Source organism: Entomomonas sp. E7T21 (assembly GCF_058693955.1).
This window is the reverse complement of record NZ_CP191672.1, coordinates 634,123-1,095,495: the sequence shown is the minus strand read 5'-3', so window position 1 is coordinate 1,095,495 and position 461,373 is coordinate 634,123. Positions and strand designations below refer to the sequence as shown.

Here is a 461,373-nt window from a genome sequence, read left to right as displayed (position 1 = left end):
TAATTAGCGCCAGCACGAGTATCGTAAACATGGCTACCTTTTAGATACTTAATAGAAGCCGTTAAACCAGGCACACCTACATCAGCAAAGTTAAAGCTATATTGGCCAAACCAAGTGCGTTGCCCTGCACTTAAGAACTTACCAATTTGGCTATCAGTCCATAAGTAGGCTGTAGATCCACCAGCACCTGACCATGCCGTACCCTGATTTAAGAAGGGAAAGTTACTATTCCCAGAAAGACTTTGATAACCGCCAGTAAGCGCATGTCCCTTTACAGTATAGGTTAATGCTAAGCTCCATGTTTGGTTATCTACCTCACCATTATTATTGTAACCTTTGATACGATAGCCTTCACCTCTACCTGAACTACTCGCATTTTTGCCATCAGAATCACTGTAGAAATAACGTACATCTGTGGTTAAATTACCTACTGGTAACGCTAAACCATAGTTTAAACCTAAGAAATGTTGTTTATAAAACTCTTTTAAATTGCCATAGTAATATTGCAGTTTTAAATCTTTGGTAACACGGTAATCTACACCACCAAAATAAAACTTATTACTAGCTATACCAGTACTCGCACCATCCACAGACATTGATTGGTTATCCGTAGAAGCACGACCTTTAACATGTTCTAACTTACCACCTACAAAGGTAAAATCTTCAAACTCATTAGAAGTAATCATACCGCCATCAAAGGTTTGTGGTAATAAACGACCATTATTACCAACTGCTACTGGCATATTAGGAATGAACGTACCATATTTTGCTTCTGTTTTAGAAATACGAATTTTAGGTGCTACCCCAAAACTACCAAAGCTATCTTCTGCTTTACCATTACGCTTTAATGGAAACATGGTTCCTGGAGTACGATCAATATTAGCCTTACCTGAACGACCACCACTGTCTAAACGAAAACCAAACATAGCCAAAGCATCAATACCTACACCTACAGTGCCTTGCGTAAAACCTGATTTATAATCAAGGATAAATCCTTGTCCCCATTCACGTGCTTGGCCAGCGTAATTATCACGATTATTATTATCATAATAATAATTTTTAGCCGTAATTGTTAATGTACTATCCTCTAAGAAACCATGCTCTTCAGCCATAGCGTTTAAAGGCAAATAAAATGTTGTGGTACAAGCTGTGGTCAATATGAGTAGCTTTTTCATAATATAAATATCCTACTATAGGCTTTGCATGGATAACACATTTTTTAAATACATCTTCACGAACACATATATCCTATTATTATAGGAAATATTATGTAAATAATTATTTAGAATATAAATATAACTGGATAAACACCTTTTTAACAATTATAAAATTAAATTATTACGGCATATTACTTGTTTTAATTTATGCCTAGCATAATATAATAACAATTAGCCTATTTATCTAAGTATTTCTTATTAGCTAATAGTCAAATAACCATATTATATTTACTATTCTTAACTAATCACTATTACTTAATACTGTACTTATTAGGAACCATAATGAAATTCACTGGCTCATCCCAATACATTGCAACAACAGATTTGCAGCTAGCTGTTAATGCAGCAATTACCCTTGAACGTCCTTTATTAATTAAAGGTGAACCTGGTACAGGTAAAACTGTATTAGCAGAACAATTAGCTGAAGCGTTTGATGCACAACTCATTAGTTGGAATATAAAATCTACCACAAAAGCCCATCAAGGTCTCTATGAGTACGATGCGGTAAGTCGTCTCAGGGATTCTCAACTAGGTGTTGAAAAAGTTTACGATATTGCCAATTACATAAAAAAAGGCAAGCTGTGGGAGGCTTTTGAAAGTGAAGAAAAGGTTATTCTGCTTATTGATGAAATAGATAAGGCTGATATTGAATTCCCTAATGATTTATTACAAGAGCTCGATAAGATGGAATTCTATGTTTATGAACTTGATAAAACGATCAAGGCTAAACGACGTCCGATTATTATCATCACTTCTAATAATGAAAAAGAATTACCTGATGCTTTTTTAAGACGTTGCTTCTTCCATTATATTGCCTTCCCTGATCGTAATACCTTACAAAAAATCATTGATGTACATTATCCCAATATCACTCAAGAGCTAGTGACAGAAGCTTTGGAAGTATTTTTTGATATTCGCGCTATTCCAAACCTTAAGAAAAAACCTTCTACCTCAGAGCTAATTGACTGGTTAAAACTATTAATGGCCGATCAAATTGATATTGCCACTTTGAGGGAACGTGATCCTACAAAATCTCTGCCGCCTATGGCTGGTGCATTACTGAAAAACGAACAAGATATTCACTTGCTTGAACGTTTAAATTTTATGAGCCGTCGTCATAGGGATTAAGCCATGTTACTTAACCTCTTTAATGAACTACGTGTAGCTAAAGTTCCTGTTTCATTACGAGAACTATTAGATTTAATTAATGCACTTAAACATCATATTGTGTTTGCAGATATGGAGGAGTTTTATTATCTAGCACGTAGTATCTTAGTTAAAGATGAACGCTATTTTGATAAATTTGATCGAGCCTTCGCTGCTTACTTTGAAGGTATTAATCAAGTGGATGTTGAGTTATTAAGTGCTGCTATCCCTGATGAATGGTTACGCAAAGAGTTAGAACGAAATCTTAGTGACGCTGATAAAGCACAAATTGAGGCGTTGGGCGGTTTAGATAAACTAATTGAAACCTTAAAAAAACGCTTAGAAGAACAAAAAGAACGTCACCAAGGTGGTAATAAGTGGATTGGTACAGGTGGCACTAGTCCATTTGGCTCAGGGGGTTATAATCCTGAAGGAATTCGTATTGGTGATGCAGGTGAACGACAAGGTCGTGCTGTAAAAGTCTGGGAAAAAAGAGAATATCAGAACCTAGATGACCAAGTAGAAATTGGTAGCCGTACTATCAAACTGGCCTTACGTCGTTTACGTAAGTTTGCCCGTACAGGTGCTAGTGAAGAACTAGATATAGATAATACCATTGAAGCTACCGCTAAAGATGCTGGACTACTGAATATCCGCATGAAACCAGAACGCCACAATGCAGTAAAACTATTACTGTTATTCGATATTGGTGGCTCAATGGATATGCATGTTGAAATGTGCCAAGAATTATTTTCAGCGTGCCGTTTAGAGTTTAAATACCTTGAGTATTTCTATTTCCACAACTTTATTTACGAAAATGTTTGGCAAGATAATCATCGTCGCCAGACTAATCGCATCCCTACATGGGATATCCTACATAAATACGGCCCAGACTATAAAGTAATCTTTGTAGGTGATGCCGCTATGGGCCCTTATGAGATAAATTATATCGGTGGTAGTGTCGAACATTATAATGAAGAGCCTGGCAGTCTATGGATGCAACGCTTTATAGAACATTATCGCAAAGTTATTTGGCTTAATCCTTACCCGCAACATGCTTGGCAATACACTCGCTCAATCGATATGGTGAAGGGATTGGTTAATAACCATATGTATCCTTTAACGTTAGAAGGATTAGAAGCAGGTATTAGCTATTTAAGCAAATAGCTAATACTCAAATAACTTCTTTAAAATCAATTAATAAAAATATTTTTCAACCATTTATTATTCCATTATGTTATTTATATATGAATAAATAGCACTTTTAAGCATAAGCAGAAACTGTTATCTTGTCACACCTTAGACTATACCCTTGTTATGTAGCTGTTTTTATAGTTTTTTAGATAAGGCAAATGGCCAAAGACATTACAACTAAGCCATTCAACAAAGTATAAAAACTAGGGGATAGCACTATCAAATGATAAAAAAGTATTTGTTATGTAGAAATAACTTAGCTGTGATTGGAAATTAAATGTATATCTATGATGAATATGATCAGAAAATTGTAGACGAACGCGTTAAGCAATTTCGTGATCAAACAAACCGCTATTTAGCAGGTGATTTAACAGAAGATGAATATCGCCCGCTACGCTTACAAAATGGTGTCTATATTCAACGTTATGCACCTATGTTGCGGATAGCAGTTCCTTATGGCTTGTTATCTTCTAAACAACTACGTAAATTAGCCAGTATTGCGCGTAATTATGATAAAGGTTATGCACACGTTTCTACTCGTCAAAACTTTCAATTTAACTGGCCTGAATTAGAAGATATACCAGATATTCTAGCTGAACTTGCTACGGTACAAATGCATGCTATTCAAACCAGTGGTAACTGTATTCGCAATACAACCACTGACCAATTCGCTGGCGTTGCAAAGGATGAAGTGATCGACCCACGTGCTTGGTGTGAAATTATTCGTCAATGGTCAACCTTTCATCCTGAGTTTCACCATCTACCTCGCAAGTTTAAAATTGCTGTGAATGGTGCTCAACAAGATCGTGCTGTAATTGAAGTACATGATATTGGTCTTGAAGCCATTCGTAATTCACAAGGTGAACTTGGCTTTAAAGTTTATGTAGGTGGTGGCTTAGGCCGTACCCCTATTATTGGCTCATTGATTAATGAATTTTTACCTTGGCCACATTTATTAACCTATCTTGATGCTATTGTTCGTGTTTACAACCGTTATGGTCGTCGTGATAACAAATATAAAGCGCGTATTAAAATTTTAGTAAAAGCGTTAACACCTGAAATATTTGCAGAAAAAGTAGCGGCTGAATGGGCAAACGCTAAAGATGGCCCAATGACTTTAACTGAAGCAGAAGTAAAGTGCATTAGCAGCCACTTTATAGCTCCTGCTTATAAGCAATTAACAGATATTGATTTTAATGAAATAGATCAACAACACCCTGGTTTTGCTCGTTGGAGACAACAAAATACCCGTCCCCATAAACAAACAGGTTATATTGCTGTTACTTTATCATTAAAAGCTACCGCTACGCCTCCTGGAGATATTAGCGATAAACAATTGGATGCTGCTGCTGATCTTGCCGACCAATATAGCTTTGGCGAAGCAAGAACAACTCATCAACAAAATATTGTACTCGCAGATGTTGAGCAAAATAAATTATTTGAACTATGGCAACAAATGCGAGAGCTAGGTTTTGCCACACCTAATATTGGTATGCTTACTAATATTATTTCTTGCCCTGGCGGAGACTTTTGCTCACTCGCTAATGCTAAATCAATTCCTGTGGCAGAAGCTATTCAACGCCGTTTTGATAATCTAGATTATTTATTTGATATAGGTGAATTAGACCTTAATATCTCTGGTTGTATGAATGCTTGTTCCCACCACCATATTGGTCATATTGGCATTTTAGGTGTAGATAAAAAAGGGCAAGAGTTTTACCAAATATCTTTAGGTGGTAATACGGGTTATAACACGGCTTTAGGTAGTGTATTAGGCCCTTCTTTTGCACAAGAAGAGATACCTGATGTGATAGAAAAGATTATTCAATTCTATCTCAAACAACGACATGCTGATGAACGTTTTATAGATACTTATCAACGCTTAGGTATGGAGCCCTTTAAGGAGCATGTTTATGCAAAAAATAATTAAAGATGCTCAGATCGTGAATGATAATTGGCATTTACTGGCTAACGATATTAGCCTTGAAAACATTGCTAATTGTGATGACGTTATTGTGCCCTTTGCTTTGTGGCAAGAACACAAACAATTACTGCAAAAACGTGATGGTCAAACTGCAGTTTGGCTAGACTCATCACAAGAAATTGAAGAATTGGCAGATGATTTAACAACATTACCCCTTATTGCCCTAGAATTTCCTGCATTTACTGATGGACGACACTATTCTAGTGCACGTATTTTACGTGATCGCTATCGATATAAAGGGGAAATACGTGCCATTGGTGATGTATTAAAAGATCAACTATTTGCTATGCATCGCTGTGGCTTTAATGCCTTTGTGGTGAGAGCAGACAAAGACATCGAAAACGCTTTATTAAGTTTAAATGACTTTACAGAAACCTACCAAGGTGCAACAGATCAGCCTTTACCATTATTTAAAAGACGCTGATACCATTTGCTATTTTCTAGTTACCCATACTAGAAAATAGTGATTTTATAGCTGTTTCCATAGTTTTTAGGACGAGGCGGATGGCTGAAGACAGTACAAATATACGACTAAGCCATTCAACAAAGTATTAAAAACTAGGGGGATAGCTAAATCTTTTTATTCCAAACCTCTATGGTATAAGCAGGCTTATCATCTTCTGCTGCAAAGCTTTGCTCTTCAGCTTTACACCACAAACTCTCATCAAACTCAGGAAACCAAGCATCTCCCTCTGGCTTAAGGTGAACACGAGTTAGATATAATTTATCTACTACATTCGTTTCTAAAGCCATGCTATAAAGTTGTGCGCCACCGATCAACATCATTTCATTAACTTGTTGAGCTGTTGCCCATTCGTTAGCACGCAGCATAGCCTTTTCTAATGTTGGATAGACTTCCGCCCCTTCTGCTACAAAATCTGCTTGTCGACTTATTACGATATTTAATCGATTAGGTAAAGGACGACCCAAAGATTCCCATGTTTTACGCCCCATAATAATGGGTTTACCTGTAGTAACCGCTTTAAAATGCTTTAAATCAGCAGGCAAATGCCAAGGTAACTGGTTATTGATACCAATAATATGATTATCTGCTAATGCTACTATAATTGATAAAGGCAACATAACATCTTATATCCATTAACAAAGTGGTACATAAGTATACCTGATAAAAAATACAGTATAAGTTTTAAATGAAATTTATCATTGTTTAATACGCTATAAATATTTAATAATACAGAAAAGATACTTCTAAAAATTTAGGAAACTAAAATATGAAACAGTCTGCTACTGCCATATGGGAAGGATCAAGAGCTGAAGGAAAAGGTGTAACCACTACACAAAGCAAACAAATAAAAAATACGCCTTACTCATTTATATCACATTTTGATGATGGTCAAAGAAAAGCTACCAACCCTGCTGAGTTAATTGCAGCTGCCCATGCAGACTGTTTTACTTTAATGTTAACAGAGTTACTCGAAGAAGCTGGCCTAATTGCTAACTATATTGAAACCAGTGCAGAGGTAACCATAGATTTTGATTCATCATCAATGACTCACTCTCACTTAACTGTAAAGGCTAGAATACCTAGTATAAGTAAAGAACAATTTGCTGAAATGGCAGTAAATGCTTCTGAAACATGCCCCGTAAGTAAATTATTAAAAGCCGAAATTAGTGTGGATTACGAATTAATTTCACTAATTAAACTATATACCCAAATTAACAACTAAACATTTGCAAGATATTAAGATATCTACTACCTATAAAATGATGGTTATCTGCTATAATGCTTAAAAACCTCACTGACAGAAGGCTACTACCATGCAACAAAATCAATTAAAACAAGCTGCTGCTCAAACTGCCATGTCCCACCTGATGCCTAAATTACAAAGTAAAAGCATTATTGGTATTGGAACAGGTTCTACTACTAACTATTTCATTGATTTACTGGCTAATCACAAAATGGATTTTGATGGAGCTGTTGCTAGTTCAGAACAATCGGCACAACGATTAAAGAAACATGGCATACCCGTTTATGATCTAAACAGTGTTGCGGAATTAGAGTTTTATATTGATGGAGCAGATGAAGTTAATAGATACCTTGAATTAATTAAAGGTGGTGGTGGTGCATTAACCCGTGAAAAAATTATCGCCGCAGTTGCAAAAAACTTTATTTGTATCGCTGACGAAAGTAAATTTGTAGACACACTAGGCGCCTTCCCTCTTCCTATTGAAGTTATTCCAATGGCACGCAGCTATGTGGCTAGAGAGATTGTTAAATTAGGTGGTGATCCTATTTATCGTGAAGGTTTTGTCACGGATAACGGTAATGTAATTCTTGATGTACATAACCTAGCTATTAACAAAGCTAAAGATCTAGAAGTAAAACTTAATAATATTACAGGTGTTGTTTGTAACGGCTTATTTGTTAAAAGACCTGCTGATTTATTATTCTTAGGTACACAAGATAAAGGTGTTCAATTGCTAACACCATAGTCTTGCTATCATTGCTTGCTATGTTGCCCCATAGCAAGCAATGTGATTTTTTTATTTGTTCTCAGAATCCAATGTTTGTATCTTGCCGCCTTTAGCAAGAAACTCTTGCATAGCGCGCTCTAAGGCATCACGATCTTTTTGCTTTGCCTCTATATTAGGCAACTCTTCCTCTTCAGTTACTGGCTTACCTATCTTTTTATTTGTTGTAGGTATCTCATCTTGCTCATTAATATCTTCTGGCTCATCACTATCAGGGCCATTATAAGCGTCTACACCTTCATCATCCTGCTCTTCAATATCATCATCATTTTCTTGTTCTAAATCATCATCAATCATAAGCACCCCATTAATCACATAAAGTTTCTAATAATATAAAATAATTTTAGTCATTTCTTCAATAAAATAGTTTAATTTTCTATAAAATAATTTCCTGAAATAGAAACGCCCAGCGAATACTGGGCGTTTTTACACATCATGTGTTAACTATTAGAGATTATAACCACGTTCATTATGAGATGAAAGATCTAAACCTATAACTTCTTCTTCCTCTGTTACACGTAATCCCATTAATTTATTAATAATAAATAAAATAATGAATGTAACAATAGCTGTGTAAGTAACAGTGACAATGACACTTAATGTTTGTATCCATACTTGATGTGTAATATTAGTAACACCAGCATCAAAACCACCTAATATTGGGGCTGCAAACACACCTGTTAAGATAGCGCCTACAATACCACCTACACCGTGTACCCCAAAAGCATCTAAGGAGTCATCATAACCTAATTTACGTTTCAAAGTAGTGGCACAGAAGAAACAAACAACACCAGAAGCAAGGCCAATCACTAAGGCACCTGCTGGCCCTGCTGTACCGGCTGCTGGAGTAATAGCGACTAATCCAGCTACTACCCCTGAAGCAATACCTAAGGCACTTGGTTTACCATGAATAATCCATTCACAAGACATCCAAGCTAATGCCGCTGCTGCTGTAGCAATTTGTGTAACTAACATTGCCATACCTGCTGAAGCGTCTGCTGCACCTGCTGAGCCAGCATTAAAACCAAACCAACCAAACCATAACATCGCAGCACCGACTAAAGTAAATGGTAGGTTATGGGGCGCCATTGCTGATGATGGATATCCCTTACGTTTACCCAACATTAAACAAGCCACTAACCCAGCAACACCTGCATTAATATGTACCACTGTTCCGCCAGCAAAATCAATCACACCCCACTCATGCATAAGACCACCATCACCACCCCATACCATATGGGCAATAGGCGCATACACTAAGGTAAACCAACATCCCATAAACACTAACATCGCAGAAAACTTCATTCGTTCCGCAAAAGCACCGACGATAAGTACAGGCGTTAATATGGCAAAGGTTAATTGAAAAGTAATCCAAACACTTTCTGGATAAGTACCATTTAAACTATCATGGCCTAATTGCTTTAAGAATAAATTATCTAAACTGCCTACAAAAGAATTGAGATTAGTTACACCTGCCTCCATTCCTGTCGTACTAAAGGCGATACTATAGCCATAAATAAACCATAGAATGGTAACCAATGCTGTCACAGCAAATGATTGCATCATCACTGATAAAATATTTTTAGCACGTACCATACCGCCATAAAATAAGGCAAGACCAGGAATAGTCATAAAAAGAACAAGTGCCGTTGAAATAAGCATCCAAGCTGTATCGCCACTATCAAGTTTTGCAGTTTCTTGTGCCATAGTGAAAGGGGTAGCTAGCGACAATAGGCAAGCCATCCCGAGTAATTTACGGAAAGATAACATGGGGTTTCTCCTGCACTGACAATTACTTAGATAGCATCATTATCTGTTTCACCAGTTCTGATGCGAATGGCTTGCTCTAAAGCTGTTACAAAAATCTTGCCATCACCGATTTTGCCTGTGTTGGCAGCTTTACTAATTGCTTCAATCACAGCATCCAGCTGGTCATCAGCAACACCTATTTCAATTTTTACCTTCGGTAAAAAATCAACCACATATTCTGCACCACGGTAAAGTTCAGTATGGCCTTTTTGACGACCAAAGCCCTTTACCTCAGTAACAGTAATACCTTGGACACCAATCTCAGATAGTGATTCTCTTACATCATCTAACTTGAATGGCTTAATAATCGCAGTTACTAATTTCATTCAAACTCTCCTCTGGCTAGATAATCCGTACAGGAGAGAAACCCCGTTGTACAGTTTATCCTATATAAGCACTTGTTTAGTACATAAAAAATTAAAAACGAAGTAAAAGTTACTTGTTAATTGGTCTATTGCAGAAAGCTTGCCAACAAAAAATAATCCTCAGACAATTTGCAAGATATTGATTATTAATAATTTTCTACAATCACCGATAAATATTGCATCTTCTTGGTGCAATATAAAGAATCAAAACTATTTATTTTGGTGCGTCATTATGTAAACTAAAAATTTTCAGTGATCTATTTATTGTGAATAGGTATATTACTAATAAAGAAAATCATAGGAGAAATACCATGGCTCTTGCTCAACTTATCAATTGTGAAAAACTAGCTAACCATTTAAATGATAAAGATCTAATTATTTTTGACTGCCGATTTTCACTTGAAGACACAAGCTATGGCGAGCAATCCTATCAAACAGGCCATATTCCTAATGCCGTTTTTATTGATTTAGATAAAGACCTCTCTAGCCCAGTTATTAAAGGAAAAACAAGTCGTCATCCTTTACCAGATACTAATCTACTCATAGAAAAACTAGCACAATGTGGTTTAAATAATGACAGTAAAGTCGTTATTTATGACAATGGACCAAGCCCTTTTGCTACAAAAATGTGGTGGACACTGGTTTGGCTAGGGAAAAGGGATAATGTATTCCTATTAGATGGTGGCTTTAAAGCATGGCAAGAAGCAGGATTACCTATTACCAGTGATAAAACGCCAGTACATATTGGTAACTTTATAGGCCAACCAGATAACTCATTATTAATTAATGCTAATGATTTAGCAAATAAGTTAGGTGATGATCAACTAACTCTATTAGATGCTCGAGCACTACCTCGTTTTCGAGGTGAAGTAGAACCAATGGATCCTGTAGCAGGTCATATACCTGGTGCCACCTGTGCTAATTTTATGGAAAACTTAGATAGTAATGGTTTCTTTTTAACTATTCCCAAGCTACAAGAGCGTTTTCAAATATTAATTAATAATAAACCTATTGATAAAGTGATTGCTTATTGTGGTTCTGGGGTTTCAGCTTGTCATAACTTATTTGCCTTATGCCTCGCTGGCTATCCATTAATTCCCCTTTATGCAGGCTCTTGGAGTGAATGGATTACTGATCCCAAACACCCTGTTGCAGTGGGTGATTAGTTTCACTATCTATTAGATAAAAATGCTATATAACCCACAAGCAAATACATTAAAATAACTTGTGGGTCATATCTTATTTACTCAAATTATTTTCTAGTAGTGGCGTTTTTAATATCAAAACTAATAACCAACGATCTTTATAGAATTAACCATTACAACTGAATTTCGTATAAAAAGCATAGTTTCTGTTTTAATTATGCAACTTATTTAGTTCTTTATTTTCCAAGCTAAAACAGTAATTTTTATTTATAATTACCAAAACACATTATCCTACTTTTATTTAACAAATAACAATGTTGCTAACTTCCTTCCTTCTTTACTTTTTCCTTGGTGCATTCGTAGGCTTTTTAGGTGCCTTATTTGGCATTGGCGGTGGTTTACTGGTTATTCCATTGTTAGTTATCTTCTTTGGCTTCGATCAACAAATGGCACAAGGTACTGCGCTGATTATGGTGGTTCCTAATGTAATTTTATCTCTTCGTAACTATCATAAGCGCGATAAAATTAATATACGTTATGCGCTTTCTTTAAGTATCCCTAGTTTCTTCTTATCATTTCTAGGTGCTTATGTGGCACTCACTTTGCAAGCTAATAAATTACAAAATATATTTGCAATCTTTATGTTTTGTTTAGCTATTTACTCAATATCACATGCCTTATTCCGTAAAAAAACAGTTTTAGGAAGTAAAGAATCAGCCTATGGATTTATCTGGTTTATCGTCTTGGGTGGGACTTGTGGATTTTTAGGTGGTATTTTTGCAGTAGGCGCAGGTGCAATAGCAACACCTGTGCTTACTTTAGTCTTTGGTCTAGCTCAATTAATTGCACAAAGCCTTGCTTTATCGCTAGCACTACCTAGCTTACTGGCTTCATTATTTATGTATTTACTGCATGGACAAGTTAATTGGGCCGTAGGCATACCCCTCGCATTGGGTGGATTAACCAGCGTTGGCTTTGGTGTGAGATTAGCCTATGCCCTCCCCCCCAAATTATTAAAAATATTATATGGCTGCTTTTTATTAGTTTGTGGCCTCTTATTATTAATTAAGTAAAAAATTATTCCTACTAAAACACTAGGACTTTATAAAAACCTTATAGTAGCGTAAACTAAACACAATAACTTAGGAGTCATTATGTCTAGTATTAATATTACAGAAGCGGCGCAAGATTATTTGGCCAGCTTACTTGCTAAACAAGACCATAAAGATGTGGGTATTAGGGTGTTTATTACCCAACCAGGTACTCCACAAGCAGAAACATGTATTTCTTATTGTCGTCCTGGTGAGGAAGATCCTTCGGATAGGGTACTTGGTTTAGCTAAATTTACTGCATGGATAGATGCAGTTAGTGAGCCCTTTTTAGAAGATGCGGTAGTAGATTTTGCTGAAGATCGTATGGGCGGTCAATTAACGATTAAAGCACCAAACTCTAAAGTACCTATGATTGATGATAGCAGTCCGCTTAACCAGCGCGTTGAATATTATTTGCAAACAGAAATTAACCCTGGACTCGCTAGTCACGGTGGACATATCAGCCTAATCGATATTGTAGATGGTAATGTGGCTATTTTACAGTTTGGCGGTGGTTGCCAAGGTTGTGGTATGGTTGATACTACCCTTAAAGAAGGTGTTGAGAAGACACTACTTGAACGTATTCCTGAACTTACTGCTGTTAGAGATGTAACCGATCATAGCAATAAAGAAAATGCTTACTATTAGGAATAATATATGCATTTTGATGAAAATGTCATTAGAAAATGGGCTTATGGCACTGATTTAGATGAAGCTGTTGATCAATTCATTGAAGATGATGATAGTGGTGATTTGTTTGATTATGAAATAGGTAGCATTTGTACTATTGAGCTTATTTGGGAATTTGCAAAAGATCCTAATTGTTTAAAAAGGCAATTTTTTTTACACGAATTAATTGATAGACTTTGCTCTATCTACCAATTACCTTTTTTTGCACTGAAACCATTTAAAGGCTCACATTTATTAGGTATTGAAAATAAAGAAGATTACCTATTAAAAGTTATTACTTATGCAGAAAACTTGTATCGTTATAATATCGTCTTAAATGATATGTTAAATAGCAATGATATTGTGATTGAATATATTCGGAATCAAGTTTTTAACTTTATAAGTATGAATCCAGAAGATTCAACATTGTTTTACAATGAAAATCAAGATCAACGACCTAACCTTCAAGATCAATACCGAAAAACTTATTATGAGAATATAAAAGCACTACATAGTGGCGTTAGACAATTAACTGAAAAATACTACCTCTAATACTGAAACTTACCAATAAAAATAGCAGGATCAACACGGGCATCATTTAGGCTCACATTCCAGTGTAAGTGTGGTCCTGTCGCCCTTCCTGTAGCACCTACTTTAGCTACTACCTCCCCCCTTTTAACCTGTTGCCCAAGCTTTACATCAATAGCTGACAAATGGCAGAACATGCTGATTAAACCTTGTCCATGATCGATAAAGAGTGTTTTACCATTAAAGAAATAATCACCCATTAAAATAATTTCCCCATCAGCAGGCGCTTTAATAGGTGTTCCTTGTGGTACAGCCAAATCTAAACCAGAATGGGGATTACGTTCCTCACCATTAAAGAAACGTCTTAAGCCAAAAGGGCTAGATAACCTACCTGTAACGGGTAGATCAAACATTACATTGCTAGGAATTCGATTGGAAAACTGTTGATAGGCTGCTAATTGTAATTTCAACTCTTTAGCTATCCGTTGTTGATTCTGCTGATCAGGATTAACTTGCTGTTTATTCTTTAACTTAATATGTTGTTCACGATAATCTTTATGAGCTACTGTAAAATTAGCTGTATAACTACCTTGTTGTCCTTTAACCATAATACTTTCAGTACCTGCTTTGGTAGTTAAAGGAATCCCAACCACAGCGATCCATTGTTTATTATCTTCATGAATCACCAATACTGGCTTATCTTTATAATAAACACTAGGCTTAGTCGTCTCTTTATCTAAGGCTACAACAGCCACACCACCTTGCACGGGTTTATTTAACAATCTTGTTATAAAACCCTCTGCATGGCAAACAGTTGCTAATAATAACGTGTTAATAAATACAATAATTCTAATCATCTTACTCTAATACTTATGCTTTAATTTATTTTCTTGGCCAATAACGTAGCAAAACGTAATTTGATTCGTTGACCATTTTCATCTTTTCTATGTAGCTCGCCTACATTCTCATTATATTTAATAATTTCCCAACCTTGGTAATACTCTTTTAATTCATTTTCTTTAAAGGTAAAAGAAAATGAGACTGGGCAAGGAAAATCCTCTGTAGACATCGCCGAAACAATTAAATTATAACCACCTATATCAGTGTGTTGTTGCATATTCTGAATAATAGCAGGAATTCGATCCCGTTCTAAAAACATTAGAACCACAGTAGAAAGAATAAAACCATAATTGTCAGTGATTGTAGCTTCGTTAATATTATAAGGAGCTACCTTGATACCTTGTATATTTTCTTTAGTTACCACCTCTTGTAAACGCTCAATATTTTGATCTACGGAGGTAACATCAAACCCTAGTAAATGGAGGAACAAAGAGTTTCTACCACCACCACAACCTAAATCTAATGCTTTACAGGGTTTAACTATTTTTACTGCTTCTAAAACCTCTGAATGGGTTTTAGTTAAATCATATTTTTTATGCGTATAATCTTCTGCTTTACAATAAAATCCTAATTGGCATTCTAAATCATCTGAACAACTCACTATCTTATGCCATTGTTGAGGTTCTATAAAAGGAGGCTGATTAGCAACAGAAAAACTAAATTGCTCAATTATATCGCCTTGCTCTGTTAACATGGCAAACTCTAATGAGCCCTGCAAAATAACTAATTTTGCCCATGTTCCTTGTTGAGTATTGTGCTTTTCTTTAAAGCCTTCTGGTAAGGTAGTATTTGTCCAAACAGGCATTTTTTTATAACAAACTAATTCTTCCATCACTTCCTCTACGTATTAATACATAACTAAATAGAATAACTATTTAGATAATAGTTGACTATTATTGTAGGATATTGGGATCAACTATACTATTGATTAAACGCATATAAAAATTAAAGTAAATCTAACTTATTGTTTTATTTTAATAATAAAAAAAACCTATTTAATATAAATAGGCTTTAGTTAATTATTCATTACTATTTTGCTTACTAATTCCAGGTTCAATATCAACTTCTCTAATCTTGAAGTCTGCTCCTTCAGGTACATATTCAATAGTAAAATCTGCCTCTTGATCAACAAAATTCCACTCTCCACAATTGGCAGGCAAATCATTTAATTTCACATCCAAATCTGCGGACATTTCAACTCTCTGTACAGTAATATCTGCATTACTGTCTACTATTTTAACATTACCGTAGAGAGGAATACCTTTAAATGTGCAGCGTTCCTTATCTATTCCCTCTGCCAATGTATAATTAGCAAAACTAGCGAATAAAACCATTAAGCCACTTAATAAGAATAATTTTTTCATTACTTAACCTTAGTTTAATAAAGGAAACTTCTAACTATTTAATTAAAATACTCTTTCAAAGTTTGAATAACTAGTTAAATCAGCTAAATATTATTACAACATTTTATATTATTTATAATAGTGATATGCAAAGATTAAAAGTAATACACAAACTACATACACTATTGCAGTATAAACAATACTATAAATAATAAATCTAATTTTAGTTTCAATATTAAATAAAAATACTGTACAAATAGCTACCAGTATTGTCATCATCACTTCCGCTAACAGTAGTCTTTGAAAAACTTCACCCTCAACTGTATCCGTTTTTATATGATAGTCTGGAATGATTAAACTACTTATAAAAAAAACACAAGCTACTGTGAGTAAGAATACAATTATTGCATTTGTATTAAAACTTTTCTTGCTAAGTAAGATTAATGCTCCAATAAAATAAACTATTGCTAATAAAGATTTTATAAACTCGCCATTCTTAAAAAATAAAATCAACGTATAGGCAAAGAAAATATAACAAATAACAATTAAATCATCACTTTTGTATAAGGGTTTTTTCTGTACTAATGAGTTTTTTAACATCACTAATGAAAAAACAACAAGTTTCAATGAGATGATTACTCCAATTAGAATGATTGCAAATAGCGTAAGAAATACTAATGCTAGACCTTCTTCCATGTAATTAATCCCTTTAATCTCTAGAAAAGCTTATTGCCAAATAAGCTTTTCAAATAATCTATTTTTTCTTCAATTGCTTAGCATTTGCAAATAAAGCAGCCATTGCATTGTTAGGTGGTGGAGTACTTGCCTTAGGTGCCTGTGGTTGATGAGGTTTATTATTACCACCTCTATGAGCTTGTCTATTATTGCCAGCAACACCTTCTATTTTCTCACCTGGTGTATCACCTAAACGCATAGACAACCCTACTCGATTACGAGGAATATCCACTTCCATTACTTTAACTTTAACAACATCGCCTGCCTTTACTACCTGATAAGGATCTTTTACAAAATTCTCCGACAAGGCGCTGATATGTACTAGGCCATCTTGATGAACCCCAATATCCACAAATGCCCCAAAGTTAGTCACATTCGTTACAACACCTTCTAAGATCATACCTAATTTAAGGTCTTTTAACGTTTCCACCCCTTCTTGGAATTCAGCTGTTTTGAATTCTGGACGAGGATCACGACCTGGTTTATCTAATTCTTTTAAAATATCTGTTACGGTTGGCAAACCAAAGGTTTCATCAGTAAATTTGCTTGGGTCTAATTGTTTTAAGAAAGTAGAATCACCAATTAGAGAGCGAATATCCTTACTTGTTTCTTTAGCAATACGTTCCACTACAGGATAAGCTTCAGGATGCACGGCTGATGAATCAAGCGGATTAGTCCCACTCATTACACGCAAGAAACCAGCGGCTTGTTCAAAGGTTTTTTCACCTAGACGGCTCACCTTTTTTAGCTCATTACGCGTTTTAAAAGCACCATTACTATCGCGATAACTTACAATATTTTGGGCAATAGTCGTATTTAAACCAGAGATACGTGCTAATAAAGCAGAAGAAGCAGTATTTACATCTACACCCACTGCGTTTACACAGTCCTCTACTACCGCATCTAATGAGCGCGCTAGTTTAAGTTGTGATACATCATGTTGATACTGACCAACACCAATAGACTTAGGATCAATTTTTACCAATTCTGCTAATGGATCTTGTAAGCGACGGGCAATAGATACTGCTCCCCTTAATGATACATCAAGCTCTGGAAATTCTTTAGCCGCTAATTCAGAAGCAGAATAAACAGAAGCACCTGCTTCGCTCACCATAATTTTAGTCATTTTTAAGGTAGCATATTTTTTAATAAGCTCTGCTGCTAACTTATCTGTTTCACGGCTTGCTGTACCATTACCAATCGCAATTAAATCCACATTATGTTTAGCACATAGTTTTGCTAAAGCATTAATACTGCCATCCCAATCATTTCTCGGAGCATGAGGATAAATAGTACCTGTCTCTAATAATTTACCTGTAGCATCTACCACAGCCACTTTAACACCCGTTCTTAAACCAGGGTCTAAACCCAATGTTGCTCTTGGGCCTGCTGGTGCAGCAAGTAATAGGTCATGCAGATTACGGGCAAATACACTTATCGCCTCATCTTCTGCTTTTTCTCTTAATTCACCTAATAAATCTGTTTCTATATGATTATAAAGCTTAACTTTCCATGTCCAACGCACTACCTCAGATAACCATTTATCTGCTGCTCGGCCTTGATCTTTAATATTGAACCAATCAGCTATCATTGCCTCACAAGGATGACTTTTAGTTTCCTCATCCCCTACGATCAATGAAGCAGATAAAATACCTTCATTACGACCACGGAAAATAGCCAGTGCACGATGAGAAGGCGTAGTTTTTAGAGGTTCATTATGTTCAAAATAATCACTAAATTTAGCTCCCTCTTGCTCTTTACCTTCAATAACACGCGCAGCTAAAGTAGCCTCTTGCTTCATAAAGTGACGTAATTTTTCTAATAGGTTAGCATCTTCAGAAAAACGCTCCATTAAAATATATTTTGCACCATCTAATGCTGCTTTAATATCAGCTACACCTTTGTCCACATTGATAAAATTAGCAGCTTCTGTTTCTGGATCTCTACTTGGCTCATTAAATAATAAATCAGCGAGTGGTTCTAAACCTGCTTCGATAGCAATTTGCCCTTTGGTACGACGTTTTGGTTTATAAGGTAGGTATAAATCTTCTAGGCGGGTTTTAGTGTCTGCCTGCTCAATTTCTGTTTTTAATTCTGGGGTTAATTTACCCTGTTCTTCAATGCTAGCTAAAATAGTGGCTCGACGCTCATCTAACTCCCTTAAATAACGCAATCTTTCTTCTAATAACCGTAATTGTGTATCATCTAAACTGCCTGTTACTTCTTTACGATAACGAGCAATAAAAGGAACCGTTGCTCCTTCATCTAATAAAGCCACCGCAGCAGCTACTTGATTAGGAGATACCTTACCAGAAGGCAATAAAGATAATTCTTCAGCAATACGATTATTTATACTATTCATAAATTCTCAACAATAACAAACCATCAAAACAAAAGGTCGCTAGTATAGCAACCTTCAGTGTTAACAATAACAATTTATACTTTAATAAGAGGAACAATCATTACCCTGGAAATTTACACCTACAACACGGTCCTCAAAGACTTCAAAAGTTGTTTTACAATGATGTTTATATATCCTATCAGGAGTACCTCTATGTACAGTTCTAGAAACCTTATTATCTTCAACCTTAGTTTCATAAACAGGATCATCTCCTTGAATGACTGTTTCATCATATGTTGTATAGACTAGAAACTTATGACCATTCATCTCAAATATTTGCTGTGGTGGCCCCCAATCTCTAATAAGATCTACTGATGCTGCATTCACCCAACCATTTACCTTAACTCGGTATTTTTCTTCAGTAGGAATAATGCACCCAGACAATAATATTACTGCCAGTATAATAACCATTTTTTTCATGAGTCTTAAGCAATCCTCTCTTTAAACACTCTATATAGTTAACCAAAAAACCAATAACAAATCAAAATAGAAGTAATTACTCCTACTAAGTCACAGAATAAAGCGCAACCAACCGCATGACGTACACGCTGGATACCCACTGAACCAAAATAAACAGCTAATACATAGAACGTTGTTTCAGTACTACCTTGCATCGTAGCAGCTACCAATGCAGGGAAACTATCAACACCATAATGTTGCATAGTTTCTATCATCATGCCCCTAGCACCACTGCCAGAAAAGGGTTTAACTAATGCTGTAGGCAAAGCATCTACAAAGCGTGTATCGGTACCAAAAAAATGAAATAACTGACGAATTAACTCTAAAAAATAATCTAATGCACCAGAAGCCCTTAATACTCCTATAGCACAGAGCATTGCTACTAAATAGGGTAATAAATTCTTGGCCACATCAAATGCTTCTTTGGCTCCCTCAATAAAAGCATCATAAACAGGTACTTTACGATAAGCCCCCACAGATAAAAACAACAGAATAATACCAAACAGTGTGATATTACCTACTAAAGAAGAGAAAGTGGCTAATGATGTATTCTCTAGCCATAACAAGTGAATTAATTTATTAATCAAATAATAGCTTGAGGTAGTCAAGCCAACTGAAATACAAACAAATACCCCAATAAAGAAACCTATTCCTGCAAACCATAATAAAACTACTGGGTCTAATAATCTTAGGCGTTGCATTAAGGCAACGCTTAACAACCCTGCTAAAGTTGAAGCACTGGTAGCGAGTAAAATAGGTAAGAACACCATTGTTGGATCAGGTGCATTATATTTCGCCCTGAAAATAAAAATCGTAATTGGTAATAAAGTTAATGATGAGGCATTTAACACCAAAAATAAAATTTGCGCATTAGTGGCTACAGTTTTAACTGGATTTAACTCCTGCAAGGACTTCATTGCTTTAAGCCCTATAGGCGTAGCAGCATTATCTAGCCCTAATGCATTGGCTGTAAAATTTAAAGTAATTAAGCCGATAGCTGGGTGACCCTTAGGAACTTCTGGCATTAAACGTTGAAATAAAGGGCCTAATAATTTAGCCAATATTTCAATAAGCCCTGCTTTTTCTGCTATTTTTAATAACCCCATCCATAAGGTTAATGTGCCAAATAGCACAATCATAATATCTACTGACGTTCTAGCCATCTCAAATAGGCTTGCCACCATATTAGCAAATACTTCGACATCGCCACCTAAAAGGCGAATCACTGCTGCAATAGCCGCAATTACAAAAAAACCTAGCCACAGGTAATTAAGCATTAGGCATCCCTTAATTATTAAAGAGAAAAAGATTTAAGATAATGAAATTAAATAAAAAGCATTATCGCATGTTTTACCTTAGCTGTAATGTATAGGTAAAAAACTTTACACATTTATAGAGATAAAAATAACTTGTATAAAGATAGGGAACTTTTATATTTAAATAATTAGAAAAAGCCGAGAGAAGAGTTTTACTAAAAAGAGTAACTATTATATAAATAATTACTCTTGCCCAGCATATTCTTATTTAGTATGGATAGTAACAGTTTCTTCTTTCACTAATTTTAAAGGATGGCAGCTTTTACTGGTCTTTGTTTTAACTGCTTTACCTTTTGCTAATGGAGTTAGATTACCCTCTTTACCTTTTGTCCACCATTCTAGGCTATCTCCTGTATAGCGAGCACCACTGGCCGAAACAGCTGACTTTAATAAAAATAATTCATTTTTATAATACAAAACTGCGCTATCTTGATTTGGATAGGCTACCTGAAATTGCTCACCATCATCACATTTATAAATAGTAGTTTCTGAAGCATAAATGGAAGCAGAAAACAAAACACTACAGGCAATAATAATTGAATTAAATAACTTCATAACATACCTCTTTGATCAAAAATTGCTGTATATACATTCTCACTAAACATTAAAAAATACAATAAACCTTTAGAATAATATTTGTATCAAATACTTTTGATTAAATTAACTAGTAAATTTAATGATACAAAATTAACATGCGCTATTTAATGGATAATTAATTAATCATAAGTGAGAATATAATGAGATTAATACCTATTTTACTATTATCTTTATTATTAGCTGCTTGTTATACACCTGTTTCAGTAACACAAATGTTACAAGATACAGAAAGTTATCAACTTCCACACTTAATTAAAGCAGATCAAGGAATGGTTTATGTAGTAAGACCAAACTCCCTTTATACTATCTTCAAATATAATGTGTTCTTAGATGGTAAAGAAGCTAATAGCCAAGTAGGTTATAATCGTGGTAATCAGTATATCTACTTTCATGTAGAACCTGGTGAACATACTGTAGCATCAAAAGCTGAAAACTGGGGAGAAGTTTCTTTTACTATTAAAGCAGGGGAAACAATTTATATTATCCAAGATGCTAGTTTTGGCTTTTTATTTGGCAGAAACAGTGTTTATAAAATAAATCCTGTTGAAGCAAAATATTACATCAAACATAGTGAACTAGGTACTCTTAACAGGACTGTTGAGTAAGTTATTAAATTCACAAATAACATAACAATGACCCTAGCAAACAAAAACATGTATACTTTAATAATATTAACATTACATCTAATCTAAATAGTTAGATGAATACAATGTTCTAAAAAATAGTTATAACATTGATTAATTAAAGTTAGTAAGAATTTAGTCTGATTAATAGTTTGGAGAATAACGATGTCTACCTCAAAAATCACTCCACCTGATGTCATCCTTCCACCAGGAGAATCTGCCATTTTTATGGTGTTTAACTTAGTTGACACTGCAACCACCGTCGACCAAGTAAAAGATGTATGTGGCAGTCTTGCTGCATTAGTAAGAAGTATGAGAAAACGTGAACCAGATGGACAAGGTAGCTGTGTAATGGGATTTGGTGCTGAAGCTTGGGGTAAATTATTTCCAGAACAAGCCTATCCTAAAGAATTAAAGCCATTCCAAGCGATTAAGGGAGACAAACATACTGCTCCATCAACGCCAGGTGATTTATATTTCCATATCCGCGCTAGACGTATGGATATTTGTTTTGAGCTAGCCTCTGAAATTAGTACTTTATTAGAGGGTGCTGTTGTATCTGTTGATGAAACTCATGGTTTCCGTTATTTTGATGGACGAACTATTATTGGCTTTGTTGATGGTACTGAAAATCCTGAAGGTGAAGATGCCTATTACTTCACCTCTATAGGTGATGAAGATAAAGATTTTGCAGGTGGCAGCTATGCATTTATCCAAAAATATCTACACAATATGAAAGATTGGAATGGTATTTCTACTGAAGAACAAGAAAAAGTTATCGGTCGTAGAAAGTTTAATGACATTGAACTTTCAGATGAAGAAAAACCAGCTAATGCACACAATGCCGTTACTAATATTGCAGATGATGATGGTAACGAACTAAAAGTAATGCGTGCTAACATGCCTTTTGCTAACCCCTCTAAAGGTGAATATGGCACTTACTTTATCAGCTATGCAAGTACCTTCACTACCACAGAGCGCATGTTACGCAATATGTTTATTGGTGAACCTGTGGGTAACTATGATCGTTTACTCGATTTTAGTACAGCGGTTACAGGCACTTTATTTTTTATCCCTTCTCCTAGCCTACTTTCAGAACTAGGCGGTGGTGACGACTAAAGTTTAGCTATTACGAGCTGAACATAACTTGTTAAAATGCCAGATATATTCTTATATCTGGCATTTTTATAGATAACAATAAAACTTTTATTCTTATTATCTATCTATATAAATAAATAACTAATTTTTATCTTTTCTGAGTTTTACTATGACTATCGTAAAAAAATGTTTTTTCTATGCTACTATCTTTTTTGTTATCTCTATTGTATTAAATGCAAATGCAGCAACTATTAGCCAAACGGAAGCTAGCTCTGGTTTAAAAAGTATGTTAAATCAGGCTGCTCAAACCGCTGTTAAGGAACTAAGTGCACAAGGAGGCTTTAGCAATAACCCAGATGTTAAAATTGAACTTCCTGGTAAATTAGGCTCAACCACTAAAATGCTAAAAATGTTTGGCTTGGGAGATCAGCTTACTCAATTAGAAAATAGCATGAATGCTGCCGCCGAAGCAGCTATCCCTGAAGCACAACAAATGCTATTAGACAGTATCAAACAAATGACCTTTGCTGATGCAAAAGCTATTGTGACAGGTGGTGATCAATCAGCCACTGCATATCTTGAAAAGACTAATCGTACTCAACTATTCAATAAGTTCTTACCTAAAGTAAAAACTATCACTGCAAAATCTTCATTATCATCTCAATATGATGCTATATTACAAAAAGCAGCTACCTTTGGTGTTGCAGACAATAATTTAAAAATCGAGAATTATGTTACCAATAAAGCGTTGGATGGTTTGTTTAAAGTGATTGGTGAACAAGAAAGCTATATTCGTAATAATCCAAAAGAAGCAGCAACTAGTGTAGCTACAAAGATTTTTGAGGCATTAACTCACTAAGCTAATTATTTTATTAAAAAGCCACTATAACAGTGGCTTTTTTTATTGCTTCACTACTTATAACTCTAAATGCTGTGATGTCGTCACATCACTTTTCCATAAACAAGATAAGGTTTTATTAAATACTGCAAGATCACCTGTTGTTCTGAAGTTAACAGTTGGTTGATTTGAGCTATCAGCCTGTTTATCTAACAGGGTAAGAGTCTTTTGTAAATGACGTGTAACTGCCTCCCCTGTATCAATAATTTGAATATCAGCAGGAAGTAGCTCCAGTAACAGTGGACGTAAAAAAGGATAATGAGTACAGCCTAAAATAATAGTATCACAACCATTATCTAACATCGGCTGTAGATATTGGCTTAATAACTGGCGTGTCTCTGTTCCTGTTAAATCACCGAGTTCTATACACTCCACTAAACCAGGACAAGGTTGAGCAAACACAGTTACATCACTAGCAAAACGATCCAATAAGGCTGCAAATTTAGCACTTTTTAAAGTACCACTTGTTGCCAAAACACCCACTTTACCAGAACGAGTTGCTTGACTAGCTGGTTTAACAGCAGGTTCCATAGCAATCAATGGTAACTGAGGATACTTTTCTCTTAACACTGTTGCAGCAGCAGCAGTTGCTGTATTGCATGCAATAACCATCGCTTTGACTGACTGAGCAATAAAATAATCCGTAATTTTTATACAACGCTCTACAATAAATGCTGCCTCTTTTTCTCCATAAGGCACATACTTGGTATCTGCTAAATAGAGTAAACTTTCATTAGGTAAATACTGATGAATAGCCGTTAATACTGATAAACCACCTACCCCTGAATCAAAAACACCAATGGCTTGATTATTTGCCATTTTGCTCACCACACACTTTACAAGCTGGATCTTTAATCACTTTCAGTTCTCGAAACTCACTATTTAAACCGTTAAATATCACTAATCGCCCTACTAATGAACGACCAAAACCAACCAATGCTTTTATTGTCTCTAATGCTTGCATACTTCCAATAACACCCACCATAGGCCCTAGCACCCCTGCTTCACTACAAGTTAACTGCGCATCGCCTCCATCACCATAGAGACAATGGTAACAAGGGCTAGTTGTCTGGTTAGGGTCAAAAGCTGTTATTTGTCCTTGTAAACGAATAGCAGCACCACTAATCACTACTTTTTTCTTTAATACGCTAGTACGATTAATTAAATCTCGTATTAAAAAATTATCTGTACAATCTAAAACTATATCCACCTGCTCAACTAAATGATTGATATTTTCTTCATCAATAACTTCAATAACTGTTCCAATATCAATGGTTGGATTTAACGCTAATAATCGTTGTTTAGCAGCAAGTACTTTTTGTTGCTTGATCTGATCAGTTGTATAAATCACCTGCCGTTGTAAATTAGTTAAATCTACTTGGTCAAAATCGGCTAATATTAGTTTACCTACACCTGCTGCTGCCAGATATAAAGAAACAGGTGCACCTAAACCACCCATACCAACAATTAATACGCTACTTTGTTTTAACTTTAATTGGCCGGCCACATCTACTTCGGCGAGTAAAACCTGTCGACTATAACGTAGTAATTCATCATCCGTCAGGATCATAACCACTGTCCTCCAGTTACTCTCTCATTACCACCTAAATCATAAAAAGTGCTGATATTAATAAAACCACGTTCAGCCAATAACCGTTGAACAGACTCAGCCTGCTGATAACCATGTTCAAAAAATAACCAACCATTTTCTAATAAATAATCAGGGGCTTGTTGAATAATTTCTCGTATATCATCCAGACCATCTTTCCCTGAAATCAAAGCTGTTTTTGGTTCAAACCGCACATCTCCCTCAATTAAATGGGGGTCATCACTAGCAATATAGGGTGGGTTACTCACAATAATATTAAACTGTTGAGCTGTTAAATGGCTAAACCAATTACTTTGCATAAATTCAACATTAGTAAGCTTTAATCTTGCACGATTTTTTTCTGCTAACTGAATGGCCTCTTCGATAAAATCCACACCCACAACCTGTGCTAGAGGCAGCTCGCTTGCTATAGCTAAGGCAATCGCGCCTGTTCCCGTGCCTAAGTCTAAAATATGCAATACTTTATCTTTAGGCATATGATTTAAACAGGTTTCTACTAATAATTCAGTATCTGGTCGAGGAATAAGTGTCTGTTTACCTACTTGTAAATCTAAAGACCAAAACCCTTGCTCACCTAAAATATAGGCAATAGGTTCACCTTGTAGCCTTTTTTGTAAATACTTATTAAATAAAGTAAGCTGTTGTTGATCTACTAACTTTTCAGGCCACGTATGTAAGTAGCTTGTTGGTTTATTTAAAGCAGCGGCTAATAATAACTCCAAATCTAAACGTTCTGTTGGAGAATCTGGCAATCGGCTATCTTTTAATAACTGTTGAATACTAATCATAAATGGCTAATTAAGTTTTTACTAATGCAAATTGGGCTATATATTTAGCAAGCATTGGCCCTGTTAAAATAACAGCAAATAAACGTAGCGTTTGCATTGCCATCACTAACCCAACATCTGCATGAACATCTATAGCGACTACCGAAAGAGAATCTAAACCACCTGGGCTAGTCGCCAGATAAGCAGATAAATAATCTACGTCTAACCACCAGCTCACACCTAAAGCAGAAATACCACAAAGGAAAACTAATAGTAATGATGCAATAATCATAATAGGCATGGCATACATAACATAGCGTAAGGTATCACGATCAAATCCTAAACCTATATATGCACCCATTACACCATAAGCAATGGCAATCATCCAATGTGGTATCAATAAATTTACAACACCTAATAATTGTAATACAGTCCCTAACAACATAGGAACTAATAAAAAACCAGCAGGCATATAACGTCCTATATTGACACCTACTACGAGTACAAGCATAGTAATTACAAAATTAATAAAGACACTTTGATCCCATTGCATAGTCGCTGGTTGAATATTTTGATATCCACCCACAGCAGCACCAAATACATGCCCAACCAATGCCGCCATTAGCACTACACAAATAACTCGAATATATTGCATCGTTGCCACTACACGCGCATCGGCACCATATTCTTCTGCCATCGCTACCATAGTAGCCGCACCACCTGGTGAAGTGCCCCAAGCAGCAGTAGAACCAGGTAAACCACCATAGCGCACACTTACAATACCGACTAATACACTTAGCACAAGCGTAACAATAGTAGCTACTAGCATCACATGCCATATTTGCAATATTTCTATTAAAATACCCATAGTCATAGCATGCCCAATTAAACAGCCTATTATTCCCTGACTAAACTTAAAATATACTTTAGGCATTCTAATTTTTGTGCCACTTACACCCATTATTACTGCACATAACATAGGGCCAAGTAATAACGCGGCAGGAACAGCAAACTTTTCTAATAGCCAACCAGAAAAACTTGCTACTACAATAAAGAATAACCATTGCACTACTGATAAATGAGTAGCTGACAATAACTTTTTTATAGCCATTGGGTACTTTTCATCTGAATATCAAACATCTTATTAACAATAAATCCAGTAAACTTTGTAGGAAAGTGGTTAAAAGTTTACCTTAACCTTAAGACACATCAAGAAAACCACCATAATATGCTTTATTATATGTGATTTATATAACACTGTTTCACTATTATTTATTTCTATAGCCTTAGTTTTATAGGCCCAGTAACTAATAAATAACGATGTAAGTAGTGATATACTATTACTTTAGATGAATATTAATTAACAAAAATCAATTTTCTTAGTGCTATATAGTGAATTTTAGTGATTAAAATAACTAAAATGAGAGGAAATACTACATATTAACGCTATTTATATAGTATTATTAGAAAAATTTTTTTTAAGAACTCGTAAAAGTTTGGTTTCAAGGGATTATACTATGGTAAAAGTTCATAAGTTGGTTGCTGCTATTGCTACTACCATTACTTTATCTACAACAAGTGCATATGCTCTAAATATGGGAGAGATTTCTTGGAAATCATCCTATGGTCAGCCATTAAATGCCAGAATCGAACTATCTGATGCGGCAGGTTTAAGAGCAGCAGATATCAAACCAAGCTTAGCAAGCCCTGATGATTTTGCTAAATCTGGTCTGGATCGTACGTCTGAACTTTCCAACCTAACTTTTAAAACAGTTCTTAGCGCGAATGGTAAAGGCTATATTCAAATAAGCTCTACCAAACCAGTAAAAGAACCTTATCTTAACTTTTTACTTGATGTAAATTGGCAAGGTAATAAAATTTCCAGAGAATATACTATTCTAATGGATCTCCCAGCTTCTGGTAATACTAATACTGCTGCCACTAAACCAGTTGCCAGCCAAGTAAGTACACCAAAACCAGTTTCTCAATCCACCATTGCTGGTGAAACTTACTTAACAGTACGTGGTGATACCCTTTGGTCTGTTGCTGAAAAGCTAAGTGATAATAATAGCTCTGCTGCTAAAACTGCTACAGCCATTTATAAGAAAAATCCTAAAGCATTTATTAATGGTAGTGCTAACCACTTATTAGCTGGTTATACATTAAAAGTACCTACTAGCAAAGAAATAAATGCTATTTCAGTGGCTGAAGCAACTACTTTACTACAATCAACTAAATCAGCAACAGCTGCAGCTGCTACTCCAGCAAAAACAGATGTTACTCCTACTAAACCAGCAGTAGTAGATAATAAACAAACTGAACAGTTACAAAGCCAATTAGAAAACTCTAAACAAGCACTTGATAATGCACGTCAAGAAAATGATGATCTAAGCACTCAGTTAGAACAACTGCAAGCAGAAATCAATCGTTTAGAAGAACTTTCTAAACAAAAAGACTCTCAAATAGAAGAAGCCAAAACAAAATTAGAACAACCAGCTACTAAACCAGTTGTTATTGATGAACCAACAGCTGACGAAAAGGCTGCTGAAGAAGTTGCTGCACAAAAAGCTGCCCAAGAAGAAGTTACTAAAAAAGCCGCTGAGGAAGCTGCTGCTAAAAAAGCTGCCCAAGAAGAAGCTGCTAAAAAAGCCGCTGAGGAAGCTGCTGCTAAAAAAGCTGCCCAAGAAGAAGCTGCTAAAAAAGCCGCTGAGGAAGCTGCTGCTAAAAAAGCTGCTCAGCAATCTAAACCAATTGCTCCAGTTAAACAACAAGATACAACACCAGAACCATCATTCATTTCATCACTTCTTGGTAACCAACTACTATTAATGGCTGGTGGTGGTGTTCTATTAATTATCTGTATAGTTGCCTTATTATTACGTCGTAAAAAAGCTGCCAATGACGATGCCACTGTAGTAGATTTAAGTAATGTTACACTAGATGATGATGACTTAAACGATCCAGAACAAACTGATACAGCCGCTGTTTCTAGCAATGGCTCGCAACCATCAACCAGCCCACTTTCTCAACTAGGTGAAGGAATGGGTATTATTGATAAAGCTGATATCTACTTAGCTTATAATCATTATGATGAAGCAAAAGACTTATTAATTAATGCACTACAAGATGATCCTACTAATACTGAATATCGTCTAAAATTAATGGAAGTTTATGCAGAACAAGGCGACGTAGGTAATTTCGAAACTGAAGAACAAGAACTAATTTTGTTAGACCCTCTTGCTCAACATAAAATAGATAGCTTAAAAGAAAAATACCCAACACTTGCAAGTGCACAATTTAACTTTTCTTCTCCAGCGACAGTAACTCCAACTGCTTTTGAAGAATCTCCACAATTTACTAGTTTTGAAACACCAGAAGAAAATACTTTTGGCACCTCTACTTCAGAAGAAGTATCAGATCTTAAAGAACCTGAAGCAACCGAAGTTAGTTTTGATTTTGATACTCTGTCTACTCCTACTACACAAGAAATTGCTGAACCTGAAGTAGAGAAAGAAGTAATTTATGAACCAGATCCAACTCGCGAAGTAGATGAGAGTTTTGAGTTAGAAAAGATAACACCTGACTCTACTGAGTTAGAAAAACCAATATTTGGAACAAACTTAGATGAAGATGAAAGTTTTAGTTCCGACTCAGCTATCTTTGACTTTGAAAAAGAAGAGGCACCACAAGAAGAACCTAAAGAAGAAGAGTTTAAATTTGACTTAGGTTTTAACAGTGCTTCTGAACCTCCTTTAGAAATAACAGATACTCATACGCCTCATGCAACATCCGAAGAAACTGCTGATGAGATGGATGATATTATTGAAAAGGACCAAGTTACTACTAAATTAGAATTAGTCCATGCTTATATAGATATGGGTGATACTGAAGGCGCACACGATTTATTAGAAGAAATCATACGTGAAGGTAATGATAGCCAACAAGCTGAAGCAAAATCTTTATTAGCTTCTATTGGTGGTGACAATCAATCTTCAACAACAGATGATTTCACAGCGACTATAGAACCACCAGTTCTTCAAGAAAATGAAGTAATTAAGGATGAAGACCCTGCTATCTCCTTAATTGATTCAACAGTCGATACTAAGACCTCGCTTGCCGAGTTAGACCTTGGTTTTGAACTGCCACCTGAAGATGAAGTATCTACTAAATTAGAACTAGCTAATGCTTATATTGAAATGGGTGATACTAGTGGCGCTAAAGATATTTTAGAAGAAGTCCTAAAAGAAGGTACTGCTGAACAAATACAACAAGCAGAACAGATCTTAGCCACACTTAAATAAACGATGATAGAAAAAAGTAGTAATTCGAATGCGGCAGCCGAAATGGCTGCCGCAAACGTTTCCAGAATAGCGCTTGGCATTGAATATAATGGTTCACGTTATCGGGGCTTTCAACGTCAGTTAGATGGCATACCAAGTATCCAAGAAACCTTAGAATTAGCCCTGAGTACAGTTGCTAATAGCCCTATTACTGTATCTGTTGCTGGCCGTACAGATGCTTGCGTACATGCAAGTGGACAAGTAGTCCATTTTGATACTCATGTAATTAGGCCTATGAATGCTTGGATCATGGGCACTATCGCAAATCTTCCTAAAGATATTAGTGTTACATGGGCAAAAGTAGTACCAGAGCATTTTCACGCGCGTTATAAAGCATTTGCTAGGCGTTATCGTTATGTTATCTATAGTGACCCTATACGCCCCGCTCACCTTTCTGATGAAGTTACATGGAATTTTCGCTCTTTAGATATTAATAAAATGCAGGAAGCCGCTAATTATTTTATTGGTACCCATGATTTCACCTCTTTTCGGGCAGTACAATGTCAAGCTAAATCACCTATTAAAACTATTTATCATTTTAAAGTAATACAATTTGGTAAATTGATTATTCTAGACGTTCGTGCTGATGCCTTTCTACATCATATGGTACGAAATTTTGCTGGACTTTTAATGACCATAGGTGCGGGCGAGCGCCCTATTAGTTGGGCAAAAGAAGCATTAGAAGCTAAAGATCGTACTAAAGCAGGTGTTACTGCCCCACCTTATGGATTGTACCTAGTTAATGTTGAATACCCTGAAGAATTTGATATTCCCAAACGCTTTATAGGGCCACATTTTTTATCGGGGCTAGAAATCTAATTAATAAAAGCTTATTACTGTGGATAAGCTTTTATTAACCAATCATCACCTATCGCTCTTATGTCTTTAATATTTAGAGAAATCGCTTCTGATATTGATTGTAAAGGTAAGTCTAATAATGGTCTTGCAGAAGAACCCAACAGTTTACTAGCCATAAAAATTTGATACTCATCCACTAGTTTTGCTTGAGTAAAAGCACCTGCCAACGTTGCTCCTGCTTCAACTAATAGCTCATTAACAGCATAATCTTTAGCCAGTATTTTTAATAACGCTAATAAATCTATATATCCCTGTTTATTAGCAGGTAATTGTAACCAATATTGATCATCTCTTAACGTGTTTGGTATAGGTAAACTAGAAACAGTTAATGAATAAGGATATTGGTAAAAAGCTTTATCAAAGGATACTCGCCCCTTACTATCAACAAGCACTCTTAAAGGGATTCTCTTTAAAGCTAAATTAGTTAATGTGTCACTTAATCCTAATTCTTCTGCTCTTATTGTTAGCTTTGCATCATCAAATATTACTGTATCAGCGCCTGTAATAATAGCACTACTCTGTGCTCTTAATCGTTGTACTTCACTACGCGCAGCAGCTCCTGTAATCCACTGACTCTCACCACTAGCCATTGCTGTACGACCATCTAAACTCATCGCTAATTTAACAGTAACATAGGGTAAATCTGAACGCATACGTTTAATAAAACCTTTGTTCAAGGTTGCCGCTTCTTGTTCTAATACACCACAAATAACCTCAATACCAACAGCCTGTAATTTTGCGATACCTTTTCCTGCCACTTGAGGGTTAGGGTCTTGCATAGCAATCACAACTTTGGCAACACCTGCATTTACCAAAGCATCTGCACAAGGTGGTGTTCTACCAAAATGACTACAAGGCTCTAAAGTAACATAGGCTGTTGCGCCTTTTGCTTTCTCTGCTGCCTCTCGTAAAGCATAAACCTCAGCATGTGGCTCACCGGCCTTTTGGTGCCACCCTTGCCCAACAAGCTGATTATCGGCAACAATTACACAACCAACACGTGGATTGGGATGAGTAGAATAAATACCTTGACGAGCCAACTGTAATGCTTTGCTCATCCATAATTGATGATTATTCATTATTCTTATCAATATTTTGTGAAAGGCGCTCTACCTCATCACGGAAAGCATTAATATCTTGGAAACTACGGTATACAGAGGCAAAACGGATATAAGCAACCTCATCTAATCCTTTCAACTCCTCCATTACAAGCTCACCTACTTTTAGTGAACTAATTTCACGTTCACCCGATGCCCTGAGTTTATGTTTAATTCTTGCTAATGCTTCCTCTAATAACTCCATACTTACAGGCCGTTTTTCCAATGCCCTAAGCATACCAGCCCGTAATTTATCTTCATTAAAAGGCTGACGCGTTCCATCTTGTTTAATTATCCGCGGCATAACTAATTCTGCTGTTTCAAACGTTGTAAAGCGCTCACCACATTCAATGCATTCACGTCTGCGTCTAACTTGATCTCCCTCAGCCACTAAACGTGAATCAATCACTTTTGTATCATGAGTACCACAAAATGGACAATGCATAATAGGCCTTCCCCCCGTGAATATAAGATCCTAGATAAAGTTTTAGTTATTGTACTGTATTACCTATAGCATTTTTATTCTTTATTAACTATTTTGCAATCTATTTAATCAATATCATTGAGTAATTTAATTAACTCAGGTAGTGTTATGCAATTTCTATGGACTGATTTTCTATACCGAGTACGTTATGTCAAATAAATTAGAACAACTTCGCCAAATTACTACTGTTGTTGCAGATACAGGGGATATGGAAGCAATTGCTCGATTAAAACCTGTAGATGCTACAACTAACCCATCACTATTATTAAAAGCTGCTGCATTACCACAGTATCAACAACAACTAAATCAAGTAAAACAACAAGCCAAAGAAGATATTGGTATTGCTTGTGATACTTTTGCAGTACTGGTAGGTAAAGAAATACTAAATGTTATTCCAGGAAAAATTTCTACTGAAGTAGATGCTAGACTCTCTTTTGATAGCCAAGCAACGATAAATAGAGCCAAAAGACTTATCAATATTTACCAAGCACAAGGCATTAATAAAGAACGTGTTTTAATTAAAATTGCTGCCACATGGGAAGGTATTCAAGCCGCAAAACAACTTGAAAAAGAGGGTATCCAAACTAACTTAACCCTATTATTTTCATTTGCTCAAGCCGTTGCTTGTGCAGAAGCTGGTGTTTTCTTAATCTCACCTTTTGTTGGTAGAATTTATGATTGGTATAAGAAAGCTGAAAACCGTGACTTTACCGCTGTAGAAGACCCAGGTGTACAATCTGTTAGTCGTATTTATCATTACTATAAACAATACAACTACTCAACCATTGTAATGGGTGCTAGCTTCCGTAATATAGGCCAGATTGAACAACTAGCAGGTTGTGATCGACTAACTATTAGTCCAGACTTATTAGAAAAGTTAGCACAAGATAATAATGACCTTCCTCGTATACTATCTCCAGAGCAAGGAACACAAGAAACTCAACAAAGTTTATCGGAAAGCCAATATCGCTGGCATATGAATGAAGACGCAATGGCTACAGAAAAACTAGCAGAAGGTATTCGTGCCTTTGCTCGAGACCAAGAAAAATTAGAAAAATTATTAGCTGTTTAATAACCACTAAATCAACTACAGGCAGTTTATTATTAAACTGCCTATTCTATACTTTAAATATTTTCTAATTTTTGTGCAGACCAAGCACCAATTATACAGCCTACCGCTAAGGTAATTAATACCACATCAAGACTTGCCCATGAACTTAATGCTGCGAGTATTGAACCTAATATCAACACTAAAATCCCTGTAATGGTATTAGATAACGCAATATAAAGTGCCCTGCTTTCTCCATCCCCCATATTGACAATATAGGTTTTACGACCTATACCAATCCCTGTTTCACCAATCACAACAAAGCCATAAGCAAATGCATACGGCCAGACTGTACTACTAATACTTTCAGGCAAATAACCAAATAGAGTAATAGCAAAACAAATAACAGCTACCACTAATCCACTATCTCGCATAACATTACGGCTAGAATGATCAGCATATTTACCCCAAAAAGGACTAGCAACCATAGTGGCTATGCCCGAGATTAATACTAGAATACCTAAACTACCCAAATTTGCACCGCTATGTTTTCTACCCAAAATAGCAATATAGGGTAAGGCCAAAGCACTAGAAAGCAGTAATGAACGGCTAATATTAAAATGTAAAAACTGCTTATCTGTTTTCAATAATTCCCAAGCTCTCACTAAACTACTTTTTTCTTTTAATTCTTGTTCTATTTCACTTTCAGGTTCAATTAAACGAGCGCAAAAGATAATATCAACAGCCCAACCTAAAGTAGCTAATAGCAATAACCCAGCTACTATTGGCCTACCGGGTTGATCAGTGAGTAATACTAATATCACGCCTGCAAGTAGCGTAATCCCCCCTGCAATACTGGTACTCCACCCCATTAAATGGCCGCGGCTTTCTTTATCAATGGTTTTAGCCATTACATCTTTACTAGTAATTGAGGTAACACCTCTTGCTAAAGAAAGAATAGTTAATGTTACCAATACTAATACAGACCCCCAGAAACCCTCTCCAGTAATGGCCAGTATTATTAACGCCACACCACATAAAGTTAATACCAAACAAGCATTAAACCATACCCATTTACGAATTTTTTTAACCCGTAAAATACTAGCGACAATTAATTGCGGTAATAAAGCACCTGCCTCACGAATAGGTACTAATAAACTCACTACCCATAATGGCGCATGCATAGCACTTAATAGCCAAGGTAAAATAAGGCGGGGGCTAATTAAGGAATCAGCTAATTTATTCCCTAAAGAAATCCACAAATGGCTAAAGAAATTGCGCTGCAATACCTCTTCATTTTTGGTTTGACTTGTTTCTTTTTGATCTTGTTTATTGCCACTCAAATAGTTATACAAACGTGTTGATAAATGCTTCTGTGACATTAACCTTACCTATTTAAGATACTTTAGTTATTAGTTCCCACTCTGTAATTATCTGCATTGCCTGTTCACTATTATCGCCACAAATAGTATGTTCTGCTTGGAAAGCTGAACATACTAAGGGACGTTCTGAACTACCGAATAATTGACAAAGATTTTGCTCATTAAGTTGTACACAGCGAATACCTGCAGGTTTACCATTAGGCATTCCTGGAATAGAAGAAGAAATAGACGGAGCAATACAACAAGCCCCACAACCCAAACGACATTCCATAAAAATATTATTAACTATATAAACAAAAAACCCTATTCACATAAGATGAATAGGGTTATTTATAACACTAATCTTTAATGTTGCCTATAGCGCTTTAGTAAGTTCAGGCACTAACTCAAATAAGTCACCCACTAAACCATAATCCGCTACTTGGAAGATAGGGGCTTCTTCGTCTTTGTTGATCGCTACAATAACTTTGGAGTCTTTCATGCCCGCTAGATGTTGGATAGCGCCTGAAATACCTACCGCTATGTAGAGTTCTGGAGCTACGATTTTACCTGTCTGGCCTACTTGGAGGTCGTTAGGTACATAGCCAGCATCTACCGCTGCTCGTGATGCACCTACCGCTGCGCCTAGTTTGTCTGCTAGGGCGTAAAGTAGTTGGAAGTTGTCGCCATTTTGTAGGCCACGACCACCTGATACAATTACTTTGGCTGCGGTTAGTTCTGGACGGTCTGATTTGGCTAGTTCTTCGTTGATAAAGCTGGATACGCCTGCGTCGGTTGCTTCGCTAATCGCTTCAATGGTCGCATTACCACCTTCAGCCGCTACTGCATCAAAACCTGTGGTACGCACAGTGATGACTTTGATGTTGGCGCTTGTTTGTACGGTGGCAATAGCATTGCCTGCGTAGATGGGGCGTTTGAAGGTGTCTGGGCTTTGTACGGCGATGATTTCTGAGATTTGGTCTACATCGAGTAGGGCTGCTACGCGTGGTAGGTAGTTTTTACCATCGGTTGTGGCTGGCGCTAGGATGTGGCTGTAGTTGTTGGCTAGGCCTAGAATAAGTTTGGCTACGTTTTCAGGTAGCATGTGGGCATAGGCTGCATTGTCTGCTAGTAAGACTTTGCTTATGCCTGGTACTTTTGCCGCCGCGTCAGCTACTGTTTGGGCATGTTGGCCTGCGACGAGGATGTGGATGTCTCCACCAATTGCTTGGGCTGCCGCTACGGTGTTGAGGGTGGCGGTATTTAATGTTGTGTTGTTGTGTTCTGCTATAACAAGGATTGTCATTAGATCACCTTCGCTTCGTTCTTTAGTTTGTCTACGAGTTCTGCTACTGAACTTACTTTGATACCTGCTTTACGGGCAGCAGGGGCTTCTACTTTTAGGGTGGTTACGGTGTTGTTGACGGTAATGCCTAGGTCAGCAGGGTTGGTAGTTTCTAATGGCTTTTTCTTGGCTTTCATGATGTTAGGGAGTGAAGCATAGCGTGGTTCGTTAAGACGTAGGTCGGTTGTTACTACGGCTGGTAGGGTTAGTGCTACGGTTTGTAGTCCACCATCAATTTCGCGAGTAAGGTTGATTTTGTCGCCCGCTACTTCTAGTTTGGAGGCAAAGGTACCTTGTGAGTAATTACCTAGGGCGGCTAACATTTGGCCTGTTTGGTTGTTGTCGGTATCGATGGCTTGTTTACCTAGGATAATGAGTTGTGGTTGTTCTTTGTCGACTACTGCTTTTAGTACTTTGGCTACGTTGAGGGAGCTTAGGTTGTCTTCGGCTTCTACGAGGATAGCGCGATCAACGCCTAATGCTAAGGCGGTACGAAGTTGTTCTTGTGCCGCTACTGGGCCTACTGATACGGCAACTACTTCGGTGGCTATGCCTTTTTCTTTTAAGCGAATTGCTTCTTCTACCGCAATTTCGCAAAAGGGGTTCATTGACATTTTGACATTAGCTAGGTCAACTCCCGTATTGTCTGCTTTAACACGGACTTTTACGTTGTAGTCAACCACTCGTTTAACTGCTACAAGAACCTTCATGGGTGTCCTCTTTCTCTTCTTCTGTGGGTGAAAAATAGCCTAACTATAGACATATATTATAAAAATTATAACCGCATGGGATGCAGTTAGTTTAACGCGAATAGGTTAATTGTTCTAGTTAATTGACCAAACTCAGTTACTTTATTTAACAGTCCATTATATAAAGTAACAGCTCTTTAAATGACTTTTAAGCATTTTTTAACTATTATGTTAATGTTTAAAAATCATTACATATTATAATTACATATTGCCTTAATATATTGGAAAGCCACAATGAAAGCATCTGATAAAACCATAGAACGTATTTATAATGCTGCCGAACAATTATTTGCAGAAAAAGGTTTCACAGAAACATCTTTACGCACCATCACTGCTGAGGCTGAAGTTAATCTAGCTGCAGTCAATTATCACTTTGGTTCAAAAGAAGGTTTAATTAAAGCCATTTTTTCGAGATATTTAACACAGTTTTGTTCTGAGCTTGAAAAGAAACTAGATTACTATGAGTCAGCACAAAATGCTACGCCTTCAACTGAAGAGCTGTTAGCCATCTTTATGGAATTAATTGTGTCCGTCAAATCACATAGCCCAAAAGGTGTGGTTACCTTTATGCGCTTATTAAGCAATGCATTACTACAAAAACAATTATTTTTGCATGAATATATGAGTAATGATTTTGGTATTGTATTCTATCGTTATGGATTACTGCTGAGAAAAGCGGCTCATGATGATAATATTTCAGAAGTAGAATGGTTTTGGCGATTACATTTTGGCTTAGGTACCATCTTACTTAATATAGCGAGTTTGGAATATTTTAGAACGTTAATGAAAAAGGAATTTAAAACCTCAATTAAAACATCACAAGTTATTCAGTTAATGACTCCTTATATTACAGCTGGGTTATTAGCTGCACCAGCATTAAAAGATCAAACGCTAGTGAATGCAAAATACGATATTTCTAAACTAAAATAAATCTAATGTTAGATCAACTTATTGTTTCCATTGCTGATCAGAAGCTTTATGGCTTTAGACAAGGGAAGTTAACGTTAACCATACCAGTCTCTACTGCTTTAAAAGGAGCTGGACAGTTACAAAACAGTAATTGCACACCGCTTGGCAAACACTTTATAAGAGCTAAAATTGGGGCTAATTTACCTATTAATGCCGTACTCAGTGGAAGACGTTGGACAGGTGAGATTTGGTCATCTGAATTAGCTCAACAACACCCGAATAGAGATTGGATATTAACTCGTATACTATGGCTTAGTGGTTGTGAATTAGGTTTTAATCGACTAGGTAATGTTGACACCTTTCGTCGTTACATCTATTTGCATGGCACACCTGACATAGAGCCGATGGGCATCCCTCTCTCTCATGGATGCATTAGGTTACGCAATACTGATATAATTAAACTCTTTGAATTAATACCAATTCACTGTCCTGTAGAAATCAGTGAACAACCCTATACAGAATAAGGCATCTTATGCAAGGCTCATTAATGGTTGATATTGAAGGTCTTTGGTTGACTGCTGAAGACCGTCAATTTCTAAAACACCCTGAAATTGGTGGCTTAATATTATTTACTCGTAATACAGAAGACCCTAAACAAGTAAGAGAGCTATGTGCTTCTATTCGAGCTATTCGCCCTGATTTAATTTTAGCTATTGATCAAGAAGGTGGTCGTGTACAACGGTTACGTCAAAATATGCTAAAACTCCCTGCTATGGGAAGCTTTATTGAACATCCTAATGCACTAGCGCTAGCTAATTATTGCGGTTGGTTAATGGCTACGGAAGTATTGGCTATTGGCCTTGATATTAGCTTTGCTCCTGTACTTGATATTAACTATGATAGAAACCAAGTTATTGGCAAACGCGCTTTTGCTAATAATCCTGAAAAAGTAACTGAGTTAGCTAGTGCCTTTATAACTGGTATGCAAAAGGCCGGTATGCAAGCCACAGGTAAACATTTTCCAGGACATGGTTGGGTAACAGGTGATTCTCATTTTGTTATTCCAGAAGATGAACGTTCTTTAGATGAAATTAGAAAAACTGATTTAATTCCTTTTACAAAACTCTCTCAACAATTAGTAGGCATTATGCCTGCTCATATCATCTATACCCAAGTAGACAATAAACCTGCTGGTTTTTCTGCATACTGGATACAAACTATTTTACGCCAAGAACTACAGTTTAAAGGGATTATTTTTAGCGATGACCTATCTATGGTTGGTGCCCATGCAGTAGGTGATATTCATAATCGTGTAGCAGCTGCTTTTGGTGCAGGTTGTGATATAGCCTTAGTCTGTAATAATCGAGCTATGGCAGAAGAGGCTTTAATTTCCACTCAAAAACTAAACATACTACCTAGCCAAAAACTAGCAATGATGAAAACTAAAGTAACACCTAGCACTGACTATAAATCTCAACCTGACTGGTTAGAAGCTGTACGGACTTTACAACAAGCACAGCTACTCGTATAAAAAATCTGTTATAAAAAAAGGTAATCATTTGATTACCTTTTTTATTTATCTACCAATAATAACTCTTTAGAATCGATAATTAAGATTAAGTTGCCCCTGATACTGATCAAATTTACTGCGTCCCCATTGACCACCAACTTGAGCCGAAACGTTTAATTGATTAGTTATATTACCTTGCAAGCCTAACTTAGCCTCAAAGCGATTTTTAGGCATACCATCTCGCAATTCAGTACCATTAAACTCTAACTGATTTTTGGCTGTATTATTAATCCAATTCATCTCTATAAATGGTTCTATAGCCTGTTTACGTTGGGTATCTCTTGCATGCAAACGTACCCCCACCCTCGACATCAAGCCACTTCCTTTATTGTCTGTTACCCACAACTCATTATGTCTATCATATAAATTATCTGTATCATAATAATGATACGTTAACTGTACTTGTGGTGTTGCAACCCACTGAGTGGTCTGTTGCTGGCCTAATACTAAGCCATATCCAATTTCTAGTGAATTACTCCATACATTACTATTATATTTTTTATTGCCTGAAACTTCTTTGCCTTTGGTCTCATTACGGAACCAACCATATTGCGACCAAGTATCCACATATAAGCCTAGTGCAGAGTCATCATTTTGGAACCAACTAGCATAAGTACCCACGTTATAGCCTTTAACAGAAGAGTCTGCTTTAATACGTGTAGAGCGTGAGGTACTGGTATTTTCATAATCACCATAACCAGCCATAATCCCTACATGCAGATTACCTTCATTTAAGCGCCATACACCTAGATCACTACCTAACTGCATGATATACATACGATCTCTATTACTAAGACTGTCATGAACGCTATGCCTGCTGCCATGAGTCATCTTAGTACGTAACCACAAAGTATTTAGTTGTGAGGTATCTGTTGAAGCTGCCGTGGATGATGCTAATAAACGATCTCTTAATTGTTGATTAAACATCTCCGTAGCGGCTACTTGATTAGCCAAATAAGCACCAACAATGGGATTGATAGCATTTGGCATATTTTTTAAATACCAACTATAGGCACTGGCTGAGCCACCTTGATAAAGACCATATTGATAAATACCATTCACTACAGGTCGCCCTAGAGCAAAGGCATTATTAGAAGAATTACCATTAACCTGTATAACCTCTATACCATCACCTGTTAAATAACCATACGAACTACCAGCAGTAGGTGTAATAAATACTTTAGTTGCACCAGTACCCGTTATTGCATTGTCTATAACAAGCTTGTCACTTATGCCTCCAGTAGTTGCAATATAAGTATTTAAATATAAAGCACCACCATTAGAAACAAAGTTACCTGCTCCTGCATTACCAATTGTTAACGTATTACCTGCCAAACTATTTTGGCCTGTCCTTAAATCAATCACACCATTATGATTAAAGTTAGCAAGGCCTGTTAAAGAAGCTTGAGTAGTAGTACCTGTATTATTTTTATTTGATAAAGCTAATACGCCTGAATTATTAAAGACACCATTTGCTCCAAAACTACTAACACTATTTGCTTTAGCTCCACTGCCAAAATTCTGTAAATCAAAGCGACCATTATTATTGAAAATAACATTATTACCCGAAAGACTGACATAACCTGTCATCAAATTGTTATTATCTATTGTAGTACTCCCAGCACTTCCACCAACAATTGCACGGTCACTGGTTGCACTAATAACACCATCATTAGTTAATATTTGATTACCCGAAGTACTTGCTATATTGACTGTTGCACCTGCTCCATCTCCTCCATGAACATGAATACCCTCTGCAACATTAATAATGTTATCGCCTGTACCGGTTTGACTATATATAGCCGTTGAATTGCTGCTACCTTGTACCAAAATATTAGATTTAATATCTAACCTAGCAGAATCTGTAGCTGTTGTATAAATACCAAAACTATTTACACCATCAGCAGTAATTGAACCTAAGTTTTCAATTTCTACTACATTACCGCTTGCCGCAATACCATAAGCACTACCAGATGCTGAAGTAGAAGTAATTTCTGACTTTGTATTAATAATGGTAGAACTAGACCCTTCATCAGCTCTTATAGCATAACTTGTTGCTGTACCATTTGATATAGCAATAATACTACCACCACTGTCTTGTTCTTGAATCGTGATATTAGTACTTCCATCACGACCTGCATAAATAGCAGTTACATAATCAGCATTACCTGTTGCTTTTATAATATTAGTCCCTACAAGCTGAATATCAATCGTATTAGCCCCATTAATTGAATATGCGAGTATTCCTATCGATGGATTGGCAACAGTCCCTATTACATCTATATTTATATCTTCTAAATTTAGAAGATGGATTTGCCCACTGCTATGTGATTCTGATAATACTCCTATGGTATTTGGGGGAAATCCACCTGTAGACACTAATTTAACAGTAGAGTTACTAATATTAGTGGTTAATGTTGCATTAGCACTATAGCTACCGGTTCTAACTGCATGCGAGACATTATTTTGATTTAAATCAATAGTGCTATCTGTTAAAGTTAAAGTTACATCACCAAGATAACTACCCATTTCAGGGTTTCCTAATATAACTCCACCTCCTAAAACAGAAGTATCAACAATAGATGTTATAGTCTGATTATCTACTGTGAGATTTGAACCTGTTGGATTTTGGTAATTTGGGTCTAAAGCAAAGATAGGTTTTATGATAAAAATAAGGGAAACACTTAATAGCAACCTCCCTGTAAAACATTTTGCAAACATACTATTATTCCATTAACAACATTTAAGGCTTTTTCTATTATAATCAATCAAATAAAAATTTGTATTAAATATATTAAGATTTAAGTCTTATTGCAAAAATATAGCTAATATGATAATTATTTCAATAAATTCATTAATCTATCCTTAGCTGGCTGATAACCTAAGTTTGCTGCTTTTTGAAACCATTCTTTAGCTAATGCGGTATTTTTATTTACTATATCCCCTTTTTCATATATATCACCCAACAAAAACATTGCTACTACCCTATTCTGTTTAGTGGCCAACTCATACCAATACACAGCTTGTTGACCATCTTTTGCAACTCCCCTTCCATAACGGTATAAACTTCCTAAAATCACCATTGCTTCCCCATTATTTTGGTCAGCTGCACGTTTAAACCAGTAAAGTGCTTCTTCGTTATTTTCATCAATATCTTCACCTAATAAATAGAACCAACCTAAATTAATCTGAGCTTCTGTATAATTTTGAGCAGCAGCTTTGCGATACCAATAAACGGCACGGGCTTTATTTTGGACAGTACCTATTCCTTTATCAAACATACTAGCTAGATGAAACTCAGCCTTTGGATTACCCTGCCAAGCACTACGCTCATACCAATAAACAGCTTGTCCATTATCTCTTGGAACAATCCAACCATATTGATAATGCCAACCTAATAAAAATTGCTGCTCAGCATTACCTTGTTTTGCTCCCTCTATAATATTATTTTTATAATTATAATTTTGCACATTACGAGAAATACAACCCTGTAATACCAATACAATAAGTATTAATGCACAGAAATTTAGCCATTGTTTAAAAAATAGATTATTTTTCATCTGGAATAACAAGCTCACTGTTATTTATAATTAATAGTTAATTTAACGTATTCTACACTGCAAAGTGTAATAAATTTAGTACAATAACCCTTTTAACTTAATGGAAATAACGGCAGATATCATGACAACCCGCAAAATACTTGTTACCAGTGCCTTACCCTATGCCAATGGTTCTATACATTTAGGCCACTTAGTTGAATATATTCAAACTGATATCTGGGTTCGTTTTCAAAAAATGCGTGGTCATCAAGCTATTTATGTATGTGCTGATGATGCTCATGGATCAGCCATTATGTTACGTGCTGAAAAAGAAGGCATTACTCCAGAACAATTAATTGATAATGTTCGTGCAGAACATAGCACAGACTTTGCTGATTTCTTTGTAGCATTTGATAATTTTTACTCAACCCATAGCACCGAGAATAAAGAACTATCAGAAAAAATTTACTTAAAACTAAAAGAACAAGGTCATATTGCTACTCGACCAGTAACTCAATATTTTGACCCTGAAAAACAAATGTTTTTAGCTGATCGTTTTATTAAAGGTACTTGTCCTCGTTGTGGTGCAGAAGATCAATATGGCGACAATTGTGAAAAATGCAGTGCTACTTATGATGCAACTGAATTAAAAAATCCAAGATCCACTATCTCAGGCGCTATTCCTGTACTTAAAGAATCTATGCACTTCTTCTTTAAATTACCTGATTTCACAGAGCTGCTTAGAACATGGACACGTAGCGGTTCATTACAGGATTCTGTTGCCAATAAATTAGCTGAATGGTTAGATTCTGGTTTGCAAGAATGGGATATTTCTCGTGATGCGCCTTACTTTGGTTTTGAAATTCCAGGTGAGCCTAACAAGTTTTTCTATGTATGGCTAGACGCTCCTATTGGCTACATGGCTAGCTTATTAAACCTATGTAAACAACGTCCAGAATTAGACTTTGATAGTTTTTGGAAAAAAGACTCTAATGCAGAGGTTTACCACTTTATTGGTAAAGATATCGTTAACTTCCATGCCCTATTCTGGCCTGCGATGTTAGATGGTGCAGGCTATCGTAAACCTACTGCAATTAATGTACATGGTTACCTAACTGTTAATGGCTCAAAAATGTCTAAATCAAGAGGGACATTTATTAAAGCCCGTACTTACTTAGACCACTTACAACCAGAATACTTACGCTATTACTATGCTAGTAAACTTACTCGTACTGTTGATGATCTTGATTTAAGCCTTGATGACTTTATTCAAAAAGTAAACTCGGATTTAGTAGGTAAAGTAGTTAATATTGCTAGTCGTTGTGCTGGCTTTATTGCTCGTGGTAATAATAGCGTATTAGTAGAGGCAAACCCTGCTCCAGAATTATGGCAAACCTTCCAAGAGACTATTCCAACAATTGCCGATGCTTATGAAGCCCGTGACTTTAACAAAGCAATGCGTGAAATTATGGCATTAGCCGACCAAGCTAATGCATGGATTGCTGACAAAGCACCTTGGACATTAAATAAACAAGAAGGTAAACAACAACAAGTTCAAGAAATTTGTGCATTAGGTATTAACCTATTCCGCTTATTAGTACTTACTTTAAAACCTGTATTACCAGAGTTAGCTAAAAAAGCCGAAGCTTATTTAAATATCGAACCATTAACATGGGCTGATTATCAAGCACCTCTAGCTAATCACCAACTTAATGAGTTTAAACCCTTAATGACACGTATTGAACAAGAGCAAGTTAATGCAATGATAGAAGCCTCTAAAGAAGACTTAAAAGCTGAAGGTGTACCTAAAGGTAATGGCGAATTAACAAAAGACCCATTAGCACCAGAAATTGAATACGATGCTTTTGCTGCTGTCGATATGCGTGTCGCTAAAATTATCAAAGCACAACATGTAGAAGGTGCTGATAAATTATTACAGTTAACCTTAGATATTGGTGACCAACAACGCAACGTATTTGCAGGTATTAAAAGTGCATACAAAGACCCAAGCCAATTAGAAGGCCGCCTAACTGTAATGGTAGCCAATCTAAAACCAAGAAAAATGCGTTTTGGTATGTCCGAAGGAATGGTAATGGCCGCAGGCCCTGGTGGTGAAGAAATTTACCTACTAAGTCCAGATAGTGGTGCAATACCAGGACAAAGAGTTAAGTAATATATAAATTATTAAGAGATTAATTAAATGAAAAAAATAGTTATTGTAAGTATATGTTCATTATTTTTGATGGCCTGTGATAAAACAGAAAATACAACTGATACTGTTACAGGTTTAACAGGTAATTGTGTAGACACATTAAAAGCTTACGATGAGCTTAACGCTTATATATATGATGATAAGGCTTCACCTTTATACAATAAAATAACTATAACTGAGCGTGAACAAAAAAGAAATTCTATGATAAATAGCTTAAAGACACGTTCACAAGAAGAATGTAAACATCAAGCAAATACTGTACGAATATCTATGGCACAAATAAAAGCTGAAGACACCCATCACTAACCACAATGTTAACTTCCTTAATGCCTACCTATATATAATAATTATATAGGTAGGCATTTTTTATTAAATTCTATATTATTTATGGATAATATTAAGATTTTTAATTATTAATAATTTTATTTTGCATGATAAATAATATAGTAACAACTTATACCCTCCCCCAACTCCGCCAAATAGAGCAAACTGCTGAGCAGGCAGGGATTGACTTAATGCAACGAGCAGCACGCTCTACTGCTGACTGGGTAAATCATCAATATCCTACCGCTAGCCATATTTTAATTGCTGTAGGAACAGGCAATAATGGTGGCGATGCTTTATGGGCTGGGTTAAATTTACATTCCCGAGACTATCAAGTTACACTTTTTATTCCCGAGCCAGTGGCAAGCCCTGCGGCTATAAAAGCTTTAGCACTATGCCATATTAATAAGCTACCTATAATTACTCATCTAGATCAGTTAACAACGCGGCCTAAACTAATAATAGATGGTTTATTTGGGATTGGTTTAAACCGTCCATTATCTGAAAATTGGCAACAGTTTATTAGTCAATTAAATGCTTTTAATTTACCCACTTTAGCTTTGGACACTCCATCAGGCTTAGATGCTTACACTGGTACAGTGTATGGCTCTGTTATTAAAGCAACAACCACTTTAACTTTTTTAGGTGATAAGCCCGCCTTACATACAGAGGAAGGAAAAAAACTAGCTGGCGAAGTGATTGTTGATATTTTAGATTTACCTAAAAATATGATTCCAACATAACATACAAAAAATAAAGGCAATACTGATAAAGTATTGCTCTTAGGATTAGCACAACAATAAATTAACGGTTAAATGCATTCACTAAACTATTAATATTTAGCTTGTACATTTTGTACTGTACCTGTTGTAAAACTAGCACTACAAGTTAATAGGCTTATTATCACAAACACATCTATAACGCTCTTTAGCAGACTTATTAAAATCTTTTGCTACACTAATAACTGATCTAAGTTTTGAGTCTGTCATTATGCCCAATTTCTTTATAGCGTCTTTATTATTTGGATCTTCATAATAAGCTGAAAAGCCATATTTTTGCTTGGGAGCAGTAGTTAATTTTGCTGGTTCATTAGTGGTTGATACTTTTCTATCATCGCACAACCATAAAACATATTTGCAACTAAAGCACTATCTATTAATAGACTAGTTTTACTAATTTTTTTTCATATTAATTCAACAAATTAAGTTGGTAATTAAAATATAACAAGCTCTATTTTACTAGTCTATTAATATTGTTTAGTGCCATTAATCACATTTATAGTTTACTATTTATCCTTCAATTTCTATCAGTAATTCGCCTTGATTAACAGCATCACCACCCTTAATATGAATAGCTTTAACAACACCATCAATTGGGGCTTGAATTTCTGTTTCCATTTTCATCGCTTCAGTAATAAAGAGCGCTTGACCTTTTTTAACAATATCTCCCTCTTTTACTAATACGTCCACAACAGTGCCTGTCATACCAACAGATACATCACCTTCTTTAGAAGCTTGTTTACGTCCGCCAGCAGCACTCTCACCAGAAACTAACTGTTCGAATACTACCTCTTGTGGAATACCATCTACTGTTAAATAGAAGTGACGTTTTCCCTTAGCCTTAGCACTAGCACCCTTAATGTCAATACGGTAACTCTCACCATGCACATCCACCACAAACTCAGATACACCTTCATTAGAAACAGCTGCACCTGCACTACCAGCGGTAGGAATAGGTAATAACTCTTCAGGTTTTAAAGTACCAGCAGCACGTTCTTCTAAATACTTACGACCAATATCAGGGAACATAGCATAAGTTAATACATCTTCTTCAGACTTAGCTAAATCACCAATTTCTGCTCGTAATTGTTCCATTTCTGGATCTAAATAGTCAGCAGGGCGTGTTGTAATCACAAATGAATTACCAATTGCTTGGAAACGTAATTCTTCGTTAATTTCTCCTGGAGCCTTACCATAACGACCTTCTAAATAAAGCTTAACTTCATTAGTAATGGTTTTGTAACGCTCACCAGAAAGTACATTAAATAATGCCTGAGTACCCACAATTTGAGAGGTTGGGGTTACTAATGGCGGATAACCTAAGTCCTTACGAACCCTTGGAATCTCATCAAATAAATCATTAATACGATTTAAAGCACCTTGTTCGCGCATTTGGTTAGCAAGGTTAGAAATCATACCACCAGGTACTTGGTTTGCTTGTACACGGGTATCAACCCCAGTAAATGGACTTTCAAATTGGTGATATTTTTTGCGTACTTCGTAGAAATACATACCAATTTCTTGAATTAACTCTAAATCTAAACCTGTGTCATAAGGCGTATCACGCAACGCTGCCACCATTGATTCAGTAGCAGGATGACTTGTACCCCAAGCCATACTAGAAATGGCCGTATCAATATGATCGGCACCATTCTCAATCGCTTTTAATTGGCACATGGTAGATAAACCAGCTGTATCATGGGAATGGATAAACACAGGTAAATTTAAAGCCCCTTTTAATGCTTTGACTAAATCACCTGTCACAAAAGGTGTCAACAAGCCAGCCATATCTTTAATGGCTATCGATTGCACACCCATATCAGCCATTTGTTTTGCTTGCTCTACAAAAGACTCAATAGTATGCACTGGGCTAGTGGTATAACTAATTGTGCCTTGTGCGTGTTTACCTGCTTTATTTACAGCATCAATAGCCGCTTGTAAATTACGCACATCATTCATCGCATCAAAAATACGAAATACATCAATCCCATTTTCTGCTGCTTTTGCTACAAAGGCTTGCACCACATCATCACTATAATGGCGATAACCTAATAAATTCTGACCACGTAATAACATTTGTAAACGGGTATTAGGTAACGCTTTTCTTAATTGACGCAAACGTTCCCATGGATCTTCTTTCAAAAACCGTACACAAACATCAAAGGTAGCACCACCCCACACTTCTAAAGACCAATAACCCACTTTATCTAATTTATCGCAAATAGGTAACATATCCTCAGTACGAAAACGAGTTGCTAATAAAGACTGATGAGCATCACGAAGGATAGTATCTGTTATAAGAATCTTTTTAGTCATTTATATCTACCTTGCTGTTATAAACCAGTATAAGCAGCAATAGCTGCAGAGATTGCTAGCGCCAATTCTTCAGGTCTGCGTTTGATCGAGTATTCACTCAACTCAGGATGAGAATCAACAAAGCTAGTATTAAAATGGCCTGATCTAAAATCAGGATGTTTTAAAATTTCTTGGTAATAAGCGGCTGTGGTTTTAACCCCTTGCAAACGCATATCGTCTAATGCACGTGCGCCCCTATTAACAGCCTCTTCCCAAGTTAGCGCCCACACCACCAATTTAAGACACATCGAATCATAATAAGGCGGCACAGTATATCCTGTATAAATAGCCGTATCCGTTCTAACACCAGGCCCACCAGGCGCATAGTAATGGCTTACTCTACCGAAGGTAGGTAAGAAGTTATTTTTAGGATCTTCCGCATTAATACGAAACTGCAATGCATAACCCCTAAACTTAACATCTTCCTGCCTAACAGATAATGGTTCGCCAGCAGCAATTCTAATTTGCTCTCTTACAATATCAATCCCCGTAATTTCTTCGGTAATGGTATGCTCCACCTGAACACGGGTATTCATTTCCATAAAATAGAAATTATTATCAGAAAGTAGAAACTCTACTGTACCTGCATTTTCATAGCCTACTGCTTGAGCAGCACGCACTGCTAGGCCACCGATATATTGCCGTTGTGCTTCTAATAACTGTGGACTAGGCGCTATCTCAATTAACTTCTGATTACGACGTTGAATTGAACAATCACGCTCATATAAATGAATCACATTGCCATGGCTATCAGCCAAAATCTGTACTTCGATATGACAAGGATTAATAATACATTTTTCTAAAAACACCTCAGCACTTCCAAAGGCTTTAGTGGCTTCAGAAATAACACGGGAATAATTTTGCTTTAACTCTTCAGGGTTATTACAGCGACGAATACCTCGCCCACCACCACCAGAAGTGGCTTTTAACATAATCGGATAACCGACTCTTTCAGCTTCCCTTAAAGCCTCATCCACATCTTTAAGATTACCTTCCGTACCAGGTGTACAAGGAACCCCCGCTTTAATCATGGCATTTCTGGCTTGGGTTTTATCACCCATGAGCTGAATAACCTCAGGCGAAGGACCAATAAAACGAATTCCCTTTGCCTCACAGCATCTAGCCAACTCTGGATTTTCTGATAAAAAACCATATCCAGGGTGTAATGCATCACAACCAGCTTCTACTGCAAGATCAACTAATTTTTGGGGATTGAGATAACCCTCTAAAGGTTCTTCACCAATATTATAAGCCTCATCAGCACGTTTAACATGTAATGCATGACGATCAGCCTCACTATAAACAGCTACCGAACGAATGCCCATTTCGGCACAGGCTCTGATAATCCGTACAGCGATTTCTCCCCTATTAGCAATTAGGATTTTTTTTATCACATAGACTCCCATGCACTTATTGTTAGCAAAAGATGTAATAATTTAACTTATTAATAAATACAGGTACAATTAAACTTTATAATAATTAGAAGTTTTATAGAGAGAAGTCAGTTTTTATATACATAAAGTAACAATTTTAACTATATAAACTGATCTATAAAGAAGGGAAAAATAAAACCACACAAATACACAAAGTACCTGTGTGGCTTAATATTGGAACTTATAATTCTTTGATAGTTAACACATCATCTTTATTAATAGTGGTGTCTTTACCATCTAACTGTTGGAATCTATAGAAACCTGCATCAGCATCTAATTTTGGTTTGTCAGTTGTTTGAATTTGACGACCATCTTTCAATGTAATAACAGATGGTGTTGAACAACCTGCTAAAACACCTAAACTTCCAACTAATAATAAAGCAGCTAATGCTTTCAATTTCATATGTAATACCCCTTTTATAAAAATATACTTAATCTAAATACATTACTTTAGATATGTTTACCATTATAAAGTTCATTCGATTTAACATCCTCTCTACATTAGTCTATAACATCAACTTTATATTCATCGTCAACAAGAATATGATAGGCTAAATATTATTGAACGCTAATAAATTGGAACCATAACTATGCTAGAACCTTTGATTCTCGATCCACCTGCTCCTGTAGATTCAGCTATTATTTGGCTACACGGCTTAGGTGCCAATAAATATGATTTTCAACCAGTAGCACAAATACTCCAACAACAACTACTGCGTAATACCCGTTTTATATTGCCACAAGCCCCTAGCAGACCTGTCAGCTTAAACATGGGAATGTCCATGCCCTCATGGTATGACATTATCAACCTAACCATCCCAAGAGAAATTAACCTAACCGAATTAGAAGAATCAGCGCAAAGCGTTATAGAACTGATTGAGGCACAACGTAAACAAGGTATAGCACTAAATCGTATTATCCTTGCAGGTTTCTCCCAAGGTGGTGCCGTAGTAATGCATACAGCTTATATTGCCTACCCTGAAAATGTAGGTGGAGTAATGGCGCTTTCCACTTATGCCCCTACCTTTACTGCTGAAACAACCTTGGCAGAAGGTAAACAAACTATTCCCTCACTACACCTACACGGCACACAAGATAATGTAGTTGATATTAGCCTAGGCAAAGCCGCCTATGACTTCTTAAAAAATAAAGGTATTAGCGCTTCATGGCACGACTACCCAATGATGCACGAAGTTTGTAATGATGAAATATCAGATATAGCCAAATGGCTACATGACAAACTAGTTAAATAACACCTTCAACTAAAGCGTTAGCAATTTTGCATAACGCTTTAGTTACAGCTAAAAGACAATCTCTCTAAATAGTATTTAAATACTTACTTCACATAACAATGAAAAAATGGAATCCAACAGTTATACCACCATCTACCCTTTGCCCTAAAAAATATTGTTATTTTTTTCTAGAACCAAATGATTACTATACGCAAGGTTTACACAACAACCTAGAAGAGGCTATGACTGAACTCAAACTAATAGAGCAAAAAAGTTGTGGATGTGAGTTTGGTAATTGTATACGAATCAACAATAATGGTGATGCTGATTGGTACGAACCTTGTGAACCTGCTTTAGAAAGGGATGGCTTACCTCATGATTACTTTATAAATAAAACCACCAAAATTGATAACTGATATTAAGCTTAACTTAACCTTATTCAATTACAATACTGACAGTAAATTACTACATTATTATGGAAAAGCACCTATGAACCCTAAGAACATTGTCAAACTTAGTAATTTTATTGGCATTATTGCCATTATCTGTCTTATCTATTGGGTTTTTATATTTACTAGCGTCACTGTATTTGATCTAAAAATCTTCCGCCAACGAATGACTGAAACATTCCTGCTAAGCATATTTGGTATCATTACCCTAATGGCTGGAGCATTAATGATAAACATTATGTTTAATCTAACCCGTATTGCGGAAAAACATAATACCGACCAACAGTACCCAGAAAAAAATCTAAAAAAATGGCTGATTATATTAATGGTATCTTTCCCCTTGATATTCGGCCTATTGGTTTGCGCTCACCAACTATCTATCTATAAAAGAAAAGAAGTACTGATTAACTCAGCTCACTCCGTATTAGAAAACTACCCACAATATATACAACAAATAGCGGATTATTCTTTTGCAGAAAGCTGGATTAACTCAACCAAACAAACCTTAAGAGTTCTATCTCAAACAGATAGCCAACTACCACACCTAATAGTTATTGTAAAAGACCAACTGGATGAAAACTCACCTGTCTACCTCAGCTTTGGTGATCGTTACTATGATGAGAACAAACAATTAACTAAAATAGATTACCTATTTAAAACCACTAAACCACAACGTGAATATTTTGATAATGTATTTAAAGGACAAACCAAAGACATTCGCTACGAGCATAAAAACAGCTCCTATAAACTGTTCTACCCTTATCAATACAAAGATAAAACAGTTATCTTCTTATTTAGTGACTACTATTCTTATGGCAAACTAGGTAGTTAATATTTTTCTCCCTAAATAGCAACAAACCAACTATCTAGGGTAAAACTTAGCTACTTTTTATTGTTATATTAATGGTGGACTATGTATTGTACACCTTAAGGCGTAACAATTTTGAGAGTAATTGGGCAACCAAGCTATAACAGCTCTACCACCCTTTCTTTTTAAAAACCCAATTAAGAAAGGCTAGATAACTAGCCTTCTTTTGCCATACTTATGATTCTTATTTTAATTTTTATAAATTATTGTTCTTAGAAACTTTATGATTTGTATATTTACTGTCCCAAACTTTCAATATGCATAACCAAGATTAATGGATACTCTATTTCATCACTAATAGTAATAAATAGTGAACATTTACTTATGTTGGTCTCGTGTAATACTAAACTGACGATTATAATTACATAAAGCTTAAATAACTCATACTATCCAGTATAAAAACTCATGTTTAAATTTATTACTAATAAATTTATATACTTAGGAAAACCAACCACCATAGTCACAAAAAAAAATAACTTGCTAGCCCTATAGGGTAAGGCTAAACTAAAAAGGCTATAGCAAAATCTATAGTATGGGCTTGGCGGCTCATTTCATGCTAAACAGCTCAGCTACTGGCTAATCAGGCGGCAGGTATTTCTTTCTGCCTGTACTTTATAGCGGGCTGTGTACGGGACATCCTTCGGGATGTGTCGATTTTTAGCATGATCGGTCCGCCAACCTGTGCGCAGTTTCGCTTCCAAACTATTAATTTGTAAGGAGGCCCAATAAAGATACAGGAGTTAAACCGATGAGCTACAAAAAATCACCACCACACTTTGTAACCTTAAATTCAAACTTACAAAGCAATGGCGAAAGCGTTCTCTATTACAATGCTAATGCTTCTCTAGATGCTATATACGAATGCGCCATTGGTAGACTAAAAACTGTAACGGATCTATTAGAGAATCTCTACGAATTTAAGGCAGCCCCTACAAATACCATTATTGCCATTTGCTCTATTTCAACCTTACTTTTAAACGAAGCAGCCACTCTACTAGAAGAATTAGACCCTGTGGCCGTACAGCTAAGAAAAGAAAAATGATAAAGGCTAGTAATACTAGCCCTTTCAAACCTTATTAAAAACTCCCCTTATTCAATATTTCTTAATGCTTGAAATAAAGTAAATAGTTACCTTATTTCATCTTTAAAATCAGCAAATCGAATTTAATACATATCTACATTTAGGGGAAATTATCCCTATGACGACCAAGAAACGTAAATAGATAAAAACAAAACTACCTGCCTAACTATAAAATAAATAACTAAAATCACTTGCTAGCCTTATAGGGTAAGGCTAAACTAAAAAGGCTATAGCAAAATCTATAGTATGGGCTTGGCGGCCCATTTCACAAGACAAAGTGACTAGGTTATCTAGCTCACTGTATCAGTTCGCATATATTTTTTATGGCGGGCTGTGCACGGGATTTCCTTCGGGAAATGCCGATTTGTCTTGTGGTCGGTCCGCCAACCTGTGCACAGTTCCGCCTCCCTAACAATAAAAAGGGAGGCTAAAACAAGGATACAGGAGCAAAACCGATGAGCAACAAAAATAACCAACCCTACTTTATCGCCCTAAATGCTACATCTCAAAGCAATAGCGAAAGCGTCCTCTATTACAACGCTAACGCCTCACTAGACACCATCTACGAATGCGCCACCGCTAGGATACACGCGGTAATCAACCTACTAGAAAATCTCTATGAGCTAAAAACCCAAGAAAATACCATAACCGCCATCGCCTCCGTATCCACCCTACTCCTAAACGACGCCACTACTCTCCTAGAATCCCTAGAACCTATCGCTATGGAACTAAGAAAAGAGAAATAAAAAAAGGCTAGCAACGCTAGCCTTCTTTAAAACATATTTTCAGTTACTAAAACGATTTACTATTTCCATTCTTCTTGACATAGCTTCCAAAAATTTTACTCCCTTAGATTCAATATTGTATTTTCTTATTAGCCCCCACATTCTATCTCGATAATAACCTGATGGATTAGGGTCATCATGTATTCTTCTATGAATATCTTTTTTAAAATCTTCTTCAGTAATCTTATTAAACATAACACAAGCTACAAGTATATTTAATACTATTCCGTAATAACTAGTACTCATAGCATTTCCAATTACATCATTAGCCCATAATTGGCTTAATTTTTTTATTTTTCCTGCTATAAGTTTTTTATATTTTTCTGGTTCTTTTATCTTTAAAACTATAAGAGAACAAACAAATAAAGAATATATACTTTCATTTTCAGGAGTAAACTTTAACGCTATATTAAATAATGAAATACAATGTATTTGTTCTCTTAGTGTTAAATCATACTCTTCTGGCATCTCAGTAAATATACGCTGGATATCTTTCAAATCATCGGTATAGTTTAATACTTCTCTCCCTGATGCTTTTATATCATTTTCTCTTTGTTCTAATAAATCATGAATACTATATTTCTTTAATAAAATTTCTATAAATTTCCCTTTTGCAGGTTGAGGAAGTAAGTAATCAAAATCAATAAAACGTCTTAAATAACCATTTACATTCAAACTATCACCATAAATAGCCTTTATTGATGAACCTAACTGCTCTTTGTCTACCCCTAAAACAAAAATAATATTCTCAACATTAAAAAAGTGTTTTGCTTTCTCTAAAATTTCTATAGCAAAGTTAGGACGGCATCTATCTAATTCGTCAATAATAAAAACTAAAGGCTTTTGATCATTCTCACTAGTAATGCTACTTGCAAAGTTTGATAATGTTTCCCTGAAAGCTAATAATCCTTGCTTAGACTTTTCATAATGTTCTATTTGTTCCTTAGCCAGTGACTCAGCAAAATCAGATAATGTAGCCTCAGTTACCTGATCAAGATCTAAAGCTCCCATAGTTCCCATTTTTGCTAATACAGGAATACTACGTTTCAATAATGCACTACCTAATTTTTTAGCCTTATCAAAGTATTCTTTTGCTTTTGATTCATTACCATCTTTAGATATTTCATTAATTGAAGCACTGATCTCACCAATTAAACATACTAAAGCATCATCAGAAAAATCACTCTCCCATGCATTAAAATATAAAGTAGGAATACCTTCATTCTTTAAATGCTGCTTCCATATTTTTAGAAAAGTTGTTTTTCCCATTCCCCAAGGTGCATCAATACATATCACCATTGGCTCTTCAGATGAGGTAACAAACTCTGTTAATATTTCTGCACTTTCTTTTCTTTCTAAAACATCATTAGCGAAAGGGTCATCTTCTGGAATTTCAATTTCTCGACTTTTTATTATCATCATTTTTTCCTTTTACTAATGACATTAAAAATAAATAAAGATACTAGCTCCCCATTCGCCAAGTAGTGCCACTTTTACCATCTTCGATAATTACGCCCATAGCAGTAAGTTCATCACGAATGCGGTCGGACTCTGCCCAGTTTTTATTGGCACGAGCTTCTAAGCGAGCATTGATAAGTGCTTCAATTTTAGCGACATCCACATCGGTATTAGCTGTTGCACCTTGTAAGAAGTCATCGGCTGATAACTGTAATATACCTAATAGACTAGCTAGTTGTTTTAGTTGGGCGGCTAGGCCAGTAGCCGCTTGTAGATCATTATCTTTTAAGCGGTTAATTTCGCGCACCATATCAAATAGTACTGAACAGGCTTCTGGGGTATTAAAGTCGTCATTCATGGCATTGGTAAAACGTTCTATATAGGTTTCACCGCCAGCTGGTTGTGCTTCTGGTAAACCTTTTAATGCTAAATAGAAACGTTCTAATGCACCGCGGGCTTCTTTTAGGTTATCTTCTGAATAGTTAATTGGACTACGATAATGGCTAGCTACTAGCAGATAGCGCACTACTTCCGCAGGATATTTTTCCAATACTTCGCGAATGGTAAAGAAGTTGCCTAGTGATTTAGACATTTTCTCGCCATCTACACGCACTGCCCCTGCATGCATCCAAGTTTCAGCATAGGTTTTACCTGTAGCGGCTTCACTTTGGGCGATTTCATTTTCATGGTGAGGGAATACTAGATCAGGGCCACCACCATGAATATCAAAAGTTTCGCCTAGACAGCAGGTAGACATTACGGAACATTCAATATGCCAGCCTGGTCGACCTTCTCCCCAAGGAGATGCCCAACTTGGTTCACCTGCTTTAGCGCCTTTCCATAGTACAAAGTCGACAGGGTCTTGTTTGGCTTCATCTACTTCTACCCTTGCACCACTGCGTAAATCTTCTACTTTTTTGCGCGAGAGTTTGCCGTAGTCTTTAAATTTACCCACACGGTAATAAACATCACCATTGTTGGCAGCATAGGCGTAATCTTTTTCTACTAGATTGCCTATCATTTTATGCATACCATCAATATAGTCGGTAGCACGTGGCTCAATATCGGGTGGTAATACACTGAGTTTGGCTTCGTCTTGGTGCATGGCGCCAATCATACGTGCGGTTAACGCTGTAAAAGGTTCGCCATTTTCATTAGCACGGTTGATAATTTTATCGTCAATATCGGTGATATTGCGTACATAGGTAACATCATAGCCTAGATGACGTAACCAACGAGTTACCACATCAAAAGCTACCATTACTCGCGCATGACCGATATGGCAGTAGTCATAGACTGTCATGCCACATACATACATGCGCACTTGGTTATCTTTTAATGGCTTAAAAGGCTGTTTAGTTTTGCTGAGTGTATTGTAGATAGAGAGTGCCATTATTGCCCCCATGAATCACGCAGGGTAATAGTACGGTTAAATACTAGACTGTCTGGCTTGCTATCTTTACTATCTAAACAGAAGTAACCTTCCCGTTCAAATTGGAAACGATCATCTAAAGTAGCCTTTGCCAATGATGGCTCTGCTCGACAACCTTTTAGTATCACTAGTGAATCTGGGTTGATGTTTTCTAAGAAACTACCATCTTCTTGTTCCGTTTTATTAGGGTTAGCTGTTTTAAAGAGACGATCATATAAACGCACTTCGCACTCGATACTTTCTTTAGCAGGTACCCAATGAATAACGCCTTTTACCTTGCGGCCTTCTGGGTTTTTGCCAAGGGTATCTGGGTCATAGGTGCAATGTAGTTCTATAACATTACCGTTTGCATCTTTAATGGCTTTTTCTGCTTTGATTACATAACTCCCACGCAGTCTTACTTCGCCTTCTGGCACTAGACGTTTGTAACCTTTTGGTGGGTTTTCGTCGTAGTCACCTTGATCAATATAGATTTCACGGGCAAAAGGCAGTTGGCGTTTGCCTAGTTCTTCTATTTTAGGATGACGAGAAAGCTCTAAGATTTCTTGCTTATCTTCTGGGTAGTTAGTAATCACTACTTTTAGTGGTTTTAGTACGCACATAGCACGCGGTGCATTAGCGTCTAAGTCTTCACGAATACAGAATTCTAAAACGCCCATATCTACTACTGCATCAGCACGGCCTACACCAATACGTTCACAGAAATCACGAATTGAAGCAGGGGTATAACCACGACGACGGAAAGCAGAAATAGTAGACATGCGTGGATCATCCCAACCATTAACATGACCTTCTTCTACTAACAATTTTAGTTTACGCTTACTGGTAATGGTGTAGTTTAGATTTAAACGGGCAAACTCATATTGGTGCGGTGTTGCTGGCACAGGTAGGTTAGCTAAAAACCATTCGTAAAGCGGGCGATGGTCTTCAAACTCTAAGGTACATACTGAATGAGTAATGCCTTCAATCGCATCTGATTGACCATGGGTAAAGTCATAACTTGGGTAGATACACCATTTATTACCTGTTTGGTGATGCTCGGCATGGCGAATACGGTATAAAATGGGATCACGCATATTCATATTAGGTGATGCCATATCAATTTTAGCTCTTAAGGCTTTTTCACCGTCTTTAAATTCGCCTGCTTTCATTCTAGCGAATAGGTCTAGGTTTTCTTCTACCGTGCGATCACGATATGGGCTGTTTTTGCCGGGTTCACGCAATGTGCCACGGTATTCACGGGCTTCTTCTGGTGAAAGATCACAAACATAAGCTTTGCCTGCTTTGATTAAGTCAATTGCCCATGCATGTAATTGGTCAAAATAATCTGAGGCATAGCGAACTTCGCCTACCCAATGAAAGCCTAGCCATTCTACATCGTATTTAATGGCATCAATAAATTCTTGCTCTTCTTTGGTTGGGTTAGTGTCATCAAAACGTAAATGGCAATCACCACCAAACTCTTTGGCTATGCCAAAATTTAAACAAATAGCTTTAGCATGACCTATATGTAAATAACCATTAGGCTCTGGTGGAAAACGGGTAATCACTTTCTGGCAACGCCCTGCTTCCAAATCAGCCTTAACTATTTGACGAATAAAATTATTTGCAGATGCTGTTGTTTCTGAATTGCTCATATATTCCTAACCATAGCGATAAAATAAAGGACTGCAAACGCGCAGCCATTAAAATTAACTGAACTGTTTATGATACCTAAAGTAAGGTATTAAGGGGAGTTTTATTTGTAGGAAATTGCTGTCTTTTTTATTTTATTTGGAATTAGATTGTTTATGAACTAAACAGTTCTTAGCCTAGTAATTCGTTATTAATAAACCAGTTAGTTAACTACCTGTTATTCCATTAATTATTAATACAGCACTCCAACTGATCACAATATTTAAAAAAGCCAACATTACTGCAAACATTAAAAAGTTACCACTTGGTATTTTTAATACTTTCATACAAATAATAATGGAAACTATTGCAGACAGTAAAATTCTTATAAAAGGACTATAGGGAAAGAAAACAAAGGTTACCACTTGCACAAAAGTAGTAATAATACTCAATATAAAACATTTTAAATAATTGGAATCTTCTGCTTCTGCAAATTCCGCTGCCCAATGCAAAGGAAAAATATAAAGCACTAAAAAGAAAATGGACACTATCACTCTATAACATTCCTTAATTTTTATTAATCAATGTACTAGGAAAATATTAAATTTATATAAGTAAATAATATAGTTGCTTTCTTTTATATTAGAATTCTTTTCTTAATTATCACTTAATTTAGTAGTTGCTAACCATTTTATCTCCTACCTGATAAGGTAACAGAAACAGAATCGGAATAACGTAGTGCTTGTGGTTTATCCACTTCTACTTCGACATATTGTACTTCTTTATATTGCATTACTAAATCTACTAGTTCTTGAGTTAGTCGTTCTAATAAGGCAAAACGATTATTTTCTACATGGCTAATAATTGCTTTAGTAATGGTACGATAATTTAGCGCATATTCGATTTCATTTTCCTGCACTGCTGCTTGGGCTGAATAGAAAATGGTTAAGTTAATAATAACGTCTTGGCGGTTATTAATTTCTTCTTCTTTAATCCCAATAAACGTACGTAATCGTAGATTTTTAACTCGAATTTTTGCAGTACCCACATCAAGTATTGGCATATAGGCTCCTCTTTGTTCAATAATTATTATTTGCTAGTATAAAAGGCTTTCACTATGATGAACAGTATTGCACTCGCATAGACCTGCAAAACTAAAGTATTTTTAATAATAATAGAGGTTGTTATGAACTCCGCTGCCGTTGTTTTAATCACTAGTAAAGTTACTAAAAGCTTGCATACCAATATTGAAAATAACTATAAAACTTATCATTTATGGGAACAGCCAGATCAAGAAGCCTTTCTAAAACAACATGGACATGAAATAACAGCTGTAGCAACCAGTGCTGTCTATGGGGCTAGCGCAGAATTAATGAGTGCTTTACCCAACCTTAAAATAGTTGTTAGTTATGGTGTTGGGTTTGATGCCCTTGATATTAACTATGCTAAACAACATGGTATTACAATTACCAATACCCCTGATGTGTTGAATAACTGTGTAGCGGATACAGCGCTAGCCCTATTATTAGATGTGGCTCGTTATATCAGCTATTCAGATCGTTTTATCCGTTCTGGGCAATGGAAAAGTCGTTCAGTTAAATTAGGCCATAAAATAGGTAATAAAACTTGTGGCATTGTAGGATTAGGCCGTATTGGTAAAGCCATTGCTAAACGTGCTGAAGCCTTTGATATGAAAATTGCTTATTATGGTCGCCATCAGCAATCTGATGTAAATTATGATTATTATAATGATCTGCAAGCACTAGCTAAAGCAAGTGATTTTCTAGTACTTGCCCTACCCGCTACAAGTGAGACTAACCATATTATTAATAAGCAAGTATTAACAGCTTTAGGCGCTAAAGGGTTTCTAATTAATATTGCTAGAGGTTCTGTAGTAGACGAGCAAGCATTAGTAACAGCCTTGCAAGAAGGGGTTATTGCGGGTGCTGGCTTAGATGTATTTGAGCATGAACCGAATACCCCAAAAGAACTTTGGGAAATGGATAATGTGGTAATGACACCACATATAGGTAGCTCTACCTATGAAACTAGAGAAGCGATGAGTGATTTAGTATTTGCTAATTTACACAGCTTTCTTGAAGGTAAAGGGGCTATTACTCCTGTGGTATAACCTTAAATATTAGATGGGGCGACGACCAGCTAAAGCATGGGATAACGTTCCCCCATCTACCAACTCCAATTCCCCACCAAGCGGAACACCATGGGCAATACGAGAAACGGTTAACCCTTTAGGTGACAACAATTGAGCAATATAATGAGCCGTTGCCTCACCTTCTACGGTAGAGTTAGTGGCTAAAATAATCTCTTGAAAGTCAGCGTTTTCAATACGTTTTAATAACTCAGGAATACCTATTGCTTCTGGCCCCAAACCATCTAATGGTGATAAGTGGCCTTTCAATACAAAGTAACGACCTTGATAGCCTGTTTGCTCAATCGCAAAGACATCTAGTGGCCCTTCCACAATACACAATAATCTATCATCGCGATTAAGTGAGGCACACTGTGGGCAAAGCTCTTCTTCACTCAAGGTATGACAAAGCTTGCAATAGCCTACTTTATCCATTGCTTGATTTAAAGCATCTGCTAATTTCAAAGCACCTTGCCGATTACGTTCTAACAATTGCAAAGCCATACGTTGCGCACTCTTTTTACCTACACCAGGTAAAATACGCAAGGACTCAATAAGCTGATTAATAAGGGGGCTAAAACTCATGATTCTCTTAATTACTGAGCTAATGCTATTAGCTCAGCAGTAACAAGTAACTAATTAGAAAGGCATTTTGAAACCAGGAGGCAGTTGCATACCTGCTGTCATACCAGCCATTTGTTGTTGTGTATTTTGCTCTACTTTACGTACGGCATCATTAATAGCCGCTGCAATTAAATCTTCTAATACTTCTTTTTCTTCTGTCATTAAACTAGGATCAATAGTCACTCGTTTAACATCGTGACGACCTGTCATTACAATAGAAACTAAGCCAGCACCTGATTGACCAGTAACTTCTGCATTGGCTAATTCTTCTTGCATCTTCTGCATTTTTTCTTGCATTTCTTGCGCTTGTTTCATTAAAGCGCCCATGCCACCTTTTAACATTGGATATACTCCTTAATTTATTAATCTTAATTGTGCATTATTATAAGCGGTTATAGCGATTTTATAAATTACTTATCTAGTTACTTTACTTCGTTTTATTACAAAGGTTTAATACTTTCTTCATCCAGTTTTGCTGAGAACTTATCCACTAACTGCTGTACAATAGGATCCTCTAAAATAGCTCGTTCTGCAGCCTTTTGTAATTCTATTTTCTTACGTTGTTCTCGTTGTGCTGGTGTTTCTTGCTCAGGCTTTTCAATAATAATTTTTAAGCTTACATTGTGACCTAAATAAGTATTAATGGCATCACTAATCCTTTTTTTCTGATTATCACTAAATAATGCTTGCTGTGTTGGATCTAACTGCATAGTCCATTGCTGTTCATCTTTACTAATTAGCGTACAGTTTGCAGCAATACTTGCTGTAATACCACTTAGCTTAAGTGCAGGCAATATTTCTATCCATTCAGCCGCTAACCCTGTTGCAGGTGCTGGCAAACTATCCAACAAGTCTATCTTTTCTGCTGTACCTGCAACATCTGTTTCAACATAGTTCTGGTCTAAAAAAGACTGATACTCCTCAACGGATAGATAGTCTTCTTCACTTTCTCCAACAGTTTCTTCTTGATAATCTGCTAGCGCTGGATCTGTAACTATGGATGTAGCAGTTTCTTCTGTCACATTTACTGTAGTAACTGCCTGTACTATTTCTGGAACTTCCTGTTGTTCTGCCGTAGTATTTTCTGGTTTTTGTGGTGTAATCTCTTGCTCATCAGTTACCAGACTTTCCTGAATATTAGTTTCTAATTCAGGTTCTACCACAACCTTAGTAACTATTTCTTCTGTTGGCTGAACTAACTTTGCATTATTCAGTGTTTTTTTTTCTACTGTTTCCGTTGTAGCTGAAGCTTCAATTTTTTTTAATGGAGTAATAGGAGCTCGCTCAGCATTAGCAGGACGGAATGCTAGCATTCTTAATAAGACCATTTCAAAACCTTGCTGACTACTAGTAGCTAAAGGTAAATCACGACGTCCGACTAAACCCACTTGATAATAGAACTGCACATCCTCAGCAGGTAACGCTTGCGCTAAGGCTATAATTTGCTCTTTATCACCTATACTGTCATCAACCGCATCAGGCAGTATTTGCGCAATAGCAATACGATGTAAGACATTTAATAACTCTGCTAATACATCTAACCAATCAGGGCTTTGCTCTGCTAGCTGCTTAATAATAGCCAATAATTGTTTAGCATCACCCTCTAATAAAGCAAATAACAGCTCATAGACTTGATTCTGATCTAGAGTGCCCAACATATCCCTTACATCAGCTGTATTTACCTTCTCACCACCAAAAGCAATGGCTTGATCCGTCAGGCTCATTGCATCACGCATAGAGCCTTGAGCAGATCTACCTAATAGCCACAATGCTTCTTTCTCATAAGGAATTTTTTCCACATCTAATACATGAGCAAGGTGTTCTACAATACGATCAGCAGGGATATTTTTAAGCGCAAATTGCAAGCAACGTGATAAAATAGTCACAGGCAGTTTTTGTGGATCAGTCGTTGCTAGTAAAAACTTTACATGAGATGGTGGCTCTTCCAAGGTTTTAAGCAAAGCGTTAAAACTATGAGATGATAACATATGCACTTCATCGATTAAGTAAACCTTAAAACGACCTCTGGTTGGTGCATATTGAATATTTTCTAATAATTCTCGGGTATCTTCTACTTTAGTGCGGCTTGCTCCATCCACCTCAATAAGGTCTATAAAACGACCCTCATCAATTTCAACACAAGTAGAACAAACACCACAAGGCGTTGAGCTCACACCTTGCTCACAATTTAAGCATTTAGTAAGAATACGAGAAATGGTTGTTTTACCAACACCACGAGTACCCGTAAATAAATAAGCATGGTGTAACCGCCCTGTATCTAATGCATTAATCAATGCACGTAATACATGGGTTTGCCCAACCATTTCATGAAAATTATGCGGCCGCCACTTGCGAGCAAGAACTTGATAACTCATATGAATAATTTTAATAAATACTCAATAGTAAATGATAATGAATTATAAAGGTATAAGACAATAAGTAGAAAGGATTAATTTCATTAACTAAGAAAGTTAAAGCTTTAAGAATATATAAATTATTTTATATAATGGAAAAAAAAGCCGAAGAGTTTTGTATTCTCCGGCTACTAAAATCATAGGTAGTTTAAAACTCTAAACGATAACCAACCTTAATACTTTTATTATCAAATTTATTACCTTTGGCATAGTCAATTTCTGCATAAACATTGTGCTGTTTATTAATTTTAGCATTAATACCCACACCATTATCCCACCAACTACCATCAAACTTATAGGTATCGTGAGTAGCGGCAACACCATTAAATGAATAACCAGTTTTACCATCAAACTCTTTTACATAACCAGTTTTGAAGTAAACATCAATGGGCGTTTTACCTCGATTAATACTGTAGCCAACAATGGCACTGGCTCTTCCTAACACAGAATCAAAATCATCTAATTTGGTTTTTAAGCCATTACTAGAATGAATTTTGGCACTATCTTGATGGGAGTAGGTTAATTGGGCTTGTGGCTCAAGATACCAACCAGACTTAACTTTACCGTTAAAGTAAAAACGTTTACCTGTTTCAATGCCTAAGGTATAACCTTTGGTTTTACCATCTCCATTGACTTGATAACCACCGCCAGTTTCAGTATTAAAGTCATTTTTCATCACGGTATACTTAGCAATGGCATCTATATAAAAATCATTTTGGGTTTTATAAGTACCATAAAATCCCACATGATAACTTTTAGTGTCGCCATGACCTATATCATAATCAGCCTTTGCCTTAGCAGTACCCACCATAATACCCGCATAAAGATCATTGCCATCTACATCAAAACGTCTATCTAAACCTGCTTGAAAACCATGATAATCCATATCAAAACCAGAGAGTTTGCCACTAAATGAGCTCATACGGCCAGCAAAACCTCTTATCCAAAAATCCCAATCATTGTCTCGAGATTGACGCAACTCTCCCATACGGTGCAATAATGTTTGCGTTTCCGCATAATTCAATAAGTAATTAATATTTAAAACATTAACTGAATGATCTGCTGTATTGGTTAATGAGCTTGGCCCTCTAGCTGTAGCACTCAAATGCCAGTGATTAGTGTCTTCAGCATAGCTCACATCCCCAGGATTTAGATAGTACTTATAAGCACCTATATCTACATACTGGCCTACATGGTTTAAGGTAAATTTAGCATTACCATCTGTTGTTTCAACCAATTTTAAACGTTCAGTACTATCTACGGTAGCGGACCCATTATAATAGTCAGTAACTGTAATAAGGTGATTACCTGCAGAAGTGCCTGTAACCTTTAATAAATCACCAATATTATTAACGCCTGAACCCGTACCAATAACATTGGTGCGCATTTGAAAATGACCATTACCACTTAAATTATCTACGGTTAATACTACCTTATTAGTAGAATCGACTGCTGTAGCTTGATCACCTAAGATAACATTAGCATAGTTACTTAATGATAAGTCTGTTACTTGTGAGCTTTTACTCATCTGCCAAGTACTATTAGCACCAGCTATATTAAGGTTTAATACACTACCTGTATCAGTAATTGAAGTATTACCCTCAAAGTAAGAGTTATCTGTCATACGCAAGTCGATCTTACCTTCTCTATCAACTTTCATATCACCAATTACATAAAACTTACCAGAAGTTTGTGTACTAGTATCTGTATTATAGGAGGAAATAACAGAATCTGTTCCACTCGCATAGATAGAAAGACTATTTTTAGTAGGATCTACTATAATGGAAGTATCACTCAATAAGTCAACCTTGCCACCTGCATAATTTACAACATTGTTATTATTAGTATTTGTAACAGAACCATCCATAGCTACAATGCCATGAGCATTTGTTCCTGTTGTTTGAATAATAGTGTTACCTAATTGTATATGGCCTGTTTTATTAGCATAAACAGCATAGGCATTATTACCTTTAGTAGATATTTGGCTATTACTACCAATAGTTACTTTAGCCGTTCCTGATGGATTTCCTTCTGTTTCACGATCTCGATTTCCTGCATAAACAGCATAACCTGTTCCTGCTGAACTATTAGCACCCTTGCCTTCTGTTTGAATAATAGCATTATTGCCTACATTTATTAAATTGTTTCCTGATCTAGATAAATTAGCACGAACGGCTACGCCAGCTTTAGAATAAATCTCGCTGTTGTCACCTGTATTAACTGTTGAGTTACTGGTAATAGTTACGTTGATTGCATCACCTGATATACCATTAGCTTTTACAATTAACTTACCATTGACTGTTAAGCCGCCATTACCTTGCGTTCTAATAGCATCAGTAGCAAGGAAACCACTACTAGTTACGGTCAAGTTATTAGCTGTCATTTGTGATGAGGCATAAATACCTACACCTTTGACATCAGGTGAAGTCCCGAAATTAAAGCCTGTATTATTAATAACAACGTTTGTATACTGCAAACGAGAACCATCCCATACAGCATATTGGCCACTACAAGTATTAGTATCAGTTACAACATTATATGTACAACTAGCACTATCCGCCAGAACCGCTGAACTGCCAAAGCCAAGTGTAAAACACATGTGAGAATATAAAACTGCTTTTGAGTACTTCATAATCACCCTTTTTCCTCCTATCCCTTAAATACATAAAAAGTAAACTCAATAAAATATCACTCACTCAACTTAAGTAGCATTTACCTACTTAGAAAAACACCTATAATAAAAGGGCTGTAAGTATTATATTTATTTCTGATTCTATTAAAGCCCTTATAAACACTGGTGTCAATTGACATGTTTTGTTAGTTTTTACCAAAAAAAATACTTATCAGACAATACTTTTCACTCGACAAAATAACCTATTTTTAGTGTATTTTTATCTTTCTGATTCTACTTATTTTTATTCTAAAAATTAGATTTTCTCAGCACAGACTTAATGACAAAAAAATCATCTTTAAAAAGAAAAAATCAAGAGCATGTATCATTTTTGTGATTTATTTCACATCAAATAATTAATAAGTAGAATATTTTTATAATTTTCCTACATATCTATATAAACAAAAAACAGGTTAAACGCTGTAATAACTATCCAGCTTTTTTGTTTTTATGTGTATGATGTGCCCCAGTTATCAAAATTACTGATTTGTAGAGAGTCATTAACCATGAATACACATTACCCAACTATTGCTGATGTAATTGGCAACACGCCTTTAGTAAGATTACAACGGCTAGCAGGTAATACCAGTAATACTATTTTAGTTAAATTAGAGGGTAATAACCCCGCAGGTTCTGTGAAAGATCGCCCTGCTCTATCGATGATTACTTTAGCCGAACAACGTGGTGCGATTAAAGAAGGCGATACATTAATTGAGGCCACCTCTGGTAATACAGGTATTGCCCTTGCCATGGCAGCCGCGATTAAAGGCTATAAGATGGTGCTGATTATGCCTGATAATATGAGTGCTGAACGTAAAGCAGCAATGACCGCCTATGGCGCCAAATTAGTAACCGTTACCAAAGAGATAGGCATGGAAGGTGCTAGAGACTTAGCATTAGAGATGCAAACCAAAGGTCAAGGGATTGTACTTAACCAATTTGCTAATAGTGATAATCCACAAGCTCATTACGTAAGTACTGGCCCAGAAATCTGGCAACAAACGCAGGGTAAAGTTACCCACTTTGTCAGTGCAATGGGTACCACGGGCACTATTATGGGTGTTTCTCGTTATCTTAAAGAGCAAAATCCAGCTATTCAAATTGTTGGTTTACAGCCTAAAGAGGGAGCCTCTATTCCTGGTATTCGTCGCTGGAACCCTGCATATCTACCTAAAATATTTGAAGCTAATCGTGTAGACCGTATTATTGATATGGAACAACGAGAGGCAGAAGATACCATGCGTCGTTTAGCACGTGAAGAGGGCATTTTCTGTGGTGTGTCATCAGGTGGTGCAGTAGCAGGTGCATTAAGACTGGCTAAAGAAGTAGAAAATGCTACCATTGTTGCTATTATTTGTGATCGTGGCGATCGTTATTTATCAACAGGCATCTATGATGAACCTCAAATATGAGTAAGCAAAACCAAGGTTTACGCTTTCAAAGTAACCGTAAACCAAGCAATAGTAAAACAATCCCTGTAGGTAAAAAACAAATCTTAACCATTGATCGACTCTCCCATGATGGACGGGGCATTACTAATTTTTATGATAGAACATGGTTTGTAGCAGGCGCTTTACCTACTGAAGAAGTCGAAGTGAGGGTTGTCTCTAGCCAAAGCAAGTGGGTAAATGCTAAATGCGAAAAAGTCATCACCCCCTCACCTATCCGTCAAACTCCCCCTTGCCAGTATGCAGGTACTTGTGGCGGTTGTGAGCTTCAGCATATTCCTTATGAGCAACAAATACAGCTCAAACAAAACAGTGCTATCGAGCAATTTCAACGAATAGCTAATATTACATTACAGGAATGGCAACCACCATTGATTAGCCAACCTTTTGCTTATCGTCGTAGAGCACGTATCGCCACTCGCTATAATGAACAAAGCAAACAGTTAGAAATTGGTTTTAGGGCAGCTTTTAGTCAACAAATCGTTGCTATTAACAATTGCCTTGTATTAACTGAATCGCTTAACCAACTATTACAACAACTACCTAATTGCTTAACAAAATTAACCTCGCCACGTCATATTGGCCATATTGAATTATTTTCAGGCGATCAGAATGCATTACTTGTTCGCCATACTGCACCACTCACTGATAAAGATATCAATACACTACATACTTTTTGCCAAACCCAACAATGCCAACTATGGTTACAAGGCAAAGCTGATCCTATGCCTTACCAAACAGAATTACCTTTAAGTTACCCATTAGTGACTAATCAACAATCTCTTAAACTCAATTATCGTATGGGAGACTTTGTACAGGTAAATACTGAAATTAATCAGGCAATGGTTCAACAAGCATTAGACTGGCTACAAGTACAAGCTAATGAGTCTGTCTTAGATTTATTTTGTGGTTTAGGTAACTTTACGCTACCACTGGCAAAACAAGCTAAACAGGTAATCGCTGTGGAAGTTATTGAGGGAATGGTCAATTTAGCTAAAGAAAATGCTAAACAAAACCATATAGAGAATGCCTTTTTTTATAAGGCCGATCTTACACAACCTATAGCTGAACAAATCTGGGCGCAACAAAGGTTTTCCGCTGTACTATTAGATCCTCCCAGAGATGGCGCAATGGAAATAATAAAACAGATGAAAAAATTAGATACAAATCGCTTGCTCTATGTTTCTTGCAACCCAGCCACCCTCGCAAGAGATACTAAGCTATTGATAGAACAAGGTTATCAAATTAAAAAAGCAGGTATAATGGATATGTTTCCACAAACCTCACACTGTGAAGTCATGGTATTGTTTGAGCGTTAGTAGCAATATTAGTACAATAGTAGATTACGCAATTTATTAAAGAACACCATAAAGGTAGTTTCATGGTACAAGTTAAAGCACATCAATCTATTAATGAAGATGGTAGCATCAACTTAGATGCTTGGCTGGAACACATTAACTCAATGGTTTCTGGCTTAGATATTGCTGCTTTACGCAAAGTCTGTGAGTATGTTGCCAATGTTGTTAATACCAGTAAACCTTCTCATCAAGGCTGGAATGAAGATATTTCCTGTTTTCATGTTGGCTTAGATATAGCAGAAATTCTAGCTGATTTAAACCTTGACCAAGAAACCTTAACTGCCGCTATCATTTACCGTGCAGTCCGTGAAAAATATATCACCTTAGAAGAAGTACAAGAAAAGTTTGGCGAAACAGTCGCTAAACTTATTGAAGGTGTGCTACGCATGGCAGCTATTAGCTTTGCTAATAACCCTGTGCAATCTGATATGTTAAGCCCACAAGCACAAGTAGAAAACCTACGTAAAATGCTAGTGGCAATGATTGATGATGTTCGAGTAGCCCTTATTAAACTAGCTGAACGTACCTGTGCTATTCGTGCGGTTAAAAATGCTGATAATGATCGCAAAATAAAAGTAGCCCGCGAAGTAGCTGATATTTATGCACCACTAGCCCACCGTTTAGGTATTGGTCATATTAAATGGGAGTTAGAAGACCTTTCTTTCCGTTACTTAGAGCCTGACCAATATAAACAAATTGCTACCCTACTGCATGAACGCCGTTTAGATCGTGAACAATATATTGCTGATGTAATGCAGCAACTTCGTGAGAAACTTGAAGAAGCCAATATTAAAGCTGATATCAGTGGTAGAGCTAAACATATCTACTCTATTTGGCGTAAAATGCAACGCAAAGGGCTTAAATTTAGCCAAATTTATGATGTTCGTGCTGTCCGCGTATTAGTACCTGAACTGGCCGACTGTTATACCACCTTAGGTATTGTGCATACCTTATGGCGTCATATTCCTAAAGAGTTTGATGATTATATCGCTAACCCTAAAGAAAATGGCTACCGTTCTCTACATACAGCCGTAATTGGTCCAGAAGGAAAAGTACTGGAAGTACAAATCCGTACCCAAACCATGCACGAAGAAGCTGAACTAGGTGTATGCGCGCATTGGCGTTATAAAGGCACTGATGTCAAAAGCAAATCAGATCATTACGAAGAAAAAATTTCATGGCTACGTCAAGTTTTAGAGTGGCAAGAAGAGCTTGGCGACTTTATGGGCATTGCAGACCAGTTAAGGCTGGATACTGAACCTGATCGCGTCTATGTTTTTACCCCTGATGGACATGCTGTTGACCTACCTAAAGGCGCTACTCCGTTAGACTTTGCTTATCGGGTGCATACTGAAGTGGGACATCGTTGCCGTGGTGCTAAGATAGATGGTCGTATTGTGCCACTCAACTACAACCTAAAAACAGGTGAGCAAGTTGAGATTATTACCAGTAAAGAAGGCGGTCCTAGCCGCGACTGGTTAAATCCTAACTTAGGTTATATCAACACCTCTAAAGCACGTGCCAAAATTATTCATTGGTTTAAACTGCAAGACCGTGATCAAAACGTTGCAGCTGGTAAAACCATGATAGAACGTGAATTGTCACGTTTAGCCTTGCACCATGTTAATTTTGAGAAACTAGCCGAAAAAGCTAATGTCAAAAATGCTGAAGACCTCTTCGCTGGCTTAGGTGCTGGTGATTTACGTTTAGCACATATTGTTAATTTAGCCCATCAATTAATTGAACCTACTAGCAATGAAGTTGAGCAACTTGAATTAATCCAACGTCGCCCTAGCAAGATTGGTAACAATCCTGGAGAAATTCAAATTCAAGGTGTGGGTAATCTAATGACACAGATGGCTAACTGCTGCCATCCACTACCTGGCGATGCAGTTATTGGCTATATTACAGTAGGTCGCGGTGTGACTATCCATCGCCAAGACTGCCCTAATGCGCTACAGTTAGCTAGCCGTGAACCAGAGCGTATGATCCAAGTAGATTGGGGCCCTGTACCTGCTAAAACCTACCCCGTGGATATTCAAATTAAAGCTTATGATCGTTCAGGCTTACTACGCGATATTTCACAACTGTTGTTAAATGAAAAAATTAATGCGCTAGCAGTCAATACTTTATCCAATAAAGAAGATAATACTGCTTCTATGAAATTAACTATTGAAATTACTGGCTTAGACGCACTAGGAAGATTATTAAGCCGTATATCTCAACTACCTAATATTATAGAAGTAAAACGTAGTTTAAATGGTTAGTAATGGATAAATATTACAGTAGCTCAAATCTTTTTATCATAAAAAATTGATAGTAAAAATTTGAGCTACTTTATATCTAAACCTCAGATATATTACTTCCCACCAATCCAACCATCAAGCATATCTGCAAAGTCGTCTGCATGCTCTTCCTCTTGTTCTAAAATACCTTCTAGAACACGTTTGGTTGTAGTATCTGCATCACCAATATAATTAATCATCTCTCTATAACTATCGATAGCAATACGTTCTGCGATTAAATTTTCTTTAACCATATCTTTTAGAGTTACACCCTCTTTATATTCAGCATGAGAGCGTTTTGTTAAGGTATCTGGGTTTAAATCAGGTTCACCACCTAACTGTACGATACGTTCTGCAAGTATTTTGGCATGTGCTTGTTCTTCTTGAGCATGAATAAGAAACTCGCCTTTTACAGAGTCTGCTAGCATACCTGTCGCCATAAAATAATGACGGTAATAACGTAAAACACAAACCCACTCAGTGGCTAATGCCGCATTTAATAATTCAATTACTTTTTTACGATCTAGGGTATATGTTTTAGTGACTGCACCATCTTCAATATTTTTTCTAGCATTGGCACGTAAGGTTTTAGTTGGAGTAAACTGAGCAACATTTTTTGCTTTTGACATGGTAAATCTCCTCTTAGATTAAACATGAACTATCACATGTTTTTTCATTTTAATTATCAGACTATTACACGGTTTTGAGGAATTACTAAACTATTAACTATAGCTATTGTTATACAATTTTAGACAAGGCGAATGGCTGAAGACAGTACAACTAGTACGGCGAAGTCATTCAACGATGTATAAAAATGTAGAACAATAGCTATACTAATAAAACTAAGTAATACCAATAGTTCATATAGTAAAGACTAATGCACGCAAGGAGTACTAGCATTAAGTCTAAAAACAGCGGGTTATTTGCAAGAGAATATTTATTAATTAGCTTGTTTCAAAAACACGATCAACACCTGTACTGGACACTCCTTGCTCGTACAGTATTTCATCATAAAGCCGACCATCATCTAAATAGTATTGCCAGAAACCTATTTGCAAGCCCTGCGAATAACTACCTTGTACAGATTTAGTACCATTTTCATGCCAACTAATATAACTACCTGTTAGTTTACCCTGTTTATAAAAGCATTCTTTTTCTTTTTGCCCTGACTCGTACCATTCAAGACAAGGACCTTTTTCTATGCCATGCTCATAAGTCAGTTGAGTTTTAAGTTGACCGTTTTCATACCAGTATTGAACTGAACCATTTAGGCTATCTTGATAGTACTGCCCTTCTCTTTCCTTTTGACCATTTTTATACCAACAAGCACCATAGCCATGAAAACATCCCTCATGGTATGGAATTATCTGATCTTTTTGACCATCTTCATACCAAAGCCGCCAATAACCTTCTTCTAGGCCATCGACATAAGGGGCTTCTAAGGCAATCTGACCATTTTCATGCCACTCTAACCAAACAATATCCTCTACAGGTGTTCCTTCATCAAAATGAACAGCAACCCGTTGTTCGGTTAAAGGATGACAAGATTGGCAAAAACCATGTTTTACACCAGCATCATAATGGTCTTCTGTTTTTAATTTACCATTTTTATACCAACTGCGCCATGCACCATGCCGCTCACCCTCTTGATAATAACCTTCAGTTTGTTTTTCACCTTCTTCATACCAAGCTTGGTAAACACCTTGCGAAATATCTCGCACATAACATTGTTGTTGTTCTTTTTGACCATTTTCGTAATAAGTTACCCACCAACCTTCACGCTCACCTTCATGAAAATAGCCCTCGATACATTTACTACCTGACTCATACCACGTAATAAATATCCCCTCTTCTAGCCCCTTTTGGTAATGCTTTTCTGTGGATTTTTGACCATTCTCATAATAAGACGACCAAACGCCTGTACGCATCCCTTGTTCTAATGCACCCTCAAGCACTAATCGACTTTCATCAATCACTTTATGCCCACCATGCAACCAACCTTCTTGGTAATGTGATTCGATATAAGAGCTTTCATCATCAGGCCAATATTTTCGCCAACAACCTTGTTTATGGTTGTCTAAAAAATATCCTTCGCCCGCCTTTTGACCATGTACATACCAACTACTCCATTCACCATTACGCTTGCCTGCTTGGTAATTGACCTGTTGCTCTTTAACACCCGTTTTATAATAAAGGGTTAGCAGTCCATCTATAGGTAATAACTCATAGTCAAAACTAACAGGAATAGCTGATTCTTCAGCAATTACTAAAAAAGGATCAGTACGTTTTTCACCCGTCACATAAAAATCCTGCACTAAACAACCCTCAGTATTTCTTTCAATTAACTGACGAGTAAAGGATTTAACAGCGGCAAGGCGGGGTATTTTGGGGGTCATGAATTGGGTTCAACACTACTAACAGCTAAAGCAAAATATCAACCTTATACTATACATCAGTTAGTGATGATTATCGAATAATATACTGGTTATTATTCTCACAAAATATTAAATCAAGGGCTGTTTTATCTTATTAAAGGGGCTTAGCAAGTTTTTTAACATCATTTCTGCCTGATAAACAGCATCTGCATTAACCTTATCACTCGCTACAACTTGCTCAAGCAGAGCTTCTACTCGTTCACTCTCACGTTCCGAGACACTATAAAGCTGAGCAAGTAATAAAGCTGCATTGTCATCACCTTTTGCTAAAGCTAACTCTAAATAATGCTTGTAACGCAGAATATCATGGGTATGACGATAGGCAATAGCAAGGTTAAGGTTGCTTTCAAAACAGCCACTTTCTATAGCCCTTACATACCATTTGATAGCGTCCGTAATATTAACAATTACGCCTATACCATAAAGATAGATACCGCCTAATATATCCATAGCTTTAGCACAACCATCAGCGGCTAGTTGTTCCAGTAATTTGCGCGCTTTTTTATATTTTTGGCGATCTAAATACTCAGTTACTTTAGCTAATTGCTTTACTACTTTTTTAGAATCTTTTTGGTAATTACTGGGATATTTTATTTTCTTAACAATAGGCTTAACGGATTTAAATAAGTCTACAAAACTTTCTAGTTTTTCTTCTTTTTCCAAGTTTTTTAAAATTTGCTGTGCCTGCTCTATTTCATCCTGATAAGTATTATCACGCGTTACCACTAATAATAGTAACGCTTGAACTTGTAAACGTTCTTTAGTGGAAACACTGTATAATTTAGCTAGGTTAAATGCAGCACTATCATCACCTTGTGCCATTGCTTTTTCTAAATAATATTTATAACGCTGCATATCACCCAATTGACGATAGGTAATCGCTAAATTCTTTGAATCTATTCCTTGTTTAATTGACTCTAAATCCCAGTAAATCGATTTTTTATACTGTTTTCTAACATATTCACCATTATGATACATAAGTGCCAATGCACTCATTGCATGAGCATTACCTTCACGAGCTAATTCACTAAATAACCGATAAGCTTTTTTATAATTTCCTAAATCCTCAGCTTTACCAGCTTCTTCAAGACGATCATACTTTTTAATCATTGTATGCTCCTAGTATATTCAGTGAGGGCACGTTGCAAGTTTTCAGGTAAGGGATTATTACGGCAAGCTTCAACCGTATAAATATTAGTGATATTAGTATAACAAGGCCACTCTTGTTGTGGCATTTGATTCACATCATAAGCGATGGCAATTAAACCATTTTTTACATCTTTACTGGGTGTATCATTACGCATCACTGCTGTGATAAAACAGGTATTAGACTGTTCATCGGCTAAAAAACGAATAGTTTTAATATATTCATAAGCCTCCACTTGAGAAATAAGTTGTTGTTTATCTGCCATAGTTGGACAACGTTTATATTTTTTATAAAAACTTATAAGTGGTTGCTGATAACGTTTAATGAATTGATAAGCTTGTTGTGTTTCAAGTGCTGGGCGTTTTTGATAGTGCAAAATAATATTGGATAATATTTTATGGCTAGCGATAAATAGCACAATAAAAATAATCCAAAAACCAATAATAAATACAGTACGTTTTTTTATCAATTTCACCATTATTACACTAATTGTTACCTATTACTATTAACTTAATATTGTATTATCTATTAGCTATTAAATAAATTATACTAATAATTCACTTAATATAATTATTGGATCTAGAAATATGCCTTGGTATGGTTGGATAATTCTCTTTTTCGCCTTTTCTGCTATTATTAGTCCACTATTTTCTTTGTTAAAATCAAACAAAAAAATTCAACTAACTGAAGAACAAAAAAAGCGTATTCGGGAACGTAATGTTAAATGGGATGAAATGGAAAAAAAAGACAAAGAGTAACCTAGTCTTTCCTTTTTAACTCACGACACGAAAATAGTTTTTATACTACAAAGATAGGCTCTATATGTACTCTTATACTGCTCGTCCATCATTATTAGAAAATCGTACTATTCTTATCACTGGTGCTGGACAAGGTATAGGAAAAGCTATTGCATTAAGTTGTGCAGAGCTTGGTGCAAAAGTTATATTACTAGCAAGAACAGCCAGTAAGTTGGAAGCTGTTAGTAAACAAATAATAGAACAAGGTTATTTATCGCCTATTATTATTCCCTTTGATTTAGCAACAGCGAAAGATAAAGATTATATCCAATTAGCTGAACAACTCTCTGAACAAGTTAATCAGTTAGATGGCTTGGTTAATAATGCATCTATTGCCACTGATTTAAAACCTTTTACAGAGCTTTCTATTGAAGAATTTCAACAGATTATGGAGGTTAATGTGAATGCTACCTTTGCATTAACTAAATACCTGCTACCTCTTTTACAACAAGCAGCAGATGCCTCTATTATTTTTACCTCTAGTTCAGTGGGTCGTAAAGGACGGGCTCTTTGGAGTGCTTATGCCTCTTCTAAATTTGCTACTGAAGGACTTATGCAGTGTATTGCTGATGAACTAAAAGAAACTTCTATCAGATCCAATAGTGTTAATCCTGGTGCTACCAGAACAGCCATGCGTGCCCATGTTTACCCACAAGAAACAGTAACGGATAATCCACTACCAGAACAAATAATGCCTGTTTATCTTTATCTATTAGGTCCTGATAGTATAGGGATTAATGGGCAAGCCCTTAATGCACAATAAATTTATATAATGACTAAACAAACTGCTTTAATTCAAATGCATATTGCCGCTATTTTATTTGGCGTCTCAGGTATTTTTGGTAATCTTATTGCTAGCGACTCGTTTGTTATTAGTATGGGTCGTTCTATTTTTGCTATTTTTGCAATGACATTACTTAGCTTGCATTTTCGATATATTCCTTGGCGCATTCCATTAAAAACTTTTTACACATTAGTTATTGCAGGCATTTTATTAGCTGCCCATTGGGTTACCTTTTTCTATGCAATTAAAGTAGGTAATGTGGCTATGGCAACCTTGGGCTTTGCTTGCTTCCCTGCTTGTGTTGCTCTATTTGAAATGCTATTTTTTAAAGATAAAATTACTAACGTAGAATATTGCTTACTGCTTTGTGTTTCCATTGGCTTAATTATGGTAACCCCTTCTTTTGACTTAAGTAATGGCGGCACACTTGGTTTATTATGGGGTATAGCCTCTGGCATTCTTTATGGGGCTAGTGTAGTTGTTAATCGCTACAACTTAAAAAGTACTACGGGTGTACAAATTTGTTGGTGGCAATGTACTGTTGTGCTAATTATCTTATTACCTTTTACTATCACTAGCATACCTAGTATATCGAAAATGGATTGGTTATGGATTGCTTGTTTAGGGTTACTGTGTACTGGACTTTCTTATTATCTATTTATCAGTAGTTTGACTGCTATTAATGCCAAAACAGCTTCTATTATTATTGCCTTAGAGCCTGTTTATGCAATTTTTGGAGCATGGATATTATTTAGTGAACAACCAAGTATAAGAACTATTATTGGTGGAGTGGTGATTATTTTAGCTGTTGCTTGGGCAGGATTACAAAAACAAACTAATAATACTACAAAGCCTGTTATTGAATAGTATAAGGTAGGGATAACCCTACCTTAATAAACACTCATTAGTGCTGATGACCACCTTCACCATGAATATGACCATGCTCTAATTCTTCAGCAGTAGCTTCACGTACCTCTGCTACTTTTACTTTAAAGTTTAAACGTTGACCCGCTAGAGGATGATTACCATCTACTGTTACGTCATCACCTTCGATATCACGAATAATTACTACTTGCATGCCACCATCTGGTGCTGAAGCGTGAAATTGCATACCTGGCTCTAATTGTTCTACACCTTGGAAAGCACTGCGAGGTACTACTGCTACTAAATCAACAGAATAGTCACCATAACCATCTTTAGGCTCAACTTGTACATCTAGTTCATCACCAGCTTTTTTACCTTCAAGCGCACTTTCCAATCCTGGGATAATATTATTAAAACCATGCAAGTAAGCTAAAGGTGGATGTCCTTCTGAACTATCTAAAACATCACCTGCATCGTTAGTTAATGTGTATTCAATATATACTGCTTTTTTAGGTTCAATCTGCATGGTCTATTGGCCTTTCTTTTCAAAATTTAAATTAAACGCTCATCTTACCTTGCTTAGTTAAAGATATCGACTAAAAATTATTTAAATTTGTATAAGATTAAATATTTTCCTTTATCATTAAAATTTAAATAAAAACCTAGTATCATGATATTTAAAGATTTAATATCTATTATTGGCAATTAACTAAATAAATCAATAAAATTGGTGAACAATTGCAGTTTTTTTTACACTAATCAATATAAATACTAAACAATTTTAATTAAAGTTACTTAATTTACCCACATCATCTATAATGTGACACGTTTTAATTATTGTATAAACAACAGGTAAAAATGTATGACCCCGCGTAATATTTTAGTCATTAATTGCGGTAGCTCTTCTCTAAAATTTGCTCTAGTAAACCCTAAACAAAGTGAATTTGCTATCTCTGGTTTGGCAGAACGTTTAAATACACCTGAAGCAGTTGTTACTTGGAAAACAGGTAGTGATAAAAACAGTTTAATGATCCCTAACGGTGACCATAAAACAGCTCTTTCACAAATTATGCCTCGTGTACAAGAAGTTTGCCAAGGTGAATTAGATGGTATTGGGCATCGTGTAGTACATGGTGGTAGAAATTTCACTGCACCTCACAGAATTACTCCACAAGTGCTTTCAGAAATAGAACGTATATCACCCTTAGCACCTTTACACAATCCACCAGCACTACAAGGTATGCGTGCGGCACTAGAAGTGTATCCTGACCTATTACAAGTGGTGGTATTTGATACAGCATTCCATCAAACAATGCCTGATCATGCTTTCCGCTATTGTATACCAGAAGAATATTACGCTAAACACAATATTCGCCGTTATGGTTTCCATGGTACTAGTCATCGTTATGTGAGTCAGCAAGCTGCTGATTTCTGCAATTTAAATGCAGGTGATAGTTATTGGCTTTCAGCTCACCTAGGTAATGGTTGTTCTACTTGTGCTATTGCTAATGGTCAAAGCTTAGATACTAGCATGGGTCTAACACCTCAAGAAGGTGTATGCATGGGTACTCGTAGTGGTGATGTAGACCCAGGTTTACATGGTCACTTAGTACGCATTTTAAATATGAGTGTTGATGAAGTCGATAATCTACTTACTAAACAAAGTGGTTTATTAGGCTTATCTGGCCTTTCTAATGATATGCGCTCTTTAGAAGAAGCTAGAAGCCGTGGTCATAAAGGCGCTACTATGGCGATTGAGGTTTTCTGCTATCGTTTAGCTAAATCATTAGCCAGTATGGCCTGTGCTTTGCCTCGTATTGACGGCCTTATTTTTACAGGTGGTATTGGTGAGAACTCACCATTAATCAGAGCACGTACTGTATCTTGGTTAAAATTATTAGGCTTTGAAATAGAAAGTGAAGCAAATGCTAAGTTTGTACGCGGTAAAGCTGGCTTAATTAGTAAACCAAGCTCACCACGTATCATTGTTATACCAACCAATGAAGAACGTCAAATAGCACTGGATACACTATTATTTGTAGAAGAAAAATAATACAGGATAGATAACTATGCATGCTTTTTTTGTAACTTCTACAAATTTCGGTGTAGGCCTTACTTCTATTAGTTTAGGCCTTATTCGAGCGCTAGAAAATAAAGGGTTAAAAGTTGGTTTCTGTAAACCAATCGCTCAACACCATGATAGAGAACAGTTACCAGATTACTCTTCTGAGCTAATTGAAAAAACAGTAGGTATAAAATCACCTAAGCCACTTTCTAGAAACTACGTTGAACAGCGCTTAAGTGATGATCAACTAGACATACTTTTAGAGGATGCTATTAATCTTTTTCAAGAAGCATCTGTTGATAAAGATGTGATAGTGATAGAAGGCATGGTACCTACTCTGCAATCAAACTATGCTACATTTATTAATGCAGCATTGGCTAAAAGTTTGAATGCAGACATTATCATGGTGGCGGCACCTGAAGAAGAGCATGCAACATTAGAAGAGTTTATTGATGCCATTGAAATTCAAGCACATGCGTTTGGTGGACCACGCAACAAAAAGCTAATTGGTGTGATACTTAATAAAATTAAGACTCCAGAAGGCCCTGAAGCATTTAAAGAACATTTACAAAATGCTGCTCCACAGCTATTTAAAGATGACTTTAAAATATTAGGTTGTAATCCTTGGCGTGAAGAATTAAACGCACCACGTTTGCAAGATATTGCTAAGCAGCTAAATGCCCAAACAATCAGTAAAGGTGAACTTGATACGCGTCGTGTTCAAAAAATTGTGCTTTGCGCTAGGGCAGTACCTGATACTATCCCATTGTTTGAACCCGGTGTATTGATTGTTACGCCTGGTGATCGTGATGATATTATTATGGCAACCAGTTTAGCTGCTATGAATGGTATTCCATTAGCTGGTTTACTACTATGTAGTAACTTTGAACCTGATGCACGTATTATGACACTTTGTAAAGCTGCATTAGAAGGTGGCTTACCAGTTCTTTCTGTTAAAACAGGGTCTTATGATACCGCTACTAACTTATCACATATCGATAAAAGTATTGCTGTGGATGATCAAGATCGTGCTAAACAAGTAACAGAGTTTATTGCGGAACAGCTAGATGAAGAATGGTTATTCCAGCGTTGTGGTATTGTTCAAGAAGCTCGTTTATCTCCACCTGCTTTCCGCTATCAATTGGTTAAACGTGCTCAAGAGGCCAATAAACGCATTGTATTACCTGAAGGCAATGAGCCTAGAACCATTCAAGCCGCTATTATTTGTCACCAACGCAATATTGCACGCTGTGTATTATTGGCGAAACCAGAAGAAGTACACAGCACTATTAAGAGCTTAGGTTTACAGTTACCTGATAACCTAGAGATTATTGATCCTGATAGTATCCGTCAAAACTATATTGCCCCATTAGTAGAATTACGCAAAAATAAAGGTATGACACCTCTAATTGCAGAGCAATCACTAGGTGATTCTGTTGTATTAGGTACAATGATGTTAGCTACTGATGATGTTGATGGTTTAGTATCTGGTGCTATCCATACTACAGCTAATACTGTACGTCCTGCTTTACAACTGATTAAAACATCACCTGAATACAACCTAGTATCTTCTGTATTCTTTATGTTATTACCTGACCAAGTATTAGTATATGGTGATTGTGCTATTAATCCTGACCCTACTGCTGAGCAATTAGCAGATATTGCTATTCAAAGTGCTGAATCAGCCGCTGCTTTTGGTATTTCTCCTCGGGTAGCCATGATTAGTTATTCTACTGGTGCTTCGGGTGGTGGTGAAGATGTTGAGAAAGTTAGATTAGCTACAGAACTTGCTAAACAAAAACGTCCAGATTTACTCATTGATGGACCGCTACAATATGATGCGGCTGCTATTGAAAGTGTAGGGAAACAAAAAGCACCTGATAGCCAAGTTGCAGGTAAAGCCACCGTATTTATCTTCCCTGACTTAAATACTGGTAATACTACTTACAAAGCGGTACAACGTAGCGCCCAAGTGATTAGTGTTGGCCCTATGCTACAAGGCTTAAGAAAACCTGTTAATGATTTATCTAGAGGTGCTTTAGTAGAGGATATTGTATTTACCATTGCTCTTACTGCGATTCAAGCAAACAGTAAAAAATAACCTATCCATATTTAATTTAAAGGGAGCCAGTGTTTACTGCTCCTTTTTTAGCTTATCAATCCATTGTTTTTTATCAATAAATTCATAAGCTAAAATTATGTTCTAAGCTAATTTTGTAGAGTATAATAATTCAGATAATTAGCCTATTTAATAATAAAGCACAGAGGAGATTGATTAACGTGACTTTTATGCCGTGGACGAAAGAGTTAGAAACAGGTATTCCTCAGATTGATGAGCAACACAAGTGGTTGGTTGACCTTACCAATAAGCTTTATGACTCAACGAGTAATGATCGCCAAATTAACTCTGCCGAAATAGGTAACATTTTAGAGCAATTAGTGGACTATACCATTAATCATTTTATTGCCGAAGAAACACTGTTCGCTAATTTAGGTTATCCTGAAACAACTAGCCATGTAAAACAACACAATATGTTTACTCATAAAGTATATAGCCTTTTAGAGAGACATGAATCTGGTGATGACAGTGTTGCCAGTATTGAAACATTAGAGCTACTTAAAAACTGGTTAACTAACCATATTATGAAAACAGATAAAGATTACATCGAATTCTTTCGTGATAAAAAAGTTGTTTAATATTTTTAAAAGGGGATTAATTAATCCCCTATTTTTTATCTTTGTTCTAATGCATTATTTTGTTGAGTTAACCCTTCCTGTACAAATCTTGCCATCCACTCAGCCACCACAACACCCTGATGCTCTGTAGATAAACTATTGACAGCTTTAGTATATAACTCTTTCCCTAACTGGTCTTCTCTACTGTCCAAAATAGCCTTGGCATAATTTACAACAAATTCAGGATGCCCTTGAAAACATAAAACCTGCTTTCCTATTGTAAATGCCGCATTTGGACAAAAATCACTTTTTGCAACTAAGGTAGCTGATTCTGGTAGTAAGGTTACTTGATCTTGATGACTAATTAATAAGGTTAACTTATCCAGTGTAGGTGTCATCCAATCTGCTTTATGGTTAACATCATAATGATGAGAACCTACACCCCAACCTTGAATAGCACGTTCTACCTTACCACCAAATACTAATGCCAATAACTGATGGCCAAAGCACACACCTAATAAAATCTTTCCTTGATCAAATAAATTTTTTACATAACCTTTTAGTGCTTCAATCCAAGGATCATTAGCGAAAGAATCCGCTTTACTGCCTGTAATAAGATAAGCATCCCATTGTTCATCAGCAGGAGGATAATCCCCATTTACAACATTGTAAACTTTACATTCAACAGCAATCGGTTGTTTAGAAAACATACTCTCAAACATTGCACCATAACCATGATATTCTTCTAATAGCTCTGGACGGATAAAGTCAGTCTCCAAAATACAAATTCTTAAAACCATTTCTAATACAACCTCATCTTACCAACAACAGTATATAATCTTTTCCTTTTTAAATTATACATTATAAAAAATCTTTTTTTTATAGCACTTAATTCTATATATAGAATCTCCAGTTACGCTTGCTATCAATTTTTATGCATAAATTGTGGACAAAAAAAAGCCAGCAGTAAAAACTGCTGGCCTTTTATTAATTCACTTAAGAATTATTTAGCCACTGTGCAGCAAACATTGTAGTTGTTTGTGCTAGTAATGCTGTTTACAGTACCTTTGTAACCAGTTACTTTAACGTGGATAGTTTTGAATACGAAGAAATCGTCTACAGTGATTTCATAACGTGGAGAAATTAACACGTCACCATTAACTGGAGCTAAAGCATTGTAAGCTGCTGCAGCTTGAACTTGTGGAGTTTTGTCAAATGGATTAGAAGCTAATAAACCGCCACTAGCAATACCATCATAACCTACGCCATCAGCAAAGTTGCTGTCGCCACCGAAAGAGATGAAATTGAATAAAATATTTAAACTAGATTCACCAGTTACTTTCTCACCAACTTTGATGTCAGCGCGTAATTCATTAGTTACTAAACGTGGTTGAAGAGTAGCACTTGGTTTGTTAGTGTTAAAGCTGTGACAACCAGCAGCAACAACTACAGCACCTGCTAATGCAGCAAATTTAATAGACTTAAGCATATTTTTTCCTTTCATACGAATTTTAGAATTTTATTCCAATTGAAATACAGTTCCGTAAATAATAACGGTAGCAAAATCCTACCATTATAACTACATTATGTACAGTACTTGAGCTAAAAAGTATATCAAAATTTAAGCTCCAATTAAGATTACTAATAATATAGCTAGTGCAATAATAACACTCTTCTATTTTTCAGCAAATATTTGTTAGCTCAGCTTATACTTGAAAGATTATATTTTGTGATATTTATCAAAATATTTCAGCAATGACTCAGTTATCTCTTTTCTATTAAGCAAAATTATGATTTTTTATTAAAGCTTTAATAATGGTATTGCCAATCTATTTAATAATGATTATTATTAACAACTAATTAATAGTTAATTTTTTATGCCTTTTTCGTAGTACCACAAACTTATTATTTAGCTCACTAGTTATTTTGAGTTTAATATATGGAGATATTTATGCGTTCTTTATTTATTCTGCCTGCTATTTTACTTTGTACTACCTCTATCAGCATGGCTAAGGAATATCCGGTTGGTAAACCACAACAATGTGGTGGAATGGAGATTGCTGCTGTTTATTTACAACCTATCGAAATGGATCCTCCTGGCATGATGCGTCCTGCAAAGGATTCTGATGTACATTTAGAGGCAGACATTACCGCACTTGAAGATAATCAAAATGGTTTCCAAGAAGGCAGCTGGGTTCCTTACCTACAAGTAGCTTTTGTATTAACTAAAGAAGGTAGTGCTGAAAAAGTAGAGGGTACTTTCCATCCAATGGTAGCTAATGATGGCCCACACTATGGCGATAATGTTAAATTATTGGGTCCTGGCAAATATAATTTAAAATTCACTATATTACCACCAGGTAAAGAAAGTATGTTTGGTCGCCATACTGATAAAGAAACAGGGGTTGCACCTTGGTTTGAAAAATGTGAAACCAGCTACGATTTTGTTTATGCAGGTATAGGTAAAAAGGGTGGTTATTAATAAACCCATATTTATTTTGAAATTTTCTTTAAATAAAAGCCAATCACTTACTTGATTGGCTTTTTGCGTTTCTAATTTTAGCGAGAAAAGCTATGTTAAGCAGACAATTTATTGCATTTATTGGCCTATTATTCATCACTGTTAGTGCTATAGCTGCTCCTCTACCCACTTATGAAATAACCATTAAAGATGGCGTATTCTCACCATCATCTATTGAAGTCCCAGCAAAACAACGTTTCAAAATTATTGTCAAAAATATTGGATCTGGGCCTGCTGAATTTGAGAATCTATCAATGCGTGTAGAGAAAGTACTAGCCGCTGGTGTTAGTTCTTTTGTGGTAATTCATCCTCTAAAACCTGGCTCTTATCATTTTATAGATGAGTTCCATATGGATATGGCTGGTTTTACTATTAATGTTAAATAACTTTTCCGACTAGGAGTTATAGTTAAAAATGTGGCAAGCTCTGTTTATTGTATGGCGAGAAAGTGTTGAAGCATTATTAGTAATAGGAATCTTATACGCTTGGATTAATCACCAAGTAAATGCTGGTCACACTAAAAAAATGCTCTGGATAGGTACCGGACTAGGGATATTGTTTGCCTGTGCATTGGCTGTTGGTTTTACTGTAGCAGGCGAATGGTTTTCTGGTACAGGTGGCGATTGGTTCCAAGTTATTATGATGGCCGTAGCTAGTATTTTGATTTTCCAAATGGTTATTTGGATGCAGAAAAATGGCCGTGCTATGAAAAAGAATTTAGAAGCAGAAGCAGCCCAAAGTTTTGCTCAACGTGGTGGGTTTGGTATCTTATTACTTGCTATGTTAGCCGTTGCCCGTGAAGGTTCTGAAATTGTTATTTTCCTTTACAGCAGTTTTGCTGCTGCACAAGGTACAGCCTTCTGGCTATTAACACTGGGAAGTGTTGCAGGTGCAATTCTAGGCTATGCAACTTTTATGTTATTGCAGCTTTCTAGCCATATTATCTCATGGCGTGTATTTTTTAATATCAGTGCCATTATTTTATTACTATTAGGTGGCGCTTTATTAATGTCGGCCTTAGATAAATCGAGTGGGCTAATTATTGATATGCTTGCCAATGCTGATGCGCCTGAATGGAGTTATACATTATTTGATCCTGTATGGGATAGTTCTTTTATCTTATCAGATACCACAACTACGGGTAGTTTTATTGCTAGTATAACGGGTTATCGCGCACAACCTATGTTATTAGGTATAATTCTTATTCCTCTTTACTGGATTATTGCTATTATATGGACACAATGTAATAACCGTATTAAGCACTAATTTTGCAGGACAGATGTTATGAGTAGTTTACCTGTTACACCCCTTTCAAAACTTGGTGACCTAATGCGCCGTTATGGAGGGGTTATTCGTGGTATTCAATGGTTTATTATTCTCTTCTATTTAGTGCTATTAATTATCCCTGCTTTTCTGTCACTACCACCTGATAAAGCAAGGGCATTGAATAATATCTCGTTATTTGCTCAGTTTGTATTCTGGGGAATTTGGTGGCCCTTTGTACTGGTTTCTATGGTACTGTTTGGAAGAGCATGGTGCGGTATTTTTTGTCCAGAAGGTGCATTAGCTGAATGGGCTAGTAAACACGGTAAAAATAAGGGTGTTCCTAATTGGCTTAAATGGAATGGCTGGCCTGCTATCGCTTTTGCTTTAACCACCCTCTATGGCCAAATGATTAGTGTTTATGACTATGCTAAACCTGCGTTACTTATTTTAGGTGGCTCTACTGTAGCTGCAGTTGGTATAGGTCTTTTATATGGCCGTAATAAACGTGTGTGGTGTAGATACCTTTGCCCTGTTAGTGGGGTGTTTTCTTTATTAGCCAGATTAGCACCTGTTCACTTTAAAGTAGATGAAAAACGTTGGCAAGAAAACCCAGAGCCTCATCTACCTGTACCTAACTGTGCACCTTTAATAGATATTCGTAGAATGCATGGTGCTTCTGCTTGCCATGCTTGTGGTCGTTGTAGTGGACAACGAGATGCAGTAAGGCTATCAGTACGCTCCGTCAACGAAGAAGTAGTAGATTATGGACAAGAAGAAGCAAACCCTTGGTTAATTCGTTTATTACTGTTCGGAATTCTTGGTTTAGCCATTGGAGCTTTTACTTGGACAGTAAGTCCTTGGTTTATTTATGCTAAACAAACTATTGCTGAATGGTTAGTCATGCATGACATCTTCTGGCCACTTAATCAAAATACACCTTGGTGGCTATTTACTCATTACCCAGAAAATAATGATGCTTTCAATTGGGTTGATGGTTTTTGTGTAGTTGCTTATATTGTTGGTCATGGCATTGTACTGGGTACAGCATTTAGTTTAATTATGCACCTTGCTAGCAAAATTGCTAATAAAGGAAAAACCTTCTATACCCATATTTGTTTAGCATTAATCCCTATTGGTGGTGTTGGCCTTTTTCTTGGTTTAACCGCAACCACCGTTAAATTAGTTAGACAAAATGGTTTTGCTATTACATGGGTACAAGATGTACGTTTACTATTATTAGTTGGTGCCTTAGTTTGGAGTTTAGTATTAGCTTGGAAAGTACTGAATAAACAACAAGTTTTTGGCTTAAAACGTTTAGCTGTATTAATATGTTTTAGTAGTATTTGTGCTTTTGTGCTTTATAACTGGTATTTGATGTTCTGGGGTTGGAGTGACGCACGCCTCATTAAATCATCCACTATTCAATTAGCCACACAAATTGCCATATTTATTATTTTATTTATTGTAATAAAATTCGTTATAGCAAGATTATTAACTAAAAATCATTCTTCAAAACAAACCTCCTTACACTAAAATAATAGGACGATTAGTAATACGCTAATTGTCCTATTGTTTTACTAAGTCTATTGTATTTAATATACCCTCTATCCTTATTTAAAAAGCATAGAAGCAAACACTATGAAGCAAAACAAATATGATGATCCATCATTTTTTGAGCAATATAGTCAAATGGCTCGCTCTATTGATGGTTTAGCAGGCGCTGGGGAATGGTATATTTTTAAACAAATATTCCCTAACCTACAAAATAAAAGCGTATTAGATTTAGGCTGTGGTTTCGGCTGGCATTGTCAATATGCAGCAGAACAAGGTGCTAAATTAGTGATAGGTACAGATATTTCAGCAAAAATGTTAGCAGAAGCTAACAAGAAGAATGCTTATCCTAATGTAAGTTATCAACAAACTGCCATTGAAGATATTCATTTTGCTAAAGATAGTTTTGATGTCGTTATCAGTTCACTGGCTTTCCACTATATTCAATCTTTTGCTGAAATTTGCGATAAGGTTAGAAACTGTTTAACCAAGGGTGGTGATTTTATTTTTTCAGTTGAACATCCTGTGTTTACTGCTCAAGGCAAACAAGAGTGGATTTATGATCAACAACAAAAGCCCCTTTATTGGCCTGTAGATAACTACTTTGCAGAAGGTATTCGGCAAGCTAACTTTCTTGGTGAACAAGTAACCAAATACCATAAAACCTTAACCACCTATATTAATACCTTATTAGAAAACGGCTTTCAATTAACCAAATTAGTTGAGCCTCAGCCTGATCCAAGATTATTAGAGAAATACCCTGAATACAGTGATGAATTACGTAGACCTATGTTTTTATTAATTGCTGCTAAAAAAATCTAATCTCTTTATTAGGAGTATTCTATTATGTTAACCATTAAAACGGCTGAAGCCACTGACATTCCAAATATAGCCAAGCTACTACAAAAATATGAGCAGGATAACAATGGCGGACTATTTGGTAATTTCCCATTAAAGAAAGTAACGGCTATGGTTGAAGAAGCACTTACTGTCATTATTGCTTGCCATGATTCTAAGGTTATAGGGGTAGTATTTGCCTCCCTTCCGCAAAAAGACTTACCGCCTATTCTTCAAGCAATGTTGGCTGTTCACCCTATTACAGCCAACAATTACCTTTATGGCCCTATTTGTATTGATGAAGAATTTCGTGGTCAAGGCATTACCCAATTAATGTATCAAAAGTTACAACAATTATTACCTAATTTTCGGCCACTACTTTTTATAGCAGAAGATAATTTAGATTCCATTCGTGCTCATCACAAATTAGGGCTCACTGAAAAAGCTAAATTTACCTTTAATGGTCAACATTTCTTAATATTTAGTGATTAAGCTTATACCAAACAATTGTTAGATATTTTATATGATAACTATTGACTAATGCTGTTTATAACTACAATAGTCATTGACTTTCTGTGTTAGAACCTGTCAAATAACTATAAATACACTAACGTATGTTTGAGTGACAAAGCGTAATCACAATTGCAGCTTTTTACTTAGTACTATTAGTTGAACATCTTCTATAGATAGAGACTCTGTACCATGAAAACTGAAATGAAAAAACCAACATTAATAATCATAATTATTGCAGTAGTTTTAATCATAGGTTATCTAGTGTGGTCACAGCTAAAAACTAAAGACTTTGGTGAAGGTTTTGTCAATGGTAATGGTCGCATAGAAGCTACAGAAATTAATGTATCAACCAAACTTGCAGCACGCATCGAAAAAATACTGGTTAAAGAAGGCGATTTTGTTGAAAAGAGTCAACCTCTAGTTATTATGCAAACTGATGTGCTTGAGCAACAACTTAATGAAGCTAGGGCGCAATTACAACAAGCAATTAGTAATGAAGTAAATGCTAAAGCACAACTTGCCTTAAAAATGAGTGATAAAGCTGCTACCGAAGCTGTTGTTCTACAACGTAAAAGTGATCTTGATTTAGCTAATAGACGACTAAAACGATCTGCACCTTTGCATCGTAGTGGTGCTGTATCAGCCCAAATATATGATGATGACCTAGCCTCTGTTAATAGTGCAAAAGCTGCATTAACTGCCGCAGAAGCACAAGTGGCCGTAGCAGAAGCGGCTATTCAAGCTGCGGAGGCCAATGTTACTAGCGCCAGCTATGCAACAAAAGCCTCCCAAGCCACCATTGATCGTATTCAAGCAGATATTAATGACAGTACTTTAATCGCTACAGCACATGGTCGTGTGCAATATAAAATATCTCAAGTAGGCGAAGTTTTAGGCGCTGGTGGTAAAGTGCTCAATGTAGTAGATTTAAATGATGTTTACCTTACTTTCTTTTTACCAGAAACAGTAGCAGGTAAAGTTAGATTAGGTGATGAAGTTAGAATGGTGTTAGACGTATTTCCAGATATGGCAATACCTGCTTATGTTTCCTATGTAGCAAGTGTGGCTCAATTTACACCTAAAACTGTGGAAACACAGAGTGAACGTCAAAAACTAATGTTTCGCGTTAAAGCCCAAATTAAACCAGAACTTTTAAACTGTTATTTAGAACAAATTAAAACAGGAGTACCAGGAGTCGCTTGGTTAAAATTAGATAAACAAGCCGCATGGCCTGCTGAATTATCTAATTTAGTACCTATGTGTAAAAAAGATTAGGGGCTTAACATGGCCAACCCTATTGATTTTTCACAGATTGTCGTACATGTAGCAAATGTTTCACTACATTATGGTAAAACATTAGCATTAGATAATGTCAGTTTAGATGTACCTGCTCAATGTATGGTAGGGCTAATTGGCCCAGATGGTGTGGGTAAATCAAGTCTACTATCTTTAATTTCTGGTGCTCATGTTATTCAACAAGGTACTGTTGAAGCACTAGCTGGCGATATGCGCAGCAAAGAACATCGTACCCAAGTTTGCTCACGTATTGCTTATATGCCACAAGGACTTGGTAAAAACTTATACCCTACTTTATCAGTTGAAGAAAATTTACAGTTCTTTGCACGTTTATTTGGCCACAACGCTAAAGAGCGTCGTCGTCGAATTGATGAACTTACCAAAAGTACGGGACTCTACCCTTTCCTAGATAGGCCTGCTGGCAAACTCTCTGGTGGTATGAAACAAAAGCTAGGGCTATGCTCAGCCTTAATCCATGATCCAGATTTACTTATTTTAGATGAACCAACCACAGGGGTTGACCCCCTATCTCGCGCTCAATTCTGGGATATGATTAATAATATCCGTAAACAACGTCCACAAATGAGCGTTATTGTAGCCACTGCTTATATGGATGAGGCTCAACGCTTTGATTGGTTAGTGGCAATGGATGCAGGTAAAATATTAGCCACTGGCACACCCACTGAAATTTTACAACAAACTCAGCAAGATTCATTAGAAGCTGCGTTTATTAAATTAATGCCAGAAGAAAAAAAACAAGGCTATAAACCCGTTGTTATTCCACCTTTACAAATTGATGAAAACACCCCGATTGCCATTGAAGCAAAAGGGCTTACCCAACGGTTTGGCAAGTTTGTAGCCGTAGACCATGTTGATTTTAGAATAGCTCAAGGAGAAATATTCGGTTTCCTAGGCTCCAATGGTTGTGGCAAATCCACCACCATGAAAATGCTAACTGGGTTATTGCCTGCCACTGAAGGACAGGCATGGCTATTTGGTAAAGAAATTGATGCCCATGACCTTAACACCCGTAAACGTTTAGGCTACATGTCACAAGCATTTTCGTTATACAGCGAACTCACTGTTGAACAGAATCTTGTGTTACATGCTCGTTTATTTGGCGTTGCTGAAGAAAACATACCAAACCGCGTCAATGAAATGTTGCAAAGGTTTGGTCTAGAGAATGTAGCAGATAGCTTACCTGACAATATTCCACTCGGTGTACGGCAACGTTTATCGTTAGCAGTTGCAGTTATTCATGATCCAGATATTCTTATTCTTGATGAGCCTACCTCAGGTGTAGATCCAATTGCTCGTGATAATTTTTGGCATTTACTGGTAGAACTATCTCGCAAAGATAATGTAACCATCTTTATTACTACTCACTTTATGAACGAAGCAGAACGATGTGACCGCATGTCACTAATGCATGCGGGTAAAGTGTTAGATAGTGATACCCCTGCTAAGTTGATGGAAAAACGTCATGCCGAAACACTTGAGCAAGCTTTTATAGAATATCTATTGGATGCAGGTGCTGGCACTTCAGCAACAGAAGTAGAAACAGCCACTGCAACTCCCCCCCCTATTACTCAACAAACAAATAGTAATCATACGCGCCCTAGTGTGTTTAGTTTAAACCGCCTTATTGGGTGTATGTGGCGCGAATCACTGGAACTAAGACGTGACCCTATTAGAGCGACCTTAGCTTTACTAGGCGCAGCCATACTCATGCTAGTAATGGGTTATGGTATTACCATGGATGTAGAAAATCTTAGATTTGCTGTACTTGACCAAGATCAAACAGGCTTAAGCCAAAACTATACATTAAATATTGCAGGTTCTCGTTATTTTATAGAACAACCAGCACTCACTAGCCATCAAGAGATGGATCAACGAATGCGCAGGGGCGATATTACCCTTGCGATAGAAATTCCGCCTAACTTTGCCAAAAAAATTGAACGTGGTGACCAAGCAGAAGTTGGGGTATGGATTGATGGTGCTATGCCAATGCGTGCAGAAACTATTCGCGGTTATGTGCAAGGACTGCATTTAGGCTGGCTGGCAGAACAAGCTAAAGAAAGACAAGGTTACGATACCACGAGTAATGCCAGTATAGAAACACGTTATCGCTATAACCCTGATGTTAAAAGTTTACCTGCTATGGTTCCTGCGGTAATTCCTATTCTATTATTAATGTTACCAGCAATGGTTGCAGCACTGTCAGTAGTACGTGAAAAAGAGTTAGGCTCCATTCTTAATCTTTATGTAACACCTATGTCACGAGTAGAGTTTTTAATTGGTAAGCAAATACCTTATATTCTGCTTTCCATGTTGAGTTTCTTCCTATTGGTCATTATGGCTTTAACCATCTTTGATGTTCCCATTAAAGGCAGTTTCTTAACCCTCTGTTTTGCTATATTCCTATATTGTATAGTAGCCACTAGTTATGGCTTGCTTGCTTCAACTATTACCCGTAGCCAAGTAGCCGTTATTTTCTTAACGGTTATCTTAACCTTAGTACCTGCTATTCAGTTTGCTGGAGTAATTAACCCTGTATCCTCTTTACAAGGTGGCGGAAGACTTATTGGTGAATACTTTCCCACTACCTACATGCTATTAATTACACGCGGAATATTTAATAAAGCACTGACTTTTTCAGATTTATATAGTTCAATCAATATGCTACTGGCCATGATTCCTGTGTTATTGGGCATTAGTATTTTATTACTGAAAAAACAGGAAAGCTGATCTATGCAAAAGTTTACTAACATTTATCGGCTAGGTATCAAAGAATTATGGGGATTAGCCCGTGACCCTGTAATGCTGATTCTAATTGTGTATTGTTTTACAGCCTCTATCTATACAGCAGCTACGGCTGTGCCTGACTCTTTAAACTTAGCTTCAGTAGCGGTGGTTGATGAGGATGATTCACCCTTATCTAGACAAATTATTGGTGCTTTCTATCCGCCCCTCTTTAATAAACCTGCTAAGATTTCTTTAAACGAAATGGACCCAGGTATGGATGAAGATAAATATACCTTTGTCCTCAATATCCCGCCAAACTTTCAACGAGATGTACTAAAAGGAGATTCTCCGAGTATTCAGCTTAATGTCGATGCCACAAGGATGAGTCAAGCATTTACAGGTAATGGCTATATCCAACAAATTGTTATAGATGAAGTGAATGAATTTGTTAAACGTTACCGTAGTTCCGATATTTTGCCTGTTAATTTAGAAGTACATACTAGTTTTAATCCAAACTTGACGCAATCATGGTTTAGCTCGGTTACAGAAATCATCAATATGGTAACTACCCTATCGATTATTTTAACAGGTGCAGCCCTTATGAGGGAGCGTGAGCATGGTACTATTGAACATCTGCTTGCCATGCCTGTTACTCCTTTTGAAATCATGACGTCAAAAGTTTGGTCAATGGGGTTAGTGGTGCTGATCGCTACTGCTTGCTCATTACTGCTTATTGTAGAGGGTGCATTAAAAGTACCTATTACTGGCTCTAAATGGTTATTTTTATGGGGTGCTGCACTGCATTTATTTGCTACCACTTCCATGGGTATTTTCTTGGCAACAGTTGCTCGTAGCATGGCACAGTTTGGTATGTTATTAATGTTAATTTTATTACCATTACAAATGTTATCAGGCGGTAGCACTCCTCGCGAGAGTATGCCAGAGCTTATCCAGACAATTATGTTAATTGCTCCTACCACTCATTTTGTAGAATTAGGCCAGGCCATTTTATACCGTGGTGCAGGTCTTGAAACTGTTTGGAAACCATTTTTATGGCTAATTACATTAGGTACAGGTTTCTTTATTTTTGCACTGACTCGTTTTAGAAAAACCATTACTCAAATGACCTAATATAATTTATTAAAATTGATGTTAACTAATACCTATTGGAAATAAAATTACATGTTTTTAAATATCCATTTACATATCATCATGTAATTACCTTGCCTTGTCCAACAAGAGTTAATTAACGTCTTATATCTCCATACCTTAGGGTACAACTAAACTACTATGAACAATATATTTTGTAGATTTTTGTTGTTTATACCTTCGTGGCATTGTGTCTAACTACTAATTGCTCAATAAATAGTAAATATACCGTTTAATTTTACTCTTTCGGAGGTAACAATGAGCAAGCAAGTAGCCGTATTAATTACTAATGAATTTGAAGATTCAGAATTCACCTCTCCTGCTGAAGCTATTAAAGCAGCTGGACATAAAATTACTACTATTGAGAAAAAAGCGGGCAATACCATTACAGGCAAACACGATACCAAAGTAACAATAGATAAATCTATTGATGATGTTAAACCAGAAGATTTTGATGCGTTATTAATCCCTGGTGGTTTTTCACCTGATTCATTACGTGGCGATGATCGTTTCGTAAACTTTACTAAACATTTTGCTAGCACTAATAAGCCTATTTTTGCAATTTGTCATGGTCCCCAACTAATGATTAATGCAGGCATTGTTAAAGGTAAAAAAATGACCACTGTGAAACCTGTGGTGATTGATTTAAAAAATGCTGGGGCTGATTTTCATGACGAATCAGTAGTGGTTGATAACGATACTATTGTCACTAGTCGTACTCCTGATGATTTACCTGATTTCAATCGGGAAATCGTCAGAATTCTAAATAAGTAACTTTATTTAACAAAATCCTCTTAGCTGTTTTAAGGGGATTTTTTAATTATCCATTAGCCTCTGTGGTTACGCTTATCCCTGTAAAAGGTTAGGTTAATATCATCACCCTTTTTGTTATACTTTTGGCGCATGTTCTGCGCCAATGGTTTGACATACTTGTAATGATTACGTTATATTGAAAAAAGAAGTGACTATTGTTTTTACTTCTTTGCCTTCAGGGTTTCTGTGTAGAGCTTCATGTGAAGATTGGATGCTTCGTTTTGTGACAATATAATTGTCCTCTCGCCTATAACCTTGTCTGTATTACCACTCTTAGGGGTTTCTATTGCGAAGCCGGGGGATACAGAATTTTTAAATTGTTGGCACTCCTGATGTGATGTTGGAGTTTACCATTTTCATACAGCTCAGCCATTTTAATATGGTGTTGCATCTTACACTGAATAACCTTTTTATTGGTTAACATTATTATTAATAACTTTTTCAGTGTTCAGGAGTGTTCCTATTAATTAGCATAAAGGGAGCAACACAATAATATGTCTGAACAAATTGTGCTCGATCGCATTTTTAAAGTCTTTGGCTCTGAGCCAAAGAAAGCTATGGAATTAGTCAAACAGGGTAAAACCAAACAGCAAATTCTCGAACAAACAGGACAATCTATTGGTGTCTTTGATGCTAGCTTTAGCATTGTAAAAGGTGAGATTTTTGTCATTATGGGATTATCGGGTTCGGGGAAATCAACGCTAGTTCGGATGTTAAACCGACTCATCAAACCAACTTCAGGTCGTATTCTAATTGACGGTGAGGATATTGTAACTGTCAGCGACTCTCGTTTGCGTGAATTACGCCGTAAAGATATCAGCATGGTATTTCAATCCTTCGCACTTATGCCACATATGACAGTGTTAGACAATGCAGCACTCGGTTTAGAGTTTTCTGGTGTAGATAAAAAGGCCCGTTTAAAAGCTGCAAATGAAGCATTAGAACAAGTTGGCTTAGCAGGTTGGGGAGATAAATATCCTGATGAACTTTCTGGCGGTATGCAACAACGTGTTGGTTTAGCCCGTGCATTAGCGGCAGACCCTTCTATCTTACTAATGGATGAAGCCTTTTCTGCACTCGACCCTATTATTCGTACTGAAATGCAAACTGAACTTTTGCGTTTACAACAAATTAAACGCCGTACCATTATCTTTATCTCTCATGATTTAGATGAATCTATGCGGTTAGGTGATCGTATTGCCATTATGAAAGATGGTCAAGTCATACAAGTAGGTACACCAGAAGAAATACTTCGTGAACCAGCAGATGATTATGTAAAACGCTTTATTCAAGGGGTTGATGCAACTGCTGTATTTAAAGCAGGAGATATTGCTCGAAAAACTCAAGTAGAAATTATTGCTGAATCGCCTAACCGTGGTTGTCGAGCAGCTTTACAGATTCTCGAAGATGAAGATCGTGACTATGGTGTAGTGTTAAGTTCAAACCGTAAATATTTAGGTATGGTTTCTACTGATTCCTTACGAGAAGTTTTAAAGGGGCAAACAGCATTCACTGGTAGTGGGCTTGCTAATGCTTTTTTACCTGACGCCATCACACCTGCCAACGTAGCAGAGCCTGTTGGTGAGTTATATGGTAGTTTGGCTCAAGCTCCACACGCACTCCCTGTAGTCGATGATAACGGCCGTTATATGGGCGCTATTAGTAAAACAACGTTATTACGATTCCTAGATAAAACAACAACTACTGCACCACCTGTAGAACAACCTACAGTGGCGACTGAACATAATTAATCGATCAGTTACTCATAAAGTATAAGACATATACACAGTAAATAAGTGTATTTGAGAGATAAAGGTTTAAAAACGATGAATGAGAACGATACGGAAAACAATATCACAACCCAACAAAATACGGATACTACCCAAGCCAATGATCCTTGGGCTGCTATGAGCGACAGCTCATCCAATGATACTACAGCAACACAGGCTACAACGGGTACTGACACAACAGCAGACCCTTGGGGAACAATGAATAATGGCGATACAACTACAGATACCTCATCCTCAGATGCTTGGCTAAATACAGGAGGTAGCGACAATAGCTCGACTGATTGGCTTAGCTCAACAGATCCATCCACAGTAGATACTACATCTTCCGGCTTTCATATCAGCCAATTATGGGATGGCTCGTTATACTCCCCCGTGGAGTCAAGTATCAACCATGCCGTGCGTTGGTTATCCGATGAATGGCGTCCATTTTTTCAGATAATACGCGTTCCTATTGACCACACTTTGGTCTTTATTGCTAATGCTTTTCAAGATGCACCTATCCCCTTAATGATAGCAATTTTAGTGTTATTGTCATGGCAACTAGCAGGCCGTACTATGGCAGTTGGTGCATTAATTTCTTTAGCCTGCTTGGTGGTATTAGGCATCTGGCAACAAGCTATGTTGACTTTATCACTGGTCCTCACCGCCTTATTGTTTTGTATAATTATTGGATTACCTTTGGGGATTCTGACTGCATCTAGCAATAAATTACAACGAGTGATACGGCCTATTCTAGATGCTATGCAAACGACCCCCTCGTTTGTTTATCTTGTTCCCATTGCGTCATTAGTAGGTATTGGTAATGTACCAGGAACTATTGTCACCATTATTTTTGCACTCCCCCCATTAGTTCGTATGACCAACTTAGGTATTCGCCATGTTCGTCCAGATTTAATAGAGGCTTCTAGAGCTTATGGTGCATCAAGCTGGCAACTACTTTCTAAAATACAAATTCCATTAGCACTGCCTTCTATTATGGCAGGTATTAACCAATCATTGATGCTTGCTATGTCTATGGTAGTAGTGGCTTCAATGATTTCTGTAGCGGGTCTTGGACAAATGGTTTACGAAGGCATGAGCAGTATGAATATGGGTAAAGCCACTATTGGTGGTCTAGGTATTGTTATTCTTGCCATTATGCTCGACCGTGTAACTCAGGCCATTGGTAATAAACAACGTAATGTACGCCATTGGTGGCAAACTGGCCCCATAGGCATAGTAATACGCCTGATGAACCGTAACCAACAAGCTTAAGAGGATTAAAAAATGAATCAAATTACTATTTTGCAGAATCAAAGCAAAAAACCAAAAAGCTTTTTTCTAAAATCTGCTCGTAATATATTATTTGCAGGTGCTACAACCTTGGCATTAGCAGCTACATCCGTATTAGCGGCAGACTTACCTGGTAAAGGTGTTACAGTTACCCCAATGAAAAGCTCTATTGCTGAAGAAACATTTCAAACTCAGCTTGTTATGCGCGCCTTAGAAAAGCTAGGCTACACAGTAAAACCTATCAATGTTGCAGAATATAATATTGCTTATCAAGCAATTGCTACAGGTGATGCCACTTTCTTAGCTGATGCTTGGGTACCACTACATGATAATTTTTACAATGCAGTAGGTGGCGATAAAACACTGTACCGTAAAGGTGTCTACTCTAACAATTCATTACAAGGTTATCTAATTGATAAAGCCACAGCAGAAAAATATAACATCACCAATATTGATCAATTCAAAGACCCTAAAATTGCTAAATTATTTGATAGTAATGGTGATGGCAAAGCAGATTTAACTGGCTGCACGCCAGGCTGGGGCTGCCAAGAAAGCATTGAACACCAAATGGATGCTTATAAATTACGGGATACGGTAAAGCATAATATGGGTAGCTATCCTGCTATGATGGCTGACACTATTTCTCGCTATCGCGAAGGTAAGCCTATTTTTTACTATACTTGGACACCTTACTGGGTAAGTGCTGTATTAGTGCCTGGTAAAGATGTGATTTGGTTAGAAGTTCCCTTTACCTCACTACCTAGTAATCAAAAAGATATTAAAACTGTACTACCAAACGGTAAAAATTATGGTTTCCCAGTTAGTACTCAACATATCGTAGCCAATCGCAAATTTGCTGAAGAAAATCCTGCTGCGGCGAAGTTGTTTGCTATTATGCAGTTACCCGTAACTGATATTAATGCACAAAATTTACGTATGCGCCAAGGAGAGAGCTCGACAGTGGTTATCAATCGTCATGTAGATGGTTGGATCAAAGCACATCAAGCAACCTTTGATGGTTGGATACAACAAGCTTTAGAAGCAGCTAAATAATAATTCAGCATAAAGAAAGCCTCTAAAATTTAGAGGCTTTCTTTTAATTACCCTTTAACACAAACCACTTGTTTTAAAGTATGTAATACTTCTACTAATTCACTTTGAGCTTCCATCACAGCATCAATATCCTTATAAGCCATAGGAATTTCATCAATCACATCTTCATCTTTTCGGCATTCCACATGAGCAGTTGCCTTGATTTGATCAGCGACTGTAAACATTTTCTTAGCCTTAGTTCGACTCATAGTACGTCCTGCTCCATGACTACAAGAACAAAACGCCTCCTCATTGCCTAAACCTCGAACAATATAACTTTTTGCTCCCATAGACCCTGGAATAATTCCTAATTGCCCCTTATGAGCAGATACTGCACCTTTACGAGTAACTAATACTTCTTGCCCGAAATGCTGCTCTTTTTGCACATAGTTATGATGACAATTCACTGCCTCTAAATGTGTCTCAAATGGTTTAGTAATTACTGTTCTAACTGCTTTAATCACATTTAGCATCATTAACTCACGATTTAATCGTGCAAAATCTTGAGCCCAGCTTACTGCCTCAACATAATCATCATAATGTTTAGTCCCTTCTTTTAAATAAGCCAAATCTCTATTTGGCAAATTAGCAATATGCTCTCTCATATCATCTTGAGCTAACTCAATAAATAACCGACCAATAGCATTCCCTACACCACGCGAACCACTATGCAACATAAACCATACATGATCAGCTTCATCTAAACATACTTCAATAAAGTGATTACCTGTTCCTAAAGTACCTAAATGTAGACGATTATTAGTATCTGCTAATTTAGGATATTTATCTGTAATCACCTTAAATCGATCAGCTAAAATCTGCCATGTGTTATCTACTTCAGTAGTTGCCTTAGACCAAGCACCCCTATCATTACGTCCAGTTGTTCTTCCATGTGGTACAGCTTTTTCAATGGCAGTTCTAATTGCCAATAAACTATCTGGTAAATCACTCGCCATTAATGAAGTACACGCTGCAATCATTCCACAACCTATATCAACACCCACTGCTGCTGGAATAATAGCGCCAACTGTAGGAATAACACTACCAATCGTAGAACCTTTTCCTAAATGCACATCTGGCATAACCGCAAGATGTTTAAAAATAAAAGGCATTTTGGCAGTATCCATTAGTTGTTGACGCGCATCATCTTCCACAGGCACACCCTGTGTCCACATCTTAATAGGCTTACCATTGGCAACTTCTAATAAATTATATGTTTTCTTTTCCATTTTTATTTCCTATTAAACAATACGTTGCAAACTACTTAATACCTGCCAAGGTTATAGAGTGCTGTGACTTGGGGCGATGAAATATTTACTTTGCTTGCTCTACCTGTTGAGCTACTCCCCCATTGATAGAAGAGATGGGATTCGAACCCACAACCTAGCAGTTATCTATGTAATTCCATTAGCATTCGCCAAATTTATTTAACTTACATATTATGTATTGCAGAAGTTGTGCCAACCCTTAAAATAAAAAATAACTTATTAAAAAACATAATGAAAACAAAAAATAGAATTAGAATATTTATCATCATATCCTTAAAAACATATAATATTTTATAATTTAATATATATTTTTATAACCACTTATTACTCATTTAGATTATTTCTTGTTTTTCTATTAATAGCTTTAATATCATTTTATAAATATTCTTGTTTAAGCAAAAAGAATCAAAAAGTTATATTCAATAAAATAAATCCTAATTAATAATTACCCAAACCCTATTTCAGAAATGATTGGATTCAACTGCACACCTTATATTTATAAAAATTAGTTCTATGAAATAGAAACCTAACTCACAAAACACCTTTTCCATTTAATAGCAAGGATTAATCATGAAAAAATATTATTTTATTATCGCAACTTTATTACTTTGTAACTTCTTAGCAAACTGTGCTCTTTATTATAGATAAGGAGATATTATGCTTAAAATATCAATACTTTTTAGCCTGCTAATTTTAGCAGGCTGCATTACAGTTTATGAATGTGAAGGAAAACATAAGGAAACTTACAATAATATTTCACCTACAACACAGCACTCTGAAACAATAAACTCAGGTGATAAGCCACCATCTAATCACTCTGAACCTACTAATTCCTAACGAGTGACCTACCCAAAATTTATCAAATCACTTCGTTAGAAAGTTATTTACCCCACAAAATAGATATAGCAAAAATAGTTTGTATTAAGGAATAGCCAGGAAGCTGTACCCATAGAATATGAATAATGCAATAACAGTAATAAAGATAGGAAACAACTGTACTTTCATGGATAAATAACAGGCAATAAAAAACCCTTGTACATATAATGATACAAGGGTTTTTATACTTAAATGGCGGAAGCGCAGTCCGTCATTTTATATTCCAATATATTCCTGTTTAATTTAATTTATTTCCTACAACCTATTATATAGTAATATATTATATATTTTAACTATTTAATATAGTTTGATTTGGTATAATTAAAATCATTATTTAATGGCCCTCTAAATGGCCCTCCTTTTATGGATGTATTTGTATGGCAATTTTAACTGATCTTAAAGCTAAAAGGATTAGCCCTGATGACAATCCTTTACCTCATGGTGGTGTTACTGGTTTAAGCTTGTGGCCTGCCAAAACAAAAGGACGTGGCAAGTGGATTTTACGTTATGTCAGCCCTGTCACTGGTAAGAGAAGGAAAGCAGGTTTAGGTCCTTATCCTGATGTAAGTATCGCTGAGGTGGCTGTTAAAGCCAGTGAATTTAGGGTTAGGTTAGCTAATGGTGAAGATCCTTTAGAGGATAAACAGCAGGTTGCTAAAAGAGTTGATAAGGTTGTTCCTTCTTTTGAAGAGGCTGCTTTTAAGCTTTACGAGAATTTATTACCTAGTTGGAAGAATAAGAAGCATGGTCAACAGTGGATTAATACATTAAAGCAGTATGCTTTTCCTGTTATAGGGAATAAGTTAGTAGATGTAATTGAGGTTGAGGATATTGAGCTTGTTTTAAAACCTATTTGGTTATCTAAACATGAGACCGCTTCTCGTTTGAAACAACGTATACATGCTGTTATGGCTTGGGCTATTGCTTATAAATTTGCTAAGTATAATCCTGTGGATAGTGTACAGTATTTATTACCTAATATGGGAAGTAGAAAGGCTATGATTAAGCATCAGCCTTCTATGCCTTGGCGCGATATTCCTGAGTTTTTAGTAAAATTAAAGAATGAAAATATTATTATTTCTCATTTGATGTTGGAGTTTCTTATTTTAACAGCTTGCCGTTCAGGTGAGGTCAGAGGAATGAAATGGCAGGAAGTCAATTTTAAAGATAAAGTATGGACAATTCCTGCTAATCGAATGAAGGCAGGTATTGAGCATAGAGTTCCACTATCAACGAGAACCGTTGAGATTTTAAATAGATTAAAAGGATTAGATGAGGTATTAGTTTTTCCTTCAGTAAAAAAGAAAACCATTATGAGTGATATGGCACTGACTCAGTTATTGAGGAGAATGGAAGCTCAAAGTGATACCACAGGTCGGTTAGCTACTGCCCACGGTTTTAGATCAAGCTTTAGGAATTGGTGTAGTGAAAATGGTTATGCTAGGGATTTAGCAGAGCGAGCATTAGCTCATACTATTCAAAATCAAGTGGAAGCAGCTTATCATCGAACTGATTTATTAGAACAGCGTAAACCTATGATGGAAGCTTGGGCTGAGATCTGTCTAGGCAAGCTCTAAGGTAAGAAGACATTATCTAAAGTATGAATATAAAGAAGAAAAGCAAGAAGCTTGGGCTAAATTAGATAAAAAATTAGAGGAGATTTTATCAAAATAAAACCCAAAGTGAACCATATAGTACTTTGATATGACCGTATAAGTAATGTTATAACATTCTGTTAATTATTACGATTAATGGGGAGATGATGCTCTTTGTATTAATACTAATGTAAAAGTACACCAGCAAATATAAATATAATAATGCTAAAACAAAAATACATCCCTTTTTAATTAATAATTGTTAACTTGAATAGGTAGGTCTAAAATATCTTAATAAAACTATTATAAATATGTTATTACATCAATGTATAAATCACACATGCTAGCTTTAGGGTATATTTCAAATATAGACATGTATCTTTAAAGCTAGGTCATATAGGCGAGAGATTTCTATTATTATCATGACAAAAAAAACAGCCAGATTATTATATTATTATTCCTCAATCACTTTGGAATGAGGCTAATACTATCGTTGAGTATTTAACAGTTTATCCTTTTTTACAACCAACCCATTGTAAACATTGTAATAGTAGTCATATTACGTTGAGTAATATATCAAGACACAACAAAAATGGTTTAACACTTTATTATTGTAAATCATGTAAAAGAAGTTTTACTCAAATAACGGGGACTCTCTTTATGCGGATGCAGTATTTAGAGTTATGGGGTGATTTTGCTAAATTGCGCTTGGCAGGTAAATCTACTAATGAGATTAGTGAAATAACAGGGTTATCTATCAAAGCAAGTACAGGCAGAGCAAGAATTTTAGACAAACTTATTGCCGAGCAATTTCCTGCACTATATCAATGGTGGAAACCCCATCAAGATTATATTGATCGTAGACTCTCTCCACAGGTAGAAAACGAATATCAGTATTTTACTAATTGGTTAAAACAGCTTATTGAGCAATCATAAGCGACTTGTCCTTATTGTGGTAATTTTCCTATCAATCGAGTAAAAACAGGTTCAGCAGATAAGGAAGGAATACGCCACAGGCATCGCCCTTCATTTTATTGTGGTCGTTGTAAACAATTTTTTAGTTTGTTAGATCACTCTCCCATTAAAAAATTGTTCCATATAGAAAAATGGCTACCCTTTATAGAAGGAATGATACAGGGCAAAAGTAATATACAACTAGCCAAACAAGTACAAATAAGTTTTTCCAGTGCACATACTTGGAAAAAGAAATTTATAGAGCAAATGCAACTACTAGAACTGTATGAATTAGTTTATTGGTTAACATGGCAGTGTAGTCGAGGACGTGCTTATACCAATAAATTAATTAAACAACAGCATAAAAAAAATAACAAGAAAGTACCTCCATTAAATAGTAGGTAAGTAGCGATTAACTCACTTGTACTAACTCATATCAGATGTAGAGCAAGTTAATATTATTACTAAACTTAGTCTTCTCTGAATGAGCTACTTTATTTGCTGATGAAAAAAAGACAGCAGCTTTATTAGATAGGCTAGTTCATCATTGTGACATCATTGAAATAGGTAATGACTCCTATCTATTTAAAAATCATTCTTAAAGAATTATAAAATAGATAAATAACTACTCGTTAAGTGGTGCATTTTTGCTTTAGCCACTGGTGTATTTTTAAATTAGCATTGACAACTAAAATAATCTTTTAAATTATTAATATTATTTTTACCATAAGTAGCTAGTAAAATATTACTTTGTTCAATAAGTTCTAAACTTGGTTTTTCCCATTGCTCTTTAGCAATAGGTTGTGACCACGTTAGCATAGCCTTTGGGCGTTTAACAAAGTTTTTTCTATTTAACCATTCGGCTAGATGACAAGGAAAGGTCCAGCCGCTTAATATATGACCAACGATCCAAAAAAAATAACCTACTTTACTGTCACTGTATTTATTCTGATTTTTTATAACATAAAAATATTCAAGGCTTCCTTCTTGGCATTGCTGGGCTAATTTATAGTAATAGTCAAAGGTCGGTTGTGGATTAGCTTTTATTTTTTTTAGTGCTTCTGGTTCTAATAGATCAGGGGTTCCTGTTTGTTTTTTTAAAGTTTCCAGACCATACTCCATAAATACTCTTATTGCTTCCCAATCTGCGATGGCAAGTCCTTCAACACCATACCCCATACTATAGGTAGCCTGACGACCTGTGTTAATATCAGGAATTTGGAAAGTTAAAGTAACATGCTGAGTAGCAGAATATTGACTCATTAATAAGGCTGTTTCTAGCTGAACACTAATACTTTCCCAAGGAGCAATAAAAACTTCTTTTCCCACTACCGCACAAACTTCTCTTCGTTCTCGATTAAAACGTAAAGGAATTTGTTTTGCTGCTTTAAAATAGCCACTAATAGTAATAAAACTAAAAAATAAAAATGAGCCACCTAAGCTATAGGCATATAGCTGTAGCATCACAGGCCCTACATAAATAAAAAAAGCATAAAAAAAAGGATAAGAGTCCGTTGCAGCAACGACTATATGCATTGCAAAAAGTGCAAAAAACAACATCATAAACCATGAAATTTGTGCCCTCACGCCAAATTCAAACCCCCAATAATTACCTTTACCATAGTCCATATAGGTTGCTGTAGCTTGTTTTAGGTCTGCAATTTGCACTATAGGTGGATAACCTGTAGGTATTGGTAAAGGAGCTAAAGCTAAATATCTAGTGGTTAGACCTTTGCTCTGAATACCTGCCGTTGGGTATGGGGTGTTAACTCCTGTCATTAGAGGTGACCTGTTGGATAAATAGTGATTAATATATTATTTTTTAAAATAAAAATAATGTTTAAGCTTGTCAGTATTTATTGTAACATTGCCCAAACTCCTCCAGAGACATGACCGCTTTATTCGTATCATTTAAATCATAAAGCACATGCACTTGAGAAGAACTTTCTGCTAGTTCTTCTGTATTTATCGCCCACATACCTAAGTCTTCTCTAAGGCGTAAAAATCTATTATCACTATCAATTCTAGCAATCAGTTTATCAGCACTTTCTTTACCTATAATAGTCATATAAAAAGCACATAATCTATTTCTTTTATCAAAATCATATCTTACGCTTTCTATTTGTAAATTACGGGTATCTATTCCCATTACACTTTGAGGTAGTTCTTTGCTTAAATAAGAGCTATATTCTGTATTAAAATCAGCATTTTGAAGCGGCATAATTTTACTAATACGACTATAGGTATCATTTGGTAGCACATCCAATTCTACTTTTTTAGTACAACCGATTATTAAAAAAATAGTTAATAAAAGCGTTAATATCTTTTGCATTAATCAATTACCTTATAGGTAGGTTTATATCAATATCACTAAAATAATTTTTAAATCTAAAGTGTATTAGTTTTTGTCATTATAGGTGCCCTGTTGGATAAATAATGGTTGGTATATTATTCCTTATTCTCATTTCATTTCCTGCTATTTGTTCTACTTTTTTGCTAGTATCCATATCCCATTTTCGTAATGGTACTTTATACCCAAGCCCATATTGTTCCCCGCCCAGTGTTTGATTAGCCATATCTGGTTGATAAAACAGTCTTAAATGCAAAGTATTTTCTTGAGCTGAAGACCATTCATTTTGTGGTAGCCAAGGTAGCTTCCATTCTAACACTACCACACTCTCACCAATTAGCTTAGTAGTTTGTTTTAAATTTTCGCCAATCGTTATATCCACATCTGGGTTATCAAGCATATTATACAACCATTGTGCTTGCCATTTTATTGGTTTACTTACTAGGGTATTTTGCATTTGACCAGGGAATATAGTTTGTAAAACTCGATAGTTTTTACCCTCAACCTCTTTTACCCCTTGATCAATAATAATTGGTTTAAGCAGCGCCTCCGCCAATATTTGATTATGTTGCTCTTGATTCCAACCCCGATTCTTTTTCCCCCAATAACTTTTCTCAAACCAATCCTGTACTTCGGAAAGGTCATAATAATTATAAATCCCCTCACCTATCAGCTGTACCGCTGTTAATAATAACCCTACAGGCGTTACTCGACCTATCATGGTAGCATATCTGGCGCCACGCACTGCCCATACTGCACGGACTGCAATTTGTCCAGCACGAAGCTCTCGCGCTATTGCTAAGCCAGTTACAGTTGTTTGATAAAGTCCATAGGTACTAACAGCGGCATTACCCACATTAGCAAAGAGTGACATTGCCGCCCCTGTGGCTTTACCTGTATCACCACTCATTATCCCTTCATACCATTTATTAAAGGTGGTAAATAAGGTGATATAGTTAGCAAAACCACCAAAAAACTGCCCAGCCCCACCTAATAATATATTTAATCTACCTAATCTACCCAATAACTGAGCACCTGCTAGATTATTACCCATCGCATTAACACGTTGCAGTACTCTATTTAATAATAATGAGTGAGCAGCCTCCCAGACTGATGCCACTGCCCCCAGTGTTCCTGTAATACTACCTGCCATATCAGCAAGATTAACTAATGTTACTCCATTAACTGCTTTGTCTCGATTAAACTGAGTCCAAGCATTACTTAAGTTAAAAATACTAAATGCCAATAGTATCGTAGGTAAAGCAACACTTCTTAGCGATTCACCTACTGCTGGAAAACCCTCTCCATAGCCTCGCCAGAAGCGTGATCGTAAAGCTCTTTGCTCATAGTCAAGCGCTGCTTGTTGTTCTGCTGAAATGGTAAACCGTAAGCTTGCATGGGCTTCGCCTGCATTTAATGGACTAATATATTGCATTAAATGCTGTTCGCGACTTCCTATCTGTGTATGTAAGGTACTATTTTCATTTTGTAACCGAGTAATCTCTCTGGTTAATCTTCTATTAGCTGCTTGACGCTCTCGTAGCGTGCGTAGTTGTCTTGACTCTGCAGAGTTAGGATCTTGAAGGCGGTTTCGTTCTGCTATTTTACTATTAAGGGTAGTGGTATTAGTTTGAATTTGTCCAAGCCATCTATTAATATCATTAAGTGCTTTACTTGCATTAGCATTAGCTTGTGGTAGATCACTTATATAAACATGTCCTACTCTTCTTATTTCTAACAAAAAGCTGGCACGTGCACTAAGCCCCATACTATTAACCATATGTTCATAGTGTGCTAAAGCAGTGTTGAAACGTGTTTGTCCAGCTTCATTTAATAATGGTCTTGTTGTTTCTGTGATAAAGTTTGCTAAATTCTGGTTAACTGCAGCACTTAAATTAAGGCTATGTATTCTTTGCAGTTCTGCTAGATCACCTGAGGCATGATATAACTGTCGCCAATAATTATTGCCCATTCTTTGTTCAAGTTGCTGAAGCGGTGTGGCTTCGTTATTAATGGTTGATTGAATAAGATTATTCGTATCATTAAGCCACTTGGTAACCTCAGGAATTGTTTTTGTAAAATAATCTACCGTAAAGTTAGTTTGAAAGGCAGGAAATACATAGTATGGATTTTTATCTAAAAACTCTGCCAGTGTATTAATACTTCTATCATTACGTTGGATATCTTGTAATACAGCTTTTTCTAATAACAGCACTGCCTTATGTTGCTCTTCATCATTATTATCATAATACCAAGTTGTCATATGATATCGATTAGTATATAAGGAGCAACGAGCATTGGTAACGATTTCTAAGCGATTCTGCCAACCATTATATTTTTCACGATTGATGGCTAAGTAGCTTTTCATTGTTTCTAAATTAACTAACTGGTTTACACCCCTACCAAACCAAAACTTACCATCATAATGTAACTCTTGATTTTTTCGAAGCTCATTAATCTCATCCTTATGTGCCTCATATTCCTCTTTACCAAGAATATCTATCATTGCTTGTTTCTTTTCTTCAAGCGTGACATAGCCTGGATATTCCATAACTGTCCGCTCTAGTTCAGCAGAACTAGCATATGCAGCCCTTTTTTCATCAATGATTTTTGTAATTTCCTGATCTACTTTGATGCTTTCATTGACATAATCATAAATCGCTTGTTGTTTTTCTGGTGGTAATGATGATATCCAAGACCCTGCCCCTTTTTGGGCTGCATTATTTGGAGTTATTGTTAAGGTGGAATCAATATAGTTGCCTACATTGTATTTTAAGCTATTATTATCTTTTTCTGCCCAATCCCCTAACCATTTAGCTACCAGTTGTTGCTCATTTTCTAAATCTAACATCATGCCAATATAATCATATACAGCCACAAAAAGATAATTACCTTTTTGCTCATATTGCTGTTTTACTTGGCTAGTCAATTTACCAATAGAGGCTTTAGCAAAAGGCGTTACCGTCCAACTATAAGCTGTACACTCTGTTTCAAACTCTGTTGGATGTTCTGGTGGTTGATACTCTTCTGCTACTTCTGCTATTGATTCTTCTGCTTGTTCACGTGTCAGTAGGTGTTTTCCTACATGCTCACAACTCACATTAGCTAAATCCACCTCTTGCATGAACATTTTTCGTTCTGCTCTTTTACTCATTTGCACGCATTTAGCAGTAGTCCATTGTACTTGTGAGTAACTTATATATATTTTGCGATCTTTTTTAAAGATAATTCGTAGTTCTTTACTATCCTCTTGCTCTATTTTGTCATAGCTATCACGAGTAATTGGATAAATGGCTGGCCCTATGCCTTTGTAGGTACGTTGTACTACAACACCATCTTTTAAAACATACTCACGAATACGGTTATCCTTATCATCTATTATATATAACCAACCATCACGAATAAATCTATAGCCTACGGGATGAGGTCCCCCATACACTGTAACAGTTGGAAGTTGGGTTATTGCATCATCACCTTCTTGTGTAGAATCATTAGCTTGTTGTTGATTTTGTGACGTTTTATTTTCACCTGCTTGATCCATAACAGGTTGATCATAGTGCTCATGGTTACCTGCTAAGTTCTCAACATAAGCATAACGAATAGGCAATAATTGAATATAGTCATCATTTAATGGACATACTGCTGGCGCTGTTTTATCTGCTGCATTTGCTGCACCTGCTGCTTCATTTGGATCTGGTTTTGATGTATCTATTGTCATACTGCTATTCCTTTATCTTCAGATAGCTGCTTCGCTAACTGTGCGGCGTCTTTTAATGACTCTATATTTTTTGCTTTAACTAAACTAGCTAATTGTGCATTCTCTTGAAGTGCATTTACTCCCAGATAGCCATGAATATTTAAATAGTAAAGTTGCTCTTTAACACTTGTATAACCGAATTGTTCTGCTTGACTTATTATGAGGTCAATTTCTTTTTTATAATCACTTCCATAACCAGTAAGAAACTCTGGAAAATAAGTTTGCATATGGGCATAGATTTGTTGGTTAGCCCGTTTAATATCTACTTGGTCAAGTGCTTTGGCCTGCTTTTCTGTTAACTTATATGGAATACTTAAAGGGATTAATTGTTGGTTTGGTCTTTGTAAGTAATTTATCTGTTTATCTATTACATTAGCGGCAAGCATATTTGTAAAAGGACCAAACAAGGTTGTATCTTGTTCCTCTATTGAAGTGCTTAATAGTGCTGCCATAACTTGTGGATCAGCAATTTTTAGTAGCATTTGCTGTTCGGTTAAAGCATCCTCTACAACAAGTAAACTTTTTAAGTATTGAACTTGCTCTTCCCAAGTTGATTGGCTAGCTAAAAAATACCCCCATTCATTGTTTATATTTTCTAAAAACTTTTCTATCGGATAGCTCGTTGAACTATCAAGTTTTATTAAACAAGGTGAAACTTCTTTTAGCTCTTGAAAACGGGTTTGTATATATAAAACAGAAAACTGTTTAATGGCGTTATTCGCATGTATTAAACGTAAAATATTAGGAACATTAATACCATCTAATAACAAAGTTATTTGGTGAGTATGCCAAGGTAGTTTTTGGATTGCCTGGCGATAGTTTTCAGTTAAGTCTTGAGGAGTATTTTGCATTTTTCAATTACTCCTAAGCTTGTTTTTTTGCAGCTTCACAAATTAGGCAACGCGATTTCTTTTGCATTAATGCTGCTAATTGTGTTTTTGGTGAAACTGTAGCTTCAACAGCTTTTTCATTTGCCATTGGCAATAATGGAGCAGATGGAGTTCCCTCCATAGGTACACCACCTGTCCACACTGGCATGGTCATCCAGATTCCTGTTGGATTTAATACAATATGCTGTCCACCTGCTTTTAAGGTTAAACTTAAACCACCATCTATTACTATATTCATTCCTGCTTTAAGGTGAACTTCTTGGCCTGCTTGGATGGTTTGTACTGTACCTACTGTGGTATGTTGGGTCATACCTACTGTAGTGTGGTCGTTTTGTAGTATTTGAGTCTTACGATCTAGTTGAGTGAGATGGTGTTCTTCACTTTGTTGGTGTTGATAACGGTTTTTTACAATAGTTTCTGAGTGTTCATTTTGAACTTGAAGATGGCTGTTGTTGAGCACTTGTACGGTATGGTTATTTTTTGTGAGGGCGTCGAAGTCTTTTTGTGCTTGCACAAAGATTTGTTCTTGGCCTGCTTTATCTTCTATGCGTAGTTCGTTTGAACCTACACCACCTTTTGAGCTGGAGGTTTTGAAGACGCTTCGGGTTTTGTTGGCTGGTAAGTCGTAAGGAACTTTGTTAACTCCATTATGAATTGCTCCTTTGATCATTGGTTGATCAGGGTCTCCCTCTAAGAAGTCGACCATAACCTCCATACCCACTCTAGGTATAACTACAGTGCCATAGCCATCATGCGCCCAGTTAGAGGCTACCCTTACCCAATAGGAGCTATTCTCGTCATAGCTACCTTCTCTGTCCCAATGTAGCTGAATTTTTACTCTGCCATATTCATCACAGTAAATCTCCTCTCCAGCAGGGCCAGTGACAACAGCTGTTTGGGAACCAAGTACTTTGGGTTTTGGATGTCTTAGAGCTGGGCGGTAGGATACTTCTTGGGGTATAGCATTGAATACGTTGAAGTAACCTTGTTGTTGGTTATCTATTGGAAATTCTAGCTGAGTATCTATGTCTAGGTATTTATGCAGTTGGCTTGGCAGGGTGTTTTGTGCACTATTTGTTCCACCAAATGCTTCTAATACTTGGGGTTGATAGGCTTTGTGTTTGATTTGGGTAATCAGCCAAGGTTTTTCTGCATCCATGCTATCTAGACTAGGATGTCCATCTATGGTGATGTAGTAGCCTGAGTGAAAGTCTGATCGATCACTATACCCCTCAGCTGTTAAGTGGTCTGCTCTAAGACGTTCTATTTGGACTTTGGCTAGTTGATCATTTCTGGCTTTGTCCATACCTGAGCTTGGGTAGTCATAGTACTCTAAGTTTGGTTCAGTTGCCTCATTACCCTTTTGACTTTGTTTACCTTCACTACTACCTTCAGGAATTTTGGCTGTTTTGAAGTTGTAGTCACGCCATGCGGCTGTTTGGGTTCTGGAGGCAAGGGAGACGTCGAAGTATTTTAAAGCTTGAGTATCTGCTACCATGCCTGTGTCGTTCATAAATTTAACAGCTTCTGCTATGCTTGGGAAGAATGGCATGGCATCGGTAAAGATCATTTTGTGAGCGTTAGCTGAGTGAGTGAATGAATAGGCAATGCCTTCTTCTTCACAGAGACGGCTTACAAAAGAATAATCACTTTCGTCATACTGCACACAGAAGTCTCTTACTGGATAGGTTTCTTTGAGTTTATATTCAAATCCTGATTCAGCGCCTTCCATTATGCCGTGTTCTTCTAAGATAATTTTAATAATATCTGGCGTGGTCTGCTGTACAAATTTTCTTTGATTGGTGCGACGCATCAAGTTAGTGAAACGTGGGGTAATCACAATAGAGAACTGAGCATAATGCTGACCTACAGGTCCACGCTTGACGGATTGTACAATTCCATGAATTCCAGAGCCTGAACGTCCATCTGGAGTAAAAGCTAGAAAAACAGGCTTACTCAGTAAAGTCGTTACGTCAAAACGAACGAATTCATTGACAAGTACCAGCTCAAACGCATAAGGACTAGAGATACCTTCTACACCAGAGAAGGATAATATCTGGAGACGATCTACTGCGCTTTTAGGTTTTTCATTATCATTAATGCTATTGTTTAGGCTGTTTAAGGAGGTTTTTAATTCGTTGGCTTGTTTTAAAGCAGTAAACGGATCAAGGCTTGTTAAACCACCTGACAAAGAAGATAGTTTGTCACCTATACCTGATAAAGCATCACTAAAACCACTTGCACCAGAATCACTGGTTAAATCTATAGGTAAAGTTGAATTTGCATTATTTGTCTTAGTTGTTATTTGATCAATAGGTTTGTTACTATTTTGATCTTGCTCTAATCCATCTACATACAATGTAAAATGGGTGGTATTACTACTAAAAAACATACCTTAAACTCCTTTTACTCCTTGGTACAGCTAATAACCATTGAATAAATACTCTATCATCTATTAACTCATTATTAAGCCATCTATTATGCCATTAAACTTTAGTCTAAAACAGTAAATATTATTATAATCTTTACTACCTTAACTGATTGTTAATTAAGGCTATTTAGTATGAGTATTTATCGCTATATAATCAATAAATACTCATACTAAAAAGGTTTCTATTATTCTGATCTATTAACTAATGAACTACAATCCATGTCTTTTAAGACTTTCTTAACATTGTTAGCCTTGGGGCTAAATGTCGTTATTTTCTTATTATCTACATAAACATCAAATTGAGTGGCTGTACTAATCGCCCCTACAAAACTATCCCATGCATTAGAGCCTGACCTCGTCTCAGTTTCACTGGGGATAGGATAGCTTTCATCCGCAATTACAAATTCTAGTTCACTTTTTTCATTCTCGTATTGCTTATTACTGGCCAAATATATGGCTACTGAGTTGTCATAATCGTCACCTGCTCCTATATTGCAGGTAATAATTATAGAATCACCTTTATCATTAACAATTCCATATTCAATAAAGCCTTGTGCAAAGCTAGATCCCCATAAATTAGGAGCAGCCATAGCATGATGGGTAAATAATACAGAACAGCATAATAAGCTGAATATAGTGAGTAATTTTTTCATGGAAATTTCCTTACTAAAAATAAATAATTAATAGATAAGTTAGAAATATCAAAAAACTATTTGAATACTATGATTTTTTATATACTACAGTAACACTATCCATCACTGGATTATAAGTAACAAGATTATGTAGCCCTATCCCAATAGCAGAAAATAATCCTACTGCCTGAGTAACTCCTGTCGGGATAACAGCACTACTCAATGCTGCTGACCTATACTCAGTATAAACTCTACACCTTAACCCTTGAGACTCAATAGCTTCTTCTATACGACCAACAACAGTTGAGATACTAGTAACCTGTACTACTCTAAAAGATTTTCTATCATCAATAAGTTGAATTAAATCTTGCTTGGTTAATTGATCAGAGGAATATTCTTCAAGATCTATACTCATTTATATGCTCCTTAAATAAAACTAGATGGTTAACTTCATAAAATACTTTTATAGATAAATAACACTTGGAAATGAATCTATATTTAGTTCGCTATTTATTTCACCACATAAAAAGTAAATATTCAACTATATAGGTTGAATATAGTCATATTACGATGTTCAAAATAATACATGAATACCCGATGATTCAACATGAATGGAGGGTATTAAATTGGCTAAACAAACGAAACAAGCGCAAGCAGTAAAATCGGCTAAAAAATCTACAGTAAAAAAACCTAAAAGCGCAGAGAAACAAAAACCTCAACTGCACCATATGATAGGTAAAGCCATTGCTAAATACCGTAAAGCAGCTGATTTATCACAAGAACAATTAGCAGAAAAGCTTGGTTTGGGTAATGAAGCCGTTTCGAGAATAGAACGTGGTATTGTTATTCCTACCGTGGAACGCCTCATTGAAATGGCAGAGGTATTTGATTGTCCTGTGTCAGAATTACTCACAGAAACCAGTAATAGACCTACTGATGAGGCTATATACCTTCAATCTCTGTTATCTTCTATTGCTGTAGAGGATAAGCAAATGTTGATTGATATGGTAGAGAAGTTAGTTGTTAGACTAAAGTCTAATAAGATTGATTAACAATCCATTATAAAGTGAATAGCTTGTAATATATAACCTTATAAGTTATATACAATTAATATAAGCCTGCTGTTTTAAGTACAGCGTTATCTGTGTTGTTATGTAAGTATACTCTTCAGTTCTTCAAGGAAGAAAAGCCATGGCTACTTTAATTCCTACCCTTAATAGTTGTTTACCTCGTATGACATCAGGGGAAAAACGCTTTGCTCGGCTATTAGAAGCAAAATTAGAAGAAGATTATTTATGTTGGTACGATGTACCTGTTGGTAATAAAGCACTCCATCCTGACTATATTATTTTCCATCCTAACCGTGGCTTATTAATCTTAGAAGTTAAGGATTGGAAAGTTGATACGCTAATAGGCTTAGATAAAGAACAAGCCACACTACTTACTGATCGAGGTGAGATCAAAGAAAAAAATCCCCTAGAACAAGCCCGTAGCTATATATTGGCTATTCTCAAACTCTTAGAAAGAGATCCGCAATTAGTGTTTGCAGGAGGGCCTCGCCAAGGTAAATTGATGTTTCCTTATGCCTTTGGTGTAGTGCTAACTAATATTACCCGTAAACAATTTAATGAGGGGCAATTAGCTGAAGCTATTCCAGAACATCTTGTAATCTGTAGAGATGAAATGGTAGAAAGCGTTGATGCTGAAGTTTTTCAACAACGTCTTTGGGAAATGTTCCACTATAAAATGCGTGGTATGATCAGCCTACCACAAATAGATCGTATTCGTTGGCATATCTTCCCTGAAATACGCGTACCAGAACAAAGGGATCTCTTTGCTGAGGATGCTAATAACCCCATAGCAGAACTGCCTGATATCCTAAAGATTATGGATATTCAACAGGAACAACTGGCACGTAGTTTAGGAGAAGGACACCGTATTATTCATGGGGTAGCAGGATCAGGTAAAACCATGATACTGGGTTATCGAGCACAATATCTCGCTTCCCTTGTTAAAAGACCCATACTGATTCTTTGTTTTAATCGTAAATTAGCTGAAACTCTAGAACAAAACATGATCAACAAAGGACTTAATGAAAAAGTCCAGACCATGAACTTCCATCAATGGTGCAATCGTCAGCTAACGGCTTATGGTATTCCCTTACCTAATAAAAATGATAAGACTCCTGAAGGTACAAAACAATTTCATGCTGAGTGTGTACAGCGAGTAATAGAAAATGTCGATAGAAAACTCATACCCAGTGGTCAATATGATGCCATATTGATAGATGAAGGCCATGACTTTAAGGATGAATGGTTCAAACTCATTGTACAAATGATAAATCCAGAAAGTAATGCCTTACTAGTACTCTATGATGATGCCCAATCTATCTACCAAAAGAAAAAGAAAATTGTCTTCTCCCAACTAGGTATTCAAGCTAGGGGGCGCACCACTGTTTTAAAACTAAATTACCGTAATACTGTAGAAATACTCACTGTAGCCAAAACCTTTGCTGAAGAATTACTACATGCAGAGGAAAGAGACGAAGACCAGCCACCTGTAATAGAACCAGTAGGAGCAGGTACTCATGGACCAATGCCGCTATTAATAAAACTGCCCAAATTCTACCAAGAATGTGAACGCATAGCTGATATCCTGATAGAACATAACCAAGCAGGAATGCCTTGGCAAGACATGGGCATTATCTATCGCTGGAACTATATGGCAGAACAAATCACTAAAAGCTGCCAAAAACGGGGCATTCCCATTAAAGAAAAGAAAGATCAACCAGGTATTAACCTAATGACCATGCATGCCAGTAAAGGCTTAGAATTCCCACTAGTATGCATACCAGCAGTAGGAACACCCGCTAAATACGAAGAAACAAAGGAAGAGGAAGCCAGAATACTTTATGTAGCTATGACTAGAGCTACTAAGTATTTAGTGATGACGCATGGGGATAATTCTTATTTTGCTGAGAAGCTGGAAAAAGCGCTAGAGGTAAGTAGTAGCTATGCCTGATTTTTATATTCAAAGAATATTAAGAAAAAAAGATAATGAATCTATACCTCAATCTCAAGTATTTACTCAAGAAACTCCTTATAAGTTTATTATAATATTAGCTGAACCTGGAGCAGGTAAAACAACTCTTCTTTCTAGTCTTGCAAATCAATATAACACTAACCGATATAGAGCTAATGTTTTTAAAAATAAGGCTACTGTAGATAAACAAGAAGTATTGATAATAGATGGTTTTGATGAAGTATCTAAATTGGATGGTCAATCTGCAATAGATACCCTATTGGTAAAGATAGATAAACAATCTCCTAATATTGTTATTCTATCTAGTAGAGGGAGTGAGTGGGAAAATGAACGTAATCAGGGTTTAATCTGTGATTATTTAGAGATTAAACCTGAACAAATAGAAACTTTTTACTTAACCCCTTTAGATCAACAGGAACAACAACTTTTTTTTAATCATCATTGTAATAATGCGGATTTTAAAGATTTTAGTGATCAGTTAGCAAAATTGGATTTACACGGGCTAACGAATAATCCTCAATTTTTAAAGCTATTTATATCTGCTTATAGAGAAACTAAAACATTTGGTTCAAAAGCTGAAGTTTTTGCAAACGCTGTAAAAGATCTTGCAAAAGAGCATAATCCAGAAGTACCTAAAAAGAATAGATGTACAACGGATCAGTTAATAACATTTACAGAAGAAGTATTTGCTAAATTGTTACTTGCAGGTATATCGGGGGTCTCTTTATCTGAACAAGAGCAATCAGAGGAATTCCCCCATTTAAATTCTCTTAGCCCAATAATATCTAAATCTGACCTAAAACAAATTTTAGATACAGGTCTGTTTAAACAAGCAGATAACTTTAATTGTTACGAACCAGTACACAGAATAGTTGCTGAGTATTGTGCTGCTAATTACTTAATCAGAAGAATTAAAGAGCCAAAAGATCAAATAACATTAAGACGTTGTTTCTCTATTATAGCGCCTAATAATGTAGTAAGAACGGAGTTAAGAGGATTATTGGGCTGGATAGCTTGTTTAGGGGATGAATTAATACAAGTAGAAGCTATTAATCTGGATGTCTATGCAGTTATCGCAAATGGTGATCCCTCTCGTTTACTTCCCACAAGTAAACATAAATTAATATTAGCTCTTGAAAAATTACAAGAAGAAAACCCCTATTTTAGAGCAAGTGATAGCTATCGTAGCTTTAATGCTAAGGGCTTTATTACACCTGATATAGTACCTCAAATAAAGAAGCTTCTTTTAAGTGAAGCTATAGGCTTTCATTTAAAATCTCTGCTATTAGATCTTATAAAGACCTTGGATACACCAAACCTTTTTCAAGAAGAGCTTATAGTGTTATTACTGGATAATAAACAATATCCTCGAATCAGAAATGATGCAATAAGGAGCCTATTAACTCTACAAAATAACTGGGATTATCTATCTGTATTTCAAGCACTATTCAAACGTCAGCAAGATGATGATTTAGAGTATGCAGCAGATATTGTAGAGAAGCTTGGCGTTATTTCAGTGGGTAAAGATAAGGTCTTAGCGCTTTTAAAAGAGTTAACAAACTTATATCCAACAAGTGATGAGGCTAAACTAAATGAACGAGTTATTGGCAAAAGGTACTTTATAAAGTCTTTAGCTCAGTCTTTTAATTTAACAGATACAGAATATTTTCTTGATAATCTAACAAAAGATATACATTGTACCTGTAATGCTGAAAACGAATACAAATGCACCTGTAAAAATGGTACTAGTAAAGTTATAAGTCGTTTATTAGATAGGTATTTTGAACTAGCAGACAATAACTACAATATTGAAAAACTAGCATTGTGGTTGAAAGATTTAAGATACGCTACAAAAGGATACTCTATTGACACAGACCCTTGTGTTAATACTCTTTTAAATAATTTTGAATTAAGACATGCCATTTATATTCAACTAATAGAAACAGAGTATTTTAAGGATATATATGAAGAGAGGTATGAACGTTTACATGCGGGATTAATCTTTACTTTGGATGATTATCAGCAATTAATTATTTATGCTTTTGATACCAATAAGACCAGTCTTTGGGAGTTATTATTTCAATCTCATAATCGTTATTGGTATAAAAGTAATAAAGATGACATGATAATTTTAAGACGAATTCTACGCTCTCATGCTAATCAAAAAGATGATCTGATGAAAATATGGGCTAAAGATATAGCTTATAGAAAAACTCTTAAAAAAGGTAAAAGTAACTCTCATGCTAAATGGCGTCGCAAAGATCGCTCATATGAAAGAGAAGAACAAGAAAGATTTGATCATAATAATAGCTATTTACTGGATAATGAAGCCTTAATTAAAAGAGGTCAACATTGGTGGTGGCTAGAGTTTTTTAGTATTAAATATTTATTTGATAGAAAAAAAATTCTTAAATATAAAGATTTAAATTTTATAGAAGATACTTTAGGTAATGGTCTAGCATTACTCGATCCAGAATTACCCTCTTTAGAGGAAATGGCCCAAAAAACTGTGAAAGGAGCTCTTCCTTATACTGTGATAATGCTATATGCAATATGTTTTGTTATTTTTAAAAAAACAGGAACATTAGAGAATTTACCAGAGAAACATCTAAAATTACTAAGGGCAAACGCTAATACACATTTTCAAGAGGTTACTGAAACAGACAGAATTGAATTTGCAAATGAAATTGATCGAACTCTTTTTAAATCTGAAAAAGATCTTGAGGATTTTATTAGTCACTATATAACACCTCAATTTGGTAATAACAATAATCATCATGTTTCTTTACATTGGCTTCTAGATAAAGAAAATTGGAGTCCAGTTAATATAAAATTTTGTTTATACTGGCTTGAAAACTATCCTTATATGGGTATTAATAACTTAAAAGAGCTTTTTAATTATTGTATTAAACACAATCAACTTAAGAAGTTAATCCCTCTAATAGAAAAACAAGCAAATAATTGTCTTGTAATAGATAAAGGTTTTTATGGGCCACCAACTGATAACCAATTACAAGTAAGGCAATTTTGGTTAGAAACTGCTTTTTTCTTAACAGAAGATAAAGAAAATAAAGTTTGGGATGAGTTAAAACAGGAACCTAATATAATATGGATTTTTTTTGACATTGTTTCGCCCTGGAGCAGTGACAAAAAAGATTGGCCTAATCTCTCAGCAGAAAAAATTTATAAAGTACTTGATTACTTTATAGAACGTTGTCCACCTACTGAAGAGCAGTATGCTTGGTCAACAGATAGCACGAAAGAAGAAAAAGCTTATAGTACTCTTGTAGGATTGGTTAAATACATAGAAAAAGATGGTAACAACAGTATGGTCGTATTTGATAAGTTATTGTCTGATCCACGGTTTAATAACTTATCTGAACCTATCCGTCACCACCGATACGAAGCTAATAAGAGAATAACCTTACAAAACTTTACTCCACCGAAGATAATAGAAATAGTCAACTTTTTTGATCATAATAAAATTGGATCTATAGAGGATTTACGAACTTATGTTATTGAAAAACTAGAAGATTATCAGAAAGAGCTTAAAGGTTTAGAAACAAATCCCGTTGATGTCTTTTATCAAAATGGAAAGCATGTAGATGAAAATACAGCTCGGAATAGAGTGGTTGACTGGCTTAAACCACGTTTAGCACCTTTAGATATTCATATTGATTTAGAAAAATCTATGTCTCAACAAAATAGATGTGATATTACTGTTGCTTTTTCTTTGAGTGGTCAAACTTATTTATTAGTGATCGAGGCAAAAGGCCAGTGGCATCCTGAACTTTATACAGCTGCATCTGAGCAACTTCATAAACGTTATTCTATACACCCCAATGCTGCTGATCAAGGTATCTACCTAGTATTTTGGTTTGGTTCAAACGAAAAAGTGGCAGATCGAAAAAATCGTAATATTAATAATGCTCAAGAACTTAAGTTTTCCATTGAAAGTCTTATGCCATCAGAACTAAAAGACAAAATTGACGTATTTGTCTTAGATGTATCGAAGTCTGATTAGCTAGAAAAACAAATAAATCAAAATAGGATAAGTAATATGTATTTAGCACATATAGTCATCAACAACTTTAGATTATTTGAAGCATTAGATCTAAAGCTTAACAAGGGGTTAAATGTTTTAATCGGTGAAAATGATGCAGGGAAAACTGCATTAATTGATGCTATAAAATTAGTACTAAATACAAACTCTATTGAAAATGTCCGTGTTAAAGAAACGGATTTTCACACAGGAGCAGATGAGCTATCCATTCAGTTAAAGTTTGAAGACTTAGTAGAGCTCGATGGTGCTGCTTTTGCTAATCACTTAACGACAGAGGAAGGTAAATCTGTATTATATGTCAATATGAAAGCCTCGCTAAAACAAGGTTTCAATCGATATGGCAATAATATTAGCCAAACAATATCTTCGGGTAAAAATTTTGAAGGGGATAGGCTCGAAGATGAACAAAGAACCTATTTAGCGGCTACTTATTTAAAGCCATTAAGGGATGCTGAGAAAGGATTGGCTGCTGGTGCGAACTCCCGTTTCTCTCAACTTCTACAAAGTAGCAAAGCCTTTGGGGGAGACACAAATGTAGTTAATCGTTTAATAGAAGCAATATTAACTGCCAATAAAACGATTAAAGAAGATGACTGTATTCGCAATACAGCAAAAACTATAGAAGAACAATTAAATAATTTTACATTTAAAGAACATGCGTTCAATCCTGTTATTGAAATGTTAGCAAGCAAACCTCTTGGAGAAATGAACGAGCTAGAAAAAAAGATTGTATTTAAAAATATATTAGAAAGGCTAATGCTTTCAATTGATGAAACCGGCCAAAACCACGGTTTGGGTTATAGTAACTTGCTCTTTATGGCCGCTGAATTAATGCTACTTAAGGATGAGCAAGACGAAGGTTTGCCTATGTTGTTAATAGAAGAGCCTGAAGCACACTTACATCCTCAATTACAAATGAAGTTTATTCAGTATTTAGCTACAATTACAGCAGGTGAGCCTGTAAATAATCAAGAGCAATCAACAGATAGCCAGATGCAAGTAACTAGTCATAAAAGAAATATTCAATGTATCTTTTCTACCCATAGCCCCAATTTAGCCTCTAAAGTGCCTTTGGAAAGTATTATTTTGATGAACCAAGGTAAAGCTTATCCTTTACGTAAAGGGTGTACGGCTTTAGCTAATGATGACTATATTTTTCTAGAAAAATTTTTAGATGTGACAAAAGCTAATATGTTTTTTGCCAAAGCAGTTATTTTTATCGAGGGTGAAGGTGAAGAAATACTATTACCTACCATTGCCGAGCTATTAGGAAGACCCTTTGAGAACTATGGAGTTTCATTAGTGAAAGGAGCTGGTATTACTTATAAACGTTATGTAAAAATTTATAAAGGTAATAGTGATAATGACAATTTACCCATTAAAGTAGCAAGTATTACTGATCTAGACTTATGGCCTGATAAGGCAGAGAAGCAAGGCGAGAATGATATAGTTGGTTTTAAAGAAAAAAAACAACCAAAAAATGGAAAAGGTGGTAATTTACATTACTGGCGATCTAGTTATTCTGATGGGCTCGACGACTACAAACAGAAAAAACAGGAGTTTGATGATGATAATATCAAAACCTTTATTTCTAATGAATGGACTTTTGAATATTGTTTAGCCAAATATGGTTTGGCAGAAGAAGTTTACCAAGCCAGCCAAGGTAATAACGAAGGATTTGCAGATTTAAATGAGAATATTGAAGAAAAAGCAATACAAATTTACTCAAAAATAGATACTAAAAGTAGCGCTAAAACTGAAGTTGCATACAATTTATCAAAAATTCTAATTAATAAATATAAAGATAGCTCTCAAGAGCTAAAAGAAAAATTACCTACCTATATCATCGATGCCATAGAATTTGTTACAGAACCATTTAATGATGAAATACCAGAGTCAGCAGCTGTCGCTGAGGTTACTCAGAATGATTGATATTACAGATGAAGATATTGATCTATTACAGCAAGAGATGGGATTAGTATTTGATGATGCCCGAAGGGAATGCTTAAAATCATATCAAGATGTTCAAGCATGCCCAGGTAGTGGGAAAACCACTTTAGTTGCAGCTAAATTAATACTGCTAGCTAAAAAATGGAATGCCAACTACCAAGGTGTCTGTGTTTTGAGTCATACCAATGTGGCTAAAGATGAGATTACTAAAAGATTACAAGATCACCCACATGGAGCCAAGCTTTTAAGATACCCTCATTTTATAGGAACAATTCATAGTTTTGTGAATATGTTTCTTGGAATACCTTACTGTCGATCAAATAACCTTCTTGTCACTAAAATTGATGACGATAGTTGTTATAATTATATTGAAAGCCATATTTGTTATAAAACTAAATATTATATTGAGCAAAATTACTGTAATTTAAGCGATCTAAAGTATTATTATAGGGATAATCAGTTAACTTTACTCGTGCCTGGGTTTTCTAATACATCAGAAAAACCAAGCTATTTAGATTTATGTCGTGTCAAGCAACAACTATTGAGTTTAGGTTATCATTTTTATAGTGAAATGTTTGAGTATGGGAAAGCCTATTTACATTCAAATTATTCAATTAAAAAATTTCTTAGAAAGCGTTTTCCAATAGTTATTATAGATGAAATGCAAGATACCAATAAGCAACAAGATGAATTACTTAATAGTATCTTTAATAACCAGGCTTGTAAGCTTCAAAAATTTGGCGATCCAGATCAAGCAATATATGACTCTATGAATAATAGTCAGCCTAATGAGTCTTATAATAATCAGCCCAACTTATTAACCATAGAATTAAGCCATCGTTTTTCAAACGATATTGCAAACCTTGTTACAGGTCTTAGCTATAATAAACTGACACTTAATACTGTTCTTTCTAGTCAAAATAGCCCACAACATACAATTTATTTAGTTGACAAGGCGACGAGAGACCAAGTTATTCCCACTTTTGCTAAGCTCTGTTGTGAATGCATTCCCAATGATAATACACTCCCCATTAAAGCAGTAGGAGCTGTAGGTAAGAAAAAAGAAGATAGCTTAACTATCGTTCATTATTTCCCATCCTTCGCAATGGAAAAAATTAATAATCACAACCTTAATTTTGATAAATTAATACTTTATATTTTGGTGGCTAAACAATTAAAAGACTCTCATATGAAAGAGCCTTATCAAGTTATTATGAAAGGCATAGTCAAGTTTTGTGAGTTAGCTAATATAGAACTTAATCAAAACTCTACTAGCTCATTAAAAGCATGGTTTAAACAAACTAATAAAATAATGGACTATAACCGATGGTTTTTATCAGTTATGCAAACTAACGCAATCACTGAGCCTTTCTGGCAATCTCAAATAATAGAATTACTCTCTCTATTTAATATAGAGTCTACTCCTAAAGTTACAGAATTTCTTAAGTATACCCAGCAGGATATGGTTGATTCAACAAATACAAGTAATGTTTACTCTTATACTGATGAAGATAAAACTATTAATGTTGAAGTTTCAACCATACATGGTGTAAAAGGTGAAACACATGCTGCAACACTTGTTCTTGAAACTAAAAACCATGAATTCGATATTCAACAAACCATAGATTACTTATTAAAAAATACTAATAAAAAACCATCTGGAGTACGAAAAGAAAAATTTATGAAACAGCTATTTGTTGCTACAACAAGACCAAAATACCTTGTTTGTTTAGCTCTAGATAAATCAAGATTTCCAGAAAACAAACAACAAATAGCTATTCAAAAAGGCTGGAAAATAGATGACCTCACGGATAACTGTATTTAATAGTCTTTAAATATGATGAACATAATTTCCACTGATTCCTAGATAGTTTATGCTATTTTTTTCATCAAATTTGTACAGAATAAACTAAATAGAATATATGGTAATATATAGAGAATAACTAATATAATCTATAACAAGATAGTAAATTAAAAATGGCTTATGGACTTAATACAAGTAATCAAGGATAAAATCAATACTCTAGAGAATGGTGACTATTCTAAGGGTTTAAATGCGATATTAACTCATATTGAGGTTGCCTTCCGTCATCTTGAAAGAGGTCAAAAAGGTGATTTTCAATGCTTTACAGATGTTATATATAGAACAAATCAAGCCTTTGAAGGTAGCATTAAGGAGCTATATAGAGTTTTAACTCATAAAGATCCTTCTAAAAAGACACTTAACGATATTGAAAGCTACTTTACAGACAGTAATATTTTTAGACCACGTGTATTAGAACAATTTACTAGTTACCGTAAAAATTGGCGAAATCCTTCAACCCATGATTATCATTTAGATTTCGATGATAGAGAGGCATATTTAGCTATTATTACTGTATCAGCTTTTAGTTATTTACTAATTAGTCAAATAGAAGATACGCTTATTAGCCAAAAAGTTGAGAAAGAAATAAAATCGCAAAGCCCAACAAAATATATTTCTCCAATCAAAAACAATGATTTTATAGCTGATACCCTTAAACTACTTGAGGATTTCTGCTCAAATAAGAGTTTATGGAATATGTTCTTAGTGGGTACAGTACATCCAATGATTAGAGAGCATCATGTAATAAGTGCCTTAGAAGGTTATTTTAAGTCTGTCACATCTGATATATCTTTAACTGTTGAACCTTCATTAAATAATGATGTATGCCCAGATGCTATTTTTGCTAAAAATGATGAAAAAATTATTCTTGAATTAAAAGCATATCGTAGAAAATCTACCAAAAGTGAATTGGAAAGAGCTATTGTACAAGTTAATAGCTATATGAATTTAACAAAAATTAATACAAGTATTATTTTTTATTATGCAAGCCAGCCTAGTAAATTTAATATTCAAGAAATTACAAATATAGATAATAAGATTATTATTCTTACTCCTGAAATAAAAATTTAGTCATTTTCTTAAGATTATAAATAATCAGGTAACAAAAATTCTTTTAAATAATAAATTGCTTTATATAGAAATTTGAGGGATGTAATCCCCTTCCTCTGTTTTTTCTAATACTTTTCTAAATTTACAACAAACATTAATAGCTGATGCTACTTTACTATCCCAGTCTTGAAAAGAAATAGTAGTATTTAGAGCAGAATATCTTTTATAAAAACGTTTGGATAATTCTTCTCTAGTAAATCTTTTGGTTGGTGACCACAATATCCAAGATATAACTAGTATTAAGGCTACTTTATAATACTTTTCTCCATCACAGAAATTAAAATAATCTGTGTAGCTAGGATTACTCTTAATAACCATTTTTTGTGCATAGACTGGAATAAGCTCTAGAGGAAGATCTTTAACTTTTTTATTATTTAAATTTTCATCATATAATTTGATTGCATGAAGGATCTTTTTTTTAGGAAAAACGTTAGTTTTTTTATCGTTATAACAGAACAGACACTGATCTTTACTTTGTCTATAAATATGTGGAGTATAGTTATTACATATATTACACAATAATATTTTAGCATAGTTTTCCGTTAACATTACCTCATTATTTGATCGGCTTTCAAAATAACAATTAATTGTGCGTAAAGAAGAGTCGTTATACCAATAGTAAATATTATTATCATCATTTTCTTGTAAGTAGCTAATCCAATGATAATTATGATCATTTTTGTCTTTTAATTGTAATAGCCAACCTTGCCATTGTTCGCTCCAGGCTAATAATAAGGTTTTGAGAGGAAGAAATTGGCATTTTAAGTATTTACTAATCAAAGTTGTAGTTAATAAATTTTTCTTTGCCTGTTCTAATATAGGGATATTTTTTTGATTTTCCACTACTAACCTATGAAACGCCTCAATATTGCCATGAAAAGTTACTGTATCATTAATTTTCATAACTACATTTTGTACTAGATACTCTGAGTCATATAGTGCAATACAAACCGTTGTAGCCCTAGAACAAGCGCTAAAAAGTTGTTTATCATCCATATGTTCTGCATTTAGAATGATTACAACAGGTGATTCTAATCCACGGTAGCGAGATACTGTTTCATAGTTAATATATGCAAAGTTAAGATGACGTTTAGCAAATGATATATCACTCTTAATTCGACATAAAATAACTATATTTTGTTGTTCAACTCCTTGTTTTAATACAAGATCTATAATTTTATTAGTTTCCTCCATCATATTGTTTGTTAGTATCTCTTGAAAACTATCTTGTTCAGTTGTTGGTCTTACTGAAAGTTGATATGTTGGAGGGTTAATTTTTTGTAAATGGTTTGTTATTATCTGAGGGGTACGTAATGCTATTGTTAAATAAAATGGTATTATATTACCTAGCTTCTGTGCAAGTTCTGAAAGCGTTACTCTATCTTTTTCAAACTCGAATAATTGTGTTTCATCACAAAAGGTTATAATTTGTTTATTTTTAAACCACTCAAATAATATATCACACCATTCTGGTTTAAAAGCTTGAGCCTCATCTAATATGAGTACATCATAATCTTCTAACCTATTATCACTAAGAGCTTCTTTAATTTCTTGTACACATGTAGTTTCAAACCATTCATTATTTTCATTAGAATCCTCTTTTTTATATGTACGACATAAATCATGCCAATGGGTAATAGTTATTTTTTCTATATCTTCCAACTGTTCTCGTAAGTAAGTAACTAATCTAACATTGAAAGTCAAAATAAGGATTTTCCTGTCTTGTAATGATATTTTTTTTGCACATTCTGTGGCTATAAGCGTTTTTCCTGTACCTGGCCAACCTGTTACTATAATACGGTCATTTTCTATAGCACGCTTTATAACGCTATCTTGATCTTCTGTTAAGGGTAACCACATTTGATTATCATAAGTTATCTTCACAGCCCAACTAGGTACTCCACTAGATTGAGGGCAAAGAGTTGTTATTAATTCTTGAATTTTTTTATTATTAAGATAGGGGGTTTTAAGAGCCTTTTTCCAGTATTTCATTATTTCTATAATTCGATCAGCTACAAAAGGAAATTTGGGCTTATCAATAAAAATATTTTCTGGTGGATCAATGGTCTTATCTATAAGACCAGTACTAATAATATCCTCATCGAAACTACTATCTGGAAATATAACCGCATAGCCAATAGGAATATTTAGATCCTTTGCAAAATTTTTTAGCCATTTATTTAAACCAAATGAATTCTTTTTTATTTGGTTAAGTGGATCAATAGTATATTTATCTTTTTTATGTATAAATGTAGTATCCCTAACCTCATATACACCACTTTTTATTTCAAGAGTTAATATACCTAAAGGACCAATCACTATAAAATCTATTTCGCCTGTGGGTGCATAACTTGGATTGTCTTCTTTTACTGCTGATGCTAGTAATGGTAAACTTTGAATGACAATATAGTCATTTGGAAGCTCTTTCTCTAGGCGATAATATAATAGTTTTTCACCAAAACTTTCCGTTTCCCTAGGCCCAAAAAGCGGAATTAATTTAGCCATAAAAAATTAGTCCTTAAGTTTACCTAAAAGAAAGTAATACAACTCCAAAATCCAAACTTTAAAATTTATTTTAAATTAAGAGAAAAATACCAATTATTATAGCTAATAAAAGCTAAGTAATAATATCCAAAATAATTTCAGTTATATATTACTCCCATGAATAGACAAAAGGTCTGTTTAGTTTGAGGTATTTTTTTATTTCTTAAGGAGTAGATATGTCTGAGTTATTAAATATCATGTTAAAGGTATTAGCTATTAAAGTAGCTGAATTAGCTGTGGAAGAAGCAGAACAATTAACCAACTGGATTCGTGATTATTTTGAGGTGTAAAGTCACTGTTTTATTGAAGAAGCATCTTGGCGTTTGTCCAAGATGCTTTTTTTATGTCTGTTTGATTGATCTATTCACATATTTATTGGTTATCTATTTTTATTTAGTTTAAGAGGATTTTTATAATGGCACATTTAGTTGAAACAATGGCTTATGTAGGTAAAACCCCTTGGCATGGGTTAGGCAGTGCGTTACCTTCTGGACAGCCTATAGAGGTCTGGGCCGATAAAGCAGGCATGAATTGGCAGATTAATGAAGCCCCTGTGCGTTTTATTGCTCCTCATTTAGATAACGAACGCGGTGAGCTTATTGAGTTGGATGGAGTATCTGCTGTTAATCCACAATCTTTAGTGAGCTTTGAAGACCAGAAGGTGTTGTATCGTAGTGATTCTAATCTACCTTTGTCGGTAGTGAGTGGTCGTTATAAGGTAGTTCAGCCAATGGAGGTGTTGGAATTTTATCGTGATCTTACTGAACAGTTTGGTTTTGAGTTGGAAACAGCAGGGGTATTAAAGCAAGGCCGTAAATTTTGGGCATTAGCACGTACAGGTCAGTCCAGTGTATTAGCTGGTAATGATGTGGTGAATGGTTATGTATTATTAGCTACTTCTTGTGATGGTTCGTTAGCTACGGTAGTAATTCCTACTACCGTTCGCGTGGTGTGTAATAATACTTTATCGGTAGCAATAAATAAATCGCTCGCAGCTGAGTCTATTAAGGTACCTCATAATACTATATTTGATGCCGCTGCGATTAAACGTCGTTTAAATCTTAGTATCGGTCAATGGGATGACTTTATGTTAATGATGCAGGAGTTAGTAAAGCGTAAAGTGTCTGCTAAAGAGAGTGAGCAATTCTTTATGAATGTATTAAATCCTGCCACTGCTTTTGATCGTTATGGTAGTAATAGCAATCATGGTCATAACGAAATTGTTATTGATGGTGTAGATACAGTTAATCGTGTTTCTAATATTGTGCCATTGACAGGTAATAATAATTTTGAAGGTGCTTCCTTACTGGATCGTATTGTTAGTAATACAGGTAAAGTAATTCAAGCAGAAGTAGGTAATATTAATTCTATAACCACTAAGGAGGTTGATTGGAATAAGCTCCCTAATGGTCGTGCAATGAAGAAAGTACAAACCTTATATGAAAGCCATGGACGTGGTGCTGAACTACAAGCAGCTAAAGGTACTGCTTGGGGCTTGCTGTGTGCGATGACGGAGTTTGTGGATCATGAACGACAAGCGCGTAATCAAGAGAATCGTTTAGATAGTGCTTGGTTTGGTCAAGGTGCCCAACTTAAACAGCAAGCCTTATCACGGGCAGTAAAGCTAATTGCTTGATAGCGACTATCCAATAATAAATAAAAACTATTATTTGCTATTAATTTAAAAGGAGTAACCATTGATGTCTTTATTAATCAAGCTGTATGAATGCCCTCGATCCAGTATTAAACCTGTTGCCAGTATTGAACAATGTAATGCGTTATTAAATTGGTTTGATAATCATCTGCTGGAGTTACACAGTGAGGCTATTGTTGAGTTAACAGAACAAACACTGCTAAAACTATTAAGTGATCTGTATCGTCTTAGTGCCAATAACTGCGAACAAGTATTTCCTACTATTCCTAACTTTGTCCATGGTGCTAGTGAGTATGATGAGGCCTATTGGCAAAAAGTAGCCCAACTGCGTGTTAAGTTAAAGCAACTGCTAGATAGCTTTGATTTCAATCAGCATCAACTTTTTTTACAAGGTAGTTGGTAGTAGTAGGTAATCTTATTTTTTAGCTTATGCTACTGACTGAACCTTGCTTATCCTACCTTAACTATAACTCTTATTCTAAATTTATTATCAATTTTTCCCCTGTCCTAATATAGCCATTACTCACCTATCTATTACCATTGCGATTACTTTATTTATTTTTACGTTAGTGTTAATACGTTAATATACTAATCATATTAAATAATAAAAGGTAGTTTATAAATAGCAATAGGGTTGGTAGTGTTCTATTTTACTTTAGGTACGGGGGATTCTTTTTTGGAGAATCCTATTATGCAACTACAACCCAACAATAATGTATATCCTGTACCCTTAGATAAAACCACCATCAAACAAAGCCTTTCTGAACTTATCAGACCGTTGGTACCTAAAAATTGTCGTCAGTATCATTATCGTTTTTGTGATTTAATACCAGAGCCTAATTTATTTGGTTTTAGATGCGATCCACAGCCCTTCCAAGGTAAAGTAGCATTAATTACTGATACGTTTATGCTAGTACAAGAAAAAGGCACTAAGAATCATTTTATTATTGTAAACAGCGCTTATATAGATAATCTACCAGCAGTAGGTAATCAAATAGAAGTTATTCCCTATGCCAGAAGACATTTTAATGGCAAACGGATTGATGAAATAAGCCAACAAGAACAAATCCTTGATGATGGTACACGTTATGTAACTACCAAAATGATATTAGGCGGCGAAACCACTGAGCTACCATTACCAATCCCCAAAGGACAAATCCAATGCCCAGAACTATTAGAACTGATTGAACAACTGGAACAACTGCCTGCCCCTGATGGGTTTAGGCAAATTAGTCATTTATTGGTAGATGCAGGAGCTAAGGAGTTTACCCTGAATGTTCCTAAAGCAAGCGATATAATAGACCAACCACCTAGTATTAGCTTTACAGTAGCAAATGCTAAATTTACAGGACAAATCACGGTTGCTTATGATCGTGGGGCTGATACCTATGTTATTCAGGCAACCTCAACTACAGCTGGACTCATGGAAGTCACTAATGTGTATTTTGATGATTTAGCAATAAGGTTGGCTGAGCTGATTGATGATGGAGCTTGGCAGGTGATTAAAATAAAGATTTTATAGCTTGGTGTCTTTTATAAAACCATATCAACTTATGGTATGGTTTTATCTTTCACCATTACTTTTTTGTATTTTATTAGTCTCTAATATCACAGTATATGTCTAGCAAGTTAAATGCTCTATTTTTTATAGCTATTTGATCAGTATTTAAGTAATTAGTTGCTTAAAAGAGATATAACGATCACTTTAAAAATGATAGGTTACCTTTTTTTCATTAATGGTGATGTGTTTTTTCTTAGCTAGCTCTTCAATAATACTCTCTATATCTGTCATTTCAATCGTGTTTTGAAAACGTGATTTAATCATATTTTGTAGCGTACTTACTGTTGCAGGCTTTGAGTTTTTTTGAATTTTAAGCTGTTCGAGAATAAAACTAACACGTTGTGGCAATATTTGTATATGTTTAACTTTGATCTTTGGTATATCACCAATGGTTTTTACACGAGAGATTTTAGTTTTCTTACCTCTAATATGTGTAATAAGAGGGTCAAAACCTGTATCATTTGAGATGATATAGTAATGAGCATCTGGCTCTTTGCTTATAAGTTTTCCTAAATAGTAAGTAATATGAAAATCCAAGGCATTTTTACCACAACCAGAAATTTGGATATATTCTCCCCGATCTTTTAGGCATTGCATAGCTGTTGCCAATTCAGTAGAAATTTTTGTTTGATTGGCACCAAGAAATACTTTCACCCTAAAAAAGTCATCGTCTATATTCTTTAAGTCTATAGGCTGTATATTTTCGTAATCAATTAAGATATATCCTATGTTCAATTTAACTCTACTCATTCCATATAAAAATAAAACCTTTAATTATCAAAAGATAATATCAGATATACTTACATAAGCAACCTGATCGAATAAGCTGAAATACTATATAAAATAAAGTCAGCTTTGAGTCATCACCACTAAACTAAGCAGGTATATGGTTAACTAGTTATAGTATTTTTGACTAGGCGTTTGCCTGTATCTTTGACAGTTATTTTATTATCTGCTAGTTCAACAGTAGCTGAAACATGAATTTCCACAATAGATTTTAAAATAGGATGGTAGGTACTAAATGTAGTATAGACACAATAAGCATCATGCTGGTTAACAACATATCCTTTATTAAAATGCCATTCATGTTTATCTGAAAGGGATTCTTTTTCCTCCAAATATTCTATAATAGCAGTAATAGCTTTTCCCCATTCACACCATATATCATCAATGGATGTATAAATTTGCATCGTTAATTTTCACTATATTGGTATTTCATATGCTTACTGATCAATTGAAGGTAAGAAAAACATGATTTTTGATTTATTTTGGAAAATTATCAGTTTAATTCATAAACCATCGTATTGAAGATTAGAATCAAGTGACTTAACTGAGTCGTCACTTGATTAGCAAAGTAGTTATTTCTATCTGTTTGTTATTATATCATAAGTTCATCTAGACATAATGCCCCTTCCTAAAACTCTTCTCCTATCAAGTTTAGTCAATCGCAAATATTCATCTGGTTTAACTAGACAATCCATCTCTTACTCATTTTATTAATAACTGATTTATCCTGCATGCTAATCTTTGTTATAGTTACTGTATTAGCTATAAATAATTAGGGTATTTATCTAGTCAATGAATAATAATAAATTTTCTATATTTCCATGGATTATAGCGATATTAGGCATTATCTCATTAGGATCTGGTGCTATTAAAACAAAAATGGATATACGATTTTTTATTAATACCATCCAAGTGGAAGGTACAGTTATAGATATTATTACGGTTATAAATTATAAAAGAAATCAAATTGGTAATACAGTAAGAGCACAAGATACCTATAAACCTGTGATTCAATTTAAATTACCCTCTGGTAAAACACTGACTCACACACCTGATATTAGCTCTAATCCTGTCTCTTATAATAAGGGAGAAAAAGCTCCCATACTCTATGATCCCAACACAGGTAGGCCCGAAATTTATCGTTTTATGAGTTTGTGGTTATCAGATTCTATTTTGATCATTTTAGGATTATTGTTATTTATATTAAGTACAATAAGTATTGTTTATAGTTTTATAAATCGTAATCCATCAGAGAAACAATAATAAACAGTATTAATCTTAATTAATAAGGTATTTTTATAGATTAATACTGTTATTTGTACAACATACTAGTATTGTTATCTTTAAATTCTGTTATATAGCCATTGCTATAAATGGACATATTTTAAGAAAATGGATTAACTATTACTTCAACTTCTTTTATTTGTTTCATAGGTGTTTTACCTCTAGATAAGAGTTTTTTCCCATAAGGCTTCATTAATCGTTGGTATTCATCTATTTTTACTAGGTATCTAATACCCACTTCTTTTAAACAATTCATCCTGATCTGTTCGTCTCGTTGTAATCTACCTAAAAAGCAGATAGGATAAGTGGCTTTATGCTCATCCGTATTACAATTAAAGTAACTGCCTTGTCCTTTGGTTATGTCATGCCGCCATAACTCGCCTATCATTTTTCCCAGATGAATATCCCCTCGTTTTTTAGCACTGTTATAAAATAACATTAAATGTACATGATAGCCTCGTTCAAAACCATGCTCTAATTTGGCAACATAACCCTCTAAATAGTTAAATAGAGGATTACTCTGCATACGCTTTAAAAATCTGCTAGTATGGGTATAGAAGGTTTCATCAGTAATACAGAAGTCTTGGCTATAGCTTAAATCTACTCGAACAATTAATAATCTTGAGTTGATTTTATAAAGATCCTCAACATACTTTATATATTCTCTTAAATTATCAGTAAAACCCGTATCATGATGGTATTGACTAACAGCACTATTAAAAGCAGGGTCTTGTGCATGGATCAGTAAAGTGGTTAATAGTTGTTGAATATCACCTAATGCTCCAAGATTAATACTAAACTTCTTATAGTTATTATGCCAATAGCCATACTCTTCTTGTAATTCCACTTTACTTCTGATATCAACAAACTGATCACTTTGTATTAATAATCTACAGTAAGGCGATAATCCTTTATCATCAAATAGCTGTTGGAATAACACTTCATCAAACATAGAGTAGGCTTGTATCAATAAATAAAAGGGATGGTAGGGATTAAGGTAAGCCCGTTTTTCGCTAAGAAATGAATAGGTAAGTGCTATGCTTCTTTTATGTGGGTCATTCAGTAATTTTACAATGGCATTATTAATTCCTGCTGCACTATTGGCTTGTTGCTGTTTTAAGAAATGAAAAGAAGAAAGTGTGTTAGTATTTATGTTAAACATATAAATAACCCTTTTAAACAATATTTTTTAACTATTTGTTGTAAAAAGGTATTGGTCTTGTTGAAATCTGCTCTATAGTGTTGTTAAAAGAACTACAACTTATATGTTAATGGTTGAAAGATAACTCTAATAGATTATATTTTATGGGCAACATCTTTCTGATAATAATAAAATAAATAAGAATATTATTAAGATACATTGATACTGTAGTATTAATATCATTAACTAATACTATAAGAACCAACCCTAACTAAAATAAAACACCTTAGTACTATAAGGAAACTTATCTTTTCCAAAATAGCTCAATTTATTATAAAGTAATCTGATACCATCAACGATACTTAGCCGAAAAGCAAAATAGAAAAAATAAGAAAGCGAGATCAATACCATTAAAATCAGCACAATCAATTAATGCCTACTTTGTGCAACCTTCGCTAATAACCAATGGTCTATTTCAGTAGATAACCAACCAATAGATTTAGCATTAAGCTTAATGGGCTTGGGAAAGCTGGCATCATACCGAGGCGATTTAACATCTAGCCAATCATAAATAGTAGATTTACCTATGCCTAACTTATTAATCACCTCTTTAATACGCAGGATACGAACCTCAGAAGCAGCCGTTCCAGCAGATAATGTAGGTTGACTATTGGCTTGATCCTGAGAGAGAGGTTGAATAGTTGAATTTAAGGTTGCTTGCATTTTTACAGGGGTAACAGTATTCATATATTAAGCTCCAATAAAAAAACCACTTAAAACGGCTCCCTGACAGGAAAACGTTAACTAAGTGGCTTATGGTAAAAATAAAGAAAAATGGATTTAAATTTAAAAACAGATGAGCAACAATATTGTCCGAAAATACTAATTAATCCTGTGTACTGCATAGCCTAAATATGGATTAAAAAAATAACAAACAAACTATGCCATCTCATGATAGGATGAATATGTAATTTTTTATTTTTTTGTTTAATATGTTCTAAAATAGTATTTTTTACGCTTGCTTTGTTTGTCCATCTTTTTAGTATTTACTTAAAGAATTCATTTTCATGGAGCTTAATTATTCTTCCTTGTCATTACCTTTATCAAAGAGCATTTTTTTAGGTTGCTTACAGGGAATTTGATAATAGGGAAACCAAAAATCTTGATTAAAGTAATTCTGAAGATAGAGATTAAATTGCTTCCTTTTATCATCTTTACTATCTTTAGTGATTTTTATTTGAATATCTAGTGTCTGCTCTATCTCAACTTTTGTAATACGTGCTGACTGCTGAATTTGTTTTATGAGTGCTTCTTTTTCCTCTATAATACTTGCATCAATATTTTTTTGTGATAATAAGCGTTTTACAATTAAACAATGCCATACTAGTTTACCCTTAACAACAATAACCTTCCAAAGATAACGGCTATGGCTATCAATTAAGCGCTGATTCTTTAATTGTGATAATAGTTTGGTTCTGAAAGACTTAATATGAATCAAAGCATTTTCTAGCTGCTCTGCATTGTTTACAGTGTCTGAAAAGACAATATTAATGTGATAAAAAGCAAAGTGGGTGTCTACTAAAAAAAACTTAGCTAAGTAAGCCTTACTTTCTTTAAGATGATTTGTTGTATTTTTCTCAAAACGCCTTACTTTCTCAGATAAAGGAGGATATTTTAGTTTAGTTCTTAACCACTCATATTCAGCCACTAGATTAGCCATTTGGTCTTCTAGACCAACAATATTTTTTGCGTGTAGCAGAGCTGTGATTCTAGGCCACTGACGAAAGAGATTAATATAGGGATGATACGTTATTAGGGAGCTATTCATAAGGCCTTGAGGAGATAGATTACCTAACTCAGAAATTCCTTTAAGATTTTCTTTGTAGCCATACTGTTTAAGCTTTTTATCTTTACTGCCGTTGACACTGCCTTTATCCTGAAGCGCATAGATAAACAAAGCACCTTTATACTTTTTTAATTGCCGCATGAGTTTAACAAGCTTAATCAGTTTATCATATTGAGTATTTGTTGAACTTATCATTCAATGCTTTTCCTATTGAGGTTATTCAAGGCTTTTTTATTAATCACTTGAAAACAATAAAGTCCTTCTAGATGTGTTCGATATAAGTTAGAATGTGAAAAATAAGATTTTATAAGATTCATTAGCTCTTCTTCACCATCCTGTTGAGTAAGTAGTAGCCCCCATAAACGATCTAAATCATGTGATCTCATAGCAGTACTTTCTATAATTGTATCAAAAACAGCTTGTATTTTTCTTTCGTCCGTTTCTGTCATAATTGCTTTTAACTGAGCTATTATATATTCGGCATCTTTATTATTTTTAAGTGCCTGTACTATTTCAATTTCATTAGAAAGTTTGATTTTTTGCTCATCTGCCCGTAGCCTAAAGCAGCAGGGGAAAACAGACTGGCATGAGGCAATTAAATATCCATAATCAGGATATGAAAACCCCATACACATAAAGCTAAACTCAAACATGTTATCACGGATCTTTAAAAAACGAATAACAACTGTTTGATGGTCTCTAAATATTTTGTCAATGCAAGTATACATTTGCTGTATCGCATGATACGTCTGCGCCCATGAAATAGGCTTAATAATTTCAAGGCTTATTTTGAAGTAGTATATTTCCTTATTTTTACCACTAAGATCAAAATTTGGTATTTGCTTAAACAACTTATAAAAGCGCATAACTTGCTTGTAGCGATTCATTGTTGTTTGCTGATATGCCTTATCTTGTTTTAAAAAGTCTGTTTTATGTTGATGATAGCACTCGATCATTTTTTTTATTATAGGGTCATTATACCCATTAATTACCTTATTATTTTCCCAAATCAGACTTTCTAATAAATATGGTATTTCCACTTTTAATACATCAAAAAAATCGGAGTATGGAGATAATTTAAAGCAATCATAATACTGCTTGATAGCTTCACTTGAATTAAATTGTTTTTTATTCAAAAGTTTTTCTAAAGCAAACCATTGCTGCAATAGATGCTGAATAATTGTTATATTTTTATCTGTTAACTTCCTCTCAAGAAAATCCATTTTAAAAAAAGCCTTACAAGACTTAATAAAATAAACGATCAGCTGTAAATCTTCTTTTACTAGCAAGCCTGTATTATTACCACTTAATATTTCTTGTAAATAGCTATACTTACTCATACTTTTATTACTTATAAAAATAAACTAAGAAAACATAACATATTTAGCATCAATAGCCTAGAAACATAATAATAAATATAAAATCAGTATCAAATAAAATTAAAATAATACCTTAATATTAATTAAATTTAATTATATTAAATTAATATAATTATTTTATAAATAAATTGTCTTATTATTAGCTATTTATATTAAATAACCCTATTTATTTTTATAAATTTAAAGTGTCTAGTTATTATTCTTATTCTATTTTATAGTAGATTAATATAGATTTATCTAATAAATAGAAAGAGGAAATGCATGATTAGCACATCATATTTAGCTTTAAGGATTGCTTATTTAGCTAAAATTAATAAGAGAAAAAGACTCACTATCAGTGAGGCTAGTTTAAAAAAACTGGCACAAAGTACAGTATTACCTATCTCTTATTTGTATAGTTTAAAAAATGCATTGGAAGAACTAGGCTATTTTTTGGGTACTTTGGAAGAAGGAGGTTATGGATTGTTTCCTATACAGAGCCTAAAAAATGCTCCAGCATTAAGCATTTCTGCTGACCATAAAGAGCAATTTGAAAGCTATGATGAAGCGCAGCTTCGTAAAAAATATGATGAAGACACAGTAAAGGATGTGGTAAAAATAAATGAACCAGCAGATATTAATATAAAGGCTACATTATGGGATACTTTAATACTCATTGCTAAAAATAAAGAATCAATAACTTATGGAAATTTAGCTAAAAAATTAGGCTTTAAACATCATAAAAAACTAGAAAAACTATTAAAAGAACTGGTTATATACTGCACAAATAAAGGACTGCCCCGATTGGATTATTTAGTCAGCAAACAAAGTACAGAGCTTCCCTCTGGAATAACAAGTTCAGATGACACTGACTATAACACTGTAAAGGAAAAAATCTACCAACATGATTGGAACAAAGAGCCTAATCCATTTGCTGATAAAACAGAAGAATCAAACCATACTCAAGAAATAGTGGATACGCAACAAACAGATCCTATCAATGCTACACCTAATATAGCTGATAATGTTACAATTGATCAAGAATCACAAAGCTTAGAGCAAACAACTACAGAAACAGATGCAACAGAAGAAGATTTAGATACTGTAATAGAAGAAAAAACTGTATCTACCCATGTTCCTCAAGCTGATGTAGTGTCTAGTAATGAAGATAATTATGATATTGAACATTTATATGGTTCCAGAAACAACTCAGGTTTTAGCGAAACAAGTAAGCAAGATGTTATAACCAATGCTTCTGATACAAATACTATTGATAATTTTAACAATAATAACTCATCACCAGAAACAGGGACTGATTAGCAAGGTTCGATAAACACTTTGAAAACCTAAATAGGGTAGATAGCAAAAAGCAAATAACAACTAATGCAGTGCAGGAGATCTTAAAAAGAAATCATTGAAAAAATATTAGAGTAATAAATGGAAAGCTAAAAAAAGAAAAACTATAGTAGTATAATTTGATAGTTGTTCTGATTTAGTCTTATGTCATTTCATTAAAGGCAATACAAAATGGCCCTCTAAATGGCCCACCTTTATACTTTACAAAATAAAAACCCCTTGTAAAACAAGGGGTTTAATATTTAAGTGGCGGAAGCGCAGAGATTCGAACTCTGGGAGGGCGTTAACCCTCGCCGGTTTTCAAGTCCAGACATAAAATCATTATAATCATAGTGTTAAATCAAAATCATTTCCGCAAATACTTATTTTCATAGCCTTTAAACCCCTTGTAATTACTAAACTGCTATTTTAATTGCGGAAATGATTTTGTATACTTATAACCATCTTTAGTCTTATTTATGTAATAATATTTTCTGCTTAATTTAAAAAATAAATAAAGAATGTGTTATGTTAAAAAAAATTGAAGATATAAAAAAAGCTTTAGAGGCAAAGGCATATCTTTCAGCACTAGCTTTAACGTTAACCTTGCCAGATATATGTGGCAAAATAGCTTATCCTAATGATAAGAATGGTGAGAGATATATTAAATGGTTTAATGAAAACCTCACTAAATATGATTATCCAAAAGAATTTGATGAAAAACTAAAATTTGATGGTAAAAAATGCTGGAAACTACGTTGTGCATTTCTTCATGAGGGTAGTATTAACGGCATACCTGATATTGATAAATTTGAGTTAAGTATTTCAAAATCGTTTAATGGACTTTATGGCGCTAGCAAGTACAGTATTAACGGCAACGAAGAGAACCCTAGTTATGCTATCCGTTTAGACATTGCTCAGATTTGTTTTCGGATTTACTCTTGCGCAGAAGCATTTTATGATAAGCATGAAGATAAATCTGTATTTGAAGATCAAAACATAACCATAATTGATATCGATGCTGAAGCAAATAAAATTCAGAGAAATGAATAAGGATTTTTTATATGACTGATACCCCCTCTCAAAAAGATATTTTTATAGATAGATTGAACTCCAAACCATATAGTAATAGGGTATCTTTACAATTAAAAAGTAAACTTATAAATGGCAATGACTATTATTTTCGTGGTGTTATACATGTTATAGATGTGCTTGAAGGAATAACAAAGCCTAGAATACAAGATTTGAGAGTAGATTTATTAACAGATCCGTTAAAACAAAACTTAAAAGGAAATTTAATAGGCTATAAACATGTTCATTACCAACATGATGCTGTAGGCTACTTTTTAGCTAATATAAGCTTAGAGTTAACTGGCAGTCCTGATACTTTTCAGTCTATAGATGACCTAAAAAACTATAAAGAACAACACAATATTCCATCTAATGCTATAATTAAAAGCCTACTAAAAAGAAGAAATGAAGGTAGGTCAACTCAACATTGGTTGCTATTTGTCGAAAATAGCAAAGAAAATTATTATTTAGATACTAGCGAACATGTAAAATCAAAGTCCACAGAAGAAATTAATTTAAAAAATAATTTAGATAATCTAAAACGTACAATTCATATGAACAAATGACTGTACTTGACAACACAATTGGAAGTGGTACTACTGGTGTTGCCTGTGTAAGAACTAACTGTCATTTCATTGGAATAGAAAAAGAAGAAAGGTATTTCAATATTGCTCAAGATCGTATCAATTAAGAAATTCAACATCAAAAGATGCAAACGGCATCTTTATTCTAACACTATAATTTAATAAATTTATTGAAGAATTCTTAGTTGTAGAGTTTCTACACTTAAATCTAATACTAAAGTCTAATAAGCAAATAAAACAATAACTTTACAAAGACTTGTTTTTTATATGGACATAATGTTTAATTAACGCGCTCTAGCTAAATCGTTAGGGTATGGGCTTGACCTCCCATTTGAACGAAAAACCGCCATAGATACAACATGATGCTACCTAGTGTTTTTTTGTGTCCGCTTTTATGGCGGACTATGGACGGGACGCTATTTAGCGTGCCGTTTTCGTTTCGTTCACGGTAGGTCACCCGTTCATAGTCCGCCCCCATATCTAGGCTGTTATAGGGCTTTAATTTAAAAACAAATAAGGATGTACCTATTATGTTTCACACAGCTAACGAAACGCATTTTTATTTTAATGTGCAAGGTATTTCTAATGATAATCTCCAAGTCCTCTCGTTCGATGGGATTGAAGGTTTAAATAGTGAATATATTTTTGAAGTAACATTAGTTTCAAATCATTTACGTTATGATATTACTAAGTTACTAAGTAAAAATGCTTATCTTTCTTTTACCCCTGATAAGTCTCAAGGGATACATGGAAATATACTTTTTGTGAGGCGTGGTGCAGTAGGTAAAGACTATTCATTATTTAAGGTAATTTTAGCTCCAAAATTTAGCCATTTGCATAAACGCTTTAATCAAAGAGTTTTTATTGATAAATCTGTAATCGATATTATTACTACTGTTCTTAATGAACATGGGCAACAGCAGACGATAGATTTTGACTTTAAACTAAAAGAACAATATCCCAAAAGAGAATTTTGTTGTCAATATGAAGAAAATGATGCAAATTTTATTTATCGTCTGTGCGAGGAAGAAGGTTTAAGCATTCATTACCAACATAATCAAGATAATCATTTAATGGTAATCAGTGATGATAATAACTTCTTTTCTAGTAATAATAATGCTTTTCACTATGCCAGCGATACAGGTTTTATAGCAGATTACCCTGTCTTTAAACGGTTAGATGTTAATTTAACGAGTGCTACTACAACGGCTAGTTATAGAAATTATAATTTTGAGACAGCTAAAATCCCTGAAGGCAATGCCCAAGGCAAGCAACATAAAAAAGCAAATGATGCCCAAGAGCCTTTATTAGAGTTTTATGATTACCCACAGCATCATCTTAATAAAGCCAGAGGCGACTATTATTCAAAAATAGAAATAGAGCGTTTACGCACTTTTCATATCCTAGCAGAAGCTTATACGGATATACCTGAACTAAAAAGTGGTTATTGCTTTAGTGTTGAGGATTTTCCTGCACTTGATACACTCGATAGTAGTGATAAATGGCTAGCTATCCAAGTATATCATCAGGGTAGACAACCGCAAGTCATTGAAGCAATGGGCAGTGAAGTTAGTGCCATTATGCAACAGCCTAACTACTTATTTAAATATTACCAATTGCCAATCAATGAAGCCCTGCAATTTCCCTTTGATGAATTTGCCCAAGGGTATCGTAATTGCTTAGTGGCTATACCGCAAGCTGTACCACACCGCCCTCAAAGACTACATCCCAAGCCTAAAGTATTGGGCGCACAAACAGCTATTGTAACAGGTGCAGCAGGTGAAGAAATTTATTGTGACGAATATGGTCGTGTCAAAATTCAATTTCATTGGGATCGTGAAGGCAACTATAATGAAAACTCAAGTCATTGGGTAAGAGTAGCGAGCAACTGGGCTGGTGATGGGTATGGCACAGTAGTAGTACCTCGAGTGGGAATGGAGGTAAAAGTCGATTTTCTGGAAGGTAACGTTGATACGCCAATTGTAACAGGTGCATTGCATAATGGCGTTAATAAAGTACCTTATGATTTACCAGCCAATAAAACCAGATCAGTATTTAAAACTTCATCTTCTAAAGGTGGTGTAGGTAGTAATGAACTACGCATAGAAGATAAAGTAGGCCAAGAACAAATCTTTGTACAATCACAAAAAGATTTTGACCAACTTACCAAAAATAATCACACCGTACAAGTTTTAAATAATAGTCACCTTCAGGTGCAAAATGAACACTCAGAAACTATAGCAAAGAATCGTTACCAACACCAGATTTCCGAGGAACATCATTTTACCGCACTTGATCGTAAAACCCAAATCATGATGAATGATCACAAAACTGTGGGTATATCAGAACATGAAACCATAGGTACTATTAAAACAGTACAGGCAGGGATGGAAATTCATTTAAAAGCTGGTTTACAAGCTGTAGTAGATGGTGGTTTAAGCTTAACTTTAAAGGCTGGTGGTCAACATATTATACTAAATCCAGCAGGAATCTGGATGACTATGCCAGTATGGACAGGAGGTGTACCAATGGAAGGAACACCAGCAGCACCCTTACTGCCTTTATCCAAAGGAGGTGTTGTTCCTGCTACTACTGCACCACCCGTAGCATTGGCAACCCAAAAAGCTGCTTTACTGCAAGGTAAAACACGTACTGCGCTTTGTCCTGTTGCAAAACAAGCAACAACTACTCAACAAACTATCTAAGTAGAGGCTAAAAAGACATGTATCAATCTACTTATAGTTTAACTGAACAATTAACTCAGCAAATTGCTAAACTACCTTGGCAAACCCATACCGTTAGTTTACTGCTTGATGGTATTAACATCAACAATCTACTTCATCGATTTTATACCCAAAATAATACTTCTACGTTTGAAGTACTTTATTTACAAACACCTTTTGCCCAACTGTATGATATTTCCCCTTGCTTAGTAAAATTAGACAATACTAATAATCCACATTTACAAGCCTATCTTAATAACCTAGCAAATGATTGGGGCTATATCTTAGTCAGTGATCAAGCGTGGCAACAACAAGTAGACCACCTTAGAAGCTTAATTTTAGTTCAATCATCCAGAGACGAAGAACCAACTATCTTAAAAATAGCTGATCCATTAGTGGCTAAAGCACTATTTGGTTTAGCACAAAGTCAAGAAGATACGCAATTCTTTGGAGCTTTTACACAAGTATATACCACAGACATAATAGATAATCAGCTAGATAGCTATCAACGTCCAAGTGATAAAAACATTGTACCTTTAACCTTGCCCTATCAACTTAGTAAAGCGCAAGATGAGCAACTAGATAAAGTAGAAACTAAACGTAATAACCATAAACTTTATCAACATATGCAACAGTATTTTCCAACATTCTTAGCAGATTATGCAGAACCAGATAAAAAACAGATTATCTGCAATCTAATCCAAGAAGCTGAGAATAAGGGATATACAACTCCTATGGAACAAACCTACTACCTTAATATACATGGCTATTTGGGAAATAATGTTCTACAAGAACATCCTAATATTTTTCAGCTTGTACAACAACAAACACTTCAATCATTACAACAAGCAGCAGAATTAGCTAAAACCATAGCCAGCCATTAATTAAAGGAATAACACCATGTCAGATCAAGCTATCCTAGATACCAGTAAATTAGACCCTAACCAAGTGGCTGCTGCTTCTGATGCTACACCTGTAAAAGAAAAAGCCAGTTGCCCCTTATCAGCAGATACACTACAACTAATCCCTATTCGTTATGCCCTAGTAGAAAACCTAAAAACCAATATCAAAACAGATGAAGTTAAAAGTCATCCTATAGGCTATCGTTTTATACGTGATGGTTGGCTTTATTTGGTTGATAGTAAAGATGGTCGTTTATATGAACTAAAGCTAAAAGATGGCGTTATTATAGAAAGAACCTTTAAGGGTAGATGGTTATCAGCCGATGTTCGGGGAGAATATGACAAGATACCACAAAGAGATAATAAAGAATTAGCCCTTGTATTTAAAAAAGATCGTGTTCTCTATATCTCTTTCTCAGAAATACAATGGACAAATAAACAATGCAATCAAATGGCCTACAAAAAAGAATGCGAATTCTTTATGCAAAAAGTAGATTTGATAGGTGTGGATTGCGCCCATCAAAATGAACATCTACTTACCAGAGAAAAAGCTGAACAATGGATTGCTGAAGTAGCAGAAAAACCGACTCAACCTGTACCAGAACACACATTCAAAGATGAAATCAAACCCTATACATGGGAAGATAAAACACAAAGTGAATTTAACCAAGCAGGTATAGGTAAGCTTCTTGCCCAAGTTAAACCAGAATGCCAAAAAGGTAACTACCTATTTGTGGCAGTCAACGATCACATTGGTATGATGCAAGACCTCGCCAATGAGCAAGAAAAAATAACTGAATGGATGGGTGATTGGTCAGAACAAAAATATACATCAGCCACTAACTACCAAAAATACAATATTGCTACCTATATAGAATCCACTTTAGAAATTACTGAAGAGAATGCCCTAACTAAAGGGGCAAGTAAATGGATGATGGGGCTAAGTGTTAATCAACGACAAACCATTTTTGATTATGTAACCGCCAAAATAAAAGTGGAATACAATAGTGGCATAGGTTGGATACCAGATGTTAATGCAACAGAAGCAGAAAAACAAGCTGCTGGCGATAGCGTACCTACCGTTCGTGCGCCTTGGTATTTAGAACTAGTGGCTGATATGGGGCAAAAAAAGCAAGCGATGATAGCTGCTATTACTCAAGCAGAATACGACAAACATAAAGACGAAATAGAAACCTTAAAAGACACACACATGTCATACCTTTATGGTAGTCTATGGGGTAATAGAGGTCTGTATGATTTAGTGCATATTAAAGAACTAAAAGACTACATCAAAACCGAAAGAGCCAGACTAAAACGTTGGCGAGCAAGGTTAGATAATATAACCCATGATCGCTTCCACCTTTATACCACTTACTTTCATAAAGCTACATGGTATTTTGATAACAGTGAAAAAGAACAATTCAAACAAGCATTAGCCTTAGAATGTAACTGCACAGGTGATTTACTGCGTACTGATAAAGTCATAGCAGATATGGCAGAGTTTTTAAATAAACATACAGAATATCTTTTCCCTGCTTTCCAAACTAATTTCACATCAAGTAACTTCACAGGATTAATCTCTACTATAAGAGGTTTAATGAACTCTGCTCAAGAGTACAAACAAGCTACTCAAGAAAATACAACACTTGAGCAAAAAACAGCCAATATGATTAATAAAGAATATTGGCTTAACTTTATGGATGATGATTTAAGTATTATAACCCTAAAAAAAGCTCAACAAGCTAACCTTAACCCTGCTATAACTCATGGTCTTCAAGAAATAATAGATAAATTAACAAAAGAACAACTAACACCTGAACAACAAGTTAATGTAGCCAATAACTTAGATCGTGTTACCCAAATAATGATGCGCTTAAAGCCAAGCCAAAGAGCCGCCTACCTAATTGCTTTAAAACAGCAAAATATGGCCTTTAAAACATCAGATCCTAAAGCGATTAACCAAGCTTTAACCTATATAGAAAATATAGGATCATTAGCCGAACAAATAAACTCGCTAATGAAACAAATCAATAAACTACAACGACAAATTAAAACCATTAATAAAATGAAAATTCGTTATTCGCCTGATTGGAAGGCACAGCGAACTAACCACCAATTAGCAATTAATAAACTGGAAGGACAAATCGCAGGATTAAACCAACAAATAGCCAGCAATGAAGAAAATCTACAACGTTATACCAGTCCACTACGTGAAGGTGAAACACCCTTTGCACTGACGGGTAATGACCTCACCAGTAATCAAAAATCCTTAATTGCCTTAGAAGAAGGGATGCTTAAAAAAGGTGTCTTACGTGGTTATGGTGTACCTGATAGTAGCTCTGCTTTAATTAAAAGCATATGGCTACCCAGCTTAATTTGGTATTTGCAATTTAATAATTTAATCGATACATGGCAAAACTATAATAACAAAACAAAAAATACTGGTGGCACACATCTAGCAGCTAGTCTTTTAGGTACTGCCTCAGCTAGTTTATCCTTGGCTCAAGCCGCCTATATTGGTGTGACTCAACATGCCATTAATAACCTTAAAACCGCTACTAATAATAGCTCTTTAGTAAAACAACTGGAAACTAAACTAGGCCGCTTCTCATTATTAACAGGATTTTTTGCTCAAGGCTTTGGGTTAGGTGCATCAGCACTCAATATTTATAATAATCATGCCCAATGGGTAGAATCCCTTTATTATGGTGATACCAAAGAACGACTAACAGCTCTAGGAGCTTATGGGGTTAATGTGGGGTCTTTTGGTATCGCAGGGATTGGTACAGGTAAAGGTCTGAAGGAAGGTTATGGTCTTATTCGTGATATTCGTCATATTAGACAAGGTTTTGGTGTAACTCGTGCAGCTACCCTATCAGCCGATGCTCAAAAACTTTACCAAGGGGCTAAAGGGGCTGTTTGGGCAGCCAGAGGGATTAGTTTTACCAGTTTATTAGTAAAGTTAGTACCTGTCACTATTGCCTTAACAGTAGTTCAAGTAGCGGCTGAATTTGCCTATAACTACTATAATTTATCTGATACTCAAAAATGGTTTTTAAAATGTTGTTGGGGTAAAGAAGATAAAAGCTGGGATTTAACTCAGCATAACCAACAATTAGCTGAAGTATTAATGATACCTTGGTTAGAAGATTATGGTGTACTGGAAGAAAATGGCCAATATTGGCGTGTCATTCGATTAATGATCCCTGGTCAAGACTTAACTACCTTAAAAGAAAGACCTTTAATATGGGCAGCACATTGGCAATCAGCCTATGAAGCACCTGATAAAGTAGACTATGCCCTCTATTTAAAGCAAAATAGCACCCTATTACAAGCGGCTGCACCAATGGTAATTGAATGGCGTTTGCCTTGGGTAGCAAAAAAAGATTGGGGTAATAGCTTAAAGGGCAGTTTAACCTTTAATCTATTCCATCGTAATGATATGAATCCAAACAATATGATGAATAACAATCAAGTAGGACTAGAGTATAAAGTGGCGATTAGCGATTGGGATATAGAGCGTGATACGGATAAGGAAACAGGCAAACCTAGCACTGACCCTGCGATTATTCAGGCAGATAAACATCCTAAATTGACTAGACAGCTTGGCTCTTATGTAATGTATACGGGTGAATTAAATTATGGCGAATAAACTACAACAGGCAGGCGATTATCAAAAAGGCCTATTAACAGACCGTTGGCAACTTGCTCCTTTGCCTGTTCCTTTAAATGAACCAGCCATTGCCCAACACTTAGATGTAGATACTGCCAATCACACTACTATCAATTATGGACGCTCTGATTATTTAAGTGCTGAATTTGGGGTAAGAATGAGCATCTCTGGTATAACTGTGTTCTTTATTTCCTTTGTAATAGTACATATTATTGTTAATTTTGCTGCAATGAATAGGGATGGTCATGACTTTATAACAACGTGGGTTAATGGTTGGCATGAAATGAAAGTAATGTATATTCTCTATGCTGGAATGTCATTATTTATATTGGTAGTATCAATATATTATCTATTTAAAAAAGGCATTGAACCGCCTATTCGTTTTAACCGAGAAAAACGCCAAGTCTGCTGTACCATGCCCAATGGTAAAACCCTAATTGCTGATTGGGAAAAAGTAAGTGTTATAGCAGAAGCTAAAATGCAAGTTACTGCCTACTATGCTATTCAAGGTGGTGCTTTAACGCTAACTATACCTGATAATAGTTGTGATGAGGCAGGACAGTTTGTAAGGGATTACCCTTCAGAAGCATTAGCTATTGATGAATGGGAAGCTATTAGAACCTATATGGAAGAAGGGCTAGATAGCTTAAGACAAAAAACCGATAAACTAGAAAAACAAGCATTAGAAAATAACTTAAAAAACTTACCTAAAGATAGCCTAGAATACTGTAGTGTCCTCTGCCAATATCACCCTGAAGGCAGTGTAGATTATTTTTATGCAGTTAAAAATCGAGTTAAAAAAGAAGGTAGCCTAATCAAATATATTTGGTGGCTAACTATGCATAGTGTTACCTTGTGGACTTTACCTTGCCATATAGTACAGTTTTTAGATAAACACCCACGCCTTAAACTCACTAAAGAAATGTTAGCTTGGTCAAAACCTATTCCCAAAGAACAATGGGCAAAACCTAGCGAAGAACTACTAAAACAAACTAAACAACTACAACAACTTTATGCTAAAGGTCTTAGCTTTAAAGAGGTAATACACAAAAGCTCAAACTAATTATACTGTGATGAATTAAACTATTATTGAAAGCTATTGCACCTTGGGGTTTAGAAAAAATAAGAAGCAATAGCTTTTCATTAAAATTTTACTTACTAGGTATGGCCTACCTGAAAATCAGTTAATCTCAATCCAATTTGCACAAATGCAAGCCTCATACTACGACTAAGTCTTATTTGCCATTGATCTTTAGAAATTTGCTTTAAGTCTGCATCGCCAATAGCATTTGCTGCAGCTTGAATGGTTGCCTGACCTTCAAGCTCTGCAAAAAATGTATCAAACTTTTCCTCTTCTACATGAGTATCAAGCTTATTCCTTAATCTAGCCCTTTTGGCATCAGTTAAATCAACTTCCCATACTGGCATAAAAACCTCCTGTAATTTTTAGAGTTTTTATTTAACTATATAAACAGTAAAAGCAACAATGAAATTATAAGAGCAAAAGAATATAAAGCTGTGCCATATCTATTAAATGTTAAAAATAGCAAAAAGAAGTAAATATTTATTCGTTAGAATTTGTTATAGTTAAAGATTAAAATAGAAACATGGCATTATGTTTTTATACCATTTTTGCCATAAAGCATACCGCCTTGCTCAAGGTATTTAGGTTTAACTGTATTATTAGGATACGAAATAGCATAGCCAGCAATACCCACTTGAGAACCATCACCAGCTAATCCCACCACAGAACCTAAAGAGCCATTTTGCCCTAAATCACCACCCTTGCCACCAGCTATAGTATATCCATTAGCAAGTGTTTGACCTTTACCACCTTCTTCGATAGTAGCATCAATAGCACCATTACCATTAGGTGTAGTGCCTATTGCCTCACCAGCACCGCCACCACCATGAGCTAGACCTACTGTAATCTGGTTATTATTCACTATTCTAAAACCTCTGGCAGTAGCACCACCGCCTCCACCACCACCAATAACAGCAAAGTTTTGAATTTGTGTAAATTTGTACTTATTTCTGATAGCATCACTGCCATTATAGGCTTTTCCCCCTACTAATGGTGGGATACCATGACCACCTTTACCCACAATGTAGCCAATATTAAGAATAGTAACCATGCTACCATCAGGAAAGTTATCATCAATTAATAAGGCTGGTTTAGTTATATCTTGTGAGCCTATTATGCCTTCATTCACTAATACAAAATTTTTAGACAATTTACTCATATCAAATAAACTGGACAAGGTAATATTGTATAACGTTTGATCGACTGCATTATGATAAAGCTGATCATCTGTCAAACTTCCATCTGGCAATGGGAAAAATTGATATTTTCTACCCAAATCCCCTATGTTAATAACACCCTTTTTTACTTCGTGCATTTTGCCATTAAGATTTAAAATAATTTTATTTACTTTATGATAGGCATTATTCCAAGCTAGTTTTACAAGTATCATAATCAACTAATTCCAGTAGGGATTAGGGTCATAAATAAGATAGCCTTCTAAATGCTCACCTGTGCCATCAGGTGGCACTTCTGTTGCTATATTCCATTTAATTTGACGATCTAAAAAATAGGGAATACTACCTGCTACCCTTGTACTGCGTTCAGGATTTTCTCTTTCATAGGCAATACATACACCGTCTATTTCAGTCTCTTTAGCCTGTGCAATAACATTATTAGCCGTTCCTAAAACCAGTGGCTTTTTCTTTTTATCTGCCATAATAAGCACCTTATAGTTGTGTATAATCTTCTTGAATGGTCATTAATTCGGTAGCAGATTTTGCTTTACCAATATATTGATGAATTTTCCCATCATTAGTGTTAGGGTCTAAAGGCGTAGTAACAATTTGTCCTGTTGTACCTAAATAATAGCGTGAACCAATGGTTAATCCTGATAATGCAGCATTAACAGTACCTAGTGGATAAACGGCTACTGTCTCACCTGAAGCGACAGCTTCTTTAATAAATCCATCCACTGGACGACTATTAGAGTTATCCGCCATCCGAATAGAGGCTGTACCACTATCCTCGAAGATATTAACAAATGATCCTGCACTAATCGCTTCACTTGCCATAATAATATCAGGTGTTTCGGTAGTATCTGGTAGCATTGAAACATCCAGTTTACCTTCACTGTCTAACGCTGGGATTTTTCCTGCATCAGCCGCACCTGTACTGATCGTAATTGCACTCACTAACTTACGTACACCATTTACTAATGTTAAAATCTTTTGCACTGCCATAATCTACCTACCTATAATTCAATGGGGTCTTGGATATTTAATAAAATTGTTTTGTCTGCTATTGCTGTACCAATAAGTACACAATAACCTTTATTTAAAGGTGTTTGAGTCAATGTACCCTCTACCCCTAAATAAACTCTGCCTAATGTAAAGTTAAATGACTGGTCTGTTAGTTCACCCTGTCTTTTAATTTTTATAGGATTATTTTGCATAGCTCCAGTTACTGCTATACCTGCAATAAAGAAGATATTGTCACTGTCTGAACTATCGAGTTGATAAGCCTTACCTGTTTTTACATAGACTACTTTTAAAGCTGAGATATTTACCCCTGCGGTAGCGGTTAATACTTCGCCGCTACCGTCTTTACCTGCTGCCCCTCTAATACCAGCCATGACAATGTGTGGCTGTTTTGTGACTGTATTATTAACCACGATTTGAGAGCTGTTATCTGCATCAATTACTTTCATCGCGTGACCTCTGGCTCAATAGTTACGCCACTTGGACTAACTACTGATAACACTTCACCTGATGGAGCTGTGGCCTCTACATCATAGATAGCATTACACCAACAAAACGTTGCTGTTACTTCCGCAGGAATTTGTAAGATAATTAAATGGTTTTGAGCATCTACAATAACCTGATCCCATTGATAAAATATTTCTTTACTGTTGATATGGGGTCTAATGGTTGCTCTTGCTGTAAATCCTGTTAAGTCATAAGGTTTATAGTAAGAAATCATGCCGCTTCCTGAGTAAGGACGTTTGCAACAGACTGTCATTTGGTTGATTTCAATAATATCTTTATCTATAACCGTAGCTATTACAGGGCATTCTGTATTTAACTCAAAAGGATTTTTGACACAGCTAATAGTCACAGGCCAATTATCAGGAATGCTATGATCTTCTACTAAAAGTTGCACAGGTACTTTATTAATAAGTTCTGAAATAGATCTATAAACTATTTCGTTATCAGCTAGTTTAAATCCATAATTAAAGGTTTTACCTTGTTGTATGGTTATCTCTATTGGTTGTGTCATAACTATCCTCTTTTAAGGATAAAATTATGTCCCTTTGTGGTCTTGTCAAGATTTTTTGTTATTATTGTCTGCAAAAGCATTACTATAATTGATTGCATAGAACTCATTGCCTAAAAAATACAGTCCTCCCCCTGCGGTATAAGGACTGTCTATAATTTTAGTAAAGGTTTTAGCTGAGTCTTTAGAAATATAAACTTTGCCACTTTTTCCCTGTGTTCCTACTCTGTAGATAATCCCTGCTGGGATGATTTCCTTGCCATCCTTGTCGGTTACTTTCTTTTGGTAGCAGGTAGCCACAATATCACCATCTGCTTTAGGTGTCCTTTTGAGGACTTCAAAGGTCTGTGTTTCAATATCAAATTTAACCAGTAGATTTTCTTCATGCTTGGGGTAAGACCTAAAACAAAATAATACTTCCGTATCACTCATCACTGTGCCGTATTTTCTACCCCATGTTATAGGAAAAATATCTGCATAAAGCCAAAAATATTTATGGTGACGATAGGTAGTATCATTTTCTGAGATTAAGTTTGCCCCAAACTTTAATTTTGCAGTATCAAATTTATATATTTTTCCATCAATATAGAGATGGAAGAAGGTTTCCAAATTGGTATCAGGATCATTCATATCTTCTATGGAACTTTCCCCTGCATAGTTTGCCGCCGCTTCATCATATCTTTTGTGTCGAGTATTAGACACTAATACAATTTCTTTATCGCCAACTGTATCAGCCCAAAGGGTATGGTATATATTCCAGAATGCACCATCAGTACCGCCAAACTTTTTACTCGTCTGTGAGTTACCAGAAGCATCATGTTCAATCACTTTGGCTTCTTCAAAGGCTAATGCACCATCTTCACGTAGTTTAAAATAAACTCTTAGCACTGCCGTTTGTGAGTCATAAACATTATAGGTTCCACCACCACTCGTACTTGTTCTTTCACTATAGTGACTACGAACACCTGAGATATAAATAGCAATACCTTTGCTCGTGCCTACTACTAATGGCTGCCCTAGTAGATTAGGTAAATAGCCAAGCCATTTACCCCCCTCTTTTGGTGGTACGCTTATCAATGATGCCGCATCACGCCATTTATCAGCATTTTCTTCATATTTTTCTAAATAAAAAAATGCTTCTTCTGAAGAGTTAGTCGGTGTTACCTGTAGTCTTATAGGTGTATATGAGCCATTTCTTGTATTCAGTACAAAAATAAACAACGCCGCTTGTCCATAACCAGCATAATAATCTTTGTAGGTAATACTGGTCGATGTTTCTTGTAGTATCTCAGGGTTGGGATTTTCACAGAAACAAACACCTCCCATAATTCTCAGTGAGTTGTAGGCCATAGCATAACTACCACCAATAGCAATATAGGGTAATGTTGCCCCTCCTCTTGGCTTTCTTTGACAGATTGATGCATCTAGCTGTTTTAATGTATTTGAGTTTTCAAAAATTGTCATCGCTAAATTACCCAAGTAGCCATTGCCTTTTAGTTCTTTTCTTGCAATGCCTCTTTCAATAAAAAAATAACTCCAACACCTTGAGCGTTTTGCACCTTTGTAACCATCAGGCCAGCTATCAGCATCATTCCAGCCATCTAGTGAGCCTGTATTATTATCTTTATATCTGATGTTTTCACTGACTGAAATAATAGATCGTTCTACTGCTGAAGCCCTATATTCAACATAGGGTTTTTCACTGCTTTCACTACCCAAAGAGTAATATAAATAACCTAATTTTTTAGGTTCTCTTTTGATTTTTATAGACCCTTCTTTTATTTTATTTTTTACATTGGGGTTAAACACATCACGCCCTGTATTTAGTTCTATTACATGGGTTTCTGCCTGTTGTTGTAACCACTGAACCTCGTTAAAGGTAGCCAGTATGCCAACTAAACATACATTGCTATCAATCACTTTGGTATTAATAAATTGTCCTGATTTTATGCTTTTCCCTATATAGCCTTTATAAAAATGATTCATGGACAGAGCATTACTATAATCTAATGTTTTAGCCCTGTTTTTAAAATAGGAAGCATATTTTTGACCACTGACTGAGGCGATAGATAACGAATGTAAGTATTTACTCATCTATCAGTTCCTCTGAATACACGAACTCTTTCCAAAAGCCATTGGTGGTATCGTAGTAAATTTCATACGATTGGTGGGCTGCTGAACCAAAATAATTAATGCCCAACTCAGGGTATAGGCTTGGCAAATCAGGCTTGGTTAGCTCAGTTTTGTCTGACTGATTAATAAAAAATAGTTGTCTATCCCATGAAGTAGGATTTCTACCATTCCATAACACATAACAGCTTTCTTCATTAACAGGTAATACTAAACTTCTACGAAAGCCCATATTTTTAACAGTAGCAATATAGCCACTGGTATTTTGTTTTATAGCCCATTCATTAGCAGGGTAGATAATATTTAAGTAATCAGTACTTTCAAAAGGTATCAACCCTTTAAAAATTTGTTGTCCTGCATAAGTAAATTGTTCATTGTCTTTTAAACCATCACTATTAATCTTTTGGTTATCTAATAAGATACCATCGCCATTGTCTTTAAAAGTAAATAATGCCAGCTGCATACCTGTATCTGTAATAACTGCATTAAAATAACTTTGAGGATAATATTCATCAGGTAAGATATAGCGAATAACATTATTATTAACATCCTCTAAAGATAAAGTTTTATCTATTCGATTTGTTTTAAAGTATCCATATAAATTAGGGATACCACAAATAGAAGAGGTATTGAATCCTTTGCTATGTTTAGCGTGTACGATTGAGTTTTTATAAGCCCCAATAGTTATATCATTATCAGTAATCCAGTTAATTCTTGCTTTATATTTATCCGTTATCGTTCCTGCACCACCATAGTCAAAACACATAAAATGTAGATAATCGTCATGGATAACAAAAGTATAACTGTATGTACTATTATATTTTGGGTATGGTTCACCACTCACTACTGTATCATAGGGCGTATGAGCAAAATCTAAGATAATTCTTTCAACAATACCCATTTTGAGAATCGCACCGTTGAAAGGGTCTGTTAATAACAATAATAATAATTGATCATGTATCTTTTTTGAAAAAAATAACGATAATTCTACTGGCCTAATCATCGGAAACTGTCTCCATTTGTGCCACAAGAATAGAGTTGGCATTGGAGGCAGCAGCAGCTATTTGTGCAAAAGACTCTGCTGCTCTGGCTACGGCTGGATTAAAGGAAGGATCAGGACGATACGCCTCTATTTTTAGTTTTTCGTAGGTATTACCAGCATCCAATTGGGCGGTGGCAGCCGTTAGTTTTAAACGCTCAAAACCCAGTTCATTATCATAGTAGCTGCCTAATGCTCTGTAGTAAGCATTATAGATATTGGCTTTGGCTTCAGCTATTCTGGTTTGGTAGTTAGGCATATCCATAAATAATTTATAGAAATCTGCCATTGCTTTTAAGAGGGCAATTTTTAGATTAATCGCCTGTTCTACTGCAAATTTGAGTAAATCGAGTTTGACATTGATCTCATTGATCATGATTTCTTTATTGGCTGCTGAAATAGTATCACTAGCATTTTCTTCTGTCTGTTGAATAGCTGCTACCATTGCGCCCATAGGAAGAGTAAAACCACGACTAGAAAATTCAGCATAGATTTGATTTTTCTCTATCTGTGCTGTTTTATAAGCGTTATCCCTTGCCTGATTCCACACTGCCCTAAACATTTGTTCACTGTTGCCATAAGGATCTTCACCTGAAATCACTTTGCATAACCATTCTTCAGGTAATGTTCTAAGACAACATTTCAGCAGTGGAAAGTATTTATCAATTAGTTTTTCAGCTTCGGTATCTAGCCATTTAATAAAATCATTATCCAATCCATCCGGAATCAGATCATCTAATGATAAAGATGGTGGTGGTATATAAGGCTTGTTAAATTGATAGTCTAGGTTATGTTTGCTAACATTACCTAAATAATCTGAGAATCGTATTCTGCTTGCTGTTTGTCTGGCTTGACTGATGCCTTCACTAACAGTCTTCATGTTACTTTGTAGAACTGTATCTACTGTTACTGCCATTTTATTACCGCCTTATTCGTCTTTGTGATAGACCCACTTCAAATTCAAGGCTATCTATTTCTGCATACGTTATATCTTCTAATACTAAGTTCATGCGCCAATATCGCCCTGCTACCCCTTTGGCCATAAAGGTACGCCTTTGACTTTGTGTATCTTCAAAGCGGTATACATTAGTGTGCTTATCATCTACCACGACTTTTAAATACACATCACCATCACTACGAATACCAAGATAAGCAGAGGAAACACGTTTAACATTAGGTACTCCCCAATCTTTTGCGCCTATATCTAGTTCAGCGTTGATTAGTTGTCCATTATCAGTAATACCTGATAGGCGATAGAGGCCATCTGACTTAATGCCATAGGTAACACCATTACAATTAGCAAAGGAGGTAAAATCAAAGTTGTCATACAAAGATAACGCGAAATTGGCGACATTGACTGCATACTGGTAATTTTTAGTATCCTGTGGTGAAGCTTGGCTAATTAATTTGATTTTTTCTTCAAACAGGAGTTGTAAGGTGGTGGCAAAATCAATGTGTTCATTAATATAAATTGATTCATTGCCCTCAATAGTAAAGATTAAAGCTACTTCTATGCTATCTTGTATTTCAATCGTTTCAGTAAATAATAGAACGGTTATGCTGTCGATCGTTTGTTCGGTATTAATAACGATATATTCTTGTAGGTCTATGGTGTCGCCTGTCTCGTCACTGCTGGTAAATGATCCCGTTGGTAGTGGTAATTGGTTTATAAACTCAGCATAGTATTTCCTATCTGACATGATCATGTTGTGGATAGGAATAGGTGTTAAAGCTAAATCAGCTACACCACCATTAATAGCTAGTATAGGTAGTTGATTAAGAGCTGGCATCATGCCAAGAAAAACACCTGTCTGTATTTGTGGTGATGTGTCACTAATAAAGGATTCTGTTTGTATAGGTATAGCTGATTCAAAACCACAATAAAATTCTTGAAAGAAATTATCCTTTAAATAAAGTGGATTAAAAAAGTAGTTACCTACCTCTAACTCGCCTGTTAATGCTGACATCACGCCATTAAGTAAGTTGCTATCAATATTAGTAAAACCACCAGCCATTGTTATTTTGGCGATAGCGAGATTATTATCAATGCTGATAAATTCAGGATTATCAACAAAATCATTAATCATATAGAGGGTAGATTCTGCAAAGATATTGCCCGTTATGGTGCTATTGCTTTTATAGACTACTTCAAGTTCTCCGTCTATTTCAGCAAAGTAACTTATCTCGCCTGATAATGCCCTAATCATAAAGCGCGGTTGATACATTAGCTCTATATTAACCGTTTGCTTTATAACACCTGATTCAATAATGTAGGTATGTAGGTTTCCGTCTAGTTCATCCACTTTAAATAAAAAGCCATGTGCTACATGGTAATAACTTCTTGTGTTTTTACCATCAGATAAACCGCCAATAATGCCTACAAAGTTCTGTGGCACATTAAAAGAGAATTGGCAATTATCCGCAAAACTCACTACACTCACTGCACCAGCGTTCCAGCCTGTCATGGGTTTAACAGACTCTTGGGAAGGTACTGCTGGTTTGCTAGGTATTGCTGGATAGCATACGGTTTCTGGTCGATACTCTGATACAAAGTGTACCGTACCATTTTCAAAGACCATTTCTGTATGTAGCTTATATTCCACTCTGCAAAAAGCAGGTCTACCAGCTTCAGCAGGTATTTCAGGAATATAGGAATAAATACCTGTTTTAATTAATTTGTTCATGCAGTTGTTGGGAAGTAATAACCGCCTGATCCAATAGGTATAATTGCCCCTGTAGTAATATCAGGATTGGTAATGGTTAAGTCTGCGCCCATATCACTGACTGTTCCCTGTATTCTGACTTCGGTTGTCGCTATACCGTTAGTATCAGATTCTTTTACCAATCTATAAAACGTTGCACGCCCTGTATTAGTGGCTGTGCCATTCCATTGTTGATTGGTGCTTTTAATCACTCGCCCTAATGAGTCTACTTCAAATTGAAGCGGTGAACCATCAGCAGCCCTGATCTCTACTAGCATAGTGGCTGATCCAATGGAGTCATCTGCGGTGTCTGGTACATTACCTGCAAAGAGGCGTAATACAGTATTGTCGATAGCCTCTTTTAATGAGGATGTACCACCTATTTGCAGTGCTAATGCTTTTGAAATTTTAATCATAGTGTCACCTTATAAACTTGTGCCTGATAAATAAGAAAGTCTGGTTTTAACCTTTAGTTCTTCTGAAACGGTTTTTGGCGTAGATAACCTTGCAATGGATAATAAAATGCCATTACTAGATCCTTTAATATCGCTGGATACTAAGAAGTAACCGTTAATGGTTTGTTCTTCAGTAAAGGTAAATATGGCTGGATTGCTACTATTGGAAAAGGTATTGCTGCCATCAAATACTTTGTTCCATAAAGGTCTGCTCACTTCTTGATAACTCGTCACTTCACCTATATTGGGAATATCTGTGGCTTTAGAGGCGGCAGTAGGTAGATAGTTACCTTTAAAAATACCACAATAAAAATTGCTTACAGGTTGCGCATCACCAAAAGGAGAACGCATTAAAAAAGCAACGCCTTCATTGGGGATCAGGTTATGTTCTTCCCATTGGTCTACAATATTGCCTTGTTTGTCGTAGACGGTTGATTGCCATACAAAGCCATCTAATACAATACGATCTAACATGTGCATACCTCGCCATCTATTTCAATTTCCCAATAATCACCAATGGCAAGGTTATTATTAGCATGACTATTTTTATCTAATGAATTGACGATGAGTTGTCGTCCGTTATGTTCTAAGTACCCTGCTGCGCCTGTTTGTTTAACTTCAGGTGCGTAGATACCTTTGTTGGGTGTTGCTAATTCACCACTCATGCCAGCTATTACTTGTCCATAACGACAGAACCAAGCAGCACGCCCATCAGGTAATGGGGTATATGTACCTTTGATTGCATCTGTATCAGATACTTTGACTTGGTTTATTTGGTCGTTTTCGAGGTTGGCTATAAAGTAGGTTTTATCAGCTACTACATAGATACCATCAGCTACAGGCGCAATAATGCTAATGGGTGCAGGGTATTGTAAGAATCCTCTTTCTGCTCTAATTAAATGAGGCATAAAAGGAGCTGAGAAATACAGATAGTTGTCGATACTACCAATAATCACACCATGATAATTAACTAGGTTGGTGACATAAGGGAAGGGATACATATTGCCAGTAGCAAGACGTTTAGTATCTGATTCAATGTTAAGAATGGTATAACTATCATCAGCAAGACCTTGGTAATATAGAATCTCTGAATTTTGTTCAGTGGCGTAAACGTTGCTTCTAATGTTACTGTTAATTTGAATAGAGCTATTATCAGGTACATCTATAAAATAAATATCTGCCCCTGACTCCTCGCCCTCTTCACCATTGCTAGTCACTGCTAGCTTATAGCGTCCACCCTGTAAATTACCTTTACCAATAGATAAATTAACTTTAGGATTAGCAATTATCCATTGCTTAACTACTCGGCCTTTAATCCGATAAGATTGGTTGGCAATAATAAGATAAAGCTGCTCGTTAAATAACGTACCAGCTACAGTTCCATTCTCAGGCACATTAATTAATGTATCTGAAGTACCTGTTAATGTATCAAAACAAATTAGCTGATCACTATCGACAATGATTAAATCATTGCCAATGCTAAATAACGCTCTGATATTTTGTCCTGCTAATACTTTTTCAAAGCCAGTACGCAAACTAAGCAGATCACCAGCATCTAAATTAACAATGCTTCGTACAAAGCCATCTGGTAATCGTTCAATGGCTGTCACATTATTTGATCCTAACGACCAATTAATTACACGTTCCATATCCACTCCATAGCTATAGGTTGAATAGCTGAACGTCTACGTAAATTTTGATCTTTAATTTGTTGGCATTTTTGTTCAAATAAAGCTAAGTTAGTAGCGGCTCGATTAGGATCAAATATGTCAGCATCAGCCACACTAAAGGCTAGATATTTAATGTAATGTAGTAATACACGATAATCTTCTTCATTAATATCAGGTATTATTTGGTTAATATCTTCTAAAGTTAGTCGTTTAAGTGGTTTTCTAATGACTCTTAGATAGATATTGACAGGATAATGATATTTTTTGGTTAGGATCATTTCCCCTGCTTCGCTATTCAGTAATAATGAATAGGGGGTAGGATCAGCTACATTAGCAGAGATAATACGAAGATTATCCCCTGTTTCTCTAACGATGGCCTGTTTGATCTCTAAAATACGTTGATCAAAAGGTAAAAGATGTTGTTCTTTAGGTACATAGACTTGTGTTAATGGACTGCTGGTGTCATAGAATGACATGGTTTTTTTAGCAAACTCATTAAGCGCATCATTAAGATAGGTAATAAGCATAAAGTCGCTAGTGAAATAACTAGGTATTTTATCCTTCTCTTCTTCACGATAGATTTTAATGAGTTCACACACTAGCATTACTGCACAGCCTCTTGTTGAAAGGCAGTCCATGCTTTGGTGAGTTGTGATTGACTCACTTTAAAGCCAGCTTGTTTAATCACAGCCTCAAGGTTAGGATAGCCAGCACTGTACTCATCAGGTTGTAATTTTTTAATGGCTTCTATAATCGAAGTAATTACCTGATCTTTAGCAGGTTTTTCTTCTTGTTTGACTTCTACCATGTTTCTGATAATACAGCCCATCAGTGCTGCTTTTTGCTGGAAGCGTGAGCTAATATCTGTTCCCTTGCCGCCTTTCTTTGCAATAAGTGCTGAATGCCCTGATTCCAAACAAATAACTACTTTTTCTTTACCCACTGGTGGTAATACAGTAATGGTTGCATAACTCATTTTATTTATTCCTTATTAACGTTATTGATAGTCCAGTTGGATTTACCTACACCTACATGGTCAACAATTAAGATGGCTTTACCCTTATCACCAGATAAAACAGCATCAAGGGTTAGTTTGATTTGATTTAATACATGGGTTACTTTGCCTGTCACTAATAATGGCTTAACAGTTACTGTATTAAGTGGTGTATCAGCTAGATAACAATCAGCTGTTTCATCATCACCAATCTTGATAGTGCCACTATCAAATGCTTCTTCTACAATAAAATGTCCACCTGTAATAATGGTGTCGGGATGAAGAGCTAAAGCATAACGTTCTGTACGTACTGAAAAATCACTAGGGTATAATTCAATAACGGTGCTACCACTGTATTGATGACGTGAATGTTTAGTGATAAATGGCTTATCTGGCTTGTTACTTGGTTGTCTGTTCATTAGTCATCTCCTGGTATTGCACAATCAACAGTGAGTACACCAAAGTCTTCTACCGTACCTGAGTAGCTAGAAGGGAATGTGGGTTTTAGGAAGCCAATAATACGACCATGTGCTACACCAATTTGGTTACCATAGTTAAATTTCTCAGTATCCCAAGTACCATCACCAATACGGGCAAAAGCTACTGCCTGACAGCCTGCTAAACCTATACGCACACCGTTGACTTTACTATCTGCGCCCCATTTCTCACCTGCTGGAGCATGTAAAGTATTAAAGACTCGTTCGGTTTCGTGAATTACTGCACCATCATGGGTAACGATAGCACCCGTAAACCAAGGGTTATTTTTGCCACGTTCAGAGGCATTGATAATAGACTTCATAAAATCAGGGTCTTTTTTTAGTTCCCCAATAGCAGTAGCATCCATAAAGATGATGTAGTGCTTTTTACCACTGACAATTAATGGCTTGATATTGTGACGCTTAGCCATTGTAATCATGTCGGTAAGCATTTTATGATTAGGCGTATCAGTTGCAGTTAGTACGTTATTCCCCGCTTTTACAAGTTTGCCACCTGACCAAACACGATAACGATTTTCAGAAGGTGCTTTGACATCTTTAGCAAAGGCTAATTGTTGGAAGGTAGGATCATTACGCTTAGAACCATCTAGGTTGTAGTCATAACTGATACCTAATAAGGTTAAAAAGGCTAGTTGATCTACACGATCAGCTAACCATTCAGAGAGTTGTGGATTAGCCACTTTAGCAAATTGAATATTGCCACGCTGGTCATCCATACGACCTACATTTTTAACTGCATGACTTAAACGATCTAGGGTAATTTCTTGGTCATGGGCAGTCATTTCTTCTTCATTGCCCACTAACTGATTATCACCAGCTACCCCATCTTTCATGAGAGGAGCTAATAATTGAAAGATAGCTTTAGCACCTTGCTTAGTTTGAGTAAGTTCAGTGACATAGGTAAATACAGCCTTTGCACCTTTACCTAAAAACTTAGGTAGTTCTGATTGTTTTTTAGCTTCATACCAAATGTCTTTACACCAAGCTATTTTTTGCTTGGATTGCTGTTCGGCAAAAGAGGTTTCCGCCATAATAAAATCTCCAATATTTAAATTTAGTTTCAATGTCTTTGATTTAACGTCCAATGACGAAGAAACGACCTTTAAATGCTGTCGGCGCATACCTGTTTTACGTCCAGCAGACGAAGAACACTATTCTTAGTGAGCGAGCTTAATTATTAAAGCGAAGGATATGGATAGAGGATAAGTTATAGACTATCGAATAGAAATAAATATAGTAAACTTCCTCTATCCATGCTAATTAAGTTATGTCCTTTTTATTAGTTGTCAAGTATTATCATATAATTTTTTGCTTATAAGAAAACACCACGTTTGAAGTTGGGTATACTTAAATTTACAAAAAAAGTAGCTATTATGTATTGCAAATATTAATTAAATACCTCATTCCTTAAAATTAAGTATAAAAATAGTTAAACTATAATAATGACTTTATAAAATATCCTTCCTAAAACTAACACATATAAAAAGCTTAGAGATAAAAAATATATTAGTATTCCCATAGTACAATACAAATAAGATTCACTAATAAACAAATTTATTACACCCATAATGATTAAACATAACAATAATCCTGATGCTATGAAAGCTTCGGTCATCAGGTTTTTAAAATGCCCTGTTTTTCTCATATTTGCAATTAACTTTCTATCCATTATTGCTGTCAAAATAGCTATCGAAGTAATTAAAAATCCGAGAAGCACGCTACTTAAATTAATTACAATATTATTAACTTCAAAAAGACGAGTTGGATTAATATTTAAACAAAACCAAATATAACTATGCACAACCAATAATGATATAAAGCTCTGTGTTGAGCAAAATATTCTTCTAAAGTTTTTTATCACCCGTTCCAAAATATTCATTTATGGATTCTCTACATTCGTTCATTGCTGAATCAATCACTTTATGAATGGTACCAGAAGGAGGATTTCCATTTGTTTCAATTTCTTGAATAGAGTAAACTCTATCAGCAATCAAGTCTATTGGATAAATAGCTCCATTTTCGTCAACTACAGCTTTTGCCTTAGTTGCCCCCATCTCAAAAAGCTCTCTAACTGCAAATTTTAAATTATCTTTTAGGGACTTATTGCTATTTCCCTTTCTTCCATCAATTCTCATTTCAACATACATACTATCTGCATCTGAACTATTAAGCATTTGTAGAGTTTGGGCAGAAAAATCATTACTTGGAATCATGTCTGGATTTGTTGGTTTTGGAACAGTAATTTCTATTCTTTTTAAAATAGAATTTCCGCTCAACAGTCGTTTAATTGCATCCGCTCTAATTACAGGTATAATTGACACATCCGTACCCCATTTCTCCTGTAGGAAAGTCTCTAATCTTTTAGTAGTACAAGCATTTCCATTTCTGCACCATCCTAAAATTTGATTTTCTGGATAATATACAAAGCAATTCTTTTCAATTAATCCATTTTCTCCTAGATCAAGGGGTTGCCCTTCATTCTTAGGTAACCCATATTCAAGATCTTGTTTTCTAAACTTTCTGAACTCTCCAGCAATTGAAACAGGCCTAGTTCTTTTTTTTACACCCCAAAGATCATATAAATAGTTAGATGTCGTCAAAGTTGAGTCTATTTGATCATCCATCATCATCTCAAAGCCACTTTCCACTTCATTTATTTCAGCAGTTGGCATAATTGTAATCTGGAAAAAATCAATTGTATATTTTCGCTTCTGTAATGGATCAGACATAACCATTTCCTTTTGATAATTAATAACTATTTTATATAAGGTTAAAATAACTTATATACTAATAACCATCAATAAAAGAAGGCATATTGCCACCATTATTAGACTAAAGTATAATATTAAACTCACCTTTTACTATATCAGGACAAATGATTTAAATTCTGACCAATAGATTATTCAATTAAATAAGAAATAACTAAACTAGCCTTTCTATTATTAACTTTCAAAATCAAACCTCCCACCATTATCTCTAAACTTTTCATACTCTTCTTCTGACATATCAGCAGGGTCAACAATTATATCTTTACCTGATGTGCCTTTTTTGGAGATTTGTGGTGTAGCTTTATTAGCACGTACTAACTGTTCTTCAACTTGTTCCTTGGTTAAAGTTGGTTTTTTCTGTACTGGTTGAGTAGTTTGCCGATTAGTTAATGTTTCTACTTTACTAACAGCATAATCTAAACTTTCTTTAAAGGTTTTATTACCACTTTCAATGGATGATTTAAAGAAGGCACTAAATACTTCAAACGCATCAGGATCAAAGTTAGCTGATTCATCATTTAGATAATCATACTTTTCTAAAAACTCATTAGCATATTTTTTATTTTCGGCTTGAGTAAGTTGCTGCTGTTCCTTCTGTTTGGCCTCTTCCCTTTCTTTGATAACCTTTTCAGCTATTTTTAATGTCTTTTCTTCAGTGAGTTTATCATGGTAAGTGTCTATTTGTTCTTGGATTTCCAGTGCTTTATCATCATCACCTATTGCCATTGCTTCATAGTAATCACGTCTTAGTTGCTTAATATTAAGCTCTGGTTCTTTAGGTGGTTCTGCTTGTTGTTTAGTTTGTGCAGAAGCGGCACCTTGTAAACGAGCAAGCTCTAATTCTAATTCACGGTACTTTTGACTAAGTTCATTCGCTTCATGTACTTTTTGTTGGAATCGCTGATAAGGCACTGATTTAGGAGGCTGATTGGCTGTTTCCTTGACCTCTTCTTGTTGTTCATCAGTTATTTCTTCTGTTGATTTATCTACTGTTTCTTTATTGGTCTCTGGTTCATCTGTTACTATTTCTTCATTAGTCACTTCATCTGCATCAGGATCATAAGGTAAATCATCGTTGATCGTATTTATTGCTTCATTTGACATAGTATTACTCTCTCTTAGGTTATTAATCAATTTGTGGTGTTCTGATTCCCTGCATTATTCCCACATCAGGATTAGCAGGGGTTAAGGGATTAGTATTAGTTGGATTCGCTAGTTCAGCTTCGGGTAGTTGTTGAGTAGGTGTAGCTACAATAGGTGGTTGATCTTTATCTTGATAACCTGCTGATTTTAATAGTTGGTCAGCAATAGGTGCTGTTTGTGGTGTAGCAGCTATAACATTAGCAGCCTGTACACCGCTATAGACTGATTCAATACCTTTATTGACTGAGTCAGCTTTGATTCTTTCGGCTTCGGCTTGTAGTTTTTCAATCTTGGCCATAATTTCTTGAGCCTTGGCCTCTTCTACTGGGTCAGTTTGTGGTTCTTGCATTTTGGTGAGTGCATCTAGCATGTCTTGTTTATCGGTAATATTGCTGTATCTAATTAGAATACGGATAAATTCAGGGGTAACTACTTGTGGTACTTTGTTAGCCAATTCTATTAGTTGGTTAAATTGGCTGTTATCAAAGGTAATTTGCATCGGTTGTTCACTGATCACTACATCATATTCACCAATGGTAAGATCATTTAAGATACGTCCATCTTCTAAAGGATAGTTAAGATAGATTTCTTCAGATGTTTGTTTACCATTAATATCCGTATTGGTAATTCTCCTAGTGCGTGGTAAATCGTAGAAGGTTTGAATAAGTTCAATAAAGAAGCGACCTACCATATTACGAGTGCGCGCCAATGAGTCTAAAGCTAAAGCTAGTTGCTGTTGTGCTGCAAATTGGCGACTCTGTATAGCTACGCCACTAATCTCTTGGCCTTGTTGGCCTAGCATGGCTTCATTGATACCTGTTACATCATGGATTGCTACGGTTGCTCTATCCGTTAAGTTGGTAACACCTGAAGGAATAGGATTAGGTTGTAGTTTGAAGGGTACTTTGGATGGATCGGTATCATGCTTTAGAATTAAATTAAGTCCAATCGTAGAACCTACTTCACTTAATTTCTCATTGGACATATTAGCAAGGGTATTTTCCCAACTAACAAAACCACTATTAGCTGTGGTATTAACTATATGCAGTGATTGACTCAGTGTTTTGTTAAGTAGTTTTTGTGGGTCTTTGGCATTATCCACTAAGCCAAGGGTAAGGCCACGCCTAAACATGGGGAAGTAGGGAATTATTGTAAAATGGTTGTAAGGTGAGATTTCATTGTATAAAACAGCATTGGAGGTAGTAGCCACTCTTCTTACTACCCTACGTTGCATTTTATGCAGAAAATAACCACTCGCTATTAAATGGTTCTTTTGTTCTTCTTTCAGTGCATGAGCGATACGAATATCACCAGTAGGAGTAATAAACACATCTACTTGTTCATTTACCCAATATTGACGATCAATAATTCTATAACGTTTTATGCCATCACTACATAATCTGGCACTGCTGGAATAACTACCTGCAAAACTATTACGTGTTTCTTCTTCATCTAGTCCATCACCAAAGTTGTTAGAGGGTTCTTGTGCCTCTAATAATGTTTTTAATGATGATGGGTTAATATCGTAAGTACTGGCAATTTCATCTATGGTAAACCAACGTGTAACAATAACATCTTGCCAGTTATCAGGGTCATAGTCGTTAGCATCAGGATCAGGTATAACATCCAATGGATCAAGTATATTTATTGAGATTTCACCAAGAATAGTATCATCGTAGCTAATACCTATATCATAGTAACCACGCTTCATTATTAAACCATCTGCAAAAAGCTCTGTTTCTTTCCAATGAAAATTAATATTGTCAGCTATTTGCATTGCTAGCTTTGATAAAGTAGCTGCTAGTTCATCATTGGCTACACCACCACGAGGACGATAGCTAATATCTGCTCGATTGGCAATCTGATAGCCAATGGCTGCATTAATCCTCGGTAGAATTTGGTTAATGGTTAAGGCAGGTTTTTTAAGGCGTTGCATGACTGCTAGGGCAGCATCAGACCACTGCTTACCAAGATAGAAGGCTTCATTTTCTTTCGCTTCCTGACAATAATCACTGTGGCCTTTACGCATACCGTAGTTGTAGCGTTGCCAATTCATAGCACATAGTTGAGTATCATCCGTTTCTTTTATATCTAGCTCTTCATTTACTATCATATTATGCAGCCATGTAATCTAAATCTGAGTTAGTAAGGTTTTTCTGCCAATCTGGTGTATAACTGTCATCCGCTTGGATAGGTGCAGCAAAGGTTAAAGCTAGAGCATCACCATCATCAGGGGATTTACCTGTTTCTTTCTTGATTTTTTCTTTTGAATCTAGTTTGATTTGCCCATTGTGGGTAAAGGAGTAACTAGGTGCAGTTAAATCCATATGTAAGCGATCAGTATCTGGAATAGAAGGTGTAATAGGATCAGCTATCCAATCTGCCATTTCTCCCCATATTTCAGCACGTTTATTGTAGTATTTGCGTGGATCACTAGGTTTAGCATTGAAAACTACAGGCGTGACACGTTTACCATGCCCCCATAATACTAGTAAGTCATAAACACCAGCACCTAATCCACCCGTAATATCAATAAACATCATTCTAATACTAGGATCATTGCGTAATAGGTTGGCACAGATACTAGCTACTTCTGGCACGGATAGACCATTATATGATCCTTCTTTCCAAGCGACTCGACCTTGTCGATGGTAAATACTGGTATCATCATCACCATAGCGAGCCACATCTACACCTACCACATGCGCGCCTATCCTTTGCATATATGCTGCTACTTGCTTTCTAGCCTTGGTAACAGCAAAGGTGCTTACTAATGGCTGGTGGCCTACTTTTTGGAAAGCGAGATCACAGGTAGCAGGATATTCTTGGTTAAATACGTCTTTACTGCCGTTAAAATCTGAGAATATTTTATTAGCTCGCCATGCCATCTGGTTAATATCAAGGCCATAGGTTTCCATATACTCAAGATCATATTCATTTAGCTCTAAATCTTTGGTTGGTTCTCTTCTGTACTCTTCTTGAATATACCAAGGTACAAAAATAGGAATATAATCAGACTTACCAGCAACAGCTAATTTCCAACGCTCATGAAAAAAGTTCATACCATTAGCCGTAGATTCCAAAAATATCTCTGTACCTTCCTTATCTGGTATTGATTGCCCAAGACCTGCCATAATATTGATACCAAAAGGCCAATAAGCCACTTCAGAGCCATGAAAAAATTGTGCAGTAAAAGAGCGTCCTGTTGTTTTATTTTTGGCTGTAGCTACACGATAGCTACTATTTAACTTTGAAAAGGATAATGTTTTAGCATTCCTAGCATTAATTTTTGGCTTAAATTCATCATGGCTGAGATCATAATAATTTTTAGCCATATTAAATAGGTTATCTGTAGCATCAAGATCATGGGTAAGAATAAAAGTTTTCTTATTGGTTTTGCTAGAGGTACGCTTATAAAATCTCGCACCAACATAAGTACTAATGCCTTGCTGTCTACCCTTTACACAAATTGCCCTAACCTTACCATTTTCTTGTAATTGCTTTTCTACTGCATCATGAACTATCTTTTGTGCTTCATTCATATAGAAAGGTACTATTTCACCATCTTTATCAATGATCTTAAGATTATTAGCAAAATAATAAGCATCATCTGTCATCATGCGCTTAAAATAGCTGTCAGCCGTTTTAGATGCACAATTAGACATCTTTGGCCTCACTTGCTAAGCGTGCTAATCGTTCTTCATAGGACTCGCCTTCTACTTCATCTGTGATATTGTAAGCTTGGCGTTCTAAAGGGATTAGATTTTTAAGAGTAGTAGATAAATCACGTAAGGTGCTAGCATGAGTAGGCAAAGCAACAGCTTTTAACATAGCACTGCGCCTAACGGTAGTTTGATCCTCTTCTGTTTCAGATAAGATAGCTGCTTCTATTTCATTTCGATTAGTAGCTGCTTCTTGGAGTTGCCCCATAAATAGATTAACTAACTCTCTTCCTGTGCGAATATCTTTACGATGTTGGGTAATAACTTGAATGTTGGTTAATGCTGCTGCTTTGATATCCTCGCGCGTGGGGGTGTGCGCAAAGTGTGCGCAATCTTTATATACACCACTAACCAACCCCTCTCTCGTAAGCTCTTGAACCTGTTTTGTAATGTTGCGTGTCCAACCATATCTTTTAGCTCTACTTGTTATTGTACTGTGTGAACCTTTAAAATTATGTTTTTCAGCAATAGCTCTTACAGATAACTGTCCCAGTCTGTAGTCTTTCTCTATTGCTTCCCAGTCATATTTAGCATTAGCCATAACAAATAATTACCTATATCTCTCCAAGTGAGTTCATTTATAACCCTATTCAAATTATGTCCCTTTATAATGTTGTCAAGCCGTTTTATACTTTTTAGGCAATAAAAAACCCACTTAAAAAAGTGGGCTTAATAGTTAGTTTGTGAGCAGTCTAATTTTTTATTACATAACCTCTTCTTAAATATTTCTTAATCTACGATTACCCATAATTTTACCTTTGATTAACTCTTTATATTTTTCATCCATTAATTTATCACATTCTTGTTTGCTCATAGCTTCCCACTGGTTTCTATCAATGATAAAACTGGTAATCTCATCTACATTAACAAACTCTAACCAGTAGTCCACTTGTATTTGTTGTGTTTTATTTTCTTCTGCTAGTTTTAATCCCTGCCAATAAGTAAAATTTTCAGAGAGAATTACCATTGCAATATCTTCATTGTATCTGGATGAGAATATAAACACTTCAGCAAATAAATGCTTAATATCATCATAGGTTACAGAATTGAGATCAATTACTTCATCGTCCTCATAAGGACTATTTAAATTATTCCATACATGTTCAAAAACATGAACAGCCGCATAATATTCTGGTGTTCTGTAAGGCTGGCCTACTACATAAGCTATATTGATTAGGTCAATAATATCGCCCATCGTTTTAGCTCTTAAATAATAAATATCGTAAGGTGGTAAATAGTTGCTTTGCATTTTTATTACCCTGCCCCTGATCAGTCGAGGCGCACTAAGTTGTTTAACTAAAGGATGAATTGCTAAAACCTATTTAAGTAATTTTTCTTCTAAATCTTTTTGAATAAGGATTTTTGCTCTATTATCTATAATGCGAAAACCATCAACAGGTTTATTAAGTGATAAAATACTATGCCTAATATCTGTACTAGTTATTAAACTTTTTAAGTTATCAGAAAATTGAATAACACACTCCTCCAATATAGATAGTATTAGATCAATATTTATATCTTTAATATTGGCAGTATAGTTATTAATGATTTTAGAATAAGTATCACTGATTAGAAAATGGTTTACAGTTTCTTCAATACTTTTATTAAATGATTCTGTAAGTTTTTCTTCACTGTATTTTAATTGACCATGTTCAAAATATAGAGCATCGGTATCCCTAAAGTTTTTAGCATTAGTTATACAGAATTTAGGAAGTACAACAGAATAAAAAACTCTTTCTATTTCTTTATTTGTTAAGTTCTTAGCGTCCTCTGCTTTTAGTTTACCCCATAGTCTACCTAACAAAGTCATTTTATTAGCTAATACTTTTTGTAAATCTATTGTAATTATATCTCTCATTTTAAGTTCCTTACCCCTGATCAGTCGAGGCGCACCATTTGATTTTATAATACGTCTTTTAGACGTACTAGTCAAACATTTTTTTAAATTATTTAAAATAAAAAAACTCACCAAAGTGAGTTTAATGAATTATGACGTTATCTTGATCACTAGAAGCTACAGATACTTTTTTATTCTTGTAGAATGATGTACTGTTAATTAATCTAAATATTTGTGCGCCTATAGAACGTAAACCATATTCAGGAATATTATGTAAATCCCCTTTTTTGTAGAGTTCTAAATTAATCTCATATTCAGGGTATAACTTTTTAATTTCATTGATTGCTAATAGCTTTAGTTCATCACTAGAGTTTCTAGTTAAGGATACTCCATCAACACCACCGTATATTTCATTAAATGGTGATGGTTCATAATCCCTATAATCACCTGTTAATTCATCTGTATAATAAGCATTAAACTTGCCTATTACATTATATACCTCTTCCTCAGTCGCACCATCAGTCCATTCAACATAGGTTCTATTACGGTCTTTTGATACTTTAAACTTAATGTCTTTAAAATGTTTTTTTAAATCGCTGCGAATATTTTTATTAACTGCACCAGTACCATGATTATCGGTTAAAACTTCTAAATGAGTATATTCATCACTGGTAAGTATTCTTTGTTTTTCTAATATTCTAGTTTTTTTAGCAAGTTCGATTTCAGCTTCTTCTTTAGCATTAAATAGCTCAGACATTGTAGCGAGTAACTTTAACTCGTGATCTGTGGCTATTGCTTCATAAATCTTAAAAGAATAACCATTATTTAATTGATTATGATTAATTTGTGTACTTGATCCATCTTCATAGATAATATGGTAGTGGTTTAAATTATTTTCTTCTGTAATCTGTGTAATATATCCATATTTAAAACCATACAATGAAGAATCCCATACTTTAGTACCTACAACAATTGATTTTTCCATTTTACTATAACCTGCCCCTGACTAGCCGAGGCGCACTATTTATGCTAAATAATACGTCATTTAGACGTATTGTCAAGTATTTCTATTCAGCATTGTTTTTACGTGCTTCCGATTCACTGGTGATAGTGTTATATTCTGCTTTTAGCCTAAACAGTTCTAACATGGCAATATTCATTTCATTAGTACCACCTTCCCAACGTTGCCATTGTCTTAATAAGGCATAAACTAATTTACTTGCTTGTGTCTGTGTTAATCCTTTAGCTTCTCTTAATGCTTTTATTTCACTAGGTAAAGGAAATTTACTTTCGTCTATACGGTGTTGTGTTTCACTAATTATTGATTCTATAGTAACTTTTAACTGTAAAAGCTCCCAAGTTGCCAAGCTCATCTTACCTGTACCAGTTTCCCACTTCATCCATGTATTGAGAGAAATATATACTAAATCACTTGCTTGCTGTGAAGTAAGTCCTACTGACTCCCGAAAAGCTATAATCTCTTCAGGTGTTGGTGAGTATTTTTTATCTCTATTTCTATTCTGGTGATTCGCCATTTCATACTCGATTGATTTTTGATCTATAAATTCTTTGAGTTTCTGAATGACCTGCTGTTTAACTATTTCACGGCTCATTAATTTAACTTGTTCAGTAGAATCAATAATATCCTGAGTGAATAATTTGAAATACTTAACTAAAAAAGTAGTTATATCTTCACAGATACATAAACTTCTATTAGCTAAATCCTCTACTAACAAGTTAAGTAAATCATGCTTATTTGAAATGTTTAATGCTGTCATTCTCATATCCTTACCCCTGAAAATAGTCGAGGCGCACCACCAACTTTGAATATTACGTCATTCTGACGTATCGGTCAATAAACTTACAAATACCCTCTTACCCTTTTATTATATATATTAATAAAAACTCATAATACTATGCATTTAAAATCATTATTAAAAATAAAATCCTTTTGATATATTGATTAGATTGAAAGCCAAATAATGTTAGAGTTAAAGACCTGCAATGAAAAAAGTGATATTTATTATTCTTATAAGTAGTTTGTTAATAAGTAATTTAGGTATGGCTCACTCTGGACGTACTGATAAAAACGGTTGTCATAGAGATAAGTCAACAAATACTAGACATTGCCATTAATCAATAATTATCTCCAAGACACTCCAGCAGTAATAAAGAAATGGTATACCTAAATATGGATAAAGAACTTGAACACCCAATAAACCATCCTTGGCCTGAGTCTATTAAAAGATTGCAAGAGTTGACTAAATTTACATCTTTACCTTTCTTTGAATCTGAAACAATGCGTTCAATCCAAAAACTTAATGAGGCCGCTACTAATAATCTAACTTCCTTGGCTACAAGACAATCTGGACTTATGAAATTAGCTCAGTTGGCAGCAGAAAACAATAAATTGGCATTCGCTTGGCGTGAATCAACAGCTATAAAACTAGCTGGCGACCTCGCAAAATCAAATAAGTTTGCTTCTCTTGCACTACAAACACCAGAAGTTATAAGCTCACTAAAAATGTTTGTAGAAGCAACTAAATTATCAGGTTTATATTTTCAGCAGCCAGAAGCAGTAAAACACCTAGAAAATTTTAGTAAAACATTTCAATTACCCTCAATTGCCAAAAGTCAAATTGAGGTACTAAAACAATTTTCTGAGATAAGTAATCTTGCCTCGTTCAAAGCATTAACCAATTTAAAAAACTCTCCATTATTTAATCGTCCATCAGTAGACTGTTTATCAAATATTAGTCCCGAACAGATAATTGATAAATCTTTTTTAGAAATAGATTCCCAAATACGTGAAGAAGTGTTATCTACAACAGATTTTAATACTCTTTCAGAAAAAACTAAGAACATTCTTACTTATCTTTATCATTATTACTTTTTGCCTTTTTTTCTCAGTTGTTTAGTTACACACATGATGACCCAATCTTCTGAAGTTAGGAAAGAATTAGAACATGTATCAACTCCCGCAGAGGCAAAAGCCTTTGTCCGATCTTATAGTAAAAGTTCTGATTGGTTATCTCTAAAAGGATATCGTGTCACAATTGCAGACTCTCTGAACTTTAGAAGTAGACCTAGTACAAAATCTGAAGTAATTACAACTCTACCTATAGGAACACTCGTTGAGGTTATAGATAAAAAAACTTACCGTTCATGGCTTCTAGTTGAAGTTGAGATAAATGGTGAGTTTGTACAAGGGTGGGTTTCCAGACGTTATACAGACTATTTTAGATATTAGCAGTATTACAAATATCCTCTTGCCCTTGCCATTTTATCTACAGATTCAGCCAACTTATTACGTCTTTTTTGTAGTATCTCGATACGCTCATTTTTCATACTGGCAGTTAATTGTTTATTAGCTCTAATCACATTTATTTGCTGTGAATATTTATCTATCCTAGTTTTGGCATTATTATATAACTGACGTGATTTTAATCTATTATCCTGCGCTAACTCTTTGGCATACTCTAGCTCACCATTTTTGCGAGCATTTGATAGAGAAGCATAGACTTGATCTATTTTTTGTTGCGAGTCATAGAACCTCGTCAAATATTTACTACCTGCACCTACTTCAGCATTTTTAATAAAATCTCCTATCATAAATAGATTATTAACTTTGCTTAAATCTCGATTAGGATTACTAGGTAAATCTACTAAAGGTCTAGCGGCTAGATCAGTAATATTTAACACCTGTAAACCAAGCCAACCAAAATAACCACGCACAAGATACTCTATACGCTGTGGTGAAATATTTAATACCTTTCCTGCTGCTATAGCCCCTGCACTGGTGGTTGCTGTATAACGGTTTTTAGCTGCAAGTCGTTGTTGCCCCATATTATCTATAGGTGAACCAAGGAAAGAATTATAATTATTAGTTGCTTCTAAAGCTGGTTTTATTAATTGTGGCATAGGATTCATAGCTAGTTGATCAGCCAGTAAAGTAGTCAATGATCCTGCAAAATCTTTAGTCGTGTAATCATTGCCAGCTAGCGCAAATTCTAAACCACGTTCAACTACTGTGCCTAATGCGCCAATTTCAAATGGTTTAGGAATATATAACGCTTTATCAGCTAGCTTCACATACCAGTAATTATCCCGTACCCAGTCTGGCAGTTGTTTATAATCATCGTCATCTTTTTGTAGTAAATACAGTAATGAAGAAGCTAGAGCGACAGCCCCTGTTACCATAGCAAACCGTTTAGGATCATTTTTAGCTGCCCGCCCCAGTTTATACATTCCTTGTAAACGTGCATTAAAAAAAGGGACTACTTGACTGAGAAAACGAATAGAAGCCCATTTGCCATGTGCTGTAAAGTTCATTAAATCACGTGCTTCAAAGCTTGCTTGTAAATGACTTTTTCCTGCTGCTATGGCTTGCTGATAGATAGCTGCCCGATTAACAGTTTCTGCTCTGTCTCCGACTTCCTTATACCAATTACATGCTTCAAATAGAGCATGTTCTACTTTGGAGCGAGTATTTAATATCTGTCCTTCTTTGATACTAAGTTCTTTCATTAGTTTACGTAGTTGATAACCTTGGTTGCCATCATTCATAGAGCCAAAGCGAATAGCACCACCACCAGCCATTAGATGATTTAAGGTATTAGTACCTATTTTAGAAGCATTAAAACCATCTATTACATTACTGATAGGATTATATTTTAGGTTAGCTACTGCGGTAGCCTGTAACGTATCTCTGATTAAATTTCTTAATCTAAAGGTAGGCGAGATTGTAACACCAACAGTTAAAGCTTTTTTAAAGCTACCCATGATATTAATCAGAGGATTATTCCAACCTTTGTGATTAATCATATTCAGCGCATCAAATACCAAAGGATCATTTACTTGGTAATATTCTTGTTGCCCCTCTTCCATCACCCAAACAATATTTTGGCCTCCTTTACGGTAACCATTGGTGGATTGGTTGATATACTCACCTGCACCTATTTTATCTAACTTATCAGCAATCCCTAGATTAACCGCAGATTTAAGAGAGGTAACACCAGCTTGATTTTTCATGGAAGCAGTCAATAGGTGTGACCAGTTAGAGACAATATTAACTAATAGATCACCCAGTGCCTTAGTACCGCCTTTAAGTTTTTTAAATGCTTTCTGCCCTACTAGTTTATTGACATTGCCTATACTGAAATTAGTATCTTCATCAGCAATACGATAAAAAGGTAAGTAAAAACCACTTTCCCACGTTTTACGGTTTTCGCCATCTATTAGCCCTGATTGTTCGGCAATATCCAACACTGCTTTGTTGTAGGCCATGAATTGTTTTCTAACTTGATTATATACCTTTGCCCTGCTTCGACCATCAGTCATAGTACCATCACTTAATTTTTTAAGCTCTTGTATATCACTATCTGTAAATAGGTTTTCTCGATCCTGTTGTTTTAATCGTTCTGCTCGATTAGCTGCCATCCAGCTTAACCATTCGTTAAGTTCATTGGTTTCGCCTGAATTTAGTTCTGATAAAATACCAAATAATCCTCGCCCATCTGAATCTATATCTAATGCACCTTGGCTAAGTTTAGGTTTACCAAAGCGCAATAAAGCTTCTACTGCTCCCTCTGTGCCTTTTGACAGATGAGCTTGCATATAAGCAGTTTCACTTAATTCTTTTAGTGGTGCAAAGGAGTCAAACACACCCTGAATAAATTTTTTACCTAGGTTTTCAGTTATGCCTTCAATTTTATTTTTAATGCTTTCATGCTGGAACATAGCAAACTTATTTTTCATAATGCTACGTTGAGCTGGTGAAAGACGATCCGCTAAAGGCTGTGATCTATCAATTTTATTATCTAACCAACTAAGGCCACTATCAATAAATTGGCTGAGACGTGAATATTGTTGATTATTATCGCCAATAGATACCTTTCTGCCATTTTCTACAAAACGCCTCGCATTACCTAATAAAGAAGCTATATCATTAGTAGACCAATTAATAGGTAAACCTAATTTTCTTGAGAAGTTTCTAAAAGCAGCCACTAATTTATTCCAAAAAGACATATTTTGAATATCATCTGTAGTTGCCATATCAGCAAGCACTTCTTCAGTAGCTAATAATTTACTATAGCCATACTGTTTTGATAGTTGATCTGCTTGTTGTTTAACTGCTGGATTAGTATTGTAGATATTATTTAAAATTGGATTTAGGCTATTACCAAATAAACCACGTAGCCCATAGTGACCTAATATCTCATGTTCTACCACAAAGGACGCATGTTTAGTCGATTCGATATTATCAGCAATTAAATAGACTGTGCCATTATGTTGAATACCACTGGCATCATCGGCATTATCTTTGTTTATTTTATGACGGATCGCTTCAGGTAAATCTTCTATAGACTGAACAATGGTAGTAGCAGGTACATTTTTCCAATGTTTGGTAGTATTATTAATAAATGATCGTAAAGTTACTGCATTGCTCCCCTGGTTAATTCCTTTTCGTGAATACTGCTGATCTAAATGTAAGTTACCATTTTCATCTAAATACTCTTCACGAATAAAGAAACCACCCTCTTTCTGGAAAGTATATTTATCAATTGCTTTTGCTTGCTCCTTGCTGATATTAGCTATAATACCTTTGATGACTTTACCTCTAGCTGTTGTATGTTCAACAATTAAAGGTTTACCATTACCAGCTAAGTTAATCACTAGTTTACTGTCAGACTCTTTATTATTACTAATAATAAAGTTATTATTTTCGTCTAAATAATTTTCACGAATAAAATAGCCATTTGATTTTTTAATTGCGTAAGGGTCAATTGCTTGTGCTTGGATTTTAGTCAACTTAGCAATAACACCTTTTAGCACCTTACCATATTTAGTGGTATGTTCGGCAAAAATAGGATTATTATCTTCGTCAAACTTTACCACCGACCTAGTATCCACAGTGTCAATAGTTGCTAGCTCTTGTTGTTTTGCTTTTTCAAAGGCGGCTAACTTCTGTTGTTTTTTAAGTTCTTTTTCTTGTTCTTTTCTGGCTTCAGCTTCTTCCTTATTTTCTCTAGTGCGTTTGAGAATGTCGATATGTTCTATTCGATCAAATAATTCATTGATGGTTTTAGTTCTTGTTAAATCAATATTGGTAGTACCTTGATCTAAAGTATTATTATCAATGATTAAAACTTGTGTCATCACACCAGTACCAGCTTTTTCAAAAGTGATACTAGGTAATAGTATTTTTGCCACAATATTAATATTACTGGCTTCTTTGGATTCTAAAAAGTTATCAAAACGTTTATCAAATTGTCCAATTGGCACAATTGCTACAACACGACCATTAGGTTTTAAATGATGGATAGCTTTTTGTAAATGTTCCATTGCCGTTTTACCCCCTGCGCCATAGGGAGGATTCATAACAATAGCATCGTATTTATTAACTATATTATGGTTTTCAAAACGGTCATTGATTATTGTTGCATCAGCATTACTTAAACCAATTCTTTGCGATAAATTATAACTAGGCTCAATCGCTGTAATTTTTGCCCCTTCAGGTATAAAACGAGCAATTGCGCCATGACCAGCCGAAGGCTCTAATGCTTTGTCGCCTCGAACAATATCAGCCCATTCAGTTACCTTAAAACCAACAGGTTCAGGCGTGGCATAGTAATCTAAACCTTCTCTTTGATCTCTTCGTTTGGCATTTTTCTGTTGTCCATAATAGTATGTTTTGGCTGCCTCGAAAGGACTAATCGCACTAGATTTAGCAAGCTGTTGATCATACTCTTTACCACCAGTTCCATCTAAATCACTAACTTCTATATCTGAGGCATTGGCATAGGCATCTAAGAAGGATTTTTTTAAAGCTCTGGCTTCTCTACCTAATGCAAGATTTTCTGCTGTACCTGATCTTTCTGCTACCTTGTGGGTAAACGCGCTAGATTCCCAACCAGTACCTGTTGTAAAGTACCTAAAAATTGCATCAGATGCTTGGCCTGTACGGTAAATACGTCCTTCTATTTGAGTAGCTTTAACGGGTCTTGTAGGCATACCCAAGTTAATAAGTACACGTTTATGTAGGCTAGTAGTATCATGCATACTAGAGCCTTCACGGGCAGCATCAGATTGTGCTATTAGTAAATCATAGCCTGAATTATCATCATTAAACTTTGCTAAATTTGTTTTACGCTGTTTTTTTGTCAACGTACCATTGACAAATAGCACCTTGTCAAAATCTCTACTAAATCTATCAATAGGTGATATCAAATCAGAAAAATCAGCTTTAAATTCTGGCCTTGCTAGAATTGCCGCTATTTTTTTTCTATGACTACCATCTTTAATACGGCTTAACATCAGTTCATAGGGATTCCAAGCACCTCCCTTGTTAAAGTCATGAAATACTACAACCTTTCGACCTAATGCTAAATTTTGCTTGATATAATCAACAGCATGTTTAGCTTTGATAGCTTCCAACAAGTACATTCTTTCATGGTGTGGAAATAAATCATATAAGCTAGGTATATTTCTTAAAGTTTTATCTTTTTGTTGAGCTTCAGATATTGCTGCAAAAGCTAAATCTAGTTTTGTACCTGCTGCATCTTCTGTATAGAAGAATTTACGATCATAATCATAAGGAATATCTAAGCGTCTACCTGATAAAGCTCCACTAGTCTGTAACTTTTCATTAAATTGTTGTTCCATTAACTCATTATTAACATTACCATCTGGTCTTGTTAATTTGTTGTAGCGCATCCTATAGCCAAAGTTTTCCATGAAAAATCTTTCTCTGGCATTACCTGAATTATAACCACCTGTATCAGAGTCTGGTATAGTTGAATAATCGAACAAATAACCTTCGGCATAGTCAACACTTTTTACATAAGAGAAAGGTGTTGCTGAGAGCATTACTACTTTTGACTTCGGTCTTTTATCAAAAATGGCATTAGCTTCTTCTTCTTTTAATCGCCATTTCTTATGCAAGTTATCTATTTTATTTCTGAATCCTTCGATAGCTACCTTGTCTTTTTCAGAATCTAATTTTTCTATTTTGTCATATAGTTTATCAACATTATCACTATACTCTTTGTATTCGGTATCAAAATAGGATTCGGCAAAAAAGTGTTTGCCTCTCTTATGTCCAGTAATAAGTCTAAGTTTATTTAGATAATTGGTATTACCTCCGTTTTCTTCACTAGATAAGTAGTGGCTTTCATCAGCAACAATTAAGTCATTAGTTCGCTTAGTAATAGCATCATTTAAACCAAAATTGGCATAAGTTGTAACTACTACCCCTTCACCACCACTATCAGTAATACCCGTTAGTTGTCTAGCAGAAACATCTAATTTATTTTTTAGAAAATCTAACCAATCACCAGCAATGCTATTATTAGGCACTACTATAATAATGTTATTTTTACCAGCACTAACAAAACGTCTAACTACCCCTGATCCTGTACCTGTTTTACCAGTACCAGTACCATTGGTAAACATCATTCCATTTTTTTTATCTTTATAAAAACGTTTCTCAGCTTTGTAAACATCGTCTATTTGAGCATCGAAAAGAACAGGTAATGCTTTTTCTATATTATCTTTATCAGCAAAATTAGTTGTTATTGTTTTATTAGCTTCTAATTGCCTTGCATATAAGGCTTCTGCATCTCGCTGTCTACTATCTTCAATAATTTCTGTTGTTCTTGCTGACTCAACATCTTGTCGTAGGTCGCTATCGCTATTAACTCTGCTTTGCTCGCTATCTCTGGTAGTGGACTCCGTAGTTCTACTTGCTGGGTTTTCTCGATATATTCTGCTATCGTTAGGCTCTCCATTAGTAATGGCATCAGTGTTTGGTAACTGGTTATCACTGATTGGCTGTCTGGATACTCTCTCTCCAACTGGTTCGCTTGCTGTTCCAGTGCTTTGTCTAGTTCCTGTTGATTCATCTGAAATAGTTTCTTGTACAGTGGTGTTTCCAACTCCACTGTTTTCGCTATCTCGTTCCATAGATATGCTGGCATCTGATACATCTATATTTCCCTCTCTAAGGTCTTGGGCAAACCGCATAATGTGTGGTTTAATACCTGTTCCAAAATTATCTAATATTGCCCTAATAAAGTCACGTAAGTTTTTACCTGCACTCTGAAAATCCTTTAACATAGCGACAAAGTGTGGCTTTGCTTTAGTATACGTTTCCTCATCAAAAGATAAACCACTATTTAACCTACCTTTACCACCAAATAATTCTACTAATCCTTTTACAGCATTTTTACCAGCACTAGTTAGGTCAACACCAATATCTTTAGCAATACGCGAGGCTGTTCTATCAACAGACTGCTTATTATTAGTATCTGATCTTTCTGCTTTGGATACTGTACGTTTAGTGGTAGTTTGTTTTTTCTTAACACGTTGTTTACGTTCTTTGAGTGGCTTGTCTGTTTCTACTGCTTTAGTTTCACTGGCTATTTCATCAAATAAAGTACTAAGATCACTTTCTGATATATTAACTAACTCATCTGTTAAGTTAATTTTTTGTTCACTGGAAGAATTATTTTTACTCTCAGGTATTTTTTTTACTTTATTAGTTTTTTTTGTATTGTCGTTAATGGTAAGTACTTGTTGACTATTAGCAGCAGCAATATCAATATCTCTATTAGACCCAGTTAATTTAAAGTTATTAAGATCATTATCTGCTTGTTGTTTTTGTTGCTGCTGCTTTGTTTCATTAGCTAATTTTTGCTCTTTAGCTAATCTAGCTTCTAGCTCCTGCCTAAGTGTTTGTTCAGTCTGTTGCTGTAGATTAAAGTTAGTTATTTCTTGTTGGTTGCTAGTTGTTCTTTCAACTTCTGAAGTTGTTGTTCCTTCAGTTTGATTAGCTCGCTGATCGTATTGCCGTAACTGGTCGTTAATGCTGGTTGAATCGGCTTCTGTGACTGGTTCACCTTCGAGGATGGTTGCTTGTCTTTGGAGTTCATTGAGTTGTTCCTCTAGTTGCATAAAGTAGTTGCTGGCATTTTCATCATAGAAACGTGCCTGTTGTTCTGCTTCTGCGCCATACTGTTCACGTATGATACTATATTCTTCTTCTCGTAGCGCATTATCTTGTTCTAGCTTATTTAATAGGTCTTGCTCATACTGCTGTAAATAAGCCATTTCAGAGTTAAGGGCATAATGTTTTTTTCTACCTGCTAGCTCATCTGCTATTGCTTGTTGAAGCCATCTAACACCATCATCATTATTTATTGTATTAGAGGGTATATAACCTTCATCAGCTAATCTTCTGGCAACATCATCTATACTAGCACCATTTTTATTACTCCAGAGATAGCCAACACCTACTATAGATTTATTACCTACTGTGTCACCTGTAGTATCTAATTTATAATCAGGTGAAATACCCCCTAATTTGATGATAGCATCGGTAAGAGTATCTTTTTCAGGATTGATTTTACGTCTTTTAAGCTGTTTTTGCTTTTTGTCATATTGAGCTTGGTAGTTTTTTAGTTCTGCTTCAGTTAATAAGTTATCATTAGTAGGCAGTTGATTAGGCTGCACCATTTTCTCTTGATTAACTTGATTAATCGCTTTAACCGCTTGAATATAGTTACTTCCTGTATATTCCATTAGTTGTTTTGTACTAATATTGTCATACTGCCGAGCAATATCTTTTAATTGGTTTAAAGTTACTTCTTTCGGTTTACTATTTGGCTCATACTGTTTTGGAAGATTAAAATGTTGATCTAGTTGTGAAGTAACTTGATTAGTAGGGGGCAATAATTGATTAATTTCACTCGTTGGAGTAGTGGAATATTGATTGGTTACATTATCTACTACGGGAGATTGCAAATTTTGTTGTTGTCCAAGTCCACCAGCCAATAAAGCTTTGGTAATTGTACCGCTAGGTTTACTAGGTTCTGGCATACCGTAGAAATCAGCTTGTTTATTTAAACCTTCGATAACAGGATCATACTGATTAGATAAGTTAGGATTAAAATTAGCTGACTGTGGATTATTAGGGTTATCAAAACCTATCTGTGCTGGAGGTGGTGGTTGATAGTCTGTACCCTGATAAATAATATCTGGTGCAGGTTGTAATCCTTCATAGCCTAGTTTTGGTGTTGCATCATAGCCTAACTTTAATAGTTCTTTACTGGTAGTAGGTGATTGTTGTTCTGGTCTACTATTTCTACTATGCGCTAAGTTTGCACCTGCCCCCATAAAACCACCTGCTAATAAACCTGTGGCTGCGGCTTCAGGTACACCTTCTAATAGTGGTTTATCTTGAGCATAATTTTGCCACATTTGTTCCGTAGCTGATTGAGGTAGTTCTTGAAATGCACCTTCGGAGATAGCACCTTTAATAATATTACTAAAGGTCTTTTTGCTTAGTCCTTTGGGTAACTGACTACCACCAGCTAATAACGTTTGTGGATCTAAAATACCTGTTTTTTGTGCTAATCGACCACCACCATAACCTATTAGACCTGTAGTTAAACCTGAAGCAGCAGAAGCTAAAGATTGCTTACCTGTTAATAAGTTATCTGGATTTTCTTGCCTAATTTGTTCTGCTGTTTGTCCTGCGCCTACTAAACCTTCACCTATTGTACCTCTAGCAACAGGATTATTGGCTAATATCCCTGCTTTACCTAATAACCTTGCATAAGCACCACCACCTAACATAGAGGGTGCAGATTCCAGAACTGTACCTACAAGAGTAGAAGGATTTTTTAACATAGCCGTAGCTGTATCAATAAATCCATCTGCTTTTTCTACTTCTTGATTAGCTTGCTGCCTTGCCGCAGAATAATTATTACTCAGTAAATCCTTAGTACGTTTAGGATCATAACCTACATAATCTTGTAATAATTTCCCTACTCTACCTCCTGTGGCTAAATTACCCAGTCCGACTACAGCTTCACCTGTATCGACCACACCTTTAGCTAAATCTAAACTGGCATCACCAACACGGCCTAATATACTTGAGTTATTTTCTTGAGTTGGCGTTAAATCAATATTATACCGTTGAGCAAACTCTTCAACGGTTGGTTTTCTCTTTTTTTGATTCCCAATAGGTAATAAATCATAATTTGCCATAACTAAACCTGCTAATCTTATTTAAATAGCAAGTTATGTCCCTTTTGGGTGTTGTCAATTATTTTTATATTTTATAGTCAATAAAATCACTTGATATGATTTATAATTATGTATTCGCTGTGATCACTTCACTACATGAATACTTTGTTCCGCGACAGGTATTTCGATAACCTTATTATTTGTCATTTTGCTTTCAATTGCTCTTCTTACAATATATTTAATATCATCATTAGTATGATCAGGAGTAATTTCAATATATCCAACTCCTGCTTTACGTAAAGCTTCTTTTTTTATTGCGTCTCTCAGAGCAGCACTACTTTGATAGTGACCTTCTCCCTGATATTCAACAGCTAAAATAGGATTACCAGCACCATCAATAATTAATACATCAACACGTTTAGTATTTATACAACTATAAGCATAACTAGTTTCACTAGACAAAACTTCCCCTAGACTTACTTGGGCAAATACTCTGTAATATTTAAATTCTTTGATTACTTCTTTTTCAATTATGTTAAAAACCCTATATTCTTTACGCCCCATGATTTTTTGAGCAGAAAACGCTATTTTCTCATCAGAGACTATTTTTAACTGATCTCGAGGATCACTAATATCAAGGTAAGAACTAGAACGCTGATTTAACTGTTCTCTTACAGGAGGATTCCACTTATTTTTTCTTGAGTATTTTTTATTGTGTGGTCTAAAAAAATCTTTTAAGCCTAAAACAATACCTAATGCGATAATTATTGATAAGATGGTAAGCATTTAATCTCCCTATAAACAACAAAAACAGCCAAAATATATTTTTTACTATTTGTTATTGTCTTTATAATGAATTTTTTAACTATCTGTAATTCTATTCGTCATGCTAATGTATAACAAAACATAAAAAACTCATGGTATTAGTTAGTTAAACTCAATATAAAAATAATTGCTTTTTATTATGTGATTAAGTACCACTTATTAATTGTTTATGTATTTCCTCTTTTGATTTACCTGTACGCTTCGCTATTTCATTAATATAATCTTCTGTATTAGCACTTGCCCAATCAATATTACTAACTTCCTGCCCTGTACTTGGATCAGTCACAATGACTCTTTGTTTCTTACTACCATCTGGCAGTTCATCAGTAACCACATTGACTGCATTTCTTTGAGCTTTCTGTGCACCACTAGCTAATAAGTTTCTAGTTTGTAATGCTGCTAATCGTTGCTGTGGTGTTGCATTGAAATCTGCTAATAATCTTTCTAAACTACCTACTCGTTCTGCTGCTTCGATATTAGACCCTAATAATCTTCTGCTTAAAGAATCATTTTGTAACTGGCTATTATCTAAAGCAGCTTGTTTATTGATTTGCCAATTGTCCTTACCTTGGCTATTGAGGCGATCTATAGTTTTCTTATTGGCTCTGTCAGCTTTTCTACGTTGATAATAACCACCTGTTGTAGAATCTTCGATAACAGTTGATTGTGTTCCAGCATTATAAGCAGGAATTTGTGTAGCTGCTGATTGTAAAATATCTCTAACGCTAGGGGAGTTTTGCCTTATAGAAGGAATAATACCTAAACCACTTGCGTCTTGATTAGGTGCATTACTATAGGTAGGAACACCATTTATTAATTGTTTAGTAACACCTTGTATACTAGTAGGTTCACCATTTTGTACAGAAGAAGAGGCTGTTCTTGGTATAGGACTAACAGCATTTTTACCTAGTGCTTCAAAATCAGATAGTTGCCTTGTGGAAGATGACTGAACAGGTGGGATTGATGCTATTTCAGTACCAATCCTACTAGCAGAAGGATAATTGTTTGTATAAGGATTCATACCTAATAATTTTCGGAATGAGCCTCTTAATCCATCTGCTTGATAAGCATAATTTTTAGCTTCATTATTCCATTGTTGTAATTGCTCTGGACTAGGTTTTGGTAGATTAGCTGATTGATTTAATAATTGCCTAGTTAAACCTTGATTATTTCGTCTCTGTAGTAAAAGATCATCAGATAAGGCCACTGGCGACCTCCTTTAATCTCTCTTCTACTTCTGTTGAATAACTATATATTCCTGTAGTATCTTTTTTTTCTTTTAATTTAGCTAAAAAACTCTCAAGTCCATTGATAATATTGTTATTAATATTACCACCAAATTCTATATAAACTTTTTCACCATCTATTACTGAACACAGAAAAAACTCTAAATCTTTATCATTTAAACAAATTTCTGCATTCTGTGCTGCCTCTAGTGCAAAGGCAAAAGCTGTACCGTGTTTAGTTGCCATAATCCTACCTATCATAAATGAATAATAGATAAAACTATGTCCCTTTATAGCCTTGTCAAGTATTTATTGCCATTTTGCTTGATCAAAGCTATCTATAATTTCCTGAGTCAACAAATCATATAAGTCTTCATTACCATCTGTTAAAAGCAATTCTTTTGGTTTCTCTTTTCTTTTCATAGAATTATTGTTAGTAGAGTTAGTATTTTTCCTTTTTCCATCACCAAAAATATCATCAAACATATTAGAAAAATCATGTTTATTCTTTTCATCATCTGGAAAAAGAATAATATATTGATCATTTTTCTTAGTTAGTTTCATCGTAAAATCAAAGCGGACTTTTTCCTTTGATTCTTTACTTTCATCCAAATAAAGTCTAAAAGTAAAGCCTACAGCATCCTCTCTTTCGTAAGTAGGTATCCATCCATTATAAAAACGCCCTTCACTTAATCCTCCATAACGTAAATATTTACGTGGCCTTTCTTCATCATCCACAACTGCTATAAATTCTTCATCTTTAATACCAAGATGATCTGCAAAACCTTCATAAATCTCTATTACTTTATTACGGAACTTATCCCAATAGTCCTGTTTAGATTGATTATATGCTTTATATGCAGACCGAAGTGTTGCCATATCAACCATACTGTGTACCTATTAAATTTAAAAATAGGAATATTATATACTAAATAGAGTTAGCTGATGAAAGTAGCAACAAGGTGCATTTTTTTTATACTTATACCTTTTCTTTTTTTGTTTAGATAACTTGAACTTAAATAATTGGAATTGTTTTGGCAGTAGATCATCTTCATTTAGATTGAGTGCCTTACACCAACCAGAGCCACGCTGAACACGTTTTTTAACGGTTTCCCAAGATACCCCTTTTCTATCTGCCCATTCAATAGCTGGTTTTACAATGCCATTGTATTCAACAGGTTCATATTTTGAACACCAAAAAGCTGCCATGAACAACACCTACTTGCATATTTTTTGATCTTTAAGAGAAATTAAAATATCAGTTGAAAACTTCCCTTTTATACTGTCTAAAAGAGTTAATATATTTTCAGGAATATCAACACCTCTCTTTTTTAATAGTGTTATACAATCCACTATTAGCTGATATTGATTCCCGTATTTTTGTTCAAATTGTTTTTTATAGGGATGAATGGCTATGGCTGTACCATTATCTTGATGATGTCCTGCACATAACGGTAAAACTAGCCAGTGAGCATTTTTCTTAGTACGCCCTTCGATATGGTGAATAGAGCAATAATTATTAAATTTACCTTCTTTAATACAGGCAATACAGCCAACAAATTGAGCAAGATTGTCCCAATAGCGTTTTTGGCTATCTGTTACTGAGCGTCCTTGTATCATATATTTCTTTTTCCATAGATAGCGTTCATTAAGTCTTGCGGATGAGGAAGTAATAAACCAAAACTAGCACAGTAAGCATCTAGCATTTCTAAATATTTGGTCATTTTTTTGGTATTAAATTTACTGGTTCTAGTACGTTCTTGAATAGATACAGTTTCTCCATTAGGTAGAGTTATTTCTTTATTAACTGTAGGGCATAACCTTTCGACCATTGTTTCATGCCAATCAAAGGCTGAAGCGGTAATACCTGAATGATCGAACATAAACTTTTGTATTTCATTATTCCAAAGCCACAAAAGTCTATTTTGTGCAGCTGTTCTGCTATTTTTCTGATCTTCAATGATTATTTTCTTAGGTATGGTTAAATCCAATGCAGTAAAGAAATTAATAAAACTATTTTTATCAAATTCATTTTTAATGGTGAGTTCTTTTTTCTCCATTGCTTTACAATTCATCGTTTTATCTCCTTTTCCTGTATCTATCAGAAAAGCTATTATCATTGGTATCTTCTGGGTCTGGCTGCCAACCTTTAACCAGTAGATCAAAGCGACTCATAGTTCCATTAAATGCCATAAATACGGTGGTCACTTCACCATCTCGATATTTGCCTAAAATTGCTTCTGCAATTCCCTTGTAACGGCTATTTTCTTTGTTATACACTTCGTCTCGATAGAGAAAGATGATGACATCAGCATCTTGCTCAATTGCACCTGACTCTCTTAAGTCACTTAATATGGGACGTTTATTAGCTCTTTGTTCTAGTTGTCTATTGAGTTGTGAAAGTAAAACCACAGGAATATTGAGTTCACGAGCAAGTAACTTACATTGACGTGACATTTCACTGACTTCTGTTACTCGATTTTCATTTTTCCCTGTTCCCTGCATCAGTTGTAAATAGTCAACCACTAATAAATCTAGGCCATACTTTAATTTATGCCTACGGGCAATTGAGCGTAATTGCATAATATTGATATTTGGCCTATCTGCCATATATAATTTCGAGTTTGCAATTAGGTTACTGGCTGAAGCCAGTTGTGAAGCGTAGTTACAAGCAGCCTGACCAGTTTTTAGCTCAGTTAATGGAATACTACCAACAGAGGCTAATGCCCTATCCATTAACTTGCCATTGGTCATTTCAAGACTAACAATAAGCGTAGATTTATTTGCATGGATGGCATTATGGGTAGCTATGTTCATGGCTAATACTGTCTTACCCATCGATGGCCTTGCAGCAATCACTATTAGCTCTCCAGCTTTTAATCCCATTAGCTTATCATCTAGGTCACTTAGTCCTGTTGATAAACCATCAATTTGCCCACCTAAATCAAAACGTCTTTGTAGTTCTTCCACATGATCTCTCATTACGTCGCTAGCATGGACTACATCATGTGAAGTGGTGGATGAATCTAGCGATAATGCTTTGCTTTGAATAAGACTAATCTTATCTGGTAGGTCTTGTTTAGATAGTGCTATCTCTCTTGCTACCAGTCCTAATTTTTCTATTTCTCGACAGACTGAACGTTCTCTGACAATATCAGCATATAACTTAGCATTAACAACACTGGGTGTATTTTTAGCAATTTCAACTAAATAAATTAATGGATTAGTTACTTCACCATTAGAGAATCTAAGTAACTCTATAGTTTCTGCAACACTAATTACATCAATTTGAATATTTTTTTTATAAAGATTTAATATAGCTCGGTAGATTTCACTATGTTCTGAATAATAAAAATCTTCTGCCACTAGATCAGTTGAAATAATATCAATTAGTTCAGGTCGTAATAGCAATGCCCCTATGACACTTTGCTCTGCCTCTCTACTAAATAACTCAGACATATTTACCTTCAACTACTTTGACAAAATTATTAGGACTAATTAACCACTCAAAATCTGCCTTAAATGATTTACTCCTCTCTTTAGGGATGGAATTACCTAGTAAGAATTGAGATTTTCTAACAAATTTAAAATAATCCTCCCAAAATGCTAAACTTTGGTGGTTTTTATGTTCTCGCCAACGAGCATTTAGATAGCGTTTTCGCTTCTCAGTAAGAATGGCTACCCTTGGTAGTTCTGGCAGTATTTCTTCATAGAGTTCTACAATTTTTTGATAAGGGCAATTTGGCGTATTTTGTTTTTTATTTTTAGGTTGAATAGTATTAGGTATATTTTCTTCTGAACAATCATCATCAAGTTGGGCGATTTTTTTATCGTCAACAAATACTGATTTATCAGTATTAAAAATATCTGTTGTATTCTCTGATGTATTCTCTGTATATAACGAACTGCCCAATGAGTTATTGCCGAAATTACCAATAGGATTTTCCCCAAATGCCGTTTGGGAATATGGCGAGTTTTCAATAGTGTTTTCTAAAAGTTCATTAACACGATCGAGATTTATCTTATAATAGATTCTATGTTCTAATCGTTTATTTGTCTCACTTAGTACACCTAATGCTATTAATTGTTTTCTAGCCGTTAGTTGTTCTTTATAGGTAAGCCCTGTTTCCTCTGTAATTTCTTCGGTAGTTTTATAAATACCTAATTCTGAATGAGCTTTATCATGCCAATAAAAAAATTGGCAGAATAAAACTGTAGCTGTCACACTTTTAAATTGCTTTACTAAATTAGGATAATAAGCAACAGGCCGACCAAGCTGCCTTAATACATCAGTTGCTTTCATTTACTGCCCCATAATCAAAATGATATGAATCTGCTCTAAATCTTGTCTTTTTTATACTATTTCTTCTGGTGGAAACACATCATCAAAACAACAATCAATGCCTAACTTATTTAGTGTAGAGATTATTTTTCTAGCATCGGGAATACTGGGTGTCCTTTTTCGTTTTTCATAATGACTGATAGTTGACTGGCAAAAACCTGCTTTATGTCCAAACGCTTTTTGGGAAAGCTTTAAACGTTTTCTATATTTTGTAAGGGGTGACATTCCAATTCCTTCCAATAAAAAATATTACATATCGAAATGATTTTTAACGATTATCTTGTACCTATTGCAAAAACAAGTACACGTTGTAATACTATTAAAAAGAATGACTGGAAAATACTTGCTGGAGCAAAAATCAATAAGCTAGGAATTTTTCAATATAATCTAGCTGAAGAAAAAATTACTCTTGATAAAAATCACACATAGATATAACCCTAGTTATACAATCAATATCATCAACTACATTTTTAAGTTAATTGTATAGATGCATCATAATCATTAATGTACTTTCACTACATATAAATAAATGTAATAATGTATAAATGAAGAAATCGGAACTCATAAGAGAACAATTCTCAAAAAGATTAAAACAAGCCCTTGCTCAAAATGGTAAAGATGGTTGGGGTAGTGGTACTTTTTTAAAAAATATTACTGGAGTCACCCAAAAAGCTGCTAATAACTGGTTGAATGGTGAATCTATACCTAATAAAGAAAAAATAACTCTTATATCAAAAGCATTAGGTATCTCAAGTGCATGGTTAGAATATGGAGAAGATGAAACTAGCCATTTTTCTACTAGTCTTTCAGGTTTTAAAAATATAAAGTCTGAAATGATCGAAGTATTCTATTATCCAGTTATAGAATGGAATGATATAGAAAATTTTTTAGATGGGCATTTATCTCAAAGTAAATTAAAAAAAACCGTATCTACAAAAAAGATAGAACAAGGTTTCTGGCTCGAAGTTAAAGATGATCTTATGAGTAATCCCAGTCTACCATCCTTTCCAAAAGGTTCATTAATTCTTGTCGATAAAAATTATAATCAATTAGAAAATGGAAAATTTTTATTAATTCAACTATTAAATGGTGATAAAATTTTTAGACAAATTGTAAAAAACTCAAATAACACTTATTTAAAGACATTAAATGAAAAATATTTACCTGTTTTAATTAAGGATGATGATGGTAAAGTTTTAGGAAAAATCACTGATTTATATATACAAATATTAGATTAATAATATACCTTTATAAATAAATTCATTGAGACTCATCGTCTTTGCTTATTGGTAATGTGATATCACTCTTTTTCTCAACTACACTCAAATATATTGTTCTTCGTTAGTGAATCCATAAATTAAAAAACAATAATTTATTATTTAATTCATATAGATATAAATAAAATGTATTAATAATACATAATAATATGTAGTTTTTCTTTACAAATATGTATTTTAACTTCATAATTATTTCAACAAATGAAATAATCTATTGAGGATTCCTAAAATGCTCAGTCAAGTTCAAGAATTATTAGAAAACAGAACATGTAATAACTTAATTATTCCTACTAATTATGCATTAGATGCTGCTGCGGAAGCTATCAACGGTTTAGTTGGAAATAACCTTACTGCTGATATTGATCTTTATGCAGCAATTGAACGTAAAGACTGGAATGAAGTTAGTCGCATTTATCAAACAGTTTTTAGACCACACCTTAAAAAATTTGCAGAAGAAACAATTTTAAAAGTACTTGGTAAACAAGCTGCTTAGGAGAACATCATGTTTGATTTAGTTAAAGCTGCTGAAATTTCTGTATTACAAGCAAAGGTAGTACAACAAGAACCGAGGTTACAACCCTATTTTGAATATGGTTTTGGCTCTGTATCTGCATCCATTAAAAACTCAAAAGGTCATGTGTTAATGAACCTTTATGTTTCTGAAGATACAGAAAATGCCCAAAGGGAAATAGATCACTATCACCAAAAATTATTACTTATGTTAATGCCATGATTTTATTTCTAAAAAGTCAGGTTAAAAAATTGTAGTTTTTTTACTATCCGCTTAATACAGAAGGTTTGTAAGCCTCTCCCATTAGCAACAGTGGTATTAAGCAAAATGAATACTAGCAGAGGTATTGAGAATGTCATCGAACAATCAACCAAGTAAAACACATTTTAGAAAGGCTTTTAAGTCACCGTACTTAAGCAGTGCCGATATAGTTGAACCCATTGTACTCACTATTAAGTATGTGGTACTGGAGTTAGACAAGACCAAGAAAACAAAAGAAGCGTTTAATACGGCTTATTTTGTAGAAAAAGAAATTAGAGTAGGTGAACCATTAAAACCTATGATTTTAAATGTCTCTAATAGTAAGGTTATGAGACAACTCACTGGCTCTTCATTTTTAGAAGATTGGCAAGATGTAAAAGTTACTATCTATGTTGATAGTAATGTTAAATTTGGTCGTGATACGGTAGAAGGTTTAAGGATTTCACCCTTTAGCTCTGAAAAGGTAAGGTTATTACCTGAGCATACAGTTCAATGGGAAAATGCTAAAAAATCCTATAAGAAAAATGGCAATTTAGACAAAGTGCTTGCTAAAGTCAGTATGTCTCAAGAACACCAAGCTCAACTAATTGAGGAGTGTAGCTATGAAATGGCATAACATTCAGCAAAATAGTGAAGCTTGGGAGCAGGTCAGACTAGGAAAAGTCACTGCCTCTAATTTTGGCCATATCATGGCCAATGATGGTGGTGCATTTGGTGATACAGCAAAGAAATATGCTTTACAAGTAGCTTTAGAGTTAGCTACAGGTCAAAAAGCAGAACATAGCTTTAGTAATAGACACATGGAAAGAGGCCATGAACAAGAACCAGTAGCAAGGATGCTTTACGAAAATACCTATTTTGTTGATGTGACTAATGGTGGCTTTTTTGATCATAGCGATTATGGTGACTCACCTGATGGGCTGGTTGATGACGATGGTGTAATCGAAATTAAAAGTGTAATTGCTTCAACTCATTATGCCACTCTTAAAAGAAAATCCTTTGATCCTACCTATAGATGGCAATTGATAGGCCACTTAGATTGTACCAATAGAGATTGGGTAGACTTTATAAGTTATTGCTCTGATTTTCCAGAAGATTCAAGGTTATTTGTTTACCGACTTAATAGAAGTGATTATTTAGAGGATATAGAAAGATTGAGAGAAAGACGATCACAGTTTATTAAGTTAGTACAGGATGTTTTACGCAATATTCGGAGTAACTACTAGCACAATACCTCTTTAGTTGGAAATCGAATTACGTATGACCGATAAAATTAATTACTGGTTTAGTTGTAGAACTTTCTCTACTAAGTCAGTAATTAAAAAAGTAATTTAATTCTTAGTAAAGAGGGGCTAGATGACTGAATCACAAGAGGAAAAAGGCGGTAAATCAATATTTGTTAGCAAAGAACTTTTAGAAGAATTAACTGGATATAAAGCACCATACAAACAAATAGAGTGGCTTACTCGCAAAAACTACCCTTTTGAAGTTAATGGTGCTAACCATCCAAAGCTTTTAATGGAAGTAATGTTCAGTAAGTTAGGCTCACCATCCACTAAAACGATTGAAGATGAACCTAAACAAAAATGGAAACTAGATTTAAGTAAATTGACTTAAGGCCATTGTATAGTATATGAGAAAGAAAAAACCTGAAAATAGGGACTTACCTCCTCATATGTTTAGACGAAACAGATTGCTTAAAAATGGCAAAATGTGGATTGGTTATTATTATGACTGTCGAAAAAATGGGAAACGGAAAGAAATCCCTTTAGGTACTGATCTTGATAAAGCAAAAATAAAATGGGCTGAACTTGAAATGACAGAGGCTCCCAAAGATATTAAAACTTTAGGCTATGTATTTGACAGATATGAAAATGAAATTATACCTAGTAAAGCACCTAAAACCCAAAGTGACAACAGGGATTCATTAAGACAACTAAGAAAAGTATTTGATGATGCACCAATTGATGAAATAACCTCCCATCATATAGCGCAGTACCGTGACGCAAGGACTGCCAAAGTAAGAGCTAATAGAGAAATGTCTTTGCTTTCCCATATTTATAATATAGCTAAAGAATGGGGGTATGTAACATATAATCCTGTTACTGGTGTACGTAAAAATAAAGAAAAACTAAGAGATTACTATGCCGATGATGAAGTATTTCTTGCAGTATATAAACATGCTCCTCAAGAACTAAAAGATGCGATGATGATTGCCTATTTTACTGGTCAGCGTCCAGCAGATGCTATAAAAATCAGGTTATCACATATTACGGAAGATCATTTATTTATAGGACAAAATAAAACAACTCACAAATTAAGAATCAAGCTTAACAATGAAACTGGACGTACTGGTTTAGGATTACTTATTGATGATATTTTGAAAAGAAAAAATGATAGTTCTCCCTACTTAATTACTATTAAAGACAGAGGCATGACCTACTCAATGCGAAGGTATAGATTCGAAAATGCCAGAAACACAGCTATCAACGAAGCTCTAGCGAATAATGATGAAGAGTTTGCAAAGCATATTAAAGAGTTCCAATTTAAAGATTTACGTCCCAAAGCAGCTAGTGATATGAATAATATTGAATTAGCCAGTAAGCTACTAGGCCATACAAAAGAGGAAATTACTAAGAAGATTTATATTAGGGTTGGTCAAGAAGTAGAGCCAGTAAATAGAGGCATTAGTAACAAATAATTGCGGAAACTCGTTAAATAATTGCGGAAATGATTTGTTTTTTTCATACAGTTATTTAAAAACAAAAAAGCCCTGTATCTATTGTGATACAGGGCATATCTGGCGGAAGCGCAGAGATTCGAACTCTGGGAGGGCGTTAACCCTCGCCGGTTTTCAAGACCGGTGCTTTAAACCAACTCAGCCACACTTCCGTTTCGGACGCATATAATACCCGATTGTTACAGTCTGTCAAATATTATCTGTTGTTTTTTTTTGATAAATGTATATTATCTAACTTATTAAAATTACAAATTACTACTTAACTTAACAATTACTACTGGATTCACAATATTTAGGAGCTGTATTTATGAATGATCGTTATAAGTCTCACGAGCCAACTACTTACACAATGGCTAGTGATAATTATGTGATGGAACATGCCAGTCAACTTTTAGTAAGCAAGGTTTTACGTAATACATATGCCCTACTAGCACTAACTTTAACTTTTTCTGCTATTTGTTGCTTAATCGCTATGGCTGCCAATTTTAGACAATTAAATATTTTTGTCTTTTTTGCAGGTGCATGGGGCTTAATGTTTTTAACTACAAAATTAAGAAACTCTATTTGGGGTTTAGCCAGTCTTTTTGCTTTCACTGGTTTTATGGGGTTTTCAATAGCACCAGCTATTAATTATTACTTATACCTTCCTAATGGTGCCAACATAGTATTTACTGCTTTTGCTCTAACTGCTTTTGCTTTCTTTGGTCTTTCTGCTTTTGTATTGATTACACGTAAAGACATGAGCTTTTTGGGCAATTTTATAGTAGTAGGTGCATTTATAATACTTGGCGCTATTGCTCTATTTTTTATAGCACCACTTTTTGGTTACTATATTCCAGGGCTATCCTTAGCTATTAGTGCAGGTATTATTTTAATTTCTGCTGCTGGTATTTTATGGAAAACCAGTGCCATCGTTCATGGGGGAGAAACTAACTATATTATGGCTACTATGTCATTATTTATGGATATCTATTTTATGTTTGTTCATTTATTGAATATTTTAGGTATTGCTTCTAACGACTAATACTCCCTTTAGCTCAAAAAGCCCGCTTTGCGGGCTTTTTTATATAAGTACTTATGAAATTTACTATTGCTATCTACTCTCCACCACAAAGCTCTGCCTCTAGAAGAGCATTACACTTTTCTCAAACTGTATTGCAAACAGGCCATACTATTGAGCGTTTATTTTTTTACCAGCAAGGCGTTTATAATGCTGTTAGTAGTATAGTAACGCCTCAGGATGAATTTGATATTCGCTTAGCATGGCAAACCTTTATTGAGGAAAATAATTTAGATGCTGTTGTCTGTATTGCAGCTGCATTACGTCGTGGCCAATTAGATACAACGGAAGCAAAACGTTATCAAAAAACAGCTATTACTATCTCGCCACCTTGGCAATTATCAGGATTAGGGCAATTGCATGAAGCCATCCAGAATAGTGATCGTTTTGTTTGCTTTGGGGGTAATGCTTAATGGCTAAGTCGATGTTAATCATTTGTAAACAGGGTCCTTGGAGCAATATTTCTGTTAGGGAAACACTAGATTTGGCTTTAGCGGGTGGTGCTTTTGAATTACCTATTAGCTTACTCTTTCTAGAAGATGGCGTTTTTCAATTAGTAGCGAATCAACAAGCTAAAACTATTCAGCAAAAAGATATATCCGCTAACTTACAAGCGCTGCCATTGTTTGGTATTGATGAGTTATTAGTAGCCGAACAGAGCCTACAGCAACGAAGCTTAACCACAGAGCAATTGATTTTACCAACCAAGCTTATACCACAACAGCAATTAGCTCATTTATTAACTCAATATGATGTAGTGGTAACTAGCTAATGAGTACATTACATTTATTTAATGAAAGTCCTTTCACAGGCAATCAATTTGAACAAGCTTTAGCTTTTGTTAGCCCAGCAGATGCTGTTTTATTAACAGGTGATGCCGTTTATGCTTTACTAGCCAATACCGCCCCTCTTAAATTGCTACGAGAGTCAACTATTATTATTTATGCTTTAGATGAAGATATTGTGACTAGAGCAGTGCAAATTGGCTTAGATAATGTCAAAATAATCAATTATCAACAATTTGTAGAGCTATGTACTCAATATTTAAAAGTTGTTAGTTGGCTATGATAATAACCGTTGAGCAGAAACCGATTGAATTAGATGATGAAGGCTATCTTGTTAATTTACAAGATTGGTCTACTGTTGTTGCTGAAAAATTAGCAGAGCTAGAATCTATTACATTAACTGAACCACATTGGCAAATTATTAATTTGTTACGCCAATTTTATCAACAGTATGAACTTTCTCCTGCTAATCGGCCACTAATCAAATATTTAAGCCAACATTTAGATAAAGAACAAGCCAATAGCTTACAACTCAATTTACTATTTAAAGGAAGCCCTGCTAAGCTTGCTGCTAAGTTAGCAGGCTTACCAAAACCGACTAATTGCCTATGAATCAGACTATCACACCCACAAAATCTATTACTGAACATCCATTTGCTGAATATATTCGTATTTTGGGTAAAGGCCAAAATGGCTCTCGCCACTTAACCTTTGCTGAAGCTGAAACAGTTATGAATATGATTCTAGAAAATAAAGTAGAAGATGTTCAACTAGGTGCTTTCTTATTATTACTACGCTATCAACAAGAAACTTTTGAAGAGTTAGCAGGCTTCGCAAAAGCAGTACGTGCCCATACGCAAGCTCCTAAAATATCTGTAGATATTGATTGGCCAAGCTATGCAGGTAAGAAAAGACATTACCCTTGGTATTTATTAGCGGCCAAACTATTAGCCAAACAAGGTGTTTCTATACTGTTACATGGTGCAGGACAACACACCAGTGATCGTTTTTATACAGAACAATTTTTACCCGTTTTAAACATCAATGATTGCAAAGATTGGCAACAAGTAGAACGATCGTTAAAAGATCAACATATTGCTTTTATTGGCTTACAACATTTTTCACCCAAACTACAACAAATTATTGAGTTAAGGCCTTTACTCGGTGTGCGCTCACCTATCCATTCACTGGTTCGTTTATTAAACCCTTTACAGGCACGTTGTAGTTTACAAAGTATTTTTCACCCTAACTATCAAGCGATTCATCAGCAAGCTAGTCAATTATTGGGTGATAACACTATTATCATTAAAGGTGAAGGTGGTGAAAACGAGGTGAGAGCAGATAATAATTGTGTGCTATTAGGAACAAGCAATGGTTCCTTATGGCAAGAAACTTGGCCTGCCTTAACTGAACAACGATTATTAAAACCAAGCGAAATCAATCCAGATCATCTTATTGCGGTGTGGCAAAAAAAGGTGAAAGATGAATACGCAGATTTAGCAATACCTGCTACTATAGCGCTCGCTTTTAGAGGGCTAGGCATGACCAGAGAACAGGCGCTAACAGAAGCCAATCAGCTATGGCAACTACATCATTAGTTATCAGGCTCACTTGCCCATATTAAAAAATATTAAGATTTTATAGATAATGTGTTAATGGAGTTATTATGATCACCAAATGTCTTTTCCCTGCTGCTGGATACGGAACACGTTTTTTACCTGTTACCAAAGCCATGCCAAAGGAAATGTTGCCTATTGTTAATAAGCCACTTATTCAATACGCAGTAGAAGAGGCAAAAAATGCAGGCTTAAAAAACATGGCTATTGTAACAGGCCGTGGCAAAAGAGCCTTAGAAGATCATTTTGATATCAGTTATGAATTAGAAAGCCAAATTGCTGGTTCATCTAAAGAACATTTATTAAACAGTATTCGTGATTTAATCACTCATTGTACATTCTCTTACACACGCCAAGTTGAAATGAAAGGCTTAGGCCATGCCATTTTAACGGGTAAACAATTGATTGGTGATGAAGCTTTTGCTGTCGTACTAGCCGATGACCTTTGCCTTAATTTAGAAGGTGATGGTGTATTAGCTCAGATGGTTAAATTATATAAACAATTCCGTTGCTCTATTGTGGCTGTAGAAGAAGTACCTAAAGCAGAAATAAGCCGCTATGGTGTTATTGAGGGTAATATGATTACAGAAGGTTTATATACCGTCACTAATATGGTTGAAAAACCAGCACCAGAAGAAGCACCTTCTAATCTTGCGATTATTGGTCGTTATATTTTAACCCCTGATATCTTTGATATTTTAGAAAACACACCACCTGGTAAAAATGGTGAAATACAAATTACGGATGCATTATTAACCCAAGCTAAAAACGGTTGTGTAATTGCCTATAAATTCCAAGGTCGTCGTTTTGATTGTGGTAGTGCAGAGGGCTTTGTTGAAGCTACTAACTTTTGTTATGAAAACATTTACAAGAACGAAATTTAAGGATAAACCATGAGCACACTTACCTGTTTCAAAGCCTATGATATCCGTGGACAATTAGGTACAGAACTAAACGAAGAAATCGCTTATCGTATTGCCCGCGCTTTTGCTCAATGGCTAAAGCCGAAGTCTATTGTGTTAGGCGGCGATATCCGCGCTACATCTGCTAGTTTAAAAGCAGCTTTAGCTAATGGCTTAAGGGATGAAGGTGTTGATGTATTTGATCTTGGTTTAACAGGCACAGAGGAAATTTACTTTGCCACTACCCACCTTCAAACATCTGGTGGTATTGAAGTCACTGCTTCCCATAATCCAATTGATTACAACGGCTTTAAATTTGTTAGAGAACAATCAAAGCCAATCTCAGCTGATACAGGTCTTAAAGAGATTCAGGCTATTGCTGAAACCTTGTCTTACGATTTAGTAGATGGTCGAGATCCTAGTATTAGTGAGAGTAATCGAGGTAGTTACCAACAAGTTAACACCAGAGACGACTATACAAAACACTTATTGTCTTATGTTGATCTAACAGCACTTAAACCATTAAAACTAGTGGTTAATCCTGGCAATGGTGTAGCTGGTCCTGTAGTAGATGTATTAGAAAAAGCTCTTAAAAAAGCCAACGCACCTATCGAGTTTATTAGAATTAATTTTGAACCAGATGGTACTTTCCCTAATGGTATTCCCAATCCTATTTTAGTAGAAAATCGTGATGTCACCCGTAATGCGGTACTAGCACATAAAGCTGATATGGGTATTGCATGGGATGGTGATTTTGATCGCTGTTTTCTATTTGATGAACAAGGCCAATTTATTGAAGGTTACTATATTGTTGGCTTACTAGCAGAAGCTTTTTTACAAAAAGAACAAGGCGCCAGCATTATTCTTGATCCTCGTATGACTTGGAACACCTTAGAAATTATTGCCAATAATAATGGTAAAGCAGTGACTACTAAGGCAGGCCATGCATTTATTAAAGAAACTATGCGTAAACATGATGCCATTTATGGTGGCGAAATGAGTGCTCATCATTATTTTCGTGATTTCTTCTACTGTGACAGCGGTATGATTCCTTGGTTATTAATTATTGAATTAATGAGTCGTAAACAACAACCGCTTTCTGCACTGGTTAATGAGCGTATTGCTGCTTACCCTTCTTCAGGTGAGATTAATCTAACCGTAACTGATGCTAAAAAAGTAATGGCTAGTGTTGAACAACACTATGGCAAAAATGCTAAACAAATCGAGCATATTGATGGTGTAGGCATTGATTATGAAGATTGGCGTTTTAATTTACGTGCTTCTAATACCGAACCTGTTATTCGTCTAAATGTAGAAAGCCGCAATAACCCTCAATTATTAAAAGAAAAAACACAGGAATTACTAAGCTTTATTAGACAAATTTAATAGAAAAATGACCTATAGACTAAATTATTAGCCCATAGGTCATCAATTAGATGAGTTATCATAAAAAACCTTACTTTTACTACAAGGATTAACTTATAATCATCTAAGTTATTGAGTTAAAGATATAGTTAAATCATTATGACGCAGCAGTCCGACCAACCAGATATTTCTTGTCATACGTCACCTGAGAAACAAACAGGATTGTTGGCTTTTTTCCGTCGTAATCAACAACGTATTGGTATAGCGTTTACTGTTATCGTCTTTGCACTCGCATTAGTTGCTTTTGCTCACCTTGTGGAAGATATTGATCGACAAAGTCTAACTACAGCTTTTAATAATGTTTCTTGGTATGCCATAGGCCTTGCCATATTAGCAGCCATTACCAGTTATTGTATGATTTTTGGCTATGAATGGTCTGCCAGTCGTTATGCCGATGCCAAACTACCCCTTTCTACTTTAGCCTTGGGTGGTCTTTCAGCCGCTGCTATTGGTAATGCACTAGGTTTTTCTATGCTAACTGGTGGCTCTGTTCGATATAGGGTCTATAGCAAGAAAAACACACCTGCCATGGCTATTATTCAAATGACTGTTTTTGCTAGCCTATCCTTAGGTTTAGCCCTGCCCCCCATTGCTGCATTAATGGCTTTTACCGATATTCACTACTCAGCTAAAGCATTATATTTAAATGAAACCTTACTGGTTATTATTGCTAGTGCTGTGATTGTAAGCTATATCATTTTTCTGTTTATTATTAGTCGTTTTATCTCACCTAACTATCCTTCAATTGATAGTCGCCATCTTAGTTTAGGCTTAATTACCATACGTGTTCCTAGTATGCGTATTACCATGCTGCAATTTGTAATTACTTTGCTCGATATGCTTGCAGCAAGTACTGTGCTTTATTGTTTACTACCCAACTCTGCCGATATTCCCTTTGGTACATTTTTAACTGTTTATCTATTGGCTTTAGCAGCAGGCGTACTCAGTCATGTTCCTGGTGGTTTAGGAGTATTTGAGGTAGTACTATTGGCAGCTTTCAAATCGCAATTAGACCAACCAGGTTTATTAGCGGCATTATTCTTATATCGACTAATCTATGTTGTAATGCCACTAGTTGTGGCTTGTCTAGTGCTATTAGTAGCAGAAGCAAGGCAATTTGCCTCTTCGCGCCATGCTGCCCGTCTTGCTTCAAGCGTAGCAGCGCCTGTTATGGCTTTATTAGTCTTTATTTCTGGTGTCACACTTATTTTCTCAGGGGTAGAACCTGAACCAGAACACTACCTAAATTATTTGGCTAGCTTTGTCCCTGACTATGTTATCAATAGCTCACATTTAGTAGCCAGTATAATTGGCACATTGTGCTTGGTCTCTGCACAAGGTTTGTGGCGAAGATTATCTAGCGCTTGGACTTTTACACTTATTTTAATGCTATCAGGCACTTTATTTTGTTTATTAAGAGGACTAGATTGGCAAATAGCAGCCTTACTTTTATTTGCTGCTGGCTGTTTACTTACCTTTCGTAAAGTATTTTATCGACCAAGTCAGATACTTGATATTCCTTACTCCGCAGTAACACTTATTATTGCAGGAGGCACCGTTGCCATCTCTATCTGGTTATTTTTCTTCACTTATCGCCATGTTCCCTATAGCAGTGATTTATGGTGGCAATTTACTTTAGATGCAGATGCTAGTAGAGGGTTAAGGGCAATTACAGGCAGTAGCCTCTTATTAGGCGTTATTGTTATAACATGGTTATTACATACTTCCCCACCTAAAATTCTAATACCTGATGATGAACAATTAGCTTTAGCTGAAAACATCATTAAAAACTCGCAACAACCTAACGGTGGATTGGTATTAAGTAAAGATAAAGACATTCTATTTCATTCTAAACAGGACGCTTTCATTATGTATGCCTGTCATGGTCGAAGCCTTGTTGCACTATTTGACCCTGTAGGTAATCCACAACATCATAACGAACTTATTTGGCAATTCCGCGATTATTGTGATTTACATAATGTCCGCCCTGTTTTCTATCAAGTACAGCCTGAAACACTATCAAATTATATGGATATTGGTTTAGCCGTTATTAAACTGGGTGATGAAGCTATTATTGACCTTGCCAATTTTGATATTGATAGCGAAGATAAACAAGAATTACAACAAATATGGCATACCGCACAAAGCAACAACCTATCATTAAAAATTTATAATCAAGGTGAATTGCCTTTTGAAAAACTCAAAGCTCTTACAGACATTTCCCTTATAAAGAAACAAGAACAGGAAAGGGGCTTTTCCCTTGGCAAACTTACTGAAGACTATTTACAACACTTTAGAATTGCTACTGTTGATTTTAAGGGCGAGATTATTGCTTTTGTTAATTTACTAGAAACCGATTCTAAACATTTAGTGGCTTTTGATTTAATGCAAGTCCACCCTGATGCGCCAAAGCTAACTATGGAATACTTACTTATTGCATTAGCAATAGATCTAAAAGAACAAGGTGTTAAACAATTTAGTTTAGGACTAAATCCTCTTTCAGAATTAAAACCTAGTAAAGGCGCTCCTATTGCTTACCGTTTAGGCTCACTAGTATTTAGGCGTAGCAATCAATTCTATAATTTCCAAGGTTTAAGCCGCTTTAAAGAAAAATTTAACCCCAATTGGGAAGCGCGCTATATGGCTGTACCCGCAGGGCTAGACCCATTAATTGCATTAACTGATACCGCTGCGCTAATAGCAGGTAGCTTTACTAAACTAGTTAAACGTCAATAATAGTCTATAGATGGCATCCTTTATGCTTCTTAAGTCTTAATTACTTGCAAAAGACTAGCTTCTCGCTATATGCTAGGTCTTCTCTTTGTATCCAAACTTGAGGCCTCGAATAATGACAACACAGAATTCTCAAACTGCTCAATTACAAGACTTAGGAAGAGAGCACTTACTTCCCCCTTTTACTGACTATCAACAGTTAAACGCTAAAGGTGCACGTATTATTAAACAAGCCAAAGGGGTTTATTTATGGGATACAGAAGGTAACAAGATTCTTGATGGCATGGCAGGGCTTTGGTGTGTCAACGTAGGCTATGGCCGCAAAGAATTAGCAGAAGCTGCTTATAAGCAAATGCTTGAACTACCCTACTATAATCTTTTCTTCCAAACAGCTCATCCACCTGCTATTGAACTAGCTAAAGCAATTACTGAACTAGCGCCTGAAGGAATGAATCATGTATTTTTTACAGGTTCAGGTTCAGAATCTAATGATACAGTGGTGCGTATGGTGCGCCATTATTGGGCAACCAAAGGGCAACCCAACAAACAAATTATTATAGGTAGAAATAATGGTTACCATGGTTCTACTGTAGCAGGGGCTAGTCTCAGTGGTATGCCTGCAATGCATAAACAAGGCGGAGTATTACCTGGCATAGTGCATATAGAACAACCTTATTGGTATGGTAGTGATCGCACCAAGTCACCTGAAGAGTTTGGTATTTGGGCAGCTGAACAATTAGAGCTAAAAATTCAAGAAATTGGTGTAGAGAAAATAGCTGCATTTATTGCAGAACCTATTCAAGGTGCTGGTGGCGTTATTATTCCACCTACCACTTATTGGCCAAAAGTAAGAGAAATCCTCAATAAATACGATATATTATTTGTAGCTGATGAAGTAATTTGTGGTTTTGGTCGTACGGGTGAATGGTTTGGTAGCCAATACTATGGCATTCAACCTGACTTAATGCCTATTGCCAAAGGTTTAACCTCTGGTTATTTACCCATGGGTGGTGTTATTGTACGTGATGAAATTGTTGAAGTACTAAATCAAGGTGGTGAGTTCTATCATGGTTATACTTACTCAGGACACCCTGCTTCTGCAGCAGTTGCTTTAGAAAATATCAATATACTTAAAAATGAAAACATTTTAGATCTAGTTAAACGTGATACAGCCCCCTATCTATTAGAAAAATGGACTCAGTTAGCTGATCACCCATTGGTAGGAGAAGCAAGAGCACTTGGCATGGTTGGTGCTTTAGAATTAGTTAAGGATAAACAAACAGCAGAACGTTTTGCAGGTGGCAATACCGGCATGATGTGTCGTGAACATTGCTTTAACAATGGCCTTGTTATGCGTGCTGTAGGCGATACTATGATTATTGCTCCACCACTTGTTATTACTAAAACTGAAGTTGATGAACTAATTGAAAAAGCAGTGAAATGTTTAGATTTAACTTGGCAAGATGCTAAAGCAAAATAAAAGTGTTTCACGATAAGAATTTTCTAGTGTTGTATGTAAAGAAAAACTATAATGTGCCGATTATTTCTTGGAAGTAACTACACATTAATAAGCTACTTAGTAATACCTACTAAGTGTAACTATTGGCAGGCAATTTTATCTTTATTGGGGAATTAGCCATGATGAAATTTTTTAAAAAAACACTTCTCGCCACTTCTATTACTATTGTAGCTACAGGTATGGCCTATGCTGCTGATGATGTATTGCATGTATATAACTGGTCTGACTATATTGCTCCAGACACTATCAGCAAGTTTGAAAAACAAACAGGCATCAAAGTTGTTTATGATGTATTTGATAACAACGAAATCGTAGAAGCTAAATTAATTGCTGGCAACTCAGGCTATGACATTGTTGTGCCTTCTAATGCCTTTTTAGCCAAACAAATTAAAGCCGGTTTATACCAACCATTAGATAAAACCAAATTACCTAACTGGAAAAACTTAAACCCTACCCTAATGAAAGCGTTAGAGGTTAATGATCCAGAAAATAAATATGCCGTACCTTATATGTGGGGTACTATTGGTATTGCCTATAATGTTGATAAAGTAAAAGCAGCATTAGGTGATAATGCACCTACTGATTCTTGGGATTTAGTATTCAATGTTGAAAACATGAAAAAACTAAAATCTTGTGGTGTAGCATTCCTAGACTCACCTACTGAAATGTTACCTGCTGCTATGAAATACTTAGGCAATGACCCTACAGCTACTGACACAGCTCATATAAAAGAGGCTCAAGAATTATTCTTAAAAATTCGTCCTTATGTAGCTTACTTCCATTCTTCTAAAAATATTTTAGATCTAGCTAATGGTAATATCTGTGTATCTGTAGGTTATTCAGGCGACTTACAACAAAGTAAAATACGTGCCAAAGAAGCAAAAAATGGCGTAAATATCCAATACAACATTCCTAAAGAAGGTGCTGCTAGCTTCTTTGATATGATGGCTATCCCTAAAGATGCACCAAATCCAGATGCTGCACACAAGTTTATCAACTTTATTATGCAACCTGAAATTGCAGCAGAAATTACTAACTATGTACGCTTCCCTAATGCTAATAGTGCAGCAACACCTTTAGTAATAGAAGATATCCGTAATGATCCTGGTATTTATCCAACTGAAGCTGTAATGGAAAAAATTTATACTTTCCCATTACTACCATTGAAAACACAACGTGCAATGGTAAGTAGTTGGACAAAAGTTAAAACTAGTAAATAAACCTAACTAGTTCCTAGTACACAAAGAGAGTAATAAGTTAATACAACTTATTACTCTTTGTCATTTTAATATTAGTGTGGAGATTCAAAGTAATGGCTATTGCATCTAGTGCTTTCAAAAAAGCCATGACAGGTACCCAAACGCCTAAGCAGGAACTCGTCAAGATTGATCGAGTGACTAAATCGTTTGATGGGACTATCGCTGTTGATAACGTAAGCCTTACCATTAACCGTGGCGAAATTTTTGCTTTATTAGGTGGTTCTGGCTCAGGAAAATCCACACTATTACGAATGCTAGCAGGCTTTGAAACCCCTACAGAAGGTCGTATCTTCTTAGATGGTCAAGATATTACCAAGCTACCACCTTATGAACGCCCTATTAATATGATGTTCCAATCTTATGCCCTATTCCCGCATATGACAGTGGAACAAAACATTGCTTTTGGTTTAAAACAGGATAAATTACCAAAAGATCAAATTAAGCAACGGGTTGAACAGATGTTAAAACTGGTGCATATGACACAATATGCACACCGCAAACCTCATCAACTATCGGGTGGTCAAAGACAACGTGTGGCATTAGCTCGTTCATTAGCTAAACGTCCTAAACTATTGTTATTAGACGAACCTATGGGTGCCCTTGATAAAAAACTACGCTCACAAATGCAATTAGAGTTAGTAGAGATTATTGAAAGCGTCGGTGTAACTTGCGTAATGGTTACCCATGACCAAGAAGAAGCCATGACCATGGCACAACGTATTGCCATTATGAACCAAGGCACCATTGAACAAATTGGTAGCCCTATGGATATTTACGAAACACCTGCTACTCGTTTAGTGTGCGAATTTATTGGTAACGTAAACATGTTTGAAGGTGAAATTGTTGAAGATGCCAGCAACCATGCACTAATTATTTGCCCACAGTTACCAAACCCTATTTATATAGGTCATGGTATCAGTAGCCGTGCTGAAGATAAAAAAGTTACCTATGCAATACGCCCTGAAAAAGTATTAATTAGCCATCAAAAACCTGAAATTGAACATCCAGACTATAACTGGACAACAGGTAAAGTGTATGACATTGCCTATCTAGGTGGTCATTCTGTTTACTATATCGAATTACCTTCTGGAATGATTGTACAATCATTTATGGCCAACTCTGAACGCCATGTGAAACGTCCTACATGGGATGATCAGGTTTATCTTTATTGGGAAGATGACAGCGGTGTGGTACTACAATGAACCCTAAATTAGCAACTTTCGCAAAAAGGTTAGGCCGTGGCTCTGTTATCGGCATACCCTTTTTCTGGCTATTTTTATTCTTTCTACTGCCCTTTATTATCGTATTAAAGATCAGTTTATCAGAGTCCGATTATAGCCCACCTTACCATGCTATGTTCGTATGGACAGAAGATCAGCTCTCTGTTGTTTTTAATTACTTTAGTTTTGTAAGTATTGTTCAAGATGATGACTGGGCTTATCTTGACCCTTATCTTGCGATGCTAAAACTAGCTTTTATTAGTACTTTGGTTTGCTTGATATTAGGCTATTTTATTGCCCGCGCAATAGCAAAATTACAAAACTGTAAGCTACAAAATACTTTATTATGGATTATTGCAATACCAACCATACTAACAATATTACTGCATGGTTATGCTTCCCATACAGGCAATACCCTAGCGGCTACAGGTATTGTTAATAATTTTCTTATGCACTTAGGTATTGTTAATGAACCTATTACAATTTTAAATAAAAGAATTTTTATTTATCTTAGTATTGTAATTACCCACCTATCATTAGCTGTTATTCCCATATTTTTTCAGCTTAATCAACGTGAATATAGCAATGATTTTGTTATAAAGAAAAGTCGCCTCTCTCATTTACCAAGAATGGGCTTAATTATTGGTGCACTATTAGTCTTTATTTGTATTATTGGTAAATATTTAATTCCGAATCCATTAGGTTTTGAACATTTTGAAAGCTCAAGTTATTTAACTCCTTATTTAAATTCTGTTGAATTAGCTTTCTTTAGTACATTCTTTTGTTTACTTCTTGGCTATCCAATGGCCTATGCCATTGCTAGAGCTCCCAAAAGTACCCAAGCAGTTTTGATATTATTAATTATTATGCCTACTTGGACAGCGTTACTTATCCGTGTTTATGCATGGATGACTATCTTAGGCAACGGAAATAACGGCTTATTAAACCAACTTCTAATGGGGCTAGGTATTATCAACTCACCTATTGAAATACTAAACACCTATATTGCTGTTTATATTGGGGTAGTTTATGCCTATTTACCTTTTATGGTTCTACCGCTATACGCTAATTTAGTAAAACATGATCACTCTTTATTAGAAGCGGCTGCTGACTTAGGTACAAAAAGCCTAGCAGCTTTCTGGAAAATCACTTTACCCCTCTCTAAAGGAGGTATTATTGCAGGTTGTATGTTAGTATTTATTCCTGTAATTGGTGAATTTGTTATCCCTGAATTACTAGGCGGCTCAGAATATCAATTAATTGGTCAAACTATTTATCGTGAATACTTTAGCAATAATGATTGGCCTAAAGCGGCTGCATTAGCGGTGATAATGCTAGTTCTGTTGATAATACCTATTCACTTATTTAACCGTAATCAATCTAAGCAATTGGAGGCCAACTGATGAAGAATCGTTTTAACTTCACCAATATCATGTTGGTTTTAGGTTTATTATTTATTTATCTACCGATGATTATTTTGGTAGTTTACTCCTTTAATGCTTCTAAAATGGTTGTTGTTTGGGGGGGATGGTCTGTTAAGTGGTACCAAAACTTAGCAGGTAGCAGTGATTTTATTTCTGCCCTCCTTCTATCAATAACCACAGCTATTTTTACATCACTAGCTACTATAATAGTAGTGATGGTTAGAGGTCTTTGGAAAACTAAAGGACATAATATAAAAGGTGGTTTTAGATCTACCATTTTTCTAGCATTAGAAATAGCCTTTTATGTTGCAGTAGCTACAGTAGTTTTTGGTATTTTAAAAAGAGGATGGCAAACCAACTGGTTCCAAACCGATACCAATGATCTTATTTCTGCACTATTCCGCTCTTTAGAAGTAGCCTTCTATACCTCTATTAGTGCAGTAGTTCTAGGTACTTTAGCAGCTTTTGTACTGACTCGTATGGATCATTTTAGAGGACGTTCATTCTTTGCTGGAATGGTGACTGCACCTCTCGTAATGCCTGAAATTATCACGGGTTTCTCCTTATTGTTATTATTTATGGCAATAAATGAGTTTTTTGGTTGGCCAAGTAAAGGATTAATCAATATTTGGATTGCTCATACAACCTTTTGTACGGCTTATGTAGCTATTCTTGTGTCTTCACGCCTCAGAGAACTTGATCGCTCCTTAGAAGAAGCCTCAATGGATTTAGGTGCTCCACCTTGGAAAACCTTTATTTTTATTACTATTCCAATGATCATACCATCACTATTGGCAGGCGCTATGTTATCTTTTGCAATGTCATTAGATGATGTGGTGTTAGCTAACTTCTTATCAGGCCCTGGCTCTACTACCTTACCTGTGTATATTTTCTCGAAAGTAAGATTAGGGGTTGATCCACAAATTAATGCTATTGCTTCCATTATTCTATTAGTAATATCAACCTTTACTTTAGCTGCTTGGTTTATTAATAGACGGATTGAGAAGAAACGTAAAACATTCAACTAACAGCTATCAGGGGAAAGATTATTTATATCTTTCCTCTTTTTCTTAATATAGTTAAATTTTAGCCTTAATTAATTTATAGTTAATACAAAGTTTTTTAAAAAATATATAATTAATACTCAATAATTATTCTAATTAAAAATAGGACGTATTATGCAATACAGTCGAAGTATACCAATTAATAACGTTAATATAATTACTCGTATTTTTGGAGTAATAGGCATTTTAGTACTTATATTAGGTATTGTTATATTAGAACCTATTACCATTGGTCTTGGTTCTATTTTCTTTGCTATTGGTGCTATAGCAGAATTTCTTAGAGTAAGGAGGGCTAAACAAATAGCCGAATTACAACAATATGGCATCCCCCTTCAAGCCAAATATCAAGGCGTTGAGATAAATACCAGTCTTACAGTTAATGGTAAAAGTCCTTATAGAATAGTTTGCCAATGGCTAGATACAAATACCAATCAAATTCATTTATTTTATAGTGAAAATTACTGGTATGACCCCACACCCTATATTGATAGAGAATATTTTGAAGTATTAGTGTTACCTGGTAAGTTTAAGGTTAATTTTATGGATACTGGTTTTTTACCTAAAGTAGCAAAATAATTTAAAAAAGGATGGCCCCCTCCCCCTTTTTATTTATTCCAATCTCTAGTCCGTAAGCGACCTGTTTCATAGTAGTTAGAAACTAGATCAATAAAATCTTTCATATCTCCGTTCTCAACTACTAAACGATTAACGGTTTGCCAATCAATATCTTGTTTAGAGCGCGCAGGAATTAAAATTTCAGACTCAGATAAATCTGCTATATTTAATACAATAACGCCAATACCATGTAAAGCTGATAACATTCTTAACTCATCTTCTGTCCCATCACCAGCAATTGCTGTACAAACTAAATAACCTTCATTAGCCCAAGAGGAATTACTGACAGCTTGGAAAAAGTACTCTCTCACATTCGCTCTAGTTAAGCCCTTTTTAACCTCAAATGACCAAAGCCTTGTACTTTGTCCATCCCCCTTTAAAACACAAGTACGAACTAATTGATCCCATGACTCTGCTATAGGTTGCATAGCCACAATATCTGGATGCAACCATTTATTAGCATTAATACCATAACGATTACTAGAACGCTTTTCATCGATGCGCATACAATAAAGTTTCTGTTCACTGCTTAAATATTGCATTAATAAAGGATAAAGATCGTGCTCAGATAGTAACGATTGTTTTTCTTTAGTTTGCCTAACAGTATCTTGTTCAATAGCTGCAATATCATCGGCAATAATAGAACTTACTAAACCTGTTGTTTCACTTTCATCAAACCAATAAACACGTGGTTTAGGCTTATCTTGCCAACGAATTTTCTTATTCTTCTTTATGATTTGATCTTTTTGAGCACCTATTTCTGCAACAATCTGTTGAACAAAATCTTGCTCTGTTTCAAAACGATCATTATTTCGTTTATCTTGATAATCCTCTGGATATCGTTCAATAATCGCTTTAGCAATTTCTCTAGCAGTAAACTTTTGATTAGGATGCTCAGCTAACCAATTAGCAATTTTTTGAGTTTGTGAAAGTTTACTCATCATCCATTACCCTTTTACTCTATAATTCTTTTATTACTGAGATTTAACTGTCAAATATATCATATTCATTACTGCTTAGTCAGAAACAGTTATACTATACACTTTATAAAATATCTATTAGGTTCCACTTACCATGTCTGATCAGTTTGAAATTATCCTTACCTGCCCTAAAAGCCTTGAAAGTCTGCTTAAAGATGAAGCGAGTGAGTTAGGTTTATTAGAAGCAAAAGAAAGGATAGCCAATATTCAAGGCTTAGCAGATATGGAAACAGCCTATCGACTATGTATCTGGTCTCGTTTAGCTAATAGAGTTCTTCTAGTATTAAAACGCTTTCCTGTAAAGAATGCACAAGACCTCTACGATGGTATTTATCATATTGATTGGCGAGATCATCTGGAAGCGACAGGTAGTTTAGCTATTGAATTTACAGGTAAAGGTAGTGGTATTGATAATACTCACTTTGGTGCCCTTAAAGCCAAAGATGCCATTGTCGACAGGCTAAGAAATAAACGGGGCGAACGCCCATCCATTGATAAGCTATACCCAGATCTTCGTATTCATGTACGTTTAGAACGTGGTGAAGCCACTATTTCTATCGACCTATCAGGACAAAGTCTGCACCAACGGGGCTATCGTTTACAACAAGGTGCTGCACCTTTAAAAGAAAACTTAGCAGCTGCTATTCTCATTCGTGCAGGTTGGCCGAAAATTGCCGCTGAGGGCGGTGCTTTAGTTGACCCTATGTGTGGGGTGGGAACATTAGTCATTGAAGGTGCTATGATGGCCGCTGGTGTTGCTCCTAATTTATACCGCGAACATTGGGGATTTACTAATTGGTTAGGTCATATTCCCAGTATTTGGAAACGAGTTTATCAAGAAGCACAAGAACGTTCAGAGGAAGGCTTAGCCAAACCACCGTTATGGATTCGTGGCTATGAAGCCGACCCTCGCTTAATTAAACCTGCTCATAATAATATTGCACGGGCTAACTTAGATCGTTGGATCAATATTTACCAAGGTGACCTAGCTACTTTTGCACCCCATCCTGATAAAGGACAAAAAGGTTTAGTGGTATGTAATCCTCCTTATGGTGAGCGATTAGGTGATGAGGCTAGCTTACTCTATCTTTACCAACATTTTGGTGAGGCTTTAAGAGCAGAATGCCAAGGTTGGCAAGCAGGTATTTTTACAGGTGCACCTGAACTATGTAAACGGATGGGCATTCGTAGTCATAAGCAATATGCTTTCTATAATGGTACTATTCCTTGTAAATTAGTGTTAATGGATATAGTGCCTGAGAAGTTTGTAGTACAACATTCGGAACAAGAAGAAACAACTACTACTGATAATAGACAAGCAGCTATGCTCTCGGAAGGTGCACAGATGTTTGCTAATCGCTTAGAGAAAAATAGAAAGCAATTAGCTAAATGGGCTAAACAACAAGAGATTAGCTGTTATCGCTTATACGATGCAGATATGCCTGAATATGCCTTGGCTATTGATATCTATAATGATTGGGTACATGTTCAAGAATATGCGCCACCACGCACAATTGATCCTGAGAAAGCACAAATTCGCTTATTAGATGCACTTTCAGCTATTCCGCAGGTATTAGATATTGCCCCCGAAAAAATTGTGATTAAGCGCCGTGAACAGCAAAAAGGTAAGCGCCAATACGAACGCCAAAATAGTGAAGGTCACTTTATGGAAGTGGCAGAAGGTGATGTTAAACTATTAGTTAATTTAAAAGACTATTTAGATACAGGTCTATTCTTAGATCATCGCCCCATGCGCTTACGTATTCAACAAGAGTCACAAGGTAAACGCTTCCTAAATTTATTCTGTTATACCGCTACTGCCAGCGTGCATGCGGTTAAAGGTGGGGCTAGAACAACCACCAGTGTTGATCTTTCCAAAACTTATTTAGAATGGGCTAAACGCAATTTATTATTGAACGGCTACTCTGAACGGCAAAGACTTATTCAAGCTGATGTAATAGAGTGGTTAAAAAACGATCAAGAAGAATATGATTTAATCTTTATTGATCCCCCTACTTTCTCCAACTCAAAACGTTTTGAAGGCGTGTTTGATATTCAACGAGATCATGCTAAGTTAATTAATCTTGCTATGAATCGCTTATCCAATAATGGCACGCTCTATTTCTCTAATAACTTTAGAAAATTTATATTAGATGAAAGCTTACAAGATGAATACCAAATAGAAGAAATATCTGAACAAACTATTGATATGGATTTTAAACGCAATAATAAAATCCATCGTGCTTGGAAAATAACTAAGTAATAATAAAAAAGGCTAGTAGTTACTAGCCTTTTTTATTATCAATGATTAACGATACCCGCCACTTTTCCTAAATAACCACACCCCTGAAAGGTTTGAAAATTAATAGTCAAAATAGCACGCATGGAATATACATCACCTGTTTCTTCATCAAGGCAACGTTCAGGAGCTACCCATAATTGAATAGTCTGGCCATTAGCTTCTGTAGCAAAGTTCATTTGTCCATCAGGTAAACGTTCATCAACATAAGGTAATACTAATGGATTTTGATTAACACGCTCTAATACCAGTCCTTTTGGTGCAATACTGGTTACCCATAATGGATTTTTACCAATAGTGCGCACAACCACTCGGTTATAATCATCTTCTTTACAACCCCTATTAGCATCTACTGTTAAACGATTTAACTGTTTAACTGTAAAACTTCCATCACTACTAGCTGTTGGCTTATTGTTAATAGTGCCTATTGCATCAATAAATAAGTTACCTTTTGTTTTTGTCAGCAAATCACTAGCATCCATAGCGAAATTAATATCATCCACTAACTGAAATCTTTCATTGCTACCGTTTGTACAGTCAGTTGCTATCCATTGTCCATCTTGCTGAGTTAGGACTGCTCGTAATTGAGTTTGACCAAAATAAGCAGGTCGCTTTATTTCATTATTCTGACAAGCCACCAACAATAGTAGTGATAATAATAAGCAACAAAAACGTACCAATCTCATATACTTCCCTTTCCAATTAATGGCTTACTCTATTTTATAAGCCATCCTTTTAGCTAATAATTGATCAACAACAGTAGCAATCACTAAAACGATTAATGATGGTATTAACCAAGCCAAACTTTTATCTGCTAAAGGTAAATGAATAAACCATTCAGGTATAGATATTTTTGCTGTTTTTAGTCCATCGAAAATACCGAATATAAGTGATACTAACATAACAGGAGAAAAAACATAATGTGGAAAATGCCAAAACTTTTTGAAGAAACTCATCATCACAAGCACAATACATGGTGGATAAATGGCAATCAATACAGGCTCTGATATTTTAATTAATTGGGTTAATCCGATATTAGAAATAATAAATGAAAACGTAGCAATACCCAAAATAATCGCTCGGTAAGGAATAGGTAATATAGTAGAAAAATAAGCTCCACAGGCAGTAGTCACCCCAATAGCAGTGACTAAACAAGCAATACCAATAAGAATACCAAGAAAGATAGCACCAAACTCACCAAACGTAAAATTAACATATTGATGAAGAACAACCGCACCATTATCAGCATCCATAGCAACCGAGGAGCTATTACTGCCTAATTTGAAAAGACTAATATAAACTAATGCCAAGCCAATCCCAGCGATAATACCTGCGATCACAGCATAACGTGTTAGCAGTTTAGTAGACTCAATTCCTCTTGAGCGAATAGCATTAATAATAACAATACCAAAGGCTAAAGAAGCTAGGGTATCCATTGTTAAATAACCATTCACAAAGCCCTGCGAAAAGGCTGAAACCTCATAAACCTTAGTGGCATGCCCAATATCACCTGCTGGATAAATAAAAGCTGCAATTCCTAAGATCGCTAAAGCAATAATTTTAAGTGGTGCTAATACATGACCAACTGTATCTAGTAACTTACCAGGATGTAATGAAATAGCGATGACAATTAGGAAGTAGATTAAACTATAAATAAATAAAGCATAATTTTTATAATGTTCAATAGAGTTCTCTTTAAGAAAAGGTAAGAGGCCTATTTCAAAGGAAACAGTAGCTGTTCTAGGCCCTGCAAACAAAGGACCAATTGCTAAATAACAAACGACTGTTAAGATAATTCCCGCTGTTTTACCAATTGGTTGCGTTAATTTAGCCATTGAGCCACCAACTTTGGCCATTGCTACAATGGTAATAACAGGTAACGTTACACCTGTTATTAGAAAACCTGCCGCTGCTAACCAAACATTATGTCCAGCTTGTAACCCAATAAAAGGGGGGAAAATAATATTTCCTGCACCCACAAACAAAGCAAAGGTCATAAAACCTAATGCAAAGATGTCTCGTGTTCTCAATGTATTCATTAAAGGCTGTACCACATTAAACTAAAATCATTTATCAAAAATTGCATAAATAATTTTGTGCGTTATTTTGCAAAATAACTTAAGTAAGTAATAAAACTCGCAAATATAACAGAATTTGTTAATAATTGTGATTTTATTGCAACTCTTAAGTGCAACCAATGTGGTAAGAAGGTTGCAATATAGACCAAGTAAAGGATAATTTTTTAGTAACTAAGTTTTAATAAATGTTACCGATTGGCCTAATAATTATTGCTAGTTTCTTTTGAAAACTAGCAATAAAGTTGCAAGAATATAAATAATAGACCGGTAATTAACTATAAAGTGCCCAAAAACATGAATATAGTTAGCCCCCTAAATAAGCGTTACGCACTTCTGGATCAGTTAATAAATCATGACCACTGCCTTGCATAACAATATGACCATTTTCTAACACATAAGCACGATCGGCTAATTTAAGTGCTTGATTAGCATTCTGTTCCACTAAGAAAACAGTTACGCCCTCTGCCCTCAATTGCTCAATAATAGCAAAGATTTGTTGAATAATAATGGGGGCTAAACCTAAAGAAGGCTCATCTAACAATAATAATTCAGGCTTACTCATCATTGCCCGACCAATGGCCAGCATTTGTTGCTCACCACCAGACATTGTTCCTGCACGTTGTGTAAAGCGTTCCTTTAGACGTGGAAACAACGTTAATACTTTGTCCATTTGCTCGTCATAATCTTTACTACTGGCGAAAAAACCACCCATTGCAAGATTTTCTTCAACGGTTAAGCGTGAAAATACGCGGCGTCCTTCTGGAACAACGGCAATGCCTTGTCGCATAATATGATGGGTTGGCTGCCCCACTAACTCTTCACCTTTATAAAGGATACTGCCACTCTGCGCCCTAGGTGAACCACAAAGCGTCATCAATAAAGTAGATTTACCTGCACCATTAGCACCAATTAGGGTAACAATCTCCCCCTTTTCAACACTAATAGAAACATCATGCAGCGCCTGAATTTTGCCATAAAAGGTAGAAACTTGATTAATGGTTAACATTATTCCTCCCCCAAATAGGCTTTAATCACTTCGGGGTTATTACGTATTTCCTCAGGTAATCCTTCAGCCAATGGCTTACCTTGATTAATCACCACAATATAATCTGAAATAGTCATCACTAATTTCATATCATGTTCAATTAATAATACTGTTACATTGTAGTCATCACGTAATAAGGCGATTAACTCTTTTAAATCTTCTGTTTCTTTAGGGTTTAAACCAGCAGCTGGCTCATCTAGCATCAATATTTCTGGTTTGGTCATCATACAGCGAATAATTTCAAGACGACGTTGTTGCCCATAAGCCAAAGTACCTGCTGTGCGATTAGCCACATCGATTAAGCCTACTTTTTCTAACCATTGGCTAGCATACTCTAATGCTTTACGCTCACTTCTTCGGTAACTAGCTGTTTTTAAAAGACCACCAATAAAACTAGTATTTAAATGACGATGTTGTGCAATTAACAAGTTCTCAATAGCTGTCATTTCAGAGAATAAACGCACATTTTGAAAGGTTCTGACTACCCCTTTGCGTGCTACCTTATGACCCGCTAACCCTTGAATTTGCTCTCCTTTTAAAGTGATGGTGCCACCTGTAGGCTTATAAAATCCTGTTAAGCAGTTAAATACTGTAGTTTTACCTGCCCCATTAGGCCCAATTAACGAAAGAATTTGTTTTTCTTTAACTTTAAAACCAACGCCATCAACTGCTAATAAACCACCAAAACGCATCGCTAAATCTTTAACTTCTAATATTACTTGACTCATCGGCGCTTTAACTCCAGATGGGGTCTTTGCATAGGTAGTAAACCTTGTGGACGCCAAATCATAATAACAATCATACTAAGTCCAAAAATTAGCATACGATATTCTTGAAACTCTTGCATATTTTCTAACAGCCCCATAAAAATAGCCGCTAGAATCACCCCCAGCTGTGAACCTAAGCCACCTAAAACAACAATAGCAAGAATCATTGCTGAGCCTAGAAAGGTAAAGTCACCCGGATAAATAGTGCCTTGTTTAGCGGCGAAAATACAGCCTGCCAAACCAGCAAAGCTAGCTCCAATAGTAAATGCAGACAGTTTAATTAAGGTAGGATTTAGCCCTAAAGCACGACACGCAATTTCATCTTCACGCAATGCTTCCCAAGCTCTACCAATAGGCATACGAATTAATCGATTAATCACAAATAAAGCAAGTAATACAAATAACAACAGAATAATATAGATAAATATCATTCTATAATCACTGCTGAACTTTATTCCAAAGAACTCATGGAAAGTAGTTACTCCCTCTGGTGCTCGTCGGCTAAAAGCAAGACCAAAGAAAGTAGGCGCATCCACTGACATTCCCCTTGGGCCATTGGTAAATTGTGTTAGATTATTCAGTAAAATTCGAATAATCTCACCAAAGCCTAAAGTAACGATGGCTAAATAGTCACCTCTAAGTCTTAAGACAGGAAAACCTAATAATAAGCCAAAAATAGCAGCAGCTAATCCAGCCAAAGGTAATGATGCCCAAAATCCAAGGCCTGCAAACTCCATTAAAAAGGCATAGGTATAGGCACCCACTGCATAAAAACCAATATAGCCTAGATCCAACAAGCCTGCTAAACCTACTACAATATTTAGACCTAACCCCAATAAGGCATAAATAAGAATAGTGGTAGCTGTGGTCATAATTACCTTAGACCCCATAAAAGGAATAAGGAATGCCACAATAATTAAAGCTAGCATTATCCATATTTGGGTTGACTGCATGGTTAATTTAGCTTTAAGGCGGAGAGGGATAAATGAAGAGTTAGGATGACGTGGAAATTTAGCGGTTAATAAATCACGAGCAATACACCAAACAAACATGGCTAGAGCAGCAATGGCAATCAGCCATAGGGTTTTGGCATCAGCACCTTCAACAACAAAGCCTACTCCTTGCCCTGTTAACTTAAGACCAAACACCGAATAAGCTAAAATAACCACTAATAAGGCATTAATAAACGCCATACGAATGGATTTATTCATACCTTTTCTACCTCTGGTCGGCCTAAAATGCCTGTTGGCCTAAATAGTAAGATAAGCACTAATAAACTAAAGGCCACCACATCTTTATATTGGTCTCCCAAGATATCGCCACCAAAAGCTTCTGCTACCCCTAATACTAAACCACCTAACATAGCACCTGGAATACTGCCAATACCACCTAACACAGCCGCAGTAAATGCTTTTATACCAGCTAAGAAACCCATATTGGTATTAATCACACCATATTGCATACCTAGTAGTACAGAAGCAACCGCTGCTAACATGGCACCGATAACGAAGGTTGAAGAAATAACCGTATTGGTATTAATACCTAATAAGTTAACCATCTTCATATCTTGTGAACAAGCTCGACAGGCACGACCTAAACGTGACTTAGCGATAAACACACTCAAACCAATCATGGCAATTAAAGTCACTATCCAGATAAATAATTGCATATAGGAGATCATTAACTGTCCCCCTGCTAGCTCTAAATTACCTGAAATAAGGGGTTGAATAGATTTATCGTCAGTACCTTGACCTAATTTCACATAGTCTTGTAAAAAAATAGACATACCAATAGCGGTAATCAGTGGAATCAAACGGTTACTACCACGTAAGGGGCGGTAAGCCACTCGTTCAATACTGTAACCATAGGTACAGGTGACAATCATACTAAGAATAAAAGCACCTATGATTAATAAAGGGACACTTTCTAAGCCCATCATACTAAGGCCCAGCAAAGCAATAAACGCTATATAAGAACCGATCATATAAACTTCGCCATGAGCGAAGTTAATCATACCTATAATGCCATAAACCATCGTGTAGCCGATGGCTATTAATGCATAGGTACTACCTACAGTTAAACCATTTATTAACTGCTGAAGATAATGGTAATAATCCATAGTTAACCTTATTTAATTTTTATATTACTACTAGTCAAAGTCCTATAAAAAGTAGGTAGCATACCTACCTACTTTTACAAATAAATTATTTGGCTAGTGTTTTACTACCATCTTTATGCCACTCATAAACAGAGAATTGGAAACCGTTAATATCACCTTTTTTATCAAAAGAGATATTTTCACCCAATACTACATCAAATTTCTCACTATGAATTACATCAGCTACTTCTTCTGTATCTGTTGATTTTGCTTTCTCAATACCTTGTGCAATCACTTGTACCGCTGCATAAGCAGGTAATACGAAAGCGCCAGCCGCATCTACTTTTCTAGCTTTTAATGCTTCTACTACAGGCGCATTACGTGTATCGCTATCTACAGATCTTGGTAAAGTAACCAATAAACCTTCTGAAGCTTCACCAGCGATAGCTGATAACATTGGGTTACCAGCACCTTCAGGCCCCATAAATTTCGCATTCAAGCCTTTTTCTTTAGCTTGGCGAAGTAACATACCTAATTCTGGGTGGTAACCACCAAAATAAACAAAATCTACATTCTCACGTTTTAGTTTAGTAATTAAACTAGAGAAATCTTTATCCCCTACATTAATACCCTCAAAGGTAATTACTTTAACGCCTTTACCTTCTATTGCCTCTTTAAACGCTGTAGCAACACCTTCACCATATTGTTGTTTGTCATGAATAACAGCTACCGCTTTAGGTTTAACTTTTTCTGCTACATAGCTAGCCGCTACAGGTGCCTGCATATTATCTAAACCGATAGTACGGAACACCATTTGATAACCACGCTCAGTAATTTCTGGTGCAGTGGCTGATGGGGTAACCATTAACACACCATCTTCATCATAAATATTAACAGCTACTTGAGTAGGGCCTGAACAAGTATGACCTACTACAAATTTAACACCATCATTAACAATTTTATTAGCTACTGCTACGCCTTGTTTAGCATCACACATATCATCATATTTAACTGCTTCTAATTTAGCACCATTAACACCGCCTGCTTTATTAATTTCATCAACTGCTGCTAATGCGCCAGCAAAAACCATATCACCATATTGTACAACTGGGCCAGTTACAGGGCCTACAACACCAATTTTAATAGTTTCTGCGGCCAAGCCATAACCACTGAAACCAATAAAGGCCATCGCCGTTAGTAATTTTGAGAAATGATTCATTAGATAAACCCCATTAAATTTATTTATTTGATGCCTACTCAATTGATTTATATAGAATAAGCAATTTAACTTTTAGAAAACATAAACAATTAACTTTTTCCGTGATTATCTTCATTTAATTGTTATATTCATTTTTAACTTTACTCAACTATCATAACAAAAAGATACACTCTGCATGCAGTAGAATTTTATAAACATGCTAGAGTAAACTTATAACTACATAATCTTATAAGGAATTATTTATTTTGGCAAAAACTATCTTTATTACTGGTTGCTCAAGTGGCATAGGATTGACTTCAGCCCATTATTTAAAGAGTCTTGGTTTTAGGGTCATAACCTCCTGTCGCAAAGAAAGTGACTTTAATAATTTACAACAACAAGGGTTTGAAGTTGTTTTATTAGACTTGGATAGCAGTGAAAGCATTCACAAAGCTAGCTTACAAATCTCAGAAATGACCCAAGGCAGACTTTATGGTCTATTTAATAATGCAGGTTTTGGTATTTATGGGCCTTTACAAGAAATTAGTCGTGAACAGCTAGAGAAACAGTTTTCTACCAATGTATTTGGCTTACATGAGTTAACTAATAAGCTATTACCACTGATGTTACCCCATAATGAGGGACGTATTGTACAAACCAGTTCAGTGATGGGATTTGTGGCCACTGCTGGACGTGGTGCTTATGCTGCCAGTAAATATGCGGTGGAAGGTTTAAGTGATGCTTTACGTTTAGAATTACATAGCACAGGTATAAAGGTGAGTTTAATTGAGCCAGGACCCATCAAAACATCGTTTTCTAAAAATGTAAATCAAGTAGATGAACAAAATAAAGTGGTAAACCCAAGCATTGCTGCTAAATTTTCATTAACAGCAGATGATGTTATGCCCTATCTAAAACATGCTTTCACCCATCCTAAACCTAAAATTCGTTATCGAATTACTATGATTAGTAAAAGTATGTGGCTAGCTAAACGCTTATTGCCTAGTAGTTGGCTAGATAAGATTTTATTAAAGAAATAATTGCGTAGCTTACAAAGCCGTAAGCTACTTATAGCTATTTCTATATAATTTTAGACGAGGCGAATGACTGAAGACAGTACAACTAGTACGGCAAAGTCATTCAACGACGTATAAAAATATAGAGTAATAGCTATATATTATTTATGCACCTATTGGCAATACAGTTCTACCATATTGCTCATTAAGTACTTCGGCCATGGCTAAATAAATAGCACTTGCACCACAAATAATTCCCTCAAAGCCAGCAATGATTAGAATTGTTTTACTACCAATAATATTACCTATAGCCAATAAAAAGAATAGTACCACTAAACTACCAAACACAAACTGTAATGCTCGATTACCTTGTAATGTACCAAAGAACATAAATAAGGTGAAAATGCCCCATAGCCCTAAGTAAATACCTAAAAAGCTTGCATCTGTTGCAGAAATAGCACCTGATAAGGGTAAATACCAAACACCTACTAATGTTAACCAAAAGCAACCATAGGAAGTAAAAGCTGTGGCACCAAACGTATTACCTTTTTTATATTCCAAAATCCCTGCAATAATTTGCGCAATACCTCCATAGAAAATCCCCATTGCGACGATAGCAGTTACTACTGGAAAAAAGCCAGCATTATGAATATTTAATAACACGGTGGTCATACCAAATCCCATTAAACCAAGTGGTGCTGGATTTGCCAATGTTGCTGTTGTCATCTTTATAAACCTCTTTATTATTTTAAAAATTACTTAGTTTTATAGTGCATCATTATTATTTTTCTCTGCTGATTATAAATATGAAATCTTTTCCTTATAATCACCAATTCAGTTTATTAGATTAAAGTTTTATATGCAATCTTTAATGATTTTAATTAACTAAAAGTAGAGGTTACTGACTATTGAGGAAAATAAAGAAATAAACATGTAAACTCAATCACCCAACAAATTTATATTATTTATTATGGCTAAATAAAAAATACCAGAAGATAACTTCTGGTATTTTTTTATCTATTTAAGTTAGTGAGAAACTGCACCACTGGCGCCTATTCCTGTTTGCGAGCGAATAAACTGTGGTAAGAAACGTGCACGCTCTTGGTGTGCCTGACTAGACTTGTCAGTAACAGAGAAGATCCAAACCCCCATAAAGGCAACAAACATGGAGAATAAAGCAGGATATTCATAAGGGAAGATTGCTTTTTCATGCCCTAAGATTTGCACCCAAACGGTTGGCCCTAAGATCATTAACACAACAGCAGTTGCTAATCCTAAACCACCGCCCCAGAAAGCACCACGAGTGGTTAAGCCTTTCCAGTACATCGATAAAAACAGAATAGGGAAATTACAACTAGCAGCAATGGAGAATGCTAATCCCACCATGAAGGCAATATTTTGCTTCTCAAATAGAATGCCTAATAATACAGCAACGATACCCAACGCTAAGGTAGCAAGACGAGTTACTCGCATTTCAGTTCTTTCACTCACTTTACCATCTTTAAGCACACAAGAATAAAGATCATGAGAAACAGCCGAAGCACCTGCGAGTGCCAAACCTGCAACTACTGCTAAAATAGTGGCAAAGGCAACCGCTGAAATAAAGCCAAGGAACAAGTCACCACCCACAGCATGAGCAAGATGCACAGCGGCCATATTATTACCACCTAACAACTCACCTGTTGGGCTATGGAAAGCTGGGTTACCTGTTACTAAAATAATAGCGCCAAAGCCAATAATAAAAGTTAGGATATAGAAGTAACCAATAAAACCTGTGGCATAAAAAACGCTCTTACGAGCTTCTTTGGCACTACTAACGGTAAAGAATCGCATTAAAATATGCGGCAAGCCTGCTGTACCAAACATTAATGCAAAAGCCAATGAGAATGCAGAAATAGGATCAGGTGCTAATCCACCAGGGAACATAATAGCATTACCTTTTGGATGTAACTCAATAGCTCGATTAAATAAAGTACCTAAATCAAAATTAACTGCTACCAGTACCATAATCGCCATAAAGCTAGCACCAAATAATAACAATACTGCTTTAATAATTTGCACCCATGTGGTTGCTAACATACCGCCAAACAGTACATACAGCACCATTAAGATACCTACTAGTACTACAGCAATATGATAATTTAAGCCGAATAATAACTCGATTAATTTACCTGCACCTACCATTTGTGCAATCAAATAAAGTGCTACTACAATCAACGAACTAAACGCTGACAAGGTACGAATTGCACGTTGTTTTAGACGATAAGAAGCCACATCGGCAAAGGTAAATTTACCTAAGTTACGTAAACGCTCGGCAATCATAAATAAAATTAATGGCCATCCCGCTAAGAAACCAATGGAATAAATCAAGCCATCATAGCCAGAGGTAAAAACCAGTGCGGAAATACCTAAGAATGAAGCTGCTGACATAAAGTCCCCAGCAATTGCGAGACCGTTTTGAAAGCCTGTAATTTTACCCCCCGCGGTATAATGATCAGCTTTTGACGTATTGCGCTTAGCTGCCCATTTAGTAATATACAAGGTTGCTGATACAAAGATTAAAAACATCACAATGGCTGACAAATTGAGTGGTTGTCTCTCAACAGCACCATCAATAGCTCCAGCAGCTTGCACCATCGTTGTACACAGTAGCAGAATACTGATTTGTAATATTCTTGTTATCATTATTTTGTCTCCTGCATATCTTTTAGCGATTCAACGACTTCTTGATTTAAACGATCGAAATCACCATTGGCTTTGTAAACATAGATTCCAGAAAGAGCGATGGCTAATAAAATTAAACCAATCCCCATAGGAATTCCATAAGTAACAGAACCTCCCTCAAAAATAGGTGTTCCAACAAATTTAGGTGCATAAGCTAATAGCAGAATAAATGAACAGTAACTCCCCAACATTATACTAGACAATACCCAAGCAAAAACTGAACGTTGCCGAACCAGTTTTTCAAAGGTAACATTTGACTCAATTTTTTGATAATGCGTCGAAGCATCATCATTGTGAACGACATTTGACATATCTACTTTCCTCATACTTATTATTATTACTATTAACAGTTTTTATTTTTATAATTGCGTCTAAAGTATAGAGAGGAACATTTTGGTTGGTAACTGCTACATTAGTCCAATATTACATAAATAATAATTTTATAATATTGAAACTAAAATAAATTTTATAAACACAGAAATTGACAATTATTGTAGTTTTTTTAGCTAATGGTTAGTTAGCTAAAATTTTAATTTTATTTACAATATTGCCAAAAATATTTATTTGTTTTAACTGGTCTAATATTCTAGATAAGTTCTCTACAACACAATAGGTTCAGGCTCTAATTCTATATCAAACTTTTGCTTAACAATCTCTTGTATTTTTTGAGCAAAAGCCAACACAGCTTTTCCACTAACATTGCCATAATTGACTAATACTAATGCTTGTAGAGGGTAAGTGCCAATATCTCCCTCTTGCAATCCTTTTAAGCCTGCTTTGTCAATAAGCCAACCAGCCGCTAACTTAACCTGCTTAATAGCATAAGGATAAGTGACTAAATCTGGGTATTGTTGTTTCAATTGTTCTGCCTTTTCTAAGCTCACAATAGGGTTTTTAAAGAAACTACCTGCATTACCTAATTGTTTTGGATCTGGCAAACGTTGTTGACGCGTTTTAATAACTATATCACTGACTTGTGCATAGGTTAATTGATCAATCTGTTCAGGTAAATTCTGCTGTAATGCTGCATAACCTATATGTATTGGTGCTTTATAATCTAGCTTTATTTGAACCTTAGTAATAATCCATTGCTCTGGTTGATGTTTGAACAAACTATCCCGATAACTAAAACAACATTGTTCTGTAGTAAAAGTATGTAGCTCACCTGTTAGTCTATTTAACGCCTGTACTGAGTGACAAACATCCTTAAACTCAACACCATAAGCTCCAATATTCTGTACAGGTGCAGCGCCCACTGTGCCATAAATTAAACTTAGATTTTCTATACCACCAAGACCTTGTGCAACAGACCAACGCACCAGTTCATGCCACACAACGCCTGCTGCCACCTCAACAATAGCAACAGAAGCTTGTTGTTCAATGATCTTTATACCTTGGGTTTGTAGCACTAACACCAACCCATTGATATCTTTGGTAAAAACCACATTACTACCGCCACCTATCACTGTTACAGCTTGATTATTGGTTTTTGCCCAAAGCAATGCTTGCGGTAATTCTGTAACGTCTTTTACAACTAATAGATAACGAGCTTTAACATCAATCCCAAACGTATTAAACGGTTTTAAGGAAACATTTTCTGCAATGGCTAAGTTCACAATTGTTCCTGAATGCGTTTAACAATCAAATCACAATTTGCTTCTAGTTGTTCAAACATAGCTTTAAAGTCTTGCATATCACCATAATAAGGATCTACAACTTCTGCTTTTCGTGTGTCAGCATAATTTAAAAACAAATCAACCACTGCTGTTTTTTGTGGCATTTGTTTTAATGCAATGAGATTACTGTTATCCATACCTAAAATCACATCAAAACGAGCAAAATCTTCCGGCTGAATTTGTCTAGCACGTAATCCAGAAATATCATAACCTTTAGCTTTGGCAGTTTGCTGTGCTCTCTTATCTGGAGCCTCACCCTCGTGCCAACCACCTATTCCTGCTGAGTCTACAGTCACCTTATCAGCTAATCCTGCTTGTTTTAATTTTTGGCGAAGAATACCTTCTGCCGAAGGGGAACGACAAATATTCCCCAAACAAACCATTAAAATACGCACTATGCTTGTTCCAATATTTGTCTAATACGTTCTAAATCATCCATCGTATCTACGCCTGCTGGTGGCACTTCTAGCGCATCACCCACATGAATTTTTACGCCATTCCATAACGCGCGTAACTGCTCTAATGACTCACAGCGCTCCAACCAACAAGAGCCCCAATTAACATAATCATGTAAAAAGCCTGCACGATAAGCATACAGACCTATATGACGACGGTAAGGAATGCCATCAGGTAATAATTCTGGATTTTCTAGCATTGCATCTCTAGCCCACGGCATAGGGGCACGACTAAAGGTTAATGCATAACCATGACAATCAGTAACTACCTTTACAAAATTAGGATTAAATAAACCATCTAATTCTTTAATAGGCTCAGATAACGTAGCAATAGCTGCTTCATTAAACAACGCAAGATTTTCAGCCACTTGATTGATAATACTTGCAGGTATTAAAGGTTCATCACCTTGTACATTAACTACAATATCATCATCTGCCAACCCTAACATAGTGGCTACTTCTTCTAAACGATCAGTGCCTGAACGATGATCACCCCGTGTCATTAATACGGGAGCATTAAAAGCCTCACAAGCCTCTTTAATACGTGAATCATCCGTAGCAATATAAACTTGCTTTGCACCACTCTCTATTGCCCGTTCCCATACATGCTGCACCATTGGTTTACCTGCTATTGCTAACAATGGTTTACCTGGTAAACGTGTTGAACCATAGCGTGCAGGGATAACAACAATAAAAGGTGTACTCATTTAGCTAATCGCTCATCAGTCGTTAAGGTACGTGCTTCATCGACGATCATCACAGGAATACCATCACGAATAGGATAGGCAACACCTGCGCCTTTGCTGATAAGTTCTGTTTTGTCTTTGCTAAGTTCCAAAGGTCCTTTACAAATAGGACAAGCCAATATGTCGAGTAAACTTTGATTCATTGTAATAACCTCAATAGTGAGTTACTGGCAAAATTATTTGGCTTATTATAAACAGTTTTAGCCAACAAGCTCGGTAATTTTTTGATCAAACCATTTCACAAAAGCCATAGAGGGCTCTGTTGTTACTTTTAAATACCACCAATGCGGTTGAGCAAAATCTTTACATTTCACCGCATCTTTCTCAGTCATGACAACAGGATATTGATCTGTAAAATTTAAAGTAGTTTTATCGAAAACAGCGTGGTCGTTAAAAGGATGTTCAAATACCTTCCAATCAAATTGCTGTAATGTTTTAAAGAATCGCTGAGGGTTACCAATACCTGCCACTGCATGAACTGATTGTGCTGCTTTAAAATAATCCAGTGACTGTTGCTCACCTGTTAATACATTAATTAACTGGGTAGGCTGTAAATGCATAGCATAACCATCAGCAGTGTCTTGTTCAGCCCCATTATAAATAATGGCATCCACAGACTTTAAACGATTTGCAGGCTCACGTAGTGGCCCCATAGGTAAACAATAACCATTACCTAAACCCCTAGCGGCATCTATCATCACTAATTCTAAATCACGGGCTAACTTATAGTGCTGTAGACCATCATCACATAAAATAATATCTATTTTTTCAGTTGCTAGTAAATGCTTAACTGCATTGGTTCGATTAGGATCAATCACTAAGGGAACTTGAGTCCTTTTAACAATTAATAAAGGCTCATCCCCTGTTTCACTGGCAGATTGGTTTTCTTTAACACGCCATGGAAATTTAGAGGGCTTTGCACCATAACCACGACTAACCACGCCCACCGTTAATCCTTTACTTCTACAGTAATCAATTAACCATAGAATCATCGGTGTCTTACCTGTTCCCCCCACTGTAATATTACCTACTACAATGATAGGAACAGGCGCTCGATAAGCTTCTTTTTTACCTGAAAGATAGTCCTCTCGACGTTTTAGGACCTGCTTAGCATATAATTTCGAAAAGGGGCTAAGCCAATAGAAAGGCTTCCTTTGCCCATACCATGATGCCACTAAGCAATCACTAAAAGACATATTACTGATCAGACTCTACAGTGACTAAACGTAATTTAGAAAAGCCTAATTGCCCTGCTGCCGACATTGCTGTAATAACTGCCTGATATTTGGCATTAGCGTCCGCCGTCACTAACACAGGCAAATCTCTATTACCTTTAGACTCAGCTATCATTGCCTCAGTTAATGCATCTTCTGTTGACTGTAGTAATACACGACCATTCACCGCATATTTGCCGTCATTACTAATGGTAACCTCTAAACGATCTACATTAGCAGAGGTAATTGGATTATGAATACTTGATTCTGGAAGCTCGATAGTTAATTGGTTTTCGCGAGTAAATGTTGTAGTTACTACAAAAAATAACAAAAGCACAAAAATAATATCTATCAACGACGCTAAATTGATGAAAATTTCATCACGGGCAGCTCCATTACCCCGTCCTCTTTTAAATCTCACGTTGATTCGCCTCGAGCTTCTGATGCTTTACTCACTGGTTTACCAGTTTTACGCTTTTTAGTTGGCTTAACATCTGGTGCATAGGTTGTTTCTCTTTGGTTATAACTATCATCAATCGCATCAACTAATCTAGTTACATTTTGCTCCATGGTTACCACTAACTCATCTACTTTACGTAATAAAAAGCGATGAAAAAATACCGAAGGAATCGCCACAATCAAACCTGTGGCAGTGGTTACTAACGCCATAGCAATACCACCAGCTAATTTAGATGAATCTGGTGCACCACCACCTAAAAAAGCACTAAAAATCTCAATAAGACCAAAAATTGTACCTAATAATCCCAATAATGGCGTAATAGCAGCAATTGTACCTAAGGTATTTAAATAGCGCTCTAAATTATGAATAACAAAGCCACCTGCTTCTTCAATGGCTTCCTTCATTTGTTCGCGACCTTTATGAGCAGTTGACAGTCCAGCCGCTAAAATTTGTCCTAGTGGAGAATCATTTCTTAACTCTTCTAAGCGTAAATGATCTATTTGGCCTGATTTAAACCAAGTCCATACTTTACCCATTAATGGTGCAGGTGCTACTTTTGTTGCTCTTAAAACAATCAGTCGCTCAATAATAATGCCCATTGCTACAATAGAGCAAAGGATTAATGGGAACATCATGATCCCACCTGCTTTAACTAATTCCCACACAGTTTTTACGCTCCCTTCTTAAAATAACAACTTTATCACAAGGCTAACCTATAATGATAAACTGATGTCATTGTTTTCGCCAAAAATATTTTGTATCACGCTGCCTTGTAGCAGATTGAAATGTACCTAAGTTAATCTGTAAAGCACCTGCTAATGCTGTATCCTCAACCTTAGCTCCCACTTTTTGATAACGCTCCAGAGTGGCTAAGTTTGGATGATTAAATGGATTTAACCATCCTCTTGAAACAATTATATATTGAGGCTTTGTAGCCGCTAAAAAGTTCCATGATGAACTATTCTTACTACCGTGATGTGGCACTAATAGCCAATTAATCTGCCTGTTATTTTCTGCAAACCAAGCTTGTTCAGCTTTACTTGAAATATCACCTGTTAATAATAACGTTTCACCCTTTGCTTCTACCAATAATACGCAAGATGCATCATTACCCTTTGTTGCTGCTGACCACTGCCATAATGAGAATTTTACCCCATCCCACTGCCAACTATTATTTTGACAAGGGTGAGTCATTAATTCACTCACTAATTTATCTGGCTCACCACTTATTAACTGTTGCACGGTTACACGCTTAGTAATTGCTTGTAGTCCGCCTGCATGATCTGTATCTGCATGAGAAACAACTATTTTATCGAGTAGTTTAACCCCTTGTCGCTGTAGAGAGGGAGTAATAATCCTCTCTCCCAAATTAAAATCACCAAAACTGGGACCTGTATCATATAATAAGCTATGATTTTTAGTTCTCACTAATACGGACAACCCTTGTCCTACATCAAACACTGTTACTTCTGCTTGATCTTCTTTAATATTTACTGTGTTAACAAAAAATAATGGCAAACAAAAAACTATGCCAAATACTCGAAGTAATGCACCTCTTGGTAACAATATTAAAAATACGCCTAAAAAAGCTAATAAAAAAGCCCACCAAGGAGGCATAGGGGCTACCCAAGCAGGTACTACTTCAGCAACAAAAGTCAAAATAATAAACATTAACTTTAAAGTATAACCCGCCAACCAAAGCAATAGTGCGCCTACATAGGGAATACCTATGAGTAAAGTCCCCAATAATGCAAAAGGTACAATAATAAAACTAACAATAGGTACTGCTATTAAATTGGCAATAGGGCTGGTTAAACTAACAGGCAATAGCAAAACCAATAGTACAGGTATTAAACCTATGGTAATTGCCCACTGAATGTTTATAGCACTTAACCACCAATTGTTATAATTCAGTCGCCCTGAAAGCAACAATAATAAGATGGCTACTGCACTAAACGATAGCCAAAAACCAGCTTGTAAACTGGCTAAAGGGTCTGCAATAAGAACAATAGCTAAAGCCATTAAAAACGGTGTGGCTACCCCTAAATGACGAAACCTTAAACGCCATAACAACACGAGTGCCAACATAATACAAGCACGCTGTACAGGTACTTCAAACCCTGCCAATAAACCATAAGCTAAAGCACCTAACATAGCTAAACCACAAGCTATAGGTAACCATGGTAGTCTTTTAGGCCACCACCCTAAACGCACTAAGCCTGCTATAAAAAAATAAAGAAATCCTGCTAATAACGTAATATGCTGCCCCGAAATAACCATTAAATGGACAGTGCCCGTTTCTTGTAATACTTGCCATTGACTTCTAGATAATGCAGAACCATCACCTAATACTAAAGCGATTAATCCTGCTGTTTGGTTAGCAGTATCTTGTGCTAACATTTTTTGACGTAGTTGATAACGCCAGTTAATAATATTGGTGTTTTCTTGTAAACGTTGTGCTTGTTTAACCGTACCTGTTGCACCAATATGCTTGGCTGTTAGCCATGCTTCATAATCGAAAACATACGGGTTAATTGTTCCTCTAGGGTATTTTAATCTTACTTGTAGACGCCAAGACTCCCCAGTAGCTACTTGTTCACCTTTATACCAAGCAAGCCTTATATTGGTAGGTAACTGAATATCTTGTGCTTTGGCATTTTTTAATTGAAAGCGAATAACCTGTTCAGCTTGCTCTGGTAAACCAGCTATAGTGCCCTCTATCCATATTGTTTTGCCATCTAATGCTGGATTTAAACGATCATTAATGGTTTGACTTGCCCCATAACATCCCCATGCAATACCTATTAACAGCATGCCTAGTGGATAAAGTCGCCAAGGTAATAAAGTTAGCCCCACACAAGCCAATATGATACAAGCTGAAAGTGAGGGTAACGCAGGAAAAAAACGAATAGATAACAATCCAATGATAAAAGTTATTAACGCTATCCGCATGTGATTAATTTATATTATCTTCAATAGGTTGTTCTTCATAAAAAAATTCTTCATCACTATCCATATAATCATGTCGAATATTAATAACACATCCTTCTAGTAAAGAAATTGTCACCATTTCATCATTATCATCTTGGAACAATACTTTATTACCATCAGATGCTATAGGCGCTCCCCACACTTTAATAACATCTGCTAAATACATGCCTAATACCACTTGTTTAGTCTGCACAAGACGGTTACGCTGCACTTGATCATATTTTGCACAATATGTTTTCCTAATTTGTGCTGGTGACATACGATAGCGTATTTTGTCTGCAACTGTATCATCTACTACTACAGGTATTTTTTGTAACTCCACACTTCCTTTGCCTTGCTCATAACTCGTTACATCACCCTCGCCCATCATTGTTTCTGCACAGGGTTTATCAGAAAAAATACGTTGCCCCTGAGAGTCCACACAATAGTGAATACTTGCTTCAGCAGTTATTGTGAAACATAGTAAAAATAATAAATAATAGTAAATCCTTTTCATCTTACTTCTTCATTAATAACAAGTTTTATTAATCTATCACAAAACGGTGAAAGTTTTTTAATATTAAATTAACCCAATGGTATAATTTTCTAATTTCCATAGGTATATTGTTAAGTAGCGATTTTAAAGCCTATTTCTTTTTAACCTAAATAGTGAGTAAAAATACACTATGAATATTACAGTCTTTGGTACAGGGTATGTAGGTTTAGTACAAGGAACCGTTTTAGCAGAAATAGGACATGATGTTACTTGTGTAGATGTTGATCCCACTAAAATTGAAAATTTAAAAAAAGGGATTTTACCTATTTTTGAACCTGGCTTAGATAGTTTAGTTAAAACTAATTATCAAGCAGGCCGTTTAAAATTTACCACTGATGCAAAAGAAGCAATAATCAATAAAGAGATATTCTTTATTGCTGTTGGAACCCCTCCAGATGAAGATGGTTCTGCAGACTTACAATATGTATTAGCTGTAGCAAAAACTATTGCTACACATATGACCAATAATAGTATTATTATTAATAAATCTACTGTCCCTGTTGGCACCGCTGATAAAGTGTCAAATTGTATTACAGAGGTTTTAACAAAAACTAATCGAACAAATTTACAATTTACTGTTGCTTCCAATCCCGAATTTCTAAAAGAAGGTTCAGCAGTTAATGATTGCATGAGGCCAGACCGTATTATTATTGGCACGGATAATCTTGAAACTGAAAAAACCTTACGTGAACTTTATGCTCCATTTAACCGTAATCATGAAAAAATTATTGTCATGGATATTCGTAGTGCTGAACTCTGTAAATATGCTGCCAACTGTATGCTTGCTACTAAGATTAGCTTTATGAATGAAGTGGCTAATTTGGCGGAAAAATTAGGCGCTGATATTGAAATGATTCGACGGGGTATTGGTTCAGATCCTCGTATTGGTTATCACTTTATTTATGCTGGTGCAGGTTATGGGGGTTCTTGTTTCCCCAAAGATGTTAAAGCCCTCATTCGTACAGCAAATGAAATAAATTTTGATGCAAAACTATTATCTGCTGTAGAAGAACGTAATAACATACAAAAACATGTTTTATTTGAAAAAATTGATCAACATTTTCAACATAATTTAAAAGATAAAACCTTTGCTATTTGGGGATTAAGCTTTAAACCCAATACTGATGATATGCGAGAGGCATCTAGCCGTAATTTAATGGAAGCTTTATGGCAAGCAGGCGCTAAAGTTAAAGCTTATGACCCTAAAGCAATGCAAGAAACCTATCGTATTTATGGTGACCGTAATGATCTTATACTTTGTCAAACAAAAGAAGATGCCATAGAAAATGCTGATGCTTTAGTTATTGTTACAGAATGGCAAGAATTTAAAGCCCCTAGCTTTGTCACTATCCGTAATACACTAAAACAGGCTGTAATTTTTGATGGTCGCAATCTTTACGCATTAGAGAACATGAAAAAACTAAACATTACTTATTATTCTATAGGTCGCCCAACAGTTAATTCATGAAACTAATTCCTAACCATATCAAAAATAAATTATCGCAAAAGCCTTACTTAAATAAAATAATTAATAATATGGGCTGGCTTTTTTTCGATAAAATTTTCCGTATGGGTGTCGGATTATTTATTGGCGCATGGATGGCACGCTATTTAGGCCCAGAACAACTTGGATTATTAAATTATGTGCTAGCAATTATAAGTTTTTTAGTTGTTATTGCAGGCTTTGGTCTAAACAGCATTACTGTTAAAGAGTTAGTTAATGAACCTAAATTAACTAATATAATTATGGGAAGTACATTTTTTATACAAATAGTGACTTCTGTTCTCGCTTTTTTAATCCTATTACTTTTAACTTTTATTTTATTTACAGATAATACTTCAAAGGTTATTGCAATCGTTATTGGCTTTTCATTGCTCTTTAAAGCTAGTGATGTAATCCGTTATTTCTTTGAGTCTCACACTCAATCTAAATACATTGTATGGTCTGAAAACTGTTCTTTCGTGATTTGTAGTCTATTAAAAATAATTCTAATTCTCTGTAAAGCCTCATTACTTGCTATTGCCAGTATTTTTTTATTAGATGCGTTTATTATCAGTAGTTTAATAGTCTTTGCTTATCTCAGTAGAAAACAACAAATAACTACTTGGAAAATTGATTTAAATTATATTAAAAAAATAATAAAACAGTGTTGGCCTCTTATACTTTCAGGGCTAACCATCATAATTTATATGCGTATCGACCAAGTTATGTTAGCCCAGATGCTAGATTATGAAGCTGTAGGGCTTTATACTGCTGCCACAAAAATTAGTGAAATTTGGTATTTAATTCCAATGATTATCATGTCATCTGTAACACCAACACTAATTAAAGCTAGGGCAGTTAATGAAGAAAACTATTACTCCAAATTAAAACTTATTATTAACATTTTAGTTATTATCTCTATTAGTATTGCTATTATTACTAGCTTTCTTGCACCTTATATTATTTATTTTCTTTATGGCGTCCAATATCAAGCATCTGCAAGTATTTTAATTATCCATATATGGACTGGTGTTTTTGTTAGCTTAGGTGTAGCCTCATCACAATGGTTTGTAATTGAAAATTTACAACTATTATCACTATATAGAACACTTTGTGGCGCCATTGTAAATCTAGTAATGAATTTTCTACTAATTCCTATAATAGGAGGTTTAGGGGCGGCAATATCATCACTTATTGCAATGGCATGCACTGCTCTTATATATGATTTGTTTAATCGTCAAACTAAGATGTTTTTCTATATGAAAATAAGGTCATTTAATCTTTTTCATACCATTAATTTACTTATGAAATATATTAAACAAAAATAACCCACATGGTATATTAACTTGTTAATATACCATGTGAAATATAGAATAATTTCTAAAATTTATAGGAAATACTTTATGAATAAAAATCCAAGTTATTCTTTTAGCAATAATTGGTTTCAGAACAATATAGCAAAATGGTCTGAATTAATTCCACTCTATCAAAACAAAAAAACTTTGTATTTAGAAATAGGCTCATATGAAGGACAAAGTACTTTTTGGATGATGAATAATGTGCTGCGCCATCCAGATTCGAAAGCAGTTTCAATTGACACCTTTGAAGGCAGTATGGAGCACGACTCAGGAACATTTTCTACATTCATGCATAATGCAAATGTTTGGCAATCATCAAGTGCTGAAAAATATATTTTTATAAACTCACAGTCTTCTATTACACCAGTAGATAGATATAAACTAACCATTTTACAAGGAAGTAGTTTAGATATAGATACTAATTATCGAGTATTTTCCATACAACAACAATTTGAAAGTAATTTCGATATAATCTATATTGATGGCTCACATCGCTCACCCGATGTTTTATCTGATGCAATTTTTGCTTTTAAACTATGTAAAGTAGGTGGAATTATTATTTTTGATGACTATAAATGGAAAGCTTATAAAGAAGATTTTAATAATCCTAAACAAGGAATAGATTCTTTTCTAAAAAATTATAGCAATGAGCTTGAAATTATTTATAGTAGCTATCAAATTTGGGTTAAAAAAACGACACCAAAATTAACTGAATATAAAAAACTAGCACCACCAAATCCGTTAATAATTAAGTTAAAACAAATTTTTAGGCTATCATAATTATGGCTAAAAAAATATCTTATGCTTCTTATATTATCCTTTTCATCATCATTTTATTCTTTATGTGGGGACAAACGAAAGATGAGGAAATGCTACCTGTTGTAAAAGAGCAACTTTCCAATATCATTCCCAAAACAAATATTCCTAATGAACAAAATGCTTTTGTTGCTATGGCTGGATTTAATGTACTACATTCTGAAAATATGGTAACAGAAGGTTTAAAGGCCATTCAAAAAGCAATTCATACGACAGAAAAAACGCCATTTGAATACAATATGGGTTTTGAAGCAACAAAAGCACAAGAAATAAGTACACTGTACCAATTACCTTGTGATGCTAACTTTATAAATACACAATGCTTAAATGATATTACTCAACAAGCCCCTTTTATTCGACAATTAATGCAAGAACAAAAAGGTTTTATTAATAATTATTTGTCATTACAAAAATTCTCTGAGTTTGCTCATATCCTACCCGCTAATCTTAATAGCTCTGTACCTTATCAATATATAAGTAGCGTATCACAACTATTAACAGCCAATGCCATTCTAGAAATTAAGTCTGGAAATATAGAAGAAGGAGTCTCTTTCTTAATAAATGACATAAAATTTTATCGTCATATGTTAAATAACAAGCAACGAAATATAGAAGATACAGTTATTTTTATTAATATGCTAAATCAGCATTATTTTGTATTGGATAGATTGGTTCATTCTGGTGTAAATCTTGCCCCTTATTTATCTGATCTAACGACTTTATTAACCCCCCTATCCTCACAAGAAAGAAACTTAGTATGGACATTAGAAAATGAACGAAACTATCAATTAATTGTTCAAACTTCCTTGAGTCATTTTTATTTTTACACTGGCAATAGTGAAATTAGTGGTTGTTATAATGACAGCTGTTCATTTAGTCGTTATTTTTCAAGATTACTTTATAAGTTTAATGGTACGCTAAACGCTGTTTATTTAGATTGGCAACCTGCCATAGATTTTGCAGAAGCAGATTATCCTTTAGATAATAATTTTCTAGAGAAATTACAAATATTGCAAGTGACAGAAAAAAATCATCACACTATAAACACTTATCGATTATATGAGCGTTATGGTTTTTTCTTTTTCAAAAATCATGTTGGTGAGAAACATAAAAATACTATTTACTATGAAGAAGGTTATACCAATATCTTTATAAAAATGTATATTTTGAATAATGCTATAAATCAATTAAATACTGCCATACAAAAAATTTACTAAAATATTTTTTGAAATATAATTGATTAATGGTTAACTGTTATGATTTTAAAATAAAGGTATCATTATCATTTGACTAGTGCAAATAAGCTATTCTTGTTTTTACATAATATGCGATAATTCATATAATTTAATAAACTAACTACCACTAAGGGAGATTTAATGGACATTGGGTTGCGTGAATTGCTAATTATTGTTGGCATCATAGTTATTGCAGCCATTCTGTTCGATGGCTGGCGTCGTATAAGAGGTAGTCGTGGGAAATTAAGGCTTGATCGAAACTTAAGCCCTTATTACGACAATACGGATGACCCTAAATCAAAATCTAAAAATCCTAAATCCTTTTTTTCAGAAACAGAAAATGAAGAGGAGGATGTTCCATTTTTATCAACAAAAGATGAATCAGATTCTAAACCCTCCAAACAAGAACAACAGATTAGCCTAAATCTTACAGATGAAGAAGCTCAATATAATAAGCATAGTCCTAAAACAGAAACAGATAATAAGCCACAACCTATAGAAGAAGTATTAATTATTAATGTAGTATCTCTTGATTCAGAAGGCTTTAAAGGCCCTGCATTATTACAAAATATTTTAGAAAGCGGTCTACGTTTTGGTGAAATGGATATTTTTCATCGTCATGAAAGCATGACGGGCAATGGTGAACGCTATTTTTCTATGGCTAATGGGGTAAAACCTGGTACTTTTGACCTTGATGATATTGATCACTTTTCTACCCGTGCAGTTAGTTTCTTCCTAGGTTTACCTGGCCCCAAACACCCTAAACGTGCATTTGATGTAATGCTAGCCGCTGCTCGTAAATTAAGTAACGAGTTAAATGGTGAATTACACGATGACCAACACAGTGTTATGACAGCCCAAACCATTGAACATTATCGGCAACGTATCGTTGATTTTGAACGCCGTAAACTCAAAAAGAAATATTAAGCCTACTTTTAAGGAGCTGTAACAAATAGCTCCTTTTTCCCCTTTGGTACTACTATGTTGACAAAAGAACAAGCTATCTTACGTATAGAGCAACTTCGTAAAGAACTTAATCATCATAGTTATCAATACTATGTACTTGATAACCCTACTATCCCTGATGCTGAATATGATCGTTTATTTCGTGAGCTACAAGCATTAGAAGAACAATACCCTGAATTAAAAACTACTGACTCACTGACTCAGCGAGTGGGGGGTGAAGCATTACCCCAATTTAATACGGTACAGCATGAAGTCCCTATGCTAAGTCTTGGCAATGCTTTTGCAGAAGATGAATTAAAAAACTTTGATCGACGAGTTAAAGAAGGTTTATCAACTTCTGCTGAAATTGTCTACTGCTGTGAACCTAAATTAGATGGTTTAGCAGTAAGTCTGGTTTACGAAAATGGTATTTTTATAAGGGGTGCCACTCGTGGTGATGGTACTACAGGTGAAGATATTACAGCTAATATCCGTACCATCCGCAATATTCCTTTAAAACTACATGGTTCTGGATGGCCTACTCGACTAGAAGTTAGAGGTGAAGTTTATATGCCTCGAGCAGGTTTTGAAAAACTTAATACCTCAATCTTAGCCAATGAAGGTAAACCTTTTGCTAACCCCCGTAATGCAGCGGCAGGTTCACTTCGCCAATTAGACTCAAAAGTAACTGCTACTAGACCCTTAACCTTCTGTTGTTATGGTTTTATTACAGAAGATAACGAATTAGCTAATACTCAACAGCAAGCATTACTACAATTAAAAGAATGGGGTATCCCCATTAGTCCTGAATTAAAATTAGCCACAGGCTTTACCGAATGCTTTAGCTATTACCAAGATATTGGTCAACGACGGGATAATCTTGGCTATGATATTGATGGTGTAGTGTTTAAAGTTAATCAAATCGAAGATCAACAACAATTAGGTTTTCGTTCTCGTGAGCCACGTTGGGCTATTGCCTATAAATTCCCTGCTCAAGAGGAAATCACTGAACTATTAGATGTTGAATTCCAAGTTGGTCGTACAGGTGCTGTAACCCCTGTTGCTAGATTAAAACCTGTGCATGTTGGCGGTGTTATTGTTTCTAACGCTACCTTGCATAATATGGATGAAGTAACTCGACTAGGCTTAATGATTGGTGATTCTGTAATTATCCGTCGTGCAGGTGATGTTATTCCACAAATTACCAGTGTTGTATTAGAACGTCGTCCTAGTGATGCCAAACCTGTACAAATTCCTGAACATTGCCCAGTTTGTGGTTCAATGGTTGAACGTACGCAACTTATAAAGCGTAGTAAAGGACAAGAGCACATTTCAGAAGGTGCTATTTATCGCTGTACGGGTAGGCTATCCTGCCCTGCTCAAGTTAAACAATCTATTATTCATTTTGTTTCTCGTAAAGCTTTGGATATCGATGGTTTAGGCGACAAAATCGTTGAGCAATTAGTTGATAATCAATTGATAAGTTCGCCTGCCGATTTATATCAGCTTACTTTTGAACAAGTCATTGAACTGGAAGGTTTTGCAGATACTTCTAGTAAAAATCTATTAGCCGCTATTAATAATAGTAGAAAACCTGACTTAGCAAGATTTATCTATGCCTTAGGTATTCCCAATGTAGGCGAAAGTACCGCCAAATTATTAGCTCGCTCTTTTGGCTCACTAACGCGTATTAAACAGGCTTATCCTGAAATACTTACTTCACTACCTGATGTTGGTTTAGAAGTGGCTTATGAAATTAATAACTTCTTTGCAGAAGACCATAATCAACAAACACTACAGCAATTATTAAATTATATTGAATTACAAAATGAAGGTGATATTGCTGAAAATTTAACAGCCAGTTTTACACTCGCAGACTTACTAAAAACGTTAAATATATCTTTTATTGCGGATACTACTGCGGAACGTTTAACAAAACGTTTCAATACCCTTGAAGCGATTATAAAGGCTGATAAAATTGATCTATCTGTAGTAGACAAACTATCAGAACGTGCAGCGAATAGTTTACTGGATTATTTTAAACAACCTCAAAATGCAGATAAAGCAAGGGCTATAGAAACTCAGTTAAAAGATTTTGGTATGCATTGGCAAAGTGAACAAAAGCAAACCAAGCAGAATTTGCCTCTTGCAGGTCAAAGTTGGGTACTAACAGGCACACTGCAAACCATGAAGCGTGATGCAGCCAAACTGTATTTAGAGCAACTAGGCGCGAAAATAGCAGGCAGTGTTTCAGCAAAAACATCCGTAGTCGTAGCTGGAGCTGATGCTGGTTCTAAACTCACGAAAGCTAACGAGTTAGGCGTTGCTGTTTGGGATGAAGAAGCATTAACTAATTTATTGAAAGAAAACGGGATAACATTGTGACAGTTGATGAAACAAAACCTAAAAAGGGCGCTAGGCTAGCAAATAAACGTCGTATTATTACTATCCTAATTCTTTTGCTATGTTCTTTTATTTTTGTGGCTTGGCAAGAAGCACCTAAGCTTACTATTCACAATACTTCCAATGAGCCACTACTTTATATGGTAAAAGTAAATGGTAATGAATCATCTGTGGGAAGCATCCCTGCTAATACAGAATTTACAATCAACTTACCTTTTATTAAAGGTAGAAATGCTGCCATTTATTTTCAAGCCAAAACAAGCGATAAAGTAATCAGCTCTTTAGCACGTACGGGTTACTTAGGTGGCATTAACTTTTACATTCAACCCGATTTTAATATCAGCATGGAACCCACGCCAATAGGCTTTGCTACAGAAAAACAAGAAGCAGATGAAACTATTATCAAGTAATTTTTACTTTGCTTGATTAATTTAATAGTTTCTGTTTCTTAAGAAAACTTAAAAAGTCTTGTTGTTGTTTAACTGTTGCAATTCTTAAGTAATCAGTTGGCCACTGCCCTTGTTTAAATTGCTCATAGGCTGCTGGGTTATAGCGAGGAAAATCTTTATTCATCGCCTGTAGCCAATAAGCAGCCTTTTGGCTTGCTTCATAACCATTAGCATTAAGTGCTAAAGCATAAAGTAATTTTAATAAACCACTTCTTTGCTTTTTAGGAAATGATCGTACTTTCACACGCGATATTAAACGCTTTAGAAAAGATGGCCGAAGAATACTGGTTACAATTTCTTTACTTTTCTCAGGGTAATTTTCTTGATAAGCATATCCATATTTTTCAAAGAAATACTGGCCCATTTGATGGAAAAACTCTTTTTTGCTCCAATAATGATAAATAATATTATGTTCCACTAATGTTCTTTGCTTATCAAAACTAATAGCCAAGCAAAACTGCTCTAATACTCGACATGCTGGATCTTTTGGCCACAGCTCATCAATGAGCTCAATAGCCTTTTCGATTAACTGGCTATCCTCTGCAAATAAACCTACTACACCAGAGTTAATAAGTTTTAGTGATGTATCCAGTTGTGGATAGGTTTTTATTAGATATTCATTAACCTTACCAATTAATTTATCATGTATACATCTAGCCCAATTACCCTCAATGCGATCAACTAAAACCTCTCCCTTATTAAATAGAGTAAATAACTGATTTGTGTCTTCTTTTAGAATAGTATCTGTATCTAAAAATACAGTACGCTCAGCATATGGTAAAGCCATTAAAATACCTACTGCCTTACGGCGATAATGATAATCCGTAATGCCTAACCAATCATTTAATATTTGATCATTAAGTGGCAAAATTTCTACAGGCCATCCATCATAATCTGCTGGCCTATCTGTCATTATTCGAATAGTAAAATTTGGTTGTTTAGTATGCCGTAAAATACTTAGGATACTTAATTTTGTTTCAATCTGATAATTCAGATTATCCCCATACACAATATACAATACTTGATTTATTACTTTATTTGGTATGACCCCAGAATAATTATTCAATACCATTATTATTTCATCCCTGCTATTTGTTTAAGTTAGTAAAACAAAACATCATTAAGGAATTATTAAAGAATAATATTTTCTAACAGCAAATAATATCTTTATAATTAATAACATATCCCCTAAATTATGATTATTAATCAATATTAATTGATAATTATTTTATAAAAAATGGAAATTATTTTTGTTCGTGTTTTGTATGTATTTTGTGACAAAAATTTAAAAACAGAAATTTTAATTTTTAGAGAGTTAAATGTTTTCAATCGAAATGAAAAATCAAGGACTTATTGTTGAATGTAATGTTTAATTAGCTGGTTCTAAACTCATGCCTTCAGAAGTGACCCTTAGCACTTTACCATTAGGCTCCCAATCACCCAATACTATTCTTTTTGCATGCTGTTGGTTTGCTATCAATTGATGAATAGCTGGTCGATGGGTATGTCCATGAACCAATAGTTGTACCTTATATTTTTCTAATAACTTAACAACTTCTTCTGGAGTAACATCCATAATATCAGCTGATTTAATCCCTTTCTTCATTTTACTTTCTGCACGTAGTTTTGCAGCTAATTGTTTTCTTTTTTTAAGGGATAATAACCGCAATAGGAATAAAATAAGCGGGTTTCGATAAAAACGCCGTTTTTTCTGATAGTCAATGTCTTTAGTACAAAGAATATCGCCATGTGAAAGTAATACAGGTGTACCATAAAAAGAAGTTAATGTTGGATCTTTCAGTAATGTACAACCTGCTAATTTACAAAAGGTTTTACCAATTGCAAAATCTCGATTACCGTGCATCAAATAGATTTTAATGCCCTGCTCAGTTAATTTTTTTAGTTGACGGGCAATAGTATGTTCAAACTCTCCCATAGCATCATCACCTATCCATACATGAAAAAAATCACCTAAGATGTATAATGCTTCACAATCCTTTGTTTTATTGTGCAAAAAAGACAAGAACGCCTCAGTAATATCTGGGCGTTCTTCATTTAAATGTAAATCAGCGATCAGTAAAATGCTCATTTACTTGCTTAGTCTGCTACAACCTCTGCTTTCTCGATGATTACATCTTCTACAGGAACATCTTGATGACCTGCTTTCGATGTTGTTGCAACATCACGAATCTTATCTACTACATCCATACCATCTACTACTTCACCAAACACAGCATAACCCCAACCTTGTGCTGTAGGAGCAGTATGGTCTAAGAACGTATTATCTTTTACATTAATAAAAAATTGTGCGCTAGCTGAATGAGGGTCCATAGTACGAGCCATAGCAATAGTGCCACGCTTGTTAGAAAGACCATTATTAGCTTCATTCTTAATAGGTGCATTGGTTTCTTTCTGGCTCATTCCTGGCTCAAAACCACCGCCTTGAATCATAAAATTATTAATTACACGGTGAAAAATAGTGCCATTATAATGACCATCTTTTACATATTTTTCAAAATTAGCAGTGGTTTCTGGAGCTTTCTCAACATCAAGTTTTAATGTTATTACGCCATGGTTTGTATGTAATTTAATCATAGTCAATTAGTCTTATAAAATGTCAATAGAAGTTTTTAAGAATACCATTAAATATCTTTTACGCATAATTAAATGCATTAAAATATAGTAACATAAGTTAAAATTTCTAATTAGATTAACTCATCATTACTTTTGTATCTATTGTTATCGTATTAGCTACAGCACAACGAGGAATAGGTATCAACAGCATAACTAATAAAATAATAATAGTTTTATATTTTTTACCCATGTTATATCCCTTTACCTTAAATAATCCTACTGTTGAGAGTTTATCACTTGCTCAATATAGCTCACAATTTCAGCCACAGTATTAGTAAAAACACCAGCCTCTCCTGCCACATGAGCTTTATACCAAGCCTCATATCCTTCTAAATAGTCACTATCAACTTCTTCATTAGCAATCTTTGTTGTTAAACTTCGCTCTAATGTTTCTACAGAAACAGGTGCATGTCCGATCTTATCTGTAAAACCTGTTGGACTATTTGGATTAGCAATTTTAACATCACGGATAGTAATGTGATAAATAGGCAATTGATCGCTACCAAGCTCAATCTTATTGATAACCACTGTAGAGTTTTCCTCTTCCTCCCGCTGTTGATATAACCAAACCTCTCCTACCACATACTTATCCATCAAAAACTCCTTATCACATAAAATGAAAATTATAGTCTTACTTAGCGAAAAGAATACTACTTATTGCACCGTATAACCACCATCTACTAGTAAACCAGTACCTACTATAAAACTAACATCATTTGATGCTAAAAATATTACAACCTTTGCAATTTCCTCTGATTTAGCTAAACATCCTATTGAATGTCGCTTAATTAAATCTAGTTTTACTTCTGGTATCATATAATCCAAAATATGGCTGCTCACATATCTCGAATATACTGTATTAATGCGTATACCTTTTGCAACATAAGTAACACCTAAGCTATCTTATCTTTTAATCTCATTGAATTTACTCCTGATTATTTTCATAGAAACTAAAATATCTAATTAAGCCTAAACAAAACTTTATAAGATATTAATTTATAAATAATGAAAGGATAAATGAGTTACTGTTGTATAATAAACACGATTAATTTTTTACTATAAATGAGCAGTTTAATGTCTGATACATCCACTATCCATTTAATCAAAAAATATGCTAACCGTCGCTTATATGACAGCCATACAAGCACGCATATTACATTACAAGATATTCGTAACTATGTAATTGAAGAGATTCCTTTCCAAGTAGTAGAAGCAAAATCAGGAGAAGATATAACAAGAAGTATCTTACTCCAAATTATTCAAGATGCAGAAACTGATGGTGATCCTATTTTTTCTAGTCAGGCACTAAAAAATATTATTCGTTTTTATGGCCCTTTCCAAGGCATGCTGGGTAGCTACCTCGAAAAAACATTAGAATCCGTTATGGAAATTCAGAAACAATCAGGAATGCCGTCCACGGAAGCTTGGACAGATTTTATGTCTAGCCAAATGCCTGTTATGCAGAAAGTAATGCAAGAATATTTAGAGCGTACCAAACAACTTTATATGAATACCCAAAATATGTTTGGTCTATTCCCTAACTTCCCTACCCCATTTAATCAAAGCAAAAAAAAGGAGGAGAATTAATATTCTCCCCCTTGTTATTTCTAACAGCTAATTAGCTTGCTTTACGGCTGGTCGCTGCTTTAGTTGCTTTATCAGCTGCTACTGTTGCCGCATTGATATTGTTTTCTGTCATTTCAGCTACTTTTTTAGCTGCTTTTTGTAAGCTTTCATAAGCTGTACCAGCACCTTCTAAAGCTGATTTTAATACAGAAACCACAGGTTCAGAACCAGCAGGTGCATTTTTTACAATGTTTTCAACAAGCTCTTGAACTTGTTTACCACCTTGACTTACTTGATTTTCAGTTAATTTACTGATACTAGCTTGAGTTTTAGAAATTAAATCATATACTTGACGATTGAACTCTAAAATACGCTCAGCTTGTGCAGCAGGTTGTGATAAAGAAGCTTGTAAGCTAGCAAATGATTGTGGGTCACGTACAGTTAATAGCTTACGGAAATTATCAAAGCTTTCTTCAGAAGAAGCTTTTAATGTTTTTAATTGAAGTTGTGTTAATTGCTCAACACCTTCAAATACTTTATCACTTAATTCTTTTAATAGATCAAGGTTTTTAGCTTGAATATCTTGTAACTTATCAGTATTAAACGTTGCCATGATTAAACTCTCCGAAATTTTATATTAATTAGACATTACAATTTATATATTGGTACATCTACAACTTTTCTTAACAGATGTACATATTTTTAGCTAATTAAAATATTTTTGCAAGTATTATTTTTGCACTGCACAATAGAATTTAATACAATATATTATCTAATACTATTTGTTTTTGATTTTTTTATAAAAATGCTATATTAACCTGAATTAGTAAGATATTAAGTTAATGGTATTTTATCAAAAAGTCCATATTTTGCCACCTCACAATGGGAGATTTTAGTATGAGCCAAGATGATTATATTGCAAAGCAAGAAAGGGCAATATCCTCTATTACCTCATTACTGACTGGTTTACGTAAGCTCAGCTTATTACATATAGATATTAATCAAGAATCCATTAGCAAGTGGCAAGAAGATAATATTACGCCTATTCAGAAAGATATTTTAAAAGTACCAACATTAGAAGACTGGCGAGAATACTTAGCAGATATCCCCCAAAGACTCACGCTATATTGGGACACATTACGCCAACGCGGTGATAATACTCTGACCTATCAAGCAGAAGACCGTCCTTTACTATTAAAATTCGATTATGAAGTATTAATTAATGGTAGAGATTTACCTGAACCCTGCAACTATTCATTATTAGAAATCAAACCACTACCAGGTCAAGTTATTAATAAAAAATTACAACCTATTGTGGTTGTTGATCCAAGAGGTGGTCATGGTGCAGGTATTGGTGGTTTTAAAGAAGACTCTGAAATTGGTGAAAGTTTAAGGGCAGGTCATCCTACTTACTTTATTTCTTTTAGCTATAGTCCAGTAAAAGGACAAACATTAGAAACAATTACTAAAGCGCAGGCTGTTTTTATCGAAGAAGTGATTAGACGCCATCCAAAACATGACAAACCTATTATCATTGGTAACTGTCAGGCTGGTTGGGCAATCATGTTATTAGCCTCTGAACGTCCTGAGCTACCTGGCGGTATCATTATTAATGGTGCACCTCTTGCCTACTGGTCTGGTGTAACAGGCCGTAATCCTATGCGTTATGCTGGTGGATTAATGGGCGGTGCTTGGGGAACTAGATTGGCTAGTGACTTAGGTAATGGTCGATTTGATGGCACATGGTTGGTTACCAATTTTGAGAACCTAAATCCAGCTAATACTTTCTGGGGTAAATACTACAATCTTTACTCTAAAGTAGATACAGAACCTTCTCGCTTCTTAGATTTTGAACAATGGTGGGGTAATCCTGTACTTTATAATAGTGAAGAAATTGAAGCGATTGTTGATGAGTTATTTATCGGTAACCGTTTAACCAATTCGGGTTTAGGTGGACAAAATAAAATTTTCCGCAACATTGAATCACCCATCATTGTTTTCTGCTCATCAGGTGACAACATTACCCCACCACAACAAGCATTAAACTGGATTATTGATGTTTATCCAAATGATCTTGATTTAAAGAAAGCAGGTAAAACCATTATCTACTTACAACATCATAGCATTGGTCATCTTGGTATTTTTGTGTCTGGCACAGTGGCACGCCGTGAACATCGACAACTTATTGCGTCTCTAGATGCAGTAAAAGCATTACCACCTGGACTCTTTGAAATGATCATTAAAGATGTTAAAGATAAACAAGGTAATGTAATAGACCATCAGGTTATCTTCGAAACACGTAGTATTAAAGATTTAGAAACAGGCGATACCGATGGTAGAGAAGATGAAAAAGTATTCTCACTGGTAAGCCGCATCTCTGAAACTAACAGTAACCTTTATGAATGGCTCATTCGTCCAATGATGCGACTCTTCATCAGTGAACCTGAGGCTCAATATCTAAGAGATGCTAATCCTTTCCATGTCAACCAAGTAGCATGGAGCAGTATTAATCCAATGACGTGGTGGTTGCCTGGTGCGGCTGAACTAGTAAAAGCTAATCGCCGCCCTGTACGTGCAGATAATCCTTTATTAGCATGGCAAGAAGCACTTTCTAACAATATTACTAATGTATTAGATGTTTATCGTGATACCCGCGACTCTACTCAAGAAATGTGCTTCTACAGCGTCTATGGCATGTTAAATGCCTTAACTAACTCGCAAGCCAATTATTTGGAACAGAGTACTGTCAACCAGAGCAAAGAACTCACTCATCGTCTTGAAAACTCACTAACTCAAGGTGATGTTCAAGATGCTACTATACGTATTTTACTATTACTTGCCAATGAAGCGGGCATGGTTGATCGTGACTTCCTTGCTGGATTTGTGCAACACTACCGTGAGACTAAAAACTATAACTCATTAACAGATAGAAAGGCATTAAGAGAAATTATTAATCTACAAAGCTTACTGGTATTTACACAACCTGAGGAAAGCCTAAATACTTTAACAAACTTACTACCTTCGCTAGAGGTACGTAAAGAAGTGTTAGAAAGTGTCGCAATATCTGAACCCGCACTTATTCAAACTAACGATAAAACACAAGCATTGTGGTTAAAGATTAATGATATTTTATTAGGTGAAGCTGCTAAATCTGTGCCAGCTATAAAAAAAGTAGCTCCTGTGAAAAAAGCTGTTGCACCTGCTAAAAATAAAGTAACCCCTTCTGCTAAACAAACAGTTACCAAACCAGCAACCGCTCAAAAAGCCAAACCCAAAGTAACTAAAAAACCTGTTGCAGACACAGTTTCCAGCAAAATCACAAAGCCCAAAACTGCTACTAAAGTCGCTAAAAAAGCAACAAAAGCTAATAATTCTATAAAAAAAAATAACTTGTAATAAATAGCCATAAAAAGGAGATGAAATGTACTTTCATCTCCTTTTGTTTTCTTATACAATAAGAAGATCGTTTAAATTCTTAAACACAGTGTGTTACACGAGTTTTGGTAGTTTTTTTATTATCCCAGATCAACAATACATTAAGTAAATAAATTACCATCCGATCATCATCATTAGATCAATAATAGTTTACCGTGATTGTGTTTAGCTATAGCTATAAAAAGTAATAACTATGTCAACCACAATAATAAGGGTAAATTATGAGCAAAAAAATAGCATTAGTAACTGGCGGTATGGGTGGTATTGGTACTAGCATTTGCCAACGTCTTTATAAAGATGGGTTTAGAGTTATCGTTGGATGCTCTGTAAACTCTACTAAGAAAGAAGAATGGTTAGCCAAGCAAAAATCTCAAGGTTTTGAATTCGAGGTGCTTGCTTTTGATGTTAGCGACTGGAACTCCGTAACTTCGGCATTTGAAAGTGCTAAAGAACAAATAGAAAGTATTGATGTATTAGTAAATAATGCAGGGATTACTCGCGATGGTACCTTCAAAAAGTTAACACCTGAAAAATGGTATGCGGTTATCAACACTAACTTGAATAGTGCATTTAATGTAACTAAACAAGTGATTGATGGCATGTTAGAGAAAGGCTGGGGACGTGTTATTAATATTTCCTCAATTAATGGTCAACGTGGTCAATTTGGTCAAACTAACTACTCCGCAGCCAAAGCAGGTCTACATGGTTTTACCATGGCTCTAGCAAAAGAAGTAGCGAGTAAAGGAGTGACTGTAAATACTATTTCTCCAGGCTATATTAAAACTGAAATGACAGCGGCTATGCGTCCAGAGGTTTTAGAATCAATCGTCGCTGGTTCCCCTGTAGGTCGTTTAGGTAATCCAGAGGAAATTGCTGCGATGGTATCATTCCTAGCATCAGATGATGGTGCTTATTGTACAGGCGCAGACTTCTCTGTAAATGGCGGAATGAATATGCAATAATGGCTGTTGCGATTCTTACTAACAACAAATTTTAATTAAAATGTATTTATCTAAAATAGGAAATCAATATGTCTAAAGATGTTGTGATTGTGGCGGCCACACGTACACCTATAGGAAGCTTTCAAGGCTCTTTAAAAGATGTTTCTGCTGTAGATTTGGGTGTTACTGTTATTAAATCTCTTCTCGAAAAAACTAAAGTAGCACCTGAACAAGTATGTGAGGTTATTTTAGGACAAATTCTTACCGCTGGTTGTGGACAAAATACAGCCCGTCAAGCATCTATCAAAGCTGGTATACCTTACACTACGCCAGCGATGACAATTAATAAAGTATGTGGCTCAGGACTTAAAACTGTTCACCTTGCCACCCAAGCTATCCGTTGTGGTGATGCTGAAATTATTATTGCGGGTGGTATGGAGAATATGAGTCTGGCCCCTTATCTTGTAACAGGCTTACGTAATGGCCTAAGAATGGGACCTGGTAAAACCATTGATACAATGATTCAAGATGGTTTATGGGATGCATTCAATGACTACCATATGGGTATTACTGCCGAAAACTTAGCAGAAAAATACAACATTAGCCGTCAAGAACAAGATGAATTCTCGTTAGCATCACAACAAAAAGCCGTTGCTGCAGTTGCTGCTGGTAAATTTAAAGATGAAATCACACCTGTGCATATTCCACAACGTAGAGGTGATGCTGTTGTTTTTGACACAGATGAACAACCTCGTGCTAGCGCTACAATCGAAATATTGACTCGCTTAAAACCAGCCTTCAAACGTGATGGCGGTACAGTAACAGCTGGTAATTCATCAACACTGAATGATGGTGCAGCAGCAGTAATGTTAATGACAGAAGACAAAGCCAAAGAACTAGGTTTACCTATATTAGCTAAAGTCACCTCTTATGCAAGTGCGGGTGTTGATCCTGCTATTATGGGAATCGGCCCAGCAGAAGCAACTAAAAAATGTTTAGCTAAAGCAGGTTGGAAAGCCGAAGACCTTGACGTTGTCGAAGCTAATGAAGCTTTTGCTGCTCAAGCCATTGCTGTAAACAAAGAATTAGGTTGGGATACTAGCAAAATCAATGTTAATGGTGGTGCAATTGCACTGGGTCACCCAATTGGCGCTTCTGGCTGTCGTGTACTGGTTTCTTTACTTCACGAAATGCAACGCAGCAATAAAAAGAAAGGTTTAGCTACCCTTTGTATCGGTGGCGGTATGGGTGTAGCTATCGCTGTTGAACGTTAATCTACCCAATTAATTCAGGAATATTCTGCTACAAGGATGTAGCATTTTCTACATACACAAAATAAAAGAGTATATTTTATGGCAACACAAGATACACTTGCTACTTATTGGTCAGTTCAAACTCCCTTTGTAACAACTATTGCCATAGAGCAATTACGCTTGTGGGCCACAACATCATCATGGTTTAAAGAATGTGATACTAGCCATTGGTTTGAAGTAGACCAAACTAAATTAGAACAACTACAAAATGATTATCAAGTAGAATGCGTGGATTTAGGCAATCAACTACTGAGTTTACAACCTTTCAATTTTACAGATAGACGATTTAACTCAGAAAATTGGAATACACCTCTTTTTGGTTCTGTTGCTGCTTTCTACCTATTAAATAGCAAATTTATGTTATCACTGGTAAATTTACTTAACATTGATGACAAAAAAGCTGCAGAACGAATGACATTTTTAGTTGAACAAACAGTCGCTGCCTCTGCTCCCAGTAATTTCTTTTATACTAATCCTGATGCATTAGAGAAAGCGATACAAACCAATGGCGGCAGTTTAGTTTCAGGTTTAATGAACCTACAACAAGATATGGTAGAGGGTAAGCTACGCCAATGTGATAAAGGTGATTTCGAAGTAGGTGTTAATCTAGCAACTACAGCTGGAGAAGTTGTTTTCCAAAATGAGTTTTTTCAGCTTATTCAATATGCACCAAAAACCCGAACACAATATGAAATACCCATATTAATTGTACCTCCTGCCATTAATAAATTTTATATTCTTGATTTACAACCCCATAACTCTTTTATCAAACATCTAGTGGAACAAGGGCATAGAGTTTTCTTAATATCATGGCGTAATCCTGATAACTCTATGGCCAACAAAACATGGGAAGATTATTTGCAAGATGGCGTGATTACGGCTATGCGTGTAACAAGAGCTATTTCAGGTGTACATGACCTTAATATGTTAGGCTTCTGTATAGGTGGCACGTTACTAAGCTGTGCACTTTCCGTACTAATTGGCCGTGGTGATTCACAACCTAACTCATTAACTTTATTTACTTGCTTCCTTGACTATGAAGACACAGGGCCAATTAATGTTTATGTAGATGAAGCACTTGTAGATTACCAAGAAAACACCATTGGAGGCAAAAATGGCTCTGTTGGGCTTTTCCGTGGTGAAGACATGTGTAATACCTTCTCTATTCTTCGTCCAGATGAACTTTGGTGGAATTATACTACTAGCAAATATTTAAAAGGTGAAAAGCCCAGAACCTTTGATATTCTTTATTGGAATAATGACAGCACTAATATGCCTGGCCCAATGTATTGCTGGTACCTACGCCATACCTATTTACAAAATGATTTAAAATCTGGTGAATTAAAATGTAAAGGTATACCTGTAGATTTTACAGTTATTAAAGCACCAACCTATCTTTATGGTTCAGAAAAAGATCATATTGTTCCTTGGAAAAGTGCTTATGCTACTACTAAGCTACTATCAGGCCCTATACGTTTTGTATTAGGTGCATCAGGTCATGTGGCTGGTGTTATTAATCCTCCTGCCGATAATAAACGTAATTATTGGACAAACGATACACTCACCAAAAACCCTGATGATTGGTTAAAAAAAGCAGAAAGGCATGAAGGGAGCTGGTGGCCAGATTGGTTTGCTTGGATTAATCAACATGCGGGTAAAAAGACAGCGGCCACCAAAGTACTTGGCTCACCGGAGTACCCATCAATAGAAATGGCGCCTGGCTCATATGTTAAAAGCTAATCCTTAGTATATTCTTTAAAAAGGCTCTAAAGTTAGAGCCTTTTTTATTTATTCATAGCCAACTATCCTACTATCATAGATAATTACTACTTTAAATTAGCATACTATTTATTAATATGAGTAAAGTACTTACTACGCCTTTTGCAACACTTAAATTAGACCGTTACCCTACGGACAGCCATCCCTCTTTACAAGCTTTTGATGCTGCTGATGAATACTTACTCAATGAACTAGCTGCTCTTAATCCTACAAAAAATAGTAAAATACTTGTCTTAAATGATAGCTTTGGCAGCCTTGCATGTAGCTTAGCTAACCAATTTTCTATCAATAGTTATAGCGACTCTTATCTAGCTGAATTAGCACTTTATAATAACCTTGTTCAAAATAATATCCCTTTATCTACAATCAACTTTATACCTAGTACAGAATTATTGTTAGAACAATATGATGTGGTGCTTATTAAAATACCTAAAACACTCGCATTATTAGAAGAGCAATTAATCCAACTGCAACCACATATTACAACTAATACTCTAATACTAGCTGGAGCAATGATAAAACACTTATCAAAAACAGCTAACGAATTATTAGAAAAATATATTGGTTCTGTACAGGCCTCATTAGCTATAAAAAAAGCACGACTATTAAGAGTCACACCCACTCATAAAAAGTTAATAAAATCACCCTACCCCAGTTGCTACAAAGTTAAAGAATTAAACTTAACACTTATAAATCATGCTAATGTATTTTGTCGTGAAGGACTGGATATTGGTACAAGAGTATTAATGCCATATCTAACTTACCAACCACACTTGATTAACGTAGCAGACTTAGGTTGTGGTAATGGAATATTGGGTATTATCTTTGCACTTAATAATCCCCAAGCTGAACTTATGTTAGTTGATGAATCCTATATGGCTATTGCTTCTGCCAAAGAGAACTGGCAACAAGCATTACCTAATCGTTCAGCAACTATCAAAGTAGCTGACGGCTTATTAAACCAAGCTAAAAACTCTTTAGATTGTATACTTTGTAATCCACCCTTTCACCAACAACAGGTAATTGGTGACTTTATCGCTAAAAGAATGTTTAAACAGGCTAGAGATTGCCTTAAACCGCAAGGAGAGTTATGGATTGTTGCCAATAGACATTTAAATTACTATCAACTACTAAAAAAACTATTTACACAGGTTACAACTATTACTCAGACCAATAAATTTATAGTGTTAAAAGCTATAAAATAAATTAAGAGATCAAAAGATCTCTTAATCTTATATTACTTATAACTCAGTATATTATTAATAAGCATTTGAAACTTCTATTAAAAATATTAAAGACTACTGCATCCTTGAGTCCAGACATCTATACCATTAATATTAGCAGTTTTTGTACCTGACTGATCAACAGTCATTCTGCCTCCAGAATATTTCCCTAATCTTCCATTAGCACTAACAGTTGCAGTTATTGTATAAGTTGTTGTGTCTTTTACAACATCTATATCAAAATCTGCATTACCAGATGAGCTACCATCAATAGGAATTGTTGTAATAGGAAAAGCATTACTATCACTATTATCATAAGAACCATACTTAATATAATACTGATTCATTAATGCATCAGCTTGCATTAAGCCAGCCTTACCATTATCACAAGCAGCTCTAATCGTATAATTAGTATACATGGGGTAGGCAATAGCAGATATAATTCCCAAAATAGCCATAACAATAAGTAACTCTATTAAAGAAAACCCTTTGGTTTGTTTCATATCTAACTCCATACACCTACCAATACTTATTTAAGAAAGGACCTTAAATATCAAGGTCCTCTCCCCACACATTATATCTCAGGATCGAATAAATCCGTCCAACTCATTTTCTTAAATACAGATGCTTTATCATCTTCATACTCTTTCCATTGGAATGGCTGACCCTCTTTATTTCCTGATGTCAGGTCTTCATAGTTCCATACTGGGGTACACCAATTGCCTTCACAATAAGTATTAACACCGGGTGGAATACCTATAATAACACTACCCCTAAATAAAGAATCACCAAAATAGGATTCTCCTGTTACTAGGTTAAAACCATAAGCACGTTGCCATCCACTCGCTAATCGGCAGGTACGGCCAGTGTTAGAGTTAGGCACATAGGTATTAAAGAAAACACTCGCTTCTTCTCTACCCGAGTTAGTAATATTACGAGCAGCTGACAAGCTAGAAACCATTTTTTCTCCCAAGCCGTTGCCAGTCATACCACTAGGATCCGCTGCACCAAAACTAACATAGAAGCCATGTTCTGTGAAAGCTGTTTCAGTAGCAATGGTTTTTCCTTCATCTTTAATAGTCTCTGATGTTACTTCTACCATTGATGCCTCAGTCAGTGCTGTATTATCCCCATCAGTCGGCGTAACATTAAAACGGAATGAATAGAATTTGTCTTTGTTATAAGTCACTAATGGATGACCAAGATAGCCCGTTCCTATATTAACTGAGTATTTACCCTTGTTTGCTGAATCCACAAACTCATAAACAGCAGGTGGCATATAGATACGTTGCGCTTGTGCCTTATCTCCGGAAGCTCCTACTCTAGCAATAACTCCATTCTCTCCAACAGGTTTTATAACTCCATTAGCAATATTGAAGCGCCATAGTTGTCCACCCATATCACCCACAAAGATGTCGGTAATTAATTTGTTTCCTTCTCCATCTATTTCCCTTTCCATTGTAGTAACAGGACTAGGTATACTATATTTCATATTACCATAGGTGCTTTGGTCTGCTTTCCAAATTAAACCACCTGTAACAGCATCTAGTATATAGATTTCATTACCCATATTATCTGCTGTTCTCTCTGTTACTTCATCTTGTTGTGAATCATAACCACCACCAAAGATAACTACCTTTCTTACGTCTGATCCTACTTGCATCTTTCCTGTTACTGGGGTTGACCAAGTATAACCTAAGTTATTAAATTGATCTCCTTGATTACCCTCTATTTTCCATAATAATGAAGGGGATGCTTTGTCACTGATATCTATGGCAAATAACGCACGACCACCTCTACCTGCTGCCACATAAGCAATCGCCTTTTCACCATTATTTACATAGCCATCATTATCCAGATCATCATGGTAGATATGAACAGTTCCATCTAAGCCATATAACCTTGGAACATCTGAACCAATGGTCTGTCTTGCCTGTAATTCAGGAATGATTGGTAGCATTTCACTAGGTATAACAGCATATAACTGTTCACCATTAGTTACATCAAAGGCACGGAAGAATCCATCATTACCCGCAAGCAGTGCCACTTGTTGTAAGCCATTTACTAAGAATTTAGTATCACTATAATCAATCTCTCCTTCATCAGAAAAACTTGCATCACAATTAATAGGATCTGCACCTTCTTCTGTTAAACATTTACCATAGTTTACAAAGTTTACTGCGCTATGAGCAAAATCACCTAATTTGAGATCATTTTTAGCAATGATTGTATCTTCACTTGCATCACCCTCTCTATTAAAGGCGAAACCACGTAGGAAGTTAACATAACCTTTGGTTAGTTTTAGTACATCATCACCTTCTTCTGCAGCTACTTCCATATCATCAGGTGTTATCTTGGAGTTTCCTGTCGCTGCCACATTACTAGCATTGAAGTGGAAACGTGAGCTACCTTTCATAACATACATAACCCGACTATCTGGATTATCAGCTAGTTTGTCTAACACACCACCCTTATGAACATTACCACCATCCCCTGTATTAGCATCGGTATACCACCAACTAGTTGTTAGAGGATTAATAAAATAGTAGCCATCTGAAGACTTGAATACTGCTTCCTCACCCTTAGCATCAACTAATACGGCTGATTGGCCTTGGGTTGTGTAATTGTTTCCATCATCATCTCTAATGGTTACTGTTGTTGGTTTATAGATTAAACCAAAGCGTTTCATATTACCTGACCAGTGGTTACGATTCGAGGGTTCCATTAATGAGTAATAGATTTCTCGACGTTGGATATAGCGGTTTTCATTACTGATCGCTACCTGTCCACTGGTGTAGTTATAGAATGTTCCTTTAGCCGTATCCATAATCTCCATAAAGGCATTAACTAAATCATCGCTAGTTTCAGCATAGAAATAATAACCTTTATTGGATGGATCATTAGCATTAACCAAGCGATGTAAGAATTCACCTGCACTTCTACTACCAAAAGCAACCGCATGGGTGGTTACCCAGTTCTCTCTATTATCCTCATTCAAGCCTTGGCTAGTGGTTGACATAAAGTTAACCAGTGCTTGACCACAAGCCTGACTGCCTGAACGGTCTTGACTACCCTTATACTCACACTCACTAGTAGATGTTCTCCAAGGTTTACCCGTATAAGACACTAACGCTCTACGCCAGTTAGTACCATTAACATTTGCATCACCATCAGACATTAATACCAAGTGAGTAGCCTGACAACTACTTAATAATGGACTAGGTTGAGGTTTACCATTCCAATAGAAAGTACCTTGATACGGACCATTAGGTGCATTACTACTTGGATAATTTGAAATATAACGTGCTGCCTCCAACATGGCTGGCATGGTTGGAGTTTGTGCAATAGTAGCTTCTTCCTCATTAACTGCATTCACAATTCTACGACGTATTGTTAAGCTATTAGGTGCCATTAGCTCCTGTCTAGCTGTAATCCTAATTTTCATCGCATTTGCATAGCCAGTATCATAGGGTTTAAACTGTAAATCCCTACTCTGCCGTTGAATGATCACAACTAAACCATTACCATTTACCCAACCATTCTGTTGCATTTTCGCTCTTATTACGTCAGTAATATCACAAAATACTGGAGTATCTCGAGAGTTAGCAGGAATAGTACAGATACTAGATGTAGGGAATAATGTTCTTGCCCCTAAATCATTTCTAGCCACTTTAAGTCGTTCTGCATTTACTGCATTGTCCAATGAAATTTGAATAGTACCGCCATAATTATTATTAGGCACTAATTGTAAGGTAGCAGATACTAAACCTTTATCAGCTAGACCTGTTGTACCTGCTGCCTCTGGATTTTTTAATAATACATTAGAAAAATAAGCACCTACTCTATAGTTATTATAGGCATATAAAATATTACCTGATAATGTGGGTATATTACTGCTGCTACCTGTCTGATAACCATCAGCACTACGGGAAGCTAAAGTTTCTTCCCATGTTTTAGTCATACAACCTGTTGCACCACCTGTATAAGTAAACTCTAATACAGGGCGGAAACTCGGACTTTGGTCATAGGTAAAAGCAGATCTATAACCATTACCTGACTGATGCTCTATGAAGAAGGCAACGGACTGGCCACCACACCACTCCTGAGCTTGTACAATTTCATTTAATATATTTTTAAGTTCAGGTGTTTTAACATACTTTGTAGCAGGATCATCACCAGAATTAGTTTTCCAAACCTCATCTATTTCCCAAGAGGCACTACTACTTGTCTTATTTCTTGTGGAGAAGTCATTGCTTGTTGCATTAAATTCTTTGGCATCCCCTGTTTTTTCACCTGTAATTTTTAAAGTAACATCTTTATCATTACCGCCAGCAGGTATCATTTTAATTCTAGCACTAGTAATTGTAGCGCCTTGTGGAATGTATACGTTATTAAAACGTACTGCTGCTGTAGAATTACCTGTTTGCGTTGAATTATAAGTAAGTTTTAACTTAGGTGCTCCTGCCCCTATTGTATGATATGGCTTCGAATATGCTGTACCACCACCTGTCCAGAATCTAATGGCCAAATCAGACATTGGAACGCCAGCGGCAGCAGCTTCTGATTTAAAATTATTTCTATAAGTAGTTGCACTTTGAGTATCTGTTGTTGAGATATTCAGTGCTTGTTGCACTGCTGTTGTAATATTTAATGTGATTTTCTTATTTTCTTGCCACCAGCAATAAGCACCATCTTGAGGAGATCCCCAATAAGAATCAGCATCACCGCCTAAATCTGTATTCCATCTAGTCTCATTCTGCCTTACTCCCCAATATCTTGGAGAATAGTCATAAGAGCCCGTTTTGAGATAGAAGTTAAAATCACTTGTAGTACCTGTTGTATTATAAATAGGCGAGTCTACACTGGGTGCGGGGAAATTTCTTGCTGACGAAACACGCCAATTAAGCCACTCAGCCTCACCTTTATTTCTGTAACTAGTTAACGTACAAAAAGTATTGCCATTGCTCTTATAAAAACCATCTTTTTTTGGTGTAATTATTAAGTGTGCTTTTTTAATGGTAGCATCAGATGGAATACTTACCCCTTTAAAAATAAATAATGCTTGATCACCATAGCCTGTTTGATTATAACCTGTACCATTTAAACCTGTTACCACCTGACGACTTTCACCATCAACTGTTTCAGTTTCTATAATATGGTTTCTTCTACCACTACCAGTACCAGTAGTATTAAATATACTGGATTTACAAAATTCTGCTTCATCATCTAAAACAAGTGAGCAAACATAACTGATCGCATTTGAATAGGTATAACTATCATAAGCAGATCCTGACTGTGTTCTAGGTAACAAAAACAAAGAGTTATAGCGATCACGATCTAAATCAAATTCCCTTTCTACATTATTATAATCTGCCCCAATATCACCCATTAACATAACATTACTAGTGACAGAAACATTTTTTCTAGAGCCATTAATTGTAGGTTGATGAGCATCATCCTTTCCACTAGTGGAGCGTGCAACAGTTTCCTGTATTGACCCATCATCAATTGCATCAATATCAACAACTGGATAAACAAGTTTTGCTGCCCTACCAACACTAGTATCAGAACCAACTGTTGTATCTGGATATTTCATTACACCAACACGTACCCCTTTCAATGAGGTATTAAGTAATGTTTCTGTTACCGCATCTCGGAGTCCTTCGATCCTTCTCGTACTAGTACCATTGATATTGATATCACGCATTGATGTAGAATAATCCAATAAAAATATGATATTGGGTTTAGCTACCTCAGCAAACTGCTCTGAACCAAAAAATACTTCACTATCATCAGCATAAGCTATACTTGTATGTAAGATAGCACTGGCTATCAACATAGTAGAGCTTGCTACTTTCAATTTATTTAAAATCATATTGCCATCCTCAGACTCTATGAAATAGTTAGAAACTACCTACACTTATTTCCAACTAAAATGTCTTTACCAAAAAATGAAACAGCCCAACTTTATATCTATCAATTTTATCTAATTTAATTTTATATCAAACTACTAAAAATACTATTTATACTAGCTAGTAATTCCTCAAATTGTGATGAATTACAACATTTTAATTACTATTTGTTACAGCATAAGTTTGTAAGTGTCGGCTAACCACACATCCTTTTCTTGTACTTTCAACAGTAATATCTGCTCCACTAGGACAAGCAACTCCTGTGATCACAACTGCAATACAATCACTACTACTAGAGCCACACACCACATTAGCCGCAGTACCACCACTTGCAGGAACACAAGCATACCATACAGAGGTTATACCTCTCTTATCAGATGAATCAATATCATTAGTGTCTACAACCTTTGAGTCACCACTACCATAAGTACTAAACTGATTGGTAAATCCACTCGAACATAAATTACCTCGTAAACTTGTAACAACATTCGCATCTGTATTGAGTAACTTTAATAAAACATCTGAACCAGATATTGCGGCTTGATAAGCTTGTTTTTTTAAAACACTATTATTGGTAGTAATGGCATGAGAAGTACTATTAGCAGCAACAGATAAAGCTAATACCATCATTACCAATAACAACATTAATACTACTAATAAAGTAGACCCTTGCTGTTTGTTTTTAGCTAATTCACACATATTACAAATTCCTCAATCTATAAGTAGCTGAGTAACTTCTTTCAACCGCTGTAGAGGCATTATATTTGTCTGCACTAGTACCCGCTGCGGTCTTAACATTAATATAAAAAGTTATTAATTTAGCTTCCTGTAAGTTCACAACATTGCTAATATCGCTATCATCATAATTAGAATCACTACTAATTCCTCCGATAGTAACCTCACTAAACTCTCCAGCATCATTTTCAAGCGTCACGACTATTTTTTCTATGCGAACACCTTCGATACGATCATCAACTAAATCAAAACTACCTGAAGTAGCAACTGTTCTACCTTGAATACAAAGATCTTCAGGATTATCCGTACCACAATTCTGATATATCATGTTACGATAATATAGCCTTCGCCCAAAACAATCCTCAGATAACAATTGTGTTTCACCTGATTGGGCAAATTTCCCATCTATCCCATAAGCAAACATAATACCAACAGGTTCCTTCAAAGGGACAACAGCGAAAGAACGTTTTCTAAGTTCATCACTATTTTTCCCTGTCCAACTTAGCTCTCCCCCTGCACCACAACCATTATAACCTGCTCTTCCAGCTTCTGAACCTAACAAATCCAAAACAGTTTTTGCTCTATCTTGGTTAACAGATAAATTATTAGTAGTTGTACCTAACGTAGATGAAGAGATCATCACTTGAGTAACACCTAGCAATAAGATCATCCCTAGTAATAGAGCTATCATTAGTTCAATAAGGGAAAATCCATTTTGCTTTGCTTGCAATAAACTTTTCATAAAAGTCCCACTTAGTACTTAATATTATAATGCTGTATTAACAATAAAATAACTATAATAGCTACCTTCGGTTGATGCTCCTGGATCTGCACCAACCTCTTTTGCTGTATCCCATGTAATAGAAAGCTTATAACGTTTATTTCCTGCAACACCCATTATATCGTCTGCTTCTTCTGAAAGACTCCATGTTACATTTTTAACTGCTAACCTATTAATTTGCTGATTAAAATTATAGATATCATATGCTGCCATATCAGTACCACTACACCAATGTCCAATCCCTTGACAGTTTGATTTTTGTGAACCTGTTTGATCATTAACATATTCATCCATATTGGTTGAATTTACTCTCATCTTTTCAATAAAAGTATTAGCCATTAATGCTACTTGTTCTGTTTCATAAGCCTTTACATTAACTTGCGAGCTACGAATAATTAAAATAGAAGCACCTAATATACCAATAACTAAAATAACAAAAGCAATTAATACCTCTAATATGCTAAAGCCACGTTGCGCATTCATCTTAATCATCACTGCAACTCTCCTGTTCAACCTTACTTTGTCCAATTGCAGAAACTTTTATGACATTACATTTTTCATCATCAGTACTTTTTTTAGCCTTTATCTTCCATTCAACAGTCCCTGCTCCTTTAGGAAAATAGTCATTATTTAATGTCAATCTAGTAGAAGCAGTATAAGCTCCATCATCATCATATTTAGTAAACTCATCAGGTATACCATGTATAGCAGAACTACTATCTGGATAAAATGCTATAGCCTTACCCAATGAACCAGTACTGTCATTAGTTATAACTACTGAATTTGTAACTGTCATTCCCCTAAGCAAATCCTTTATTGGATTAGCATAAAGAAAAACACCTATAGTGCTACTATCTGCAAAATCATCTTCACATGCATAGTCATTTGAACTTTTAGAGTATGGACAAACAATTACTGGATTATTATTTGTAACTGCTGCTGTTTTTGCATACTGGAGTAAACCCACTAATTCATTTGTTGTAGCAGTTATAGCATTTTTCTTTGACATACCAGAAAAACTAGGGATCGCTATAACCGTCAATATCGATAGAATCATTATCACCATCATTAGTTCTAATATGGTATAGCCCTTTTCTTTAAAAATTTTCATATATATGAACCTTAATTTGTTGGTTATTTATCCATAAATTAACTAACACTCACTACCCGTCAGCCCACCAATAAATATTATAAAACTTTACTTATTGCCATTATTTACAAAACAATGAGTAATGCAATCAGTAAACCTGTTATATTTGCGAAGTATCACATTTTAAAGATATTATGTTATCCAAATTATGCAAAAACAACGGTTTTGTTTCCATGGACCAATACTCTATCTTCTAAGTGATAACGTAACCCTCTTGCTAATACCATTTTTTCTACATCTCTTCCTAATCTTACTGTGTCCTCGATGCTGTGTTGATGGGAAATACGAACTACATCTTGCTCAATAATAGGGCCTGCATCTAGCTCTTCTGTCACATAATGGCAGGTAGCACCTATTAGTTTCACTCCTCGTTGAGCTGCTTGGTGGTAAGGTTTAGCCCCAACAAACGAAGGTAAAAAACTATGATGAATATTAATAATTTGGTGAGCATAATGCTGACAAAGCGAAGGTGGCAAAATTTGCATATACCTTGCTAATACAATACAGTCTGCCTTATAGTCTTCTATTAACTGAGTCACTTTATCAAAACTTTCTTGCTTATTATTAGCATCAACAGGCACATGGTGATACGGTACACCATACCACTCAACCATACTACGCAAATCATTGTGATTGGAGATAACACCTACAATATCACAATCTAACTCATTACTATGCCAACGATATAACAGATCAATTAAACAATGTGACTCTTTACTTGCCATTAACATGACTTTTTTCTTTTGGCTGGACTCAGTTACTTGCCAAGTCATTTTGAACTGATCAGCGATAGGTGCAAAAGCCTGTTTAAAACCATCTAAATCAAAAGGTAACGATTCTGCTTGAATAACATGGCGCATAAAAAATTGGCCATTTGCCAAATCTGAATGGTGGTTCGCTTCAAGAATCCAGCCATTATAGGTAGCTAAAAATCCACTTACTTTAGCTACAATACCAATCCCATCAGGGCATGAAATTACCAACCGAAAGGTATTCATAAACACTCCAGTAGTTTACAACGGCGGGTATTGTAAGTTGTATATTTCACTTAGTCCATTAAGTAAATTGAAGTTATTGATAAAAAAGATTTTTTCTGAAAATAAAAATATGAAAGTAAAGATACTACTATCTTTAACAAAGAGTTTGCCATTATTAATTCCTTAAATTTTAATTTATAAATATTTTTGCTCTAAATTATCTGCGTAATTTTGCCATAATCTTAAGATTTGTTGTTGCTGTATATCACAATTATCAAATAATTCTTGGCAAACCAACTTAAACTGCTCAAGTGTAATAGGTGCGCCTTTATTAATATCTATTAATCGATCTTTACAAAAATGCTGCCATTGTATTCGCTCCTCCTTAGTCAGTGTATCGGGATAGTTTCTAGCCCGATAGCGAAATAATAACTCTGGTAAACGACCATCTTCAAAATGCGCCATTTCATCGATAAGCCTTGCTGGATTTAATTGCCGTATATGATCACAAAGCCTTTTATCACGTTCTGATAAAAAACCAGCATATAACTGCTGTTCAGGGTCATCAATAGCCTCAGCAAATTGTTTACCCTCTTGTCGATAGATATCCATTAATTTACTTTGCCATAGTAACTGTGAATCTTTCAGTTGTGCTGCTTGTTTCAAACAATAAGCAACATCTAATGGTAAGCGTTCAATATCTTGCTCTCTTAACACGCCCATAGGTGCTACAACAGGACAACGATTAATATGGATAAGTTTTAATGGTATGGGCGAAATATCATCAGGTAACTCTTCATATTTAGTGTATAAATATTGAACAATTTCGTCAGCTGTTAATGTTAACAAAGGGGTTATATCTTTTTGTAAATCGCACACAATCACTGCATTTTTATTAACAGGATGCCATGCTAAAGGTAGAACAACAGATAGATAGTGTCGATCAGCGGAGAACCGCCCTGAGACATGTACCATTGGCTTTAATAAACTAATTCTTGCTTGGACTTCTTTTTTAAAACGCAGATTAAACAAATAATTATAAAGCTGTGGCTGTTTTTCTTTCACTAATTTAGCTAATGCGATGGTAGCCCTTACATCTGATAATGCATCATGCGCCTGTTCATGCTGAATGCCATTTTGTGCTGTTAATAGTTCTAAACGTAACGATACTCTACCATCCTGTTGAGGCCAGACCATACCTTCTGGACGAAGTGCATAGGTTGCTCTTAATAAATCTATAATATCCCAACGACTATTCCCCCCCTGCCACTCCCGAGCATAAGGATCATAAAAATTACGATAAAGGCCATAACGAGTCACCTCATCATCAAAACGAATACTGTTATAACCTGCTGTGCAAGTTTGTGGCAAAGACAACTCATGATGTAAACGTTGAAAAAAAGTAGCTTCATTGACACCCTTCTTTAACATGGTTTCAGGTGTAATCCCTGTCACTAAACAGGCTTGAGGATGAGGTAAAACATCCTCACTTAACTGGCAATATAGATTTATAGGCTCTGCTATTTCGTTAAGCTCTAAATCAGTTCTAATACCCGCTACCTGCAAAGGTCTATCTGCTCGCGGACTAATTCCCGTTGTTTCAAAATCATACCAAAAAATGCTAGTTGTCATATTTTGCTCATTTTCATTATTTTCCATAACAGATTACTTGATTTTATCAGTATTTTTAAGCATATTAATTATTCATAAATAATTAATAAACGGTTGTTACAATATTTCAGTTACCATGATGACTTATTGTATAAGGGATTTTGTATTAGCATGAACCACAAATTAGCTAAATTAGATACACTTTATAAGATAGAAACACCTGAAGGTATTAATTTAGTTTTTCGTCCTGCCAGTCCAATGATACGCTCATTAGCGCTATTTATAGATGTTATTTTTCAATTCATCATCTTTGGTATTTTTGCTGCTATCGTCTTTTTTTTAATAATACTGTTTGGCTTTGACAGCATGAGCATTATCAATTACGTAGGTGGCTTATTCCTTATTCTGACCTTTATTATGGTGTGGTGGTACTTTGTATTATTAGAAGTATTAAACAAAGGGCAATCACTGGGTAAACGTTTTTGTAATATTCGTGTTATTCACGATGATGGCACACCGATTGGTTGGACAGCCTCATTACTTAGAAACTTATTAAGGGCTGTTGATCTATTACCTTCTTTTAGTTACGCTGTTGCCCTTATTGTTGGTCTAACTAACAAAGAATTTAAACGATTAGGCGATTTAGCAGCAGGTACATTAGTGGTTTATAATGAAGAATACCTTACACCGCAACCATTACCTGATATTATTGCCACACCTTGCCCATTTCCTCTTACCCAAGAAGAACAACAAATCATTATAGCTTATGCAGAAAGACGCCAAACACTATCAACTGAGCGTCGTCAAGAACTTGCCAATATATTAAGTGATCACTTCGAGCTTAAAGATGAGCAAATGGAACATAAGCTATACCAAATTGCACAATACCTTATTGGTGCACAAGAATCTTCTCATTTAAGGAGAGAGTCTTGAGACAGCATACCTTTGAAAACCATTATCGACAAACATGGCTCGACTTCGCTAGTCAGCTTGATCGTCTAGAAACAGGTAATAAAAAACTACTAGCTGTTTCGCGACAACAGGATATTAATTTTCCAGAAATTTATCAAAATATCTGTCAACATCTTGCTATTGCAGAATCAAGATACTATAGTCCAGCACTTATAAGTTATTTACAACAGCTTGTACAAAGAGGCCATCGGATTCTTTATCAACATCGTAGTAATTTTTGGCTACGTATTATTCAATTTATTGTTCATGATTTTCCAAACTGTATCAGACAAGAAAAAAACCTTATTCTTGGTGCAACTGCTTTATTTTATGGTTCTGCGCTATTAAGTGCCTTAATTACTTTCTATTTCCCCGATTTTATCTATTTTTTCATGTCAACCTCTGACATTTATGACCTAGAAAGTATGTATGACCCTGCCTCTCATGTGATAAGACCACTGGTTAGAGAGGGCGATCAAAATTGGTTTATGTTTGCTTACTATATTAATAATAATATTAGTATTGCGTTTGTTACCTTTGCAGGAGGGATCGTTTTTTGCTTAGGGACTTTATATTACCTCTTAATAAACGGCATTATTATTGGTATTGTAGCCACTCATCTTAGTGTTAATGGCTATGGTGAAACTTTCTGGCCATTTGTTATTGGACATGGCTCATTTGAGTTAACAGCCATTGTTATTGCTGCCGCTGCTGGTTTAAAACTTGGTTTAGCAATACTTGCTCCACAGCGTAAAACCAGATTAGAGGCATTACGTTATGCGGCTAAAACTGCTATAAATCTAGTAATTGGCGCATTTATCATGTTGATTATTGCTGCTTTTATTGAAGCCTATTGGTCATCCATGAACAGCGCTTCAAATCTTAGATTTGCTATAGGTATCTTACTATGGATAGCTGTTATCAGTTATTTCCTGTTTACTGGAAAAACAAGGCAAAGCAATGAAACTAACTGATACTACCATTGAAATACGTCCTCGTAGCGCTTGGGAATCAATTGATCTTGGTATATTACTGGCTCGTCGTCATGGTTTACTGTTAATAACCTCTTGGGCGATAGTAACATTGCCTATCTTTTGTTTATTAACTATTATTTTTTGGCAAGCCCCTGTTATTACTATTGAAGCATGGGAAATCCCTCTACTACCTATTGTTGTTTTTTGGTGGTTAAAACCTATTTTTGATCGAATCCCTTTATATATTTTATCCAATGCTGTTTTTGGGCAAGTACCCACACTCAGTGAAACATTAAAATTCTGGTTAAAAAGCTTAAAAAACAACACCATTGCCGACCTAACAATACGCCGTCTTAATCTAGCAAGAAGTTTTGAACTACCTGTTAGCCAACTAGAAATGTTTAAGGGTAAAGCAAGAAGGCAACGCTTAAGAAACCTAAATTTAGGCAATAACAAAGCAAAACTTCTAACTTTATTGTTCATTAATATTGAAGGGATATTACTTACTACCTTATTAACAGTGATTTTTATGATAAGTAGTAGTACACCAAGCATTGTACCTGTCTCAGAATACTCTAGTGAAATTGCGTTAATAGAACAACTACCCCTTTGGAAGATACATGTTTATTTCTTTCTTTATGCACTGGTATTGCTTATAACAGAACCAATCTATGTTGCTTGTGGTTTTTGTTTATATTTAAACCGTCGAGTTCGTATGGATGCATGGGATATCGAATTATCTTTTAGACGTCTTAGTAATCGTTTAACACAGACACTCCCCATTATATTCATTATGGGCTGCTTAGTATTAATAGGTGGATACCCTACTCACTTGCAAGCTGAATCATTAACTAATCAACAAACAACAAGTACACAACAGCAACGCGATACAGATAAAAAACAAATAGAACAGATTTTAAAATCACCTCCCTTTTTTGAACAAGAAGAACAAACAAGACTGCGCTGGATTAATGATCCAACCTCATCAACAGAACCCTCTGCCAAAGATTCTTCATCATTTAATTGGCTAGGATGGCTATCATTGGATTTTTTTAAAGTTGTTATCTGGGCATTTGTTATTTTCGCTGTACTTCTGGTTCTTTGGCTATTCGCTAAACATCTTTCTATCACTAAGAGATATCAAAAAGTTGTCACACCTCCTGAACAGTTATTTGGCTTAGCTATTACTCCAGAAAGTTTACCAACTAATATTGTTGAAGAATTTGAACATTACTGGCAACAAGGACAAACACGTCAAGCACTCAGTTTGCTATACCGTGCTTTATTGAGCCACCTAGCTCATCAATATCAAATTCCGCTAAAAAGCTCTCACACAGAAGGGGAAATAGTTACCTTAACAAAACAGACACAAATATCTGCTGTAACAGACTTTACCCAAAACCTAACTGACCAATGGTTACTGATGGCCTATGGGCATTACCCTATTCAGCCAGAACAAAAACAAATATTAATCACTGGTTGGCAAGCATTAATGCAATTAAACAACAAGGAGGCAGTCCATGAGAAGAATCTCTAATGGAATGATACTGCTACTTGTTATCTTCTTTATTTTATTAATAGCAGTTATTGGCTATATTTATAATAATACTGAAAGTTATAAGACAATCATCACTAAACCTGAGCCTTATAAAGTAAAAACTAATCCTTACCTTGCTGCTGAATACTTTTTAAAAGAGCATAAACAAAAAGTTACTAGCAGAAGACATCTTAATTTTTTTGATAAATTGCCTACTAGTAAGCAAACAGTCTTGTTATTGGGAGAACATAATCATTTAACACCATCCCAAAACAAAAAAATTCTTGATTGGGTGGGTAATGGTGGGCAACTCATTGTTGAAATTAGCCATAACAGAGATTATAGAAAAAATACTTATACTGATGCATTACTTAACGACTTAGGCATTGAACTAGATATAGCAAAAATTGATGACCCCAAAAAAGAATTACTCACTACACTTTATATTGAAAATGAAACAACACCTATTACGCTAAATTTTCTTCCTCGTTATACGTTAATTGATTCATATGATAAAGCCTCTCTTTGGGCTAATGATGCCAATGATAATACTCACATCCTGCAACTTCCTTATCACAAAGGAAGAATTACTGTTATTTCAGATGCTAACTTATGGAAAAATAAATCTATTGATCAGAAAGATCATGCATGGTTATTACGTTATTTAACAACAGGTAATGATGTTGTTCTGGTTTATAACTCGTTCTCACAAACACAAATAGATCACCCTAATGCTTTTGTTAATTTCTTTAAGCATTTTCCCTATACTTTACTCGCACTTATCTTATTGATTATTGCTGTGCTATGGTATAAAGGAATGCGCTCAGGCCCTCTTGAAGCTATATTCAGTAGAAACCGTCGCCGTTTACCTGAACAACTATCAGCACAAGCCAACTTTTTATATAAAAAAATGGGAGCAACACAACTTATTGCTGTTCTACAGCAAGATATTAACTACCTTGCTAAAAAGCGTCATCCTCGTTTTGACGACCTCCCCATTGATCAACAATACCATTTACTTAGTAAGTTAACACAACATCCCATAGCAACAATCTCCAATGTCATGGGAATAACAGATCAACACAAACTCTCAAAACTTGAATTTATTAAAATGGTTACTGCCCTTCAAGCAATCAGGAATACACTATGACAGACATGACGAAATACCAGAATCCTGCAACAGCAGCCACACCACAACCTGATAGCAATTTACAAAATGCTCACACCTTTGTACAAAATCTACGCCAGGAGCTACAAAGAGCTATTGTTGGTCAGGCTGATATTATTGATCAAACTATTGTTGTGTTACTAGCTAATGGCCATGTATTACTAGAAGGTGTACCAGGGCTAGGCAAAACTTTATTAGTGCGTGCCTTAGCACAATGTTTTAATGGTCAATTCGCACGTATTCAATTCACTCCAGATTTAATGCCTAGTGATGTAACAGGCCACGCCATTTACGACATAAAAACAGAGCAATTTAAACTACGCAAAGGGCCTATTTTTACTAATTTGTTGTTAGCTGACGAAATAAACCGTGCCCCTGCCAAAACACAATCAGCATTACTAGAGGTGATGCAAGAACGACAAGCGACATTAGAAGGTGAGTCATTACCTGTGCCACAACCGTTTATGGTACTCGCCACCCAAAACCCAATTGAGCAAGAGGGTACCTATCCACTGCCAGAAGCTCAACTTGACCGTTTTATGTTTAAAATAAATATCGACTACCCTGCACATAATGAAGAGTCGCAACTGGTAAAACAAGTTACTCAATCAGCTCAAGCGGATATGTTAGAAGTAACCCCTTTACAACAACTAGTACAGCCTAAAGATATTTTAGCGCTACAGCAAATTACTAAAAATATCCCCGTCGATGAACAAATCATTGATTATGCAGTACGCTTAGTTAGAGCAACTCGAGACCACCACAATTTAGCCATTGGCGCTGGCCCACGTGCTTCTATCGCTTTGATTCAAGCAGGTAAGGCAAGAGCCCTAATAAGAGGTGGTCAGTTCGTTATTCCTGATGACATCAAAGTTTGTGTATTACCCACTTTACGTCATCGCATAAAACTGAGTGCTGCTATGGAAATTGAAGGAGCAACAATAGATCAAGTCCTTAACCAAATTATTGATCAAGTTGCAGCCCCTAGACTGTGAGTAAAGCGATGCCAACAACTAGCCGTTACTTATTAAAGCCTGCTAAACCACTGATTATTACTTTAGCTACCTTTTTGGCTATTATAGCCCTATTAGAAAGTTTAAAAGCTATGGATATTAGTGTACCTAGCAACTTCTATCAAGTATGGCTAATCGCTTTATTAGTGTTTATATTTTTTATATTAGTTGATATAGCTAGTTTAAAAAAAGTAACTACGCCCACTCTAGAAAGGCAACTACCTCCTTACCTATCATTAAATCGTTGGCAAGAAGTTAGTTTACTTATTAGTAATCAACAAGATAATGATTTATCGTTAATAGTTTACGACTATTCACCAGAAGCCATAGACTTTAAACAACTACCTCACACCTTAGAACTACCTGCTAATGGTAAATACTTATTAAAATACAGTATTAAACCACTGCAACGTGGTCATTTTTTCTGGGAAAGCTGTGAACTCACCGTTACCAGTCAATGGCGATTATGGCAACAACGTCGCATTATACCTGTTGCTAATGACAGCCATGTTTACCCTGATTTTACAAGGCTGTTTGACTCCAATATTACAACCATTGAGCAATGGATTTACTATTTAGGTGTACGGCCAAAACCTAGACGTGGTTTAGGACAAGACTTCCATCAACTACGTGATTTTAGAGAAGGTGATACATTACGCCAAATAGACTGGAAAGCAACTGCGCGCAAAAAAACGCCTATTGCCAAAGAATATCAAGATGAACGTGATCAACATATTATCTTCTTGCTTGATTGCGGGCAACGTATGCGTTTGCAAGATGATCAGCTTTCACATTTTGATCATGCCCTAAACGCTTCCTTACTACTTAGCTATGTAGCCCTACGACAAGGTGATGCAGTAGGTCTTGCTACCTTTGGTGCCGATAATGAATTATTTATCAAACCAGCTAAAGGTAATTTGCAACTGAATACACTGTTAAAGGCCGTCTACGATATAAAATGTACACAGACTCCTGCTGACTACAATACCGCTGTACAAAAACTACTTAGTAAAACCCAACGTCGTGCCTTGGTAATTGTTATTACCAACCTACGCTATTCAGAAAATGCAGAAACCATTGCTGCTTTTAAACAACTTAGTCGTTACCATAGAGTATTGATAGCGAGTATGCGTGAAGAAATTCGTGACGAAATTTCACAACAGCCCATTAATGATTTTGATGAAGCATTAACTTATTGTGGTAATATTCATCAACTACTTAACCGTAACCAATTACATGACAAATTAATTGCTTACCAACTGCCTATTTTAGATGTCATTCCCAAGCACTTTGGACCGCAACTGGTTAGCCACTATTTATCTTTAAAGCGTTCTGGAGCACTTTAATTTTTATTATCAGGAACTTACTACTATCGTCCAGTTCTAATGTCTGATCAAATAAATTTACAATTAAACAATTTTTTTTGACATTTTTTTGACATTTGTCTTTGTATTATATTGCCCAATCTCACATTTAACTAAAAGTTTATAACCATGATGAAACAAAACAAATCACTTGGTACACCTAGTGCGCTACAGCAGTTAGGATTTTTTGCACTATCCGCACTAGTATTAATGATAGTTTATAGCTTATTACGCTATGCGTTATTTCAATACAATTACGAATTAGTAGGTGATACACCTACTGCTACCTTTGTAGAAGCGTTTATTAATGGCTTACGTTTTGATGGCAAAATGGTAGCTTTTATGATAATCCCTATAGGTCTTACCTTCCTTTGCAGACCACTCATGGGGTGGCGTCTTATACAACGCTTATGGCTTACTATAGCGGCCTGTATAGCTATCTTTTTAGGTGTTTTAGAGCTAGATTTCTACCATGAGTTTCATCAACGTTTAAATAGCCTAGTTTTCCAATATATTCGCGAAGATCCTAAAACTGTACTCAGCATGATTTGGTATGGCTACCCTGTTGTTAAGTATATGCTTGCTTGGGCTATTATCACGGCTGTTATTTGGTTTATCTTTAAATTAATTGATCGTATTACCCGTTCAGAAAATAGCAAAAAATATCCTTTCTATGTGCAACTAATTATTTTTATTATCTGTGCAGCGCTTATTGCATTAGTTGCTCGTGGCACTTTACGTCAAGGCTCGCCATTACGCTGGGGTGATGCTTATACAACAGACTCTCCATTTGCAAACCAATTAGGTTTAAACGGCACATTATCATTAATTGATGCTGCTCGTAATGTGAGTAATCGTAGCACTGTTTGGAAAGCAACTATGCCTCCAGAAGAAGCTCAACAAATTGTTCGTTCTATGTTATTAACACCTAATGATCATTTGGTAGAGGCCGATAAAGCAGTTATCCGTCGCGATTACCAACCAAATGCTGAAAAAACATTACCTATTAAAAATGTTGTGGTTATTTTAATGGAAAGTTTTGCTGGTCGTTATGTGGGGGCTTTAGGTGATCCAAACCATATAACTCCTAACTTTGATAAGTTAGCCCAAGAAGGCTTATTATTCACCCAGTTTTTCTCAAATGGTACTCATACCCACCAAGGCATGTTTGCCACAATGGCTTGTTTCCCTAACTTGCCTGCCTTTGAAACACTGATGCAAGAACCTGAGGGTAATAATAAATTCTCTGGCTTACCACAACTACTCTCCATTCGTGATATGAATGATGTTTACGTTTACAATGGTGATTTTGCGTGGGATAACCAAAGTGGTTTCTTTAGTAACCAAGGCATGACCACCTTTATTGGTCGTAATGACTTTGTAAACCCTGTTTTCTCAGACCCAACATGGGGAGTATCTGACCAAGATATGTTTACCCGTGGTAATGAAGAGTTAGATAAACTAGCCAAACAAGGTAAACCTTTCTATGCATTACTACAAAGCTTATCTAACCACACGCCTTATGCATTACCAAAAGACTTACCTGTTCAACCAGTAACTGACCAAGGTTCACAAAATGAGCATTTAACCGCAATGCGTTATTCTGATTGGGCTTTAGGGCAATTCTTTGAAAAAGCTAAACAGTCACCTTATTACAAAGATACATTGTTTGTCATTGTAGGCGATCATGGCTTTGGCAGCCCTATGCAATTAACTGATATGGATATGTTCCGCTTCAATGTTCCCTTATTATTAATTGCCCCAGGTATTCAAGAGAAGTTTGGTAAAACAGATACTACAGTAGGTACACAAGTAGATATTGTGCCTACTATTATGGGGCGCTTAGGGGGTGATGTGCGTCATCAATGTTGGGGACGTGACTTACTAAATCTTCCTGCGGGAGATAAAGGTTTTGGTATTATTAAACCATCAGGTAGTGATCAAACAGTGGCTATCATCAAAGGTAATGAAATACTGATTCGTCCTAGTGAAATGCAACCGAAACTTTATCACTATCAATTAGGCGCTAATCCATCAGCTACTTTATTAGATAACCAGCAACAATTAAACAGTTTAAAACCTGAACTAGAAGCCTATATCCAAATGGCTACTCAGAGCTTATTAGACAATACTGCTGGTGCTGAAGCCGCTCAAAGCGATAAATAATATCAATCTATTAACTCCACTAACCTTATTGTTAGTGGAGTTATTTCACTGTTTCATTTACAATTCCTCTTTGAAAAATACCGTTATTACTCACTGAACATGCTATAGTAATAACCTTTATAGTTAGCCTGTTTATCTTATATTCTAATGCGCACACCTACTCCACTTTTTGATTATCCTAAATATTGGGCCGAATGCTTTGGCATTGCACCTTATCTACCCATGAGCCGTGAAGAGATGGATCAGCTTGGCTGGGACTCGTGCGATGTTGTACTTGTCACAGGTGATGCTTATGTTGATCATCCCTCTTTTGGCATGGCAATTATTGGCAGGTTATTAGAAGGACAAGGCTTTCGAGTAGGTATCATCTCCCAACCTGATTGGCACTCCAAAGATGACTTTATGAGATTAGGTAAACCTAATCTATTTTATGGAGTAGCCGCTGGCAATATGGATTCGATGATTAATCGCTACACAGCAGATCGTCGTATTCGTTCCGATGATGCTTATACAGCAGGCGGAGAAGCAGGCAAAAGGCCTGATCGTGCTAGCTTAGTATATAGTCAGCGTTGTAAAGAAGCCTACAAAGATGTACCTGTTATTCTTGGTGGAATTGAAGCTTCATTACGTCGTATTGCTCACTATGACTATTGGCAAGACAATGTACGTCGTTCAATATTAGTTGATGCTACTGCTGATTTAGTGGTTTATGGCAATGCTGAGCGGGCTACTTGTGAAATAGCACAACGTTTCTCTCGTGGCGAGACCGTTGATAGCATGACAGATATTAGAGGCACCGCATTTATTCGACGCCATACCCCTGAAGGCTGGTTTGAAATAGATTCAACCCGTATTGATCGCCCTGGTAAAGTTGACAAAATCATTAATCCCTATGTGTGTACTAATGATTTAGAAGAATGTGCTATTGAACAGCAAAAAGGCCAAAATACAGCAACAGATACTGAGCAAACTCAAGCAATAACTATCCTACCTAACCCTACACTTACTAGAGATAAAACGGTTATTCGCTTACCTTCTTTTGAAAAAGTACGTAATGACCCTGTATTATATGCTCACGCCAATCGTATACTGCATTTAGAAACCAATCCAGGTAATGCTAGGGCATTGGTTCAAAAACATGACAATATGGATGTATGGATTAATCCACCGCCTATTCCATTAACCACCCCAGAGATGGACTATGTATTTGGTCTACCCTATGCAAGATTACCTCACCCTGCTTATAACGGTGCAAAAATACCTGCTTATGAGATGATTCGTTTCTCAGTTAATATCATGCGTGGTTGTTTTGGTGGTTGTACCTTTTGTTCAATTACAGAACATGAAGGACGGATTATTCAAAATCGCTCAGAAGAGTCTATTCTTCAAGAAATTAAAGAAATTCGTGATAAAGTGCCAGGCTTTACAGGGGTTATTTCTGACCTAGGTGGTCCTACAGCTAATATGTATCGTTTAGCCTGTAAAAGTCGTGAAATTGAGGCGGCTTGTCGTAAACCATCCTGTGTTTATCCAGGCATTTGTGGCAATCTTAATACTGACCACTCAGCTCTGATTCAACTGTATCGTCACGCCCGCGAACTGAAAGGCATTAAAAAAATTCTAATTGCCTCAGGTTTACGCTATGACCTCGCTATAACATCACCTGAATATGTCAAAGAATTAGTGACACATCATGTGGGTGGCTACTTAAAGATTGCACCTGAACATACTGAGCAAGGCCCTTTAAGTAAGATGATGAAGCCGGGTATAGGTATTTATGATACATTTAAAGAAATGTTTGATAAGTACAGTAAAGAAGCCAATAAGGAACAATACCTTATTCCCTATTTTATTGCGGCTCATCCAGGGACTACTGATGAAGACATGATGAACCTCGCCCTTTGGTTAAAAAGTCGTGGTTTTAGAGCCGATCAGGTACAAGCTTTCTATCCATCACCAATGGCTACAGCTACAGCCATGTACTACTCAGGGAAAGACCCTTTGCATAAAGTGACCTATAAAAGTGATAAAGTATTTGTCACTAAAAGTGAAGAACAGCGTCGTCTACATAAAGCTTTCTTACGTTATCATGACCCTAATAATTGGCCGACGTTAAGAGAAGCTTTACAACGTATGGGACGTAATGACTTAATCGGTGATGGAACACATCAGCTTATTCCAACCCATCAACCGAAAACTGCTGGTTATCAAAGCCCTAGACGTAAAAACTCAACCCCTGCTCGTGGTAATACAGCTAAACAACCTATATTAACGCAACATACAGGGCTACCTCCCCGTCAACATGGATTAAAAACAACTAAGAAATCACCTAAAAGAAAATAATTAGGCGTTAATAGAAACAGATCACAAAAAACTCACTTAGCTAGTGAGTTAAATTAGTTAAATGTTATACTGCTGAAATTGTATTATTTTAATCAATAATCACTGTTAAAAAGGGCATTATCCCTATGAAATCATTACTAAACTCTCGTTTTATTTTCTTTATGATTTTCCTAGCTTGTGCAGCTAGTCTAGGCTATGCCTTTTATTTGGAATATGTTCATCACATGGAGCCTTGTGTACTTTGTTGGGTACAACGTGCACTATTTGCTGGAGCTGGTATTATTTGCTTTATTGGTTTTATCCATAATCCACAAGGTGTTGGCCGTCGTATTTATGCTTTCCTTGGATTAATATTCTCAATACTTGGAATTGTTGCAGCAGGCCGTCAAATATGGCTTAAATTTAACCCAGATAACTCTGGTTGCCTACCGACTACTATTGAAAGTATTTTTGAAGATAACCCATTTTTTGGAGCCATTTTAAAAGCATTTGAAGGAACCCCAGAATGTGGTTTATTTCAAGGTGATGTATTAGGTATTGAGTTGCCTTATTGGGGCATTATGTTATTCAGTGCTATTACTATTGTGCTTATCTTTCAATTAGTTAGAAGCAACCCTGTACGAATGATATTTAACTAATCAATATAAGCGTTAATTATATAATATTAATTAACGCTTATTTTTGTTATGGCTAAATAAAACTGTTGGTTCTTTTACTTTTTTCCAAAATAAATCAGAGAATGCAGGCGTTAGAATCACTGTTAACAATGTTAATAGCATTCTTTTAACAGTTCCCATATCTCCCCAATTCATATATAAATAAATTACTAACACTAACCATATTGTAAAAATAGGAATAGCGATCAGATAATGTTGTATCTTTTCTGCCAAAATAATCATCCCTTATATAATAACTACAAGTAATCCTCTTTTATTTGCGCTATTACGGCCAATCGCTGCTGTGTTAATGCCTTTCCTAAAGCGGCTCCCTGTAATCCTTTAGCAATTAAAGGCTGTGGTTTTACAGCACGTACCGCCTCTGCTATTTCATTCAAAAATAGGCCAGGTAGATATTCTGCTTTATAATCAAGCTGTCCTGTCACTTTGGCTAATAATACACAAACTTGTAATAACAATAATAAACGTTCAGGGCGACGTAAAATATCTGTTCGTTGTAATAGATTTAATAACTCATCAGTCGATTGAGTTAAACTTTGCTGGCAAATAACTAAGTATTGCCCCGTTAATAGAGCCAAATCACTACAATCATTAGGTACTTTAAAACGTTCATTAATCGCTTTAATACTATTTATCTTTCCTGCTAAAGCTAAGGGAATCATTAAACACGCCCAACGTACTACTAATGGTTGTTGCTCAATAGCAGCTTGTTTTAATACCCTTTCCACTAAAGGTAAATCTAATAACTCGGGTAGTAATACAGATAATGCTTTACATCTTTGCAGTACTTGTAAAAAAACCTCTGGACTGGGCTCCATTAATGCACGAGAAAATTCTTTCCATACTCGTTCAGCAGTTAGTTCATCCAATTCGCCACTAGCACTCAATATTGTCATTAATGCTAAGGTTTCATCTGCAATAGTAAAACCTAAAGAGGCATAACGCGCAGCAAACCGTGCGACTCTTAATACCCTTAATGGATCCTCAACAAATGCTGCTGAAACATGGCGCAACACTCTGTTATCAATATCTTGCTGACCATGATAGGGATCATATAAATTGCCTGACTCATCTTCTGCAATAGCATTAATAGTTAAATCTCTTCTTGCTAAATCTTGCTCTAAGGTAACTGCTGGATCAGTGAAAAAAGTAAAACCACCATAGCCTTTGCCACTTTTTCGCTCAGTACGTGCTAACGCATACTCCTCACCTGTTTTAGGATGAAGAAACACAGGAAAATCAGCACCCACAGGTTGATACCCTTGCGCTAGCATATCTTCAGCAGTAGCCCCCACCACCACCCAATCAGTATCCATAACAGGTTGATCTAACAACCTATCACGAACTGCACCGCCTACTTTATAAACAACAACTTTACCTTTCACTTTTATCCTTAACAGAGAATACTTTTAATAACTAACTTAGGTATAAGTTATCTTTATCAACAAATAACTTATGATTTATCACTATGGTATTACGTTATATATCACTATACTATTTTGTATCTACATATAGTCAAGCTCACTATCGACTATTATTTTATTCACCCTTAAAAATAAGGAATTCTTTATGAGTAAGTTGGCAAATAAAATTGCAGTGATTACAGGTGCGGCTATGGGTAATGGCTTAGGTACTGCACAAGTATTGGCTAAACACGGCGCTACTGTTATTTTATTAGATTATAATGAAAGTGTTATTGAAGCAGCAAATGACTTAATCCACCAAGGTTTTAAAGCCGAAGCCTATATTGTTGATATACGCAAAATTAATATACTTAAAGAAATAGCGGAAGCAGTTATTAAAAAATATCAGAAAGTGGATATTCTAGTTAACAATGCTGGGGTATGTCATATTGCTTCCTTTTTAGAAACTTCAGATGAAATCAGAGACCGTACTTTTGATATCAATATCAAGGGTACTTGGAATGTTACTCAAGCATTTTTACCTTATATGGTAAAAGCTAATTATGGCAAAATTGTAAACCTATCATCAGTAACAGGTACCATGGTTGCTGATACAGGTGAAGCAGCTTATGCCACCACCAAAGCAGCTATCTGGGGCTTTACTAAAGCCTTAGCGATGGAAGTAGCTACTAAAAATATCACCGTTAACTCGGTATGCCCAGGTTATATTGCTACACCAATGGCTGAATCCATTGCACTAGAAAGTAATCAATCTGACCCACAAAGTGTAATAAAGGGTATTGCGGCCGCTATACCAATGAAGCGCTTAGGAACTATCGAAGAGTTAGGAGATGTAGTTGCCTTTTTATCTTCTGATGAATCACGCTATATCACTGGCACACAAATTGTTATTGATGGTGGTTCAACACTTCCAGAAAGCTTTGGTGCAGTAGGCGTTTAATAGCTACTATTTAAGCCAACTGTTAGCAAAACAGTTGGCTTAAACTTATTATTTCTTCTTTCTTGGAGAGCAATGGGTAGCAAACTTTTCTTTAGTATCTACATCTATCATGGTTAGACAATTACCCCATACACACCCTGTATCTAGCGCATACACATTTGGTTCATCACATCTACCTTCTAAAGCAGCCCAATGGCCAAATATAATTTGTTGCCCAGCCATTTTGCGATTAGGGATTTCAAACCAAGGGATGTAACCTGTTGGCGCACTATCCAAACCTTCTTTACTCTTAAACTCAATAGTACCATCAGCCTTACAAAAACGCATTCTGGTTAAATAGTTGGTGATTACCCTTAGTCGCTCATGACCTGTTAAAAGCTCACTCCAATTAACAGGATCACTACCATACATATGAGTAAGAAACCCTTCTATTCTTTTATCATCTTTTAATACTGCTTCTACTTCAGCAGAACGCGCCAAACTATCTTCTAAAGTCCATAAGGGCGGAATACCCGCATGTACCATTGTTACTTTACGATCACGATCAAAATAAACTAATGGTTGCTGGCGTAACCAATTAATTAACTCCTTGGCCTCTTTAGCTTCAAGAATCTCTTTAATCGTGTCATTCTTTTTAACTTTAGCATTATCATAAAAACAGGCAATCAGATGTAAGTCATGGTTACCTAAAACAGTCACTACACTTTTACGAATACTATACAAAAATTTCAATGTTTTAAGGGACTTGGAACCACGATTTATCAAATCCCCAACACACCACAGAGTATCTACTGCTGGGTCAAAATTTACTTCTTCTAATAACATCTGTAGCGGATCATAACACCCTTGAATATCACCAATTGCATAGACAGCCATTAATTCAATACTCCAGGTGCTGCTAACCGAAAAGGTGCTATATGAGCATCAAATAACTCTCCTGTTTCAACTTGCATAGCATATTTACCGTACATACTACCTACAGGTGTTGAAAAGTTCGCACTACTGGTATATTCAAATGTTTCGCCTGCTTTAATACAAGGCTGTTGTCCCACTACACCACTACCTTTAACTTCTTTTTTATGGCCATTACCATCAGTAATAACCCACTGCCTTGATAATAAAGTGACTGTTTTATCACCTTTATTTTCAATGGAGATATGATAATCAAATAAATAATAATTATCTTGTGGGTCTGAATCCTCTACTAAATAATCAGTAAACACTGTTATCTCGATAGGATAATCAGCTAAATTCATAATTAACCCTCGCGTTGTTGATATAAAAAAAGTTGATCTGCCAATTTAACAAAATCAGCTAATGACAACTGTTCTGGTCTTAAACTACCATCAACCCCTGCTTGCTCAATAGCTTCTATTGGCAATAAACGCTTTAAGGTATTTCTAAGTGTCTTACGGCGTTGATTAAACGCTTCTCTTACAATCAATTCTAATAACTTATGGTCTTTTGCTGGATAAGGCAACGTTTTATAGGGTATTAACCTTACTATTGCAGAGTCAACCTTAGGTGCAGGTGTAAAACATTCTGGTGGAACATCAAATAAATGCTCCACCTGACAAAAATACTGCACCATTATTGTTAAACGACCCCAATCACCACCGCCTGGTTGTGCCGCCATTCTTTCCACCACTTCTTTTTGCAACATGAAGTGCATATCTTCAATAACAGTATGCTGGTTCAACAGATGAAAAATAAGCGGTGTAGAAATATTATAAGGCAAATTACCCACTACTCTTAGTTTCTCACCAGAACAAACTAAAGTGCTAAAATCAAATTTTAACGCATCACCTTGATGTATATGAAATAGTGGATTTAGGCCAAATTTTAACTTTAATAAAGGAATTAAATCTTGGTCTAATTCAATTACATCCAACCGTGCACCACTAGCTAATAAACCTTCAGTAAGGGCACCTTGACCTGGTCCAATCTCTAATAAATGCTGAGTTGCTTGTGGATGTATCGAGCGTAAAATTCGATCAATAATCCCTGCATCTTTTAAAAAATTCTGACCAAAACGTTTACGCGCACGATGTTGGAATAATTCTGACATTAATGCTTTGCCTTAAAAACTATAAATTTAGCTATGTATTGTAAGCCAAAATCCTACTAAACCCCATACTCTCTTTTTATTTAACAAGCCTCTACATAAATATTCGCCTTTTGGAGAATAGTAAACTATGCAATTTGGTTGCATATTAATAAAGCAAAGGACAAACAGAGGATACTAGAATGTATCAAATAAAAACACATGATCATTCTGTGTCAGGCAGACCAAAGGAATTTGTTTTACCTGAAGTAGCAGAATTAGAAGGACTTTTCTTTATACTATATCCCACCCATGGTGAAAGTATTGAATATCATCTAAAAAAACATCAAATCATTTGGTTTGACCCTGCGACTAAAAAGCAACAAAAAGCTGATTACAGGGCGACTTCTATTCGTGATGGTATTTATTTCATAGATTATATTTTAGATGGGCAATCTATTTCCATGATTTTAGATCTAATCAATCAAACGTTCACAGAGGTAGTTGCTCATCTATCAAGTTTACCTAATCCAAACACCTCTAAGCAAATCCAGCTTAATATAGCCACTATGGATCTCTCAATTACTCAAGGTAGTTTAGATAAACCTTATGAAAAATACCAAGATCTACACTCTCAAACTGATGAGCTAATTGGTGCTCGTTTCTTATATTACTGTGGTTTTGATACAGTTTACGAACACATATACCTTAACCAAAACTATTACACATGGCACTGTTTAGTAGGTGAAAGGACTGGGCTAGCAGATACCAACCCTTGCCATTATTATAAGATAGCAGATAAGTTGTACTTATTAATTTGGACAAGAAAAAGCTCACCTTATATGGGGCTCATGTTAATAGATACAAACTTCCTCCGTGCTGATGGAAAAGTTTATGGTTATCAAACAAGTACCGCCAATAAACAGATTAATCTCCCTATTAGCCCTTATTTTTCAATAATTAATAAACCTAATGTTCCTTATGGTATGTTATTAGAAAATATTAAAAATGACTTTTCTTAAATATATTAATTTGCTTAAGAAATAAGAGTTTGTACTTGTCATTTTCATCATAAAATCTTTAAAATTAGTTACCCTACTAATGATTAAGGATTTTTTCATGCCATTGATTGCGTTAGTGACAATTTTTTGTCAGATTCTTTGTGGCGTACATATAATGAAAACGGGGCAAGAACGTTATTGGTTATACCTTGTCATTATTTTACCAGGTCTTGGCTGCACTATTTATGCTGTTGCTGTACTAATACCAGAATTATTAGGTAGTTACAAAGGTAGACAAGTAGTTAAGGGGGTGCAAAATAAAATTGCACCTACCCGTAATTTAAAAACATTACGTAATCAGTTAACATTAAGCGATAACGTAGAATCTCGTACTAATTTAGCAGATGAGTTAGTTAACCTTAAACAATATGCTGAAGCAATTACGCACTATAAAGCTGCCTTATCAGGTATTCATTCTGAAAACCCAGAAATTTTACTGAAACTTGCTTTTGCAGAATTTGCAGAAGGTAATTATCAAGATTGCCAACACGCATTAGATTATTTAATAAAGCACAATCCAGATTTTCGTTCGCCTGAAGGGCATTTGCTTTATGCAAGAACAGTTGAAGCTATTGGTAATTTAACCAAAGCTGAAGAAGAATACAAAGTGTTAGTCAGTTATTATGCTGGACCAGATGCTTGTTTCTTTTATGCTAAATTCTTACAAAGTCAAAATCGCTTAGATGAGGCAATAGAACAATTACAGCAAGTACAAGACTATGCTCGTATAGCACCTAAATATTATAAAAATGTACATAAAGTTTGCTTATCTGAGATACGTAAACTACTTCAACAACTCCATGAAAAAATAAATACACAATAACTTATTAAGTAATGTTGATAGTAGTAACCATTTATTAATTTAATAACAAAAGACTGGACTAACGAACTATGAACTACTAATATAATTTATTACTTTATAGTTATTTTTATTTATTCTCTTTATAAAAACTTACAATAGAGAAACTAATAAAAATATATAAATTTGGCTTTGTATTATCACTAATAAATACAAAATATTCATTAACTTGCTTTAAATAACTATAAACAATAACTATTGGCGTATTAAAAATGCTAATTGAACTTTCTTTATACTAAAACTCTCCATATTAGAGTCTAGTTATATATTTAAGTAGCAAAATAAAATATACCCTTAGTTTAGCAGTAACTTAAAACAATTATAATTCCAACAGGAGAATGTATGCGTAGAGGATTTGTTAACCTAAATGGGCAACGTACCCTTGTTAATATTGATAACAACGGTAATGTTACACATAATGGTCAAACAATTACTAACCCTGAATGGTTACCTATCAGTATAGGTACAGTTTATGGTGTAGCCCTTAACTATAAAGGCTTATTAGATAGTCGCTTAGCCGAATTTAATGAACCTCCTTATAAAAATCCACCTATCAAACCAGTGTTGTTTATTAAAACGCCAAGTACTTATAACAACCATTTAGGCAATATTGTTTTTCCAAAAGGTATTGAGCGTATCCAAGCAGGACCAGCACTTGGTTTTGTAATGGCTAAAGATGCTAGTCGTGTTACTAAAGAACAAGCAATGGATTATGTAGCCGGTTTTACAGTTGTTAACGAAGTTAGCTTGCCAGAAGATAGCTACTACCGCCCTGCTGTTAAAGCTAAATGCCGTGATAGTTTCTGCCCAATGGGGCCGTGGTTAGTAGCAACAGATGCTGTTAATGCTGCTAACTTAGCAATCAGTGTCAGCATTAATGGTGAAGTTCGCCAACAAAACTCTACTGCCAATTTAGTACGTAATATCCCCCAGCTCATTGAAGAGCTCAGTGAATTTATGACTTTAAAAGCAGGTGATATTATTTTAACAGGCACTCCAGAAGGTCGTGTTGATATCAATGTAGGTGACAAAGTTGAAGTCACTATTGAAGGTATTGCTACCCTCACTAACACTGTTATCGCTGAATAAGGAGTCCTAACTATGAAATATGCTCGTATCCGCTATCAAGGTGAAAACTTTGAAGTAATGGTTGAAGAAAATAATGCTGTTCGCTTAAAAGACGGTCGCCTCTTACAAGAAACAGAAGTTGAGTGGTTACCACCTGCTACTGGTAATATGTTTGCATTAGGTTTGAACTATGCTGACCACGCTGCTGAACTTGAGTTTAAAGCGCCCACTGAACCCTTAGTATTTATTAAAGCGCCTACTACCTATACAGGTCACTTATGCCATACATGGCGCCCAGATAATGTTGACTACATGCACTATGAGTGTGAACTAGTAGCTGTGATTGGTAAAAAAGCCCGTAATGTGAGCCAAGCCGATGCTTTATCCTACTTAGCTGGCTATACCCTTTGCAATGACTATGCTATCCGTGATTTTTTAGAAAACTACTATCGTCCTAACCTACGGGTTAAAAATCGTGACTGCACTACCCCAGTAGGCCCTTATATTATTACTGCTGATGAAGTCCCAGACCCCTCTAAACTAACCTTACGCACATGGGTTAATGGTGAGTTACGCCAAGAGGGTACCACCGCAGATATGATTTTTAATGTACCTTATTTAATTGAATATCTTTCTAGTTTTATGACCTTACAACCAGGTGACATGATTGCCACAGGTACTCCAAAAGGCTTATCTGATGTTAAGCCTGGCGATAAAGTGGTTGTGGAAATGGAAGGTATTGGTAGCTTAACTAACTTTATTGTTACCGAAAAAGAATTCTTTGAAAAATATGGTACTAATGCAATTGGAGAAAAATAATGTTAAAACATTGGATTAATGGCAAAGAAGTTGAAAGTAAAGAAACCTTTATAAACTACAACCCTGCTACCATGGAAGAAATCTGCGAAGTAGCGAGTGGTGGTGAAAAAGAAGTGAATGAAGCAGTAGCTGCGGCTAAAGAAGCTTTCCCCAAATGGGCTAACACACCAGCAAAAGAACGTGCACGTTTAATGCGTAACTTAGGTGAATTAATTGATAAGAATGTGCCTAAAATTGCTGAACTAGAAACTAAAGATACGGGTTTACCCATTCACCAAACTAAAAACGTATTAATTCCACGTGCTTCCCACAACTTCAATTTCTTTGCGGAAGTTTGTACCCGTATGGATGGCCATACCTACCCAGTAGATGATCAAATGCTCAACTACACTCTCTACCAACCAGTAGGTGTATGTGGTTTGATCTCGCCTTGGAACGTACCTTTTATGACAGCCACTTGGAAAACAGCGCCATGTTTAGCCTTAGGTAACACGGCTGTTTTAAAAATGTCTGAGCTATCCCCTTTAACTGCTTATGAGTTAGGCCAATTAGCATTAGAAGCAGGCATTCCAGCAGGTGTCTTAAACGTAATTCAAGGTTATGGTGCTACAGCTGGGGCAGCCTTAGCACAACATCATGATGTACGTGCTGTATCATTTACAGGCGGTACTGCTACTGGTCGTCGCATTATGGCTTCAGCAGGTATCAAAAAATATTCTATGGAACTTGGGGGTAAGTCACCTGTATTAATTTTTGAAGATGCTGATTTAGATAGAGCATTAGATGCGGCACTATTCACTATTTTCTCGTTAAATGGCGAACGTTGTACTGCCGGTTCTCGTATCTTTATTCAAGAAAGTGTTTACGACAAATTTGTCGCTGAATTCGCTGCTCGTGCTAAACGCTTAATTGTTGGTGATCCTACTGATCCGAATACCCAAGTTGGCTCAATGATTACACAACAGCATTACGACAAAGTAACGGGCTATATCAAAATTGGTATGGATGAAGGGGCTAAATTATTAGCGGGTGGTTTAGAACGCCCTGCTAACTTACCTGCTCACCTTTCAAAAGGTCAATTTATTCAACCTACTGTATTTGCTGATGTTGATAATCAAATGCGGATTGCCCAAGAAGAAATCTTTGGTCCAGTAGTGTGTTTAATTAAGTTTAAAGATGAAGCAGAAGGCTTAAGACTAGCGAATGATGTGGAATATGGTTTGGCATCTTATATCTGGACTAATGACCTTGGCAAAGCCCATCGTGTTGCCCGTGGTATTGAAGCAGGTATGGTGTTTATTAATAGTCAAAACGTTCGTGACTTACGTCAACCTTTCGGTGGTGTTAAAGCTAGCGGAACAGGCCGTGAAGGTGGAGAATATAGCTTCGAAGTGTTCACAGAAATTAAAAATGTGTGTATTTCTATGGGTAGTCACCATATCCCTCGTTGGGGGGTTTAACAACTTTCAGTTAGGCTCACTATAGAGCCTAACTAAAACTAAATAAGTAATACTGAATAAATATAATATTTTACTGATAAAAATAATAGTTGGAGACTCAGCATGGGAAAGTTAGCATTTGCTGCAAAAGTAACGCATGTACCATCAATGTATCTTTCTGAATTACCAGGCAAAACCAATGGTTGCCGCCAAGCTGCAATTGATGGACACAAAGAAATTAGCCGCCGTTGCCGTGAACTAGGTGTTGATACCATGGTGGTATTTGATACCCATTGGTTAGTTAATAGTGGTTTTCATATTAACGCTAATGATCATTTCAAAGGCATTTACACAAGTCATGAATTACCACATTTTATTCGTGATATGGAATATGAATATTATGGTAATCCTGAACTAGCAGATATGATCGCCAGTTATGCTGTTAAAAAGAAAGTACGTGCATTATCTCATCGTATCCCCTCATTAGCACTTGAATACGGTACCCTAGTGCCTATGCGCTATATGAACTCAGATAACAAATTCAAAGTGGTTTCTATTTCTGCTTTCTGTACTTCACATGATCTAGAAGATAGTCGTGCGTTAGGTGCAGCAGTAACTGAAGCAATTCAAGAATATGATGGTACTGTTGCTATTTTGGCTAGTGGTTCTCTTTCACACCGTTTTGCTTATGACCGTATTGCAGAGAAATGCTTTGATGCTTACACTCGAGAATTCGATCATCAAGTTGACTTACAAGTAGTAGAAATGTGGAAAAAGGGTCAATGGCCTGAGTTTTGCTCGATGTTAGGTGATTATGCGGCTAGCTGCTTTGGTGAAGGTGGCATGCACGACACCGCTATGTTACTAGGTGCTTTAGGTGGTGAAAACTACAAAGGCAAAGTTGAATTTGTCACAGAACTATTTGCAAGTTCTGGTACAGGGCAAGTTAACGCCATATTCCCTGTAGCATAAACCACAAAGTCTTATAGTAAACCTGTACCCTAAAAAGTACAGGTTTTTTAACCTATAACTGTTACTATACAATTTTAGACAAAGCGAATGACTGAAGACATTACAACTAGTAAAGCAAAGTCATTCAACAACGTATAATTTTGTAGGGCAATAACTATAATAAGTCCTTTAACAAGATATGGAGAAATACTTAAAATGCCTCATTTTATCGCTGAATACTCTGCTAATTTAGAAGGTATTGCAGATTTCCCTGGCCTCTTTGAGAAAGTACATCAAGTGTTAGGTGATAGTGGTGTTTTCCCGTTGGGAGGGATTCGTAGTCGTGCTATTCGTATGGATATTTTCCGTATGGCTGATGCTAAACATGACTATGCATTTATTCATATGACCTTAAAAGCAGGTGCAGGTCGAGATTTAGAGACACGCAAAAAAGTAGCTGATCAATTATTTGCAACCATTAAACAACACTTTGCTGAGTTGCAGTCAAAACGCTTACTAGCACTCTCTTTTGAAATGGAAGAATTGAATGCTGATTTAAACTATAAACAAAATAATATCCATGCTTTTCTTGCTAACCAATAGCATGGCTCATTAACCTGTATTTACCAACATAATAAACACAATATTTAGTTTTTTATAACAACTACAAGATAACTGGATTATGAACACAAATATAAAACCTGTGAGTGACAAGGTTGTGCGCAATATCACATTGCGCTTAATTCCTTTATTGTTAATCTGCTATGTATTCGCCCATCTTGACCGAGTCAATATTGGTTTTGCTAAAGACTCTATGAGTCTTGACTTAGGGCTAACTCATACAATGTATGGGACAGGAGCAGGATTATTTTTTATCGCCTATATGTTGTTTGGTGTACCCAGCAATATGATGTTAGAAAAGTTTGGGCCTCGCCGTTGGATTGCCTTAATCATGGTAATATGGGGACTACTCTCAACCGCTACTATGTTTATCAGTAACCATGTTGAATTTTATATTCTCAGATTTTTACTGGGTGTAGCAGAAGCAGGCTTTTTTCCTGGTATTCTTATTTATATTAATCGTTGGTTTCCCTCCCGTCGTCGTGGCAAAATCACCGCCATGTTTACCCTAGCAGTTCCTCTTGCCAGCGTATTAGGCGCTCCTATTTCTGGTTGGATTATCGACTTCTTCCATGGTTCATCCGGCATGCATGGTTGGCAATGGATGTTCTTACTAGAAGGGCTACCTGTTGTGTTATTAGGCATCGTCATTATGTGCTACCTGCCAGATCATTATAAAGATGTACAATGGTTAACGGATGAAGAAAAACAGCAATTAGATTATGAACAACATCATGAGGAATCAGCAAAAGCCAATATGCCATTATTAGCCTTTATTAAAGATGCTAAATTATGGTTACTATTTGGTATCTATTTTGCTGTAATGCTTGGCATTAATGCCAATAATTTTTGGATGCCAAACTTAATTAAAAGCAGTGGTGTAGAAACTGAAACAACGGTAGGTTTACTCACCTCTTTCTGTTGGGGCTTATCTTGTATTTTTATGATTGTTACAGGTATGTCTGCTGATCGGCACAATGAGCGCCGTTGGCACTTAATAGTGCCATTACTGATGGCTGCTATTGGCTTTATTGGTACAGGACTATTTACCCATAGCACTGTGCTAGTGGTGACTTTCTTAAGTATCTCTATTATGGGTGCAGCCACTGCATTACCAATGTTTTGGCAAATTCCGCCCATGTTCTTAACCAGTAAAGATGCCATTGCAGGTATTGCTTTAGTCAGTTCACTAGGTAATCTTGCTGGATTCCTTGCACCTTACTTAATTGGTTGGGTAAAAGATATGACTGGAGGCTCACCCAGTATTGGCTTATATATTTTGGCCTTATTAATTGTTTGTGGTGCAGGTTTAGTACTGCTAATAAATCCACCACAACAGCAAGCAGCCAACACACATTAAACTTCTAAAGTGTTATTAAAAGGTCATTTAGTTAACCCGCTAAATGGCCTTTTTTATAACATTTAATTAATTGACAAAATAACTGATTCATGTCAAAGTTTTATAAATTCACTATTAATTTACTAATAAAAATAAAAGGTAATAGCTATGCAACACTTACTTTGTGAGTCCTTAAATAATCTGTTTTCAAAAAATATACTTATAAGAAATATAACGCTTGGTTTAGCAAATTAGAGTAATTATTACTACTTTATGTAGTTCTACCAAGATCAGTCATAACAATAAAACTTCATTAAATTTTTAAAATAAAAAATAATGGGAGCCATCACTGCATGAATGCACATGTCACTACGAATCATACTATTCGTACGATCACCTTACGTATAGTCCCTTTACTCCTCATCTGTTATATATTTGCTCATCTTGACCGAGTTAATATTGGTTTCGCGAAAGGTACAATGAGTATTGATCTTGGCCTCACAGATGCTATGTATGGTTTTGGGGCAGGTCTGTTTTTTATCTCTTACATGATCTTTGGCGTTCCTAGTAATATGTTGCTAGATAAATTTGGCCCAAGACGCTGGATTGCCTTTATGATGTTATTTTGGGGAATCTGCTCAACAGGCATGATGTTTGCCCAAAATAGTACGCAATTCTATGTACTACGTTTCTTATTAGGTATGGCAGAGGCTGGTTTCTTTCCTGGCATCTTAGTTTATATCAATCGTTGGTTCCCTGCTCGCTATCGTGGCAAGATCACTGCCATGTTTACCTTAGCAGTACCTATGGCCAGTATTTTTGGTGGGCCACTATCAGGTTGGATTATTCAAACTTTCCATAGTTCTGCTGGCTTGCATGGTTGGCAGTGGATGTTACTACTGGAAGGTTTACCCGTTGTTATATTAGGTGCAGTAGTGCTTGTTTGTCTTCCTGACAGCTATAAACATGTTAACTGGCTAACCCAAGACGAAAAACTACAACTTGAAAAAGAATTGCATAGTGAAGAGGGTAAAAAAGAAAGCAGTACCAACTCTCTTATAGAATTTATTAAAGAACCTAAGCTGTATATATTATTTGGCATATATTCTGCCGTAATGTTAGGAATGAATGCAGTAAACTTTTGGATGCCTGATTTGATTTCCACCACAGGTGTTGAAAATAAGACTCACGTTGGCTTATTAACTGCTATCCCTTGGATACTGGCCTGTGTATTTATGATTGCTACAGGTGCTTCAGCAGATAGAAATAATGAACGCCGGTGGCATTTGATTGTCCCATTATTCATGGTAACCTTTGGCTTTATTGGCGCTGGATTATTTACTGACAACTTAGTTATATTAATGTTGTTCCTAAGCGTCGCCACAATGGGGGTAGGTACAGCACTACCTATGTTCTGGCAAATTCCACCGGCATTTCTAAGTAACCAAAATGCAGCTGTTGGCATTGCTTTAGTCAGCTCATTAGGTAATCTGGCTTCATTCCTAGCCCCTTATTTAATTGGCTGGGTAAAAACCAACACAGGTTCCACCAGTATAGGTCTTTATATTCTGGCAATACTTATTGCTTTAGGTGCTTTACTGGTATTATTAATCCCTGCACGCTCTTTGAAACATTAAGGAAAAAATAATGATCGATAATAAATCTATTCAAGAAGCAGTAGAACGTTTAGATGAAGCTGAACGTAACAGTACTCAAATAAAACAGCTCTCTCTTCAACATCCAGATATGACCATTGAAGATGCTTATGCTATTCAACAAGCATGGGTTGAGAAAAAAATTAATGATGGCCGTAAAATGATTGGGCATAAAATTGGTTTAACTTCTCGTGCTATGCAAATGTCTTCTAATATTACAGAACCTGATTATGGTACGTTATTAGATGATATGTTATTTGAAGAAGGTACGGATATTCCACATAGTCGTTTTATCGTACCTCGTATTGAAGTTGAATTAGCTTTTATTCTTGAAAAACCATTGCGTGGGCCAAACTGTACTATTTTTGATGTATTAGATGCCACCAAATATGTAGTACCTGCCTTAGAAATTATTGATGCTCGTATTCAACGTGTTGATCCAGAAACTAAAGTAACCCGCAAAGTATTTGATACTATTTCTGACAATGCGGCAAATGCAGGTATTATTTTAGGCGGTCGCCCCATTCGACCAATGGATATAGATTTACGTTCAATCCCAGGTATTCTCTATAAAAATGGTGTGGTTGAAGAGTCAGGTGTATCTGTAGCAGTACTTAATCATCCCGCTAAAGGTGTAGCATGGCTTGCTAATAAATTATCACCTTATGGAGTAACACTTAATGCAGGAGAAATTGTATTGGGTGGTTCATTTACTCGTCCCGTTGATGCCAACCCTGGTGATACTTTCCATGTTGAATATGGTCCATTGGGCTCTATTGCATGTCGTTTTGTTTAATATCACTAAAACTAGGAAAATATAATGGAACTCCCTGTTAATCATTTTAAAAGACGCTTACAAAGCGGTGAACCAATTATTGGTTTATGGTTGGGATTAGCGAATGCCTATACAGCTGAATTAGCAGCCAATGCAGATTTTGATTGGTTATTACTAGATGGCGAACATGCACCTAATGATCTACGCACGCTACTTGAGCAATTACAGGCCATTGCCCCTTATACAAGTCAACCTGTGATTCGTCCTCGTATCGGTGATACAGCCATTATTAAACAATTACTAGATATTGGTGCGCAAACTTTATTAATTCCAATGGTTGATACGGCAGAACAAGCAGCTGAACTTGTCAAAGCCATGCACTATCCACCAAAAGGCATTCGTGGCGTAGGTAGTGCGCTAGCCCGTGCTTCTCGTTGGAATACCGTACCTGACTACTTACATAAAGCAGGTGATGAACTTTGCTTATTAGTTCAGATTGAAACAAAAGCAGGCTTAAATAACTTAGATGCTATCATCAATACTGAAGGTGTCGATGGTGTATTCATTGGTCCTGCTGATTTATCCGCTTCATTAGGGCACTTAGGCAACCCTAAACACCCTGATGTACAAAATGCTATTGAAGATGCTTTTAAACGTATAAAACGAGCAGGTAAAGCGTCTGGTATTTTAATGGCTGATAAAACATTGGCTAAACGTTATATTGAACTAGGCTGTAACTTTGTAGCTGTAGGTACTGATACTAGTATTTTTATGCAATCATTAAAAAACCTAGCTGATGAATTCAAAGGTAAAACCACTACCACACAAAGCGGTGGTGTTTACTAGATATAGCTATTATTCTACATTTTTATACGTCGTTGAATGACTTCGCCGTACTAGTTGTACTGTCTTAAGCCACTCGCCTCGTCTAAAATTGTATAGCAATAACCTATACCTCTTGTAACAAAAAAGCCATGATAGTCAGTAAGCTATCATGGCTTTTTTTATAACTATACAACCATTACATTGCGTCAGTTAAATGAGAATCTTTAAATAAACTAGTCAATGCATTGGTTAACACTTCTGCTACTAATTTATTATTAGTTTCTAAGCTAGGTGCAGAAGCAAAACTTTGTGAAACACTCGATGTATAACGCCCATTATAGGTTTTGCTAGGTGTCTGTAATTGTGAACGCAATACGGCTTTTATATCTGCCCCATTAGCCAATGAGCTATCAGTAGCCTGATAAGTAATACTATCAATAATAATATTTAATGTTATATCACCACCTGTTTGTGGTTTATATCCCATATTAGTTAATGCTTGCTCAGCTTGCTGCTGTAATTTTGGCACAATATCATTAGCTTGTAAGTTAATGTTACTGGTAGAAGCATATAATCCACCACGTGTACCTATAATCTCTGTGCTACGACTATCTGTTACTTTTACATTAACCGTTTGACCATGCCCTACCTGAGGTAAAGCCTGCGTAATTATCGGATTAGGCGTTAATTGTTGTGGGCTTAATGCACAACCTGTTAATAAACCTACTGACATTAAACACACTAATAATCCTTGCCGAAATATCATTTCAAAAGTCTCCAAGTAAACTATTCACACTTGCTGTAGTATAATCACATAACCTCTATATTACCTTAATAAAAACTATACAAAATATATTTTAATTAATTTATTGAAGATATTTTGTATAACAAATAGACCTACATAGCATTTCATCGGTATAATCTACAGCCATGTTTTTTAGAAATGGTCGTTTTAAAAAAAACAATGGATATTTTCTCGTTTTCTATTGTCAGTATAAAACGTAGTTTATTTATAAAACATCTACACAAACAAAAATTAACTATTTGCTTAGCCAGCAAGATAGTAGCTTATTAATTTACTAATAAATAAGAGTGTGACGAGCATATGAAAACGTATGACGTGCTAATCATTGGTGGTGGTGTTTCTGGTACAGCGCTGCTATATCAACTAAGCCGCTTTACAGACCTTCAAGCTATTGGTCTTTTAGAAAAGTACCCCCAAGTAGCAGCAGTTAACTCGAAAAGTTGTAACAATAGCCAAACCATTCACCAAGGCGACATAGAAACCAATTACACATTAGAAAAAGCACGTGTTACTAAACGCACTGCTTGTATGATTGTAAACTATGCCACTAAATTGCCTGCTGAAGAACGTGATAACATCATTTCAAAATACCCTAAAATGGTGTTAGGTGTAGGAAAGACAGAATGTGATTCTTTACGTGAAAGGTTTAAGACTTTTAAAGAGCTGTACCCAAATCTGAAAGAGCTAGGGCGTGAGGGAATAGCCGAAATAGAACCCAAAATTGTAGAGGGTAGACCTGAATCAGAAGAAATTTATGCACTTGGTGCTACTGATGAATATACCGCTTGTAACTACCATACCCTCTCTGAATCCTTTATTAAAAACGCCAAAAAATTCTCTGAGACTAAAAACCAAACCTGTGATGTCATGCTAGCTACGCCTGTCACTAAAATTGAAAAAGTTGGTGACATTTTCCAAGTACATACTGAAAATGCTGGTGTAATGGAAGCAAAATATATAGTAGTCGCCGCAGGTGGACACTCCTTATTATTTGCTCACCAAATGGGTTATGGTAAAGACTTTGCCTGTTTACCAATGGCTGGTTCTTACTATTTCACACCGCAACTGCTACAAGGTAAAGTATATACTGTACAAAACCCTAATTTACCATTTGCGGCAGTACATGGCGACCCTGATGTTTCAGTGCCTGGCAAAACTCGCTTTGGACCTACTGCATTAGTATTACCTGTTTTAGAACGTCATAACCTCAAAACCTTCTTAGATTTCTGGAAAGTATTTAGTTTAAGCAGTGGTGTTATGAAAGCACTGTGGAAACTACTTAAAGTTTCCGATATACGTCGTTATATCTTCCGTAACTTTATGTATGAAGTGCCTTTTTTACGTGAACGCTTATTCTTAAAAGAAATTAAGAAAATCATTCCTACATTAGAAGTTAAAGATATTACATTTGCCCGCGGCTTTGGTGGTATTCGTCCCCAAGTGATCGACAAAAAACAACAAAAACTAATGATGGGTGAAGCAAAAATTAATCCAGGTACAGGTATTGTATTTAATATGACGCCTTCACCTGGTGGTACTTCATGCCTTGGTAATGCTGAAAAAGACATGTATCTAATTGCAAACTTCTTGAACTGCAATATTGATAAACAAGCTTTTGAAGAAGAATTATTAAGTGGTGAAGTAGAACTAAGAGAAATAGATCGCCCTAGTGAAAACTCACTGGCTGAAGTTTAATCATATTTCCCCAAAAAAACCGCCTAATTGGCGGTTTTTTTATGTTTATATTCTGCATATATAGCGCTAACATGTTAAGATAATTGGCTAGTTCGAAAGATTCTAGAATGGAATGATCCCATGCCTATTGGAAAATACCTATTACCCCTTATATTATTAGTTGTTATAACTGGCTGTGCAGATCGCCCTCCTCAAAATCTTGATAATATCTGCAGTATTTATAAAGAAAAACGTCATTGGTACAAGGCTTCTTTAAATACTGAGCGTAGATGGGGCGTTCCACCACAAGTTCCTATGGCTTTTATGCACCAAGAATCAAAATTTGATGGTTCTGCTCTCCCACCACGTAAATATATTTTATGGATTATTCCTTGGGGGCGTGTATCTACCGCTTATGGTTTTGCCCAAGCACAAACAATGACATGGAATGACTATATAAAGGACACTGGTAACTCTGGCGCTAAACGTAATAATTTTGCCGATAGCATGGACTTTATTGGCTGGTATATGGATAAAACACAAAAAGTTAATGGTGTTTCTAAATGGGATGCCTATAACCAATACTTAAATTATCACGAAGGTTGGGGGGGTTATAAGCGTAAGACCTATAACAGCAAATCGTGGTTACTAGGTGTAGCACAAAAAGTAAAAACTCGCTCTAGCAACTATGGCGCACAATACAGTTCTTGCAAGGAAGAACTCATGAAACCACAAGGTTTTTGGGAATGGATACTGGGTGTATGAGTTTAATCAACCATACGCAAAGCCATAAAACCTGCAAAGCCACAAAAAGCCACCACTAATGCCATATTCATAGCACCATGGAAATGCAATAAACCTACTACAAAACTGGCAATAAAACCTAAACCAAATTGAGCAGCTACCGCTAATGCAGAAGCTGCACCTGCTTGCTTAGGATATAAAGACATTAAACAGGCAATACAATTAGCACCAACTGTTCCTGTTACAGAGACAAAACAAAATATAAATAACATTATTGACCACATGCCACCCCACTCAAAATAGGCAACTACCAATAAAAAAGCACCTGCTAAACAAGCTATTGTAGTTCCTATTCGTAAAATAGGACGAGGCCCATACTGCTTAACAAAATGACTAGCAGTAAACGTAACAATCATAATCCCTATAATATTTAAACCAAAAATCCAGCCAAAATACTGGTCTGGCACACCAAAATACTTAATAAAAACGAATGAAGAACCTGTAATATAAGCAAACATACCAGCAAAAGTCATTCCCATACATAGGATATAACCTAACGCATTTTTATTTAAAAGAATATGCCAATAGGCACTAAAAGCCTTAGCAATACTCCCTCCTCGCCGTTCTACTGGATGCGTTTCTTTAATACATAACACTGAAATAAAACATACTAAGCCAAATAAAAATAAAACTAAAAATAATGAGCGCCAACCAAACCATAACATTAAATAGCCACCTATTAAGGGTGCTATTAAAGGCGCGATCATCGTAACAACATGCATAATTGATAAGGTATGCGCTGCTTTATCTAATGGTAATAAGTCTCGTACTATTGCCCTTGCTAATACCGAAGCAGCGCCACCGCCAATAGCTTGAATAATCCGAAATAAAACTAATTGGTCTGCTGAGGCAGCCATAAAGCAAGCTAAACTGCTTAATAAATATAGGAAAATACCAATAATTAAAATAGTTTTACGACCGTACCGATCAGATAAAGGGCCATAAAACAACATACCAATACAAAAGCCTACTAAAAAGCCACTAATACTCCACTGTACTTTTGCTTGAGAGGCACCTAAGTTTTCTGCAATAGTCGGCAAACTAGGCAAATACATATCGATTGATAATGGCCCAAAAGCTACCAATGCTGCTAATAAAACTAAGAAAGGAACAGATATCCCACGTTCTAATTTAATTGAAGAAGACACTTTAAACTCCTTATTTTTATATAAATAGCAAGTGCTCTTATTTCCATCATTATTTTAATTTACCATTCTATCAGAAAAAATTAATTCAATGCGCAAGATCAATAATATTTCACATTAGATTACAAAAACTGGCTGTTTTTTATGAAAAGTACCATTTTTTCAAGGAAAAAAACATTCTTTTTAAAATTAACTCAAGGCATTATAAATAGGCAATCAAATAAAAATAAAATTGGAGTTAACAAATAATGAAAAAACCAGAAGATTATCGCGCAGATACTAAACGTCCTTTTACGGGTGCAGAATTCTTAGAAAGCTTAAGAGATGGCCGTGAAATTTATATCTATGGTGATAAGGTTGAAGATATAACCACCCATCCCGCATTTCGTAACGCTGCTGCCTCTGTAGCAAAACTATACGATGCTTTACATGATCCAGAAACAAAAGATGAATTATGCTGGGAAACAGATACAGGCAATGGCGGTTATACTCATAAATTCTTCCGTTATGCTCGTAGTCCAGAAGAGTTACGTGAACAACGTGATGCTATTGCCGCTTGGGCAAGAATGTCTTATGGTTGGATGGGTCGTACTGCTGACTATAAAGCAGCCTTTGGTGATGTATTAGGTGCAAACCCTGAGTTTTATGGTAAATTTGAACAAAATGCAAGAGATTGGTACAAGCGTATTCAAGAAAGTTGCTTATATTTAAACCATGCTATTGTTAACCCTCCTATTGATCGTAATAAACCTGTTGACCAAGTAAAAGATGTATTTGTTTCTGTTAAAAAAGAAACAGCAGAAGGTATCTATGTAAGTGGTGCAAAAGTAGTTGCAACTAACTCTGCATTAACTCACTACAACTTTATTGGACAAGGTTCTGCACAGCTATTAGGTGATAATACTGATTTCGCTCTAATGTTCTTAACACCAATGAATGCTAAAGGTGTTAAATTAATCTGCCGCCCTTCTTATGAATTAATGGCAGGTATGACAGGTTCTCCTTTCGATTACCCATTATCTAGTCGTTTTGATGAAAACGATGCAATCTTGATCTTAGATAATGTATTTATTCCATGGGAAAATGTATTTATCTACCGTGACTTTGATCTTTGTAAACGTTGGTTTGGTGAAGGTGGTTTCGGTCGCCTATTCTTAATGCAAGCAACTGTGCGTTTAGCGGTTAAATTAGACTTTTTAACAGGTGCTCTAGTTAAGGCTCTAGAATGTACGGGAGCATTAGACTTCCGTGGGGTATCAGCCCAAGTAGGTGAAGTAGTAGCATGGCGTAATATGTATTGGGCATTAACCGATGCTATGTGGTCAACGGCAGCTCCTTGGAAAAATGGTGCTTACCTACCAGGTAACGAACCAATGCATGTCTATCGTAATCTTACTTCAACAGCTTACCCAGCCATTAAGAAAATTGTTGAACAAACCGTTGCCAGTGGTCTTATTTACTTACCTTCAGGTGCGCGTGATCTTAAAAACCCTGAATTAGATAAATATTTAAGTGTTTACTGCCGTGGTTCTGCTGATATCGGCCACCAAGACCGTATTAAAATCTTAAAACTATTATGGGATGCTATTGGTAGTGAATTTGCAGGTCGCCATGAACTTTATGAGATCAACTATGCAGGTAACCAAGATGAAGTACGCTTACAGTGTTTAGCTCATGCACGTGCTTCTGGCTCAATGCAAAAAATGTTAGATCTTGTTGATAAATGTCTATCTGATTATGATCTTGATGGTTGGAAAGTTCCTCATCTGCATAATCCAGATGACTTCAATATGTTGGATAAAATCCGCCAATAGATAAGCGTTATAACAAAAACAAGCTAAGTAGTGATATACTACTTAGCTTAGAAAGGCGAAAAATAAAAAATGACTATGATAGAACTAACCCCTACTCAAAAAGCGTTTCGTAATTCAATGGCCTCTATGGCGGCAGCTGTTAATGTGATTACTACCAACGGTAAATCTGGGCGATGCGGTATTACAGCAACAGCAGTATGCTCTATTACAGATACACCACCAACAATCCTAGTGTGTATTAACCGTAATAGTGAAATGAATGCTGTCTTTAAAGAAAATGGTCACCTTTGTGTTAATGTATTATCAGCCAATCATCTTGAAGTAGCTCAACACTTTGCAGGCATGACGGGCGTTGAAATGTGTAACCGTTTTGATTTACATGATTGGCAAGAAGGGCTTCATACCCTACCTGTGTTAAATGATGCATTAGCTAGCCTACAAGGCCGTATTTCACAAATGTCTGAAGTGGGCACACATACACTATTCTTTGTGGAATTAGACGGTATTAATGTAAGAAATGATGGTGATGGCTTAACTTACTTTAACCGAGCATTCCATACTATTCCTAGAAATTAACTGATTTTTCAATTCATTGATACTAAAAAAGGTCTTTTTCTGAAGACCTTTTCATCCACCATCATTAACGCATAAAATATTGACGGTATGTCTGATTTGCCATAGTTTTACGATAGTCTTTAGGAGTTGTCCCAGATTGTCTTGTAAAAAACCGACTGAAATAAGCAGGATCCTGAAAACCCAGTAAATAGCCAATTTCCATAATGCTTTGCTCAGTGAATAATAATGAATACTTTGCTTCTTGCATCAATCGATCATGGATAAGCTGCTTAGGTGAAATATTACCAATTTGGCGGCATATCTCATTTAATTTAGCTTCTGTAATATTCATCATATTAGCATAAGCATTTAATAGCCAATGCGCTTTATAATGCTCCTCTACAAGCTCTGTAAACTGACGAAATATATGAGTAGATTCAAACTGTATTGAGTCTACAGCTGACAAATGACTTTGGTCAGCTAAACGAAATATGCTAATAAAAATTAACTTCACTAATCCCTGCAATGCTGCTGCTTGACCTATATAGTTTGCAGAACTAGCCTCTTTACGCAATCGATCTAGCAAATAATCTAAATGGTAAGCCTCCCCCATTAACTCTTGAGGCAATTTATTGATAGCCACACAAGCAGGTGTTACTTTAAAATTATTTTTTAATTCTGGAATTTCATCCAATATTGACCAAATGACTTGTTGTCGTACAGTTAATACATGCCCATCACTACCATCTTCTGTAACAAAAGAGTGGGGCACAACAGGCGGTGTAAGAAAAAATAATGGCGCTTCACCATGGTATTGATGCTCATCTAAAAATAAATGAATAACACCACTTTTAACATAATGAACTTGAAAGAAACGATCATGACGATGAGTACGCATGGTACGTCCAAAAAAGTCAGCCAAATTACCTAATACTTCATAATGGATATCAGCATCTTTATAACGCTGATCATAAGCTTGCCCTATATTAATATTAGGAATATCTTCTTTGTTCATAACCGCTGTCTGCAAATAACTAAACGATGATTATAAACTTAATCTAATTTACTTAAACTATCAACTAACACTGGACAATGTGCTTTTTTCACAACCTTTATAGTAATAGAAGGATCAAAGAAACGATTTAACTTTGATAAATGTCGATGTCCCATAAGAATAAGATCACAATTTATTTTTTTAGCGTATTTAATAATAACATCTGCAGTATCACCACCAACAATAATACCTTTTGCATCGATATCACCAGTAACTTTTAGATAACATAAAGCATCTTGCATTACTTGCTCACGACTCGTTGCAATATCTGCTTCTGTAAGATTTTCCATGTACTTAATATCTTTTAGCTTACCTGAAAAATTATTATCAACATAAATTACTTCTATATTTGTGTTCAGAACGCAAATACGCTTCGCTAAATCAAGCAAACGTGTTGTATATTCCCAACCATCAATGGCAATAAGCACGGATGAAAACATAAAACTTCCTTATCAATTTTTAAAAAATTACTTTTGAGAATAATAAACTTTTTTATAACATATTTTTTATATATTAGACAACACTATGAACTATAACAACATGATATTTCATATAAAAGTCATATTTAACAACTGCTATTAATAACAGCTAGTTATTTTTTATAACTTTCATTGACTATGAAAGTTGGCATATTATAAATAAATTTATTTAAAGCTAACTAACTATTCTTTAAAATAAACAACGAATTTGTTATTTTGTTTATAAGCCTTCTTTACTATAAAAATAAACTATTACTTTAATTGTAGCCTTTAATTATGATATTTTCACTAGAAAATTATTTTCAACAGCAAGCGCAACAACAACATTATATAATTGATGCTGTACAACAACAGGCTATTAAGCAATTATCTCATTTAAGTAGTTTACTCTGTTCAGGTAAAAAAATTAGCACACCCCCCAGTTACTATCTTTATGGACCTGTTGGCAGGGGCAAAAGTTGGTTACTCAATATCTTCTTTGAAGGTATTCCTATCGCAGAGAAAAAACGTTTTCATTTTCATAGTTTTTTTAGACAACTTCATCAAAAAATTTTCCAACACTCAACTCACAAAGACTCCCTTAATCAAGCATTAGATGAGTTATTGGAACATTGTAGATTGCTATGCTTTGATGAGTTTCATGTGCATGACATTGGTGATGCCATGCTAATTAGTAGGCTATTTAAAGCCTTATTTGAACGCAAAATAGCAGTGATTACTACCTCTAACTATTCGCCACGCGATCTATTACCCAATCCGCTATACCATGAGCGCTTTCTACCTGCTATAAAACTCATTGAAAAACATATGACGATTATTAATATTGCAGGTGAAACGGATTACCGTACATTACCCCAAGCAAAAAAACAGGGCTTTACTGCTGGCTACTATATTACCCCTGCATCAATTGAACAAAGACAACAATTATCTTTACCTCTATACAATGAACAGACTATATCTATACAAGTAGGTAATCGAGAGCTTTTTCCAGTCCATTATTCTGATAACTCTATTTTATTTAACTTTGAAGATATTTGTGAGTGCAATACAGCCAGTATGGATTATCTTATTCTATCTGAAACATTTGATACGTGGATAATAGATAACGTTCCTTTACTCAATAAAACGAGCATAGGCGCACAACAACGCTTTATTAATCTCATTGATATTTTATACGATCAAAATAAGTGCCTTTATCTCTTGGCATACCACCCACTAGAACAAACTTTAGCTAATGCAGCTATTGGTGATATGGTAAGAACACACAGTAGACTTAATCAACTTCAAAAGTGCTGATAGCCCTTTATCATAAAAGATAGTAGCTCTCCATTATTATCAATTACCTTAACACCTTGTCCTTGTCCTACTTTACCAATTACTTGTAAACTGGGGTACTGGCTTTGCAACTCTGCTATATAAGTACTTGGAATAGTAAAGGCTAATTGATAATCATCACCACCCGTTAAAGCTAATTGCTGGCATTGTTGTAAGGGATAATTGGCCTGTAAATTTGTACTTAAGCATAGCTTATCTAACTCAATAACCAATGCTACTTGAGAAGCCTTAGCAATATGCCCACAATCAGCTAACAACCCATCAGAAATATCTAAACAAGCAGTTGCTTTATCTCTCAACGCCATAGCAATTTCTAATTGAGGAATAGGAGACCAATATTGTTTTAAGAGGGGAGATGAATCATAAGGTTTATTTTCTAACACCATAGGCAAAGCCCCTGCAGCCTCACCTAAGTAATCTGTAATACATAACAGATCACCGACTTGTGCACCATCTCTGCGTAATGCTTTACCATCAGGAACTTCACCCAGCACTGTAATAGTTATTGCTAGTGGGCCTTTGGTAGTATCACCACCTATTAACTGTATAGCACACTCTTTAGCTTTTACAGATAAACCCTCTGCAAACGCTTGTAGCCAACTTTCATCAACCTTTGGTAAGGTTAAAGCTAAAGTAAAACCAATAGGTTTTGCTCCCATTGCAGCAAGATCGCTTACTGTAACAGCTAAAGCACGTTGCGCTATAAAGAAGGGATCACCATTTAATGGGAAATGCACATCAGAGACTAAGGTATCTGTAGAAATAGCTATTTCAGTTTGAGGGTTAGGTTTTAATAAAGCACAATCATCACCAATCCCTAAAGAAATAACATCGGTTAACGTAGCACAGGGAGCATTTTTGAAATAGTGTTGAATTAATTCAAACTCCCCCATGTGATATTTAACCTATTTTTTAGAACGAGTTTCGGCTTGGCGTAATTTAGGTGCTAAACGATCTAAAATACCATTAACAAACTTATGGCCATCTGTGGCACCAAAAGTTTTGGCTAACTCAACACCTTCGTTAATAACAACCCGATAAGGAACATCGATACGTTCTAATAATTCAAAGGTGGAAAGTCTAAGAATCGCTAGCTCGACAGGGTCTAACTCTTGAATGGGGCGATCTAATAAAGGTGTAAAAGCCTCATCAATCTCAGTTACTCGTGAGGGAACACCATGTAAAATCGCTTTAAAATAATCAGTATCTACTTTAGAAAAATCATTATCTACATAAAACTGGGCTTCAATTTCATTGATTACTTGCCCTGCCATATGCCATTGATAGAGCGCTTGCATGGCAAAACTACGCGCTCTACAACGTGCCGCAATTTTGCCACGTAATGGTTTATCTGCATTGGGTTTATCAGAACTACTCACTTCGCCTCCAACTGTCCCAATAGATTAACCATTTCTAAAGCTGATAAAGCCGCTTCTGAACCTTTATTACCTGCTTTAGTACCTGCTCTTTCAATTGCTTGTTCAATGGTATCTACAGTTAATACACCAAAAGAAACAGGCACATCATACTGTAATGAAACTTGGGCTAAGCCTTTAGTACACTCACCAGCTACATACTCAAAATGCGGCGTACCACCACGGATTACTGCACCTAAAGCAACAATAGCAGCAAACTCTTGACGTTGTGCTATTTTTTGACAAACTAAAGGAATTTCAAAAGCTCCTGGTGCACGGATAATAGTAATATCTTTTTCTTTTACACCATGGCGAGTTAAAGTATCCACTGCACCTTCTACTAAACTTTCAACTACAAAGCTATTAAAACGGCCTACAACAAGGGCAAAACGGCCTTTAGGTGTAGCAAATGTACCTTCAAGGGTATGTAATGTCATAATGAAATCCCATCATTTATAAAGAGCATATATTTAACTAAATTATTATAGCTAAATATTACTAAAAATACTTACATTATCTGCCAATTAAACAGGCGGAATATACTCTACCACTTCCAAACCAAAGCCTGATAACGCGTTAAAACGAGCAGGCGTACTCAATAAACGCATTTTACGCACACCTAAATCACGTAAAATTTGTGAACCACCACCTACTACACTATAGGTAGTTTGAGGATTTGCTGTAGCAGGTTCTAATTTTTCCTGTAGATTATCTAACAATGAGTGTCCATCTAAAGAGTTACCTAATAACAATACAATACCAGTCCCCTCTTCAACCACACGTTGCATAGCGCCACGCAGACTCCAACGCCCTGTCTGTGATACTTGTAATAAATCACGCAATGGATCCAGATTATGAACACGTACTAAAACAGGTTCTGACTCTTTAACTTCCCCATGAACTAAAGCTAAATGAATATAACCATCTACCTCATCACGATAAGAAATTAATTTAAAATCACCCACTTCAGTTACTAATGGTTGCTCTAGAACACGTTTAACTGTACGTTCATGAGTTAATCGATAGTGGATAAGATCTGCTATAGTACCAATCTTAATATTATGCTCTTCAGCAAACTTCTCTAATTCTGAACGACGTGCCATCGTGCCATCATCATTCATTACTTCACAAATAACTGCTGATTCATTAAAACCAGCCATTCGTGCTAAATCCGTAGCAGCTTCAGTATGCCCTGCTCTAGCTAAGACGCCACCAGGTTGAGAAATTAATGGAAAAATATGACCTGGACTTACAATATCCTCTGCTCTGGCATCTTCTGCACAAGCTGCTTGCACTGTTCTCGCTCTGTCTGCCGCAGAAATACCTGTAGTAACACCTGTTGCTGCTTCTATAGATATTGTGAATTTAGTACCAAATCCTGAACCATTACGTTGTACCATTAAGTTCAGACCTAAACGCTCACAACGGTCTTTACTCATTGGCATACAAATTAAGCCACGAGCATGCTTTGCCATAAAATTAATATGTTCTGCTTCAACACATTGAGCAGCGATAATTAAATCACCTTCATTCTCGCGCCCTTCATCATCCATTAAAATAACCATCTTACCTTGACGAATATCTTCTACTAATTCTTCTATTGTATTTAACGCCATTTCGTCTCCCATTTATTTTAATAAACTACTTACTACATACTCGCTTTACTTTAAACCAATAAAAAACCTCGTCAAAGACGAGGTTTCTATTTTAACGCTAGTTAACGCATTAGTAATTACTTTTTAGCAGATTCTTTACTGTCAGCTGTTTTTTTAGCGGTATCAGCTTTGTCATCTGGCTTTTTAATGTCTAATAGTTCAACATCAAAAATCAATACTGAATTAGGTGGAATTACTGGTGGAACACCATTTGCACCATAAGCTAATTCACTAGGAATATATAACTTAACTTTCTCACCTACTTGCATTAACTGTAATGCCTCAACCCAACCAGGAATTACAGTATTAACAGCAAACTCAACAGGCTCACCACGTTGAATGGAGCTATCAAATACCTTACCATCAACTAATTTACCTTCATAGTTTACCTTAACAATGTCTTTCTCACCTGGCTTAGCACCAGTACCTTTTTGTACTACTTCATACTGTAAACCTGACTTAGTAGTTATAACACCATCACGTTTAGCATTTCCTTCTAATAACGTTTTACCTTTTTCTTCATAGGCTTTTGATTCTTCAGCTGCAATCTTCTGAACCTCTGCTTCAAGCACAGTCATTGCTGTTTGCATTTGCTCTTTAGTTAATTTTGAATCTTTATCTGCTAAAGCATCATTCAAACCAGCTAAAATCTCATTAGTATCAAATGTTTTGATACGTGTTACTGATAAGTTTTTGCCAAATTGATAACCAATAGAATAAGAAACATCTTTCATCTCGTTAGATGATTGTGAACTTCCAGTTGACGCTGAAGAACCAACCCCAGCAGGCGCAGGTTTATCTGCCACTTTAGAAGTATCTGACTTTGAGTCACAAGCCGCTAATGAAAAAGCAAGTGTAGCTACCACAACAGCTAAATAATTTTTCTTCATACTATATCCTTTACAACCCCACCTAGGTTTAACTAAAAATCAAGATAATAAAAATTTATTAACTTATATACACATTAAACAATAATTGATTCTGCTTACAGAAAATAGTTCCAAAGTAAGCATTCTAAAATACACACCATAATAAATAATAAAGTAACTTTATTAAACTAGGAAATAAAACAAAATATTTCTTTTTATATATAGACTACTTAAAAACCGCTATTATGCCTATTACACAAAGCTCCCACAAAAACCAAAAAAAATAATTTAATTATTTATAAAATAACTATTGTCTTTTGTAAAAAATCCCCTATAATACCTCGCCCATACGGTAACTAACTTATTAAGTTACTTAGTATCTAGCATTAAGATTTAATGCCCGGGTGGTGAAATTGGTAGACACAAGGGACTTAAAATCCCTCGGGTGAATAACCCGTGCCGGTTCGACTCCGGCCCCGGGCACCATATACAAAGGCTAACAAATTAAATTTGTTAGCCTTTTTTATTTGCTTTAAATAAATACTCTTAAACCATTCAATATCATTACTTATTTAACTTTTAATTTAAGTAATTGCACTGCTAGACATTTAGTTGTTATACCTCTTGGTTTAATACTTTCCATTTCAGATGCATACGACATTTTAATGGCCAATAATTGATTTAATTTTTCTTCAAATATTGCTGTGATATGGCTTTGTATTTGTCTATATCTTTGTTTATAAAAAGAGGCCTGTTGTTTTTCTTCAAAATCAGAGATATGTCTTAATTTAAAATCTAAATAAATCTCTACTTGCTCATAACAATCAGTAAGTTGTTTTAATGTATTATTTTTTTCAACATAATGAATTAAAAACTGTTGTTCTTTTTCAAAATCTTCATCTGTGGAAGCTGCTTTATTTAAAAAATAACTAAGCTCTTTGGAATAATCCATTTTATTAAATAGAAGTTTTTGTTCTGAGGTTTCAGAGTAATTTTTCTTCTTGTAGACTCGATGTAATTTATAAACTTTATAGACAAAAAAACTTAATGAAATTAGTAAAATTGAAATTAATAAAATAATAAAAAAGTCGTCACTCATTGAACTACCTAAATACGATGAATACAGGTATATCTTAAGCTATTATTTTAACTATGAAAATTACTCTCTAGTTGATAAGATAGCAACTCAATACTTTCGTTTATTTAAAAATTTAGTTTATATTTTTCTATATCACTTACTAACCAACATAAGCAGCAATCACATTTATTAATTTTTAGAATACTAATATATACTAAAATTAATGTTACTAATTATTTACTAATCATAAAAAAGGGGATATTTTTTCGAATACCCCCATAATCTATATAAGATTATTATAAAAGTGGGACAGTATAATGGACATATAACCTTGTTTGATCTAGATGTCCCGCAACCTGGCTTCTAAACACAGCATCTCGCCATTCTAACGTTACACCTTTAAAGAACCCTTCTTGCATGGTATATGCAATACTAAAATCCCTTTCCCATTCCTTCAGACTACCTCGAGTAGACTTAATACCATGCCCTTTTGTAAAGTTAATATGGGTTCTTAATCCTGGCAATCCCCAATCTTTAAAGTTATAAGTATAGTGTGTAAACCAAGAACGTTCACCTGCTCTAGTAAAGTTACCTATAATACGTTGTGTAATCATTGGTGCACTGGTTCCACCTATATCGGGATAAGCAGAGGCTTGATCGATATAAGACGTATTGCTTCTGCCAGAAACGACCAAATAACCAACACCGATATCATGATTTTTAACTTGATAATTAATATAGGTTTGGTAGGTATTATTATTTACCTTACCTCTAGTCACACCATTGCCATAATAACCTGTAGCAGTATAACCTTGACTTCTACCCTTTGAGCTACCATTTTTACCATCACTACCACTATGCCAGTAATAAAGATTAACATTCAACTTACCAAGACCTATTTTAAATGAGTCATTTGCGCCTAAGAAATGTTGTTTATAAAAATCTTTTAAATTGCCATAGTAGTACTTAACAGTAGCAGTATCTGTTAATTTATACTCAACACCACCATAGTAGAACTTGTTAGTAGCCACACCTACTCCAGCACCTGTTGGCGCTAAACCTTGACGGTCAGTGGATGTTCTACCTCTAGCATGCTCCATCTTACCCAAAATAAGAGTAGTATTTTCAAACTCATTGGAGGTAATTTGTTGTCCAAAGAAGGTCTGAGGAACAAGACGCCCATCATTATGTCTTAGTACAGGGTTATAAGGTAAAAATCCACCAACTTCTAATTTTGTTTTAGACACTCTCATTTTAAAAGTCGGATCAAGTGTACTATAGGTGTTTTCTGCTTTTCCATTACGTTTAGTCGGGAACATTGTTCCTGGTACCCGGCTAACATCTCTAACATTTTTCTTAGTAGTACCACCTGAATCCAATCGAACTACAGTAGTACCAATTACATCCAAACCAAAACCTACTATTCCTTCTGTAAATCCAGATTTATATCTCAAGGTAAATGCTTGACCCCATTCAGGACCTGCATCACCCCTATGAGTATTACGATAGTCCTGTTCTACATACATATTTCTTAAATAAAGTTCTGCTGTACTATCTTTAAGAAACTCTGCCTGTACACAAGCTATTTCCCCAATAACTAAACTTAATAAAATTATTCTTTTCACGAGTGTCTACCCCTATAAGCATCACAAATTCTAATTTTTTTTATAAAATACTTTTCCATTGAAATATTAGGTTAAGTATCAAACACACTTAACCTAAGTTAATAACTTTAAATAATAGTTATTTGATTACTCCTTACTTGGATCATATAGACCTGATTTAATTAAGATTGCAGGCACTAATCCCATTAAACATAAAGCGATACCTACCCCTAAGAAACCAAACCCTATCGTAAAATGTTCTGCTAAGAAACCAATAGTAACAGGTGCCAAAATCCCTCCTATACGACCAGCATTATAAGCCCAACCCATTGCAAATCCACGTACTTTACCAGGGAAGCTTTCAGTCATATAAGTACCCATTACACTAATAGGTACGCCAAATAAGAAGCCAAAGCCGCACATTAACCAGATAATATTATCTTGTGTGTTGTACCATACGATTAATGGGATAAAAATTGCTGTACCGATAGAACCCAGTGCATAAACAGCCCTGCGACCTAGCTTATCGGCTAAAAATCCACCAAACACTTTACCTAACATCATGGCAATAAAGGTGCCAATCATATAGCCCGTCATGGATTTAAAGTTCACATGCAGCTCAGACTCCAGATAAGAAGGCATCCAATTCATTACACCATAGTAACTAAATTGGAAGAAGGTATTAACGAACATCCATGAGATAAAAACGAGTAGTACACCTTTGGTAGTAACCACTGTTTTTAATGAAGAGTCAGACTGAGTAACTGTTTTACCTTGAGCAACATCTATAGCATCAGTTGCTTGTTTATCAGTTTTTGCTTTTCTATTAGCAATCCATGATGGTGGCTCAGGTACAAGAAAAAACATAATAACGGATAAGAACACAGGAATAATAGCTGTGAAAAACAAATATCTCCAACCCCATTCTGGAATAATCCATTTTGCTAATAAGCTCGCTATAATATAGCCAATACTCCAACTAATAATTAGTGTAGCCATAATAGTTGAGCGATATTTTTTAGTTACATACTCAGACATCAGAATACTACAAGATAAATAAATCGCACCAATCCCAATAGCTGATAAAAATCTAATGGTGGCAAATTGAATATAGCTATGAGTAAATCCAAGTGCAGCCGTACCTACAGAAAAAATAATGATACAAACAACTATTGTTTTAACTCGACCAAAACGGTCACATGCCCAGCCCCCTGCAACACCACCAAAAAACATACCTAATAGTGTAAAGGTTCCTAACCATCCTTTTTGGGTTTGGGTTAAGCCAAACTCAGCTTGTAGACTATTTAAACTGTATGATAAAAACATCATATCTGCTGCATCAATCATCAATGCCAAAAAACAGAATACAAAAACATATACTTTTATTCGTGTAGGAATTAGACTTACTGGGTCTACTCCTTGATTTTGTGCTAAGGTTGTCATTGTTGTAATCCCTCAGTAATTTAATAAATTTATTTTTTTAAATTATAAAAAGTTAAGTTATTGAATAATTTTCTCTAAACGCTCCTTAATATTTACTACAGCTTCACTCACAATGTTTGTAATTAATTGTTCACAAGTTGGAATATCATGTATTAAGCCTTGAACCATACCAATTGACCAAACTCCTTTATCAGAATCACCTTCCTCATAAACAAGCTTGCCCCTTTGCCCAGAAACTAAATGTGCAACTTCTTCAAAAGCAATTTTTTTAGAAGCCTCTAACTGGCGAACTTCCTGACTAACAATATTACGAGCCACACGCGTAGTATTACGTAATGTTCGCAAAATCAAATCAGTATCTCTTTCCGTATTTTGTACAATAGTTTCTTTTATACGTTGATGTATTGGACTTTCTTGGGTACATAAAAAACGTGTTCCCATATTTATACCATCAGCCCCCAATGCCAAAGCAGCTACCAAACCTCGACCATCAGCGAAACCACCAGATGCCAAGATGGGTATTTGCAATTGATCAGCTGCTAAAGGTAATAATATTAAGCTGGGTATATCATCCTCACCGGGATGACCGGCACATTCAAAACCGTCAATGGAGATTGCATCAACCCCTAATTTCTCAGCTTTTAATGCGTGGCGTACTGCCGTACACTTATGAATTACTTTTATGTGATGTTGTTTAAAAGCTTCAATATGCTGTTGTGGATTATTACCAGCAGTTTCAACAATAGTAATACCTGCTTCTATAATAGCTGCCCTATATTCATCATAGGGAATAGGTCTAGCTGCAGGTAACAACGTTAAATTAACTGCAAAGGGTTTATCAGTCATTTCGCGGCAACGCTGAATTTCTTTATATAAAGCATCTGCATTAGGATGTGTTAAAGCTGACAATGTGCCAAGCCCACCTGCATTAGCAACAGCTGCCACTAACTCTGCTGTAGCTGCCCACTGCATTCCTCCTTGCATAATGGGATGCTCAACCCCAAATACTTGAGTAAAACGTGTTTCTAACTTATTCATACATTAACTCTATATAAAATAGGCATCCTTATCCTTGATACCCTAAGAGCTCTAGTAACTGTAAATGCTACTAGAGTTTCCCTTATTTAAATTAATCTTTTTTTAGACCAATAATGCCTTTTTCTTTAAGTTCAGCAATACGATCATCAGCAAGATTTAAATATTGTTTTAATACTTCTTCTGTATGTTGACCTAATAAAGGTGGCACCATTTTATACTCAATAGGTGTGCCAGACATTTTAATAGGACATCCCACCATTTTTAGTTTCTTATTAAATGGGTGTTCCATTTCAATCACTAAGTCACGTTCTTTAGTCTGAGGTTCATTAAGTGCTTGTTCAATATTATTAATAGGACCAACAGGTACTTTTGCAGCATTAATAATAGCAACCCACTCATCAGTTGTTTTGGTTAGGAAATGCTTAGCAAAAATATCATCAATTAACTCATCACGATTAATAATACGCTGAGCATTGGTAGTGAACTTTGGATTATTTGCTAACTCTGGTAAACCAATTGCCTTACAAAGTGCTGCAAACTGAGTATCATTACCACAAGCAATAATAAACTCTCTATCTTTCGATTTAAATACTTGGTATGGCACAATATTAGCTGAAGCATTACCAAAACTTCTGGGTATTACACCAGAGGAAAAATAATTCATCTCTTGATTAGCCAATAATGCAATCATCGTATCAAACAGCGCCATATCAATATATTGGCCTTTACCTGTTTGCATACGACTTAATAATGCGGCTTGAATAGCAACTGCTGAATAAAGTCCTGTAGCGAAATCAGCTAAAGCAATACCTGATTTTTGTGGCCCACCTCCTGGCAAGTCTGCACGTTCGCCAGTAATAGTCATAAAGCCACAAGCACCTTGAATCATAAAATCATAACCTGGCTCAGTAGCACGTGTACCATACTGACCAAAACCAGTAATAGAACAATACACTAAACCTGGATTAATTTTAGATAACGTCTCATAATCTAAACCATATTTCTTTAGATCACCTTGCTTATAATTCTCAATAAGTACATCAACATCTGCGGCTAACTCTCTAATTAATTCTTGTCCTTCAGGAGAAGCAATGTTGATAGCTACTGACTTCTTACCACGATTAGTAGATAAGAAGTAAGCAGACTCAGACGTTCTATTACCCTCATCATCAGGTAAAAATGGAGGCCCCCATCCACGAGTATCATCACCACGACCAGGGCGCTCGATTTTAATAACCTCAGCACCTAAATCAGATAAAGTTTGGCTACACCAGGGTCCAGCCAATACTCTACTCATATCAAGAACACGAATATGCGATAGTGCTCCCATAATTTACCTCTCAAATGAATTGTTGTTATTTTTAATAAAAGTAATGCTTATTAGTTTTTTATTAAATATTAAACTCGCTCAATAACCATAGCCAAACCTTGACCTACACCAATACATAAACTAATTACTGCATAACGTTGACCAGTACGCTGTAACTGTCTTGCTACTGTTAATGCTAAACGTGCTCCAGATGCACCCAGTGGGTGACCTAAGGCAATAGCTCCACCATTTGGATTAACACGTGAATCATCTAAAGCTACACCTAGTCCTTTTAAGCAAGATAATACTTGGGTAGCGAATGCTTCGTTAATTTCAATAATGTCCATGTCATTTAATGTTAAACCAGCGCGTGCTACTGCCTTTTTAACCGCTTCTACTGGACCAACTCCCATAATACGGGGTTCTACTCCAGCTGCCGCCGCTGATAAGATACGGGCTATTGGTTTTACACCACGTTGTTCACCCATTTCTTGGCTACCAATCAATAAGGCCGCTGCTCCATCATTAACACCAGACGCATTACCTGCGGTCACTACGCCACCTTCAAATAATGATCTTAGTTTTGATAAGGATTCAAAGTCAGAGCTAGGACGTGGATGTTCGTCTTCAGTGACAATCTTTGGTGGTGTTTTTTTACCAGTAGATACTTCTACAGGACAGATTTCGTCTTTAAAGAAACCAGCTTGACGTGCTGCTTCATATTTAGCTTGTGATGCAGCCGCAAATTTGTCAGCTTCTTCGCGGCTGATACCAAATTCTTTGGCTACGTTATCTCCTGTTTCGGGCATACTGTCATTGCCATACTTAGCCACTAAACGAGGATTAGGGAAACGTGAACCAATGGTTGTATCATAGATAACCGCAGCACGACTATAAGCTGATTCTGATTTAGGAATCACAAAGGGAGCACGTGACATGCTTTCAACACCACCTGCTAAGTATAAAGCACCTTCGTTACAAGTAATCGCACGAGCGGCATCAATAATTGCTGCTAGACCACTGGCACAAAGACGGTTAACTGTTTGACCAGGAACGGTATAAGGTAAACCTGCTACTAATAATGCATTACGTGCAACGTTACGAGAATCTTCACCAGCTTGGTTGGTAGAACCTAAAATAACATCTTCAATATCTTCTGCATTAAATTTACTTCTTTCGATAAGTTGTTGCATAACGCCTGCAACGAGATCATCGGGACGGATGGAAGATAATACACCTGCATGGCGTCCAAATGGTGTACGTAGTCCCTCATAAATATAAGCATTGAGCATTATTCTTCTCCTAATTTTTTATTTGTAATGATGGAGTGAGTAAAAAATATTACCCACTCACTATTATTTATTGTATTAATGGTTTATTGGTGTTTCTTCATGGCAAACGGCAATGCCTAATAGTGCTCTGCGACGTAGCCAAGGGCTTGGGCGATAACGAGGATCACCTGTTGCAGCATTAATTCGCTCTAAAATAGTAAGTACACGCTTAGCACCTAAAATATCACCCCATGCTAAAGGTCCGTTTGGATAACCAAGACCTAAACGCACAGCTAAATCAATATCTTTCACACTAGCAATTTGTTGTTGTGCAATATCACAGGCTAAGTTAACAATACCTGCTAAAATACGTTGTACGATAAAACCGTTGCTATCATGAATCACTGTTACACTCACTTCATCTTTAGCAAATAAAGCATGCGCTGCATCACGCACTTCACTCTTAGTAACAGGTGTTACCATTAAAGTACGATGTTTATCAACATTACACAGTAAATCAATACATACCGTACGCTCTGGATCTACGTTATAACGCAATGAGGCTGTAGTTGCATCGTCACCCCATGGTGCTAATAAACAAATTGCATTAGCAGAAGGTTGCGCTCCATTTTCTACTGTACCGCCTAATTTATTAATTAAGCCAGTTAACTGAGCACGGTCTTCGTCATTTTCTGCACCTAGCCAAACAGCTGGAATAGTTTGTACTGATGGTACAGGTTGTGGTTGTGCTGGATTTACCATAGCACCTTTTTCATAACGATAAAAACCTTCTCCCACTTTACGACCTAATAAACCAGCCACTAACATTTGACGAGTTAATGGATGTGGGCGATAACGTGGTTCTTGGTAGAATTGGTTATAGATAGACTCCATGGCAGGATGTGATACATCAAGTGCGGTTAAATCTAATAACTCAAAAGGTCCCATACGGAAACCTGCACCTTCACGTAATACACGATCGATATCACCAATGGTGGCAACACCTTCACCTAAGATTTTTAATGCCTCTGTACCATAAGCACGACCTGCATGGTTAACGATAAATCCTGGAGTATCCTTAGCACGAACACCTGTATGGCCCATTTTTACTGCAAGATCTTGTAATGTGTCACAAACAGTTAAATCTGTTTTGATACCAGGAATAACTTCCACCACTTTCATTAATGGCACAGGATTAAAGAAATGGAAACCAGCTACACGCTCAGGATTTTTCAAACCAGCAGCAATAGCACTCACTGAAAGCGAAGAAGTATTACTTGCAATAATCGCCTCTGGACGCACAATACCTTCTAATTGTTGTAATAGGTTGCGTTTAACATCTAAATTTTCAACAATAGCTTCAACGACTAAATCACAAGGTGCAAGCTCTTCAACTTTGTTAATTACAATTAAACAATCAATAGTTTGTTGTGCAGCTACTTCTGTAATTTTTCCTTTTTCAACAAGCTTATTAAGAGTCTTAATCAAACCTTCTTTAGCTGTTTGAGCAGCACCTTCACGCGCATCAAATAAAAGAACTTCAATATCTGCTTGGGCAGCAATTTGAGCGATACCAGCTCCCATAACACCTGTGCCGATAATACCCATTTTTGTTATAGTTTGAATAGCCACTATTTATTCTCCTTTGTAGTTTGGTGCACGTTTTTCAACAAATGCATTAGCACCTTCTTTTTGATCTTGAGAGTTAAAAAGAATCTGGAATGCTTTACGTTCTAACATAAGCGCTGCATCTAAAGGTAAATCCATTCCTGCTAAAACAACTTCTTTAATTTGGGCAATAGCGATTGGTGGCATTTTGGCAATTTCTTTCGCCATTTCAATCGCACGTGGGATAGTTTGGTCATTGCTTACCATCTCACTAACTAAACCCATACTTAACGCTTCAGGAGCTTTAACCATACAGCCAGTGAGAATCATACGCATTGCTTGGAACTTACCAATGGCACGAATTAATCGTTGAGTACCACCAGCACCTGGCATAACACCTACTTTAACTTCAGGCTGACCAAAACGTGCAGATTCGCCTGCAATAATAATGTCAGCATGCATAGCTAATTCACAGCCACCACCCAATGCATAGCCATTTACAGCTGCAATAACAGGTTTTGGACAGTTAGCAATAGCTTGCCAATAATATTCTGTATGACGACTATACATAGCAATTGTCGTAGCAGTAGTCATATCTTTAATATCTGCACCAGCAGCAAATACTTCTTCCCCACCAGTTAAAACAATAGCTCTAACTTCAGCATTGTTGCTAAGATCAAGGAAAACATCAGCTAATTGCTTTCTCACATCATTACTAAGTGCATTTTTAGCTTGTGGACGGTTCAGGCGAACAAGAGCAACTTGTTCAGCAGGATATTCAACTAATACTAGCGGTTCTGACACTGCTTCCATATTTACAACTCCACTCAATTTATTTATTTTGTTATGCGAAATATGATTTTGTTTTCAATTTTATTCTATCTCAGGAAAACTAATGAGTAAATGAAATTACTGTACTTTATTTATATGATATTGAATAATAAGAGAATATAGGATTTTTATAAGACTTATACATATCAAAATATTTCACAATACGAAATATAGTTTTGTTTCTATTGATTTTTATTAAAGAGTCAGTTTATCATGCAAGACTATAAAAACAAAAACGGGAGTAACAAGCCAATGCAGTTAGATAGTAACAACCACCGTTTACTAGATCCAATGAATAATGCTGATGAAGAAATTAAAGATCGTCAGTTTGTTACTGCACTAGCTAGAGGACTTGAGCTATTAAGGTGTTTTGGTCCTAAAGAAACTGCTTTAGGCAATCAAGAACTCGCCCATAAAACGGGGCTACCAAAACCAACTGTTTCACGCTTAACTCATACCTTAACCCGTTTAGGCTATCTTAAAAAATTACCAAATACTAGTAAATATCAACTCGATGTAGGTGTATTAGCCTTTGGTTATAGATTACTCAATAACCTATCTATTAAAAGTGTCGCCAGACCCTTAATGGAAGATATGGCTAAATATGCTAAGGCAGCTGTTGCTATGGCAGCAAGAGACAGACTACAAATGGTTTACTTAGATGTGGTACATGGTGAAGCTAATTTGACCATGCGCCGTCAAGTTGGTAGCTATTTACCTATCCATGCCAGTTCTGTAGGTCGTGCTTGTTTAGCAGCAATGCCTGAAAGCGAGCGAGATTTTATCCTAAATCATCTACGAACACGCAATAAAGAAGAATGGCCTGCTATCCAAAAAGGATTAGACCAAGCTTTTAAAGAATATAAGGATCATGGCTATTGTCTTTCATTAGGTGATTGGCATCGTGAAGTTAACTCAGTAGCTGTGCCAATGATTGATAATAATGAACTCATTGTATTTAATTGCGGCGGCCCAAGTTTTCATTTACCTAAAGAAAAGATAGAAACGGATATCGGACCACGTTTAATCAATATGGTTAGTAATATACAAGGCACCATACAATAATAACAAACCAAGTATTAGGAGAAAATAATGATTAGAGATCAAGAAACCCTCAATATCCTGTTAGACTCTATTAATAATTTTGTTAAAAATGAGCTACAGCCTATTGAAGAAGAAGTAGCAGATAATGATGAAATCCCCGAAACAGTCATCCAAAAAATGCGTGAGCTAGGGCTATTTGGCTTTGCTCTACCCGAACAATATGGTGGCTTTGGTGTAACTATGGAAGAAGAAGTGCAAATAGCCTTTGCTTTAGGGCACACTTCTCCTGCATTCCGCTCATTAGTAGGAACCAATAATGGCATTGGTGCACAAGGTATCTTAATTGATGGTACAGAAGAACAAAAAGAAAAATATTTACCAAAATTAGCATCAGGTGAAATTATTGGCTCGTTCTGTCTTACTGAACCTGACTCAGGTTCAGACGCTGCTTCATTAAAGACTACCGCTATTAAAGATGGCGATTATTATATTCTTAATGGTACTAAACGCTTTATTACCAATGCGCCTCATGCTGGCATCTATACAGTAATGGCTCGTACCAACTCTGAAATCAAAGGAGCTGGTGGCATTTCAGCTTTTATTGTAGAAAGAGGTACGCCAGGACTCACTATTGGCAAACCTGATAAAAAAATGGGCCAACAAGGAGCTCATACTGCAGATGTTATCTTTGAAAATTGCCGTGTACCCGCCTCACAGCTTATTGGTGGTGTAGAAGGTATTGGCTTTAAAACAGCGATGAAAGTATTAGATAAAGGTCGCTTACATATTGCCGCTACTTGTGTTGGTGTAACTGAAAGAATTCTTAAAGAAGCATTACGCTACGCAATGGAAAGAAAACAATTTGGTAGACGTATTGCTGACTTTCAAATGATTCAAACACTACTTGCCGAAAGTAAAGCAGAAGCTTATGCCGCTAAATGTATGGTAATAGATGCTGCACGCAAAAAAGATGAAGGTAAAAATGTAATTACTGAAGCCTCTTGTGCCAAAATGTTTGCCTCAGAAGTCTGTGGCAAAGTAGCAGATCGCGCAGTACAAATTTTTGGTGGTGCTGGTTACATTAAAGATTATGGTATTGAACGTTTTTATCGTGACGTGCGGTTATTTCGCATTTACGAAGGAACGACCCAGATTCAACAAATTGTTATTGCCAGAAATATGGTAAAAGAAGCAGAAAACGAAGGTTTTTAAAAGATATACCAAACCTTGTTTTTAATATTTTCACCCACAGAAGAAGAGAAAGAGGACACCCATGAAGGTTCTTGTAGCAGTTAAACGAGTGGTTGACTACAACGTAAAAGTCCGTGTTAAAGCAGACAATACGGGAGTTGACCTAGCTAATGTCAAAATGTCAATGAACCCCTTTTGCGAAATTGCGGTAGAAGAAGCAATTCGCTTAAAAGAAAAAGGCATAGCCACCGAAGTAGTTGCCGTATCAGTAGGCCCAGTAGCGGCACAAGAACAACTTCGTACCGCCTTAGCATTAGGCGTTGATCGCGCTATCCTCGTAGAAGCCGAAGACAACCTAAGCTCCCTCAACGTAGCCAAAGTACTAAAAGCAGTAGTCGACAAAGAACAACCACAACTCATTATCCTAGGTAAACAAGCCATCGATACCGACAACAACCAAACAGGCCAAATGTTAGCCGCCCTAGGTAATTACTCACAAGGTACCTTTGCCTCCAAACTAGAAGTAGCGGGCGACAAAATCAACCTTACTCGCGAAATTGATGGTGGACTACAAACCGTAGCACTAACCCTACCAGCCGTAGTAACAACCGACCTACGTCTTAACGAACCACGCTATGCTTCACTCCCTAACATCATGAAAGCCAAGAAAAAGCCATTAGAAACTACCAACCCTGCTGACCTAGGCATTACCGTCAACAACACCGTAACCACCCTAAAAGTAGAAGCCCCTGCTGCCCGTAAAGCAGGTATCAAAGTAAGTTCAGTAGCAGAACTCGTAGACAAACTAAAGAACGAAGCGAAGGTGATCTAATGACAATCCTTGTTATAGCAGAACACAACAACACAACATTAAATACCGCCACCCTCAACACCGTAGCGGCAGCCCAAGCAATTGGTGGAGACATCCACATCCTCGTCGCAGGCCAACATGCCCAAACAGTAGCTGACGCGGCGGCAAAAGTACCAGGCATAAGCAAAGTCTTACTAGCAGACAATGCAGCCTATGCCCACATGCTACCTGAAAACGTAGCCAAACTTATTCTAGGCCTAGCCAACAACTACAGCCACATCCTAGCGCCAGCCACAACCGATGGTAAAAACTACCTACCACGCGTAGCAGCCCTACTCGATGTAGACCAAATCTCAGAAATCATCGCCGTACAAAGCCCAGACACCTTCAAACGCCCCATCTACGCAGGCAATGCTATTGCCACCGTACAAACAAGCGCCAACATCAAAGTCATCACTGTGCGTACCACAGGTTTTGATGCAGTAGCGGCTGAAGGTGGTAATGCGACCATTGAAGCGATTAGCGAAGCAACCGACGCAGGCGTATCCAGCTTTATCAACGAAGAACTAGCCAAATCAGACCGTCCAGAACTAACCGCAGCCAAAGTAATTGTATCAGGTGGTCGTGGCCTACAAAATGGCGACAACTTCCAACTACTTTACGCCCTAGCAGACAAACTAGGCGCAGCGGTAGGTGCATCACGAGCAGCGGTAGATGCTGGCTATGTACCTAACGACCTCCAAGTAGGCCAGACAGGTAAAATCGTAGCTCCAGAACTCTACATAGCGGTAGGTATTTCAGGCGCTATCCAACATCTAGCGGGCATGAAAGACTCCAAAGTTATTGTAGCGATCAACAAAGACGAAGAAGCCCCTATCTTCCAAGTAGCGGATTATGGTTTAGTGGGTGACTTATTTGAGTTAGTGCCTGAGTTAACTAATGCACTATAAGTAGCTAACTCTACTTATAGTTTCAACATATCAATACAATCACTCTGTTATTGATAATTGTTAGGTAGGTTTAATGTTTATCATTAACCTACCTTTTTTATTAGCAAAAAAATAGGGCAACTAATTTTAGTTAGTTACCCTACTTTCTAAACACTATTAATACTATTTAACTTTACGAATAGTATCTACGTCTATCTCAACAGAATTCCAATCTTTATCTACTTCACCATAAATTTCAACAAGATCATTTGGACCAACTGTTACACCTCTCCAATCATCATCATCGATCTCAATAGTAATTTCACCTGTTTTATCTTTAAAGGTATACTTTTCTTTGCCAAGATGTTTAACAATATTACCTTGTAAAGTCACTTTAGTGTCATCACGCATTTCTTTAACTTGTGCAACGGTTTTCACTGAACCTGTAGCTTTAGGCCCTGTATAACCACCTTTCTGACTAGCGCCAGATGGTCCAGTAAACCCACCTTGCTCTGCTAATGCTACTGTACTGCCTAACGTTAATAATGCTGTTGCTATTACTAATGCTTTTTTCATCATAAACACTCCCATCGATTTATTCACAATCTTCAATATAAAACCTTATATTGTATTAAGATACATTAGTTAGATAAAAAAGAAGTGAAAATTTTGTTATTTTCATCAATAGACTTGTATCAGGATATTAATCGTTCTCATTCCTATTTTAAGCATATGCCTGCCTAACAATGCCTGCAACTTATAAACATTAGCCTTTAGTTAGAATCCCAGCCCCTTTAATGGCATTCACTGACTCATATATCAACTCATTACCACGATAAATAAAACCTGTATAAACCTGTACAAGGCTAGCACCTGCTTGCAACTTCTGTACAGCATGAGCACCTGTGGTAATACCACCTGCTGCAATAATAGGGAGTTTTCCTTGTAAAGCCTCCGATAGCAACTTCACTGTTTTGGTACTTGCTTCTAATAAAGGGGCACCTGAAAGCCCACCTGCTTCATTACCATATGGCAGATGTTTTACTGCCTCTCGAGCAATAGTTGTATTAGTAGCAATAACAGCATCCATCCCTGCTTCTACTAAAGAGTTTGCTACCAACACCGTTTCTTCTTCTGTCATATCAGGTGCTATTTTTATCGCTAAAGGCACATAGCGATTATGCTGTTGCTGTAATGCTTGTTGACGAGTTTTTAATTGCTCTAATAATCTTTTTAAACTATCCCCAAACTGTAAAGTACGAAGTCCTGGAGTATTAGGTGAGCTTAAATTAACGGTAATATAATCGGCATAAGGATAGACCTTTTCTAAACAAATAAGATAGTCTTTATCTGCTTCATCAACAGGTGTATCAAAGTTCTTGCCAATATTAATACCCACTATTCCTTTATATTTCTTTGCCTTAACATTAGCTATTAAATGATCAACGCCCTGATTATTAAACCCCATACGATTAATAATTGCTTCTGCTTCTACTAAACGAAATATCCTTGGTTTTGGATTACCTGGTTGTGGTCGTGGGGTAACTGTCCCTACCTCAATGAAACCAAACCCTTGAGAGGCTAACCCATCAATTGCCTCACCATTTTTATCAAGCCCTGCCGCTAAACCCACAGGATTAGTAAAATTAAGCCCCATGACATTAACAGGTAAATGCGGTGCACTATCAATACACCCTAGTTTACCTCGTAATTTTAAACCTTGAATAGCTACATTATGAGCAGTTTCTGGATCAAGTGAGAACATAAATGGGCGAATCAACTTATACATGATAGCTCGCAGAAATAAGGAGAAATAATAGTTTATTATTATAGCAAGTTCCATCTAAAATACCCCATTAAAATCTATTGACTTGAATTAAATCAAATATGTCTGATCGTTACTTTGATGAATTAGCTAGCCATTTTGCTAAGAAAATTTATGGTGGAACCAAAGGTGCTATACGCTTAGCTGTACTACAAGCTGACTTACACTCTATTTTGCCTAATACCCCTATTAGAATATTAGATATTGGTGCAGGACTTGGCCATATATCACTTTGGTTAGCTGAACAAGGACATCATGTGACTGTGACAGAACCCTCGTCAGTAATGCTCGAAGGGGCAAAAGAACAATTTAGACAGGCTGGACTAACTGCAGAATTTATTGAACAACCTTGGCAACAGTTAGACTTTGCAGAACCTTTTGACTTAGTAATATGTCACGCTGTACTTGAGTGGCTAGCTGATCCCTTAAGTATTCTTAATACCCTAAAGCAACTAACCCATAAAAATGGTTGGTTATCATTAGCCTTTTATAATAAAGATGCTTTAATTTATCGGAACTTATTAAAAAGAAACTTCCGAAAAATTAAAAAACAACATTTTGCTGGTGAGAAACAGAGCCTAACACCACAACACCCTATCGATCCAACATTACTTAATGAAGCAATGAGTATAGATTGGCAAATTGCTAAAAAAAGTGGTATTCGTGTGTTTTCTGATTATATGCCTTTAGAGTTCAAAAAAATGGCTGATCTACCAAGCCTTATTGAAATGGAACTAGAATATCGTAATCATCCTATCTTTTCTGGATTAGGATGTTATTTACACTGGTTATGCCAAATAAAAGAGTAAACTATGAATCAACCTTATCTGATTGATATTGGTATTAATTTAACCAATAAAAGTTTTAAAAAAGATCTCCCCCAAGTATTAGAGCGTGCCTATCAAGCAGACGTGCTACAAATGGTTATTACAGGCACAAGTGAACAAGAAAGCGAACAAGCTCTTCAGCTTTGTCAAGAATATGATAAAACCGCCACACAACTATTTAGTACAGCAGGTATTCATCCTCACCATGCAAAAGATTGGCACAGCGAAACACTAACCACATTAAAACAACTATTAACAGAACCTACAGTGAAAGCAGTTGGTGAATGTGGTTTAGATTTTAATCGTGATTTTAGCCCTCGCCCTATTCAAGAACGTGTTTTTGAAGAGCAATTAACATTAGCTATTGAGTTAGGTAAACCTGTTTTTATGCATGAACGTGATGCTGATGATCGTTTTACTGCCATACTCAAGCAATATAGAGATCAGTTACCAGCAGCGGTTATTCATTGTTTTACGGGTGACAAAAAAGCACTTTATCAATACCTAGATATGGATTTACATATTGGTATTACTGGTTGGATTTGCGATGAACGTCGTGGTGAACATTTACAACATTTGGTTAAAGATATTCCAACAGGTCGTTTAATGATTGAAACAGATGGTCCCTATTTACTACCACGGACATTAAAAACTAAACCACAAGATCGCCGTAATGAGCCTGCTTTTTTACCTGAAGTATTAAATACTGTCGCTCATTGCCGCCAAGAAACCTTACAAGAAACAGCTACTCACACAACAACTTGTGCCCAAGTTTTCTTTAAATTACCCACTATAAATTAAAAAGGAATAGCATTTAACTATTCCTTTTTAAACATTTATCTCTTTGAAATCTGCCTTAACCTTTCAGCAATCATATTAAGCTCTTTTTGCTGTCTAGCACTTAATCCTGATTGCTTTTGTAACTCTCCATAACGTGCTTTAAGTTCTTCCTCTGTCATTTCATCAATTGGCTTTTTCAATATAGGACTATCATCAGGCGCAATTTGATAATTAGGAACAACATTGACTATATGTGTTTCCTTATAAGGATTTCCTTTTTCATCACTAGAACACGCAACTAAGGCACCTCCCCCAAAAAGACACAAAATCACTGCTAACACTTTCTGCATAACAACCTCTAACTTATTTATCTAATCGAAACTTATTTGTCTGTGCAGGAAAAGCTTTAGGTTTAGCATCCTTAGCCATTTTTGGCGTTGCTAGTTCAAATAATGCAAAGCCTATCACACCAATATTAGCTGCGGATCCTTGATTAGCTCCTGAAAGATAAGGGCTATCTTTTTCATGGAAAACAAAGGGTTTGTATTCATCCCTAGTTTGACGAAAGCCTCTAACTGTAATGGTATTACCTGGAAACAGAATATAACCTGCATTGTTATAATGTGCTTCATGACCAGTGATACTGTCTACACCATCCGTTGTTGCCAATACCTCATAGCCTGTATTACTTATATTTTCAAAGTAAAGGGTATAACTTTGCCCCTTAATACCTTTAATATAATAATTTCCCCCTGACTGAATCACAGGTATCTTTTTACCATATCTATCAAAGATGGTTACACTAATTCGACCTTGTGCAAAAGCAGGGTTATCAACCACTGTACCCTCTGGTGGAGTAGCTGAATAATAAATCTCACCCATCGCTGTTGGTTGTGATGGTGAAACCCTTACCACATCCATATACTCTTCTTTTGCTTCAACACCATCCCCCCAAACAGGGCCTGTTTGCTCAAGCTCTGGCAAATCAGTAGCAGGTTGCTTATTACTAGAACATCCTGCAATAACTAATAAATTTAACAAAAGGGTTGTTAGCAGTAAGGTAGAACGTTTCATATATGATATTCCTTATGGATACATCGAATCTCTATTATAATACTATTTTTTTAATAGATTTTTTATCATTAGCATAAAAGTTAACATAAGCAATTAATAACCAAAAGCTGCCCTATGTACATCTGACTCTCGCTCTATTCCTTTTTGTCGAACACATGTCGCATAATAAAGCTGTTTATCTGACGCCGCTCGCTTAACAATATCTTTAACATAAACCAAGGCCGAGCCTGTAACTGACTTCATAGCACTAACAGGATTCGGACTTTTAGGCACGTAACGAAATAATGTACTACATTCCCCACTAGCCTCTAACACTTCAGCCACTGCCTTTAATACTTCATCATTAATCGGCCAATTTGCAGCTTTAGGCCCATACCAAGCAACAAGTATTTTTTTAATATCTTGCTCAGTCTCGTGATCTAATACCATTAGCAAACTCCTTTTATTTGTTTACAGTGGAAACAATTTGACCAACCTCGTCCAATGTATAACCTCTAAACTGGAGCGAATACAAATAACCCTTTTGCTCTATAGGGATCAAATACACATTAACACGATCACTTTTAACAAGGTGCATAAACGCCCTAAAATTATCATTATTAAGTTTGATCTCTGTTACTGGATTATTACAATTGACTGTATCCGTTTTTCTGTATTGCTCAATAATAGTTGAGTCATTACCTATGGGGATCGCACCAAATAACTTAAGGTAAAAATCATCAATTTTTAAACCATCATAAAGATGATCCCAATAACGAAAAGTTAATAACTTTTTATTAGTAAAGAAAAACACAGGCGAATCATTGACTCCAACACGGACAGGCTGTTCAACTTTCATATCTATGCCTGTAAAGGTCGTCACTGGAAAGGTGGCTGAAGCCATTGGTTGATATTCTTTTAAGGTGGGCTTTATTTGACAATCATTAGCCAACACATTGGTCGCCATAAAAAACACAGTAGCCAATATATAAAAAAGTTTTTGCATGTGTTACTTGCTCCCTGTCCTATTTAACTTAGTAAGTATTTAACAATAAAAGCGGAATTAAAACAAAAAATCCGCCTTTATTGTTAAACGTTATTACTTGGCAAGTAGCTCAATATAATCTCAACAGGCATTTATTTCTATTTATTCTATATTACTGAGACTTCCAAGCAATTAATGCACCTGCTTGACCAAAAAGGGTATTAATCTCAGTTAAATTCTCTTCTGGAACACTCCAAATAAAAGACTGCCCCTCATTAACTGGCATTAATTCACCCAAAGCAGGGTTACTAACAATTAAATTGCCTAAACTTTGACCTTGAATATTAATATTTAAATGGTTGTGATTAAGTACATTATGAGGATAGACCATTCTTAACATATTATCTTTATACCTAGCAGGCCCATTAAATAAACCGGGGGTCTCATCACGCCAAACAAAATGCTTTTCATAAACAGGCATAGGAACTACCCCTTCATCAAGCACATACTCATAAGCATCTACTACATTATCTTGCACATAAACAATACCATAAGCAGCATTAACTATCTCTGCACTAGCTTTTATAAACTCTTGTAGTTTATCTTTAGGTATATCAGCAGCATACTGCATATCAATATGATAGAAACCACCATATTGATCTGTTACATGCCCGAATGAAGCGGCCCACGGCAAGCTATTACCATCCTTATGATAAAGTCTAAAATCTTGCACCTCACCGCTTGCAATTAACTGTGCTAAATCAGATACCGTTACATTACTGTATCCTGCATGATCAGACCGATAAGCTGCATCTGTTACGGGAAGACCTACTACTTGAAAAAATAATTGTGCTAGTGTGTAAGCTTCTTGAGCGGATAAATTATCTGTATTATATAACGCTATTCCGATGCACATAAGAACTCCTTAAGATGTTCACTAACTAGTAATGAACGCTAAAATATAAAAATAAAATACCAATTCCTACTATGACAATAAAATCATATAAAAACCATGAGAATAATCAATAACCCTAGTAACTTTTAGCCAAATATTGATACTAAGTGTTTTATATAACAAATTAAAATACTTTACAGTTGATTATTATATTAAATAACTATATAACTTTACTTAGTTTAAATGGGCTTTAGTAAAGAAGATGATATTATTACACATTGGCTTTGGCCAATTAATAACTTACAGTGGCAGTCAATAATAAATAAAGGGGACAAATAAGATGAATAAACAAGAAACAGATTACCTGTTACCCCAAGGTGATATTGCATTGCAAATCACTGCTCTTCCTTATAATACCAATGGCTTTGGTGATATTTATGGGGGCTGGCTTGTTTCACAAATGGATATTGCTGGAACATCTGTTGCGGCTAAAATTGCTAAAGGCCGAGTAGCTACTGTTGCTATTGACCAAATGTCCTTTTTAGTACCTGTTGCAGTAGGCTCACAACTTTCATTTTATACTGAAACTCTGTCAGTAGGACGTAGCTCTATTCAAATTCGTGTAGAAGCATGGAGCGAGGGATTAATCACAGATGATTGGCGTAAAGTAACAGAAGCTGTTTTTGTATTCGTTGCTATTGATAGCAGTGGTAGAACAAGGGCACTACCTGAACAAAATACACTTGCTTGATAATGTAATACCTTTATTCTAGCTATTAAATCAGTTAAAGTGAGTGCTTTTATAATTATAGAAACTATAATTGTATTATTTGCTTAGTTGACTGGATTTATAATCATATGCCTAGAACAATTCGTATTGCCACGCGTAAAAGTGCCCTTGCACTTTGGCAAGCTGAATATGTTAAGACTCGTTTAGAAGCCTTCCATCCTAATATTAATGTAGAACTTGTACCAATGGTTAGTAAAGGTGACAAGTTATTGGATTCACCTTTAGCCAAAATAGGTGGTAAAGGACTCTTTGTAAAAGAGCTTGAAACAGCTTTATTAGAAAACGAAGCTGATATAGCTGTTCATTCGATGAAAGACGTTCCAATGGATTTCCCAGAGGGATTAGGCCTATATTGTATTTGTGAACGAGAAGATCCTCGTGATGCCTTTGTATCCAATCATTTTAACTCCATAGATGAATTACCAAAAGGCGCTATTGTTGGTACTTCAAGTTTAAGACGGCAAGCACAACTACTGACTTACAGACCTGATTTAACAATCCATTTCTTACGAGGTAATGTTAATACTCGTTTAGCTAAGTTAGATGCTAACGAATATGATGGTATTATTTTGGCTGCTGCTGGTTTAATACGCCTTGAACTAGCCAATAGAATTCGTTCTTATATTCCTGTAGAAATGAGTTTACCTGCTGTTGGGCAAGGTGCTGTAGGCATTGAGGCACGAACTACTGATACTGAGCTACATGAATTATTAAAACCACTTCACCACCAACAAACAGCCCTTTGTGTCACTACCGAGCGAGCCATGAACAAACATTTAAATGGTGGCTGCCAAGTTCCGATTGCTGGATACGCATTACTGAATAACGATCAACTCTATTTAAGAGGGCTTGTAGCCCAACCTGATGGTCAAAAAGTTTTAACCGCTGAGTTTTCAGCACCAATTAGTCAAGCAGTACAACTAGGTATAAAAACTGCTGAAACATTGCTCAGTTTAGGAGCAAATGATATTTTAAAAGCTATTTATGGTGAGGAACAATAGCCATGAATAGCTGGCGTTTATTATTAACGCGCTCAGCACCTGATTGCCAACTACAAGCTGATCATCTAGCAGAGTTAGGTATTATCTCTGAATGTTTACCTTTATTAGAAATAATACCTTTACCTGAAACCGCTACACAACGTAGCCAGTTACTCGACTTTGATCGATATACAACGCTTATTGTTATTAGTAAACCCGCTGCTAAACTAATTCTTGAACGATTAGATTATTACTGGCCACAACTGCCTATTCAACAAACATGGTTTACGGTTGGTAAAGCGACTGCTGAAATATTGCTGGAGGCTAACCTTAATGTACATTACCCTACCTTAGGCGATGATAGTGAAGCATTATGGCAACTAGCTGATTTTCAAGAAAGTTTAGCAAATCCGCAATGTCGTGTATTAATCATAAAAGGTCAAGAAGGTCGTCAATGGCTCACTGAAAAACTACAGTTAAGTGGCATTGCTACAGAAACAATGGAACTTTACCATCGCCAAGCACCTAATTATACAGAAGAATTCTTGTGGCAGCAGTTAAGTCATAAGAATATCAATGCTATTGTAATCAGTAGTGGTCAAGCACTACATAATTTACATCAACTAGTAACAGAAAATTGGCAGAAACTTGTGCAAATGCCTGTCTTTGTTCCAAGTCAGCGCGTTGCAGAACAAGCGACAAACTTGGGTATTCGCCAAATTATTAATTGTAATGGTGCTAGTATAGATGCATTAATAGCTGCATTAAAAAACCACCAAGCACCATAATTGTTATAAAATACTTCTACTTGATACTGAATAATTGAAGGATAAACCAGTGAACAAGCAAACAGACCCACAACAAAATGAATCCGTTGAAGCTAATGATCCTAAAGCAAAGGCGACCAGTAAGCCATCTGAGTCACCCAAAGCAGCTTCAACCAAAAACAAAACGCAAAATGCAACTTCTCTTAAAGCTGATAGTTCAATGATTGCTGGCTTAGCATTAGTTATTGCAATTATAGGTTGTGGCGGTGCTGGTTTTACCTATTGGCAAATCAAAAATCAAAATAATCTACTCACAGAGCAGAATACTAACCTAACAGCTAAGTTAGCAGAGCAACAGCAAAAAGTTGATCAAGCACTCCAGCAATTTACTGAAAACACTAAACAACAAGAAGCGTCATTAAGAAATCAACTGACAGATACGCAAAGCAAATTGAAGGATTTAGATGCAGAAACCACCAAGGTTAAAGCATCACAACAGAATGTAATTACTCAAATTGCAAAAGTAAATGCTGACTCTAGCCAAACGTGGATGTTGTTTGAAGCTAAACAAATACTAAAACAAGCCTTCTTTAGATTAAGAGCATCAGATATTAATGGTGCTAGCAAACTGTTAGAAGACCTTAATGAAACCATTAAGTTACGTGGCGATCTTAGCCAAGCGGCCAGTAAAGTTAATCAAGCCATTGAAACAGCGCTTCTAAAACTACAGCAAGCAGAGCAAGTTGATCGCGCTAACCTTTACTCTCAATTAGCTGCAATCCAAACTCAAATCTCTGAATTAAAAGTTAAACAACCCGTTTTCCAAAAACAAAATGCTTCCCAAGAAAAACCAGCTAATCGTTGGGAAGCGCTAGCAGGAAAATTATCTAATTATGTTCGTGTAGATTTTAATGCCAACAGCAAAGTATTACCTATACTTACTTCACAAGGTTTTGGACAATTAAAAATGACCTTAAACCTCGCCATTGAAAAGGCACAGTGGGCAGCACTTAATGGTGAAAGTGAAATCTACAAGAGTGAGCTTACCCGTGTTGCAGATTTGTTAGAACAATATTTTGATGTTGATACTACAGCGGTATCAGCCCTCATTAATAAAATTGAACAATTAAAAAACAAAACGATTATTACTGAAGTACCTGACATCACAGATACCTTACAGTTTGTAAACAATTATCTAGATGAACAAATTTCCTTAAATGCACCTAAAAAAGCAGTCTCTCAATCAACAGGAGGCAATAATCAATGAATCGCCTCATGGTTAAACTAGTTATAGTTGTTCTTTGTACACTTGTACTAGGTGTGGCTATTTCTATCGATGCAGGTTATGTATTTATCAAATTTAGCCGCTTTGAATATGAGTCAAGCCTTTGGGTAACCTTTGCTCTGATTGGTTTTATTATTTTCATTATTTGGTTACTCTTCACTCTTACAGGCATATTATTTGAAGTATTCGGTAAAATTAATCCATTCTCTAGTGAAAGAAAACAAAAACTTGGTGAAATAGGTATGCGCGAGTTAGCAGAAGGTAATTGGTCTGCTGCATTAAAACACCTAAAAGCCGCTACCAAAGGTCGTCAAAAATCACTTACTCATTATCTAGGTGCTGCTCAAGCAGCTAATGAGTTAGGTGACTATGAGAAAAGTAACTCATTTATTGAAGCCGCTTGTGATTACGCACCTAAAGCTAAAGTAGCGATTGGTTTAACTTTTGGTCGCTTATTAATAGCTCGTCAAGATTATGATAAGGCATTAGCTGTAGCCAATGAACTTTATGAAGATAAACCTAACCATCCATTAGTTATTAAACTTGTTTATGATATTTATTTACAACAAGAAAACTGGCTGGCTATTAATAGATTATTGCCTGCTTTAGCTAAACATAAGTTATTGCCTGAAAATACCCTCGCGAAACTTGAACAGTACGTATGGGGTTCATTACTGAAAGAATCTTTTACTAATAATAAAGAACAGCCTGTGATCGCTGCTGAACAATTGAAAAAAGCATGGGATAGTCTACCTAATAATGCCAGAGATGACCTGCATATTTTAGAAACCTATATCCAATTACTTTGTTCATTGGGTAATCAACACGAAGCAGAAAAACTTTTACAAAAAAGTATTGATAAAGACTATCGCTCTGAGTTGGTTTATTTATATGGTCAAATCAAAGGTAATGATACAGGTAAGCAAATTAGTAGCGCAGAGCGTTGGTTAAATACGCATAGTGATGATGCTATTTTATTTTTAACCCTTGGTAAACTTTGTCAACGTGCTCAGTTGTGGGGTAAAGCTCAAGAATATTTTGAGAAAAGTTTACAGCTCAAACGTTCTCCAGAAGCTTGTCTTGAATTAGCAGGCTATTTAGCTCAACGTGGTGAAACACAAAAAAGTAACCAGCTTTTCCAAGAAAGCTTACAGCAAATTCACCGTTCTTTGTATTTACCATCAGCCGCCAAAAACAAACTAGACTAGTAGCTTAAACCAGTAGTAACACCAAGTTACTACTGGTTTCTTAAATTATATAATGGTTGTTTATAATACAGGCGATAGTAGTCTTGCTATACCTAGACCAAAACGATAAAAGAAAGAATATTTATTGCTATCAGCTAAACTCTTTTCTGTCGAAACAGCAAAGTCATTGACTAGCATCTCTTCTACTTTCTGAGTAAACCTTTCACTAATCGTAAGCACCATAATTTCAAAGTTTAAACGGAAAGAACGGTTATCAAGATTAGCACTACCAATAGCTGTTATATCATCATCAATTAAAACTACTTTTTGGTGAGTAAAGCCTTCTGTGTAATTAAAGACCCTAACCCCCATTTTTACCGCTTCCATTGCATACAACACTGAAGCTAAATAAACAAATAAGTGATCTTTACGAGAAGGTAACAAAATTCTTACATCTACTCCACGCAACACAGCTAGTTGTAAAGCACTCCACACGGCCTCATCTGGCACAAAGTAAGGACTGGTAATCCAAATACGCTTTTTAGCTGCATTTAATGCTTCAACAAAAAATAATGAGCAGGTTTCTTGCTCATCCGCAGGGCCACTAGGTAATGACTGACAAGCAACACCATCTGTAGGAAATTGTGTTTGGAATAATAACTCTGGCAATGTACCACTTGCCCAGAACCAATCTTCTGCAAACGTCTCTTGCAAACAAGTAACAATTGGGCCTTGTAATACAATATGGGTATCACGCCAAGGCGCTAGAGGTGGTTTTTTACCTAGGTATTCTATGCCTACATTATGACCACCAACAAAGCCAATCTCACCATCAATAATGGTTATTTTACGATGACAACGAAAGTTCCATTGGAATCGATTAAAAAAGCTAGTACGTGTTGAAAAAGAGCCAACATAAACCCCTGCTTTTTTCAACGTGGCAATATACTGTCCAGGTAATCGTATACTACCTACCCGATCATATAGGAAGTAAACTTTTACCCCCCTATTAGCACAATCTATAAGTTCTTTTTGTAACTCTTTGCCTAATGCATCATCATTTACAATAAAAAACTCCATCAACACCACTTTCTTGGCATGTCGTAACGCGGCAAAAATTGTATCAAAGGTTTGTTGACCATTAACCAGTAAATCAATTTTATTATTAGCTAATAACGGCATTCCTGTTAACTTATAGAATGCACGCACACTTTCATAACGTTGATCTGGGCTACCTGTTATTACCTCTTTTATCCAATTACGCCAATCTATTTTTTGGGTGACTTGGTGCATTTCATTGTCCACTTGCCGACGAGCCTTAATATAAGCACCAAATTTATTACGGCCAAAAATAAGATACGGTATTAGCGTTAAAACTGGCATAAACACTAAAGACACAGCCCACGCCACAGCTCCCTGCGAAGTACGCACAGTAAACAACGCATGCATTGCAGCTAAAATACCGCACAATTCTATGGTAATAAAAAGAGCGCTAAGCCAATAAAAATGCTCGGCCTGAATAATCATTCGTTCTCTAAATCCTCAATAATTTTATGAATAGCTTTTAATATACGGGGTATTCTACAAGAATGTAATAGGCTTAATAGCTAACAGAAAGAAATAACAAATAATAAAAGTATTACTTACTATTTCTCAGTGAATATAATTAATGAACTATTGTTGGCAGGAGGCTGGCAAATACTTGCTATTCACCTCACTATAACATTCCCACATAAGAACAGTATCTAATGGTGTCATAATCAAGGTTAAGGTTTTACCTGCCAACTCTGGATTCACATCTTTTGTTTTCATAGTAGCAGTAATAGTACAGTGATTACTCTCTTCTTTAACCACTACTTGCTCTACATACTTACCTGAAAGTACTGAGGGTTTAGCAATTCCACCAGTATTTGAACCCGTATTATCTGGGCAACGGCCTTCAGTAACAAAATACTCTGCCACAGCAGCTTTCTGACCACTGGCTAGAGACAAGGCTTCTGACATTTGAGCATTAGCTCTATAGTCTGTACTTCCAAAAGCCATATTTACTACATTGCCAAATACAAAGCCTGCTAGACTAACTTTTGGTTTTTGAAAAACTTCTATATCATCAGCCTGTACTATTACTGGCATTATTAATAAGGAAATCGCTACTAAATACTTTTTCATATATTCTCGATATTACTATTATTAGGTTGTAAATAATTCCAATCCACCATCATCATTTCTGTATGATAACCTGCAACAGTTTTAGATAATAGGCTTTGTAGATATTCATAATCACTATTTTCGAGCTGCTCTAAAATAGCTTTTAGAATTTTTTTCATCTCATCCCAAACGAGATATTCCTCATTCGCTCGCATAATCATGGGATGCTCAGTACCTATTACATTTTCACCAATAAGCAACTCTTCATATAACTTTTCACCGGGTCTTAGTCCCGTAAAGACTATACTAATATCACCTTGTGGATTATCTTCTGTAATAACAGAAAGCCCTGATAGATTTACCATTTTTTCTGCTAAATCAGCAATTTTAATGGGACTGCCCATATCCAATACAAAAACGTCCCCACCCTCTCCCATAGAGCCCGCTTGAATAACTAATTGAGCAGCCTCTGGTATCGTCATAAAATAGCGTGTTACTTCAGGGTGCGTTACTGTAATAGGTCCACCCTCTTCTATTTGTTTACGAAATAGTGGAATAACTGAACCAGATGATCCCAACACATTGCCAAAACGAACCATGGTAAAACAAGTTTGCTGTACTACAGGCTCCCTACCCATACCAAATAATACAGGGTTAAATTCATGGCTTAATGCTTGTAATACCATTTCAGCTAAACGTTTAGTAGCCCCCATAACATTAGTTGGTCTTACTGCCTTATCAGTAGAAATAAGTACAAAGTTGCTTACTTTTGCCAAAATAGCAGCCTGTGCTACATTGAGGGTACCTATCACATTATTTAAGATACCTTCTGCAATATTATGCTCTACCATTGGTACATGCTTATAAGCTGCCGCATGATAAATCGTATCAATTTGCCAGCTTGTCATCACTTTATTCAGTAATTCTATATTACGAATAGAACCTAAAATGGGCACAAGATTAATAGGTAATTGTTTTTGTTCTATATAATTAGTTAACTCTAAATGAATGCTGTAGAGGTTAAATTCACTGTGCTCAAATAATAATAAATCTTTAACCCCAACTGTCACAATCTGACGGCATAATTCCGCACCAATAGAACCACCTGCTCCTGTCACTAAAACGGTTTTATTCTTAATGCAGTGTTCAAATAATTTCTCATCAGGAGGAACCGTATCACGGCCGAGTACATCAACAATATCTATTTCCTGAATATCATCAACTTTTACACGGCCACTGGCCAAATCCATAATACCTGGAATAGAACGTATTCGAACAGGATAGTTCTCCAATAACGAGATTATCTCTCTACGACGCGCTCTACTAGCAGAAGGCACCGCTAACAATATTTCCTCTGCACCAGTTTTTATTATCATTTGTTCAATTTGCTCAGGTGCATAGACCTTTAAGCCCGCTATGCTACGCCCCTTAAGATGGCTATCATCATCAATAAAAGCCACAGGATACATATCCTTACTCATCCGTATGCTTTTGATTAACTGATTACCTGCAACGCCTGCACCATAAATAGCGACATTAGTCGCTTTTTTATCATAGCGTTTAGTAAAAGGAATATGCCAATCACGCACTAAATAGTGGCGCACAACTAATCTAAAGCCCACTAATAATACAATGCTTAACCACCAAAAGATAAATACAATAGAGCGAGGTACTAGAAAATCAGGTTGATACCAATAAATGCCTAATGCCAGTAATAAAGAAGACAATGACATGGCCTTAAAAATAGCCATAATTGCTTCATTATCAAAATAACGATTAACTGTTTTATGTAATCTAAAATAAATAAGGAAAGGGAGTGCAAAACAAGGCGCAGCTATAAATAATTCAAAATACTCACCAAAAGGATTGATTATCTCATCAATACCCAGCCTTACTATAAAAGCCAACCATAAAGCGAACCAGACAATAAAGACATCTGCCACCACCTGCAACATCCGCTTGGCTGATGTAGGTAATGTTAATAGTTTAGCTTTAAATGTTTTTTCCATGTTCGTTACAACACCTAACTTCGGCTATTAAGATATCCTTAAAGCGTTTATAGCTCTCCAGACAAAGGATTATCCCTTATTGGCTCTAGTTCAAAAAAATCTTTAACAGGCTTATTTATTAATACCTTTAATAAAATAAAAATAATAAAACCAAATACTATAAATAAGCTACTTATTATGCCACCAAAGCGCCATATAAATACAATAGATAGCAAAAAATAAGGAATAACAAAGAAAAAAAGTAACTTTGCCAATTTTGCCGCTCTAGTCAAATATCGCGCTAAGAGCCTGCGTTCTTTATTCGGCAAAGCCAATGATGTCTGACAATGTATACATACTACTGAGTGATAAGGATTTAATAACCCTTTAATTTCATACCAAGTTAATTTAAAACGTACTTGGCAAGTTGGGCAAACAAACTCAAAATTATCACACAAAGAAATTGATTCTTTCATTGTTATTAAATAACCTATTTTGAACTATCAGCTGATTATTAGTCTAAGTTTTTGTCTTAAAAATCAAAATTTGATTAACTAATACTATTATTAGGTTTATTCTATAATGCCTTACTAAATAAATACTATGTAACTGGTCATGGTTGATATAAATAATACGCCCTCCTATATAGAAAAAAACTCTGCTGAATTTATTAAAGTATCTTTCGCACTCTTTTTAGGTGGTTTTTCTACGTTTGCGCTGTTGTATTGTGTACAACCCATGATGCCAATCTTCTCTGAATATTTTTCAGTCACTGCTGCGCAAAGTAGTTTATTAATTTCCACTTCTACCTCCATGTTAGCGTTTGGCTTACTGATTACTGGTCCAATATCAGACGCTGTTGGCCGAAAAAATGTAATGATTATTGCCTTACTAATGTCAGCTACTTTTACCTTTATTAGTGCTGCTGTTTCCCATTGGCAATTATTGCTTATTTGTCGTGCTTTAATTGGTCTGTCACTTAGCGGTGTAGCAGCGGTAGCCATGACTTATCTTAATGAAGAAATAGCTCCACAGCATTTAGGCGTTGCAATGGGCCTGTATATTGCTGGTAATGCTATTGGTGGCATGGCTGGTCGTTTATTAAGTGGCGTATTAATCGACTTTATCTCATGGCATATGGTACTCACCATTATGGGATTACTAACTTTAATCTGTGCTTTTTTACTTTGGAAATTGTTGCCTGCATCCAAGCATTTCGAAGCGACACCTATTAAGCTTAACAAACTATTTAATGGCTATATCCATCATTTAACTCAACCTCGTATGCCTTGGTTATTTTTACAAGGTTTCTTATTAATGGGGGCGTTTATTACCCTGTTTAATTATATTGCTTATCGTTTACTGGCTGCACCTTACTTACTAAGCCAAACTTGGATTGGATTATTATCCATCGTTTATCTAGCAGGTATTTTTAGCTCTACTCATTTTGGTTCATTGGCAGATCGCTTTGGACATGCAAAAGTATTATGGATTGCTATACTTGTTATGCTTAGTGGTGCATTAATCACGCTATTTACCCCTATTAGTATAGTTTTTATAGGAATGATTATTTTCACTTTTGGTTTTTTTGGTGCCCATTCTGTTACCAGCAGTTGGATTGGTCGTAGTGCTACTAGAGCAAGAGGCCAAGCCTCTTCACTGTATCTTTTTAGCTACTATATGGGTTCAAGTATTATGGGAACCTGTGGTGGCTATTTTTGGCAATCAAGTCAATGGAATGGGGTTATTGCCTATATTAGTAGCTTATTAATTATTGGTGTAATCGTTGCACTATACCTTAAGAAACAAAATTTAACCCAATAAAACTATTTTACATTAAACATTAATTACCCTTATTATTATCCTTTCAACCTATTAAAATAAAAACGGTACAATGAATAATAATTATATTAAGAAAGGCTCTAAAGCTTTCTGGCAAGTTTCGCTTACCTTATTTCTAGGTGGCTTTACAACCTTTGCGTTGTTATATGGCATTCAACCAATGATGCCATTATTCTCTCAAGACTTTGATATTACTGCTGCTGAAAGTAGTTTGGCATTATCTGTTGCGGCGACCACTTTAGCCTTCGGCTTATTACTAACAGGCCCACTATCCGATGCATATGGTCGCAAAGGCATTATGGTGATTGCTTTGCTAGCCACTGCTTTTTTTACTATTGTCAGTGCCATAACACCTAACTGGACAATGCTATTAATTAGTCGTGCCTTAGTAGGTTTATCATTAAGTGGCCTTGTGGCTATAGGCATGACTTACTTAAGTGAAGAAATATCACCTAATAACTTAGGTGTAGCTATTGGTATTTATATAGCAGGCAATGCATTAGGAGGTATGTGTGGCCGTATGATAACAGGCTTTGTGATTGACTATATTCATTGGCAAGTTATTTTAGGTGTAATGGGTGCACAAGTTTTGCTAGCGGCTGGTTGTTTTTGGTATTTCCTACCTAAATCAAAACATTTTCATCATACCCCTTTAAAACTTAATAATTTATTTCATGGTTATATCCATCACCTTACCACCCCTAAATTGTCTTGGTTATTTTTATTAGGTTTTTTATTAATGGGCGGTTTTGTTACTTTACTGAACTATATTACCTACTACCTATTAGACCCACCTTACTTACTAAGCCAAGCTATTATTGGGTTATTTTCTTTTGTTTACTTAGCAGGGATGTTTAGCTCTACTCAATTTGGTTTATTAGCGGATCAACAAGGACAAAGTAAGGTACTGTGGATCACTATTAGCATTATGCTGTTAGGTATTCTAATCACATTAATACAGCATTCTATAATGATCTTTCTAGGAATGTTAGTACTCACCTTTGGTTTTTTTGGTGCCCACTCTTTGATTAGTAGCTGGATTGGTCGTTTAGCCCAACAAGCAAAGGGACAAGCATCCTCCCTTTACCTATTTTGCTATTACATGGGTTCGAGCATACTAGGTACTGCTGGAGGATTAGCTTGGACAAGTTATAATTGGCAAGGTGTAGTTGCTTTTATTAGTGGCTTATTGATTATTAGCCTAGCCATTGCATTATGGCTTAAAAAATCTGCTATAAATTATTAAGGCTTTCTTTCTAATAGCTGTTGCTTAGTTTGTAACCAATTAAATGGTTCACCATTACTTTCTGCTTGATACTGTAAATCTTCCAACTGTTGGAATAAATCTATTTCTTCATCAGGCATAAAGTGCAAACAATCACCACCCAAAAACCATAATAGTTCTCTTGGAATTAAATGAGCAATTTGTGGGTAACGGAAAAATATTTGGCTAATGATTTCTTGCCCTAGATACTGACTATCCTCAGCATTATCTTGCAGGAGTTGCATTAATTCATCAAACCGCTCAATAAATAAAGCATGCTCATCTGCAGAAACCTGTTCTGTTTCTGTTAGCGCCACTAATATTTGCCTAACATGCGCTAATTGTTCTAAGGTAATAGTAATAGATTGGGACATTATAATACTTCCTAAAAACTAAAAAGCCCGCAACAAGGCGGGCTTTAGTTAATTGGTAGGCATAATTGGACTCGAACCAACGACCCCCACCATGTCAAGGTGATGCTCTAACCAGCTGAGCTATATGCCTATATAGGGTTGTGAATTTTAACCTGAACCATCAAACTGTCAAGTGTTTTTAATGTCTAATTAACATTCGTAATATAATTTTGTTATTAAAATTAGTTCTAAAACAAGTTTTATTAACAAATATTCGCTATGATATAACTTAATCCAGTAAACAGATCGATTATTTAATATGGCTATTAACACTCCTACTCCAGATCGGATTCTGACTCTAAACGATCTATTAAATGAACTTCTTACACAAGAACGTATTACTAAACGTGCAAAAGACCTCTGTTATATGACACAGGCAGATACGCCTTTGGCTATACAAAGCCCATTGGAAGTGATTGCTAATCAAAAAATAGATGACTTAAGTCGTCCTGGTAAAAAGCTGGATATTGAAACCCTATCCATCTGGTTAGCAGATTATGTAAAACAGCCTTATCGCCGTATTGACCCCTTAAAAGTAGATGTAAATTCTGTTACATCAGTTATGTCATATGCCTTTGCTAAACGTAATCAAATTTTAGCCGTTGAGTCTACTCCCGAAAAAGTTGTCATTGCCAGTGTGCAACCACTGGTTAAAGCATGGGAGCAAAATTTACAACATGTATTAAAACGCCCTATTGAACGAATTGTTATTAATCCTGCAGATATTCAACGACTAACCAATGAGTTTTATAATCTAAGTAGCTCTGTTACTGAAGCATCAGGTGAAAATCTTGCTGGCAATATCTCAAATAGCAGTTTTGAGCAACTAGTAAGTCTTACCAGTAACGTAGATGATCCCAATGCTGATGACTCGCATATTATTAAAATTGTAGACTGGCTATTCCAATACGCTTTCCAACAACGTGCCAGTGATATTCATGTAGAACCACGCCGTGAATTTTCTGTGGTAAGGCTTAGAATTGATGGTGTCCTGCACAATGTATACCAATTCCCTCCACTAGTGGGTACTGCTGTAGTTAATCGTCTAAAAACATTAGGTCGGATGAATATTGCAGAACGTCGCAAACCGCAAGATGGCCGTATTAAAACTGTATCACCTTTAGGTGATGAAATCGAATTACGTCTCTCTACATTGCCTACTGCATTTGGTGAGAAGATGGTAATGCGGATTTTTGACCCTAATGTATTACTAAGAGGTTTTGCTGAATTAGGTTTCTCTAATGAAGACTTAAAACGCTGGAACCATATGACAGCTCAACCAAATGGTATTATTTTAGTAACTGGGCCGACAGGTTCTGGTAAAACCACTACTCTTTACACAACTTTAAAACAATTAGCCACACCTGAAGTAAATGTGTGTACCATTGAAGACCCTATTGAAATGATTGAAGACTCATTCAATCAAATGCAAGTGCAGCATAATATTGATTTAGACTTCGCTAGCGGTATTCGAGCATTAATGCGGCAAGACCCTGATATTATCATGGTGGGTGAGATTCGTGACCTTGAAACGGCAGAAATGGCTATTCAAGCTGCATTAACAGGTCACTTGGTATTATCTACTGTACATACCAATGATGCACCTAGTACGATTACTCGTTTACTTGATTTAGGTGTTCCTTACTATCTTATTAAAAGTACCATTTTAGGCATTATGGCACAACGTTTAGTAAGAACGCTTTGTCCTCATTGCAAAGAGCCTGTAGAAATCGACCAAAGTGTTTGGAATGAGCTTACTAAACCTTGGAAATCTCCCGTACCTAATCAAACTATGCGCCCTGTTGGTTGCCCTGAATGCCGTGAAACTGGATTTAGAGGACGTCTTGGTCTGTATGAAGTCATGTTATTTACTGACGAAATTAAAAAGCTTATAAAACCTGAAACGAATATTGATGATGTGCGCCTTCAAGCTTACAAAGATGGTATGCATAGCTTGAGATTATCAGGTGCGCAAAAAGTGGGGAAAGGCTTAACCACCATTGATGAAATTTTAAGAGTGACTCCTCATTAATCACAGCAAAGAACTTATTCTGGTTTTTGATGACAAAGGTATGATTGTTTAATAGAAATTTTCGTTACAAAATAATCTCTATTCTTAAAAGCTTATATCTAAAAAACAACCAAAGGGTTATTACTCACTCTATGAATGTAAAACAAATAATTACCCTTGCTTTTATTGCCATTATTATTGCTTTGGCTATTTTATTTCGTGCCCATGGTCAGCATATTATTTTGCAGGGAGAAGTGGATGCACCACAAGTAATCGTAGTATCTAAAGCAAAAGGACGTGTCATTGAACGTTTTGTAGAACGTGGCGACGAAGTTAAAGCAGGACAACCACTTATTAAACTAGATTCTCCTGAACTGATTGCCCAACTGCAATCTGCAGAAGCTGCTAGAGACAATGTTAAAGCGCGTTTAGCAGAGTCTATTAATGGTACCCGTGAAGAAAATATACGTTCAGCTAAAGCCGACTTACTACAAGCTCAAGCTAATTACTCCAATGCCTTGAGTACTTATACTCGAAACAAACAATTAGCCGCTAAAGGTTACTTAGCAGAGTTAGCACTAGAAAACTATAGACGAGATAGAGACACAGCAGCTGAATCGGTTAAAGCAGCAAAAGCTAATCTAGATTTAGCCTTAAATGGTGATCGTGTAGAACAACGAGAACAATTTGCTGCTCAACTACGTGAAGCAGAGCATAATTTGGCAGAAACTAAAGCCATTACTGATGACCTCAATGTAATTTCTCCTGTAGATGGTGAAATTGGTTCTATTCCTGCTGAAGTTGGTGAGTTACTGAACGCATCTAGCCCTTTAATGACCGTTATCCGCATTCCACAAGCCTATTTTGTTTTCTACTTAAGAGAAGATATTCTAGCAAGCATTAAGAAAAACGATATTATTGAAGTTTCTGTGCCAGCCATTAATGCTATCAATGATAAAAAAATTAAAGCACGGGTAGGTTATATCGCGCCTTTAGGTGACTTCTCAACAAAACGTGCAACAAGAGCCACAGGTGACTTTGATTTAAAAACTTTTGAGGTACGACTCTATCTCGATCAACCTGTAGACAATTTACGAGTTGGAATGAGCGTACTATGGGATTGGCAAAAGTAAGAATCTATTGGCGCTGCTTTTACCGATCATTTCATTATGAAGTAAGATTAGCGTCTCGCACCTTTATTATTCATTGGATTACATGGATATTTCCTATTATCCTTTATGCCCTATTAGCAGGGCTTTTTGCAGAAAATACCTTACTTGATTTACCAGTGGCTGCTGTAGATAACGATAATAGCCAACTTTCAAGACAGTTAATTCGTGAATTTGATGCCACAGCACATGCTAAAATTATTCCTTACAAGTATGGTTTAAACCCCGCCTTACGTGATTTAGAACAAGCCAATATTTACTCAATACTCTATATTCCTGTTGGCTTTGAGAAAGAGGTATTAGCAGGCAAACAGCCTACACCTGAACTCTACTACAATGCTCTTTTCTATGGCAGTGGCTATTTTTCTACACAGGATTATCCTACCTTAATTAGTACATTAAACAATAGCTATCAAAATATTGTAGCTGCTCGTTATGGTATCCCTCTACCACAATTATCTAACCCTACAGTAGTATACAATAGCCTATTCAATGCTACTTCCAGTTATTCATACTACCAACAATTTGCAGCCACCATTCACATTATCCAGATGTTTATTGTTTCCTGCATGATTTATGTACTTAGTCGCCGTACTGAACTGTTATATGCAAAACCATTCGCTATTGCACTGCTGGGTAAGTTACTACCTTATACTTTAACTTATACAGCTACCTTAATGTGTTCACTCGCAGGGCTAATCCTTTTTTCTGGTGCACATGTAGCAGGAAATCCGCTATACATGTTATTGATAAGTATTTTTTATGTGGTAGCAGCACAAGCAATAGGCGTGTTGTTATTTACTTTCACCAAATCTGCTATTACAGCCTATAGTTTAATTAGCTTGTTAATAGCCTCGGCAATGACTTATTCAGGCATGGTTGTACCTGAACTTTCAATGCCCTTACCCGCACAGATTATTTCTAATATACAGCCATTAACTCATGCGTTATATGCTATGTTCGATGTTTTCTTACGTGATGTAAAACCACTGGCTATTCTAGAGGTCTGTTCAATACTGGCTATTTATCCTACGGTTGTTGCCTTGCTAATTAGAAATAGAATAAAACGTCGCCTCCATATCGCTGAGGGAAAATAAAATGACGCCACAAGTTCAAGAGTATTTACAAACAGCTAAACAGACCTTACTAAGGCTACTTAACACCCCCATGTGGATGATGTTATTAGTTTCTCTTTGCTTAATTAGTTTAGTGTTTGCTCATCATACCGTATGGGATTTACCCGTTGCTGTTATCGATCAAGATCATAGTGTTTCAAGTCATTTTATTACTCGCCAAATCAATGCATCCCCTAAAATGGATACGATTATTTATGATAATCTTAACCAAGCTAAAGATGATTTACATTGGCGTAAGCTATTTGCTGTTATTATTATTCCACAAGATTTTGAGAAGCATTTTTTAAGTGGTAAAACAGCCACTATTTCCATTTATGGTGATGCCACTAGCCGCTTGGCTAACGGCCAAATTCAACAAGCTATTACCGCTATTTATCAAGAGCTATCAACCCAACGTAATCAACAACTACTTTATGCACAGGGTTTTTCACAAGATCAGGCTAGTGTCGTACTCAGTCCAATGAAAAACACCCTAACTGATCTTTATAATCCAGGCATTAACTTTGCAGCTATTACATTGCCTGGTCTACTTATTATGATGATGCAACAATCACTATTGATGGCAAGTACATTGACCAGTATAGGGCTTTATATTGCACACAATGGCAAAACCCCTTTTCATGTTCATCTTGGTGCAATGACTGGTCTCATTCCTATATGGTTATTTTTAACCATTGCGTTATTAGTGTTCTGGCCAGCACTGATGGGATTTAGACAAACAGCCCCCATTCCAGAATTACTTATTTTAGTTTTCCCCTTTATTTTTGCTGTAATAGCAATGGGGGTTTTTATTATGCAATGCTTGCGTAGTGTTGAATTAGTGTTTTTAACCCTTACCTTTATTCCTATGCCTGTGTTTTATTTCTCAGGTGCTATTTGGCCATCTAGCTCTATGCCTGCACCTATTTGGTTTATTTCCCAGTTTCTACCTTCCACATGGGCAACCAAAATGCTAGCAGGAACAAATCAATTGAACCTACCAATTGGGGATGTTTGGATAGAGGTATTAATGTTATTAGCACTGGCTATGTTTTATACCACCTTAGCCATTATTGTAGGCAGAATAAGAGACTATGGATTATCGGGTTTATCTTGGAGAAAACTATAATCACCTTGAAAAGTGATGGATGATTAATGACGTTCCGTTTAGAATGTCATCATAATTTAATGAGGCAAGTTATGACTGATTCAGAAAAGAAACAACAGCAACCTGAAGCAATTACTCACTTTGGTTACCAAGATGTACCCGAAAGCCAAAAATCTAAAAAAGTAGCAGAGGTTTTTCACTCTGTTGCTGCTAAATATGACATTATGAATGATTTAATGTCTGGCGGCATTCATCGTTTATGGAAACGTTTCACCATAGAGCTTTCAGGTGTTAGAACTGGTAATAAAGTACTGGATATTGCTGGTGGTACTGGTGACTTAACTCGTCAATTTTCTCGTCTCGTAGGCCCTACTGGTGAAGTTGTATTAGCCGATATTAATTCATCTATGTTGAGTGTCGGTCGTGATAAGCTCATGGACAAAGGCACTATCAATAATATTCGCTTTGTACAAGCAGATGCTGAGAAGCTTCCTTTTGCTGAAAATACTTTTGATTGTGTCACTATCGCTTTTGGCTTACGTAATGTTACCCATAAAGAAGAAGCCTTAAGCTCTATTTTTAGAGTATTAAAACCAGGTGGCAGATTATTAGTATTAGAGTTTTCTAAACCTACTAATGATCTTTTCTCTAAAGTATATGATGCATACTCTTTTACTTTACTACCATTAATGGGCAAATTAATTGCTAATGACTCAGAAAGCTATAAATACCTTGCAGAATCCATTCGGATGCACCCTGATCAAGAAACGTTAAAAGCAATGATGCAAGTGGCTGGCTTTAATCCTGTTACTTACCATAATATGACAGGTGGTATTGTTGCACTACATAAAGGAATTAAACCTTAATGGCAAGGTCATTAGTAACACAAGCTGCATTAGCCACAGTCGAAAAAGGATTAAACAAACTATTACAGTTAGATAGTTCAAACTCAGCTATTGAAAAACTGGCAGAGTTAGAAGGTAAAGTTATTGCTATACAAAGCACTACCCCTTCACAAACTTTTTTTGTTATGCCTACTGACAATGGTTTATTTTTAACTGACAACTGTGAGTTTACTGTTGATAGTAAATTAACAGCGCCAGCACCACTATTAATACAATTATTATTAGCCAAAGATAAACAGCTATTTTTAAAAAACTCTGACCTTATGATAGTGGGAGAAGCCTCTTTACTCTATCAATTCTTTAAAATTTTTGATGACTTAAATCCAGACTGGGAGCATGAGCTATCTCAGTGGTTTGGCCCTGCAATAGCAGGATTGGCTATGCAATCCGTCAAACTAGGTAATGAGCAACTACAACTTGGTTTCAGTTTACTACAAACTCAACTCACAAGCTTTGTTGAAAAAATGACTACTGCCAATCTAAATGAAGATAATACAGCAAAAAATCCACTTGCCAATATACTAGGCTTATTACAGAAAAAGTTTGGACAATCTTAATATGCGACTACTGGCAATAAGACGACTCTACAAAATCACTAAGGTTGTTATTAAATACCGCCTAGACGATCTATTATTTGATATTACCATCTTGCCTTTTGGGGTACGCATTTTTAAAAATCTATTACCATGGCGTTGGTTTAGACGTAAACCACTTGCTTTGAGCCGTGGTGACCGTATTCGTTTAGCATTAGAAGAACTAGGCCCCGTTTTTATTAAGTTTGGACAAATGCTTTCTACAAGGCAAGATTTAATTCCACCAGATATAGCCTTAGCATTATCTTCATTACAAGATAACGTGCCACCTTTTCCAGCCGACCAATCTATTGAACTAATTGAAAGACAACTAGGCATGAAAGTGTCGGAAGCTTTCTCACAATTTGATATTGAACCATTAGCTTCTGCCTCTATTGCTCAGGTACATACAGCTAGACTACAAACAGGCGAAGAAGTGGTTGTAAAGGTCGTACGTCCCAATCTAAAACCTATTATCCAGCAAGATATTTCTTGGCTTTACTACTGTGCTCAAGTAGCTGAATATGTTAACTATGATGCAAGACGCATGCATTTAATGGAAGTTATCACCGACTATGAAAAAACCATTAATGATGAATTAGATTTACAACGTGAAGGTGCTAACCTTTCACAACTAAGACGCAATTTTGAAAACTCCGATTTATTGTATGTTCCAAAAGTTTATTGGCCGTTATGTCGCCAACAAGTACTAGTGATGGAACGTATTTATGGCATTGCAGTTAATAATGTTACACAGCTTAATGCTCACAATGTGGATTTAAAAGCCCTTGCTGAACGCGGTGTAGAAATATTCTTTACGCAAGTGTTAAGGGATAGCTTCTTTCATGCGGATATGCACCCTGGCAATATCATGGTCGATCCAACTAACCCAGAATATCCACGCTATATTGCAATTGATGGCGGTATTGTTGGTAGCTTAACGCCAGAAGACCAAGATTATGTAGCTCGTAATGTATTTTATTTTTTCAAACGTGATTACCGCCGTGTCGCTCAACTACATATTGATTCGGGCTGGGTTCCACCCAATACTAAAGTTAACGAATTGGAAGATGCTATCCGTAGTGTTTGTGAACCTATTTTTGAAAGGCCATTAAAAGATATTTCGTTTGGCTTTGTATTAATGCGTCTATTCCAAATAGCTAGACGATTTAATATGGAAGTACAACCACAGCTAGTGTTGCTGCAAAAAACCTTACTAAATATCGAGGGTTTAGGTCGTCAGCTTTACCCTGACCTAGATTTATGGACCACGGCTAAGCCCTACTTAGAACGTTGGATGAAACAGCGTGTAGGTGTTAAACGTATTTTTGCTGACTTCCGTAGCCAAGTAGAACAAATGCCCCATATTGCTAAAATGGCGCGCAATATTATTGAGCAACAGAATCGTAAGATAAAACTACAACAAAAGAATCCACCTAAAAAGAAAAAGGATTCTGTATTACTTAGATTATTAGGTGTATTGTTAATAGTTGGTGGTGTCAGTTTAACCATTACTGAAGGTAGCTCACTGGAACACTGGCCTAACTATCTTATGTTAGCTGTTGGTATTTACCTTATTATTCGTCGTTCTTAAGGATACTTATGTCAGAAGCATGGCTTGAACAAATACAATGGAATAATGATGGTCTTATTCCAGCTATCGCTCAAGATTACCAAACAGGTGAAATATTGATGATGGCTTGGATGAATAAAGAATCACTAGAACTTACAGTTAAAGAGCAACGTGCTATTTATTGGTCTAGATCACGCAATAAATTATGGCGTAAAGGTGAAGAATCTGGCCATGTACAAAAACTACATGATATTTATCTAGACTGCGATGAAGACGTGCTATTACTAAAAGTAGAACAAGTGGGTAATATCGCTTGCCATACTGGGCGAGTTAGCTGTTTTTATCGTAAACTACAACAAAATAATTGGGTAGAAACCTCTACTCCTTTAAAAGACCCTAACGAAATATATCATAAGAGTTAACCCTATGACGGACACAATCAACCGTTTAGCAAAAGTACTTGAAGAACGTAAACAAGCAGCCCCTGAAAGCTCTTATGTGGCTAGCTTATATCATAAAGGTTTAAATAAAATCCTAGAGAAAGTAGGCGAAGAGGCTACAGAAACTATTATTGCCGCAAAAGATGCTGTAACAACAGGCAACTCTGATGATGTCATTTATGAAACAGCTGATTTATGGTTCCATAGTTTAGTGATGTTATCCGCCTTAAACATTGAACCTCAACGAGTGTTAGATGAGTTAGATCGTCGTTTTGGTTTATCAGGCCATGAAGAAAAAGCTTCACGAACTAAAGAATAGCTTTACTTTTCATGAACTTGTTACTACTTTCTCCCAATGATCTTATTAATGATAATCAAGCGCTTATTAAGGAAAGACAATTACAACATATCCAACAAGTCCATCGTAGCCAAGAGGGTGACTCTTTATCAATAGGAATCATAAACGGTAGATTAGGTAAAGGTTGCATAACTAAGTTAACCACTGAAGAAGCTATTATCAACTTTCAACTTGATACCCCTCCTCCCCCTAAACTACCTGTTACCCTTTTACTAGCACTACCCCGCCCAAAAATGTTAAGAAGAATCTTGCAAACAATAGCAACCATGGGTGTAAATAAACTAATTTTAATTAACAGCTATAAAGTTGAAAAAAGCTTTTGGCAAACACCTTTCTTAATGCCAGACAATATTCAACAACAATTATTATTGGGCTTAGAACAAGCTAAAGATACTGTTTTACCTGAAGTTCAACTTGTAAAACGCTTTAAGCCATTTGTAGAAGATGAACTTCCGCATCTAATAAAAGATACTCATAATTTAATTGCCCACCTTGGTAATTATCCTCTATGCTCCCAACTTCCTAATCAACCTACAACTCTAGCTATAGGACCAGAAGGAGGTTGGATTGATTATGAGGTAGACAAATTACAACAAATAGGCTTTACTGCTGTACAACTAGGTACACGAGTTCTACGTGTTGAAACAGCTGTTGTCGCTTTTTTAACTAAACTTTACTATTAGTTTTACTGTCTTGTATTAAAGAATAAATATCCCCATTTAGTACAATGTCCAATATTAATTATTTCTTGATAGGTTTACCTTATGTTAAGACTTTTGTTCTTTTTAGCTGTTGGTTTTGGCATTTATTTTCTGTGGTTACATATTCAGAAAATAAAAAAACAAGCTAATCAAACACCTACTGATGATACCGAGCCTATGGTAAAATGTAGCTATTGTGATATTTATTCACCACAGAAAAATGCGATAAAAGGTTCAAATAATCAATGGTACTGTTGTACAGAGCACGCACGAAAAGCGGAGAAGTAAGGTGATTTTTCAACTAGAAAACGCTTATCATGCTACTAAACGTATTCTATTTTTATATCAACTCTACCGAGTTAGTCTAAGCGTAGTCCTTATTCTTATTATCTCTCTAGGTTTAGATCAATCTATACTAACAGTAGAAAACCGACAAATTTTTTATATTACCTGTTGGATTTATTTTATATGTAATCTTATTTCCTTATTTTTTTCATTATCAACTAATGCCTCACTAACACTTTCCCTCATCTTTTTTGATATTATTATTCTTTCAATTTTATTCTATGCAGCGGAAGGCCCTTCAAGTGGTATAGGCAACTTATTAATTGTTACTGTAGCCATTGCCAATACCCTATTTAGAGGGCAAATAGGCTTATTAATTGCTGCTGTTTGTAGCATTATTATTGTAGTTATTACTACTTTCTTATCTTTTGTAACAAGTATCACTGTCAGCGAATATATACAAGCAGGTACATTAGGTGCTTTATGCTTTATTAGTGCAATGCTAATTCAAAGCTTAGTGGCGCGTATGAAAACCAGCGAAGCATTAGCTAAACAAAAAGCATCTGATGTAGCCAACTTACAGATTCTTAATAGCCTAATTGTAGAACAAATGCCAGCAGGAGCTCTGTTAGTTAATAAAACAGGGCAAATTATTATGGCAAATAATGAAGCACACCATTTATTAGATGAACCACTACTTAATGGATTACTAGTGGCACATATTTTTCCAGAACTTTTTACTGCAATAAAACAATGGTTAAATAACCCTAAACTAGAACTTCAACCATTACAACCTTCCAAAAAACACGTTAGTAAGTTACGACCAACATTAATTCGTTCTAAACACAGTAATCAATTAGTGATACTTGTCTTCTTAGAAAGTACTGATGTAATTGCCAAACAGGTACAGCAAATTAAATTAGCTTCACTTGGTCATTTAACAGCAAGTATTGCTCATGAAATACGCAATCCTTTAGGTGCCTTAAGTCATGCTGTACAGCTATTAAAAGAATCTGAAAATATGGATCAACAAGATCAGCGTTTATTACAAATTATTCTAAATAATTCTGATCGAGTTAATAATATTATTAGTAATGTATTACAACTTTCTAAGAAAAAACAAGGCCATAGTTTTAACTATGAAATGAAACCCCTTGAACTAACCTCTTGGCTAGAAAATTTTGTAGTAGAATTTCAAGAAACGCTTAAACCAGAACAAAAAATTGAATTAGATATAGCTGTTAGGCCACTTTTTACCCATATTATTCCTTCACAACTACACCAAATCGTTACTAACTTAGTTAATAATGCTTTTCGTCATACAAAAGAAGAAAATGGCATAGCACAAATATGGCTAATGTTATATATTGACAACGCTAGCCAACTTCCTCAACTAGATATATTAGATAATGGGGAAGGTGTTCCCATAGAGTTTGAAGACAAACTTTTTGAACCATTCTTTACAACCAGTAATGATGGCACAGGTACAGGTTTAGGATTATTTGTTACTAAAGAATTGTGTGAGAGTAATCAAGCACAATTAGTTTATGTACCAAGAAAAGGTGGAGGAAGTTGTTTTCGTGTAACATTTTGCTCGGCCACTCCGATACTTTAGGAAAAATCATAATGACACAATCAAAAATTTTAATTATTGATGATGAACCTGATATTCGAGAACTACTTGAAATTACTTTAGGTCGACTAAAATTAGCTACACAATCAGTAGGCACTCTAAAAGACGCAACTGAAATGCTAAAGAAAGAAACATTTGATCTTTGCCTAACAGATATGAAATTACCTGATGGTGATGGCCTCGATTTTATTGAGTATACTCAGCAACATTATCCACAAATGCCTATTGCTATGATTACAGCACATGGCAGTATGGACACGGCTATTATCGCGTTAAAAACTGGGGCATTTGATTATTTAACAAAACCTATTGATTTAAACCATTTACGGGAAATTATTAAATCAGCACTTAATCTGACTACAGCCAAAGTCGATAATATCCCTTTTGAACAACAATTCCTTGGCGAATCTCCTCTTGTTCAAGCACTACGTAACCAAGTAAATAAAGTAGCACGTAGCCAAGCACCTGTTTATATTAATGGTGAGTCTGGAACAGGTAAAGAAGTAATAGCTCGACTTGTTCATTTACAAGGATCTAGAGCAAAACAACCTTTTATTGCCATCAACTGTGGCGCCATTCCCTCAGAGTTAATGGAAAGTGAATTCTTTGGTCATCGCAAAGGTAGCTTTACAGGTGCCAACCAAGATAAAATAGGCCTATTCCAAGCGGCACAAGGTGGAACATTATTTTTAGATGAGGTGGCGGATTTACCATTGAGTATGCAAGTTAAACTATTGCGTGCTATTCAAGAAAAATCTATTCGTGCCATTGGTGATCAACAAGAACAACCTACTGATGTACGTATTCTTTGTGCTACTCATGCAGACTTAGCTGCCAGAGTTGTAGAAGGTAAGTTTAGACAAGACCTTTATTATCGCCTTAATGTTATCGAATTAAAAATTCCACCATTACGTGCTCACAAAGAAGATATTCCACTCTTGGCTGAAGCACTGTTAAAACGTGCTAACTACGATGTTAAGCTATCTGATGAAGCCATTGAAAAACTGCTAACATATGAATTTCCAGGTAATGTTCGAGAACTCGAAAATATACTTGAGCGAGCTTATACACTCTGTGAACAGGGTGTAATTAGGCCTGACGACCTCCGTTTTGCTAGTATGTTGCCAAGTGATTCATCAGCTATTTCTACTGTAGCTATTAACGAGCCAATTGCTCAATCAACACCATCACAACCTCAAGTTAACTCAGTAGCAAATGATACACTACCTAATTTAGTAGATATTGGAAACTTAGAAGAATACCTTGAAGCGGTGGAAAGAAAAATCTTAACACAAGCACTTGAAGAAAACCGTTGGAATAGAACGGCCGCAGCTGAACGCTTAGGTTTATCTTTTCGCTCTATGCGTTATCGATTAAAAAAATTAGGTATTGATTAATGGATTGTCCATAATAATGGATATTGCTAATTTAACTGCTTTTATTGCTGTGGCTGAAACAACCAGTTTTTCATTAGCCGCTGATCGCCTATTTCTTACTCAACCTGCGATTAGTAAACGTATTTCTACCCTTGAGCAGTCACTAAATACTAAACTATTTGACCGCATTGGACGTACCGTACAATTAACGGAAGCAGGCAAAGCATTATTACCACATGCCTATCATATTCTTACAGAAATTAATGACGCTGGCCGTAAGTTATCCAATTTGGAAACGGAAGTAAAAGGGCAACTTAATATTGCCACCAGTCATCATATAGGACTACACAGACTGCCACCTATACTGCGTAGCTTTACTAAAAGTTATCCAGAAGTTAATTTAAATATCCATTTTCTAGATTCTGAGAAAGCCTATGATGCTGTTTTACATGGTCATGTAGAATTGGCTATTATTACCTTAGCTGCCACAACTTATGCTCCACTAACTGCAATACCGATCTGGAACGACTCTTTAGACTTTGTATGCTCTCAAGATAATCCGTTAAGTCAGCTCAAACAGATAGATCTAGCAACTTTAGCCAAACATCCTGCTATTTTTCCTGGTATTGGCACTTTTACCCACGATATTATAAAAAATTGTTTCTTACAGACTAAACTAACGCCTCATATAACAATGAGTACAAACTATATGGAAACTATAAAGATGTTAGTTTCCATAGGCATCGCTTGGAGTGTTCTGCCAAGTACTATGCTTGATGCCAGTTTAATAAAACTTAATGTTAAAGATGTAACACTTTCCAGACAACTTGGTTACCTTTATCATAGTGAACGAACACTATCAAAAGCCACTATTAAACTAATAGAACTTCTTAAAATATGCTAAAATAGTTGAGAAATATCGTTCTACTACCTAACGCTATTAAGTAGACTACTAAATTATTCGCTATAATAAAATGGTGTGTTATAGCCAACCAACAGTTATAATAGAGATATTATTGTATATTAAATGTATATAAAAGAAGTTATCGTTTTTTTTGCTTTTACCATACAAAGGATTTTCAGGAATGTTACTTGACGTTAAATCATATGGCATTGCATTTGGCACTAGAGTCATTTTAGCTGATGTAAGCTTTTCTATTCAATCTGATAAAGGCGTCATTGTCGTTATGGGCCCTGGTGGAACAGGGAAATCCACACTTATGCGCTCTCTTGCAGGTATTAATAAGCGCTCTAGTAATGCTCATGAATGGGGTCAAATCTTATACAAAGACCAACCTATCGATCAACAAAATGTTCCTCAGCTTGTTCAACAAAATGCCAAAGCGATGGGACTACCTGTTATTGAAAGTTTTGCTGAGAAGATTCGCCAATCTTCGGAAAAGTCACTAAGCCCTGCCGAAATGCGTGCATATATTGTTAGTGAATTAGAGCGCTTAGAAATCCCTTCGATGATTCAGTATCTAGACCAGCCAATGATTCAACTTCCTGTTGAACATGCAAGAGCTGTCAACATGCTAAGAGAAGCCTTTTCTAAGGAACCTATTCTACTATTAGATGAACCTACTACAGGTATGACTGAAGTAGGTGCGAGTATGCTACTTAAATTAACGAAGAAATTAGGTGAAGAACGCGTTTGCATGATTATTCTACATAATCAAATGCAAGCAAAAGAAGTAGGCGATCAAATCTTACTTCTAGCGGGTGGACGTGTTCAAGCTTACGAAACCAAAGATGATTTCTTTAACAACAAATCAAAAAATGATGTTGTTGCCCAATTCTTACGTTCTGGTAGTTGTAATATTCCTGCCCCAGATGCAGATGTGAATACTCTAGATGAAAGTATTCCAAAACCACCACCATTACCAGAAGAAGCTATCAAAATAATTGAAGCACTAAAAGCTGCCGCTCCTAAACCACAAACTGTCATTCCTAAAGCAAATAATGATTTAGTAATGCCTAAAGAGGAAGTAAAAACTCCTTCTTCATCAGTTGTTGAACAACCTAACAAAGAGCCTCAACTCAGCTCTTCTGAAATGACAGAATCAACACCTATTGCTTCAGTGACAACTAACTTAGCGGTAAAAAATGCATCTCGCAGTAAATTCCGCGGCCCTAATGGTTTCCATTGGATTGCTCCAGACCAATTAGCAGGTTGTCCAATGCCAGGTATTGTTGCCCCTTTAGAATATGATCTATCCGCATTAAGAGACGTGGGTGTGACTGTATTGGTTAACTTAACAGATCGTGAACTGCCAGAAGAAATACTTGCACAATATGGTATTCGTAGTGTTCAATTTAAAATTGAAGACCGCCGTGCCCCTCCTGTTATGTGGATAAAAATGCTATTAGTACAATTGGATAAACTATTAGCAAATGGTGATGTACTTGCTGTGCATTGTTTAGCTGGTCTTGGTCGAACAGGTACTGTACTAGGAGCTTGGTTAATTAAGAAAGGTTTAACAGCTGAAGAAACATTAAAACGGTTACGTCAAATTGATGCAGGTTATGTACAGTCTAAAGAGCAAGAAGATCTTCTCTATGCATTAGAAGAGAATATTCTTATTAGAGCGACTTAATAAGAGAATCTTCATAGTTTTACAATTAACTGGTTGCTTTTACTAAAAACAAACGTAAAATAGCAACCTTTTATAATACCATGTCAAATATAAACTTTTTTGACAAAAATCAATAAATGCCTAAGAGCATATAAAGTAAAGGAAAATATAATGGCTAATTTAGATCAAGCTATCCAAACCGCGATTGGTGCAATTCCTGAATGTCTTGCTGCTGGATATGTAGACGTATCATCAGGTATGCTTCTTTCTGTAAAAACTATTGACTCTCATCCAAGAGAAGTATTAGACCTTGTTGCTGCTGCAACATCGGATATTTTCCAAGGTCCTAACGTTTCAATGATTGAGCAATTATTCAGAAAAGCTCGTGGCTTACCACCTGATGCTAACCATCACTACTTCCAAGAAATTATTGTAAACAGTGAAAACTTACTTCACATCTTTATGCGTGGTAAGCGTTATCCAGATTACATTATTTGTTTCGTTTGCCGTAAGAGTGCAAACTTAGGTATGGCTTTAACTAAAGCACGTATGCAATTACCTATGTTAGAAGAAAACGTATAATTTTCTTCTTCTCTTGAGTATTCCTATAAGGGAGTACTCAAGAATAACTACCCTCCCCACACCTCCCCCGTTAAAAAGCTAAGCTATTTTTCTGTTACCTCTTGGGATAACAAAAAAAAATGATTATAATATGCTCCGTTTTATTCCTGATCGAGGAGCGCTGCAGCAACAAGCAAGTTGTCAGGCTCGATTAGTGGTAGACATATACCACCAATAAAACTTTCCAAACGGCGCTCATATATACTAAAAACTTTTATTTTGATTAGATTTTACTAAATCAAATAAAAGCTTCTTCTTTTAGAATGGAGATATGAGCATGAGTAACTTTACTGATTATAAAGTAGCTGACATTTCTTTGGCTGATTGGGGCCGCCGTGAAATTATTATTGCAGAGTCAGAAATGCCTGCATTAATGGCATTACGCCACAAATATGCTAATGAAAAACCTTTGCAAGGCGCCAAAATTCTTGGTTGCATCCATATGACTATCCAAACTGCTGTACTCATCGAAACCTTAGTGGTACTAGGTGCAGAAGTACGTTGGTCATCTTGTAATATTTTCTCTACTCAAGACCAAGCTGCCGCTGCTATTGCTGCGGCAGGGGTTCCAGTATTTGCTTGGAAAGGTGAAACTGAACAAGAATATGAGTGGTGTATCGAACAAACTATCTTGAAGGATGGCCAACCTTGGGACGCTAATATGGTATTAGATGATGGTGGTGACTTAACGGCTATCCTTCATACTAAATACCCAGCAATGCTTGACAAGATTCATGGTATTACTGAGGAAACTACCACTGGTGTACATCGTTTACTTGAAATGTGGAAAAAAGGTACTTTAAAAGTACCTGCTATCAATGTAAATGACTCAGTGACTAAAAGTAAAAATGACAATAAATACGGTTGTCGCCACAGTTTAAATGATGCTATTAAACGTGCCACTGATCACTTACTATCAGGTAAGCAAGCGCTTGTTATTGGTTATGGTGATGTAGGTAAAGGTTCCGCCCAATCATTACGTCAAGAAGGTATGATTGTACGTATTTCAGAAGTTGATCCAATCTGTGCTATGCAAGCCTGTATGGATGGTTTTGAAGTTGTTTCACCTTATAAAAATGGGGTCAATAATGGCTCAGATAATAATGTTAATACTGACTTATTACAAAAAATAGACCTTATTGTTACTACCACAGGTAATGTCAATGTTTGTGATGCAAGCATGTTAAAAGCACTTAAAAAACGTGCCGTGGTATGTAATATCGGCCACTTTGATAATGAAATCGATACTGCCTTTATGCGTGCAAACTGGGCGTGGGAAGAAGTTAAACCACAGGTTCATAAAGTACATAGAACAGGTAAAGATAACTTTGCTGCAGATAATGATAACTACTTAATTTTATTATCTGAAGGACGCCTAGTAAATTTAGGTAACGCAACAGGCCATCCTAGCCGTATTATGGATGGTTCATTCGCTAACCAAGCACTAGCACAAATTCACTTATTCCAACAAAAGTTTGCTGAGCAAACAGCTGAGAAAAAAGCTGAATTATTAAGAGTAGAAGTATTACCTAAGAAACTTGACGAAGAGGTAGCCGCTGAAATGGTTAAAGGCTTCGGTGGTGTAATTACTAAATTAACCCCTAAACAAGCTGAGTATATTGATGTTCCTGTTGAAGGGCCATTCAAACCAGATACTTACCGTTATTAATTAACCTTTTGGCTTACCCTCCTTATCACTAAGGAGGGTTTGTGATGATAACAATGAACAAGATAAATCCTTTATTCAGTTTTGAGTTTTTTCCTACAAAAACAGACGTAGGAATGGAAAAACTTTTAAACCATGCACAACAACTGACCACTACTTGCAAACCAGCTTTCTTTTCTTGCACCTATGGTGCAGGCGGTTCAACAAGAGATAGAACCTTTGATACGGTATTACAATTAAGTAATACTACCCAAGTCGCTACAGCCCCTCACTTATCTTGTGTGGGTGACTCTAAAGAATCATTACGCACCCTATTAAAACGTTACCAAGAAGTAGGCATAAAACGTATTGTTGCTTTACGTGGTGATTTACCATCAGGTATGGGTATGGATGCAGGTGATTTACGTTATGCATCTGACCTCGTTAGTTTTATTCGTGAAGAAACAGCAGATCATTTTCATATTGAAGTAGCTGCTTACCCAGAAGTACACCCTCAAGCTTTGAATATGGAACAAGATTTAAAACATTTTGTTAATAAAATTAAAGCAGGGGCTAATAGCGCTATCACCCAATATTTCTTTAATGCAGACTGTTATTTTTACTTTGTAGAACGTGTGCAAAAAATGGGCGTAGATGTACCCATTATTCCGGGTATTATGCCAATCACTAACTATAGCAAACTAGCTCGTTTCTCTGATGCCTGTGGCGCAGAGCTACCACGCTGGATTAGAAAACAGCTAGAAGCTTATGGAGATGATATTGAAAGTATCCAATCATTTGGTACTGAAACCATCAGCAAGCTCTGTGAGCAGTTATTAGCAGGTGGTGCTCCTGGATTGCACTTTTATACATTGAATCAGGCTGAACCAAGTCTTGCAGTATGGAAAAATTTAATTTAATATTGCGCCACTAGTAATTACTTGCTTTTTGGGTATAATAAGGGATAATTATTCTATTTAATCTTTGCCCAAAAAGCATAATAAGATATTCAACTTTAATACTCTCCTCATATTACTAATATCTGTACAGCGCAGGACAGACTATTCAGTAATCGATAAGTTGAAGTGAAGCTGCGCAAATAGTTAAAAACATCATGTCAATAGTAATTTATTAACTTAATAGTAGGATTTTTGCATGTCCTTTACATCGCTAGGACTTTCCGAGCTTTTATCAGAAACAACTAAAACATTATACGAAACACCCACTACTCTACAAGAACAGGCTATCCCCGTTATTTTACAAAATAACGATTTAATGGTTGCCACACCATCGGCAGAGACAGGAAAAGTCGGTAGTTTTGTACTCCCCATTATTGAAAAATTATTCCCAAAAGGAAATGTAGAGCATAAAGCGCCTACTTCAAAACAGCCAAAAGTACTTATTTTAGTGGCTTCATCAGACGAAGCTATTCAGATTGCAGAATATTTTAAAGCCTATTCGTTTGATTTCTCTATGACAGTTGGCTGCGTATTAGATAGCACTAATAGTGCTCTGCAAACTAAAATACTTAGCCATGGGGTTGATATATTAGTAGCCTCCCCCACTCGTTTAGTTGAACTTATTGAACAACAGGCTGTTGATTTATCAGCAGTAGAAATTTTTGTGTTGGATGAAGCTGAACTGCTTACTAATGAAAACTCCATAGCAACCACTAAACAAGTTATTGACTTATTACCAGTCGAACGTCAAAACTTACTCTACGCTACCAATTTTACTGATGATGTTATTGTATTGGCTCATTTTTTACTTAAAAATCCTGAGCGTATTGAAATTAATATCACTCCATCTATAGAGCATATTAAACAAAGCGTTTTTTATATTCCAACACGTCAAAAAGCAGCTTTACTTGTTCATTTAATAAATAAATACCAGTGGCCACAAATACTGATATTTACTCGTACTAAATATGGAGCTAGTCGCCTCTCAAACTATCTCAGCAAGAAGGGCATTAACTCAGCTACAATCCATAGTAATAAAACCCAAAATGCACGTAATAAATCACTCATCGATTTTAAAGAAAATTTAGTACAAATTTTAATTGCTACCGATGTTACTACCGAAAGTTTAGAAATAAATCAATTACCCTGCATTATTAACTTTGACCTACCTTATATTGAAGATGACTATATACAACGCATCAATACCATTGATAGTGTTGGCGAAGCTATCTCATTTGTTAGTCCAGAAGAAGAAAAGTTATTATTAGTGATTGAAGACTTTATCAAACAAAAGATTGCTGATGGAGATATGAGTGATTTTGTGTTTGATGCAGAAACAAACGAAGAAAATCCTGATCGTTTTAGACGTATTTTCCGCCATCCTGCTGTAGGTAGAAAATCACGTAAAAGAAAAACGACTATAGCGGATGAAGTAATTGAGAGTCCTGCTGAAGATATGGATGATGACTTGGCAGAGAAAAGAGCCAGTCGTGCTAGTAAATCTAACTTTGGCAAAACCAAAACTAAAACAACACGTAATCCTTACAATAAGCATAGAAGAAATGCGCCTGTAAGTACTGTATCATTAGATGATATGCCACCAGATCGTCCAGAGGATGAATTCCGTGATGATGAGTACGATAACTTTGGTAACAGTGTAGATTATATAAGTCCTTATCAAGACAAAGCTAAAAATGCACGTACTAAGCGTTTTACAAAAGCTACCGCATCATCTACTACAGCACCAGCAAGTACTACTACAACTGCTAGTAGCCGCCCGCAACGAGCTAAAACAACAAAGCCTAAAGCAACAACTACTAATGCTCAAGCAACTGAGCAACGTCGCCCAAGAAACTCTTTATATAGACGTAATAACCGTACCAACAATACTACGATAACTACTCCTTCTTCTACACCATATAGAAAAAGAGAAGTAATGACTGCAACGCCTCCAAGTGAGCTTAAAGAGCCACAACAAAGACGCTCATCAACAACGACACCAGCCATTATTCATCGTAAACACTCAAGGATAGATCGACTACCTACTATCGAACAATTAGATAGTATGCCAAATCGCCATATTCCTAAGAGTGAAAAACCTATGTTGCTTTCACGTAAGAATACAGACGATGAATAGGCAATGTATCTAATCGATACCCATAATCACCTTGGTTGCGATAACTTCAATAGTGATCGTGACCAAGTCTTAAAACGGAGTATTAAATTAGGTGTTATAAAACAAATTATGGTGGGAGTGTTTGCTAGTGAATGGCAACACACTATTCAATTAGCACAGCAACATCCCTCACTTTATGTAGCCTGTGGTATACACCCTATGTATATCCCATCAGCGTCACAAGTACCTCAAACACTTGAGCTATTAACACAACTTTTTAGACAACCTGAATACTCTGCAAAACTTTGTGCCATTGGCGAAATTGGTTTAGATTACTATATTGATAACTACGATCAAGAACAGCAGCAACAGCTATTTAAACTCCAATTAGAGATTGCTACAGAATTCCAAAAGCCTGTATTACTCCATGTTAGACGAGCTCATGCTGATACTATTAAAATTTTAAAAGAGCTAAAATTTAAACTAGGAGGTATTGCTCATGCCTTTAGTGGTAGCTATGAAGAAGCTAAAGAATATATCAAACTAGGTTTTAAGATTGGCTTAGGTGGTGCAGGAACTTATCCCCAAGCTCATCGTATGCATCGTGTATTAGAACAATTACCACTCGATGCTATTGTATTAGAAACTGATGCGCCTGACCTCTCGCCTGTTACTCAACTAGGTAATCGTAATAGCCCTGAGTTTTTACCTGAAATATGCCAACAACTGGCCAAAATAAAAGGCATTTCAGCAGAGCTTCTTGCTGAAGCGTCTACTCAAAATGCCTGTGAACTATTTAATTGGAATCTTAACAACCTATAGCTGTTGCTATATGGCACTATTCAACAGCAATAATTTCCACATCAAATAAGATATCTTTGCCTGCTAATGGGTGATTAAAGTCGATCACTACTTCTTTATCATCAAAACGACTTACCATACCGGGTAAATCTGAACCAGCAGCATCCTTAAACATAAACATTAAACCTACTTCCAAATCCATCTCTTTAAAATGTGCGCGAGGTATCACTTGCACATTTTGTGGATTAGGCTGACCAAAGCCTTGTTCTGGTTTAATAAGAAACTCTTGTTTATCACCAGCTTTCATACCAATAAGCACTTGTTCAAAACCTGGTAATAAACTGCCATCCTTCATCGTAAAAGTAGCCGCTTGTTTGTCACGTGTACTATCTATCACCTCACCTGAAACTAATTTAAGGGTGAAATGCAGTGTCACTCGACTATTATCATTAATACTACTCACTTTTACTTTCTCTCTTTTTAGCAAAGAACAACATATCAATAATTAACATCGCAGCCCCCACTGTAATAGCAGTATCTGCTATATTAAAGGCGGGGAAATAATAATCAGCATGCCAATGGGCTAAAATAAAATCGACAACATAACCCAATACTACACGGTCATACAGATTACCTAAAGCACCACCTAAAACTAATGCTAATGCAATAGCTAACCATGTTTCTTTATTTGATTTAAGCCGTGTTAACCATATCACTAAGACAATACTTATAATAAAGGCAATACCAGCAAACAACCACTTTTGCCAACCTGAATGATCGGCTAAGAAGCTCCAAGCTGCCCCAAAGTTATAAGTATGAAACCAAGCCAAATAGTTTGGAATAACCTCTACCATTTGTTGAAGAGGTAGATAGTTTAGTGTCCAGTATTTGGTGGACTGGTCAATGATAATGACCAGTACCGACACCCAAACCCAAGATAATTTACCAAAACGTGTCATCAATGATAACCCTTCTATTAATTAACCTATCTGTTTATAGCTGTTTCCATATAGAGTGATAGCTATACATTTTGACGCGCTTCGCCTTCACCATAGACATTAGTAATACAACGCCCACAAAGCTCAGGATGGTCGGCATGTTGGCCTACATCAGCCACATAATGCCAACAACGACCACATTTCTGATTATCAGATTTTTTAACCGTTAATTTCAAATCTGCTAATTCAGTGACTACTGCATCGGCAGGTGCTTGTTCAAAAGGTAAAATATCTGCTTTAGAAGTAATTAATACAAAACGTAACTCATCATCCAGCTTATTTAGAGCAGTTAATAAATCTCCCTGCGCATATAAGGTTACTTCTGCTTGTAAACTACCACCAACTACTTTGTTATTACGTTGGTTTTCAATTTCTTTATTAACCGCCGTTTTAACTGCCATGATTTGTTGCCAGTAATCACGATCTAATTCAAAACCTTCTGGTAACTCTGTTAAACCGTTATACCAAGTATTCAACATCACTGACTGATTACGCTTACCTGGCAAATATCCCCAAGCTTCTTCGGCGGTGAAAGGTAGAATAGGTGCAATCCAACGAACCAGTGCTTCAGCGATATGATATAGTGCTGTTTGGCAAGAACGTCTCGCCACACTGTCTTTAGCTGTAGTGTATTGACGGTCTTTAATTAAGTCTAAGTAAAAACTACTTAACTCTTGAGTACAGAAATTATGTAGTTTTTGATAAACCTGCCAGAACTTATATTGTTCGTAAGCGTCATTCAGCTCACTTTGCATTTGTGCAGCCGCATCTATTACCCAGCGATCTAAAGTCAGTAACTTGTCTGTTGGTAATAAATCAGTGGCTGGATCAAAACCTGATAAATTCGATAATAAGTAACGAATGGTATTACGAATACGACGATAGGCATCTGCATTACGTTGGAAGATTTCATGGGATGCAGCGATCTCACCTGAGTAATCTACTGAAGATACCCATAAGCGTAAGATATCAGCCCCTAACTTATCTGTTACTTCTTGTGGTGCAATCACATTGCCTAATGACTTAGACATTTTGCGACCATTCTCATCCACTGTGAAGCCATGAGTTAATAGGCTACGATAAGGAGGATGATCATCAATTGCACAACCAGTTAATAATGATGAGTGGAACCAACCACGATGTTGGTCAGAACCTTCTAAATAAAGATCAGCACGAGGTCCACTAGCATGACCTAATGGATGAGAACCACGTAATACATGCCAATGGGTAGTACCTGAATCAAACCACACATCTAACGTATCACTGATTTTGTCATATTGATCAGCCTCAGCACCTAATAACTCTACTGGGTTTAACTTAAACCAAGCCTCAATACCTTCTTTCTCAATACGTTTTGCTACTTCTTCCATTAACTCTACAGTACGAGGATGTAACTCACCTGTTTGTTTATTTAAGAAGAAAGGAATTGGCACACCCCAATTACGTTGACGGGAGATACACCAGTCAGGACGTTTAGCGATCATGTCGTATAAACGCTCTTTACCCCATGCAGGGAAGAACTGTGTTTGCTCAATACCTTGTAGAGAACGCTCACGTAAAGTTCTACCATCTATAGGTTGTACATCCATTCCCACAAACCATTGCGCTGTAGCACGATAGATTAATGGCGTTTTATGGCGCCAGCAATGCATATAGCTATGAACGATTTTTTCATAGGCTAATAAACTGCCTACTTCTCTTAACTTTTCAACAATATTAGCGTTGGCTTTCCAAATAAATTGACCACCGAAGAAAGGTAAATCTTCAGCATAAACACCATTACTTTGCACAGGCGTTAAGATATCATCATTGATCATGCCATAACGTTTACAAGTATTAAAGTCATCCACACCATAAGCAGGTGCAGAATGCACAATACCTGTACCCGAAGTAGCCTCCACATAGTCCGCTAAATAAATAGGGGATAAACGATCGTAGAATGGATGCTTAAACTTAATAAGTTCTAGCGTCTCTCCCAATGCCTTAGCAATTATCTTACCTTCAAGTTTATAACGTTCTAAACAGTCATTAACCAAATCAACTGCTAATACTAATAACTTATCACCTACATCCACTAGAGCGTATTCAAGTTCAGGATGGAAGTTAAGTGCTTGGTTAGCAGGGATTGTCCAAGGTGTAGTAGTCCAGATAACTGCATACGCTGTTTTAGGCAAGCTAGCTAAGCCAAAAGCAGCTGCTAATTTATCACCTTCAGCAACAGGAAAACCTACATCAATCGCATCTGATTGCTTATCTTGGTATTCCACTTCAGCTTCAGCCAATGCTGAACCACAGTCAAAACACCAATTAACAGGTTTTAAACCTTTAAACACATAACCATGTTTAACCATCTCTGCTAAAGCACGTACTTCACCTGCTTCATTAGCAAAGTTCATAGTTAGATAGGGATTATCCCAGTCACCTAATACACCAAGGCGGATAAAATCTTTCTTTTGCCCTTCTACTTGTTCCTTAGCAAACGCTCGGCAAAGTTCGCGCATTTTGTCTGCTTCAATATTCTTACCATGTTTCTTTTCTATCTGGTTTTCAATAGGCAAGCCGTGACAATCCCAACCAGGAATGTAGGGCACATCATAACCTGATAGAATTTTAGAACGGTTAATAATATCTTTAATAATTTTGTTAACTGCGTGACCAATATGTATATTACCGTTGGCGTATGGCGGGCCATCGTGTAGTAAAAATTTAGGGCGACCTTCACTAATCTCACGAATTTTTTGGTACAGATTCTCAGTAGTCCATGTTTCAATCATCTTAGGTTCCCGCTGAGGCAAGCTAGCCTTCATGGGGAAATCTGTTTCCGGTAAATTCAATGTCGATTTATAGTCACTCATAATAAAAGCCCTAACGGTTTAATAGGCCACGTGCCTGCCAATAAGCACGAGCATTGGTCACATCATTGTCAATTGCTGCTTTTAACTCATCAAGTGAGTTAAATTTCTTTTCATCCCGCAGCTTGTGATGAAAAGTAACTCGGATATGGCGATTATAAAGATCACCTGAATAATCTAATAAATGTACTTCCAGATGAGAACGTCCATCACCTTGTACAGTGGGTCTAATACCAATATTAGCAACACCACAATAAACTTTACCTTCTAGCTCGCAACTTACTACAAACACCCCTCTAAGCGGTGCATGTTTACGTTTAAGCTGAATATTAGCAGTAGGACAACCTAATTTTCTGGCTAATTGCTGGCCTCGAATCACCCTACCTGATAGTTGGAAAGGTCTTCCTAATAAGCGCTCAACCAACTCTAAATCATCTGCTAATAGGGCATTACGAACACGGGTACTACTGATCCTCTGCTCATCTAAATAAACTGTTTTGGCATCCTGTACAGTAAAACCATATTTTTTACCTGCCTCTTGCAGCATGGCAAAATTACCACTGCGTTTAGCGCCAAAATGAAAATCATCACCCACTTCAATATGCTTTACATGCAAACCATCAACTAAAATCTTTTTAATAAAATCTTCGGCCGATATTTCTCTAAACCGTTGATTAAAATGCAGGCATAAAACAATATCAATGCCTTGATCTCTTAATAGTTCTAGCTTTTCACGCACTCGCGTTAAACGGATAGGTGCATCTTGAGGATCAAAAAACTCTTTTGGTTGTGGTTCAAAAATAATAGCACAGCTAGGCACACCTAACTCTTTAGCACATGTTTTGACATGCTCTAAAATGGCTTGGTGACCGAGGTGTAAGCCATCAAAATTACCAATGGTAGCCACACAACCTTGTTTAAAATTCTTTAAGTCTTGAAGACAGCGAACCAACCGCATAACCGTAAACGCTTTTAAAGTCAAAGTCATGAATTATAACGGGAGAACCCCTGACATGCTATAGATTAATTCAGTAAAATAAGACTACCTTACGTAATTGATGATTTATAAATACAAATTATCTTTTGTATTAAATCCTAAGATGAGCCCATCACTATAATTGTGACTCTATAGGCAACCAACTGATCGCCTTAGTAGTAGCACGTTTTATAAAACCTACCTCTGGATCATGTGTCCAAATTTTAGGTGGTATGACACTACCATCTCGCCAACGTAACTTGCCATTCTCTAAAAAGAGTTCATAACTATTATTTTGCTCAATTTTATAGGCATAAAGTGAAGAAATTTCTTCGGTTAACTCAGGGTGAATAAAGAACACACCCATTTCTGTATTTAACCGTGCTGAACGGGGGTCAAAATTAAAGGAACCAATAAAGCCAATATTACCATCAACAATAAATGCCTTAGTATGCAAACTAGCCCCACTAGAACCTAATAAACTTTTATCTACTTCCACATGTGGGGTAAACTCGTATAAATCAACGCCTAACTTTAATAATGGAACTCTATAAGGCATATAACCACTATGCACCAACATAACATCTGTGGCTGCTAACGAGTTTGTTACCACACCAATATCAACCTCTCGTTGTCGTAACCCTTTTAATAATTCCATACCTTCTTTACCTGGTACAAAATAAGGTGAGATTAATATCAATTGATCTTGGGCACTCTGCCATACCTTCGACAATACGTTTACTACCCAAGCTTCTTTGTTCATGTCATAAGCTTTTTCAGGTGGATCTGAATAGACATGTGCATGCTCAGTCCAATACAGTGGTTTCTCACTATTAAATAATGCTTGCACTGTAGTTGAATTTTTTAAACGATCAACATAAACATTGCGAACTTTAATAATATCTTCATCAATATCTTTCACATATTCACGTAACTTAGCGAGTGAACCTTTTTTTACTTTTACTAATGATTTTAAGGGAATGGTTGTAGGACTATTCCAAAACTGATCAAAAATATTTTCTGTTTCTAATACAGCATCGCCTATCAACAGTACATCTACATCAAAAAAATTAGTTTGCTTTGCTGCATCATAATATTCATCCCCTATATTACGTCCCCCAACTATCGCCATACGACCATCAACAATCCATGCTTTATTGTGCATACGACGATTGAGACGCCCCACCCTAAATAGCATTTCTGCCCCTTTCCTTAGGACATTACCACGGCTATAAATAGGATTGAACATCCTTACTTCTATATTAGGATGCTGTTCTAGTGTAGCTAATATAGTATCTTTATCATGGGCATTCATATCATCTAGCAATAAGCGTATACGAACACCTCGATCAGCTGCACGTAGTAACTCATAACTTAACAAATTACCTGTTAAATCATTATGCCAAATATAATACTGCAAATCTAAGCTACGGCCGGCCTCGCGAGCTGTCATAGCCCTTACTGCAAATGCCTCAAGATTATCATCAAGTAATACCAACCCTGTTTGACTTACATGTGTATCAATCAAAGGTTGCACAATCCGATCAATTTTTGTTGTTGCTTGCTCAACAGGTATCATATAACTTGCCTTTTTGTCCACATAGGTTTTTGAACCACAAGCTACTAATGATAATAATAAAAATAATGTCCCTAATAAATTTGTAATTTTAAGCATCGGCTTTAAATGATTAGTTAGTTATGGCGATCTATTGTAACTTTATTCAACACTTCTTTAAAATTTAGAAAAACTTTGTAAATCATTTTATTACTTTGCTACTGAACTAATTTTACTTCTCTTCATCATATATCTGAATTAATTTTTTTACATTGTTTTTTAAAGCAAATATATAAATAACTATTACAGGAAATGTTAATTTAACATGAAGCATAGAAATGCTCTAAATATTATTATAATTCTGTTGATTACAGCTTTTTTCACAGGGCTTTGGGCGATATATAACAGACCAGTTAGTGCTCCTAATTGGCCACAGCAGGTATCTGGCTATTCATTTTCTCCTTTTCATGAGTATGAAGATCCCGCCACTGGAGATTACCCCACAGAAGAAGAAATTAGTAGTGATTTAGCTTTAGTAGCCACACAGACTAATAATATTCGTACTTATTCCGTTAAAGAGTCACTCGGAACAATCCCGCGTTTAGCAGATAATTATGGTCTAAAAGTAACTTTAGGGGTTTGGATTAGTAACGATTTAGCAGAAAATCAAAGGGAACTGGATAAAGCTATCGAAATAGCCAATGAAAATCGTAATGTAATACGTTTAGTTATTGGTAATGAGGCATTATTCCGTGAAGAAGTGACCGTTGATCAAATGATTGATTATTTAGACTATGCGCGCGATAGTGTCAAAGTTCCAGTTACCACCTCAGAACAATGGCATATTTGGGATAAATATCCTGAATTAGGTGATCATGTTGATTTAATAGCTGCTCACATTCTTCCCTACTGGGAACACATTCCTGTAAAAAAAGCGATTCCTTTTGTTTTTGAAAAAGTGGCTTTGTTAAAGAAAGATTATCCTAATAAACCCCTTATTCTTTCTGAAATAGGTTGGCCTAGCAATGGCAGAATGGAAGGTCAAGCATCTGCTTCACAAGCAGATCAAGCCATTTACTTACGTAACTTGGTTAATATCTTAAACCAACAAGGTTATTCCTACTTTATTGTTGAAGCCTTTGATCAACCATGGAAAATGACCGATGAAGGAGCAGTAGGAGCTTATTGGGGTGTATATGATCTAGATCGTCAACCTAAATTTGAATTTACGGGTCCTGTCATTGCGATTGCACAATGGAAAATACTAGCAGTTATCTCTGCTATGCTAGCATTTTTATCTATATCCATCTTAATGATTGATAGCTCTGCCCTTAAACAAAAAGGTCGCATATTTTTAACCATTATTGCCTTTGCTTGTGCCTCTACTATTGTTTGGATTGGCTATGACTATACCCAACAATACAGCACATGGTTCAACCTTATTGTAGGTACTTTGTTAGCCTTTGGTGTACTTGGTATTGCCATTGTTATACTAACTGAAGCACATGAACTTGCAGAAACTGTTTGGATTAAACAGCGACGTAGACCATTCTCACCAGTGACTGGGGATAGCACCTATCACCCCAAAGTTTGCATACAGGTTCCCTGCTACAATGAACCACCCGAGATGCTGAAACAAACTTTAGATGCATTAGCAAAACTTGATTATCAAAACTATGAAGTCATGGTTATTGATAATAACACCAAAGATCCAGCTATTTGGAAACCCGTTGAAGCCTACTGTAAAGAGTTAGGTTCACGCTTTCATTTTTATCATGTTAGCCCCCTCGCTGGCTTTAAAGCAGGCGCTTTAAATTACGCCTTAGAGAGAGTTTCTGCTGATGTAGAAGTAATCGCTGTTATTGATGCGGACTACTGTGTTGACCCTAATTGGTTGAAACACATGACGCCTCATTTTAAAGACCCTAAAATAACTATCGTACAGTCTCCTCAAGACTATTATGACGAGAACGACAGTTTATTTAAAAAGCTCTGTTATGCTGAGTACAAAGGGTTCTTCCATATTGGCATGATAACCCGTAATGAGCGTGATGCTATTATTGAACACGGTACTATGACCATGGTACGTCGTACAGTACTAGATGAATTAAAATGGGCTGACTGGTGTATTACTGAAGATGCAGAACTTGGCCTGCGAGTATTTGAAAAAGGATTATCTGCCGCTTACTGTGAACAAAGTTATGGTAAAGGTTTAATGCCTGACACTTTTATCGACTTTAAGAAACAACGTTTCAGATGGGCCTATGGTGCTATACAAATTATTAAACGCCACTTTAAAACCTTAGTATTTGGCAAAACTAAAGATGGTAAAAGGCTCAGCAAAGGGCAACGCTATCATTTTATAGCAGGTTGGTTACCTTGGATTGCAGATAGCATGAATATCTTCTTTATCCTAGGTTCTTTGCTATGGTCTGCTGCTATGATTATTAGTCCACAGCAATTTGATCCACCTTTAATCATTTTTGCATTGCCACCATTAGCATTATTCTTCTTTAAAGTAGGCAAAATTATTTTCCTTTATAAGAAGGTTATTGGCGTCAGCTATAAAGATGCTTTTTTTGCTGCATTAACAGGGCTTTCTCTTTCTCATACTATTGCTAAAGCAGTGATTTACGGCTTTTTCACAAAACATATACCTTTCTTCCGTACACCTAAAATGCGCAGTAACCATGGTTTTTTAGTTGCCTTCGCTGAAGCTCGGGAAGAAGTATTTATTATGTTGCTACTTTGGATTGCTGTAGCAGGTATATTATTAACTCAACAATCAATGGCTTATGATATATTGCTTTGGATTATCACCCTATCCGTGCAGTCTTTGCCTTACTTAGCAGCTATGGTTATGGCAATGGTGTCATCACTTAAACCTAATAAACAGCCTGTCATGTCTGTTATTAAATCACACTAATAACAAAGCGGTTTTAGAATACTAAAACCGCTTCCATAGATACTTATACAAACTAATTATTAGGATTAAAGTCGCCCCACAACTGTTGCGCAATAGAAAGGGCAACAATGGGTGCTGTCTCAGTACGTAATACCCTACTCCCCAGATGCACTTGTTGAAAATCATGCTGTTGAGCTAATGATATTTCTTCATCAGTAAATCCACCCTCAGGACCAATTAACAAAGCTAATGAAGAAGGCTTTTGATAGTTTCCCATAGGTTCAGCTATTAAATGCAACATTAATTTTAGATCAGCTTGAACATGTGCCACCCACTCACTTACTGATTGCGGTGGATTGATAATAGGAAGCTTAGAACGTCCTGACTGCTCACATGCACTAATTGCTATCTGTTGCCAATGCGCCATCCGCTTATCTGTTCTATCTTCATTTAAACGCACTTCACTACGATCTGTAAATAAAGGAGTAATCTCGTTAACACCAAGCTCTGTGGCTTTTTGTATGACAAAATCCATTCTCTCACCACGAGCTAATCCTTGCCCTAAATGGGTATACAGTGGTGACTCACCTAATCCTGTTAATTGTTTGGTTAAATTAACTACCAAACTTTTTTTAGTGATTTGACTAATAGTGCCTAAAAACTCTAAACCAGAACCATCAAATAACTGCACAGGATCATTAACGGACAAACGTAACACACGTCCCATATAATGAGCCAAATAGGCTGGTACTTCATGCTCCCCTAAATGTAATGGCGCATTTACAAAAAAACGAGATAATCTCATTTAATATTTTTTTCCAACTGATTTAATCGATGATTGATAGCCTTTTCAATACCTATTGCATCCAAACCACACTCAGCTAACATACTAGCTGGTGAAGCATGTTCTATATAGGTATCAGGTAATCCTAGTTGTAATATTGATTTTAAACAATTTTCTTTTAATAATAATTCACTAACAGCAGATCCAGCACCACCCATTACACTATTTTCTTCAATGGTAACTAACAATTCATGACTATTAGCTGTTGCTAATACCACCGCTTCATCCAAAGGTTTTACAAAGCGCATATCAACCACTGTGTAATTTAGTTTTTCTGCAACTTTCATTGCCTCAGCTAACTGCACACCAAACACTAACAATGCCACTTTCTCACCTTGGCGACGAACCACTGCTTTACCTATTGCAACAGGTAATAGATCATTTTCTACAGTAACATTAGGACCTGCTCCCCGAGGATAACGTACAGCGGCAGGTCCGTTATATAAGTAACCCGTTGTTAACAGTTTACGTAGTTCATTTTCATCACTAGGCGTCATAATGATTATGCTAGGAATGCAACGTAAATAGCTTAAATCAAAGCTACCTGCATGGGTTGGACCATCTTCTCCCACTAAACCCGCTCGATCAAGCGCAAATAATACATCAAGATTTTGAATAGCTACATCATGGATTAATTGATCGTAAGCTCGTTGTAAAAAAGTTGAATAAATAGCAACTACAGGCTTTAATCCATCACAAGCCATACCTGCAGCTAAAGTCACCGCATGTTGCTCCGCAATAGCCACATCAAAATAACGTTTAGGATATTGTTCACTGAAAGCCACTAAATCAGAACCTTCTTTCATAGCAGGGGTGATACCCACTAATTGTTCATCTTGTGCAGCCATATCACAAAGCCATTGCCCAAATATATTAGAATATTTAGGTGCAGATTGTTTTTTAGGGGGAGCGTCCAATGGTTCTAATTTACTGATAGCATGGTAAGCCGTTGGACTTTCTTCAGCAGGAGCAAACCCTTTACCCTTTTTGGTTACCACATGTAGAAATTGCGGCCCAGATAAACTTCGCATATTACGTAAGGTAGCCACTAAAGTAGGTAAATCATGGCCATCAATTGGGCCAATGTAGTTCCAACCTAATGCTTCAAATAAGGTGGTCGGCGCTAAAATACCTTTAGCATATTCTTCAGTTAAGCGAGCAATTGTCCATGCACCTGGTAAATGGGAAAGTAACTTTTTACTATTATCTCGTACATGGCGATAAGCTTGGCTAGAAAGTATCTTAGCTAAGTGATTAGATAAACCGCCGATATTATCTGAAATAGACATATCATTATCATTGAGTACCACTAACATATCAGCATCAACTACCGCAGCATGATTTAAAGCCTCAAAAGCCATGCCTGCTGTTAAAGCACCATCACCAATAATGGCGACACTCTTTTTATGATTATTTTGTAATCTTGCGGCAATAGCCATACCTAAGGCTGCACTAATGGAAGTACTGGAATGGCCTACGCCAAAACTATCATATTCACTTTCAGCACGACGCGGGAAAGCAGCTAGGCCATCTTTCTGTCGTAAAGTGGCCATTTGCTCACGACGGCCTGTTAAGATTTTATGAGGATAGGCTTGATGCCCCACATCCCAAATTAAATGATCATCAGGTGTATCATAGACATAATGTAAGGCAATGGTTAACTCGATTACCCCAAGACCCGCGCCAAAGTGACCACCCGTTTGTCCAACTGTATACAATAGGAACTCACGTAGCTCATCTGCTAACACCACTAATTCAGCTTCACTTAAGTAACGAAGTTGTTTCGGTGTATCAATGCGATCGAGTAACGGGGTTACAGGGCGTTCTCTCGGTATATCGTAAAAAGTTTTAACCATTAGAAATTTTCATTATTTGTATTCAAGCAAAGCATTTTACCTGATTGCGACCAGTGTAAAAATAGCTAATTAATTTTATTAGCTATTTTTACTACCTATAGTGACCAATATAAGGATATTGTACTTATAGATAATTATAGTTAAAACAATGACTATAACTAAAAAGTAGCTATTACTACCTGGTAGAAAATACTACCCAGTAAGCTCACTAATTTACAGTTATCGACCTTCACCAAAATAGTTTTCTATTAGCTCAACCATTGCTTGCATGGCTTGCTCTTCGTCATCACCGTCAGTTATAAGATGCAGCATTGTACCCTTGCTAGCGGCCAACATCATTACCGACATAATACTTTTACCATCCACCAATGATTCAGGAGTACGCCCAACCTTAATACTACAAGCAAAACGTCCTGCTGTTCCGACAAACTTTGCGGCAGCTCTTGCATGTAAACCTAGTTGATTTATGATCTCAATTTCTTTTGACAACATGTTGTAACATTTCTCCTACAACAAATCACGATGACGGACTTGCACATTTTTTAAAGTAGTTTTTAATATTTTACCAATTTGTTCAGCCATATATACAGAACGATGTTGCCCACCCGTACAACCAACCGCTACTGTAATATAAGATCTATTAGTAGCAGCAAAACGTGGTAACCATTTTTCTAAAAACACCAAAATATCATTTTGCATTTCTAAAACTTCTGGCTGTTCTATTAAGTAATCAATAACTGGCTGATCAGTACCTTTTAAATTTCTTAACTCTGCAACCCAATAAGGATTAGGGAGTGAGCGTAAATCGAATACCCAATCTGCATCCATAGGTATTCCTCGTTTAAAACCAAAAGATTCGATCAAAAAAGCGGTGCCAAGTTCAGGTTCTTCTAATAAATGAAGTTTTAAGAAATCTTTTAATTGATAAACATTTAATTGGCTTGTATCAACATGTAATGTAGCCAAATTAATGATAGGGGCTAATAATTTAGACTCATCATCAATCGCTTCAGCTAATGAACGTGTTGCTGTAGTAAGTGGGTGACGGCGCCGTGTTTCTGAAAAACGACTAATCAATATTTCATCTTTAGCATCTAAATAGACTAAATCACACTTAATGTATTTTGCACTGAGTCGCTCAAAAATACTGGGGAAGCTTTCTATTTGTCTAGGCAAACTTCGTGCATCAATAGAAACGGCTATTTTAGGTTGAATAATCTCTGTTTGTAATAGTGCCTGTTCAATAGCTGTTGTAAATAAACTAGCAGGTAGATTATCGATGCAATAAAAGCCATTGTCTTCTAATAAATGAAGCGCTGTAGTTTTACCTGAACCTGAACGGCCACTAACGATAACAAGACGCATAACTTAACCTATGTATTACTTACCCCGTTAACAATTATTTGATAAAGCTGTTGACTCTCAGTTGCAGCTCTTATCTGCTTACATATTTCGGTATCACTTAATAACTCAGCTATTTGTTTAAGCAACTGTAAATGCTCATCAGTTGCCTCTGCTGGCACAACCAAGCCTATTAAAATATCTACTAGCTGTTCATCAACTGCATCAAAATCTATAGCTGTACCTAATTTCACTATGACTACTATTGGCTCCTCACAACTTGCCATACGGCAATGAGGAATAGCAACGCCATTACCAAAACCTGTAGTGCCTAGTCTTTCCCGCTCTATCAGATGCTCAAAAACTTCTTGCTCATTTAGGCTAGCACAAGCTGCAGCCACTGTTTTAGCTATTACTTCTAATGCACGTTTTTTACTCGTTACATTAACATCAACTAACACTTGCGATGGTGTTAGGAATTCTTTTAGTTGCATCATATAGCAGAATAAACTTCAATAAATTTACTAAGTATTTGTAACATTACACTATTTTAATGTCTGTCTTTAGACAACAAGATTATTAAATAATTACTGTGTATATAGTTACGTCTCATTAAAAATAATTAAGGTTTGATTTTATAACAATTTCTTGTTTATAAATATCAAACCTTAATAACAAAAAGTTAAATTAGTGTTTTTGGTGTTTTTCTTTAAATTTAATCAATTGACGGTCTAATTTATCAACTAAAGCATCAATGGCAGCATACATATCCGTATTTTCTGCACCAGCAACCACCTCACCGCCAGCTAACTGGAGTGTTGCATCAACCTTTTGGTTTAACTTTTCAACACTCATAATCACTTGTGCACTAGTAATTTTATCAAAATGCCGCTCAAGACGAGCAAACTTTTCATCAATATAATTACGTAGTGCGTCGGTAACATCAAGTTGGTGACCACTAATGTTAATTTGCATAAATTTCTCCTTAACATTTTTAATTACTTATACCCACTTTAGGTATAAGGTAAGTTGCCTTGATCGGCAATTCTTTAAATTAACCGTTTACGTTCACTAGATGAACCAATACCTAAAGCCTCACGGTACTTAGCCACAGTTCTTCTAGCCACCTGAATCCCCTGATCTTCAAGCAATGTAGTTAATTTACTATCACTTAAAGGTTTTTTCGGATCCTCAGCCGCTATGAGTTTCTTAATCATAGCGCGAATAGCGGTTGATGAACACTCCCCACCCTCAGAAGTACTAACATGACTTGAAAAAAAGTATTTCAATTCATAAATACCACGCGGTGTATACATATACTTTTGAGTAGTTACCCGAGAAATAGTTGACTCATGCATTTCCACAGCATCAGCTACTGAGGAAAGAATAAGTGGTTTCATCGCTTCTTCACCATACTCTAAAAAACCACGTTGATGTTCAACTATTTGGGTTGCTACTTTCATTAAAGTTTCATTACGGCTTTGCAAACTCTTTATAAACCAACGCGCTTCCTGTAATTGATTCTTCAAAAAAGTATTATCTGAACTGGTATTAGCTCGCTGTACATAACCTGCATATTGAGGATTAACCCTCAACTTAGGAATCGCATCTTGGTTTAGTTCGACAATCCAATGATCCCTCTCTTTACGCACGATAATATCAGGAATGACATACTCTGGCTCTTTTGACTCAATTTGTGCACCTGGTTTAGGATTAAGGTGCTGAATAAGCATAACTATTTGCTTTAATTCATCTTCTTTAATCTTCATAGTGCGCATTATTTGGCTATAGTCTTTAGAACCCAATAAGTCTAAATGGTTTGTAACTAACTCAACTGCTTGCTGATAATAAGGGTGGTCATCAAATAACCCTTTTAATTGCAATAAAAGACATTCTTTTAAATCTCTAGCAGCAATACCTATAGGGTCAAACTGTTGAATACAATGAAGTACCATTTCTACTTCATCAAAATCAGTATCCAATGAATCATCTAAGCCATGATGGATTTCTTCTAAAGATTCTTCTAAATAACCATCCTCATTAATACAATCAATAATATTAACTGCAATGGTTTTATCTTTATCGCTCATATGAGCAACATTGAGTTGCCATAATAAATGGCTTTGTAATGTTTCACCTACAGAGGTGTAATTCGTAAAATCAGATTCTTCATCATCACCATGGATATTGCTAACATTATTTTGGTAAATATCATCCCAGTCAGTATCTACAGGAAGCTCTTCAGGAATTACATCGGTTGCCACAGCATCCGTTTCTGGCTCATTAATAGCCACTTCTTTATTATCTTTAAAGCTAATTTCCTGACTACTAGGATTAACTAAAATATCCTCTTCACCTAATAAATTACTGTCATCAAAATCATCTCCTGCTTCTTGTTGTTCTAGCATGGAGTTTGACTCTAAAATCTCTTGAATTTCCTGTTGTAAATCTATAGTAGACAATTGCAAAAGCCTAATGGCTTGTTGCAACTGTGGAGTCATCGACAGTTGCTGTCCTATCTTTAACGTTAACGATGGCTTCATAACAAATTAACATCTCTTATTTACTTTTAAGCAAATTATATGCCTGTTTTTTTATTCTTCAAATAATAACATGCTGAAAAAATGAAACAACCAACATAATGAAAATAACTTTAATGCATCTATTTAAAATATATAGTAATATGATTTGTTATATTCAATCCCTTCTTCCAACCTTGTTGTTATTTATCTATTAACCATGCTTAAAGTAGATTTTTATAACCTACCCACTTCTACGATAGATGACTGTTTATTATTCAGTTGTCGGCTAATTAATAAAGCATGGTTACAGGTTGGCAATATCTATGTGCACTGCCAAAACCAACAACAGCGTCAACAATTAAATCAATTATTGTGGCAATTTAAACCAGACAGCTTTATTCCACATGATTTATTAGAAGAAAACCCAAGTAGCCCCATTACATTAGGGCTAGAAGAGTTAGATTATCAAACTATCAACTATCCACTATTAATTAATCTAAGTTTTGACATACCCAAGCATCATCAACAATTTACGCGTATTGCCGAGTTTGTGATTGATGATGCTTTACTTAAAGATAAAGCTCGAGCCAATTACCGTTTTTATAATACAGCCCAATATAATGTGCAGTACCACAATTTAAATAAAATTTAAGACTGCCAAACTACTGTAGGATTAATATCCGCCAAGGTACGACAACCTGTCAACACCATAGCCGCTTCTAACTCTGCCCTCAGTATATTTAATAAATGAACAACACCTACAGCACCAGCTACTGCTAATGCATAGATATAAGGTCTACCAATCAATACAGCATTCGCTCCCAAAGCAACTGCCTTTAAAATATCCGTACCACGACGAATACCACCATCCATCAATATAGGCACCCTACCAGCCACTTGTTCAGCAATTCTAGGGAGAAGATCAATAGCAGCAGGCAAAGTATCTAATACACGCCCGCCATGATTAGAGATTATCAGGCCATTTACACCTAACTGGATCGCTTGTTCTGCATCTTCTACAGAGGTTATTCCTTTAAGCAATATTGGCAAAGAAGTAATTGATTGTAGCCATTCAATATCTTGCCATGTAGGTACATTAGCTAACTGCCCTGAAAACAGCGGACTTTCTAATAAATTAGCAGTATTATTAACAACCTGCATTCCCTGCAAATTCACTGAAGAAATACCCTGCGGTAATCGAAAATTAACTCGCTGCTCACGATTGCGTACACCACTAATAGGGGCATCAACTGTCAACACCAATGCTTTATAACCCGCTAACTCGGCTCGTTTTACCAATTCTGCGGTAAACATTCGATCAGCTTGAATATAAAGCTGGAACCATAATGGTTTAGTCGCATGTTCAGCCACCTCTTCTAATAAAGTACTGGCCATAGTACTTACCACCATACCAGCACCTATAGCTGAAGCAGCTTGCACTGTAGCTAATTCACCCTCTTTATGAAATAACTTATGCCACGCCACAGGCGCTAACAGAATAGGAAATGGTAACGTATTACCTAGTAAACTGAGTTTAGTATTAGCTCCTTCAAAACCACTTAATACTCTGCCTTGCAATTGAATACGCTGAAATGCTTGCTTATTCCAGTCTAGCGTTAACTCATCACCACTACCACCTACTAAATAACTCCATGCGACGTGATCTATCATTTTTGCCGCACTTTTTTCATAATCCTCTACGGAAAATAATTGCGGTGGTATGATTGAATAAGGCATATGTGCTCCAATTATTTCCTATAATTTATTTAAACTACTACCTTGGTTTGTTAACTGCTCGAATAAAATCTGTTGTGCTGACTTAGGTATTTGATTACCTGTTGGCACTGAACGAATGTAACTACCATCACTTTGTAAAATCCAACTATGCGTATTATCACTTAAATAAATTTCTAACTCTTTCTTAACCCGTGTAATTAGTTTTTTACCTTCAATAGGGAAACAGGTTTCTACACGCATATCTAAATTGCGCTCCATCCAATCAGCGCTAGATAGATAGATTTTCTCTTCACCACCATTCAAAAAATAAAATACTCGGCTATGTTCAAGAAAACGACCAATGATTGAACGTACCTGAATATTTTCAGAAACACCAGCCACACCTGGCCTTAAACAACACTTACCACGAATAATTAAATCTATCTTAACTCCTGACTGGCTAGCCTTATAAAGTGCTCGAATCATCTTAGTATCAGTCAGCCCATTAATTTTTAAAATAATACGAGCAGGTAGTCCCTTACTAGCAGCTGCTGCTTCACGGTTAATCATTTCTAACAAGTTTTTCTTAAGGGTAAATGGCGAATAAAGTAATTTTTTCATCCGTTGTGTTTTACCCATGCCGATCAGTTGACCAAATAACTTATGTAAATCTTCACATAAGGCCACATCAGCTGTTAACAAACTATAGTCTGTGTATAATTTTGCATTACTTGCATGATAGTTGCCCGTACCTAAATGAGCATAACGACGTAATTCATCACCTTCACGGCGTAACACTAAACACATTTTAGCGTGAGTCTTAAAGCCTACTACGCCATAGGTAACAATAGCACCAGCTTCCTGTAAACGAGTAGCTAATTGTAAGTTAGATTCTTCATCAAAACGGGCACGTAACTCAATAACAGCAGTCACTTCTTTACCGTTACGGGCCGCTTCCACCAAACCATCTACCACCTCAGAATTTGCCCCTGTGCGGTATAAAGTTTGTTTAATAGCCAGCACATTAGGGTCTTTTGCTGCTTGTCTTACAAAATCAACTACAGGTGTAAAAGACTCATAAGGATGCAGTAATAACACATCAATTTTTGACAGAGTAGCAAATAGATTATCTTTCTTTTTCTGTAAAACTCTTGGGATCACAGGCGAAAAAGCTTTACTTTGTAAGTCTGGGTGGCCTGCTAAACTGGTAATACTAAAAAGTCGCGTTAAGTTTACCGGTCCATTAACTTTATATAGCTCCCCTTTAGAAAGGCTAAATTGTTCGCTTAAATAATTAGATAAATGCTCTGGACAAGCATCCACTACTTCTAACCGAACCGCATCACCATAGCGACGGGAAAACAACTCACCTTTTAATGCTCTGGCTAAATCTTCTACATCTTCAGCATCTACTGACAAATCAGCATTACGGGTTAACCTAAATTGATAACAGCCTTTAACCTGCATACCAGGAAATAAATCATCTGCATGGGCATGAATTAATGATGATAAGAAAACAAAATTATCACCAGCACCACCTACCTGTTCAGGAATCCTAACAATTCTAGGTAATGATCGAGGCGCAGGAATAATAGCTAACCCTGAGCTACGCCCAAACACATCAGTACCTTCTAACTCAACAATAAAATTAAGGCTTTTATTGACTAACAATGGAAATGGATGGGTTGGATCTAAACCTATTGGACTGACAATTGGTGCTATCTCTTCTTTAAAAAATTTGCGTGCCCATGTTTTAATTTTAGGATTCCAATGGCGACGACGAATAAACCGAATATTCTGTTCAGCCAATGCAGGTAGTAAAACCTCATTCAGAATACGATACTGACGTTCCACTTGGTGGTGTACAACTGTATTCAATTGCTTTAGCACTTGTCGAGGCAATAACCCATCTGCACCAATTTGTTCGCGGGAAAACTTTACTTGCTTTTTAAGGCCAGCCACACGAATCTCAAAAAACTCATCTAAGTTACTAGAGAAAATTAATAAAAATTTTAAACGTTCTAATAGCGGATAAGATTCATCCAGTGACTGCTCAAGTACTCGTATATTAAACTCTAACAGTGAAAACTCACGATTTAAATACAAACTATAATCATCGAGATTAATGGGCGTTTCGTCTTGTTTAATAGGTTCAATTGTTTCATCAACAATCTCTACTATGTTTGCTTCCACAATTTCCTGATTCTTTTTATCTTTTGTATTCATCACTATATTTCCAACCTTTACAGAAATATTAACTATTCTTTAGTTGCTGAGCTGCATATTTAGCAAAATAAGTTAAAATTCCATCAGCTCCCGCTCGTTTAAAGCCTACCAATGTTTCCATAATAATACTTTCAGAAAGCCAACCATTGTTTATAGCGGCCATCTGCATGGCGTATTCACCACTCACTTGATACACAAAGGTAGGCACTTTAAAGGCTTGTTTTACCCGATACACAATATCAAGATAAGGCGTACCTGGTTTAATCATCACCATATCTGCACCCTCAGCTAAATCAAGGGCAATTTCATGCAATGCTTCATCACTATTAGCGGGGTCCATTTGATAATTAAACTTATTCGATTTTCCTAAATTACTGCTTGAGCCTAATGCATCACGAAATGGTCCATAATAAGCACTGGCATATTTAGCCGAGTATGCCATCAATCTTGTGGTATGGTAATCGGCCACCTCAAAAGCTTCACGAATTGCTTGAATGCGTCCATCCATCATATCTGATGGAGAGATAATCTGTGCGCCAGCCTCAGCATGAGACAAACTTTGTTTAACTAGTGCTTCAATGGTTACATCATTAATCACATAGCCATCTGCATCAATAATACCATCTTGACCATGTGTGGTATAAGGGTCTAACGCCACATCAGTCATAACCCCCAATTCAGGTACATTTTCTCTTAATGCACGAATGGTACGTTGTATTAACCCATCAGGATTCCAAGCCTCACGTCCATCTTCTGTTTTTTTACTAGGATCTATCACTGGAAATAAGTCGATAGCTGGAATACCTAATGCAACTAATTGCTCAGCTTCTTTTAATAACTCATCAATGGATAGCCTTTGCACACCAGGCATAGAAGACACATCTTCACGGTAACTTTTTCCTTCCGTAACAAATACTGGCAAAATTAAATCATTCGCTGTTAATTGATGCTCACGAACTAAGCGTCTTGAAAAATCATCAAAACGATTGCGACGTAATCTAGTAGCTGGAAATAATCGGTTGGAATAAGAAAAAGACACCTTTGCCTCCTAATAAGCTAAATTTCTTCGATTATACGCTTAATTTAACAAAATCATGCATAATCGTCTTACTTATTATTCTACTTGAATCTATCGTACTCTGTAGCAAATTAAATATTTTTAAATACTTTACGAACAATAAGTTAGATTTTGTCACGATTTATCTTACAATACGGTAGGACTTTTTTGTTTATACTGGTAAGTTATAACCTATTATTATCATTTACAATAAGATCATCATATGATGGAACAACTGCTTAACGATTATGGCTATCTAGCTTTATTTATAGGAACGTTTTTAGAAGGTGAAACCATTCTTGTATTAGCTGGAATCGCTGCAGCGCACGATTTCCTAGACTTAAAAACCGTTATTATTGTAGCTTTTATAGGCAGTTATTGTGGGGATCAACTTTGGTATTTTTTAGGTAGATACTATGGTATTTCCCTTTTACAAAAAAGACCAAAATGGCAAAAATCTGCAGATAAAGCATTAATCTATTTTAGAAAGAATCCTGACTTATGGGTTCTCACTTTCCGCTTTATGTATGGGCTACGTACTATTATGCCTGTCGCTATTGGTATCTCAGGCTACTCCCCCAAACGCTATGTAATTCTTAATGGCATAGGTGCCATTATATGGTCAATTGTATTAGGCAGTACCGCTTATTATTTTGGTACGATTGTGTTGAGTTATTTAAAAGATTACGAACTTATATTCCTAGGTGCTATTGTTGCTCTTGCCCTTTTCTTATGGATAAGGCGTTTTATAAAGAATAGGAAACCCCCCCAATAACTACATAGCTGTTGCTATACAATTTTAGACGAGGCGAATGACTGAAGACAGTACAATTAGTACGGCAAAGTCATTCAACGACGTATAAAAATGTAGAATAATAGCTATATAACGCTTCCTTGCGTTATGGAGAGTTACATAGGTACTTCAATCAACAGAATTCGACTATCTGCCCTCTCAGGCGTAATCTTAATGGTAGATTCACCTGTAATACCTAATGCATCCTGATCTAAAAGCTTGATATTACCAACAGTTGCTTCACCTTGAATAATAAATGCATAAACACCATTGTTTACATCATGCAGCTTATATTCAATAGGTTTTAACTCATTAAAATGCCCTAGAGAAAACCATGCTTGTTGGTGAATCCATGCCCCTTCATCATCTGGATTTGGAGACACAATTTGCTGGAACTCATTTAAACGCTTCTCATCAAATTTAATTTGTTGATAACGTGGTGTCACACTCTTTTGATTAGGAATAACCCAAATTTGTAAGAGATGCACTAGCTCTTCTTGGCTTGCATTGTATTCACTATGCAAAATACCTGTTCCTGCACTCATTACCTGTATTTCACCTGAGCGAATTACAGAGGTATTCCCCATACTATCTTTATGTTCCAATGCTCCAGATAAAGGAATAGTAATAATCTCCATATTATTATGGGGATGAGTACCGAATCCTTCACTAGGTAACACTCTATCTTCATTAATAACCCTTAAAGCACCAAAATTTATCTTTTCAGGATCATAATAATTAGCAAAACTAAAACTATGATAAGCTTCAAGCCAACCATGTTGAACATGACCACGATCATTAGCTTTATGTAATATAGTATTTAACATATCAACCTCCTAAGTTTCATTAATATCCATAATAATACTTTCTTTACATAAAACAATAATCAAAACTGGAACAATGTATTGTAATTAATTAACTAATTAAATAATCCCTGTTGTTATCTTTTGCTATAATAATCACCAAGCCAACCATACCTTCATTTCAAAGGAGCTACTATGCCTACTAAAAAAATAGCTGTAATCCTTGCAGGCTGCGGGGTTTTTGATGGCAGTGAAATTCATGAATCTACTCTAACATTACTTTATTTAAGTGAACAAGGAGCAGAAATACAATGTTTTGCTCCTAATATTAATCAAGCACACGTTATTAATCATGTTACTCAACAAGAAGCTGCTGAAATGCGTAATGTTCTTGTGGAGTCTGCGCGTATTGCTCGTGGTCATATAAAAGATATTACTGAACTTAATGTAGATGATTTTGGCGCCCTCATTATTCCAGGTGGTTTTGGTGCTGCTAAAAATCTTTCAGACTTCGCTTTTAAAGGTGCTGACTGCACGGTTAATCCTGACGTATTGACTGCTGCTCAAGCCTTTGCCAAAGCTGAAAAACCAATTGGTTTAATATGTATCGCTCCACATTTAGCCCCTAAAATATACGGTAGAGGCATTATCTGCACTATTGGTAAAGACACCAATACTGCTGCTGAAATAGAAAAAATGGGGGCTATTCATCAAGATTGTACAGTAGATAATATTGTAGAAGATAAAGCTCATAAACTGATTACAACACCAGCCTATATGCTAGGTAAATCTATTGGTGATATTGCACCAGGTATTAGAAAGTTGGTAGTACGTGTTTTACAACTTACCGATTTTCAGTAATTAAATTAATTTCTTAAGCCTCCTTACCTAGGAGGCTTTTTGCTTTGTACTGTTTCTATCCACTCATTAGCTGAGACACTATCATGCTAGAAAAGCTATTCAAATTAAAAGCCAACAATACCACTATTAGAACTGAGATAATTGCTGGTTTTACTACCTTTCTAGCCATGGCTTATATTCTGTTTATTAATCCCAATATATTAAGTGATGCCAATGGTGCTGGAATGGATCACTCAGCTGTATTTGTAGCCACTTGTTTAGCTGCGGTTATTGGCTCTCTCACTATGGGTTTGATTGCTAACTACCCACTAGCTTTAGCACCAGGCATGGGACTTAATGTTTTCTTCTCCTACACTGTAGTTCATACTATGGGATACAGTTGGCAAGTTGCTTTAGGAGCTGTATTTATTTCAGCTACGCTATTTTTTATGCTATCGCTTTTTAGAATTCGTGAATGGATTATTAATAGTATCCCTCTAGCATTACGTTCAGCTATCGCTGCTGGTATTGGCCTATTTCTCGCTATCATCGGTTTACAAAAAGCGGGGATTATTATGGGAAACCCTGCAACCCTAGTGACTATCGGCGATCTTACAAAGCCTGAACCGTTACTGGCTATTTTAGGTTTTTTTATTCTTATTGCCTTAGAGGCTCGTAAAGTACCCGGTTCAGTAATTATTAGCATATTAACGATTACTATTATCAGTATTGTGCTGGATATTACTCCTTTTAAAGGCATTGTCTCTACTCCGCCCTCTATTGCACCTACTTTTTTACAGCTTGATATTGCAGGTGCTTTTCAAGTGGGTATGATTGCCGTTATCTTTTCGTTCTTATTTGTCGATCTATTTGATAACTCAGGCACATTAATTGGTGTGGCCAAGAAAGCAGGGCTTATGCGTGCCGATGGTTACTTACCAAGAATGGGGCGAGTACTAATTGCTGACAGTACTGCCGCTATGTCTGGTTCATTACTAGGTACATCTACCACTACAAGTTTTGTAGAATCTACAGCGGGGGTTGCCGCAGGTGGTCGTACTGGTCTTACTGCTTGTGTGGTAGCACTGCTATTTTTATTAGCCTTATTTGTTTCACCGCTTGCAGAAAGTGTCCCTTTATTTGCTACTGCCCCTGCACTACTTTTCGTAGCTATTCTTATGGCCTCTGGATTAGCAGAAATTGATTGGCATGATCTCACTACTTCAGCACCTGTGTTAATTACTGCCATCGCCATGCCTTTTACTTATTCAATTGCTAATGGTATTGCTTTTGGCTTTATTAGTTGGACGGCTATTAAGTTATTAACTGGGCGCACCAAAGAAGTTAACTCAGCATTAATCATACTTTCTATTCTATTTATTTTAAAATTTGCTTTTTTACACGAATAATTTATGCATACACTATTACCCAATCCAGCTCAGTACAATGCTCAATTAACAGAGAAGCAGCAATATCTTACAGACTTACTAGCTCCTTTTAATGCACCTACTTTAGAAGTATTTGACTCTCCTGCTGAATACTATCGCATGCGTGCAGAATTTAGACTATGGCGTGAAGGTGAACAACTTGATTATGCAATGTTTAAACAAGGCGATAAACACACACCCATTTTATTAGATAGTTTTGCTATTGCTAGTCAACAAATCAATGAGTTAATGCCACAATTAAAAGCAGCATGGCAAGCCAGTAAAACATTATCTAATCGACTTTTCCAAATTGAATTTTTAACTACTCTTAAAGGCGATGCTGTTGTCACCCTTTGCTATCACCGCCCTTTAGACGAGCAATGGCAAACAGAAGCTGAACACCTTGCCAAACAACTTAATATCAATATTATTGGCCGCTCTCGTAAACAGCGTTTAGTGATTGGCAGAGATTATGCTTTAGAAGAATTTACAGTAGCAGGTAAAATCTTTACTTATCTACAACCTGAAGGTGCATTTACTCAACCTAATGGTATTGTTTGTAATAAAATGCTTAATTGGGCTTATGATGTATTAGGTACACGTAATGATGACCTATTAGAGCTTTACTGTGGCAATGGTAACTTTACTCTCCCCTTGTCAACTAGAGTTCGCAAAGTATTAGCCACAGAAATCAGCAAAACCTCTGTTAAAGCAGCTTTACAGAATATTGCTGATAACCATATAGATAATATTAGTTTAGTAAGGCTATCCGCTGAAGAGCTGACCCAAGCACTTAATCAAGTACGTCCTTTTAATCGACTGGCAAATGTTGATTTAACCAGTTATCAATTCGCCACTGTTTTTGTTGATCCACCTCGAGCAGGCATGGATAAAGATACTTGCGAGCTGGTTCGCCAATTCCAAAGAATTATCTACATCTCCTGCAACCCAGAGACTTTACTAGAAAATATCAAGCAACTAGCAGACACTCATCAAATTAGTCGCTGTGCATTATTTGATCAATTTCCCTACACTCATCATATGGAAACAGGCATTTTATTAGAAAGAAAATAACACTTTGTTGCTATTTGTTCAGAAATATCTCTGCATTTTTCCAAAAAATACAGTATGATATGCCCCCGCTATAAAAATAATAGCGTATTTAACTGATATTATGGAAATATAACTCCATAATCTTACGAATTTTATCTAGTTTTTCGCAGATCCCAACCATTACACTGCTCGGGTTAGTAATAAACAAGGCATAAGCAGCTTAAGTTTTTGGGTACTTGCGATTGCACATTGAGGCATTTCCATGACCCAGAAAAAAAACAGCTCATTTGCTGAGCTTGGCATTCATCCTAGTGTTTTAGCTGCCATTGCAGCTGTTGGTTACGAAGAACCATCTCCTATTCAAGCAAAAGCCATTCCAGAAATTTTAGCTGGCCAAGATATTATTGGCCAAGCACAAACAGGAACAGGTAAAACAGCCGCTTTTGCATTACCTATTTTAAGTAAAATTGATCCTACTAATCGCCATACCCAAGTATTGGTATTAGCACCTACTCGCGAATTAGCATTACAAGTAGCAGATGCATTTGAAAGCTATGCCAAACAAATGCCTACTGTTAAAGTAGCAGCTATTTATGGTGGGGCACCTATGGGGGCACAACTTAAAGCAATCCGTAATGGTGTACAAGTGTTAGTAGCTACCCCTGGTAGATTATGTGATCACTTACGCCGTGATGCTAATTTCTTATCAGGCGTGCAATTTCTTGTTTTAGATGAAGCAGATGAGATGTTAAAGCTTGGTTTTATGGATGATTTAGAAAGCATCTTTAAAACACTGCCTAAAAAACGTCAAACCGCTTTATTTTCAGCTACTTTACCTGCATCTATCAAGGCTATTGCTGAAAAACAATTAAACGATCCAAAACATATTAAAATAGCCAACAAGACACAAACTGTTGAAAGTATTGAACAAACCTATTTAATGGTGCATCCAGATCAAAAGAACGCAGCTGTATTACGTTTATTAGAAGTAGAAGACTTTGATGCATTAATTGCGTTTGTTCGCACCAAACAAGCTACCTTAGATTTAGCAATGGAATTAGAGATCAAAGGTTACCGTGTTGCAGCATTAAATGGTGATATTGCACAAAATCAACGTGAAAAAGTAATTGAATCATTAAAAGATGGTCGTTTAGATATTGTGGTAGCTACTGACGTAGCAGCTCGTGGTTTAGATGTACCACGTATTACTCACGTATTTAACGTAGATATGCCTTATGATCCTGAATCATATGTACATCGTATTGGCCGTACTGGTCGTGCCGGTCGTACAGGTAAAGCTTTATTATTAGTGACACCACGTGAACGCCGTATGTTACAGACCATTGAGCGTGTAACTAAACAAGAAGTAAGCGAAGCCACTTTACCTAATGCACAAAGCATTTTAGTAGCTAGAATTAAACGTTTAACTAAAAATCTACAACCTTTTGCCAAACCAGAAGATAACCAACAACACTACATTGATCTAGTTAATCAATTAACCACTGATCTTACTTGCTCAGTAGAAGAATTAGCAGTTGCCTTATTACGTCGTGCTACTAATCGTCGTCCATTAACCGTGGAAGAAATTGAAAGAACCGAACCTAAACTAACTCCAATCAGTAATGTGAAGCGTGAGCCTAGAGAGCGCAAAGAACGTGGTGATAGAAAGGAAAGAGGTGATCGTAAGGAACGTGGCGAACGCGGCGACAGAAAAGAAAGGGGCGAACGTAAAGAGCGCGGTGAGCGTAGCGAACGCGGACCAAGAATAGAGCGTGAAGGCCGTTCTAGCAGCCGCTCTAACGATAGAGTATCAGAAGGAAAAGTACGTTGTCGTACACCTGTTGGTAGTTTAGATGGTGTTGCTGCCAAGAACTTATTAGGTGCTATTCTTAATGAAGCCAGCATTAATAAAGATCAAATTGGTAAAATTACTATCCGTGACAGCTTCAGTATAGTAGAACTTCCTGAAAAAGGATTAGATAAAATCCTAACTAAGCTCAAAGATACTCGAGTGGCAGGTAAACCATTAAAACTTCGTCGCTATCGCGAAGATTAAATTAAACTAAAAGCCGACATTATGTCGGCTTTGTTTAATATCAGGGAAATATAATGGAAGAAATTCGTTATCAAATAAATATGTCATATACATTAACCATGCTTAAAAAATCTGTTTTCCGCTATTGGATAAGAGCTCTAGGCTGGCGTTATTTTATAGCAATGTTATTTATTGGCTTCTGTTTTATTAGTGCAATAGTTAAAGGCGATACCTCATGGATGATGGGTGCTTTTTCGGTAATATTTACTGCGGGCATACTATTTGGTATCAGTGTTTACCTTAATAATCGCTACCATGTTTTAGGTACATTTAATGCGTTACAGAATCCTACTGTTACCTTTAAAGTTTATGATGAAAAATTTGCTCTCGCCTCAGAGCTAGGTGAAGGGGAATGGCCTTGGTCAGCAATCAAAGAAATTTGGCGATACTCAGATACATGGTTGGTTTTCCTAGCACGTGCTAGTTATGCAACATTCCCTTTAGAAGCTATTCCTACTGAAGCACAAAGCTTTATATTAGAAAAAGTGCAGGAAGCAGGCGGCCAAATTAAATAACGTGCAATTACTTAATCAGTTTCTAAATAGCTGGAAAGATATTACTACCCATAAAAAAGTCTGGGCACTTACCCTGCCAATGATTTTATCAAATCTTTCTGTACCATTAGTATCTCTCGTAGATACTATGGTAATGGGTAGATTACCAGAAGCACATAATTTAGCAGCAGTCACCGTAGGAAGCACTAGTTATCTTTTTATAGCGGGCTGTTTAAGCTTTTTCCGTATGGGCACTATTGGCTTTACAGCACAGGCTGTAGGTCGTCAGCAAGGATCTGCATTAAGACAAATCCTTATGCAAAGTTTATTGCTAGCACTTAGTTTATCCATACTCCTTATTTTTTTAGCCATTCCCTTTTATCAGCTCACTTTATATTGGATTCAACCGAATCAAGAATTTCATGAAGCTGCTCAACAGTTTTTTAATTGGCGTATTCTAGGACTACCCGCGGCTTTACTTAACTACACTTTAGTAGGCTGGTATTTAGGTTCACAAAATGCACGTATTCCACTAATAATATTAATTACCACCAATATTATTAATATGGTGTTATCTGTTTGGTTTGTACTCTATCTTGATAAAGGAGTTATAGGTGCAGGACAAGCTGCTGTAATTGCTGAATGGTCTGGCTGTTTAATAGGCTTTTGTTTTATTTATGTTCCCCTCAAAAAATATGTAGGGCAATGGTTCTTATCTACATTAAAACATTGGAGTACTTGGAAAGCGCTGCTTACTGTTAATAGAGATATTTTTATCCGCAGCCTAACCTTGCAAGGAGTATTCTTTTTACTAATGATTCAAGGTGCACGTTTAGGTGAAGAAACTGTAAGTGCCAATATCATTATTATTAATGGCCTGACCATTACCGCTTATATCCTCGATGGTTTTGCCCATGCCATTGAAGCATTATGTGGCAAAGCCATTGGCGAAAAAGACAAACTTGCTCTTAAAACCACCCTAATTGTGGCCTGTGGGTGGGCATTACTAGCTAGTTTATTATTCGCTATTAACTTTCTACAATTTGGGCATTATTTCATTAACTTACAAACCACCATTGTAAGTATTCGAGAACAAGCTTATCCGCTTATTCCTTATTTAGCTATCTTACCTTTAATCGCTGTTTGGAGTTACTTATTGGATGGTTTATTTATTAGTGCAACACGTGCTAAAGAAATGCGTAATAGTATGCTACTTGCCTTTATTATTAGTTTACCGTTAGGCTTTATTTTGCAGCCATTGGCTAACAATGGCTTATGGATAACCTTTCTAACCTTTATGGCATTACGCAGTATTATATTGGGCTATATTAGTTGGAAAATTACTAAACAGAATCAATGGATTAATCAAGAAGCATAAAAAAAAGGGTTAGCCTAAGGGAAGTACTAACCCTGTGAGTGAAACGTAATTATTCAATAAAGCAAATAAAACCGTTAACCTACGCTGAAACAGCTTGTTTAGGTTCATCACCATATAAGCGTTTGTGTTCTGCCACTATTTGATCCACTGAACCTGGATCAGCTAATGTGCTAGTATCACCTAATTGCTCATACTCAAAGCTTGCGATTTTACGCAAAATACGACGCATAATCTTACCTGAGCGAGTTTTAGGTAACATAGGCGCCCATTGAATATAATCAGGGGTAGCAATAGGTCCAATTTCATGACGAACCCATTCCCTTAACTCATTCATTAGCTCATCAGAAGGTTCTTCACCTTCAGCCAGCGTTACATAAACATAAATGCCTTGCCCCTTAATAGGATGTGGCACACCTACTACTGCTGCTTCTGCCACTTTCCTATGAGCAATCATCGCGCTTTCAACTTCAGCCGTACCAATACGATGCCCTGAAACATTAAGAACGTCATCAACACGGCCTGTAATCCACCAGTAGCCATCTTCATCACGACGCGCACCATCACCTGTAAAATACATACCTTTAAAGGTTTTAAAGTAAGTATCTACAAAACGATCATGATCACCATAAATACTACGGGCTTGTCCTGGCCAAGAATCGATAATGACTAGGTTACCTTCCGCAGGCCCATCAATTAAATTACCTAAGTTATCGACAATAGCAGGTTGTACACCGAAGAATGGTTTAGTTGCAGAGCCAGGTTTAGTTTCTGTTGCACCAGGTAATGGAGTAATTAAAATACCCCCAGTTTCTGTTTGCCACCAGGTATCGACAACCGCACATTTTTGTTTACCCATTTCATCATGGTACCATTGCCATGCTTCTGGATTGATCGGTTCACCTACTGAACCTAATACTCTTAAACTACTACCATCAAAGCCTTCAACCGCTTTCTTACCATGCGCCATCATGGCACGAATAGCGGTAGGTGCTGTATATAGGATATTCACTCGATGCTTATCAACCACCTGTGCCATACGCTTAATATCAGGGTAAGTAGGCACACCTTCAAATAATAAGGTAGTTGCGCCATTAGCTAAAGGACCATAAACGATATAACTATGGCCTGTAATCCAGCCAACATCAGCTGTACACCAATAAATATCACCTGGTTTATAGTCAAAAATACGCTCATGGGTTAAGGATGCATACACCATATAACCGCCTGTGGTATGCAACACACCTTTAGGTTTACCCGTAGAACCCGATGTATATAAAATAAATAACGCTTCTTCAGCACCCATTTCTTTCACAGCACAACGATCTGAAGCCACCTTCATTAGATCGTCATACCAAATATCACGATGAGGATACCAACGAATTTGACCATTAGTACGTTTGCAAACAATCACTTTTTGTACGCTATAAGTGTTAGGATTGGTTAATGCCTCATCAACATTTTCTTTTAAATTAATGACTCTACCTGCACGTAGACCTTGATCGGCAGTAATCACTACTTTTGATTTACAGTCAGCTATACGGCCAGCTAAAGATTCTGGAGAAAATCCTGCAAAAACGACTGAGTGAATAGCACCAATTCTGGCACAAGCTAGCATTGCAACCACGGCCTCAGGAATCATGGGCATATAGATGGTAACTACATCACCACGATGAATATCTTGACCACGTAAGGCATTAGCAAATTTACATACCTCTGCATGCAGTTGTTTGTAGGTAATGGTACGAGACTCTGCAGGATTATCACCTTCCCAAATAATAGCTGCTTGATCTCCACGTTCTTCTAAATGACGATCTAAACAGTTATAAGAGGCATTTAATGTACCATCTGTAAACCATTTAATATCTACCCGATGATCATCAAAACTGGTTTGTTTAACCTGCGTAAAAGGCTGTATCCATTCTATTCGATTAGCTTGATCTCGCCAAAATCCCTCTGGATTAATAATCGATTGTTGATACATACTTTTGTATGTTGCTTCATCAGTTAACGTCTTCTCTAAAATATTACTTTTTACTGGATATATTTTTATTGTCATGTTTAACACCTCTAGTTTATTAATTATTTTTGTTTTTTACATTGTGCCTTTAAAAGCAACCCAATGAGCATTCGACAATAGTCGAATGTGAATTAATCTTTAGTTTAAGTTTCTTATTTTAATAAACTTCTTTTGTTAAAGGAAAATAACAGCAATTTCTATTTAATTCAATACTACTTTTTACAATATTTCAAAAATATTAGTTTTTAATAGGCGATTGTTAATGATTTTTAAGAATATTTAGCTTACTGTACCTCCCCTCCCCCAACTTGGTATACAATAGTAAGAATTTACCTTTATTTAATAAAATTACTTTATTTTTGCATATAGAAGCCGAATGAAAGAACTCATCACTAAATTAATCGAACAAGCATTAGCTGCTTTGATCAATGAAAATATTTTACCTGCTGATTTAGCAGTAACCATTCAAATTGATAATACTAAAGATAAAACTCATGGTGATTTTGCTTCCAATATCGCCATGATGCTAGCTAAACCAGCTAAAATGAAACCACGTGATTTAGCTGAAAAAATCTTAGTTGCTCTACCAACTAATGAGCAAATTAGCAAAGTAGAAATAGCAGGGCCTGGTTTTTTAAACTTTTTTCAAAATACCCAAGCATTGGCTAACCGCTTAGATGAAGCACTAAATGACTCTAAACTAATGGTCAGCAAAACGACTAAAAATCAACGTGTTGTAATTGATCTTTCATCACCTAATTTAGCGAAAGAAATGCATGTAGGCCATTTACGCTCTACCATTATTGGTGATGCGGTAGCGCGTGTTGCTGAGTTTTTAGGAGATACTGTTATTCGTCAAAACCATGTAGGCGACTGGGGCACACAATTCGGTATGTTACTAGCCTATATGGAAGAAAATCCTGCTGATGCTGAAAGCGAGCTATCTGACCTAGAAAACTTTTACCGTGCCGCCAAAAAACATTTTGATGCATCTCCTGAATTTGCAACTAAATCCCGTGAGATGGTAGTAAAACTACAGGCAGGTGACAAAAAATGTTTAGAGCTATGGACAAAATTTAATGATATTTCGCTAGGCCATTGCCAACAAGTTTACGATCGTCTTGATGTAAAATTAACCCGTGCAGATGTTCGCGGCGAGAGTGCTTATAATGATGATCTTCCCAAGATTATTGAAGCACTAAAAGCTAACAACATGTTGAGTGAGAGCGATGGCGCACAATGCATTTTCTTAGATGGCTTTAAAAATAAAGAAGGTGAGCCATTAGGGATGATTGTACAAAAAGCAGATGGTGGCTACCTATATTCTACCACTGATTTAGCCGCTATTCGTTATCGTAATGATGTGCTAAAAGCTGATCGTTGTTTATATTTTGTAGATCAACGCCAATCACTGCATTTTGATATGTTATATGTAGCAGCCCGCCAAGCTGGTTTTGCCAACCCTGAATTAGATCTTGAGCATATGGGTTTTGGCACGATGAATGGTGAAGATGGCAAACCTTTTAAAACGCGAGATGGCGGTGTTGTTAAGCTAATTGATTTACTAAATGATGCAGAACAAAAAGCCTATGATTTAGCTAAGCAATTAAACCCAGATATTAGTGAGCAAGAATGCAAGCAAATAGCCCACTCTATAGGTATTGGCGCGGTTAAATATGCTGATCTTTCTAAACATCGTACCAGTGACTATACATTTAGCTTTGATAATATGTTAAGTTTAGTAGGCAATACTGCTCCCTATTTGCTTTATGCGTATACTAGAACTGCTGGGGTATTACGTACTGCCAACAAAACAATTGAGCAACTAACTGGTAAAATAGTATTAGAAGCCGAACAAGAAAAAGACTTAGCTGCTCATTTAATGCTATTCTCAGAAACCTTAAATAGTGTAGCTAGTAAAGGTTTACCCCATTTACTCTGTAGCTATCTTTATGATTTAGCTAAGCTATTCTCAACATTTTATGAAGAGTGCCCTGTACTTAAAGCAGATAATGAACAACAGCAACAAAGCCGTTTACGCCTTACTGCATTAACTGGACGTACTCTAAAGCAAGGCTTAGAACTATTAGGACTAGTTCCTTTGGAGCGTATGTAAGAAAATGGCAAAGGCAAAAACTAAACCACGTGGTGCTAATAAATATACACCACCTAAAAAATCTGGTGCACCTGGCTGGATATGGTTAGTTGCAGGTATTGTTATTGGTGGTTTTATTATGTTTTTAATGAAACTAGAGCCAAAACAAGATATTAGAAATGGCCAAAAACCTAACACCCCTACCACACGCCCTAAAGATAATAATACTAATAATAAGCCCGAATTTAAGTTTGAATTTGATAAAATGCTATCAGGTAAAGAACCTAATCAACCTATCATTACTGAAGAGCAACGTAAAAAACTTGACGGTGACCGTGCAGCAGCTTTATTAGAGGGAAGAACACCACCTGTTATTCCACCTACGCCTGTTAAACCGCCTGTACAACCTGCCCAACAGGTTAACCAACCTATACAAACTACTCAACCATCACAAGTTGCTGTTGTTACAACGCCTACGCCACCATCCAGCATGAATTTCTTTTTGCAAGCTGGCTCATATCCTACTCAAACAGGTGCTGAGAGTATCAGGGCGCAGATCTTAATGCTTGGCCAAGATGTTAAAGTAGAAACAGCAAACAGCAATAACAAAACGTGGTATAGAGTATTGGTAGGCCCTTTTAAAACAAAAGATGATGCCACTAAAGCACAAAAACAACTTTCATCTCACGGCTTTAACCAAACACTGGTTGTTCCTCGTAAAGTTCAATAACTTTTGAATCAACCGCCAAGGCTTATATTATCAATATAAGCCTTGGCAGTTTTCTAAACAAATCAAATAAAATAATCGATTTAAGTGATTAATTTAAATCAATAGGATCAATATCCAATGACCAACGAATCTGACTAGTCTTGGGCAGTTCTTCTAAAGCCTGCACCCAACTTGTTAAAAATTGGTGTAATACAGGACGTATACTACTTTGCACTAGAACTTGCCCTCGGTAACGACCTGCTCTCTTTTCCATAGGTGCTGGCACTGGAGAAAATACTTCTATTATTTTATTTTCAACCTGTACTGCTAACATTTCCGCTTGTGCATGTGCACGTACTAAAAAATCATCTAACTGTTCTTGTTTATAAGCTTCTGCTCTTAATAGTGCAAAATAACTAAATGGCGGTAAACTGGCCTCTTTTCTTTCTTCTAAATTATGCTTAGCAAAAGCTAAATAACCCTTGTCCATTAACTGTAAAATGAGTGGATGCTCAGGCAAATGAGTTTGAATCAACACTCGCCCCTCTTGTTCTGCTCGTCCAGCTCGACCTGCCACTTGAATAATGAGCTGAGCTGTTTTTTCACAAGCCCTAAAATCAGCAGAAAATAATCCATTATCTGCATCAAGGATGGCGACTAATGTAACATTAGGAAAGTGATGCCCCTTTGCCAACATTTGAGTACCCACAAGAATACCTGCCTCACCTGTTTTTACTGCAGTGACTATTTCCTGCATAGCTAATTTACGACTGGTAGTATCACGATCTATACGCCAGATTGGCCAATCTGGAAATAAAACTTTTAAACGCTCTTCTGTACGCTCTGTCCCCACTCCTACAGGTCTTAAATCCACATGGTGACAATGTGGGCACATAGCAGGCGGTAACTGGCGAAACTCACAGTGATGACAACGTAATTCATGATCTCTTAAATGTAATGTCATTCTGGCATCACAATGAGGGCAATGACAAATCCAACCACAATGATGACAAATTAAGGTAGGGGCAAAACCTCGTCTATTAATAAAAATTAAGACTTGTTGTCCCACTTTTAAAGTGGACTCAATTAAGCTTTGCAGTTGTGCAGAAATACCACTATCCATTGGCTGGGTACGAACATCTAAACATTGGATTTTAGGTGGTTTAGCATTGCCTGCACGATAGGTAAGATTGAGCTGTCTATATCTATCTAACGTCACATTATGTAAGCTTTCTAAAGAAGGTGTAGCAGAGCCTAAGACAACAGGTACGCTCTCCATTCTGCCACGAACTATAGCTAAATCACGCGCATGGTAACGCAAACCATCTTGTTGCTTATAAGAACTATCATGTTCTTCATCTACAATAATTAAACCTAATTTTGCCATGGGTGTAAAAATAGCAGAACGAGTACCAATCACTATATCTACCCGCCCTTCTTTAGCGGCTTGCCATGCTTCCAAACGTTCTTTATCGGTCAAGTTTGAATGAATTAAAACAATTTTGGCATTAAACCGTTTCTGAAAACGATGCAATGTTTGTGGGCTTAAATTAATTTCAGGAATTAGTACAAGCGATTGTTTTTTCATCTTTAATACTTGATGAATTAAATGAAAGTAAACCTCTGTCTTACCACTGCCTGTTACACCATAGAGTAGAAATGGTTGATAACTATCAAGCGACCTACTAATAATATTAATTACTTTTTCTTGTTCTTCATTGGCTAATAGTTCAGGCTCTATTAACCAGCTACCCTCATGGATAATAGGCTTAATTTCTCTTATTTCACAGACAACTAATCCTTTTTCTTGTAGTCTTTTTAAAGTATCTAATTGAATCTGTAATTTTCCTATCAGATTTTGTGCAACACCATGTGGATGTTGCATCAATACCTGTAATGCTCGTTTTTGGCGAGTTGCTCTAGCAAGTCTAGGATCCTCTAAATCACTTCCCTCTTCTACTTTCCAAAAATATTCTTGATTATCATCAGGGTATTTACCTTGCTTCAATAAATTAGGCAACGCCCAAGATAATGTATCCCCCAAGCTATGTTGATAATATTGTGCTGTCCACTGACATAGTTTTAGTAATAAGGGTGGAATTATTGGAATTTCATCTACTAGCTCAATAGCTTTCTTTAACTTTTCGACTGGAACAGTGGTTTCTTCAACCACCTCAATTAACACACCAATTAAAGTACGGTTAGCAAATGGTACTTTTACCCTAATACCCACTTGTAAAGAACTTGCATCCACACCTTTTGGTGGCAAATAATCAAATAATCGCCGTAACGGAGAAGGCAAAGCTAAGCGCAAATAGCAGGGGTTATTAAGCACAGATTATCCTTATTATCATTACATTGATTCATCATATAAGGATTTATTGAAAAACAAAATATTTTATCAAAAATATTGTTAATTCTAATTAAAATACTTATTAACTAACGCTATAAGTTTAGTTATTTTTCTTTCTTTTGATTCAATGCTCAAATTGCTTTATTAACAGCAATTATAATAGTTGCTTCCATCAACAACTGTCAGCAGTTTATAGCCTACTCATCAAACTCGATATTTATACATTTTATTATCTAGTATCTTTCTGTTCACTAAGTGTGACAAAGTCATTTAATAGCTCTTGTGCAGGCAATACACCACATTGCTCATTATCTGGCACCATAAAGACAGCAACTTGAACATCATCTTCTACCAAACTAGGTAAAACCTCTGTTAATAATTCATCAAAAGAAATTTTCTTAACTTCGGTATTTTGCCAATTATCCACTTGGCATTTCTTAGCAAAAGGCTCTGCTGGCCATAAAGGAAAAACAATCTCTTCCCCTATTTCAGCAATAACCCAACCTTCTTCATCACCTAACCCCCAAGCTTCCTGCCACTCAAATACTTTCTCAACAAAATAGTTATAACGTTGGCTATTGGATTGACGACTAAATGCTTGAACCTCTAAATCGTGTACTTTCTTCATCAACTATTTTTCACTTTTTAGGCAAATATTTAAGTGGATCTACAGGTTTACCATTTAACCTAATCTCAAAATGCAATTTGACTCGATCAGCACCTGTTGATCCCATTTCAGCAATTTTTTGACCTGCACTTACTTTCTGGCCTTCTTTAACTAATAAACTACGATTATGCCCATAGGCACTCACAAAACTATCATTGTGTTTAATAATTAATAAATTACCATAACCATGTAGGTTATTACCTGCATAAACCACTGTACCTGCCGATGCTGCCATCACAGCAGAACCTTCACTAGCTGCGATATCGATCCCTTTATTTAGAGTACCTGTCGGAGAGTAAGTACTAATGACTGCTCCCATTGCTGGCCATGTCCACCCCCCGACTACAGCTGTAGTCGGTGTAGGCGCTGAAGTAGTAGGCTTAGTCTGTGTTTGAGTTGGCGCCTGCGTAGCTGTTGGTTTAGTGGTAGTTGATGTCGTTGGTTTCTGGGTTGTAGTCACTTTAATACTACCAGAATCATGCGCTTTTGTAGTGGTAGTCGTTGTTGAGCTAGCTCTACCTGATAATGAAATTACCTGTCCTGGATAAATAGTATAAGGGGCACCAATATTGTTTTCATTAGCTAACTCTCGCCAATCGCGGCCATAGTTAAACGCTAATGAATACAAAGTCTCCCCACCTTGTACAACATGCTGGCCTTTTGTTACAGGCGTATAACTACCTGCCTGCACTACTTTTCCCGAATAAGGAACAGTTGTTACCTTAACCTGTTTATTATAGTTTGTTGTTTTATCAACTACTTGAACTCTAGCATTATCATTTGAGCAAGCAGTCAGCAATATCAATATAGATAACGAAGAAATGGGTAATAACTCTCTATTCAATAACCCCACTTTAAGCTCCTAATGATAATTAAATTAACGTATGGTTCCATTGAGTAAAGGTACAAATCGTACATTACCCAATATTTGTTGTTTAAAGCCCTGCTCTTGCCTTATTACTAGCTGTAGTTGTTGGCTATTATTATCACCAACAGGCATTACTAAACGACCACCCACTGCTAATTGGTCTAATAACGCTTGTGGGATTTCAGGAGCAGCCGCAGTGACTATAATACCATTGTAAGGTGCTAAAGCATTCCAACCTTCCCAACCATCACCCCATCGAAATACTATATTACGTAATTTTAAACCTTGTAATCGTTCTTTAGCCTTATCCTGTAAAGGTTGAATTCTTTCTACAGAAAATACTCTGTTCACTAATTGAGCAAGAATGGCGGTTTGATAGCCTGAACCTGTCCCTATTTCGAGCACTTTATCCAATGGCCCAGCGGCTAATAATATTTCTGTCATGTGTGCCACAATAAGTGGCTGGGAAATAGTTTGATTATGCCCAATAGGCAATGCGGTGTCTTCATATGCACGGTGTGAAAGTGCCTCGTCAATAAACCAGTGACGAGGCGTATTACGAATGACTTCTAGCACTCGCTCATTAGTCACGCCTTCTTCTTGCAGACGTTGCACTAAACGCTCTCTTGTCCGTTGCGAAGTCATTCCAATGCCACTTCGCATCAAACCATTAGTCATATTTATACTTTCCCCACCGCATGTAAAGAATCTAAAGCCAACCTACAACTACGATCAATTGTTAAAGGAGTTACAGAAACATATCCCTCTGCAATTGCATGAAAATCTGTTCCTTCACCACCATCTACTATATCACCAGTCAAAGAGATCCAATAACCAACTTTACCTCTGGGATTTACTGTTTTCTCTGGCGGTAAAGAATGGCTACGATACCCTAATCTAGTTAATTTAATCCCCTTTACCTGATCTAAAGGTAAATTTGGAATATTAACATTGAGTATTGTATGATTTGGCAGATCAAGTTTAGCATAATTCTCTACTAACTTTCTGGCAAAATGTGCAGCGGTTGGTAAGTTTGTTATTTCTCTAGAAACTAATGAAAAAGCAAACGAAGGGGCTTGCGTAAAACGCCCTTCAGTAGCCGCTGCTACTGTCCCAGAATACAGTACATCATCACCTAAATTAGCACCCAAATTAATACCTGACACCACTAGCTCAGGCTTATGTTCAAGAAAACCATTCATTGCCATATGTACACAATCAGCAGGTGTTCCATCTAAACCAATAAAACCATTCTCTAAATAATGTGGGTATAATGGACGATCAAGCGTCAGAGAATTACTTGTGCCACTCATATCTCTCGTGGGGGCTAATACTTGACATTGACCATAATCAGCCAATGCGTCATAAAGTGCTTTAATACCAGGTGCAGAAACACCATCATCATTAGAAACTAATATGTACATTTATCTTCCGTTGCTTTAAGTGACACTATTTCTCTTACTACTGAGGTAGCAAAACAGCCTGTTGGTAATACAAAATTTAATTGTAAAATAGTAGGTTCTACAAAGTGCCATGTTAAATCGTTAACAGGTAATCTCAACACCCGCCTTTCTTGGCGCATATTGGCGGATTGTAACCAAGTTGTTAATTGCTGATATTCAGCTAATATTGTTTGCTCTTGTTGTAGTGCCTGCGCTGTAGTAGCTAACTCACCCTCTCCCCAAAGAGGAGCGGTAGGATGAATATCTAACTCAGCCAATCTAGTATCATTTGCAGCCAGTTGTTCGGCAGGAAAGAAACTACGACTATCTGTAAAGGACAATACATCACCTTTAATTAAGTTATTCCAAGTACCCATACTCACTCTTCTGGCTAGCACTTTGTTAAATAAATAACTTCTAGCACTGGATAATAATCTAGAACGTATATTACGTTGCTCAGGATAAGCTTGTTGATTTGCCCACTCTATAGCTTGCTCAACATTACTCCCATCAAAACCAAAGCGTTGCAAACCATAATAGTTAGGCACACCTTGTTTAGCTATTAACTGCAAGCGCTCTACTAATAGCTTTTGATCCGCTTCAAGCTGAGTCAAACGGATAATAAAGCCATTAGCCGAATGAGTACCTCGTTGCAACTTTCGTTGATGACGTATTTGTTTAACAATATGTAACTGGTCACTTTCTAATGTGGTTAAATCAGGATCCATTTTACCTGGCAAATGAATACTAAACCATTGCCTAGTCAACGCTAGCTTATCTTTTAGGCCTGCATAACTCACTTGCCTTAATGGTACTTGAATAGCTCTAGCTATCCGTTTAGCCACCTCTTCAGTATTTAGATAGCGTTTTTCAACCCATAACCAAAGGTGCTCACCCTCACCGGTTAAAGGAATATCTAATACTTCATCCACCTGAAAATCTTCAGCTATTGCTTTTAACTGAGCCTCTCCGCAAGCCTCGCCCCAAGCGGTAGGGCCTAATAATTCAAGTTCTGTCATAAGGCGCTAATAATACCACAGCATGTACTGCAATACCTTCTTCTCGACCAGTAAAACCAAGCTTTTCTGTAGTGGTTGCTTTAATATTAACTTGCTCAAGTTTTACTTGCATATCTTTGGTTAATAATTCACGCATCTGTTCAATATAGGGAGCCATTTTAGGCGCTTGCGCAATAATAGTGGCATCCATATTAGCTAATTGCCATCCTTGCTTATTAACTAATGCAATAACATGACGTAATAGTTGTCTACTATCAATTCCTTTATATTGAGGATCTGTATCAGGGAAATGGCGACCTATATCACCTAAAGCACAGGCTCCTAATAGCGCATCACAAAGTGCATGGATTAGCACATCGCCATCTGAATGGGCTATTAAACCTTTATGGAAAGGAATTTGTATTCCACCTAAAGTTACAAAGTTGCCATCGCCAAAACGATGTACATCATAACCATGACCTATACGCATATAAAACTCTATTAGCTAAAAAAGAAAATCCATTATAAAGCATTCTCAACTTTATAATGGCTTTTAAAATATTTTTTAATGTACAGGTAATTTTATAGTCTTAAATATAGCATCAAACTCAGGCTTACCCTGTAGCTCAATGGCTTCATTAATCAGTTTTTTAGTTAAATGTGGGGCAAAGCTTTCAATAAACTCATACATAAAGCCACGTAAAAAACTACCTTTACGGAAAGCAATACGTGTAATGCTCGATTCAAATAAATCGCCCGTATCAATTTTTACTAAATCAGTATCAGTACGCTCATCAAACGCCATATTGGCAATAATACCAACCCCCATACCTAACCTAACATAAGTTTTGATAACGTCGGCATCCGCTGCCGTAAAGATTATTTTAGGCTCTAATCCTTTGGCATGAAATGCAGCATCTAGCTTAGAACGTCCTGTAAAACCGTGTACATAAGTCACTAATGGTTGTTCTGCTAAAGCCTCTAATGAAATTTCTTTTAAAGTACTTAAAGGATGTGATTTAGGCACGATAACGCAACGATTCCAGCGATAACAAGGCATCATCACTAAATCAGAAAACTCTTCCATCCCCTCAGTAGCTATTGAAAAATCTGCTGTACCATCTGCCGCCATTTTGGCAATTTGGATAGGAGTACCTTGATGCATATGCAATGATACATCAGGATAACGGGTAATAAATTCACTAATGATTTTAGGTAAAGCATAACGTGCTTGAGTATGGGTAGTAGCAATGGTTAACGAGCCACTTTTTTCACTTGAAAACTCCTGTGCAATACGCTTGATGCCTTCTGCTTTGCGCAGTATTTCTACCGCTGCTTCAATAATTCTTTCGCCTGCTGGGGTTACTTGAGTTAAATGTTTACCACTACGGGAAAAAATCTCTACACCTAACTCATCTTCTAATAAGCGTATTTGCTTACTTATACCAGGCTGAGAGGTGTACAAGCTTTGAGCGGTTGCCGAGACATTTAAATCATGGCGAACCACTTCCCAAATATAACGTAATTGCTGTAACTTCATAAAGACCCCTTCACCTAAACAATATACCCAACTCGATCTATTTGATTACAATTTATTTGATGATGAAATTATAAACCGTTAACCTGTAATTAACTAAAAGTTTTATTATAAATAGACATGTATCACGATATAACTATATCACCTGCTTCAAATTGCTTTATAATAAGCTAATTATAATAGCTATGCAGCGAAACTTGCTTAATATAGCTAAAGATTAGGAGATCGCAATGCGCAAGATTCTATTTCCCTTATTGCTAATAGTATTACCTGTAGCTGCACAGCCTGTTTACAGTTACAAAGACAGTGATGGAAACACAGTATATACCAATGAACAACCCCCTGCTAATGTAAACGCAGAACAAGTTAAGTTGCCTAAAATTCAGACCGTCCCTAGTCAGAATTCATCGACTAATGGCCAAGACCCTGGATTCAAAATTAATGACTCAAAACCTACTATCACCAAAGTAGGTATTACTGGCATACCAGATGAAGAAGCATTAAGAGCTAATAATGGAACATTTACTGTTTCAATAGTGCTTGATACATCCGCTCGCTTTTTACCATCATCTTATCAATATCAACTATTATTAGATGGTAAACCTTATGGCGCTGCACAAGCTAGTAATAGCTTTACACTTACCAATATCGATCGTGGTGAACATACCATACAAGGACAGATTCTTAATAATGGGGTGGTTATTGCTAGTAGTGATCCTCAATCATTTACTACTCAACGTGTTTCAAAACAACTACCGGCTAAGAATAGACCGAACAAACCCCAACCTAGAGCAAACTAATTTATAGAATACAATGAAAAAATTATCCTTTATCGCATTGTTACTCACTTGTGTTTCTTTAAACGCACAAGTTTATTCTTATGTAGACAGTAACGGAAATACTATTTATACAGATAATCCTCCTGAAAATCAGGAAACACGTGATCTTGATATTAAAATCACCCCCTCCGTTAATAAGACAGAGAAAACTTTAGATGAATCAGATTTAAAAACTGTTCGTCTTTCTCCAACCACACCCATAAATATCCCAAATGCTAGTAATGGTGATAGTAATGCTCCATTTAAGATTATATCTATAAACTATCAATCACTTACTATCATTACACCCAAACATGAAGCTACTATCATTAATTCAGATGGACAATTGATGGTAACAATTGAAAGCTCTCCAAAACTTTCATCAGATCATAAATATCGTATTGTTATTGATGGTAAAACTGTAAGTGAATCTACATCACCTACTTTTTCAATTAATAATTTAGAGCGTGGAGAACATAAGTTAATAGCTGAGATCATTGACTCTAATAAAAGTGTAGTTAAGAAATCAAAAGAACAAGTTTTTTATATTAGACAAACTACATTAGCGGATAAGCGCCGTGTTCGCCCATGTAAATTTAAAGACTATGGTGTAAGACCTGAATGTCCATTAAAAGACAGACCAAAGCCTGACCCAAGAATATTAAGAAAAATAACTGATAAATTAGGGATAACAAAGCCTTGTGACTTACCTGATTATGGCGTAAGAAAAGATTGCCCTATTGAACTAAAACCTCAAAAGCCTGAAACTAAAGATATTATTGTTGAACCAAAAAAAATGCTGATATAAAAAAATAATTCTCTAAAAGCCATGTAAAAACATGGCTTTTTTAATTGGTATTGTTTTTCAAACAAACTATAAAAAGCCATTCAACAAGTAGATGTAAAATAACCAAAATCATTTACCATAGCAATGCATTACTTTAAGGAAACTTTTCATTCTATAAGCCTGTAGAGCTTAATTGTTAGAGTAAAACTTTGAATCACCTTTAAGGCTTAATTATATTTACTTACATACCCATGGGATTTACCTATCACACCGATAGCAAATCCCATGCTAGACTAATGACAATAAATAGTCTCTCTAATCAACGGAGTATCTCATGAAAAAACAATTATTGGCGGTCTCTTTAGGATTGGCTGTACTAGCTACTCCTTATTCTTTTGCTCAACAATATGTTGATAACTCTTTTATTGAGCTAAATAAATTAAAATATGGAATGGATCTTGTTGCAGTAGGTAGTATTAATGTTAATGTTTCCGAAAAACTTACTTTAAAACCAGATACAGCTGAATTTTCTATTAAATACACTACAGAAGGCACTACCCCTAGCGAAGCCTCTGATCGCAATACCACCAATATGAAAGCATTTACTAGCTATCTACAGCAATTAGGTGTTAAACAGCAAGACTTAACCACTATTAGCTATAAAAACTATGAACAAACTTCACCAAAACCATTAACTAAAACAGATGCACAACAATATCAAACTTTATTAACTGTTAATGTTACTATCCCTAGTAATAAATTTTATGATGTTGTGAAAGTACTAGAGCAACAAGGCATTAGCAATCTTGATAAAGTTAAGGATACTGATAATGTATATAGTTTTGTAATCAGTGAAATAGCAAATAGCTATGACACAACCAAGCAACAGGCTGAGAAAAAATATCAAACCATTGCTGGACAATTGAAAACCAAAGATATTACCCAATTAGCCATCGAAAAATACAATAATAAAGAAGCCGATCAACCCACTAAAGAAGTTAAAACTTACTATGTAGAAAATACCATAAAGATCCGCGCTTATAAGTTTGATGATTTAGGCAAAATTATTGCTAAAGCCCAAGAGCTTAAAATGAATGTTAACAACGATTTTCGTTACAGTGTTTCGGATGAAACGAAAAATAAAGCCATTGCAGAGCTTGAAAGCAAACTATTAACCAAACTACAAGATAAGGCTAAACGCTCATTAAGTAGTGGTGATTACCAACTTGGTGCCCCGCAAAATTTAAATATTTCTAATAGTGATGGTGGTGGTATTTATCCTAGAAACTACTATGCTGAAAGTGATGCTATGATTAATACCATGAACATGAAATCTGCTGCTGGTGCACAGGTTGATATTCAACCCCCTTCAGAATTTGAAATTATGGTCAATATGAACGGTAATTTTGATATTCTAAAGAAAGCTTATAAAGCAAACTAATAAAAAAGGCGTTTTTAAAACGCCTTTTTTTATGCTATTAAACAGCAACTGGGGCTTTAATATGAGGATGTGCTTGATAATTTTGTAATTCAAAATCTTCAAATGTAAAGCCAAAAATATCCTTTACTTCAGGATTTATTTTCATCGTAGGTAATGGATAAGGCTCACGGGTTAACTGTAGATCAGTTTGTTCCAAGTGGTTGCTGTATAAATGGCTATCACCACCTGTCCAGATAAAATCACCTAGTCCTAAACCACACACCTGTGCAACCATCATTGTTAATAATGCGTAACTGGCAATATTAAAAGGCACCCCTAAGAAAATATCCGCTGAACGTTGGTAAAGCTGACATGATAATTTACCATCTGCCACATAGAATTGGAATAAGGCATGACACGGTGGCAGAGCCATTTCATCCACCAATGCTGGATTCCATGCAGACACAATTAAGCGACGTGAATCTGGATTTTTATTAATCATCTCAATCAATTTACTGATTTGATCAATATGCTCACCATTAGGAGCAGGCCATGAGCGCCACTGATAACCATATACTGGCCCTAAATTGCCCTTTTCGTCCGCCCACTCATCCCAAATACTGACACCATTTTCTTTAAGATAGCGGATATTGGTATCACCTTTTAAAAACCATAATAACTCATGGATAATCGATTTTAAGTGACACTTTTTAGTGGTTACTAGTGGAAAGCCATCTGCTAAATTAAAGCGCATTTGATAACCAAAAACACTATAAGTACCTGTCCCCGTACGATCTTCTTTAAACACTCCGTTATCACGAACATGGCGCATTAAATCAAGATATTGTTTCATGATTAACCTTAAACGTTAGCACTAATAGTAGATGGTTTATTACGATAGCCAAGCACCAATAATAATAAACCGATAGCAATCATTGGCAAGCAGAGAATTTGTCCCATCGTTAACCAATCGAAAGCTATATAACCTAGTTGAGAGTCTGGTAATCTTACAAACTCTACTACAAAACGGAATACACCATACCAGAATAAAAACATGCCTGATACAGCCATAGATGGACGAGGTTTTCTAGAGTAAATCCAAACAATTAAGAAGAGTACTAACCCTTCTAAAAAGCACTGATATAACTGTGAAGGATAGCGTACCAATTGTGATGGATCTTGCGGGAAAATCATACCTAACCATTCATTTTCAGCGCCTGTTGGCTTACCCCATAACTCGCCATTAATAAAGTTACCGATTCGCCCTAGACCTAATCCGATAGGTGCTAATGGTGCAACAAAATCTGCTATTGAAAAGAATGATCTACCACGCCTTTTGGTAAATACCCAAATAGCAACAATTACCCCCATCATGCCACCATGGAATGACATGCCACCTTGCCATACCTTAAATATTCTTGCTGGTTCAGCTAAATAAACGGAGAAATCATAAAACAGTACATAACCTATTCGTCCACCTAGAATAACCCCTAGCGCGCAATAAAACACCAAATCAGATAAGTCATCTTTGGTTAATGTAGGTTGAATACGATATAAACGACTACGTCCTAGAAACCAAGCAATCGCAATCCCAAAAATATACATTAGCCCATACCAATGAATATCAACAGGACCAATACTTAATGCTATTGGATCAATAGCAGGATATTTCAACATAAAACTCTCTTAATAATTACAATTGAGTGAAAAAACTACAACCTACAATAAATAGGAAAATAGCAAACATTCTACGTAATAAAGTAGCAGATAAACGATACGCTAGTTTAGCACCAAGTCGTGAAAATACCATACTTGTAACTGTAATACCAATCAAAGCTGGTAAGTAAATATATCCTAAGCTCCAGCTTGGTAATCCCTCGACGCCCCAACCAAACCACATATAAGATAATGCACCACTGATAGCAATTGGAATACCACAAGCCGCTGAAACAGCAACCGCGCGCTGCATTGGTACACTACAAAATGCTAAAAACGGCACGGTTAATGAACCACCACCAATACCAAAAATAGCAGAAGCCCATCCTATAATACTGCCTATTATGGTTAAGCCAGGTGCTTTAGGTAATGATTTGGAAGCTTTTGGTTTTAAATTAAAACCAAGCTGAATAGCCATACAAATAACGAAACAACCAATAATAATTTTTAAAGTAACACCCTGTAATAAACTGGCTGTAAAACCACCCAAAATACTACCAAAGATAATACCTAAAGCTAACCATTTTACTAATTGCCAATCTACATTGCCTTTACTATGGTGGGCTTGAGCAGAACTAATAGAAGTAAAAATAATGGTAGCTAACGAAGTGCCAATGGCTAAATGAGTTGCAACGTTATCGGATATGCCTAACGCATGAAAACTAAAGATCAGCACAGGAACAATAATTAATCCACCCCCAACACCAAACAGACCTGCCAGCACCCCAGCACCCGCCCCTAAAGCAAGATAAGCGAGCAAAATAGATATTGTCATAGCGTAATTTCCTACTGTTATCTACTATTAATAAATTTCAATGATACCTTAATGTAATACTATTGATTGAACAGCCTGTTATGATAAAGTTCAGAAAAAGTATTTTATTTTCTAAGAAAAGAACATAATTATATTATGTTTATACTAATCAATGAGACTTTTCAGGGAGCCTATCATGAAAAAATTATTAATATTATGCTGTACCCTACTTATTTCTACCACAGCTTTTGCAACTAACTGCGAAACTGTTAAAGAACAAATAGCTGAAAAAATTAAAGCCAATGGTGTTGCTGAATTTACTTTAGACGCAGTAGAAAAAGGTACTGCTGCTGATGGTAAAGTAGTAGGCGTTTGTGGTGGTGGCACTAAAGATATTGTTTATAAGCGTGGTCATGCACAAACTACAGAACAAACAACTGACAACTCAGTTACAGAAGAAGATCATAACCAATCTACAGCTGAATAAGCCTGTTGTTGTTTGGTAAGAAAAAAGGGTAGTTTAAACTACCCTTTTTTTATAGCTATCCTGCTACTAACACTCTAATAGCATCTAGTCTTAAAGTCGCTTTATTGAGATATTCTAAGCCTATCTTTTTATAGTCTTGTAATATTTCTAGCTCACTATCACGCACGTTTGGATTAACCTTTTTCAAGGCTGTTAATCTGGTTAACTCTTCCTCAATATCTGTCGTAAAACGTTGTTTTGCTTCTGCTACTCGCTCATTATAAATAGCCTGCATTTTTTGCTCAGCTATAGCAATTTGCTTTTCCAACTCAGCACGTTGTGCTTTAACAAATTTAATAGCACTACCACGAGGTACTTTTTCAAGTTGTTTATTTAAGGTAGAGAATGAAACTTTATCTGCTAAATCATTACCCCTAGGATCCAATAAACAACGTAGTGCTACTTTTGGTAAGTAACGAACTAGCTGTAACGCTTTTGGCGCTACTACTTCTGTTACAAAAACAAACTCTACTAATACCGTGCCTGTTTTTAATGCTTTATTACCAATGACAGCAACAGCTGTATTACCCATTGAGCCAGACAGTACTAAATCCATTCCACCCTGCATCATAGGATGTTCCCAAGTAATAAACTGCATATCTTCACGGGATAAAGCTAATGATCGATCATAGGTGATGGTTACCCCTTCTTCATCACCTAATGGAAAACCAGCATCTAGCATTTTTTCACCAGGGCGTAGAATTAAGGCATTATCAGAGTGATCTTCAACATCTATTCCAAATGCATCAAATAACTTCTCTGCATACATAGGTAAGTTATATAGATCATCTTGATCTAAGATAGCTTCAACAAGGCTATCTCCTTCACCCTCACCACCTGAGTTTAATTCTAATAAACGATCACGGCCTTTTTGCATTTCTTCTTCTAGCTGTAGACGGAGCTGTTTAGCCTCCTCTAACAGTTTAGACCAAGCTTTCTCGTCCGTACCCTCTAATTGTTCACGCAGATGCTTTCTAAACTGTGTTTGCAAATTACTACCTGCAGGGCAGGTATTTACAAAAGCATTCAGAGCAAGATCATACCATTCAAATAATCGTTGCTGAGCAGTACCTTCAATAAAAGGCACATGAATTTGAACATCATTTTGCTGACCAATACGATCCAAACGACCAATACGTTGTTCCAATAAGTCAGGATGTGGTGGAAGATCAAACAATACTAGATGATGAGCAAATTGGAAGTTACGCCCCTCACTACCGATTTCCGAGCACACTAATACTTGCGAACCCTCTTCATCGCTAAAGTAAGCAGCGGCACGATCACGCTCAATAATAGTCATACCTTCATGGAAAACAGCAGCTGGAATACCTTCTTTAATTCGTAGAGCTTCTTCCAAATCAATCACTGTTTCTGCATGGGCACAAATAACAAGCACTTTAGTACGTTTAAGCATTTTCAACGTAGAAATTAACCAATCTACCCTTGGATCAAAATGCCACCAACGCTCACTATCAGTCTCTAATTGATGATCAATATACTCTATTTCAGGGGTAAGTATAGGGCGCTCATCACGAGGTATCTGTAAATACTGCTCAGGATTAGGTAATGGATAATGATGTAATTCACGAATTGGGAAACCTTGTACAGCAGCCCTTGTGTTACGGAATAATAAACGCCCTGTGCCATGTCTATCTAATAACTCTCTTACCAATCTTGCACAGGCTTCTTCTTCACCTTTTACTGCTGCATCTAACACAGATTTCTCTGCATCTTTTCCTAAAAAGCTTTCAATGACTTTACGGCCCTCTTTAGATAGTTTTTGCTTATCTAGCAAGTCTTGCACAGCCTCTGCCACAGGCTGATAATGCTTACTCTCCTCACGGAAGGCTTCTAAACTATGAAAACGATTAGGATCAAGCAGTCTTAATCGAGCAAAATGACTATCTACACCTAATTGCTCAGGCGTTGCTGTTAACAATAATATGCTTGGCGTTACCTCTGCAATTTGCTCAACTAACGCATATTCAGGGCTTACATAATCAGGCACCCAAACCAAATGGTGCGCCTCATCGACTACCAACATATCCCAACCAGCAGCGAATAACGCATCCTGTACACGTTCATCACTGACTAACCAGTCTAAAGCTACTAACACTAACTGACTATCTTCAAAAGGATTACTACTATCCCCTTGAGCAAAACGTTCAGCATCAAATAAGGTTACTTCTAAATTGAAACGACGACGCATTTCAACTAGCCATTGATGTTGTAGGTTCTCAGGAACAACAATTAATACTCGGCTTGCTCTACCAGACAATACTTGGCGATGAATAATAAGACCTGCTTCAATGGTTTTACCTAAACCCACCTCATCAGCTAATAACACACGAGGTGCTATTCGATCAGCCACTTCTCGAGCTATATGCATTTGATGGGCAATGGGCTGCACTCTAGCGCCAGCTAACCCTAATAGTTTTGATTGTTGTAAATTACTGGCATGCTCTAATGTTTGATAACGCAATGTAAACCAAGATAAAGAATCAATTTGCCCCGCGAATAAACGATCTGCTGCAGAGCGAAATTGAATAAAATTAGATAATTGCGTTTCAGAAATAGTGCGTTTTTTATTATGTTCATCTATCCCCATGTACACAAGTAAACCTTCAATCTCCATTACTTCATCGACTACGATTTGCCAACCATCTATATGAGTAATTTTATCGCCAATGGTATATTGCACTCTTGTTAATGAAGCATTATTAATTGCATATTGCCTTGTTTCACCAGTAGCAGGGAATAAAATAGTTAGTAAACGTCCTTCTTGTGAAATGATAGTTCCTAACCCAAGCTCAGCCTCGCTGTCACTAATCCAACGCTGCCCTGGTAGATATTGCATAATAAAACCTCTTAACTAAAAAAATTTCGGCATATTTTAAATGATTCAGCAACGTTTGTTACAAATAATAATAATATATTTGCTGAATATTTAATTACTAGGACAATAATGTTGGTATTTTTACTGCATTTATGACTGAGTATAGCTATTTCGCTAGTTTTTCTATCTTATCCCTATTAAAATTCGCCAATTATATTAAGTATTTTTCCTGTTGAGGTTTGCATGTCCCATTCTTCCACCCCTAAAGTAGGTTTTGTAAGCCTAGGGTGTCCTAAAGCCACAGTTGATTCAGAACGTATTTTGACGCAATTGCGGATGGAGGGTTATCAAATTGTACCTTCTTATGATGAAGCTGATGTCGTTGTAGTTAATACCTGTGGCTTTATTGATAGTGCTAAAGCTGAGTCACTGGATGCTATTGGTGAAGCATTAGCAGAAAATGGTCGAGTTATTGTGACGGGCTGTATGGGTGTAACCGAAGGAGCGATTCGTGATGTTCATCCCAATGTATTAGCTGTTACAGGTCCACAACAATATGAGCAAGTGGTACAAGCAGTGCATGAGGTAGTCCCTCCCAAAAAAGATCATAATCCCCATATTGATCTGGTACCGCCACAAGGTGTTAAATTAACACCTCGCCATTACGCTTATTTAAAAATATCAGAAGGCTGTAACCATACTTGCAGCTTCTGTATTATTCCAGATCTGCGTGGTAAATTAGTCAGCCGTCCTGTTAATGAAGTGCTTGAAGAAGCAGAGCGACTCGTAAAAGCCGGGGTTAAAGAACTATTAGTTATCTCACAAGATACCAGTGCTTATGGCGTAGACTTAAAGTACAAAACAGCATTCTGGAATGGTCAACCTGTTAAAACTAAAATGGTAGACCTCTGTGAGGCCTTAAGCCAACTTGGTGCATGGGTAAGATTACATTATGTCTATCCATACCCTAACGTAGATGATGTGATTCCATTAATGGTAGCAGGCAAAATCTTACCTTATTTGGATATTCCTTTCCAACATGCTAGCCCTAAAGTTCTGAAAGCAATGAAACGCCCTGCTTTTGAAGATAAAACCTTAGCCCGTATTAAAAAATGGCGCGAGCAGTGCCCAGAGTTAATTATTCGCTCTACTTTTATTGTTGGTTTCCCTGGTGAGACAGAAGAAGATTTCCAATACCTATTGGATTGGTTAACTGAGGCACAATTAGATCGCGTAGGCTGCTTCCAATATTCAGCGGTTGATGGGGCACCAGCCAATGAGTTAGCTGATCATGTGCCAGAAGAAGTTAAGCAACAACGTTGGGAACGCTTTATGGCTCACCAACAAGCTATTTCAGCCGCTCGCTTACAACAACGTGTTGGTCAAGAAATGTTAGTTATTGTAGATGAAATAGATGAGCAAGGCACTGTAGCTCGCTCAGTGGCTGATGCACCAGATATTGATGGCCTCGTTTATATTGATACTGACCAATTACAAGCAGGTGATATCGTTAAGGTTCGTATTACTGATGCTGATGAATATGATCTGTGGGCTGAGTTGACTTGATCAAAAGAGGAATAGCATGTACCAGCTAGAACCTATCGGCTATATACATTCTTGTTTTAAAGAGAAATTTACTATTCCTCGACAACCTCTTTTAGCACCAGCAGCAACAGGTGTTATTGAATTATTAGCCCCTTATAACCAAAGTGAAGCATTAGCAGGCTTAGAACAAATCAGTCATCTGTGGTTATTATTTATCTTTCACCAAACTATGCAAGATAAGCCACGATTAAAAGTGCGCCCTCCCCGTTTAGGTGGTAATAAGTCATTAGGGGTTTTCGCCACACGTTCTACTTTCCGCCCCAACAATATAGGCCAGTCTGTTGTTAAATTAGAAAAAATAGTTGATAACCAGCTTTTTATCTCAGGTATTGATTTACTTGATGGCACACCTATTATAGATATTAAGCCCTATGTACCTTATGCTGATATAGTGACTGAAGCAACAAATAATATAGCTCCTAAACCACCAAAAACTATTCAAGTTATTTGGACAACACAAGCACTAAAACAAGCAAAACAACATGAAGAACGCCTACAAAAACCTTTACAAACTCTAATTGAGCAATGCCTCAGCCAAGACCCAAAGCCTGCTTACCAACAACCAGAGCCAACCAGAGAGTACGGCACCCTATTTTGGGATGTGAATGTAAAATGGCATTATCCTGACCTTAATACTATTGAAGTACTAGTAGTCAGCCACCAACTCACTAATTAATCGATACGTCAAACCTTGTGGGTCATGTGGTTCGAAACGCCTTAAAAAAGCATCATGAACATAAGGAGGATTTAATAATTTAGACGTTCTTTCCGCCAAATCAAACATATTACTATCTTCAGAATCAACAAAAACAGCCATCTTTTCACGAAGAATACCAATTCCAAACAAACCTTGGTTATTACATGTTTGTAAAGCTTCCAGAATAATTTTAAAATATTCGTCATGCCAGATATTCATAATAGGTTTAGCTAGATTACTTTGCTTAACAAAATTACTTAATTTTTCCCTGTATTCCTTTAAAGCAATATCTGTATAATCCCACTCACTGGAAAACCATAGATAATCTGTTACATCCTCAATACTTCTTAATTTAACGGTAAACTTTTTAGTTACACCATCTAACGTATTAGCCGCACAATAAAAAGATCTACCATCTTTATTTAAATGTAACGCAAAACCGTATAAGCGCTCATCACTTATTAATCCTTGAATATGCTGAAAACCTTCGGTAATTGTTTCAACAATTAAATCATGTAACTGTTGTTGTAACTGTGAATCCATTAACGTAAATACTCTCAACTATTTATTGATCAGTTTTCAATAAATATCTAATTAACTTAACTCAATTCAAATTTGATTGTTTAACATGACAGATGTAATTTAATTAGGCTGATTATGATTTAACCTAATAGCAAAGAATAGTATCCATTCATCATAAGCCATTATTCTAACATGTTATCTTTCTGTGTGCTTATTATTCATATTATTGTTCAGGAAAGCTCAATATAAAATGCTAGCAAGTACTGTTAAAAATACTTACTAGCATTAATAAATTACTCCTGCTCTAACTTAATACGTGCAAAATTTTTCTTACCTGCTTGGCAAACATGTTCTGCACCTACTTTAAAAGTAAAACTAGCATCAACTACATTACCATCTATGCGTACACTTCCCGCTTGTAGTAAATCTCTAGCCGCTGCAGAGTTTTTAACTAGCTTAGCTTGATTAAGTACTGCTGCAACAGGTAAATCGGTTGCTGCTTTTAACGTAATCTCTGGTAAGTCTTCTGGTAGTTCACCCTCTTTTAGACGATTACCTGCTGACTTATGGGCATTAGCAGCGGCTTCCTCACCATGGAAACGAGCAATTAATTCTTCAGCTAATTTAATTTTAATATCACGAGGATTAGCTCCATTTTCTACACCCTTCTTAAACTGTTCAATTTCCTCTAAGTCACGGAAACTTAACAATTCAAAATAACGCCAAATCAATGTATCTGGCATTGAAACTAATTTGTTGTACATTACTCCTGGTGGCTCATCAATACCCACATAGTTACCTAACGATTTAGACATCTTTTTAACACCGTCTAAACCTTCTAATAAAGGTACAGTAATAGTACATTGTGGCGATTTACCGTAAGAACGTAATAACTCACGTCCCATTAATAAATTAAAACGTTGGTCAGTACCACCCATTTCAACATCACACTCTAATGCTACAGAGTCATAACCTTGGATCAGTGGATATAAGAATTCATGAATAGCGATTGGTTGTTGGCTTTTATATCGATTTTCAAAGTCATCACGCTCAAGCATGCGTGCAACAGTATATTGAGAGGCTAAACGGATAAAATCAGCAGGTTTCATTTGATCCATCCAAGTAGAGTTAAACGCTACTTCGGTTAATGCTGGATCTAAAATTTTGAACACTTGTTCTTTATAAGTCTCAGCATTGGCTAAAACTTGTTCTCTCGTCAAAGGTGGGCGTGTAGTATTTTTACCACTTGGATCACCGATCATACCTGTAAAGTCACCAATTAAAAAGATAACTTTATGGCCTAAGGTCTGAAAATGACGTAATTTATTAATAAGTACAGTATGACCTAAATGAAGATCTGGGGCGGTAGGGTCAAAACCTGCTTTAACTCGCAATATCTTACCTTGTTTTAACTTCTCAACTAACTCATCTTCAACTAGAATTTCTTCTGTGCCTCGCTTGATTAATGCTAGCTGTTCTTCAATAGATTTCATCGTTTCCTTCTCTAAATTAATATTTAACCAATTAACTAATCGATGTCATTTATCAAATGACAATAGATAACTATACTGTAAAATAAAGTTTTCTGTTACATTTTAATTGGTATTTTTTTGTAATTTACAGTTGCGCAAATTTGGTTTTACTTATATTTTACATCACTAATTTATCTAGTTATTTGGTAGTTAACTCTATTTAAGCCATGATACAGAATACATCAACAAGAAAGCGCTCGTTTAACTCATTAATTATATTAATTGTAATAGCTATTCTATTGGGATTGGGTATTCTGTTTTATCCTTCATCTGAAAAGCCTCAAAATACAGAGATTACCAATACACCTATTGCACCTGAGCCAACCACACCTATTGTTGTTCCAGAAGTAATTGCTGATATTTTTGCTAGAAGTTTACAAACACCGCCTACTATCCCTCTATTACCAACTCAATTAAACGATATACCAACAGCAGATGTTGCCCAATCTAATATGGTAGTTGGCGATGGCCCATTAATTGTAATTCCTGAGCGCAATACAATATTAGTGTTTAAAGTAGAAAAAGGTGACACACTTTCTACTTTATTTAATAAAGCAGGATTATCTGTAAATACTATGTATAAGGCGATAGAAAGTAACGCTGATGCTAAAAAATATTTTACTCGCTTAAATATTGGGCAATCTTTTGAGTTTACACTCAATGAAGCTGGTGATTTACTCTCTTTAGTGACTAAGCCTAATCTGTTAAATACTTATAGCCTTACTAAACAAGATGACGGTTATGTATTTGACCACAATGCAATTGAACCTACTTATAAGCAAGTTTATGCTTATGGAATAATTACTAGTTCTCTATTTGCAGCAGCCGATAAAGCTGATGTTCCCCATAGTATGATTTTAGAAATTGCCAATGCCTTTGGTTACGATATCGATTTTGCTTTAGATCTTCGCCAAGGCGATGAATTTGAAGCTATTTTTGAACAAAAACTAGTAAATGGCAAAATGGTCGGCACAGGTAATTTACTGGCTGCACGCTTTATAAATCGTGGCAAAGAATATACAGCTATTCGTTATACCAACAAAAAAGGTATTGCCGCTTATTATCGTGCAGATGCCACCAGTATGCGTCGTGCTTTTATCCGTACACCTGTTGATTTTACACGCATTAGCTCAAAATTCACCATGGGGCGATTCCATCCTGTGTTAAATAAAATTCGTGCGCATAAAGGTGTAGATTATGCAGCACCTACAGGAACAGCTATTAGAGCTTCTGGCGATGGTCGTATTGTTGAACGTGGTTGGAAAGGTGGTTATGGTAATGCCATTGTTATCCAACATGGTAAAACTTACAGCACACTTTATGGACATATGAGCCGCTTTGCTCCTGGTTTAAAAGTAGGTAGTCATGTTAAACAAAGTCAAACTATTGGCTATGTAGGCATGACAGGTCTAGCAACTGGCCCTCACTTACATTATGAATTCCGCGTAAATGGCAAGCACGTTGACCCACTTAGTGTAAAACTGCCAATGGCTGATCCATTACCTGAAAAAGAAAAGACTCGTTTTCTTGCGCTTAGCCAACCGTTAATGGCTGAAATGCGCAAAAAGAAAACTGTTATGTTAGCCAAAGCACAGACAACAGAACAATCTCAAACCTCATCTGAGTAATCTATGGCTTACTATATAGGAATAATGTCTGGCACTAGTTTAGATGGACTAGATATTGTTCTTATTGACCAACAGCCCCATTTACCTAGCCAACTTATTGCCAATCATTACATCACTATGCCTGAGCAATTGCGTGATGATTTACTTATATTATGTAGCAGTGGTAATGATGAGCTAGCGAAAGCGGCCATTGCCGAACAACAATGGGCGCAGCTAGCGGCTGAAGGAATTAATCATTTATTAGCACAACAGCAACTAACTAGCAGCGATATTGTAGCTATTGGTAGTCATGGGCAGACAGTTAGACATGAACCTGAACGTGGTTTTACCATACAAATTAGTAATGGTGCACTCTTAGCTGAACTTACCAATATTACAGTAGTAACAGATTTCCGTAGACGTGATGTTGCAGCAGCTGGACAAGGTGCTCCACTAGTACCAGCCTATCATGAAGCGCTATTTAAAGATGACAACAAATATCGTGCTATTCTAAATGTAGGTGGCTTTAGTAATTTAAGTTTATTATCACCCAATCAAACTACCCATGGTTTTGATTGTGGACCTGGCAATGTTTTATTAGACACATGGATTTCTTATAAACTTAATAAACACTATGATGATAAAGGTGCTTGGGCTGCTAGTGCAAAACCTAATCAGGCACTACTTAAGCTATTTTTAGCTGATAATTTTTTTAGTAAAACAGGCCCTAAAAGTACAGGCCGAGAATTATTTAACTTTGATTGGTTAAATAATAAATTAACTCAGTTTAACCAATCTATAGCAGATGAAGTAGTGCAATCTACCTTATTAGAACTGACTGTACAAAGCATTGTACAATCACTTAAACAAGCCCAACCCATTACTGATGAGCTAATTGTTTGTGGTGGAGGTGCTTTTAACAATGAATTACTCAATCGCTTACAACACAACCTTACCAATACTAAGGTACAAACAACTCAAGATTATGACATTCCTCCAGAATGGATTGAAGCAATGGCCTTCGCCTGGCTTGCTTACTGTTGCTTAGAGAAAATCCCTGCCAATCGCCCTGCTGTTACAGGCGCTAAAGGTTTAAGAATATTAGGCGCTATCTATCCTGCATAACGCGTATAATATTCAAAAACTTTCACCTATATAAAATCGTTATGATCAAAACCTTAGCTATAGCCAATTTTCGCTCCATCAATAATCTAGTATTTCCACTTTCCCAACTAAATGTAATTACGGGTGCCAATGGCTGTGGCAAATCAAATCTCTATAAAGCTTTACGATTATTAGCAGAAACTGCTCAAGGCAATGTAATTAGTGCTATTGCTAAAGAAGGTGGCTTGGAATCCGTATTATGGGCAGGGCCAGAAAAAATTAGTCGTAATATGCAACGGGGTGAAGTACCCATTCAAGGTACTAAACGACAAAATGCTATCAGGCTCCACTTAGGTTTTACTGAAGATGATTTAGGATACAGCATTTCACTTGGACTACCAGAGCCTATTCCTGGAGGAACAGCTTTTGCCCAAGATCCCGAAATTAAAAATGAAACGATTTGGGCTGGCGAATGGTATAAACCTACTCGAACACTAGTAGAACGCAAAGGTCCCCTTATTCAAGTAAAGGATGGACACCAAACGCAAGTCTTAACACAACATACACCTAATTATGAAGGGCTGTTTGGACAAGTAGCGTTACATAGTGATTGTCCTGAAGTATTTCGTTTAAGAGAAATCATTAGAAACTGGCGATTTTATGACTATTTCCGCACAGATCAAGAAGCTCCAGCTCGAAAACCTCAACTAGGCACTCGAACTCCTGTACTTCACCATGATGGTCATGATTTAGCGGCTGCTTTACAAACAATTCAAGAGGTGGGAGATGCTGACTTACTTGCTCAAACTATCCATGATGCATTTCCTGATTCATCTCTTATAATCAGAAAGGATGGCTTTTTTACTGTTATGCTTCAGCAGCTAGGCATTTTACGCCCACTCGCTGCACAAGAATTATCCGATGGTACTCTACGTTATTTATTATTAACGGCTGCTTTACTTACCCCTCGCCCACCTTCATTAATGATACTTAATGAGCCTGAAAACAGCTTACATTCCGATTTATTACCTGCATTAGCAAGACTTATTATAAACGCCAGTAAACATTCACAAATTTGGATTATTAGTCACTCAAAAAGACTGATTAATGCACTAGAGCAACAAAGTGACTGCAATACCATCGAACTAGAAAAAGTATTGGGACAAACCACAATTAAAGGTCAAAGAATGTTAGACACTCCAGCTTGGTATTGGCCCACCTAATCTAGAACAAATAATAATATTATTAAAAACAAAGCCTTGTATATATTTTACAGAAATTTGATAAATATATTACTTCTATATATTGCATAAATATTTTTTCACATGTAAACTTACATGTAATCATTACATATAACAAAATAAGAGAGAAAATATTGAATGAACAAATTAATTCCCATTGCTCTTATCGCTGCTATTATTATATTTTTTCTCTTTATGGGAAAAAGTAAACCTTCAAATACTAAAATAATTCATGAATCAGGAGATGTTATTAACATCACAGATTCAAATGCTGAGATTAATTTATTCTTCCTAAAAGAAAAATATGTAAGTGACAGTTATTTATTGATAAACCTAGACATCAAAAAAGATGATTCTGTTTCAAATGGATTCATTACTGCTATCCCTATAAAAGATGCAACGATCATTAAACAAAAACATCCTAATCTGAATGTTTACAACAGCAGGACTGCATATGATTATAACTTACGAGAATATGTACAACTCTACAACATCGTGATTGATGATGATGTCCAAGCACAATTATCACAGCTAGTACAAGCTTATAAGACTGCTAACTCTCAACAACAAAATAAACTCTGCATTTACTTAGCAGGCGATACACTTAAGTTTCAACATGGCAAAAGAGCTGGAAAACCTGTTAGCTACTCCACTAATGCCAAAATGCTAAAACCACGAGTCATGGAATTGGTTTCCTGCCCATTTTAAAAAGAATCAAAGAACCTTTTTGCACCCTGTTAGTTCCTAACAGGGATTTTTTTTATTACCTACAACAGATGATATGTAGTAAACCTATTCATATTTATTTCTTCCTTGGAATACCCAATTTCTGACGACGTTCCCATAGACATTTACGACTAACTCCCAACTTACGCGCCAGCTCTGTTTCAGTCATTTTATCTTGGTTTTCTAATACAAAACGTTGAAAATAATCTTCTAAAGATAAGCCTTCTTTAGGATCTTTATTATTAATAGCCCCTTCATGAGGTTTTTTAAAAATATTGGTTAACTCATCTTCACCCAAACTAGCTAAACCATAAACCTCAGGCTCTAAGCCTAAATTATCGATAGTAATATTATTACTTTCACAAAGAATAACTGCGCGCTCTACAGCGTTTTCAAGCTCACGCACATTACCAGGCCAAGTATAAGTTAAAATAGCTTGTTCTGCTTCTGGAGTAAATACTAGATCAGTTTTACCCATTACATTCATTTGTCGCTCTAAAAAACTTTGTGCAATTTTTAAAATATCCTTGCCGCGATCACGTAAAGCAGGTAATTGTAAACTAATCACATTTAGCCGATAGAATAAATCACTACGAAATTCGCCTGTTGCTGCCAAGGTTTTTAAATCACGATGGGTTGCAGCAATTAATCTAACATCCACTTTTTGTGAAGCAACTGAACCCACTCTTCTAATTTCGCCCTCTTGCAAAACTCTCAACAATCTTGCTTGTGCTTCAAGAGGTAATTCACCAATTTCATCAAGAAATAAAGTACCACCGTTCGCAGCTTCAATCAGACCAGTTCTACTACTGGTTGCTCCTGTGAATGCACCTTTTTCATGACCAAATAGTTCTGACTCTATTAAAGTCTCAGGAATGGCTGCACAGTTTACTGAAATCAAAGGGGCTTTAAAACGTGGCGATTGCTCATGAAGTGTACGCGCAACCAGTTCTTTACCTGTACCTGACTCACCTAAAATAAGTACTGTCGAATTAGTAGGTGCTACTTTTTCTATTTTTTCAAACAGTTTTTGCATTAAAGGACTAGAACCTATTATATCTGTCCCTTTTGTATTATTTTTTGCTTTAGCAGTAGTTTCTCGTTTACCTTCAGCAGGCTTATCTGAATTAACTTGTTTTTTAGCCAGTGACTCAGCCACCGCTCTTAACATATCATCATGATCAAAAGGCTTAGCAATATACTCTACTGCCCCCATCTTCATCGAATCAATGGCTGAACGTAAACTAGCATAACTGGTCATAATCAATACTGGCACGCCTTGTGCCAAATTAATCATATCGGTACCAGGTGCGCCTGGTAAACGCAAATCAGTAATCACTAAATCAAAACTAGCAATCTTATAGTTCTCTTGTGCCTCTGCCACAGAACCTGCTTCGCTCACCTGATATTGATGACGTTCTAATAAGCGCTTTAAAGAGGTGCGTATAATTACTTCATCTTCTACAAGTAGTATATGTGACATAGAAATTCCACAACTTTTTTACTGACTCTTAATCCTACAACTATACCATAGTATGGTCAGTATATTTAGGTAATATTATAGAAAAACGTGTTCCCTTTTTTGTATCTAAATTTACTGGGCTCTTAATGGTGATTTTGCCATGATGATCCTCTATAATCGAATAGACCAAAGATAACCCAAGCCCCGTTCCTACCCCTGGTTCTTTTGTGGTAAAAAATGGTTCAAACACTTGATCCTTAATCTCATCTGTAATACCTTCACCCTCATCTTCAATCCAAAGTTCTATGGTATTTTCATGCTCATAACTAGATATAGCAATTATGCCATTTTCTATTGAAGCATCTCTTGCATTATCTAACAGATTAATAAGTACTTGCGTTAGTCGTTGTGAGTTACCTAAAACTTGATGCTTAGGGTTACAGAAATTATTGAACTGCACATCTTTTTTCTCTTTATTAAGCACCAATAAATGAATGGTCTCTTGTATAATTTCATACAATGAAACGGGCGCACTTGCTTGAATTTGCCCTCCAGCATGAGCAAAGTTCATTAATGAATGGACAATACGAGAAATGCGTTTAGTTTGTTCAATAATTTGTGCTGACATTTCTGTCACTTCTTTATTATCAGCCCACTCATCTCTCATGATTTGCGCCAAACAAGCAATACCTGTTACAGGATTACCAATTTCATGGGCAACACCAGCAGCTAATCGACCAATGGAAGCTAAACGTTCAGAGTGAATGAGTTGATCTTCTAATAAATAAGTGTCTGTAATATCTTCAATCAGAATAACCATACCACCACTATTGATTAAAATAGTGTCACTAATAGTAGCTTTATGCAGATTATACCAACGACTATGTCCATTAATATCAATACGTTGCTTATAAAGATGATCACCCTCAGACTCCATACAACTAATTAATAGCTCACGCCAAGCACCTTTTATATAATGTAAATTTGCCCCCACAATATTATCTGCTGTTAATCCTGTTAACTCTTCCATAGCTCGATTCCACAGCAAGATATCCTGACTTCTAGAAACAGAGCAAACACCAATGGGTAAAGTTTGTAAGGTTAAACGATGGTAACGACGCAAAGAATCTAACTCAGCAGCCAAGCCTGTTAAGCGTGTTTCATAGCTTTCCAAATGGCTTTCCATAAAATAAATATCTTCATTTTGGGCAATTAATTGCTCTGACTCATAACTTAAAAATTTATCAACTATTTGCTGCGAAAGGTGAGGCCCCATTAATCCTGACAGATTGACCTCTATCTGCTCTCTTAAACGGCGCAAAGCATAAGAACGTTGTTCATCAATAGTAAACCCTAAATCATCCAATGCCCTCTCAACTTCCTTACGGGCTGTTTTATAGCCTAGCGGCACTTCTAATGCCTTAACGAACTCCTGTGGTGAACTTAATGTCATTTCTTTACGTTGCACATACTGAGTAGTATTTACTGCACATAAATCAGCAGCATATTTTTCTTCTTCAGAGCGTTTGGTAATTAAAGATACTACAAAAAATATTGCAACATTGATCGACAACGAAATCATACTGGTGACATGCCAGTCACTAGCACCTAATAACTTAAAACGGCCTAAAAAAGGAATAGAGATATAGTCAATGGAGGTGATTAATGGTATTAACATAATCACAAACCAACTTCCCATACCAGCTAATAGCCCAGCAATAAAGCCTTTTTTATTACCCAACTTCCAATAGAGTAAAACCAATACACCAGGGAAAAATTGTAAGGTTGCTATAAAAGCCGTTATACCAATTTCATTGTTGGTATAATCTGATTGGATTAATAAATAAAAAATATAGCCTAATAAAATAATAATAACTATTAATGTTCGACGAAGCCATTTCAGCCAACGATAGATATTGGTGTTTGCTGATGGTGTATACATGGGTAAAACCACATGATTCAGTAACATCCCTGATAATGCAATAGTTGATACGATAATTAAGCCACTACCTGCTGCTAATCCTCCAACATAAGCAATAAGTGATAACCAGTTATTATCATTATGCATTCCGATACCTAAAATATAATACTCAGGATCAATGGATAAATTTTGGACAAGTCCTCCCCAAAGAATAAGAGGTACACAAAAAGCCATCGCTAATAAATAGAGAGGGGTTCCCCAGCTAGCAAACATTAATGCTTTTGGTGTTACATTTTCTGTAAAAGTTAAATGGAACATATGAGGCGCCACAATTGTTGCCGCAAAAAATGATAGCAACAAGGCACGCCAAGGCCCCTCTTGCAAAGGTAAATGTAAACTAACTAAGGCTTCTTTATTTTGTACTAACCATTCATTTAGGCCACCAAAACCACCAAAAATACCATATAGCACATAACCAGCAATAATTAGAAAAGCCAATAATTTAACGATCGATTCAAATGCTACAGCAACCACCAACCCTACTCGCTTCTCACGAATCGAAACCTGCCTTGAACCAAACAACACAGCAAAAACGATTAATAAGGTACAAAAAATAAAAGAAACCCAATGTGAAGTAGTCTGATGAGTCAAGATGGTTACTGATTGGGTAATTGCTTTAATTTGTAAAGCAATTAAGGGCAACATACCAATCAACATAAAGACACAGGTTAAAATACCTGCCCAACGACTACGGAATCTAAAAGCAAATAAATCGGCCAAAGAAGAAAGTTGATAATTTTGAGTAAGCTTTAAAATAGGAAATAGCAGTACAGGTACTAATAGAAATGCTCCTGTAAATCCTAAACCAATAGCCAAATAGCCATAACCATAATGCATAGCCAATGCAACTAGGCCATAAAAAGTTAATGCACTGTTATAAACGCCTAAAGACAATATATAAATAATAGGATGACTGATTAGTTTACTGGCTACTTTATTATGTTCTGAAACCCAAGCAATACCAAATAATACTAATAAGTAAATAACGCTAATAAGTGCAAGGTAGCTAACACTAAAGTTCATCGACATCATGTTTTCCTTGCAATAACAATGTTGCCACAATAGCTACTAACCAAAACAGATAAGGCTTATACCAAACACTATCACCTGACACCCACCAATCTAATATACTGGGTGAAAGCAAATAAATAATGACCATCAACAATAATACTAGCCGATAGATATACATAGTGCTGATTCCAATGAGTATTAATTGATTATTTTACATGCAGCAACGTATGATTTCAGAATATTTCTAACAATTGTATAAAAATATAAATCATTGCATACTTCTACTATATAGGCAGAAAACAAATAAAGGAATAGTTATGTTATCAACAAATCAGAATGTGCCTTCACTAGAAGTAGGGGATATTGTCTTTACCTGTGTTGCCGCTTATTTATTCCAGAGTATCTCCAAAGCATCTCTTTGTTGGAGCAATCACGTTGGTATCATTATTGGCCATGATGGTAATGACTATTTGGTGGCTGAAAGTTGTGTACCCATTTCAAAAACTACCACTTTAACTAAATTCGTTAAACGCTCTCACCATAAACACTATGCTATAAGACGTTTAACAACGCCTTTATCAGATCAACAAAAATTAGCTATTTGCAGCCAAGTGCCACAACGTTTGAATATTTTGTACCATACTGGTTTTAAATTTGACTCAAAACTACAGTTTTGCTCAAAGTTTGTGTATGAAATTTACAGAGATGCCTTACAACTAGAATTAGGTAAAATAGAAACCTTTAACGATTTATTAAAAACCAATCCTAATGCTAACTTAACATTTTGGAAATTATGGTTCTTTGGTAAAATCCCTTGGCAAAGAAAAACTGTAACACCTGCTAGTTTATGGTTCTGTCCTAAATTACAAACTGTTTATGATAGTTCTCCAGAAGTTTCACAACGTTTTTATAAGGCAGCTAGCTAATTTCTCTATTAATAAAAAGCCTAACACAAAGGCTTTTTATTAAGTTTTTGCAAAATCCCCTTGATATTTTGCTGATAATCTGGATAATTACACGACTATTTTTGTGGATATGATAATTATCCGCTAAATTTGAAGTATTGAGCCTAGCTTTACTTCAACAAAGAATGATTAATTGCTTCCAAATCACACTATTACCCCGACCCCACATAGTGTTAGAAATGGTGGCTATTACTTATAAAACACATATTTTTTAATATCCGCCGCTTAAATTATGCGGTCTTGAGGCTATAAAGAATGAAAACTTTTAGTGCAAAGCCAGAAACAGTTAAACGTGACTGGTTTGTTATTGACGCTGCAGGGCAAACATTGGGTCGTTTAGCGACTGAAATCGCATCACGCCTACGTGGCAAACACAAGCCAGAATACACACCTCACGTTGATACAGGTGATTACATCGTCGTTATCAATGCTGAACAAGTTAAAGTTACTGGTAACAAAACAACTGATAAGAAATACTATTCTCACTCTGGTTTCCCTGGTGGAATCAAAGAAATCAGTTTTGATAAATTAGTTATTAGAGCGCCTGAGCGTATTATCGAAACAGCTGTTAAAGGTATGTTACCTAAAAACCCTTTAGGTCGTGCTATGTATCGTAAGCTGAAAGTGTATAAAGGTGCAGAACACCCACATACAGCTCAACAACCACAAGAATTGAAAATTTAATAGGCAGGATTGATTATGTCAGCTCAAAATTACGGTACAGGTCGTCGCAAAACTGCCGTTGCACGTGTATTTTTACGCAAAGGCACAGGTAAAATCTCTATCAACAATCGTGACCTTGATAACTTCTTTGGTCGTGAAACTGCTCGCATGGTAGTTCGTCAACCATTAGAGTTAACTGAGAACACTGAAAACTTTGATCTATTCATCACTGTTATTGGTGGTGGTGTAAGCGGTCAAGCAGGTGCTATTCGTCATGGTATTACTCGTGCATTAATCGAGTACGATGAAACTTTACGTAGTGCATTACGTAAAGCAGGTTATGTTACTCGTGATGCTCGTGAAGTTGAACGTAAGAAAGTGGGTCTACGTAAAGCACGTAAACGTCCACAATACTCAAAACGTTAAGCTGTTTTGCAGTTATCAAAAGCACCCTTTATGGGTGCTTTTTTTATGCTTGTCTAATTTATAAAACTCGAGTAATACCTGTTACTTCCATTAAATGGCAATATCTTGTATCCATTTATCCCCTTTTATTAAATCATACTGCCTTACAATACCAGAGATAGGCAATTTATAACCACAATAAGAAAGTAAGGAGATACTTATGAAAGCCGTTAGATATTATGGTAAAAACGATGTCCGTATTGTTGATATAGAAAAACCTAAGCCAAAAACTGGTGAGGTTTTAATCAAAATTGGTGGAGCAGGTGTTTGCCATTCTGATTTGCATGTTATTCACGATGGTCTAAAATTTCCTCAAGCATCTTTTACTCTAGGACACGAAAACGCAGGTTGGATCGAAGAGCTTGGTGAAGGTGTCACTGGCTACTCTGTTGGTGATGCAGTGGCAGTTTTTGGCCCTTGGGGTTGTGGTCATTGTCATCCCTGCCAAGAGTCCAAAGAAAACTACTGTGACCACCAAGCAGAAATAGGTGGCTTAGGTGGCGGTATTGGCTTTGATGGTGGTATGGCAGAATATATGATCGTCCCCTCCGCACGTTTACTCATTCCTTTGGGTGACCTTTCTCCTCGCCAAGCGGCTCCATTAACAGATGCAGGACTTACCCCCTATCATGCTATTAAACGATCAGCTAGTAAACTAACTTCTTCAAATTTTGTAGTAGTTATTGGAATCGGTGGATTAGGCCATATGGCTATTCAAATTCTAAAAGCTACCTGTGCCTCAACTATTATTGCTTGTGATGTAAGTAACGACAAACTCGCACTAGCTAAAAAACATGGGGCTGATTACACCTTTAATACAACACAAGATAATGTAGCAGAACAAATTATTAAACTAACTGGTTCTAAGAAATGTGCTGTTGTGTTTGATTTTGTTGGTATTAACCCAACCATTAAACTAGGTTCAAAAATTATTGGTTTAGATAGCCATTGGACTATCGTTGGCTTAGGTGGTGGACATTATCAATTAACTGCTGGCACAACAGAAGCTAGAGCTGACAATCTACCTTATGGTTGCTCCATTACCATTCCTTATTGGGGTGCTAGAACTGAGTTAATGGAAGTGATTGATTTAGCTAAACGAGGTGTTATTCACGTGGAAATTGAGGAATATCCCCTCAGTAAAGCGCTAGAAGTTTATGAAAAACTAGAGCAAGGTAAAATTAAAGGTCGCGCAGTATTAATCCCTTAAACAACTAAGAACTCACAGAGTAAACTTATCCTGTGAGTTTTTATAATTAATTTTGATTAGTTCCTAAAGCTTCTTCAGTCAACTTTTTCCATTCTGATTTAACCGATTTAGGAATTAAATAATAACCAATACCTAAAATAATAAACCAAATAGGGCTCGCCATTAATGCTTGGCGAGTATCTTCTCTAAAGGCTAAAGCTGTTAATAAAAAGATCATAAAAGCTAAACAGGCATAACACATTAATAAACCACCAGGCATCTTATAACTGGATTTTAAATGTAGTTCTGGCCTTTTTTTACGATAAGCAATATAAGAGAAAATAATTAATGTCCATACAAAAATAAATAAGATAGTCGATAAAGTAGTTACTAATGTAAACGCATGGATAATATTCTGGTTATTAAAATACAGCAATACAGCCCCAGGTAGCAAACAAGCACAGGAGAACAATAGGCCTTTAGCAGGAACTGATGATTTTGATAGCCGAGCAAAAGCACGAGGAGCTTTACGGGTTAAAGCCAGTCCAAATAACATACGACTGGTTGAAAAAATGCCACTATTGGCAGAAGATGCCGCTGAAGTCAGTACCACAAAATAAATCACTGCAGCTGCTGCTGGAAGGCCAGCAAAAGTAAACAAAGTAATAAATGGACTCTTATCTGGTGCTATACTTCGCCACGGCATTACCGACATAATCACTGCCAAAGCCAATACATAGAATAAGATAATCCGCACAGGAATAGCATTAATTGCACGGGGTAGTGTCTTGGTTGGATTACTTGCTTCTGCAGCAGCCGTTCCCACTAATTCAACCCCCACAAAAGCAAACGCAGCTATTTGAAAGCCCGCTATAAATCCCCAGCCACCTGTGGGAAAAAAGCCACCATCATTCCAAATATTAGAAAGGGAAGTCACTGTGCCTGATGGTGTATTAAATCCATAAACAATAAAACCAAACCCTACTAAAATTAAGGCCACAATAGCTACAATTTTGATTATAGCGAACCAAAACTCCAGCTCACCAAATAGCTTCACAGTAAGTAAATTTAATATCAAAAATACTAGAATACAAAAGATAGCTGGAATCCATGCGGCTAAATTAGGTGCAAAATATTCAACGTAGCCAGCAATCGCAATTAAATCCGCAATACCTGTTACAATCCAACAAAACCAATACGTCCAACCAATATAAAAGCCCGCCATAGGGCCTAATAAATCAGTTGTAAAATCAATAAAAGATTTGTAGTTTAAATTAGAGAGTAATAACTCGCCCATCGCTCGCATTACAAAAAATAACATCACACCAATGATGATATAAACTAATAGAATCGATGGACCTGCCAAACTAATAGTTTTTCCTGAGCCCATAAATAGGCCAGTACCAATAGCTCCACCAATGGCAATTAATTGAATATGTCTATTACTTAGATGACGATTTAACGTTTCATTATCATTGCTTTGTTGCTGAGTCACAGTAAATGGCCTATAACTGATTCAAAAAGTGAACACATAATACTACAAAAACATAAATTTATTTTATAGAACATTTATCTTACTACTATGTTCCACAAATTTGTTATAAAAATAGAGTCTTCAATAGCATACACACAATGAGTTAATGCAAATTATCAGCACTTATATAAAACAAATAGCTTTATTAATAATCTTTTTATTCTTAGAACGAGGATAAAAAAGAGATATTATTAATATCACTTTTTATAGGGAGACTTAGAAATTATATCGGTAACCTATATTTAACTGCTTTTGATCAAATCGATTACCTGTAGCATAGTTAGCATCCATATAAATATTATGGACTTTATTTATATTAGCTGAGATACCTATTCCATTATCTAGCCACCCTCCTCGGAAACTATGCTTTTCTTTATTACCATTTAAATGATAACTAGTATTACCACTAAACTCACGCACATAACCTGTTTTGAAATAAACATTTATTGGATTATCACCTTGTGTTTGATAACCAATAACAGCACTAGTACGGCCTAATACCGAGTTATATGCATCCAATTTTATTTTTAAACCATTACTTGCCTTAACTGTATCACCGCCTTGAATAGCTAGGGTTAGCTGCGCCTGTGGTTCTATATAAATTCCAGCTTGTTGTGAATTAAGCCAAAAACGATTACCCACTTCAATTGAAGCACTACCTCCTTGAGTTCTTCCTTTACCCTTTACTGAATCTCCAGCAGTATCTTTAACATTAAATTGATTATGAATATTGTTATATTTTAATAAGCCATCAACATATAGCCCATTATCATGAAGATAGGTAGTATAGAGACCTAAGCTATAATTCTTAGCTGTACCATCTCCTTCCTTATAATTAGGATTACCCTGAGTAAGCCCCACCATTGTTCCCACTAATAATTTACCTGATGAGAGATTGATACCTTTATCAATACCTAATTGAGTTCCCCAATAAGGCATATCAAATCCTGATAAATTAGAGCCAGCAAAAGAAGACAATTTTCCACCAAATGATCTCATCCAAAAACCATCAGAAGTTTTATCGTCAGTTACTAATCTTAAATCCCCTAAGCGTTGTAATAACGTTTGGTTATCTATATAGTTCAGTAAATAGCTAGTATTTAAAAAACTAGCTCCAGCTAAAGCTGAAGAGCTTTGTTCACCTCTAGCCCCATATAACTCCCAATCAGCTCCATTACTAGCCTTTCTTAAGTCATAGAGATAACCACCTGCCTCAACACGGTTAGTTAAACTAAACCGTCCTGAACCATCACTGGTTTCAACTACAGTTAATGTTTCATTGCCATCAGTTGCTGATGCGCCTTGATTAGTTATATTCAGACGATGGCTTCCTGCTGTTTGACCAGTAACTTTAACTAAATCACCTTGTCCTGCAGCTATATCAGTTTTCATACTAAATGTGCCATTCCCTGATAACTGTTGAGTAGTAAGCATAGTAAAAGTTGGATTTATAAAATCAACCTGACTGTTATTTAAAGCGAGCTGTGTAATACTAGAATTATTTGTCATATTCCATATACTACCTGTCATATCCAAGTTAATAGTACCTTTATTAATATCATAGATGGTAGATTTCCCTGTTAACTCAGAACCACTATTCATTTTTAAATCAATTAGGTTATTGTTGCCAAATTGAGAGGTATATAAATTTCCCACTATTTTCATTTTACTGCCATTAGTGCCTGTTTTAATAGAGCCACCATTTGAAACATATAACGTATCACTATTATTGGTGGCGGTTCCAATAATTTCAGTATTTCCTGAGAAAATCACATCTCCAGCAGAAGCGCTCACTACCTTATACTTACCATGCAAAGTAACATCAGTTGCATTAACTACACCATTAGTACCAACATCCATTACTGTCGCATTACTACTGGTAGAAATAGCTGTTACTTTATTTAAAGTCATTGTGCCATCACCCATACTCAATGCTGTATTGTTAGCAGAAATATTTACATCAGTTAAATTAATTATATGATTATAGTTAGGTGGTTTCGGCTGCACACTTCCAATGACTATACCATTATTATCAGAGATAACAGTACCACCTATCATAGTAAAAGAACCATTGTATAAAACGACTCCATAACTATTACTGCCTTTCGCTGTAATAGAAAAGTCTTGGGCAATAACAGTGCCATCATTAATACTGATTCCCTTTCCACCACCAGTACTGTCAACATTAATTACTGATCCCACACCTAAATCAACTATGTGGTTTGCATTATTTTGTACTTGTAATCCAGTCGCTAATTGAATACCCGAACCCGTAGAGGTTACATCAATGGTTATTTGGTCTACTTTAAATGAGGTATTATTCGAAATAGATATACCTATAGCCGAACTATCACTCTCAACAGTAACCTTATTGTTTCCAGTTAAGTTGACCTCAGTGCTGTTTAATATTAGACCTGACGCTGAATATTTACCACTTGCCTCTATATTAATATTACTAGCTGATAAATTACTGTTTTTTAGATTGATAGCATACACCGTGTCTCCCTGTGCTCTAAGTTGACCACCATCTCCTAAATTGATTAATGCTTTTGCCATAGTACTCTGTCCAGTAATATTAATGACAGAAGCGATGTATCTATCACTACTTGTTCCTGTATTATTATTAACTACTTGCATATTAAGAGGATTAGCATTTAGTTCTACCTGGCTAGAACCGTTATAATAAATACCATATAAACTCTTTGTATCAATGTCTGAGCTAATATTATATTGACTACTGTCTAAAGGAAGGTTTTGATTAGGTTGTAACTGATAACCATACTTAATTTCTGCTGCTAGTATATTAGAATTATAAGCTATACCAAGTAATGTAATAACTGAAAACTTCTTTAACATAATGTTTAACTCAAAACCACTAACTTATATTGTAGATTAAATATATCCACATGAATTAATTAAGAAAAATAAAGCCAACGAATATAGATCGTGCCCATAGTAAGGAAGTTATATTAATCGAATATTAATATTAGACAAAAGTATATGCTTATAAATACTAAACTTAGTTATAAACATAAATATGAATTCTAACTGAATAATATAATAGAAATTTTTAATTATTTAGGCAGTTTTTACAACTTTTAAACTACTTGAAGTTAATCTAAGCAATTCTCAACAATGTCTTATCATAATAATTAGTAATTACTTTTAAACTTCATATAAAATATTATATATCAACAGATTATTTTCTTGATACAAATTACCTTAGTAAAACGACATTTTTTTTACACCTTATACTGTATATAGAGATCCAATAAAATATTTATAATTATTAAACATTGTTAAACAGGTTTACAAATTTATGGAACAAACCCAGTCTCATCTTGGCTTCCCCCCTGAAACTCTAGCTGTTTTTATTACACTTGCAGTTGTAGCACTATTAATAGATTTATTCGCTCATCGCAGTGATAAGCCTATTGGTTTAAAAAGTGCTGCTATATGGTCAATTTTTTGGGTACTTATTTCCTTAGGTTTTGCAGGCTACCTTTATATTCATCACAATGCAGAAGTGGCCACTCTGTTTATTACAGGTTATGCCCTAGAAAAAATACTGTCAGTAGACAACCTATTTGTAATCATGGCCATTTTTGCTTGGTTTAAAATTCCTGATATGTACCGCCACCGCATTCTCTATTTAGGCGTTATTGGTGCTATTATCTTTAGGGGTATTTTTGTTGCCATTGGTACAGGTCTATTAGCATTAGGCCCTTGGGTTGAAATGGTATTTGCTATCATTGTAGGCTGGACAGCCATTATGATGCTGAAAAGTAAAGATGACGAGGAAGAGATCAAGGATTACTCAGACCATTTAGCTAACCGTCTGATTCGTCGTATTTTTCCTGTTTTTCCTAAAATTGTAGGTCACAAATTTTTTCTCAGCAGTAAACAGGTGTCAGAAGAGTTATTAAAACCAGAAAACCACAACCTACGAATTAATGTTAAAAAAGGTACTCTCTACGCTACTCCTTTGTTACTTTGCGTAGCAGTGGTTGAGCTTTCTGATGTTATGTTTGCTTTTGATAGTGTACCTGCCATTATCGCTGTTAGCCGTGAACCATTAATTGTTTACTCAGCCATGATGTTTGCCATCTTGGGTTTAAGAACACTCTATTTTGTACTAGAAGCGTTACGTCAATATTTAGTTCATCTTGAAAAGGCAGTGGTATTTTTACTATTTTTTATCGCCTTTAAATTAGGTTTTAATGCAGTAAACCATATTTGGCATTTAGGGTATGAAATTAAACCAACCATTAGCTTATATGTAGTGCTTGTTGTATTAGCACTAGGTATTTTGGCAAGTTTTGTATTTCCAGAGAAAAAAGAACAAGATAAAGAATAATGCCTATAAAAAATTAAGCCCCTAAATAGGGGCTTAATTTTTAACTGCAATTCTTTTATGAGCTATTGCTTAGCTTTATCTTTAGTGCCAATACCAAAGATCTGCGCCACAATCCCCATTGTTACAATTACTGCGGCTAATAGTAATGTATAAACTACTTCATAGAAATAAGTACCTTCATACACCATCACAATAAATGCACCAATAATAAATACAATAACGGCATAAGTAAGCCATGGGAAGAACCATACTTTTAATTTAATTTCTTTACCTTCAGCCTCTAATTTACGACGCATACGTAATTGTGAGCAGGCCACTACAAGATAAACTAACAATGCAATAGTACCTGTTGCCTGCATTAATACGTCATATACATCCATTAAATGAAAGGCTGCAAAGAAAATAGCTACAAATGCAAAGAAACTAGAAATTAATACGCCCACCCAAGGTGTACCTGTTTTATTGCCTGTAATCTGCATAACTTTATGAGCATCACCACGTTTAGATAAAGAGAATAACATACGTGAGGCGGTATACAACGCTGAGTTAAAACAGCTACATACAGAGGTTAATACAATAAAATTAACAATAAAGCCCGTATAAGGAATACCTAATGCATCTAAAGTTACACGATAAGAACCCCAAGTAGGGTCTCCTAAACGAGGATCATTCCATGGTACTAATGCCACTACGATAAAGATAGAACCCACATAGAATAAACAAATCCGCCATACTACTGATTTAGTTGTTTTAATAATTTCTTTACTTGGGTTAGCTGATTCAGCCGCTGCTACAGTAACAATTTCAGCGCCTAGGAAAGCAAACATCACGCCTAGTAAGGCAACAATAACAGCCTGCCCACCATTAGGCATAAACCCACCCGTAGAAGTTAGGTGAGAGATACCCCCGGTTGTACCCCAAGGCCATAAATGGACTATTGCTAGACAGCCAATAATAATAAAGATAACAATCGCAACAACCTTAATTAATGCAAACCAGAACTCAAATTCACCGTAACTACGTACGTTCATAAAGTTAACAATAATTAAAGCTATTGTAACAATCAGTGCAAATCCCCAAATAGGTATCATGGGGAACCAACTATTTAGAATAGTTCCTGCCACAAAGGCTTCCCAACCCATTAATAAAGCCCAGAAATACCAATATAGCCAACCAATCGTAAAGCCTGCCCAACGGCCAATAGCACGATCAGCGTAAGTAGAGAAAGAACCCGTGTCTGGTTGTGCTACCGCCATTTCGCCTAACATTCTCATGGCTAAAATAACTAGGATACCACCGCCAATGTAAGCAAGAATAACCGCAGGGCCAGCCATAGCAATTGTTTTACCTGATCCAACGAATAAAGCAGCACCAATAACACCTGCAATAGACATCATCGTAAGATGACGAGACTTTAGACCACCTTTTAATTCTGTATTATGGCCTTTTTTATTTACACTTTTTGTTTCACTCAAAATTTGAACTCCTTCGACAAGTTATTCATTAGCCTATAAATATAGTCAAATAAATTCTAGAGACTAATAGAACTTACTTAAGAATCCTTAAATTGCAAATTCCATTCCACATTTAATCTGATACCTGAAAATTGACTATTTGATATAAGCACCGGTCAAACAACTTATAAAACGAAAACACTGCCAGTAGCAGCAAAACTATAAAATCTAATTAATTTACTGTATTTATTAATAATTGATCTAAACTATACAGATACTATTATTTTTAGTGTTATTAAAGAATTACATTGGTATAAATGTACTTATCTCTAAGATAACGGTTTAAGGATAGCGCAAAATCCTTCCCAAGCATACCCCCTAAATAAGATTAATATTTTACTCATAGCAATTAATTAATTATATAATTATGTCTAATTGAAACTATATGGTTATAAGCATTATATAAAATGAAATGGATTCTCAATCGTAAAAAGAAAATGATTTTTGTTGCTATTATTTTAATTTATTTTGTAACAGTACTAAGCATTGTAGCATCAGGCTTAAAAGATAATTTATTCAAGACCGATCTTATTGTCGTTCTCGGCACTAAGGTTTCACCTGAAGGTATACCTAGCCCAGGACTTGCTGCACGCCTAAACAAAGCGATTGAAATTTATCAACAAGGGTATGCCCCTAAAATCCTAGTAAGTGGCGGTACTGGCAAAGAAGGCTATGACGAGTCAATAGCTATGGCTAACTTTTTAATAGCAAGAGGAGTTCCAGCTAACGCTATTATTAAAGATGGACAAGGCATTAATACCAGAGCTACAGCTAAAAACACTTACCAATACATGCAGCAGCAGCAATTAAAGTCTGTTATTATTATTTCCCAATACTATCATATTGCAAGAATTAAACTCGCTTTTAAACATGAAGGTATTAAACAAATTGGTTCTGGTTCACCAACCTATAGTTCATGGCGAGATTTTTACTCTGTTAGTAGAGAATTATTAGGGTATCCAATTTATTTTTTCAATATAAAATAAAATTGTTGTTGCTCCCCCCTAACATTGTCTACCAATTGTCATATGTTATACTAGAGGCTTCATAATTAAATTTAATATACATTGATGTAGCTTACCATGGAGTTATTATGCCTATCCGCCCCTACAAAGGTAAAACACCATCCTTAGGAAAAGAAGTATTTATTGATGAAACGGCCATTATTATTGGTGATGTTGTACTTGGTGATCAATGTTCAGTATGGCCTTACGCTGTAATTCGTGGTGATGTGCATAAAATACGTATCGGTGCTCGCACTAATATACAAGATGGTTGTGTACTGCATGTTTCTCATGTCAATCCAGAAGTGAATAAACTAGGTAGTGGCCTTGTTATTGGCGAAGATGTAACAATAGGACACAAAGCTGTATTACATGGCTGTACAATTAGTGACCGTGTACTTATTGGAATTGGTAGTATTATTCTTGATAATGCGGTAATAGGTAGTGATGTGATTATTGGTGCCGGAACAGTAGTTCCTCAAGGTAAACAATTAAATGGTGGTTACTTATATGTGGGTAATCCTGCTAGACAAGTACGCCCTTTAATTGAAAGTGAAAAAGAACTATTGCGCTATGGTTCTGAGCACTATGTAAAATTAAAGGATAGTCACTAAATATTATACTTGGCCATAACGCTGGCGATTAGCTATCCAACGATTAAGTAATGGTTCTATATACTCTTTATGTTTAATCACTAATTGTTGTGTAGCTTCTCGAACATCTGGCAATAAGTCACTATCCCTCATTAAATCCGCTACTTTAAATTGTAATAAGCCCGTTTGACGAGTTCCTAATACCTCACCAGGTCCTCTGATTTCTAAATCTTTCTCAGCAATCACAAAGCCATCATTAGTTTCTCGCATAATAGCCAAGCGTTCTTGCGCTACTCTAGATAAAGGTGGATGGTAAAGTAATAAACAAAAACTTTCTGTACTACCGCGCCCTACCCGACCACGTAGTTGGTGCAACTGGGCTAATCCTAAACGCTCAGGGTTTTCAATAATCATTAAACTCGCGTTAGGGACATCCACCCCTACCTCTATTACAGTAGTAGCTACTAGTAACTGCAACTCTCCAGCTTTAAATTGTTGCATTAATTGTGCCTTTTCAGCTGGCTTCATACGTCCATGAATTAACCCCACATTTAACCCAGTTAATACTTCAGATAACTCAGCAAAAGTAGTTTCTGCTGCTTGGCAAGTTAACTCTTCTGACTCCTCAATCAGCGTACAAACCCAATAAGCTTGCTTACCTACTAAACAAGCTTGTCTTACGCGTTCTATTACTTCTACTCTTCGAATATCAGCAATCACCACGGTGGCCACAGGGGTGCGCCCTGGTGGTAACTCATCTAAAACCGATGTATCTAAATCAGCATACATGCTCATGGCTAGCGTTCGAGGAATGGGGGTAGCGGTCATAATTAATTGATGAGGAAGTAGACCAGCTTCACCACCTTTATCTCTCAACGCCAAACGTTGCTCCACACCAAACCTATGTTGCTCATCAATAATAATTAAAGCTAGATTTTTAAAAGACACTTCTGCTTGAAATAGCGCATGTGTTCCAACAACCATTGGGCAACCCTCTGCGATATTCTGTAAAGCTGCTTGCCTTGCTTTTCCCTTAAGCTTACCAGCTAACCATTCAACCTGAATACCTAAAGGCTCAAACCAACGTTTAAACGTTAAAAAATGCTGTTCTGCTAAAATCTCTGTAGGTGCCATTAATGCAACTTGATAACCCGCCTCCAAAGCTTGTAAAGCAGCCAATGCAGCGACTACCGTTTTACCTGCACCTACATCCCCCTGAACCAAACGTAACATGGGGACTGGCTGAGCAAGGTCATAATTGATTTCTTGCACAACCCTTTGCTGTGCATTAGTTGGTCGAAAAGGTAATTGTTGTAAATAAGCAGGCACTAATTGCTTTGATAGTGGTAAAGCAGCGGCTACTTGGCTACGAATCTGCTCCCTTAATCGCTGTAGTGATAATTGATGAGTCAGAAGCTCTTCAAATACTAAGCGTTTTTGTGCCCAATGTTTACCTTCTAATAATAATTGACTGTCTGCATCTGGTGGCGGGTGATGCAAATAACGCACTGCCTCTAATAAACTGCCCAACTGATACTTTTCAATAAGAGCAGTAGGTAAATAATCAGGCAAACTATAACTCGTTAATAATTGCAGTGCTTGCTCCACTAATTGCCTTAATCGTTGTTGTGTTAACCCTTCTGTCATAGGATAAATAGGAGTTAAGGTTTGCTCGACAGGCATTATTTTATCGACGGCAATTATTCTATATTCTGGATGATATATTTCAAATCCCGATGCCCCCACACGAACATCACCAAAACAGCGCACACGCGCACCATTTTGGAACGAGCTTTTCTGACTTTGATTGAAATAATAAAATCTTAAACCAATAGTACCGCTACTATCCCGTAACTTTACCAATAAGCTACGACGACGTCCCATCAGAACAGCTGATGAAACAACTGTACCTTCAATCACTGCATCTTGCCCAGTAAATAAAGAACCAATTGGCGTTATTCGCGTTCTATCTTGGTAACGAATAGGTAAGTGAAACAATAAATCTTGAATTGTTATAATACAAAGCTTTGCTAATTTTTCAGCTAATGCACTACCTACTCCCTTTAAATGGGTAATAGGTGTATGGTCTAAGCTAGCCATACGCTACTCAACTTTTAAATAATAGATGCTGCACTATGTTTAATAGCATCTACTAAAACATCAATTGCTTTTGCTCTTGGAAAACTCATCCGCCAAGCAATTGCTACCGTTCTAGTAGGAACTGGATCTGCAAAAGGTCTTACCTCAACAACACCTTCAGCATAATAAGGACTATGGATAGCTGAATGAGGTAACACAGAAATACCTAAACCAGATGCAACCATATGGCGTATGGTTTCTAATGAAGTAGACTCGACCTCTGTATACTCATCTTCAGTGCCACCTTCTTTGGTGGTTGGACAGGCCTCTAACACTTGATCTCTAAAACAATGTCCTTCGCCTAACAAGAGGAGTGTTTTACCTGACAGCTCATCTGATTTGATTTCTTTACGTTTTGTCCAAGGATGATTAGCAGGTAATAAGACATCAAAATGTTCTTCGTATAAAGGTTTAGCTACTATATCCACATCACTAAAAGGTAACGCTACGATAATAGCGTCCAAATCGCCTGAGCGCAGTTTTTCTTTAAGGACATGCGTGAAGTTTTCTTCTATATACAATGGCATATTAGGTGCTACTTTATGTAGCTCAGGAATAAGATGAGGAAATAAATAAGGGCCAATGGTGTAAATAGCGCCTATACGGAGAGGTGCAGCAAGTTGATCCTTACCTACTTGAGCTAATTCACGAATAACTTGTGTTTGCTCTAATACTTTTTTAGCCTGTTCTACAATACTTTCACCAACAGGTGTTAAACGAACAGAGTTTTTACTCCGTTCAAAAATATAAACACCCAGCTCTTTCTCAATTTTTTTAACCCCCACAGATAACGTTGGTTGACTAACATGACAACGATCAGCTGCCTTACCAAAATGCTTTTCTTGTGCCAAAATCACAATATAACGAAGTTCTGTGAGAGTCATATATTTAATCCTTCTGAGCTGAGGGTGACTATCCTAAAACTAAAATAGCATCCATTTCTACTAGCGAATCTTTAGGCAATGCATTAATACCAATTGCTGCACGAGCAGGATAAGGTTCTGCAAAATAACGCCCCATTACTTCGTTTACCTTAGCAAAATTAGCTAAATCTGTTAAATAAATATTTAGTTTAACAATATCTTTTAAACCACCGCCTGCTGCTTCTGCCACAGATTTTAAATTTTCAAATACCTGTACTGTTTGTGCTTCAAAACCGCCCTCAACTAACTGCATAGTTGCTGGGTTTAAAGGGATTTGTCCTGATAAGTATACAGTATCACCTGCTTTGACAGCTTGAGAGTAAGTACCAATTGCTGCGGGTGCTTTTTCAGTGTTGATCACTTCTTTTTTCATGAAGTAAACTCCTAATAATCTATTAATGTCCTGTTCTTGCGATTTTTATAATACCATTAATAAGTCGTAACTTCTTAATCACTTTAGATAGATGAATTCGATTATGTACAGTAACTACCATATTCACTATACAGGTTCTACCATCACGTTCATCTACTGCAATTTTTTCAATATTAGCATCTGCTAAATTGACAGCTTCGGCCAATGACGCAATTAAACCACGCTGTTGCTCCAACTCTACATTTAATTGGACTTCAAACTCACCTTTTATGTCTTTAGCCCACTGCAAAGGAACACATTTATCGGTATTAGAAATATCAGCAACTCGCTTACAATTCTCTATATGAACGACAATACCTTTACCTGTAGATAAGTGACCAATAATAGGGTCACGGGGAATAGGATAACAGCATTTAGCATAAGTAATCACTAAACCTTCGGTGCCATGTATTTCTAAAGGTTTCTTACCAATAGATGTTCTGTCTAATCCTTTGACCAACTGCTGTGCCACAATATAAGCAACACGATTACCTAAACCAATTTCTTCAAATAATGCTTCTGGAGTAGCTAATTTATACTCTTTTAATACTGCCTCTAATTGTTCAGCAGGTATTTTATCTAGGTATGAATCAACACTCGCTAACTCTTTATTTAGTAAGTTCTCACCTAATGTAACTGACTCTAATTGTTTTTGTTGTTTTAAGGCGTGTCGAATATTTGTTCTGGCTCTACCTGTTGCTACGAAATTTAACCATGCAGGGTTTGGTCTAGCGTTAGGAGAACAAACAACCTCTACTGTAGAACCACTTTCTAATACTTGTGATAAAGGCGCTAAGTGACGGTCTATTCGACAAGCAATGCAAGTATTACCTACATCAGTATGAACAGCATACGCAAAGTCAACTGCTGTGGAACCCTTCACCAGCTCCATAATACGGCCTTTAGGTGTAAATACATACACTTCATCAGGGAATAAATCAGTTTTAACGTTTTCTACGAACTCTAAAGAACTACCTGCACGCTGCTGTAGCTCTAATAAATTTTTCACCCAACGCTTAACACGTGATTGATTTACTTCATCACTACCTGATTTATATAGCCAGTGGGCAGCAATACCATAACTGGCCATTTCATCCATTTCTTTAGTACGAATTTGAATTTCAATAGGAATACCATTCATACCAAATAAAGAGGTATGTAATGATTGATAGCCATTCGCTTTGGGAATAGCTATATAGTCTTTAAAACGACCGGGAACGGGTTTAAATAAGTTATGCACCGCACCTAATACGCGATAACACATATCAACTGAATCAACAACAATGCGAAAAGCGTAAATATCCATAATTTCATTAAAGGATTTTTTCTTATCCTTCATTTTCTTATAGATACTGTAAAAATGCTTTTCTCGACCACTTACTTGGCCATGTAAATTTTCTCTTTGCAAACAGGCTTCAATCGCTGATTGAAATTTAGCAACCACTTCTCGACGATGACCACTAACCTTTTGAACTGCCTTGTCAATTAAAGCTGATCGCATTGGATACATAGCTTTAAAACTAAGATCTTCTAAAGAAACACGCACATCACGCATCCCTAGACGATTAGCAATCGGTGCATAAATCTCTAGGGTTTCTTTTGCAATACGACGACGTTTAGGAGGTGACATCACCTCCAAAGTACGCATATTATGTAGACGGTCGGCCAACTTAACAATAATAACTCGAATATCTCGAGCCATAGCCATGGCCATTTTTTGGAAGTTTTCAGCTTGAGCTTGTTCTTTACTATCAAAGGAGATTTGGGTTAATTTACTAACCCCATCAACTAGATCAGCAACAGCATCGCCAAATTGTTCGGCTAATGCTTCTTTAGGAATACCTGTGTCTTCAATAACATCATGTAACATCGCAGCCATCAGGCTTTGATGATCCATATGCATTTCAGCGAGAATTCTGGCTACGGCCAAAGGATGTGTTACATACTTTTCACCACTACGACGACGCTGCCCATCATGGGCTTGCGAGGCATAATAGTAAGCACGCCGAACACAGTTCACCTGCTCTGGTGTTAAGTATTCAGTAAGGCGTTGAGCAAGGTCATCTATGGTTGGCACAAATCACCCCCTCGCTGATAAGGCATGCAGCTACTAGGCGAGGCATAAAACAAATAAACTAGCCTCTAAAACTATCCATTTGTCCGTCATCAAATGCTGTAAATAAAGGCTCTTCACGAACCATAGCCTCTTGTGCCACAAATTCTTTATCAATTAGGCCTTCAGCAATTTCACGTAAGGCAACAACGGTTGGTTTGTCATTATCCCAAGCAACTAGAGGTTCACGTCCACCGTTTGCTAATTGTCGAGCACGCTTACCAGCTAACATCACCAATTCAAAGCGATTTTCCACATTATCTAAACAATCTTCTACTGTTATACGAGCCATAATATTCCTCTAAAAATCATCAACTAACTATCAGCTATTGCGTCTTCAATTCGAATCTTTCAGTTTAAAAGTATCTCTTGATTATGACAAGAGATCTTTTAATAAAGATCCTAATTTTTCAGTCTGCCTTAAACATTTTAAACGGTGTGTAATAATAATAGACTCTAAATCGTGTAATGCCGTTTCAAAGTCATCATTCACAATTAAATAATCAAACTCAGGATAATGGCTAATTTCATTAATAGCTTGCGACATTCGATGCTCAATGACAGCACCTGAGTCTTGTCCACGTTGCACTAATCGCTTGCGCAAAGTCCCTCTTGAAGGAGGTAAAATAAAAATACACTTTGCTTCTGGCATTAATCGACGAACTTGTTGCGCACCTTGCCAATCAATCTCAAGCAGAAGATCTTGTCCCTTATTCAAACACTCATCTACCCAATAAGAAGCCGTACCATAATAGTTTTCAAAAACAAGGGCGTGCTCTAAAAAAGCACTTTCCTCAAGCATTTCGACAAACTTTTCTTTTGTTACAAAGAAATAATTTACACCTTCCTGCTCATCTGCACGTGGAGCTCTTGTAGTATGAGAAACCGCTACTTTTAGCTCTGGTTGACGCTCTAATAAAGCTTTAACTAAACTGGTTTTTCCTGCCCCAGAAGGTGCAGAAATAACATAAAGAGTTCCACGTTCCATTTTGCCCATCCTATCTAACTAACGGATATAGTTATATTATAGCGATTTATCTTCGATTAATCTTGTTCTTTAGGGTTTTTAGGTGCTTTTTTTGCAACCTCTAAAAAGTCAGTTGCCGTTATTTTCTGCATTGTTTCAATAATCCAGTTTTCTGCCTGCTTATTCGCTTGTATTATTTGCTCTGGATCTGTGCTTATAGATTTTATTGGCTGACCAATAACTACCTCTATTGTACCTGGATATTTAGCCCAGCCATATTTTGGCCAAAACTCACCCGCATTGTGTGCCACTGGCACTGCTCCCACACCTGCCGTAGCTGCTAAAGTAATACCACCACGGGTAAAGCGACCATTCTGCCCGGGCTGAGTCCGAGTCCCCTCTGGAAAAATAAGAATGTAATGACCTGCTTTTAATAACTTGCTACCTTTATCAAGTAACTGCTTAAAAGCCTCTTTTGGTGTACCTCTATTTATGGCCACTTGTCTACTTAAAGCGAGCATCCAACCAAAGAAAGGAATAAATTGCAACTCTCGCTTTAATACATTACTCAATGGATAAATTTGAGCTGTAAAAAATATAGTTTCCCAAGTACTTTGATGCTTAGAAACAATAACACAAGGGGTGTTAGGCAGATTCTCAAGTCCAGTGATTTTATATTTAATACCCGCAATAACACTTGCTGAATTAATCACAAAGCGACACCACGGTTGAATAAACCCTTTCATCAACCAACGATAGGGAATAAATAAGAATACCGTTAAACAAACGATACCCCAAATTAGCACACTCGCCGCCAGAACCAAATAGAAAGCTATGGTACGTAGAATTTGTAGGAATGATATTTTTTTCTTCATTATTTAGAACCTATCAATCACCTATTAAGTGAGTCACAAACTATTGTAATAAATAATCAGCAACTGCCACTAAATCATCAAACACTAAAACTTGTTCATCAATTCCTTTTTCTAATGTACGCAATCCTTTACCTGTTTTCACTAATACCTGCTGGCAACCTATTGCTTGCGCAGCTTTTAAATCACTTGCTGAGTCTCCAACAAACCATACACCCTGTAAAGGTACTTGATAATACTTGGAAATTTGCTGTAAAAGACCAGGCTTCGGTTTACGACAATCGCAGCCATCATTAGGCCCATGAGGACAATATACAATTATCCCCATTTTTCCACCAGCATCTGCTACTAAAGTACGTAGCTTATTATGCATGGCTTCTAACGTTGCTAAATCATAATAACCACGTGCTATACCAGATTGATTAGTAGCAACTGTTATAGTCCAACCCGCTTTACTTAGTCTAGCAATCGCGTCAATAGCACCACCAATAGGAATCCATTCCGCTACTGTTTTAATGTAGTCATCAGAATCATGGTTAATGACTCCATCTCGATCAAGAATAATTAACTTCATTAATCTAACAACGATATATCAGCAATCCCTAAGAACAATTGGCGAATACGTGCCAATAACGCATAACGATTAGCACGTACTTGACTATCTTCAACGTTTACAAAAACATGTTCAAAGAAATCATCTAACAACGTTTGTAATGAGGCTAATTGATCTAACGCTTTACTATAGTCACGAGCAGCACTTAATTTAGGCACACTCTCTTCTAGATGTTTAATAGCTGTAGCTAACGCATTCTCTTGCTTTTCTAACAATAGTACTGGATTAATTTCTGTAGCAATTTCCTGCTGTGTAGTTTTTTCTAAAATACTATAAACTCGTTTATTTGCAAAAGATAACGCTTGAGCTTCAGGTAGCTTACGGAAATGCTCTACTGCTTGTACACGCTGATCAAAATCTAATGGTGACATTGGTTTTAAAGCACGAACTGCTTGATAAGTCGTGATATTAATGCCTTCATCTTCATAACGAGCACGTAATCTATCAAAAATAAAATCTAAAACTTGTTCTGCCAAACCTTTAGGTTCTACTTGATAGCCATAGAGATCAACTGCACGCTGTACCATTTCAGCTAGATTAAGTTCTAAGCGTTTTTCTAATAGAATACGTAAGATACCCAAAGCGGCACGACGTAAGGCGTAAGGATCTTTACTACCTGTTGGCAACATACCAATACCAAAAATACCTACCAAGGTATCTAATTTATCAGCTATCGCCACACTACACCCTACCAGTGTAGTAGGTAGCTCACCACCCATATTGCGTGGCATGTATTGTTCATTTAGCGCCAATGCTACATCTTTAGCTTCACCACCTGCCAATGCATAGTAATAGCCTGCAATACCTTGCATTTCTGGAAACTCGCCAACCATTTCAGTGGCTAAATCAGTTTTCGATAATAGTCCTGCACGTCTAGCTTGCTCTACATTCGTTCCTTGCTTTTCAGCTACATAACCAGCTAATTTACTAACACGTACAGCTTTATCATAAACAGTTCCCAATTTAGCCTGGAATACTACATTTTTTAAACGCTCATTAAACTGTTCAAGTGGTTGTTTAAGATCTTGTTTAAAAAAGAACTCAGCATCTGTTAAACGTGGCCGTACCACTTTTTCATTACCCGCTATCACTTGTGATGGATCTTTACTATCCACATTAGCAACGGTTATAAAGAGCGGTAATAATTTGCCTTGCTCATCCAATAAACAGAAATATTTCTGATTATCTTGCATGGTAGAAATTAATGCTTCTTGAGGTACTTCTAAGAAACGTTCTTCAAAACTACACACTAAAGGTACAGGCCATTCCACTAAAGCGGTTACTTCTTCTAACAACCCTTCTGGCACAATCGCTTTACCATTATTTTGTTTGGCAAGCTCTGCCACTTTATCTGCGATTAATTTCTTACGCTCAGCAAAATCAGCCAGTACATGGGCACTTCGTAAATCTTCTATATAACTCTTAGGTGATGCAATATACACGGGCTCTGGATTATGGAAACGATGGCCTCGTGACTCACGACCTGCTTTCTGTGCTAAAATTTCACAATCGATAACTTGGTTACCCAATAACATAATCAACCATTGGGTAGGGCGTACAAACTCTTCACGTCTAGCAGCCCAACGCATTCTTTTAGGAATAGGTAAATTATCTAAAGAATTACGTATAATATCAGGTAATAAACTAGCTGTAGCTTGGCCTTTAATTTTTTGCTCAAAACGTAATTTTGGACCTGATTGATCAATTTCTGATAATTCAACACCACATTTACGTGCGAATCCCAATGCTGCTTGAGTAGGCGCTCCATCTGCTGTAAAAGCAGCTTGTATGGGTGGACCATCTACATTAACTGTACGATCAGCCTGCTGTTCTTCTAGAGACTCTACCAATACAGCTAAACGTCTTGGCGCTGCATAGTACTGACTTGTTTGATAATTAAGCCCTGCCTCTTTTAAGCCTTTTTCAATACCTTTTTGGAAAGCTTCTGCCAATGATTTTAAAGCTTTTGGAGGAAGCTCTTCAGTACCTAATTCAACGAGAAAATCTTGCGTACTCATTATTCTGCCTCCTTCATTTTCGCCAATACTTCATCACGTAATGCTTCATCAGCCATCGGGAAGCCTAAGCGAGCACGTGCTTCTAAATAACTCTGTGCAACCGCGCGGGCTAAAGTTCTAACCCTTAGAATATAACGTTGACGCTCAGTCACTGAAATGGCTCGTCGAGCATCCAGTAAGTTAAAGGTATGTGAGGCTTTAAGTACCATTTCATAAGTCGGTAATGGAAGTTGTAACTCAATTAGACGATTTGCTTCACTCTCATAGAAATCAAATAAACCAAATAGTTTTTCAATATTGGCATGTTCAAAATTATAAGTAGATTGTTCAACTTCATTTTGATGGAATACATCACCATAAGTCACTTTGCCAAACTGACCATCTGTCCACACTAGATCATAAACAGAGTCAACACCCTGTAGATACATAGCTAAGCGTTCAAGGCCATAAGTAATTTCACCGGTTACAGGGTAACATTCGATACCACCCACCTGTTGAAAATAAGTGAACTGGGTTACTTCCATACCATTTAACCAAACTTCCCAACCTAATCCCCAAGCACCTAATGTGGGAGACTCCCAATTATCTTCCACAAAGCGAATATCATGGATAAGTGGATCAAGACCAATATGCTTTAAAGAACCTAAATAAAGTTCTTGTAAGTTATCTGGATTAGGTTTGAGTACTACCTGAAACTGATAATAATGCTGCAAGCGATTAGGATTTTCACCATAACGTCCATCAGTAGGTCTTCTAGAGGGTTGCACATAGGCTGCATTCCATCTTTCTGGCCCTATTGCGCGTAAGAAGGTTGCTGTATGAAAAGTCCCTGCCCCCATCTCCATATCATAAGGTTGCAATACTACACAGCCTTGCTCCGCCCAGTATTGTTGCAAAGCAAGAATCAAATCCTGAAATGTACGAACAGTCGATACCTTTGTCGTCACTTGAGTTACCTATGAGTAATATCAGTCTAATTACCTGTTTAAACCAAACAGGTAAAATTTATTTTAAATGGAAAGTTGCTCAGTATAGCAGGGAGACCCTATAAGGTTGAAGTCTATTTATGTACACTATTACATTATTTTAATGTAAAAATACAAATTTTAAGCTAATAAACACCCTTTTGAGTAAATACTTTTACACAAATCTTTACGCTAATTTATATCGGTATGCTTTATTATTTAGCTTGTTGCGTTGCCAGTAATTTAGCAATATCTTCTATAGATTTTTTACCATCTTCGCTGACTTTTCGATAACAATGAATTAGCTCAAGTTCCTGTTGAGTTAGTTGAAGGCCTGCCTTGTAATTCCCTGTTTCTTCGGCAGTAGTCACTGCTGATGAACTGCTCACACTATGTATAGGTATAATTCTGTCGCCCGTTAAAATATAATTGGTATCTACTCCCAAGTTAACCAACTTTAATAATACTTCTGATCCTGGTGCAATCTTAGCTGACTCATATCTACTCCATGTTTCTCTTGTAATAGACACTTTATCAGCAATCTCCTGCTGGGTCATGCCTAGCCGTTTCCGTTCTTCTTTTAATCGCATCGACAAAGAATTAGTAGCCATCATACGCTTCTCTTTAATTATTAATTTTATCCCTATATCAGCATATAATAATCATAATTAAATCGAATTTAAATAATAATTCATTACTTATTTATCAACCATTGGCAATGCTAGCCTACAGCTATATATATATTTAAATATCAATGATTTGTGACGAAAACACCACTAAAACCCATATGCTGTTGAAAAAACCTGACCCAAAAGATGATCTATAAATCACTTTTTTATTGACAAAGTGATTTATTATTTACATAATGCATATGTATTCCATAATTAATAGTATTTAATTAGAATTAAAGGAAGAAGCTATGAATACGCCATATCCAATACCTAATACACAACCCTATACGCCAGAACAAGTAAAAAACTTTTTTCGACAATCAGGTATTCCAATCTCAGACTGGGCTAAAGCAAATGGATATTCTGTTAATAAAGTTTATCAGGTACTGAACGGTCAACTAAAAGGCTTAAGAGGCTCTGCCCATGAAATTGCTATCGAACTTGGGTTGAAGGTTAATATAGAAAATAGCTATCAGTTTTAAATTAGCTGATTTATTTTAATCAGCTAAACTAGCTAACTATTAAATTTATAAAATCCAATTTTGAGCCCAATAAATCGTATCATAAAAATTATTAGTATTAACTTATATAGATTAACTAGAAGGCCTATAATGAAAAACCTCTGCAAGATGAGAACGTTTTACTGCTTTCTCTCCTTGCATATCTGCTAAAGTTCTTGCCACTTTCAAACAACGATGTAACGCCCTTAAAGAAAGCCCTAACTTTTCTCCTGCCTGTTCAAACCACTGTTGATCTTCTTTAGATAACTGGCAAACTTGTTGCAGTGTTGCAATATCTAAATAGGCATTAGGGCAACCTTGTCTTTTTTGCTGTATATCTCTTGCCTCCGCCACTTGCTTTGCAGCTTCAGCACTGGTTAGTTGGTTACCATTATTAGCAGATAATGTTAATGACTCTCTACCTACCGTAATATGCAGATCTATTCTATCCAATAATGGTCCTGATAATTTACCACGATAACGTTGTACCTGCTCAGGTGTACAACGACAAGTTTTTGTTGTATCTCCTAAGTAACCGCAAGGACAAGGATTCATAGCCGCTATTAATTGAAATTTAGCAGGAAATAACACTTTTTCCCTTGCCCTTGCTACCATTATTTCGTGGCTTTCTAATGGCTCTCTTAAAACTTCTAATACTCGCCTATCAAACTCTGTGAACTCATCTAAAAATAATACCCCTTGATGTGCTAAAGTTACTTCACCAGGCTGAGGTTTACTGCCACCCCCCACTAAAGCCGCTGCTGAAGAAGTGTGATGGGGTGCCCTAAAAGGTCGTTGTGGCCAATGTGTTAGAGGTTTTATATCAGCAATTGAATAAATAGCTGCCACCTCTAATGCTTCCTGCTCTATGAGCATAGGTAAAATACCCGGTAAACGGCTAGCCAATAAAGTTTTTCCAGTGCCAGGTGGGCCTGTAAAAAGTAAGTTATGCCCACCACTAGCAGCAATTAACAAGGCTCTTTTTGCTGCTATTTGTCCCTGAACATCTGCTAAATCTGGATAAGGCTCAACTTGTCTCAATAGCCCTTTAGATTGATAAGGCTCTAATACAGCCTGACCTGAAAAGTGAGCAGCTACTTCTAGTAAATGATCCACAGCATAAACTATCAAACCTGTCGCTAAGCAAGCCTCTTCGGCATTTTCTTGAGGTACAAATAAAGCTCTCCCTGCATCTCTTGCTGATAATGCAGCAGATAACACGCCTCGAACAGGGCGTATATGACCTGATAATGCTAACTCACCTAAACATTCTATTTCTTTTAATGGTTCTGCTGGAATCTGTCCACTAGAAGCTAAAACACCTAAGGCAATAGCTAAATCGAACCTTCCACCCTCTTTAGGTAAATCAGCAGGGGCTAGGTTTAATGTAATCCGCCTAGCAGGAAATTCAAATTGTGAATTAATAATGGCACTTCTTACTCTATCCTTGGCCTCACGTACCGCTGTTTCTGGTAAACCTACTAACGTTAAGGAAGGCAATCCATTAGATAAGTGACTTTCTACTGTTACACAAGGTGCATTAATACCAACCTGCGCTCGACTATAGGTAATGGCCAGTGTCATTACTAATCCTTATTTTGTTGTTAACAAAACAAGTATACCGCAGAATATAATTAATTAACTGAGATCTATTAAGGAAACAATCTCATACAAAAATTAATCATTTTTATTAGACGTTCTTTTGGAACACCATCCCTACCTTGAATAGCTAAACCATTTAATACATTCACCACATAATCACCTAGTAATTGACTATCACTGACAGCTGGTAATTCATTATTGATAATTGCTTGTTCTATTCTTTTTGTAATAAGTATCGATTGCTTATGTCTCAATTCCTCTAACCATAATCTAATATTATTATTAGCTTCAGTACAATTAATAGCTGATAAAACCACCATACACCCTTTTGGCTTACTATTATCAGTATACAACTCAACTGCATCTAATAATATTTGCTGTACAAACTCCTTAACTGTATTAGTTTCAAGCAATGCTTTACTAACAAAACCGCCCTCATGCTCCATATAAAACTCTACAGCTTTTCTGAATAATCCTTCTTTAGAACCAAAAGCAGCATAAATACGTGCTGAAGCAATACCTAATAAAGTGACTAAATCAGACATAGAAATGCCTTCATAACCATTTTTCCAAAAAGCGTCTCTTGCTTTTACTAACACTTTTTCAATATCAAATTCTCGAGGTCTTCCGGCCATATTAATTCTTTAATGATTAACAAATAATTGACAAATAAGTTTACCCCCTCTATTATTTGTTGATCAACAAACAATAGGGATGCTAATGAAAAAAATATTTATGTTCTACAAAAAACTAATAACTATCATTTGCTTAGTTTTATTAACAAGTATTACTTCGAACATACAAGCAAAACCAATAAAGTCACCAACCCTTACAGAACATTACATTGATATTAATGATATCAAACTGCACTATGTAACTACTGGTGAAGGTAAACCTGTACTTCTTATTCCCGGTTGGATGCAAACTTGGTACACGTGGCGCTTTATAATTCCTGAGTTAGCCAATAATGGTTTTAAAGTAGTGGCAGTTGACCCAAGAGGGATGGGGTATTCTTCAAAGCCTCTAAATGGTTATGATATGACACAAGTTGCCAATGATTTAAACAAGCTCATGCAACAGTTAGATTATCAAAAATATGATATAGTTGGTCATGACATAGGTATGTGGATTGGCTATGCTATGGCCAGTGACTACCCTCAAAATATTTCTAAATTAGCTATAATAGAAGCTAAAATACCAGGCATTCTAATTCCTGAACCTATAGTTTTTATGGATCAAAAAGACAGTGCTTTCTTCTGGCATTTTCTCTTTAACCAACAGCCTGATTTACCTGAATTATTAATCCAAGGAAAAGAACGGGAATATTTATCTTATATATTTTCAACTTGGTCAATTCACCCAGAAAAAATTGCGCTTGATGAATACACTAAAATCTATAAAACACCAGGTAGTATACGTAGCCAAATGGCCTATTATCGTGCCCTTCCCACCACGATTAAACAAAATAAACAACGAGCTAAACATAAATTAACTATGCCAGTATTAATATTAGGAGCAGACCATAGCCTCAATAATCATGGAGAGACAATGATGAAGCCTATTACTGAGAACTTAACATCTGCCATATTAAAAAATTGTGGCCACTTTTCTCCTGAAGAATGTCCTGAAGAAATTTTACCTCTGTTAATACCTTTCTTAAAAAAGAACTGATAGTACTTTACATAATTTTTTTTAGACAAGTAATAAAATACTCCTAGCAATCACTTACTAGGAGTCACTCTTTTTAGAAACTATAACGGTAACCAACGTCCAATTGTTTTTTATCAAAGTGATTGCCTTTAGCATAGTCAAACTCGGCATAAATATTATGTTGCTTATTAAGGTTCATATTGATGCCTATACCATTGTCAAACCAGCTAGAGCGGAAAGAGTGATCTTGTTTGCTACTATCATTAAATTTATAAGTAGCGCCACCACTCATTTCTCTAACTATGCCAGACTTTAAGTAAACATTAACTGGGTTTTCACCTTGTACTTGATAACCAATCACACCACTAACACGCCCCAATATACTGTTGTAATGACTTAGCCCTACTTTTAAGCCATTACTAGCGTGGACCGTATCACCATCCTGATAGCCATAGGTTAATTGAGCTTGTGGTTCAATATAAAAACTTGTATTTCTCTCTCCTAGCCAAAAACGCTTTCCTACTTCAGTTGATAAGTTCACTCCACTGGTTTTACCTGTCCCTTTTATACCCGTACCTGCAGTATCTTTTACATTAAAATGATTTCTCATACTATTGTATTTCAACACTGTATCAACATATAAACCATTATCCAAAAAATAAGTAGCATATAATCCTGCAATATAGTTTTTACCATTACCATCTCCTCCCCTATAATTTGGGTTAGTTCTGGTAAAACCAGCCATTGCACCTACTACTAGATTGCCATTAGCAACATCTAATTGTTTATCAATACCACCTTGAGTGCCCATATAACTCATATCAAAACCATCTAGTGCAGTACCAGAGAAGGAAGATAACTTACCACCAAAGCTTTTCAACCATAATCCACCTGTTTTCACACTCATCGCTTCGTTATTACGTAGATCACCTAATCTTTGTAATAAGGTTTGGTTTTCGATGTAGTTGGTTAAGTAGCCTATATTTAAAAAACTTCCAGCTGCCTGAGCTGTTGTAGTTAACGAACGCTGACCTGTTGAATATAATTCCACATCATTAGCTGCGGTAGGTGAAGCTCTTAAACCATACTCATAAGCCCCTAATTCAACTTTGTTAGCCAAGCTAAAACTCGCTTGATTTAAACCTGTACTAACCACTGTTAATGTTTCAGTACCATCCGTAGCCGCTGAACCATTATTAACCACATTTAGTCGATGATTCCCCGTCGCTGTACCGTTCACTACAATTAAATCGCCTGTTTGTCCTACTATATCGGTATGGATATTAAATAAGCCATTACCCTGCAAACTATCCGTTGTTAATGTTGTAAAGTTGCTATTAGTAAAATTAACTGTTGAGTTATTGAGCGTTAAATTAGTAACATCTGAACTATCTATCATATTCCAAGTGCTACCCGTCATCGCTAAATTAACTTTGGCAGTGGTTGATGTATCTATTGCTGATGTTCCTGTAAGAATAGAACCTGCATCCATATTAAGATCTATCAATGAACCATTGCCTGATGCTGCAATATTACCTTTTATATTAGCTTTACCTGTTAGCTTTATATTTGAGTTTGCATCTTGGGTATAGAAAGCTGATTGGCTATTTGAAGCTGCATCAATATTAGTTTCTCCTGTTAAAGTAACTTTACCGCCCTGCTGTGCAACGACTGCAAGAGTACTACCCTCTGACATTTTAAATGATATATTTTCGCCATTAATAACGCCTCCACTTACTGCACGCACACCTATAGCTAAACCACCACTAGAATTAACAATAATATCTGTATTGGCTAAATTAACTAATCCTGTACTCCCTTGTGCCTGCGCACCAATCTGACTTTGTATGGTTATACTATTACGATTTGCTACATCACCTTTAAAGTTAACAGTTCCCAGATAACCTGCTACTCCAATTCCTTGTTGTGTAGTAACATGACTCCCTGCACCAATATCTATCACTCCACCATTTTGTGCCAATAGCCCCTGCGCTAGTGATCCTGTTGTTTCTACATTAAGCCTGTCGGCTTCAAAATGGGCTCCAGTTCCTACAGCCCATACCCCTCTATTATTACTACCCGTTGTTTTAATGGAGCTATTTGAGCCAAGATTAACATCTCCACCATCTTGTACATTAACACCATATGCATTGTTTGCAATTATTGTTAACTGATTAGCATTGACTGTACCTGAAGCTACTGTACTTGATTTACGGACATATAAAGCACTATTACCATTCCCTGTATTATTTATGATATTGATTGTGGAGTTATTACCTAAATCTAATGATCCACCCTCTACATCTATAGCATTTCTAGTAGTATTAACAATCCCTGTATTAATTGTTATACCATCTGCTTTAACTATACTGCCTTCTTTAACCTCCATGGCGATGCCAGTATTTTGCATATTTATCTGACCTCCCTGTCCTAAATCCACTTTACTTTGGCCTGATACAGATATTCCTGTAGCATTATATTGGTTATCAATATTTACATTTAAATTATCGGCAATAACACTTGTCTGATTATCAACTTGTAAGCCTACAATGCTTGATGTTCCACTTTGACTAGCTTTAATTTCTGTACCAGAACCAAGATTATTAGTATTGCCATTTTCTAAATTAATACCTATACCACCAGGGTTTGCGCTTCCTGCCTTAATATCAATAGTTACTGCTCCATTGATAGTAACCTTATCCCCTTGAGCAGTACTATTTATACCTATCGCCCTCGCAACTGGAGTAGTTTGGCTTGTATCAACTTTTACAATATCACCATCATTTAAAACAACATTACCACTTAAAGCACCATACTCCGTTGCTAATGCTGTAGTTCCATATACTCCCAAAAGAACACTTATAGTTAACACTAAAGTTTTTTGGTTTTGTTTAATCTTTACATATTGCATCACTTATTCCCTATACATCCTACTTCAAAACTACTAATACAACGACCGATAAAGGAGACATATATTCTCCACATCTGTATTAAATGAAAATTAATTAATAAGTAAAAACAAGATAGTTACTACTTAGATTACTTTTTTTTCAAAAATACTACGTAAAACGTAGTGTACCATATTAATAAAAATTACGAATATCATAGCCTATACATTTACGGGGGAGGCTATCATGGCGAATAGTTACAGAGAAATATTTTGCTATCGCTTGAAACAAGCTAGACAGGCCAAAGGACTGTCACAAAAAATACTAGGAATACATGCAGGAATTGACGAGTTTGTCGCAAGTACCAGAGTCAACAGATATGAAAAAGGAGTTCATGAAGCTGATATTGAAACAACACATCGCTTAGCCATCGTATTAGATGTTCCTTTAGCCTTTTTCTATACAAATGATGACTTTTTGGCAGATATAATTATGAAATTTGAAAAACTACCTCAACAAACCAAACTAACTATTCATAATATAGTAAATGATGCTTTAATAAATTAACTTAACTCTTTCTGACAAACACTTTTATTTTGGGAATATAAGTAAACTAAACTGAAAAATTATATATATATATTCAGCTTAGTTTAATAATTATTGTGCAACATAGCCACCATCTACCAAAATAGCAGCACCATTCACAAAAGAAGCTTCATCACTAGCTAAAAATGATACTACATTAGCTACTTCCTCAGGTTTACCCAAACGTCCAATCGGATGAAGTTTTTCTAAAGATTTCTTACCTTTTTCGCCAATATGATCTAATAACGGAGTATTAATATAACCAGGGCATACTGCATTCACTCGAATACCTTTAGCAGCATAATCTATCGCTAAGGTCTGAGTTAATAACTTAACTCCACCTTTGGATGCTGCATAGGCAGTAACACTATGCTTGCCTACCCAACTATGAATAGAACCACAGTTAACAATGACACCTTTTGTATTGTTCTTTAACCAATACTCAATAGCATATTTATCTAATAGATAAACCGCCGTTAAATTAATATCAATAGTTTTTTGCCATTTATCAAAACTTAATTGGTCAATAGAACCATCATTAGCAATACCTGCATTAGCAAATACTATATCTAATCCATCCAATTGTTTTACAGCGAACTCTATTAAGGCTTTATTTTGTTCTTCACTGGTAACGTCTATTTTAAAGAAAGCCACTTTATGTCCTGCTTTCATTAACTCATCTGCTAAGGTTTGGCCTTTATCACTAAGGTCAGCAATAACTACACTCGCACCATTATTACAAAACTTTCTAACAGTTGCCGCACCAATACCACTAGCACCACCTGTTACGATGGCTACTTTATTTGTAAAGATCATAACTTTATACCTCTTGTAATTTAAGTAAGATACTATTTATTATTTTGGAACTTATTTATATATAAAAGTTTAATGTAAAATTTATATCTGATTATAACTATCCAGTATTCTTACTTACTGAACTATACAGAAAAATAATTGTTCTATTTCTACTCTTCTTTAAGTAACTTTCTTTTTTCTATCCAAATAGTAGCCT

Annotated in this window: 416 protein-coding genes, 3 tRNA genes, 5 pseudogenes and 1 riboswitch (2 of these 425 cut by a window edge); of the genes and pseudogenes, 204 read left to right on the top strand and 220 right to left on the bottom strand. The window is 36.0% G+C overall.

Features of this window, described 5'->3' with window-relative positions; genetic code table 11:
* Positions 1 to 1,175, bottom strand: partial view of an OprD family porin gene (locus ACQVD9_RS05220; RefSeq protein WP_264745020.1) — the 5' portion only. The gene continues 178 nt to the left of window position 1, outside the view; 1,175 of the gene's 1,353 nt are visible here — the first part of the coding sequence; the start codon lies at positions 1,173 to 1,175; the stop codon falls past the left edge of the window.
* A gap of 324 nt (positions 1,176 to 1,499) precedes the next feature.
* On the opposite strand from ACQVD9_RS05220, the gene ACQVD9_RS05215 reads away from it, so the two are divergent.
* The 4 genes from ACQVD9_RS05215 to ACQVD9_RS05200 all read left to right on the top strand — a co-directional run bounded on the left by ACQVD9_RS05215 (position 1,500) and on the right by ACQVD9_RS05200 (position 5,965).
* A complete protein-coding gene (locus ACQVD9_RS05215) occupies positions 1,500 to 2,345 on the top strand; it encodes an AAA family ATPase (protein ID WP_264745019.1) in 846 nt (281 codons plus the stop codon).
* A 3-nt stretch (positions 2,346 to 2,348) separates the two neighbouring features.
* Positions 2,349 to 3,530 carry a vWA domain-containing protein gene (locus tag ACQVD9_RS05210; protein ID WP_264745018.1) on the top strand — a complete coding sequence of 394 codons (1,182 nt, stop codon included), beginning with the start codon at positions 2,349 to 2,351 and terminating at the stop codon, positions 3,528 to 3,530.
* A 304-nt stretch (positions 3,531 to 3,834) separates the two neighbouring features.
* Positions 3,835 to 5,487, top strand: coding sequence for a nitrite/sulfite reductase (locus tag ACQVD9_RS05205; RefSeq protein WP_492089225.1), 1,653 nt, complete (start codon positions 3,835 to 3,837; stop codon positions 5,485 to 5,487).
* Positions 5,471 to 5,965 carry a DUF934 domain-containing protein gene (locus ACQVD9_RS05200; RefSeq protein WP_264745016.1) on the top strand — a complete coding sequence of 165 codons (495 nt, stop codon included), beginning with the start codon at positions 5,471 to 5,473 and terminating at the stop codon, positions 5,963 to 5,965. Before ACQVD9_RS05205 ends, ACQVD9_RS05200 begins: the two co-directional genes overlap by 17 nt.
* Before the next feature lie 146 nt (positions 5,966 to 6,111).
* On the opposite strand, the gene ACQVD9_RS05195 is transcribed toward ACQVD9_RS05200, so the two are convergent.
* Positions 6,112 to 6,624 carry a dihydrofolate reductase gene (locus tag ACQVD9_RS05195; RefSeq protein WP_264747795.1) on the bottom strand — a complete coding sequence of 171 codons (513 nt, stop codon included), beginning with the start codon at positions 6,622 to 6,624 and terminating at the stop codon, positions 6,112 to 6,114.
* 149 nt (positions 6,625 to 6,773) lie between these two features.
* Between ACQVD9_RS05195 and ACQVD9_RS05190 the strand changes: the two genes are divergently transcribed.
* Positions 6,774 to 7,229: an OsmC family peroxiredoxin gene (locus tag ACQVD9_RS05190; protein WP_264747794.1), complete on the top strand. Its 456-nt coding sequence runs from the start codon at positions 6,774 to 6,776 to the stop codon at positions 7,227 to 7,229.
* Positions 7,230 to 7,320: 91 nt separating this feature from the next.
* A complete protein-coding gene (rpiA, locus tag ACQVD9_RS05185; RefSeq protein WP_264747793.1) occupies positions 7,321 to 7,995 on the top strand; it encodes a ribose-5-phosphate isomerase RpiA in 675 nt (224 codons plus the stop codon).
* A 51-nt stretch (positions 7,996 to 8,046) separates the two neighbouring features.
* Here the strand turns inward: rpiA and ACQVD9_RS05180 are convergent, their stop codons facing one another.
* From ACQVD9_RS05180 to glnK, 3 genes are all read right to left on the bottom strand, one after another.
* Positions 8,047 to 8,331, bottom strand: a complete 285-nt coding sequence (locus ACQVD9_RS05180) for a hypothetical protein (RefSeq protein WP_264747792.1) — start codon at positions 8,329 to 8,331, stop codon at positions 8,047 to 8,049.
* A gap of 150 nt (positions 8,332 to 8,481) precedes the next feature.
* The gene (locus ACQVD9_RS05175) at positions 8,482 to 9,777 is read right to left on the bottom strand and encodes an ammonium transporter (protein WP_413774187.1); all 1,296 of its coding nucleotides are present in this window, start codon (positions 9,775 to 9,777) and stop codon (positions 8,482 to 8,484) included.
* A gap of 53 nt (positions 9,778 to 9,830) precedes the next feature.
* A complete protein-coding gene (glnK, locus tag ACQVD9_RS05170) occupies positions 9,831 to 10,169 on the bottom strand; it encodes a P-II family nitrogen regulator (RefSeq protein ID WP_201094173.1) in 339 nt (112 codons plus the stop codon).
* Positions 10,170 to 10,519: 350 nt separating this feature from the next.
* On the opposite strand from glnK, the gene ACQVD9_RS05165 reads away from it, so the two are divergent.
* From ACQVD9_RS05165 to ACQVD9_RS05150, 4 genes are all read left to right on the top strand, one after another.
* On the top strand, positions 10,520 to 11,374 hold the full coding sequence (locus ACQVD9_RS05165) for a sulfurtransferase (protein WP_264747790.1): 855 nt from the start codon (positions 10,520 to 10,522) through the stop codon (positions 11,372 to 11,374).
* Between the two features lie 293 nt (positions 11,375 to 11,667).
* Positions 11,668 to 12,426 carry a sulfite exporter TauE/SafE family protein gene (locus ACQVD9_RS05160; RefSeq protein ID WP_264747789.1) on the top strand — a complete coding sequence of 253 codons (759 nt, stop codon included), beginning with the start codon at positions 11,668 to 11,670 and terminating at the stop codon, positions 12,424 to 12,426.
* Positions 12,427 to 12,507: 81 nt separating this feature from the next.
* Entirely contained in the window at positions 12,508 to 13,092 is a 585-nt protein-coding gene (gene nfuA, locus ACQVD9_RS05155; RefSeq protein ID WP_264747788.1) for a Fe-S biogenesis protein NfuA, read from the top strand.
* Between the two features lie 9 nt (positions 13,093 to 13,101).
* A complete protein-coding gene (locus ACQVD9_RS05150) occupies positions 13,102 to 13,665 on the top strand; it encodes a hypothetical protein (protein ID WP_264747787.1) in 564 nt (187 codons plus the stop codon).
* On the opposite strand, the gene ACQVD9_RS05145 is transcribed toward ACQVD9_RS05150, so the two are convergent.
* From ACQVD9_RS05145 to ACQVD9_RS05110, 8 genes are all read right to left on the bottom strand, one after another.
* Entirely contained in the window at positions 13,662 to 14,498 is an 837-nt protein-coding gene (locus ACQVD9_RS05145) for a M23 family metallopeptidase (protein ID WP_264747786.1), read from the bottom strand. The genes ACQVD9_RS05150 and ACQVD9_RS05145 overlap by 4 nt on opposite strands.
* A 20-nt stretch (positions 14,499 to 14,518) precedes the next feature.
* Positions 14,519 to 15,373: an SAM-dependent methyltransferase TehB gene (gene tehB / locus ACQVD9_RS05140; RefSeq protein WP_264747785.1), complete on the bottom strand. Its 855-nt coding sequence runs from the start codon at positions 15,371 to 15,373 to the stop codon at positions 14,519 to 14,521.
* A gap of 187 nt (positions 15,374 to 15,560) precedes the next feature.
* Positions 15,561 to 15,905 carry a 7(1) septoil knot domain-containing protein gene (locus ACQVD9_RS05135; RefSeq protein ID WP_264747784.1) on the bottom strand — a complete coding sequence of 115 codons (345 nt, stop codon included), beginning with the start codon at positions 15,903 to 15,905 and terminating at the stop codon, positions 15,561 to 15,563.
* Positions 15,906 to 16,013: 108 nt separating this feature from the next.
* Positions 16,014 to 16,580, bottom strand: a complete 567-nt coding sequence (locus ACQVD9_RS05130) for a hypothetical protein (protein WP_264747783.1) — start codon at positions 16,578 to 16,580, stop codon at positions 16,014 to 16,016.
* A 58-nt stretch (positions 16,581 to 16,638) separates the two neighbouring features.
* A complete protein-coding gene (locus tag ACQVD9_RS05125; RefSeq protein ID WP_264747782.1) occupies positions 16,639 to 18,981 on the bottom strand; it encodes a Tex family protein in 2,343 nt (780 codons plus the stop codon).
* Between the two features lie 81 nt (positions 18,982 to 19,062).
* Positions 19,063 to 19,404 (bottom strand): hypothetical protein, encoded by a 342-nt coding sequence (locus tag ACQVD9_RS05120; protein WP_264747781.1) that lies wholly within the window; start codon positions 19,402 to 19,404, stop codon positions 19,063 to 19,065.
* Positions 19,405 to 19,478: 74 nt separating this feature from the next.
* Entirely contained in the window at positions 19,479 to 20,756 is a 1,278-nt protein-coding gene (locus ACQVD9_RS05115; RefSeq protein ID WP_264747780.1) for a nucleoside recognition domain-containing protein, read from the bottom strand.
* Positions 20,757 to 20,999: 243 nt separating this feature from the next.
* On the bottom strand, positions 21,000 to 21,350 hold the full coding sequence (locus ACQVD9_RS05110) for an MliC family protein (RefSeq protein ID WP_264747779.1): 351 nt from the start codon (positions 21,348 to 21,350) through the stop codon (positions 21,000 to 21,002).
* 182 nt (positions 21,351 to 21,532) lie between these two features.
* Between ACQVD9_RS05110 and ACQVD9_RS05105 the strand changes: the two genes are divergently transcribed.
* From ACQVD9_RS05105 to ACQVD9_RS05095, 3 genes are all read left to right on the top strand, one after another.
* The gene (locus ACQVD9_RS05105) at positions 21,533 to 21,997 is read left to right on the top strand and encodes a DUF2846 domain-containing protein (RefSeq protein ID WP_264747778.1); all 465 of its coding nucleotides are present in this window, start codon (positions 21,533 to 21,535) and stop codon (positions 21,995 to 21,997) included.
* 183 nt (positions 21,998 to 22,180) lie between these two features.
* On the top strand, positions 22,181 to 23,134 hold the full coding sequence (locus tag ACQVD9_RS05100) for a Dyp-type peroxidase (protein ID WP_264747777.1): 954 nt from the start codon (positions 22,181 to 22,183) through the stop codon (positions 23,132 to 23,134).
* A gap of 148 nt (positions 23,135 to 23,282) precedes the next feature.
* Positions 23,283 to 23,972, top strand: coding sequence for a DUF4197 domain-containing protein (locus tag ACQVD9_RS05095; protein ID WP_264747776.1), 690 nt, complete (start codon positions 23,283 to 23,285; stop codon positions 23,970 to 23,972).
* A gap of 57 nt (positions 23,973 to 24,029) precedes the next feature.
* Here the strand turns inward: ACQVD9_RS05095 and murI are convergent, their stop codons facing one another.
* From murI to ACQVD9_RS05075, 4 genes are read right to left on the bottom strand one after another with little or no spacing between them, the layout of a single operon-like run.
* A complete protein-coding gene (gene murI / locus ACQVD9_RS05090) occupies positions 24,030 to 24,830 on the bottom strand; it encodes a glutamate racemase (RefSeq protein ID WP_264747775.1) in 801 nt (266 codons plus the stop codon).
* Entirely contained in the window at positions 24,820 to 25,578 is a 759-nt protein-coding gene (locus ACQVD9_RS05085; RefSeq protein WP_264747854.1) for a HesA/MoeB/ThiF family protein, read from the bottom strand. Before ACQVD9_RS05085 ends, murI begins: the two co-directional genes overlap by 11 nt.
* Positions 25,578 to 26,408 (bottom strand): peptide chain release factor N(5)-glutamine methyltransferase, encoded by an 831-nt coding sequence (gene prmC / locus ACQVD9_RS05080; RefSeq protein ID WP_264747774.1) that lies wholly within the window; start codon positions 26,406 to 26,408, stop codon positions 25,578 to 25,580. The genes ACQVD9_RS05085 and prmC overlap by 1 nt, the downstream gene beginning before the upstream one ends.
* A 10-nt stretch (positions 26,409 to 26,418) precedes the next feature.
* The gene (locus ACQVD9_RS05075) at positions 26,419 to 27,498 is read right to left on the bottom strand and encodes an AbrB family transcriptional regulator (RefSeq protein ID WP_264747773.1); all 1,080 of its coding nucleotides are present in this window, start codon (positions 27,496 to 27,498) and stop codon (positions 26,419 to 26,421) included.
* A gap of 406 nt (positions 27,499 to 27,904) precedes the next feature.
* Between ACQVD9_RS05075 and ACQVD9_RS05070 the strand changes: the two genes are divergently transcribed.
* A complete protein-coding gene (locus ACQVD9_RS05070; protein ID WP_264747772.1) occupies positions 27,905 to 30,688 on the top strand; it encodes a motility hub landmark protein FimV in 2,784 nt (927 codons plus the stop codon).
* Between the two features lie 3 nt (positions 30,689 to 30,691).
* Entirely contained in the window at positions 30,692 to 31,546 is an 855-nt protein-coding gene (gene truA / locus ACQVD9_RS05065) for a tRNA pseudouridine(38-40) synthase TruA (RefSeq protein WP_264747771.1), read from the top strand.
* Positions 31,547 to 31,560: 14 nt separating this feature from the next.
* On the opposite strand, the gene ribD is transcribed toward truA, so the two are convergent.
* Both ribD and nrdR read right to left on the bottom strand, forming a co-directional pair.
* Positions 31,561 to 32,664: a bifunctional diaminohydroxyphosphoribosylaminopyrimidine deaminase/5-amino-6-(5-phosphoribosylamino)uracil reductase RibD gene (ribD, locus tag ACQVD9_RS05060; RefSeq protein ID WP_492089224.1), complete on the bottom strand. Its 1,104-nt coding sequence runs from the start codon at positions 32,662 to 32,664 to the stop codon at positions 31,561 to 31,563.
* Entirely contained in the window at positions 32,657 to 33,127 is a 471-nt protein-coding gene (gene nrdR / locus ACQVD9_RS05055; protein ID WP_264747769.1) for a transcriptional regulator NrdR, read from the bottom strand. Before nrdR ends, ribD begins: the two co-directional genes overlap by 8 nt.
* Positions 33,128 to 33,314: 187 nt before the next feature.
* Here nrdR and tal point away from each other — a divergent pair, with 187 nt between their 5' ends.
* Positions 33,315 to 34,238, top strand: coding sequence for a transaldolase (gene tal / locus ACQVD9_RS05050; protein ID WP_264747768.1), 924 nt, complete (start codon positions 33,315 to 33,317; stop codon positions 34,236 to 34,238).
* A 53-nt stretch (positions 34,239 to 34,291) separates the two neighbouring features.
* Here tal and ACQVD9_RS05045 read toward each other — a convergent pair whose 3' ends face one another.
* The 4 genes from ACQVD9_RS05045 to ACQVD9_RS05030 form a co-directional block, all read right to left on the bottom strand.
* Positions 34,292 to 35,596, bottom strand: a complete 1,305-nt coding sequence (locus tag ACQVD9_RS05045; protein ID WP_264747767.1) for an MFS transporter — start codon at positions 35,594 to 35,596, stop codon at positions 34,292 to 34,294.
* Between the two features lie 13 nt (positions 35,597 to 35,609).
* The gene (locus tag ACQVD9_RS05040) at positions 35,610 to 35,867 is read right to left on the bottom strand and encodes a YkgJ family cysteine cluster protein (protein WP_264747766.1); all 258 of its coding nucleotides are present in this window, start codon (positions 35,865 to 35,867) and stop codon (positions 35,610 to 35,612) included.
* Positions 35,868 to 35,951: 84 nt separating this feature from the next.
* Positions 35,952 to 36,881: an electron transfer flavoprotein subunit alpha/FixB family protein gene (locus ACQVD9_RS05035; protein WP_264747765.1), complete on the bottom strand. Its 930-nt coding sequence runs from the start codon at positions 36,879 to 36,881 to the stop codon at positions 35,952 to 35,954.
* Positions 36,881 to 37,630 (bottom strand): electron transfer flavoprotein subunit beta/FixA family protein, encoded by a 750-nt coding sequence (locus tag ACQVD9_RS05030; protein ID WP_264747531.1) that lies wholly within the window; start codon positions 37,628 to 37,630, stop codon positions 36,881 to 36,883. Before ACQVD9_RS05030 ends, ACQVD9_RS05035 begins: the two co-directional genes overlap by 1 nt.
* 273 nt (positions 37,631 to 37,903) lie before the next feature.
* Between ACQVD9_RS05030 and ACQVD9_RS05025 the strand changes: the two genes are divergently transcribed.
* The 3 genes from ACQVD9_RS05025 to nagZ are packed head-to-tail and all read left to right on the top strand — an operon-like array spanning position 37,904 to position 40,109.
* The gene (locus tag ACQVD9_RS05025; protein ID WP_264747764.1) at positions 37,904 to 38,599 is read left to right on the top strand and encodes a TetR/AcrR family transcriptional regulator; all 696 of its coding nucleotides are present in this window, start codon (positions 37,904 to 37,906) and stop codon (positions 38,597 to 38,599) included.
* Positions 38,600 to 38,604: 5 nt separating this feature from the next.
* Positions 38,605 to 39,102: a L,D-transpeptidase gene (locus ACQVD9_RS05020; protein ID WP_264747763.1), complete on the top strand. Its 498-nt coding sequence runs from the start codon at positions 38,605 to 38,607 to the stop codon at positions 39,100 to 39,102.
* Between the two features lie 8 nt (positions 39,103 to 39,110).
* Positions 39,111 to 40,109, top strand: coding sequence for a beta-N-acetylhexosaminidase (gene nagZ, locus ACQVD9_RS05015; RefSeq protein ID WP_264747762.1), 999 nt, complete (start codon positions 39,111 to 39,113; stop codon positions 40,107 to 40,109).
* 66 nt (positions 40,110 to 40,175) lie between these two features.
* Here the strand turns inward: nagZ and ACQVD9_RS05010 are convergent, their stop codons facing one another.
* Together ACQVD9_RS05010 and ACQVD9_RS05005 are read right to left on the bottom strand one after the other, a co-directional pair.
* Positions 40,176 to 42,869, bottom strand: a complete 2,694-nt coding sequence (locus ACQVD9_RS05010) for an autotransporter family protein (protein WP_264747761.1) — start codon at positions 42,867 to 42,869, stop codon at positions 40,176 to 40,178.
* 116 nt (positions 42,870 to 42,985) lie between these two features.
* Positions 42,986 to 43,708, bottom strand: coding sequence for a tetratricopeptide repeat protein (locus tag ACQVD9_RS05005; RefSeq protein ID WP_264747760.1), 723 nt, complete (start codon positions 43,706 to 43,708; stop codon positions 42,986 to 42,988).
* Between the two features lie 118 nt (positions 43,709 to 43,826).
* On the opposite strand from ACQVD9_RS05005, the gene metG reads away from it, so the two are divergent.
* From metG to ACQVD9_RS04990, 3 genes are all read left to right on the top strand, one after another.
* Positions 43,827 to 45,860, top strand: a complete 2,034-nt coding sequence (gene metG, locus ACQVD9_RS05000) for a methionine--tRNA ligase (RefSeq protein WP_264747853.1) — start codon at positions 43,827 to 43,829, stop codon at positions 45,858 to 45,860.
* A gap of 27 nt (positions 45,861 to 45,887) precedes the next feature.
* Positions 45,888 to 46,205 (top strand): hypothetical protein, encoded by a 318-nt coding sequence (locus ACQVD9_RS04995; RefSeq protein WP_264747759.1) that lies wholly within the window; start codon positions 45,888 to 45,890, stop codon positions 46,203 to 46,205.
* A gap of 125 nt (positions 46,206 to 46,330) precedes the next feature.
* Positions 46,331 to 46,966, top strand: a complete 636-nt coding sequence (locus tag ACQVD9_RS04990; RefSeq protein ID WP_264747758.1) for an NAD(P)H-hydrate epimerase — start codon at positions 46,331 to 46,333, stop codon at positions 46,964 to 46,966.
* 546 nt (positions 46,967 to 47,512) lie between these two features.
* Here ACQVD9_RS04990 and oadA read toward each other — a convergent pair.
* The 3 genes from oadA to ACQVD9_RS04975 all read right to left on the bottom strand — a co-directional run bounded on the left by oadA (position 47,513) and on the right by ACQVD9_RS04975 (position 51,193).
* Positions 47,513 to 49,318 carry a sodium-extruding oxaloacetate decarboxylase subunit alpha gene (gene oadA, locus ACQVD9_RS04985; RefSeq protein ID WP_264747756.1) on the bottom strand — a complete coding sequence of 602 codons (1,806 nt, stop codon included), beginning with the start codon at positions 49,316 to 49,318 and terminating at the stop codon, positions 47,513 to 47,515.
* Between the two features lie 17 nt (positions 49,319 to 49,335).
* Positions 49,336 to 50,751 (bottom strand): acetyl-CoA carboxylase biotin carboxylase subunit, encoded by a 1,416-nt coding sequence (locus ACQVD9_RS04980; RefSeq protein ID WP_264747755.1) that lies wholly within the window; start codon positions 50,749 to 50,751, stop codon positions 49,336 to 49,338.
* A 220-nt stretch (positions 50,752 to 50,971) separates the two neighbouring features.
* Positions 50,972 to 51,193, bottom strand: a complete 222-nt coding sequence (locus ACQVD9_RS04975) for a YgdI/YgdR family lipoprotein (RefSeq protein ID WP_264747754.1) — start codon at positions 51,191 to 51,193, stop codon at positions 50,972 to 50,974.
* A 187-nt stretch (positions 51,194 to 51,380) separates the two neighbouring features.
* On the opposite strand from ACQVD9_RS04975, the gene ACQVD9_RS04970 reads away from it, so the two are divergent.
* The 5 genes from ACQVD9_RS04970 (at position 51,381) to ACQVD9_RS04950 (ending at position 55,166) form a co-directional block, all read left to right on the top strand.
* Positions 51,381 to 52,043 carry an alpha/beta hydrolase gene (locus ACQVD9_RS04970; protein WP_264747753.1) on the top strand — a complete coding sequence of 221 codons (663 nt, stop codon included), beginning with the start codon at positions 51,381 to 51,383 and terminating at the stop codon, positions 52,041 to 52,043.
* Between the two features lie 221 nt (positions 52,044 to 52,264).
* A complete protein-coding gene (locus ACQVD9_RS04965; RefSeq protein WP_264747752.1) occupies positions 52,265 to 52,438 on the top strand; it encodes an SH3 domain-containing protein in 174 nt (57 codons plus the stop codon).
* A gap of 73 nt (positions 52,439 to 52,511) precedes the next feature.
* Positions 52,512 to 53,303, top strand: a complete 792-nt coding sequence (locus ACQVD9_RS04960) for a hypothetical protein (RefSeq protein WP_264747751.1) — start codon at positions 52,512 to 52,514, stop codon at positions 53,301 to 53,303.
* Positions 53,304 to 54,087: 784 nt separating this feature from the next.
* Positions 54,088 to 54,381: a hypothetical protein gene (locus tag ACQVD9_RS04955; protein WP_264747750.1), complete on the top strand. Its 294-nt coding sequence runs from the start codon at positions 54,088 to 54,090 to the stop codon at positions 54,379 to 54,381.
* Between the two features lie 494 nt (positions 54,382 to 54,875).
* On the top strand, positions 54,876 to 55,166 hold the full coding sequence (locus ACQVD9_RS04950; RefSeq protein WP_264747749.1) for a hypothetical protein: 291 nt from the start codon (positions 54,876 to 54,878) through the stop codon (positions 55,164 to 55,166).
* A gap of 39 nt (positions 55,167 to 55,205) precedes the next feature.
* Here ACQVD9_RS04950 and ACQVD9_RS04945 read toward each other — a convergent pair whose 3' ends face one another.
* From ACQVD9_RS04945 to folX, 5 genes are all read right to left on the bottom strand, one after another.
* The gene (locus tag ACQVD9_RS04945) at positions 55,206 to 56,627 is read right to left on the bottom strand and encodes a KAP family P-loop NTPase fold protein (protein WP_264747748.1); all 1,422 of its coding nucleotides are present in this window, start codon (positions 56,625 to 56,627) and stop codon (positions 55,206 to 55,208) included.
* A 40-nt stretch (positions 56,628 to 56,667) separates the two neighbouring features.
* Positions 56,668 to 58,056 carry a cysteine--tRNA ligase gene (gene cysS / locus ACQVD9_RS04940; RefSeq protein ID WP_264747747.1) on the bottom strand — a complete coding sequence of 463 codons (1,389 nt, stop codon included), beginning with the start codon at positions 58,054 to 58,056 and terminating at the stop codon, positions 56,668 to 56,670.
* The gene (locus tag ACQVD9_RS04935) at positions 58,056 to 59,732 is read right to left on the bottom strand and encodes a glutamine--tRNA ligase/YqeY domain fusion protein (RefSeq protein ID WP_264747746.1); all 1,677 of its coding nucleotides are present in this window, start codon (positions 59,730 to 59,732) and stop codon (positions 58,056 to 58,058) included. Before ACQVD9_RS04935 ends, cysS begins: the two co-directional genes overlap by 1 nt.
* Before the next feature lie 204 nt (positions 59,733 to 59,936).
* Entirely contained in the window at positions 59,937 to 60,263 is a 327-nt protein-coding gene (locus ACQVD9_RS04930; RefSeq protein ID WP_264747745.1) for a hypothetical protein, read from the bottom strand.
* A 137-nt stretch (positions 60,264 to 60,400) separates the two neighbouring features.
* A complete protein-coding gene (gene folX / locus ACQVD9_RS04925; protein WP_264747744.1) occupies positions 60,401 to 60,772 on the bottom strand; it encodes a dihydroneopterin triphosphate 2'-epimerase in 372 nt (123 codons plus the stop codon).
* Between the two features lie 123 nt (positions 60,773 to 60,895).
* Between folX and ACQVD9_RS04920 the strand changes: the two genes are divergently transcribed.
* Positions 60,896 to 61,840, top strand: coding sequence for a 2-hydroxyacid dehydrogenase (locus ACQVD9_RS04920; protein WP_264747743.1), 945 nt, complete (start codon positions 60,896 to 60,898; stop codon positions 61,838 to 61,840).
* Positions 61,841 to 61,849: 9 nt separating this feature from the next.
* On the opposite strand, the gene recR is transcribed toward ACQVD9_RS04920, so the two are convergent.
* The 4 genes from recR to ACQVD9_RS04900 form a co-directional block, all read right to left on the bottom strand.
* On the bottom strand, positions 61,850 to 62,443 hold the full coding sequence (gene recR, locus ACQVD9_RS04915; RefSeq protein WP_264747742.1) for a recombination mediator RecR: 594 nt from the start codon (positions 62,441 to 62,443) through the stop codon (positions 61,850 to 61,852).
* A 54-nt stretch (positions 62,444 to 62,497) separates the two neighbouring features.
* The gene (locus ACQVD9_RS04910; protein ID WP_201094029.1) at positions 62,498 to 62,824 is read right to left on the bottom strand and encodes a YbaB/EbfC family nucleoid-associated protein; all 327 of its coding nucleotides are present in this window, start codon (positions 62,822 to 62,824) and stop codon (positions 62,498 to 62,500) included.
* A 98-nt stretch (positions 62,825 to 62,922) separates the two neighbouring features.
* A complete protein-coding gene (dnaX, locus tag ACQVD9_RS04905) occupies positions 62,923 to 64,857 on the bottom strand; it encodes a DNA polymerase III subunit gamma/tau (RefSeq protein ID WP_264747741.1) in 1,935 nt (644 codons plus the stop codon).
* A 187-nt stretch (positions 64,858 to 65,044) separates the two neighbouring features.
* On the bottom strand, positions 65,045 to 67,528 hold the full coding sequence (locus tag ACQVD9_RS04900) for an autotransporter outer membrane beta-barrel domain-containing protein (protein WP_264747740.1): 2,484 nt from the start codon (positions 67,526 to 67,528) through the stop codon (positions 65,045 to 65,047).
* A 545-nt stretch (positions 67,529 to 68,073) separates the two neighbouring features.
* Here ACQVD9_RS04900 and cysM point away from each other — a divergent pair.
* From cysM to relA, 3 genes are all read left to right on the top strand, one after another.
* A complete protein-coding gene (gene cysM / locus ACQVD9_RS04895) occupies positions 68,074 to 68,979 on the top strand; it encodes a cysteine synthase CysM (protein ID WP_264747739.1) in 906 nt (301 codons plus the stop codon).
* Positions 68,976 to 70,334, top strand: a complete 1,359-nt coding sequence (gene rlmD / locus ACQVD9_RS04890; protein WP_264747738.1) for a 23S rRNA (uracil(1939)-C(5))-methyltransferase RlmD — start codon at positions 68,976 to 68,978, stop codon at positions 70,332 to 70,334. The genes cysM and rlmD overlap by 4 nt, the downstream gene beginning before the upstream one ends.
* A gap of 62 nt (positions 70,335 to 70,396) precedes the next feature.
* Positions 70,397 to 72,640: a GTP diphosphokinase gene (relA, locus tag ACQVD9_RS04885; protein ID WP_264747737.1), complete on the top strand. Its 2,244-nt coding sequence runs from the start codon at positions 70,397 to 70,399 to the stop codon at positions 72,638 to 72,640.
* A gap of 92 nt (positions 72,641 to 72,732) precedes the next feature.
* Here relA and ACQVD9_RS04880 read toward each other — a convergent pair whose 3' ends face one another.
* The 4 genes from ACQVD9_RS04880 to ACQVD9_RS04865 all read right to left on the bottom strand — a co-directional run bounded on the left by ACQVD9_RS04880 (position 72,733) and on the right by ACQVD9_RS04865 (position 76,718).
* Entirely contained in the window at positions 72,733 to 73,287 is a 555-nt protein-coding gene (locus tag ACQVD9_RS04880; protein ID WP_264747736.1) for a ferritin-like domain-containing protein, read from the bottom strand.
* Positions 73,288 to 73,602: 315 nt separating this feature from the next.
* Positions 73,603 to 75,054, bottom strand: a complete 1,452-nt coding sequence (locus tag ACQVD9_RS04875) for a toxin-antitoxin system YwqK family antitoxin (RefSeq protein WP_264747735.1) — start codon at positions 75,052 to 75,054, stop codon at positions 73,603 to 73,605.
* Positions 75,055 to 75,162: 108 nt separating this feature from the next.
* The gene (locus tag ACQVD9_RS04870; protein WP_264747734.1) at positions 75,163 to 76,203 is read right to left on the bottom strand and encodes a tetratricopeptide repeat protein; all 1,041 of its coding nucleotides are present in this window, start codon (positions 76,201 to 76,203) and stop codon (positions 75,163 to 75,165) included.
* Entirely contained in the window at positions 76,200 to 76,718 is a 519-nt protein-coding gene (locus ACQVD9_RS04865; protein WP_264747733.1) for a hypothetical protein, read from the bottom strand. Before ACQVD9_RS04865 ends, ACQVD9_RS04870 begins: the two co-directional genes overlap by 4 nt.
* A gap of 109 nt (positions 76,719 to 76,827) precedes the next feature.
* Here ACQVD9_RS04865 and ACQVD9_RS04860 point away from each other — a divergent pair, with 109 nt between their 5' ends.
* From ACQVD9_RS04860 to ACQVD9_RS04850, 3 genes are all read left to right on the top strand, one after another.
* Entirely contained in the window at positions 76,828 to 76,998 is a 171-nt protein-coding gene (locus ACQVD9_RS04860; protein ID WP_264747732.1) for a DUF2897 family protein, read from the top strand.
* A 64-nt stretch (positions 76,999 to 77,062) separates the two neighbouring features.
* Positions 77,063 to 77,800 carry a YciK family oxidoreductase gene (locus ACQVD9_RS04855; protein ID WP_264747731.1) on the top strand — a complete coding sequence of 246 codons (738 nt, stop codon included), beginning with the start codon at positions 77,063 to 77,065 and terminating at the stop codon, positions 77,798 to 77,800.
* Between the two features lie 9 nt (positions 77,801 to 77,809).
* Positions 77,810 to 78,688, top strand: coding sequence for a DMT family transporter (locus tag ACQVD9_RS04850; protein ID WP_264747730.1), 879 nt, complete (start codon positions 77,810 to 77,812; stop codon positions 78,686 to 78,688).
* Between the two features lie 37 nt (positions 78,689 to 78,725).
* Here ACQVD9_RS04850 and ACQVD9_RS04845 read toward each other — a convergent pair whose 3' ends face one another.
* Positions 78,726 to 79,211: an FKBP-type peptidyl-prolyl cis-trans isomerase gene (locus tag ACQVD9_RS04845; protein ID WP_264747729.1), complete on the bottom strand. Its 486-nt coding sequence runs from the start codon at positions 79,209 to 79,211 to the stop codon at positions 78,726 to 78,728.
* Between the two features lie 336 nt (positions 79,212 to 79,547).
* Between ACQVD9_RS04845 and ACQVD9_RS04840 the strand changes: the two genes are divergently transcribed.
* From ACQVD9_RS04840 to ACQVD9_RS04830, 3 genes are all read left to right on the top strand, one after another.
* Positions 79,548 to 80,738 (top strand): acetate kinase, encoded by a 1,191-nt coding sequence (locus ACQVD9_RS04840; RefSeq protein WP_264747728.1) that lies wholly within the window; start codon positions 79,548 to 79,550, stop codon positions 80,736 to 80,738.
* A 16-nt stretch (positions 80,739 to 80,754) separates the two neighbouring features.
* Positions 80,755 to 82,851 carry a phosphate acetyltransferase gene (pta, locus tag ACQVD9_RS04835; RefSeq protein WP_264747727.1) on the top strand — a complete coding sequence of 699 codons (2,097 nt, stop codon included), beginning with the start codon at positions 80,755 to 80,757 and terminating at the stop codon, positions 82,849 to 82,851.
* A gap of 188 nt (positions 82,852 to 83,039) precedes the next feature.
* Entirely contained in the window at positions 83,040 to 83,447 is a 408-nt protein-coding gene (locus ACQVD9_RS04830; RefSeq protein WP_264747726.1) for a bacteriohemerythrin, read from the top strand.
* Between the two features lie 35 nt (positions 83,448 to 83,482).
* On the opposite strand, the gene ACQVD9_RS04825 is transcribed toward ACQVD9_RS04830, so the two are convergent.
* Positions 83,483 to 84,226: an amidotransferase gene (locus tag ACQVD9_RS04825; protein ID WP_264747725.1), complete on the bottom strand. Its 744-nt coding sequence runs from the start codon at positions 84,224 to 84,226 to the stop codon at positions 83,483 to 83,485.
* A 203-nt stretch (positions 84,227 to 84,429) separates the two neighbouring features.
* The gene (locus ACQVD9_RS04820) at positions 84,430 to 84,915 is read right to left on the bottom strand and encodes a hypothetical protein (RefSeq protein WP_264747724.1); all 486 of its coding nucleotides are present in this window, start codon (positions 84,913 to 84,915) and stop codon (positions 84,430 to 84,432) included.
* A gap of 462 nt (positions 84,916 to 85,377) precedes the next feature.
* On the opposite strand from ACQVD9_RS04820, the gene ACQVD9_RS04815 reads away from it, so the two are divergent.
* From ACQVD9_RS04815 to proX, 13 genes are all read left to right on the top strand, one after another.
* A complete protein-coding gene (locus ACQVD9_RS04815) occupies positions 85,378 to 85,908 on the top strand; it encodes an iron transporter (RefSeq protein ID WP_264747723.1) in 531 nt (176 codons plus the stop codon).
* A gap of 92 nt (positions 85,909 to 86,000) precedes the next feature.
* On the top strand, positions 86,001 to 86,333 hold the full coding sequence (locus ACQVD9_RS04810) for a cupredoxin domain-containing protein (protein ID WP_264747722.1): 333 nt from the start codon (positions 86,001 to 86,003) through the stop codon (positions 86,331 to 86,333).
* Between the two features lie 28 nt (positions 86,334 to 86,361).
* The gene (locus ACQVD9_RS04805) at positions 86,362 to 87,213 is read left to right on the top strand and encodes an FTR1 family iron permease (RefSeq protein ID WP_264747721.1); all 852 of its coding nucleotides are present in this window, start codon (positions 86,362 to 86,364) and stop codon (positions 87,211 to 87,213) included.
* Between the two features lie 18 nt (positions 87,214 to 87,231).
* Positions 87,232 to 88,746, top strand: coding sequence for a 4Fe-4S binding protein (locus ACQVD9_RS04800; protein ID WP_264747720.1), 1,515 nt, complete (start codon positions 87,232 to 87,234; stop codon positions 88,744 to 88,746).
* A 105-nt stretch (positions 88,747 to 88,851) separates the two neighbouring features.
* Complete coding sequence (locus ACQVD9_RS04795) at positions 88,852 to 89,586, top strand: class I SAM-dependent methyltransferase (RefSeq protein ID WP_264747719.1); 735 nt, start codon at positions 88,852 to 88,854, stop codon at positions 89,584 to 89,586.
* A gap of 24 nt (positions 89,587 to 89,610) precedes the next feature.
* Positions 89,611 to 90,093 (top strand): GNAT family N-acetyltransferase, encoded by a 483-nt coding sequence (locus ACQVD9_RS04790; protein WP_264747718.1) that lies wholly within the window; start codon positions 89,611 to 89,613, stop codon positions 90,091 to 90,093.
* 210 nt (positions 90,094 to 90,303) lie between these two features.
* A complete protein-coding gene (locus tag ACQVD9_RS04785) occupies positions 90,304 to 91,389 on the top strand; it encodes an HlyD family secretion protein (protein ID WP_264747717.1) in 1,086 nt (361 codons plus the stop codon).
* A gap of 9 nt (positions 91,390 to 91,398) precedes the next feature.
* Complete coding sequence (gene rbbA, locus ACQVD9_RS04780) at positions 91,399 to 94,158, top strand: ribosome-associated ATPase/putative transporter RbbA (RefSeq protein ID WP_264747716.1); 2,760 nt, start codon at positions 91,399 to 91,401, stop codon at positions 94,156 to 94,158.
* Between the two features lie 3 nt (positions 94,159 to 94,161).
* Entirely contained in the window at positions 94,162 to 95,286 is a 1,125-nt protein-coding gene (locus ACQVD9_RS04775) for an ABC transporter permease (RefSeq protein ID WP_264747715.1), read from the top strand.
* 276 nt (positions 95,287 to 95,562) lie between these two features.
* Positions 95,563 to 96,078 (top strand): type 1 glutamine amidotransferase domain-containing protein, encoded by a 516-nt coding sequence (locus tag ACQVD9_RS04770; RefSeq protein WP_264747714.1) that lies wholly within the window; start codon positions 95,563 to 95,565, stop codon positions 96,076 to 96,078.
* 533 nt (positions 96,079 to 96,611) lie between these two features.
* Positions 96,612 to 97,868, top strand: coding sequence for a glycine betaine/L-proline ABC transporter ATP-binding protein ProV (proV, locus tag ACQVD9_RS04765; RefSeq protein WP_264747713.1), 1,257 nt, complete (start codon positions 96,612 to 96,614; stop codon positions 97,866 to 97,868).
* Between the two features lie 75 nt (positions 97,869 to 97,943).
* Complete coding sequence (locus tag ACQVD9_RS04760) at positions 97,944 to 99,161, top strand: ABC transporter permease (protein WP_264747712.1); 1,218 nt, start codon at positions 97,944 to 97,946, stop codon at positions 99,159 to 99,161.
* A gap of 12 nt (positions 99,162 to 99,173) precedes the next feature.
* On the top strand, positions 99,174 to 100,232 hold the full coding sequence (gene proX / locus ACQVD9_RS04755; RefSeq protein WP_264747711.1) for a glycine betaine/L-proline ABC transporter substrate-binding protein ProX: 1,059 nt from the start codon (positions 99,174 to 99,176) through the stop codon (positions 100,230 to 100,232).
* A gap of 47 nt (positions 100,233 to 100,279) precedes the next feature.
* On the opposite strand, the gene ACQVD9_RS04750 is transcribed toward proX, so the two are convergent.
* On the bottom strand, positions 100,280 to 101,500 hold the full coding sequence (locus ACQVD9_RS04750) for an RtcB family protein (protein ID WP_264747710.1): 1,221 nt from the start codon (positions 101,498 to 101,500) through the stop codon (positions 100,280 to 100,282).
* A 696-nt stretch (positions 101,501 to 102,196) separates the two neighbouring features.
* Between ACQVD9_RS04750 and ACQVD9_RS04745 the strand changes: the two genes are divergently transcribed.
* The 5 genes and pseudogenes from ACQVD9_RS04745 to ACQVD9_RS04725 form a co-directional block, all read left to right on the top strand.
* Positions 102,197 to 102,376, top strand: a complete 180-nt coding sequence (locus ACQVD9_RS04745; RefSeq protein ID WP_264747709.1) for a hypothetical protein — start codon at positions 102,197 to 102,199, stop codon at positions 102,374 to 102,376.
* A gap of 416 nt (positions 102,377 to 102,792) precedes the next feature.
* Positions 102,793 to 103,992 carry a tyrosine-type recombinase/integrase gene (locus tag ACQVD9_RS04740; RefSeq protein WP_264747708.1) on the top strand — a complete coding sequence of 400 codons (1,200 nt, stop codon included), beginning with the start codon at positions 102,793 to 102,795 and terminating at the stop codon, positions 103,990 to 103,992.
* Positions 103,993 to 104,670: 678 nt separating this feature from the next.
* Positions 104,671 to 104,946 (top strand): hypothetical protein, encoded by a 276-nt coding sequence (locus tag ACQVD9_RS04735; RefSeq protein WP_264747707.1) that lies wholly within the window; start codon positions 104,671 to 104,673, stop codon positions 104,944 to 104,946.
* Between the two features lie 192 nt (positions 104,947 to 105,138).
* Positions 105,139 to 105,369 carry a hypothetical protein gene (locus tag ACQVD9_RS04730; RefSeq protein WP_264747706.1) on the top strand — a complete coding sequence of 77 codons (231 nt, stop codon included), beginning with the start codon at positions 105,139 to 105,141 and terminating at the stop codon, positions 105,367 to 105,369.
* Between the two features lie 101 nt (positions 105,370 to 105,470).
* A pseudogene (locus tag ACQVD9_RS04725) lies at positions 105,471 to 105,566 on the top strand (ATP-binding protein); the annotation flags it as partial.
* Positions 105,567 to 105,639: 73 nt separating this feature from the next.
* Here ACQVD9_RS04725 and ACQVD9_RS04720 read toward each other — a convergent pair.
* From ACQVD9_RS04720 to ACQVD9_RS04690, 7 genes are all read right to left on the bottom strand, one after another.
* On the bottom strand, positions 105,640 to 106,743 hold the full coding sequence (locus ACQVD9_RS04720) for a hypothetical protein (protein ID WP_264747705.1): 1,104 nt from the start codon (positions 106,741 to 106,743) through the stop codon (positions 105,640 to 105,642).
* A 70-nt stretch (positions 106,744 to 106,813) separates the two neighbouring features.
* Entirely contained in the window at positions 106,814 to 107,296 is a 483-nt protein-coding gene (locus ACQVD9_RS04715) for a hypothetical protein (protein WP_264747704.1), read from the bottom strand.
* 79 nt (positions 107,297 to 107,375) lie between these two features.
* Entirely contained in the window at positions 107,376 to 111,032 is a 3,657-nt protein-coding gene (locus ACQVD9_RS04710; protein WP_264747703.1) for a toxin VasX, read from the bottom strand.
* Entirely contained in the window at positions 111,029 to 111,922 is an 894-nt protein-coding gene (locus ACQVD9_RS04705) for a DUF4123 domain-containing protein (protein WP_264747702.1), read from the bottom strand. Before ACQVD9_RS04705 ends, ACQVD9_RS04710 begins: the two co-directional genes overlap by 4 nt.
* Positions 111,923 to 111,935: 13 nt before the next feature.
* The gene (tssI, locus tag ACQVD9_RS04700) at positions 111,936 to 114,353 is read right to left on the bottom strand and encodes a type VI secretion system tip protein TssI/VgrG (protein WP_492089223.1); all 2,418 of its coding nucleotides are present in this window, start codon (positions 114,351 to 114,353) and stop codon (positions 111,936 to 111,938) included.
* Positions 114,354 to 114,577: 224 nt separating this feature from the next.
* Positions 114,578 to 115,045 carry a YfjT/YkfB family phage-associated protein gene (locus ACQVD9_RS04695; RefSeq protein WP_264747700.1) on the bottom strand — a complete coding sequence of 156 codons (468 nt, stop codon included), beginning with the start codon at positions 115,043 to 115,045 and terminating at the stop codon, positions 114,578 to 114,580.
* A 67-nt stretch (positions 115,046 to 115,112) separates the two neighbouring features.
* A complete protein-coding gene (locus ACQVD9_RS04690) occupies positions 115,113 to 115,439 on the bottom strand; it encodes a hypothetical protein (protein ID WP_264747699.1) in 327 nt (108 codons plus the stop codon).
* Positions 115,440 to 115,650: 211 nt separating this feature from the next.
* On the opposite strand from ACQVD9_RS04690, the gene ACQVD9_RS04685 reads away from it, so the two are divergent.
* The 6 genes from ACQVD9_RS04685 (at position 115,651) to ACQVD9_RS04660 (ending at position 127,014) form a co-directional block, all read left to right on the top strand.
* A complete protein-coding gene (locus tag ACQVD9_RS04685) occupies positions 115,651 to 116,076 on the top strand; it encodes a helix-turn-helix domain-containing protein (protein WP_264747698.1) in 426 nt (141 codons plus the stop codon).
* A 139-nt stretch (positions 116,077 to 116,215) separates the two neighbouring features.
* Complete coding sequence (locus ACQVD9_RS04680; RefSeq protein WP_264747697.1) at positions 116,216 to 118,045, top strand: DEAD/DEAH box helicase; 1,830 nt, start codon at positions 116,216 to 116,218, stop codon at positions 118,043 to 118,045.
* Positions 118,038 to 122,090: an NACHT domain-containing antiphage protein EruA gene (gene eruA / locus ACQVD9_RS04675; protein WP_264747696.1), complete on the top strand. Its 4,053-nt coding sequence runs from the start codon at positions 118,038 to 118,040 to the stop codon at positions 122,088 to 122,090. The genes ACQVD9_RS04680 and eruA overlap by 8 nt, the downstream gene beginning before the upstream one ends.
* A gap of 36 nt (positions 122,091 to 122,126) precedes the next feature.
* Positions 122,127 to 124,061 carry an ATP-dependent nuclease gene (locus ACQVD9_RS04670; protein ID WP_264747695.1) on the top strand — a complete coding sequence of 645 codons (1,935 nt, stop codon included), beginning with the start codon at positions 122,127 to 122,129 and terminating at the stop codon, positions 124,059 to 124,061.
* Positions 124,054 to 125,904, top strand: coding sequence for a UvrD-helicase domain-containing protein (locus tag ACQVD9_RS04665; RefSeq protein WP_264747694.1), 1,851 nt, complete (start codon positions 124,054 to 124,056; stop codon positions 125,902 to 125,904). The genes ACQVD9_RS04670 and ACQVD9_RS04665 overlap by 8 nt, the downstream gene beginning before the upstream one ends.
* A gap of 159 nt (positions 125,905 to 126,063) precedes the next feature.
* A complete protein-coding gene (locus ACQVD9_RS04660) occupies positions 126,064 to 127,014 on the top strand; it encodes a hypothetical protein (protein WP_264747693.1) in 951 nt (316 codons plus the stop codon).
* A gap of 60 nt (positions 127,015 to 127,074) precedes the next feature.
* Here ACQVD9_RS04660 and ACQVD9_RS04655 read toward each other — a convergent pair whose 3' ends face one another.
* Positions 127,075 to 129,558, bottom strand: coding sequence for a nuclease-related domain-containing DEAD/DEAH box helicase (locus tag ACQVD9_RS04655; RefSeq protein ID WP_264747692.1), 2,484 nt, complete (start codon positions 129,556 to 129,558; stop codon positions 127,075 to 127,077).
* A gap of 454 nt (positions 129,559 to 130,012) precedes the next feature.
* Between ACQVD9_RS04655 and ACQVD9_RS04650 the strand changes: the two genes are divergently transcribed.
* The 3 genes from ACQVD9_RS04650 to ACQVD9_RS04640 all read left to right on the top strand — a co-directional run bounded on the left by ACQVD9_RS04650 (position 130,013) and on the right by ACQVD9_RS04640 (position 132,773).
* A complete protein-coding gene (locus ACQVD9_RS04650) occupies positions 130,013 to 131,233 on the top strand; it encodes a DUF932 domain-containing protein (RefSeq protein ID WP_264747691.1) in 1,221 nt (406 codons plus the stop codon).
* 64 nt (positions 131,234 to 131,297) lie between these two features.
* Positions 131,298 to 131,654, top strand: coding sequence for a hypothetical protein (locus tag ACQVD9_RS04645; protein ID WP_264747690.1), 357 nt, complete (start codon positions 131,298 to 131,300; stop codon positions 131,652 to 131,654).
* A 288-nt stretch (positions 131,655 to 131,942) separates the two neighbouring features.
* A complete protein-coding gene (locus ACQVD9_RS04640; protein WP_264747689.1) occupies positions 131,943 to 132,773 on the top strand; it encodes a GTPase in 831 nt (276 codons plus the stop codon).
* A 183-nt stretch (positions 132,774 to 132,956) separates the two neighbouring features.
* Here the strand turns inward: ACQVD9_RS04640 and ACQVD9_RS04635 are convergent, their stop codons facing one another.
* Positions 132,957 to 133,547 (bottom strand): PIN domain-containing protein, encoded by a 591-nt coding sequence (locus tag ACQVD9_RS04635; protein WP_264747688.1) that lies wholly within the window; start codon positions 133,545 to 133,547, stop codon positions 132,957 to 132,959.
* Between the two features lie 155 nt (positions 133,548 to 133,702).
* Positions 133,703 to 134,002, bottom strand: coding sequence for a hypothetical protein (locus tag ACQVD9_RS04630; protein WP_264747687.1), 300 nt, complete (start codon positions 134,000 to 134,002; stop codon positions 133,703 to 133,705).
* A gap of 388 nt (positions 134,003 to 134,390) precedes the next feature.
* On the opposite strand from ACQVD9_RS04630, the gene ACQVD9_RS04625 reads away from it, so the two are divergent.
* Positions 134,391 to 134,861, top strand: coding sequence for a DUF3592 domain-containing protein (locus ACQVD9_RS04625; protein ID WP_264747686.1), 471 nt, complete (start codon positions 134,391 to 134,393; stop codon positions 134,859 to 134,861).
* A gap of 121 nt (positions 134,862 to 134,982) precedes the next feature.
* Here ACQVD9_RS04625 and ACQVD9_RS04620 read toward each other — a convergent pair whose 3' ends face one another.
* The 4 genes from ACQVD9_RS04620 to ACQVD9_RS04605 all read right to left on the bottom strand — a co-directional run bounded on the left by ACQVD9_RS04620 (position 134,983) and on the right by ACQVD9_RS04605 (position 139,209).
* Positions 134,983 to 136,044: a YagK/YfjJ domain-containing protein gene (locus ACQVD9_RS04620; RefSeq protein ID WP_264747685.1), complete on the bottom strand. Its 1,062-nt coding sequence runs from the start codon at positions 136,042 to 136,044 to the stop codon at positions 134,983 to 134,985.
* A gap of 408 nt (positions 136,045 to 136,452) precedes the next feature.
* Positions 136,453 to 136,770: a helix-turn-helix transcriptional regulator gene (locus ACQVD9_RS04615; RefSeq protein ID WP_319804748.1), complete on the bottom strand. Its 318-nt coding sequence runs from the start codon at positions 136,768 to 136,770 to the stop codon at positions 136,453 to 136,455.
* Between the two features lie 331 nt (positions 136,771 to 137,101).
* A complete protein-coding gene (locus ACQVD9_RS04610) occupies positions 137,102 to 138,064 on the bottom strand; it encodes a hypothetical protein (protein ID WP_264747684.1) in 963 nt (320 codons plus the stop codon).
* Positions 138,061 to 139,209, bottom strand: a complete 1,149-nt coding sequence (locus ACQVD9_RS04605) for a hypothetical protein (protein WP_264747683.1) — start codon at positions 139,207 to 139,209, stop codon at positions 138,061 to 138,063. The genes ACQVD9_RS04610 and ACQVD9_RS04605 overlap by 4 nt, the downstream gene beginning before the upstream one ends.
* Positions 139,210 to 139,509: 300 nt before the next feature.
* On the opposite strand from ACQVD9_RS04605, the gene ACQVD9_RS04600 reads away from it, so the two are divergent.
* The 8 genes from ACQVD9_RS04600 (at position 139,510) to ACQVD9_RS04565 (ending at position 150,578) form a co-directional block, all read left to right on the top strand.
* Positions 139,510 to 140,547 carry a hypothetical protein gene (locus tag ACQVD9_RS04600; RefSeq protein WP_264747682.1) on the top strand — a complete coding sequence of 346 codons (1,038 nt, stop codon included), beginning with the start codon at positions 139,510 to 139,512 and terminating at the stop codon, positions 140,545 to 140,547.
* A gap of 543 nt (positions 140,548 to 141,090) precedes the next feature.
* Positions 141,091 to 141,615, top strand: coding sequence for a hypothetical protein (locus tag ACQVD9_RS04595; protein WP_264747681.1), 525 nt, complete (start codon positions 141,091 to 141,093; stop codon positions 141,613 to 141,615).
* 11 nt (positions 141,616 to 141,626) lie between these two features.
* The gene (locus ACQVD9_RS04590) at positions 141,627 to 142,199 is read left to right on the top strand and encodes a hypothetical protein (protein ID WP_264747680.1); all 573 of its coding nucleotides are present in this window, start codon (positions 141,627 to 141,629) and stop codon (positions 142,197 to 142,199) included.
* Complete coding sequence (locus ACQVD9_RS04585) at positions 142,196 to 142,324, top strand: DNA methyltransferase (protein WP_201091055.1); 129 nt, start codon at positions 142,196 to 142,198, stop codon at positions 142,322 to 142,324. The genes ACQVD9_RS04590 and ACQVD9_RS04585 overlap by 4 nt, the downstream gene beginning before the upstream one ends.
* 423 nt (positions 142,325 to 142,747) lie before the next feature.
* Positions 142,748 to 144,922: a type VI secretion system Vgr family protein gene (locus ACQVD9_RS04580; protein ID WP_492089221.1), complete on the top strand. Its 2,175-nt coding sequence runs from the start codon at positions 142,748 to 142,750 to the stop codon at positions 144,920 to 144,922.
* A gap of 17 nt (positions 144,923 to 144,939) precedes the next feature.
* Complete coding sequence (locus ACQVD9_RS04575) at positions 144,940 to 145,824, top strand: DUF4123 domain-containing protein (protein ID WP_264747678.1); 885 nt, start codon at positions 144,940 to 144,942, stop codon at positions 145,822 to 145,824.
* A gap of 16 nt (positions 145,825 to 145,840) precedes the next feature.
* Complete coding sequence (locus tag ACQVD9_RS04570) at positions 145,841 to 149,494, top strand: toxin VasX (RefSeq protein WP_264747677.1); 3,654 nt, start codon at positions 145,841 to 145,843, stop codon at positions 149,492 to 149,494.
* Positions 149,484 to 150,578: a hypothetical protein gene (locus tag ACQVD9_RS04565; protein ID WP_264747676.1), complete on the top strand. Its 1,095-nt coding sequence runs from the start codon at positions 149,484 to 149,486 to the stop codon at positions 150,576 to 150,578. Before ACQVD9_RS04570 ends, ACQVD9_RS04565 begins: the two co-directional genes overlap by 11 nt.
* Before the next feature lie 95 nt (positions 150,579 to 150,673).
* Here the strand turns inward: ACQVD9_RS04565 and ACQVD9_RS04560 are convergent, their stop codons facing one another.
* From ACQVD9_RS04560 to ACQVD9_RS04430, 27 genes are all read right to left on the bottom strand, one after another.
* Positions 150,674 to 150,943: a hypothetical protein gene (locus tag ACQVD9_RS04560; protein WP_264747675.1), complete on the bottom strand. Its 270-nt coding sequence runs from the start codon at positions 150,941 to 150,943 to the stop codon at positions 150,674 to 150,676.
* Positions 150,944 to 151,128: 185 nt separating this feature from the next.
* The gene (locus ACQVD9_RS04555; RefSeq protein ID WP_264747674.1) at positions 151,129 to 151,989 is read right to left on the bottom strand and encodes a hypothetical protein; all 861 of its coding nucleotides are present in this window, start codon (positions 151,987 to 151,989) and stop codon (positions 151,129 to 151,131) included.
* A 6-nt stretch (positions 151,990 to 151,995) separates the two neighbouring features.
* Entirely contained in the window at positions 151,996 to 152,256 is a 261-nt protein-coding gene (locus ACQVD9_RS04550) for a hypothetical protein (protein WP_264747673.1), read from the bottom strand.
* A gap of 10 nt (positions 152,257 to 152,266) precedes the next feature.
* Positions 152,267 to 152,779, bottom strand: a complete 513-nt coding sequence (locus ACQVD9_RS04545) for a hypothetical protein (RefSeq protein WP_264747672.1) — start codon at positions 152,777 to 152,779, stop codon at positions 152,267 to 152,269.
* A gap of 11 nt (positions 152,780 to 152,790) precedes the next feature.
* Positions 152,791 to 153,246, bottom strand: coding sequence for a hypothetical protein (locus ACQVD9_RS04540; RefSeq protein ID WP_264747671.1), 456 nt, complete (start codon positions 153,244 to 153,246; stop codon positions 152,791 to 152,793).
* Positions 153,243 to 153,815 (bottom strand): hypothetical protein, encoded by a 573-nt coding sequence (locus tag ACQVD9_RS04535; RefSeq protein WP_264747670.1) that lies wholly within the window; start codon positions 153,813 to 153,815, stop codon positions 153,243 to 153,245. Before ACQVD9_RS04535 ends, ACQVD9_RS04540 begins: the two co-directional genes overlap by 4 nt.
* Positions 153,816 to 153,860: 45 nt before the next feature.
* Positions 153,861 to 155,906 (bottom strand): hypothetical protein, encoded by a 2,046-nt coding sequence (locus ACQVD9_RS04530; protein WP_264747669.1) that lies wholly within the window; start codon positions 155,904 to 155,906, stop codon positions 153,861 to 153,863.
* Positions 155,899 to 156,945, bottom strand: coding sequence for a hypothetical protein (locus ACQVD9_RS04525; protein ID WP_264747668.1), 1,047 nt, complete (start codon positions 156,943 to 156,945; stop codon positions 155,899 to 155,901). The genes ACQVD9_RS04530 and ACQVD9_RS04525 overlap by 8 nt, the downstream gene beginning before the upstream one ends.
* Positions 156,938 to 157,897 (bottom strand): hypothetical protein, encoded by a 960-nt coding sequence (locus tag ACQVD9_RS04520; RefSeq protein WP_264747667.1) that lies wholly within the window; start codon positions 157,895 to 157,897, stop codon positions 156,938 to 156,940. The genes ACQVD9_RS04525 and ACQVD9_RS04520 overlap by 8 nt, the downstream gene beginning before the upstream one ends.
* 4 nt (positions 157,898 to 157,901) lie before the next feature.
* Positions 157,902 to 159,665, bottom strand: coding sequence for a hypothetical protein (locus ACQVD9_RS04515; protein ID WP_264747666.1), 1,764 nt, complete (start codon positions 159,663 to 159,665; stop codon positions 157,902 to 157,904).
* Positions 159,662 to 160,099, bottom strand: a complete 438-nt coding sequence (locus ACQVD9_RS04510; RefSeq protein WP_264747665.1) for a hypothetical protein — start codon at positions 160,097 to 160,099, stop codon at positions 159,662 to 159,664. Before ACQVD9_RS04510 ends, ACQVD9_RS04515 begins: the two co-directional genes overlap by 4 nt.
* Before the next feature lie 9 nt (positions 160,100 to 160,108).
* Entirely contained in the window at positions 160,109 to 160,612 is a 504-nt protein-coding gene (locus ACQVD9_RS04505; RefSeq protein WP_264747664.1) for a hypothetical protein, read from the bottom strand.
* On the bottom strand, positions 160,606 to 161,787 hold the full coding sequence (locus ACQVD9_RS04500; RefSeq protein ID WP_264747663.1) for a hypothetical protein: 1,182 nt from the start codon (positions 161,785 to 161,787) through the stop codon (positions 160,606 to 160,608). Before ACQVD9_RS04500 ends, ACQVD9_RS04505 begins: the two co-directional genes overlap by 7 nt.
* Complete coding sequence (locus tag ACQVD9_RS04495) at positions 161,775 to 162,413, bottom strand: hypothetical protein (protein WP_264747662.1); 639 nt, start codon at positions 162,411 to 162,413, stop codon at positions 161,775 to 161,777. The genes ACQVD9_RS04500 and ACQVD9_RS04495 overlap by 13 nt, the downstream gene beginning before the upstream one ends.
* Positions 162,413 to 162,784: a hypothetical protein gene (locus tag ACQVD9_RS04490; RefSeq protein ID WP_264747661.1), complete on the bottom strand. Its 372-nt coding sequence runs from the start codon at positions 162,782 to 162,784 to the stop codon at positions 162,413 to 162,415. Before ACQVD9_RS04490 ends, ACQVD9_RS04495 begins: the two co-directional genes overlap by 1 nt.
* A gap of 5 nt (positions 162,785 to 162,789) precedes the next feature.
* Complete coding sequence (locus ACQVD9_RS04485) at positions 162,790 to 163,221, bottom strand: hypothetical protein (protein WP_264747660.1); 432 nt, start codon at positions 163,219 to 163,221, stop codon at positions 162,790 to 162,792.
* Positions 163,221 to 164,330 (bottom strand): phage capsid family protein, encoded by a 1,110-nt coding sequence (locus ACQVD9_RS04480; RefSeq protein ID WP_264747659.1) that lies wholly within the window; start codon positions 164,328 to 164,330, stop codon positions 163,221 to 163,223. Before ACQVD9_RS04480 ends, ACQVD9_RS04485 begins: the two co-directional genes overlap by 1 nt.
* Before the next feature lie 398 nt (positions 164,331 to 164,728).
* Entirely contained in the window at positions 164,729 to 165,178 is a 450-nt protein-coding gene (locus ACQVD9_RS04475; protein ID WP_201091100.1) for a hypothetical protein, read from the bottom strand.
* Positions 165,144 to 166,028, bottom strand: a complete 885-nt coding sequence (locus ACQVD9_RS04470; RefSeq protein WP_201091101.1) for a DUF6731 family protein — start codon at positions 166,026 to 166,028, stop codon at positions 165,144 to 165,146. Before ACQVD9_RS04470 ends, ACQVD9_RS04475 begins: the two co-directional genes overlap by 35 nt.
* Before the next feature lie 213 nt (positions 166,029 to 166,241).
* Positions 166,242 to 167,171, bottom strand: coding sequence for a V-type ATP synthase subunit I domain-containing protein (locus tag ACQVD9_RS04465; protein WP_264747658.1), 930 nt, complete (start codon positions 167,169 to 167,171; stop codon positions 166,242 to 166,244).
* A gap of 22 nt (positions 167,172 to 167,193) precedes the next feature.
* A complete protein-coding gene (locus tag ACQVD9_RS04460; protein WP_264747657.1) occupies positions 167,194 to 169,323 on the bottom strand; it encodes a portal protein in 2,130 nt (709 codons plus the stop codon).
* Position 169,324: 1 nt separating this feature from the next.
* Positions 169,325 to 170,875: a terminase large subunit gene (locus ACQVD9_RS04455; RefSeq protein ID WP_264747656.1), complete on the bottom strand. Its 1,551-nt coding sequence runs from the start codon at positions 170,873 to 170,875 to the stop codon at positions 169,325 to 169,327.
* Positions 170,868 to 171,473, bottom strand: a complete 606-nt coding sequence (locus ACQVD9_RS04450; protein WP_264747655.1) for a hypothetical protein — start codon at positions 171,471 to 171,473, stop codon at positions 170,868 to 170,870. The genes ACQVD9_RS04455 and ACQVD9_RS04450 overlap by 8 nt, the downstream gene beginning before the upstream one ends.
* A gap of 177 nt (positions 171,474 to 171,650) precedes the next feature.
* The gene (locus ACQVD9_RS04445; RefSeq protein ID WP_264747654.1) at positions 171,651 to 172,181 is read right to left on the bottom strand and encodes a hypothetical protein; all 531 of its coding nucleotides are present in this window, start codon (positions 172,179 to 172,181) and stop codon (positions 171,651 to 171,653) included.
* Positions 172,182 to 172,250: 69 nt separating this feature from the next.
* Positions 172,251 to 172,790, bottom strand: coding sequence for a hypothetical protein (locus ACQVD9_RS04440; RefSeq protein WP_201091107.1), 540 nt, complete (start codon positions 172,788 to 172,790; stop codon positions 172,251 to 172,253).
* Positions 172,791 to 172,911: 121 nt separating this feature from the next.
* Positions 172,912 to 173,754 (bottom strand): LPD29 domain-containing protein, encoded by an 843-nt coding sequence (locus ACQVD9_RS04435; RefSeq protein ID WP_264747653.1) that lies wholly within the window; start codon positions 173,752 to 173,754, stop codon positions 172,912 to 172,914.
* A gap of 82 nt (positions 173,755 to 173,836) precedes the next feature.
* Positions 173,837 to 174,547 carry a hypothetical protein gene (locus tag ACQVD9_RS04430; RefSeq protein ID WP_264747652.1) on the bottom strand — a complete coding sequence of 237 codons (711 nt, stop codon included), beginning with the start codon at positions 174,545 to 174,547 and terminating at the stop codon, positions 173,837 to 173,839.
* Positions 174,548 to 174,773: 226 nt separating this feature from the next.
* Here ACQVD9_RS04430 and ACQVD9_RS04425 point away from each other — a divergent pair, with 226 nt between their 5' ends.
* Both ACQVD9_RS04425 and ACQVD9_RS04420 read left to right on the top strand, forming a co-directional pair.
* On the top strand, positions 174,774 to 174,905 hold the full coding sequence (locus tag ACQVD9_RS04425) for a YHYH domain-containing protein (protein WP_201091229.1): 132 nt from the start codon (positions 174,774 to 174,776) through the stop codon (positions 174,903 to 174,905).
* 55 nt (positions 174,906 to 174,960) lie between these two features.
* Positions 174,961 to 176,019: an SH3 domain-containing protein gene (locus tag ACQVD9_RS04420; protein WP_264747651.1), complete on the top strand. Its 1,059-nt coding sequence runs from the start codon at positions 174,961 to 174,963 to the stop codon at positions 176,017 to 176,019.
* 5 nt (positions 176,020 to 176,024) lie between these two features.
* Here the strand turns inward: ACQVD9_RS04420 and ACQVD9_RS04415 are convergent, their stop codons facing one another.
* The 11 genes from ACQVD9_RS04415 to ACQVD9_RS04365 form a co-directional block, all read right to left on the bottom strand.
* Positions 176,025 to 185,819 (bottom strand): LPD38 domain-containing protein, encoded by a 9,795-nt coding sequence (locus ACQVD9_RS04415; RefSeq protein ID WP_264747650.1) that lies wholly within the window; start codon positions 185,817 to 185,819, stop codon positions 176,025 to 176,027.
* 123 nt (positions 185,820 to 185,942) lie between these two features.
* Complete coding sequence (locus ACQVD9_RS04410) at positions 185,943 to 186,584, bottom strand: DUF2726 domain-containing protein (RefSeq protein WP_264747649.1); 642 nt, start codon at positions 186,582 to 186,584, stop codon at positions 185,943 to 185,945.
* Positions 186,585 to 186,768: 184 nt separating this feature from the next.
* Positions 186,769 to 187,830: a hypothetical protein gene (locus tag ACQVD9_RS04405; protein WP_264747648.1), complete on the bottom strand. Its 1,062-nt coding sequence runs from the start codon at positions 187,828 to 187,830 to the stop codon at positions 186,769 to 186,771.
* The gene (locus ACQVD9_RS04400) at positions 187,817 to 188,095 is read right to left on the bottom strand and encodes a hypothetical protein (protein ID WP_264747647.1); all 279 of its coding nucleotides are present in this window, start codon (positions 188,093 to 188,095) and stop codon (positions 187,817 to 187,819) included. Before ACQVD9_RS04400 ends, ACQVD9_RS04405 begins: the two co-directional genes overlap by 14 nt.
* 63 nt (positions 188,096 to 188,158) lie before the next feature.
* The gene (locus ACQVD9_RS04395; protein WP_264747646.1) at positions 188,159 to 188,737 is read right to left on the bottom strand and encodes a hypothetical protein; all 579 of its coding nucleotides are present in this window, start codon (positions 188,735 to 188,737) and stop codon (positions 188,159 to 188,161) included.
* Positions 188,738 to 188,770: 33 nt separating this feature from the next.
* On the bottom strand, positions 188,771 to 189,058 hold the full coding sequence (locus tag ACQVD9_RS04390) for a hypothetical protein (RefSeq protein ID WP_264747645.1): 288 nt from the start codon (positions 189,056 to 189,058) through the stop codon (positions 188,771 to 188,773).
* Positions 189,059 to 189,067: 9 nt separating this feature from the next.
* The gene (locus tag ACQVD9_RS04385; protein WP_264747644.1) at positions 189,068 to 189,469 is read right to left on the bottom strand and encodes a Ref family protein; all 402 of its coding nucleotides are present in this window, start codon (positions 189,467 to 189,469) and stop codon (positions 189,068 to 189,070) included.
* Positions 189,466 to 189,924 (bottom strand): recombination protein NinB, encoded by a 459-nt coding sequence (locus ACQVD9_RS04380; RefSeq protein ID WP_264747643.1) that lies wholly within the window; start codon positions 189,922 to 189,924, stop codon positions 189,466 to 189,468. Before ACQVD9_RS04380 ends, ACQVD9_RS04385 begins: the two co-directional genes overlap by 4 nt.
* Positions 189,925 to 189,928: 4 nt before the next feature.
* Positions 189,929 to 191,308: a replicative DNA helicase gene (dnaB, locus tag ACQVD9_RS04375; RefSeq protein ID WP_264747642.1), complete on the bottom strand. Its 1,380-nt coding sequence runs from the start codon at positions 191,306 to 191,308 to the stop codon at positions 189,929 to 189,931.
* Positions 191,301 to 192,152, bottom strand: a complete 852-nt coding sequence (locus ACQVD9_RS04370; RefSeq protein ID WP_264747641.1) for a hypothetical protein — start codon at positions 192,150 to 192,152, stop codon at positions 191,301 to 191,303. Before ACQVD9_RS04370 ends, dnaB begins: the two co-directional genes overlap by 8 nt.
* Positions 192,153 to 192,203: 51 nt before the next feature.
* Positions 192,204 to 192,416, bottom strand: a complete 213-nt coding sequence (locus tag ACQVD9_RS04365; protein WP_264747640.1) for a helix-turn-helix transcriptional regulator — start codon at positions 192,414 to 192,416, stop codon at positions 192,204 to 192,206.
* 320 nt (positions 192,417 to 192,736) lie between these two features.
* Here ACQVD9_RS04365 and ACQVD9_RS04360 point away from each other — a divergent pair, with 320 nt between their 5' ends.
* From ACQVD9_RS04360 to ACQVD9_RS04330, 7 genes are all read left to right on the top strand, one after another.
* Complete coding sequence (locus ACQVD9_RS04360) at positions 192,737 to 193,429, top strand: helix-turn-helix domain-containing protein (RefSeq protein WP_201091137.1); 693 nt, start codon at positions 192,737 to 192,739, stop codon at positions 193,427 to 193,429.
* Between the two features lie 268 nt (positions 193,430 to 193,697).
* The gene (locus ACQVD9_RS04355) at positions 193,698 to 193,961 is read left to right on the top strand and encodes a hypothetical protein (RefSeq protein ID WP_201091139.1); all 264 of its coding nucleotides are present in this window, start codon (positions 193,698 to 193,700) and stop codon (positions 193,959 to 193,961) included.
* Between the two features lie 9 nt (positions 193,962 to 193,970).
* A complete protein-coding gene (locus tag ACQVD9_RS04350) occupies positions 193,971 to 194,201 on the top strand; it encodes a hypothetical protein (RefSeq protein ID WP_201091141.1) in 231 nt (76 codons plus the stop codon).
* A 130-nt stretch (positions 194,202 to 194,331) separates the two neighbouring features.
* A complete protein-coding gene (locus ACQVD9_RS04345) occupies positions 194,332 to 194,856 on the top strand; it encodes a hypothetical protein (RefSeq protein ID WP_264747639.1) in 525 nt (174 codons plus the stop codon).
* On the top strand, positions 194,843 to 195,466 hold the full coding sequence (locus ACQVD9_RS04340) for a lambda exonuclease family protein (RefSeq protein WP_264747638.1): 624 nt from the start codon (positions 194,843 to 194,845) through the stop codon (positions 195,464 to 195,466). Before ACQVD9_RS04345 ends, ACQVD9_RS04340 begins: the two co-directional genes overlap by 14 nt.
* A 130-nt stretch (positions 195,467 to 195,596) precedes the next feature.
* Complete coding sequence (locus ACQVD9_RS04335; protein ID WP_264747637.1) at positions 195,597 to 195,857, top strand: DUF4224 domain-containing protein; 261 nt, start codon at positions 195,597 to 195,599, stop codon at positions 195,855 to 195,857.
* A 16-nt stretch (positions 195,858 to 195,873) separates the two neighbouring features.
* On the top strand, positions 195,874 to 196,941 hold the full coding sequence (locus ACQVD9_RS04330; protein ID WP_264747636.1) for a tyrosine-type recombinase/integrase: 1,068 nt from the start codon (positions 195,874 to 195,876) through the stop codon (positions 196,939 to 196,941).
* Between the two features lie 100 nt (positions 196,942 to 197,041).
* On the opposite strand, the gene ACQVD9_RS04325 is transcribed toward ACQVD9_RS04330, so the two are convergent.
* Positions 197,042 to 197,132, bottom strand: a tRNA-Ser gene (locus tag ACQVD9_RS04325).
* A gap of 197 nt (positions 197,133 to 197,329) precedes the next feature.
* Here ACQVD9_RS04325 and ACQVD9_RS04320 point away from each other — a divergent pair.
* The 16 genes and pseudogenes from ACQVD9_RS04320 to ACQVD9_RS04245 all read left to right on the top strand — a co-directional run bounded on the left by ACQVD9_RS04320 (position 197,330) and on the right by ACQVD9_RS04245 (position 212,563).
* Positions 197,330 to 198,004 carry a Bax inhibitor-1 family protein gene (locus ACQVD9_RS04320; protein WP_264747851.1) on the top strand — a complete coding sequence of 225 codons (675 nt, stop codon included), beginning with the start codon at positions 197,330 to 197,332 and terminating at the stop codon, positions 198,002 to 198,004.
* A 53-nt stretch (positions 198,005 to 198,057) separates the two neighbouring features.
* The gene (tusD, locus tag ACQVD9_RS04315; RefSeq protein ID WP_264747635.1) at positions 198,058 to 198,453 is read left to right on the top strand and encodes a sulfurtransferase complex subunit TusD; all 396 of its coding nucleotides are present in this window, start codon (positions 198,058 to 198,060) and stop codon (positions 198,451 to 198,453) included.
* Positions 198,453 to 198,812 (top strand): sulfurtransferase complex subunit TusC, encoded by a 360-nt coding sequence (gene tusC, locus ACQVD9_RS04310; protein WP_264747634.1) that lies wholly within the window; start codon positions 198,453 to 198,455, stop codon positions 198,810 to 198,812. Before tusD ends, tusC begins: the two co-directional genes overlap by 1 nt.
* Entirely contained in the window at positions 198,812 to 199,108 is a 297-nt protein-coding gene (tusB, locus tag ACQVD9_RS04305; protein WP_264747633.1) for a sulfurtransferase complex subunit TusB, read from the top strand. Before tusC ends, tusB begins: the two co-directional genes overlap by 1 nt.
* On the top strand, positions 199,105 to 199,437 hold the full coding sequence (locus ACQVD9_RS04300; RefSeq protein WP_264747632.1) for a TusE/DsrC/DsvC family sulfur relay protein: 333 nt from the start codon (positions 199,105 to 199,107) through the stop codon (positions 199,435 to 199,437). The genes tusB and ACQVD9_RS04300 overlap by 4 nt, the downstream gene beginning before the upstream one ends.
* On the top strand, positions 199,434 to 200,423 hold the full coding sequence (locus ACQVD9_RS04295) for a glycosyl transferase family protein (RefSeq protein WP_264747631.1): 990 nt from the start codon (positions 199,434 to 199,436) through the stop codon (positions 200,421 to 200,423). The genes ACQVD9_RS04300 and ACQVD9_RS04295 overlap by 4 nt, the downstream gene beginning before the upstream one ends.
* A 68-nt stretch (positions 200,424 to 200,491) precedes the next feature.
* The gene (galU, locus tag ACQVD9_RS04290) at positions 200,492 to 201,325 is read left to right on the top strand and encodes a UTP--glucose-1-phosphate uridylyltransferase GalU (RefSeq protein WP_264747630.1); all 834 of its coding nucleotides are present in this window, start codon (positions 200,492 to 200,494) and stop codon (positions 201,323 to 201,325) included.
* 9 nt (positions 201,326 to 201,334) lie between these two features.
* On the top strand, positions 201,335 to 202,729 hold the full coding sequence (locus ACQVD9_RS04285) for a phosphohexomutase domain-containing protein (RefSeq protein ID WP_264747629.1): 1,395 nt from the start codon (positions 201,335 to 201,337) through the stop codon (positions 202,727 to 202,729).
* Positions 202,730 to 202,867: 138 nt separating this feature from the next.
* Positions 202,868 to 205,504 carry a bifunctional lysylphosphatidylglycerol flippase/synthetase MprF gene (gene mprF / locus ACQVD9_RS04280; protein WP_264747628.1) on the top strand — a complete coding sequence of 879 codons (2,637 nt, stop codon included), beginning with the start codon at positions 202,868 to 202,870 and terminating at the stop codon, positions 205,502 to 205,504.
* 112 nt (positions 205,505 to 205,616) lie between these two features.
* Positions 205,617 to 206,981, top strand: a complete 1,365-nt coding sequence (locus tag ACQVD9_RS04275; RefSeq protein WP_264747627.1) for an aspartate aminotransferase family protein — start codon at positions 205,617 to 205,619, stop codon at positions 206,979 to 206,981.
* A 161-nt stretch (positions 206,982 to 207,142) separates the two neighbouring features.
* On the top strand, positions 207,143 to 208,240 hold the full coding sequence (locus ACQVD9_RS04270) for a polyamine ABC transporter substrate-binding protein (protein WP_319804752.1): 1,098 nt from the start codon (positions 207,143 to 207,145) through the stop codon (positions 208,238 to 208,240).
* A 92-nt stretch (positions 208,241 to 208,332) separates the two neighbouring features.
* On the top strand, positions 208,333 to 209,481 hold the full coding sequence (gene potA, locus ACQVD9_RS04265; protein ID WP_264747625.1) for a polyamine ABC transporter ATP-binding protein: 1,149 nt from the start codon (positions 208,333 to 208,335) through the stop codon (positions 209,479 to 209,481).
* Between the two features lie 746 nt (positions 209,482 to 210,227).
* Positions 210,228 to 210,902: pseudogene (locus ACQVD9_RS04260) on the top strand (ABC transporter permease subunit); the annotation flags it as partial.
* Positions 210,902 to 211,054 (top strand): annotated as a pseudogene (locus ACQVD9_RS04255) (putrescine ABC transporter permease PotI); the annotation flags it as partial. The pseudogenes ACQVD9_RS04260 and ACQVD9_RS04255, both read left to right, overlap by 1 nt.
* Positions 211,055 to 211,267: 213 nt before the next feature.
* Positions 211,268 to 211,951 (top strand): annotated as a pseudogene (locus tag ACQVD9_RS04250) (ABC transporter permease subunit); the annotation flags it as partial.
* Positions 211,952 to 212,101: 150 nt separating this feature from the next.
* Positions 212,102 to 212,563, top strand: coding sequence for a hypothetical protein (locus ACQVD9_RS04245; RefSeq protein WP_264747624.1), 462 nt, complete (start codon positions 212,102 to 212,104; stop codon positions 212,561 to 212,563).
* Between the two features lie 29 nt (positions 212,564 to 212,592).
* Here the strand turns inward: ACQVD9_RS04245 and ACQVD9_RS04240 are convergent, their stop codons facing one another.
* The gene (locus ACQVD9_RS04240) at positions 212,593 to 213,543 is read right to left on the bottom strand and encodes a COG2958 family protein (RefSeq protein ID WP_492089220.1); all 951 of its coding nucleotides are present in this window, start codon (positions 213,541 to 213,543) and stop codon (positions 212,593 to 212,595) included.
* Between the two features lie 133 nt (positions 213,544 to 213,676).
* Here ACQVD9_RS04240 and rlmKL point away from each other — a divergent pair, with 133 nt between their 5' ends.
* Entirely contained in the window at positions 213,677 to 215,845 is a 2,169-nt protein-coding gene (gene rlmKL / locus ACQVD9_RS04235; RefSeq protein ID WP_264747622.1) for a bifunctional 23S rRNA (guanine(2069)-N(7))-methyltransferase RlmK/23S rRNA (guanine(2445)-N(2))-methyltransferase RlmL, read from the top strand.
* Between the two features lie 38 nt (positions 215,846 to 215,883).
* On the opposite strand, the gene ACQVD9_RS04230 is transcribed toward rlmKL, so the two are convergent.
* The 7 genes from ACQVD9_RS04230 to ACQVD9_RS04200 form a co-directional block, all read right to left on the bottom strand.
* Positions 215,884 to 216,567, bottom strand: a complete 684-nt coding sequence (locus tag ACQVD9_RS04230) for a hypothetical protein (RefSeq protein ID WP_264747621.1) — start codon at positions 216,565 to 216,567, stop codon at positions 215,884 to 215,886.
* A 24-nt stretch (positions 216,568 to 216,591) separates the two neighbouring features.
* The gene (brnQ, locus tag ACQVD9_RS04225; protein ID WP_264747620.1) at positions 216,592 to 217,920 is read right to left on the bottom strand and encodes a branched-chain amino acid transport system II carrier protein; all 1,329 of its coding nucleotides are present in this window, start codon (positions 217,918 to 217,920) and stop codon (positions 216,592 to 216,594) included.
* Positions 217,921 to 218,263: 343 nt separating this feature from the next.
* Entirely contained in the window at positions 218,264 to 218,965 is a 702-nt protein-coding gene (locus ACQVD9_RS04220) for an ABC transporter ATP-binding protein (protein WP_264747619.1), read from the bottom strand.
* Entirely contained in the window at positions 218,965 to 219,732 is a 768-nt protein-coding gene (gene livG, locus ACQVD9_RS04215; protein ID WP_264747618.1) for a high-affinity branched-chain amino acid ABC transporter ATP-binding protein LivG, read from the bottom strand. The genes ACQVD9_RS04220 and livG overlap by 1 nt, the downstream gene beginning before the upstream one ends.
* Complete coding sequence (gene livM, locus ACQVD9_RS04210) at positions 219,729 to 220,982, bottom strand: high-affinity branched-chain amino acid ABC transporter permease LivM (RefSeq protein ID WP_264747617.1); 1,254 nt, start codon at positions 220,980 to 220,982, stop codon at positions 219,729 to 219,731. Before livM ends, livG begins: the two co-directional genes overlap by 4 nt.
* Positions 220,979 to 221,890 carry a high-affinity branched-chain amino acid ABC transporter permease LivH gene (livH, locus tag ACQVD9_RS04205; protein WP_264747616.1) on the bottom strand — a complete coding sequence of 304 codons (912 nt, stop codon included), beginning with the start codon at positions 221,888 to 221,890 and terminating at the stop codon, positions 220,979 to 220,981. Before livH ends, livM begins: the two co-directional genes overlap by 4 nt.
* 85 nt (positions 221,891 to 221,975) lie before the next feature.
* The gene (locus ACQVD9_RS04200; protein ID WP_264747615.1) at positions 221,976 to 223,088 is read right to left on the bottom strand and encodes a high-affinity branched-chain amino acid ABC transporter substrate-binding protein; all 1,113 of its coding nucleotides are present in this window, start codon (positions 223,086 to 223,088) and stop codon (positions 221,976 to 221,978) included.
* Positions 223,089 to 223,333: 245 nt separating this feature from the next.
* On the opposite strand from ACQVD9_RS04200, the gene ACQVD9_RS04195 reads away from it, so the two are divergent.
* Positions 223,334 to 224,107 (top strand): SDR family oxidoreductase, encoded by a 774-nt coding sequence (locus ACQVD9_RS04195; RefSeq protein WP_264747614.1) that lies wholly within the window; start codon positions 223,334 to 223,336, stop codon positions 224,105 to 224,107.
* Positions 224,108 to 224,248: 141 nt separating this feature from the next.
* Here ACQVD9_RS04195 and satP read toward each other — a convergent pair whose 3' ends face one another.
* The 12 genes from satP to ACQVD9_RS04135 form a co-directional block, all read right to left on the bottom strand.
* Positions 224,249 to 224,809 carry an acetate uptake transporter gene (gene satP / locus ACQVD9_RS04190; RefSeq protein ID WP_264747613.1) on the bottom strand — a complete coding sequence of 187 codons (561 nt, stop codon included), beginning with the start codon at positions 224,807 to 224,809 and terminating at the stop codon, positions 224,249 to 224,251.
* Positions 224,810 to 225,109: 300 nt separating this feature from the next.
* Entirely contained in the window at positions 225,110 to 226,768 is a 1,659-nt protein-coding gene (locus ACQVD9_RS04185; RefSeq protein WP_264747612.1) for a cation acetate symporter, read from the bottom strand.
* Positions 226,768 to 227,118, bottom strand: coding sequence for a DUF485 domain-containing protein (locus tag ACQVD9_RS04180; RefSeq protein WP_264747611.1), 351 nt, complete (start codon positions 227,116 to 227,118; stop codon positions 226,768 to 226,770). Before ACQVD9_RS04180 ends, ACQVD9_RS04185 begins: the two co-directional genes overlap by 1 nt.
* Before the next feature lie 288 nt (positions 227,119 to 227,406).
* Positions 227,407 to 228,423: a UDP-N-acetylmuramate dehydrogenase gene (gene murB / locus ACQVD9_RS04175; RefSeq protein WP_264747610.1), complete on the bottom strand. Its 1,017-nt coding sequence runs from the start codon at positions 228,421 to 228,423 to the stop codon at positions 227,407 to 227,409.
* Positions 228,420 to 228,878, bottom strand: a complete 459-nt coding sequence (locus ACQVD9_RS04170) for a low molecular weight protein-tyrosine-phosphatase (protein WP_264747609.1) — start codon at positions 228,876 to 228,878, stop codon at positions 228,420 to 228,422. The genes murB and ACQVD9_RS04170 overlap by 4 nt, the downstream gene beginning before the upstream one ends.
* A complete protein-coding gene (gene kdsB / locus ACQVD9_RS04165) occupies positions 228,878 to 229,645 on the bottom strand; it encodes a 3-deoxy-manno-octulosonate cytidylyltransferase (RefSeq protein ID WP_264747608.1) in 768 nt (255 codons plus the stop codon). The genes ACQVD9_RS04170 and kdsB overlap by 1 nt, the downstream gene beginning before the upstream one ends.
* The gene (locus ACQVD9_RS04160) at positions 229,642 to 229,827 is read right to left on the bottom strand and encodes a Trm112 family protein (protein WP_264747607.1); all 186 of its coding nucleotides are present in this window, start codon (positions 229,825 to 229,827) and stop codon (positions 229,642 to 229,644) included. The genes kdsB and ACQVD9_RS04160 overlap by 4 nt, the downstream gene beginning before the upstream one ends.
* A gap of 57 nt (positions 229,828 to 229,884) precedes the next feature.
* Entirely contained in the window at positions 229,885 to 230,880 is a 996-nt protein-coding gene (gene lpxK / locus ACQVD9_RS04155) for a tetraacyldisaccharide 4'-kinase (protein WP_264747606.1), read from the bottom strand.
* Between the two features lies 1 nt (position 230,881).
* Positions 230,882 to 231,319 (bottom strand): ExbD/TolR family protein, encoded by a 438-nt coding sequence (locus ACQVD9_RS04150; RefSeq protein WP_264747605.1) that lies wholly within the window; start codon positions 231,317 to 231,319, stop codon positions 230,882 to 230,884.
* On the bottom strand, positions 231,316 to 232,023 hold the full coding sequence (locus ACQVD9_RS04145; RefSeq protein ID WP_264747604.1) for a MotA/TolQ/ExbB proton channel family protein: 708 nt from the start codon (positions 232,021 to 232,023) through the stop codon (positions 231,316 to 231,318). Before ACQVD9_RS04145 ends, ACQVD9_RS04150 begins: the two co-directional genes overlap by 4 nt.
* 67 nt (positions 232,024 to 232,090) lie before the next feature.
* A complete protein-coding gene (locus tag ACQVD9_RS04140; RefSeq protein ID WP_264747603.1) occupies positions 232,091 to 234,310 on the bottom strand; it encodes a DNA internalization-related competence protein ComEC/Rec2 in 2,220 nt (739 codons plus the stop codon).
* Between the two features lie 4 nt (positions 234,311 to 234,314).
* On the bottom strand, positions 234,315 to 234,845 hold the full coding sequence (locus ACQVD9_RS04135; protein WP_264747602.1) for a DUF4124 domain-containing protein: 531 nt from the start codon (positions 234,843 to 234,845) through the stop codon (positions 234,315 to 234,317).
* 169 nt (positions 234,846 to 235,014) lie between these two features.
* Between ACQVD9_RS04135 and ACQVD9_RS04130 the strand changes: the two genes are divergently transcribed.
* The 7 genes from ACQVD9_RS04130 to ACQVD9_RS04100 all read left to right on the top strand — a co-directional run bounded on the left by ACQVD9_RS04130 (position 235,015) and on the right by ACQVD9_RS04100 (position 243,534).
* The gene (locus ACQVD9_RS04130; RefSeq protein ID WP_264747601.1) at positions 235,015 to 236,352 is read left to right on the top strand and encodes a UDP-glucose dehydrogenase family protein; all 1,338 of its coding nucleotides are present in this window, start codon (positions 235,015 to 235,017) and stop codon (positions 236,350 to 236,352) included.
* Positions 236,349 to 237,695, top strand: a complete 1,347-nt coding sequence (locus ACQVD9_RS04125; RefSeq protein ID WP_264747600.1) for a flippase — start codon at positions 236,349 to 236,351, stop codon at positions 237,693 to 237,695. Before ACQVD9_RS04130 ends, ACQVD9_RS04125 begins: the two co-directional genes overlap by 4 nt.
* A gap of 75 nt (positions 237,696 to 237,770) precedes the next feature.
* The gene (locus ACQVD9_RS04120; RefSeq protein ID WP_264747599.1) at positions 237,771 to 238,505 is read left to right on the top strand and encodes a class I SAM-dependent methyltransferase; all 735 of its coding nucleotides are present in this window, start codon (positions 237,771 to 237,773) and stop codon (positions 238,503 to 238,505) included.
* A 2-nt stretch (positions 238,506 to 238,507) separates the two neighbouring features.
* A complete protein-coding gene (locus tag ACQVD9_RS04115) occupies positions 238,508 to 239,758 on the top strand; it encodes a hypothetical protein (protein ID WP_264747598.1) in 1,251 nt (416 codons plus the stop codon).
* Between the two features lie 159 nt (positions 239,759 to 239,917).
* Positions 239,918 to 240,703: a cell division protein ZipA gene (gene zipA, locus ACQVD9_RS04110; protein WP_264747597.1), complete on the top strand. Its 786-nt coding sequence runs from the start codon at positions 239,918 to 239,920 to the stop codon at positions 240,701 to 240,703.
* Positions 240,704 to 240,757: 54 nt separating this feature from the next.
* The gene (gene ligA / locus ACQVD9_RS04105) at positions 240,758 to 243,106 is read left to right on the top strand and encodes an NAD-dependent DNA ligase LigA (protein ID WP_264747596.1); all 2,349 of its coding nucleotides are present in this window, start codon (positions 240,758 to 240,760) and stop codon (positions 243,104 to 243,106) included.
* Positions 243,103 to 243,534, top strand: a complete 432-nt coding sequence (locus ACQVD9_RS04100; protein WP_264747595.1) for a hypothetical protein — start codon at positions 243,103 to 243,105, stop codon at positions 243,532 to 243,534. Before ligA ends, ACQVD9_RS04100 begins: the two co-directional genes overlap by 4 nt.
* Positions 243,535 to 243,550: 16 nt before the next feature.
* Here the strand turns inward: ACQVD9_RS04100 and ACQVD9_RS04095 are convergent, their stop codons facing one another.
* The 5 genes and pseudogenes from ACQVD9_RS04095 to ACQVD9_RS04075 form a co-directional block, all read right to left on the bottom strand.
* Positions 243,551 to 244,645, bottom strand: a complete 1,095-nt coding sequence (locus tag ACQVD9_RS04095; RefSeq protein WP_264747594.1) for a glycosyltransferase family protein — start codon at positions 244,643 to 244,645, stop codon at positions 243,551 to 243,553.
* 297 nt (positions 244,646 to 244,942) lie between these two features.
* Complete coding sequence (locus ACQVD9_RS04090) at positions 244,943 to 245,662, bottom strand: UDP-2,3-diacylglucosamine diphosphatase (RefSeq protein WP_264747593.1); 720 nt, start codon at positions 245,660 to 245,662, stop codon at positions 244,943 to 244,945.
* 8 nt (positions 245,663 to 245,670) lie between these two features.
* Entirely contained in the window at positions 245,671 to 246,168 is a 498-nt protein-coding gene (locus tag ACQVD9_RS04085; protein WP_264747592.1) for a peptidylprolyl isomerase, read from the bottom strand.
* Between the two features lie 255 nt (positions 246,169 to 246,423).
* Positions 246,424 to 246,801, bottom strand: a complete 378-nt coding sequence (locus ACQVD9_RS04080; RefSeq protein ID WP_264747591.1) for a hypothetical protein — start codon at positions 246,799 to 246,801, stop codon at positions 246,424 to 246,426.
* A 60-nt stretch (positions 246,802 to 246,861) separates the two neighbouring features.
* Positions 246,862 to 247,095, bottom strand: a pseudogene (locus ACQVD9_RS04075) (SDR family oxidoreductase); the annotation flags it as partial.
* 186 nt (positions 247,096 to 247,281) lie between these two features.
* Here ACQVD9_RS04075 and phaR point away from each other — a divergent pair.
* Positions 247,282 to 247,794 (top strand): polyhydroxyalkanoate synthesis repressor PhaR, encoded by a 513-nt coding sequence (gene phaR / locus ACQVD9_RS04070; protein WP_264747590.1) that lies wholly within the window; start codon positions 247,282 to 247,284, stop codon positions 247,792 to 247,794.
* Positions 247,795 to 247,825: 31 nt separating this feature from the next.
* Here the strand turns inward: phaR and ACQVD9_RS04065 are convergent, their stop codons facing one another.
* Positions 247,826 to 248,386: a phasin family protein gene (locus ACQVD9_RS04065; protein WP_264747589.1), complete on the bottom strand. Its 561-nt coding sequence runs from the start codon at positions 248,384 to 248,386 to the stop codon at positions 247,826 to 247,828.
* Positions 248,387 to 248,670: 284 nt separating this feature from the next.
* Between ACQVD9_RS04065 and ACQVD9_RS04060 the strand changes: the two genes are divergently transcribed.
* The 5 genes from ACQVD9_RS04060 (at position 248,671) to ACQVD9_RS04040 (ending at position 256,446) form a co-directional block, all read left to right on the top strand.
* Positions 248,671 to 251,169, top strand: a complete 2,499-nt coding sequence (locus ACQVD9_RS04060) for a DUF3141 domain-containing protein (protein ID WP_264747588.1) — start codon at positions 248,671 to 248,673, stop codon at positions 251,167 to 251,169.
* A 260-nt stretch (positions 251,170 to 251,429) separates the two neighbouring features.
* Entirely contained in the window at positions 251,430 to 252,170 is a 741-nt protein-coding gene (locus ACQVD9_RS04055) for a beta-ketoacyl-ACP reductase (RefSeq protein WP_264747587.1), read from the top strand.
* A 68-nt stretch (positions 252,171 to 252,238) separates the two neighbouring features.
* A complete protein-coding gene (locus ACQVD9_RS04050; protein WP_264747586.1) occupies positions 252,239 to 253,423 on the top strand; it encodes an acetyl-CoA C-acetyltransferase in 1,185 nt (394 codons plus the stop codon).
* 78 nt (positions 253,424 to 253,501) lie between these two features.
* Positions 253,502 to 255,202, top strand: a complete 1,701-nt coding sequence (gene phaC / locus ACQVD9_RS04045; protein WP_264747585.1) for a class I poly(R)-hydroxyalkanoic acid synthase — start codon at positions 253,502 to 253,504, stop codon at positions 255,200 to 255,202.
* Between the two features lie 116 nt (positions 255,203 to 255,318).
* On the top strand, positions 255,319 to 256,446 hold the full coding sequence (locus ACQVD9_RS04040) for a methyltransferase (protein WP_264747584.1): 1,128 nt from the start codon (positions 255,319 to 255,321) through the stop codon (positions 256,444 to 256,446).
* Between the two features lie 86 nt (positions 256,447 to 256,532).
* Here ACQVD9_RS04040 and ACQVD9_RS04035 read toward each other — a convergent pair whose 3' ends face one another.
* The 8 genes from ACQVD9_RS04035 to sbcB all read right to left on the bottom strand — a co-directional run bounded on the left by ACQVD9_RS04035 (position 256,533) and on the right by sbcB (position 267,651).
* Complete coding sequence (locus ACQVD9_RS04035) at positions 256,533 to 256,967, bottom strand: type IV pilin protein (RefSeq protein WP_264747583.1); 435 nt, start codon at positions 256,965 to 256,967, stop codon at positions 256,533 to 256,535.
* 71 nt (positions 256,968 to 257,038) lie between these two features.
* Positions 257,039 to 262,339, bottom strand: coding sequence for a pilus assembly protein (locus ACQVD9_RS04030; protein WP_264747582.1), 5,301 nt, complete (start codon positions 262,337 to 262,339; stop codon positions 257,039 to 257,041).
* Between the two features lie 193 nt (positions 262,340 to 262,532).
* Positions 262,533 to 263,075 carry a hypothetical protein gene (locus tag ACQVD9_RS04025; RefSeq protein ID WP_264747581.1) on the bottom strand — a complete coding sequence of 181 codons (543 nt, stop codon included), beginning with the start codon at positions 263,073 to 263,075 and terminating at the stop codon, positions 262,533 to 262,535.
* A 1-nt stretch (position 263,076) separates the two neighbouring features.
* The gene (locus ACQVD9_RS04020; protein ID WP_264747580.1) at positions 263,077 to 263,853 is read right to left on the bottom strand and encodes a PilW family protein; all 777 of its coding nucleotides are present in this window, start codon (positions 263,851 to 263,853) and stop codon (positions 263,077 to 263,079) included.
* 24 nt (positions 263,854 to 263,877) lie between these two features.
* Entirely contained in the window at positions 263,878 to 264,384 is a 507-nt protein-coding gene (pilV, locus tag ACQVD9_RS04015; protein ID WP_264747849.1) for a type IV pilus modification protein PilV, read from the bottom strand.
* Positions 264,377 to 265,003, bottom strand: a complete 627-nt coding sequence (locus ACQVD9_RS04010; protein WP_264747579.1) for a GspH/FimT family pseudopilin — start codon at positions 265,001 to 265,003, stop codon at positions 264,377 to 264,379. Before ACQVD9_RS04010 ends, pilV begins: the two co-directional genes overlap by 8 nt.
* Positions 265,004 to 265,188: 185 nt before the next feature.
* Entirely contained in the window at positions 265,189 to 266,040 is an 852-nt protein-coding gene (gene purU / locus ACQVD9_RS04005) for a formyltetrahydrofolate deformylase (protein WP_264747578.1), read from the bottom strand.
* Between the two features lie 174 nt (positions 266,041 to 266,214).
* Positions 266,215 to 267,651, bottom strand: coding sequence for an exodeoxyribonuclease I (sbcB, locus tag ACQVD9_RS04000; protein ID WP_264747577.1), 1,437 nt, complete (start codon positions 267,649 to 267,651; stop codon positions 266,215 to 266,217).
* Between the two features lie 150 nt (positions 267,652 to 267,801).
* On the opposite strand from sbcB, the gene ACQVD9_RS03995 reads away from it, so the two are divergent.
* The 9 genes from ACQVD9_RS03995 to ACQVD9_RS03955 all read left to right on the top strand — a co-directional run bounded on the left by ACQVD9_RS03995 (position 267,802) and on the right by ACQVD9_RS03955 (position 279,784).
* The gene (locus ACQVD9_RS03995) at positions 267,802 to 268,563 is read left to right on the top strand and encodes an RDD family protein (RefSeq protein WP_264747576.1); all 762 of its coding nucleotides are present in this window, start codon (positions 267,802 to 267,804) and stop codon (positions 268,561 to 268,563) included.
* Positions 268,560 to 269,555 (top strand): stage II sporulation protein M, encoded by a 996-nt coding sequence (locus ACQVD9_RS03990; RefSeq protein WP_264747575.1) that lies wholly within the window; start codon positions 268,560 to 268,562, stop codon positions 269,553 to 269,555. Before ACQVD9_RS03995 ends, ACQVD9_RS03990 begins: the two co-directional genes overlap by 4 nt.
* Complete coding sequence (locus ACQVD9_RS03985; protein WP_264747574.1) at positions 269,542 to 271,092, top strand: DUF4129 domain-containing protein; 1,551 nt, start codon at positions 269,542 to 269,544, stop codon at positions 271,090 to 271,092. Before ACQVD9_RS03990 ends, ACQVD9_RS03985 begins: the two co-directional genes overlap by 14 nt.
* Entirely contained in the window at positions 271,076 to 272,242 is a 1,167-nt protein-coding gene (locus tag ACQVD9_RS03980) for a DUF4350 domain-containing protein (RefSeq protein ID WP_264747573.1), read from the top strand. The genes ACQVD9_RS03985 and ACQVD9_RS03980 overlap by 17 nt, the downstream gene beginning before the upstream one ends.
* Positions 272,239 to 273,255 carry an AAA family ATPase gene (locus ACQVD9_RS03975; RefSeq protein WP_264747572.1) on the top strand — a complete coding sequence of 339 codons (1,017 nt, stop codon included), beginning with the start codon at positions 272,239 to 272,241 and terminating at the stop codon, positions 273,253 to 273,255. The genes ACQVD9_RS03980 and ACQVD9_RS03975 overlap by 4 nt, the downstream gene beginning before the upstream one ends.
* Positions 273,256 to 273,263: 8 nt before the next feature.
* Positions 273,264 to 274,619 carry a DUF58 domain-containing protein gene (locus tag ACQVD9_RS03970; RefSeq protein WP_264747571.1) on the top strand — a complete coding sequence of 452 codons (1,356 nt, stop codon included), beginning with the start codon at positions 273,264 to 273,266 and terminating at the stop codon, positions 274,617 to 274,619.
* Positions 274,620 to 274,769: 150 nt separating this feature from the next.
* Positions 274,770 to 276,803, top strand: coding sequence for an LTA synthase family protein (locus ACQVD9_RS03965; RefSeq protein ID WP_264747848.1), 2,034 nt, complete (start codon positions 274,770 to 274,772; stop codon positions 276,801 to 276,803).
* A 147-nt stretch (positions 276,804 to 276,950) separates the two neighbouring features.
* Entirely contained in the window at positions 276,951 to 279,146 is a 2,196-nt protein-coding gene (locus tag ACQVD9_RS03960; protein WP_413774180.1) for a YgiQ family radical SAM protein, read from the top strand.
* A 125-nt stretch (positions 279,147 to 279,271) separates the two neighbouring features.
* Positions 279,272 to 279,784: a disulfide bond formation protein B gene (locus ACQVD9_RS03955; RefSeq protein WP_264747570.1), complete on the top strand. Its 513-nt coding sequence runs from the start codon at positions 279,272 to 279,274 to the stop codon at positions 279,782 to 279,784.
* A 30-nt stretch (positions 279,785 to 279,814) separates the two neighbouring features.
* Here ACQVD9_RS03955 and ACQVD9_RS03950 read toward each other — a convergent pair whose 3' ends face one another.
* Positions 279,815 to 280,036: a hypothetical protein gene (locus ACQVD9_RS03950; protein ID WP_264747569.1), complete on the bottom strand. Its 222-nt coding sequence runs from the start codon at positions 280,034 to 280,036 to the stop codon at positions 279,815 to 279,817.
* 23 nt (positions 280,037 to 280,059) lie between these two features.
* Positions 280,060 to 281,208, bottom strand: a complete 1,149-nt coding sequence (locus ACQVD9_RS03945) for a multifunctional CCA addition/repair protein (protein ID WP_264747568.1) — start codon at positions 281,206 to 281,208, stop codon at positions 280,060 to 280,062.
* Between the two features lie 184 nt (positions 281,209 to 281,392).
* Here ACQVD9_RS03945 and ucpA point away from each other — a divergent pair, with 184 nt between their 5' ends.
* Complete coding sequence (ucpA, locus tag ACQVD9_RS03940; protein WP_264747567.1) at positions 281,393 to 282,187, top strand: SDR family oxidoreductase UcpA; 795 nt, start codon at positions 281,393 to 281,395, stop codon at positions 282,185 to 282,187.
* Between the two features lie 48 nt (positions 282,188 to 282,235).
* Here ucpA and ACQVD9_RS03935 read toward each other — a convergent pair whose 3' ends face one another.
* Genes ACQVD9_RS03935 through rsmA form a run of 3 tightly spaced genes read right to left on the bottom strand, consistent with a single transcriptional unit; the run spans position 282,236 to position 284,255 of the window.
* Positions 282,236 to 283,063, bottom strand: coding sequence for a symmetrical bis(5'-nucleosyl)-tetraphosphatase (locus ACQVD9_RS03935; protein WP_264747566.1), 828 nt, complete (start codon positions 283,061 to 283,063; stop codon positions 282,236 to 282,238).
* A complete protein-coding gene (apaG, locus tag ACQVD9_RS03930; RefSeq protein WP_264747565.1) occupies positions 283,063 to 283,443 on the bottom strand; it encodes a Co2+/Mg2+ efflux protein ApaG in 381 nt (126 codons plus the stop codon). Before apaG ends, ACQVD9_RS03935 begins: the two co-directional genes overlap by 1 nt.
* Positions 283,444 to 283,445: 2 nt before the next feature.
* Positions 283,446 to 284,255 (bottom strand): 16S rRNA (adenine(1518)-N(6)/adenine(1519)-N(6))-dimethyltransferase RsmA, encoded by an 810-nt coding sequence (rsmA, locus tag ACQVD9_RS03925; protein ID WP_264747564.1) that lies wholly within the window; start codon positions 284,253 to 284,255, stop codon positions 283,446 to 283,448.
* Between the two features lie 179 nt (positions 284,256 to 284,434).
* On the opposite strand from rsmA, the gene ACQVD9_RS03920 reads away from it, so the two are divergent.
* From ACQVD9_RS03920 to hpaI, 11 genes are all read left to right on the top strand, one after another.
* Positions 284,435 to 285,253 (top strand): molybdenum cofactor biosynthesis F family protein, encoded by an 819-nt coding sequence (locus ACQVD9_RS03920; protein ID WP_264747563.1) that lies wholly within the window; start codon positions 284,435 to 284,437, stop codon positions 285,251 to 285,253.
* Between the two features lie 97 nt (positions 285,254 to 285,350).
* The gene (locus ACQVD9_RS03915; RefSeq protein WP_264747562.1) at positions 285,351 to 286,115 is read left to right on the top strand and encodes a tetratricopeptide repeat protein; all 765 of its coding nucleotides are present in this window, start codon (positions 285,351 to 285,353) and stop codon (positions 286,113 to 286,115) included.
* 378 nt (positions 286,116 to 286,493) lie between these two features.
* Positions 286,494 to 287,240 (top strand): fumarylacetoacetate hydrolase family protein, encoded by a 747-nt coding sequence (locus ACQVD9_RS03910; RefSeq protein WP_264747561.1) that lies wholly within the window; start codon positions 286,494 to 286,496, stop codon positions 287,238 to 287,240.
* A 12-nt stretch (positions 287,241 to 287,252) separates the two neighbouring features.
* Positions 287,253 to 288,038 (top strand): fumarylacetoacetate hydrolase family protein, encoded by a 786-nt coding sequence (locus tag ACQVD9_RS03905; protein ID WP_264747560.1) that lies wholly within the window; start codon positions 287,253 to 287,255, stop codon positions 288,036 to 288,038.
* A complete protein-coding gene (gene hpaE / locus ACQVD9_RS03900) occupies positions 288,038 to 289,498 on the top strand; it encodes a 5-carboxymethyl-2-hydroxymuconate semialdehyde dehydrogenase (protein ID WP_264747559.1) in 1,461 nt (486 codons plus the stop codon). Before ACQVD9_RS03905 ends, hpaE begins: the two co-directional genes overlap by 1 nt.
* 102 nt (positions 289,499 to 289,600) lie before the next feature.
* Positions 289,601 to 290,449 (top strand): 3,4-dihydroxyphenylacetate 2,3-dioxygenase, encoded by an 849-nt coding sequence (hpaD, locus tag ACQVD9_RS03895; protein ID WP_264747558.1) that lies wholly within the window; start codon positions 289,601 to 289,603, stop codon positions 290,447 to 290,449.
* A 195-nt stretch (positions 290,450 to 290,644) separates the two neighbouring features.
* Positions 290,645 to 291,031 (top strand): 5-carboxymethyl-2-hydroxymuconate Delta-isomerase, encoded by a 387-nt coding sequence (locus ACQVD9_RS03890; RefSeq protein ID WP_264747557.1) that lies wholly within the window; start codon positions 290,645 to 290,647, stop codon positions 291,029 to 291,031.
* A 79-nt stretch (positions 291,032 to 291,110) separates the two neighbouring features.
* On the top strand, positions 291,111 to 292,409 hold the full coding sequence (locus ACQVD9_RS03885) for an MFS transporter (RefSeq protein ID WP_264747556.1): 1,299 nt from the start codon (positions 291,111 to 291,113) through the stop codon (positions 292,407 to 292,409).
* A gap of 332 nt (positions 292,410 to 292,741) precedes the next feature.
* Positions 292,742 to 294,025, top strand: a complete 1,284-nt coding sequence (locus ACQVD9_RS03880; protein WP_264747555.1) for an MFS transporter — start codon at positions 292,742 to 292,744, stop codon at positions 294,023 to 294,025.
* Between the two features lie 10 nt (positions 294,026 to 294,035).
* Entirely contained in the window at positions 294,036 to 294,839 is an 804-nt protein-coding gene (gene hpaH, locus ACQVD9_RS03875; protein WP_264747554.1) for a 2-oxo-hept-4-ene-1,7-dioate hydratase, read from the top strand.
* A gap of 24 nt (positions 294,840 to 294,863) precedes the next feature.
* Entirely contained in the window at positions 294,864 to 295,664 is an 801-nt protein-coding gene (gene hpaI, locus ACQVD9_RS03870) for a 4-hydroxy-2-oxoheptanedioate aldolase (RefSeq protein ID WP_264747553.1), read from the top strand.
* Between the two features lie 175 nt (positions 295,665 to 295,839).
* On the opposite strand, the gene ACQVD9_RS03865 is transcribed toward hpaI, so the two are convergent.
* Positions 295,840 to 296,409 carry a YajG family lipoprotein gene (locus tag ACQVD9_RS03865; RefSeq protein WP_264747552.1) on the bottom strand — a complete coding sequence of 190 codons (570 nt, stop codon included), beginning with the start codon at positions 296,407 to 296,409 and terminating at the stop codon, positions 295,840 to 295,842.
* A 339-nt stretch (positions 296,410 to 296,748) separates the two neighbouring features.
* On the opposite strand from ACQVD9_RS03865, the gene ACQVD9_RS03860 reads away from it, so the two are divergent.
* The gene (locus ACQVD9_RS03860; protein WP_264747551.1) at positions 296,749 to 298,143 is read left to right on the top strand and encodes an FAD-dependent oxidoreductase; all 1,395 of its coding nucleotides are present in this window, start codon (positions 296,749 to 296,751) and stop codon (positions 298,141 to 298,143) included.
* A 126-nt stretch (positions 298,144 to 298,269) separates the two neighbouring features.
* On the top strand, positions 298,270 to 298,887 hold the full coding sequence (locus ACQVD9_RS03855; RefSeq protein WP_264747847.1) for a transglycosylase SLT domain-containing protein: 618 nt from the start codon (positions 298,270 to 298,272) through the stop codon (positions 298,885 to 298,887).
* Positions 298,888 to 298,889: 2 nt separating this feature from the next.
* Here the strand turns inward: ACQVD9_RS03855 and ACQVD9_RS03850 are convergent, their stop codons facing one another.
* On the bottom strand, positions 298,890 to 300,074 hold the full coding sequence (locus ACQVD9_RS03850; RefSeq protein ID WP_264747550.1) for a Bcr/CflA family multidrug efflux MFS transporter: 1,185 nt from the start codon (positions 300,072 to 300,074) through the stop codon (positions 298,890 to 298,892).
* Positions 300,075 to 300,319: 245 nt separating this feature from the next.
* Here ACQVD9_RS03850 and hpaB point away from each other — a divergent pair, with 245 nt between their 5' ends.
* Positions 300,320 to 301,885 (top strand): 4-hydroxyphenylacetate 3-monooxygenase, oxygenase component, encoded by a 1,566-nt coding sequence (gene hpaB, locus ACQVD9_RS03845; RefSeq protein WP_264747549.1) that lies wholly within the window; start codon positions 300,320 to 300,322, stop codon positions 301,883 to 301,885.
* A 75-nt stretch (positions 301,886 to 301,960) separates the two neighbouring features.
* Complete coding sequence (gene hpaC, locus ACQVD9_RS03840) at positions 301,961 to 302,461, top strand: 4-hydroxyphenylacetate 3-monooxygenase, reductase component (RefSeq protein WP_264747846.1); 501 nt, start codon at positions 301,961 to 301,963, stop codon at positions 302,459 to 302,461.
* A 64-nt stretch (positions 302,462 to 302,525) separates the two neighbouring features.
* On the opposite strand, the gene hpaA is transcribed toward hpaC, so the two are convergent.
* Both hpaA and ACQVD9_RS03830 read right to left on the bottom strand, forming a co-directional pair.
* Positions 302,526 to 303,455, bottom strand: coding sequence for a 4-hydroxyphenylacetate catabolism regulatory protein HpaA (gene hpaA / locus ACQVD9_RS03835; protein ID WP_264747548.1), 930 nt, complete (start codon positions 303,453 to 303,455; stop codon positions 302,526 to 302,528).
* Between the two features lie 38 nt (positions 303,456 to 303,493).
* Positions 303,494 to 303,934, bottom strand: a complete 441-nt coding sequence (locus tag ACQVD9_RS03830) for a universal stress protein (RefSeq protein ID WP_264747547.1) — start codon at positions 303,932 to 303,934, stop codon at positions 303,494 to 303,496.
* A 315-nt stretch (positions 303,935 to 304,249) separates the two neighbouring features.
* On the opposite strand from ACQVD9_RS03830, the gene zapE reads away from it, so the two are divergent.
* The gene (gene zapE / locus ACQVD9_RS03825; protein ID WP_264747546.1) at positions 304,250 to 305,269 is read left to right on the top strand and encodes a cell division protein ZapE; all 1,020 of its coding nucleotides are present in this window, start codon (positions 304,250 to 304,252) and stop codon (positions 305,267 to 305,269) included.
* Here the strand turns inward: zapE and thiL are convergent.
* The 5 genes from thiL to bamJ all read right to left on the bottom strand — a co-directional run bounded on the left by thiL (position 305,257) and on the right by bamJ (position 309,268).
* Positions 305,257 to 306,201 carry a thiamine-phosphate kinase gene (thiL, locus tag ACQVD9_RS03820; RefSeq protein WP_264747545.1) on the bottom strand — a complete coding sequence of 315 codons (945 nt, stop codon included), beginning with the start codon at positions 306,199 to 306,201 and terminating at the stop codon, positions 305,257 to 305,259. The genes zapE and thiL overlap by 13 nt on opposite strands.
* A 12-nt stretch (positions 306,202 to 306,213) precedes the next feature.
* The gene (gene nusB / locus ACQVD9_RS03815; RefSeq protein ID WP_264747544.1) at positions 306,214 to 306,687 is read right to left on the bottom strand and encodes a transcription antitermination factor NusB; all 474 of its coding nucleotides are present in this window, start codon (positions 306,685 to 306,687) and stop codon (positions 306,214 to 306,216) included.
* Positions 306,684 to 307,160, bottom strand: coding sequence for a 6,7-dimethyl-8-ribityllumazine synthase (gene ribH, locus ACQVD9_RS03810; protein WP_264747543.1), 477 nt, complete (start codon positions 307,158 to 307,160; stop codon positions 306,684 to 306,686). Before ribH ends, nusB begins: the two co-directional genes overlap by 4 nt.
* A gap of 87 nt (positions 307,161 to 307,247) precedes the next feature.
* Positions 307,248 to 308,339 carry a bifunctional 3,4-dihydroxy-2-butanone-4-phosphate synthase/GTP cyclohydrolase II gene (gene ribBA, locus ACQVD9_RS03805; protein ID WP_264747542.1) on the bottom strand — a complete coding sequence of 364 codons (1,092 nt, stop codon included), beginning with the start codon at positions 308,337 to 308,339 and terminating at the stop codon, positions 307,248 to 307,250.
* A gap of 116 nt (positions 308,340 to 308,455) precedes the next feature.
* Positions 308,456 to 309,268 carry a BamJ family beta-barrel-assembly machinery protein gene (gene bamJ / locus ACQVD9_RS03800; protein WP_264747541.1) on the bottom strand — a complete coding sequence of 271 codons (813 nt, stop codon included), beginning with the start codon at positions 309,266 to 309,268 and terminating at the stop codon, positions 308,456 to 308,458.
* Positions 309,269 to 309,645: 377 nt separating this feature from the next.
* Between bamJ and ACQVD9_RS03795 the strand changes: the two genes are divergently transcribed.
* Positions 309,646 to 309,733: transfer RNA gene (locus ACQVD9_RS03795), tRNA-Leu, on the top strand.
* Positions 309,734 to 309,815: 82 nt separating this feature from the next.
* Here the strand turns inward: ACQVD9_RS03795 and ACQVD9_RS03790 are convergent.
* The 8 genes from ACQVD9_RS03790 to ACQVD9_RS03755 form a co-directional block, all read right to left on the bottom strand.
* A complete protein-coding gene (locus ACQVD9_RS03790; RefSeq protein WP_264747540.1) occupies positions 309,816 to 310,346 on the bottom strand; it encodes a hypothetical protein in 531 nt (176 codons plus the stop codon).
* Positions 310,347 to 310,621: 275 nt separating this feature from the next.
* Positions 310,622 to 311,950: an OprD family porin gene (locus tag ACQVD9_RS03785; protein WP_264747539.1), complete on the bottom strand. Its 1,329-nt coding sequence runs from the start codon at positions 311,948 to 311,950 to the stop codon at positions 310,622 to 310,624.
* A 126-nt stretch (positions 311,951 to 312,076) separates the two neighbouring features.
* Positions 312,077 to 313,372 carry an MFS transporter gene (locus tag ACQVD9_RS03780; RefSeq protein ID WP_264747538.1) on the bottom strand — a complete coding sequence of 432 codons (1,296 nt, stop codon included), beginning with the start codon at positions 313,370 to 313,372 and terminating at the stop codon, positions 312,077 to 312,079.
* Between the two features lie 57 nt (positions 313,373 to 313,429).
* Positions 313,430 to 314,410: an NAD(P)H-dependent flavin oxidoreductase gene (locus ACQVD9_RS03775; protein ID WP_264747537.1), complete on the bottom strand. Its 981-nt coding sequence runs from the start codon at positions 314,408 to 314,410 to the stop codon at positions 313,430 to 313,432.
* A 91-nt stretch (positions 314,411 to 314,501) separates the two neighbouring features.
* Positions 314,502 to 315,740 (bottom strand): CaiB/BaiF CoA transferase family protein, encoded by a 1,239-nt coding sequence (locus ACQVD9_RS03770; protein ID WP_264747536.1) that lies wholly within the window; start codon positions 315,738 to 315,740, stop codon positions 314,502 to 314,504.
* 68 nt (positions 315,741 to 315,808) lie between these two features.
* Entirely contained in the window at positions 315,809 to 317,011 is a 1,203-nt protein-coding gene (locus tag ACQVD9_RS03765; protein WP_264747535.1) for a 3-oxoadipyl-CoA thiolase, read from the bottom strand.
* Between the two features lie 75 nt (positions 317,012 to 317,086).
* Positions 317,087 to 318,622 carry a 3-hydroxyacyl-CoA dehydrogenase gene (locus tag ACQVD9_RS03760; protein ID WP_264747534.1) on the bottom strand — a complete coding sequence of 512 codons (1,536 nt, stop codon included), beginning with the start codon at positions 318,620 to 318,622 and terminating at the stop codon, positions 317,087 to 317,089.
* Between the two features lie 3 nt (positions 318,623 to 318,625).
* Complete coding sequence (locus ACQVD9_RS03755) at positions 318,626 to 319,411, bottom strand: enoyl-CoA hydratase (protein ID WP_264747533.1); 786 nt, start codon at positions 319,409 to 319,411, stop codon at positions 318,626 to 318,628.
* 270 nt (positions 319,412 to 319,681) lie between these two features.
* Between ACQVD9_RS03755 and ACQVD9_RS03750 the strand changes: the two genes are divergently transcribed.
* The 4 genes from ACQVD9_RS03750 to ACQVD9_RS03735 all read left to right on the top strand — a co-directional run bounded on the left by ACQVD9_RS03750 (position 319,682) and on the right by ACQVD9_RS03735 (position 323,425).
* Positions 319,682 to 320,494, top strand: coding sequence for an IclR family transcriptional regulator (locus ACQVD9_RS03750; protein WP_264747845.1), 813 nt, complete (start codon positions 319,682 to 319,684; stop codon positions 320,492 to 320,494).
* Positions 320,495 to 320,521: 27 nt separating this feature from the next.
* Entirely contained in the window at positions 320,522 to 321,685 is a 1,164-nt protein-coding gene (locus tag ACQVD9_RS03745; RefSeq protein ID WP_264747532.1) for an acyl-CoA dehydrogenase family protein, read from the top strand.
* Positions 321,686 to 321,746: 61 nt separating this feature from the next.
* Positions 321,747 to 322,496, top strand: coding sequence for an electron transfer flavoprotein subunit beta/FixA family protein (locus ACQVD9_RS03740; RefSeq protein WP_264747531.1), 750 nt, complete (start codon positions 321,747 to 321,749; stop codon positions 322,494 to 322,496).
* Positions 322,496 to 323,425, top strand: a complete 930-nt coding sequence (locus ACQVD9_RS03735) for an electron transfer flavoprotein subunit alpha/FixB family protein (protein ID WP_264747530.1) — start codon at positions 322,496 to 322,498, stop codon at positions 323,423 to 323,425. The genes ACQVD9_RS03740 and ACQVD9_RS03735 overlap by 1 nt, the downstream gene beginning before the upstream one ends.
* A 162-nt stretch (positions 323,426 to 323,587) precedes the next feature.
* On the opposite strand, the gene ACQVD9_RS03730 is transcribed toward ACQVD9_RS03735, so the two are convergent.
* A complete protein-coding gene (locus ACQVD9_RS03730) occupies positions 323,588 to 323,983 on the bottom strand; it encodes a YgiW/YdeI family stress tolerance OB fold protein (protein ID WP_319804747.1) in 396 nt (131 codons plus the stop codon).
* Between the two features lie 187 nt (positions 323,984 to 324,170).
* The gene (locus tag ACQVD9_RS03725) at positions 324,171 to 325,193 is read right to left on the bottom strand and encodes a quinone-dependent dihydroorotate dehydrogenase (protein ID WP_264747529.1); all 1,023 of its coding nucleotides are present in this window, start codon (positions 325,191 to 325,193) and stop codon (positions 324,171 to 324,173) included.
* 98 nt (positions 325,194 to 325,291) lie between these two features.
* Between ACQVD9_RS03725 and ACQVD9_RS03720 the strand changes: the two genes are divergently transcribed.
* Both ACQVD9_RS03720 and ACQVD9_RS03715 read left to right on the top strand, forming a co-directional pair.
* On the top strand, positions 325,292 to 326,038 hold the full coding sequence (locus ACQVD9_RS03720) for a methyltransferase domain-containing protein (protein WP_264747528.1): 747 nt from the start codon (positions 325,292 to 325,294) through the stop codon (positions 326,036 to 326,038).
* 3 nt (positions 326,039 to 326,041) lie between these two features.
* On the top strand, positions 326,042 to 326,857 hold the full coding sequence (locus tag ACQVD9_RS03715) for a TatD family hydrolase (protein ID WP_264747527.1): 816 nt from the start codon (positions 326,042 to 326,044) through the stop codon (positions 326,855 to 326,857).
* A gap of 35 nt (positions 326,858 to 326,892) precedes the next feature.
* Here the strand turns inward: ACQVD9_RS03715 and ACQVD9_RS03710 are convergent, their stop codons facing one another.
* The 5 genes from ACQVD9_RS03710 to ACQVD9_RS03690 form a co-directional block, all read right to left on the bottom strand.
* Positions 326,893 to 327,186: a hypothetical protein gene (locus ACQVD9_RS03710; protein WP_264747526.1), complete on the bottom strand. Its 294-nt coding sequence runs from the start codon at positions 327,184 to 327,186 to the stop codon at positions 326,893 to 326,895.
* 13 nt (positions 327,187 to 327,199) lie between these two features.
* Entirely contained in the window at positions 327,200 to 327,910 is a 711-nt protein-coding gene (locus ACQVD9_RS03705; RefSeq protein ID WP_264747525.1) for a hypothetical protein, read from the bottom strand.
* Positions 327,911 to 328,003: 93 nt separating this feature from the next.
* The gene (locus ACQVD9_RS03700; protein ID WP_264747524.1) at positions 328,004 to 328,339 is read right to left on the bottom strand and encodes a hypothetical protein; all 336 of its coding nucleotides are present in this window, start codon (positions 328,337 to 328,339) and stop codon (positions 328,004 to 328,006) included.
* A 13-nt stretch (positions 328,340 to 328,352) separates the two neighbouring features.
* On the bottom strand, positions 328,353 to 328,895 hold the full coding sequence (locus ACQVD9_RS03695) for a hypothetical protein (protein ID WP_264747523.1): 543 nt from the start codon (positions 328,893 to 328,895) through the stop codon (positions 328,353 to 328,355).
* A 151-nt stretch (positions 328,896 to 329,046) separates the two neighbouring features.
* On the bottom strand, positions 329,047 to 329,790 hold the full coding sequence (locus ACQVD9_RS03690; protein ID WP_264747522.1) for a hypothetical protein: 744 nt from the start codon (positions 329,788 to 329,790) through the stop codon (positions 329,047 to 329,049).
* A gap of 319 nt (positions 329,791 to 330,109) precedes the next feature.
* On the opposite strand from ACQVD9_RS03690, the gene ACQVD9_RS03685 reads away from it, so the two are divergent.
* The 5 genes from ACQVD9_RS03685 (at position 330,110) to ACQVD9_RS03665 (ending at position 334,799) form a co-directional block, all read left to right on the top strand.
* Positions 330,110 to 330,520 carry an acyl-CoA thioesterase gene (locus ACQVD9_RS03685; RefSeq protein ID WP_264747521.1) on the top strand — a complete coding sequence of 137 codons (411 nt, stop codon included), beginning with the start codon at positions 330,110 to 330,112 and terminating at the stop codon, positions 330,518 to 330,520.
* A 107-nt stretch (positions 330,521 to 330,627) separates the two neighbouring features.
* Entirely contained in the window at positions 330,628 to 331,560 is a 933-nt protein-coding gene (hemC, locus tag ACQVD9_RS03680) for a hydroxymethylbilane synthase (RefSeq protein ID WP_264747520.1), read from the top strand.
* 2 nt (positions 331,561 to 331,562) lie between these two features.
* Positions 331,563 to 332,327, top strand: a complete 765-nt coding sequence (locus tag ACQVD9_RS03675) for a uroporphyrinogen-III synthase (RefSeq protein WP_264747519.1) — start codon at positions 331,563 to 331,565, stop codon at positions 332,325 to 332,327.
* A 49-nt stretch (positions 332,328 to 332,376) separates the two neighbouring features.
* Positions 332,377 to 333,573, top strand: a complete 1,197-nt coding sequence (locus tag ACQVD9_RS03670; RefSeq protein ID WP_264747518.1) for a uroporphyrinogen-III C-methyltransferase — start codon at positions 332,377 to 332,379, stop codon at positions 333,571 to 333,573.
* Positions 333,570 to 334,799: a heme biosynthesis HemY N-terminal domain-containing protein gene (locus ACQVD9_RS03665; protein ID WP_264747517.1), complete on the top strand. Its 1,230-nt coding sequence runs from the start codon at positions 333,570 to 333,572 to the stop codon at positions 334,797 to 334,799. The genes ACQVD9_RS03670 and ACQVD9_RS03665 overlap by 4 nt, the downstream gene beginning before the upstream one ends.
* 60 nt (positions 334,800 to 334,859) lie before the next feature.
* Here ACQVD9_RS03665 and cls read toward each other — a convergent pair whose 3' ends face one another.
* The 4 genes from cls to ACQVD9_RS03645 form a co-directional block, all read right to left on the bottom strand.
* Positions 334,860 to 336,305 (bottom strand): cardiolipin synthase, encoded by a 1,446-nt coding sequence (gene cls, locus ACQVD9_RS03660; protein WP_264747516.1) that lies wholly within the window; start codon positions 336,303 to 336,305, stop codon positions 334,860 to 334,862.
* Positions 336,306 to 336,452: 147 nt separating this feature from the next.
* Positions 336,453 to 336,947 (bottom strand): pilin, encoded by a 495-nt coding sequence (locus ACQVD9_RS03655; protein WP_264747515.1) that lies wholly within the window; start codon positions 336,945 to 336,947, stop codon positions 336,453 to 336,455.
* On the bottom strand, positions 336,944 to 338,935 hold the full coding sequence (locus ACQVD9_RS03650) for a polysaccharide biosynthesis protein (RefSeq protein ID WP_264747514.1): 1,992 nt from the start codon (positions 338,933 to 338,935) through the stop codon (positions 336,944 to 336,946). The genes ACQVD9_RS03655 and ACQVD9_RS03650 overlap by 4 nt, the downstream gene beginning before the upstream one ends.
* Before the next feature lie 47 nt (positions 338,936 to 338,982).
* Positions 338,983 to 339,390, bottom strand: coding sequence for a hypothetical protein (locus tag ACQVD9_RS03645; protein ID WP_264747513.1), 408 nt, complete (start codon positions 339,388 to 339,390; stop codon positions 338,983 to 338,985).
* A gap of 139 nt (positions 339,391 to 339,529) precedes the next feature.
* Between ACQVD9_RS03645 and ACQVD9_RS03640 the strand changes: the two genes are divergently transcribed.
* Both ACQVD9_RS03640 and ACQVD9_RS03635 read left to right on the top strand, forming a co-directional pair.
* Entirely contained in the window at positions 339,530 to 340,738 is a 1,209-nt protein-coding gene (locus ACQVD9_RS03640) for an MFS transporter (RefSeq protein WP_264747512.1), read from the top strand.
* Positions 340,739 to 340,808: 70 nt separating this feature from the next.
* Positions 340,809 to 342,002 (top strand): MFS transporter, encoded by a 1,194-nt coding sequence (locus tag ACQVD9_RS03635; protein ID WP_264747511.1) that lies wholly within the window; start codon positions 340,809 to 340,811, stop codon positions 342,000 to 342,002.
* Here the strand turns inward: ACQVD9_RS03635 and ACQVD9_RS03630 are convergent.
* Both ACQVD9_RS03630 and ACQVD9_RS03625 read right to left on the bottom strand, forming a co-directional pair.
* Entirely contained in the window at positions 341,999 to 342,394 is a 396-nt protein-coding gene (locus ACQVD9_RS03630) for a PA2817 family protein (RefSeq protein ID WP_264747510.1), read from the bottom strand. The two genes, ACQVD9_RS03635 and ACQVD9_RS03630, sit on opposite strands and share 4 nt — an antisense overlap.
* A 53-nt stretch (positions 342,395 to 342,447) precedes the next feature.
* A tRNA-Val gene (locus tag ACQVD9_RS03625) sits at positions 342,448 to 342,524 on the bottom strand.
* Between the two features lie 168 nt (positions 342,525 to 342,692).
* Here ACQVD9_RS03625 and tfpB point away from each other — a divergent pair.
* From tfpB to ACQVD9_RS03525, 20 genes are all read left to right on the top strand, one after another.
* Positions 342,693 to 344,465: a type IV pilus assembly ATPase TfpB gene (gene tfpB, locus ACQVD9_RS03620; RefSeq protein ID WP_264747509.1), complete on the top strand. Its 1,773-nt coding sequence runs from the start codon at positions 342,693 to 342,695 to the stop codon at positions 344,463 to 344,465.
* Positions 344,466 to 344,596: 131 nt separating this feature from the next.
* Positions 344,597 to 345,577: an HlyD family secretion protein gene (locus tag ACQVD9_RS03615; RefSeq protein WP_264747508.1), complete on the top strand. Its 981-nt coding sequence runs from the start codon at positions 344,597 to 344,599 to the stop codon at positions 345,575 to 345,577.
* Complete coding sequence (locus tag ACQVD9_RS03610; protein ID WP_264747507.1) at positions 345,559 to 346,710, top strand: ABC transporter permease; 1,152 nt, start codon at positions 345,559 to 345,561, stop codon at positions 346,708 to 346,710. Before ACQVD9_RS03615 ends, ACQVD9_RS03610 begins: the two co-directional genes overlap by 19 nt.
* 1 nt (position 346,711) lies before the next feature.
* Complete coding sequence (locus ACQVD9_RS03605; RefSeq protein WP_264747506.1) at positions 346,712 to 347,857, top strand: ABC transporter permease; 1,146 nt, start codon at positions 346,712 to 346,714, stop codon at positions 347,855 to 347,857.
* Positions 347,858 to 347,928: 71 nt separating this feature from the next.
* On the top strand, positions 347,929 to 348,702 hold the full coding sequence (gene ubiE, locus ACQVD9_RS03600; protein ID WP_264747505.1) for a bifunctional demethylmenaquinone methyltransferase/2-methoxy-6-polyprenyl-1,4-benzoquinol methylase UbiE: 774 nt from the start codon (positions 347,929 to 347,931) through the stop codon (positions 348,700 to 348,702).
* Positions 348,702 to 349,298 (top strand): ubiquinone biosynthesis accessory factor UbiJ, encoded by a 597-nt coding sequence (locus ACQVD9_RS03595; protein WP_264747504.1) that lies wholly within the window; start codon positions 348,702 to 348,704, stop codon positions 349,296 to 349,298. Before ubiE ends, ACQVD9_RS03595 begins: the two co-directional genes overlap by 1 nt.
* Position 349,299: 1 nt before the next feature.
* Positions 349,300 to 350,907: a ubiquinone biosynthesis regulatory protein kinase UbiB gene (ubiB, locus tag ACQVD9_RS03590; RefSeq protein ID WP_264747503.1), complete on the top strand. Its 1,608-nt coding sequence runs from the start codon at positions 349,300 to 349,302 to the stop codon at positions 350,905 to 350,907.
* Between the two features lie 8 nt (positions 350,908 to 350,915).
* Positions 350,916 to 351,308, top strand: coding sequence for a phosphoribosyl-AMP cyclohydrolase (hisI, locus tag ACQVD9_RS03585; protein WP_264747502.1), 393 nt, complete (start codon positions 350,916 to 350,918; stop codon positions 351,306 to 351,308).
* A 4-nt stretch (positions 351,309 to 351,312) separates the two neighbouring features.
* Positions 351,313 to 351,645, top strand: a complete 333-nt coding sequence (locus ACQVD9_RS03580) for a phosphoribosyl-ATP diphosphatase (RefSeq protein ID WP_264747501.1) — start codon at positions 351,313 to 351,315, stop codon at positions 351,643 to 351,645.
* A gap of 11 nt (positions 351,646 to 351,656) precedes the next feature.
* Positions 351,657 to 352,367: a 16S rRNA (uracil(1498)-N(3))-methyltransferase gene (locus ACQVD9_RS03575; protein ID WP_264747500.1), complete on the top strand. Its 711-nt coding sequence runs from the start codon at positions 351,657 to 351,659 to the stop codon at positions 352,365 to 352,367.
* 81 nt (positions 352,368 to 352,448) lie between these two features.
* Positions 352,449 to 352,673: a PP0621 family protein gene (locus ACQVD9_RS03570; protein WP_264747499.1), complete on the top strand. Its 225-nt coding sequence runs from the start codon at positions 352,449 to 352,451 to the stop codon at positions 352,671 to 352,673.
* A 1-nt stretch (position 352,674) separates the two neighbouring features.
* A complete protein-coding gene (locus ACQVD9_RS03565) occupies positions 352,675 to 354,285 on the top strand; it encodes a two-component system sensor histidine kinase NtrB (RefSeq protein ID WP_264747498.1) in 1,611 nt (536 codons plus the stop codon).
* A gap of 11 nt (positions 354,286 to 354,296) precedes the next feature.
* Positions 354,297 to 355,700, top strand: a complete 1,404-nt coding sequence (locus ACQVD9_RS03560) for a sigma-54-dependent transcriptional regulator (protein ID WP_264747497.1) — start codon at positions 354,297 to 354,299, stop codon at positions 355,698 to 355,700.
* A gap of 16 nt (positions 355,701 to 355,716) precedes the next feature.
* Entirely contained in the window at positions 355,717 to 356,583 is an 867-nt protein-coding gene (locus ACQVD9_RS03555; protein ID WP_264747496.1) for a LysR family transcriptional regulator, read from the top strand.
* 181 nt (positions 356,584 to 356,764) lie between these two features.
* Entirely contained in the window at positions 356,765 to 358,276 is a 1,512-nt protein-coding gene (locus ACQVD9_RS03550; RefSeq protein ID WP_264747495.1) for a phosphatase domain-containing putative toxin, read from the top strand.
* A 150-nt stretch (positions 358,277 to 358,426) separates the two neighbouring features.
* Positions 358,427 to 358,837, top strand: coding sequence for a hypothetical protein (locus tag ACQVD9_RS03545; RefSeq protein WP_264747494.1), 411 nt, complete (start codon positions 358,427 to 358,429; stop codon positions 358,835 to 358,837).
* Between the two features lie 146 nt (positions 358,838 to 358,983).
* Positions 358,984 to 359,080: riboswitch (S-adenosyl-L-homocysteine riboswitch) on the top strand.
* Between the two features lie 67 nt (positions 359,081 to 359,147).
* Positions 359,148 to 360,545, top strand: a complete 1,398-nt coding sequence (gene ahcY, locus ACQVD9_RS03540) for an adenosylhomocysteinase (RefSeq protein WP_264747493.1) — start codon at positions 359,148 to 359,150, stop codon at positions 360,543 to 360,545.
* A gap of 53 nt (positions 360,546 to 360,598) precedes the next feature.
* Entirely contained in the window at positions 360,599 to 361,441 is an 843-nt protein-coding gene (gene metF, locus ACQVD9_RS03535; RefSeq protein ID WP_264747843.1) for a methylenetetrahydrofolate reductase [NAD(P)H], read from the top strand.
* A 235-nt stretch (positions 361,442 to 361,676) separates the two neighbouring features.
* The gene (locus tag ACQVD9_RS03530) at positions 361,677 to 363,617 is read left to right on the top strand and encodes a DEAD/DEAH box helicase (RefSeq protein ID WP_264747492.1); all 1,941 of its coding nucleotides are present in this window, start codon (positions 361,677 to 361,679) and stop codon (positions 363,615 to 363,617) included.
* Positions 363,618 to 363,620: 3 nt separating this feature from the next.
* On the top strand, positions 363,621 to 364,418 hold the full coding sequence (locus ACQVD9_RS03525; protein ID WP_264747491.1) for a TatD family hydrolase: 798 nt from the start codon (positions 363,621 to 363,623) through the stop codon (positions 364,416 to 364,418).
* Positions 364,419 to 364,434: 16 nt separating this feature from the next.
* Here ACQVD9_RS03525 and fkpB read toward each other — a convergent pair whose 3' ends face one another.
* The 5 genes from fkpB to ACQVD9_RS03500 all read right to left on the bottom strand — a co-directional run bounded on the left by fkpB (position 364,435) and on the right by ACQVD9_RS03500 (position 370,898).
* Positions 364,435 to 364,860: an FKBP-type peptidyl-prolyl cis-trans isomerase gene (gene fkpB / locus ACQVD9_RS03520; RefSeq protein WP_264747490.1), complete on the bottom strand. Its 426-nt coding sequence runs from the start codon at positions 364,858 to 364,860 to the stop codon at positions 364,435 to 364,437.
* Positions 364,853 to 365,356, bottom strand: coding sequence for a signal peptidase II (lspA, locus tag ACQVD9_RS03515; protein WP_264747489.1), 504 nt, complete (start codon positions 365,354 to 365,356; stop codon positions 364,853 to 364,855). The genes fkpB and lspA overlap by 8 nt, the downstream gene beginning before the upstream one ends.
* A 62-nt stretch (positions 365,357 to 365,418) precedes the next feature.
* Positions 365,419 to 368,250, bottom strand: coding sequence for an isoleucine--tRNA ligase (gene ileS / locus ACQVD9_RS03510; RefSeq protein WP_264747488.1), 2,832 nt, complete (start codon positions 368,248 to 368,250; stop codon positions 365,419 to 365,421).
* Between the two features lie 10 nt (positions 368,251 to 368,260).
* Positions 368,261 to 369,205, bottom strand: a complete 945-nt coding sequence (ribF, locus tag ACQVD9_RS03505; RefSeq protein WP_264747487.1) for a bifunctional riboflavin kinase/FAD synthetase — start codon at positions 369,203 to 369,205, stop codon at positions 368,261 to 368,263.
* A 154-nt stretch (positions 369,206 to 369,359) separates the two neighbouring features.
* Positions 369,360 to 370,898 carry a phospholipase D family protein gene (locus ACQVD9_RS03500; protein ID WP_264747486.1) on the bottom strand — a complete coding sequence of 513 codons (1,539 nt, stop codon included), beginning with the start codon at positions 370,896 to 370,898 and terminating at the stop codon, positions 369,360 to 369,362.
* 205 nt (positions 370,899 to 371,103) lie between these two features.
* On the opposite strand from ACQVD9_RS03500, the gene ACQVD9_RS03495 reads away from it, so the two are divergent.
* On the top strand, positions 371,104 to 373,704 hold the full coding sequence (locus ACQVD9_RS03495; protein WP_264747485.1) for a glycosyltransferase: 2,601 nt from the start codon (positions 371,104 to 371,106) through the stop codon (positions 373,702 to 373,704).
* Positions 373,705 to 373,756: 52 nt separating this feature from the next.
* Here the strand turns inward: ACQVD9_RS03495 and ACQVD9_RS03490 are convergent, their stop codons facing one another.
* The 7 genes from ACQVD9_RS03490 to ACQVD9_RS03460 form a co-directional block, all read right to left on the bottom strand.
* A complete protein-coding gene (locus ACQVD9_RS03490; protein ID WP_264747484.1) occupies positions 373,757 to 374,488 on the bottom strand; it encodes a 16S rRNA (uracil(1498)-N(3))-methyltransferase in 732 nt (243 codons plus the stop codon).
* Positions 374,485 to 376,383, bottom strand: a complete 1,899-nt coding sequence (gene dxs / locus ACQVD9_RS03485; protein ID WP_264747483.1) for a 1-deoxy-D-xylulose-5-phosphate synthase — start codon at positions 376,381 to 376,383, stop codon at positions 374,485 to 374,487. The genes ACQVD9_RS03490 and dxs overlap by 4 nt, the downstream gene beginning before the upstream one ends.
* A 219-nt stretch (positions 376,384 to 376,602) precedes the next feature.
* Complete coding sequence (locus ACQVD9_RS03480; protein ID WP_264747482.1) at positions 376,603 to 376,875, bottom strand: HPr family phosphocarrier protein; 273 nt, start codon at positions 376,873 to 376,875, stop codon at positions 376,603 to 376,605.
* 15 nt (positions 376,876 to 376,890) lie between these two features.
* Positions 376,891 to 377,748, bottom strand: coding sequence for an RNase adapter RapZ (gene rapZ, locus ACQVD9_RS03475; protein ID WP_264747481.1), 858 nt, complete (start codon positions 377,746 to 377,748; stop codon positions 376,891 to 376,893).
* An 8-nt stretch (positions 377,749 to 377,756) separates the two neighbouring features.
* Positions 377,757 to 378,221 carry a PTS IIA-like nitrogen regulatory protein PtsN gene (ptsN, locus tag ACQVD9_RS03470; protein WP_264747480.1) on the bottom strand — a complete coding sequence of 155 codons (465 nt, stop codon included), beginning with the start codon at positions 378,219 to 378,221 and terminating at the stop codon, positions 377,757 to 377,759.
* 190 nt (positions 378,222 to 378,411) lie between these two features.
* Positions 378,412 to 378,699 carry a ribosome hibernation-promoting factor, HPF/YfiA family gene (hpf, locus tag ACQVD9_RS03465; RefSeq protein WP_201091651.1) on the bottom strand — a complete coding sequence of 96 codons (288 nt, stop codon included), beginning with the start codon at positions 378,697 to 378,699 and terminating at the stop codon, positions 378,412 to 378,414.
* A 74-nt stretch (positions 378,700 to 378,773) separates the two neighbouring features.
* Positions 378,774 to 380,267: an RNA polymerase factor sigma-54 gene (locus tag ACQVD9_RS03460; RefSeq protein ID WP_264747479.1), complete on the bottom strand. Its 1,494-nt coding sequence runs from the start codon at positions 380,265 to 380,267 to the stop codon at positions 378,774 to 378,776.
* 145 nt (positions 380,268 to 380,412) lie between these two features.
* On the opposite strand from ACQVD9_RS03460, the gene ACQVD9_RS03455 reads away from it, so the two are divergent.
* Complete coding sequence (locus tag ACQVD9_RS03455) at positions 380,413 to 380,898, top strand: DNA polymerase III subunit chi (protein WP_264747478.1); 486 nt, start codon at positions 380,413 to 380,415, stop codon at positions 380,896 to 380,898.
* On the opposite strand, the gene ACQVD9_RS03450 is transcribed toward ACQVD9_RS03455, so the two are convergent.
* Genes ACQVD9_RS03450 through hemB form a run of 3 tightly spaced genes read right to left on the bottom strand, consistent with a single transcriptional unit; the run spans position 380,895 to position 385,227 of the window.
* Entirely contained in the window at positions 380,895 to 381,983 is a 1,089-nt protein-coding gene (locus tag ACQVD9_RS03450) for an alpha-hydroxy acid oxidase (RefSeq protein ID WP_264747477.1), read from the bottom strand. The two genes, ACQVD9_RS03455 and ACQVD9_RS03450, sit on opposite strands and share 4 nt — an antisense overlap.
* Positions 381,984 to 382,001: 18 nt before the next feature.
* Positions 382,002 to 384,188, bottom strand: coding sequence for a polyphosphate kinase 1 (ppk1, locus tag ACQVD9_RS03445; protein WP_264747842.1), 2,187 nt, complete (start codon positions 384,186 to 384,188; stop codon positions 382,002 to 382,004).
* Between the two features lie 28 nt (positions 384,189 to 384,216).
* Positions 384,217 to 385,227 (bottom strand): porphobilinogen synthase, encoded by a 1,011-nt coding sequence (hemB, locus tag ACQVD9_RS03440; RefSeq protein ID WP_264747476.1) that lies wholly within the window; start codon positions 385,225 to 385,227, stop codon positions 384,217 to 384,219.
* A gap of 241 nt (positions 385,228 to 385,468) precedes the next feature.
* Between hemB and ACQVD9_RS03435 the strand changes: the two genes are divergently transcribed.
* Positions 385,469 to 386,020, top strand: a complete 552-nt coding sequence (locus ACQVD9_RS03435) for a DedA family protein (RefSeq protein WP_264747475.1) — start codon at positions 385,469 to 385,471, stop codon at positions 386,018 to 386,020.
* 134 nt (positions 386,021 to 386,154) lie between these two features.
* Here the strand turns inward: ACQVD9_RS03435 and ACQVD9_RS03430 are convergent, their stop codons facing one another.
* The gene (locus tag ACQVD9_RS03430) at positions 386,155 to 386,865 is read right to left on the bottom strand and encodes a pirin family protein (RefSeq protein ID WP_264747474.1); all 711 of its coding nucleotides are present in this window, start codon (positions 386,863 to 386,865) and stop codon (positions 386,155 to 386,157) included.
* 171 nt (positions 386,866 to 387,036) lie between these two features.
* Here ACQVD9_RS03430 and elbB point away from each other — a divergent pair, with 171 nt between their 5' ends.
* From elbB to ACQVD9_RS03400, 6 genes are all read left to right on the top strand, one after another.
* Positions 387,037 to 387,702, top strand: a complete 666-nt coding sequence (gene elbB, locus ACQVD9_RS03425; protein WP_264747473.1) for an isoprenoid biosynthesis glyoxalase ElbB — start codon at positions 387,037 to 387,039, stop codon at positions 387,700 to 387,702.
* 83 nt (positions 387,703 to 387,785) lie between these two features.
* Positions 387,786 to 389,090, top strand: a complete 1,305-nt coding sequence (locus tag ACQVD9_RS03420; RefSeq protein ID WP_264747472.1) for an NCS2 family permease — start codon at positions 387,786 to 387,788, stop codon at positions 389,088 to 389,090.
* A gap of 3 nt (positions 389,091 to 389,093) precedes the next feature.
* Positions 389,094 to 390,182 (top strand): tRNA (uridine(54)-C5)-methyltransferase TrmA, encoded by a 1,089-nt coding sequence (trmA, locus tag ACQVD9_RS03415; RefSeq protein WP_264747471.1) that lies wholly within the window; start codon positions 389,094 to 389,096, stop codon positions 390,180 to 390,182.
* Positions 390,183 to 390,423: 241 nt separating this feature from the next.
* On the top strand, positions 390,424 to 392,217 hold the full coding sequence (locus ACQVD9_RS03410; RefSeq protein WP_264747470.1) for a DEAD/DEAH box helicase: 1,794 nt from the start codon (positions 390,424 to 390,426) through the stop codon (positions 392,215 to 392,217).
* A 53-nt stretch (positions 392,218 to 392,270) separates the two neighbouring features.
* Positions 392,271 to 392,771, top strand: a complete 501-nt coding sequence (locus ACQVD9_RS03405; protein ID WP_264747469.1) for a YcxB family protein — start codon at positions 392,271 to 392,273, stop codon at positions 392,769 to 392,771.
* Position 392,772: 1 nt separating this feature from the next.
* Positions 392,773 to 394,128, top strand: coding sequence for an MATE family efflux transporter (locus ACQVD9_RS03400; RefSeq protein ID WP_264747468.1), 1,356 nt, complete (start codon positions 392,773 to 392,775; stop codon positions 394,126 to 394,128).
* A 79-nt stretch (positions 394,129 to 394,207) separates the two neighbouring features.
* On the opposite strand, the gene acs is transcribed toward ACQVD9_RS03400, so the two are convergent.
* Positions 394,208 to 396,184: an acetate--CoA ligase gene (gene acs, locus ACQVD9_RS03395; protein WP_264747467.1), complete on the bottom strand. Its 1,977-nt coding sequence runs from the start codon at positions 396,182 to 396,184 to the stop codon at positions 394,208 to 394,210.
* 337 nt (positions 396,185 to 396,521) lie between these two features.
* On the opposite strand from acs, the gene argS reads away from it, so the two are divergent.
* Positions 396,522 to 398,261 carry an arginine--tRNA ligase gene (gene argS, locus ACQVD9_RS03390; RefSeq protein WP_264747466.1) on the top strand — a complete coding sequence of 580 codons (1,740 nt, stop codon included), beginning with the start codon at positions 396,522 to 396,524 and terminating at the stop codon, positions 398,259 to 398,261.
* 4 nt (positions 398,262 to 398,265) lie between these two features.
* Complete coding sequence (locus tag ACQVD9_RS03385) at positions 398,266 to 398,970, top strand: SPOR domain-containing protein (RefSeq protein ID WP_264747465.1); 705 nt, start codon at positions 398,266 to 398,268, stop codon at positions 398,968 to 398,970.
* 88 nt (positions 398,971 to 399,058) lie between these two features.
* Here ACQVD9_RS03385 and ACQVD9_RS03380 read toward each other — a convergent pair whose 3' ends face one another.
* The 8 genes from ACQVD9_RS03380 to cysB form a co-directional block, all read right to left on the bottom strand.
* A complete protein-coding gene (locus ACQVD9_RS03380) occupies positions 399,059 to 401,284 on the bottom strand; it encodes a primosomal protein N' (RefSeq protein ID WP_264747464.1) in 2,226 nt (741 codons plus the stop codon).
* A 247-nt stretch (positions 401,285 to 401,531) separates the two neighbouring features.
* Positions 401,532 to 401,930: a DUF2750 domain-containing protein gene (locus ACQVD9_RS03375; protein WP_264747463.1), complete on the bottom strand. Its 399-nt coding sequence runs from the start codon at positions 401,928 to 401,930 to the stop codon at positions 401,532 to 401,534.
* A gap of 10 nt (positions 401,931 to 401,940) precedes the next feature.
* A complete protein-coding gene (locus tag ACQVD9_RS03370; protein ID WP_264747462.1) occupies positions 401,941 to 402,822 on the bottom strand; it encodes a peptidoglycan DD-metalloendopeptidase family protein in 882 nt (293 codons plus the stop codon).
* 24 nt (positions 402,823 to 402,846) lie between these two features.
* Positions 402,847 to 403,515, bottom strand: a complete 669-nt coding sequence (locus ACQVD9_RS03365; protein WP_264747461.1) for a protein-L-isoaspartate(D-aspartate) O-methyltransferase — start codon at positions 403,513 to 403,515, stop codon at positions 402,847 to 402,849.
* Between the two features lie 2 nt (positions 403,516 to 403,517).
* Positions 403,518 to 404,261 carry a 5'/3'-nucleotidase SurE gene (gene surE / locus ACQVD9_RS03360; protein WP_264747460.1) on the bottom strand — a complete coding sequence of 248 codons (744 nt, stop codon included), beginning with the start codon at positions 404,259 to 404,261 and terminating at the stop codon, positions 403,518 to 403,520.
* Positions 404,249 to 405,298 (bottom strand): tRNA pseudouridine(13) synthase TruD, encoded by a 1,050-nt coding sequence (gene truD / locus ACQVD9_RS03355; protein WP_264747459.1) that lies wholly within the window; start codon positions 405,296 to 405,298, stop codon positions 404,249 to 404,251. Before truD ends, surE begins: the two co-directional genes overlap by 13 nt.
* Positions 405,285 to 405,767, bottom strand: coding sequence for a 2-C-methyl-D-erythritol 2,4-cyclodiphosphate synthase (ispF, locus tag ACQVD9_RS03350; protein ID WP_264747458.1), 483 nt, complete (start codon positions 405,765 to 405,767; stop codon positions 405,285 to 405,287). The genes truD and ispF overlap by 14 nt, the downstream gene beginning before the upstream one ends.
* 75 nt (positions 405,768 to 405,842) lie before the next feature.
* The gene (gene cysB, locus ACQVD9_RS03345; RefSeq protein WP_264747457.1) at positions 405,843 to 406,817 is read right to left on the bottom strand and encodes an HTH-type transcriptional regulator CysB; all 975 of its coding nucleotides are present in this window, start codon (positions 406,815 to 406,817) and stop codon (positions 405,843 to 405,845) included.
* A gap of 227 nt (positions 406,818 to 407,044) precedes the next feature.
* On the opposite strand from cysB, the gene ACQVD9_RS03340 reads away from it, so the two are divergent.
* The 3 genes from ACQVD9_RS03340 (at position 407,045) to ACQVD9_RS03330 (ending at position 409,860) form a co-directional block, all read left to right on the top strand.
* Positions 407,045 to 407,614, top strand: a complete 570-nt coding sequence (locus ACQVD9_RS03340) for a DUF4124 domain-containing protein (protein ID WP_264747456.1) — start codon at positions 407,045 to 407,047, stop codon at positions 407,612 to 407,614.
* Positions 407,615 to 407,627: 13 nt separating this feature from the next.
* Entirely contained in the window at positions 407,628 to 408,440 is an 813-nt protein-coding gene (locus tag ACQVD9_RS03335) for a DUF4124 domain-containing protein (RefSeq protein WP_264747455.1), read from the top strand.
* Between the two features lie 313 nt (positions 408,441 to 408,753).
* Complete coding sequence (locus tag ACQVD9_RS03330) at positions 408,754 to 409,860, top strand: SIMPL domain-containing protein (RefSeq protein WP_264747454.1); 1,107 nt, start codon at positions 408,754 to 408,756, stop codon at positions 409,858 to 409,860.
* A gap of 37 nt (positions 409,861 to 409,897) precedes the next feature.
* On the opposite strand, the gene ACQVD9_RS03325 is transcribed toward ACQVD9_RS03330, so the two are convergent.
* The 3 genes from ACQVD9_RS03325 to ACQVD9_RS03315 are packed head-to-tail and all read right to left on the bottom strand — an operon-like array spanning position 409,898 to position 412,330.
* Positions 409,898 to 410,692, bottom strand: a complete 795-nt coding sequence (locus ACQVD9_RS03325) for a thymidylate synthase (protein ID WP_264747453.1) — start codon at positions 410,690 to 410,692, stop codon at positions 409,898 to 409,900.
* An 8-nt stretch (positions 410,693 to 410,700) separates the two neighbouring features.
* Entirely contained in the window at positions 410,701 to 411,516 is an 816-nt protein-coding gene (gene lgt, locus ACQVD9_RS03320; protein WP_264747452.1) for a prolipoprotein diacylglyceryl transferase, read from the bottom strand.
* Between the two features lie 16 nt (positions 411,517 to 411,532).
* Entirely contained in the window at positions 411,533 to 412,330 is a 798-nt protein-coding gene (locus ACQVD9_RS03315; protein ID WP_264747451.1) for a sulfite exporter TauE/SafE family protein, read from the bottom strand.
* Between the two features lie 175 nt (positions 412,331 to 412,505).
* Between ACQVD9_RS03315 and ACQVD9_RS03310 the strand changes: the two genes are divergently transcribed.
* Complete coding sequence (locus ACQVD9_RS03310) at positions 412,506 to 412,796, top strand: DUF1161 domain-containing protein (protein WP_413774179.1); 291 nt, start codon at positions 412,506 to 412,508, stop codon at positions 412,794 to 412,796.
* A gap of 55 nt (positions 412,797 to 412,851) precedes the next feature.
* Here the strand turns inward: ACQVD9_RS03310 and rapA are convergent, their stop codons facing one another.
* A complete protein-coding gene (rapA, locus tag ACQVD9_RS03305; RefSeq protein ID WP_264747450.1) occupies positions 412,852 to 415,692 on the bottom strand; it encodes an RNA polymerase-associated protein RapA in 2,841 nt (946 codons plus the stop codon).
* A 222-nt stretch (positions 415,693 to 415,914) separates the two neighbouring features.
* On the opposite strand from rapA, the gene rimO reads away from it, so the two are divergent.
* On the top strand, positions 415,915 to 417,237 hold the full coding sequence (rimO, locus tag ACQVD9_RS03300; RefSeq protein WP_264747449.1) for a 30S ribosomal protein S12 methylthiotransferase RimO: 1,323 nt from the start codon (positions 415,915 to 415,917) through the stop codon (positions 417,235 to 417,237).
* A 16-nt stretch (positions 417,238 to 417,253) separates the two neighbouring features.
* Positions 417,254 to 417,952, top strand: coding sequence for a tRNA (N6-threonylcarbamoyladenosine(37)-N6)-methyltransferase TrmO (gene tsaA / locus ACQVD9_RS03295; RefSeq protein WP_264747448.1), 699 nt, complete (start codon positions 417,254 to 417,256; stop codon positions 417,950 to 417,952).
* Here tsaA and ACQVD9_RS03290 read toward each other — a convergent pair.
* A complete protein-coding gene (locus ACQVD9_RS03290; RefSeq protein WP_264747447.1) occupies positions 417,923 to 418,516 on the bottom strand; it encodes a DUF4303 domain-containing protein in 594 nt (197 codons plus the stop codon). The two genes, tsaA and ACQVD9_RS03290, sit on opposite strands and share 30 nt — an antisense overlap.
* A 272-nt stretch (positions 418,517 to 418,788) precedes the next feature.
* The gene (gene tyrS, locus ACQVD9_RS03285; protein ID WP_264747446.1) at positions 418,789 to 419,988 is read right to left on the bottom strand and encodes a tyrosine--tRNA ligase; all 1,200 of its coding nucleotides are present in this window, start codon (positions 419,986 to 419,988) and stop codon (positions 418,789 to 418,791) included.
* 206 nt (positions 419,989 to 420,194) lie between these two features.
* On the opposite strand from tyrS, the gene ACQVD9_RS03280 reads away from it, so the two are divergent.
* The 4 genes from ACQVD9_RS03280 (at position 420,195) to ACQVD9_RS03265 (ending at position 424,687) form a co-directional block, all read left to right on the top strand.
* Positions 420,195 to 421,655, top strand: a complete 1,461-nt coding sequence (locus ACQVD9_RS03280; protein WP_264747445.1) for a peptidoglycan DD-metalloendopeptidase family protein — start codon at positions 420,195 to 420,197, stop codon at positions 421,653 to 421,655.
* 3 nt (positions 421,656 to 421,658) lie between these two features.
* On the top strand, positions 421,659 to 422,759 hold the full coding sequence (locus tag ACQVD9_RS03275; protein ID WP_264747444.1) for an anhydro-N-acetylmuramic acid kinase: 1,101 nt from the start codon (positions 421,659 to 421,661) through the stop codon (positions 422,757 to 422,759).
* Positions 422,760 to 422,800: 41 nt separating this feature from the next.
* Positions 422,801 to 423,961 carry an AAA family ATPase gene (locus ACQVD9_RS03270; protein ID WP_264747443.1) on the top strand — a complete coding sequence of 387 codons (1,161 nt, stop codon included), beginning with the start codon at positions 422,801 to 422,803 and terminating at the stop codon, positions 423,959 to 423,961.
* A gap of 156 nt (positions 423,962 to 424,117) precedes the next feature.
* Positions 424,118 to 424,687: a hypothetical protein gene (locus tag ACQVD9_RS03265; RefSeq protein ID WP_264747442.1), complete on the top strand. Its 570-nt coding sequence runs from the start codon at positions 424,118 to 424,120 to the stop codon at positions 424,685 to 424,687.
* A gap of 94 nt (positions 424,688 to 424,781) precedes the next feature.
* Here ACQVD9_RS03265 and ACQVD9_RS03260 read toward each other — a convergent pair whose 3' ends face one another.
* From ACQVD9_RS03260 to ACQVD9_RS03250, 3 genes are read right to left on the bottom strand one after another with little or no spacing between them, the layout of a single operon-like run.
* Positions 424,782 to 426,188, bottom strand: coding sequence for a sigma-54-dependent transcriptional regulator (locus ACQVD9_RS03260; RefSeq protein ID WP_264747441.1), 1,407 nt, complete (start codon positions 426,186 to 426,188; stop codon positions 424,782 to 424,784).
* 40 nt (positions 426,189 to 426,228) lie between these two features.
* Positions 426,229 to 429,177: a sensor histidine kinase gene (locus ACQVD9_RS03255; RefSeq protein ID WP_264747440.1), complete on the bottom strand. Its 2,949-nt coding sequence runs from the start codon at positions 429,175 to 429,177 to the stop codon at positions 426,229 to 426,231.
* Positions 429,161 to 429,337, bottom strand: a complete 177-nt coding sequence (locus ACQVD9_RS03250) for a hypothetical protein (protein ID WP_264747439.1) — start codon at positions 429,335 to 429,337, stop codon at positions 429,161 to 429,163. The genes ACQVD9_RS03255 and ACQVD9_RS03250 overlap by 17 nt, the downstream gene beginning before the upstream one ends.
* Positions 429,338 to 429,476: 139 nt before the next feature.
* On the opposite strand from ACQVD9_RS03250, the gene ACQVD9_RS03245 reads away from it, so the two are divergent.
* The 4 genes from ACQVD9_RS03245 (at position 429,477) to ACQVD9_RS03230 (ending at position 432,462) form a co-directional block, all read left to right on the top strand.
* Positions 429,477 to 430,085, top strand: coding sequence for a YebB family permuted papain-like enzyme (locus tag ACQVD9_RS03245; protein ID WP_264747438.1), 609 nt, complete (start codon positions 429,477 to 429,479; stop codon positions 430,083 to 430,085).
* A gap of 294 nt (positions 430,086 to 430,379) precedes the next feature.
* Complete coding sequence (rplM, locus tag ACQVD9_RS03240; protein ID WP_264747437.1) at positions 430,380 to 430,808, top strand: 50S ribosomal protein L13; 429 nt, start codon at positions 430,380 to 430,382, stop codon at positions 430,806 to 430,808.
* A 15-nt stretch (positions 430,809 to 430,823) separates the two neighbouring features.
* Positions 430,824 to 431,213 (top strand): 30S ribosomal protein S9, encoded by a 390-nt coding sequence (gene rpsI / locus ACQVD9_RS03235; RefSeq protein WP_201091738.1) that lies wholly within the window; start codon positions 430,824 to 430,826, stop codon positions 431,211 to 431,213.
* A 199-nt stretch (positions 431,214 to 431,412) separates the two neighbouring features.
* Complete coding sequence (locus ACQVD9_RS03230) at positions 431,413 to 432,462, top strand: NAD(P)-dependent alcohol dehydrogenase (RefSeq protein WP_264747436.1); 1,050 nt, start codon at positions 431,413 to 431,415, stop codon at positions 432,460 to 432,462.
* A gap of 46 nt (positions 432,463 to 432,508) precedes the next feature.
* On the opposite strand, the gene cycA is transcribed toward ACQVD9_RS03230, so the two are convergent.
* Complete coding sequence (gene cycA, locus ACQVD9_RS03225) at positions 432,509 to 433,936, bottom strand: D-serine/D-alanine/glycine transporter (RefSeq protein ID WP_264747435.1); 1,428 nt, start codon at positions 433,934 to 433,936, stop codon at positions 432,509 to 432,511.
* Between the two features lie 255 nt (positions 433,937 to 434,191).
* Positions 434,192 to 436,831 (bottom strand): autotransporter outer membrane beta-barrel domain-containing protein, encoded by a 2,640-nt coding sequence (locus ACQVD9_RS03220; protein ID WP_264747434.1) that lies wholly within the window; start codon positions 436,829 to 436,831, stop codon positions 434,192 to 434,194.
* Positions 436,832 to 437,294: 463 nt separating this feature from the next.
* On the opposite strand from ACQVD9_RS03220, the gene ACQVD9_RS03215 reads away from it, so the two are divergent.
* Complete coding sequence (locus ACQVD9_RS03215) at positions 437,295 to 438,332, top strand: TerC/Alx family metal homeostasis membrane protein (protein ID WP_264747433.1); 1,038 nt, start codon at positions 437,295 to 437,297, stop codon at positions 438,330 to 438,332.
* Positions 438,333 to 438,394: 62 nt separating this feature from the next.
* Here the strand turns inward: ACQVD9_RS03215 and ACQVD9_RS03210 are convergent, their stop codons facing one another.
* The gene (locus ACQVD9_RS03210; RefSeq protein WP_264747841.1) at positions 438,395 to 439,729 is read right to left on the bottom strand and encodes an amino acid permease; all 1,335 of its coding nucleotides are present in this window, start codon (positions 439,727 to 439,729) and stop codon (positions 438,395 to 438,397) included.
* 524 nt (positions 439,730 to 440,253) lie between these two features.
* On the opposite strand from ACQVD9_RS03210, the gene ACQVD9_RS03205 reads away from it, so the two are divergent.
* Together ACQVD9_RS03205 and ACQVD9_RS03200 are read left to right on the top strand one after the other, a co-directional pair.
* On the top strand, positions 440,254 to 440,832 hold the full coding sequence (locus ACQVD9_RS03205) for a YdcF family protein (protein WP_264747432.1): 579 nt from the start codon (positions 440,254 to 440,256) through the stop codon (positions 440,830 to 440,832).
* A gap of 107 nt (positions 440,833 to 440,939) precedes the next feature.
* Positions 440,940 to 441,464: a gamma carbonic anhydrase family protein gene (locus ACQVD9_RS03200; RefSeq protein WP_264747431.1), complete on the top strand. Its 525-nt coding sequence runs from the start codon at positions 440,940 to 440,942 to the stop codon at positions 441,462 to 441,464.
* Positions 441,465 to 441,467: 3 nt separating this feature from the next.
* On the opposite strand, the gene recG is transcribed toward ACQVD9_RS03200, so the two are convergent.
* The 11 genes from recG to ACQVD9_RS03145 form a co-directional block, all read right to left on the bottom strand.
* The gene (recG, locus tag ACQVD9_RS03195; RefSeq protein ID WP_264747430.1) at positions 441,468 to 443,543 is read right to left on the bottom strand and encodes an ATP-dependent DNA helicase RecG; all 2,076 of its coding nucleotides are present in this window, start codon (positions 443,541 to 443,543) and stop codon (positions 441,468 to 441,470) included.
* A gap of 14 nt (positions 443,544 to 443,557) precedes the next feature.
* Positions 443,558 to 444,466: a hydrogen peroxide-inducible genes activator gene (locus ACQVD9_RS03190; protein WP_264747429.1), complete on the bottom strand. Its 909-nt coding sequence runs from the start codon at positions 444,464 to 444,466 to the stop codon at positions 443,558 to 443,560.
* Positions 444,467 to 444,494: 28 nt separating this feature from the next.
* Positions 444,495 to 444,878: a RidA family protein gene (locus tag ACQVD9_RS03185; RefSeq protein ID WP_264747428.1), complete on the bottom strand. Its 384-nt coding sequence runs from the start codon at positions 444,876 to 444,878 to the stop codon at positions 444,495 to 444,497.
* A 22-nt stretch (positions 444,879 to 444,900) separates the two neighbouring features.
* Positions 444,901 to 446,994, bottom strand: coding sequence for a RelA/SpoT family protein (locus ACQVD9_RS03180; RefSeq protein WP_264747427.1), 2,094 nt, complete (start codon positions 446,992 to 446,994; stop codon positions 444,901 to 444,903).
* Positions 446,995 to 447,052: 58 nt separating this feature from the next.
* Positions 447,053 to 447,322, bottom strand: coding sequence for a DNA-directed RNA polymerase subunit omega (gene rpoZ, locus ACQVD9_RS03175; protein WP_264747426.1), 270 nt, complete (start codon positions 447,320 to 447,322; stop codon positions 447,053 to 447,055).
* An 81-nt stretch (positions 447,323 to 447,403) separates the two neighbouring features.
* Positions 447,404 to 448,018 carry a guanylate kinase gene (gene gmk, locus ACQVD9_RS03170; RefSeq protein ID WP_264747425.1) on the bottom strand — a complete coding sequence of 205 codons (615 nt, stop codon included), beginning with the start codon at positions 448,016 to 448,018 and terminating at the stop codon, positions 447,404 to 447,406.
* Between the two features lie 56 nt (positions 448,019 to 448,074).
* Positions 448,075 to 448,872 carry a lysophospholipid acyltransferase family protein gene (locus ACQVD9_RS03165; RefSeq protein ID WP_264747424.1) on the bottom strand — a complete coding sequence of 266 codons (798 nt, stop codon included), beginning with the start codon at positions 448,870 to 448,872 and terminating at the stop codon, positions 448,075 to 448,077.
* Positions 448,873 to 448,912: 40 nt separating this feature from the next.
* Positions 448,913 to 449,443 (bottom strand): D-glycero-beta-D-manno-heptose 1,7-bisphosphate 7-phosphatase, encoded by a 531-nt coding sequence (gmhB, locus tag ACQVD9_RS03160; RefSeq protein WP_264747423.1) that lies wholly within the window; start codon positions 449,441 to 449,443, stop codon positions 448,913 to 448,915.
* Positions 449,443 to 451,500 (bottom strand): glycine--tRNA ligase subunit beta, encoded by a 2,058-nt coding sequence (gene glyS, locus ACQVD9_RS03155; protein ID WP_264747422.1) that lies wholly within the window; start codon positions 451,498 to 451,500, stop codon positions 449,443 to 449,445. The genes gmhB and glyS overlap by 1 nt, the downstream gene beginning before the upstream one ends.
* Entirely contained in the window at positions 451,500 to 452,447 is a 948-nt protein-coding gene (gene glyQ / locus ACQVD9_RS03150) for a glycine--tRNA ligase subunit alpha (protein ID WP_264747421.1), read from the bottom strand. The genes glyS and glyQ overlap by 1 nt, the downstream gene beginning before the upstream one ends.
* A gap of 233 nt (positions 452,448 to 452,680) precedes the next feature.
* Entirely contained in the window at positions 452,681 to 453,055 is a 375-nt protein-coding gene (locus ACQVD9_RS03145) for a helix-turn-helix domain-containing protein (protein ID WP_264747840.1), read from the bottom strand.
* A gap of 329 nt (positions 453,056 to 453,384) precedes the next feature.
* Between ACQVD9_RS03145 and ACQVD9_RS03140 the strand changes: the two genes are divergently transcribed.
* The gene (locus tag ACQVD9_RS03140; RefSeq protein ID WP_264747420.1) at positions 453,385 to 453,618 is read left to right on the top strand and encodes a DNA-binding protein; all 234 of its coding nucleotides are present in this window, start codon (positions 453,385 to 453,387) and stop codon (positions 453,616 to 453,618) included.
* A gap of 111 nt (positions 453,619 to 453,729) precedes the next feature.
* Here the strand turns inward: ACQVD9_RS03140 and ACQVD9_RS03135 are convergent, their stop codons facing one another.
* Both ACQVD9_RS03135 and ACQVD9_RS03130 read right to left on the bottom strand, forming a co-directional pair.
* Positions 453,730 to 455,220 (bottom strand): YifB family Mg chelatase-like AAA ATPase, encoded by a 1,491-nt coding sequence (locus ACQVD9_RS03135; protein ID WP_264747419.1) that lies wholly within the window; start codon positions 455,218 to 455,220, stop codon positions 453,730 to 453,732.
* A 68-nt stretch (positions 455,221 to 455,288) separates the two neighbouring features.
* The gene (locus ACQVD9_RS03130) at positions 455,289 to 455,873 is read right to left on the bottom strand and encodes a TetR/AcrR family transcriptional regulator (protein WP_264747418.1); all 585 of its coding nucleotides are present in this window, start codon (positions 455,871 to 455,873) and stop codon (positions 455,289 to 455,291) included.
* Between the two features lie 85 nt (positions 455,874 to 455,958).
* On the opposite strand from ACQVD9_RS03130, the gene ACQVD9_RS03125 reads away from it, so the two are divergent.
* Positions 455,959 to 456,909, top strand: a complete 951-nt coding sequence (locus tag ACQVD9_RS03125; protein ID WP_264747417.1) for an alpha/beta fold hydrolase — start codon at positions 455,959 to 455,961, stop codon at positions 456,907 to 456,909.
* A gap of 73 nt (positions 456,910 to 456,982) precedes the next feature.
* Here the strand turns inward: ACQVD9_RS03125 and ACQVD9_RS03120 are convergent, their stop codons facing one another.
* Entirely contained in the window at positions 456,983 to 459,799 is a 2,817-nt protein-coding gene (locus ACQVD9_RS03120; protein WP_264747416.1) for an autotransporter outer membrane beta-barrel domain-containing protein, read from the bottom strand.
* A 223-nt stretch (positions 459,800 to 460,022) separates the two neighbouring features.
* On the opposite strand from ACQVD9_RS03120, the gene ACQVD9_RS03115 reads away from it, so the two are divergent.
* A complete protein-coding gene (locus ACQVD9_RS03115; RefSeq protein WP_264747415.1) occupies positions 460,023 to 460,343 on the top strand; it encodes a helix-turn-helix domain-containing protein in 321 nt (106 codons plus the stop codon).
* Between the two features lie 90 nt (positions 460,344 to 460,433).
* On the opposite strand, the gene ACQVD9_RS03110 is transcribed toward ACQVD9_RS03115, so the two are convergent.
* Positions 460,434 to 461,177 (bottom strand): SDR family NAD(P)-dependent oxidoreductase, encoded by a 744-nt coding sequence (locus ACQVD9_RS03110; protein ID WP_264747414.1) that lies wholly within the window; start codon positions 461,175 to 461,177, stop codon positions 460,434 to 460,436.
* A 149-nt stretch (positions 461,178 to 461,326) separates the two neighbouring features.
* Positions 461,327 to 461,373, bottom strand: partial view of a tetratricopeptide repeat protein gene (locus ACQVD9_RS03105; RefSeq protein WP_264747413.1) — the final stretch only. 1,426 nt of this gene lie beyond the right edge of the window; the window shows 47 of its 1,473 coding nt (coding positions 1,427-1,473); its start codon lies beyond the right edge, outside the window — the gene reads right to left on this strand; it ends in the stop codon at positions 461,327 to 461,329.

Bases quoted from the DNA above. Each gene is read 5' to 3' on its own strand.
- ACQVD9_RS05215 (WP_264745019.1), top strand. From the start codon at position 1,500: ATGAAATTCACTGGCTCATCCCAATACATTGCAACAACAGATTTGCAG.
- ACQVD9_RS05210 (WP_264745018.1), top strand. From the start codon at position 2,349: ATGTTACTTAACCTCTTTAATGAACTACGTGTAGCTAAAGTTCCTGTT.
- ACQVD9_RS05205 (WP_492089225.1), top strand. From the start codon at position 3,835: ATGTATATCTATGATGAATATGATCAGAAAATTGTAGACGAACGCGTT.
- ACQVD9_RS05200 (WP_264745016.1), top strand. From the start codon at position 5,471: ATGCAAAAAATAATTAAAGATGCTCAGATCGTGAATGATAATTGGCAT.
- ACQVD9_RS05195 (WP_264747795.1), bottom strand. From the start codon at position 6,624: ATGTTGCCTTTATCAATTATAGTAGCATTAGCAGATAATCATATTATT.
- ACQVD9_RS05190 (WP_264747794.1), top strand. From the start codon at position 6,774: ATGAAACAGTCTGCTACTGCCATATGGGAAGGATCAAGAGCTGAAGGA.
- rpiA (WP_264747793.1), top strand. From the start codon at position 7,321: ATGCAACAAAATCAATTAAAACAAGCTGCTGCTCAAACTGCCATGTCC.
- ACQVD9_RS05180 (WP_264747792.1), bottom strand. From the start codon at position 8,331: ATGATTGATGATGATTTAGAACAAGAAAATGATGATGATATTGAAGAG.
- ACQVD9_RS05175 (WP_413774187.1), bottom strand. From the start codon at position 9,777: ATGGCTTGCCTATTGTCGCTAGCTACCCCTTTCACTATGGCACAAGAA.
- glnK (WP_201094173.1), bottom strand. From the start codon at position 10,169: ATGAAATTAGTAACTGCGATTATTAAGCCATTCAAGTTAGATGATGTA.
- ACQVD9_RS05165 (WP_264747790.1), top strand. From the start codon at position 10,520: ATGGCTCTTGCTCAACTTATCAATTGTGAAAAACTAGCTAACCATTTA.
- ACQVD9_RS05160 (WP_264747789.1), top strand. From the start codon at position 11,668: ATGTTGCTAACTTCCTTCCTTCTTTACTTTTTCCTTGGTGCATTCGTA.
- nfuA (WP_264747788.1), top strand. From the start codon at position 12,508: ATGTCTAGTATTAATATTACAGAAGCGGCGCAAGATTATTTGGCCAGC.
- ACQVD9_RS05150 (WP_264747787.1), top strand. From the start codon at position 13,102: ATGCATTTTGATGAAAATGTCATTAGAAAATGGGCTTATGGCACTGAT.
- ACQVD9_RS05145 (WP_264747786.1), bottom strand. From the start codon at position 14,498: ATGATTAGAATTATTGTATTTATTAACACGTTATTATTAGCAACTGTT.
- tehB (WP_264747785.1), bottom strand. From the start codon at position 15,373: ATGGAAGAATTAGTTTGTTATAAAAAAATGCCTGTTTGGACAAATACT.
- ACQVD9_RS05135 (WP_264747784.1), bottom strand. From the start codon at position 15,905: ATGAAAAAATTATTCTTATTAAGTGGCTTAATGGTTTTATTCGCTAGT.
- ACQVD9_RS05130 (WP_264747783.1), bottom strand. From the start codon at position 16,580: ATGGAAGAAGGTCTAGCATTAGTATTTCTTACGCTATTTGCAATCATT.
- ACQVD9_RS05125 (WP_264747782.1), bottom strand. From the start codon at position 18,981: ATGAATAGTATAAATAATCGTATTGCTGAAGAATTATCTTTATTGCCT.
- ACQVD9_RS05115 (WP_264747780.1), bottom strand. From the start codon at position 20,756: ATGCTTAATTACCTGTGGCTAGGTTTTTTTGTAATTGCGGCTATTGCA.
- ACQVD9_RS05110 (WP_264747779.1), bottom strand. From the start codon at position 21,350: ATGAAGTTATTTAATTCAATTATTATTGCCTGTAGTGTTTTGTTTTCT.
- ACQVD9_RS05105 (WP_264747778.1), top strand. From the start codon at position 21,533: ATGAGATTAATACCTATTTTACTATTATCTTTATTATTAGCTGCTTGT.
- ACQVD9_RS05100 (WP_264747777.1), top strand. From the start codon at position 22,181: ATGTCTACCTCAAAAATCACTCCACCTGATGTCATCCTTCCACCAGGA.
- ACQVD9_RS05095 (WP_264747776.1), top strand. From the start codon at position 23,283: ATGACTATCGTAAAAAAATGTTTTTTCTATGCTACTATCTTTTTTGTT.
- murI (WP_264747775.1), bottom strand. From the start codon at position 24,830: ATGGCAAATAATCAAGCCATTGGTGTTTTTGATTCAGGGGTAGGTGGT.
- prmC (WP_264747774.1), bottom strand. From the start codon at position 26,408: ATGATTAGTATTCAACAGTTATTAAAAGATAGCCGATTGCCAGATTCT.
- ACQVD9_RS05075 (WP_264747773.1), bottom strand. From the start codon at position 27,498: ATGGCTATAAAAAAGTTATTGTCAGCTACTCATTTATCAGTAGTGCAA.
- ACQVD9_RS05070 (WP_264747772.1), top strand. From the start codon at position 27,905: ATGGTAAAAGTTCATAAGTTGGTTGCTGCTATTGCTACTACCATTACT.
- truA (WP_264747771.1), top strand. From the start codon at position 30,692: ATGATAGAAAAAAGTAGTAATTCGAATGCGGCAGCCGAAATGGCTGCC.
- ribD (WP_492089224.1), bottom strand. From the start codon at position 32,664: ATGAATAATCATCAATTATGGATGAGCAAAGCATTACAGTTGGCTCGT.
- nrdR (WP_264747769.1), bottom strand. From the start codon at position 33,127: ATGCATTGTCCATTTTGTGGTACTCATGATACAAAAGTGATTGATTCA.
- tal (WP_264747768.1), top strand. From the start codon at position 33,315: ATGTCAAATAAATTAGAACAACTTCGCCAAATTACTACTGTTGTTGCA.
- ACQVD9_RS05045 (WP_264747767.1), bottom strand. From the start codon at position 35,596: ATGTCACAGAAGCATTTATCAACACGTTTGTATAACTATTTGAGTGGC.
- ACQVD9_RS05040 (WP_264747766.1), bottom strand. From the start codon at position 35,867: ATGGAATGTCGTTTGGGTTGTGGGGCTTGTTGTATTGCTCCGTCTATT.
- ACQVD9_RS05035 (WP_264747765.1), bottom strand. From the start codon at position 36,881: ATGACAATCCTTGTTATAGCAGAACACAACAACACAACATTAAATACC.
- ACQVD9_RS05030 (WP_264747531.1), bottom strand. From the start codon at position 37,630: ATGAAGGTTCTTGTAGCAGTTAAACGAGTGGTTGACTACAACGTAAAA.
- ACQVD9_RS05025 (WP_264747764.1), top strand. From the start codon at position 37,904: ATGAAAGCATCTGATAAAACCATAGAACGTATTTATAATGCTGCCGAA.
- ACQVD9_RS05020 (WP_264747763.1), top strand. From the start codon at position 38,605: ATGTTAGATCAACTTATTGTTTCCATTGCTGATCAGAAGCTTTATGGC.
- nagZ (WP_264747762.1), top strand. From the start codon at position 39,111: ATGCAAGGCTCATTAATGGTTGATATTGAAGGTCTTTGGTTGACTGCT.
- ACQVD9_RS05010 (WP_264747761.1), bottom strand. From the start codon at position 42,869: ATGTTTGCAAAATGTTTTACAGGGAGGTTGCTATTAAGTGTTTCCCTT.
- ACQVD9_RS05005 (WP_264747760.1), bottom strand. From the start codon at position 43,708: ATGAAAAATAATCTATTTTTTAAACAATGGCTAAATTTCTGTGCATTA.
- ACQVD9_RS04995 (WP_264747759.1), top strand. From the start codon at position 45,888: ATGAAAAAAATAGTTATTGTAAGTATATGTTCATTATTTTTGATGGCC.
- ACQVD9_RS04990 (WP_264747758.1), top strand. From the start codon at position 46,331: ATGATAAATAATATAGTAACAACTTATACCCTCCCCCAACTCCGCCAA.
- oadA (WP_264747756.1), bottom strand. From the start codon at position 49,318: ATGACTAAAAAGATTCTTATAACAGATACTATCCTTCGTGATGCTCAT.
- ACQVD9_RS04975 (WP_264747754.1), bottom strand. From the start codon at position 51,193: ATGAAATTGAAAGCATTAGCTGCTTTATTATTAGTTGGAAGTTTAGGT.
- ACQVD9_RS04970 (WP_264747753.1), top strand. From the start codon at position 51,381: ATGCTAGAACCTTTGATTCTCGATCCACCTGCTCCTGTAGATTCAGCT.
- ACQVD9_RS04965 (WP_264747752.1), top strand. From the start codon at position 52,265: ATGACTGAACTCAAACTAATAGAGCAAAAAAGTTGTGGATGTGAGTTT.
- ACQVD9_RS04960 (WP_264747751.1), top strand. From the start codon at position 52,512: ATGAACCCTAAGAACATTGTCAAACTTAGTAATTTTATTGGCATTATT.
- ACQVD9_RS04955 (WP_264747750.1), top strand. From the start codon at position 54,088: ATGAGCTACAAAAAATCACCACCACACTTTGTAACCTTAAATTCAAAC.
- ACQVD9_RS04950 (WP_264747749.1), top strand. From the start codon at position 54,876: ATGAGCAACAAAAATAACCAACCCTACTTTATCGCCCTAAATGCTACA.
- ACQVD9_RS04945 (WP_264747748.1), bottom strand. From the start codon at position 56,627: ATGATGATAATAAAAAGTCGAGAAATTGAAATTCCAGAAGATGACCCT.
- cysS (WP_264747747.1), bottom strand. From the start codon at position 58,056: ATGGCACTCTCTATCTACAATACACTCAGCAAAACTAAACAGCCTTTT.
- ACQVD9_RS04935 (WP_264747746.1), bottom strand. From the start codon at position 59,732: ATGAGCAATTCAGAAACAACAGCATCTGCAAATAATTTTATTCGTCAA.
- folX (WP_264747744.1), bottom strand. From the start codon at position 60,772: ATGCCAATACTTGATGTGGGTACTGCAAAAATTCGAGTTAAAAATCTA.
- ACQVD9_RS04920 (WP_264747743.1), top strand. From the start codon at position 60,896: ATGAACTCCGCTGCCGTTGTTTTAATCACTAGTAAAGTTACTAAAAGC.
- recR (WP_264747742.1), bottom strand. From the start codon at position 62,443: ATGAGTTTTAGCCCCCTTATTAATCAGCTTATTGAGTCCTTGCGTATT.
- ACQVD9_RS04910 (WP_201094029.1), bottom strand. From the start codon at position 62,824: ATGTTAAAAGGTGGCATGGGCGCTTTAATGAAACAAGCGCAAGAAATG.
- dnaX (WP_264747741.1), bottom strand. From the start codon at position 64,857: ATGAGTTATCAAGTTCTTGCTCGCAAGTGGCGGCCGCATAATTTTCAT.
- ACQVD9_RS04900 (WP_264747740.1), bottom strand. From the start codon at position 67,528: ATGAAGTACTCAAAAGCAGTTTTATATTCTCACATGTGTTTTACACTT.
- cysM (WP_264747739.1), top strand. From the start codon at position 68,074: ATGAATACACATTACCCAACTATTGCTGATGTAATTGGCAACACGCCT.
- rlmD (WP_264747738.1), top strand. From the start codon at position 68,976: ATGAGTAAGCAAAACCAAGGTTTACGCTTTCAAAGTAACCGTAAACCA.
- relA (WP_264747737.1), top strand. From the start codon at position 70,397: ATGGTACAAGTTAAAGCACATCAATCTATTAATGAAGATGGTAGCATC.
- ACQVD9_RS04880 (WP_264747736.1), bottom strand. From the start codon at position 73,287: ATGTCAAAAGCAAAAAATGTTGCTCAGTTTACTCCAACTAAAACCTTA.
- ACQVD9_RS04875 (WP_264747735.1), bottom strand. From the start codon at position 75,054: ATGACCCCCAAAATACCCCGCCTTGCCGCTGTTAAATCCTTTACTCGT.
- ACQVD9_RS04870 (WP_264747734.1), bottom strand. From the start codon at position 76,203: ATGATTAAAAAGTATGATCGTCTTGAAGAAGCTGGTAAAGCTGAGGAT.
- ACQVD9_RS04865 (WP_264747733.1), bottom strand. From the start codon at position 76,718: ATGGTGAAATTGATAAAAAAACGTACTGTATTTATTATTGGTTTTTGG.
- ACQVD9_RS04860 (WP_264747732.1), top strand. From the start codon at position 76,828: ATGCCTTGGTATGGTTGGATAATTCTCTTTTTCGCCTTTTCTGCTATT.
- ACQVD9_RS04855 (WP_264747731.1), top strand. From the start codon at position 77,063: ATGTACTCTTATACTGCTCGTCCATCATTATTAGAAAATCGTACTATT.
- ACQVD9_RS04850 (WP_264747730.1), top strand. From the start codon at position 77,810: ATGACTAAACAAACTGCTTTAATTCAAATGCATATTGCCGCTATTTTA.
- ACQVD9_RS04845 (WP_264747729.1), bottom strand. From the start codon at position 79,211: ATGCAGATTGAACCTAAAAAAGCAGTATATATTGAATACACATTAACT.
- ACQVD9_RS04840 (WP_264747728.1), top strand. From the start codon at position 79,548: ATGACCCCGCGTAATATTTTAGTCATTAATTGCGGTAGCTCTTCTCTA.
- pta (WP_264747727.1), top strand. From the start codon at position 80,755: ATGCATGCTTTTTTTGTAACTTCTACAAATTTCGGTGTAGGCCTTACT.
- ACQVD9_RS04830 (WP_264747726.1), top strand. From the start codon at position 83,040: ATGCCGTGGACGAAAGAGTTAGAAACAGGTATTCCTCAGATTGATGAG.
- ACQVD9_RS04825 (WP_264747725.1), bottom strand. From the start codon at position 84,226: ATGGTTTTAAGAATTTGTATTTTGGAGACTGACTTTATCCGTCCAGAG.
- ACQVD9_RS04820 (WP_264747724.1), bottom strand. From the start codon at position 84,915: ATGCTTAAGTCTATTAAATTTGCTGCATTAGCAGGTGCTGTAGTTGTT.
- ACQVD9_RS04815 (WP_264747723.1), top strand. From the start codon at position 85,378: ATGCGTTCTTTATTTATTCTGCCTGCTATTTTACTTTGTACTACCTCT.
- ACQVD9_RS04810 (WP_264747722.1), top strand. From the start codon at position 86,001: ATGTTAAGCAGACAATTTATTGCATTTATTGGCCTATTATTCATCACT.
- ACQVD9_RS04805 (WP_264747721.1), top strand. From the start codon at position 86,362: ATGTGGCAAGCTCTGTTTATTGTATGGCGAGAAAGTGTTGAAGCATTA.
- ACQVD9_RS04800 (WP_264747720.1), top strand. From the start codon at position 87,232: ATGAGTAGTTTACCTGTTACACCCCTTTCAAAACTTGGTGACCTAATG.
- ACQVD9_RS04795 (WP_264747719.1), top strand. From the start codon at position 88,852: ATGAAGCAAAACAAATATGATGATCCATCATTTTTTGAGCAATATAGT.
- ACQVD9_RS04790 (WP_264747718.1), top strand. From the start codon at position 89,611: ATGTTAACCATTAAAACGGCTGAAGCCACTGACATTCCAAATATAGCC.
- ACQVD9_RS04785 (WP_264747717.1), top strand. From the start codon at position 90,304: ATGAAAACTGAAATGAAAAAACCAACATTAATAATCATAATTATTGCA.
- rbbA (WP_264747716.1), top strand. From the start codon at position 91,399: ATGGCCAACCCTATTGATTTTTCACAGATTGTCGTACATGTAGCAAAT.
- ACQVD9_RS04775 (WP_264747715.1), top strand. From the start codon at position 94,162: ATGCAAAAGTTTACTAACATTTATCGGCTAGGTATCAAAGAATTATGG.
- ACQVD9_RS04770 (WP_264747714.1), top strand. From the start codon at position 95,563: ATGAGCAAGCAAGTAGCCGTATTAATTACTAATGAATTTGAAGATTCA.
- proV (WP_264747713.1), top strand. From the start codon at position 96,612: ATGTCTGAACAAATTGTGCTCGATCGCATTTTTAAAGTCTTTGGCTCT.
- ACQVD9_RS04760 (WP_264747712.1), top strand. From the start codon at position 97,944: ATGAATGAGAACGATACGGAAAACAATATCACAACCCAACAAAATACG.
- proX (WP_264747711.1), top strand. From the start codon at position 99,174: ATGAATCAAATTACTATTTTGCAGAATCAAAGCAAAAAACCAAAAAGC.
- ACQVD9_RS04750 (WP_264747710.1), bottom strand. From the start codon at position 101,500: ATGGAAAAGAAAACATATAATTTATTAGAAGTTGCCAATGGTAAGCCT.
- ACQVD9_RS04745 (WP_264747709.1), top strand. From the start codon at position 102,197: ATGCTTAAAATATCAATACTTTTTAGCCTGCTAATTTTAGCAGGCTGC.
- ACQVD9_RS04740 (WP_264747708.1), top strand. From the start codon at position 102,793: ATGGCAATTTTAACTGATCTTAAAGCTAAAAGGATTAGCCCTGATGAC.
- ACQVD9_RS04735 (WP_264747707.1), top strand. From the start codon at position 104,671: ATGCGGATGCAGTATTTAGAGTTATGGGGTGATTTTGCTAAATTGCGC.
- ACQVD9_RS04730 (WP_264747706.1), top strand. From the start codon at position 105,139: ATGATACAGGGCAAAAGTAATATACAACTAGCCAAACAAGTACAAATA.
- ACQVD9_RS04720 (WP_264747705.1), bottom strand. From the start codon at position 106,743: ATGACAGGAGTTAACACCCCATACCCAACGGCAGGTATTCAGAGCAAA.
- ACQVD9_RS04715 (WP_264747704.1), bottom strand. From the start codon at position 107,296: ATGCAAAAGATATTAACGCTTTTATTAACTATTTTTTTAATAATCGGT.
- ACQVD9_RS04710 (WP_264747703.1), bottom strand. From the start codon at position 111,032: ATGACAATAGATACATCAAAACCAGATCCAAATGAAGCAGCAGGTGCA.
- ACQVD9_RS04705 (WP_264747702.1), bottom strand. From the start codon at position 111,922: ATGCAAAATACTCCTCAAGACTTAACTGAAAACTATCGCCAGGCAATC.
- tssI (WP_492089223.1), bottom strand. From the start codon at position 114,353: ATGTTTTTTAGTAGTAATACCACCCATTTTACATTGTATGTAGATGGA.
- ACQVD9_RS04695 (WP_264747700.1), bottom strand. From the start codon at position 115,045: ATGAAAAAATTACTCACTATATTCAGCTTATTATGCTGTTCTGTATTA.
- ACQVD9_RS04690 (WP_264747699.1), bottom strand. From the start codon at position 115,439: ATGAGTATAGATCTTGAAGAATATTCCTCTGATCAATTAACCAAGCAA.
- ACQVD9_RS04680 (WP_264747697.1), top strand. From the start codon at position 116,216: ATGGCTACTTTAATTCCTACCCTTAATAGTTGTTTACCTCGTATGACA.
- eruA (WP_264747696.1), top strand. From the start codon at position 118,038: ATGCCTGATTTTTATATTCAAAGAATATTAAGAAAAAAAGATAATGAA.
- ACQVD9_RS04670 (WP_264747695.1), top strand. From the start codon at position 122,127: ATGTATTTAGCACATATAGTCATCAACAACTTTAGATTATTTGAAGCA.
- ACQVD9_RS04665 (WP_264747694.1), top strand. From the start codon at position 124,054: ATGATTGATATTACAGATGAAGATATTGATCTATTACAGCAAGAGATG.
- ACQVD9_RS04660 (WP_264747693.1), top strand. From the start codon at position 126,064: ATGGACTTAATACAAGTAATCAAGGATAAAATCAATACTCTAGAGAAT.
- ACQVD9_RS04655 (WP_264747692.1), bottom strand. From the start codon at position 129,558: ATGGCTAAATTAATTCCGCTTTTTGGGCCTAGGGAAACGGAAAGTTTT.
- ACQVD9_RS04650 (WP_264747691.1), top strand. From the start codon at position 130,013: ATGGCACATTTAGTTGAAACAATGGCTTATGTAGGTAAAACCCCTTGG.
- ACQVD9_RS04645 (WP_264747690.1), top strand. From the start codon at position 131,298: ATGTCTTTATTAATCAAGCTGTATGAATGCCCTCGATCCAGTATTAAA.
- ACQVD9_RS04640 (WP_264747689.1), top strand. From the start codon at position 131,943: ATGCAACTACAACCCAACAATAATGTATATCCTGTACCCTTAGATAAA.
- ACQVD9_RS04630 (WP_264747687.1), bottom strand. From the start codon at position 134,002: ATGCAAATTTATACATCCATTGATGATATATGGTGTGAATGGGGAAAA.
- ACQVD9_RS04625 (WP_264747686.1), top strand. From the start codon at position 134,391: ATGAATAATAATAAATTTTCTATATTTCCATGGATTATAGCGATATTA.
- ACQVD9_RS04620 (WP_264747685.1), bottom strand. From the start codon at position 136,044: ATGTTTAACATAAATACTAACACACTTTCTTCTTTTCATTTCTTAAAA.
- ACQVD9_RS04615 (WP_319804748.1), bottom strand. From the start codon at position 136,770: ATGAATACTGTTACCCCTGTAAAAATGCAAGCAACCTTAAATTCAACT.
- ACQVD9_RS04610 (WP_264747684.1), bottom strand. From the start codon at position 138,064: ATGATAAGTTCAACAAATACTCAATATGATAAACTGATTAAGCTTGTT.
- ACQVD9_RS04605 (WP_264747683.1), bottom strand. From the start codon at position 139,209: ATGAGTAAGTATAGCTATTTACAAGAAATATTAAGTGGTAATAATACA.
- ACQVD9_RS04600 (WP_264747682.1), top strand. From the start codon at position 139,510: ATGATTAGCACATCATATTTAGCTTTAAGGATTGCTTATTTAGCTAAA.
- ACQVD9_RS04595 (WP_264747681.1), top strand. From the start codon at position 141,091: ATGTTAAAAAAAATTGAAGATATAAAAAAAGCTTTAGAGGCAAAGGCA.
- ACQVD9_RS04590 (WP_264747680.1), top strand. From the start codon at position 141,627: ATGACTGATACCCCCTCTCAAAAAGATATTTTTATAGATAGATTGAAC.
- ACQVD9_RS04585 (WP_201091055.1), top strand. From the start codon at position 142,196: ATGACTGTACTTGACAACACAATTGGAAGTGGTACTACTGGTGTTGCC.
- ACQVD9_RS04580 (WP_492089221.1), top strand. From the start codon at position 142,748: ATGTTTCACACAGCTAACGAAACGCATTTTTATTTTAATGTGCAAGGT.
- ACQVD9_RS04575 (WP_264747678.1), top strand. From the start codon at position 144,940: ATGTATCAATCTACTTATAGTTTAACTGAACAATTAACTCAGCAAATT.
- ACQVD9_RS04570 (WP_264747677.1), top strand. From the start codon at position 145,841: ATGTCAGATCAAGCTATCCTAGATACCAGTAAATTAGACCCTAACCAA.
- ACQVD9_RS04565 (WP_264747676.1), top strand. From the start codon at position 149,484: ATGGCGAATAAACTACAACAGGCAGGCGATTATCAAAAAGGCCTATTA.
- ACQVD9_RS04560 (WP_264747675.1), bottom strand. From the start codon at position 150,943: ATGCCAGTATGGGAAGTTGATTTAACTGATGCCAAAAGGGCTAGATTA.
- ACQVD9_RS04555 (WP_264747674.1), bottom strand. From the start codon at position 151,989: ATGATACTTGTAAAACTAGCTTGGAATAATGCCTATCATAAAGTAAAT.
- ACQVD9_RS04550 (WP_264747673.1), bottom strand. From the start codon at position 152,256: ATGGCAGATAAAAAGAAAAAGCCACTGGTTTTAGGAACGGCTAATAAT.
- ACQVD9_RS04545 (WP_264747672.1), bottom strand. From the start codon at position 152,779: ATGGCAGTGCAAAAGATTTTAACATTAGTAAATGGTGTACGTAAGTTA.
- ACQVD9_RS04540 (WP_264747671.1), bottom strand. From the start codon at position 153,246: ATGAAAGTAATTGATGCAGATAACAGCTCTCAAATCGTGGTTAATAAT.
- ACQVD9_RS04535 (WP_264747670.1), bottom strand. From the start codon at position 153,815: ATGACACAACCAATAGAGATAACCATACAACAAGGTAAAACCTTTAAT.
- ACQVD9_RS04530 (WP_264747669.1), bottom strand. From the start codon at position 155,906: ATGAGTAAATACTTACATTCGTTATCTATCGCCTCAGTCAGTGGTCAA.
- ACQVD9_RS04525 (WP_264747668.1), bottom strand. From the start codon at position 156,945: ATGATTAGGCCAGTAGAATTATCGTTATTTTTTTCAAAAAAGATACAT.
- ACQVD9_RS04520 (WP_264747667.1), bottom strand. From the start codon at position 157,897: ATGGCAGTAACAGTAGATACAGTTCTACAAAGTAACATGAAGACTGTT.
- ACQVD9_RS04515 (WP_264747666.1), bottom strand. From the start codon at position 159,665: ATGAACAAATTAATTAAAACAGGTATTTATTCCTATATTCCTGAAATA.
- ACQVD9_RS04510 (WP_264747665.1), bottom strand. From the start codon at position 160,099: ATGATTAAAATTTCAAAAGCATTAGCACTGCAAATAGGTGGTACATCC.
- ACQVD9_RS04505 (WP_264747664.1), bottom strand. From the start codon at position 160,612: ATGTTAGATCGTATTGTATTAGATGGCTTTGTATGGCAATCAACCGTC.
- ACQVD9_RS04500 (WP_264747663.1), bottom strand. From the start codon at position 161,787: ATGGAACGTGTAATTAATTGGTCGTTAGGATCAAATAATGTGACAGCC.
- ACQVD9_RS04495 (WP_264747662.1), bottom strand. From the start codon at position 162,413: ATGCTAGTGTGTGAACTCATTAAAATCTATCGTGAAGAAGAGAAGGAT.
- ACQVD9_RS04490 (WP_264747661.1), bottom strand. From the start codon at position 162,784: ATGAGTTATGCAACCATTACTGTATTACCACCAGTGGGTAAAGAAAAA.
- ACQVD9_RS04485 (WP_264747660.1), bottom strand. From the start codon at position 163,221: ATGAACAGACAACCAAGTAACAAGCCAGATAAGCCATTTATCACTAAA.
- ACQVD9_RS04480 (WP_264747659.1), bottom strand. From the start codon at position 164,330: ATGGCGGAAACCTCTTTTGCCGAACAGCAATCCAAGCAAAAAATAGCT.
- ACQVD9_RS04475 (WP_201091100.1), bottom strand. From the start codon at position 165,178: ATGAATATTTTGGAACGGGTGATAAAAAACTTTAGAAGAATATTTTGC.
- ACQVD9_RS04470 (WP_201091101.1), bottom strand. From the start codon at position 166,028: ATGTCTGATCCATTACAGAAGCGAAAATATACAATTGATTTTTTCCAG.
- ACQVD9_RS04465 (WP_264747658.1), bottom strand. From the start codon at position 167,171: ATGTCAAATGAAGCAATAAATACGATCAACGATGATTTACCTTATGAT.
- ACQVD9_RS04460 (WP_264747657.1), bottom strand. From the start codon at position 169,323: ATGATAGTAAATGAAGAGCTAGATATAAAAGAAACGGATGATACTCAA.
- ACQVD9_RS04455 (WP_264747656.1), bottom strand. From the start codon at position 170,875: ATGTCTAATTGTGCATCTAAAACGGCTGACAGCTATTTTAAGCGCATG.
- ACQVD9_RS04450 (WP_264747655.1), bottom strand. From the start codon at position 171,473: ATGGCTAATGCTAAATATGACTGGGAAGCAATAGAGAAAGACTACAGA.
- ACQVD9_RS04445 (WP_264747654.1), bottom strand. From the start codon at position 172,181: ATGCAAAGCAACTATTTACCACCTTACGATATTTATTATTTAAGAGCT.
- ACQVD9_RS04440 (WP_201091107.1), bottom strand. From the start codon at position 172,790: ATGAGAGATATAATTACAATAGATTTACAAAAAGTATTAGCTAATAAA.
- ACQVD9_RS04435 (WP_264747653.1), bottom strand. From the start codon at position 173,754: ATGGAAAAATCAATTGTTGTAGGTACTAAAGTATGGGATTCTTCATTG.
- ACQVD9_RS04430 (WP_264747652.1), bottom strand. From the start codon at position 174,547: ATGACAGCATTAAACATTTCAAATAAGCATGATTTACTTAACTTGTTA.
- ACQVD9_RS04425 (WP_201091229.1), top strand. From the start codon at position 174,774: ATGAAAAAAGTGATATTTATTATTCTTATAAGTAGTTTGTTAATAAGT.
- ACQVD9_RS04420 (WP_264747651.1), top strand. From the start codon at position 174,961: ATGGATAAAGAACTTGAACACCCAATAAACCATCCTTGGCCTGAGTCT.
- ACQVD9_RS04415 (WP_264747650.1), bottom strand. From the start codon at position 185,819: ATGGCAAATTATGATTTATTACCTATTGGGAATCAAAAAAAGAGAAAA.
- ACQVD9_RS04410 (WP_264747649.1), bottom strand. From the start codon at position 186,584: ATGCTTACCATCTTATCAATAATTATCGCATTAGGTATTGTTTTAGGC.
- ACQVD9_RS04400 (WP_264747647.1), bottom strand. From the start codon at position 188,095: ATGGCAACTAAACACGGTACAGCTTTTGCCTTTGCACTAGAGGCAGCA.
- ACQVD9_RS04395 (WP_264747646.1), bottom strand. From the start codon at position 188,737: ATGGTTGATATGGCAACACTTCGGTCTGCATATAAAGCATATAATCAA.
- ACQVD9_RS04390 (WP_264747645.1), bottom strand. From the start codon at position 189,058: ATGGCAGCTTTTTGGTGTTCAAAATATGAACCTGTTGAATACAATGGC.
- ACQVD9_RS04385 (WP_264747644.1), bottom strand. From the start codon at position 189,469: ATGATACAAGGACGCTCAGTAACAGATAGCCAAAAACGCTATTGGGAC.
- ACQVD9_RS04380 (WP_264747643.1), bottom strand. From the start codon at position 189,924: ATGAATTGTAAAGCAATGGAGAAAAAAGAACTCACCATTAAAAATGAA.
- dnaB (WP_264747642.1), bottom strand. From the start codon at position 191,308: ATGTCTGAGTTATTTAGTAGAGAGGCAGAGCAAAGTGTCATAGGGGCA.
- ACQVD9_RS04370 (WP_264747641.1), bottom strand. From the start codon at position 192,152: ATGAAAGCAACTGATGTATTAAGGCAGCTTGGTCGGCCTGTTGCTTAT.
- ACQVD9_RS04365 (WP_264747640.1), bottom strand. From the start codon at position 192,416: ATGTCACCCCTTACAAAATATAGAAAACGTTTAAAGCTTTCCCAAAAA.
- ACQVD9_RS04360 (WP_201091137.1), top strand. From the start codon at position 192,737: ATGAAGAAATCGGAACTCATAAGAGAACAATTCTCAAAAAGATTAAAA.
- ACQVD9_RS04355 (WP_201091139.1), top strand. From the start codon at position 193,698: ATGCTCAGTCAAGTTCAAGAATTATTAGAAAACAGAACATGTAATAAC.
- ACQVD9_RS04350 (WP_201091141.1), top strand. From the start codon at position 193,971: ATGTTTGATTTAGTTAAAGCTGCTGAAATTTCTGTATTACAAGCAAAG.
- ACQVD9_RS04345 (WP_264747639.1), top strand. From the start codon at position 194,332: ATGTCATCGAACAATCAACCAAGTAAAACACATTTTAGAAAGGCTTTT.
- ACQVD9_RS04340 (WP_264747638.1), top strand. From the start codon at position 194,843: ATGAAATGGCATAACATTCAGCAAAATAGTGAAGCTTGGGAGCAGGTC.
- ACQVD9_RS04335 (WP_264747637.1), top strand. From the start codon at position 195,597: ATGACTGAATCACAAGAGGAAAAAGGCGGTAAATCAATATTTGTTAGC.
- ACQVD9_RS04330 (WP_264747636.1), top strand. From the start codon at position 195,874: ATGAGAAAGAAAAAACCTGAAAATAGGGACTTACCTCCTCATATGTTT.
- ACQVD9_RS04320 (WP_264747851.1), top strand. From the start codon at position 197,330: ATGGCTAGTGATAATTATGTGATGGAACATGCCAGTCAACTTTTAGTA.
- tusD (WP_264747635.1), top strand. From the start codon at position 198,058: ATGAAATTTACTATTGCTATCTACTCTCCACCACAAAGCTCTGCCTCT.
- tusC (WP_264747634.1), top strand. From the start codon at position 198,453: ATGGCTAAGTCGATGTTAATCATTTGTAAACAGGGTCCTTGGAGCAAT.
- tusB (WP_264747633.1), top strand. From the start codon at position 198,812: ATGAGTACATTACATTTATTTAATGAAAGTCCTTTCACAGGCAATCAA.
- ACQVD9_RS04300 (WP_264747632.1), top strand. From the start codon at position 199,105: ATGATAATAACCGTTGAGCAGAAACCGATTGAATTAGATGATGAAGGC.
- ACQVD9_RS04295 (WP_264747631.1), top strand. From the start codon at position 199,434: ATGAATCAGACTATCACACCCACAAAATCTATTACTGAACATCCATTT.
- galU (WP_264747630.1), top strand. From the start codon at position 200,492: ATGATCACCAAATGTCTTTTCCCTGCTGCTGGATACGGAACACGTTTT.
- ACQVD9_RS04285 (WP_264747629.1), top strand. From the start codon at position 201,335: ATGAGCACACTTACCTGTTTCAAAGCCTATGATATCCGTGGACAATTA.
- mprF (WP_264747628.1), top strand. From the start codon at position 202,868: ATGACGCAGCAGTCCGACCAACCAGATATTTCTTGTCATACGTCACCT.
- ACQVD9_RS04275 (WP_264747627.1), top strand. From the start codon at position 205,617: ATGACAACACAGAATTCTCAAACTGCTCAATTACAAGACTTAGGAAGA.
- ACQVD9_RS04270 (WP_319804752.1), top strand. From the start codon at position 207,143: ATGAAATTTTTTAAAAAAACACTTCTCGCCACTTCTATTACTATTGTA.
- potA (WP_264747625.1), top strand. From the start codon at position 208,333: ATGGCTATTGCATCTAGTGCTTTCAAAAAAGCCATGACAGGTACCCAA.
- ACQVD9_RS04245 (WP_264747624.1), top strand. From the start codon at position 212,102: ATGCAATACAGTCGAAGTATACCAATTAATAACGTTAATATAATTACT.
- ACQVD9_RS04240 (WP_492089220.1), bottom strand. From the start codon at position 213,543: ATGAGTAAACTTTCACAAACTCAAAAAATTGCTAATTGGTTAGCTGAG.
- rlmKL (WP_264747622.1), top strand. From the start codon at position 213,677: ATGTCTGATCAGTTTGAAATTATCCTTACCTGCCCTAAAAGCCTTGAA.
- ACQVD9_RS04230 (WP_264747621.1), bottom strand. From the start codon at position 216,567: ATGAGATTGGTACGTTTTTGTTGCTTATTATTATCACTACTATTGTTG.
- brnQ (WP_264747620.1), bottom strand. From the start codon at position 217,920: ATGAATACATTGAGAACACGAGACATCTTTGCATTAGGTTTTATGACC.
- ACQVD9_RS04220 (WP_264747619.1), bottom strand. From the start codon at position 218,965: ATGTTAACCATTAATCAAGTTTCTACCTTTTATGGCAAAATTCAGGCG.
- livG (WP_264747618.1), bottom strand. From the start codon at position 219,732: ATGAGTCAAGTAATATTAGAAGTTAAAGATTTAGCGATGCGTTTTGGT.
- livM (WP_264747617.1), bottom strand. From the start codon at position 220,982: ATGAATAAATCCATTCGTATGGCGTTTATTAATGCCTTATTAGTGGTT.
- livH (WP_264747616.1), bottom strand. From the start codon at position 221,890: ATGGATTATTACCATTATCTTCAGCAGTTAATAAATGGTTTAACTGTA.
- ACQVD9_RS04200 (WP_264747615.1), bottom strand. From the start codon at position 223,088: ATGAATCATTTCTCAAAATTACTAACGGCGATGGCCTTTATTGGTTTC.
- satP (WP_264747613.1), bottom strand. From the start codon at position 224,809: ATGACAACAGCAACATTGGCAAATCCAGCACCACTTGGTTTAATGGGA.
- ACQVD9_RS04185 (WP_264747612.1), bottom strand. From the start codon at position 226,768: ATGATAACAAGAATATTACAAATCAGTATTCTGCTACTGTGTACAACG.
- ACQVD9_RS04180 (WP_264747611.1), bottom strand. From the start codon at position 227,118: ATGTCAAATGTCGTTCACAATGATGATGCTTCGACGCATTATCAAAAA.
- kdsB (WP_264747608.1), bottom strand. From the start codon at position 229,645: ATGAGTACACCTTTTATTGTTGTTATCCCTGCACGCTATGGTTCAACA.
- ACQVD9_RS04160 (WP_264747607.1), bottom strand. From the start codon at position 229,827: ATGAATCAAAGTTTACTCGACATATTGGCTTGTCCTATTTGTAAAGGA.
- lpxK (WP_264747606.1), bottom strand. From the start codon at position 230,880: ATGTCTTTTAGTGATTGCTTAGTGGCATCATGGTATGGGCAAAGGAAG.
- ACQVD9_RS04140 (WP_264747603.1), bottom strand. From the start codon at position 234,310: ATGCGGATAGCGTTAATAACTTTTATCATTGGATTGTTATCTATTCGT.
- ACQVD9_RS04135 (WP_264747602.1), bottom strand. From the start codon at position 234,845: ATGAAAAGGATTTACTATTATTTATTATTTTTACTATGTTTCACAATA.
- ACQVD9_RS04130 (WP_264747601.1), top strand. From the start codon at position 235,015: ATGAATATTACAGTCTTTGGTACAGGGTATGTAGGTTTAGTACAAGGA.
- ACQVD9_RS04125 (WP_264747600.1), top strand. From the start codon at position 236,349: ATGAAACTAATTCCTAACCATATCAAAAATAAATTATCGCAAAAGCCT.
- ACQVD9_RS04120 (WP_264747599.1), top strand. From the start codon at position 237,771: ATGAATAAAAATCCAAGTTATTCTTTTAGCAATAATTGGTTTCAGAAC.
- ACQVD9_RS04115 (WP_264747598.1), top strand. From the start codon at position 238,508: ATGGCTAAAAAAATATCTTATGCTTCTTATATTATCCTTTTCATCATC.
- zipA (WP_264747597.1), top strand. From the start codon at position 239,918: ATGGACATTGGGTTGCGTGAATTGCTAATTATTGTTGGCATCATAGTT.
- ligA (WP_264747596.1), top strand. From the start codon at position 240,758: ATGTTGACAAAAGAACAAGCTATCTTACGTATAGAGCAACTTCGTAAA.
- ACQVD9_RS04095 (WP_264747594.1), bottom strand. From the start codon at position 244,645: ATGGTATTGAATAATTATTCTGGGGTCATACCAAATAAAGTAATAAAT.
- ACQVD9_RS04090 (WP_264747593.1), bottom strand. From the start codon at position 245,662: ATGAGCATTTTACTGATCGCTGATTTACATTTAAATGAAGAACGCCCA.
- ACQVD9_RS04085 (WP_264747592.1), bottom strand. From the start codon at position 246,168: ATGATTAAATTACATACAAACCATGGCGTAATAACATTAAAACTTGAT.
- ACQVD9_RS04080 (WP_264747591.1), bottom strand. From the start codon at position 246,801: ATGGATAAGTATGTGGTAGGAGAGGTTTGGTTATATCAACAGCGGGAG.
- phaR (WP_264747590.1), top strand. From the start codon at position 247,282: ATGTCTGATACATCCACTATCCATTTAATCAAAAAATATGCTAACCGT.
- ACQVD9_RS04065 (WP_264747589.1), bottom strand. From the start codon at position 248,386: ATGGCAACGTTTAATACTGATAAGTTACAAGATATTCAAGCTAAAAAC.
- ACQVD9_RS04060 (WP_264747588.1), top strand. From the start codon at position 248,671: ATGAGCCAAGATGATTATATTGCAAAGCAAGAAAGGGCAATATCCTCT.
- ACQVD9_RS04055 (WP_264747587.1), top strand. From the start codon at position 251,430: ATGAGCAAAAAAATAGCATTAGTAACTGGCGGTATGGGTGGTATTGGT.
- ACQVD9_RS04050 (WP_264747586.1), top strand. From the start codon at position 252,239: ATGTCTAAAGATGTTGTGATTGTGGCGGCCACACGTACACCTATAGGA.
- phaC (WP_264747585.1), top strand. From the start codon at position 253,502: ATGGCAACACAAGATACACTTGCTACTTATTGGTCAGTTCAAACTCCC.
- ACQVD9_RS04040 (WP_264747584.1), top strand. From the start codon at position 255,319: ATGAGTAAAGTACTTACTACGCCTTTTGCAACACTTAAATTAGACCGT.
- ACQVD9_RS04035 (WP_264747583.1), bottom strand. From the start codon at position 256,967: ATGAAACAAACCAAAGGGTTTTCTTTAATAGAGTTACTTATTGTTATG.
- ACQVD9_RS04030 (WP_264747582.1), bottom strand. From the start codon at position 262,339: ATGATTTTAAATAAATTGAAAGTAGCAAGCTCTACTATGTTGATAGCC.
- ACQVD9_RS04025 (WP_264747581.1), bottom strand. From the start codon at position 263,075: ATGTGTGAATTAGCTAAAAACAAACAGCAAGGGTCTACTTTATTAGTA.
- ACQVD9_RS04020 (WP_264747580.1), bottom strand. From the start codon at position 263,853: ATGAAAAGTTTATTGCAAGCAAAGCAAAATGGATTTTCCCTTATTGAA.
- pilV (WP_264747849.1), bottom strand. From the start codon at position 264,384: ATGATTAAGATGAATGCGCAACGTGGCTTTAGCATATTAGAGGTATTA.
- ACQVD9_RS04010 (WP_264747579.1), bottom strand. From the start codon at position 265,003: ATGAAAATTTTTAAAGAAAAGGGCTATACCATATTAGAACTAATGATG.
- purU (WP_264747578.1), bottom strand. From the start codon at position 266,040: ATGAATACCTTTCGGTTGGTAATTTCATGCCCTGATGGGATTGGTATT.
- sbcB (WP_264747577.1), bottom strand. From the start codon at position 267,651: ATGACAACTAGCATTTTTTGGTATGATTTTGAAACAACGGGAATTAGT.
- ACQVD9_RS03995 (WP_264747576.1), top strand. From the start codon at position 267,802: ATGAACCACAAATTAGCTAAATTAGATACACTTTATAAGATAGAAACA.
- ACQVD9_RS03985 (WP_264747574.1), top strand. From the start codon at position 269,542: ATGAAACTAACTGATACTACCATTGAAATACGTCCTCGTAGCGCTTGG.
- ACQVD9_RS03980 (WP_264747573.1), top strand. From the start codon at position 271,076: ATGAGAAGAATCTCTAATGGAATGATACTGCTACTTGTTATCTTCTTT.
- ACQVD9_RS03975 (WP_264747572.1), top strand. From the start codon at position 272,239: ATGACAGACATGACGAAATACCAGAATCCTGCAACAGCAGCCACACCA.
- ACQVD9_RS03970 (WP_264747571.1), top strand. From the start codon at position 273,264: ATGCCAACAACTAGCCGTTACTTATTAAAGCCTGCTAAACCACTGATT.
- ACQVD9_RS03965 (WP_264747848.1), top strand. From the start codon at position 274,770: ATGAAACAAAACAAATCACTTGGTACACCTAGTGCGCTACAGCAGTTA.
- ACQVD9_RS03960 (WP_413774180.1), top strand. From the start codon at position 276,951: ATGCGCACACCTACTCCACTTTTTGATTATCCTAAATATTGGGCCGAA.
- ACQVD9_RS03955 (WP_264747570.1), top strand. From the start codon at position 279,272: ATGAAATCATTACTAAACTCTCGTTTTATTTTCTTTATGATTTTCCTA.
- ucpA (WP_264747567.1), top strand. From the start codon at position 281,393: ATGAGTAAGTTGGCAAATAAAATTGCAGTGATTACAGGTGCGGCTATG.
- ACQVD9_RS03935 (WP_264747566.1), bottom strand. From the start codon at position 283,063: ATGGCTGTCTATGCAATTGGTGATATTCAAGGGTGTTATGATCCGCTA.
- apaG (WP_264747565.1), bottom strand. From the start codon at position 283,443: ATGAATTTAGCTGATTATCCTATCGAGATAACAGTGTTTACTGATTAT.
- rsmA (WP_264747564.1), bottom strand. From the start codon at position 284,255: ATGTCAGAATTATTCCAACATCGTGCGCGTAAACGTTTTGGTCAGAAT.
- ACQVD9_RS03920 (WP_264747563.1), top strand. From the start codon at position 284,435: ATGTATCAAATAAAAACACATGATCATTCTGTGTCAGGCAGACCAAAG.
- ACQVD9_RS03915 (WP_264747562.1), top strand. From the start codon at position 285,351: ATGCCATTGATTGCGTTAGTGACAATTTTTTGTCAGATTCTTTGTGGC.
- ACQVD9_RS03910 (WP_264747561.1), top strand. From the start codon at position 286,494: ATGCGTAGAGGATTTGTTAACCTAAATGGGCAACGTACCCTTGTTAAT.
- ACQVD9_RS03905 (WP_264747560.1), top strand. From the start codon at position 287,253: ATGAAATATGCTCGTATCCGCTATCAAGGTGAAAACTTTGAAGTAATG.
- hpaE (WP_264747559.1), top strand. From the start codon at position 288,038: ATGTTAAAACATTGGATTAATGGCAAAGAAGTTGAAAGTAAAGAAACC.
- hpaD (WP_264747558.1), top strand. From the start codon at position 289,601: ATGGGAAAGTTAGCATTTGCTGCAAAAGTAACGCATGTACCATCAATG.
- ACQVD9_RS03890 (WP_264747557.1), top strand. From the start codon at position 290,645: ATGCCTCATTTTATCGCTGAATACTCTGCTAATTTAGAAGGTATTGCA.
- ACQVD9_RS03885 (WP_264747556.1), top strand. From the start codon at position 291,111: ATGAACACAAATATAAAACCTGTGAGTGACAAGGTTGTGCGCAATATC.
- ACQVD9_RS03880 (WP_264747555.1), top strand. From the start codon at position 292,742: ATGAATGCACATGTCACTACGAATCATACTATTCGTACGATCACCTTA.
- hpaH (WP_264747554.1), top strand. From the start codon at position 294,036: ATGATCGATAATAAATCTATTCAAGAAGCAGTAGAACGTTTAGATGAA.
- hpaI (WP_264747553.1), top strand. From the start codon at position 294,864: ATGGAACTCCCTGTTAATCATTTTAAAAGACGCTTACAAAGCGGTGAA.
- ACQVD9_RS03865 (WP_264747552.1), bottom strand. From the start codon at position 296,409: ATGATATTTCGGCAAGGATTATTAGTGTGTTTAATGTCAGTAGGTTTA.
- ACQVD9_RS03860 (WP_264747551.1), top strand. From the start codon at position 296,749: ATGAAAACGTATGACGTGCTAATCATTGGTGGTGGTGTTTCTGGTACA.
- hpaB (WP_264747549.1), top strand. From the start codon at position 300,320: ATGAAAAAACCAGAAGATTATCGCGCAGATACTAAACGTCCTTTTACG.
- hpaC (WP_264747846.1), top strand. From the start codon at position 301,961: ATGATAGAACTAACCCCTACTCAAAAAGCGTTTCGTAATTCAATGGCC.
- hpaA (WP_264747548.1), bottom strand. From the start codon at position 303,455: ATGAACAAAGAAGATATTCCTAATATTAATATAGGGCAAGCTTATGAT.
- ACQVD9_RS03830 (WP_264747547.1), bottom strand. From the start codon at position 303,934: ATGTTTTCATCCGTGCTTATTGCCATTGATGGTTGGGAATATACAACA.
- zapE (WP_264747546.1), top strand. From the start codon at position 304,250: ATGATATTTTCACTAGAAAATTATTTTCAACAGCAAGCGCAACAACAA.
- thiL (WP_264747545.1), bottom strand. From the start codon at position 306,201: ATGGGGGAGTTTGAATTAATTCAACACTATTTCAAAAATGCTCCCTGT.
- ribH (WP_264747543.1), bottom strand. From the start codon at position 307,160: ATGACATTACATACCCTTGAAGGTACATTTGCTACACCTAAAGGCCGT.
- ribBA (WP_264747542.1), bottom strand. From the start codon at position 308,339: ATGGCGTTAAATACAATAGAAGAATTAGTAGAAGATATTCGTCAAGGT.
- bamJ (WP_264747541.1), bottom strand. From the start codon at position 309,268: ATGAAGAAAAATTATTTAGCTGTTGTGGTAGCTACACTTGCTTTTTCA.
- ACQVD9_RS03790 (WP_264747540.1), bottom strand. From the start codon at position 310,346: ATGAGTGACGACTTTTTTATTATTTTATTAATTTCAATTTTACTAATT.
- ACQVD9_RS03780 (WP_264747538.1), bottom strand. From the start codon at position 313,372: ATGACAACCTTAGCACAAAATCAAGGAGTAGACCCAGTAAGTCTAATT.
- ACQVD9_RS03775 (WP_264747537.1), bottom strand. From the start codon at position 314,410: ATGAATAAGTTAGAAACACGTTTTACTCAAGTATTTGGGGTTGAGCAT.
- ACQVD9_RS03770 (WP_264747536.1), bottom strand. From the start codon at position 315,740: ATGGGAGCACTATCGCATATTCGTGTTCTTGATATGAGTAGAGTATTG.
- ACQVD9_RS03765 (WP_264747535.1), bottom strand. From the start codon at position 317,011: ATGCTCAATGCTTATATTTATGAGGGACTACGTACACCATTTGGACGC.
- ACQVD9_RS03755 (WP_264747533.1), bottom strand. From the start codon at position 319,411: ATGGAAGCAGTGTCAGAACCGCTAGTATTAGTTGAATATCCTGCTGAA.
- ACQVD9_RS03750 (WP_264747845.1), top strand. From the start codon at position 319,682: ATGCAGTTAGATAGTAACAACCACCGTTTACTAGATCCAATGAATAAT.
- ACQVD9_RS03745 (WP_264747532.1), top strand. From the start codon at position 320,522: ATGATTAGAGATCAAGAAACCCTCAATATCCTGTTAGACTCTATTAAT.
- ACQVD9_RS03740 (WP_264747531.1), top strand. From the start codon at position 321,747: ATGAAGGTTCTTGTAGCAGTTAAACGAGTGGTTGACTACAACGTAAAA.
- ACQVD9_RS03735 (WP_264747530.1), top strand. From the start codon at position 322,496: ATGACAATCCTTGTTATAGCAGAACACAACAACACAACATTAAATACC.
- ACQVD9_RS03730 (WP_319804747.1), bottom strand. From the start codon at position 323,983: ATGATGAAAAAAGCATTAGTAATAGCAACAGCATTATTAACGTTAGGC.
- ACQVD9_RS03725 (WP_264747529.1), bottom strand. From the start codon at position 325,193: ATGTATAAGTTGATTCGCCCATTTATGTTCTCACTTGATCCAGAAACT.
- ACQVD9_RS03720 (WP_264747528.1), top strand. From the start codon at position 325,292: ATGTCTGATCGTTACTTTGATGAATTAGCTAGCCATTTTGCTAAGAAA.
- ACQVD9_RS03715 (WP_264747527.1), top strand. From the start codon at position 326,042: ATGAATCAACCTTATCTGATTGATATTGGTATTAATTTAACCAATAAA.
- ACQVD9_RS03710 (WP_264747526.1), bottom strand. From the start codon at position 327,186: ATGCAGAAAGTGTTAGCAGTGATTTTGTGTCTTTTTGGGGGAGGTGCC.
- ACQVD9_RS03705 (WP_264747525.1), bottom strand. From the start codon at position 327,910: ATGAAACGTTCTACCTTACTGCTAACAACCCTTTTGTTAAATTTATTA.
- ACQVD9_RS03700 (WP_264747524.1), bottom strand. From the start codon at position 328,339: ATGGTATTAGATCACGAGACTGAGCAAGATATTAAAAAAATACTTGTT.
- ACQVD9_RS03695 (WP_264747523.1), bottom strand. From the start codon at position 328,895: ATGCAAAAACTTTTTTATATATTGGCTACTGTGTTTTTTATGGCGACC.
- ACQVD9_RS03690 (WP_264747522.1), bottom strand. From the start codon at position 329,790: ATGTGCATCGGAATAGCGTTATATAATACAGATAATTTATCCGCTCAA.
- ACQVD9_RS03685 (WP_264747521.1), top strand. From the start codon at position 330,110: ATGAATAAACAAGAAACAGATTACCTGTTACCCCAAGGTGATATTGCA.
- hemC (WP_264747520.1), top strand. From the start codon at position 330,628: ATGCCTAGAACAATTCGTATTGCCACGCGTAAAAGTGCCCTTGCACTT.
- ACQVD9_RS03675 (WP_264747519.1), top strand. From the start codon at position 331,563: ATGAATAGCTGGCGTTTATTATTAACGCGCTCAGCACCTGATTGCCAA.
- ACQVD9_RS03665 (WP_264747517.1), top strand. From the start codon at position 333,570: ATGAATCGCCTCATGGTTAAACTAGTTATAGTTGTTCTTTGTACACTT.
- cls (WP_264747516.1), bottom strand. From the start codon at position 336,305: ATGATTATTCAGGCCGAGCATTTTTATTGGCTTAGCGCTCTTTTTATT.
- ACQVD9_RS03655 (WP_264747515.1), bottom strand. From the start codon at position 336,947: ATGAAAAAGTATTTAGTAGCGATTTCCTTATTAATAATGCCAGTAATA.
- ACQVD9_RS03650 (WP_264747514.1), bottom strand. From the start codon at position 338,935: ATGGAAAAAACATTTAAAGCTAAACTATTAACATTACCTACATCAGCC.
- ACQVD9_RS03645 (WP_264747513.1), bottom strand. From the start codon at position 339,390: ATGAAAGAATCAATTTCTTTGTGTGATAATTTTGAGTTTGTTTGCCCA.
- ACQVD9_RS03640 (WP_264747512.1), top strand. From the start codon at position 339,530: ATGGTTGATATAAATAATACGCCCTCCTATATAGAAAAAAACTCTGCT.
- ACQVD9_RS03635 (WP_264747511.1), top strand. From the start codon at position 340,809: ATGAATAATAATTATATTAAGAAAGGCTCTAAAGCTTTCTGGCAAGTT.
- ACQVD9_RS03630 (WP_264747510.1), bottom strand. From the start codon at position 342,394: ATGTCCCAATCTATTACTATTACCTTAGAACAATTAGCGCATGTTAGG.
- tfpB (WP_264747509.1), top strand. From the start codon at position 342,693: ATGGCTATTAACACTCCTACTCCAGATCGGATTCTGACTCTAAACGAT.
- ACQVD9_RS03615 (WP_264747508.1), top strand. From the start codon at position 344,597: ATGAATGTAAAACAAATAATTACCCTTGCTTTTATTGCCATTATTATT.
- ACQVD9_RS03610 (WP_264747507.1), top strand. From the start codon at position 345,559: ATGGGATTGGCAAAAGTAAGAATCTATTGGCGCTGCTTTTACCGATCA.
- ACQVD9_RS03605 (WP_264747506.1), top strand. From the start codon at position 346,712: ATGACGCCACAAGTTCAAGAGTATTTACAAACAGCTAAACAGACCTTA.
- ubiE (WP_264747505.1), top strand. From the start codon at position 347,929: ATGACTGATTCAGAAAAGAAACAACAGCAACCTGAAGCAATTACTCAC.
- ACQVD9_RS03595 (WP_264747504.1), top strand. From the start codon at position 348,702: ATGGCAAGGTCATTAGTAACACAAGCTGCATTAGCCACAGTCGAAAAA.
- ubiB (WP_264747503.1), top strand. From the start codon at position 349,300: ATGCGACTACTGGCAATAAGACGACTCTACAAAATCACTAAGGTTGTT.
- hisI (WP_264747502.1), top strand. From the start codon at position 350,916: ATGTCAGAAGCATGGCTTGAACAAATACAATGGAATAATGATGGTCTT.
- ACQVD9_RS03580 (WP_264747501.1), top strand. From the start codon at position 351,313: ATGACGGACACAATCAACCGTTTAGCAAAAGTACTTGAAGAACGTAAA.
- ACQVD9_RS03575 (WP_264747500.1), top strand. From the start codon at position 351,657: ATGAACTTGTTACTACTTTCTCCCAATGATCTTATTAATGATAATCAA.
- ACQVD9_RS03570 (WP_264747499.1), top strand. From the start codon at position 352,449: ATGTTAAGACTTTTGTTCTTTTTAGCTGTTGGTTTTGGCATTTATTTT.
- ACQVD9_RS03560 (WP_264747497.1), top strand. From the start codon at position 354,297: ATGACACAATCAAAAATTTTAATTATTGATGATGAACCTGATATTCGA.
- ACQVD9_RS03555 (WP_264747496.1), top strand. From the start codon at position 355,717: ATGGATATTGCTAATTTAACTGCTTTTATTGCTGTGGCTGAAACAACC.
- ACQVD9_RS03550 (WP_264747495.1), top strand. From the start codon at position 356,765: ATGTTACTTGACGTTAAATCATATGGCATTGCATTTGGCACTAGAGTC.
- ACQVD9_RS03545 (WP_264747494.1), top strand. From the start codon at position 358,427: ATGGCTAATTTAGATCAAGCTATCCAAACCGCGATTGGTGCAATTCCT.
- ahcY (WP_264747493.1), top strand. From the start codon at position 359,148: ATGAGCATGAGTAACTTTACTGATTATAAAGTAGCTGACATTTCTTTG.
- metF (WP_264747843.1), top strand. From the start codon at position 360,599: ATGAACAAGATAAATCCTTTATTCAGTTTTGAGTTTTTTCCTACAAAA.
- ACQVD9_RS03530 (WP_264747492.1), top strand. From the start codon at position 361,677: ATGTCCTTTACATCGCTAGGACTTTCCGAGCTTTTATCAGAAACAACT.
- ACQVD9_RS03525 (WP_264747491.1), top strand. From the start codon at position 363,621: ATGTATCTAATCGATACCCATAATCACCTTGGTTGCGATAACTTCAAT.
- lspA (WP_264747489.1), bottom strand. From the start codon at position 365,356: ATGACACGTTTTGGTAAATTATCTTGGGTTTGGGTGTCGGTACTGGTC.
- ileS (WP_264747488.1), bottom strand. From the start codon at position 368,250: ATGAGTGACTATAAATCGACATTGAATTTACCGGAAACAGATTTCCCC.
- ribF (WP_264747487.1), bottom strand. From the start codon at position 369,205: ATGCGGTTGGTTCGCTGTCTTCAAGACTTAAAGAATTTTAAACAAGGT.
- ACQVD9_RS03500 (WP_264747486.1), bottom strand. From the start codon at position 370,898: ATGCTTAAAATTACAAATTTATTAGGGACATTATTTTTATTATTATCA.
- ACQVD9_RS03495 (WP_264747485.1), top strand. From the start codon at position 371,104: ATGAAGCATAGAAATGCTCTAAATATTATTATAATTCTGTTGATTACA.
- ACQVD9_RS03490 (WP_264747484.1), bottom strand. From the start codon at position 374,488: ATGAGATTATCTCGTTTTTTTGTAAATGCGCCATTACATTTAGGGGAG.
- dxs (WP_264747483.1), bottom strand. From the start codon at position 376,383: ATGGTTAAAACTTTTTACGATATACCGAGAGAACGCCCTGTAACCCCG.
- ACQVD9_RS03480 (WP_264747482.1), bottom strand. From the start codon at position 376,875: ATGTTGTCAAAAGAAATTGAGATCATAAATCAACTAGGTTTACATGCA.
- rapZ (WP_264747481.1), bottom strand. From the start codon at position 377,748: ATGCGTCTTGTTATCGTTAGTGGCCGTTCAGGTTCAGGTAAAACTACA.
- ptsN (WP_264747480.1), bottom strand. From the start codon at position 378,221: ATGATGCAACTAAAAGAATTCCTAACACCATCGCAAGTGTTAGTTGAT.
- hpf (WP_201091651.1), bottom strand. From the start codon at position 378,699: ATGCAAATTAACATTAGTGGTCACCAACTTGATGTTACCGACGCACTA.
- ACQVD9_RS03460 (WP_264747479.1), bottom strand. From the start codon at position 380,267: ATGAAGCCATCGTTAACGTTAAAGATAGGACAGCAACTGTCGATGACT.
- ACQVD9_RS03450 (WP_264747477.1), bottom strand. From the start codon at position 381,983: ATGCCTTATTCAATCATACCACCGCAATTATTTTCCGTAGAGGATTAT.
- ppk1 (WP_264747842.1), bottom strand. From the start codon at position 384,188: ATGAATACAAAAGATAAAAAGAATCAGGAAATTGTGGAAGCAAACATA.
- ACQVD9_RS03435 (WP_264747475.1), top strand. From the start codon at position 385,469: ATGATGGAACAACTGCTTAACGATTATGGCTATCTAGCTTTATTTATA.
- ACQVD9_RS03430 (WP_264747474.1), bottom strand. From the start codon at position 386,865: ATGTTAAATACTATATTACATAAAGCTAATGATCGTGGTCATGTTCAA.
- elbB (WP_264747473.1), top strand. From the start codon at position 387,037: ATGCCTACTAAAAAAATAGCTGTAATCCTTGCAGGCTGCGGGGTTTTT.
- ACQVD9_RS03420 (WP_264747472.1), top strand. From the start codon at position 387,786: ATGCTAGAAAAGCTATTCAAATTAAAAGCCAACAATACCACTATTAGA.
- trmA (WP_264747471.1), top strand. From the start codon at position 389,094: ATGCATACACTATTACCCAATCCAGCTCAGTACAATGCTCAATTAACA.
- ACQVD9_RS03410 (WP_264747470.1), top strand. From the start codon at position 390,424: ATGACCCAGAAAAAAAACAGCTCATTTGCTGAGCTTGGCATTCATCCT.
- ACQVD9_RS03405 (WP_264747469.1), top strand. From the start codon at position 392,271: ATGGAAGAAATTCGTTATCAAATAAATATGTCATATACATTAACCATG.
- acs (WP_264747467.1), bottom strand. From the start codon at position 396,184: ATGACAATAAAAATATATCCAGTAAAAAGTAATATTTTAGAGAAGACG.
- argS (WP_264747466.1), top strand. From the start codon at position 396,522: ATGAAAGAACTCATCACTAAATTAATCGAACAAGCATTAGCTGCTTTG.
- ACQVD9_RS03385 (WP_264747465.1), top strand. From the start codon at position 398,266: ATGGCAAAGGCAAAAACTAAACCACGTGGTGCTAATAAATATACACCA.
- ACQVD9_RS03375 (WP_264747463.1), bottom strand. From the start codon at position 401,930: ATGAAGAAAGTACACGATTTAGAGGTTCAAGCATTTAGTCGTCAATCC.
- ACQVD9_RS03365 (WP_264747461.1), bottom strand. From the start codon at position 403,515: ATGACTAATGGTTTGATGCGAAGTGGCATTGGAATGACTTCGCAACGG.
- surE (WP_264747460.1), bottom strand. From the start codon at position 404,261: ATGTACATATTAGTTTCTAATGATGATGGTGTTTCTGCACCTGGTATT.
- truD (WP_264747459.1), bottom strand. From the start codon at position 405,298: ATGACAGAACTTGAATTATTAGGCCCTACCGCTTGGGGCGAGGCTTGC.
- ispF (WP_264747458.1), bottom strand. From the start codon at position 405,767: ATGCGTATAGGTCATGGTTATGATGTACATCGTTTTGGCGATGGCAAC.
- cysB (WP_264747457.1), bottom strand. From the start codon at position 406,817: ATGAAGTTACAGCAATTACGTTATATTTGGGAAGTGGTTCGCCATGAT.
- ACQVD9_RS03340 (WP_264747456.1), top strand. From the start codon at position 407,045: ATGCGCAAGATTCTATTTCCCTTATTGCTAATAGTATTACCTGTAGCT.
- ACQVD9_RS03335 (WP_264747455.1), top strand. From the start codon at position 407,628: ATGAAAAAATTATCCTTTATCGCATTGTTACTCACTTGTGTTTCTTTA.
- ACQVD9_RS03330 (WP_264747454.1), top strand. From the start codon at position 408,754: ATGAAAAAACAATTATTGGCGGTCTCTTTAGGATTGGCTGTACTAGCT.
- ACQVD9_RS03325 (WP_264747453.1), bottom strand. From the start codon at position 410,692: ATGAAACAATATCTTGATTTAATGCGCCATGTTCGTGATAACGGAGTG.
- lgt (WP_264747452.1), bottom strand. From the start codon at position 411,516: ATGTTGAAATATCCTGCTATTGATCCAATAGCATTAAGTATTGGTCCT.
- ACQVD9_RS03315 (WP_264747451.1), bottom strand. From the start codon at position 412,330: ATGACAATATCTATTTTGCTCGCTTATCTTGCTTTAGGGGCGGGTGCT.
- ACQVD9_RS03310 (WP_413774179.1), top strand. From the start codon at position 412,506: ATGAAAAAATTATTAATATTATGCTGTACCCTACTTATTTCTACCACA.
- rapA (WP_264747450.1), bottom strand. From the start codon at position 415,692: ATGCAATATCTACCAGGGCAGCGTTGGATTAGTGACAGCGAGGCTGAG.
- rimO (WP_264747449.1), top strand. From the start codon at position 415,915: ATGTCCCATTCTTCCACCCCTAAAGTAGGTTTTGTAAGCCTAGGGTGT.
- tsaA (WP_264747448.1), top strand. From the start codon at position 417,254: ATGTACCAGCTAGAACCTATCGGCTATATACATTCTTGTTTTAAAGAG.
- ACQVD9_RS03290 (WP_264747447.1), bottom strand. From the start codon at position 418,516: ATGGATTCACAGTTACAACAACAGTTACATGATTTAATTGTTGAAACA.
- tyrS (WP_264747446.1), bottom strand. From the start codon at position 419,988: ATGAAATCTATTGAAGAACAGCTAGCATTAATCAAGCGAGGCACAGAA.
- ACQVD9_RS03280 (WP_264747445.1), top strand. From the start codon at position 420,195: ATGATACAGAATACATCAACAAGAAAGCGCTCGTTTAACTCATTAATT.
- ACQVD9_RS03275 (WP_264747444.1), top strand. From the start codon at position 421,659: ATGGCTTACTATATAGGAATAATGTCTGGCACTAGTTTAGATGGACTA.
- ACQVD9_RS03270 (WP_264747443.1), top strand. From the start codon at position 422,801: ATGATCAAAACCTTAGCTATAGCCAATTTTCGCTCCATCAATAATCTA.
- ACQVD9_RS03265 (WP_264747442.1), top strand. From the start codon at position 424,118: ATGAACAAATTAATTCCCATTGCTCTTATCGCTGCTATTATTATATTT.
- ACQVD9_RS03260 (WP_264747441.1), bottom strand. From the start codon at position 426,188: ATGTCACATATACTACTTGTAGAAGATGAAGTAATTATACGCACCTCT.
- ACQVD9_RS03255 (WP_264747440.1), bottom strand. From the start codon at position 429,177: ATGTCGATGAACTTTAGTGTTAGCTACCTTGCACTTATTAGCGTTATT.
- ACQVD9_RS03250 (WP_264747439.1), bottom strand. From the start codon at position 429,337: ATGTATATCTATCGGCTAGTATTATTGTTGATGGTCATTATTTATTTG.
- ACQVD9_RS03245 (WP_264747438.1), top strand. From the start codon at position 429,477: ATGTTATCAACAAATCAGAATGTGCCTTCACTAGAAGTAGGGGATATT.
- rplM (WP_264747437.1), top strand. From the start codon at position 430,380: ATGAAAACTTTTAGTGCAAAGCCAGAAACAGTTAAACGTGACTGGTTT.
- rpsI (WP_201091738.1), top strand. From the start codon at position 430,824: ATGTCAGCTCAAAATTACGGTACAGGTCGTCGCAAAACTGCCGTTGCA.
- ACQVD9_RS03230 (WP_264747436.1), top strand. From the start codon at position 431,413: ATGAAAGCCGTTAGATATTATGGTAAAAACGATGTCCGTATTGTTGAT.
- ACQVD9_RS03220 (WP_264747434.1), bottom strand. From the start codon at position 436,831: ATGTTAAAGAAGTTTTCAGTTATTACATTACTTGGTATAGCTTATAAT.
- ACQVD9_RS03215 (WP_264747433.1), top strand. From the start codon at position 437,295: ATGGAACAAACCCAGTCTCATCTTGGCTTCCCCCCTGAAACTCTAGCT.
- ACQVD9_RS03210 (WP_264747841.1), bottom strand. From the start codon at position 439,729: ATGATGTCTATTGCAGGTGTTATTGGTGCTGCTTTATTCGTTGGATCA.
- ACQVD9_RS03205 (WP_264747432.1), top strand. From the start codon at position 440,254: ATGAAATGGATTCTCAATCGTAAAAAGAAAATGATTTTTGTTGCTATT.
- ACQVD9_RS03200 (WP_264747431.1), top strand. From the start codon at position 440,940: ATGCCTATCCGCCCCTACAAAGGTAAAACACCATCCTTAGGAAAAGAA.
- recG (WP_264747430.1), bottom strand. From the start codon at position 443,543: ATGGCTAGCTTAGACCATACACCTATTACCCATTTAAAGGGAGTAGGT.
- ACQVD9_RS03190 (WP_264747429.1), bottom strand. From the start codon at position 444,466: ATGACTCTCACAGAACTTCGTTATATTGTGATTTTGGCACAAGAAAAG.
- ACQVD9_RS03185 (WP_264747428.1), bottom strand. From the start codon at position 444,878: ATGAAAAAAGAAGTGATCAACACTGAAAAAGCACCCGCAGCAATTGGT.
- rpoZ (WP_264747426.1), bottom strand. From the start codon at position 447,322: ATGGCTCGTATAACAGTAGAAGATTGTTTAGATAATGTGGAAAATCGC.
- gmk (WP_264747425.1), bottom strand. From the start codon at position 448,018: ATGGAACGTGGAACTCTTTATGTTATTTCTGCACCTTCTGGGGCAGGA.
- ACQVD9_RS03165 (WP_264747424.1), bottom strand. From the start codon at position 448,872: ATGAAGAAAAAAATATCATTCCTACAAATTCTACGTACCATAGCTTTC.
- gmhB (WP_264747423.1), bottom strand. From the start codon at position 449,443: ATGAAGTTAATTATTCTTGATCGAGATGGAGTCATTAACCATGATTCT.
- glyS (WP_264747422.1), bottom strand. From the start codon at position 451,500: ATGAGTACGCAAGATTTTCTCGTTGAATTAGGTACTGAAGAGCTTCCT.
- ACQVD9_RS03145 (WP_264747840.1), bottom strand. From the start codon at position 453,055: ATGCGATTAAAAGAAGAACGGAAACGGCTAGGCATGACCCAGCAGGAG.
- ACQVD9_RS03140 (WP_264747420.1), top strand. From the start codon at position 453,385: ATGAATACGCCATATCCAATACCTAATACACAACCCTATACGCCAGAA.
- ACQVD9_RS03135 (WP_264747419.1), bottom strand. From the start codon at position 455,220: ATGACACTGGCCATTACCTATAGTCGAGCGCAGGTTGGTATTAATGCA.
- ACQVD9_RS03130 (WP_264747418.1), bottom strand. From the start codon at position 455,873: ATGGCCGGAAGACCTCGAGAATTTGATATTGAAAAAGTGTTAGTAAAA.
- ACQVD9_RS03125 (WP_264747417.1), top strand. From the start codon at position 455,959: ATGAAAAAAATATTTATGTTCTACAAAAAACTAATAACTATCATTTGC.
- ACQVD9_RS03120 (WP_264747416.1), bottom strand. From the start codon at position 459,799: ATGCAATATGTAAAGATTAAACAAAACCAAAAAACTTTAGTGTTAACT.
- ACQVD9_RS03115 (WP_264747415.1), top strand. From the start codon at position 460,023: ATGGCGAATAGTTACAGAGAAATATTTTGCTATCGCTTGAAACAAGCT.
- ACQVD9_RS03110 (WP_264747414.1), bottom strand. From the start codon at position 461,177: ATGATCTTTACAAATAAAGTAGCCATCGTAACAGGTGGTGCTAGTGGT.